Consider the following 461,373-nt stretch of genomic DNA (forward strand, 5'->3'; position numbering starts at 1 on the left):
TTCTTCACAGCGCCTGGTATTTTCGGATATACAGCACTTTGATTTCCCTTACTATTGATTAGTCTGTTATCAGAACAAGCCCGGAGTAAGGCGGTTAGTTTTTATTGAATTTATAATTCACGAGTTAAATGATTTGATTTGCTGATAAACATCCCGTGAATTGATGACCATCGTCACGTCAACTTCTTATTTTGAACCGCACATTTGGCTCTGGAAAAAGACTGGCGTAGTTGCGCATTATTTTGTCGATTTACCAATAATAAAGGGACTTAAAGTATTTGGCACAGTAATATGTTCTTGATAAAATAAGTTTTACATTCTTACAATTGTAAAAGATTAACTTCTTTTACAGCAACCCTATATGCATGACTAAAAGTATTTTTATCGCTTCGGCCGAACCTCACTGTGGAAAATCCATAATCGCTTTAGGGCTTGTTAATATGCTGCTTGGTAAAGCGCAAAAGATCGGATATTTCAAACCCATTATCAATGAAGATGTAAAAGGCAAGAAGGACGTTCATATAGAGACTATAATGACCTACTTTGATCTTCCAATGAGTTATGATGATACTTATGCGTTTAACCGCCAGGAGGCTTTGCACCGCCTTGAGAACGCTGGCCAGGGTGAGATGATTGACATAATCATTAACAAGTATAAAAAGCTTGAGGAAAACTATGACTTTACTGTTATTGAGGGGAGTGATTTTTTGGGCGACGGAATAGCCTTCGAGTTTGAAGCGAATGTTGCAATTGCGAAAAACCTCAGTGCCCCGGCTATTATTGTCATTTCAGGTTCCGGAAAAACGACAGCCCAGATTGTTAACTCTGTACTCAGCCTTACACGCAGTTTTGAGCATCGCGAAGTACAGGTTCTGGCTGTGGTAGCTAATAAGGTGAATGAAGAGCAAATAAACGATGTGAAAGAGTTGCTGGCTACCCAACTTACCAAAGGAATCATACTGGCAGTCATTCCCATGGATAAGAGTCTGCAGAGTCCTACCATGAAAGAGATACACGAAAATTTGGGCGGTAAACTCTTGTTCGGTGAAGAATCTCTTTCTAACAAAGTAGATAATTTTATCACCGGGGCAATGCAAGTACCCAACTTTCTAAATCATATTGCAGAAAACGTTTTAATTGTTACCCCGGGTGATAGAGGTGATATTATCATCTGCGCGCTGCAGGCTAACCTTTCCACCAGCTACCCTAAAATTGCTGGAATAGTTTTGACCGCCGGATCAGAGCCGGAGGAACCGATCATCCGGCTTATTGATGGACTCCAAACTGTGGTTCCCATCATATCAGTAAAAACCGGCACCTTTCAAACTACTACACAGCTTGGAGCTATTCAATCTAAAATCACACCGGATAATACCAAGAAGATTGAGCTGGCCATCAATACTTTTGAAAAATATGTGGACATGCAGTCTCTAGAGGATAAGATTATTACTTTCAAACCTGAGGGGATTACACCCCATATGTTTCAATATCAGCTGACCAAATGGGCTAAAAGCGCAAAAAAACACATTGTTCTACCCGAGGGAAACGATGATCGGATTTTACGGGCAACAGCAAGATTGATAAATCAGGAAATTGTGGATCTTACCATTTTGGGTGATCCAAATGAAATTGCTACATCTGTAAAGCGACTCGGGTTGAATCTTGACTTAAACAAGATCCGCATTGTTGATCCGGCAGATTCTGAATACTACCACGACTATGTAGAAACGCTGTATGAATTGCGCAAAAACAAGAACGTTACTATGGAGATGGCTAGAGATTTGATGACTGATGTATCTTATTTTGGAACTATGATGGTTTTCAAAGGTCATGCAGACGGGATGGTTTCTGGTGCAGCACATACAACACAGCACACAATAAGGCCCGCTTTACAATTTCTGAAAACTAAGCCGGGAGTTTCTGTCGTATCATCCGTATTTTTCATGTGCCTGCCTGACCGGGTATCGGTTTTTGGAGATTGTGCCGTTAATCCAAACCCTACAGCTGAGCAATTGGCGGAAATTGCCATCTCCTCGGCGGAGAGTAGTCAGCGGTTTGGCATTGAACCTCGTATAGCTATGCTCTCCTACTCATCTGGTACCTCCGGAGAAGGCGAAGATGTAGAGAAAGTGCGTCGTGCCACAGAAATTGTAAAGCAAAAACGTCCGGATCTTAAAGTTGAAGGACCCATTCAATACGACGCAGCAGTTGATCCTGCCGTTGGTAGTCAAAAGATGCCGAATTCAGAAGTGGCCGGAAAAGCAAGCGTGCTGATCTTCCCCGATTTGAATACGGGAAACAATACATACAAGGCCGTTCAACGTGAAACAGGGGCGCTGGCCATTGGTCCGATGTTACAGGGTTTAAATAAGCCTGTAAACGATCTTAGTCGCGGTTGTACTGTTGACGATATTTTTAATACGGTGATAATAACAGCCATTCAATGTCAGGAAAGCTAGCAAGTACCGCAAGCAGGAGTACACTATTTTATTACGCACATCCATGAATATTTTTGTAATTAACTCAGGAAGCAGTTCCATTAAATATCAATTATTTAAGATGCCTTTTGAAAAGCCTGTATGCAGCGGCTTAATTGAACGCATAGGGCATGAAAACTCGTTTATCAAACATAAGGGGTTCATTGAAGGGAAGGAGTATTTAGTAGAAAAAACTCTCGAGCTTGCAGGTCATGAAGAAGGCTTAAACGAGGTATTGAGCCTGCTAACGGATCCTAACATCGGGGTGATCAAAGATCCGAAAGAAATTTACGCTGTCGGGCATCGTGTGGTGCATGGAGGCGAAGCGTTCGCCGCTACCACCTTCATAAGCGAAGAAATAAAGGATAAGATAAAAAAGCTATTTCCCTTAGCTCCCTTACATAATCCCGCGAATTACATGGGCATTGACGTTGCAGAAAAGATCTTCACAAGCGCAAAACAAATTGCCGTCTTTGACACTTCTTTTCATCAGACAATGCCAGAAAAAGCATATCGTTACGCTATTCCGAAATCTTACTACACTGATTTGAGGATCAGGTCATATGGCTTTCACGGTACCAGCCACAAATATGTTACCGAGCAAGCTATCTCATATCTTGAAAAACCTGATGCAAAGCTCATCACTATTCACCTGGGGAACGGCTGCAGTATGGCTGCTGTAAAGGGTGGCAGATCGATAGATACAACTATGGGATTCGGCCCGTTGAGCGGCCTTGTAATGGGCACCAGAAGCGGAGATATCGACCCGTCCATCATCTTTCATCTCATCAATCAGTTAGGCTATGACCCGGAACAGGTAAATACATTACTGAATAAAAGAAGTGGCATGCTCGGCATGACAGGCTTCAGCGATATGCGTGATATTGAAAGTGCAATTAAAAATGGCGACGATGAAGCAGAATTAGCAAGTGAGGTGTATGCATACCGTATTCAAAAATATATTGGTGCTTATGCAGCTTCTCTTAATGGTCTCGATGCTATCGTTTTTACTGCAGGAGTTGGAGAAAACGATATCAGCATGCGAAAGCGAATTTGTGAAAATTTAGACTTTTTGGGAATTATACCTGATCTTGAAAAGAATAATATACGCTCCGGAGAATTGAGAGACATCAGTGATAAAAAATCTAAAGTCAGAATCCTTGTCATCCCAACAAATGAAGAGCTTGAAATTGCCCGGCAGTGCGTAGAATTACTGGAAACGGGAAAACAAAACGTTTGAAACAATCCTAACGAAAGGTCTACACTTTGTCTTTAATCAATAGAAAAATGCTTTCTTCCAGGCCTGTCACCTCATGAGGCACGGAGGCGGGAATTTCTAGCGTGTCTAGCTCAGTAATTACGGTCGTGTTCCGCTCCATTTGAAATAGAATCGACCCTTTCAACACAATGATCAAAGCTGGAGTAGCACTTAGGTGTTTTTTTAGTACTTGCCCCTGCATTAATCCTATCGCAATTGTCATCTGTTTTTCTGAGTTACTTACGACTAACGTGGATGGCTTTTGTTCGCTGAATTGTAGATTTTTTAAAATATTCATAATTGCTGTTTTTAAACGGTTATGAATTGATCAACATTTGTCTGGAACATAGAAATCTTGGACTGTTGAAAGTTCCTATAATATACTAAAACGATTCCGTCAAATTAATAAGTTGCCCATAGTTAATTCTTTAACTACCGATCCTGCTAAAAAAATATAAATTTGCAGGGAATGAACGATGCCGCTTTATTAAATTCGATTATTGAGAATGCAATCGATGGTATAATAACTATCAACAAACAAGGACTAATAGATTCTATAAACCCTGCAGCCTGTGAGCTTTTTGGCTATACTCCTGATGAAGTGATTGGCAAAAATGTTAAAGTATTAATGCCAAACCCATATCGCGACCAGCATGATGAGTATCTGGCGCGTTATCAGCGCACTAATGAGCCGCATATTATCGGCATTGGCCGCGAAGTGCAGGGCTTAACCAAAGACGGTATAATTTTCCCTTTTCGTTTAGCTGTAAGTGAAGTCAGATTGGAAAATGCAGTTGTTTATGCAGGATTTATTCATGATCTCACTAAAGAGAAAGAAGCGGAAGAAAAAATTAAAAATTACGCCCTCGAACTGGAGAAGCTGGTGGAAGACCGAACAGCGACTTTACGCAGTATGGTGGAGGCTTTAGAAACGGCCAAAGAAGAAGTCAGCATTTCTCTTGAAAAGGAGAAAGAGCTTAATCAGCTCAAAAGCCGTTTTGTTTCCATGGCTTCCCATGAGTTTCGTACACCATTAAGCTCTGTACAGTTGTCGGCTTCGCTGATTGAGAGATATGCTCAAAATTTCGATAACGCGAATATCGTCAAGCATGTCAATAAGATTAAGAATTCGGTTGGCAACTTAACCGGAATTCTGAATGATTTCTTATCCCTGGAAAAACTAGAAGCTGGAAAAACACAGGCTTCCGTCAGTAAATTTGACCTGGTTAAACTTTCTGAAGAAATAACCGAAGAGATGCAGCTGATTGCTAAGCAAAACCAAAGCATTATTTATCAGCATACCGGCTTAAGCAGCAAAGTCATTCTAGATCAGAACCTCCTTAAAAACTGTGTCATCAATCTGATAGCAAACGCTATTAAATATTCCGGCGAAAACACCTTCATTGAATTCAACACCGAGATAACGGATACAAACTGTTCGATAACAATAAAAGATAACGGTATAGGCATTCCTGACAGTGATCAAAAATATCTGTTTCAGCCTTTCTTCCGGGCTCACAATACCGGTAATATTCCAGGAACCGGATTAGGTCTAAATATTGTTGCCAGGTACACTCGCCTGATGAATGGCCATATAACCTTCGAAAGCACTCAGAATAAAGGTACTTTCTTCACTATAACCTTTTCCCACAAGGATGAAAACTAATATTTTAATCATTGAGGATAATGATGATATCCGCGAAAGCACTGCGGAGATTCTTGAGTTGGCAAATTACAATGTAATTACTGCTGAGAATGGAAAAAAAGGAGTTGATTTAGCTCATAAACACTTCCCTGATATAATCCTTTGCGATATAATGATGCCAGAGCTGGACGGTTACGGCGTTTTGTACCTATTGAATAAAAACCCAAAAACTGCTTCAATACCTTTTATTTTCCTTACTGCTAAGGCAGAACGGCTTGATATGAGGAAAGGCATGGAGATGGGTGCTGACGATTACCTTACGAAACCATTTGATGATATGGAGTTGCTCAATGCAATAGAAAGCAGGCTTCATAAAAAAGATCAGCAAAAGGCTTTTTATAGTAAATCATTAGAAGATCTTAATTTATTTGCTTCACAGGGCAATGGCATCATTGAATTGAAAAAGATCATTGCTGAGCGAAAAATCCGGCTGATTAAGAAAAGGCAAATCATTTACTACGAAGGAGACGTGGCCGCCGGTATTTATCTGATCATTTCTGGCAAGGTAAAGGCGATTAAATTAAGCTCTGACGGGCGGGAACTACTTACCGGCATGTACGGACCGGAAGAATACCTCGGCATCCAGGCGCTTTTATCAAATGAGTCATACAACGAAACTGCGGAGGCCATAGAAGATACTACCATCTGCCTGATACCGAAGGACATAATCGAACAAATTCTAAATAAGTATGCAGATGTCGGAAGACAGTTTATCAAAATACTTTCAAACAATTTAATAGAGAAAGAAGAGCAACTTTTACAGCTTGCCTATCATTCTGTCAGAAAGCGCATGGCGCAAACACTTCTAAGACTCGCGTCACAGTCGGAGCCCAATAATACAACTTTGCGAGTTTCAAGAGAAGATCTGGCGGCGATGGCCGGTATGGCCACCGAAACGGTAAGCCGTACTTTAAGCGATTTTAAAGAAGAAGGCATTATCGAAAAAAAAGGCAGTAATATCGATATTCTTGATATGACGAAATTGCAGAAAATGAAAAACTGACAAGCATCACATTTCTATCTGACCTCACACATAGCAAGTAAGCACGCCTACCAGTAGATTTGAAGAAATAATCTGCTGAGATGAGAGTTGTTGCATACAGTATTAAAAACTTCGAAAAGGAACTTCTGGCTAAGGCAAACCAGAGGAAGCACGATATTACTTTAATATCGAATCCTTTAAATTTGCAAACAGCCCTCTATGCTGAAGGTAAGGATGCCGTTGTCGTCTTTACAAACGATGATTTGTCGGCCCCTGTTATAAACAAACTGGCCGACATGGGAATTAAATATATTGCCACACGATCCGTAGGCACCGAACACATCGATTTGGTGCAAGCCGAAAAAAGGCATATAAAAATTGCAAATATTCCTGCATACTCTCCGGAAGCTATCGCAGAGTTTGCTGTCACCCTGGCACTTGCTCTCAGCCGAAAACTGATCCCAGCAGTTGATCATACCCGTAAATATGATTTTTCAATTAATGAAAATCCGGGCTTTAATTTTCACGGAAAAACAGTGGGCATCATCGGATTTGGTCATACTGGACTTGCGACAGCATCTATTTTCAAAGGGTTTGGCTGTAAAATTTTGAGTTATGATAGTTCTTCCCTAACAAAAGCAACTCAAAGTAAGGCAGTTGGTCTGGATACCCTGCTCCGTGAATCCGACATCATTTCATTACACCTCCCACTGACTGCCGACACTCATCATTTAATCGATGAATCGGCTATCGCAAAAATGAAAAAAGGAGTTATGCTGATTAATACAAGCAGAGGTGGCCTGATCAATACAAACGAGGCCTTGAAGGCATTAAACAGTGGTAAGATTGGCTACCTGGGACTAGATGTTTATGAACACGAGAAGGAACTTTTTGGCGTTAATAATCCCGATAAAATTAAAGATCCATTGCTTGAACAGCTTGTAATGCACCCCAATGTAATTGTTACCCCACATCAGGCCTATTTAACAGTCGAAGCTTTGCATGAAATTGCATTGCAAACGATTTGCAATCTCGATCAGTGGCAGAAAAACAGTTCCTCGGGCAAAGCTTGTGCTTAATACCCTGATTACAAATTTCATAATTACTATTTAATGGACGTCCAGCATCTTATTGATAAATACAATGTTCCCGCTCCTCGTTATACCAGCTATCCAACGGTACCATACTGGAATACAGAGCCACCGGAAGTAAACGAATGGATTAAATCAATTCAATTATCTTTTAAACAAACCAATAATACTGATGGCATCAGTTTATATGTCCATCTGCCCTTCTGCGAAAGTTTATGTACCTATTGCGGATGTAATACGCGCATCACGAAGAATCACCAGGTAGAGGAACCTTATATCGGTGCAGTATTAGCCGAATGGGCCTTATATTGCAACATTCTTGAAAGGAAACCGCTGATAAAAGAAATACATCTGGGAGGCGGTACTCCCACATTTTTCAGTCATCAGAATCTTCAAAAGCTGCTTAAAGGTTTACTGTCTAAAGCAACGATCCATACAGATGCAGAATTTAGTTTCGAAGCACACCCCAATAATACGACTGAAGAGCACCTTCAAACATTATATAATCTCGGCTTCAGGAGATTAAGTTTAGGCATTCAAGATTTCGACCGCAAAGTTCAATTTGTAATCAACAGGATGCAAAGCTTTGAGCAGGTCCAATCAGTGACAGATAAGGCCAGGAGAATCGGTTATACATCAATAAATTATGATTTGATATACGGCCTTCCATTGCAAACAATAGAAGGATTAGAGAGTACTGTGAATCAAGTCATAAAACTTTTACCTGATCGAATCGCTTTTTATAGTTACGCCCATGTTCCCTGGATTAAGCCAGGGCAGCGCAGGTATACCGAAGAGCATCTGCCCTCTGTTGAAGCCAAGCAAAAATTATACGAACTGGGGCGCAGGATGTTCACACAAATTGGTTACGAAGAGATCGGAATGGATCATTTTGCGTTAAAATCTGACAGTCTTTACATGGCAGAGCAGTCCGGAAAACTCCATCGGAACTTTATGGGATATACCCATCATTACACCCGCCTGATGCTCTCTTTAGGGGTTTCTTCAATCAGCGATACATGGTTTGCGTTCGCTCAAAATGTTAAAAAGGTGGAAGATTATATGGAACTCATAAACAATGGTATACTCCCTATTTTCAAGGGCCATGTTTTAACTGACGAGGATCTTATTATTCGCAAACATATCCTAAATTTAATGTGTGCTGGTACCACAACCTGGAATGATAGTTCTGATATATGCGAGGCGCTGTTGGAAGGACTGGAAAGAATGCAGGAACTGGTTAAAGATGGTTTAGCAGAACTAACACCAAATTCATTAACCGTGACTCCCTTAGGGAAACGATTCCTCAGAAACATTTGCATGGCTCTTGACGCACGTTTGTATGCGAACGAACCAACTAAACAGCTATTTAGTATGGCGGGATAATTGTGGCCATCATCTCATCTAAAAATCTATAAAATGCACGAGCAACAGGATATATTAACGTTGGAAGATGTTAAGACATTGGTTGACACTTTCTACGACAAAATTCGGAATGATGCTTTACTGTCACCAATTTTTAATGAGCGTATCCAAGACCGATGGCCTGAACATCTTGAAAAAATGTACCGCTTCTGGCAGACTGTTTTGCTAGACGAGCAGACATACTCTGGAAGCCCATTTCAACCGCATGCTAAATTACCGGTAGATCACTCGCATTTTAAAGAATGGATGACCTTGTTTACCCAAACTGTTAACGAACTTTTTAGCGGACAAAAGGCAACAGAAGCAATCTGGCGAGCAGAAAAAATGGCACAGATGTTTGAATTTAAGATTGAGCACTATCGTAATAACCCATTTACAAGTATCCATTAGGTAGTTAAGAACTTTGATTATGTCTAAGGTCAATCTTAAACGTATCTACGCCCCCCCTGCAGAACAAGATGGCTTTCGAATTCTGATTGATAGATTATGGCCGCGGGGATTAACCAAAGAAAAAGCCCACATCGACAAGTGGATGAAAGAAATTGCTCCATCAACTAAACTACGCAGATGGTTCGAACATATGGACGAGAAGTGGGTGGCATTTTCAAAGGCATATGAAACCGAATTAAAGAGTTCTGAGCTTACCTCAAAAATACTGGAACTGATACAATCTCATAATACAGTAACTCTGCTCTATGCTTCAAAGGATGAAAAACATAACCATGGGATCGTACTGCAAGAGTTTTTAAATAGAGAGCTGGATAAGATCTCCTCCTAGCCAGCTCTCTATTTATAATTGCGTATCTGATCAGGGTTTTTCGCCAAAAAAGATTAGCGATCCCGAATCAAAAGCGACATTACCGTCAGGATATCTTTGAGTTATCATTTCAAAAACCTCTGTTTTTATTTTGTCTCTTAACGAGTCATCAGCTTTACTAAGGGCTGCAACTATCGGAGCACCAATTTCGGTCATCATATTCCAATATTGGTCCACAGATCCGGCAATTAGCTTTCCCCTTACCTCGGTCTCAACTATGTTCGTCAAGCCAGCCTGTCTGAACAAATGGGCAATTAAGCCGTTTTCAGAGCATCTGAACATACCCGGTGCTTCAGGTACCGGTGGCGGAAGTTCCATATTTTCATTGATGATGCCCATAAAACCTGTTACCCAGAAGTTTTTTTCAGGTACATCCCACACCGAGGTAGCTATTCGTCCCCCCGGCTTCAAAACACGCACCATTTCCTTTGTTGCCTGAAACATATCCGGGAAAAACATATAACCGAAACGACAACTGATTGCATCAAAAGTGTTGTCTTCAAATGGCAGGTTAGAAACATCAGTTACTATAGTTTCAAAATTTTCAATTCCACGCAGTGCGGCATTTTCACGCGCAACCTCCAGCATACCTTCAGATAAATCAGTACTGACCACCTTACCCGTCTTTAACATGGACGCAATTGTCAGTCCGGGCTCTCCTGTACCAGAAGCAACGTCAAGTACCAAATCACCTTCCCCTAGCTGCAAAAGCTTTATGATTTCATCGCCATGGGGCTTTAAAAAATCCATAGTAAGTTCATTCCATTTTTTCCAGCCCTGGGAAAACTTGTTCCATGATTCTTTTTGCTGTTCTCTGATTTCTTCAAGGTGCGCTTCCATAGCCTCAATTTTTACTATAAGTTTGAATCTAAAATCTCAAGGTTTTTTATGCAATTAACCGGAGGTCGAAACTTAGTACTTAATTTATAAAATAAAATGCACTAATTAAAATGCACCATCTAAGTGCTTGAAGTGCAGTAAACTAGGCGAGCCATTCCATAACAGCTTGAAAGGCACTCTTGAGATAACGACTAATAGATAATTCAAAATTCGTAGTCAGCACTAAAAATTGGCGTAAAGCAATTGGAAGCGATTAGCCTAATCCACCCGACAAATTGCCCCTTCCGTAGTAAGAGGTATTCTTGGAGATAAAAAAGGAATATCAAGTTCAGCGCCACGCAACAGAAACCAGATTCCCATGCAAAGTGTTAAATACGGCAGAACCTTTGAAAAACGAAGTTGCGCCCATCTTCTGAAAAATAATCCCGCGACTGCGGCGGTAAGCATCAGTGGAGTGGTTCCCAGACCAAAGAAAAACATGAACTCCGCCCCTCCGATAACTGAATTAGAGTTAACAGCTCCTGCTAATGCGAGATAAACCATCCCGCAGGGTAAAATGCCATTTAACATTCCCGCAAAGAAGCCACCGTAAGGCTTCACCAGGAGTTTTCCCATCCGGTTAGCTAACGGCCCAATTAATTTTAACTGAAACCGTTCGAAAGTAGTGATCCTCTTCTTTGAAAAATGAGTAAAGGCGATGATAATTAAAATGACACCTGTTATTATACTGATGCCTTGTTGCCAGCCTAAAAGATTGAAATTCTGACCAATCAAACCAAACAAGAGTCCGAAGGCCATATATGTCAAAATCCTCCCCGCCTGGTATAACAAGCGTTGAATAAGTGCAAACCAAACAGAGTATTGCGAAAGCGGCAACGACATTACAAGCGGTCCGCACATTGCTACACAGTGTAAACTTCCGAATAAACCGGTAAAGAAAGCAAGTGCGTTTCCATTCATGGCATTGTCATTTCACGTTCGACCATATACTCTTTACCATTACTGCTAAATTCAATAATCAGATTCCAGGGACCTTTTTTCAATTTGCTTGCCGGAACAACAAAACTGATTACTTCATTCATCTTTTCTTCAAACACCTGGTCCAGGTTCGAATCAGACGGACGTTTACAAACTAGTTTATACTTTGATGGCGACTTAAATAAAACAAGGAGGCCTTCCTCATTCACCTTGAAATCAGGAATCAAAGAATCCTTAACAGCCAATGTTTTTAGATCGTACACTTTGTCGTAAGCCAGGCCTTTTTCATAATAGTCTTTCTCAACCAGATCATCGTCTCCCCCCTCAATCACCATCTTAGTTGCCATAGCAAGTATGAAAACCATAAACATCGCCATTCCAATAATTACTTTTGTTCCCCAGTTCATACGTTAAAAATTTGGCGGCGCAATAAACGTTGTCTCCAGTTTTTCAATTACCTGTTCTCCGGAAATGACATTCAACTCGATATCTGATTTATACTTCTCCACTCCTTTTTGCGGGCGTACGATAAAAAACGTAATTTTATTACTCTGGCCTTTGTCTAAAGTTTCTGCTTTTTGAATGTATTCAATCTTTACCTGCGGATCTGCAGGTACAATCTTTAGATCAATATTGTGATTCGTTTTATTAATGATTTCTGCATTATAGAGATTGCTCACTGTCCCATCCTCGCGTAACTGGTATAACGTGCCTGCTGCTCGCAGCAGTGTCGTCTCGACATCCGTCCTTCTTATTAACAGGGTAGCTAATGCGGTAATCATAACCAGTAAAATAGCCGAATAAGCATATAATCGCTTACTAATTTTAAAAGGCTTACCTGTGGTGATCTCCTCTTCCGATTTAAACCCAATAAGCCTTATAGGGCGATTTACTTTGGTCATCACCATATCGCACGCATCAATGCAGGCCGTACAGTTGATGCACTCAAGCTGAGTTCCCTCGCGTATATCGATGCCCGTTGGACACACCTGAACGCACAAATTGCAATCTACACAATCCCCATGCAGATGCTCATTCCCTTTATTGATTTTCCCTCTTGGTTCGCCACGCTGATAGTCGTAACCGACAATCATGCTCTGCTTGTCTAACAGCACCCCCTGAAGTCGACCGTACGGGCAGATCACCGTACAAACAATCTCTCGTACATATGCAAATACAATGTAGAATAGCAAAGTGAAGATAACGATCGCGATAAATCCAGTGACATGCTGACTAACAGGCTGCCTGATGATCTCCAATAAGCTTTCCGTGCTGATGATATACGCCAGAAAAGTATTCGCAATAAAAAACGATATGAAGAGAAAAATGAAATGTTTAAGCCCTTTCTTGAAAACCTTTTCAGCACTAAGTGGCGAAGCATCCAGCCTTCTTTGTTTTATTGCATCCCCTTCAATCAATACTTCAATCTTTCGAAAGACCATTTCCATGAAGATGGTCTGCGGGCAGGCCCATCCGCACCATACCCGCCCGAATACAGCGGTAAACAGCACTACAAATACCAGGAAGATAAGCATGGCTACTACAAACAGGTAAAAGTCCTGTGGCCAGAATACTACACCAAAGAAAACGAACTTCCTTTCGAGGATATTAAAAAGGATGAGCTGCTCGTCGTTGATTCTTAAAAAAGGGCCGGCGAAGAGCAGGGCAAGAAGTACCCAGCTTGTTATGTTGCGATATTGATATAATTTCCCTTTAACTAGTTTAGGGTAGATCCATTGTCGCCCTGTACCTTCCGGATTTTTTATTTTATCCAACCTTACTCCTGCTTCTTCCATCTTATTTTTTATTTGCCTTAAGCATTCAGCTTAATGACAACTTTACAAGCTCCCACCTGATAGTAATTTAATCTAACTCTCTTTTTCACCCTGAGCAGCTTTTGCATTAGCTGGATTAGTTCCTTTTAATGTCATGATGTAATTAGCTACCTCCGAAATCTGCTTTGGACTCAAAGTTTTCTCCCAGGAGATCATTCCTTTCTCCGGCACACCGTATTTGATGGTTTTAAACACATTATTGATCTTTCCACCGTGCAACCAATATTCGTCTGTCAGGTTCGGACCAACCGTACCTTGCCCTTTGTCACCGTGACAAGCCACGCAATTTGCACTATATACCGCCTTACCACTTGATATCACCGGAGCTTCAGTGCTTATCACTACGGTGTTTTCATCTAATTTATTGGCCGAATTAGACAGGTAAAGTTTTTTCTGTTCGTCTGCTGCTTTCATCTCAGTCACATATTCCTGTTCCTGCGATGGTCCCCAATCTGCAACGTGGTATGTAATAAAATACATGATGCCCACAGCGATGCTACCGTAAAACAAGAAATTAAACCACCCGGGCACAGGATTGTCAAGCTCTTTAATGCCATCAAATTCATGTTCAATAAGCAGATCATGCTCCTCTTCTATCGGTCTGAGACCCAGTAGTTTATTAAAAATACTGGGCTTGTTCTTCTCAATAGCAGCCCATTCCTCATACTCCAGCTTTTTAACCGTTTGTACAACTGGTGACTGACTGGGAGCCGACAACTCTTTTGAAAGAATGTTAAAGGTATTGAGCAATACGAAGGCAAAAGCCAGCAACAAGATGGCAACAGCAAGGAAAACAACAACGAGTATCGTTACATACCTATTATTGCCTGTAGCTACAGCTTTAGTCGTCTCCTGCGCAAATGCGGGAGACGTCATCAGTAAAAAGACCAGGAAGTAGTTAAGCTTTTTCATACGTCTCGTCTTTTTGATCTTCATTTAACGGAAGGTTCCTCATATAAGCGATATGATTCTTATTCATTTTGATCAGTAACGCCGCTACTGCGACAAAGAAAATAAAGAATATCAGCAGGGAGGTGATCAGATAGATATCGTTCCCTGTCATTTTATCTACGAACTGCTTGAACATGGCTTGTTGTTTGGTATCTGTTATTGTTTAACGATTTCTTAATTATTCGCTGTTTTTCCTACTTTAATATCGGTGCCAAGGCGCTGTAAGTATGCTATGATGGCTATGATCTCACGGTCACTTTGCACTTTAATATTATCGCGCGACAAGCTTTGAGAAATAAGTTCCGCCTGCTCACGCAGATCTTTATTCGCAGTCTCGGCATAGCCTTCCGCATATGGAACACCCAGCGTTTGCATGGCCCTTATCTTGGAAGCAGTGGTTGTTGTATCTAGTTTCTGATCAATTAACCATGGATAAGGAGGCATTATACTTCCAGGAGACATAGTAGTTGGATCGAACATATGGTTGAAATGCCATGCATTCGAATACTTGCCACCCTGACGATGAAGATCCGGACCAGTCCTTTTTGATCCCCAAAGGAACGGGTGGTCGTATACAAACTCCCCTGCTTTACTGTATTCGCCATAACGTTCTGTCTCCGAACGGAATGGACGTACAGTCTGCGAGTGGCAGTTAACACATCCTTCACGTAAATAAATATCCCGTCCCTGAAGTTCAAGCGGACTATATGGTTTTACACTCGAGATGGTAGGAATATTTGACGATATCATAAAGGTTGGCATCATCTCGACCATTCCACCAATCAAAATTGCAATTAACGCAAGCACCATAAACTGAATAGGACGGCGCTCTAAAGTCCGGTGTATCGTTTTTTCAGAAGAATGGGGGGTGAACTCTTTAGTAAGAGCCATTGACTCCGCAGGTTCATTCGACAATAATTTACCGCCTGCCATGGTCTTGTAAAGGTTCCAGGTCATTACTATAACACCGGCCAGGTATAAGGCGCCGCCTATAGCCCTTAACGCGTGCATCGGAATGATCTGAAGTGTTGTTGACAGGAAACTTGGATATTTCAACAGGCCTTCGGGTGTGAATTCTTTCAGCATTAGCCCTTGGGTAAAACCCGCCCAATACATTGGTACGGCATAGAACAGAATGCCCAGCGTTCCAACCCAGAAGTGAAAGGAAGCCATTTTTTTGGAGTACAACTCAGTCTGGTAGATTCTTGGGATCAGCCAATAAAGAATAGCGAATGTTAAAAATCCATTCCATCCTAAAGCGCCTACGTGAACGTGAGCGACAATCCAATCAGAAAAGTGCGCTATCGCGTTGATCTCCTTAAATGAAAGCATAGGGCCTTCAAAGGTGGCCATTCCGTACGCGGTCAAACCAACCACCATGAACTTAAGAATGGCATCATCACGTACCTTGTCCCACGCACCGCGAAGAGTCAGCAAGCCATTGATCATACCACCCCAGCTCGGAGCAATCAGCATAATTGAAAAAACAATACCAAGTGATTGGGCCCAGCCTGGTAATGAGGTATAAAGCAAATGGTGAGGTCCGGCCCATATATAGATAAAAATTAACGACCAAAAATGTAGTATGCTCAGTTTATAAGAATATACAGGCCGGTTAGCCATTTTCGGAAGGAAGTAGTACATCATTCCCAGGTACGGTGTGGTCAAAAAGAAAGCTACCGCATTATGCCCGTACCACCACTGCACAAGTGCGTCCTGAACACCTGCATAAACATAATAGCTTTTAAAAAAGGAAATAGGCAGCTGCACCGAATTCACGATGTGAAGCACTGCTACAGTAACAAAAGTGGCAATGTAAAACCAGATAGCCACATACATATGCCGTTCCCGTCGCTTAATAATGGTACCGAACATGTTCCAACCGAACACTACCCAAATGATGGTTAAAAGAATATCAATAGGCCACTCCAGCTCTGCATATTCATGGGAGGTGGTTAAACCTAAAGGAAGGGTAATGACTGCCATTACAATAACCAATTGCCATCCCCAGAAATGGATCTTACTTAACTTATCGCTAAACATCCGGGCTTTTAGCAGGCGCTGCAGCGAATAGTAAACACCCATAAAAATGGCATTCCCCACAAAAGCAAAAATTACAGCATTAGTATGCAGGGGCCTTACCCGGCCGAAAGTTGTATACTGAGAACCGAAGTTCATCGCTGGAATTATAAGTTGCAGGGCTATAATGAGACCTACGGTCATCCCAATGACACCCCATACAATTGTAGCAATACCAAAGTTGCGCACAATCTTGTTGTCGTAATTGAATTTCTCAAGCATAAAAGTAAAGTAGTATTGTTTCCGGTGTAAAAATAGATTCAAGGCGTTCAGACTCGGATGATGTGAGCTTTATTGAAATGTGATCTTCATCATTTTTCAATACGCTTACGCTTTTTCATCGGGCTTATCGTCATCGAAAAGGATACGAATTGCAGGGGTGTGCATATCATCATGCTGCCCGTCCTTCAATGCCCAGAAGAAAGCAGCCAAAAAAAATAGCGCCATAATAATACTGCAGCCAATTAGAAAATAGATTATATTCATTTTAACGAGTTTTTGCGTGCATAATAATGGGTTGCCAGGCTGGTGAAGGCAATAATTGTAACGGTGCTTATCGGCATCAGCACGGCAGCCGTTAATGGTGAAAGCGTTCCCTGAACAGCGAAATAGACCCCAACTAAGTTATAAGACGCAGAGATCATAAAACTTCTCCTAATCGTTTTAATCGCGTATTTCGATTGGCGAATAAATTGAGGAATTTTTTCAAAAGATGCACCATCTAAAATTGCATCACATCCCGGTGTAAAGTTGTTTATGTCGTCAGTCACAGCCACTCCTAAATTACTTTGCTTTAAAGCGCCGGCATCATTCAGGCCATCACCCAGCATCATAACCATATTGCCCGAGCTTTGGAGGCTTCTAACATACTCCAGCTTATGTTGCGGACTTTGAGTAAAGTTAATAGATGTGCCCTCGGGAAAAATTGCAGTTAGCGCCTCCCGGTCATTCTCGTTATCTCCGGAGATTAAATGGAAATTAAATTTATCCTTTAGCTTTGAAATAAAGTTCTTCAACCCGGTACGCCATTGTTGCTTTACCTGGAAAAAGCCCCGGTAGTCTCCATCAATTGCGACATGCACGGTGGAAGAATTTTCGTTAATCCCGTTAGTCAACCCTACAAATAAGCTACTGCCTATCAGAATTGCATGCCCATCCACAAATCCGGAAATACCTTTACCAGCAATCTCGCGGTAATCCACAACATCAGAGAAAGCATTCGCACTTAGCCATTTTACAATTTCCCTGCTCAGTGGATGCGTGGAACTGCGCGCCAGGGAAGCTATCCGGTTGTTATCAATGCTGGATAAGTCACCCGAAAACGAAAGATTTACAGCATCGGGGGATGAAATAGTACCGGTTTTGTCAAACACCAGGGTATCTATTCTGGCCAACTGCTCCACTACATCGGTATTTTTCAGAAAAAAGCGATTCTTATCAAAAATACCCAGTACAGCAGAAAGAGTAAATGGAGTACTTAATGCCAACACACACGGACAGGCAACAATCAGGATGGCCGTAAACGCGCCCCAGGCTTTTGCGGTATCATCAACAGACATCCAATAGCCTGCAGAACCTATGGCCAGGAAAAAGACTACAATGCTGAAGTATTTGGCGATACTGTCGTTGAAATTCTTTATACGATTATCGGAGGCTCCAAAAGTCTCATTGTTCCACAAACGCGTTAAATACGACTGAGAGACCGGCTTAACAACTTCCAATTCGATTACCTCGCCCATTTGACGTCCCCCCGCATAGACAATCTCGCCCATTACTTTTTGAACCGGAGCTGATTCACCGGTTACAAAACTAAAATCAATATACCCCTCGCCTTTCATCAGAATACTGTCAGCCGGTATGATCTCGTTATTTCGGATAAGTATTCTGTCGCCAACATGTAGCTCGTTGATAGCTAAAGGCTTTTCGGCACCTTTTCTTATCACCGTAATTGCTACCGGAAAATACGAACGATAATCCCGTTCGAATGATAAATGATAGTAGGTTCTTTGCTTTACCCATCTGCCCATGAGCAATAAAAAAACCAACCCGCTGAGCGTATCAGTAAAGCCCGGACCGGTTTGCGTGATCACCTCAAATGCAGTTCTTAAAAATAAAACTGCGATGATCAGTGCCAGTGGTGTGTCAAGGTTGAACATTTTGTTTTTCAACCCCGCCCATGACGATGTGAAAAAATCACGTCCACTATAGAAAGTTACCGGAATGGCAAAAGCAAGGTTAAGCCAGGTAAACAGTTGTTTGAAATTTTCATCAAAAGATGATAACCCGAAATATTCCGGAAAACTAAAAAGCATTACGTTTCCCATGCAGAATCCGGCCACCGCAATCTTCTTGATAAGATCCCGGTTAACTGAATTCTTTTTCTCTTTTACGACGTCCTGTAAGGAAATTGAAGGCTCATAGTTGATTGAACAAAGCAGCTCAACCAGCTGACGTAAAGAAAGTTCTGTATGGCGAAAAGTGACAGATACTTCTTTTTTAAGAAAGTCTATCCTCGAATTAACAACTGCCTGATCCAGCTTATGTAAGTGCTCGAGTAACCAGATACACGAACTGCAGTGAATAGCAGGAATATAAAAAGTAATGACGGTCAGATCCTGGTCGGTGAAATCAACCAGCTGTGTGATGATCGAAGGCTCATCAAGATACTCGAAATGCTTACTCTGAGCTGGTTTACTTTGACCAGGATTATCGTTATAAAGGTAGTAATTACAAAGATTATTGGAATTTAATATCTGAAAGACACCCTGACAGCCAGCGCAGCAAAACTTTTTTTCTTCTATATGAAAACGAGTATCCTCGCATTCGGTGCCACAATGATAGCAATTGGTTATAAAGGAAGTGGTAACCGCCATATTTGATTCTTTAACTGCATCAAAGATGCTTGTTGAAAACCTCAATCAGAATGATCACAGTTTGACGATTTTGTGATCCGGATCATTCATTAAAAGATTTACCGGGGCTGTCACACTAAAATAGCAAAAAAAAATACGTTATACCTTATTTCAAACCTGCTCTTCCTTGGTGAATAACCTCTAAACCAGTACTCATGTAAGGCAGTCAGAATAACCTGAACAAAGATTCATAAGGCGTTTTCAGAACTCAGGTAGTTGTATGTATTCAATTTCCTCGGACGACATAAGATATATGTAATCTTATATAATCCATTTAGTGAGGCACATCATTTCGGAAGATGGAAAATCACTCCACCTTCGCAGACCAAACAGCAGATAAGATGAGCACTCCCGAGCACATACCTTCAAACATTTCAAAATTTATCAATGATAATAAGATAGCGGCAATTTGCTGTACAGACGAAAACAAGCAACCTTATTGCTTCCATTGTTTCTATGTTTTTGATCCGAAAAATAAGCTGCTGTTGTTTAAATCTTCAGAAAAAACCTTCCACGCTGGCCTGCTTTCAAAAAATCCAATTGTAGCAGGAAGCATTTTGCCTCAAAGAATAAAAGTGCTTGCTCTAAAAGGCATTCAGTTCACCGGGATTGCACTCTACTCCGACTTTCCTGATCAGCTAAGCCCGGAAATTTATTACCACAAAAGACTTCCCTTCGCCCTCAATAAGCCGGGAAAGGTGTATTGCATTCAGCTCCAAACAATCAAAATGACGGATAACAGTGTCCTGTTTGGAAAGAAGTTACTGTGGAATAAACCAGAGCGGGTTTAATACAGTCCTGACAGGTCAATCGAACGGCTCTTGTAATGGCGAAAATCTCTCCGGCCTGGATCATCAAAATACTTATTATAGACTCGCCATGGATGAAATAGAAAATGAAAAATATTCTTTGAAAACCGAAGAGATTCGCCGAAGCTTAAATAAAATGATACAAATGGATCGCTGACCCAAGATAGATTCAGGCCAGCAGATTGAGGATCTTTTTAATTCTTCGAACCTTCATAGATTACACCGGACGTGGGTGTTTCTTTCAACTCGATTCGTTTAAGGCCGGGGATCAAAGGCTTGATTTTATTCCATAGCCAAACAGCAAACAATTCAGCGGTTGGATTCTCTAAACCGGCAATGTCATTTAGATAAGCATGGTCTACAAGATCGATCACTGGCTTAACTTCCTTCTTCAGAGCACCAAAGTCCATTATCCAGCCTTCATCTGCGAGCACCTCCCCTTCTACATAGATGGTCAGGTGATAGGTGTGGCCATGAAGCCGCCTGCATTTATGCTGTTCGGGAACATTAGGCAGGAGGTGAGCGGCGTCAAAAGTGAATTGCTTAAAAATAATCACAGAGAGATATAATTAAAGACGTAATTAGTTTTTAAACTAGGAGACTTGCTTGATGGCAGCAACATCTGTGTAAAGCAATCTGAGCTTTGCTTCAGCCTCCGCCAGTTGCTTGTTCATTTTATCCATATAGTTTTCTGCCTGGTTGCTGATTGCTGGGATCAGTCCCCTGTAATATTCTATTCCCTGCAGCAGCTGATCTTTAAACTTGACAAAGTATTTAGCTTTCTTATCACTCAAATCATTCATATGGGTTTCAACATCCTTTCTTAGATATTCTATATACAAATTTAACTCATTAATAAACATATGGGGACGCTGCGTTTTGGGAAGCAGGTTAAGTTTTCCATATATGTGTTTCACCATTTCATCAAGAGAAAAGATTCCTGAAAAATAAGCAACATTAGGCCCGGGACAAATAGCTACAGCCTTATTTTCTTTTGGTTTCAGGAGCCCATGTCTATGGTAAACAGATGAGGTAAGACCCTCGCACAAACATATTTTTTCAACTATCTTTTCAAATTTCTCTTTATATTCCTGTTCGGGAAGTTGCTCTGTCTGTAGTTGCTTTATCTTCAGGTTTTGAAATTCACGTGAAGCCGTACATATTGGTGCAGGCGTGAATTCTGTATTAGAAACCAGGTACTTCTTAGTACACGGGCTTCCCGGCCGGCCCTTTGCAATCCGGTCTAACCTTTGCGATTCTGCGGTACTCTTACGGAAATTATTAAATGGTATTCCCAGTGGAGACGAACCACTTATATAAAAATCATCCTGCGATGCATCAACCAGGTTTGACATTGTTTCATTGTCAACGTTAGTGGCTTCGGGGACCAACAGAAATGGACTTCCCCATCCGGTTGCATCCATTTGATAATAGTCCATCAGGAAGCTATTTTCTTCGGCCGTTCCAATTCCTCCCTGTACGCTTATCCGCATATCAGGGACAGATTGAAGATTAACCCCTTTTGAAAGTAAAGCAGGCTCATATAATGAGTAAAGCTCTGCGATCATTTCATTTTTCTTCACCTTAAATTCTTCGAGTATCGGGCCTAATAGAAATCCATCCGTAGCAAAGGCATGTCCCCCGCAATTCAGTCCTGATTCAATCCGGAATTCAGACACCCACAAGCCTTTTTTAGCTAAAAACTTCGCCTGAATGAAAGCAGAACGAAAGTCGCTAACTTTTAGAATTACCTTCTTTTCAATATACCCTTCCTTCGATGGCAAAAAGCAGGTAAAGTTTTCAAGGTAACTATAAAGCCTTGGGTTCATACCTGCAGAAAGTACCACTGATGACCGGAGGTTACTTTGAGCAAAACCGCGCAATGCCGCCAACGCATCACTGTATTCTTCTGCCAAAGGTTCTTTACTAGCAGAGAAGTTCAGCTTATCCACCTTCGACATGATATTTACGTCTATTGAACCCGGCGTTATATCTTGTCTTAGTACATCCTGTAACATCGCCTTCAGGTTAGGGTCAGAAACCAAAAGCATCTGTTTGTATTTTAACTTTAATGCCGAGGTTTCAGGTAAAAGATCGAAATAACGGGTGATGTCTGAAAGAGGTTCAAAAGGCGAACTTCTAAGTGCCTCGAAATCTTCATGTACAAGTTTATCGATCAGGTTTAGATAAGCGGTTATCCGTTTAGCACGGCTGTCATGTTCCTTTAACTCTATGGGAATATAACCTTCGCCTCTTTTCTCTGCGTGAAATTTTCGCATTCTTTCAATCAGCATATCGTCTACAATGGAAGCAACTGAAGAAATACCAAACTTGGCTACCTTTAAAGGCGTATCAACCGAAAAACCAAGACCTAAAACCGGAATATGAAATGTATGACCCATCATTATTATATTTTACTCCGGCAAAGAAGAAAATAAATGAGCGGCGAATAAATGATGAGAGTCACATTCAAAACAAAACCTTCGGCGTCATCCAGAAGATTGCATGAATAGTACAATTGCCAAAATCACTTATCCTATACATCTATCAGACTTCAATGAATAAGACAGCGACCTTTACTACCACGTTTTTAAAAAACCTGCGGAACATTATTTATAGGGGAACCGGGAGCATTAATAACTTAAATCTGCATCAAAAGTTAATCTGGCTTAAACGTCAGCGATGTGTTGGAAACACTTTTTAAGCAGCTGATAAACATCATAGCAATGCCGCAAAACAGGATAAGGGCCGCAATTAATAACATGGTATTGATGTAGGGGACGATGTTATAGGTAAGCCCTGCCACGCCCTGCACCATGAGCAACAACTCATTTATGATGACACCCGCCACAAAAACAGTAGTGCCTGATATCAACATTTTGGTAACTGGTACTAATTCAAATGAAACAATATAGCCGATAATAAAAATACTGGTCACGGCCAAAAGAACAAGGTGAAGGTAGCCGATAACGATGGGTCTGAAGCCATAAGACAGCTGACTGAGCTCCGGGTGAACTGAACCGGATTGAAGGAGCAATTTTATGGTAAATGCAATGGCCGAGAGCAGCAAGAGTACTTTGCCATACTTCGAGAATTGATGGCTTATGAAGATTTTGTTCTTAATAAACACTTTTATCATAAAGGCCCATCCTGCTAACTGGGCTATTACCGCAACTACCACAATACCATAAATAATATTCCCAAACGGCATATATAACACAGATAAAAAATAAGCGGGGATACAGGCAAAACAAAAAAACACAAAAGCAATCTTGAGATCCTTTACAGCCGTCGTTATCTTTTCTAAGTTGGATACCAACAAACCCATTCCCGCAAAAAAGAACCAGCCGTTATATTGAAAGTGCAGAAAAAAATAAACCATGGCCAGGTGCCAGTTTTGGTCAACTATTTTGGTCACCATCATGTATGACAAGCCAAAAGTACCAATGGATGAGATTACACTGAAAGCCAGCGCCGCTCTAAACCACCAATGGCTCACCGTGTCCAGGTTCATCCTGTTCAGATCTTTCCAGTAATAAGCGGCAAAAATGAAGGAAATCACGATGGAAAGTGTAGAAAAACCGATAGAGTAGAAAGCGTAACCCTGGATGATGAAACTAACTAACATACCATAAGCGGTAATAAGGTTCGCATACAGCAACCAGCGGTATTTCCTAAAAATCCCTTCTCCATTTTTCAAGCTAAGGTTGTACACCAGCAATATCATTAACGTTTGGGTAATCCAACCGGCAAAAGCAAAATGCGAATGGCTGTGCAAAACGTATTTCTGGTCTACAAAGGGGAGCGGAAATTCAATTTTATAGCGCATAACTAAACCCAGGAAAGCAACAAGCAGCAAATTTAAAAATGAAACCGTAAGCCATTTGCGTAAGGATTTGTTCATGCGATTTTTTTTTAACGATGTCTATTAGCCATTGCCTTTTGGTAAAGTACATTCATACCTGTTTACGCTTTCTTCTTCATCAAAAATTCTCTAACAACTGTTCCTTGCAGCAAGCAAAAAGCGTTTACTTCCTTTTCATTCCGTGCGGGCAGTCAGACCTGTACCAAAACGGCGCACCCTCTAAGTGCACCTTTGATAATTATAAATCTTTAGTTTTAAACTGCCGGGTAGAATACCATACCGGTAAGGCTATCCATAAAAGTAAAACCGAGAATGAAAACATGAGTCCTGTAGAGGTTCCAAAAAAGTCTTTGAAAACAGCTCCTGTATAACCCATCATAGCAGAAACGTCCAGCTGCAATAAAATCAGTATGCGGCTCAGGTCTATTGGATTAAGGGCACTCACCCCTATCATCGGCTTCTCAAGGGGATAATCTGCGAATTGGAACAGCAGGAACAATACAAATCCATCGAATAATATTGAAAAGTAAAGCCAGAGCATTATGGCCGCGCCAATGCCTTTGGCTTTATCCCTGGTTTTCACCGTGGCCAGCAGCGCGATTGCCACAAAAATAACGCTTAGAACAATGCCTACCGCTATCATGGTAATGCCAATCATATTGGCCTGGTATATTAAAACCGGGATACCTACACCTATAAAAAAGGCAAGAGAAAGCGAGGTGGCCAAGCCGGCGAACAGACTAAGCCAGATGGTCTTTCGTTTTAGGGGCTGACTGACCAACAGCTCCACAAACTCTGCACTGTTATACACATAAATAGTCGAAAAAATGATACTTACCAGGGGCACCACTATCAGGATAATATTTAATAAGCTCAATAGACCTTTGCTGCTGCTATCTTCCAGACTGAATACGGTAAACGAAGATGCCAAAAGAAACAAAGTATAAAATATTACAATCCGGTTGCGGAGAATATCGGTTATTACATATTTTATGATCTTGTTCATTTTAATAGATATGAGATATGAGACTTTAGTATTGAGATAAAGAGCATTTATGTGCAAGTAGTAAAAAATAGCTGAAAACTGATTATTGATTGCTCACAGCTAACTGTTCATTCGTCATCACCCACGCAATTGCTTTAGATAGTTTTTCTTCCCCGGTATGGTGTTTCAAATCTTCAATGCTTTTTTGGAAGAGCAATTTTCCTTCTTGCATATAGATAATCCGTGTAACTAGGTCGTCCAGTTCGCTTAATACGTGGGAGGTAATTAAAACCAGTTTTCCTTTTTCCTTTTCTGCGATGATCTTATCTTTCAATAATTCTGATGAGACGGGATCAAGTCCGGCCGTTGGCTCATCCAGGATAAGCACCGCCGGATTGAATAAAAAGGCGAGTGCTGCACTTATCTTCTGGCGCGTTCCTCCTGATAAGGTCCGCATTCTTTTATCCAGAAGATTGTGCAGAGAAAAAGCTTTAATCAGATCGTCGTCCAGGGCTGTCTTTTTATTGCGGATGTCCTTCATCATATCCAGCACCTGGCCGATGGTCATATTATCCGGATACCTGCCTATTTGTGGCATATAACCAATCTGATCCCGGTATTCCCAATCGTTACGAATATTTTTACCCATAAATTCAATCGTACCGCTATCGGGTACCACCATCCCCAGAATCGATTTTATTAAGGTTGTTTTACCACAACCGTTCGGGCCAATCAAAGCGATACATTCTCCTTTTTTACAGGTAGTGGACACATTGTTGAGGGCTTTTAATTTCCCGAACTGTTTTGTAATGTTAGTTGCAATGATCATAATGTTGGTGTAAGAGGCTTTCAGCAATCAGCTTTCAGAGCCTTAACTAGCTACTAAAGGATTTCTTCTATTTTGCCTTAACTTTGCTGAAAGCTGATTGCTAATCAAAATGCTTTCTTCATTAGCGGAGCAGTATCCTTCAGATTCTCGGGTGTAAGGCTCGGCAATATTTTTTCGGTTTTATCTAGTAAGGAGGTTATGAAAGTCCGGAATAAGATCATAGCTGTCGGGTATTTTTCCACGATCATTGAAAACATACTGACCGGCCGGTAGGGAATATCGCCAATTTTATCTTTATTAAGGTCGTAGCCTTCGTATTTATCCCAATAGTTATTGGTAAACCTGTTTAATACGAGCGAGCCGTTCGTACCAACATCGAAAGTATTGCCAATAAAATTGTTCCGTTCCAGTTCCACATCCATGCAACTTGCCTGGATCTTCAACGCCCACCCATTGTTCACAAAGGTATTGCGCTTCATTGAGATCCGGTTGGCGCCCTCCATATAGATAGCGCTTGTATTTTTTGTGAAGTAATTGCCCTCCAAATACCCATCAGATATTTCTTTCAGTAAGATGCCATGAGCAGCGTCACCCCAGTTCTCGTCAAAGTAATTGCTGAACATTTTGATCCGCTGGGAGAACATCACAGATACTCCGGAACCATTATCGCTAAACACATTTCCAACATAGGCATCATCATTTGAAAACATAAAATGCAATCCGTAACGCCCGTTTTTTTCCGACGTGTTGCGCCAAATGATTGAGTTGGTCACAAACTCCAAATAGATGCCATCCCGATGGCCAGTTACATGGTTGCCGATCATGCGCATGCCTTCACTTTTCCAGACATGAATCCCATTGCCGTTTTGCTGTTCTCCTTTACCTTTAACGGTGAGCCGGTTGTTTTCAATGATGCAGTCCACGCTATTTTCGGCGTAGATTCCGAAAAAAGTATTTTCAAGAATATTGTTTTTGATGTTGACATTTCTGCTGTCATAGATCTTTATCCCGCTCAGGTCGTCCATATTCGAAACGCCTGAATTGATAATCCGAAGTCCGTCGACTACAACAGCGTCAGCGGTAATAGAAATGATTTCGTATTTATTCTCGCCATCAAGCACAGGGTAATTTACCCCTCTGAGAACAATGGTTTTATCGATGACCAGGTTTTTCTCTTTGTAATGACCGGCATGTACCAATACGGTATCACCGGCTTGGGCAGCTGCAACCCCTGCGCTTACAGTTTTATTTGAGTGGTCTGATCCGACAGGTATTGTCTTAGCTGAGGCGGCAAAACCGACGAATAAAAACAATATGAATATTAAATACCTCACTTCTGCGCATCCTCCCAGTTCATTTTAAAGCCAGGAAACTGAAGCAATACTTTCGCAAGGCTGTCTTCGTTGGTAAAAGCGGCTAGATTCCCGTTCATCGGGCTGTTTAATTCAGGGCTCTGTAAAAAATAGGCCTTCTCAACATTTATTAGCCCGTGCGGCTGAACGAAGTCTGTAAAATAGATACCGGCAGTTTCCTCCGGCCCCACTTTTTTTGAACTTATGAACGCCTTAACACAGTGTGCATCATCAAACTTATATACTTTTCCTTTCTTCGTGACTATTTCAGCACCGTACCGTTGATCACTAATGGTCATTTTACAAAAATCACAATTGTCTTTGCCAATACGGATCGGTTCAGGATCGGTACTGCAGCTACTGAGCGACAGGGTAAGTAATCCAATAATCCATAAAGACAATGTGCTTGCCTGAACGTTCATTTTCTTAACTCTCCTCCATTCATATATAACGCCGCCCAGCAATAAGGCTCCCACAGCAATAAAGATCCATCCGCCAATATCGGGTACAGACCATGCACCAAAGTTCAGCAATTGTTTATAGCCAATCAAGGGTGGCTGATAAGCCATTCCGGGTACTTTAATAGCGGCATCCGGACTTAGGTCATGTCCATAACTGTATTCCCATCTATAAAAGTCAACCATTGCCAGAACTCCAAAAGCCACAAAGAGACCAAACACGATATTCATCCACTTTCTTTTTGCAAGAATAGCCGCGCCTATAAAAAGGATTGAAAAAAACACGATGATATACGGTAGCACCTTAAACTCTACAAAATCGTCTGAGTGCAGGGTTTTCATACCGATATAGTGGTTTAAGCCATTGATAATATCCACATTGCCCTCTAAACCAGTAGCATACATCAACAGACGTAAACCCTCCGGGTATTGTGGAGCCATTAAATCTATCCGCCATATAGGTGCGAATAAAACTGCCAACAGGCCAAGTCCGCATATAATTAGTATTATTCGGCTTAGTGTTGTGATTTTTTGGTTTTTCATAAAAGGGGGAATTGAATATTATAGCTGACTATCAAAATTTCAACTGTGCCTCGTTGATCCTTTTGATAACAAAAAGAGAGGTAAGAATCGTACGGTATAACCGCAAGATCCGTACCTCTCCCTGTTTATGGTTTACTTCTTAGAAGCAGACACCTTAGCGGTAGCTTCGGGTTTTGGCTGATTGGTACCAGTACTGTAACTTATTGCCACGTTGCTGCCTGCAGGCGATACCCGCACATAGCCCGACATCTCCTGGTGCAATGCGCTACAGAAATCTGTACAATATATCGGGTACATACCGGCTTTTTTCGGTATCCATTTTAAAGTGGTTGTCTCACCTGGCATCACTAGTAACTCGCCGGTTAAGGCTCCTTTAATGGCAAATCCATGCGGTACATCCCAATCCTGTTCAAGGTTGGTAGCGTGGAAATAAACTTCATCGCCCACTTTAATTCCTTCAATATTATCAGGAGTAAGGTGAGAACGGATCAGCGACAGGTTTACATGTACTTTGTTGCCTTCGCGGAATACTTTCGTTTCGCCTTCGCCTTTAGATACATACGGGTGCATATTTTCTTCGATTTTGAAGAACTTAACCGATTTATCACGGATCGCACTTGCCGCTATACCTTGAGCATAGTGTGGCTCGCCAATAGTTGGATGATCAAGTATCAACTCCATCTTATCCCCACTGATGTCAAATATCTGCGCACTTTGAGACAATTCAGGTCCTGTTGGCAGGTAACGATCTTTGGTGATCTTGTTATAAACCACCATATATTTGCCGGTTGGTTTTCCGGTGTCACCACCTGGGATCATTAAATGGCCCGGAGAGTAATAAGTAGGCTTTCTGTCTAATACCTTTAAACTCTTCACATTCCATTTCACTACCTCACTGGATACGAACATGGTTGAGTAGGCATTGCCTTTATCATCAAACTCTGTATGCAATGGGCCTAAACCTGGCTTTTGAACTTCACCATGTAAAACAGCATCGTATTTTAATACGGGAATACCATCGTACTCTCCTTCAAAATTTTTGGCTGCAATGGCTTTCTGCATTTTATCAAAACTAAAAACCGGAAGTGTGGCCGCTAATTTACCACTTGATACGATGTATTCTCCTGTAGGATCAACATTGACACCATGCGGAGATTTTGGACAAGGAATCATGTAAACCAATCCTGGATGATCTTTGATATCCAGCACAGTTACTTCATTTTTCATGGTAGAAGTTGCAGTGTGCGTTTTCTCGTCGAAACGGTTGCTTGCATATTTAACAGCTTGCTTGCGTCCTTTGCCTGCCTTAATCAACTTTTCAGCTTCTTTCCAATTTACCGCCATCACAAAATCCTTATCATTTTTGGATGCGTTTACTTCCAATAAAGTATTTGCCTGCTCGGTATTATAGGTACTAAAGAAAAACCATCCGGCCGATTTGCCTTTTCCAGCACGGCTTAAATCGAAGCTTATACCTGGTGTTTTCAATTGAAAAGCAATATCCATGTGGCCGTTATCTTTATCCACACTGACAAAACTTATAGTTCCTTTGAAATTTTGTTTGTAGGTATTAATCGGCACATCACCGTTCTGATCATCCAGAGGAATACTAAACCTTGTACCTGCAACAATATATTCAGAGTTTTCGGTAGTAAACGGAGAGGAGTGGTTACCGCCGCTATTTGGCAGCTCTAAAATTTCTGCAGTGCGGAAGGTCGTTAGGTCTATCCGGGCCACCCGCGGGGTATTGTTAGCGTTAACAAAGGCCCAACGTCCGTTCATTGCGCTCTTTGTTTGCGACATAGACACGTGGTGCAAATCATCCCATGGCACCTCGCCATGTGAAGTATTAAGCATTGGTTTTGTTTCTTCGCTGTATCCCCATCCTTTTTCCGGATCTACCGAGAAAACCGGAATTACACGCAGTAAACGTCCGCTTGGTAATCCGTAGACCGCCAACTGGCCGCTAAAGCCTCCGGAAACAAAGCTGTAATATTCATCATAGTTCCCCGGGGCAACATAGCTTTTTGCAGCCGCATCTCCGCTGATCGCTGAACCGGCATCTTTTGGCTTGCATGCATTCATGCTGACTAATAGTGCAACGGCCGCCACGCCAAGAACACTGTTTCTGTTAATTTTCATCGTTTGTGTATTTAAATTGGGCTTAAGGTTTATTGGGTGATATCTTATAATCTTATTGAACAAGTAATCTTATTGAACAAGGCATACCTGTAGCGTTAAGCCGCAATAATTGTTGCCTTTAAGGGTATTCGTATATTTTAGAGGTTTAGTACATAGGAAAGTTATTTCGCACCGTCATTGTCCCGCATAAATTCTAACAGATTCCGGGCGTCATCATCTGAAAGGCTTTGATTAGGCATCCGCACAAGACATAGTTCCAATTGAGCCTGTAGTTTAGGATCTACATCGATCATAGCGTCCGGATTGGTGATAAAATTCATTATCCACTCAGGTTTGTGACGTTCGGTAACGCCGGCCCAACCCGGTCCCACCAGCCTTTCGTCGGTAAGTTTATGACATGGGGCACACTTTACCTGGAAAAGTGCGGATCCGGTCTTTACTTTAGCCGGTTCTATGGCACCCAGTTCAATATCTTTAAACTTCCCTTCACCACGGTCGGGATCATATGTTGAAACATCATCTCCTGTAGTGGCTTCAGCGGCGGCAGTACTTGTGTCCGAATCAGTATTGTCACCGGAACCCGCACAGGCAGCAATAAAGAATAGCAAAGAAGCAAGGATCATTAATTTTTTCATAATTTAAAAGTTTGTGGTTGTAAGATTACAGAAGCTAAGTTACCGACTATTTGAGCTACTCCATCAGAATAATAATTTAAATATTTCTAATCGCATTGTCATTTGTGGCTCGCTAGGGATAATTTTGCTCTCTTCTGACACTTTGTAATTTTTGAATTTTAGTCTAATTGTTAGCCACCCGCCTATTCTTTCATAATATAAAATTAGCCTTTCCATGTCGTTAATGTTGTGACGCATCTTTTAAGCATAAATGATAGATATCACATAATAAAAGATCATATCATTTATGATAGATGACCTATTTTAGGAAGTATCTGTTATTTTCATAATCATTAACCATTTCATTAATTGTTTTTCTACTAAATTCAAATAATAACTGTTCTCTGATCGGACGAATCTGATAATGAATTGGACATGGCTCAAAATCCGAACAATTCTTTAATCCCATGGCGCAGGCTGTGAATATCTCGTTACCGTCAACTGCGCGAATGATGTCAATGAGCGCAAGGTCATGGCTGTCCTCCATGTAAAACCCTCCATTCGGTCCCTTTGCAGAAGAAAGGATATTTTTACGTGACAGAATTTGCAATATCTTTCCTGTAAAAGGCATTGGAGATCCAATTGCTTCGGCAATCTCAACAATCCCAGCTTTTCTGCCTGCATTACTTGTATGAGTTACATAAATTGAAGCCCTTATGGCGTACTCGCAGGATTTAGACAAAAACATTTTCCCTCTATTTTTGCAATTTCAAAATCTGTCCTTAAGCCTTCTCTAATTCCTTCTCAAGTTGTAGCGCTTTCGGGAATAAAATATTATTTTCCAAATGAACGTGCGTTTGCATATCGTTTTCAAATTCCTCAAGCTTTTTAAAAAGGATAGTATATGAATTGCAAGCCCCGGCCGGTAAGGTGAAATCAGAGGTCAGTTTTCTGATCAGGTAAAGATCTTCGCCCAGTTGTTCATGATCCATTTCCATCACTCTTATCGGGTTGATGATTTCACCGACCAAATGCCTGACCATCTCACTGCCGGTTTGCCGGGTATTTACAAGTTCGTTGATGAACGGGAAAAGAATTCGTTCTTCCTTGCTCATATGTAAATTCAGATCCTGTGCAATGCGCTGAAATATTTCGGCCACAGTTAGCAGTTCCGGATGTGAACTACCGTGAACACGTGCAACTTTCTCGGCCAACGAAGAAATAAAAGGTAAACTTTCCCTGCAGTAATGATGATGGGTATTAACAATATAGTCAGTCAGAAATTCAGGTTCGCATTTATCAAAATCCAGTATCGTTTTATCATCATCGGCAGCACTTAGTGCTTCAAGTTCTCCTTTAATGTAATTCAGACTAATGTTTTTGTTTTTACTCACTTCAGAAAGCGTCTTTTTGCCTCCGCAGCAAAAATCGATTCCCAGCTTTTTGAAAACCTGGGCCTTTCTGTAGTCCCTGGCAACCATCTCCCCGATGGTCTCTTCCTGCGATTCTATTTCCCTTTTAGCGATTTTAACCCTCCAAATTTCCGGACCGTTTTCTAAATATTCCCAGGTGAAGGTTTGGCCGCGTTCTGCAAGTAATTGATAGTATAAGGGCTTTGGATCATGATCATTATGTATGATCAATGCATCACCAGGGAACTTAGAATCAAACTTTTCAAAAATAGTTGAGTGTTTAAATCGCGGTTCTATAATGCTTACATTTAAAATTTCGATGGTTTCCATTTCTGCTACTACATTAATAAAAGACAAATTTATCTTCTATTTGGGGCTGGCTTGTGATCCCGGTCATATAATTTGGTAATCCTGATCACTTATATAGTCCCTATCAATTATTATAAGTTCAAATAATCCGCAGAATTAAAGCTCTCCAAACTATTTTATTTTCTGAGTCCAGAATTCAGTGTGAAATTCCTCGTTGAATGGTTTATGAATTTGATCAAGCGTCGCACCGATTTCCTCCAGCTGCTGAGCATTTAAGGTTTGTTCCAGATAAGGAAAGAATTCTCTTTCTTCATAACGAATATGATTTTCTAACAAACCAGCCAAGTTTGAAAGAGCTGCAGGCGACTGATCAAGACCACGGACAACATCTGCAATTAACTCCCTAATCGTTTTATGCTCATGTAAAATACGTTCCTTGGAGGGATCATTATCGTCGAGGTAAATGAGTACTTGATCCTCTTCCGCTTTGAAGTGTGGAAATAGTGCAGCTTCAGAAAAATAATGGATATACTCAACGATTAAATCTGGCTCTACCTGATATTTCAATCCCTGCTTAATCTTCCATCCCAGAAGCAATCCGTGGTGATGATCCCTTGAAAGGCTTATTAAATTCTTATCTCGTTTCATATCTCGTATTAAGTAAAACAAAGGGCAGATAGCCAAAAATTGATGGTTTCAAGCTACATGCGCCTTGTGATAATCAAAAACTTCTTCAACAAAGATGATCAACACGCGCAGCAATTTCTATGACCGGTATCATATTATTATATGATAGTAGAACAACGACATTGCACTGGCAAGCAGGACTTGCAGGCTGCCGGTTTATAAATAAGGATTAAAAAAAATGTAACCCTTGATCCTTCAATTCTCTCTAATAATTAAAAATCAATAAAAGTTGAATTTAAAAAAGACAAAGATGGACTTACTTAAAAAATTTACCAGTCTGGCAGCAGGTGCAGTTACCTTTTCGCTAATTATTGGAGGGCAGGCCTTTGCACAGGGAAACCCAAAACTCTCTGATGCTGAGGTAGCTTCTGTAGCCGTTACCGCAAACCAAATCGATATTGATTATGCCGCTATTGCGACAAGGAAATCGAAGAACGAATCGGTACTTCAGTTTGCCAAAACCATGGCAAATGATCACAAAGCGGTAATCGATCAGGCAGTTGCTTTGGTCACTAAACTAAAAGTAACGCCTCAGGACAATGCAGTGAGCAAAAAATTGCTTGCAGATGCGGAAAAAACCAAGACTAAACTCAACTCTCTATCTGGACAAGCTTTTAATAAGGCTTATATAGAGAACGAAGTAGCTTATCATAAAGCAGTAATCGGTGCAGTTGAGGGGCTTTTGATTCCCGAATCAGAGAATGCTGAATTGAAAGAATTACTGCAGCATATTGTTCCGGCGCTTAAAGCCCACCTTGCACATGCGGAGATGGTTCAGAAACACCATGCGTCGAAGTAATAATTTAATCCTGATGTCACGCAAAACAATACTGATTCTGTTCCTGGCTATTATTGAAACTGCCGGCTGTTCGTCAGAAACTGAAAAACGCGTACCACGTATTCATCATGTGCAGATTAAGAACATGAAATTCGAACCTGCTCAGATAATCGTAACTAGAGGCGATAGTATAGTATGGACCAACCTCGATATCGTGACCCATGATGTGACAGAAGAAAAAACTAAAGCATGGACTTCCGCTCCTATCACAATTGGCAAGACATGGAAAATGGAGGCTGCAAACAGCGCCGATTATTTTTGCAGCATTCATGTGGTAATGAAAGGTAAAATTATCGTTGAGTAGCATCTGCCTGCGGCAGAAGAAGTGCGTGACTGAGCTTGGGCAATTTCCTTTAGGCGATGATTTGCTTAACTTTATATAAGGCAAAAGACGGGCGAAAAGTCTTTATTGACGCTGTTGAGTACATCTCAACTGTTATAGGTGTATAATCTTGTGAAATGATCGAAATAAAAGAAAAGACACTAAGCGATGAGGAAATTGTCGAACTGGTTATCAAGGGTGAAACGCACTTGTATGAGATCCTGATGCGCAAATATAATCTCCGCATGTTCCGGATCAGTATGTCGATAGTGAATGAAGACATGGAAGCTGAAGATATTATGCAAACGGCATATCTAAATGCCTATCTGCAACTTCCTAATTTCAAGAATAAATCAAGTTTCGGCACCTGGCTAACCCGGATCGTGATAAATGAAAGTCTGCTTCATAAAAAGAAAATAGCCAGGCGGCAAAGGCTGGATCAGGATGCTGAGCCTGAACATACAAACGTTGAAACCCCTTTAAAAAGTCTTATGACTAAAGAATTGAAGACAATACTCGAGAAAGCGATTTCAAAGCTTCCTGAAAAATACAGGCTGGTATTTGTCATGCGTGAGATTCAGGAAATGAGTACGAGTGAAACAATGGAAGTTTTAAACCTTGGCGAATCAAACATCAAGATCCGATTAAGCCGGGCAAAAGAAATGCTTCGTAGCCAATTAACCGCGTATTATCAACCTAATCATCTTTTCGACTTTCATTTAAGCCGCTGTGATAGAATCGTCAACGCGGTGATGAATAAGATCAGAGAAGGCCGATGACTACGATCAGCCTCGAATTTCTTGCGAGGTGTTGTCAGTTAGAATCGTTAATACAATAGACACTGAACTGGCGATTGCACACCCTCTAGTATTACCAGATAATAAAATTAAATGCTAGCCTTAGTTTACTTCCAGATCATCTTTTGACGGGAGTTTAGGAAATCTGGCATGCGGTTCGCGCTGGTACCAATACCCTACAGTAATAATGTCAGATTGCTGGGGCAAGTATCTGCCTCCATCGCGCCAGCCTAGATCTTGTATTGTCGCCTTCAAATCCTTATCGAAACGGATGGGGTCCTGAATATGCCACCGGTACATACCAAAACGCTGCTGCGAGTTGTAAACACCGTCCGGCCGGATGACCTGGTGAAGCCCCGCATAAGGTGTAGTGTACTCCTGGTATTGCCTTGTCTTCTTGTTTTCAAAATTGTAAGATCCCAAAAAATAATCTTCTGTACCGGTTCCCACGATGGTCGCAAAATCCTTATCCCCATCCATAAAAAACTTAATTTCCCCTTCTCCCCACCATCCATTATTGTTCACTCCCATACCCATATAAGTTCCTATATACTGTCCTTTACCTTTAATACCGTCAATTATAGTATGCAGCGAAGAATTGGTCTGTTTTGATCTCCTGTATTGAGCATGGAAATAGCCTTCGTCTTCACCTACATCTGTCAGCGTGTAGTCTATTTGGTAGTAAAGACGCATTTCTCCGTTGGGATTGAGGTTTTCCATAGTTACTTTACATTTCTTTCTAAAAGGCATCTTCCAGAAACTATTAAAGGCACTTCCCGGGTTAACGGTTATCGGCAGCGAATTGAGGTGCGCATATTCGTTCCAGCCCATTCCGAAAAATGCACCAACAGGAGTTTCCACAGAGGGCTCTTTCTCATCATCCCAATAGAATCTCAAGACCGTAAACTGCCAATTCCCGGTGGGCGTCATCCACATATGCTGTATAGCTCCGGGTCCTTCGATTTCGGCAATGGTAACGGTCTCTCCGGGATTAATGATGATAAAAGGATTGACCTTCCACCCTACCCCTAAATCCCTTGCTTCATTTGCAGCATTAGCTACATTTCGCTGACCCTTATTCTTCGCAGGGTCAGCCATCCCACCCTTACCTTTTTCGCCAGTAAAATTTTCCGGACTGATAGATCGGGTTTTAGCATCCGACAACCTCGAAAGGTTACCAAGGCCCACATTCAATCCGTCAAATTTTTGAGATTGCTGTGCAACAGAACAAAAGTGCAGCGCAAGAGCCGCAACAAAAAGGGATAGCTTCTTCATATCTACAGATCTTAATTCTATTATAGGTTTCATCAGGATCAGTCTAAAATTTATATGATCTGATCTCAAACTCATTTACAAGGTAATGATATCACCCGCAGGAGAATGGTAATTCTTAAATAAATGTCCCAGCTCAAATTCTCCACCTTGAACTCCTTGTACATCCTTCTGGTCTTGTTTGACCATCCTTAGATCAGGAAGCTTTCGGTCTTAGGATGGTCGAACAAGATACGAGCTAGTCACGACCGTGACCATGTTGAATTTAAGCTAAATGACCAAAGCATTTGAACCAAAACTTCTGGCAAGCCGAGTTTGAAGAAATAAAAAAAATCTACTTTTTTCTTGCAAAATAAATTGTTCATCGTATATTTACGATATGCAATAGCAGGGCATAAAATTAAACGAACTAAACTGATTTAATAAGTTAATGGCACTAAATAAAAAAGCCGAATTTTCGGAAGCAGATCAAAAGATTGCTGATCTGGCCAGAACTCTTGGTCATCCCGCGAGGATTGCTATTCTGCGTATCCTGGCACAAAAGAACACATGCATCTGTGGCGAGATAGTGGAAGTGCTTCCCTTAGCTCAGTCTACCGTATCGCAGCATTTGAAAGAATTGTTAAATGCTCATTTAATTAAGGGAACGGTTGATGGTTTGAAGTCTTGCTACTGTATTAATTGGGAAACCATGAATGAATTCTCTAGAGAACTGGATTTTCTATTCAAAGACCTTCAATCACAAACCCAATGTTGTAACTAATTTAAAGCGTTATGAATAATCATCAAGCATTAAACTGGCAAACATTCAAAGAAACGCTGGTTCAGCATCCGGACCTGGAACTTCAATTTCAGTATGCGGAAAGCAGCCGCGTTAATCAATCGTATCATATCACCGAAATTAAGCAGGCTCCTATTACCGCGGTAGATTGCGGAGGCAAGCTGAATTCGTGGACGGAGGTCATTGTCCAATTGTGGGAACCTGGTAAAAAGCAGCAGGAAAGAGCTATGAAAGCTAAAAAAGCACTTTCCATTATTGAGCTGGTCGAAAGATCACTAACTCTGAATCCGCTGGCGACTGTAAAGATTGAATTCGGGAATTCTGAATTTGATACACGGCAGATGTTTCCCGGAAAGATTACCGTGCAGGGTGAAGATCTTGTTGTTGATCTTCGACCGGATACAGTGCAGTGCAAAGCGATTGAAAGAGGCGGGAGTTGCGGAACTACTGCCAACGGTGAAGAATGCTGTACGCCTGCCGAAAGTGCGAAGCCAAAAATTAAATTAACTACTCTGGCAGCGGCGGAAGTCTGCACTCCCGGAGGCGGATGCTGTTAGCAATATGATTAAGATTATAAATTTAGATCCCAGCCATTGGGAAGCAGTGGCTAAAATATATGAGGAAGGCATTGCGACCGGAAATTCAACTTTTCAAACCAGCGCACCAACCTGGGATGAGTGGGATAGCGCGCACACCAAAAACTGCCGACTGGTAGCAATCGATGAGAGCACGGTTTTGGGATGGGCAGCTTTAAGCCCGGTATCCGGAAGATGTGTTTATGCCGGCGTGGCAGAAGTGAGTGTTTATATTTCTGAGAATGCACGTGGAAAAGGAATTGGGAAATTACTACTTCGGGCGCTGGTTACAGAAAGCGAGATTCAAAATTACTGGACTTTACAGGCAGGAATCTTTCCGGAGAATATCGCCAGCATAAGTCTGCACCAGCAGACAGGGTTTCGAATTATAGGAACAAGAGAAAGTGTGGGTAAAATGAACGGCATTTGGCGAGATTCTTTGATGCTGGAACGAAGAAGTAAAATTGTGGGAATCGATTAAAAAGAAAGATCATGAAAACGGATGAAGAAGTAAAAAATCTGGTAAGAGAAAAATACAGTCAGATTGCTTTGCAGGATAAAGCTACGAATGAGACATCGTGCTGTGGCGCCGGAGGGTGCACCACCGAAGTGTACAACATTATGAATGATGATTACAGCCAGCTTGACGGTTACCAGCCGGATGCTGATCTGGGTTTGGGTTGCGGTTTGCCTACCGCATTTGCGAAGATCAAAAAGGGGGATGTAGTTATTGATCTGGGTTCTGGTGCAGGTAATGATTGTTTCGTAGCAAGAGCCGAGACAGGTGAATCCGGTAAGGTGATTGGAATAGACTTTACGGAAGCCATGATCAGCAAAGCACGTGAAAACGCAGAAAAGCTTGGTTTTAACAACGTTGAGTTCAGGTTTGGAGACATTGATCAAATGCCGGTTACAGCCAATACGGCTGATGTAATTGTGAGCAATTGTGTCCTAAACCTAGTTCCGGATAAGGCTAAAGTTTTCAGCGAAATATTCCGGGTGTTGAAACCAGGTGGCCACTTCAGTATCTCGGATATTGTATTGGCGGGCAATCTACCTGAAAAGCTAAGAAACGCTGCTGAAATGTACGCCGGATGTGTTGCCGGAGCCATTCAGAAGGAAGATTACCTGGAGCTAATCAGTCAGAGCGGGTTCGCGAATATTAGTTTGCAAAAAGAGAAAGCAATCATTATTCCGGATGATATACTGGCCAATTACCTGAGTGCTGAAGAAATTGAGGAATTTAAATCTTCTGATCTTGGAATTTTCAGTATTAGTGTCTTTGCAGAGAAACCAACGCAAGAAAGTTGTTGTACACCCGGAGGCGGATGCTGTTAGGTCCTTCCGATCTCAGGTAAAAGATTATTTAAAGGGCGAGACAAACTTACAGATCAATTACCCTATTCGTAGCATCGCGGCATATTCATCAGGCAGCGGGCTGTTTTCAACGGCTTTAGCTGCCTTTTCTATGTCGTACTCGAAACGAATGAATTCAACCGTGATACTTTCCTTGTTATACATTGTGGTGCGTTCGTCAATGGTTAGTACAACGTAACAGCCTCTTACATCGCCATCTTTTGGCTTTCCAACAGAACCGGTGTTGATTGCGTGGCGATACCGTGGTGTTTCTTCTGGACCGGATTTCAGGATCCTGTGATAAGGTTTATGGGTATGACCGAAGCACATAATATCCGCGTCTGCCTGTTCCATTATTCTGAGCATACTTTTTTCGTCCCGGTCTTCAAAAAGATATTCATTGACTTTTCGCGGACTTCCATGAACCAGCAATAGGTTTAATTTATCAGAGTTAAGCTGAAACTCTACCCGAATATGCGCCGGCAGTGTCTTCAAAAACGCTCTTTCCTCCTGACCTATTATTTCATTAGTAAATGAGATCGAAACCTGGCCCATTGCCTTCTCGTTCTCTGATTTGTATGCACAGCCACAATCATCACTGCTTCTGCCGACACCATAATCATAGTTACCTGCGATCGTTGGGATTCTTCTTTTTCGAATCTCTCTAATCACCTCGTTTGGCCAGATATTATATCCTACCAGGTCACCCAGACAATAAATAACATCTGGATGCCGGTTATCTACATCATTAAAAAAGGCTTCAAGCGCGGGAAGATTTGCATGAATGTCAGAGAAAAGTGCAATTTTCATTAGTAAAGATTTGAGATGTAAGACAATAGATATAAGATCATGATGAATTAGATTTCCGATTCAATCGTTCTTAATTCTATCGGTTCGGGTTGAACCTTCCCGTAGTATTTATCACGCAGCCAGAAAGATACCTTAACCAGGATGATCAGCGCAGGCACTTCAACCAGTGGCCCGATAACACCGGCGAAGGCTTCACCCGAATTGATGCCGAATACACCGATGGCAACCGCGATTGCCAGTTCAAAGTTGTTTCCGGCAGCTGTGAAAGCGATCGACGCGTTTTTCGAATAGTCCGCCCCAAGATATTTCCCGAAAAAAAAGCTTGATAAGAACATCAACACAAAATAAATGGCCAAAGGAATTGCAATTCTGACTACATCCATTGGGATCTGTACGATCATTTCTCCCTTTAGTGAAAACATTACCAGGATAGTGAAAAGAAGGGCAATCAGTGTAATTGGTGAAATGAACGGAATAAATTTGGTTTTATACCACACATTTCCCTTTAAACGGATCAATATTACACGGCTAAGAATTCCGGCAACAAAAGGTAATCCCAGGTAAATGGCCACACTTTCGGCTATTTGGCTCATGCTGACGTTGACCTCGATGCCTTGCAAGCCGAATAAAGGCAACAGAACGGTGATGAATACATAAGCATAAACACTATAAAGCAGTACCTGGAAAACGCTGTTTAAGGCCACCAGCCCGGCTGCGTATTCGCGGTTACCCTCTGCCAATTCATTCCAAACGATTACCATAGCGATACAACGTGCCAGACCTATAAGGATAAGCCCGATCATATAATGAGGATGATCCTGCAGGAAGGTGATTGCCAGCGCGAACATCAGTATGGGCCCTATTACCCAGTTAAGAAGCAATGAAGCTCCAAGTATCTTTGTATTGCGAAACACCTCCCCCAGCTTTTCATATTGAACTTTCGCCAAAGGCGGATACATCATCAGGATCAATCCAATGGCCAATGGCAGATTGGTAGTGCCAGAAGAAAAGGAATTAATGAATCCCGCTGAAGACGGGAGGAAGTAACCGATACCTACCCCCACACCCATTGCCAGAAAGATCCATAAGGTTAAATAGCTATCCAAAAAGCTTAGCGTTTGGCGATTTGCGGCGGGTGCGCAGTTATTTGCAGACATAAAAAAAATAAGTAATTGTTCTAAGCAATCTCCCGGTGAAATAATTGAATGTTTAGCAGCAGGATTCGGCTGTTTTAATTTGGGTAAATAGCTGGTCGAGCATTAGCTTGCAGTCTTCCCATACCCTGCTATTTATACAGTAGCATATACTGGCTCCTTCTATAGATCCTTTGATGAAACCAGCGGTTTTTAGTTCTTTTAAGTGCTGAGATATGGTAGCCTGCGCCAGGCCAAGTTGTTCAACGAGATCGCCGCAGATGCACGTTTTTGTTTTCGACAAATGCTGAAGAATGGCAATCCGTGCGGGGTGAGCAAGGGCTTTGAGCATGACAGAAAGCTCGTTTTGCTGCGTTGTAAATAGATTACTTTTGGTGATTCCCATAATATTGCAATATTACGATAATATGTATTTAAGAGCAACTATCTTTAATGAAAAAAGTCAAATCGGTAAGACGAAGGAGATTAGATAAGGGCACTCATCAGCAATACCATCAGAAAACCTGTGACTGCTATCAACGTGGTCACGACAGTCCAGGAGCGAAGAGTCTGGCGTTCAGTAAGCCCGAAGTATTTGCTAACCAGCCAGAAGCCACTATCATTAACATGCGAAAGGATGCTTGCTCCGGACGCGACCGCTATGACGAGCAAAGCCCGGTGATAGTCGCTATAATCGAAACCTTCCATAAACGAGGCTGTCATTCCGGCCGCGGTTATCATGGCTACGGTAGCAGATCCCTGCATGATCCGGATAGCTGCCGATGTAAGGAAAGCAAAAAATAAAGCCGAAAAACCGTACCGTGTCATCACTTCGGCTAACATTTTACCTGTACCTGTTTCAGTTAATATTTCTTTAAATACTCCTCCCGCCCCGGTTACCAGGATGATCATACCGGCAGTACCTAAGGAAGCGGTACTAATATCGAGCAGTTCTTTTTTGCTGAATCCTTTTCTAATACCCAACAGATACCAGGCAAACAGATTCGCCAATATTAGTGCGATAAATGGATGGCCAAGCATTTTGAAGATATCTTTCGCTCCTTCAGACAAAGGAATATTGTCTCCCAAAGGACTATCGAGGTAGGTATTCATCAAAATCAGAAGCAATGGTAATGCTACAAGAGCCAGAATGATACCCGGAGAAGGAAGCTTTGAGGGACTGACTTTTGTTTCGAAAAAAGATGGTGTTTCTACATAGATCCTTTTTGATATGTAACCGGCAAAAAGGGGGCCGCCTACAATCGCAGCCGGGATACCGGCAATAAATCCAGCAGCAATCACTAATCCAAGGTCGGCACCCAAAATACTCGCCACCGCGACAGGCCCCGGGGTAGGCGGAACAAAAGCATGGGTAACCGCTAGGCCGGCGAGAAGCGGTAGTCCGTAATACAGGAGAGACTTTCCGGTTTTTTTCTGCAACGCGTACACTATCGGCACCAGTATGACAAAACCAACATCAAAAAAGACCGGTATGCTGACCAGAAATCCTGTTACAGCTAATGCCCAGGAGGCCCGTTTTTCGCCGGTTTTATCAAGTATATAAGCTGCCAGCGACTGCACACCGCCCGAGGTCTCAAGGATAGCACCAAACATTGCACCGAGTCCTACTACAATGGCAATATATCCGAGGGTATTAGCCATGCCTTTCTGAATACTGTCGACAATATCCAATGCGGGCATGCCGGCCATCAGGCCTACGCAAATACTTGCAATCAGCAGGGATAGAAATGCCTGGATTTTGAAATATAATATTAAAACTAACAATAAGGCAATGCCGGCTATAACGGCAAACATCAACGAGTAATCAATCATCGTATCGAGGTTTCCAGTTAGTATGAAAATATTGACCCGCCGGTTTGTCTTTTCGGGTGTAAGTATGGGCTCCGAAGTAATCACGCTGTGCCTGAATAAGGTTTGCCGTGGAATCTGCAGTTGTGTAGGCAAGAAAATAGTTCAGCGCAGCTGACATAACGGCTAAAGCTATACCTTGCTGAATACCTTGAGCTACTGTAAAAGCAAGGTCCGTTTGCGAATTCCTTATTTGTTGCACGATTTGCGGTGAAGTAAGAATAGTCTCATCTCTCTTTAAGATTTCCGACAGATCTTCCATCAGGGCAGACCTGATAATACAGCCGTTTGTCCAGATGCGTGCGATCTCACTTAAATCAAGTTCCCAATGATGATGTTTCGCTGCTTCAATAATCAGGTTAAAGCCAATATTGTGGTTAATGATTCGACATGCTCGGTACGCATTCTCTAAACTTTTAACAAAGTCTATCCGGTTGATGTCCTCAGTAAATGTTTGCGTTGGATACAGAGCAGCAGCCTTCACGCGGCTGGCTTTCATCGCTGACAGCGAACGTGCCATTACTGCTTCAGCCAGCGGACTATAAGGCACACCATACTCCAGGGACGCATTTATTGACAGTCCTCCAGTTCCTTTCTGTTCAGCCTGGTCAACGATCAAGTCGAGAAGCAGATGATCCCCTTCCTTCTTCTGCAGAATCTCGATAGTAATTTGGAGCAGATAGCTGCTAAGGTCTTTGTTCTGCCAGTGCTTCAGAACGTTGACTATCTCATCCGGTGTAAATCTTAACAAATTTTTAAGCAAGCCGTATACTTCGGCCAGTAGCTGCATTTCAGCGTACTCGATGCCGTTGTGCACCATCTTGACAAAATGGCCCGCGCCCCCCGGCCCGATGTAAGCAGCACAAGGATTACCTGATTTATCCTTCGCGGCAATTGCCTCCAGGAACTTGGCAATGAGTATGTAGCCCCGCTCTGATCCTCCGGCCATGATAGACGGCCCACGTCTTGCACCTTCTTCCCCTCCTGAAATGCCCGTTCCTACAAACAGGATTTCTTTGGCGCTTGATAGAGCTGTTCGGTGGATCGTATCTTTATAGTGGGAATTCCCCCCATCAATAACCACATCTCCCGGTTCGAGCATATCTAGCAGCTGATGGAGCTGTTGATCAACTGCACCTGCGTAGATCATCAAGAGGATTTTACGGGGCTTCTTCAATGCTTGAATGAATTCCTCCAGTTTATCGAAACCTTTTAAGGTGGAAAAAGAAGGATTTTCGGCGATCATTTTCTCTGCTATATCCTCTTCCTTGCCAGGAACTTGCCGATTATAAACTGCAACCCTGATGCCTTTTTCCGCAAGATTTAATGCTAGGCTTTTGCCCATAACTCCTAAACCCAATACCCCGAACTCTGATGGTGGACTCATGCTATTAAGTTTAGTTAAGATTTCCTGAACGATTAATTCAGGACTGCCAGATATATCGACATGCAAGCCGTAAGCGGGTTTTTCAAGAACTTCCAGCTGGGAGTTCAGCATTGCCGGCGACATATAATGTTCTGTTCGTGATTCTAATCGGGCTAATATTATATCGCGTGTACCATCCAGATAAATCCAGTTAACCTGAAGGTCATTTTGAAGAACCTGACGATAGTGCTCTTTTAAAGCCGAGCACGCCAGTACTGCGCCTCCCCGCTCTTCCCATTGCCGGAGATTACTTGCTAACTCTTCAAGCCATGGCATCCGGTCCTGGTCGTTTAGAGGGATGCCGTTCTTCATCTTTTCAATATTTGACAAAGGATGAAAATGATCAGCATCATAGAAAGGTAAGCCCAGCTTTTCAGCCAGTCTGGAACCAATGGTTGTTTTACCACAACCTGATACTCCCATCACAATAAAAATCATTTATGAAAGTAAATTATTTCGGTGAAACGGAGGCTGGTTCAAGAAAATAATGGAATGATATGGTGCAGCTTTGATAAAGTGCGGGTTCAATATGTAATAATAGGTCAACCTTTGGCCGCAGTGCTTAGTTTCTAAGCTATCGTAATAATGAAAAGGACAGAAATTTTTAAGTTACACGCTGGTTAAGAGATCGATCTAGCCCTATAGGGATATCGAAAGGAGAAGATGATATCCAATCTCATCTCCAATAACCTGCAGTTCAGCATCGTTCCAGGGGAGGTCATCTTCTGTTACCCATGTGCAGTCAGCGTCCATCTGGATAGATCCCACTGTCAGGGTATTTAATACGAGTAAATAGCCGGCTGTGTTATCGCCTTCAGGTATTTCGAATGGAATCACAAATATCTCTGCAATACCGGTTTCTAATTGTACACTGATATCAAAAGCTTCAATCATGCTGGTAATATTTAAAAGTTCAAAATTTAGGCTGAGCTGCCAACTACAATAGACAATTTTAACGCTGAACAAATATCCTTAGTATCAAAACAAAGGGATGTCGGCGATCAGGGAACGGCTTGAAACTGCTGGAAACGGATTTGCTTTGGAAGAGGAATCTACGAAATAAATACAGTTAATAAAACAATAGCGGTCAGAAAAAACATAAAAAGACAATACCATTAAATACTTTTGAAAAAATGTTTTGACAAATTATCAACATTTTAAATATGAGCCATTTTGCAACTTAGGCTGAATCCTTACTAATCGACTGTATAATAAAATCGAAGAGGTTGGCGTCGGAAGGTATGTTAAGCTTTTTTCTTAACCTGTACCGGCTTACCTCAACGGCCCTGATGGTGATGCTCATCAGCTGGGCAATCTCTTTAGAAGAGAGGTTCATCTTTAGATATGCACATAACTTCAATTCATTCGGCGTAAGATTTGGATGCCGTTCTTTAATATCTGATAAGAAATTAGAATGCAGGTGATCAAAATGGATTGAAAACTGATCCCAGTCAGCATCTCTCTTTTCAACCTCATTCAATAAACGAAAGATCTGTTTAAAATCAGAGGAGCTATTTTCAGCATTAGGCATTTTTTGCAAGTTTGATACTACCTCTTTTATTTTGCTCAGCACCTTGCCACGTTGTACAAGATGCATCGTGGTACTTGCTAACTCCTTGTTTTTAAAATTTACATCATGCTCAAGCTTTTCATTTTTGAGCTTTACAATTTCGCTCTCATTCCTATCAATTTCGAGTTGATGGAGATACCTTAACTTTGCCTGCTCTTTTATATGTCTCTTATTCTGCCATTTAACCAGTAAAATGAACAGTGATATAAACACGATACAGTATAGCAGATAGGCGAGGTTGCTTTGATACCATGGCGGCAGAACCTTAAAAGTGTATGCGACCGGAGCGGACGAATTCCCGAGATTGTTACGGGCCTTCACTCTAAATGTATAGGTACCAGCCGAAAGATTTGTATAATCCTTCTCGCTTTTTTCAGACCATGCCGACCACCCTTTGTCGAAACCCGCCAATTGGTAGCTGAACTCTATGTTATCCTGCTGCTCGTACAGAGTAGAAGCATATTCGAAATGAATGGAATTGAAATCACTATTCCGAATTGACAAAACAGACTCAGGGTCCTGGGTTGCTGCAGGCAATTTTTTATTGAGAAAATAGCCACCAAAAATAACGGTATCGCTTTTTCCAAATGCTTTGACCTTACTAATCAGCGGATTCAGCTTATTAATATTCTCAATATACTTTTCATAATTGATATGGAACACTCCTTTATTGGCACCAATAAAGATATTATTCTGATCTACGGGATAAATCGTTTCGAATCCGCCAACAACTTTAGACGCTAACTCGGGGAAGTACACAATTGTGTAAGGTTTATTTGCCTTAAGCTGTTTAAAGTCCACGATTCCAACTTCTTTATTAGTGATAAACCAAATATTTCCGGCAGGATCCTCTTTGAGGTATTGTATAGAAAGATTCCCCAGCGTTTTATGGAATTGTGGAGAGGGAATGAAAGTGCCTTTCTTACTGTTATACTCGTAAATGCCTTTTTCAGTGGCAATAACTATTCTGTTCTTTATTTTGAAAACGTAATTATAAAGAGTGGATGGCAAACCATTCTTTTTTGTGAAGAGGGTTGTTTTACGAATCTGATTTTGGCTGAATGAAAGTTCTATCTTATAAACCCCGTGATACGGATGGGACGCCCATACCGCATTTGAGCTTTCTTCATACACCGTAAAGCGCAGCGGGTCATTAATCCCTTTAATAGAACCTTGATCATAGAACCTCCCATCCTTATAGGTTAGATGGTGAAGTCCGGTATAAGTACCAGCAATTATATTTTTTGAAGGAAAGACAGTCGAAACAGAATTGAAGAGCCAGGTGCCCGGATAAGAATAGATTCGGTCAACTAAATTATCTCTGACAACAAAAGTTCCATCTTCATGTGCGAGAAGTAAGTGTTTGTTAATTTCATCTAGTCCCCATACCTGGCCTTTGGTGTTTGGTATTTCATTAAAGTGGCCCGGAGACAAGCTAATATCGCGCTCGGAGGGAACTATTAAAGACGAACGGAATAAGCCATTGGATGTACCAATGTAAAGTCTATCCTCAAACATCCTGATTGCGTAACTAGTGACCTGCTTTTTGTCGTCGGGATGAATTTGTTTGATGGCACTGTTAATGGCCATAAAATCAATTCCGTCATCAAGACCCAGCCAAAGGTTTTTATTTTGATCGACAAAGAGACCTCGAATATTGTTTTTCTGCAACCCTTCGGAGTAGGAATATTTTTGAATAAGCTTGCCGTCTTTATTGATGATGATCACCCCGCCGGACGTGGTTCCGAGAGCATACCAGTTCTTATTTACGGGGATAGCAGAATAGATCCGATCGTTATAAAGAAGTTGATCCTGTGGAGTCACTTTTCTTGAAAGTCTGGACCCCCTGAGAAGAAAAAGGCCGTCTTTCAAAGTGGTGATCAACAAGGAATCCTCGCTGTATCCCAATATAGAGGTGATCGTAATCGATTTGAGGAGAGGATCCTGGCAGACAGGTGTCCAGTTACCATTTTTGAAAATCATTAGTCCTCTTGTTCTCTCCTGCGCGTAGACGGTATTATTTGCCACACCCAAAAATTCCCATTGCTTAGCGGGCATGACAACTTTCAAGATTCCGTCCTGGAAATGAAGGATCTTACTAATTGATCTGAAAAATATCTGGCCGTTCAGAATGTTAATATCCCAGATATCAGCAAATTGCCGATCCTTAACTGGAATCAGATCTCTCAAAGAGTGATAAGCCAGTTTGCCGTTTAGATCAGGAAAAAAATAACCCACTTCATCCTGGCCACCCACATAAATCCGTCCATTGGGATGAATTGCTAAAGATCTGACTACTGTTTTATTTGGTAAAGGATAGAGGTTCCAAAAAGTTCCATTAAAGGTTAATAAGCCCTCGTTATTTCCAAAATACATAATTCCAAACCTGTCCTGCCCCGCATCCCAATTTTGGGTACCTGCTTTATATGACAAATTATTATAGTTAATGATTTGAGGAGTGCCTATCTGATTTTGTGCATTTAGATTGGAAAAATAAAAAATTAGAAAAAACAGTACGGGGGAGAATCTCATCTAAATTAATTTGGTTATCCGGCTTATTTTCAAAATCTAAATATAGAATTTATACGCTACATGTAGTGATTATGTTGTAGTAGGCATGTAGCATCTAAAATGCGGTTTTTTTTAAAAAAAAGGAGCTCTGTATAGGTTATGTAGTAGTGAAAAAAAGACGGATGTAGTATTAACCTTCTACTTTTGATTTTAGGTTACCTCCCCAAGTAGCCTGCTAACCAAATAAAAACCAATTAAATTATCTTTTATGAAAGGAATGATTACTTTATTTCTCTTCATTTCCTGTGTGCTTTTTAGTCCTGCTTTTTCGCAGGTACAAGAACAACAGGTAAGTGGAAAAGTAACTTCGAAGGCAGATGGCTTACCATTGCCCGGGGTTACCGTTACAATTCAGGGAACAACAACCGGTACCAGTACCGATGCTTCCGGAAATTTTTCTATAAGGGTTCCAAAGATGGGATCCATATTAGAGTTCAAACAATTGGGAATGGAAACCCAAACCTTCACTGTGAATAACAGTAACCCTATTAATATTATTTTGACTGAAAGCACCAGTGCCTTAGAAGAAGTGGTAGTGGTAGGGTACGGTACTCAGAAGAAAAGTGTTGTAACAGGCGCTATTTCAAACGTAACAGCAGCAGCACTTGAAAACCAGGTGGTAACTCGGGTTGAACAGGCATTACAGGGACGTGCTTCAGGTTTAACGATTGCATCCAGTTCAGGTGCTCCCGGCGCTTCCTCTACAGTACGTGTCAGAGGTACCACCACAATCGGCAACAGTGATCCACTTTATGTTGTGGATGGTGTTGTTGTTGACGTTGGCGGTATCGATTACCTAAATCAGAATGATATCGAGTCTATTGAAGTATTGAAAGATGCTGCTTCGGCAGCGATCTATGGTGCAAGGGCAGCTAGTGGGGTAATCCTTGTATCTACTAAAAAAGGTAAAGTAGGCAGCATGAACATTAATTATGCTGGCTACTACGGAAATCAAGCTCCGGTAAGAGAGTTGGATATGCTTAATGCCACTGAGTATGCTACCCTTAGAAATGAGGCTTCGGTAGCTGGTGGCGGAGGTGTTATTTACTCAGACCCACAGTCATTTGGAGAAGGTACAAACTGGCAGGATGCCCTTTTCAATAACAACGCAGGTATCCAAAACCACGAACTAAGTATCAGTGGAGGAAATGAGAAGTCGACTTTTTATTCTTCTTTTGGCTTAACTGATCAGGAAGGTATTATAGCGAGCGCAATATCAAACTACAAAAGACATAACGTACGTCTTAACTCAACGCATAAAATAAAGAACTGGCTAAATGTAGGTCAAAACTTAGGTTACTCGCGTATTAAGAGCCAGGGTGGTTTAGGAACTAATACAGAATTCGGAGGTCCGTTAAGCTCTGTATTGAACCTTGATCCTATTACGCCTATAATAGAAACTGATCCGGCTTTAATAGAATTCTACAACCGTCAGCCTGTTGTCCGCGACGCGAACGGCAATCAATATGGTATCTCTCAAACGGTTGCTCAGGAGATGACTAACCCGTTTGCATACATTCAAACACAGCTTGGTAACTACGGCTGGTCTGACAATATAGTAGGTAACGTTTATGCGGAAGTTGAACCAATCAAAGGATTGAAATTCAGATCATCATTGGGAGCGAAACTAGCCTATTGGGGTGGCGAAAGTTTCAGACCGATCTACTATTTGAATGCAGCTACACAAAGCACTCAAACATCTTTTAACCGCGACAGAAACCAGGCATTCAACTGGAATTTAGAGAACACCGCATCTTATTCTAAAGTTGTCGGTCAACATAGCTTTACTGTTCTTGCCGGACAGGGAGCTTACGTAGATAATAATTCAAGCGGTATGAACTTGTCTTTCAGCAATATCGCTGCAACTAGTTTTGAAGAAGCTTCTTTTAACCTTAAAGTTCCTACTGCGAACAGAACCACTGATGCTTATGAAGGCATTAATCATACTGTAAGTTCATTGTTCGGTCGGGTAACTTATGACTTTAACGAAAAATATCTTTTCACCGGTATTGTGCGCCGTGACGGTTCTTCCAGATTTGGTAGTAATAACAAATACGGATACTTCCCTTCAGCGTCTGTGGGATGGGTTCCTTCACGTGAAGATTTCTGGAGTGAAAACAAAGTGGTAAACACGTTAAAAATCAGAGGTTCTTATGGTATAGTGGGTAACGATAATCTTGGAGATTTCCGTTACATATCAACAGTAGGTGCTAATAGGAATTATGTGTTCGGTTACGACAACTATTACATTGGTTACAGTCCTGACGCTCCGGCTAATCCTGATTTGAAATGGGAAGAAACCAGTCAGCTGAACATTGGTTTAGATGCGATCTTGTTTGAAAACTTCAATTTCACTTTCGATTGGTACAATAAAAAGACAAGCGGAATATTGCAGACTATTGCACTTCCTGGATACGTTGGTTCAACCGGCGAGCCATGGGGTAACGTTGCCGACATGGAAAACAGAGGAGTTGAGTTTGAACTTGGCTATCGCAAACAGTTAGGAGAATTAAACCTGTCTGTTAACAGTAACCTGTCTTTCCTGGAAAACGAAGTAACTTTTCTTGGAGAAAACAAGGCATTCTTAAACGGAGGTGCAAGCATCCAAAACAGCTCCTACCCTATTACCCGTACGGCCGTTGGCGAAGCTATCGGTTCATTCTACGGATTTGAAACTCAGGGAATCTTTCAAAATGTTGCGGAGGTTAATGCATACACCGGTACTAATGGCATGATTCAGCCGAACGCTAAACCAGGTGACTTCCGTTATTCTGATCTAAACCTTGATGGAAAAATCGATGAGGCTGACCGTAAATTCATTGGGGATCCAACTCCTAATATGACTTATGGTCTTACCTTAAATGCAAATTACAAAAGCTTCGACTTCCTTATCTTTGGTCAGGGCGTTGCAGGCAATCAGATTTTCCAGGGAGTAAGACGATTAGACATTCCTAACGCAAACTGGCAGTCTGAAGCATTAAACCGCTGGACTGGCGAAGGAACTTCGAACAACTACCCAAGGTTGACTACTGATGATCAGAATAGGAACTTCTCAAACCCATCAAGTTTCTTCTTAGAGAACGGAGATTACTTCCGCATCAAGACTTTGCAGTTAGGATATACTTTACCTACTTCATTAATCAGCAAAGCAGGATTAAGCAAAGCCCGTATCTATGTGAGCAGTAATAACCTGGTAACATTTACCAAATACACTGGTTTTGATCCTGAAATTGGAACCGGAGGAAGCTACGGTATTGACAGGGGTATCTACCCACAGTCAAGGTCGTTCTTATTCGGTTTAAATATTGGACTATAATTAAAAACATACAGATGAAAAGATTCAATATAAAAGCATTTACAGCTATGGCAGCAGGTCTGCTTGTGATGGCTGCATGTCAGAAAGATTTCCTGGAGGTTGATCCGAGAGGAACCCTTCTGGAATCCACGTATTATCAAAATGCAGATCAAGCATTTGCAGGCTTGGTAGCTGCTTATGATCCCATGGGATTTGAGACGGTAAATACTTACCACAACTTTGGCGCTTTAAACAGTGCTTCTGATGATCATGTTGCAGGTGGTGGCGGATCAGCAGATATGGAAACCTGGCAGGTGTGGAGTAATTATACACTCGATCCGTCAAAAGGTCCTCAGGGAGATTACTGGAACCGGAATTTTTCGGGTGTTGCAAGAGCAAACGTATTGCTGACAAAAGTTGAGGCCGGTATTCCGGGTCTTGATGATGCGACAACAACCAGATACATCGCTGAAGCTAAATTTCTTAGAGCGTATTACTACTTTGATCTTGTAAGATTATTCAAGAATGTACCTCTTTTTACTGCACCAATTTCTACTGAAGAAATATATACAGCAACACAGGCAGCTCCTGAAGCTGTGTGGGCTCAGGTTGAAAAAGATCTTGCAGAAGCTATTCCTAACCTTCCTCTAACAGTTCCTGCCACGACAGAAGGTGGCAGAGCAACTCAGGGAACTGCAAAAGCACTATTAGGTAAAGTATTGTTGTATCAGAAGAAGTGGTCAGCCTCGGCAGCTCAGTTTGCTGAAGTTAACGGTACACCAGGCGGAACTAGTAAATATGGCTATAAGCTGTTAACCAACTTTGGTGATATTTTCCTCCCTACTAATAAGTTTAACTCCGAGTCAATTCTTGAGATTGTGAAAACAACCCAATCAAATTCAGGCTGGGGTAACTGGGGTAACTTTGAAGGTAACGTTGCGGTAACTATGTTTGGTCCACGGGGTTATTCAGGTCCAATCTACGTATCAGGATGGAGCTTCAATCCTTTCGTTACTTCATTTGCGGTAATGATGAAAAAGGATCCTCGCTATCCGTATACCATTGCAAATATCGACAGTCTGGAAAAAGCCGGAAAAGCAGCTTACGAAAAGGGCTATATGAATACCGGATATTTTATCGAAAAATTCGCACCGAAAATTGAGTATCAATCTAAAGGCGGTGGTGAGCCTGCTTTAAACTGGCCGAATGACTACATCGAAATCCGTCTTGCGGACACTTACCTGATGGAAGCTGAAGCCCTTGTACAAGGTGGTGGTGATGCAGCAAGAGCAGCAGCGTTATTGAATGCAGTTCGGGCAAGAGTTGGCTTAAACCCAGCCCCGGCAACTTTAGATAATATCTATCTGGAACGTCGTATGGAGTTAGCTTCTGAAGGACACCGCTGGTATGATCTGGTAAGAACCGGAAAAGCAGGTGCCGCTTTGGGAGCCAGAGGATTTGTGACTGGGAAGCATGAGATTCTTCCAATCCCTCTATCAGAATTAAACAATACTCAACTGGTTCAAAACCCTGGATATTAATCTATAACGTATGAAATCAATATTCAAAATATCTAAAATATATTTTCTGCTGGCCTCTTTTGCAGGTTTTCTACTTGCGTCTTGCAGCCCGGAAGAATTCAACGGCTCGCTTGGGCCGGCTCCGACTTCAGATGTTGTGAAGTTTTCAGCAACGGCTGATGCAGCCAATCCTAACATCATTAACTTCAAGAACGAAACTCCGGGCACAATTACTGCCATCTGGGATCTTGGAAACGGTAATACAGGGGACGGTGCTCAGGTAAATGGTTCTTATGCCGTTAAGGGGACGTATACCGTAAAATTGACGGTGTTCACTAAAGGTGGTTACGCATCTAACACTAAGACTGTTGAGATTGCTGCTACTAACGTAGCGATGTTGAACCGTGAGGATTATAACTTCCTTACTGGTGGCGCAACAGCAGCTAACGGCAAAACCTGGCGTATAGAAGGTGAAACCAAAGGTCATTTAGGAGTAGGTCCCACTGGCGGTGCAACCCCTGAATGGTATACTGCTGGCGCGAATGAAAAGGCTTCAGAAGGTTTGTATGATGACCGGATCACCTTCAATCTGAACGGCTTCAAGTTTACAAATCAGAACAACAACACCACCTTTTCCAACTTTGAGTTTGTTACCGATCTGGGAGCGCCTGCTGCTACAAGTGACGTGACTGTACCTTATACCCCTGCTGCTAACACAGTATGGAGTATCCTGGAAGAAGGCGGCAAAAAGTACCTGGTTATTTCAGGCGGTGGCTTTATCGGTTACTATACCGGCACTACTAAATACGAGATCTTAACTTTAAATGAAGATGAGTTGTATATCCGTGGGATCTCTAAAAAAGCCGGTGATACATGGTATCAGCGTTTAGTACGTGCAGATTATGTTAGACCTATCGAAGCCAAGCCAATTAAGTCGGCTGATATCTTCGATAATTTCGATCAGGATGGCAACGTAACCTGGAAAAAGGAAAACCTGACATTAAACGAAAGCTACGATAACCCGCTTCCACTGCCAATCAATACATCAGCTAAGGCTGCTATGTATGTGAAACAGGAAGGTTCTGGTTTCATGTTTGCAAACATGTTCGCTGATTTCAACTATAAGTTTGATCTGACTACAAGGAACAAAATCTCTTTAAAGGTTTATATTCCTGGTTCAAACGACTTTACAACTGCAGCTGGAGAGTCATGGGCTAATCCTCGTTTGTTGAAACAAGTTTCTGTTAAACTACAGGATGGCACCTCTGCTCAGCCATGGGTTAACCAGGTGGAAGTAATCCAGCAGGTTACACAAACTGACCGTTGGGTTGAGCTTACGTTCGATTTCAGTGGCGCTGTCAGCAGAAAAGATCTTGACAGACTGGTTATTCAGATCGGCGGTGAAGGAAATCACATCGCAGGTTTGTTCTACATAGACGATATCAAACTACTTTAATCATAACTAAAAAGGTCAGGTTTTCCTGACCTTTTTGCAATTTTGTCATAGAGCTTGCCGGTCAATCCGGCAAGCTCAAATGATGATCAATTGTCCGGATTTAATCTCTCGAAGTCCCCCGATCAACTAATTCCATTCGCCAAAATGCAAAACAATAAGAATATGATAACTTCTATAGTTGCCAGCAGTTTATTCCTTATTATGAGCTCCTGCTCTAAAAAGGACACGCCCGGTGGTTCGATACCTCCCCCTGTGGTTGTTAAACCGGTTGATAAAGAATGGACATTCGAAGCGACGCCAACATGGTCCGATGAATTTGATTATTCTGGCGCACCGAATACAGCCAAATGGGGATACGATATAGGCGGCGATGGCTGGGGAAATAACGAGCTTCAATATTATACAAACAGTACTAATAACGCATCCGTCGGAAATGGCGTTTTGACCATTAGCGCACGAAAAGAAAATATGAACGGTAAGGAGTACACTTCAGCAAGGGTGGTCTCCAAAGGCAAAGGAGACTTTCTTTATGGCCGTTTCGAAATAAAAGCAAAATTACCTACAGGTAAAGGTACCTGGCCGGCTATATGGATGCTGCCAACCGACTGGGCTTATGGCGGATGGCCAAAGTCCGGAGAAATTGATATTATGGAACACGTGGGTTATGACCAGGACAATGTACATGTAACCGTGCACACCGAAGCTTATAACCATTCTATTGGTACGCAAAACGGTAAACAAAAATTAGTTACCGGGGCAAGTACAGATTTCCACGTTTACCGGATTGACTGGACACCCTACTCTATCAGAGGTTTTATTGACGGAGAAAAGATGTATGAGTTCCTCAATGAAGGAAAAGGATCTGCCGTATGGCCATTCGATAAGAAATTTCACCTATTGTTAAATGTCGCCTTTGGCGGCAACTGGGGAGGTGCCCAGGGTGTAGACCCTTCTGTTTTACCACAGAAAATGGATGTTGACTACGTAAGGGTTTATAAGTTAATCGAGAAGTAACAAATAATATATGTATATTTTCAGGACAGGCGCTTATAGATTATTGAGCCTGGCATTGTTAGTCTTGGTTACCACAGCCTGCGAGAAGAAGACGACAGGCGGTGACAATCCTTCGGTGATTCCACCAAAACCTGAACCGGTTAAAACAGATGTATTGTTTTATCTGACCAAATCCGACCGTTCAAGTGCATTCGCTAAACAGAATACAAGTCTTCTATTCTCCACTGCCAGTAATCAAAATCCTTCCATAGAAGTTGATGAAAGCAAAACATACCAAACTATTGATGGCTTTGGCTACACCTTAACTGGTGGCAGTGCTTCGCTGATCAATACATTAAGCGGCACAGCAAAGGATGCCTTATTAAAAGAGCTGTTTTTAACAGACAGCACACATATTGGAGTCAGTTACCTGCGCATCAGTGTGGGAGCTTCGGACTTGAGTACAGTGCCGTTCACCTACGATGATATGCCGTCGGGCCAAACAGACATTACCTTAAAGAACTTCAATCTTGACAGGGAGCGAACTGATCTGATTCCGGTGTTGAAACAGATAATTGCCCTGAGTCCCAGCATAAAGATCATGGGATCCCCATGGACGGCGCCAACCTGGATGAAGACCAACAACAGTTTTGTTGGCGGAAAGCTCAAGCCTGAATACTATGGAGTCTATGCCAGTTACCTCGTTAAATACATCCAGGCAATGAAAGCGGAAGGAATAACCATTGATGCTTTGACACCCCAGAATGAGCCGCTTCACGGGGGCAATAACCCGAGTATGTTAATGATGGCCAATGAACAGGCCGACTTTATCAAGAACCATCTGGGTCCCGCATTTGAAAGGGCCGGTATCACAACCAAGATTATCATTTACGATCATAATGCAGATAAACCTGACTATCCAATATCTATATTGAATGACCCTCAGGCTAAAAAATATATTGATGGTTCCGCGTTTCACTTATACGGTGGAGATATCAGCGCACTGAGCACGGTGCATAATGCCCATCCGGATAAAGGGATCTATTTTACGGAGCAATGGGTTGGTGGTCCTGGTGACTTTGGCGGGGATTTGAAGTGGCATGTCCAGAACCTGATCATTGGAGCAACCCGCAACTGGAGCCGTAATGTGTTAGAGTGGAATTTGGCTGCTGACGCAAACTATCGTCCTCATACCGATGGCGGATGCAGTACTTGTCTGGGAGCAATCACCATCTCCGGTAGTTCAGTGAGCAGAAATGTGGCTTACTACATCATTGCCCATGCTTCTAAGTTTTCCAGACCGGGTTCAGTACGCATTGAATCAAATAACCTGGCTTCTTTACAAAACGTGGCCTTCAAAACGCCTGATGGTAAGAAAGTACTTATCGTTCTGAATGCCGGCAATACACCACAAACCTTTAATATTAAGTCAAACGGAAAATCAGTCTCTTCTACCCTGCCTAACGGTGCGGTAGGAACATATGTTTGGTAACATCCATCGTTAAAATTCTTCTTAAATGAAAAAACCTGTCCGATATCTTCTTTCCAATATCTTCGTTTGCGCCTCTATCATCTTACTTTCTACCAATCTCAAAGCTCAGGGCTTTCTGGATGTTAAAGGCAAATCTATAGTCAACGGAACCGGCGAGAAGGTGATTTTACGCGGCATGGGGCTGGGTGGCTGGATGCTGCAGGAAGGTTATATGCTGCGTTTCCCAAAAGAAGGACAGCAACACCGGATTAAGGCTGGCATACAAGACGTGATCGGCAAAGATAAAACGAACGAGTTTTACGATGCATGGTTGAATAATCACACTCAAAAAGCCGATATCGACTCGATGAAAGCATGGGGGTTTAACTCCGTTCGTTTACCGATGCACTTTAACCTTTATACCCTTCCAATTGAAGACGAGCCTGTTAAAGGCAAGAACACCTGGCTGGAGAAAGGTTTCACCATGACCGACAGCCTGTTAGCCTGGTGTAAGGCAAATGAAATGTATCTCATTCTTGACCTGCACGCAGCACCCGGCGGTCAGGGGAATGACTTCAACATATCTGACCGTGATCCGAATACGCCTTCCCTGTGGGACAGTGAAGATAATCGTAATAAGATGATCACCTTGTGGCGTAAGCTTGCTGAACGCTATGCTAACGAGCCCTGGATAGGCGCTTATGACCTGATCAATGAACCAAACTGGGGTTTCACTGATCCGGCGGATAAGAACGGCTTGAAAGAACCACGTAATATTCCTTTGAAGAAACTGATGGTAGACGTTACCAGGGCCATCCGGGAAGTCGATAAAAAGCACATTATTATCATCGAAGGTAACGGTTGGGGTAATAACTACAACGGCATCCTGCCTACCTGGGATGATAAAACAGTGGTTAGTTTCCATAAATACTGGAATTACAATACGCAGGGTTCTATCCAGCATTTCCTCGATATCCGGGAAAAATACAATGTGCCTATATGGCTGGGGGAAACAGGCGAGAATTCAAACGTCTGGTTTACACAGGCCATCAGTTTGATGGAAAGAAACGAAATCGGCTGGTGCTGGTGGCCCCTTAAAAAGATGGGCTTCAACAATCCGCTGGAGGTTAAAATTAACGATGGTTATCAGCAACTGTTAGACTACTGGGCAGGCAAAGGGCCTAAACCTTCTGCCGAGGCAGGCTACAAAACAATGATGCAGATCGCTGAAAATACCCTGCTGAAAAATAATATCATTCACTACGATGTGCTTGACGCCATGTTCAGGCAAGTAGGTTCTAACAAAGCCATTCCTTTTAAGAAGCATACAGCTGGCAAAGTGATCCAGGCTGTGGATTACGACTTGGGCATCAGCAATGCTGCCTATTTCGACAAAGACTCCGCGGAGTTCTATATCTCGACAGGCACTGATCGCACTGGATGGAATTCGGGTCGCACTTACCGCAACGACGGTGTAGACATTCATAAAAGCACTACCCCGGCAGACTCATACTTCGTCACTAAAATAGAAGATGGCGAGTGGATTCAATATACTGTTCATGCGGATAAAAGCGGACAATACAAATTAAAGCTCAATGTAGCATCTGCGAATAATACCGGCAAACTTTCTGTATTGGCCAATAACCTTCCAACCAAAAGCCTTGCTGTACCCAATACGCGTGGCGAACAACATTGGCAGTCTGTCCAGCTGAACAACATCACACTCAAAAAAGGAGCTAATCAAATCAGGGTGCTCGCTGATAAAGGCGGATTTAACTTCAAGTCATTTCAACTTTTAAAATAAGACTCAATGCTATTCTCAAAACGCCTTCTATGGATCTATTTGACGATCGGTGTTTTGATTTTCGTTTTATCGCAATGCTCTGATCTGAATAAAAAGAAGTCCGCAGATATCCGGGGGGCCCACTATGCAGACCCCAAGAGCTGTGTTAAGTGCCACAGTAACATCAACGAAACGTTTTCAGAAACTTCTCATTTCCACACTTCCTCTGAAGCAACCGATCTGAAAGAATTTCCGAAAGCTGATAACACATTTGCGTTCAATGACAGTTTGAAGGTGGTTATCGAAAACCGGGACAATAAGATGTACCAGGTAGCCTATTCTAACAATAAAGAAATTGAAGCACACCGGTTTGATATCACCTTCGGCTCTGGTGAAAAGGCAAAGACCTATGCCTACTGGGAACAAAACTCACTTTTTCAACTGCCCCTCACTTACTATAAGTCCGTAAATAAATGGACCAACAGTCCTGGATTTCCGGAAGACCGTATCCACTTTCAACGAGCCATCATCAGCCGCTGCTTTGAATGCCACAGTTCCTTTGCCGAGACAAAGATTGTGAAGACAGGCAGCCTATCAGTGTCAGAAGAGATTGTAAAGGGTGCTGCCATTTACGGCATTGACTGCCAGCGCTGCCATGGTGCCGCAGCAAATCATGTCGCGTTTCATGAGGAGAACCCCGAAGAGAAGTCGCCAAAGTATATTCCGCAGATTAATAAACTTTCGCGTCAGCAAAAGATCGACATGTGTGCGGTCTGCCACTCCGGGAATGACAAGCTGACTCAGAAGTCAACATTCACTTTTGCTCCCGGTGATACCCTCTCAGAATATTATTTTCCTCAATATACCCGAAGCACCAAAGAGCCGGACGTTCATGGTAATCAGTACGGAATGCTTGCTTCGAGCGCCTGCTTTATCAAAAGTGAAATGGATTGTTCCTCCTGCCACAATACGCACGTGACCGAGAAAAACAATCCGGCCCTCTTCGCACAGCGCTGCAACACCTGTCATAATACCGACGCTCATCCCCTCCTCCCAGAAGTTGGTAAGGCAAATCTGACCAACAACTGCATCGACTGCCATATGCCCGTACAGCCATCTAAACTGATCACCTTTCAGCTGGCCGGAAGAACCCACAAGACCCCCTACTTGCTACGCAGTCATAAGATTGCAGTCTATCCTGAAGAAACCCAAAAGATCCTATCATACTTAAAATCAAAATAATCAAACAATGAAACCATATTTCAGTCGTATTTATGTATCCGCATTACTGATTCTCCCCATGGCAGTTCAGGCACAAGGACCCAGGTCAAATAAACCGAGCGCAAGGATTGAAGCACTCATCTCGAAAATGACAGTCGAGGAGAAAGTCGGCCAAATGGCCCAGGCCACGCTTGACGTGATTGGCAAAGGGGAAAACCGCTACGCAAGTTTCGAACCTTTTTCGCTTGATACTGCTAAACTTAGGAAAGCTGTAGTAACCTACAAGCTTGGCTCTATACTTAACACCGCAAATAACCGCGCCCGTACGCCCCAGGTCTGGAATCAGATCATCGGTCAGATACAGGAGGCAGCCACCAAGGGAACCCGGCTGGGCATACCCGTTATCTATGGTGTTGACGCAGTACATGGCGTTACCTATACTGCCGGTGCAACAATTTTTCCGCAGCAAATAGCGCAGGCAGCCGCAAGAAACAGGGATTTGGTCCGTAAAGGCGCTGAAATCACTGCCTATGAAACCCGCGCAAGCTCAATTCCATGGAACTTCTCCCCGGTACTTGACCTTGGTTCCGATCCCCGCTTCTCGCGCCAGTTTGAAACATTTGGCGAAGACCCCTATCTCATTACCGAGCTAGGGAAAGAGATGATCGTAGGTTACGAAGGCAAAGATGCTGACATATCTAATCCGGAAAAGGTAGCCACCTCGTTAAAGCATTTTTTGGGATATATGGTTCCGGCATCCGGCAAAGACCGTACTCCGGTTTATATTTCAGAGCAAGCCTTAAGAGAGTATCATCTTCCAGCTTTTAAAGCAGCTATTGATGCAGGCGCGCATACCGTGATGATCAACTCAGGAATTATCAACAACGTTCCTGTACATGCTAATTATGATATCCTGACCAAGTTATTAAAGGAAGAACTAGGCTTCAAAGGTCTGGTGATTACCGACTGGGGTGATATTGAAAATCTTTTTACCCGCGACAAAATAGCCAAAGATCACAAAGAGGCGATTGAAATTGCTATCAATGCAGGTATTGATATGTCTATGGTAGCCTACAATTACGAAGTGTTCTGTGATAATTTAATTGCCCTTGTAAAAGAAGGCAAAGTAAAAGAGAGCAGGTTGAATGATGCCGTGAGAAGGATCTTATGGGTTAAAGAAGAACTTGGCTTATTTGAGCGCCCCGTTACCAATATTAAGGACTATCCGAAATTTGGAAGTAAAGAATTTGAAAAAGAAGCTTACAACTCCGCCGCTGAAGCGATTACACTATTAAAAAACGAAAAGAATATTCTGCCGCTTACAAAAGGTAAAAAGCTTTTTGTAACCGGACCAAATGCACATTCCATGCGTACATTAAATGGTGCGTGGACCTATTCATGGCAGGGTGAAAAGGTCGAGGAATTTGCAGCAGGCTATAACACCATTTTGGAAGCTTTACAAAACAAAGCAGGGAAAACTAATGTGACCTATTCGCCGGGAGTAAGCTATAAAATGGATGGCAAGTACTACGAAGAATTGACGGATAAGTTTGAAGGAACGATCACTGCTGCTAAAACCGCTGATGTGATCATTCTTTGTATTGGTGAGAATACCTATACCGAAACACCCGGCAACTTAAATGACCTGTACATATCTGATCTGCAAACCGAACTGGCGCAACGCTTAGCCGCTACCGGCAAACCAGTTATCCTGGTGCTGAACGAAGGACGTCCGCGTATTATTAGCAAGTTTGCGGATAAGGTTCCGGCGATCATCCAAACATATCTTCCCGGTAATTATGGTGGTGATGCGCTGGCTGACATTCTTTTCGGGGATGTAAATCCTTCAGGAAAACTGCCGTACACCTATCCACAGTTCCCGAACTCGGTAGCCAGCTACATCCACAAGCCCGCTGAAGAACGTGAGACTACGGAAGGTGTTTACAACTACAGCGCGGATTTTAACCCACAATTTGTTTTCGGCCATGGGTTAAGTTATACTACTTTCACCTACAGTAACCTTGCTCTAAGCACCGGCGAGCTCAAGGGAACCGCTACTTTAACGGTGACTGTTGATGTCAGCAATACCGGTAAAAGAGAAGGTAAAGAAGTTGTTGAATTATATACCAGCGACCTCTTCGCCAGCCTTACACCCGATGTAAAACGCCTGCGAAGGTTCGATAAGATCAGTTTAAAACCCGGCGAACGCAAGAAGGTTACCTTCACACTTACGAAAGATGACCTTTCTTTTATTGATATGAACAACAAACCGGTCACCGAGAACGGTGAGTTTAAAATTCAAATTGGTAACCAGACCAAGAATTTCAATTATACCAACTAACCGCTAAGTATTTTCAGTAAGTCAAAGTATGTCCAGACAAAACCGTCTGGACATTTTTTTTGTGCTCGAAACTTTTTATTACCGCTGACCTGAAATCGTTTATGTAAAATATTATTCAACTATTAGTTGACAGTGTATTTATCATGTACTCACTATTTCCGGATATTGGTAACATACTGCAGTGATACTGTTAACATATTGTTATCATACTGTTATCCCGAACTCGGGTAGCTAATAAAATGCACCGATAATCAGGTTAGTTTTTGGGGAATCATGTTTTGATATGTTATCCTTTAAGTTTATGTCCTGTTGAAAGATCTGCGATGTAGAATGTAAAGCCTGGGAGGCCTGGGATCGCAGCTAATCGGTAGTCGCGTTAATTTACTGACGGCACAAAAAAAAGGAGCTCTCGCTCCCTTCTCAACTACCCTAACCTATGAAAACTCTTTAAACCAATTCTGGTTCTTCTTCGTATTCTTTAACTTCTTTATGATTGTAAGACGCAACCAACAGTTCGTCAATTGTATGTTCTTCCTTCTTGCCGTTGAACTTCTCAATCAGGCGATCAAAAATCTGGTACATAACCGGTACAATAACAAGGGTGAGGAATAATGAACTCACCAGTCCTCCGATAATTACCCATGCTAATCCGTTTTTCCATTCTGCACCTGCACCAGAAGCCATTGCAATCGGCAGCATACCGATCACCATCGCGATGGTGGTCATCAAAATGGGGCGTAAACGTGCCTGGTTAGCCAGGATCAATGACTCGTAAGTGCTCTTTCCTTCTTTCTTCATCTGGTTTGTAAAATCGACCAGGATGATCGCGTTCTTGGCAACCAGACCGATCAGCATAATAAGACCGAGAATGGTAAAGATGTTTAAGGAGTTATTTGTCAAACCAAGAGCCAATAATGCTCCAATAATGGATAACGGAATGGAGAACATTACCACGAAAGGATATACAAAACTATCGTACAAGGCAACCATAATCAGATAAACTAGTACCACAGACGCTAATAAAGCAATCCCAAGAGTTCCGAAACCTTCACTCTGATTTTCCATATCACCACTCCACACGAAACTTACTCCAGCAGGACGTTGAAGCTTATCAACTTTTCCCTGGAATTCGGTTACAATTGAACCCGTAGGGCGGCCTACTGACTGTGCCTGTACAGAAACGGCTGTACTTTTATCACGACGTTGCAGCTGGCTTGGACCTGATGCTTCGCTCACATCTGCAAATTGTGATAACCTAATCTGCTGACCGGCATTGTTCACAAAAAGCAAATTTTTCACGTCATCCAGGTTCTTACGGTTGAAACTTGAATAGCGGATATTAATATCGTACTCATATTCACCCTGGCGAAACTTACTATCGGTATTACCACTGAATGCGGTTTGCATAGTTCCACCCACCGTAGAAAGATTTAATCCTAATGCCGCCATCTTATCACGATCCACATTTACGCGGATCTCCGGGTTACCGGTTTCTACAGAAAGTTTTACTTCTGTGGCTCCTACCGTAGAGGCCAACTGGCTTTTTGCTGATTCGGCAAACTTCATTACGCTGTCCAGATCAGAACCGATAACAATTAGCTCTATTGGGGCGCGCTCTGCCGTACCCAGCATACTGATAGGTACAGTTTTTACTTTTGATCCAATAAGTAGTTTAGAAAGCTCACGGCTTATTTTAGCGGCATATATGGCTGACTCATCTTCACGGTCTTTTTTCTCGACTAACTTTACCGTGATCTCCGATTTATAAGGGGTTGACTGCGAACTACCCATTCCTTCACTCGATTGACCGACGGTTGTGATAAGTGAAGTTATCTCCTTTTGCTGAGACAAGAAATCTTCAGCCTTGCGGGTCATTTGATTGGTTTGTTCAATCGATGCATCCTTGGGCATTTCAACCTGGACTATAAATTCACCTTTATCACTTTTAGGAAAGAACTCTGCTCCTATATAACCCGCTCCCAGTAAAGCAAAGGAAGCGATCAACAAGCCGAAAGTAACTCCAAGCGTTGTTTTTTTATGAGCGAGAGACCATTTTAAGATTCCGGTGATCCAGGCCGTAAATCGGTGTAGCTGCTTCTCGAATCCAAGAATGATACGACCAAAAAAGGTACGATTCGTGATGTTTTCCAGTTTACCAAAACGTGATGAAAGAAGCGGAACAACGGTAAACGATGTCAGCAACGACAGCAGGGTTGAGATAATAACAACCACACAGAATTCACGCAGAATATCAGAAACAAGTCCGGTGCTAATAGCGATCGGGAAGAACACCACCACAATTACCAATGTAATAGAGGTTACGGTAAAGCCGATCTCTTTGGTAGCATCCATAGCCGCACGAACTCGGTTCTTACCCATCTCCATGTGACGGTAAATGTTTTCCAACACCACAATGGCATCATCCACCAGGATACCTACTACCAGAGATAATCCCAGAAGTGACATTAAATTCAGGGAGAAACCCAGCATTTGCATCCCGATAAAGGTTGCAATAAGTGATAATGGAATAGAAACCATTACAATCACCGCATTACGTAAACTGTGCAGGAAGAAAAGCATCACAAAGGCTACCAGTATAATCGCAAGGACTAAATCATGGATAACCGCATCGGCTGACTGCAGGGTGAAGACCGAGCTATCATTAGCCACCTTAACTGACAAGCCGACGTTTGCATAGTCTTTCTCTACAGTTGCGATCAGTTTATGTACGCCTTCACTTACTTCTACCGCATTCGCATCCGACTGTTTAATTACCTGCAAGGCGATTGCATTCTGTCGGTCGACCCGAGCTATTTTTTCTACGTCTTTCTGAGTATCCTGTACATCAGCAACATCACCTAAACGAATCTGGGCGCCGGTGGATGAAGTGGAAATTACCAGGTTTCTCAGATCATCAACAGACTTATATTTTCCAGCTAAACGAATCAGAATATCCTGGTTCTCTGTCTTAACGCTTCCTGTAGGGAAATCAAGATTAGAGCTCTGTATGGCTTGCTGCACCTGCAATAAAGAAAGGCTGTAACCTTCTAACTTGGCAGCATCAATGCCCACATGAATCTCACGTTCTTCACCGCCAATCAGGTTAACCTGGGCAACACCCGGAACCCGTGAAATGATCGGTGCAATACGCTTATCCATCAGGTCATAAAATGCGGCATCGTCCATTTTTGCCGAGGCAGACATGGTGATGATGGGAAGGTCATCCAGGGAGAATTTATTTAGGGCTGGCGCCTTTACATCTTCCGGAAGATTTGCCAGAATTGCATTTACCTTACGTTGCGCATCATTTAAAGCAAGATTGACATCAGTACCACTATTTAAGGTGATGGTGACTACAGAGATACTTTCATATGAACGTGAGTCGATCTTCTTGATATTCTCCATCGAGGACACAGCGTCTTCAATTTCTTTTGTCACGGTATTTTCGACCTCACTCGGGGATGCTCCCGGGTAGATGGTGCTTACAGAAACTACGGCGGGTGAGAATTTAGGCAACAACTCATAGTTAAGAGAGAAGTAGCTTAATAAACCCATTAGCGAGAGGACAGTGAATACCACTATCACCAGCGTAGGTCTTTTGATTGATATTTCGGTTATTTTCATTGATTAATGAGATATGAATATTGAGATATGAGTATTGAGATCAAATCGGTCTGTCAACTCAATTTTTTAAACTGGCGGCAATGATTTGACCTGCTCTTCCGACAATTATTTAATTGGTGCTACTTTCGTTCCATCGGTCAAATTGATCTGTCCGCTGGTTACCACCGTTTCGCCTTCCTTTAAGCCTTCAAGTATCTCTACCTGGTCGCCATTTACCCGTCCGGCAACTACTTTGCGTTCTTTGGCAAGATTTCCTGCTTCCAGAACGTAGATCAGGTTTGAACTTACACTACCTACAAAAGCGGTCCGCGGAACAGTAAGTGCGGGAGCTTGCTCCGGGAATTCAAATATCGCGGTACCATACATTCCGGCTTTTAGCTGACTTCCTGTGCTATTTGTTAGCTGGATCTCAACCGGGAAATTCAAGGAATTATCAGCCAGCGGAGCAATGAAAGTTACCTTTCCGGTAAAGTTCTTATCAGGGAAAACATTTGATTTAATTCTTACAGCATCGCCTACTTTCAGGTTCGCTACCTGAGATTCGTTTACTGTTACTGCCAGTTTCAATTTAGATACGTCAACTAATTGAAAGAGTTGGTTACCCGGGGCCACATAAGCACCCTGCTCAATGAAACGCTTATTGATTATGCCGCTGAAAGGCGCTCTGATATTCGTGTCACCGGTTTTAATACGGGCTTGCTTCAACCTGGTTAACGCATTGCGTGTATTAAGTTTGGCTTGGTCTAACTGCTGCTGAGTTACACCACCGGTTGTGAATGAACTGGCGTAACGTTCCTGATCTCTCAACGCATTCTGGTAGGTAGCCTGGGCTGCTTCCAGATCTGCGGAAAGACTTTCTGAATCAAGGATGGCAAGCGTCTGACCTTTGCTTACCCGACTACCTTCGTCCACGTATATTTTAGTGATCCGTCCGGTATTCTCTGCTGAGAAAGTTAATTGCTGAGCTGCCTGAAAATTACCGTTTGCACTAAAGTCGAGGTTTACAGCTGTTTTAGTAATTGCCGCAGTACGTACCGCCACATCACCCGAGCCCTGAGCTACAATTGCAGTTTTCTCCTCGTTCTTCTTTTTATTGTTGGAAAGAACCCAACCAATTAAAACAAACGCTGCGATAATTGTAACGGCTGTTATGATACCTTTTTTCATTTTTTTATAGTTTGATTTTTTGTAGGTAATGAACCTTGCATGAGCCTAAGCCCGTGCAGGTATCAGGACTTTAGTTTAAAAGTGATTTGATGTTTCCGTTGGATTTTACTAATTGTATTTCGGCAAGCTTATAGTTTAGAAGCGCCTGCGAATGGCTGTTCTGAGCCTCTGTTAACGCATTTTCGGCATCTAAAAGATCGGTAAGACCTGCAAGACCGTTCCGGTAATTATTCTGTGTACTTGCGTAAACTTCTTCGGCAAGCGTAACATTGGCCGTTTGCGATGTAATGGTATTGACGCTGTTACGCAGAGCAATCTTCGCGTTCTCATAATCCAGGTTAAGTGAGTTAGAAAGGCTTCTCTGATCCTCCTTGTTCTGGAGAATGTCTACCTGGGCCTGACGAACCCTTGAGCGGGTTGCAAAACCATCGAAGATGGGCACCCGGAGGGTTAAGCCTATAGCACCCATTCCATAGCTTTGCGACTCTTTGAAATTGATCTTATCACTTAATCCGTTGAAAGAGTAATTGCTCGTGAGCGCTAATGTGGGATAATACTCCGATTGAAAAGCCTTCTTCTGTAATGCCAGCAGATCTTCCTGTTTCTTAATGATCTGGTATTCGGTCCGGTTGCTCAGGTTTAAACTGTCAGCTGAAGACAGGTCCTGCACGGATGGATTAATTTTGGCAAGCTCTGCTTCGGGAATAGCAATCGGTGTATTAACGGGCATTCCCATGTAATACTTTAACACGTTTTCCTGTTGTGTGATACCGTTTACCAGTTGATCTCTTTGATTCTGCAGATTGGTTATGTTAACCTTTACGCGGTCCAGATCAATCTTTTTGGCAAGACCGTTCTTGTATTGAGTACTTACTATATTCTCTATTTTTCGGACATTTTTTATGTTGGTATCGATTACAGCCAGCTTCTGGCGGTTTACTAACACCTGGTAATAATTAGTTGCCACCTGCTCGATGATGTTCTCCTCGGTAAGCTCCGCATTCAGGTTGTAATAATCTTCGCTGGTTTTCGCTGCTTTCAAACCTGTAAAAACCTGCTGATTGAATAACTGCTGACTTAATTGAGCCTGGGCGCTGGCATTATAAGTAGTACCAATTGGAATTACCTGGCCATTGAAGAAAAGCTGCTGTTTGATAATCTGGTCGGTAAAAGTTCCGGTTCCGGTAACCTGCGGCAAAGCGGCAGACCTTACTTCCTGAGTTTTATATCTTCCACCTTCAATATCCAAACGGGCTTTCCGAACGGTTTCACTGTTCTTTATGGCATAGTTCAGCGCGTCTTTGAGATTAAGCGGAGCTTGTATTGTTTGCGCCTGCGAAACTCCTATTGGGAGTATCAAGGCAAACAATGCCATTATTAGAGTTGATGATTTCATTTTTATGGTGTTCATTTTTGGTTTTTCAATTTATACAGCCAGCGATATGTGCTGCTGTCCTTTAACATTTGTTATTCCGTAGAGATAAAGCTCGGTGAGATGGTTTAGAACTGATTTACTATCAAACTTCTCAGCCGGAAAATCCTGCAGATTCGAAACTGAATTGAGTTGTATCAACCGGATATGTGCAACGGTCTCTATCTCTAAGCTTGGGCGATATAACTCTTCCGCGATTCCTCTCTTAAGATTCTTTATAATAGCCTGCAGCACACATTCGCTCTTATGTCCTTCAACAAGCTGCCCTGTCTCAGGGAAATATTTTTGAAGTTCAAAAAATACAGCTGGCTTTACGGTTTGAAAAATCTCGATAATAGCCTGTGTCTGAAGAAGTACTTCCTGCACAGCATTGTCGGCTTCGTTACTAAAGGACTCTACTTTACACGCATGGCCCGCAACCAGACCGCTAAACACTTTTTCAACGATCTGATTTTTATCTGTGTAATACTGGTATAGTGTTTTCTTCGACACACCCATATGTTTGGCGATATCGTCCATCGTTACACTTCTGATTCCGTAAGAAAAAAACAGCTCCCTTGCTTTATTTAATATCCGTTCTTCCATTGGCGTGATTTCTAATTCCGTTCAGGAAAATGCGTGCAACCTCTTTTTGCTTATCTAACACCTGTTGAAAACTTGAGGCGTCAGGAAACAACTTCTCTACCTTCATGCAGGATCTTAAGCCCCTGAGAGTATCCAGTAGTAATTCGGTGGTTTTTAGAGCGTCAATATTTTGTAAATCGCCCTGGTCAACACCCTTTTGAATACTTTGAGCGATAATTGCTGCTTCGCGCTTCTTAATGCTCTGTAACAACTCAATCAATGCAGGATCCTTCAGGTAAGCATCCGAATAGTCCTCTTCCATATGAAGCATAAAATACTTCTGGAAAAAATCCCTTCTCAGCTCAATAATATCCATCAAAGCCGTTTCTCTATCTGCGATCCCGAGAATGATCTTCTCAACTTCTAGAAGATAAATTGAGCTAATCCGGTCTGCTACCGCCACGATCAAGCTTTGCTTATCCGGGAAATAATAATACAACGCTGGCTTAGACACCGAAAGGTCATCCGCTATTTCTGACATGGAGGTCTTATTAATCCCAAAATGAGCGAAACGCTTAATGGCTCCCTCAAGGATCAACTCTCTTTTTCTATCAGCTTCAACCATTTTACTTTTAAACTTCCTGACTATTTTAATTAATGGGTCAAAGATAAAAGCATTTTATGATTGCAACCAAGTGGGAAGCAAAATTTATTTATAGGAAGGATTAGTGTTTACAGGAGGATGACAGTTGTGAGTCTAGGGCCTTAACCCCTTAAGAAAGATAGAAGTCAACTGCATTTCCTTTTTCAGGATTGTATCAAACTCGCTTCGGTCAGGATAGAAGCTTTTTGAAGGGGAAAAATGATTTATTCGCATACCGGCTAATGCGTCAAGAAGAATTTCGGCAGTGAAGGCAGGATCTTTAACAACGAATTCACCTTTATTATGACCGCTTTCAAGAATGGCTTTGATCTTTAAGAACTCTGAATTACGGGCTTGTTTAAATACCTCGACCAGGTTTTGAGGAAACTCGTGGCCTGTGGAGCTAACGAATTCTAACAGGTTGAAATACTTTCGAACAAACTCCTGTCTTTTGTCGAGATAGAAGAACATGGCCTTCTCACTGTCTGTTTGTTTTGCGAGTCCAGCATCCATTTCCTTATCGATCTCTTTGATAATGGCATCCATTACCGCAGCAAAGAGGCTGATCTTATCCGGAAAGTAATAATAAAGCAGGGGCTTGGAGAGGGATAAATCGGAGGCAATTTCATTCATGGTAGTTTTAGCCCACCCGAAATGTGCAAACCGCTTTAACGCTGCCCCAATTATTAGTTCCCTTTTTTTATCCTGATTCTCCATTATATTTTCAAAAATAGCATTATTAAAGATAGCAGGCGGAATGGGCTCGATGCACAATGGTGCTCACCGTAAAAACTTAATTCAAAGAGAATTTAAAAAATATGGGTACATGATCAGAAATTAGCCTTGCCTCATCGTGATCAGCAAATGCCTGGTAAAAGGGAATAATGCCGGAATTGTAACTTTTTAATCTTGAGCTTACAAAAAAGAAATTATCAAACTCAGAAGCCAGGCAGTCATTCTCAATACACGTTTTTTTTAATGAGGTATTTTGACCAACCATTGAAGGCGAATAACCCATTTTTCGAAGCGGGTTAAATACAGTATGAGATTGAGGTACATTGAAGTCGCCTGCGAAAATCAGGTTGTGCGATTGGTAAATGGCTGGCAGAAACTTAAAATATTTAATCTCGGTCTCCGGTTGCATAGACTTGGTAATTGCATGAAAATTTACAAGCGTGAAATCTTTACCATTTGAGTTTAGCCTGATAAAATAGGGTTCGCGGTCGATTTCCTGGTGATAACGTTGTTCGAGCCAGGCATCCCCTACTTTCTTAAGTTTACTTGTTTTCCAGATGAAGGCGTACCGCTCTGTTTTATAAGCACTGCTTGAGGTCGGTTCGCTAAGCGCGTAATCCCATTTCATTCCCTTTCGGTTTAAAGCGTCATGGAGGCGGGCAACTGCTTGCGGACCACCGTTTCCCGCCACTACTTCCTGGATGGCAATCACATCAAAGTCTTTGATAACAGTAGCGATAAATTCTATTTCTGCATCGCTTTTACTTTTACCGAAATCTTTTAGATTCCAGGAGCAGACTGAGATCTGCGTTTCGCTAAAAGCGGTGAAAGAGATATGAATTAAGAATATGGTGATGATTGTGATCAGGTGTATTTGGGCATGTCGAAGTCTTTTCAATAGAACATGTTTAGTTATTAACGGGAAAGGCATTTTGCCAGGCAATGTTAGCTTTAATTTCATTAATACCAATTACGGCATTATAAGTACGGTTTATCACTTCCGTCATGTTATTGAAGTTTTTAGAGTACCAATAGTTAAAAAAACGGGCAGCATCATTGCTCGGGATGTTGCCCGCACTGAATTGTTGGTTTGGAGTAAATTGAAATTTTCCGTTTTAGAACTTACGTTTTCTAAATTCTGAGGATTTTTCACTGATCTCGTTCATCATATAATTGACACCCTCCTTGTTATAAGACCACTGTTTAGCCTGATCTTTGGATATACCGATCGTCTGTGCCTCGCTAAAAGCATCGATGTTAGCTCCAAAGAATTGAAACTCCCAGCCTTTGTTATCGGTAAGATCTTTTATCATTTTTAAAATTTGGGGCTTAGTGTAGCGGGTGCTGGCGTTTTCCATACCATCGGTAATGATGAATACGAGAACCCGTTCCGGGCTTTGAGCGTTCGCAAGAAAGAACTGGGTTTCCATGGCAGTTTGCAGAGTGCTCCCCACGGCATCAAGCAGAGCCGTGTAGCCATCAGGCTGATAAGATTCAGCGGTGAGCGAACGGACTTTCCGAATGGGCACACGTTTGATAGTAACCTGCACATCCTGGTTAAACTGAACGAGGGTAAAATTGCAAAGGCCCTCTTCCTGCTGCTGATTTTTGAGGAAGCTGTTAAGACCTGCAATAGTTTCTGCCTGCAAAGAGTGCATTGAACCTGACTTATCCAGGATGCAAATGATTTCGGTGTTTGTTTGATTTTCCATAATAATTTGATTTATGGAACAAATGTCCGGCGAAAAGCCGCCCTTATCTAATCTCTGCAACCTTGCAGCTGAGGAAGATCGTATGTGATGAGTTCACGGTCGATATTTATTTTTTTCAGACCGCCTTTTGGACCTTCAATCAGGTAAGCTTTAGCAATTGCAATATTCAGCGATTTAACAAAAGCCTCCTTAACACGTGAGCATTTTTCGTTGATGGAATTGTTTACTGGGTTCACTAAATCAGTAATGCTTTTTTGAATGCTTTCCGCGCTGGAACTGTTGGTAATTTTAGAATAGATCTGTTCAAGCTCGGCACGGTGATCCGATAGATAGGGAAAAGCAACGCCTTCAGGATGGCGCAGATAAAAAAGAAATAAAGTCTTCGGCAATGGCGACATTTTGATCTCCAGGTTTCCGAAATCAGTAAGGAAGAGTTTGGAATGCTGATTTATGAGTAAGCGGCTTGGATGTGGAGTAACCGCGTACTCACTCCAGTATTGCTTCATCATTTTCAGTATACCCTGTTTATCAGCTTTTAAATAGGGATTCAGATTATTAAGCAGGTGAACCACTACATCTAGCATCAGCTCCTTATCGCCAATTTGTTTAAGGCCCTCGAGGTGCGTTTTAACCTCCTCAGATAATATTGGAATAGCCTCGTCATGTTCGGGTACTACAATTTTATTAGAATACTGGTGACCTGACAGTTGATGACGAAGCGGAGGAGTTTCAACGCGATCGTGCTTATAGAATTGCTGGTCGGCTTCGTAAAATTGAACTTCATCCCCTAAGAACGGAGGGTGTTGAAGATCCCATAACTGCTGGAACCCCGTTTGAAAGAACTCAGCAACAGTAATATTATAGCTATTATAGGATGCAAGAATTTGAAAAGGTAGATCGATTTGAGAAAGCGCATCATCTGTATAGATCAAAAAGGCTTTACCATCAGAAGTTTGCAAATTGGTTTGAACCAGGAGCCGGTTTACCAGGATGTGTGCAGGCTCTTGCAAAGTGCCTAGTACTTCTTTAAATTCCGGCTTATTCAAGACGGGAAACTGATAGGTTAAATAATGCTGGATGGAGTTCCACTGCATATTGCCGAGCTGATGCAATGGAAGATAGATCAGCTCACAGCCCTGCCATTCGTACCAATGTTGCATACGCGGCAGGTGTTGCAATATATGTTCATGCAGTTCAGGGCAGGGTTCTTTCTCGACGTAAAAAACGGTTGGCTTCAAGAGGAGGATTATTAGCCCCAATATACAGGTTAACTGACATTATTGGAAGTGGAAAAATAGGATTGCTATCGGATGCCTACTTAAGTTGGTAAGCTACTACCTTGTTGCCGAAAAAGGTAGGAACGTACACAATATTAGTTTTAACATCAAAGCCGATATCCGCTGAATTTACTTTTTGCGGTCTTGTATCCAGAAGCTGTTGTACGTTGCCATCAGCTTTTACATAATATATTGCGCCGCTCCAGCATGAAACAACAAAATCTTTACTGGTGGTCTGCTCTATGCCGTCTGTACTTTCATCCATGCCCTCTGCTATCTTTGTAAGGCTTTTACTCTTATCAGCTTTCCATAATGCACCCTTTACCAGCAAATAAAGATCATTTTCAACAGCTAACAGACCATTAACGCCCATCTGATTCTCCAGAAAGGTGCTTACTTTTCCTTTTTCAATCTGGTGTACGTTCCCTTGCCTGGAGTCTGAAACGTAAATAATTCCGTTTTTATTGATAGAAATATCATTTAGAAATACGGCACCTTGAACAGGAATCCGCTTGGTAATTTTCCCGGTTGCTAATGCTATTCCAACTACTTCGTCAACATCAGCTACATATAAAGTATTGTTATAGATGCCCATGCCTTTTGGAGCACTCAGACCGGTGGCCCAACTATTATTTACTTTCTTACCATCAAGGCTGACCCTGGCTATCGACCCCCGTGAATCTTTTTCAGCAGGTTTACCATCTATGTTAGATACAAACAAAGTTTTACTTCCTGAATGATATAACACGCTTTCTGGAACCTTCAAAATGGAGTCGGTTTCCCATAATTTAACAAGCTGATGTTGCTGAGCGCTTGCAGCAGATGCACAAAGCAAAACACCCGAAATCAAAATAGCGTTGAAAAAATTTCTCATAATTAATGGTTTATCAATTAATAGATGATTGAACACTAAAAACTAATACCAAAGTTACAAAAGTTACAGTTCAATATCTGTAGTTCTTTGATGGATCCGATCGGACAGTTTCAAGGTGGAAACCCCAGTACATCAAAACGTATAATGTAAGTTGACCAGAACCTTACCGAAACTAAGATTGCATCAAAAAGCCGGATGTGTTTCAACCGGCTTTTTGTAACTGCGAATAAAAAGCTCCGGCCTCATCTGCAGCTTCATCAAAGGTTCTCTGATGGTAGATTCAGGGATTAATTTTGGCAAATACCAGTCCGGCGATAAGCGATTGAACAAGGCCATATATAAACCAGCTTGCCACCATTATTATCGTGATATCTAAAGCACTGAAGGTGATCCACATAACCGGCAGTAATGCCACCAGCGCGTATACTAAGCCAAACTCTAAGCCTCTGAGTAAGAACGGACCATTGAACAATCCTTTAAACCGGTCCCAGAACCACGCTAAGGAAAAACTTATTATGAAGGCGTGCATGTAAAATAGGATATCCCTACTGCCGTCTGAATTAAACAAGGGATTAATATACTCCATAAAAAGAGCGGGAAAAAGATTTACTCCCACATAAAGCCCACCGTAGCTTACAATGAATAATATTGTTCCGGCAATAAGTCCTGACAAGAGAATCTTCTTCATATTATCTTTAATTGTAGTTAAACCAGAGCTTCCCCGGTTAAGGATTCTTTGAATGTTAGATCTTTGTAAATAGTAAATATTTCTCTTTTGATATTCTTAAAAGATTTATTAAGGTCTAATATCTCATCGTTGAGACGTTCACTTGCAAGTTTAAGAAAGTCGCTGCTTTGAAAAGCTAAACCATTCATATTTGAGTTTAATTGCCCCTGGTAAACCATAAGTTCCTTTGATACATTAGCTTTAACTAAACTTAACTGAGATAGGTGACTGTTAATTAATTGGATTCTATTTACATTGTAATCATGCACCATAGGCAAAAAATACTTAAATATTAAGCTTTTAATAAATTTCATTTCATCGTCAAGGAAAATCAAATCTGATAACTGATGCTTACTTAATTGGTATAACCGCTGAAGTTCTAAGTTTTGTTTTGTTTCCATTTTTGCAAGTTTTATAAATTAAATTAGCATTAAGACTTAAATTCAAATTAACCTTTATCTGTTAGTTCAAGACTCTTACTTTAAGATTGAATTCGACATTCAGTTCATTGTTAGTTTTGATCATCCCGCCGATCTTCCGTGGGGGAACAATATTGAAGTCTGAAAAATTCACCTGCCTCGTTCCAATAAGAATTGCAGAATGAGGTCCTTCCGGTATAAATTTGTAGTCAACATCGAAGCGCTTGGTAACACCGGCGAGTTCTATTGTAACATCTCCCCTTACTGCTTCCTCTTCGTTGTTTTTGGGATATCTGCTTAAATTAAGGAAGCGTATCGCTAACTTGGGAAATTCTTTAGATTTTAATGTTTTCCGTAAATCACTTGTCATAACCGGGTTATGACAATCGAAATTTTGTACATCCAGTTTCATTGACCCGCTTATCCTTATCGCCTCCGTTGGCGCCCCTTTGTAAAAAGTCAGTGTATCGGGCCTTGAGTGATTAGCAATAACGCAGCTGAATTTATTAACATTGGTACTACCACCTACCTTAAGAGAGCAGCCTTTGCTGATCACCCACTTAGTTAAATATGGTCGGCTATCACTAAGGTTAAAACCGGATAATACGACAATAAAAACAATCAATAAAGGCTTAAAGCGGATCATGATTTTAGAAGATCAAATAAAAAAAGCAGACTGAGTGATCAGCCTGCTTTTACAGTTATTGGTTAGAAACCTACTACTGCCTGGACAACGAATCCATTGAATTCACCACCGTTGCGGTAATCGGCTACCGGTACATCTTTGTATTGTTGTTTAACATACTCACCTTTCAGCATCACGTTTTTTGTCATGAACCAACCGCCACCGACCGCTAAGCGATCAACTTTGATGTCATTATCGTAGATGATAGCTGGAGCAGTTCCGGCTGCAGCTACGTTTGCAAGCCTGGCAGTTACCGCGTTGTAACGAACACCAAAGAATACATTTTCTTTTTGACCTACCCTATACACTGCATCCATTGCATACTGACTCACTTTGCGATCGTTACTTTCATTTTTAGTTCTTCCCTGAGCAGCTTCATATGTTCCAAATAGTTCAAGGCCCTGTACTTTAAGGAAACCATTCAACTGTAGTGCATCAACTTTTTTAGAGAACCCAGGATTTAATCTGCCTGATGTAAAGTTTGCACTAACTGTGCTTCCCAATTTTTCCATTGGCATAAAGTAATTAGAACCGGTACGGTCGCCTGCATACAATGTCTGGCCACCAGAGCTTTTATTGGTGTAGTAAGAAGCTGCAAGGCGCACCCGGACCAGGTCATTAATTTGCTTGTCAAATCCACCTTTTAAATACAGAGCCGGAGATTTATGAATGTTATCATCCTGAGCTGTAGGAATCAAACTATCAATGTTTCCTTTAATCATACCGTTTGATACACCCAGCAAACCAAATAAACCATTTTTACGAACCAATACTTCTCCGCCGATCTCGGTAGTAAAACCGTCTAATATATAGTTTTCGATGAAGGGATTGTAAAGCGTGTGGCCGCCATCAGATCTCCGGAAATGCTGATCACCATAATTGATTTCCATGTGACCAATCTTGATAGTAGTAACTTTCATGATATCTTCCCATATTTTACCCTGGAACGGAAGCTTATCAAACTGAATATAACCACCTTTTACCCATGTTTCATTGTGGTGACGTGAAGAAAGATAACTTGTTAAGTTTAAGCGGATACCGTCTGCAAGTTGCACATCCATATACAGGTTGGCATTGGCAGTGTTAAATCCCGGTGTAATTTTATATAGTCCGCCAGAGGTATTCTGATGCTCCAAACCCTGAAAAGACTGTGTAAAACCAGCACCGAACTTTAATTTTAATCCATCGAAAACCGCGTTTGTATCTTTAGGTGCATCGAAGACGTTAATTCCGGATTGATCGTATGCCCGTAGATTATTAACAGTATTGTTTGATGTTGTTACCACCTGCGCCTGAACCATTCCAGAACCTAAGCAGGCTAGCATAAGTGCTGAAGCTTTGAGTATTTGTAGTTTTGTTTTCATTACCGTAATTATTAGTGTTGTGTGTTTTTGTTGAGTTATTTTTTAAGTTTCAGAATAAAATCAATCGTTACATCATCGCCGGTTTTCAGCGCACCCATCATGAAGCTTGGGGCTTTCATTCCATGACTGCTCATTTTAAGTGGTTCAGAACCTTTGATGGTAATACTTCCATCCGTATTCACCACATAAGTTGATTGAATAGTTACTGGTTTTGTAACTCCGGAGATGGTTAGGTTACCTGTAGCTTTTATGCTCTTTTGTAGAGGAACAATAGTAGCGTCGGTTAATTTGAAAGAGATTGTTTTAAATTTTTCAGCGTTCAAAGCTTTATATGCTCGTGTATCCATTAACTTTTCTTTGCTTTTGAGGCTTGTAACCGGCAGTGTAAAAGTCATAGAACTGAGATCCTTAAGTACTCCGTCATTTATCGAAAAATTTCCTTCGCAGGTGAAGTTGTTGGCTGTCATATCCCAATCGTGAAGATTGGAAGTTCCAAGTACTTTTATTTGGGAAGTCGTAATAACTTTATACGGACTTTGCGCTGTTGCTTTTTGTGTAATGGCAGTAATGCTTAGTAATAATGCAACTACCAGTATACTACTGACTGATTTCATTGACCATTTTGTGTTGCTTGAAGTTTTCATTTTCGATTCTTTAAATTTTTCCACCAAGCTGTTTCTATTTCTGTATTGAGCAACAGCCTACTTGCTTTGATTATATAATCCAAAGGTATTGCCGAGTTGCTAAGCACAGAATGACTGAAAGTGGTGAAAAGCGTAACCTTCAACACAAAAAAGCACTACTATGGTCACTTTTTCTGAGGTTCTTAACGAACACAAAAAAAGGGGGAGTTTAAAAGAATTGAATTCTTTTAAGCTACCCCTTTAAAATCGTGGATTTTAGAGCAATATCTCAAGTGATAACCCGGTTCGTAAAGGCCGGTAATCAAGTTAAGCTCTTGCGATTATTTACTGACAGGCTGAACATCTTTTTTGCCTCCGTGGAATATCAGATCATTCACCACTACCTCCGTGATAAACTTTTTCACCCCAGCCTTATCAGTATAAACCCTGCTGATCAACCGGCCTTCAATACTAATTTCACTACCCTTATGAAGGAAAGTTTCGGCAAGAATTGCATTCCTTTCCCACATGACCAGATTATGCCATTGAGTTTCTTCTATTCTTTCTCCTTTATCATTTTTATAAAAATCATTGGTCGCAATAGATACCCGGGCAACTTTTTTGTTGCTGGCTAAACTTTTAATCTCTGGATCGCTGCCCAGAAATCCTACCAGGCGCACACTGTTTCTTAAATTACTCATCGCTTTAATTTTTAGTATTCATTTGTTAACGAACAACAGCTCCCTGCTATTGACAGAACAAAATTGCATCTACACAAAAAAATTAGCCGGATGATAATCAGATATATCCGATTATAATCGGTTATAAACGGATACAAACGTTTTGTATATTTATGAAGCTGACTGATAATTTAAAGAATAAGCTTATTAAAGATTTGACATAATGGAAGCAAGACTTTGCCTGGACTGTAATGAAGAGCTAAAAGGCCGCTCTGATAAAAAGTTTTGTGATGATCTGTGCCGAAGTAATTTTAACAATCGTCAGCAAACCGAAAATAGCATGTACATGCGCCAGGTGAACAATATTTTAAAACGTAATCGGCGTATACTGGAGGAACTCAACCCTGGCGGTAAAATGAGAACCAACCGCAAAAAACTGCTGGCAAAGGGTTTCGATTTCGACTACTTCACAAATATATATCAAACTCAGACCGGCAAGATCTATTACTTCTGTTATGAGTCGGGATATCTAACGCTTGAGCGGGATGATATTTTATTGGTAAGAAGAGAGGATCATGGTAATTAAGGTAAACAGTTAAGAAGACTAAGAAGTAAACTATTTATGAAAAAAATAACTGCTGCGTTTGACGGGCTCAAGTTTTCCGAAAGCACATTACAATATGCGATAGACATTGCCAGCGATACTGAAAGCCTGCTAGTTGGAGTTTTTCTGGATGACTTTACTTATCATAGCTATAAACTCACGGACATGGTCGGTGAGGAGGGTGTTTCAGCCGTTAAAGTAAAATCGCTTATAGAAAAGGATACTGAGACCCGGCGGAAAGCAGTGTTGGCCTTTGAAGATACTTGTACCGATGCTCAAATAAAGCATGTTGTGCATCATGATAAAAGTATCGCCCTGCAAGAGCTGATAAAGGAAACAGTATACAGCGATTTATTAATAATAGGCGCAAAAGAAACGCTGACTCATTTCGATGAAGAGTTGCCCACACAATTCATCAGAGATCTGCTTGCAGAGGTACAATGTCCGGTACTATTAGTACCCGCAAGTTATCAGAAAATTGAAAGTATAGTGCTCTTATATGACGGTGATCCGTCATCTGTATATGCGGCAAAGATGTTAAGTTATATGTTGCCGGAACTGAAGTCGTTACCTACAGAAATCGTTTCTGTAAAGGTGGAGCAAACCCAAAATACTTTTCCCCAGGAACATTTGATTAATGAATTTATTTCATGCCACTACCCTGAGGCAAAGTTTAACCTGCTGGAAGGAATGCCTGAACGAGAAATAATTGAATATCTTGAAGAGAGACAAAATACATTGGTTGTGTTAGGGTCGTACAGACGAAGCATGGTATCACGGTGGTTTAAGCCAAGTATGGCTGATTTGATCATTAAAAAAACCGGTCTACCGCTATTTAGTGCTCACTATAAATAAATGGTTAGAGCTCAGTATTAAGACGTCAAGTTCTCTTTCGTAAGCAGTTAGTTGCTAACTCTTGTACTCGCCATCGAATGAAAACTTGTTTCTCTCCGAATGTTTAATCAGCCATATGCTTTGATACTGAGACGTTATACTTAATATCCCAGCACAGGCCTTTTTCGCCCTTCTTTTTTTGAGCCATAAATGTGACCTTTTTCTCCGCCACTGAAATTTCATCCTTGATTGTTGAATCAAAACTCCTGTGAGGGTCAGGAAGCTTCCTGACGAAGTGATTCATCGCATCGGATAAATCCGCCGGCAATGTCTTGATGCTTTTCATAAAATTGATTTATTCGTAGGTGTACATAAATTTACAAATCATATTTCAGTAGAAAGACAAAGAATTAACCTTTGTTACCTGTTAGCTACCGAATAGTTTCATACCGGCAAATAGGAACTGGAACTCTTGTTGTAATTTTGATAAGAGAAAATAAACAGAAATCAAAATGAGAAAAATCATAGCTCTTGCGCTCTTATTAGTATTTAATATTAGCGTTTACGCCCAGACAGAAAACCCCAAATACGATAAAGCCTTAGCGGATTCATTGGGTAGCGACGATTACGGGATGAAACCTTATGTTCTTGTACTCTTAAAAACAGGCATCAACAAAAGCACTGATAAAGTTGTAATAGACAGCCTGTTTAAGGGTCACATGGCGAATATCAACCGCCTGGTTGGTGCAGGTCTATTAACAGTTGCAGGGCCTTTACAGAAAAATGAAAAGTCATACCGCGGGATTTTCATTTTAAATGTTAAAACCATTGAGGAAGCAAATAAGTTGCTGCTCACAGACCCCGCTGTCAGCGAAAAATTATTAGAACCTGAATTATACATCTGGTACGGTTCGGCTGCCTTACCACTATATTTAAAAAGCCACGAAATGGTAGAAAAGAAGAAGTTCTAACCTGTTATAGCAGGCCATTAATTCTACAGTGCTACCAGAATTTCTTTCATAATTATTATCTTACGGAATACCCCGTATAAATCTTTTGATCTAGAATAGAGCGATTCACAATGCCTGCTAATAATTTTAACATCAACGGATTAACAGACGAGCAGGTAATATCATCCCGGAAAAAACACGGCAGTAATCGATTGATTTATAAAAAGGAAAATCGGTTTATTGAGGCTATCAAAACCCTTGCTCAGGAACCTATGGTCCTTCTGTTGCTTGTGGCATCTACAACATATTTCATAATAGGAGATGCTGGTGATGGCATTTTTCTCGCTTCAGCCATTATCATTGTCTCTGCCATTTCTTTGTACCAGGATTCAAGAAGCCGTAAAGCTTTAGAGAAATTAAAAGACTTCTCGCAAACCCAATCTACAGTGATTAGAAATGGTGAAGTTGTGGAGCTCCCCGGCGAAGACCTGGTTATTGGAGATAGCCTGATGATCGAAGAGGGCACTTCAATTTCTGCTGATGGTATTATCGCTCATTCGAATGACTTTTCTGTTAACGAGTCTATCCTTACCGGCGAGTCTTTACCCGTTTACAAAGACAGGGATAAGGAAGATAATTTCGTTTATCGGGGTAGTACCGTCTCAAGCGGGTTAGCGATCGCGACCGTGACTGCTATTGGCAACCAAACTAAACTGGGCAAGATTGGTAAAAGCCTTGAAAATATAAAAACCGAAAAGACACCTCTGGAAATACAAATTGGGAATTTTGTAAAAAAGATGGTGATCGCTGGAGCTGCGGTATTCCTGATCGTCTGGGGTATAAATTATTTTAAATCCTACGACATTTTAGACAGCCTGCTTAAGGCTCTCACTCTGGCAATGAGTATTCTTCCTGAAGAAATTCCTGTAGCATTTACCACTTTTATGGCTCTGGGCGCCTGGCGGTTGATGAAACTAGGTATTGTTGTAAAACAGATGAAAACTGTCGAAACTCTCGGCAGTGCCACGGTGATCTGTACCGATAAAACCGGTACCATCACTGAAAACCAGATGAGTCTGGCCAAAGTCTATTCCTTGCGATCAAAAAGTATATCCACCCTGGAAGAGAATCTGACTGATGGTGAACGGGAACTGATCCGGCTTGCTATGTGGGCCAGTGAACCAATTCCATTTGACGCCATGGAAGTTGCTTTGCATAAAGCTTACTCGCAAATCACTACGCATGACGAAAGACCACTCTTTAAAATGATCCACGAATATCCATTGGGAGGCAAACCCCCAATGATGACACATTTATTTGAAGACGTCTCTGGAAATAGAATAATAGCCGCCAAAGGTGCGCCGGAAGCCTTAATGAATATTTCAACTCTCAAGGCGATTGAAAGAAAACAAATAGAAGATGCTCTCCAGATAATGGCGACTGATGGCTACCGGGTATTAGGGGTAGCTACAGCCTCTTTTACCGGCACAAACTTCCCTTCCAGCCAACAGGAATTCAGCTTTTCCTTTAAGGGACTTGTTGCTTTTTATGATCCTCCCAAAAAGAACATTCAAAATGTACTTGAAGTCTTTTATTCCGCTGGCATTGCGGTAAAAATGGTGACCGGGGACAATGCAGCCACAACCGCGGCGATTGCCAAACAAATTGGGTTTAAAGGATATCAACAATGTATAAGCGGTGACGAGCTTATGCAATTGGATGATGCTGAACTTCGGGAGAAAGTAGAAATAACGAATGTTTTCACCCGAATGTTTCCCGAAGCTAAATTAAAGATCATAAATGCCCTTAAAGCCAATAATCAAATCGTAGCGATGACAGGAGATGGTGTTAATGACGGGCCGGCTTTAAAAGCTGCACATATAGGAGTGGCTATGGGTAAAAAGGGAACTGAGATCGCTAAACACGCAGCTTCCCTAATATTACTAGAAGATGATCTGTCAAAAATGGTGGAAGCAATAGCTATGGGCAGAAGGATATATTACAACTTAAAAAAGGCAATTCAATATATTATTTCTATTCATATTCCCATTATCTTAACGGTATTTATTCCCCTCGCCCTCGGCTGGATCTATCCGAACATCTTCTCTCCCACTCACGTTATTTTCCTTGAGCTGATCATGGGGCCTACCTGCTCGATTATTTATGAGAATGAGCCTATCGAAAGAAATACAATGATTCAGAAACCCCGGCCTTTTACTAACACCTTTTTTAATTGGAGAGAAATAACCATCAGCATCATCCAGGGATTGATGATCACTGCCGGTACACTTACTGTTTATCAATATTCTGTCCAGCAGGGCTTTAATGAATCAATTACCCGCACAATGGTATTCAGTGTTCTAATAGCCGCTAATATATTTCTTACCCTTGTAAACCGGTCCTTTTATTACTCGATTATAACCACCATAAAATATAAAAATGATCTGGTACCGGTAATTATTGCTGTCACAATTTTAATTTCCGCACTATTGCTTTTTGTGAAACCGCTGGCACAATTCTTCGAATTTGAGCCCCTAGGTTTGTCGCAGGTTGGCCTATGTATTTCCGTAGGGTTTTTATCTGTAATCTGGTATGAAGTAGCGAAATGGTTGAAGAGAAGGCGGGATGTAGTAATACCGGCTGATTCGCATATATTTAAATCGATTGTCTAAAACTCCGCAATTTTCGGGTATACTGATTAACCTATCATCCTTACATTTACCTTGATTAACAGTATCAGGATATGAAAATTCAGGAAAGGATAGACTTCAACAGAATTACCGCAGCAATACAATACATCCAAAGTAATTTTAGAAATCAACCCGGATTAGACGAAGTAGCTGAAAAAGTGAACTTAAGTTCCTTTCACTTTCAACGACTTTTTACCCGGTGGGCAGGTACAAGTCCAAAGAAATTTCTGCAGTACATAACTGTTGAATATGCAAAAAAGCTTCTCATTGACAACAAGGCATCGCTATTTGACACTGCTAACGAAACCGGGCTCTCAGGTACGGGCAGATTGCATGACCTGTTTGTCAACATTGAAGGAATGACACCGGGGGAATACAAAAATGGTGGAGAAAATCTTGCCATTGGCTTCAGCTTTGACCAAAGTCCTTTCGGAGACTTGATCGTCGGGTCTACATCTAAAGGAATTTGTCATATAGCGTTTGTGCAGGACGAAACAGAGGCCCTTGCAAGTTTAAAGGCTAAGTTCCCGAATGCTTCTTATGAAAAAATGCTGGGCACAAACCAGCAGAAGGCTCTGGATGTTTTCAAGCAAGACTGGAATCAACTGAATCAGATTAAACTTCATCTTAAAGGATCAGATTTTCAGCTAAAGGTCTGGGAAGCTTTATTGAAGATTCCAGTGGGGAGACTTACTACTTACGGTGACATTTCAAAGCATATTAAAAGTCCGGGAGCCTCACGCGCTGTAGGTTCAGCAATCGGAGCTAATCCTGTTGCGTTTTTAATCCCCTGTCACCGCGTTATTCAATCGTCGGGTGTGGTTGGGGGCTACCATTGGGGAAGCGCCCGCAAAACGGCGATGATTGGCTGGGAGGCAGCACAAGTAAATGCTGAGGAAGCCTTGATATAACTACTTTAACAGTAACCAGAATACCAGCACTAAAATGATCAGCCGTCAGGAAGTAAGCGATGATGAAATTCGCCAGCTAATAAGGCGAATGACAGTTCGCGTGGGCGGTAATAAACGTCTTAAAATTTATGGTTCCTTAGATTGTAAGTCAGGCAAACGAATGAAAAAAGCAACAAGGGTATTCTTTGTTTCTGAACAGGAGGCCATAGAACAGGGATATCGTCCCTGTGGAAATTGTATGAACCACCAATATCAAATCTGGAAAAATGAATCTCTTTAGCAATACGTCAGGCGAAAACATCAACATTTTGCCATCGGACGGAACTGTCAATTATCATGGCACAGTGCTAACTGCTGTACACGCAAACAGCTATTTCGACATCCTACTAAGTTCGATTAGCTGGAAACATGATGAGGCGGTTATAATGGGGAAGCACTTTATCACCAAACGCAAGGTCGCCTGGTATGGGGACAACAATTATGCTTACACTTATTCAAATACCACCAAAGAAGCATTGCCATGGACAAAAGAACTGATCGAATTGAAAACCCTCATCGAACAGAAGACAAAAACAACCTTCAATTCATGTTTATTGAATCTTTACCACAACGGTGACGAAGGTATGGCCTGGCATAGCGACAGCGAAAAGTCGTTAGGGAAGAATTCTACCATTGCGTCGATCAGTTTGGGTGCTGAACGTAAGTTTGCTTTTAAACACAAAACCAGCAAGCAGGTAATTTCATTGATATTAGAACATGGCAGTCTTCTGGTCATGAAAGATACAACACAGAGTCACTGGCTTCACCGGCTTCCTCCTACTAAAAAAGTTAACCGGCCACGTATTAACCTGACTTTCCGAACGATGATTGAACAATTCGGATAATTTACACTTCTGCTTAAAGTGACCTTCTTACAAATCAGCCCAGATCCTTTTCAGTCAAGTGCTTCCAGTATCGCTTAGGCACATTCTGTAAATGTAGCTTGTCGTTTTTCCGTTCCTTGATATTAACGTGTTTAAAGTAATCCTTCCAGAGCGTTTGATATAAGGCTTCATCCTGATGAAATAATATATCCTCTTTCGATCCCACATAAACATCCTCTGCGCAGCTTAAAGTCACTTCATCAACCTTTTCAAGATCATAATAGATGCCGTAATTACGCTTTAGGTCGTAAATAAGCCAACGCTGGTCGGCATATCTGCGTCTGAAGTGACTGGAAATCAAAGGCAAAACGTTATAATCCGGTTCAATGCCAGCGTAATACAAATCGTCTTTAAATAGTTGAAACCGCACAAATGCTTCCATCCTGTGCTTTTCCCGATGAACCATTTTATCAACCTGGCTTACCTTTAAAACGTTGGCATCGCCGTAGGCCCGTTCGGGTGACTCAGACTTCTCAAAAACCAGGCGCACATAAGCGAAAAGGACATTTTCTATACCCGGCAATTCAGACAGGAATGCAGAGTAAAGCGATCTTGAAGCTTTCGCTGAAAGTTTCTTTGACAAGCCTGACCATACCCTACCGGCTTTAAGATCATTTGTCACAACATAATACGGCATGGCGAATGCGTCGGGCAAAAAACGGTTTACAGTTGTAATACTCGCATCGCTATTACCCCGCTCATAAACTTCGAAGATAGCGGTCAGAAATCCTGCCCAGGTACTATCATAGAGGTAAATTTTCATTAAAATAAGCTTAGCTGCTGCACACTATTCTTTAAATACTTACTACTGGATCCGGCAAGAATGAATTGCTTGATCTTGGTACTACTCAAATCACGTCGCTCAAATTCCCGGCTGTTGCACGTAATGAAGTACCGTGCTCTGTTTAAGGCCACCCCAATTTTCTTTAAATGATCCCAGGAAAACTTCTGAAATTTGCGTCCTTCAACTATTTTATGTGCTGACTGCATCCCAATACCGGGCACACGCAAAATTTGGTGAATATTTGCCATATTGATGTCCACAGGAAAGCAATTAAGGTTGCGCAAGGCCCAGCTAAGCTTTGGATCAATGTCCAGATCTAAATGGGGATTGGCATCGTTGAGCAATTCGGTAACATTAAAACCGTAAAACCTCATCAGCCAGTCAGTCTGATACAACCGGTTTTCGCGAACCATCGGAACGGCACTTCCTAGGCCTGGCAACCGGTTATCGTTACTTACAGGTACATATCCCGAATAGTATACCCGCTTCAGATTGAAGCCGGAATATAAACGTGAGGCAGTGTACATAATCTGCTTATCGGTTTCCTGGGCCGCCCCAATAATCATCTGGCTGCTTTGTCCGGCCGGAGTAAACAAGGGTGTTTTCTTAAAAAGTCTCTTCTCTTCCTTTTTTAGAATGATTTCATTCTTGAGATATGTCATGGGTTGGAACATGTCCTTCCGGTTCTTCTCCGGTGCCAACAATTTCAAGCCGCTTTCTGTCGGAATCTCTATGTTGATACTCAGACGGTCAGCATAAAGGCCAGCCTCATGCATTAGCTCGTCACTTGCTCCTGGTATGGATTTCAAATGAATGTAGCCATTGAAATTATGTTCTGTTCTCAGCTTCCGGGCTACCCTAACCAAACGTTCCATGGTATAGTCAGCATCCTTAAATATCCCGGAGCTCAAAAACAGCCCTTCAATATAATTACGGCGGTAAAAATTAATCGTTAAATCAACTACTTCCTGTACTGTAAACGAAACCCGTTTAATATCGTTGCTTTTACGGGTAACGCAGTATGCACAATCATATATGCAAACGTTGGTAAAGAGGATCTTTAATAATGATACACAACGCCCGTCTTCGGTGTAAGTATGACAAATCCCATTGCTTGTATCACCTAATCCCTGGTTTTTGTTTTTACGGTTGCTCCCGCTTGACGAGCAGGACACATCGTATTTGGCCGCGTCCGCCAATATTTGTAATTTCTCTCGAATTCTTTCTGACATTAAAACAAAAATACTAATAATATTAGCAATCACACGCAAGTATTTATGGTAAATAAAAGTTCAATCCAAATGTTGAAGAGTCAAGCTTGCAACTAGCATTGCAAATCATTAAAGCTGGAATAAGCGTTTATTCTTCTGCCTAAACAAAGAAGTGCCTGTACACCAAAATCAGTTTCCCAAATATAGGTAAGCGCAATAGCTGATCTTTCCGACAATTACAAAAACCGGTTTTAGATTACTTTCTTTTTCAAACGCAGTTGGGATGGATAGCAACACTTTAATAAGAAATATAAGTTTATTAATCAAATGTGTTATTTTCTCTCACTTATATTATACAGTTTGCTGCCTTCAGTACACAATATCCCTTAAAAATTTGATTTGGGGCAAGTATGTTCTAAATTCATTAATATTAAGACATCTGCTCTACCCTTTTTTAAGAGGCCTAATCCTGTTCTAACTCAGAACACTAAATTATCAGCTATCGCTTTATAGCCCGGGATTTAAAATATAAATCTTTGAGTTTATCAAGATCCGTTTTCCGCACCAAAAATGATACTGCCAAAAATTTAAATGGAACTTCACTTTAAAATCACCCAAGATGAAAAAAAATCTATCAATTCCACTCGCATTACTCCTATTCGCCATGGTCATTGTAACCAGTTGCCAGAAAGAACAAACAGCCTATCAAGAGGGCGAAAATAGTGTAGCCAGCTCTCCTGAACGCCTGCAGGCTTCAGGTCTGGCACAAACGAACGGACGTATAGGAATTAATGTTTTACTTAATACAGCGGTCACTGACGCGCGATTAAATGATTTGAGGAAATATGGCAGTATTCTCGAAATATTCCCTGAAATTAATGCCTTAACTATGAGAATAGCAAGTAATAACCTAACCCCAATTAGAAACCTGGCGTATGTTAGTCATGCTAATCCTGATGCCGAACGAAATGGCTCTCCGGTGGATCCGATTGCAATTACTGACTTTTCCGGGGGTCTGAGCACATGGAACCTGGATGCTGTAAACGTTACTGAACCAGGTAAAGGAAGGACAGAAACTCATAATGGAACGGGGGTATACATCGGTGTTTTGGATACAGGCCTACCGGATTCCTGGAGGCAATACTTTCCACAAGAAAGAATTGCTACGCAATATGCAAAGTCTTTCGGTGGCGGTGGCGGGGAAGTGGGTAATGTATCTGAACAACCCAACAAGTGGGAACATGACCAAAACTCCCATGGTGGACACGTGACAAGCACTATTATTGGATTTCAACTTGGTGCTAACTATTTCAATGGCGTAGCTCCCAAATCGACTATCATCCCGGTAAAAGTATTAAACCAAAACGGAAGTGGATGGTCATCAGTGGTTGCTCAAGGAATTTTATATATCGCTAACTTGAAAAGCGGCACCTTAAGAAACTCTCCTGTTGTGATCAATATGAGTTTAGGCGGGCCGGCGTTAGATGCACTTGAGAAAGCTGCTATCGACTATGCCATAAGGCAGGGTGTAATTATAGTGGCTTCCGCAGGCAATTCGGGTGAACAGGGAATGGGATACCCTGGTGCTTACGCACCTGTAATAAGTGTGGCCGCCGCTGGCTTGGTTGCAGAGTTATCAACCCCTGATTGGTGGTATGCTAACAATGTCTCCGATCCAACTAATCTGAATGATTTTTATATCGCCTTATTTTCCAGCAGACAGTTGGCGGGACAAGATCTTGATGTTGTGGCCCCGGGTAGGCGGGTCGTTGGACCTTACCAGGTAAATAGTGGACAGTTATCTTACTTCTTTCTTTCAGGTACCTCTATGGCCAGTCCGCATGTAGCAGGAATTGTCGCTTTAATGGCCCAAAAAAAATCAAGCCTAACAGCAACGGAGGCTGAAACTACTTTAGAAGCAGCCGCAATTCCTATGGGGGCTGGAAGCCGTTTAGTAAACGGGGTTACAATAGCCTGGGGAACTAATGCAACCGGGAGTGGACTGATTACGGCAGATGCTGCATTGGCTGCTATTAATTAGCTTTGTGAACGTGCAGGGAAACAATCTATTCAGGGAATTATTTCAATTAAATTAAAGAACTAAAGACATGCCGGCAGTTTTTCTGCCGGCTTTTTAATTCCTCGACTCTCCCGTTTCTCATTTATCTTTGCTCTTTGCTCTTTATTTATTCTCCACTGAAACACAACTATGCGATTATTAATCCCGGTGCTGCTATTCCTCATAATTGAAACCCCCGCAATTGCGCAAATTGACAAAAGTAAACCCCTTGGCCTAAACCTCGAAACGGTTCAATACCCATATCTCGTAGAGTACATAAGTCTCAAGGTTCAGGGTGAATTATTAAAGATGGCTTACATGGATGTGAAGCCCCAGAATGCAAACGGAAAAACCATTTTGCTACTTCATGGAAAGAATTTCAATGGTGCATATTTTGAGCAAACCGCCAAAGACCTTTCCGACAACGGCTACCGCGTTATTATCCCTGATCAGATCGGTTTCGGTAAATCTTCCAAACCGCATAACATACAGTATACCTTCCAGCTGCTTGCCCAAAATACAAAGGCTATTCTTAACACACTAAAAATACAGAGAGTAAGCATGCTTGGCCATTCAATGGGCGGAATGCTCGCTACGCGCTTCACACTAATGTATCCACAGACCGTAGAAAAGCTGATACTCGAAAACCCTATTGGTCTTGAAGACTGGAAATTGCATGTTCCTTATCAAAGTGTCGACGACTGGTATCAGGCGGAACTTGCTCAAACTTATGATAAGATCAAGAATTACCAGCTTAATTTTTATTACGATAATAAGTGGAAACCGGAATATGATAAATGGATGAGCATGCTGGCAGGCTGGACCAACGATATTGATTATCCCCTGATTGCCTGGAATTCAGCGTTAACCTATGATATGGTTTTTACTCAACCTGTTCTCTATGAGTTCGACAAGGTCAATGCGCCCACCCTGCTAATCATTGGTCAGCGTGACCGCACTGCACTCGGTAAAAATAAGGCATCAAAAGAAATCCAGAATTTGCTTGGAAACTATCCCAAACTTGGAAAATTAACCGCAGCAAAAATTAAGAACTCTGAACTTGTTGAACTCGATAATGTGGGCCATCTGCCACATATCGAATCCTACCCCGAGTTTATTGGCCCTTTGCTTAAGTTTTTGAAGAAATAAACAATTAATATGTACCAGTAGATCGCAGGCTATTTTAACTTAAGCTTTGCAAGCGCCGTTATTCCGTTTTCGTTTTTCGGATTCAATTCCACAGAGCGCTGATAATTCTTAATAGCAAGGTCCTTTTGTCCAGCTATCGCGTATGCCTCGCCGAGGCTGTCATATGTATTCCACGCACCAGGATGAAGCTTTACATTCATCTGGAATACTTCGATCGCCTCTGTTACCATATTATGTTCTAAAAATCGATAACCTACAGTGTTGAAATTATCTTCAACAGCGACCGGTGTGAACTCATAGCTATCCATATTCACAGTGATCTGAGAGAAGATCTTCCAGTCTCCCGCTTTCTTTTCCAGCCCCCGGTACTCGTGTGATACGTATTTAATGGCAGTATCGTCGACACCTTTTAATACCTGATCATATTCAACCCATGCAATATTCTCGTCCTTTTTTATCAGGTAATTAGTGTTACTAAGTGTTATGGCGTCTGGTTTTCGTTTTTAAAATTCAGTCAATGCATCGGGGCCGAAATTTTCCCAACCTGTTGTTATCGAATAATTATAGGTAGAAATAAACGTGCGGGTAATACTGGCATCATGTAACCAGGTAGCCTGCCAGGCATTACCATCAGCCTTCACATAAGCTTCTGTTTCAGCTTTAATTACCTTCTTTATTTTATCCGTTTCATCGTTTTGAGCCAGACATATCGCCGGCAACAGGAGCGCCCAAGAACATAGTGTCAATGATAAAATATAACGCCTCAGTGTCCCGGGTCCTTGAGCAAGAGTATCCGCACTTTTTTGATAAATGCCAGGGGTGTCAGAAATTATTTCTTCCCCACAGTTCAAATTGATTCTCTTTTCCATAATGCTATTTTGATGGCATCATCGCCTTTACTTTAAGTTACGGCAATTATTTCAGTTAACCAATGCACATATTATTCATAAAAGCGATGATCAAATGTGCATAGTATGCACAATTTCAACTTGTTATGACAATTAGTAATTCGAAATAATTAAATTTAATAAGCCAAAAAACATCCTGATTCCAGCCACTTTCTTAGCTTTCAATTCCCGGCAATTCAATCCCGAAATTTCAGTTACCAGCTAACGTTTCTATTAAATTAAATGGGACAAAATGAAAACTTTCAACAGGATTATGGGTACGATAGTCATGGCTATTGTTCTCCTATTAGCGTGTTCAAAAGAAAATGACACACTCATCACTCCATCTGCCGAAGATGAGATCATCAGCAAAACAGGCCTGCTCTTAGAGGGCAGTCAGGAAGTCCCGGCAAAAAATACGAAAGCCTGTGGCACGCTTGACGTTTCTTACAACAAAACAACTAAAATATTAAATTATACCGTCACTTGGACTGCTTTAACGGATAACCCGATAGGTGCACATATCCACGGAGAGGCACCGCGTGGTATAAACGCAGGCATCAAACATGATTTCTCAGCACTTATTCCTAAAACGAAATCAGGCACTTTCACAAATACCGTATTGGTTGACGAGGTGGCAATTAAAGAGAAAGATCTGCTCAGTGGCCTTTACTATGTGAATATTCATACACCACTTAATCCTGGCGGCGAGATCAGGGGACAGATCGAATTCACCAAGCATGAAGTGATCAAAAAGAAGGGCTTACTCCTGGAAGGCTCACAGGAAGTACCGCCTAAAAACATTAAAGCTTGCGGAACCCTGGATGTTTCTTACGATAAAACCTCAAAAATCTTAACATACAATATTACCTGGACAAATTTATCCGGCAATATAGTAGGCTCTCACATTCATGGAGAAGCTCCACGAGGCGTCAATGCAGGCATCAGGCACGACTTCACAGCGCTTATACCGAAAACAACATCTGGAGCTTTTACAAACTGGGTACTCGTGGATGAAGTTGCGATAAAAGAAGCGGAGCTCCTAAATGGGCTTTATTATTTAAATCTTCACACACCTTTAAATCCCGGTGGCGAGATCAGGGGACAAATTGAATTCAAAAAACCCGAGATCATCACTAAAAAAGGCTTAAAACTGGAAGGTGCACAAGAAGTGCCGGTTAAGAATACAGGTGCAAGCGGAACTATGGATATTTCCTACAACAAAACTTCCAAAGTGCTTACATACACCGTTACCTGGAAAGACCTTAGCGGCAATCCAGTCGGATCGCATATCCACGGTGAAGCCGCACGCGGTGTGAATGCAGGAATTAAGCACGACTTTACTGCGTTGCTTCCTAAAACCGTCGCCGGGACGTTTACAAATTCAGTGACGGTTGATGAGGTTGCTATTAAAGAGGCGGACTTATTGAATGGCCTGTACTATGTCAACATCCATACGCCGGCTAATCCCGGTGGTGAGATCAGGGGGCAGATCGAATTTTAAATGAGCGTACTCGTATAAACGAGAAATACCGGTTCAACTGAACCGGTATTTTATTTTTTAAGACAAAATTCATTAATAAAAATCGCAGAAATCATTGCCAGTCCTTCAACCTTCCCCCTGTAACCTTCAACCTTAATACAGATCGGGAAACTTATCAGGATTAGTTTCTTTCATCATCGCATACACGGTCTCAATCACATCATCAACTGAAGGTTTGGTAAAGTAATCTCCATCAGAGCCGTAAGGTGTACGATGGGCTTTGGCTGTAAGCGTTTTTGGCTGACCGTCAAGGTGGTAGTAACCGCCCTGTGCTTCTAGGATTTGCTGCAGAATAAAAGCGGAGCCACCACCGGGAACATCTTCATCTACAACCAATATCTTACTTGTTTTTTCTAAAGAAGTTACACAAACTTTCTCTGTGTCAAAAGGAAGCAGAGTTTGAGGATCCACAATCTCGATCGAGATTCCCAGCTTTTCAAGTTCCTCTGCAGCTTCCTGAACTATCCGCAGTGTCGATCCGTACGATACGACAGTTATATCTGTTCCCTGCTGAACAACTTCTGCTTTTCCTAATAGTACCGTGTACTCACCAATATTTGAAGGCACCTTTTCCTTTAATCGATATCCGTTCAGACACTCGATTACCAACGCCGGCTCGTCGCCACGCAAAAGAGTATTATACATTCCGGCTGCCTGTGTCATATTGCGGGGAACGCAAACATGCACACCTCTTAGAGAGTTTACGAGCATACCGATAGGTGACCCTGAATGCCAGATCCCCTCCAGGCGGTGTCCCCTTGTCCTGATGATCAATGGAGCCTTTTGCCCGCCTTTGGTGCGATAGCTTAATGTTGCCAGGTCATCACTTAAAATATTCAGCGCAAACAACAAGTAATCAAGGTATTGAATCTCAGCAATTGGCCTCAAACCGCGCATAGCGAGGCCGATGCCCTGACCAATAATAGTCATTTCACGTATTCCGGTATCCGAAATGCGGTTAGTACCATATTTATCCTGTAACCCTGCGAAGCCCTGGTTCACATCACCAATATGACCGACATCTTCGCCAAACGCTATAATTCGCGGATCACGGGCGAAGTTAGCATCGAAACAAGCGTTAAGAACCCCGCGGCCGTCAATCGGACGGGCATTCTCATCAACTTTTAATGGGATATGTTGTATATTTAATGGAGATTCTGCAGACCCGGTAAACAACTTCGAATTAAATCGTTCCCGATTGCTTTCAGCCTCCTTACTAAACCAATTGAGCAAATCATCTTTAGCCGGCGACGTTTCATATCTCAAAAGGCGCAATGCCTTCCGAACAGAACTAATAATCTCTTTACGGGTAGGATCCATTATAGACCGCAAACCCAAACCAATCCGTTTAATCTCATCCGACGGGAATACTTCCAAAAGTTCAACGGCTGAATTGGCCTCTGCTCTTATAGATGCGTTAAATGCTGTCCATGCATTTTTCTGACACTCACGAACGTAGAGCTTTGCAGTTTTCTCAAGTTCTTCCAGCTCTTGCTCAGTGGCAATTGCCGACTCAAGCATCCACGAACGCATTTTGACCAGGCAATCGTATTCCACTTCCCAATCTAAACGCGCCCTGTCTTTATAACGCTCATGCGATCCTGAAGTAGAATGGCCCTGCGGTTGAGTTACTTCAATCACATGGATCATTACCGGAATATGCTTTTCGCGACAGATCTGGATCGCCTTTTCGTAGGTTTCACACAGACCCGGATAATCCCATCCACGAACTTTAAATATCTCGTAACCTTCCCCCTTCTTATCCCGCTGAAAACCTTTTAAGATCTCTGAAATATCCTGTTTAGTGGTTTGGTACTCCGAAGGAACGGAGATACCATAAGCGTCGTCCCAGATAGATACCGCCATTGGTATTTGCAGAACCCCGGCAGCATTAATCGCTTCGAAAAAAACACCCTCAGATGTCGAAGCATTACCAATAGTACCGAAGGCCACCTCATTACCATTAACCGAAAAATCGGTCAGGTAATCCAATTCACTATTATTACGATAAAGCTTAGAAGCATAAGCTAACCCTACCAGCCGCGCCATCTGACCGCCTGTGGGTGAAATATCTGCTGAACAATTTTTAATTGCCGTAAGGTCCTTCCAGCTGCCGTCTTCATTCAATGTACGGGTAGCAAAATGACCGTTCATCTGCCTGCCGGCAGATGCAGGCTCCGCCTCTTCATCCGGATGAGCATAGAGCTGGGCGAAGAACTGGCTGATTGTTGACATACCGGTAGCAAACATGAAAGTTTGGTCGCGATAATATCCGGAACGCCAGTCGCCGTCTTTAAACGCTTTAGCCATAGCCAACTGTGCTACTTCCTTACCGTCACCGAAAATACCGAACTTCGCTTTACCGGTAAGCACCTCTTTACGTCCTAAAAGACTAGCCTGACGGCTTTCATAAGCAAGTTTATAATCTTTGATTATAATGCTTTTAAAATCGTCAAAACTTAGTTCTGATGAACTCACAGTGCTGTTTTCTATCAATCCTGTTTCTGCCATATTTCTTCCGAATTGTTCAAAATTAATAAAACCCTCCAGCAAATGAACTTTCCTCCTTTATAAATATCCCCTATTAATTAATATATGGCAACAAACAGCCGAATCGTTACGTACAAAGGTTTTATTTGGAATGCTTTTTGAATTAAATAATTAAATTATATTTGTATAAACAACTAAAACATGAAAAAAATACTAACCTTATGTGCAGTAATTATCGGTTTCATAACATTCACTGCGATGCAGACCGATAATAAGCCTGAGTTTAAATTTGAAAAAGAAACTCACGATTTTGGAAAGATACCTCAGGGGAAACCCGTAAGTTATGATTTCACATTCACTAATACAGGTGAAGAACCCTTAATCATTTCAAACATTGAGTCATCATGCGGCTGTACAGTTCCTAAATATACCACTACACCTATATTAAAAGGTCAAAAAGGTACAATCACTGTTACTTTTAATGCAGCGGCTGTACAGCCTTCATTTTCGAAAGCGGTAACAATTAAATCTAATGCCCGTACACCAAACAAGCTTTTATACATTAAAGGCCAGGTAGTCGCTGCTAATTAATCAGCAAAAAATATAATACTGAAACCTCTCCCTTATACGGAGAGGTTTTTTATTTTTGCAGCCTATGCCAAAAATATCAAGTAAAGGGTATGATATGCCCGCCTCTCCCATCCGAAAACTGACACCCTTTGCCGATGAGGCGAAGCGCAAAGGCAGAAAAGTCTATCACCTCAATATCGGTCAGCCGGATATAGAAACACCCGAGGTGATGCTTAATGCTGTGAAGAACATTGATTTCAAAGTTTGGGCTTATACCGCATCTGAAGGCACACTCTCCTACCGCAGCAAGCTGGCGGAATACTACAACAAGTTAAATTACAATATCACCCCCGCAAATATATTGGTGACAAATGGCGGCTCTGAGGCAATCACAATCGCCATGGGCGCTTGCCTGGATCCTGGCGATGAGATCATCATTCCCGAACCTTTCTACGCCAACTATAACGGATTTGCCTGCATGAGTGACCTGGTGGTTAAACCCATCCTGTCGCATATCGAAAACGGCTTTGCTTTACCCGCCATCAGTGAATTCGAAAAACTGATCACGGACAAAACGAAAGCGATCATTATCTGCAACCCGAATAACCCGACCGGATATCTTTATTCACAGGAAGAGCTGAACGAACTTAAAACTCTGTGTTTAAAGTACGATCTTTTCCTGTTTTCTGACGAGGCGTACCGTGAGTTCTGTTATGATGGCAAAGAGTTCATCTCCCCTATGCATATGGACGGACTGGAAGAAAATGTAGTGGTGATGGATACCGTTTCTAAACGCTATAGTGCCTGCGGGGCGAGACTTGGATGCCTGATCACTAAAAACAAAGAAGTACTGGCAGCAGCTTTAAAATTCGCCCAGGCCAGGCTAAGTCCGGGTATGGTTGCCCAGATTGCCGGTACTGCCGCTATCGATACCCCCGCTTCTTATTTTGAAACCGTTAATAAAGAATATACCGAGCGCCGCGATATCCTGGTGAACTCCTTAAACAGCATGGACGGCGTGTTCTGCCCGAACCCCGGAGGCGCTTTTTACGTCGTAGCCAAATTTCCTATCGATAATTCAGACAAGTTCTGCCAGTGGATTCTCGAAGAGTTTGAACATGACAATCAGACAGTTATGATGGCGCCTGCTACCGGATTTTACAGTACCCCCGGCGCAGGGATCAATGAAGTCAGGCTGGCATATGTTTTGAATAAGGAAGATTTGAAGAGTGCCATGATCTGTTTGGAGAAAGCTTTAGCAATTTATCCAGGCAGAGTAAAAAAAGAAGATCAGGTACTTAAACAGTTATAAGTAGTAAGTTTTAAGTTGTAAGTTTGTAACTGCTACTGCAACTGCAGACTACAAATCAATCCCGGGGCCGACCGGAATTGACAGGATGGAGATGAATATGTAAGCATGCAGCGCGTTGTGAGACTAGCGCTATAATCTGAACTCTCAAACCACAGTTGGCGAAAATAACTACGCCTTAGCTGCTTAATTTAGAATTAAGTAAGCTTTTGTTCCGCTAGGTTCCGTTCTGTTACTTAGCATCAGGAGCATCGAACAACAGAACTGGCCAGGGTTTAATGGTGTGATAACCCGGCGAGAAAAAACACCTACGGAAGACGGTACAGGTGAACTTCTGACCTTCCCCTTCCCGACAATTCAACAGCGGTTAAGCATGTAGAAAGCATAATTTGTACCATGTTTGGACGAGGGTTCGAATCCCTCCGGCTCCACAACAAACTGTTCCTGATCCCTCTAACTCAATAAGTTAGGGGGATTTTTATTTTCGCGGGAACATTAGAGGGGATAAATACATCTTCTGAAAGGTCAAATTTTGAAGGTAGTCTCAAATCAAGATCGTTTTTGAACTTCCAGCTGAGTTTCGTGAATTGGCTTTGTATCAATTAAACCCTATTTTTTTTCAACAAAAACCAACTGATCAATCATCGCATTGCTGCCTTCTGAAGATTTAATGTGCAAGTTCAATTTACCATCATTGGTATCTTCCCGCATTACGAATAGCTTGACCCATTTGCCCTCCATACTTAGCTTGCCTGTCACTGATTCCCTGCCTTCAAGTACTATTTCAGCCACTCTTCCTTCATTGTTCCAATCTGCAAAGTGGATATACAATTCTCCAATTACCCCTTGCGGAGGATTGATCGTAATTTCTAACTCCTTTCCAAACCAGGCGGCTTTATCGTCCCATCGCCATACTGCTTCAATTTTTTTAACATCGTACCGCGTGTTGCGTTTCAGCATTGAAGCATCAGCATCCTTTTTCCAGGGATATTGTCCCCTCTTTTTTGGTGTGTGCTCACCAGCTTGAATAAATAGCAATGCATCGGAAAATTCTGCTGGTAAAGGCACTTTGCTTTCGGCTTCCTGAACCAAGGGAAAACTTGATTTCAATAAATCCCTGCCAACGTCCACTTTCGGATTAAAAACCTCGCTCCTCATATATTGTAACAAGCTATAACGTAACTGTTTGGCTACAACGTTTTGACTGTTTTGAATATCGTAACCGCATACCAACAAGCGTCCTTTGCCAACACGGCTTTCGAAAATAGACCCTAAACGTTCGTTTATATGAAAATCACTGATGGGTTGGGCAATCGGCTGTAGCGCTGCAGGCCAGTTCTTCAGTTTAAAGGCCCGGCCTTTGCTGATGGCCTGCCATTGCCAGTCGCTGTGCGACCCGGTAGGAAAAGCATCATATGCCGGATGCTGATCATTTACAACTAAGCCTAAGGTGGAGTTCTCCTGTCCGGGGAAAAATACGGCTGACCAGAATAAAGGCTCGAAATAAATAGGTCTGTATGTTTCTGGTTTACCCAACTTTGACGCGTATAGCAATACAGTTTCGCCATTTTGCAGCGCCGCCAATGTTTTATCATCCAGCTTATCCGTTTCAGTAACCCGCGACGCGGTTAAAGCGGGCAGATCCTGGGGATAAAACCATAGCGACCATTCGTTACTAAACGAGGTACCCGGAAGACTTATACGGATTTTACCTTCTATGGCCTTATTGACGGCCTTAAGAGGAACACTAATCTGTGTCACTGTTTTGAGTTCGCCACGGTTTACTTCTATTCCTTTAAGGGTACCTTTTCCCAACAGCTTGTTATCACTAGTGATTAATTCCCATTGTAAATCATTCTTTAAAAGGGCTGCACCATAATTTGCTAATTGAATGTCGGCGGTGAAAGTGTCGGTACTTTGCCAAATAAACTTTTTAAACCTGGCCAGTGGTACAACTGTATTGTTATATTGCCGGAAATATTCGGGGGAAGTTGTGCCTTTGCTGTCATAAAATACATCTAGCCAACCTACCAACGCTTCGCCCTGGCCCTGGTAATCCTGTAGACTCAGCATTTGAAAGCCGGCGCATGACGGGGTACGATAAAAGTTTTCAATTAATGCTTTATACAGGATTTTTTGCAATGCGCCACTGGCAGAATGAAATACAGAATCCAGGCTTTCTACCCCATTTATGCGGGCTGACTCCCGGCAGGCTTCCAAACTGCGGGCTTTCAGTACCCCCGTGTATTTATTTATTTCGCTCCATAAAGGATATACCGGAAACTGTCCCACCTCGTGCGCAATGATGGGGATATCACTTTTTGAGTAATTCTTTTCCAGATCATAATCAGTATGCGGACCCTGCATACCATAGGTGGCCCCTATTCCGGGGATCTGGTGTGTTACACTGAAATCATCAACGGGCATTATCTTTCTTGCTGTAGATACCGAATATAACCTGCGGTCATCCTGATCCTTCAGCTTTTTCACCCAACCCTGCATCGCTTCAAAATCAGAATTACCCAGCTCATTGCCTATAGACATCATTACAAAAGAAGGATGGTTGCCATAAGCATCCAGCATACGCTGTAACTCTTGTTGCACAAACCTATCGGCAGAAGGGTTTTTACCCAGGCCTTGCGGAAACCCTTTTGTTACCATGTCCGGGCGGTCTTTGGGCGGAGAGGTCATCCACCAATCAATCCAGATCGTTTCTGCCTGGATGTAAATACCCATCTTATCGGCCGCTTCAAAAGCAGCTTCGGGCGGGCACCAGGAATGAAAGCGAACATGATTAAGGCCGTAGGATTTATAAATCTTAAATATCCGTTCCCACTCGCCCACATCGCAGGAAGGATAACCAGTAAGCGGAAAGTGCACGCAATCCAGGTTGCCGCGCATAAATACAGAGGCGCCATTGATCATTATCTTCGATCGGCTGTGTTTAACACTTCGGAACCCAAAATTGGCCGAAACAGCATCGCTGTTTTGAAGGGTTGCAGTGATCTTGTAACGGTTGGGTGAAAATTCGTCCCACAATTTGATTGGAAACCTTAACTGAAAAATCGTCTCCTGTTCGGTCTTATCCGTTAGTTTTTCCAGTCGGCTAAAAACCCGCTTCCCACTCTGCAGATCAGTAATGGCATATTTTACTTTTACTGCAGCCGGATTGTCTAACTTCAGTTTTACGCGCAGAGCCTTACTATCTGCATCAGGATATACCTGGAGGTTTGTAATATGTGTCGCCTCCCTTGCCCGTAATTCAATTTTACCAACGATACCATTCCAGATACTCTGGGTATATTCTGTGTAAGCATGTCCCTTATCTCCTATATTATAGATCAGATCATTGTTGATACGAATAGTTAGTTTATGTTTTCCGGGTGATAGTTTTCCAAGATCGTGCAGATGGGGAACCGCAAGAGCATCCTGAATGTTTAGCGGCTTTCCATCAACCCATACTTTTGATTCCCACATAACCCGCTCAAGGTACAATTCAATATTTTTTTGTTCCCATGATGACGGTATGTTTATTTCGCGGCTATACCAGGCCGGACCTATGTATTTATAAGACCTGGATAAAACGCCATAATCCGGCCCTGATGTTTTGATGCCTTTATGACCTTCATCGGTAGTCCCCGGAAGCTTAATTATTTCGGTAAACCTTTCCGTGTGCCACTGGTGCTTTTCACCGCTGCTGTCAGGATCCAACCTGAATTGCCAGATACCGGCCAATGATAAAGTTTGCTGTGAAAAACCCTCACCTAAGGATAAAAAGAACAGGCATACTGTTAGAAAAAATCGCATCTGCATTATCAAGTGAATAAAATGACCCACAAAACCATTGATTGAGGATTAAGCGATCTGTTTTTACAGGAAAAGTCCCTTATCACGGTATCCCCCAATAAACCTAAATAATTTAGCTCTAAAATGGCTTCATCCTTTATCATAACCGCTTAAACAAAACTATGACAAGAGTATTTCTTTTAAAATGGACAATCTGTATTAAATGATGGATTATTTACTCCTGTAATTAATTAAGCCTTTAAAGACTAAAAGGCCTATCGCCGCATTTAGGTACTTTCGCGATGATTTTTGATAAGATTAAATTTAGATGAAATGACCCGCATGGAGAATATTACGATCTCAAAAAGAAAAGTTAAGGAAGGTTTTATAGGACAAAAAATGATTGTGTTACCTCCTAACATTAAAAAATGCTTAATTAAAAATCCATTCGTGCGGAATTTTCATTTAACAGCTATAGGATATTATCCCCATGCGAAATATCATAACAGGGAAAGAAAACAAGGGAGTCCTGAATATATATTATTGTATTGTGTTGAAGGACAGGGGCAAATAGTATTAGAGAATAAAGAATATTATCTCATCCCTAACACTTTTTTCATAATCCCCAATTCAATTCCTCACAAGTACCAAAGCTCTTTGGATGACCCGTGGAGTATATACTGGGTTCATTTTTCGGGAGATTTTTCAGATTTATTATTTTCGAGGTATTCAAATGGTAATGGGCCTGAAATTTCTTCTATACCTTATGATGAAAAGAGAATAACAGGTTTTAATCAGATCTTCTCAATCCTGGAGCATAGTTTTGAGACAAGGGAAATTGAAATATCAAATATCAAAATTTTGGAACTCATTTCATCCCTTATCTATTATAAGCATTCCAATCCAACCTTTTTCGATAAAGATTCCGTTGCTTTCTCCATTGAGTTTATGAAAGAAAGCATACACAAACCGTTAACCATCCAACAATTAGCCACGCAGCAGAAATTCTCAGTTTCTTATTATTCCAAAATATTTAAAGCCAAAACCGGAAGCTCACCAATTCAGTACTTCAATGCTTTAAAAATTCAGAATTCGTGTCAATACCTTTACTTTACAGATAATACAATTAAAAAAATTTGTGCAGATCTGGGTATGAAGGATCCCTACTATTTTTCAAGGCTTTTCAAAAATCTTATGGGAATCTCTCCTGAAAAATACAGGAAAATGCATAAAAATAGCCCAATAACTCAGTAGATAATCCCATCGGGTTTCTACGAATGGCAGTGTGAAGACCCTATTAAAAAGAAAAACAGCAAGCCTCATCTTATTAAAAGCAAAGAAGGAAAGTTAACTTTCATGGCGGGTCTCGGGTCTGCTTGGGCAACTAAGAAAACTGGTGAATTAATACCTAGGCCTCCGGGCAGAGTAATCAATTCATGAATCGCTCATGCAAAGTCTTTGTTCCTATCCCTTACTATTTAACTCTGCGGTAATTTCCCTACTACTCAGAACTGTATTCCCGTTCATCCAGTTGCCATCGGTTATTAAAGAAGCCGGCAAGTTTTACACCTTTCCTTCCGTCTTTTAACATATCGGCGTTAAATATCATAAAATCGGGAAAGCCGCTCCCCCCGGCGAAATATTGATTCGCATAAGCCGCTTTCATGCCGGTAACACCTGTTGCTGTTACTACGCCCACCAGTAGTTTTGAATCCTTTTGCGGCCAAACAAAATAAGATGCAAGGTCTTCACCGGTCCATTTCAGACTGCCCGCCGTTATTTGATTATTTTCAACCTGAATAGGACAATCTTTTAGCAACCTTTTCCAGGCGGCATTATTATCGGAGTTCCCATAAATAATTACATTCCGGCCCTTAAATTTGCCTTTCAAAAATTCTTTATCCATTACAATATCTACCGCTCCATTGCCGCGGTAATACCAGCTTTCGGCATCGTAAAGCGCTTTGTTATAGTTCACCTCGTTTTCATCGGCTTTGCCCATTGTACCAACTACAAAAACCATGTGGTTGTTAAACGCCTCCTTAAACGTGCCATAGCGTTCGGGTCCTTTTTCAAAAGCATCGGGCCTTGAACTTAAGTTCCAGCCCTTATTGTCCCTTTTAAAAAAAACAGTGTCGTTAGTTGATTTTGTTCTGTAACGAACAACATTCATTTTATCCAATTCGATGTTTATCTCTGCATTGCTTGGGAAATTGTTCAATGCGAGTCTGAGGACCGCCACATTTTCTGTTGTACCTGTAACCTGATGCTTATTCCTCGTTAAAATAATCCGGCTGTATTTTAAGGGATGGAGTTGCTGGTAAACGGTTGCCCATCTGTACGAAGCAGAAATGCCGGGGCTGGAAGTGGTAAAGTCAATGTTATTAACCGCCGAATCCGGCGGAATACTATGCCATTTGAAATAGTTAAACATCGGTGGCCAGTCTACGCTTTGATCGCCGAACCAATGCTCGCCGCCAGGATATTCATAGTAACTAAAATCTTTATGAAAGCCGCCTAACACTTCCCGCATCTGCCGGGCATAGGTTACCGGAACCACACGGTCGCTATCTCCATGTAAAACATAAACGCCCAGTTCACGGTAATTGAAGGCCAGTTTAGGCACATCACTTTGATTGCCGGCCCGAAGTAACAATTTTTCGGCAACAGAACTGCTGCTGTCAGGTATTCTTCCATCGGCTGATCCATAGTCTTTTAGGGAAGCGTAGCCAGCTGCCGGCCCGATAGCCGCCCACTTATCGGGATAGGTAGCACCGAGAAACCAGGTTCCGTGTCCGCCCATAGAGTGGCCGGTAAGATAAATTTGCAGGGGGTTGGGTTTATATTTTTGCCTGGCGATGTTTAACACCTCTAATGCATCCTGTCGGCCCCAATCTTCCCAGTTAAAGCCCCGGGGCCGGCGGTTGGTGGCGGCAATAACGGTTCCCCACTCTTTGGAACGATACGCCTTGGCCTGGCCGATGGCCTCAACCCCGGCGCCATGAACGGAAAGAAACATGGCGGCATTGTCTTTTATGCCGTTTAGCTGCGGGGTAACGGCGTAATATTGCAGACTGCCGTCAATAGCGCTGATAAACGTGTTGCTATGGTGCATGGTTTCATCAACCGCCTCAATCTTTATCGTCTTTTCATCATATATTTTTCCTTTTTGAAATAAAACAAGCTGGCAATCATACTTTCCTTTTTGGGTCACATTTGCAGCATCGAACTCAAATATTACTTTTCTCATGCCCATTGCCGGTATGGCGGGTATGGTTACCGTCTTCATTTTTCCGTTAAGAATTGCCCGTAATTGCAATTGTGTTGCCGCCTGAGCCGAAGTGTTGATTACGGTTAATGCCGCCTGGAGTGACTGCTGCTGATGCATAACTATATTAGGCAGGGTCAGATCATCCGTATTAATTGATACCAGCTTTTGGGGAAGAATAATCCTGGCTTGTACATTCGCTCCGCGGATATATAGTTCGTTCAGGCCTTTCCTGAGCATCACGGGCAAGTGCATGTAGCCGGCCCGATAGGGATCGCCCATATGCGGTACACCGTTAAAATACACGCTGCTGTTGCCTTCGATGTTCAGGATGGCAGCTTGCTGTTTATCCGAACGATAGCTGAGGTACAAATAATCGGCGCCGCGGTCCACACTTCCGGGGTTCAAAAAGGGATTGTTGACCGGCTGAAAATTTCTTCTTGAGAATATCCTGAACCTCCCGGTACTATCCGCCACTACTTCGTGCCATAGCAGCTTATCCCCTTTGGCGGATGTACTAAAAACTTTTCCGTTAGCAGGCTCTATCGCTTCGCCCCTGGACAATTTATAAGCTAACAAATCGGTATAAATTGCTTCCCTGCCGTAACGGCTGCCGGAAGGAACGGCCAGCCCGCGGTCAAAAGTAATGGTATCCTGCGCAAAAAGGCAAACAGGCGATAAAAGCAAAAAGGCAAGTAAAAACAATCGCGACATAGTTTTAAAATTGAGTTCCGTGCAAATCTATGAAATTCCCGTCCCGACCCAATAATTTGAATTGTTCAATAAAGTTTTGGCGCTGTCAATCATTAAAGTTGAATTCTGCTGCACCTGGTCAACGGTTAGGGTGTCGGCTACTTTGGCTGTGCAGGGGTTGCTGCTACAGCTGATGAGGGAGGTTGAGCAAAGGATCTGGAAGTATAGAAATGAAAATGTAGCCGATGGTGTATTTCTCGGGCTCTGGACTTTAACTTTCTTCATTTCGACTTACATGTAGTGCGGAAAGGCCTCCCTTGTATGCAAGATAGACCAAAAATCAAACTTCAGTTAACAACTACCGACAAAGTATGGGAGCTCATCAGCGCGCTGACTCTAATCTCACTTTGGGTCTTTACAATTAGTAATTATTTCAAGTTGCCTGAGACAATAATTGTTCATTTCAACGTAGCAGGAAAGGCAGATGGTTTTGGTGGAAAAGCGTCAATTCTAATGTTGCCTCTGGTAGCTACTATCCTGTTTGTCGGGATAACCATGCTAAATAAGTTCCCGCATATTTTCAATTACCTTTCAGAGATAACTGCAGACAATGCCCTTAGACAATACTCAAACGCGACCAGAATGTTGAGGTATTTAAAGGTGATATTAGTTTTTATATTTGGGCTACTGGCGTTTATGACCATTCAAAGCGCAACAGGTGGATCTGACGGATTGGGATTATGGCTATTGCCCTTAATCTTAGCCTTAAGCTTCATACCGGTGATATATTTTTTATCGTCAAATCTTCGGAAGAATAAATACCAGGCCTAAGATTTCGGGCATCATTATCAGTGTCTGCAGCAAATCCCAATTACGATGACCAAAACAGAAAATATAACACAGACTATAACAGACTTTGTAAAAGGCGGCGACAACCGCGACGTCCAGCTATTAGACAAGGTGCTTCACAAAGACTTCAGAGTCACCAATAACGGATTTAAGGGAACTCCGGGCGTTACAATCATTGATAAACAGAAATACCTATCAAACATTAAAGAAGGAGTTTTCGGTGGTTTACCCAGAGAAATGTCAATTGAGAGTATTGATGAAAACGAGACTATCGCAATGGTCAAACTGCGTTTAGAAAGCTCCGAAAATTACTTTGTTTCATTCAATTCGTTGGTCTTAGACATTGATAACGAGTGGAAAATTATAAACAATATGGCCGTTGTTGAACCGAAAAATAACAAGTAAAACAACCACCACTTTAGATTGTCCGGCATTTATAGAAGATATCATTGTGGTCTTGCGGGCCGTTTGTACTGGCTATACCAGGTAATTCTACCGTCTTTGACTTCGTTGATATCATGGTAGTAGGCCGAATCAACCCTGCCGTCTTTATACGTGTCAATTTCTTTATACCAGGTCACCACGTAACCGGCTTTTTTATCAGTAGAATACATTTTCTTCCATGTCTGCATTTCAATCGATACTGACTTCAGGCTGTCGCGGCTGGTCGACCACATCTTCATCAGTTCTGCGTTTGACAGGTTCATATGTTTGCCTGCATTATTGTCGTATGTTACCGAATCCCCCATAGCTTTGCTTAAGGCACTCATATTACCAGCCGACCAGTCTTTATAAGTGGTCAAAACCATTTTGAGATCTTCGTTAGAAACATTATCAGACCATGAGCTGGAGTAAGTAGCGGTGTAAGGAAGGTCACCCGGTTCCTGATCTGCTGTCGTGCTATCAGCACTGGTATTTATATCCACCTTATCATTACTCCTGGTACAGGAAGCAATTACAACAAATAAACAAACAAGTAAAGAGAGCTTTTTCATTTCGTTTATGTTTTTAGCTAAGTTTAATTTAAAATATCCTATTGGGAGTCAATTAAATATAACTAATAAATACCGAAAGCAACCGACTGATTTTTAGGTAAATAAGTCCTTCCATTTCTCTTCTAATACTAAAGTATTAAGTGCGCAACAGCCCCTCAAAAACTATAACAAAAAGCAAGAAATCTATCTAAACCACATGAAAAGTATTTGGACAGGACAATTTGATAACAACGAAATTAAAGTTGAAAATACCTGGCTTCATGGTGAGCGGCTCTATTTTAATAACGTTCTGCAGGATGAAACTTATGGCTTCACCGGAACAAAGTTGCTGGGACACCTCTTCGATCAAGACCGAATTAAGCTGAATGTAAAAGCTAACCTTGGAGGCCTTTTAAAAATTACCTGCAGTGTTTTTGTAGATGACCGAAAAAAGATCAAGATCCCTCTTAACTACTCACTCGCCAACCCCCGGCTCTTTCAACAACGGCTTAATCCTGGAATCACTCCACCGAAATTCTCTGTACACCTTTTTCCAATTCAATAGTATTCCCTCGCGACAGGATCATGTGATTCCTATGAAGATGCTGGAAATAACACACGAGGATCAGGCATCAGTATTGCCGGGGGAAGTTTAGCGTCCTCCTATCCAGAAGCCTTAATCAGAATTTTTAGTGCATAAGTTCTATTTCGAAGGCTGACAAGTTTTGGTCATGTTTTGCCATCCTAAGATCAAACGGCTTTTGATCTTAGGATGGTCGAACTTGACACGAACAGGACCCTTAATAGACCGGGTTACTGTACAATCAAAAAATCGCCTTCACTAAAGTTCGATAGTGCCTTTTACCGAGTGAAGAACGCAGAATCAGGGAGCAATCAATCAGCCTTTTGATGGCATCGAAGGCCTCACTTCTACCTTGCTTGGTAAGGCGCGCGGATGCATTTTTAGCAAGCCAACAACCATCTCTCCTATATCTTCCGGCTGAACTTTCCAGGCGTCTGCATCTGATGGGATGTGATCGTTGAAATGAGTAGCTACGGAACCCGGCATGATGGTGGTTACCTTGATGCCGTGTTTACGAAGGTCGAGCATGATGGCCTGAGTAAAGCCTACCAATCCAAATTTGCTGGCATTATATGCTGAGCCGTTTTCGAAAAAGTTGGTGCCGGCCAGGCTAGCCATGGTGATGATATATCCTTTGGATTTTTTTAACGCATCCAGACTCGATTTAACCGTATTAAACACACCGGTCAGATTGGTGTCAATGGTCTTTTTCCACTCATCTTCGGTCAAGTCTTCTATTGAATTGAAATAACCGACACCTGCATTGGCTATCACTACATCCAGTTCACCGAACTTGTCGATAATAGATTTAACTGCTGCCTGCTCTGAAGCCATTGAGCTTACCTCCGACTGCAGGGCTAATACTTTTGAAGAATCAGTGCTTAATGATCGGGCAGCGTCTTCCGCGGCCTTTAAGGTTCGACTGCTGATGGCGACACGCATGCCTTGCTCCAGTAAAGATTTGGCGATGCCATAACCGATTCCTTTGCTTCCGCCTGTGATGTAGGCTACTTTGTTATTGAGATTATTGTCCATGAGTATGAATTATGCCTTTTTAACGAATTGGATCAGCCGTAAAAATAAGGTTTCCCGTTGGCAAAGGGCCACGGCTTTGCTTTATTGACTCTCAGTCAACATGAAAATACAGAATGCAGTAGTGGCGAGCCGGAAACGCTATTGATCACATTATGATAGATCAACGGCTTTGTTTTTAGGAGATGGTTAAAAACGCATCTTCCTAACGTGATGGTATTGAATTTTTTGACCGGTAGCTGTTACTCCAGCTTCCAGATATCATCTCCCGTACTTTTCCGGGGCTGTTCAGACGGTTTGCCCGCTTCCGTCTTACCTGAAAATATGGGATCAAATCCTTCCTGCTGCTTATGAAAAGGTACATCTAAAGCTTTTAAGATCGCTTCAAGAGTGGCTGATTCTTTGGGATTTCGGGGATGTATGATTAGTGTTTCCATACTACTAATTTAAATAATTTAAAATAGAAGGTCATCTCAATCGTCAAAAATCAAACTTATGCGCCAGGCCTTGTAAATGATACAATAAACAGGCATTATTGCAGCAAATTTTTGAGATGCAGCAAGTCACGCATTATTTCCTTCATTTTGTCTTTCCGGTTATCATTGCTTTTCTGTTTTTCAGAGAAAGAGGTCTTAAAGTTTCTGCAATATTTTTATTAACCATGCTGGTGGATGCTGACCACTTGCTGGCCACCCCGATATTTGAAGCCTGTCGCTGTAGTATTGGCTTTCATCCGTTGCACAGTTATTTCGCAATTGGTTTGTATGTGATCTTTTTATTTCCTGTCCGAACAAGATTAATCGCAATAGGCTTATTGATGCATATGGCGACAGACCAGATCGACTGTATCTGGAACAACAGCACTTGCCTTTAGGTAAATAATCAAATCCATCGAAACAAAAAAAGCTCCGGTCTCCCGAAGCTTTCAGTCTTTAAATCGAATATTATTTGATCTCTTCTTTTGTCGACCCGCATCCCAGCATCTCGTCTCCAAAGTAAGGGTTTTTAATCTCCGATTGGCTCGACAACCAGTAACCACCGCTGTTATCGTTAGCCATCGGGCAATATTGTTTGTAAATAACACCGGATTTGATCTTTGAAGATTTCACCACCGACTCTACTTCTGCTGTCAGGCTCTCCAGCTGGGCGCGCTGTGCTTTCACATCTGTTACACTGGCGATCTTACCTGCAAGATCAGCACCTTTATTGTTTCCGGCATCCGATAAAGCCGTTTGCAAGGCAGCCGCTGCAGTTTGGGCTTCGGTGCCGTCTGTTTTAACAAACGCATTGGTCAGCTTCACGTAACTTTCATAAACTGCTGCCGTTTTAGGATTTTCGAACTGCGCCGGAACAACTACGGCAGCTGTCTCTGTATGTGTGGAATCTGCATTTGCAGCATGATCCGCAGTTTCTTTGTTTGTACCAGACGAACATGCTGTGAAGGCCAGTACGGCGATAGACAAGGTTAAATTGATTGCTCTTTTCATCATTTGATTTGTTTTCATTGCTCTAAATTTACTATTTATGATTGTGGACAGTTAAAGGATCTGCACCTTTTTTTAATACGAATTCACTGTAAAGCAGGTAAGCTCCGCTAATGACCACTTCTTCCCCGTTTTTGAGTCCCGAAGTGATCACAATATTTTCGGCATCTTCCGCTCCGGTGTTTACATTTCTGGGCGTGAAGGTTTCAACACCGGTCCTGATCCAGATATGCGAACCTGCTTCGCTGCGCACGACCGCAGCTAATGGCAGGCGAACGGCATTGCTCACTGAAGCTGAGGGCAGTAATATTGTAGCTTGCATCCCTGGCTGCAGATCTCCGGATGGGTTACCTATCACCCCGCGGATGGTCAGCAACTGCGTTCCGGGATTTATCTGCGGAGAAATGTAATTGATCTTAACAGTCTGCTCCTTTCCTAAATCATTGATCTGCACATTAACCGCCATACCCTGCTTAACAAGGTTTACTTCTGCCGGATACACATCTGCTTCAACCCACAATTGCGCGAGATCTTCCAGGTTCACTATAGTTGTGCCTTCAGCGATGTAGCTACCCTCCGTCACATTAATCTCGCGCACTAAACCTGACCTCTTAGCATACACGGTTATGTTGGGTGAAATCTTGTCTGACTTTGCCAATGATTTAATCTGTTCGTCGGAATAACCGAATAACAACAATTTGTTCCTCGCCGCGTCTCTCAACGTTTGATAGATCTTTTCACCCGGGAAAGCGGCTACCTGTTTCAGCTGCAGAAGATAATCCTGCTGAAGGGCTTGTAGCTGCTCACTATAAATACTGTACACCGGAGAACCGGCACTCAACAAACGACCGGTTTCGCGAACATAGAGTTTTTCTATCCGTCCGGCAAACTTACTAGCGATAACTTCAGCGGCTTCCGGGTTGCTGACCAGCCGACCATTCAGCACTTTTGAAGAGCCAAAGGTTCCTGTTCCAACCTTCATGGTTTGCACATTAGCTAGCTGAATTTGACTAGCATTGAGCATCAGCTCCATATCATTGCCCGCCTGGTTCAGGGGCACCAGATCCATCTGACAGATGGGGCAGGTACCCGGTGCATCCTGAACGATCTGCGGATGCATCGGACAGGTATATTTCGTGTCAGACTTTACTGCACTCTTTTTGTTGTTGCATGATAACAGGACGGTCATACAAATAAGTACAGATGCCAGGTATAAGATTGATTTTCTCATTGCTTAATTGAATCTGGTTTAACAAAACTTTCTGAATCTACCAGGAACCAGGCGTTAACCGCGATCTCTGTATCAGCAGAAACGCTCTCTCCGATATCTGCCCAATCGCCCATGGTATTAAGTACCCGGGTATAAACAGGTCTGAACCCTCCCTCCTGCTTCACAAACAAAACCTGTCTGCCTCCGAGCTGCAATATCGCTTTACGCGGAACCCAGTTACCGGATACCCCCTGAGAAGTAGTGCTTACATTAACAAGCTGACCCACCCGCCATGCTTTGCCCGGATTATTTACCTGCGCCCTCGCAACCGTGAAATTACTGCCTTCATTATAATAGGGCTGCACAAGGCTTACCTTCGTTTTACTAAGTAGCAAGGGATCATCCGCGGATGTGATCTCAACCTCCGTTCCCCGCTTGATAAGGTCTAATTGGTCAGGACGCAAAAAGAATTCAGCCCATACGGATGTGGCATCGATCAGATCGAAGAGCTTCTGCCCGCCGGTAACATATTGACCCTCCTTGACGGCGAGCGCATTTGTCGTATTTATTGCAGGTACAGCAGAGGTCGAGGGGTTTGCGATTGTTCCCATCGAGCTGCCACCCATACCGGAAGCAGCGCCGGCATCAGCGCCACCGCTGATCATGGTGCCACCGGTAGCCGATGAGCCCGCGGAAGAGCCGGCAGGCTGGGCTCCCTCAACGAGATATCCGGAATAAGGGCTATAAATACTGATGGTGTAGTCAATCTTACCTGAACGAAGCGTTGCCGCAATCTGTGAATCTGTCAAACCCAATAAACGAAGCTTCCTTTTCGCCGCTTCCAGAAGTTCGGGTTCGTTGTTCTGCTTCAGAAACAATAGCTCCTGCTGCGCATTGGCGAGATCCGGGCTATAAATATCCATTATTTTCTGCCCTTTGCTTACGGGCTGGTAGTTATATTTCACGTATAAACGTTCGATCCTTCCGCTAACCCGGCTTGAAATACTTTTCCAGTTATTTGTATTGTAATTGATCACTCCGCGAAGAACATCATCGGAAAAGCGTTTTCCCGATTGAGGCCTAACGGTTTTTACAGATGACTGAACCAGTTCATCGGTTGGTTTAACAAGGTATTTTAAACTATCGTCTGCACTCATCTGCCCGTGCCCGGATACCGGTACCAGGTCCATTTTACAAATCGGACAAGTGCCCGGTTCGTCGCTAACGATTTGCGGGTGCATCGGACAGGTATATTTTGACGATTCTTCGTGGGCATGCTCATCTTTTGTACTGCAGCCTGCGCTAATGAAAAGCAGGGTGACAATGATCAAACCGATCTTATTTCTCAATGCTTTTCTCATATTCGACAATCATTTTATAAAACCGCTGTAACTGATCCAGGTAGTTCATCTGGGCCATATTGATTGTTTCCCAACTGTCAATCACCATGGGCAGCTCCAGCTTATTCTCCTGGTAAGAAAGCATGGAAACTTTGAGGTTCTTTCCGAGAGCAGGCAGAATCTTCGATTCATAATTAGCCAGCTGCTTCTGCATGGTCAGCAGCTCCGTCTCCATGGATCTGGTCATACCCACCATTTGGTTCAGCATGGCCTGCCGTTCCTGAGCCATTGCCTCCCGCTCAAGTCCCATCGCTTTTATCTCCGACTTATACATTTTTGATGACCAGGGTGCAATCGGGATGGAGATCATCCCCATCAGGGTGTACTGGTTTGGCATCATAGCCGAACGATTGGCCATATGCTCAAACCGGATGCTGAAATCAGGTTTGGCCTGCTGTTTCGCCTGCTCTATATTGAGAGCCATTGAGCGGATACTCAGGTCCATTTTACGAATATCACTATGGGCTGCTATATGATAGGCTGAATCCACATTGTGCGCAGGAACAAATGCTACTTTATAAGTGGTGTCAACACGAAAGGAGTCCATTGCCGAACGATCCATCAGCGCATTCAATGCAATCTTTTTAGAGCGCATGTCACTTTCTGTCATCAGGATCATATTCTCCGCCTCATAGCTTCTGCCTTCTGCCTTAAATACATTACTCAGGCCACCCTGATTTAAGGGGTATCTGATTTCAGCGAGTTTACGCATGGTCTCCATGATCCGCCGATTTTCTTTTTGATACCTGATCTTTCTATCGGCGATCAGCAGATCAAAATACAAAGCTTTGGCTGTGGCCCGCAATTCATTAAATGCGATGGCCTTTGATGCCTGGCTGATTGCTGACTGTGAGGATAAGTACGCAGACCTGGCTTTAATCTTCGCCGGGTTGGGGATCTCCTGCTCTGCGGCAAACACCAGCGCTCCCTTCGCGTCCTCACCGACCATCGCTGCTCCCGGATAGGGTGTCATAAAGGTTCCTACACCCACCATCGGGGCCATCCATGCTTTCGCACCTTCTATCATCGCATCCTTGCTTTTCGCCTGGCTGTCATAGGCTTTTAAGCCGGGGTTATTCTGTTCGATACGCTGTAGTACCTCCTCCAGCGTCAGCACCTCCTGCGCTGAAGTTTGAATAGCCCATAAGGATATTACAGCCAGCAATACAATTTTAATGCTCCGCATCATACACCTCCATTTTTCCAAATTTTCTCAGTTCATATTCTTTCGTCATCAGGAAGATCAGCGGGGTAACCAGCAAAATATGCGTGGAGGATGTGAGTACTCCGCCAATCATCGGTAGTACGATTGGCTGCATAATATCACTTCCAACACCTGTAGACCATAATACGGGAATCAGGCCGAACAACGACACGCAGACGGTCATGATCTTTGGCCGAAGCCGCTTCGCCGCTCCTGCGATCACATATTCCCGCAGTTCTTCTTTACTGATGGTGTCACTTGAATTCCCCCTCAATTGTACCAGCTGTTTCATCGCATCATTCAGATAAATGACCATCACCACCCCTGTTTCAACTGCGATTCCGAAGAGGGCAATAAAGCCCACGGCTACCGCAATAGACAGGTTGGCTCCCCAGAAGTAGACCAGGAAAGCACCGCCAATGAGAGCAAAAGGTATAGTGACGAGGCTTAGGAAAGCTTCCCGCAGCGATTTGAACGCGAGATAAAGCGATATGAAGATGATCATCAGTACCACCGGGAGGATATATACTAAGGTCTGCTGACCGCGGATCAGGTTCTCATACTGGCCGCTCCATTCCAGGAAGTAGCCTTGCGGAAGATCAACATTACCGTTCAGCTTGCTGATAGCTTCCTGTACGGTAGTCCCGAGGTCGCGATCACGCACATTAAACATCACCGCCCCGCGCAGTATAGCGTTCTCGGAAGTAATCATCGGCGGACCATCAGCAAACCGGATATCGGTTACCGCAGACAAGGGGATTACTCCTGCGTCGGGCGAGTTTAGCGGTATCCGTTTTAAACGCTCGATACTGTTCCTGAATTCTTGACCCAGACGCAGGTTGATCTTAAAACGTTGTCGTCCCTCTACCGTATTGGCGAATGAAGCTCCACCGATCGCCGTTTCAACAGTAGCATTCACGTCATCCACGGTTAATCCATAACGTTCCAGCTGATCGCGTTTAATATCAATTTCGAGGTACTTGCCGCCGGTAACCGGTTCAACATAAAGATCTTTTACCCCTTCTATATCCTGCAGCATGGCTTTTACCTTTTTAGAAACGGCATCTATCTGCTTGAGATCCTGACCGTACACCTTCACCCCTACATCTGTACGGATGCCTGTGGAAAGCATATTGATCCGGTTGATGATCGGCTGTGTCCAGCCATTTACTACACCCGGGATCTGAAGTTTGGAATCCAGCTCCTTAATGATATCACTCTTGCTAATTCCGGCACGCCACTCGCTTTTAGGTTTCAGCATAATAATGGTTTCAATCATGCTTATCGGCGAATTATCGGTAGCGGTGCTGGCCCGGCCCGCTTTACCTAACACTTTATCTACCTCAGGGACCGACTTAATAATCTTATCCTGAACCTGAAGAATGCGTTTTGCTTCGGCGTTTGATATATCCGGTAAGGTAACCGGCATGAACAAAATTGACTGTTCATCCAGCGGCGGCATAAATTCCCGACCCAGACTCATCATCATAGGTATGCTGATCAGTAGGGCCAGGATGTTAATCCCGATAGTTGTTTTCCGATACTTAATGCACTTGCGGATCAACGGCTCGTACCAACCCTCCATCTTCCGGTTAATCGGGTTGTCATGATCAGACCTGAACCGGCCTTTCATGAAATAAGAGATGATCACCGGGGCTAAAGTCACGACCAGCAAGGCATCTATAATCAGGATAAATGTTTTGGTATAAGCCAGCGGATGAAAAAGCTTCCCTTCCTGGCCGGTCAACAGAAATACGGGGAGGAAAGAGGTGATTATTATAATGGTAGAGTAGAACACGCCTCTGGAAACTTGTTTACAGGCTTTCTCAATGATGCTCAGGCGCTCCTCGTCATTTAATTCTACGTAGTCCTTTTTGCCTGTCTGGCGTTTAAAAGGTCCTTTAATTTTATTCCACATGTGGTGTTCCTCCAGCTTTATATTCTTCGTTTAATTCAGCCTGCCGGATGGCGAGGTGTTTATATGCGTTTTCGGCCATGATGATCCCGTTATCCACGATTACCCCAATGGCCAATGCAATCCCGGTAAGCGACATGATATTCGAGGAAATATCAAATGCATTCAACAGGATAAAACTTGCCGCTATTGTGATAGGAATCTGCACAATGATGCTGACCGCACTACGCCAGTGGAAAAGAAAGATCAGGACGATGATGGAAACAACGATCATCTCTTCGATCAGCGTTATTTTGATTGAAGAAATGGATTCCTCGATCAATTCACCCCGATCGTAGACAATATTAAACTTCACGCCCTCCGGCAGTCCGCGGCTAACTTCCTCCATTTTGAGCTTCAGGCGCTCAATTACTTCCTCAGCATTCTCGCCGTACCGCAGCACCGCAATGCCACCCACGGCTTCGCCCTCACCATTGTAGTCGAAGATGCCAAGGCGACTCTCACCCGACATTTGGACCGTGCCAATATCCCTGATTCGAACCGGTATGGAGTTTTGTGTTTTAACAGAGAGGTTCTCCAACTGTTCCATCGATTCGAGATAGCCGGTAGTTTTAATAATATATCCCACATCATTCATCTCGAATTTACGACCGCCGGCCTCATTATTATTCGAGTTTACAGCCGCCATGACCTGGGGAACCGACAACTTGTAATAGGCCAGCTTATTGGGATCTATGGTGATCTCATACTGCTTCTGGAAGCCACCAAAGGAAGCAATCTCGCTCACACCCGACACGTTCTGAAGGGCGAACTTGACATACCAGTCCTGGATAGCCCTTTGTTCTCCTAAGTCCATTCCCGGCGCATCCAGGGTGTACCAAAGCACATGCCCTACCCCCGTTCCGTCAGGGCCCATCGTGGGTGTTACGCCCTCCGGCAAAGCACTGCCCAATGAATTAAGGCGTTCAAGTACCCTCGAACGCGCCCAGTAAACATCCACGTTGTCTTCAAAGATGATGTAGATAAAACTCATCCCAAACATGGAGGAGGCACGCACATATTGAACTTTTGGAATTCCCTGCAGGTTAGTGACAAGCGGATAAGTGACCTGGTCCTCAATGATCTGCGGACTCCGGCCCATCCACTCGGTAAACACGATAACCTGGTTTTCTGAAAGGTCAGGTATGGCGTCAATTTTACTGGTGCTTACGGAGTAAACCCCTGCAGCAAACAGAACTCCCGAGATCAGGAGAACCAGCAGGCGGTTCCGCAAGGAAAATGATATTAACTTCTCAATCATACAATTCGTTTATAGCTGTAGAACAGCATAGATACAGGCAGCAACGCGGAAGCATCCATTGATCTCATAATAAAAAATAAGAATGTGGAAATGGAAAGACATGAAATGCCTTAAGCCTGGCTTAAAGCCTGGCCAAAATAGAGAGGAAGATTATCAGATACGGAAAGTGCGAAGCATAAGAAAGACTGGTGTCTTTTCTGTTCGCGGAGGCGCATGATTATAGTTCGCACCGGTATTTATTTGTTGTACAGATAGCAGCGATGTTTCAACATCGTAAGGAAGAGCGATAACTGTAGGGAAAGATTTGAATTGAAAACTAAATTCAGCCTTTTGGGCTTTCTCTATTTTAACTTCTTGCTGATCTTTTTTGCAGCAATGTCTAGAATCCTCTGCATTCATCTTGCAATTGCTGCAAGCTTTAGATTCTGAAGGCTTAGCCATACCCCACTCTACCAGCTTACCCATACAGTAATGAAACTCTACGGTGGCGCCGCTGGCTACGCTGAAGTAAAACAGCACAAATGTTAAAATGAGGAACCTTTTCATTTGATCCGACAAATATAGAGTTTTGATTTGATAGCGGAGAATGAGGTGCAATCGAGATTTAAAATACCCTATTAAAAAACAATTTAGCTAACTACTGATGGCAGGCAAAAAGACAAAAAGAAAGGTTGACCACAGATACACAGATTAAAGAAGATGATCTAATAATGAGATCTTCAAATCAGCAAGGTAAAAGGGGTTTTCAAAAAGCCGCTTTTAAATCTAAATATACTGATCGCTGACTACTGATAGCTAATACCTGACACCTCATACCTGACACCTGATAGCTCTCTTGATCCTGATCAATGTTTTTTCTTGTTTGTAAGCAATGGAATGAAGGTTCGGCTACTGATACCTTTGTTATATGAAATAACCGGCGATTAATCGGACGGCATTATACATTTTCTGTCATCAAAGCCGGTAGATATCTAAAGATGAAAAGGGAACAATTTATTATGACAATAGCGACAGCAGCCGCAGGTTTGACAACATTAGCGGCATTCAAAAACCTAACAAGTGACTTTCCTCAACAGGATGAGGTCATGCCTGTTTTGTTTATCGGTCATGGTTCTCCCATGAACGGAATTGAAGATACTGAATTCAGTCGCAGGTGGACAAAGATGGCGAGCGAAATTCCGGTACCGAAGGCCGTTTTGGTCGTATCGGCACACTGGTTTACTAAGGGAACACGCATAACGGCAATGGATTTCCCTCAAACTATTCATGATTTTGGCGGCTTCCCCCAGGAGCTTTTTAATGTACAATATAATGTACCGGGCAATCCTGCGCTTGCAAAAGAAACCGCTGAATTATTACACTCTGCTAATGTTGAATTAGATCACGACTGGGGTCTGGATCATGGCACCTGGACGGTGATCCGCCATATGTATCCCGAAGCTCAGATTCCCGTGCTGCAGTTAAGTATCGATTATACTAAAGGTCCCCAATATCATTATGATTTATCGAAAGAACTGAGCGTCCTAAGAAAGAAAGGGGTGTTGATCATTGGCAGTGGCAATATGGTGCATAACCTCCGGATGGTTGCCTGGGACAGGCTGAATGACACAGAATATGCGTTCGACTGGGCTACCCAAATAAACAGTAAATTTAAAGACCTGATTGCTAATGGAGATCATAAACCGCTGATCAACTACAGCAGCCTGGGTAAAGAGGCCATGCTGGCAATTCCGACTCCTGAGCACTACCTGCCATTGATGTACAGTCTGGGGTTAAAAGGTAAGAAGGACGAGGTTTCATTTTTCAATGATAAGGCAGTTGGAGGCTCACTTACTATGACATCGGTGAAAATCGGGTAATTTAATAGTTCGTATAAAATCTAAAAGACAATGAATCCACAAGACACTTTATCTTCCGCTGACGGTCAATTTGCCCTGCAATTTTTGGCCAGGGAGCCGAATACAAGATCAGAAGCAAAGAAGGCAGTTATTTTACTGCACGGCGTTGGAAGCAACGAACAGGATTTGTTCAGTTTTTCAAATCAGTTCCCGGAGGATGTTCTCGTAATATCTCCAAGAGGTCCTTGTACTGTCGGCGCAGGAAAATAATGCCTGGTATGAAGTTGACTTTTCAACTGGTAAGCCAATTATCAATGCGAAACAAGAAGAAAAAAGCAGGAAAACCCTCCTGTTCTTTATAGACAGATTGAAGGAGCAGTATAATCTGGACCAGGTTTACGTTGGCGGCTTTAGCCAGGGGGCTATCATGAGTTTCACACTTGGTCTTACCCATCCGGCTGAAATTACAGGTGTAATTGCATTAAGCGGCAGGATTCTGGAAGAAGTAAGACCTCTGGTACAAAAGGATGCAGCCCTCCACAAACTGAAAGTATTTTTAGCACACGGCGTTCTTGACAATACCCTGCCTGTTGCATATGCCAGGGAAGCAAAAGAATACTTAGAAAGCTTAGAAATTCAATTAAGTTATCATGAATATCCAATTGCACATGAAATAAACAAAGAGGTGTTGGCGGATATAATTGAGTGGATCGAGTAATGGTTATGGGGGTTATAAGTTGTCCGGTGTATTGGTTTATGCGTTTATATGTTTATGACACTAAGGCCAATCGAGTTAATACTTCCAGCATTTTATTCCTACCGCCTAATACCCGGAACTAAAACCTAAAACCTAATTCCTAAACCTAACACCTAATACCTAATACCTAATACCTAACACCTAAGTACTTCCCTTATGGCCTTTATATACTCCGGATTACCTGTCATCCCATTATGTCCCTGAGGATCTAATGTAATCACTGTATCTCCAGCTTTTAGTAGTCTCTTCAGCTTCAGTGATGAATTATAATAAATGACTTCATCCTGTTTTCCGTGTATAATAACAATTGGCATCCTGCAGTCTTTAATGAATTCATTCGTTGGAAATTTATACCTTAACAGGAAAGTTGGAATAATCGGGTAGTGATACCTCATCAGGTCCGTCATATTGAAGAATGGCGCTTGCAGAATAAGTAAGCGCGGGTTGTTCGACGCGGCGAGCTTCGCCGCCAGGCCTGCTCCGACTGAGTATCCCAAAACAACGATGCGATCTTCGCCATACTCAGACTTCACTTCATCGTAGGCAGTCTGCAAATCTTCATATAGCTGACGTTCGCTGTGTACCCTCCCTTCGCTTTTTCCAAAGCCACGATAATCTATCATGAATACATCATAATTCAGACCGGTATAGGTCTTAGCTACGTCCCCCCAGGCTCTCAGGGATCCGGCATTTCCGTGAAGATAGAATATCAATCCGTTTGAACTGTTTGTCTTAAACAATAGCCCGTTGATCATTTTTTGATCCTTTGTTTTGATATTTATCTCTTCAAATATTTGATTAAACTTGAATTTGTAATTCCGGGGTAGTTTTTCGGGAAAGAAGATGAGGTATTCCTGGAAAAAGAATAAAAGCCCGCAAATTAGCAGGTAAAAGCTGCACAAAGTAATCAACAATTTCAGCCACATATTTCAGCCTATTGCAAGTTCTCAAAAGTGGCAATTGTTTTTGATGGCATCCCGTTAATCCACTTCTAATGATAAAGGAAACACAAGTAGTTTTTCAGCGTTCTTAAAGAAACTCTTTCCAGAATCCACTTTTTGCAAAGAGTTTTCTTAACTGTTTTAATTTATACAAAATGGAATCACCAAAGTTTGTAGTTGTCGTCGGAACCTCCGCCGGTGGTCTGAATGCACTCTCAGAATTTGTTGAGCAAATACCAAAAGAAATAAATGCTGCATTCTTCATAGTTATGCATCTATCCAAGACCAGCATAAGTGATTTTCTAATGCTCCGGCTGCAGCGCCTCACATCTTTAAAATGTGAAATGGCGCAAGAAGGAATGCCACTGGTGAGAGGGCGTATCTACATCGCCTCAGCGGATGTTCATCTACTTGTAAAAGAAGATCGGATTGTTTTGGGCCGTGGACCAGAAGAAAACCGTTGGAAGCCTTCAATTGATGTATTATTTCGTTCGGCAGCAGCAGCCTTCAGTACCCGGTGTATAGGAGTCATCCTGACGGGTTTGCTTGATGATGGCTCTACAGGGATGCTGGCCATTAAGAGAAGCGGGGGAATTTCTATTGTGCAGGATCCGAATGAGGCAGAATATCCGGACATGCCTCTTGCCGTATTGAACTTGATGGAAGTGGATCATTGCATTTCGCTGGCTGTTATGGGCGAAATTATCTATACGATAACTCAGACTGATCCGGTAAAAGTGCCCGCCCCTCCTGATGTGATTATCGAATCAGAAATAGCTGAGCGGGTAGTGGTGGACTATGATAACGTGAAGCAATTGGGAGAGAAAAGTATTTATGCTTGTCCGGATTGTGGCGGAGGACTATGGACGATAAACGCCGAAGGGGAAGGCAAGAACAAGCGAAACCGGTACCGTTGTCATATTGGCCACTCTTATTCCGAGGCTGACCTTGTAGTTAAACAGGAACAGGTATTTGAGTCGACCCTGTGGGTAGCCTTACGAATCATGGAAGAACGAAAAACTCTTTTACAAAAAATGGAGCGAGATAACTCTAAAAGAGGCTTTGTGTCGATGGCTAAGAGCTACAAAGAAAAAGCTGATGCCATCCAGGTGCACGTAGATAAAATGAAAGAGATTTTATTTGATTCTCAAAAGTTGGTATAGTAATGAGCGATCCATCGGATAATCACAAATAAAAAGCCTCTGCTTGTCAGCAGAGGCTTTTGACTAATAGATATAATTCTAATTAGATTACTTTTACATTCACCGCATTTTCGCCTTTACGACCTTGCTCAACTTCATATTCAACTGTATCGTTTTCACGGATAGAATCGATTAAACCTGAAGAATGAACGAAAATTTCGCTACCACCTGCACTTGGTGTAATGAATCCAAAACCTTTGGTTTCATTGAAGAATTTGACTGTACCTTGTTGCATTTTAATATTTTTAGTTTTTATTTGATCGTCCTCTACAAACATCGCTCCACAAATTTTAAATTTGACATAATGAGTGATCCGAGTCTGTGAGCGCTATTATAACCCTGGGGCTCCGTATCCACCCGGTAAACTTTACTTTTCCATTATTCAGAGATAGTAACGTACCATAGGTCTGCTTTTAGAAGTACGGTCTACTATTTGAAAACCGGCTCGTTCAAAGGATTTATATAAGCCGATCCAGGCAAATGCATCCGGCAACTTATTTTGAGTTGGAATTGTTGGATAGGCTTCGATGATTTTGATACCATTTTCTTTGGCATATTGAATAACTCCCTTTAGCAATGCTACAGACAGTCCCTGCCCCCTGAATTTTTTGTCGATAAACGTACAGGGAATAGACCAAACCGGCTTTTCGTCAATGCGTTTATGAACCCGTGATCTTTCGAGCTTCATAAAATCTTCCCGGGGTGCGAATGCGCACCAGGCGACAGGCTGGTCTTTGTAAAATGCAAGGATTCCCGCTGGCTTTCCCGCCAGAACAACCTCATGCATTGCATTTCTATTACCGTCATCTAATTTCCCCATATTAAAATCATTCGTGGGAAGCCGCGGATACATGCACCAACAATTGCCGCAAGCGCCTTTAACCCCGAATAATTGGGTGAATTTATCCCAATTGGCTTTGGATAGAGGCTCGAAGGAGAGGGAGGTTAAGTCTGACGAAGGGTGGTCTGTGTTCATTGTTTTAGTTTTCGCTTCCGGATCGCCTATCCTTAGGTTTAGATGGAGGTATTGAATGTTTCGCACGGTGGCTTTGGCAAACTTTGGTTGGGCTAAAGCCCTGGCTTGGTTTCACTTTTCCCGATCCACGGGCTAAAGCCCATGGCAATTGACTGGCAATTAACTTAGCAGCTCACCAGGGTTTCTGTTTCTTAGTCAATTGCCTCCAGCTTTAGCTGGAGATCATTAATGCCTTAAATCGGGGGCTTTAGCCAAACATTGGTTAGGCTAAAGCCCTTGATCGCTTCACTGTCCTAACCCAAGGAATAAAGCCCGTCGTAATTTACACTGGCAATTAACTTGAAAACTCACCAGCGTTTCTGTCTCTTAATCAATTTAAAAACCTGTAAGTTAACTTTACTAAAATGGAGTTTCTGGCTTGATTGGCAAAAGCATTGTTCCATAAGCTTTCCGATAAAGGTGTCGATAAGTCAGAAGCAACATCAGGGGTATTTCCCTGCGCCCAAACGAAGTATAATTCAGAACCCGCTTTATATTCCCACCGCATGATCAGGTTAGACCTGAATTGAACAAAATTAAAGTCAGGCTTATTAAAACTATAATCAGTTATCCCGTCCTCGTCTTCATCTACATTGTAAATGCCATTGCTGAAGTCTATCACACTGGACTTAAATGGACTAAACCGCCTATCATAGGATTTAGCGAAGGGGTTGGAAACAAGGGCAAAGTTATCATAGACAGGACGTGTAATAAATGGTTGTCCATAATATTGCAGGGTCAGATCCGGCGAGATGTTATAGCTTAATCTGCCGGTAAATCGCAGGGTCTTTTGATCCACCTTACCGACTATTGTTTTTTGACCGTTAGCAGTGCTTACATTACTTATAAATTGATCCTGTCTTCTCCAGTAATTAGAGTAATTTGCACTAAGGCTAACGTTGAGTGCATTTAAGGGTTGAATTGTAATACCCAGGCCGGAATCATGACCCTTAACAGTATTATCAAATCCCCAGAAGTTCTGCATATTAGCGTTCACGCTGACCTTCTTTCGGTAATCACTATTTATGTAAATATTATGGCTGATACCTGCAGGACGTCGCAGAGCTGTAGCCCCGCGGAGGGCACTGTTGGATATATCATAAGGATTCCATGTTGATCCAGTGCCGGCCTGCCAGTTGTTAGTAAAGGTTGCATGCGAATTAAAATTGAAGGCCTGGTAAATGAATTTACCGCTGTAATCCCATCTCGACCAATGGTTATAATTTAAGTTGGCGTTCCTGAATATAAAGAAGGGTGTTTGAAAGCGAAATCCGGCCCAGGTGAAATGATTGATTTCATTCGAGGTGAGCATAAAACCGATGTCATTTAATTCAAGACCTGGTGAGCGCGTAGTGATGCCAGTTTCAAATTTAAATACCTGCCCCCATTTACCTGCTTTCCCTCCAATCTTTCCAAATCTGATCGTGTTACCCGTTCCGCTTAGTGAGGTGCGGTTGCCGTCTACAGAAAACTCACTCGCTCCGGGTCGCTGGAATAGATGTTCAAAACTGGTTTGGGTCTGAAGTATCGCTTCTTTAGTTCCCTCCACACGGCTGAATACAACATTACCCCGAATATACCAGGTCCGGTTATTCCAGTAATGAAGAAAATCAAGTCCTCCGGTCCAGGCACTCCGATGCAGTATATCTTCCAGTCCGTTCTCCCGGTTTACTCCTGTGATAATACCACCTATAATGGTGTTACCCCCTTTAAAATCTTTTTGCACCCTTCCTACAAAGAAATTGCTTAGAGGCTCAACCAGCTCCTCCCTTCTTTGTCCCGCCAGGTCAATATCAGCCATTTCCCGCTGCGTAATGCTTTCCAGAATGCCGATACTCCATCCATTCCTGGTTTTCCCACTGAATTTAGCTGCACCGAGTATGGAGGTATTTTGGGGTACAGAGGCATATTCACCTCCATTTAACTGCGGATATTTATGCGGCGAACTACCGATACGACGGGCGTAAAATAAAAGATCGCTATCATAATCTCCCCCTGCCTCGGAGCCCGTCAGCTGATAGTCAAAGATATTCCTGCTCTCAATAAAGAAAGGCCGCCGTTCTTCAAAAAAGTTCTGAAAGCCATCGATTCGAACCTGCGAGGGATCAGCTTCTACCTGCCCGAAATCGGGATTAACAGTAAAGTCAAGGATCAGGTCATTCGTGACGGCGAACTTACCATCCAGGCCTCCGCTTAGCTTCAAGTCGCTGCCTGAAGCAAAAGGATTGCCCGGCTCGCTTTGATATTTATCTGCCTGCGAGGTAAGATAAGGTGCTAATTCAACCTGTCGGTGAACGGGTATGTCTTTAATGCCATGGAGTTCGCCGAAACCACTTACCCAAACTCCCGAGTTCTGAGGAATAGGCTGCCAGGTAGAACGTTCCTCCTTTCTGAAGAAACGCCTTGTAAACTGAATGCCCCATACTTTCGCTGGCTCGTTTCCATAACGCAGCTGGCTTAGAGGAATCTTCACCTCGGCCGTCCAGCCGGTATCATTGATGTGGCTTTTGGCAAACCAGATCGGGTTCCAGCTGGTATCCCAATAATTACCATTATTAGAAACCAATTCATCGCCGCGGACCCCGGAAGCTGAAATTGTAAAAGAAAATGCAGTCCTTAAATCATGATAGCTGTCAATATTCACCTCTACCCAGTCACCAGGAAACTCATCCCGACGGCCCATACGCTTGATAATGGAGTCAGGTGCACTATCATGGCAGTTGTAGGCTATATAGAGAAACTTTTCGTCGTAAATTATTTTAAAACCGGTTTCCTGTGAGGGAGCTTTTCCCTCATCTGGCTGAGATTGTATGAACCCGCTTCCCCATTCAACAGATTTCCAGGCTCCGTCATCGGGTATGCCGTCCAGAGAGATTTCCCCCTTGAACTTTGCAGTAAAGTATTTCCTTTTAACAGGCTCGGAATCGAGATTGTTACTTCTGGCTTCGATGGCCAACAAAGAAAAGATGATTAATAGGAAGAATATCTTGCCCATAAAAGTGTCGCCAAGACTTAACTATCTTAAATTTAGTAAAATCTGCCGTGTTAAGTCCTTCAGTTTTTATTGTATCAATAATGTTGTTTTTGTTCCGAACAATTAATCGTTTTCATAATCGCTCGACTTTAACAGTCACTTTTCAACAACACTGGAGTGTAATCCCGAGAAATGGCGATTCATCCGATTAAAGAACGTTTGCAGAGATAGATTGCGTCAGGCTTAGACTGTATCCTTTTGAGCTATTTAGTCAGATCGTAGATCTCGCTGATCTCTGCCAGAATTTCAACTGTGTTGATCTCCAGATCTATGATATTCCCATTATGAATGTCAAATACCCAACCATGTACCTGCGGATAGCCGTTTGATTTATAGCTTAATTGAACAGTAGCCATTTTGATAATATTAATGCATTGGTCCACTACATTTAATTCGACCAACCTGTTATAACGGCTCTGCTGATCGGTTATAGCATTCAGTTCTAACTTATGCATACGGTAAACATCCCGTACGGTACGTAACCAGGGATTTAGTATTCCCAGGTCTTTTGGTTCCATAGCCGCTTTGATACCCCCGCAGTTATAGTGTCCGCAAACGATGATGTGTTTTACCTTGAGATATTTTACAGCATACTCAATAGCTGTTATGGCACTCAGGTCGGTATGGTTGATTAGATTCGCGACGTTCCTGTGAACAAAGACATCACCCGGCCCTAAACCCATGATCTCTTCGGCGGTTACACGACTATCACTGCAGCCGATATAAAGGTATTCGGGATTTTGTTCTTTGGATAGATTTTCAAAAAACTGCGCATCTTTAGCCAGTTTTCCTTCTACCCATTTGCGGTTGTTCTGAAATAGTTGTTTGTAGGACGCCATATTAACAAATTAAGAAGATGCAAACATCACATTTTTTTTAAAGTGTTTAATCCAGGTTTTTGAGATAGTTTTAATTTGCCATGAACAATCGCACTTAATTTCGGATGCAGCTGGATTGAAACTATTTAAAAGATATTGTGAATGTGGTCCCTTCGTTCACTTTGCTGTCCGCCGAAATATGTCCGCCTAAGCCGGTAATATGATTATATACTAAATAAAGTCCGATTCCCTTACTGTCAATATGGTTATGAAACTTTTGATGAAAGCCAAAGATCTTGCCCCTCACCTTCTCCATATCAAAGCCGAGTCCATTATCAGAAATAACCAGCTGATTAATTCCATCGATCTTTTGAGAACGAATGGAAATAACCGGCGAACGATCTACTTGTGCATACTTGATCGAATTTGTGATCAGATTCAGAAATATACTCTCAAGGTATACCCGATTAAATGTAATACTCTCAATTGCTGAGAAATCGATATGAAACACAGCTTTTGAAGTAGCTATAAGCGCTTTAATCGAGGCTAATACTACGTCAAGCGTTTCATTTAAATTTACTATTTCAACTTTTTCATTTAGGCCTTCTTTCTGATTCAAGACATCTACATAGCTATCCAGGGTTTTCTTCAGGTTTTCGGCCGATGATTTGAGAATATTTATGAAAGCCAGTGTTTCGCGATGTTCAATAGTAGAGACGTCTAGCAGATTGAAAACGGAAAGCAAATTATTAACCGGAGCCCTCAGATCGTGAGAAGTAGTATAGTTTAACTGCTTGAGCGATTTATTTATTCTCGTTAAATTAGAAAGTTGCAGGTTTCGTTCTCCATCAAGTTTCTTTCTGTGGGTGATATCTTTAGCTATGGCAAAGATCAGCTGAGCACTTTCAACTGGAAGTGATGTCCAGGCCAACCAAACTATTTCACCGTCCCTGGTAACATAACGGTTTTCATAATTAAAAAGGGGTTTGTTTTTCGTCAGCTGATCGCGGACACCAGATGTAAAATGCCGGTCCTCAGGATATACGAACTGATCTATTGGCTTCGAATACAACTCTTCATTGCTATAGCCCAGCAATTTAGAAACAGCAGGATTAATTCTTTTAAAAAACCCATCGAAGCCTGCAATGCACAATAAGTCAGGCGATAATTCAAAGAAGGATTCCAATTCAACAGTAGATTTTGAACCAGACGTTACGTTGTTCATAATAAGAATTAGATATCTTTAATTTACTGCAAAACCTTAATGAAAAGACCGGAAGATTTCAGATCGCTGAATATAGCATTTAATCAAAAATAATATCATGAATATTATTAGATCTCTACTTATTCAAATGATTCGATCGCCCCGTATACCAAAGCCAGCTCATCATCATTAATACAATAAGGCGGCATCAGATACACTGTATTTCCAAGAGGACGAAGGATGATTTGCCGCTCGAGAAAAAATTGATAAAGCCGGGTGCTTAAGGAGTGAAAATACGAAGTATTCTCATTTGTTTCAATATCCATTGCGAGTATAGTACCGGTGCTGCGAAGATTCTTCAGAATCCTATGCGCTGAATTTTTCTGTCTAAAGCGGTGATGACTCGCGCTGATTCGCCTGATGTTTTCCTGGCACTCATCATTCACAAGCAGGTCAAAGCTTGCAAGAGCGGCCGCGCAGGCAACCGGGTTAGCAGTATAAGAATGGCCATGGAAAAAAGTTTTCGACCGATCATCAGATAAAAACGCTGAATAGATCTCATTGGTACAGGAAGTGGCTCCGAAAGCCATCGTACCGCCGGTGATTCCTTTTGACATACAAACAATATCCGGCTGACCGGACAAGTAGCCCGAGGCAAAGTGTTTACCCGTTCTGCCGAACCCGGTCATTACCTCATCAGCAATTGTTAAAATGGAATTATCTGAACATATTTTAATCAGCTCATCCAATACAGCTGCCTCATACATCAGCATTCCGCCAGCTCCTAATACCAGGGGCTCGAAGATAAAAGCAGCTATAGTGTCGCTGCCTTCGCTGATATGATCCCTTAGTTGACTGATTGCCAGCGCCTCTTCTCCTTTAACCGGCAGTGGAATATGGATAACATCAAAAAGCAAGTCGGAAAAGGCATTAGTGAAAGCGCTACGGGCACTCACTGACATCGCGCCAAAGGTGTCACCGTGATAAGCATGTTCAAAAGCAATGACCTTATTCTTTTTCAGACCTTTATTATTCCAGTACTGAACCGCCATCTTCACTGCCACTTCAGTTGCTGTAGAACCATTGTCGGAGTAAAATATTCTGGATTGGTTGGCGGGTAGTATGGAGAGCAGCCGTTCAGCCAGCTCAACTGCCGGCTGATGAGTAAAGCCCGCAAAGATCACATGCTCGAGGGTTTGCAATTGCTCAAACACTTTTTGGGCTATATAGGGATGACCATGACCGTGAATGTTTACCCACCAGGAAGACACTGCATCCATATATTTATGACCGGCATCATCAAAGAGATACAAGCCTTCGCCTTTAACAATAGCAATGGGTGCCTCACTTAACTGCGCCTGGGTATAGGGATGCCAGATCACCTGCTGATCTCTGGATGATAGGTTCATATAAGATATTGCGTTAAACTGTCCCGGAGTTCATCAGCTAATCGGGACACTGATTCTCTATTTACGGTCTTTTCAGGTAAAATTTTAGCCAGGCAGGGCAAACCTGTGTATTGAGTGATGAAATCTTCCGATGCCCGATTCGCCTCCCCATTGAAAATAATGCCGGTCACCTTGGCCCCCTGCTGTCTCAGCACTTCAACTGACATTAAAGTATGGTTAATGCTGCCTAAATAGTTCCGCGAAACAAGGATAACAGGAAGGCCCCACACCCGGATCAGATCGGTATTTAGTTGCTGATCATTTAAAGGCACCATAAGCCCCCCGGCCAGTTCTATGATCAGATGGTTAGTCGTTACAGGGATGGTAAGTTTGTGCAGATCTATACGGATACCCTCGGCGGCTGCTGCCGCATGCGGAGACATAGGCTCTGTGAGGCGATACCCTTCCGGATGACAAAAGGAATTTGCATCGCTGATATGCTCTCTAACAAAATCGGTGTCGGTGAAGTCGAGGTTCCCAGCCTGCACAGGTTTCCAGTAATCGGCCTTCAGGGCTTGAGTAAGAATTGCCGAGATAAAGGTCTTTCCTATTTCGGTTCCTATTCCTGCAATCACAAATTGCTTCATGTAAAAAGAATTTCGTTTAACGTATGCTTCAGCCGGTCGACGTGCTCAATGGTATTATGCATGTGCAGACTTATACGCAAACGCTCCTTACCAGGGGGAACGGAAGGACTTAGGATAGCTCTCACATCAAAGCCCGCAGACTGCAACTCAGAAGAAACTTGCATCGCACGCACATTACCTGGAATAATTACGCTTTGCACCGGACTGTCACTCTCAACCAGGTAGATGTCTTTTTTCGGCTTAAAATCTTTTTTAAAATGTCTGATCAGCTGATGCAAGTACGCATTGCTAAAAGTATCTGCCAATAAGTGGTCATAAGAACACTTTATGGCCACCAGCGAATGAGCCGGCAGCGCCGTTGTAAAAATAAAACTCCTGGCAAAATTTATCAGGTAGTTTCGCAGGACATTACTGCCAAACACTACTGCGCCATGACAACCAATGGCTTTACCAAATGTATGCACCCGCGCGAATACCTCCTGTTCAAGTCCGTAATGATTTACTAATCCCCGTCCGCGATCACCATAAACGCCTGTTGAATGAGCTTCGTCAACAATCAGGTTCGCTTTGTACTTTTTACAAAGGGCGGCGATCTGTATTAGCGGAGCTATATCACCATCCATAGAATAGACCGATTCAACAGCTACAAAGATCTGACCGTGCGTCGAAAGCAGCCTCTCGCAAGCATGCTGTAGTTTCTTTTCCAGGTCATCTGCACTATTATGCGCAAAACGCAACCTGCTGGCATAACTAAGGCGGCACCCGTCAATAATACTCGCATGGATCAGCTCATCGCAGATCAAAAAATCTTCTTTTTTTGCGATACACGAAAACAAGCCGACGTTGGCGTCGTACCCTGAATTGAAAAGCAGGCCCGCCTCTGCGTGATGAATACCAGCAAGCATTTTCTCGAGATCTTCAGCATAAGCAGTATTGCCTGAAATTGAACGCGACCCGGTTGACCCCGTCAGAAAATCTGTTCCCTCGGTAATCTTTTTTATCTGTCCCTTTATTGCGGTGGAGCGGGCAAAGCTTAAATAATCATTGGAACAGAAATCCACAAGGTTTTCATTGACCTGCAGATAGCGGTACATCGATTCTTCTTTTCGTTTATTAAGAATATCCTGTAAAGTTTGTTCAACCGATTGATTCATTCTTAAATGCTTTTCGGGGTTTTAACCCTAAAATTTCAAACATTTGCATGTCATCGTTAAAAGAAGGATTCGGCGTGGTCAGTAATTTATCACCTGCAAATATGGAATTTGCACCGGCCATAAAACATAAGGCTTGTTCGGGCACACTCATTTCCAGGCGCCCGGCGGATAAACGCACAACCGTTTTTGGCATAATTATCCGGGTAGTAGCAATCATCCGCACCATCTCCCAAACAGAAACTCTTTGCTGATCTTCAAGTGGCGTCCCTTTAACAGCTACCAAAGCATTGATAGGCACCGACTCCGGATGTTGCGGTAAATTACAAAGCGTATGCAGCATGCCTATTCGGTCCTGTTCAGTTTCTCCTAAACCAATGATCCCTCCGGAACACACTGTAAGGTTCGCCTTTCGAACATTATGGAGTGTTTGCAAACGATCATCATAAGTGCGCGTGGTTATTATGTTACTGTAGTTTTCTTCAGAGGTATCCAGGTTGTGATTATATGCATATAAGCCGGCATCTTTCAATTTGGTTGCCTGCTCAAAAGTAAGCATCCCCAGTGTGCAGCATACTTCCATATCCAATGCATTAACTGCAGACACCATCTCTATTACGCGGTCAAAGTCGCGGTTATCTCTCACCTCCCGCCACGCTGCTCCCATGCATAAACGAGATGAACCGGCCTGCTTTGCCTTTTGCGCAAGTTCAACCACCTCGCCAACCTTCATCATCGCATGCACATCCACATCCGTATGATAACGCGCCGCCTGCGGACAATAAGCACAGTCTTCTGTACAGCCACCGGTCTTGATAGACACAAGGCTGCTGATCTGCACTTCACTATAATCGTTATTGTTGCGATGGATAGTCGCCGCGTCATAGATGAGATCCAGCAAAGGGCGGTTGTAGATTTCGGAAATTTCTTGTTTAGTCATAATCGGCCGGCAAATTAATAATATAAATTTACCTAAATTGACTATCTGTCAAAGTAAACGAGCTTTTCTGAGGTTAATAGAGCCGTTTTAATTCGATCCATTGTTCGGATGAACCTTAACATAATAAACTCAATGAGCTGTTCCATTAGTACCTTTTCAGCATTATGATGAGCACGCAGCCCGTCTATGAAAACCTGATTATAGTTTACGCCCGGATGTTAATGGAAAGTCTCCCACACGGTCTGGTGTCGGATTAAATGAACCCAGACGATATTATTGCTCAGGCTTGTCTTTGCTCATTTCAGGAATAAAATTCAGTCTGGGAGTTAACCAGTATAATAAAATAACCCTGGAATACCGGTAGTTAAACGGTGAAAGTAGAAAGATACCCGCGAATAGCACTGTCATATACAAATAAGGGCTTTCCATATTATCTGAAATGAAGTAGGTAGCTACCGCCAGGGCGATCATTTCAAAAACGTTAAGCGTATAGCTTACAAACATAGCTACATACCAGTAGCCCGGCTCTTTTTCAAATTTCATTTCGCAGTGTGGGCAGCTTATGTTCATTATCTGCTGCTTTAATCCGTACATTGAAGTAGCAAACAAATCACCCCTTCTGCATCTTGGACATTTTGCACTCAATGCAGCTGAAAACACCGATGGTTCACTGCCTTCTCTCTTTGCTTTCAATGCTTGTTTATCAATCTCAAAGGTTTTCATATATGTCATTTTTTAAAGCCTTTTTCCTGAACTCTTCAGGTGTCAGGCCCTCCTGTTTTTTAAAGAATTTGGTGAAATATGAGTTATCATTAAAGTTTAGCTGATAAGAAATTTCAGTGATAGACAGCCCCATGTTAACCAGTAATCTTTTAGCTTCTAATAGAATCCGGTTCCTAATCACCTCCCCTGCTGAAACTCCTAGCAGATCCTTACACAGCGCGTTTAAATGATTGGGAGTTATATATAACAATTCCGCATATTCTCTGGGCAGCCTTAGGGAGGTGTAGTTTCTTTCAATCATCTGCTGAAAGGTTTTCAGCAATGTATGGTTATAAGAAGAAACATTACTTTCGGGCCTGTGGCTGGCAAAACGGGAAATTATTATAAACACCTCCAATAATAGCACACGCAAATAGTCCTCACTTAATTTGCTGCTGCCCGCTGACTCCTTTAAAATCTTTGCGAATAGTTCTTCCACATTGTTCCTGCTGTCTTCGGGGATATCAAGGACCGAATCAATTGCCGACCCTTGGAAGAAACTAAACTTTTCAAGATAATTGGCCAGCAATAGAAATGATTGAAAAAAGGCTGGTGAAAAGTTGACGACATAACCATCAACCGTGCCATCAAAGTCCCAGCTGTGTACCTGCCCGGGAACCATAAAGTAAACCTGATAAGTTCTTACTTCAAAGTTCCTGAAGTCGATTGTATGGCTTCCGGCACCCTCAGTAAATAAAACTATATGATAAAAGCTATGACGATGCGGATAATGCAGATGCTTGTGACTGACCGTGTAAGTTCCAAAACGGCTGATTAATAAATCTTCTTTGCTGAAAACTGAGATGTTATTAATATCATATATCGGGATATCCCTTTTCATTGGGACAAATTTAGGCAGAATACAGGTGAGTGAATGGCACTGCTTATCCTTTTAATGGTACTTTTCAGGGATTCGGAAAGGAAGGTTAGAGAGTTATAGTAGGTTTATTGGTTTAGGTGTTATAAGTTTAGGGGTTTATGGAATCCCTATCGCTATTCGTGAACTGATACCTGGTATAGGGTTATGGGGTTATAAGGTTAGAGGTTTATGAAATCCATATCGTTATTCATAGGCTGATATTCGATTGCTGAATCTGATTGCTGATACCCAATAACTCATACCTGATACTTGATACTTAGTATAGGGTTATGGGGTTATAAGGTTAGAGGTTTATGAAATCCATATCGTTATTCGTAGGCTGATATTCGATTGCTGAAATCTGATTGCTGATACCTAATACCTCATACCTGATACCTGATACCTGATACCTGGTACAGGGTTATGGGGTTATAAGGTTATAAGGTTATCACTCGGGGTACGATATTTCAATCCAACCTAAATTAAGCTGATGCCTGATTGCTAACCTGATACCTAATACCTAATACCTAACACCTAATACCTAATACCTAATCACACCTCTATTCTCAACCCTACCGGGCAATGATCGGATCCAAGGTATTCATTGCAGATCAGCGCTTCTTTAACATGACTGATCAGCGGAGTGCTTACCAGGAAATAGTCGATACGCCAGCCACGGTTGCGAGCCCTGGCGTTAAACATCTGGTTCCAGTAAGTATATTTTACTTCCTCCGGGTGAAAATGTCGGAAAGTATCGACGAATCCCGCTTGAAGCAACCGATCGAAACCATCAATCTCCCGCTGCGTGTAACCTGATGACTTGTTATAGTTCTCTTTTGCCCTGGCGATGTCAATTTCCTGATGCGCCACATTCAGGTCACCGCTTATAATAACCGGCTTCACAGCGTTGAGCCGAATGACATAATCGGTAAAGTCGGCATCCCATCTTTCGCGGTAATCGAGGCGTTTTAAACCATCTCCGGAATTCGGTGCGTAAATGGTCACCAGAAAAAACTTTTCATATTCTGCGGCTATTACACGCCCTTCCTGGTCATGTTCATCAACGTTCATATCAAAGGTCACATTGAGAGGTTTGATCTTAGTTAGTATAGCCGTCCCCGAATACCCTTTCCGGGCTTTTGATGAATTCACATAAGCTGTATAACCAGGAAAGAGTTCACACAAAGATCTTACCTCTTCGGCGCTCGCCTTTGTTTCCTGCAGACAGAGCATATCCGGGTCCATCGTTTGAACGTCTTTTATGAAATCCTTTTTCATAATGGATCTGATTCCATTTACATTCCAATTAACAAGGTGAAGGGCAGGCATAAAGAAAATATTTGCGTTGAATTTAGAGATTTTTAGTTGAAAAGTAGCTCGAGCCTTCAGGAATTAGCTCTCAGTAATCAGCCAGTCAGCTATCAGCGGTTAGCTATCAGCTGGATGCGGGATGCGGAGTTAATTCTATAAACCTATAAACCCGTAAACTTATAAACCCGTAACTTATAAACCCATAAACTACATGAAACAACCCACCTCCTAAAATCTCCAACCTCCAACCTAATTACCGTATTTTTGTGAAATACCCGGGGGGAGTTATGGTACCTGCCATCGAGAACAAACCTAAGAAGTCTGTAATTGCATTGATTCTTGCTGTGGTTTTTATTGATACGCTGGGTCTGGGTATTATCTATCCAATATTGCCCGCATTAATCAGCGAATTAACAGGCGAAGGGATCAGCGGCGCTGCAAGAATTGGTGGCTGGCTGACCGCGGCCTATGCGATCATGCAATTCCTTTTTGCTCCCATGGCGGGAAGTCTGAGTGATCATTACGGTAGAAAACCCATATTGATAATAAGCATGGCGGGATTATTTATCGATTACATATTCCTTGCCATTACTGACAATATTGGTTTATTATTTCTTGGGAGAGTTATATCCGGAATTTTAGGAGCTTCCTACACGGCTGCTTCAGCCTATGTAAGCGACATTTCAGATAAGAGTTTCAGGGCTAAATATTTTGGACTGCTCAATTCTGCCTATGGCGTCGGACTGATTGCCGGCCCCGTATTAGGCGGCTTGTTCGGTGCCCTGGGAGTCCGCGTGCCCTTTGTATTTGCAGCAGTTTTATCGCTGCTCTGCGCGCTGTTTGTCTTTTTCCTACTCCCTGAGTCGCTGCTTAGGGATAACAGGAGACCCTTTAAATGGAAAACCGCTAATCCCATAGGCGCCTTTATTTTTCTCAGAAAATATGCTTCGTTGTATAGACTGTTGGCAGGCTATTTTATTTTGTATGTGGCTTCTTATGTGGTGGTCAGCATCTGGCCTTTCTTCACGGCAGAGAAGTTTAAATGGACAGAAGTCGAGATAGGGATCTCGTTAAGTATATTCGGACTGTTTATCGCGCTGGCGCAGAGCTTTGCTACACATTTTTTTACTACCAGGTTCGGCGACTGGAAAACGGTCAGGATCGCATTATTATTTTATTTAGGAGGCATGCTTATGTTCGCCTTTACAAACCGGGTGTATATGTTATACCTGGCTATGATACCATATTGCCTTGGTGGAATTGTGCTTCCCGCGATACAATCGATCTTTTCACGCATGGTGGGAAAAAACGAACAAGGCGAAATCCAGGGTATCCTGTCCAGCACTGCCAGTGCCGCGGCAATCGTGGGACCGCCCCTTTTCACGCTTATTTTCGCCTATTCCATAAAACCATCAGCACCCTTTCATTTTGCAGGTGCAGCCTTTGTTCTGTCAGCGGCATTGTTTGTAGTCAGTTTGCCCTTAACATCAAAAAAAACGGTGTGATCTACCGCCTCTGATTCTTCGCTTAAAAGGGCATCAACTTTTATATACCGGAAATAAGTGGCTTAAGCTGCCGTTATTAATTAAAGTTTCGCTGAATAACCGTTTTTTCTATCTTTAGCCCTCTAATAAAAACAACTATGGAAAAGTTTTCAAAAGTAAAAGAAGTATTAGCTTCCATTGAAGCTGATGTTGAGAAGTTCTACAACAGTGGAAATAGTGCAGCCGGAACAAGGGTGCGTAAAGCAATGCAGGATCTGAAAGTTCTGGCGCAGGATATCAGAGCTGAAGTAACGGAATTAAAAAGCAAAGAGAAATAATAGCTTCTAAATTTTAGAAAAAGCCGCTTTGATAAGTTCAGAGCGGCTTTTTTGTTAATGTGTTACTGTGTAAGCTTTGCAGGTTTTGCTTTAATAAATTGAAGAAGCACCCAATAAAACTTAAGAAGTTCACTATATTTAAGATGAAGCCTGATTGAACGGATACCGTGACATCATAAAAACCATAGCCTGCAAATGAATAAACTGACCACTATTCTTTGTTTCGCCGCAGTTTCTAAACAAGCAAAAAGCATAGTGCTTTCATTGTTATTGATTGGAAGCTTTACATATTCTTCCTGCCGCAGCGTAATTAGCTCACCTGGCAAAGATAAGGATGACCGCCGCATCACTATCAATTATTTACTGGTGAATGATGTATACGAAATAGCCCCTTTAGCAGGCGGAACTGTCGGCGGTATGGCAAGGGTGGCAACCTTGAAAAAGGAATACCTGCGCTCGAATCCCAATACTTTCCTTGTGATGGCCGGAGATTTCCTGAGTCCCTCAGTATACAACAGCTTGCAGTATGAAGGCAAACGAATCAGGGGAAGGCAAATGGTCGAAGCGATGAACGAATCGGGAATGGACTTAGCAATTTTCGGAAATCATGAGTTTGATATTCCGGAAACTGATCTCCAAAACCGGATTAATGAATCAAATTTTCGTTGGATCGCATCCAACACATTCCATAAGACAGATACTGCCGTAATTGCTTTTGCAAAAAAGATACCTTCAGGTGAGCTGCCTTTTCCAAAGACCTTTATTTATTCTGTTAAGGATGCCGACGGAACAATGGCTAGAATTGGCTTCATAGGCTTAACTCTACCTTTCAACAAGGCTGGCTATGTCAGTTACAGCGATCCTTTGAATACGGCTGTTAAACTATATGAGCAGCTTAAAGACTCCTGCGATGCAGTCATCGCAATAACACATCAGCTCATGCAGGATGATATCCTGCTGGCCCAAAGATTACCCGGCCTGGCGATGATCCTTGGCGGGCATGAGCATGATATGCGCTTTCAGAAAGTGGGAAAGGTTCTGATTGTAAAAGCTCATGCAAATGCTAAGTCTGCTTATGCAATGAAACTTGATATAAATACCAGGCGGCGAAAGCTAAAGATTGAACCTGAATTGAAAATGATGGATGCAACCATTATAGCTGATCCGGCAACTTCTGCCGTAGTAGAAAAATGGACAAGGGTAGCGGATGAGAATTATGCTTCTCTCGGCTTTGATCCAAAAAAGATCGTTTTGAACGGTGGCGAACCCCTCGAGGGAAGAGAATCCCTGCTCAGGAAGCAACCTACCAATATGTCCCGGATGGTGGTTAAGGGCATGGAGTTTGCCTCACCTTCTGCAGACCTGGCTGTTCTGAATGCGGGTTCAATTCGTGTAGATGACATCTTACCGATGCCTGTTACGGAATATGATATTTTAAGAGCATTACCTTTTGGAGGCGGAATAATGGAGGTGGATATGAAAGGGGCCCTGCTCATCAAAACGCTCGCAGCGGGACTGAAGAACACAGGTAATGGCGGCTTTCTTCACTATTCAGATAAGCTCACATACAATCCGTCATCAGATATCTGGAGTCTGAAAGGTACTCCTCTGACGCCTGAGAAAACATACCGGGTGGCCCTCCCCGAGTTCCTGCTCACCGGAGGGGAAGCAAACATGGATTTTTTGAAGCCCGGTAACCCCGATATAATTAAGTCATATCCTTACATTGCTGATCCGTCGGATCTCAGGTCAGATATTCGCCTGGCAGTGGTAAAGTACCTCTATAATAATGATCTGAGCAAAAAGGAAAAGCCATAAAGTCACTAGAGGTCAATGAACAACCAACGAGCAAACGGGTTAATTGAAAAGCACCAGCTTGATAAGGTGTTAATATCCGGCTTTCTGCCAGAATAACAGAATTGCTGATATCTATTATCTCCAATTCCGGGGAGGATGTGGGAACTTTTGCAGATTTTTAAACAATAAATTTACATGCTCCAAGGCACTTTATTTCAAATTGATGGTGACACGCCATGGGAAGACCTGGGAAACGGCATAAAAAGACAGCTTTACGGTTACGACGACAAATTAATGCTTGTAAAAGTGAAGTTTGATACCGGTGCCGTTGGTCAGCTGCATGAACATCATCATTCGCAGGTAACATACGTAGAGAGCGGAGCCTTTGAAATGACAATCGGCGACCAAAAGAAGATCATCAGAGCCGGTGACGGTTACTACGTGCCGCCCCATGAAATCCATGGCTGCGTTTGTATCGAACCCGGAATGCTTATCGATGTCTTCAGCCCCCATAGGGAAGAATTCCTGTAAATTCAATTTATATTACGGGAGACTTTTACGGCTGCCAAAAGTCCAAAACCTTAACGACCGCATTTTCACATTTACATATTAGCACATTTGTACATTTACATATTAGCAAATTTGCATATTAGCATATTAGCATATTACCCTACCACACCCCCATCCACCCGATCCAAATAACGCTCATCACTCATGCCTGTTCGGTTAAAAAATATAACACTGCCAATACCCTGTTCGGGATATATCCTGATTTCGCAATAATAGCCGCCACCGCCACCTGCATGCGTAAAATACTTTTTTCCCTGTAATTGGCCTGTAAACCAGGATAAACACATCCCCGTTGGCTTCTTTTTCCGGGTGTAGTTTTCACTGAAAAGCAGTCTTTTAAAATCATCTGTTATCAATGAGCCATCCGTTTGCAGTAGCTCCTGAATGTATTTGACAAAAGCGTCAGGCGTCCCGATTAACCCGCCGTAGGAAGGGCCATTCACATAATAGTTTTTAAAGGGTTTCCAGCCCCCTTCCGCTTTAAGCATAAATTTCGATTTGTCTATAAAGAAGGCTAAAAGAAAGTTCATCCAGCTGAGCCGTTTTTGATACCCTTTCGCATGACTGCCAACTGCTGAAATCTCAAACCCTAACTGGCCTGATGTCAGTCCAAGTTTATATATAATGTTTTCCGTAATATATTGCTCGTAAGTAAGTCCGGAGACTTTTTCAATGAGTTGCCCAAGCAGTACGTAGCCGAGGTTTGAGTAAGCGAACTTTTCGTTAGGGTCAGATTTCGTGTTCCTGAATTTTGCAAATAATGCAGTAAAAAATCCGTTCCTGTCAAATGAGCTATGCTCGTTCGTGAGATGAATCCAACCCAAGGGAATGGGATTGGGAATACCCGCAGAATGTGACATCAGCTGCCGGATGGTTATTTCACTGCTGTAAGGGAAGTAAGGTAAATAGCTTTTTACCGGCTCATCTATCTGCAGCTTATTTTTTTCGGCTAACTGCAGGATAGCTAATGCTGTAAAAGTTTTGGTAACCGAGAAAGCGTTATAGGTGGTCTTCGAATCAACCATCTGGTTGTTCTTGATATCAGCAAAGCCGGCCTTATATCGCTTTAAGATCTGAGATTTGTCAAACAGAATATACTGGACAGATGGGGACTTGTGCTCCTTACAAATCTTCCGTAGTATGGCATCGGTCTCCTTCATACAGCCCCAGGCTCAGCTTTGCATACGCATCTGTTCATGCAATTGCCTGCCTTCACGCACAATAATGTCGATCGATTCCTCAATATCTTTCTTAGATGTTCTGAAATTAACAATACATGCTCTCAGACAGTATTTACCTTTTACTATCGCATTTGACAGGAACACTTCGCCACCCTGCTGCAGCCTGTCAAGCAGCGCCTTATTCAGTTTATCCAGGTAATCTTGCAGCGCCGTATCATCTCCGGAACCCTGGGGCACATATCTTAAAGTACAGATGCTTAAATGCTGACTAATGGCCTCCAATTCAGTGTTGATTAAGGCCAGGTCAAACATCAACTCCGAAAGTTCTATATCCTCGCCGATCATCTTAATATAACCATCCCTTCCCACCTGCTGTAAGATCAGCCAAACCTTCAGCGCCCTGAAGCCGCGGGAATTCTGCAGGCCATATTCATAGTAATTCAATACCGGGTCTTCTTCCGCACTGTCAAAATTGTAATATTCAGGATGTGAGCTGAACGTATCGTGCAGGTGCCTGCTGTCCTTTACCAGGGTACAGCCTGCTTCCAGTGGGCTGTAGAGCCATTTATGGGGATCCATCGCAGTTGAATCCGCCTCTTCCAGACCTGCAAAAAGGTGCTTCTTTTCCGGGATGACCGCTGCAGGAACGCCATAAGCACCGTCAACATGAAACCACAAATTATATCTTTTACAAACCGAAGCAATGGCTGTCAGATCATCGACCGCACCGGTACTTACATCACCTGCAGTACCGATCACCATGACCGGCTGATGGCCGCTTTCAAGGTCGTTTTGTATGGTTGTAGCCAGGATTTCCAGACTCATTTTATTAGCTGAATCTGTTTCGATCCAGCGAATGGCTGCGGATCCCAAACCAAATAGAGCAGCGGCCTTTTCCACCCAGGTATGCGTCGTTCTGGAACAATAAACAAGTAGTGTTGAAGGAGCATTAACCATACCCTGATCTTTAAAAGTCAAAGGAGCTTTAGCGGTTATCCCGGCGAGAAATCCGGTAAAGTTGGCCATATTGCCGCCGCTAACCAGTATTCCGCCGTAAGCTGGCGAAACGCCTATAAATTCGGCCAGCCAGCTGATGGTTTGTTTTTCAATTTCCGTGGCTATCGGACTGAGAATCTGAGCTCCCACATTAGGGTTGACAGATGCAGCCAGCAGATCAGCCAGCGCGGCAACAGGAGCTGCCGAAGAAGTAATATATCCGAAAAACTTAGGATGACCGTTTAACAACGAGTGATTAAAGAGCAAATCAGTAGCCCGGAGTAACAATTCAGCAACCGGGGAGGCTTTCTCGGGTAAACGCGCGTCGCCCAGAATTCTTTGTAACTGCTTTGGCGATTCGCCTCTTGTAACAGGGCGTTCATTAATTCCATTCAGGAAGTCCGAAATCGAGTCGATTAACCGGTAGCCGACTGCCCTGAACTCATCTTTTGTAATTTCTAGAGGACTGTTGCGACTGGTGTTCATTCCGGTTTATATGAAATTGCTTATAGGTCCTGACCCTTATTAAATATAATAATTAAGTTGAATTTGATGATTTGAAGATGAAAAAAATACTTGTCTATTTGATTAAAACCCTCACCTCCTCCACCTACGGCACCTCCTCCAGATGAGGACAGAATATTCCCGTGATCAACAATCCGGACTTTTATTTGTGCATCTATCCCGATAATTCCCATTTGCAGCTATTACCCATTGCACATTCCAGAACCTCCTCCGCCTACGGCACCTCCTCCAGCGGAGGACAGAATATCCCGGAAAACCTACTGTGTACCCTACATCCTATTCGCACATCTGCACATTTGCTTATTCCCCAATTCGCACATCTGCACATTTGCACATTCGCACATTTGCACATTCGCACATCTGCACATTTGCACATTCGCACATTCGCACATTTGCACATTACCATATTAGCACATTTACTAATTTGCTTATTTGCACATTTACCTCACCCGCTTAAACCTGTAATCCGATCTTTTTAAGATTCCCCCGCTAATTCCTTCTATCCAGGCATGCATCAGGTTGCCAGCAGGTAACTTATAAACAATTTGTTTGGGGAAATCATGGCTTGGATTTTCGAAAGTATAGGTTGCGCTATCCAGTTTGGCCAGTGTAAAAACCACCGGTTTCTGATCATTTTGTTTAGCAGTAACGGGAACATACATGATCTTCCCCCTCCTTTCCACCAGGTCTACTGTTTCCAGGACAAGTGTATCGTTCGCCTTGACAATATAGCTCTTACCAAGCAATGTGCTGTCGTTAGACTTGTACCAACTCTCATATATGGTGCCCTTTGCCGTTTCCATCGACCAGTGGCCCAATATTGCGTCCAGATCTTTAAATCCTTGGTAACTGTCTGCGAATAAACTGGATCAGCTTTCAACTGGGATAAGATTACTGAGACTATGATAAACAACTTTTTCATAGATTTTAATTAAGTGACAGACTTTACAGATTTCAAAATCAGGTTTCGCCACGGTATTCTGATTTGTAGATCTGCTTAAGATTAATTGCAATATTCAGTTCATTACCACCGTCGCAATTGCATTAGCAGATTGCATATTTGCATGTTCCCTGACATCCCAACTGCTTGACTTAAGTCAATGCCATTTCTTGCTTTAACTCAATTGAGGGAAAGTTCGACCTAGAGTATCTTTGATGTATTGGACTTGAGCGCAGAAAATCAGCGTAGCATTAAATCAAATAACCAGGAAATGATGACAGTAGATAAAGATAACTTAATGAATTGTGACATGGAAACCGGAATTTGTGAAATATCAGATCGAGTAGCCAGTCCTGAATATACAACGAACCTTCAACCGATACAGGCTACCAGCAAACCTGTCCGGCTTCTATATTTTACAGATCCTATTTGTTCTTCCTGCTGGGGTATTGAGCCGCAGATGCGAAAACTGAAACAAGAATACGGTGACTACTTCAGTGTCGAATACAGAATGGGAGGACTCCTGAAAAGCTGGGGTGAATATGGCGGAAGCGATGTTAGTAGCCCGGCAACTGTTGGCCAGCATTGGGATGAGGCCGGTGAACATTATGAAATGCCCATCAATGGGGACCTATGGAACGAAGATCCGCTTGATTCATCTTATCCGCCATCCATCGCTTTTAAAGCAGCACAGCTGCAGGATAGTGATAAAGCAGAACGCTTTTTAAGAAGGATCAAAGAAATGGTTTTTGTCGAAAAGAAGAATATTACAAAATGGGAGCACCTCGCACAGGCTGCGTCCGAAACTGATCTTGACCTCATTATATTCAAAAACGATTATGAAAATAAAGCCAATGACCTTTTCCAGGAAGATCTGTCAATGAGACTTGAGTGGGGCGTCCGCGGATTTCCGACGATCTTTTTCATCGATGAAGAAGATAACCGGTTTAAAGTCTATGGAAGCAAACCTTATGAAACATATGAGCAGGCACTTTTAAAACTGGTACCCGCAGCTTCTAAAGCCGCAGTGCCCATTTTTAATGAAGACCTATTGAAAGGATACGGTAGCATCACCAGCAGAGAATTTGCTGCTTTAAATAATAAAAGCTTAGGAGAATCAGAAAGCATATTAAACTCCTTCGCAGAGAAAGGTACTTTGCAAAAAGTTACCGCCAATACCGGAGATCTATGGAAGGTGATTCTTTAAAAGGACAGGTTGATCAGGTCGCTTTTCTGTTAACACCAAGATACGATCACTCCCATTTGTAAAATTTTAGAAACAACAAAGTCAGCCTGAATCTAATCAGGTAAATTCATCCGGGCACCCTGGATCGTGTGTTACCGGTTCAAATCTCGAAAAGATATTTCTGCTTAGTCTATAACAGGAATACGTAGTTCCCTGTATTCATAGTCCTTTATCAAAACCAGGAGAAACTCTCGCTCTTCAAAGTCTTCAGTTCCTGGTTTTGCATGAATGAGTTCAAGGGATCGGCTAAGAGTATCTAAGTATTCGGTTTCGGTATTAATAATTTTAAACATCTTCATGAGCAGAATTTATTTTATTAATGACCTACAAGATAAAAACAAATATCACTCAAGCATGCTGAAATGAACTATAACGTTATAGTAGCGGGTATAATTATATCGTTACGAGGTATGGATTTGTCAGGTTGTAGGTTTATATGCCAGTAAAGCTCCGATAGGTGTTAGCCAGTGTTTCGTTAAATTTCCAATGCAGGATCAGGGGCCAGTTTATTTCTCCAATTGTGCAAGCAGTGCATAGATCTCCAGCATTCCTGCCTGATCAATCAGTGTTTTAACTTTCTTTTTTCCTAATAAATTATTGCTATCCCGTTCTTCCTTCCAAATTCTTTCAGAATCATCGATGATGAACTGCAAATCCTTTTTATTACGGTCGACCTGGTATAATTCTATATAACCCCGCAGCAATACGGCGTTGAACCAGTAAAGACCCGGCAATTTCTTATCCTTGTAGAAATGCTTCCTTGCAGCCTTAGCGATTCTCCTGCCTTCATATAAGTAGGATTTATTCCCTGTGATTTCGTAGAGCAAAACATTCGACTGCAGCATCGTTCCGGTATTGTAGGTGTAGGTTGCAGAATCAATCATCATCCCTGGCAGCTTAATAGCATCATAATATATCCCTTCAGAAGAACGCAAATGCTTATTAGTCCATTGATATAAAATTTTTGCCGTATCAAGGTACTGTGCTTCCTTCGTAATCTTATATAGCTGCAATGCTATTAAGATCCCCGGGCCATTCGAACAGGTATTCTTAGTCGTTTTATCACCTTCCTTCCAGTACAATCCGCCCCCGCTAATTTCATCATACCCGGTCAGCATGAACCTATAGATCTCCTTTGAAAGCTCCAGGTACTTCTTCTCCCCCGTCCTGTTGTATGCGTCCAGATAGGCAATTGCAATCCATTGGTTATCGTCATAAAATCTGGCGTCGGCCTCTTGCTTAACAACATAAGCCTGGTATCCGGGGGCCGGTGGATTGGTATTGTAATACTGGTCAATAGCATTTTCTACCGGTTTCATATATGTTCCTGACCTGTCCAGCTCCTCCATTTCGTTGGATGCCTGAATTAAGGCGCATACAGGCCATAGAAAGGAATGAGGTTTATCATTATGCTTTGGATCATTAGTTTCCAGGAATAGCCCGGCTGAAGCATCGTAAAATTGCCCATAGATATTTTTATGGATCAGATCGACCTTATCTTTATACGATGAGGACTGAGCCCGCGCATTAATTGCAAAGCTTACTGTTAAAACCAGACATACGCACCAGATACTTTTATTCATAATCATTTTATTATGGACCGACCCTGCAGCCGCTTTTCGTGACTTACTTCTAAATTCAACTAATAATTCGCAATCTATTCAAAAACTCTCTGTTTGCTGCAGTAGACGGCAGCCCCTATCAAAGCCGCACTTTCACCCAGCCCGGAAATCAGCACCGGTATACCTAAGGATCTTGATCTTAATAATGCATTTAGCTGAGGCAGAAAAAAAGAATGTGCATTTGCAATATTGCCCCCGAGGATAACGCAATCATAGCTTTCTCCCATCTCTTGAAGCCTGAATAAAAATAAGTTAAGATTCTTGCTGAATTCCTCAAAAACCAAATTTACATTAGTCACATCCACAGGATCTGCGATAAGCTGTTTGACGTCAGCTACCTGGCAACCGGTTAATTCAAAATATCTTCTTACAAACCATCCGGAAGAAAAGTAATCTTCACAAATACCATCCAGGAAAGAAAATCGCCAGTAATCTGCATCTTCTGCCAATCCATCTTTGAAGGTAGCCGACCCAAAGCCCGTTCCTAAAGTAATGCCCAGAATATTGTTATGGCCCCTGCCTTCTCCCTCACATGCTTCACCCTGCAGAAAACAGCTAGCGTCATTAACAAATGAAATATCCGACGCAAGCTTCCCAAGTTCTTTCAACAAAGCTTCCCTGACGTTTAGGCCATAAAGTGCATCATATTTTCCCTGTCCTGACATCAGGGATATTCCATTTCCATAATCAAAGGGTCCGGGCATAGCAATACAAACTTTTCCGCAGTTTGGTTCAGAAAGCAAGCTCTCCTTTATTACCCCTGACCATCCATTAATAACCTCTTCGGCTGTACCAGCAGATTGTATTTTTGACCTTCGCCAGGACGAATCAATAATCCCGTGATTGTCCGGATCAACAAGAGCAGCGGTTATATGTGATCCCCCTATGTCGGCTCCGAGGATTATTGATTGATCTCCCATATCTTAATGATTAGAAGGAGTTGATTTTTTGGAATTCAGCAAACTAAGCCTGCCATATAGTTCAGCAATGCAGGTTTCATTCAGAAGCCACTTTGGCTTTGCCAGCTCCAACGGAGTGGACGTCCAGTTATAGGTTACCAGGCCATACTTATCCCTCGAATTCTCCCAGGCAGCGTCTAATTTTTTAGTTATAGCTTCTATATACCTGTAGTCTCCATCTACGCTGTACAGGCTCTCATAGCCCCGGAACAACACCGTAGTAAACCAGGGAAGATCGATCTGAAACTCCCTTGTACCGCCGGAACCGGGCACGCTGAAATGATTAAAAGCACCTTCAGCGATTGTTTTTGCTTCTGCCAAATATTTTTTATCCTTTTTGAACTTATACAACAGCACGGACGCTTCCAGCATGGATCCGGAATTATATGTGAAATAGGTTTTGTTTACGGTACCGTCCATCTTCTTATCGTTCATATACACTCCTGCAGAATCTCTCAGGTTATCATGCATCCAATTATAGAACTTCTCGCCCCATTTGAGATAATAAGGGTTACCGGTAGCTTCATAAATTTTTAAAGCGGCCAGCGTAGCCATTCCATTGCTGCACGCCGGCTTTTGGTCACGGTGGCCTTCCAGCCATGTTACGCCGCCGCCCAGCTTATCATCCCAGCCGCTCAGGATAAATTCAAAAACTACTTTAGCCCTTTCCAGGTAAACCGGATTTTTAGTATTAAAATATGATTCCATATAATCGATACTAACCAACCCGTTATCATCGTAATACCGGTCAACCTTTTCAAACCTTACGGGATAAGCCTGGTAACCTACGGGCTTCCGTAAAGTATCCTTGTACTGTTCCATTCCAGTGGCCAGACTGTCCAGGTACGGGAGGTATTTCTTCCGCAGCGAGGGGGTTTTTATCAGCACATTTGTGGCAGAGAACAGTCCTGAAAAAGGCCACAAAAAACTGACTTCTTTTTCCTTTACCGCACCTTCCTGAAAGTAATCCAGGCTCCCACTTTTACCGGAGGGAAAGTTTTCAGAAAACAGTCCGTATTCTTTCACACGATATTTTGTCCAGATTACCTGGTAGATGTCTTCGGCACGCTTCAGATATTCTTTCGAGGACTTCCTGGTTTGCCCGTTCGCATCATTCATAAAGAACACAGTCACAAACACAAGGGTAATACCTTTCAGATAACTTTTCATATTTCGGGTTTACTAGTCTGATCAGATTTAATTAATTATTTATCCACGAAGCACTACTGGATGGAGGGCGGGGGAATTGTACCCCAGCTTGTGTTGGGCTGGCTGCCCATAGTAAAGACCAGCTTACCACCCTTCATTAGCTCATCCCTGTAAATCCAGCAGTCATTCAATTCTTTGCCGTTGAACTCTGCAGACTGCACATACACGTTTTCAGTACTATTATTCAAGGTTTCAATTACAAGGCGATTATTATTTCCCAAACGGATATCGGCCTTGTCGAAAAGAGGACTTCCAAATTGCAGGACGGGCCTTGAATCTGTCAGGCCCTTCACATCAAATAATCCGAGAGAGGCCATTACATACCAGGAACCTAGCTGTCCCTGGTCCTCATCCTGCCCGTAGCCGTAACCGTGAATACTTTCGATGCCATAAAATTCATTGCAGATCGCCCGTGTCCATTTTTGTGTCAGCCAGGGTTTGCCTGAGTAATTAAACAGCCAGCTAATATGCAGGTTAGGCTGGTTGCCGTGATTGTAAATAGACTTTATCCCGGCAAAGGCGTCAATTTCCTTACCCCCGCCAAAGCTATTCTTTTGCGCTGTGTTGAAAATATTTTCAAGACGGTCGTTAAATTCTTTCTTCCCTACCTCCGCAATCAACCCGGCTGGATCGTGCGGAACATAAAAAGTATACTGCATGGCATTCCCTTCCTGGAAACCTCTCCACGGCTCATAAGGATCGAACTTTTCAATGAAGGAACCATCCGCCCTTTTGGGGTGGATTAATTTGCTTTCCGGATTGAACAACTTTTTCCAGCCGGATGCATATTTTATCAGTGATTGATAGTCGTCGCTTTTCCCGAGCGCTTTAGCCATCTGCGCCGCGGCAAAGGAACTGAAGCTGTATTCAAGAGTATGAGAAGCAGCAAACCTTGCACCGGTTGAATCGGTTTGATCCATATCGTGGTAGGGTACAAAACCATGCTTCACAAATGCCTGTACGTCCATTTTACCCGACCCGCCTTTTTTATTTTCCCAGCTGATCTCATTTGCCTTGATTGCCTTGTAAGCCAGCTCAACATCATAGTCACGGATTCCCACATTATAGGCACCGGCTATGGCCAGTCCCACCATGTTTGTACCGACTCCGGATACAAAATTGCTATTAGCAATACCGTCACCGAACCAGCCGCGATCTTTATATACTTCTAAATGTGTCTGAACAAAATCTTTATACCGTTCCGGATAAGACAGCGCCCATAGCTGGGTGAGATTCCAGTAACCGCCCCAGATAGCATCTGTATTGTAAAAATTATACTTAGGCTTTCCACTTTCGTCAAGAGGGAGCCTGCCTGTCGAACCGCCGTGCTTGGGGAAAGAACCGTCAATGTCGCTAGCGATACCTCTGCCGAGTAAAGCATGATAAAGGCCTGTATAAAATTTTGTCTTATCAGCTTCACTTTTACCTTCCACTTCTATCTTAGCTAATTCATTTTGCCACATCTGCTGGGCATTTTTCTTTGCCTGGCTGAAGGAAACACCTGAGGCTTCGGCATCAAAATTTTCTTTGGCATTTTCGATGGAAGTATAAGAGAGCCCTATTTTTAATTCAATAACTTCCTTATCCACCGTATTATATTCCAGAAACAGCCCGGCACCTTTACCCAGCGCTGTGTTAGCATCCCGCTGGATGCCCGAGGCCGTAAAAGATCCCACCTGTTCAGGCTTTTTACTTATCTCTCCCCGGAAATACATGGATACTCTACCGCCCTTGTCATACAGTTGCACGTAGCGCGGTTCTGTAGTCACAAAACCTTCGAAATGAGTATCGTCGGTCATCCGCACGGAGGCGTCTGTTACTTCGCCGCTCTCACCCTGTTTATTGCCAATGTCAAGTATGATCCTTGAGTCATCGCCTTGCGGAAATGTATATCTGTGAAAGCCCACTCTTTCAGTGGCAGTGAGCTCTGCGGTTACCTGGCTATCATCCAAAAAAACACGGTAGTACCCGGGCTCAGCAATTTCATTCTTGCGGTCGAAGGCAGAACGGTATCCGCTTTCCGGATCCTCCAGCTTACCCGGTATTACTTGCAGCGGTCCGGTGGCAGGCATCACACTGACACCACCTATCTGCCATTCATGAAAATGTACAAATCCTTCTATCGAGGTATGGCGGGTATCATAGCCTACTGCCTCCCATCCCGAAGGATTGCCGTAATGACCGTTTGTTGAAGGCGCAAGCTTGGCCATACCATGGGGCACAGCTGCAGGAGTGTAAAAGAACCAGCGGCTGTGGGCGGTTCCAATGTTCGGATTAACATATTTTAATACACTGCGTTTTGTACCACAGGAAGCCAACAGTATGGCGGCCAGGACGACCGACATGGCCAGGGCACTCTTAATTCGTTTGGTTATCATCATAAAAATTTTACTGAGGAACAAGCTTATCTGTTAGAAGGCTACTTTTCTTTTTTAAAGTGAGCAATGCGAGCATAGATCTCTACCATGCAGGCCTGATTGACAAGCCATTGTTCGCGACCGCGGGTTTTGCCCGTCCAGTCCTCGAGGAAAAAACCATTGCTATTCCTGGCCGATTTCCAGGCATGATCTACGTTAGCTATTAAGGTATTAATGTAGGTGGGGTCTCCGTCAACATCGTACAGGTCGATATATCCTCTGAATAAAACTGCCGTAAACCATGGATCGTGAGATGGAAAGAAACGGCCCAAACCGGAAACATTAGAGGTGAAATAGTCATAAGATGCTTTAGCGTCCGATTTAGCTTCAGCCAGGTACCGTTCTTCACCTGTGATCTCGTAAAGCAGAATGGCATTGGTTATCATAGCCCCGCTGTTATAAGTCCACTTGGTTTTGTTAATTGTACCGCTCAGGTGAACATCATTCCAGTAGGTTTTGTCCGTTGGGTCCTGCATCCTGGTCTTGATCCAGTTATAAACACGAAGTGAAAAATCCAGATACTTTGGATCTTTCTTTATTTGATAGAGTTTAAGGGCCAGATTTATAGCTAAAGCGCTGGAGTTTGTGGCCTTCATGCTATTGGGATTTGAAGGATCGTTCAGCCTGTTCTGTTCACACCAGAAAATCCCACCACCCTGATCCGTTGACTCCCCTGACATAACAAAGGTCATAGCCAGTTCAGCGCGGTTCAGGAAACTTACTGAACCAGTAGTTTCATAGGCCAGCACATCGTCAATTCCGCCAATGGCGTTATCATCATAAAAACGATCTCCCCCTCCATAAGTACCTACTGCCGACTGAAAAGCGACAGGGGTCCGGCTTACGTCCCAAAAGCCGCCAAGTCCATCAATTGTTCGTTCTATTGAAGGCTCCGAATATCCTAAGGATTTTAAAAGAACCGTTCCCGTAAATAAAGTAGAATGCGACCAAAAATAAGCCGCAGCCGGATCACCACCCCCTCTGGGGTAATTCTCGATAAAATAATTCGTGCCATTTAAAGAATAAAACTTTACAATATTGTCAAATACCGCCTTCGATTTTTCTTTATAGGTCTTAGCGTCAAAAAGCGGATTTCCTGACCCTCCGTTATTGCCACCTCCGTTACCGGAGCCGTCGATAAAATTACCGCCCTGTTTTTTGCTACAGCTTAGAAGCAAGCAAGTAATTACTGTTAGTAAGATCCACCTTTTCATGGGCTTGAGGTTTGAGATATGAGACTTGAGATGTGAGAAAAAAACCTGCTCCATTTTCAAGAATGTGAGACAAATTAAAGAAATGAAACCTTCATGAGCTGACGCAATGCTCATGAAGATTTATTCCTTCTTTATTCTTGATTATAGTACCGTGATTTTATGAGCATAAGATGCTGAAGGGTTGAGAAAGATCTCTGCTTTCACACTTTTCATGTCGGCTGCCGGATTAAACTTATAGGTATAGTCCCACTGGCTGTCACTCACCGGATGAAGGAAAAAGTACGAAGCCGGCGCGCCTACCGGGCTACCGTTATTTGCGTTTTCGCTTCCCATAAACTCAGATCCTTCAGAAGTGATCAGTTTGAACTTATAGCGCTCATCGCGTCCCCATGAGAATGGGTAGAATTCAACAGGGATACTTTCGCCTGTCCAGGTGCTGTTACCAGTATATGTAAGCACGCCTATGGATGTATTGTAGGCTGCCATAAAGAGTTCAATCTTTTCAATGGTAACCACCTGGTAAGTTGCACTGTTAAAATCAAAAGTTAAGCGCCGGGCAGTGGCACTCCCGTCAACGGTAACAGCAGTTTCACCTTCCTTAATGATATTATTCTCGATGAAATATTTTTTAGCATCCGCCCCTTTTGAAGTCAGCAACCGATAGGAACCCGCTTTCAAAGAAGTATATACTTCAAATACACCATCCTCCTTCTTTTTAAGAGGAATGGCCTTTGCCACTTCGTCGCCAGCTTCAGTAGCGCTGCCCACCAGGTATAACTCTGTCGGTATTTCAGCAAAACCCAGCGGCCTTTCAAGCTTCAACACTCTTGAAGCCTCTGCTTTTGCTATATTAGTTCCTTTGGTAGCTACCACTGTCCATTTAACATCGCCTGTTCCTAATGATTGGATGCCTGCCGCATTGGCGATCTTATTTAAAGTTTTGTGATCCAGGCTCAGCTTTGCCGATGCACCTTTATTATCTGAAAGTACACTATAAACAGGGTTTGAGAAATCTCCATCCTGTTTATCAAATAGAACTTCATATAAAACAAGGCCACCATCCGCGGCTTTAGCCGTTTCCCAGGTGACTTCAAGCGTGCCCGTTCCTGCAGGCTCTATTTTAACAAAGAAGTCATTTGCAGGGGCGGTTAAAGCCGCAGGGGCAGAAACATCCCCATAAAGTGCGTATTCCTTTTCGCAACTGCTGAAAAAGGCCATGAAGAATACTGCCGCTAAATATTTTAAGCTAGTTTTCATTTGAAAATTTATTAGTTCGTTCATTTATTTTTTTATCAGCAGCTTACCAGTTTGGATTCTGCACCAACAAGGAATTCTTATCTCTTTCGCTTTGTGGAACAGGCCACAAGTAATGTTTACCCGGATCGAAAACTCGCTGATCTACTCTTTCATAACCCTGGTCTGCAGCGAGATTATCAGTTTTTACTCCATGTAACCATCCGTTCAATACGGTCTCAGCTGTCTTCCAGCGCCGTATGTCAAAGACCCTTAAACCTTCCATCGCTAATTCAGATCGCCTTTCAGATCGGATTAGTGATTTAAGCGCGTTCGCCGAGCCACCCGGATAATTCAACGCAGCAGGATCAGAGAATCCTGCCCTTTGCCTGATCTTGGCAATGGTGGCATTCCATACCGTTTCGTTGAATTGACCCAACTCCATTTGCGCTTCAGCATGCATTAAAAGCACATCTGCAAACCTGATAAGCGGCAGATTAAGGCCGGAGTTAACCAGGTTTTGAGCTGATGGATCGAAAAATTTCGCCACATAATAACCGGTAGCGGTCGTGTTGGATGAATAACCAATGCTATTGTCACCGGTACCCTTATTAGTATTGATCGTTACTTTACTACCGTCAGGCCTGGTCCATTCGTAACCATGGTATGCAATAGTAGACTTCAACCTGGGATCGCGGTTTGCATAAGGATCGCTTTCACTCCAGCCGGAGCCTGTCTCACCTATCGACTTTCCGTTGGTCATGATGTAATTATTAACTAATTCCTGGGATGGAGAGATAGCTGCATAGCCCCCTTCTGTTGGAGGGATCAAAAAATATTGAATTCCATGGGTTCTGCGAACGGGCATATACTGTACGTCAAGAATGATCTCTGAATTATTCTCATTCTCCATTTTGAATAATCCTGAATAGCTTGGATACAGCGAATAGCTGCCAGCATCAGAACCAGACATTAGCTGCTGCGTGGTTGAAACAACTTTACTCCATTCGCCATTGTAAAGTTCCATTCGGGCCTTCAGCGCCAGAGCCGCACCTTTAGTTATGCGACCGGCATCTTCCGCCCCATACTCTGTGTTTTTTGGAAGATCCTGGTATGCAAGATCCAATTCGCGATAAATGAAATCGATGACAGCCTGGCGTTCTCCACGGGTTACTTTTCCAGCCTCTTCGATAGAGAGTTCCGTCTCAACAAGAGGGACGCCTCCGAAATGGTTTACCAGGATGAAATAGTGAAATGCCCTGATAAAACGGGCTTCGGCTTTTAGCCGCTTATTCAGAGCAGCATCCAGGTCAGGCACTTTGTCGATGTTCGATAACACGGTATTACATCTTCTGATACCTGCGTAACGCTGTGCCCAAACTTGCTGCATCAAAGGATGTGCGGCGTCATAGTTACCATTGGCAACATCTCTGACAAGGCTTCCGTTATTGGATTTTGTATAGGAATTGTCTGACAATGACTCTCCGAATATGAGCGTTTCCGCATCATAAATGTCGCTGTAACAGGCATTTACGGCATTAATAGCATCCTGTTTCTTCTCCCAGAAGGTAAGGTCAGAAGCTTTGTCAATTGGTGCCAGGTCCAGGTCCTTGCAGGCCGGGCTAAGCAGGCCACTAAAGAGCAGCAACAATATATATATGATATTTTTTCTCATGACTTTGATATACTTGATTATAAAAGATCAGAATTAAAATTTCAGGTCCAGGCCGAACGCGTATACCGCAGCAACCGGGTAAACCCTTCCACTTTGAGCGTTGCCATTATTAATTTCAGGGTCATAACCTGCTCTTAGCTTGCTAAATGTGAATAGGTTATTGCCTGTGAAAAAGATCCTGCAATTAGAGATTCCGGCTTTGTTTGTTACCGCAGCAGGTAGTGTATAACCCAGCTGTATATTCTTAACCCTTAAGTAAGCAGCATCCTGAATCCAGAAATCAGATTTAGCGGCATTATTTGCAGATTCGGAGCCTACAGTTAAGCGGGGATAGGTAGCCTGAGGATTGTTAGGCGTCCATCTGTCTAAGTGAAAGTCCATTACCGGACCTTCGTTATTATTGTGGAACGCTTCTGTAGCCTCTCCTCTTATCCAGGTACTCCGTTTACCTACGCCTTGTAAAAGTAGTCCCAGGTCGAGGCCTTTCCAGCGGGCTGTATAGTTGAAGCCGAAAGTATACCGCGGGAACGGATTCCCGAGCACTACACGATCTTCTTCATTTATGATATCGTCTCCATTCTGATCCTTATAGCGGATATCACCAGGCTTTACCTGGGATGAAAACGAGGGCTTCGGACCACGGTCTATTTCAGACTGGTTTTGGAAAAATCCGTCCGACTGGTAGGCATAGTAGGAATTTATAGGATCTCCCTCTCTGACCATGGTATTTACATCCCATCCGTAAATATAGTACTGGCCTTTCAGGTCGAGTACTTTATTGGTGTTATCGGCAAGGTTAGCACTGAATGAATGAGAGAAATTACTGAACTTTTGATTCCAGCCCAGGCTGATCTCATATCCCTTATTTTGCACTACGCCGGCATTCTGCGTTGGTGATCCGCCACCGAATACATCGGGAACCGGCAAATCAAGCAGGATATCCCTGGTCTTTTTATTAAAATATTCCAACCCGAAAGTAAGTTTACCATTGAGCATGGCACCATCCAGACCTACGTTAACCATGGTTGAAGTTTCCCAGGTAATGTCCTTGTTCGCCACACCAAAGTAAGCACCTGTAGCGGGGATATTGCCGAAGGAATAGGCAGGTGTAAACTGGCTCACAGTCGCTAGATACCGGTAAAGCCCGATATTCTGATTACCGAGCTGTCCCCATGAACCTCTAAGTTTCAATTCGTCGAAGATGTTTTGTAAACCAGCCAGGGCAGGTTCACGTGTCAACCGCCAGCCTGCGGAAACAGAAGGAAAAAAACCAAAGCGATTGCCTTCTGCAAAGCGTGAAGAACCATCGTAGCGGAAATTTCCCTCCAATAAATAACGCTCGTCGTAAGAGTAGTTCAACCTTCCAAAGAATGATGTAAGAGACCATTCCTCACCCGTGCCGTAGGTGCTGTTATCATCCGTGGTTGTACCGTTACTGATCACTCCGAAATCATTTCCCGGCAAGCCGATCCTGCGGATCTGGCTAATCCTGTATGTATTATTTTCTTGTGCATAACCACCAAGACCATGGATAAAATGTTTTCCGATAGTAGTTTCATAGTTGGCCGTAAGCTGTGAATTCAACAATAGTGTCCTGCTGAACTGGTTGGTCACTGAACTCTCATTATCCCCGCCACCTACAAAAGGAGCATAGTCAATAGACTTCCTGAACTCGTCCATCAGGTTATTTTTCAAGTCACCGCCAAATAATCCACCAATTTTTAATCCTTTGGCCAGTTTAACTTCGGCGGTCAGATTCCCCATCAGACCATCGTTTGAAAACAAACGCTGTCCGCCTTTCTCCAGTCTCGCCAGCGAGTTTGCATTACTGCCACTGCCGAGCACATAATTACCGTTGTCATCCAGGATCGGATAAATAGAAGGCATACGGGTAGCAGGTTCAATCATCCATTCGGTCCAGTAAGCATGTTCCTTAATGTCGGTGCGGCTATAAGCTATCGATCCGCCTACGCTGATACGTTCACTAACCTGGTTTTTTAGGTTTAAACGGACGTTGTACCTGTCAAGGCCGTAATCCGGTCCTTTGAACTGGCTCTCCTGGTTCACATAACCGGCAGAAAGAAAATAAGAAGTTGCCTTTCCACCTCCGCTCACACTCACATTATGGTTTTGCTGAAGTGCGTCATTCTTAAATATTTCATTGATCCAATTAGTATTAGGACCTCCGTTTCTGTAATCACGGATCTGCTGAGGACTGAATTGAGGCTGTAAACCCGAGTTTACAAGAGCTTCGTTCCTTAACTCGGCGTATTCCCATGAATTTACCGGATTAGGAAGGTTTGTGGGGCGCTGAACACCAACCATAGAAGAAAATGAAAGCTTCGGTTTTTCATCCGGCGTACCCCTTTTCGTTGTGATCAGGATGACTCCGTTTGCCGCACGGGCCCCATAAATGGAGGCGGAGGCGGCGTCTTTTAAAACAGAAATATTATCGATGTCATTCGGGTTGATATTATCGATGCTGCTGGCCACTCCATCCACAATAATGAGCGGACTTGCGTCACCTAGTGTTCCTAAGCCCCTGATATTAATATTTATACCAGATCCGGGTTCACTTGAATTCTGCTGAATGGTTAACCCGGGAGCACTCCCCTGCAGTGCCTCCACCGCATTGGCAACAGGACGGTTAGCGAGCGTTTCAGAATTTACCGTACTTACAGCACCCGTCAGGTTTGATTTTTTCTGAGTTCCGTAACCGACCACCACTACCTCATCAAGCGCTGAAATTGCCAGAACCAGGCTGACGTTAATGATCGACTGATTATCAACAGCTATTTCCCGGGTCGTAAAACCCATGCTCGTGAATATCAGGGTCGGCGAACCCTCCGGAACGAGGATGGTATAATTACCGTCGGCACCGGTTAAAGTCCCGGTGGTGCTGCCTTTTACTTTAACAGATACCCTTTGGAGCGGTACTCCAAGGTCATCCGAAACTTTCCCGGTTACTTGTTTACCCGTTGTCTGTGCTAGCGAGCCAGCTGCAGAAGCCAGCACGATCAACAGCATTAGTAGTATGTAAAGGGAGACTTTTCCAAACCTGGTTTGAGAAAAATCACTTACATAAATGTTCATTTAGATCGGTTATTTTAGTTAGTTATTGGTTAGTTATTAATTAAGAAGTCTTTTTGATAATCCCCGGACTGTTATCCTGAATCGGTTAAACGAACGTTCATATAGAGCATTATTAAACTGTAACTGTTGCCGGTTCTGCATTCTTCTCAAATTCCTTCTCGATCAGTTCGAGGGATTTCCCCTTCGTTTCGGGAAGCAGGAAGAAGACCACAATAAAGGCTATAAGGCAGCAAGCGGCGAAGAACCAGAATGTATTGGCCGTACCGATTTCTTTCAGGAAGATCGGGGTTAGCTGACCAATGATTGTATCGGCAATCCACATCACCATAATGCTTAGGGCCATGGCCCTTCCGCGTATATTTGCCGGGAAGATCTCGGACGCAACTACGAACTTCAGCGGACCTATAGAAAAAGCAAAACTGGCTAAAAAGATAACCACGGAGGCGACCAGCAGTATGTTATTGGTTTCACCAATAAAGAAACACAGGCCAGTAAAAAACAAGCTGATTGTGGCTCCTGCCGTACCTATAAGGTAAAGCGGCCGTCTTCCCCAGCCATCCACTTTCCACACAGCGATCAATGTAAAAAGCATATTCGCCACGCCGAAGAGGATCTGGCTTTGCAAAGAATTGGTCAGACTGATACCGGCGTTACTTAAAATGCTGGGTCCATAATATATGATGGCGTTAATGCCGCTGAACTGAGAAAATAAGGGAAGTAACAATCCGAGAACCAGTGCTTTCCTCACACCGGGCGCCAGTAACTCTTTATAGGAGCCGTTCCCTTTGTTTGAATTGCTTGTGATATTCTTAGCATCACTCTGTGCCTCCTCTTCACCTACCAGCGCTGATAAGATCTCCAGCCCCTCTTTAGTTCTTCCTTTTTGTATAAGCCACCGTGGGCTCTCAGGGACAAATAGAAGGCCCGTAAAGAAAAGGACTGCAGGCAGTATTCCAATGCTGAACATCCCCCGCCATACTTCTTCAACAAAAAGAAAATTAAACAAACCCTGTCCTTTGGATGCGGTAAGAGAATGATCTAACAAAGCCGAATTGCTCAGATAAGCGACCAGTATCCCAGCTGTTACCGCCAGCTGATAGTAGGTTACTAATCGACCGCGGATCTTTGCGGGGGCTATCTCCGAAATGTAGAGCGGTACAATATTCGATGCAATTCCTACCCCCATTCCACCCAGAATCCTGGCCCATATCACCATATCGAAGGAGGTGAACAGGGTGCAGCCCAGTGCCGAAAGCAGGAAAAGAACGGCCGACAGCATAAGCAGCTTTTTACGACCAAGGCGATCACCCAGCTCGCCGGAAATGCCCACGCCAACAATGCATCCGATTAGCGCCGAAGATACAAACCACCCTTCCTGCAGCGCAGATAAAGCAAATTGGTCTTTAACAAATGGCAGCACTCCCGAAATCACGGCCATATCAAAACCGAAGAGGAATCCACCCAGAGCTGAAATGCAGCAAACCAGCGGAAGAAGATTTTTTTTAATATCCATTTTCTTAATGCTTGTTATTTGACGAAAGCCTTAACTACCCTGGCCACACCGGGCCCTGAGTTTATGAGCTTATAGCTCCCTGCGGCTGCAGGTACCACAAAAGTTTCCGCGTACTGAAACGTTGCAAGCGTTCCGTCACCAGTTTCAATACTGACGGAAGAACCTTCCACAAGCATCAGAATATGGCATACGTCATTGTTTTCGACATCTATCCGGGTGTTAAATTCCATACGATGGACATCATAAAAATGGTCTGGGTGGGTAGGCAGATGATACACAGACCAATCGCCGCCCTTGTCAAGGATATATGGCTTCGATACCAATTCTTCTTCCACACGATTTCCTCTCCTGTCAAAATTCAGATTGTTGAATGCATGCTCAATGTTTATCGGCCGGGGTTTTCCGTCCAGGTCCATGCGTTGCCAGTCGTACATTTTGAAGGTAAAAATGTATGGTGTCGCACTTATCTCTAAAACCAAAGATCCGGAGCCGGCACTATGAACAGTACCATTAGGTATCAGGAAGAAGTCGTGCTGCCTGGCGGGCAAACTCTTCACATATTTATCTATATCGACTTTTTTCCCGTCACGGTTACTGTCATCAAGCTCTTTGCGAAACTCAAGCTGGTCAATATCTTCCTGAAAGCCCAGGTAAACCACTGCATCTTCCTTCGTTTCCAGCATATAGTATGTTTCATCCTGGGTGATCGTCTCGCCGAACTCTTTCTGAATGTAGCTTAAAGATGGATGACATTGTATAGATAGGTTACCTCCGTCGAAGGTATCTAAAAAGTCAAATCGAATAGGAAAGTCAGTTTGGAACCGTTCGGCGTGCTTACCCAGAACAGCTTTATACTGGCTGAACATTAAAAAATCAAAACTGATCTCCAGCAACCAGCCGTCGCTTTCAAAAACCAGCCCATTTTCAGGCACGATAAGCTCGAACGACCAGGCATAATTTACTGCATCTTTATTCAGACCGGCGATGCGGTCTTTCATATAATGGCCACCCCAGGCTCCCGGTGAAAACCATGGCCGCGCCCTGAAAACAGATTGAGAAATTTTCCGGAGACCTTCGTAAAGGTCGGTAGTCTTGCTCCAGTTGACCTTATTTCCCCACTGGGTATCTGCCAACACGGTAATTTTATCAAGTAATGCTTTTTTGTGTTCGTTCAGAACAACCCAATCCACAAAGTAAAAGCGCTTATACATACTCACCCCGTCCTCCGCGTTCACTGCACCCAGATTGTTGATCGAGCCCGCCCGCATGCGATACTGTAACTCATTCTTCGGAAGATCGAAATACACCAAAGTCGCATCCCATCCACACAGTGAAGCTCCAGTTCCTATTACAATGTTAATGTCTGCGGTTTCATCCTGTGAAATAGACTCTATCCTGTCCTGCATGAAAAAATCACCAATCTCCAGGGTCGTCTTTGTTCCCCACACAGAATCCGGAGTACCCAGGAATGGGGCCACCATAGCCTCTATGTCAGAAGCTGGCTTCAAATATTTCGAAGTGTCAAACCACTTAACGGTTTTACCCAATTTTTTGAATTCACTCTCCAGGTCTTCTTTAATACTGTCCCAGTAAATGCCCGCGTACCCATCCAGCATGGCTACTTTGCTACCCGAAAGGAAGTCGGCCAATGTGTTATAGCCTGAAAAAATTTGCCCATTTCCCAGCGCGTGAGACGGATAAATATTGTAACCCCCGGAAGCAGCATTTCCACGTTCCAGACGATCGGGCATCAGCTCTTCGTTTGATTTACGCACTTCTACACACTCTTTTGTACTACCGACTGTATCAATATCCATAATATTTGCTTGTACGTATGTATACACATACTGTTAATAAATTGAAAACCGCTCCTATGGCTTTCATTTGCTGATAATCTCTTACCTGCCTGACAGAACCGGCTCTGTGTTAGCTAGTATGTACAAACATATAGAATTAAACAATGATTGCAAATATTTTTTTATTTGTATTTTAGAACGGTATTAGGCTCTTTAAAGAGCTGACTGCAAGGCAACCAATGTGGTTTTAGGCACAAAGCCGCAATATGTATGTACAAACATACAAAACCTGCTTTTTTTACTACCTTTGTTTTTATACGACTATGAAGTTATCCATTGATCATAAAAGTCCGGTTCCGCTCCATATTCAGGCGGAGGAATTGCTAAGGCAGCTTATTGATGCTTCTGAATACCACAACGGAAAATTCTTACCCAACGAGGTAGAGCTTTCCCGGAAGCTGGCCATTTCACGATCTACTCTGCGCCAGGCTTTGAACCGACTGGTGTTCGAAGGTCTTTTAATCCGCAAAAAGGGTGTTGGCACCAAAGTAGTACAAAACCGGTCGGTAAGTTCTAAGTCAAAAAACTGGTTAAGCTTTTCCCAGGAGATGCAAGCCCGTGGAATCCCAATCAAAAACTTTGAACTTCATATCAGCTGGGTTTACCCTGACGAGCAGGTTGCTAACTTTTTTGCCATAAAGCAGGACAAAAAGGTATTAAAACTGGTGCGTTTGCGGGGGCAGCCGGAAGGGCCGTTCGTTTACTTCGAGTCCTTCTTCCATCCCCGTGTCGGGCTCACCGGTGATGAAGATTTTAAGCGTCCGCTATATGAAATGCTTGAGAAAGACCATTCTATCGTCGCCTATATCTCAAAGGAAGAGATTAGCGCTACTGCAGCGGATCCCTTCATCGCAGGAAAACTTGAGATTGAACCCGCAAGCCCTATCCTGGTTAGAAAACGGTTCGTCTTCGATAAAGCCGAACGTCCAATTGAATACAATATGGGATATTATAAGGCTGATAGCTTTAGTTATACGGTGGAGAGTCGGCGGGAGTAGCAATACCTTGAAATGTCAGGTTCCCAGGTATGAGAATTACAAGCCGAATATCACCGGCCAACCAGGTTCCTGAACTCTATTTCATCAATTGATCCCGTTACCCCCAATAATTATTCAGGTTTCAATATCCAACGGTTCAATACATTGTAAGGAAACTCCAAAACCACTTTGTAGAAATCCGAAGGACTGTTTGTTACGTCAATGACCGCAGAGCTATTTTTTACCGGAATTTCGGCCATTAGTTTATAGCTGTCGATTCCACCGGACTTGAAATTATTCGTTGTGCTCACCCATATTTTCACTTTTCCGGCGGGATTCAGCGTCTTCCAGTTCAGTTGTATCTTATTACCCTTCAGCACAGCTGACGGCTTTATAGCTGAAAGCTTCCCGGTTAGCGGTATGCCATCAATTTCAAACATCTTTTTCTTCGGGATGCGAACATCGAGGAATGATGCCAGTGATGGCATAATGTCGACAATTCCAGGATTCTCATGAAAGAAATAGCTGTTCAGGCCTTTGGCATTGGTGGCAATCCATATAGCTCTTTCCCTTTCCCCGTGGCCACCATGGCCGTAACCACTGCTATCTCTTCCATGATCGGTAGTAACATAGATCTGCCATTCTTCATTATGATTCTTCTCACGAAACTGAATGGCCTCATATAAACGTCCGATCTGATCATCGACTATCCGCACCGCATCCGTCAAATATTTGCTGTTGCCATGCCGGTGCCCCATTTCATCAGAGTATTCCAGATATACCCACGAAAGATCCGGAGCATTTCGCTTGATCGTGGCCACCGCTGTATCCACCACTGCTTCATCTATCAAATGATAAAAATAGCCCGAAGTATCATGAGGAAAGGTAATGGTATCCAGTTCCATCCCGTCGTAATGGAACTCCGGAAGCAGATTACCGGCCGCAGCTGCGTCGCTGCCGATCAACTTGGTCCGGTTGTCTAGCCAGGTGGAGAAAATGGCTGTTTTCTTCTCAGGATACTGCGCTTTAAAAAGGCGAAAAATATTCCAGTAGTTGTAATTGGGGGCTTCAATTTCATTTCCCCAAACATTATGCTTATTTACCCATGTTCCTGTCAGCAGGCTGTTGTACCCTACCGCAGAAATGGTCGGTGTTTGAGAATAGTTTCCTTTTTCACCTCCCACATAGGCGCGTGCAAAGCCACCATGCGCAGTCATCTTTTTTAAATGAGGCATTGGCAAACTTTCGATCAGGTCCGCAGGAATGCCGTCCGCGATTAAAAAAATCGCTTTATGCTTCTTTTGTGCCCATGTAAGGTTACTGCTCAGAAGTAAAATAATTATAAGAGGGATTCTATACATCAGGCTGGTCTTTGAAATACAATTCTGCAATTTAATATATTATAAGGTATCAGGTGTCAGCAATCAGGCATCAGCTTTATTCGGTTAGATTTAAAGGCAGTATCACGGATAATAATTTCAATTGTGCTGATTGCAACCGATGGAATGCCCCCTTGATCATCCATCATTGCGGCTCACAATTCTGATGAATATCGGGGTTGGTTTGATTACAGATATTGATGAGGCAGTATGAGCCGTGACAACCCGCAAACGATGAAATGCTGCTATTAATCAATTCGTCATTGCGAGGCTCAAAATTCTGATGAATATTGAGGGTTTTATTTGATTACAAATATTGTAATGAGCCAGGATGAGCCGCGGCAATCCCCAACCGATGAAATACTGCCTCCCTGCTTAACAATTTCTCTGCCTTATGTTCTTTAGTGAGTCAAAACAACTTAAGCTTATGCAGTATTTTCTTCAGTCGCTACCGCGGGTCATACTTTTTTCTGCAGGCAAAAAAGTATGCAAAAAGCCCGCCGCCGCTTTAAATGTTATGAAAGTCAGCAGGTAGGCTTTGCCTGTGCATCCCACATTTAAAAATGCGGAAGAAAAGTGAACGAAGAGATTTTCTGTGGGCCCTATATAGCAGTTAGGGTTGTGTGTTAATCGGTTTATTTCTTTTGTTATTAATGCAATATAGCAATCAACATAGCTTCAGTAATCCAACAGAAATCCTGCCCGTACATTGATTATTTTCATTCGGGCCTTGTCACCCTGAGCGGAGCTCGAAGGGCGGCCTCCGGGATATTTTGTCTGCGCCTAGCGGAAGAAAGCTGAACGGAGAGGTTATCTGCGGGCCCTATATAGCAGTTAGGGTTCTGTGTTTATCGGTTTATTTCTTTTGTTATTAATGCAGTATAGTGATCAACCTAGAAACAGTACTCTATGAAACGCTGCCCTTACGCTCATTATTTCGGTCGACCACGTCACCCTGAGGCGGAGTCGAAGGGCGGCCTCCGGGATATTTTGCCAGCCTTATAAGGGTGTTCGTTTCAATTGCCTCCGGCTTTAGCCGGAGGGTTAATAGCAATTGTTAGGAAAGGCTTTACCCAAACCATCTAACAACCTGCTCTTCAGAAGCGGATCAGGCTTGGAGCACAAAAAATACCGGAACCAATAATGCCGTGGTCTTAAATAAACTTCATGTTTTGGCTGAAGCCATCAAAATACTTAAATTGTAACCACAGGCTAAAGCCTGTGGCAATTGACCTATGCAGTTTTAAAGGGTGTCATCTTCAACCGCAGCCCGCATTAGCCGGAGTGTCAATAGCAACTTTCTTCCCAGCTTTAGCCAACCCTAAACCCAGTAGAAACACAACCCCATAAACCTATAAACCCATAAACTCCTACCCCATAACCCTCTTTCTACCTCCCCACCTCCAAATACCGGCAAAAAGCATTCGCCAGCCGCATCTGCTCCGGGTTTTTGCAGTTCGGCTTAAATAACTCCGGACTCGCCACCAGTATACATGCAGTCCGCGCCCTTGAAACCGCCACATTCAGCCTGTTTGCACTGTACAGGAAACCCATACCTCGTGGCGCATCTTCCGGACGTGAGGTCGTCATCGAAAAAATAACCACTGGCGCTTCCTGTCCCTGGAATTTATCTACAGTGCCCACATGAACGCCTGGCGGCAATAAGGAGATCAGTTGGACCACCTGCGAATTATAGGGTGCGATAACCATGATATCATCAAGAGTAAGAACCCTTGTCTGCCCCTCTTTGTTGGTCCAGAAAATAGAGCCGTTGCACAGCTGACTAATAAGTAATTGAATATGAGCGGCCTCCTCCGCTGAGGAACTTTGATTGCCCTGGTGGATCACCGGCTCGAACCATAAGCCGGCCCCGGAAAATCGCGTGTCGCCGCTAAGCAGCTGGTTCTCTAATCCTGCTACCGGGTTCAAAAGGCTTTCATAGAAAAGCTCGGAAGTGAAGTCACAGATCTCAGGATGCAATCGCCACGTTTCATTTAAAAAGATCCCCTGCTCCGGTTGAATGGTCTTATGCTCCCTCAGAATATGCTCAAGAGCCGACACCTCTGTCCCTTCCGGGTGACTTCCCTTTTGGGGCTGTTTCAATTGTTGCGGATCTCCCAACAGCACCAGCGAATTTGCCGCCTGCGAAACAGCAACCGTATCAATCAAAGAAAACTGGCCGGCTTCATCCACAAACAGAACATCAACCGCTTCAGCAAACTCCTCCCTGCACCAGAGCCAGGAGGTACCGGCGGCGACCATCACCTTGCCTGACTGAAGCGCTGCTAATACTTCCCCGTTATCCTTTGCCTCCATAATCCGCGGATGCAGATTGTCAGATGCGGAACCTACCTTCTGAATACAGCGCAGATCAAAATCCTGTTCGGCGGCTGATCGTACCACTTTCTCCAGCAATCCCCTTATCACCTTGTGGCTAAGTGCCGTAATGCCCACCTTCTTGCCGGCCCGTACCAGCGTCAGGATCATCTCCGCAGCCGTATGACTCTTCCCAGCTCCTGGCGGACCCTGTATAGGCAGAACTCCGTTTTCGATCATCTGCACCCATTCTACCGCCCGCTTCTGTGCGTTAGCTTTCTCCATGGGTAAGGCTGATGAACGCGGTGCATAACCCAATAACAGATCCCGCCCTGCCCGGTAATTCCCGTCACCATCAATCCCATGCGCTGCTACCCAACTGGCGATCCGGAAGATCGCATCTTCTTTTACCTTATCCGGAAGGTTCTCGTGTTTAAAGACAGATACCGGGTGAACAGCTTCCTTACTTGGCCCCTTCTTTATATCGATCGTCTGCTTGACAAGGTCGATAGCGATCACTTCACCGAAGCCTTCTCCACCCGCCGACTTCAAATCATCTCCTTTGCGGATCTCACATTCCTGCGGTGGAAAAGAATAACGGTCGACCACACTCTTTTTCACCTGCTCTCTTGCACCGGTAAAAACCAAACCGCTCAGTGCTGATTTCTCATCCATCAATTCCTCTTCCGGCAACTCGCATAACCTGAAATACTCCCACCAGGTCGCTTTCTTCTCCCGCCGGTACCAGTCCAGCATATTGGCCAGCAACCACCGCCCCTGCTGTTCATGATTCCGTTCTTCTCTTTCCAGCGAAACATCACCCGCAAGCTGTTTATACAGTCGTTCAATCTCCTGCTGGGCTGCTGTCAGCTCTTCGCTGGCCACCCCGTCCCTGGCTTCCGGACGCGGTATATCCGCACCAGCGGCAAGCGACTGCGCCCTTAGCACTTCAAGCCAGGCCCTTAGACTCTTAGTTGACAGGCAGTCCTCCATGTTATAAGTTTCAATAGCTTCGATGGTCGCCGGTGGCAGGTTGTAATCCTTTCTTTCCAGCAAACGCTCGGCAGTACGAAGCTGACGGGCCGCTTCCCGCAATTCCATTTTTCGCTCAAACTCATGGAATACTTCGAGCTCTTTCAATGAGTAGCGTTCAATACCAGCGATCACCGTTTGCCTTGCAACCTGGTACAGGTCCACGAACACCCCTGCCCGAAGTAGTTCATCCAACTCCATTTCCCTGGTTCCATACCTGCCGCTCAGGCGCTTAAAGGCCGATGGCTCATAAGGTGTATAGTGATAAATATGCAGGTCGGGATATTGCGAACGGCGTTCCATCAGCAGGTCCATAAAGGCTTCGAACGCGGCCTTTTCATCGGCAGCCGTAAAAGCCCAGTTTCGCTGGTAATCCTGTTCAGATTCATGGTTGAATACCCATCCAAAAAGATATTCCATTCCATTGCTTCCAATAAAGGGATCGCCTTCAAAATCAAAGAAGATATCCCCGGCCGAAGGTTCCGGCAGGTTGAACAGTCCGCTTCCGGGTTTAAATTCCAGGACTTCATATAAGGGCTGGTTCGTATTTCTCGACTCATACTGAAGCCGGGCCTGTTCTCTCAACTTCTCAAACGTGCGTACCGATCCTTTGGAAGGCCTGAACGTAAAGGGCAAAGGCAGCTCAGCCAGCCCCTCCAGGGTATCTACCTGCCGGCTGTTTAACTCTACCCGCTGCGAATTCGATAAACCAGCCACTATAGACAAATGATCGTCATCACGCCGCTGCCGGTCGCACTTCTGCCACCAGCGGCAAATCTCGCAGTGGTCTGCAGGATGCGGGTAGCTTGTCTGGCCACCAACACCCTGACTGATCTGCGAAAGCAAGTCTTTCTTGACCAGCCGGTGGTAAGCCAGGTAATCATTCACACGGTAGCTTTGCCTGGTGAAACCGTCAAGCGGCGTGATCACATACATATACTCGGGCATCTCCCCCTGTATTTCCGCAATCATCTCCGAATAAAGACAGAGCTGCAGTATGGTACCCGCCTTTGTTTCCGTGGCCAGCTTTGAATCAATCACCTCGTACGACCAGCTGCCCAGCAGGCTCGGCTTTTCTACCCGCTGCAAAAAGTCAAACCGTCCGTTCCATGGCTCACTATTCAGCACCCCCTGGTAAATCAATCCAACGCCCGCCTGCATCGCTTTAATGGTTTCCTCAACGTTCAGGTATTCCGCAACCGGCTCAGCGATGCTCAGCCCTTTGTCGCGCATTTGCTGAAGGTATTCCTGCTCGAACTCCCTGCCCCGCTGCTGCAATAGGTCCAGCAAAGGATCGTGATATTGTGGCTGCGCCAGCACGCCTTCAGCAACCCCCAAATCCAGGGCAGAAACATGAACACAGGAGATGTAATTGGAAAGATCCCCTGCAGATAATGTGATCCGGTCGTTGACTTTTTTCATGCGCGCTGATTGATTTTTAAACTCAATTAATGTACAAATATTACGGTGGAATTAGTAATGGAACAGGGAGGAATGGGTGGTGGCAATCCCGATGAAGGATCGGGATCGAAATGATCTCTAACGGATGAGATACTGCCTCGATCACTTGTGCTTCTGCTATGTGTTCTTCGGTGGGTTTAAAACAAAACTTAGTTTCATGGTCCACCTTCTGTAGTCGCTACCGCGGGTGTCAATTTTTTCTTCAGGAAAAAAAAGTAACCAAATGCCGACCGCAAGGGAGACCATTCATGCTAATAAAAACAATAAACAATTTGAATAAATCCCGCCGCTGATTTTAATTGTTATTAAAGCTAATACTTGGGCTTTGCCTGTGGTTGCCACAATTAAAAAAGGCGGAAGAAAAGGTGAACGGAGAGGTTTTCTGTGGGCCTTATATAGTAGCTAGGGTTCGCCTTTTATCGGCTTGTTTCTTTTGTCATTAATGCAGTATAACGATCAAGCGATTGCGAGGTTTACTGTATAACCGAAGAAATGCTAGCCTTAAAACCTCTTCATTACGAGGCCAGGAAAAACTCTGTGAATGATCTCTTGTCGGATGAATCTTCCAGGTTATAGCTTTCATTAAAGCATTATAATCTCAGCTCCATACTTTAAGAATCAACCAACACAACGGTCGCGGTGACCAGATATTAAACCATGTTTAGCCGTATTGCATAGTTCATCAGTTCAGCGTTGTTCTTCATATGCATTTTTTCCAGTATTCTGGATCTGTAGGTACTAACCGTTGACGCACTGAGTGAAAGTTCAGCTGAAATTTGTGACACCGTTTTGCCTCCTGCTATTAACAGCATGATCTGAAATTCTCTGTCTGATAAATGGTTATGAGATTCCCCATTCGGCTCGACGCTAAATTGATCCGCCAGTTGCTGGGCTACAGAGTGCGTGATATACTTCCTTCCGGATAGAATCTGATTAACTGCGGTAACCAGCTCCTTATCGGCAGCATCTTTACTCAGATATCCGGCAGCACCGGCCTTTAATGTCCTGATTGCCAGCTGATCTTCATGGTGAAAACTAAAAATCAATACAGGCAACTTAATACCCTCGGTTTTCATTTGTTTTAATATATCAAAACCGCTGCGGCCGGGAAGATCCAGGTCAAGGATAAGAACATCCCAAACTGCGGATTTAAGCAATTTAAATACCTCCGGAGAGTTGGTTGCTTCGCCAAATTCAATCATTGAAAACTCTTCTGAAAGGATATGCTTAATTCCGCGACGAATAGCCGAATGATCATCGGCAATCAGGATACGTTTATTCATTATTTATATTAACTGAAAAGTGAACCGTTGTTCTTGTTTTTTGATCACTCTTAATGAATAATTTACCACCAACCAAACCGGCCCGCTCACGCATTCCCAACAAGCCCATCGAAAATGGATTATTAATTTTATCCTGCACAATTCCTTTGCCATTGTCGGTTATCTTCATAGATAAAACATCGTTGCTCAACTCCATCTCCAGTTGTACTTCCGTGGCCTCTGCGTGTCTGGCCACATTAGTTAATGCTTCCTGACAGATCCGGAAAAAACAAATAGAAAGACTTTCGTTCACGAATTGGTCCTCGCTGACATTAAACTTTGTGGAGGATCTGATACCCGTTTTTTTCTCAAAATCATTAATCAACCAGGCAATAGAAGGAAACAGTCCCAGTGTATCCAAAATTCCGGGCCGTAATTCAGTGGCAAACTCCCTTAAGAATTGAATACTTTCATCCACATCAGTCATGACGGTTGTCAGAACCCGTTCGGCATTTGCCGGATTATTCAAAAATTGTTTTTTAAGCGATGACAAAGACATTTTAAGGCCGGTAAGTTGCTGACCGAATTCATCATGGATCTCGCGTGCAATCCGCGCTCTTTCTTTTTCCAAAATCGCATTTTGCTGCCTTGCGAATTTCCGGATCTCGCTTTCAGATTTCATAAGCTTTTCATAAGCTTCTTTTCTCTCTGAAATATCAGCTTCAATGTCAAAATAATGTGTCAGCTTACCATTGGCATCGAACAAAGGCTGGTGTTTTACTTCCACCCAGAAAGGGCGTCCGGATTTCGTATACTTTAGGATCTCACACTCAAAAGGCTTCATCCTATTTAAATTATTATTTATAAAAGCTATAACAGACGGGTTTGTGTCCCGGCCATGAAGTAAGGCACGAGATTTCCCTATAACATCATCAGATGGAAATTCAGTCATCCTGGTAAATGCTTCATTCACCCATTCAATATTACCTTGTGGATCAGTGATAATCACCGCGTCATTTGTTTGTTTAGCAATTAACGAGAGTTTGCGTAATTCTTCTTCCGCATGCTTCTGTTCAGTGACGTCAATGATTACGTTGACGCCTCCGGCTAGTCTGCCATTTGCGTCAACCATAGCCGAAGGGAATGGAAGCACATACCGGTATTTTCCACCCGGCTGTTTGACAATAAGCTGCTTACCACGAACAGGAACTCCGGTTCTTAGTGTAATATCCATAGGGGATTGACCTTTCTCAACGGGCAGAAAATCCGGGTTAAAAATTTGCATTTCACCATTCAGAATTGGTTTCCCAATCTCGGGATGAAAGCCTAACAGAGCGACAGCTGCCTTATTATACAGCTTTATGGCACCTTCCGCATCAGTGGTAAATACGGCAGCCGGTAAATTTTGTATCAGATCAACATATTGCTTTTCGCTTTCTTCTAATTTTTTACGCACCTGCACCTGCTCGGTCACATCCACTCCAAAATAAAAGATACCTTCTATCTGCCCCGCGCTATTGTTAAAAGGCTGAAACATAAAATTTAAATATACCTCCTGGAGGTTCCCGTCTCCCCTTGTGTCGAGCTGAAAGGGTGTCTCAAACCGGGTAAAGGTTTCGCCGGTTTCAAAAACATGGTCGAGCCATTGCTGAACAGGCTGAACTTCGTCCTGCGAAAATATCTCCATCGCCGGCTTGCCCAGTAAATCTTTTTTTGCTGTAAATTTATAATATAAAGAATTTACACTTTCAAATGTGTGGTCCTTCCCCTTTACGATACACATACTGACCGGCGCTTCATTAAACATCCGCTGGAAGCGTAGCTGTTCATTCTCAACCGTTTTTTCAAGATCCTTCTTTTCGGTTATGTCCCTTGCTACTGCATAGATCAGTTGCTCCTGCGCCAGGCTATTGGATGTCCACGACATCCACACGACATCACCGTTTTTAGTAATATAGCGGTTTTCAATGCTGCAATAAGGGTTAATGTTGTTAACAAGATCGTGAATGGCCCGGTGGGTCCTTTCTATGTCCTCTGAATGCACCAGCTTTGTAATCGGGATTGACAGCAACTCCTCATCAGAAAAGCCCAGCACTTTTGTAAATGAAGGATTTACACGTTTAAAGTATCCGTCGTAGCCGACTATACAGAGCATATCCGGGGAAAGTTCAAAGTACTGGCTAAACTCCTGTTCTGATTTCTTTCTTTGCAGATGGCTTGCCAGCTGTTCAATTAGAATCAGGCTTAGCAGTGGTAATTCAGTAATTACGTCCCGGTTTGTTGTGTAAAATCCGAAAACAGCAATAACCTGCTCCTTAAAAATAATTGGTATTCCGACACCTGCTAACAATTTATTATTTTCGGAATACGTTTTCCTGATCCATTCAGTGTTTGTGGCGAAGTAATCCAGCACTGCTGTTTTCTTTTGTTTCCATGCCTGCCCTATCAATCCATCTTCCGACTTCCAGCAGGTATGATCGTCTTCTGCTATACCCCCATCCATGCCCACCCGGCTGAATAGCTTAAGCTCCTTGTTGTCAATATTGCTTATCCATGCTTCGCCAGTTTCTGTTCCCGTGTAAACACAAAGTTCTTTTAATGTTAAGTCCAGACATTCTTTTAATCCCAGTTCAGCCGTAAAGATCTTGCTTAGCCGGGTAACCAGATCTTTTTCCTGCTGTAGTTTAACACGCTCTGTTATATCCTTAGCAATTCCGTAAATTCCCTGAACCCGGTTTTCAACTATGACCGGCATCACCGTTATACTTAGTAGGCATCGCTCACCGCCGGCAGATACAGCATGCATCCGGAAACCAAAAGCCTTTCTTTCCAACGCATCTTTAAAATAACCGCTGATCCGGGAGACATCTTCAGTCTCACACAAATCAGTAAAATGCATCGTTAGCAGATCTTCCGCAGGAGACCCTGATAAGTGAACAGCCGCCTGATTGACACTTGTGAAGTAGCCGTTCCTGTCCAATGAAAACACGGCATCAGGATTTTGCTCAAAAAGCGATTGATATTGCTGTTCACTTGTTTGAAAGGCACTTTTCATTAACACCTGTTTAGTAATATCTTCGGAGGTATGAAGTATGTATGAAATAGTTCCATACGCATTAAATACGGGGGTATTAGTTATTTCACAATACCTTAACAATGAACCGGAGCTGTCAACCGGCTGATGAGCAAACCGCTGGAGATCTATTTTGTGAGTCCTTTTTTCTTCCATCACGTACCTGAGAGAAGCAGACAAGTTTAGTTTTGAGTTTTCGGTGAAATTAACCGGAGTGTTATTAAAAATCTCGGAAAAGTGCTTTCCTGTTAATTGCTCGCGTCGAATGTCGTAAGCCTGCAGATAAGCTTCATTTACCTCAGCAATAATAAAGTCAGGTGATTCAGGTTGCAGTATTAGACCAGGTGTGGGAGCCGCATCAAATATGGCCCATGAATAATCTTTAAGCGACATGTTAATCTATGTGGTAGCAACCTTATATGTTGCTGGTGAATAAAGTAAATGAATAGAAGATGACTAAAGTTAACCTGGTTGACTGACTGTAAGATCATCTAACGATTGAGTCAAATTATTAGTTTCCTTCATCTGGCACGATCAGAAAAATATTGCAAATAGTTACTCAGTATTTCTGTGCTTTTATTGCTTCCCGAAATCAGTTAGCTGGTTGAATTTCAATAAAATGTAAATGGATTTACTCATTCCGGCAAAGGATTTGTCAACCCAGAGGTTCCAAATGATTAATTATGCGTTATCATTTTACTGCATTTTCGGCAGATATGTTTCATCATCTGCACAAACTGTAGCAGCCAACCTGATCTGTAGTTGTTTAAGCTACAGCAAAACCATCGATCCGTCTATATAATTACCTGTTTATGGCATCTACTTTTGTGCACGGAATCATAGGGTATAAAGTTTTGCAAGCTCCTATTATTCAGTACTCAATCCATTTAAAAACAGAATATGATGAAAAATTTTACAAAATTACTTGCCCTTGCAGCAGTGATGTTCGGGTTTTCTACGACAGTTAATGCCCAGGCAACTTCAGATCCTGCTACAGCATCTGCTACGATTATCACCCCTATCAGTATCCTCAAAGTAACTGATATGAATTTTGGTAATATCGCTGTTGCAACCGCAACAGGTGGTACCGTAATATTGACACCAGCTTCAGGCCGGTCTGCAACAGGCGGTGTGACTCTGCCCGCAGCTGCCGGCACCGTTGCAGCAGCTTCCTTCACTGTAAACGGTGAAGGCACGAATTCTTATGCTATAACATTGCCTGGCACTTTCAACTTAACAAGCGGTGTTAACACAATGGCAGTTGCCACATTTACAAGTACTCCTTCAGGTACAGGAGCGTTAACTGCAGGTACTCAAACCTTGAATGTAGGTGCCACACTTACTGTTGCCGCTGCACAGGCGGCAGGAAGTTACACCAACACCACAGATCTAACTGTTACAGTTAACTATAACTAAAAAGAGTTCTATAAAAAAAGCGCTGCTGTAGACAGCGCTTTTTTTATAAACAGTAAGAATCAAAAACTAATGGCAAAAATGCCCACTCGAGTAATTGAACGTTGTCCACAAACACTTTTAGTATTAATTTTTTCTATTCTATTTTTTTTTATTCTATGTAGTACATCAAATGCCGTGGCCCAGGGAAATCTGCTGATCAGCCCGAAAAGGGTGATATTTAATGAATCAATGCGATCAGAGGAGATCAACCTGGCCAATACAGGAAAAGATACTGCCCGCTATGTAATTTCTTTCATTCAGATCCGGATGAAAGAGAATGGAAATTTTGAGCAGATTACCCAACCAGATTCGGGACAAAATTTCGCAGATAAATATCTCCGCATTTTTCCGCGCACTGTTACACTAGCACCTAATGAGGCACAGGTTGTAAAAGTCCAGGTAGCCCAAACCAGTAAACTGTTACCAGGAGAATACCGTTCGCATCTCTATTTCAGGGCCGTACCCAAAGAAAATCCGCTTGACGAAAAATCCGCTATAAAGGATACAACTAATGTATCTGTTCAATTAGTACCCGTTTTTGGAATTAGTATACCAATAATTATACGATTAGGAAAGTCTAATTCAACGATTAACCTTTCAAATCTTGAAATAGAACATTGGCCCGGGTCACCACCAGTTCTTAAAGCCAGCTTTAACCGTAGCGGCACTATGTCTGTTTATGGCGATCTTACTGTATTACATACGTCAATTCAAGGTAAAGTTACCCAGGCAGCTCAAATCAATGGCGTATCCGTGTATACTCCAAACCTTGTAAGAGAAGTAAAAATTACACTGGATGGTAAATCAGGAATTGACTACCGTACAGGAGCTTTAAGATTGATTTACACGGCCTCTGCAAACGGTAAATCTGAAACATTGGCGATGGCTGAACTTGCTCTTGATTAGCAATTTTCCTGGCGCCTGCCAAAAAATAACTATAAGCTCATCAGAATAAGAAAATACGGGAATGACTAACGAAAATGAACAATTTTAATATCGCCATTAAATGGTGCAGTCATCTTTTGCTTTTTCTGCTCCTGCTGATATCTTTCTCAGCAAATTCTCAGGTTACCGTATACACGATTCAGGATTTTAACTTCGGAACATTTTACCAGGGAAATGCCGGCGGAAGCATCACCGTTTCTACAGAGGGCTTACGTTCATCGAGCGGTGATATTGTCCTTCTGAATTCGGGTACTTTAGTATCTCAAGCCATCTTTGATATCGAAGCCCCGGCAGACGCAGTGATTTCTATTAGCAGCCCAAATTCCACATTAAACAGAACAGAAGGGGGAAGCATGGCACTGGAAATAACCGGAAGCAATCCGGCGTCACCTCTTATTACCAAAGCAGTTGTCCCTGAGCGTACAAGAATAAGTTTTAGCGGTCGATTAATAGTTGGTGATGCGACAGCCAATCCCCCCGGGATTTACCAGGGAACATTCTCTATTACTTTTAATTATCAATAATCAGGGCCTTCTAACCTGAACAAACATGACAAAAAGGGTTTTACAACAAGCAGGACAGCGGTTTCTGTTGTTGCATGTTGCCTTTGGCTGCATTATTTCCCTTTTTATATTACTTTTCCCTCAGCAAGCCTATGCTGAAGATGAAATACTTTTTGATGAAGTCTCCGTATTCTTAAACGTTTCAGGTCTGGGTGGTAGAGAGCTGGAGGCCATCATTAAAAAAGAAGAAGTTTATATCTCAATAACCGACCTGTTTGACTTTCTCAAAATAAATAACCAGCTTTCTGCGGATTATGAGTCAATAAGCGGTTTTTTCCTCTTTGAAAACAATCGCTATGTGATAGATAAAACGAAGAACCAGATTCTCTTAGGAGATAAAGCGTATCCCTTAGGGCCTGATGCCCTGATGCAAACTTTAACTGGCTTATATCTTCGTTCAGAAGTATTCGGTAAAGTTTTCAGCCTTCATTGTGAGTTTAATTTCCGGAGCCTTTCCGTTAATCTCCAAACCAAACTCGATCTGCCGGTTATCCGTGAAAGACGTCAGGACATGATGCGGAATAATATCAGCAAGCTTAAACGCGAAATACAGGCCGACACCAGCATTTTTCGAAATTCCCCGGCATTTAATTTGGGGAATTTTGACTGGGCGGTAAACTCTACCTGGCAAGAGAAAGGACTTCAGGACACCCGGTTAAACCTGAGTCTGGGTACCATCATTGAGGGAGGAGAAGCAAATATCGCTCTTAATTATCATACCCGCCAAGACTTTAGTTTACGACAACAGCATTATCTCTGGCGATATGTCAATAATGACCAGAAAGCCTTACGCCAGGTCAAAGCCGGAAAGATCCCTGTACAATCCACATCTTCGCTTTATGCCCCGGTTGTGGGTTTGCAGTTTACAAACACTCCTACAACCTACCGCAGGTCGTTCGGAACTTATACATTGTCTGACTTCACCGAGCCTGAATGGATAGTTGAACTTTATGTAAACGACGTTCTGATAGATTACATAAAGGCAGACGCCTCCGGATTTTTCACCTTCCAGGTACCCATGATCTATGGTAACACGGCAGTAAAGCTCCGTTTTTTTGGCCCATGGGGAGAAGAACGTTTGAAAGAGCAAAAGATCAGTGTACCCTACAATTTTCTTCCGAAGAATGAACTGGAATATACTTTGAGTGCCGGCCTGCTGGAAGACGGAAAGCAAAGCCGGTTTTCACGGCTGGATCTGAAATACGGAATCAATAACAGGATCACAATAGGCACCGGGCTTGAGTATTTATCCTCATTATATTCCGGCAACGTCATGCCTTTTTTTAACGCCTCTGTCAGGCTGAGCTCAAATTTGCTCTTATTGGCAGATTACACCCATGGAGTTCGTGCGAAAGCGATCTTGAATTACCGGATGCCCACAGATCTCTTACTCGAATTACATTATATTAAGTATCAGAAGGGACAGCAGGCACTATTTCAGAACTTCCTGGAAGAACGTAAGGCTATGATCTCCAAGCCGTTCAGAAGTCAGCATATTGCCGGATTTTCCCGTTTAAGCTTTAACCAGGTAATTTATTCAAGTACACAACAAACAACTGCCGATCTGCTTCTGTCAGCCTCCATGAAAGGAATCAGCGCTAACCTGTCTACCTATGCTCAAATGATCAATGATGATTATTTAAACGTATATAGTAACCTGGCTATGGCCTTCAGGCTTCCCACGGGTATTACCTTCAGACCCCAGGTCGAATACGGGTATAAATTCCAGCGGATTAATGAACTCAGGGCAGAAATGGAAAAACAGGTATTCGAACGGGGCTTCCTTAACATGTCTTATCAGAATAATTTTAATTACAATATCCAAAGCTTTGCCCTGGGCTTACGGTTTGACCTTTCCTTTGCACGCGGGTCGTTCTCGGTCAGGCAGACTGATAACCGGGCCATTTTTATGCAATCCTTGAGTGGCGGCGGGCTTTTAGATGCCGGCACCAGGTACTTTAAGATGAATAACCGGACAAACGTAGGACGGGGAGGACTGATTATTTCGCCTTTCCTGGATCTGAACCAGAATAACCGGCGCGATAAGAACGAACCTAAATTACCGGGTCTTAAATTAAAGATCAACGGAGGCCGTGTTCAAAATAACCTTAAAGATACAACCGTGCAAGTATTTGATCTTGAACCCTATAACAGTTACCTGCTTGAACTGAACCGCAGCAGCTTTGATAATATAGCCTGGCAATTAAAAAATGCCGCCTACAAAGTGACTGTCGAACCCAATAAACTTAAACTGATCGAAGTGCCGGTGATGGTCAGCGGCGAAGTCTCGGGTATGATCTACGGAACCGCCGTTGATTCAACAGGACAAGGACGAGTCATTGTAAACTTTTACCGTGAAGGTGTTCCTGCGGCCCGAACCCTCAGCGAAAGCGACGGTTATATCAATTTCCTGGGTCTTGTGCCCGGCGCTTATACTGCCCGTATAGATAGCGCTCAGCTGGCTAAATTAAAAATGACAGCGGCACCCCATTCGAGGTCTTTTACTATCGCTCTTTCTATAGAAGGCGATATAGTTAGTGATATCAGTTTTAAACTGTGGAACACCGAAACTAATAAAGCAGTTGCTTCCCCGTTGCAGCTATCTTCCTCAGACACTTTAGCAGAAAACCATCTTGCCAGAGACATCAACAGCACGCTGGCTGAGGTGAACACAAAAGATGTGAAGCCAGCAGTCATGCTTACTATTGAAAACTTAAACCTGCGTAAAAGAGAGCCTTCACGAAGAAGCATAGCCCAACCTGTTGACGGAGGCACTCAAATGATGCCTGAAGCCAAACTGCCGTCGCCGGGCAATGATCCTGACGCCGGCACAGTGAATGATGCCGGATTCTCAATCAGAATAAACGCAATTGGCGACAGGTCCACCGCCATTAATTTGCAAAACAACCTGATGCTGCAATACAGTCATGCCGTCAGAATCTATTTTGAAGGTAATAACGCCTATCAGCTCAGCATTTCGGGCTTCGAAAACAGAAGTGATGCGGAAGACTTCTTACCTGTATTAGCCCGGCATGGCTTAAAGGACGCATATGTTATGGCCCCGAGAGCAATTTTTAAAACGGCAACTAAAGAAGCCAGTGTCCGGTTTCAGATTATCGCAGGCAGAGCATCCAATTCGGCAGGCATCAGAAAGATACAGCAACTGATCTTTAAAACACTGAACAAATCATCGTTCACGGTTAAGGACGGACAAACTTACAGGGTGTTGATTTCCGGGTATCGCGATAACGAGCTTGCGGTGCAGGATCACCAAAAGTTAGTTGCCGTCGGGTTAGAGAAAGGTTTTATATCAGAATACAGGGCAGAGGTGGTGGAGGTTAAACAAAAATCCACTGCCGTAACGGGTTCTCCGGAAAATCCCCCCTCTCGTCTATCTAAATTGCCTGAGCAATCTGCTATTTCAATCGAAGCCTCAGACCAGATTCCGGCAAGTCAAGCAGAAATAAAGCCGGCGGAAGAGGGCATTGTCCGGTTCCGTGTGGTTACCGAAAAGTCTTCTGACCCGGCTGTGATCAAACAAAATCAGGAAATGATCTTAAAAACGTTAGATCGTCCCTCTTATCCGGTCAGGGACGGTAGTTACTTTCGGTTGCATATCAGCGGATTTAAAGACCGGAAAGAAGCGGAAGCAGCCTTTCGAAAACTTATTGCAGCCGGCATGATACCAGGGTATATTACTTACTACAGAGAACGTACAGTACAGATCAGGTCGTTCTGACAACACCGCCGGGGAACCTTAGCCCCGCTGGTATATTCTGTGGCTTGTCGCATTTTAAACTACAGCAAAAACGGTGATCATACTATAAATAACCGCTGTCGCAGCTTATATCTTTAAGCACAAAGTGAACCTTGCGAAGAGTAAGGTATTTGATTGCATGTATAAAAAAGAAAATTTTGCTTGATGTCTAAATTTACACACTATGAAGCCCTTTTCGATGCCTCTCAGGTTCCAAGCCTGGTTCTGCTGAATGATCAGCCGCACTTCACTATTCTAGAGGCTAATGAAGCATATTGCCGGTTAATGCAAACGAGCAAACACGAATTGATCGGTAAAGGGCTGCTTGAAGCTATTCTGCTAAATCTTTCTGAATCGGGGTCTGACGCGGGATTCGACATGAAAAACTCGCTGGAGCAGGTCATGACTACCAAAACCGGCCACACCCTGACTATTCAGAAATATAGCAATGCGCCTGTTCATGGTACTGAGCAATACCAGTTAAAGTACTGGAATTATGAAAACTCTCCGGTTTTAAACGAACAGGGCGATGTCATACTCATCGTGCATGCTGCAAGGGATATTACAGACCAGATCCTTGCTCATGAGCGGGAAAAAAAAGCCAGTGTGGAATTGCTTAAAAGCCAGGAACAATATCTTTCCCTGTTTCATAACAATCCGGATGCGGTATTTTCATTCTCTATAGACGGCAGCTTTAACAGTGCAAATAATGGATTGGCGCAACTCGCAGAGTGTTCTATGGAGGAACTGATGGTAAAGACCTTTATACCATTTGTGGCCCCGGAAGACCTGGAAAAAGTAAGAGTGCACTTCCAGAAAGCCTGTGACGGGGAAATACAAAATTATCATACCGGAATGATAACCGCAAAGGGCAAAAGACTTGTAGTTAATGTAACGAACTTACCCATCATCGTAACCAATTCCATTGTAGGTGTCTACGGTATCGCAAAAGATGTTACGAACACCGTTCAGGCTAACAATGACTTGCAACAGAGCCGGGCGGAGCTCCAAAAGATTATGGATTCCTCGCTAGATCTTATCTGCACTATTGATGAGAACCGAAAATTTGTCAAGGTAAGCAAGGCATCCCTGACTCTCCTGGGTTATTTGCCGGAAGAACTGGAAGGCAAACCTTATTCAGATCTGATTGATCAAAGCGATAAAGAACGCATGGAGAAAATGTCAAGCGATATCAAAACCGGCCCGGTGGTAAAGAGCTTTGAAAACCGCTGCAGAAGGAAGGATGGTGACATGATCATCATGAGCTGGAGTGCCTACTGGGATGAAAATGACAGACTATCTTACTGTGTGGGCAAGGATATCACCAAACGTGTAAAGGCGGAAGAAGATATCAGGAAAACTGAGCAAATAGCCCGTTTGATCATGAATTCAGCCCTGGATGCAATCATCTGCATGAAACCCAACGGACATGTTACTTTATGGAACAACCAGGCGGAGAAACTATTCGGCTGGACAAGTGAGGAAATGTTAGGGAAAGACCTTGCAGATTTCGTCCTTCCTGAAAAATATCGAAAAACACTTAAAAACACACTGAGGCAGTTTATCAAAAGCGGCGTATCAACGATCATTAATAAGGTTGTCGAGGTTTATGCCATCAATCGCAAGCAGGCAGAATTTCCGATAGAGTTAATTATTATTCCAATTGAAAACGGAGGAAAACCATTCTATTGCGCGTTTATCAGGGATATCACCCAACGCAAGCAGTATATCTCTGAAATCGAAGATCAAAACACTAAACTGCGTGAAATTGCCTGGGCTCAATCCCATGTCGTCAGAGCCCCGCTGTCCCGCATTCTCGGTATTGTGGACTTGATTAACAGTCACTCGCTGGATAACACATGCGAACTGTTTGATGCCCTGGCAGCGTCGGCCAAAGAACTGGATCAGGTAATAAGAGATATCGTTAAAAAAACAAACAGGTTGGAGGTTTGAACAATTGGTTTAAACAATTCACACTGGTGTAGTACCTGGAATTTGATCTCTTTGCCGGTCAGATCCCAATAAACTTTTGTGCATAAACCACTATCGGACAAAGCAGCAGAAAATCGAATAACAGTGAGATTCCCAAACTATCAAAGATGTGCTTCCTGGGCCATTTTTCTTTAAAGGATTTGCTAAGAAGCAAAAAAGTTATCATGAGCTTTCTTTCTTAAAATGTATGCCGGTTTGCATGACCAATAGTGAGTGCAAATAATGGATTATCTGTCAACTATTATATCGTTGGGAGTCTCAATATAATGTAGTGGTTTGATCTACATTGGGTTACCAGACTGGCGAGTTAATGAGATCTTAAATAAATTTAATTATCGTGTCTCAATTGAATATACTCCGGAAATAGTAAACTAGTGCAAAAATCAATGCCAGTGCGACCAGATACCATAAAGTATAATTCCGGGTATTTAGAGCTTTCTCCTTCAAACGTGTTTGAGTCAGTTGTCGCTCAGTTTCCGTGGTGTTCGACGCAGTCTTATTTATGACATTGGCTCTCATGGACTCACTTTCTTTCGAGCCTGCTTTAAGCTGCTCATTTATAACAAGGCGGCTAGCAATTCCAGTAAAACCATCCTTAGCTGAATAATTGAAACGGCCTTCCGGAAAGATCTCTGTGAAGGATTGTTTTTCGGAGGAATCCTGGTGATTATATATACGCACTGCGTCGACTTGAGTGCTTTCCCTGGCTTTTGTTTCCCTCCGTATGTTTTGCTTCTGCAAGCTATCAGCCTGGAGGAAAATCTTTTCTTTAAATACTGAACAGGCAGTTATGAGGGTAAGGCAGATACCCAGGATATGGACGTTTACCAATCTTATATCTGGTTGCGGGGTTGGTATGGTTAGTTTCATGGTTTTTGGGTTAAAGGATTATTGGTTTATGGGTTTATAGGTTTATAGGTTTATAGGTTTATGAAATGCTGCCTTGATTATCTCGTCATTGCGGGGCTCAAAATGTTGATAGATGTTGAGAGCTTAGTTCATCCCAGAAAATTGAAACAGGTTAGTATGAGCCGCCAATCTTCATGGTTTTTGAGTTAGGGGATTATAGGTTTATGGGTTTATAGGTTTATGAAATGCTGCCTTCGATTATCTCGTCATTGCGGGGCTCAAAATGTTAATAGATGTTAAGAGCTTAGTTCATCACAGAAAATTGAAACAGGTTAGTATGAGCCGTGGCAATCTCCAACCGATGAAATGCTGCCTTGATTATCTAGTCATTTCGAGGCTCAAAATGCCGACAGATGTTAAGAGTTTGGTTCAGCACAGAAATTGAATCAGGTTAGATGAGCCGTGGCAATCTCCAACCGATGAAACTCTACCCTTTGATAGTGCTTTGTCTTCGTCCATAGCTGAAGAAACCAGAAACTGTTAATTATCTTCTTCAGTCGCTACCGCGGGTGTCACTTTTTTTCAACAGGAAAAAAAAGTAACCAAATGCCGACCGCAAGGGAGACCATTCATGCTAATAAAAACAATAAACAATTTGAATAAATCCCGCCGCTGCTTTAAATGTTATGTAAGTCAGTAGGTAGGCTTTGTCTGTGCCGGCCACATTGAAAAATGCGGAAGAAGAGGTGAACGGAGAGGTTTTCTGTAGGCCTTACATAGCGGATAGGGTTTCTCTTTTATCGGTTTATTTCTTTTGTTATTAATGCAGTATAGCGATCAACTCAGGCTTAGTCGGTGCTAGATATAGGATCACCCCAGCTACCCCATTTGCACATCTGCACATTTGCACATTCCGAAGTCTTTCATTGTGTAATAAAATCCGAAACCTGCCACACAGAGCTAACCATCCGTCGTTTTCGTAGCACCCCATCGCCTTCCCTGCTACCTGCTTCGTTGGTATTGCCTTCCACCGTGATCATCCATTTTTGGCTCCAGACATCCACAAAGCCAACATGAGCTATGCGGCCTTTATCCGGAAACCAGATCCCGAAGACATCACCTTTTTGTGGGAGGCTTTTGACTGCTTCTGCAACTCCTTTTCCTGCAACTATCTTTCTTCCTCCTACTTTCCTTTCTGCTACTCCCTCCTTCCCTGCTACTGCCACTTTTTCACCTGCTACTTTCCTCCTCTCCCAAATCACTTTCGACTTCGAAAACAGGCCCGGCGACCAGCCCGTACGTGGATTAGAAACTCCAGCCTGATCAAAAACCCAGCACACAAACGCTGCGCACCAGGGATCACCTTTCTTGAGTTTGACATGGCGGAGATATTCTTCGATTCTGGGGCCGTCGTTCTTGCCGGCTTTTTCTCTGACACCAAGCTCAGCGGTATAGATCTGTTGTACCTGGTTTCTTTTGAGGTCTGCTGATTTGGGGCTTACTAACTGCCGGGGTAAGCCAAGACTGGTAAGGCTTATTATACTGATGATGAAGATTGGTGCTTTCATATTTTGATTTTTTAATTTGTACAGGCCCTGTCAGGCTGAGCGGAGTCGAAGCCAGGCCTCCGGGGATTTCGCACTGTTAATTTTAAAACTTAAATGATTGTGGAAGTCTCCTTCGACTCCGCTCAGGATGACACCCTCAACGGTCAGGATTACCAAACTGACCCTACTAATGGTAATGGCCTTGTCAGGCTGAGCGGAAATGCTTGATGGAAGTCCCCTTCGACTCCACTCAGGGTGACACACGACTCCGCCCAGGGCGACCGTTGATATAAACGTATATCGAACATCACCCGCATTAAGCTGACACCTGACACCTAATACCTAGAGCACCGCCCCCAACACCATCACAAACCCATACAGCAGTGCCAGATAAAACACCAGGTAAATGATCACCTTATGCAATGACAGCAGGGATTTAAAATTCCGCTCAAAGTGATGCGTAGAATAATCGGTAAACACCGGCCAGATCGTCTTAAGCAGCCACCAGGTAACCGCCTTGAAGATGAGCATTGCCGATATCGCCAGGATCACCGCACTGAACGCGCCCGGATCAATGGGCGCAGCTGTGTAATCAACCTGCCGGACGAGGTGCGGGAAGAAAATGAAAAGTAAAAGAATAATGAGTATGCCCGCAAATTCCTTTCTGAAAGGAAAATGCCAGGGGAGGTAGTATTTTTGGATTAAGTCCATGGGTGGGTTAATTACGAATGAAGAATTAGTTAAAAAAAGGGTTATGGGGTTAGGGGTTTATAGGTTTATGCTATAGTGGGTTATATTATCTTCTGCATATCCAGCAATGGAATTCTGCCGCCCAAAAACTTCGTCATTGCGAGGCTCATGATCCATTCGATTCTGAGATCTGGATCTATCACAGATATTTAAACGGGGAGGTATGAGCCGCGGCAATCTCCAACCGATGAAATACTGCCCCTGATGAACACACAACGACGCGGTTTTCAGTGGGCCCGATAGGATCGGCCAGGGTTCTATGTCTAGACCCTATTCTAACTCAGGGCAAAAAAGCTGATACCTGAAAGCTGATACCTGAAAGCTGATCCTAATTCAAATTAATCGCCATGCCACAAATCAACGCACCACCAATATCCACCGCACCGGTATACACGCTATCCGATACTTTCTTCCCATCAGCAGACACAAAATACAACCACGTCTCCACCCTATCGCCGCGAAAGTTGCAGGGCAGGTACAGTTCTGCCCAACGGTCTTCGGAACCGGCGTTTGAACTGTGATAAATCCATTGTTCCTTTTCGGGGTTGTAGGCCAGCAGTACGGCAGTGCCTTCAAAACGGCAGTTATACATGCCGGGGCACCAGCTAAAGGTCAGCCTGGTTTGGTCGGCACTTACAAAGTGGCGACAGCCATGGTATAGAATTCCGGAAGTCAGCTTCACAGCCGGGTAATCAATCGCAAACTCAGGATAGGTTCCGGCAACTGCACCTTTCATTACCCGGGCAAAACTGCTATTAAAGACCGTGATGTGTTTTGCACCTAATTCTGGCAGGGGCTTTAGCAATGGTCGAAGCTGAGAAAGAAATGACAGGGCAAGTGCGAACTTCGCTCTTTGCGCCAATTGTTTCAACGTTGACGGTTTGCTGGATTTCACCGGCATTTTCCGGATGCAATACTGTTTTTTATACCGGTAGCCCACGATGTTTCCAACTTTTCCGCTGAAACCTCCGAGGATACCATTTTCTAACAAGGCCATAATTGATTTCTTTTTCATCAGTTAAAATAAAGAGCCGGGATTTTCCCGGCTCCAATTGAATTAGGCTATCACAACCTCTCCTGTATAAACACTGGTAGAGATCGTCTTTTTATCGGCTGCGTAGAATGCCATCCACACGTGCACCGTATCATCTACAAAGTTTGCAGGTAAAACAAGGGTATCCGTACCCAAACTGCGGGCATCGCCGTCGAGCGTAAAGACGAACTGCGACTGCACGGGGTTATAAACCAGCACCACTGCCTTATCGGTCGCCTTAGCCGTACCCGAAGTGGAGTTATCCTGCCAGGTCACGTTCAGATTGCCACCAAGTGAACTAGCCAAAGGATTCCAGGGACTGGTTAAGTTCCCTTTACTGATCAGCACTTTGGGATAATCAATCTCCAGGTTCGGATAAATTCCAATGATCGCCTCGGCAATCACCTGCGCAGTAGCGACATTATAACCGGTCTTCTTTACCGCCAGACTTTTATAGCCGATGTTCACCACCTCGCTAATTGGCTGCAGGAAGCCAGCCGCCATTCCGAGCTTAGCACGCTGGATCATTTGCAGATCAGTTGGTGCTTTGCTTGAGGGGCGTGGTAAGCTGCGCATGTAGTCTACCCCATTCCAACTGCTGCCCACCACCGTTCCGACCTTGCCGGAGAATGAGCCTAATATTCCTTTTCTATATGTTCCCATATTTTAATCTTAAAGAGTTAAAAATCAGCACTCTGATGTACCGGTACGCTGTGCTGCTGAACGAAAGTAGATGCTATAAAGCGGCAAAAAAATAGCTGAGCTCCCTTGAACCGGCTTTGGACCGCTTTGACCCCGGATTGGCAAAAATGTGGTGGTAAAAAAGACTTTCCTCAGCTCTCGTTGGGTCTGATGGGTTTGAAAAAACGAAATGAATTCCATTGACACGCAGGATCCTCTGCGAGAGACCCTGCTGAGACAAAAAAAGACTTTTATTAGCTCTCGTTCGGTTCTCGCTTAGCTCTTGTTCGGCTAAAAGGGCCTTTTTCTGAGTTCGAGCTGAACAGGAGCGCAACAAAGTATAAGGAAGAAGCGAGGAAGGTAGGTTGTAGGTGTGGGGTATCAGGTATGGGGTATCACTATCACAACCTGACTTTTTAACAGTAGCTGGTGTAAAAAGTACCAGATTCACTCTATTTAATATTTTACTAATTTCTGAGGGTCAAAAAAATGGTTCAGCGGGCCATGACCTTCTCCGGTCTTCACATCCTTACCATGCTCAATAGCCTTTTGAATATATACTTTACCTTTTAAGATCGAGGTATTCAGATCATCGCCTAACGCCATGAAAGAAGCGATAGCCGATGAAAGGCTGCACCCTGTTCCATGCGAATTGATGGTATCAATAGCGATCGACCTGTAAATCCGCTCATCACCATTTTTATTCAGGTAAACATCAAATAGGTCGGGCCCTTTTAAGTGACCACCCTTAATTAGTACCGCGTTACAACCAAATTGCATGATCCGGAACGCTGCCTTTTTCATATCGCTAATTGTTTTAACCTCCATACCGGCCAGTATTGACGCTTCATCCAGGTTCGGCGTAACCATTTGGGTTAAACCAAACAATAAGTTTTTCAACGTTGCTACCGTATTTTTTTCTATCAACAGGCGGCCGCTTGTAGCTACCATCACCGGGTCAAAAATAACCGGTACGCCCGGATGATCACATAAGGCTTCGGCAATGGCCAGGGCCAGTTCCGCATTATGTACCATGCCAATCTTAATAGCGGCAGGCTTTAAATCATCCATTACGGCTCTGATCTGCGCTTTCACAAATTCAACAGGTACAGGGTGTATAGCGCTAACACCCAAAGTGTTTTGTACCGTAATGGCGGTGATTGCGGTAGTGCCATAGCAGCCAAGCGCACTTATAGTTTTGAGGTCGGCCTGTATGCCGGCACCGCCGCTACTGTCTGATCCGGCAATACTTAATACAACAGGGTACCTGTATTTACTCATAAACCAATCTTAAATCACACCGTTTTTTAAACTGTACATTTCCCCTTTATATAAAGGCTTTAATAATTGGATAGCCATTTTACTGCGCTGACCCGTATGGCAGCAGAATACCAGTTTTTTATTTGCTGGCAACGATGCTATCTGTTCCTTTAACTCATACATAGGGATGTTGATCCCCCCGATATTATAATCTTCAAACTCATAGGTTTCCCGCACATCAACGAGGCAAATTTCGTCCGGAGATTTCGATAACCAGCTGTTTAATTCATCTATTGTAATCTCATTATTAATGATGCCGGGCGGTGCAGCGACTGGAATTTCCTGCAGTTCGGATGCCTTATGTTGTCTGGAAATCTTAAAAACAGTAGTCGTGTTATCGAGGGCATTAACCGTCATCAATTTACCGGATAGTGTTTCTCCGATACCGCAAATAATTTTGATCGCCTCGTTAGCCATATATGCACCGACGATGCCGGGTAATATTCCCAGTACACCTGTGTCGGCACAGCCGGGCACCTCATCAGATGGTGGCGCTTCAGCGAATACATCCCGGTAACCAGGGCCATCATGGTAATTGAATACAGAAATATGGCCTTCAAACTTAAATATGGAACCAAATACCAGCACTTTATTCAAAGCTCTGCAAGTATCATTAACCAGGTAGCGTGTTTCAAAATTATCCGAACCATCAATCACCAGGTCGTAATCTTTGGAGATGCGTTCCGAATTATCAGTATTAAAACGCTGGTCATAGACCGTTACTTTGATGTGCGGATTAAGCAGGCATAGCTTTTCTCTGGCCACCATGGCTTTCAATTTACCCACATCGCCTGTCGTATATAATATCTGCCGGTGCAGGTTGGTCAGGTCCACTACATCATCGTCCACAATGCCAATTTGGCCAACCCCTGCTGCCGCCAGGTATTGCAATACAGGACAACCCAGGCCGCCCGCACCAATCATCAGGACTTTAGCGCTCTTGAGTTTCTCCTGGCCGGGTAAACCAATTTCCTCCAATATGATCTGCCTGCTGTACCGCTTTAATTCTTCGCCATTCAACATGATTTATTAAGCTAAACTGTTATCCCAGTCTTTCCAAACCGGCTGGTAACCTTGTGATCTGATAAGCTGAGCAATTTGTTCGGGGCTGCGTTCATCACTGATCTCAAACTGTTCCAGCGATTCAGGTTCAACCGCATATCCCCCGGGATTGGTTTTAGATCCTGCGCTGATTGCGGTAATCCCTAACCTGATCATGTTATTCCTGAAGTTTGGCGATTCGCGGGTCGAGATAGACAGTTCCACTTCCTCGTTAAACAGGCGGTAAGCGCAAATCAATTGTACCAGTTCCCGGTCCTTCATTTCTACTTTAGGTTCCAGTCCTCCGCTAAACGGCCTTAACCTCGGAAAAGAGAGACTATATTTACTTTGCCAGTATTTTTTCTCCAGGTAATGCAGGTGCAGCGCCGTGAAGAACGAATCGGTGCGCCAGTCTTCCAAACCGATCAATACACCTAAACCCATTTTATGGATGCCTGCCTGTCCCAACCTGTCAGGGGTTTCCAACCGGTACTCAAAGTTTGATTTTTTTCCTTTGGGATGGTGTTTTTTATAATCTTCCTGGTTGTAAGTTTCCTGGTAAACCAGCACGGTGTTCAAGCCATAGGGAACTAATTGCTGATAGTCTTCCAGGTCAAGCGGTTGAACTTCCATCGATATATGCGCGAAGTGCGGGCGGATCAGGTCGAGCACTTTTTTAAAGTAATCTACATGAACTGTTTGGTTAGCCTCTCCGGTAACCAGAAGCACATGGTCGTATCCCATATCCTTGATCACGGCAACTTCCTGCATGATCTCCATCGGGGAGAGTGTTTTACGCTTCACCTTATTATCATAACTAAAACCGCAATAGGTACAAATATTATTGCACTCATTAGAGAGATAAAGCGGCAGGTAAAGCTGGATCACTTTACCAAACCGTTTCAGTGTTAAGTGCTGGCTTATCGCTGCCATTTGCTCAAGGTAAGGCGCTGCCGCAGGTGATATTAAAGCTTTAAAGTCTTCCAGGGTTCGCTTGTCTGCTGCTAATGCCCGTTCAACATCCTGGCCTGTTTTGGCATATATGCTGGCTTTCGTTTTGTCCCAATCGAATGATCTGAAAATATCTGTAAAGCTACTCATCTAAAAAAGAGGTTAAGGGGCTGCTTGCCACAGCATGAGTTACCGGTAAGGCCAGTTTGGCTTCATAGGCCATCCGTCCGGCCTCTACAGCCATTTTAAACGCTTTGGCCATTTGTACAGGGTTACCGGAAACAGCTATGGCGGTATTCACCAGTACAGCATCGGCCCCAATTTCCATTGCCCATGCCGCGTCAGAGGGCGATCCGATACCTGCATCTACAATTACAGCTACATTACTTTGGCTGATAATGATCTCCAGGAAGTCAACGGTCTTTAACCCCTTGTTACTTCCGATAGGCGAACCCAATGGCATGACGGCCGAAGTGCCCGCATCTTCCAGTCTTTTGCATAACACAGGGTCGGCATGTATATAGGGTAATACAATAAATCCCATTTTTGCCAATTCCTCCGTCGCTTTTAGGGTTTCGATAGGGTCGGGCATTAAATATTTAGGATCGGGATGAATTTCCAGTTTGATCCAGTTAGTTTCCAAAGCTTCGCGTGCCAGTTGAGCAGCGAAGATGGCTTCCTTAGCATTCCGTACGCCTGATGTATTAGGCAACAGGTTCATATGAGGATATTTCAGCCGGATCAACAGGTCGTCCCCTTCATTATTTTTAACGTCAACACGCCTGAGGGCAACGGTTACCAGTTCCGACCCGGAGGCCAATAACGCTTCTTCCATTAAAGCGGATGAACTGAACTTACCGGTTCCGGTAAACAGGCGCGAACTAAACGTTTTGTCGGCTATTGTCAACATGATTATTTAAGGTTTAGGTATTGAACTTGAAGAAAAAGCGTTTAATTGGCCATACATCCGTCGAACCAGCTCAGCCCGGTTAGCCGCATAGGTAATGGTACCGGATACGGCAATTCCGTAAGCGCCGGATTCCATTATTCCAGCGATATCATCCTGTAAAATACCACCTATAGCAATAATTGGAACCGGCGCCGGCGCCAATTTTTTCATGATCTCATTAATTCCCTCCCAGCCGAGTATGGGGCTTAATTCTTGTTTTGTATGGGTAAACCGGTAAGGGCCCAGACCTATGTAATCAACACCTTCGGCTATTCTCTGTCCGATATCCCGGAAAGTGTTCGCGGTTCCGCCAATGATTATTTTGGAGCCTGCAATTTTTCTTGCCAGGCTGACCGGCATGTCCTGTAAACCAAGGTGCACTCCAGATGCGCCTACCTTCAACGCGATCTCAAGATGATCGTTAACGATCAGTTTAGCCCCGTGCTGGTTACATAACCTCTTCGCTTCTAGCGCATACTCCAGGATGACATCGGCGGGCTGATCTTTAACCCGTAATTGTATCCACTTACATCCGGCCTTCAGGGCCTGACTGATGGCGGTGAGGTGCGACCCGTTTTCCGGTTGCTGTGAGATATAGTGTAATTTATCAACCATGATGATACTTTATTTGTGAAGCCAGATTTCTTTTAATTGATTAAAGCGCGCAAGTGCCTGATCCGGCTCATTCCAAAGGGTTCCCAGAACTGCGGCGCCATCAAAACCCATCGCTTTGACTCTGGTTAAATTAGATGTGTTCACTCCCCCTAAGGCAATTACTTTCGGCCTGTTCGTATCGTGGTCTAACTTGAAACCTGCCGGCAACCTGCTTTGATAACCGGGCTTTGATATACTATCAAACACAGCCCCGTAAAAAACATAATCAAATCGCTTTATCCCGGGCAGTATTGCCAGGTTATGAACAGACGTGCTTAGCGTATATCCGTCATCCAGCTGCTTTTGCCATTGATTTGTATTTGATTTCATTCGCGCGCGTTCTGTATAATGCAGCCTTTTCATACCAAAGCCGGCTGCTATCTGATGAAACTGATGCAGGGCGATCCGGTCATAGAACCGGGGTGCTATTCCATTTATTAAATCGGTTACTGTCTGGATTTCACTTCCGGGTTTCCGGATGTGAAAGTATCTCAAACCCAACTGAAACAGGTCGTTAATAATGATACTTTCATCAGCAACAGCAACCGGGCTTGAAATCACCATCAGGTCCATCATTTATAAGTAGATCTCACTTCCTTTCTGTAAAAATTCCTTTGATTTTTCTTCCATACCTTTTGACAACGCATCAGTTTCGCCCATGCCGTTTTCTTTAGCGTAGTCGCGTACATCCTGCGTGATCTTCATGGAACAAAAGTTTGGCCCGCACATGGAGCAGAAGTGGGCGATCTTGGCACCATCGGCAGGCAGGGTTTCATCATGAAATTCTTTGGCGGTATCCGGATCTAACGACAGGTTAAACTGGTCTTCCCATCTGAACTCAAAACGCGCTTTACTTAAAGCATTGTCCCGGTATTGTGCGCCTGGGTGACCCTTGGCTAAATCAGCAGCATGAGCGGCAATTTTATAAGTAATTACCCCGTCCTTCACGTCCTTTTTATTCGGCAGGCCCAGGTGTTCTTTGGGTGTAACATAACAAAGCATAGCCGTACCGAACCAGCCGATCATGGCCGCTCCTATAGCTGAAGTGATGTGGTCGTACCCCGGTGCAATATCCGTGGTTAAGGGGCCTAAAGTATAAAATGGAGCTTCGCCACACTGGGCCAATTGCTTGTCCATATTTTCCTTGATCATATGCATGGGAATATGGCCCGGGCCTTCAATAATCGTTTGAATATCGTGTTTCCAGGCAATTTTGGTGAGTTCACCTAAAGTTTCCAATTCGCCAAACTGCGCGGCATCATTGGCATCGGCAATACATCCGGGCCTTAAGCCGTCACCTAATGAAAAGGCGACATCATAAGCTTTCATGATCTCGCAGATCTCTTCAAAGTGTGTATACAGAAAGTTTTCTTTATGATGAGCCAGGCACCATTTAGCCATAATAGAGCCGCCTCGTGATACAATTCCTGTAATACGCCTGGCTGTAAGCGGAACATAACGCAACAATACACCTGCATGGATAGTGAAATAATCCACGCCTTGTTCGGCTTGCTCGATCAGGGTATCCCTGAAAAGTTCCCAGGTCAGGTCTTCGGCTTTGCCATTCACTTTTTCCAATGCCTGGTAAATAGGCACCGTGCCGACAGGTACCGGCGTATTTCGGATGATCCATTCCCGGGTTTCGTGAATGTTCTTTCCGGTAGACAGGTCCATAATCGTATCGGCGCCCCAGCGGCAGGCCCAAACCGCTTTCTCTACTTCTTCTTCGATACCGGAGGTAACTGCCGAGTTGCCGATATTGGCATTGATCTTTACCAGGAAGTTACGCCCGATGATCATCGGCTCGCTTTCCGGATGGTTGATGTTCGATGGAATAACAGCCCGGCCAGCTGCCACTTCCTGGCGTACAAATTCGGGTGTAATATATCCTTTGGGTGTATTGGCACCAAAACTTTGGCCGGGGTGCTGATGTGACATCACCTCATACTGGTCGTTCAATTGCTCTTTCAATAAATCGATGCGCTGGTTTTCCCGGATAGCTATGTATTCCATTTCGGGCGTGATAATGCCCTTCCTGGCGTAGTGCATCTGTGATACATTCATTCCCGGCTTTGCCCTATAAGGTTTGCTGATGTGCGCAAATCGTAATGCGTCCAGATTTTGATCATGGGCGCGCTGGTTTCCGTAGTCTGATGAAATATGTTCCAGCTGTTCTACATCGCCACGGTCTATGATCCATTGCTCACGCAGCCGCGGCAAACCTTGTTTCACATCGATCTCTGTATCCGGATCGGTATAGGGGCCGCTGGTATCATAAATAGTGACGGGCGCATTAGGCTCTGTTTCGCCAAATCGCCCATGCAATTTAGTTTCAGCCAGGCTCACTTCACGCATCGCTATTTCGATGTTATGCAGCTGACCTTTGACATAAATTTTGCGTGACCCCGGGAAGGGTGTACGGCTGATCACTTGTTCTCCAGGAATGTTTTCAGTTTTCATAATTTGGGTGTGTAATTATCCGCCTTGGGTGGCTTTGATGATAGTGAGATTATCGCCGGGATTTAAAAGGTGGCCTGACCAGTCGCCTTTAGCAATAATTTCCTGATTGACAGCAACAGCGATGCCTTTGGCAGGCTGTTGAATAACAGTGTCAAGCATTTGCTGCAGGGAGCAAGGGATAACAATGGGATAACTTTGCTGGTTTACGGTAATTTCCATCCTGTTTAAAATTTAATAAACTAAAGGAATGGACCCGTTGGAGGAATGGTAAACAACTTGTAAGTTGTTCTACTTTTCCCTTCGGCAGTACTAACTGCATCAGGTTCAAAGGGTATTTCTCAGCGCAAGGCACCCCTAAAGTTTTTGTAAAGGTATAAAGTATTACTAGTTTATTTAATTTTTATTCTGGTCTTGCAATCTCCTGATGGAATTGCCCTGCTATGCAGCCATAATTTGTTGGTCTGAACGGGCATATACCAATTCCGCCTGCCCGTCTTTTTTAACCACCCAAAGTTTGGTGAGGACAAGCCTCTCCTGGCAGGACAGGAATGAAGAGGCACTTAACCTGACGGATATAGACTCCCGAAAGGTATGAGAGCGGGTAATATCGCAATCCTGAATAAACTTATTTGTGAGGTAAGGCTTCAGCAATTACATCGTTATTACTTACATTTGCGCCGAAACAAGTTCTTTACTTTCTTCATCAACCAGTATAGGTTTTACTTAATTGTAGATTAATAGGGAATCGTGTGCAAATCACGAGCTGTCGCGCAACTGTAAGTAACACAAAAAGTTTTTGCCAATTATGTCCACTGCCGGTTTCCGGAATGGGAAGGACGGTAAAAATGTTACAAGCCAGGAGACCTGCCACTTACTGAATTGACAATGCTTTCGCGATTAGAAGCTATGGTCAGGTCTGGTTTGCTTAATAAATCCTGAATGGATTTGATTTGGGTCATATACTCTAAAGACAGGCAGTATTCACACTTTCCATTTTCTTATCATAACGCATTGCGAAGTTTAGCTGAAGAGCTTTTAACCGATTTATTCATTTAATCATTAAAAGAAAATGCTAACGCAAAACCTCGGCTACCCGCGAACTGGTAGCCAACGTGAGTTAAAAAAAGTCTGCGAGAACTATTGGGCAGGCAAAACGGGGCTTAAAAGTGTGCTTACCGTAGGGAAAACTATCCGTCATGAAAATTGGCAGATACAAAAGGATGCAGGTATTGATCTGATCCCATCAAACGATTTCTCCTATTATGACCATGTTTTGGATCATTCACTAATGTTCGGAGCAATTCCCAAACGTTATCATAAAGTGATACAAAAGAACGGGAATGAAGAACTTGATCTGTACTTTGCTATGGCCCGCGGCTATCAAAAAGACGGACTGGATATCAGTGCTATGGAATTGACCAAATGGTTTAATACCAATTACCATTATATCGTCCCGGAGTTTTATAAAGATCAGCAGTTTAAGTTATTTTCAACTAAGATTATTGATGAGTTTTACGATGCCAAACAACTTGGCATTATGACAAAACCTGTGCTGATCGGCCCGGTGTCTTACCTGTTATTAGGTAAAGAAAAAGAAGCGGGTTTTGAAAAGATTGACCTGATCAAAAATCTTCTGCCGGTTTACATTGAAATATTGAATAAGCTGAACGGTCTTGGCGCAGAGTGGGTGCAATTCGATGAACCGTTTTTATCGCTTGATCTGAGTGAGAAAGAACAGACGGTTTTTAGAGCGACTTATAAGCGACTACGTAAGGAATTTCCATTCTTAAAAATCGTATTGGCTACCTATTTTGAAGGCCTGGGAAACAATATCTCTGTAGCTACCGCTCTGCCGGTGGATGTATTACATATCGACGTGGTTCGGGCACCACAACAACTGGAAGAGGTGATGGCACATTTGCCAGATAAAACAATACTGTCATTAGGCATTGTAGATGGCCGTAATATCTGGAAAAATTATTTTGACGGGTCGCTTGCTATTATTGAAAAAGCGAAAGAGAAACTTGGTTCTGAGCGGGTATGGATAGCGCCGTCGTGCTCTTTGATCCACTCACCCTGTGATCTGAACAACGAAACAAACGAAGCTGTGCTAACTTCTGAAATCAAGCAATGGCTGGCTTTTGCCCGACAAAAAGTGACAGAGCTGGTACTGTTAAGAAACTTATCCGCTGGTAACACGGGCGCGGGTATTGAACGTCAGCTGGTGGAAAACAGGCGGGCCAATGAGGCGAGGAGAAGCTCTGTGCTGATTAAGAACCAGTCGGTTAAAGAGCGTGTGAGCAGCATTACTGAAAAAGATGACAAACGTACCAGTATTTTTCAGGTAAGAAAACTGCAACAGCAACAGCTATTAAAGTTACCGCTGTTTGCTACTACAACCATCGGCTCATTTCCGCAGACCGCTGAGGTAAGAAGCTGGCGCACGCAGCTCAAAAAGGGTTTGCTGACTGAAGCAGAGTATAGCAGCCTGATTGAACAGGAAACCTCCAAAGCAGTAAAATGGCAGGAAGAAATTGATCTCGACGTTTTGGTCCATGGCGAGTTTGAACGCAATGACATGGTAGAATATTTCGGAGAGCAGTTAGACGGTTTTACTTTTACACAAAACGGTTGGGTACAAAGCTATGGCAGCCGCTGTGTGAAACCGCCCATCATTTATGGGGATGTCTCCAGGCCGCAGCCAATGACCGTTAAGTGGTCGGCTTACGCACAGTCCTTAACTTCTAAATGGATGAAGGGCATGTTAACCGGCCCGGTAACCATTCTTCAATGGTCCTTTGTAAGGAACGATCAGCCGCGGGCCGAAACCTGTACCCAGATAGCTTTAGCTATACGTGATGAAGTATGCGATCTGGAAAAAGCTGGTATTAAGATCATACAGATTGATGAACCTGCCATACGCGAAGGCTTACCGTTACGAAAAGAAGATTGGGCGGGATATCTGAACTGGGCCGTTAAAGCATTCCGGATTTCGGCCAGTGGCGTACAGGATGATACCCAGATACATACCCATATGTGCTATTCTGAGTTTAACGATATTATAAACAGCATTGCTGATATGGATGCCGATGTGATTACCATAGAAACTTCCCGTTCGCAGATGGAACTGCTTGACGTCTTCGCTGATTTTAAGTATCCCAACGAAATAGGCCCGGGCGTTTACGATATTCATTCGCCCCGTGTACCTAACAAGGAGGAAATGACGTATTTGCTTAAAAAAGCCCGGGCAGTCATCCCCGACGGCCAGCTATGGGTCAACCCGGATTGTGGTTTAAAAACCCGGGCATGGGATGAAACTAAACGAGCATTGATCGAGATGGTTGCTGCCGCTAAAGAAATAAGGGAAAGCGTCACCACAGGAACAGCTGTTTAAACCAATACCTGAGCTGTACATCTCTATCAAAGATGTACAGCTTTATGAAGATATGATGGCAGATCACGAAAAGAAATATTGCCCCCGGTGTAACGAACCCTTTGAATGCAAGGTTGGCAGCATTCTGTTATGCCAGTGCCAGGGACTTACCCTTTCTGAGCTGGAAAAAGATTATATACGGCTGACTTACCCTGATTGTCTTTGCAGAAACTGCCTGCGATCTATAAAACACGAAATAAGTTCTACAGCCATCACACAGAAACTGCAGGCAATACTTTCACAAATTAAAAAATAGAAAACGCATCATTTTCAGTTTTACCTGCAGCTTTGATCGTACTTACTCAAATAGAGGTTGTCAGCGGGGCCTTTACTGAATGCCATATTTTCACATTCATGAAGTTGAAATACAGAAGCCAAAAAAATAGAAATAAAAAAAGGCTGCCTTCACAATATACTTATGAGACAGCCTCTTAGCAGAATATTTTTAATATTGCTTAATCTTCAAAATCGCAATCACCAAATATATTCAGGTTTGCTTTAAACTTATTATAAAGGTTAACATTCGATGCGGATGAAATTACGATAGCCCCGTTAGTTTTAGCCGCTTCATCCAAATCAGCAGAACTGACATTAGTTAGGAATTTGTTAAGCTTAACGTTGATCAGACCTAAATAATCCGCAGATCCACTAATTAGCAAATCCTCTGCCTCCACTTCGATTTCAAACTCATCGTTGAAATAAAACTCCACTGGTGTTACACTGCCCGTGTTGTTAGTATACGACCCTTTTAAAGTTAGCGGTATATCATTTGTAGAGGATTTTTCCAATTTCAACTTTAATTCTACTTCATCATAAGTACCATCTGGTATGGTAATGCTTCCTAATACCGGACTGATATCGAGCAAATTAATATTGAACTGACCTTTCAGTTCATATTCAATTTCAACATTATTATTCTCTGCTTCAAAGTCAATTTCAGTAACATTTAATTTTCCGGCAGTCCAGGTTAAGCTTGAGTTTGAATTCACGGTGACAATTAATCCGCTGCCAGAAACTGTAGAGCCAACTGATGCAGTCAAGTTAGATGGCTTCACCTGGTAGGAAACATTACCTCCGGTGGAATCCTCCTTAGCACAGGAGGATAAGGCCATTGCGGATCCAAGCAGTACCGTTCCATAATTTAATAAATATTTTTTCATGTTCTTTTTTAAAGGTTTATAAAATTCTTGCTTTGAAGGCAGTGTCATTATACGTACAGGTAATAAAAATGTTACCAGGAGTAAATTTATTATTAGTCATCCTGTGTGAAATTTCAAGGTGTTCATTTTATCATCGATAGTGAAAGACGTAAGTAATTAGCCGTGGCAATCCCGATGGAGGATCGGGATCGAAATGATCTCCAACCGATGAAATGCTGCCTCTTGTCTTCTAGCGTTTCTGCCCTCTGTTCTTTTGTGAGTTAAAACAACTTAACCAAGTGGTATATCTTCTTCAGTCGCTACCGCGGATGTCACTTTTTCTTCATTTGTTTTAGTCTGTTTTTCAGGCATTCAGGAGAACGCTGCGCTTAGTTTTTTCGTTGTTTTAGTAGTTTTAAAAAGGCACTCAAGAGGTCGCTGCGCTTAGTTTCTTCAGGAAAAAAAAGTATGCAAATGCCGACCGAAGGGAGACCATTCAAGCCGATAAAAACAACAAACAAACCTTGAATGAAACCCCGCCGCTGCTTTAAATGTTATAAAAGTCAGTGGGTAGGCTTTGCTTGTGCCCGCCATCCCGATGAATCGGGACGGAAAAGAGGTGAACGGAGAGGTTTTCTGTGGGCCTTAGACAGCAGTTAGGATTTTGCGGTTGTCGATTTATTTCTTTTCTTATCAACGCAGTATATCGGTCGACATAAAGCCTTTGTTTGCCGGTAACCTATAATAACCCCGTCATGGGTAGGCTCAAAATCTCTTTGGATTTCCAGGTGTTCATTTTATCATCGATAGTGAAAGAAGTAAGTAATGAGCCGTGGCAATCCCGATGGAGGATCGGGATCGAAATGATCTCCAACCGATGAAATGCTGCCTCTTGTCTTCTAGCATTTCTGCTTTCTGTTCTTTTGTGAGTTAAAACAACTTAGGTCAGTGGGATATTTTCTGTAGTCGCTACCGCGGGTGTCACTTTTTCTTCATTGTTTGTAGTTTCTTTCTTTAGGCATTCAGGAGAACGCTGCGCTTAGTTTTTTCGTTGTTTTAGTAGTTTTAAAAAGGCACTCAAGAGATCGCTGCGCTAAGTTTCTTCGGGAAAAAAAAGTAACCAAAAAACCCCGCCGCTGCGTTTGTTGCTTCTGAAGTCAGTAAGATGGCTTGGTCTGTGCCGGCCGCAACAAACAATGCGGAAGGGAGGTGAACGCAGGGGTTATCAGTAGGCCTTATATAGCGGTTACGGTTCCGTTTTTATCGGTTTAGTAGTTTTTTTATGAATGTTGTATAGCGACCAACTTATTGTATAAAAGGAAATTAAAAACACCACGACGTCATTTCGATCCCGATCCTTCATCGGGAGAGAAATCTCATACGAGAAAGCAAATCGAGGATTGAGCGTTCTTTGCCAGGATTGCCATGGCCGACATGTTGAGTGCATCCTTCAAAGACGCGGTATTTTCTTTTATCCAGGTTGGTATCTGTGGTTCAAAAAATCGATCATGGAACAATAGCATCGATAGGCTAATTTGCCCATCTAAGATCTCGTATCTCAAATCTGAATGCAGCTCCCTCTCCGGAATTTGAGAATGCTTTTCTAAAAGGTATTGCTCCAACTGTGCCGCATCGTGATCTGCCATGAAGATTATGTCCCGACAGGGTCTCCCGAAGGGGACCCTGCCATTTAGATATCCCGGAAATCTTTGACACATATTAACGGATAATTTACGGACATCTAATTGTTGAGTTCATCTTCCTTAATCTGTGTATCTGTGGTGAACTTTTCTTTTTGCCTGCCATCGGTTTTAGCATCCTTGTTTTATCATTTACAAATGATCTCGGAATCTGTGGTCAAAAAATCGATCATGGACAATAGCATCGATAGGCTAATTTGCCATCTAAGATCTCGTATCTCAAATCTGAATGCAGCTCCCTCTCTCCGGAATTTGAGAATGCTTTTCTAAAAGGTATTGCTCCAACTGTGCCGCATCGTGATCTGCCATGAAGATTGTCTGCAGAATTTCTTCAAGCTTAGCGGACTTGCTATTGCCATTGCTATCGATTACCTGGTCAGTTAAATCTGTTTCGTTTTCATCTGACGTAAACGGATTACTGTTTTCCTGAGGATTAACGTCATTCTTAATCGGGTATGATTCAAATTCTAACTGCTGTTTGTGTTCGCTTTGCATAGTATTAAGCTTATTGCTACTGATTGGCGCTCCCCTCCGCACCTGCCGTAGTTCATTCAATAATCATATAAAAGGGGTAAACCAGTTTAGGCTTTATTTTGTGCCCGGTTATTAAGGTGTCAAAAAGCCAAAATCATGCTTTGGTTGTCATTCGGCCCCGTTAACTCCGGCTTCATTTCTTTTGAACCTGCTTTGTTCGGGTTCCCCTTTTCATGTCCTCCATTTATCAAGCATGATTCTGCTCCAAAAGCCTCTGATACAGAGAAGAAAATACAAACGCCGATAACGAGCAGATGGGTGAATAAACAAATGATTAATCGTTTCCTGGTTTTCATTGACCACAAATTTATGACCTGCAGCTTTTCATTTCATTGACTTTGGTTAAGAAAGTAGGGATTAGGTATTAGCTATCAGGTATCAGGTATGAGGTATCAGGTATGAGGTATCAGGTATGAGGTATCAGGTATGGGAAACAAACCACCCCAACCACGGCGTCATATCGACGACCCCTTTGGGAGGAGATATCTCAGGTACTTAATGCAGGACCCTCCTCTCCCGAGGATGCATCGGCTTCGAAGTGACGGGAAGAAGGTAACTATTTCAATTTGCTCGAATATTTAGTCATCGAGACTGTAGACTAATCATTTCCCGTTTGACAAATGGTGCAGATAATTGTCTAAACTTTCGACGTAAATCCTGATCAGGGATTCGATGGATAGGGCATCCCTTCCTATAATGCACTTCGCTTTTAGAAATTTATCAGGAAGGAATTCAATGATTTCCAGTAATTGGGAATTATGCCTCTCCCACAAACAAATAATTTCTTCCTTTCTGAGCTTGCTATAGTAACCGTATTTATTCCAGTTATGCTGGTCATAAAAGACTTTCAAATCATGTTTGACCTGAAACATTGCGAATGTTTGGTGATAGTTAGTTGCACTGTCTATCAGCTCGCCTAAGATTTCCTTCTTACTTCGTATGCCAGCTGATTTAAAAGAAAATGCTATTTCATCAATCTGTCTGAGTTTATGCGGTATGAGTATGGATAAGTATCGAAGCGTTTGGATTTCCCTTTGCTTCATTTATATGTCAAGGCTATTCATTATGCAAATATATTAAGTTTCAGTTAAATATCTTCTTCTGGAACCAGGTAGTGATATATTAGCTGTCAGGTATCAGCTATCAGGTGTCAGCTTAATTTGTGTAAAGCCAGGATGAATACTATAAATTGATCACCACGAATAGACATTCAACTTAGATGTATAACGCGAAACAGGTATCAGCTATCAGGTATCAGCTATCAGCTTAAATCGGTGGAACGCTAGAATGACTACTATAGAAAAAATTACCACGAATAGCAATACAACCGTGGATTCATAAACTCATAAACTCATAAACCGCTTACAACCATAACCCCATAACCCGGAACTGGCAGCTATCAGGTGTCAGCTTAATTTGTGTAAAGCCAGGATGACTACTATAGATTGATCACCAGTATAGAAATTCAACTTAGATGCATAACGCGAAACAGGTATCAGCTATCAGATATCAGCTATCAGCTTAAATCGGTGGAAAGCTAGAATGACTACTTTAGAAAAAATTACCACGATAGCAATACAACCGTGGATTCATAAACCAATAAACCTATAAACTCATAAACCGCTTACAACCATAACCCCATAACCCGGAACTGGCAGCTATCAGGTGTCAGCTTAATTTGTGTAAAGCCGGGATGACTACTATAGATTGATCACCAGTATAGAAATTCAACTTAGATGCATAACGCGAAACAGGTATCAGCTATCAGATATCAGCTATCAGCTTAAATCGGTGGAAAGCTAGAATGACTACTTTAGAAAAAATTACCACGATAGCAATACAACCGTGGATTCATAAACCAATAAACCTATAAACTCATAAACCGCTTACAACCATAACCCCATAACCCGGAACTGGCAGCTATCAGGTGTCAGCTTATTTGTGTAAAGTCAGGATGAATACTATAAATGACCACCACGATTAGACATTCAACTTAGATGCATAACGCGAAACAGCTATCAGGTATCAGGTATCCGCTTAAATCGGTGGAAAGCTAGAATGACTACTATAGAAAAAATTACCACGAATAGCAATACAACCGTGGATTCATAAACCAATAAACCTATAAACTCATAAACCGCTTACAACCATAACCCCATAACCCGGAACTGGCAGCTATCAGGTGTCAGCTTATTTGTGTAAAGTCAGGATGAATACTATAAATGACCACCACGATTAGACATTCAACTTAGATGCATAACGCGAAACAGCTATCAGGTATCAGGTATCCGCTTAAATTGGTGGAAAGCTAGAATGACTACTATAGAAAAAATTACCACGAATAGCAATACAACCGTGGATTCATAAACCAATAAACCTATAAACTCATAAACCGCTTATAACCATAACCCCATAACCCGGAAATAGCAGCTATCAGGCGTCAGCCTAATTTGTGTAAAGTCAGAATGATTACTATAAATTGAAAATCCGGATCGCATCATATCTTTCATCTCGTATCTCAAATCTCAAATCTAATCTCAGCTCCCCCTCCCCGGGGGAGGGTTGGGGTGAGGCTCCGGGAAAAGCAAATAAACCACATCCTTTTCTTTGTAGTAGTACTTATTCCTGATTTTACTATATGGCAGCAGTCCTTCGGCACGGCGGCGCTTCAGGGTACTTTTGCTCCAGCTCAATTTAAACATCACATCCTGATCATTGAACCAGACTTCGGGAAGGCTGATCTTGCCGGCGTCGTTATATTCGGCCAGAAAACGAACATAGTATAGGATCTGTCCCTGGTTTCTTTCAATTATCTCAAGCTTTTGAAGTATCGGCTTATCCATAATGGCATCAATTTAAACACGGTTTAACCCCCTAATCTTCTTTTTCAGACTGATCAATCAAGTAGCTGAATGCTGTCAATGCCTGAGGTGATCTCCCTCAGACAATCAAGGACCAGACAAACATTCTGATCTTCCCGGTTAAGGAGAGGATATATTCCGGGACCGAAGAAATTGTTACCGGGGTCGCTGAATTCCTCCAACGGGATAGAAAGCTCAAGCGCAAGGCCAAGTAATACATCGGATGCACATTCAAGATACCGGACAATAGACTTCTTAGAAGGAATGTCTTCCAGCAGCTTAAGAACAAATTCCGGATGATAAAATGTTAATATTACCTCGGCTTCTTCTTCGGAAAGGTAATTCATCCATAAAAGGTTACCGTCAGTTTTTACCAGGAAATCTTTAAGTTTCACCAACGTGGTAACGAGGGGATCCCGCGGGCGGTAAGGCCCTTTCGCTTCTTGTGCAACCGGGTAACCTGCAGCTGCCGATCTTTGAAGTGCTTTATCCCTATTGTGAAAACAAATTTGTAAAGCATATCGCACCATGTTGTCATTAATTCGCGCTAGTATACAGTGCAACTCCATTACTCTAAGTTTGTAAGCAACAGCTGAAGACATAATCTGAAAAGTTTAATTATGTAAAATCCTTATTTCCCTTGTACTTCCTCTGCGATAGCATAGATCTTTTGCATACCCGCCTGAACATCTTTCATGATTTGAATAATAGTGTAAACATTCACATCGGTTTTTTTAAGCGCAGCAAGCGCCTTTTTGCACGGCGACTGCATCCAACTTGTTTCTTCTGCAGTAATGTCCAATCTTGATTCTGAGAGTTGTAAGGCGAGGGAAAATAATGAGACGACAGCTTCCTGCAGATACTCCAGCATCGAGCAGTGCAGGCCTATTGATTCGTCACCTGTAAACATAATAAACACGGGCCAGTGCCTGGCTCCTACTCCCTGATGATAAGCTTCGAGCATCTCCCTTTCAGTCAGACCATTAATTTGCATAGTCATGAACCTGTGCGTGTCAAGCGCGTAAATCAGGTCGATGAGCGGCTTTACCAGGGGATCTTTAAGCGCCTCCAAAAGGGCTATGTCGACAGGAATTGGATCTCCTTTAAAAACGTTCTGCAGATCCTTCAATTCATCACGCATACCCACATTGATCCCGTAAGCATACAAGCCGTTCATCACCTGCTGTAGCAGTGTACTTACCTCGGTGACCTTTATTCTGTAGTCAAAAACTTCGTTCATTATAGTACTTAGTATATAGTAGTTAGTACTTAGTATATAGTAGTTAGTACGTATTAGTGTATGGCAGGCTACCGGGACCCTTACGCCGGAAGCGGATGTTTAAAAAGAAATTTGATTGGAGGCATCAGGCAGCCGCTAAAGCGGCCAGGAATGCCGGAACCATTTTCAACGAGCCATTCTTAATTGATTCGGCTACGAGTTTTATACCGCATTTCATTTTTTCCATCGCGGTTGAACCAAAGCAGACCATGAGCGCTTTGACCGGTTTGCCGGCATAGAAGCCTATAAGGGCATCCCGCCTGTATAAACCGAGTTCTTCCAGCTCCTCAAGAACGGGCCCCGGGTCAAACTCTTCATTAAGCTCTACCCACACCACAAAGCCGGCCGTCGGCATTGTATAAGTCGCTAAGCCTGAGAGAGAATTCCTGAGTATTATGTCGACTGCTGAAGAACGATCCTGGTATTGCCTGAGCATCTTATCCTGCAGAAGACTGAAGGTTCCCTGCCTGACCATATTGGCCAGTAATCGTTCAGAAACCCGGTCGGGGACCGAAAAGTCCTTTGCAACACTCCGTACTGTTTCCATGAAATCCGCCGGCCCGATCACGATGCCGATTGAATTTAAGGGATAGGTCATCCTTGATACCGGCCCCAGGTAAATAACACGGCCTTTATTATAGGTTTCCCAAAAGGTCATCGGTGCCGGTCCGGGCCAGAACTCGTGTTCATTATACATTTCTATGATCACAAAGTGATGCTTGTCTGCAAGAGCCATCAGTTGCCGGCTCCGGGCTGTTGACAGGGGGAGACCATTAGGGATTCCGGCAGCTGGTCTGACAAAAACAACTTTTACCTGGTGCCGCAGACATATCTTTTCCAGTTCATCCATCAGCATACCTTCCCCGTCAAAGCCGGTAAAAAAGATCTCCGCTTTCACGATCCGGAAGGAAGCGATAGCCCTTACATCTTCCGGCGATGCCATCACCACCCCGGAAGAATGTTTTAACAAGCTCATTATGGTTACATTCAGATTTCTTCCGACACCATGAAGGGTGTGAAACTGGTTATCCTCTACGTGCATACCCAGGTAACTTAAGATCCTGGAAATTGCAAAGCTGATAACGGATTCACCTTCACATGCCGGCACATGCGCTAATATTTTCCTGTACTCCCTGAGATGTTTCTCCATAGAACCCAGGATGAGGCCGGATGAATCATTGCCGAGCGTAATATAAGGAACCGCCGAATTTAAAGGATCATAGGCAGCTACCGGATCATTGAAACTAAACGCCGCAAGCGGCGATCCATCCCCCCCAGCGGGCAAAGGCCGGCGAAAGGAAACAAAATAACCGAAAGGCTTACGCTGCTCCAGTAGCTTTTGCATCCTCAAAGTTTTGTAGACTGCTGCGATGGTCTTTTTATTGACCTTCAGAATTTTAGCAAAATCTGCAATTGTTAACAGTTTTTGTCCCGGAGGCAGCCAGCCTCCATCTATCAGGCTGATCACATGCGATCGTATCTGCGGAACAAGTGGCTTGCTTTTATCCGGTGGGAAATACCAGGGGATATTTAAATAATCCATATACGTTTTACATTCATTTTTCCGGACCGGCCTCCGGACTAACATACCCAAACCGGTTCACGCTGAACGCCTGCACCTTTTGCCTGCAGATCAGCCGCTTGCTCCCCTAATTCCGAAACGAGTTTAAAAAAAACATCTTAATAAAGAAGCCCCCATTTTCATTACCCCCTGCTTATTTCGTCCAATACCCATCTTAAATCATTCAATATTTTTTATATAAGCCTTATCTGTCATTAGAAGGGCATTTAAAAAATACGGCCGTTTTTCATTACCCCATTGAAATTGTTCTTAAAAGCCAGTACTGTTTTCTGTTTCCTTCCGATATTTAAATAAAATGTAATTATGTATCTGTCGAAGAAATTTTAGTTAGACGAAAGCCAATGGAAACAGTTGCTTTGTTCAAATTACTGGAATCCTATCACCCCCAGCGTAAGCCACTTTCTGAAAAGCTGAAGGAGGAGCTCAAGGTTATGATCCGAAAGCGGACCTATCGGAAGAGACAGCTCCTGCTTCATGAAGATCATGTACCTGAACATGCCTGGTTCCTGGCTACAGGAACCGCCCGGGTTTTTCATTACGATCAGCAGACCAAAAAGGAGGTAACCAGCTGGTTCTGGTACCAGGGCGAGCTGATCTTTCCCTTAAAAAGATTCATCGCCGAAAAGGAGAACGGAGACAATATCCAGCTTTTTAAAGAGAGCGTACTCCTGTCACTACCAGCAGAACAGCTTATCGATCTGGCTTCCAGGGACCTGGATTATTACCTTATCCAGGCTGCCATGCTGGATAGTTACAAATCCCGTTTGTATGAGCGCACCCGCGATCTGGCCGGGCTGGATAGCCAAAGCCGCTATCTTAAATTCTGGCATGCCCATAAAGAAACATTCACCGTGGCTAACCTGACTGAAATAGGCTCTTTTCTGAACATTCACCACAAAACACTCAGCGACCTGAGATCAAAGAACAGTCACATGGCTGATCAGTAGCAATTAATTCGCTGTTATAACAAGTACTTTACAACCATTTACGGTCAATAAAGTCGTCTTCAAATGGTTGGCAAACGCCTTTTTATGGCAAAACCGCCATTCTACCTTTAATAAGCGAAACAACAAGAAACGCTTATGATCAGGATACTCAAAACAGATATTATTCCGGCCATGCTCATCCTCCTGTGGACCTACGCTGCCGCCAGCAAACTGCTCGATTTCGACCAAAGCCGCACCGAGATGCTTGAACAGGTATTCCCGGGCGTATTGTCCAGATTTCTGGTTTGGGCTGTGCCGCTGTTTGAATTCTGTGCAGCGGGTTTATTGATCGTTTCAAAGACCCGGACCATAGGGCTCTACTTGTCTCTGCTCCTGCTGCTAAATTTTAGCATTTACATTATCACCGTTTTGCTGAATCTATTTGACCGTATCCCCTGCTCTTGCGGGGGAATATTGGAGAACCTGAGCTGGACGGAACATCTGCTCTTTAATGTCTTTTTTATTGTGCTAACCCTTATTGCCTTAATACAAACATCAGAAGAAGGGAGGGCTATGGGGAAGGCTTTATAGTTGCGATGATCGTTTGACGGTAATCCGATCATTTATCACCTAATAATATTATCTATTAAGGAGAAGCCGAAAACCTTGAGAGTAGGCATTCAATTAAATATCAAGAATATGATCTCTACAAAAATCAATACCGGCCTGATCGCCCTTGTAATTGGCGCGTCCACAGCTTTTGCCTTCAATATGCCAGCCGAAAAAGCGGCTAATAGTCAAGCCCTTGAATGGTTTGTATACAACGGTGGCGGTGAGGGGATTCCTGGTAATTACACAAAAGTTCCCTCTATGCCTTCCTGTGAAGGCGATGCGAACCTTTGTGCAATTTACGCCCCCGAAAATGGAACTTCCGGAAAGCCAACTTCAGATGGTGCCGCCCATCCCGATGAGCGGGTGCTAAAACAATAGCTATACCGACCGTTAATTAGAAGGCCCGGGAATTGAGAACTCCCGGGCTTTTATACATTAATTTTGCTCTATTCCGCTTGCAGCGATAACCTTCAATGGAATCGGCATTAAATAGCCTTTATCACCCGGGATTAAAGTGTAGGATTTATTATTAATTTCCCTGGTGATCGTCTTTTCACGTCCAGGTTCCTGGTTCAGGCGTTTCAAATCACTCCACCGGAGATTCCGGAAAGCAAGTTCCTTTCGCCGCTCTTCCAAAATAACGGTTAGAAGATTTGCAGGGACAGTTTCGGTAACCGGAACAAAGCTTCCTGTCCGCCATCTTTTAACAAGGAGGGAATTGAGCCGGTCTAATGCGGAGCCCGTGTTATTCATCCGGACGTAGCTTTCAGCTGCAATCAAATACAATTCATCAATTGCTAACCCATTGAAACGGGTATTAGCACCGTTATAACTGCCTTTAAAAAAAGCATCTGTACCACTGGTTTTAAAAAATACTGTGCGCCTCAAATCATCTGAATGATACAATGAATACAGGTTGCTGCTTACCGAGCTAAATCCCTGGGAAAATCCAGATAAAAGAATGATTGTTGAATGATAAATTACCTCTTCATTTAAACGCGACACGGGAAAATTTGCACCTGCATTCAGTGTGTTAAAATCAATAAGGTTGGAATTTCTGCTGAGTGCTTCCTCCGCATTCTTAGAGGCGTTGTCATATTGATGCATCACCAGGTAAACACGGGCCAGTAAGGCTGCAGCCGCAGGTACGCCCGGCCTGGTTTTATAGGCGGAGGTTACCGGGAGGAGGGACTTTGCTTCCTCCAAATCCGAGATAAGCTGGTCATAGCATTGCTTAACACTTGACCGTGCAATTTTTTCATTGATATCTGAACTTAGCTTTAGTACCACACCAGGATCAGAATTCGCTGTTGAAGCGTTATAACCTTTGGCAAATGTTTGTAACAGGTTGAAGAACGCAAATGAGCGGTGGAATAACGCAGCGCCTTTCAATTCTTTCCACTGGGTCGAGCCAGCTTCTTTTTCTAATTTCACAAGGCCGTCCAAAACAAGGTTTGCATAAAATACATTCCGATATGGTGTAGACCAGTCGTTCATATCATTCTCATTAAACAGGTCTCTGCCCCAGATATAGGCGTTTGCCGAGGTTCTCTGACCCTGCAGGAGGGCATTCCATTGAATACTCGTCATATAAACATCGTCACTTGCCAAATCTCCGGTGGCCGGATTAAGAGCATTCAAAGTATTGGTATTGTCCAATAAAAGTTGAAGGTATTTCAGATTATCAGACGGTACCGCGAGCTTTTCATCCGGCTTGGCGTCCAGGTAGTCTTTACAGGAACTAAAGGCAATTCCCAGGATTATGAGCAATACAAGTTTTAATATTTTCATAATGAAAGTTTTTAAAAGGTTAGAAACTAGCTTTGATGCCGAATGCCACGCTGGCACCCGCCGGTGTATATCCCGAATAGTCAGGGTCAAGCCCCAGCTTTGACGAGCGCCAAATAAACCCGGCATTGCGGAGGTTCGCAAACAATTGCATATCCTTCAGATGTACTGCCTGTAATTTGCCTGCTCCGAACTGATAGGAAAGATTAATATCCTGAAAGCGAATATGATCCCCTTTTTCAACTAGCGCAGAAGAATTGTTATAAAATTCATCACGGGCATCATTAGCGGGATAGATCATCGAAGGTACGCTTGTTAATTGCTCATCACCCGGCTTCTGCCACCGTTGAGCAAAATCGGCATGCCCCACCCAACTATTGTAGAGCCTGCTGTAAGAAATGGAAGAGCGGGTAAAATAGTAGCCCAGCCGATAACTGATGTTCACCAATAAAGAAAGGTTTTTATATGAAAACGTGTTACCCAGTAAGCCAAAACTTGTTGGTGTAGCAGGTCCGTGATATTGCAGATCGTCCAATGTTGAACTGTAAACCAGATCTCCATAGGCCTTCGACTTTTCACCAGAAAGCATACCCAGCGGATCACCGGTGGCCGCATCTAATCCAGCAAATTTGTAAGTGTAAATTCCGTGGACAGGTCTGCCGATTACAGGCGTAGCCAAATGACCGCCGTTGATAAATTGATAGGAAGACTTTGATAAATTGCCGTTGGCCGTTACTTCATTGGTGTTATGATTGAACAAAACACTGCTGTTCCACTTAAATGCCCGATTGACATTCCGGGTGTTAATGGTAATATCAATACCCCTGCCGATCATGTCTGCAGTATTCCGTCTGATGGTGCCCGAAATGACACCCGAGGTGGGATCAAGAGCCTGGTCACCAATCAGATCCCTTCCGTGCTTATTATAATATTCTACAGTACCGCTTAGAAAACCATTGGCGGTTTTAAAGTCAAGCCCCGCATTTAGAACGCCTATCTTTTCCCAGCTTAGGTCCGGGTTTGGATATGTACGTACGATGGCATAGGGCATATTATTTAAATTGCCCCTGCCCTGCACCACTGTGGCGAGTGCAGTCAGGTTTTTGCTTAAGTTTCCGTTAAAACCATAGGTGAGCCTAACTTTCAGATAATCCAGGATTCTGTTTTTAAAAAAGCTTTCATTATGTGCATTCCAGCTTAATCCTGCAGACCAAAGCGGAACGCCCTTCTGATTGCTGTTGACACCGAACAAATTAGAAGCATCTTTTCTGCCACTTGCAGAAATACTGTAACGATCGTCAAAAGTGTAAGCTGCATTGGCATAAAAAGAAGTATGACGATTCAGAAAACTGGAAAAATCATTATTGTACGGAATGCCCTGTGAACTGCCAGGGTTGGTATACAATGAATAAACAGAAGTATAATCGACAGGGACACTTACAAGGCCGCTTGGATCAAAACCATACGTACGGTAACTGTTTCCATCTTGCCGGATCTGCCGGATCTCTGCCCCTGCCAGTGCTGAGATACTGTGTCTAAAAATATCGTTCTGGTACTTAACTTGTCCACGGCCAGTATGCGATATTAACGACGAACTGTGAAGATCAAAAATGCTGCCGCGGGGTACCGGGAAGCCCAGAATTCCATTCGCATCGGCTTGTGTATATTGGTTTACCATATCACGGGTAAAGAAGGACTTTTCTCCGAAAAGCACTTTATTGTCCATGAAATTCCGGTTGTACTGATACATTGTCTGGGCAGAAAATCTTTTTGTGATATCATAGCTTGCATCTATACTCATCAAAAGCTCCTCTGTTTTTGAACTGTTCTCGGTATCCAGGTAATCGGTTAGTGGGCGATACTGCATGTCCAGTAAACCGGCATCTTCAAAGCGCGAGGCGTAGGTTCCCCGGTAATTCTTTACAACAGGTACCGGGATACCGTCATCGTCTGCCAGTTGGGCATAAGGATAAACGGCGTTATTGTAGCCGCTGGTAATTTCAGTTAATTCAGGAGCACCATTTTTTTGATTCAGTTGACTGTAACTTAAGGAGGGTTTTAACCGGAAACGCTTACTTAGCTGATAAGAATGATCCGCCCGGAGACTTAATCGGTTATATTGGTCGGCATTAACGGTTTTATTCCGGTCGTATCCTGCCGAGTAATAATAGCCCCCCTTATTTGTACCACCTTTAAAGCTTGCAGCATATTGCTGGTTCACACTATTTTGAGAAAGGTAACGGTTATAGTCATTCCGGATGTCCTGCTGTTTGAGCCTGGTAATAGCTTCATCCGCCTGTGCTTGTGAAATGATCCCCTCCCTTGCAGCAATCAGTAGCTCTACTACCGGTGTCAAAACTGGCCTTGAGGGATCGGCTTCTTTCGATTCATAAAAACCTTTTTCAAACAGGTTTCTCTCCACCTCAATAAAATCCGCGGATGAAATGGCAGGAAGATAAAAAAGGTCAGTTTTCTCCCCAAGGGTTACATTTGAGTTGAGTGATAAACTGGACGGCAGGTTGCGGGTTCCATTTTTTGTTGTAATCACAATTACGCCATTGGCAGCCCGTACTCCCCAAATGGAGGCCGCTGCTGCATCTTTTAGAATGGTAATACTTTCTACATCATTCGGGTTGATACTCTCTAAATTTCCGTCGAAAGGGAAATTATTAAGAACAATCCGAGGCTGCGTATCTGCAAAAATGGTACTCAGGCCGCGGATGCTTATCCTTCGGTCATCTTTCAAACGCTCATCAAAAAGCACAGCGTTGGTCACTCCTTTCAGCCTGCTGAGTATGTCTGCGCTGGTACTTTGATTTAGCGTTTTGTTATCAACAACGGTGAACGAACCGGTAGCCCGTTCGCGGGGCAATTCATAGTAGCCTGTTGAAATAATCACCTCATCCAATGTGGTACTTTTTTCAACCAGGGTGATTAGCAAAGGACCGGTCAGAGGATAGTTGACCGGGACAAACTGATCATGATATCCCAAAAAAGAAATCTTAAGGGTATCAGCGGTGCCACGTACGCGTACACTGAAACTGCCGTCAGCCATTGTAAGAACCCTTTCCTTACTATTCAGGGGGCTGACATAGGCGCCGGGCACAGGTAAATGGTCTGACGAGACCACTTTGCCACTTATTCTATCCTGTGCCATCATAATGGCCGGAATAATCAAAAGGATGACTAATATAATTTGTTTCATAAGTTTAATTTTTAAGGACAGTTGATTCTATTACTTCGGCTGGCGAGAGTACCAGCATGGGTAGTTTCCTTTTTTCCTGTTTGAACTGAAGCCCATGGATTGCAAGGGATTTATTTAAAGATTCGATATCGGTTATACTTTTACCGAGGTTCATATCCAGTGTATGCTTAATCCCCGTTTCGTCAAAAAGAGGCAGCATCCCTGGTTCAGTATTCATTTTTTCGATCAGAGTGGCAAGCCACTCGTTTCTTAAAAATTTGACTTCGCTATTCTTTTTGTCAAGATTATTTTCGCGCTCGCCATTGGCTAGTGTGGGTACTCGTTTTTTGTCTGTTATTGTAAGTACAAGGCATCCCACTTCCCTCTCCTCTACCGTCCCCATAATATTAAAGAACCGGGTGAGGTCTTGCTGCATGATCGAATACACCTGTAAAGTGTGCGAAACGGGAAGTATCAGTTCATAGCACCAGCTTTTTGTTGCCTGCTGCTGATACGAATTAGATATTACATATTTATTCCGATCCAGATTCTCAAACACCACCCGACTGTCTGCCCATCCGGTAGGCAGACGCCATGCTGCTTTATACAGGCTAATAACACCTTGATTAAAGGCGAATACCCGTACCGAAGTACTATCCTTGCGGATACCCAATCGACCGGAGACACCGCCCATATAGCCAGTTAACATCGAGCGATATTTGTAGGAAGCTTGGCCGCCATTTTGGTGATCAAATAATGGCTTTATAGGATCAAAATTGAGCAGATCTGTTTTTGGGGCTTCGAACTCTGCCTCTTGATTGTTTAAAATCCTTCCTACATTTTCGGCCGTAAAATCATAAGCCGCCGTTGTCTGTATGACTTTTCCTGCCTGGTCGATCCAAACCAGGTGCGGCACATAAACATAGGGAAAGAGCCCCTGCAGAACTTTGTCATCGGTTGCTATTACCGGTGCTAAACTACCGATCCTTTTATTTTTGATTAAAAAATTATTGATAAGGTCAGATTTCTGGCTGGTAATAAACAGCACCTGCAACTGATCGCCAAACTGATTTTGTAATTTGTTTGCATTACCGAATGATTCCAGACACCCTTTGCACCAGGTACTCCAAAAATCAAGTACCAGCAGTTTGCCTTTAAAGTCTGAGATCTTCGCTGTGGCAGATTTATAATTGATAATGTTGTTAATGGTTATGTCGGGTACCTTGTCCCCTATCTTAAGGGCCTTTTCTTGAGTCTGCGCCTTGACCCTACCTGATTGCCCGCCCATAATCATGATCAGCACTAAACCCGCTCTTAAACCGCGGTAAAGAGCCTGCTTCAAGGTCATCTCAGGTTTTTGAACAGTCAGCTGCTGCACCCTCCCATTCTCGAGCTCAAATTGCTCCAGCTGCGCGGCATCATGATCGGCCAGGAAGAAGGCTTTCATAATCGCTTTCATCGTTTCGGGATGCTGATCACAGTAAGGGTTCTGCCGGTACGAGGTATATAAATGGTCCTGAACATTAAAACGATCATCCTCATCTTCACGCCAGCCACAGAGCACACGACCATTCTCCGGATCATCATTGTTTTGCTCTCCCAAAGCACTACGTGAAGGCGAATCATTCTGAAGCTTACTTTCCTCTGCCAGCAACTGGGTTGCCTGCATCTTTTCCGCGATACGCTTACTATCGGCGGCTACTTTTTCAAAATCCATGTTGAATGGATTCTGATTAAGTTTTTGTGGCTTCCTGCTATTAAAAAGCCGGTATTTGAGTTTGAATACTGCGCTTATCAAAGGCCATAGCATGCCCCTTAAGCTATTTTTTGCTTTCATTTTTTGGGTTGGTTTGGTTAGAAATCGATTAGGTCACCCTGAGCTTTTATCGCTTTTGTCACCCTGAGCAGCCTGTCCCGATTCTTCATCGGGAGAGTCGAAGGGCTGCATAGTGAAGAAGAGTGAGAAAGTTAAAGAAAGACCGAAGGCAGGCAGGGAAATAATCAATCAACTAAACTGGAACCCTGCCGCCATCGGCCAAAGGGTCAATCAGGATGTCTTTTGAGTACGGAAAAGCGGAAGAGTAAAAGTGCGATCATTGATCATTTCGTTTAACTGATTTGAACAATGAAGCTTTAAGTGAAAGTCTAAATGATAGAGGGACTCACCTTATACGCAGTGGAGCCTGTAGGAAGGCTGGGTGCGCACAAAAGCAAGCCCACTCTACCACAAAGATAGAAATGGGCATTGACTTTTGGCTCTTGCACCCTAGAAGTTCCTACATTTCCACTACAAGATTCAAAAATTCAAATGCCATTATTAAATAATGAACTATTCACATAGTAAACAGTTCAATATATACTATTGATATTTAATATCTAAAGATATAAAACTAAAAACACTATGCAAATTATTTGACCAATTTTTAGCGTAAAATAAATTATCCATTTGGCAATGGATGATACCAAAGATTTAGATTATAGTAAAACAATTGCTGCTCGGCTCAAAGAAGTAATGAAAACAATTGGCCTTGAGATACCGGGGTTTGCAGTCTTTATCGAAAAATCAGAAAGTCATGTTTATTCCCTTTTAAAAGGAAGAAGGGAACTAACTACAGAAATAGCAAAGGATATTGGACAAAAGCTGGAATTTGATGGCAGTAAAATTTTTAAGCTGAACTATGAAATACCCGTAAGCATTAAAAAGTCTAAGTATTTAAACGCCTTCAATTTAAAATATAAAACTAACTCGGAGTACTTTATCAATAAGAAGATTGATAGAAAAAAATCTTACTTTATCGAATACCAATTACTTGAAAGTGATTTATTTGACAAACATGTTTATGTGTGGGAAGTAAATGAAAGGTGCCATGATTTCCAGAGAGAATATACAAGCGATGAACTATCGAAATCATTGCACTACCTGGTACAGAAAGGAAAACTAATAAGCGAAAAGAGACCTATAAAACTTAGGAGTGGAGGTTTTGGGACGAGGAAAGTTGATGTGTATATCAAAAGAAAAGTTTAGGCGGGTACCTACCTATAAGCAGGTAATAGTTGCAGACAAAATATGGAGATACTCAATAAAGGATCTAAAGTGTTCAAGATCTTCGTAAGTAAAATCTGGATTACTCGAGTATTGCACATCAAAAAATGAAAAATTCAAAAATTTAGGGCCTGAATTCTTCAGTAATTTCTTGCAGGCTTCCATCAGGATAAAACTTCTTATTACTTCTTATTGGTGTCTTCTTCAGTTTAAAAGAATAAACACGGTTTATAAGTAACGTTAAGATATACACTACTCCGGCTGGAATACCAGCATTTGTTACTTGTTGAAAGATGTTGTTAAATTCTTTAAAGTCCATAGCTATCACAATTAAAATTTATGATGCTATCCACTTTTTGGGGGCGGAAGTGCCCTATTATACAATTTTTTTTTGAGGTTCCAAAGGACACAAAAAATCCCGCGTTTAAGAGTCGCCAAAAGACTTTTTCATTCTTGAACTGACGTTTAGCAAAGTTTTTATCTTCATCAATTCCTTTCGGATCGCCAATAAGTATCCCAATTATTTTTTGTTTTTGCATGCTATTATAACTTTCATGCAAATTGCCACAACGGTATTTCCTTAATTTCATGAATGAAATTAAGGAAGATAAAATTTCTAAATCTTGGCTATCTGCCTTTTCAACTCTTCAAAATATTGAAGATAGGCACGGCCATTAACATTCGCTAGCGAGCGTTTAGAAATATTCAATCCAGGAAATAATTTGTTAATCAGTTCAGTTCTCTAATCCGGAGTAAGAGTAGGGTTTAATTTGCCAAGGTGGTCTAGTGCGTCCACCCAGGCGACTATGGCACCTTTATTTCGTTCTCCTAAGATATAATGACTTGTCACGTCAATTACTGGTGGTTTGACTTCTTTTAATATGTCAATATAATCCTGATGGACTCCGGCCCTAAATATAGAATGAATATTTAATTTCTCTGTCTTAGTATTCAGCACGGCCTGAACAATGGTCTTTGTTTCTCTAATCGCCTGATTAAGAATTTCATCCCAAAAGACCTTTAGAATATTGAATCTTCGCTTTAATTCTACTTGTTCTGCGTCTGTGGCTTTCAATAAAAAAATATTCAGTATTATGTCTCTTTCTATCGATATGGATGCAATATCTTCTAAAAGTTCCAATCTTAGAGTTTCTAGCTTAAGTTTATTGATCCATAACACGATGTCCTTAGCTGCCGCTTTTGCATAATGACTATAGTTATTCACATTATCGTCATGGAATACATATTTTTTAAATCCTTTAACCTTTTCATCAATCTTCTCCAAGCTCCGAACAGTTTCCGTATCGGCTAAAAATCTACCAAAATATTTTGCTTCGAGGGTTCTGGCCACTAACATACTCTGAAATTGCCTCATCAACTCATTGGCTTTAATCTCAATTTGTGATAGAGCGACAAAGTTTGCTGCCACCCTATTGCTTGTGTAAGACCTCGTTGCATTAAAACTATCTGAGCAAGATTGATCCCATTCTTGTTCAGTTATAACTTCCTTAAAATATAAATAAAATTTTGGTCTAGGAGTCAGCAGAGAAAACTCATGGTATAAAAAAGAAAGGTAGTGGTCTTTCTTTTTTAAGAGTTCTTGCCAGGGAAATTTAGCAATCGAAAGTTCATGATCAAAGTCCTTTTCGATATCTTCAATAAATTTATCATTGGTTTTCTTGATTGTCATCGTGGAACTAATAATGCGGATTGAAAAATTTAGTATTAATATAGCCGAAAATAGCGATCATTTAATAACCATTCCGGGTCAACGCTAATGTATTGAATTTGAAAAATTTAGGTTTAAGGCTTAAGGGCTTTTGGAAGATAGCTACTTCTGCCCTGTCTCGTTTGAAGAACCCTATCATCAGAACAATCACCGATAGACTAAGCGACCGTCAATGATTTGGTTGTTGAGCTTTTGAAGCCGGATACCTTGATAATCCTAAACTGCCATTTCAGATTTATCAGCATTGCAAAGCGAGGTTAAAGAGGAAATTTCAAACAAAGCTTTTGATGGAAGGGTTGACGGTGTATACGAGGAGGAAGAAGTCGCCGAGATTGGTGGTTGGGAAGAGTGAAGACGGGTGGGTGAATTTTGGGAGAGGTCACTTAAAACTGCAAAATCAGTTCGGAGTAGAAGACTCATAATCTTTGGGTCTCTGCCTTAAACCCAGCTTATAAGAATCGGGCTTTGTTATAGTAAAGCAATTGACTTCGCAAAATAAAAAATTCGAGAAGCAAACTCTCACTTAATGATGATGTCTGGAGATTAACAAGTAATTAGTGATCTAAAATTTACGATCGGGGTATTTCTAGTTTCAGGATTTTGAAATACTCGTTTTCCAAGTATTCAATGAATTCCTCGAAAGTCAAAAAAGTTTTCCAAGTTGCTCTGCTCACATTAACACTATACTTATCATTGTCAAGCCTTGTCTGGACATCACCAGTATTGTATTCGTCCATCGATGCAAGTCCACTCTCCATCCCATCCACTTTTGGCTCAATGACATCACCAATTTTAAGGATAAATCTCGCATTTGCAACAAAATAATCTTTGTCGACTAATGTATCGTATCGTTCACGCAACAACACGCAAAGAGCATATCTTTCTTTATATTTTTTTGCTGCACGCCCCTGAGTACCCGACATTTTAACGGTCTCGTTATGCTCAACGGTACTTTTGATTTCAAGATAAAACGGTTCATTTCCGGAATGTAATATTTCAAAGTCATAGCCAACGTCAGGATTGGTAATGTTTAAAGTTTTGATATTTTCAATGGCGGCAACAAAAGCATCCTCGGCAGCGTCTCCAACAGATTTCCTCCATTCTGCGTCTTCTGCTGCCTGTTTGATTTCATTAGCTGCTCTCAGCAATCTTTCAGTTCCGCCAGCCAATTTTGACGCAGTAATAAGCATATTCAGTTCAGATGCAGACATATCAAGTTCAGCTAATGCCTGGATCTCCTCTGGGGTTTTGTCAATTTTTGATAGAGCCATTACCATTTTACTGATCTCAGGGCCAAATGCTTTCACATACAGCACGGGCCTTTCCTTCCGAAAATGTGGAAACAGCTTTCCTCTTTCAGCCTCGTCATCGCCAAACCAGTCATTAAGGCTATGGAATAGTGGATTCAATTGTTTGCCCGACTCGACGTTTTGCTGAATATCCGCAGCTATAAATAACTCGTCAATAGGCTTGGCTAGTATCTCTGCTGATCTCCAAGGTAGAAGTTCAACCGATATCTCTTTTGCGACAAGCATGTTTTTTGCGTCCCCCCTTCCGGCATAAGTAGTATATAATTCCTTTAACAATGGATCAAATTGAGCTTCGCGATCTTCCCTGAAAACGTTTTCCTCAAGTTTTCTAAAACGACCACTTTGCATTGGAATGATCGCATTATTGTCAAGCAATGCTTTATAATCGGTCGTCCTATATAGGATCTCAATTAAGGTATTGAGCCATTCGTAAGAAGATACTTCCATATCTTGAAAATAGGTCTTACAGAAGGTTTTGAAATCTGGTTGTTGTCCGATTAGCCAGCAGACGTATTTGACTGAAGCGAATTCGGCAGAACCAAAATTAAAGTCATCCATGTCATTTACGAATTTCCTGCTCGGTACAGCTTCTGGTAACAATTGGCTGATGTGGTTATACCACTTGTTGCGTTCCCTAGCAAGGTCATTTGGAAACATGCTCACAAGTTCGAACACTGCTTTATACTTTTCCAGGTTTTCTTCTGATGGTAAAAGTGCACCTATTGCTGTATTGACACTGATATAAAAGGTTTTAACGTCGAAAATATCAATTCCTTCTAAGTTAGAAATGTCATTATGTATCAACACATCGTAAACTTTAAGTCCAAGTATACTTCCAACTCGCTTCATGGTGTCATTTAGAGCGGTGTCTTTTCGCAAAATCTCCTTTTTAAACAAATCTCCGTTCGTGTTCGGGTATATCGGATAGGTTTCAGCAAGGTCATATCTACCAATACGGTGAAGAAAGTTGATTACCCGGTTTAACCATATTGTTTTAGTCTCATTTTCAGCAAGAGTGAGGTTTTCTAGACCATCAGGTAAAATAATAGATTTTAAGAGGTTCTCCTCGGTGCATGTTAACGCAGATCCCCAATTTTCCGGATCCTGCGATACTATCCGTTGCCAGTTCGTAAAATCTGATTCTGCGGGGAACTCATCTTGGAAAAGTTTAACAGCAAGCTGATAGAATTCCAAGTTGTCTGCTTCTTGAATGAAAATAGTTGGTATTTTAGATTGGGGAAGCGGTATCAATTTTCCTGAAGCAGTCAATAACAATGGATGTTTGCTAAAGAACTCCCTTAACGGCTTCTGAATTGATTTACTATACCAATCTTTTGATGTGTATTCTATCTTTTCTTGCGGTAGACCACTTTCCGCCAAGAGATAGAGCCCGGTGATGCCTGCTGCCTGTAAAGTTTCAAAGAATCTCATCACTGCGTCCCGGTAACCGATAAGCGTAGTTCTATTGGTATCTGCAGTCGGATCTTCGCGATCATCTTTATCTTTGAATGTTCTGACACCATCCCTTGGTTCGGAAGGCTGGAAATTGGAGGACTGTAGCAGAAATGGTATATGCCATGTCTCTGTCCCTACAAGGGGGAATTCTTTGAATAACTTGATTTCATTTTCAATTTTCTGAACTTCCCATTTGCCATTCTCAAATATTGCTGGTACTGCGATGGTCAGATTGTCATCGTCATAATGGATTAGTCCGTCTACTCTACTGTTATTAGTTGACATTATGCCTTTGAGCTCGGAAAATTTTATTCCTGGAAATATTTCATACGGAGCAGATAAAGTATATATCGTACTTTTATTGTTCAGCGTGATTGTAACAGAGCCTATTCCTGACTTCTCACCTGTTGCGTTGATCAACAGTGTAAAAGGTAGATTCTTTATGAAATCCTGTATGCTTTTTGTTGCAAGATCCAACCCGTCATGATCAAGCTGATATCTATACGTAGTCGGAATTTTCACATCAATGTCCGCGACATCGTCTTCAAACAAAGTATTTATCGTTCCAAAAACCTCATTCAGTGCCACTTCCAATTCATCAAAACTATCCGCTCTTCGGTCAACAGGAATAACGAATTCTTTAAGTCCATTACGAGCTTCCAGTAAGCCGGAAACCGTGGCTAACCTATTTAAAGCATGCGTTGTAACAAATCCGGTCCCAAATTTGCCTGTATTTCCATCTGAATTATCAAAGGATTTGGTACTAGTCCGTCTTACCAGTGCCAAAAGGTCGTTAAGAGTAAAAGGGATTCCGTCATGTGAAAAACTGAGGAAGTTATCATCGAGTATAATAACTACGTTTACGGTTCTTTGCTCGGTTGTTCCTTCCTTATTTGCACAATCCTTTGCGTTCTGCAATAATTCCCAGACCCACCTCCGTCTTCTTTCCACTGGAACGGTTTTAAGTCTTTCAAGGTCCTGTAGAATAGCCTTTATTTCACTTTTTTTTCTATCTAAGTCAAGCGCAATATCAACGGCGTTTTTGTGTGAAGCCTCGCTCATAATGGAGAGTTTTTGAGTTATTTATTTGAAAACGAAAATACATTATTAAGCAGCAGAATTGCAGGTTCCATCAAATAAGAAAAACAAGTCGAACTGTTGATTTGGACATTCTTAAAGGTGCGTTTAATTTTCATAGCTTGCATTACTAATTCTTCAAACTTAACCGAAGATCCTCTAATGAAAACTATTAAAAAAATCAAGTTACATAACTTTAAAAGGTTTGAAACTTTTACGGTTAAATTCGATAAAGAACTTAATTTATTAATAGGTGATAACGAGGCCGGAAAAAGTTCTCTTTTATCGGCCATTGATATTGTTTTAAGCGGGAGCCGAAGCAAGATTGAAACACTGGGTATTGAAAGCATTTTTAATATAGAAGTTGTTGAGAAATTCCTGCAATCCGATAAAAAATACGAGAATTTGCCGATAGTTTTTATTGAACTATACTTAAATGACCAACACAACCCGGATGTCAATGGCAAGTACAATTCTGAAAGTATAATTTGTGACGGTTTAAGGTTATGCTGCGAACCTAATGACGATTTAGGTAAAGAAATTAAAGAAATTTTAGAGCAAGAAGAATCAAATTTTCCTTTTGAATACTACACCATAAGCTTTAAAACATTTTCAGGAGATAGTTATACTGGCTACAGGAAGTTTTTGAAGCACATACTTATTGATAACTCACAGATCAATAACGAATACGCTACAAGGGAATATGTAAAAGCCATGTACAGCAGTAATGCAAAAGACGGAGAAAGGCATAAGCATCAAAATGAATACAGGAAATTCAAGGAAACATTTAAAGGTAGCGTCTTGAATAATATCAACGACCGGTTACTAGATTATAATTTTGCAGTTAGGAACAGTCACAAAGCCAATCTTGAGACCGATCTTACCCTTACAGAAAACAATATCAATATAGAAAATAAAGGGAAAGGGAAACAATGCTTTATAAAAACGGAATTCGCCTTAAATAAAAGTAGTAGTAAAATTGATGTAATACTCCTGGAAGAACCTGAAAATCATTTGAGTCATCTTAACATGAAGAAGCTTATTCGAAAAATTAGAGAAACCGAGGGTAAACAACTTTTCATCACTACGCATAATGATTTAATAAGTACTAGACTTGATTTGAGAAAATCGATATTACTCAATAGTAATGGCGCCGTTCCTGTTATGCTAAAAGATCTATCTGAAGATACCGCAAGTTTTTTTATTAAAGCGCCTGATAATAATATTGTTGAATTCGTACTGTCCAAAAAAGTCATTTTGGTAGAGGGGGATGCAGAATATATTCTAATGGAGCAATTTTTTAGAGAGGTTTCTAAAACTGAATTAGATATTTCAAATATTCACATTATCTCTGTTGGAGGCACCAGTTTCAAACGCTATTTAGATTTGGCCAAATTGCTAAAGATAAAGACTGCTGTAATTAGGGATAATGATAAAGATCACCAAGTAAATTGTGTAGATAACTATAATGATTATGTTAGCGACCTCATTCAAGTTTTTTCTGACAAGAACAACCTGCGATACACGTTTGAAATTTGTATGTATGAAGATAACAAAACAATTTGTGATGCTTTATTCAGTGCTGGCCGACGGACTTTAAGCGTTCAAGACTATATGCTACAAAACAAAGCCGATGTTGCTTTTGAGATACTTGAAAAGAACTCGACAGAAATTCGTACGCCCTTGTACATTAAAGAAGCAATAGAATGGGTAAAAAAGTAATTTTTGCGGTTGCCGGCTCTGGAAAAACTACACTTATCCTTAACAGCCTGTGCCTGGAAAAAAAAGCGATCATCATTACATACACCAATAATAATTTAGAAAACCTTAGAAACGGTATCTTAAAAAAGTGGGGTTGCGTCCCCGATAACATTAAATTGCTTTCGTATTTCAATTTTCTTTATACCTACTGCTATCGTCCATTCCTTTCTTTTTCAATACGGGCAAAAGGCATAAATTGGAAGCCTAATTTAAATATCTATGCAAAAAACGATGCACGCTATATAGATGATTATAGTAGACTTTATAGTAATCGGATAGCCAAATTATTAGAAGAAAAGGATACGCTAAAGGACGTCAATACTCGCCTAAGCAAATACTTTGATATTATTTTTATTGATGAAGTGCAAGACTTTGCAGGTCATGATTTTAACCTTCTTAAAAGTATAGCTAAAGCCAAGATGGAAATGCTGTTCGTTGGTGATTTTTACCAGCATACCTTTGATACCAGCAGAGATGGGAAAGTAAACAGTACGCTTCACGATGATTATACAAAATACAAGCAGACTTTTGATAAAATGGGAATTAAAGTAGACACTACAAGTCTGATCAAAAGTTATAGATGTAACACAGAAGTCTGTAATTTTATACTGCAAAAAATTGGAATTGAAATAGAATCTCACAGAACCGATAGCTCACTAATAAATGTGGTAGATAACGATAATGATGCTCAACAATTATTTAGGGATGATAATATTGTAAAGTTGTTTTATCAAGAACATCAGAAATATAGCTGTCAGTCCCGAAATTGGGGCGAATGCAAAGGTGAGGATAAGTACAACGACGTATGCGTGGTCTTAAATAAAAAAACTTGGGACCATTATAAAAAAAATTCCCTAACCAATCTTCCGGCGCAAACCAAAAATAAATTATATGTTGCCTGTTCAAGAACAAAAAAGGACTTATATATCGTGTCGGACGAATACTATAGACAGCACAAAGAAAGTAATAAAAAAGCTAAATTTTAATTAGGCAGTAATGGGTGTAAGGGTTAGATAAATCCTCCTACTTAAGGTGAAGCATTTATAGGTATATTTGTGGATACAGTCCACTTTGAGTTAGAATTTCAAATATTTTATGGCCAAGACAATTATTCCCGTAGCAGCTGAATATGAAAAGGCAAACAACACGACAAAGAAAGTTTTTTATTTTAAGGATGAAGAATATAAAATTGATCAGGTTTCTCGGGAAGTTTTCCTAAAGGAGGATAAAGAGGTACACTATCCGACCCCTTTCCGAGGTGATGATAAATATAAGACCATCAGAAAATTTACATATAAGGGCTTTAATAAGAAACTACCCTCCGGTGTATATAAGGTATCCACCTTTGGATACGGTTTTACCAAGGTATTATCACCCGTGATCAGCTTTCTGAACGCCCATCATGATTTCAATGAGATCATCATTGAAAAGGCTGGGATAGACCATATGGATATCAAAGAAAAAAGACTTCGGATCTCTGATACAGGCCTTCAGCAATTATTCAATACTTTCACAGCTATTAATGGACGTCATAAAGAGGAAAAAGAGCGAGCAGCCCTGCATGAACTGAGTCAACTTTTTCCCGAAACAGTTCCTGCTCCGAAAAAAAGATATGTATCCGGCACGTTGACTGCTGCCTTGTCAGAATGGAAAAATTCAATCTCCGAATTTAACGAATCTGATAAAAATGCAATAAAAGACCTTTTTGATAAGCTGACTTTACTTCCCAATTTCTTTTCAGAAACTAATCTGGTTAAGACTAAGGAGATTATTGACAATAAGTTTATAAAAGCCGCATTAATTGAATTTGACGTATTGCTCAAAGCCGCCAGCGATACTCCGACATTGGAAAAGAAATGGCAGACATTCCTAAAGACTAATAGCTGGATATTTTCGACGCTTTTTGCCCAACCAGTTATTCTGCATAAGGATGAAGCCTATGTGGGTGGTAAGGATTACAAGAACAAGAACGGAAAGTATAGTGATTTCTTGATCAAGAATGGACTTAGCGACAATGTATCTTTTGTAGAAATCAAAACACACCTGACTGAACTTGTAGAGAAAAAGCCATATAGGGGAGACGATGTATTTGCACTTTCGAAAGAACTTACAGGATGCATCTCACAGGTACTCAACCAGCGTGATCATTTTCAGAAGGAATTTTATAGTCATGCCTATAAGACCAAGGATGTTCAAACACTGAACTCTAAAGCATTGATCATTATCGGTAAGCATGCTGCGCTGTCTGAAAAACAACTTCATGCCTTCGAGATGTTCCGCAACAACTGTAAAGATGTTGAAATCATTACATTTGATGAACTTTATCGTAAAATTGAAAGCCTGCTCAAAATCATGACCGGAGCAGTATCTTAACTATAGATTGCGTAGGATATAAATTATTCAACAAGACATCCTTTCGGTTTCCTTAACCACAAAACTGTCTGAGGAGCACCAAACACCGCCGAGTGCAAATTTGCTGTTATTCCCAGTGCATTTTGTCACTCGCTTTGGTTACCTTCTAAGTATAAATAATAGTCCAACACTGCAAGGTCTTTAATGTTTGTGTCTTTGCAAACCTGCCTAAGAACTTTGCAAGTGATTTTATATTTCTGACCATCCGTCAGTCCACGAGGAAGTTGTAAACCATACTTTTGTAATGCCTTATCAGTTTTACCGTTTTTTACGAAGTACAAGTCAGGCTTATGAGCTGCAAGAACTTTCGAAATAAATGCTTTGCTAACTCCTTCAACTTTCAAATCACCTTTAAGTGCTCTGTCATATCTTAAGGCAATGTCGATATTTTCATCACTCAAATATTTTAATAGCCTTTTTAACTGTGGAATATTTCTTTTAATAGCTGGGACTGCGATCGCAATTAAGTGTCCTAACTCCCATCTACGTTTCGCCTACTAAATTGCCCAACGTAAATAAGCTCGGCAATATCGTTTGCGGGAGCACCAAAATCTTGTGTGGAGAGAAGTTTCCCAAATGGTTCCTGCAGTTCAAGCAGATTAAAGGAGGGCTTGGTACTCATATTTAATGCTTTAAGAGAGGGTGGCGCTGAGGCTCAGCTGATTACGATCCAGATAGCCCGAAATACCAAAAGTAGACGAGTGATTATTAAGGAAATTATGATTTGTTTTTTAAGTTAATTGTTTATAGCTTAAAGTTTAAATCAGAATGCTTTGCGAAGAGTAAAAATGAAGCGCCACACTTGGGAAAATGGCATATGGAGTGATGGTGAAGGAAAGTTTCATCAGTGGGGTACAATAACGGAATACGTAGATGAAGGATTAGCGGTAAATACAATCGCAATTGTAGAATGTGCCGATGGTTCTATTGTGGAAGTAAAACCGGGAGACTTACAGTTTATTGATGAAGTATTCAATCCACGTTTGAATTAACAAAATCGTATCTTTTCAGTTACCCCGGTTGTATGCCAAAACACGGGTCCCGTAGCATTAATAGTGACCCATTCCTTTTGACCCTGCTTCTAGTTCTTTTTATAGAAAGTATCAGGAACTGCTCCCCCGTTCACATTCTGGAAAGCGTCTACTACATTAACAAAGCCGTAGTTTTTGGTTAAGGAATAAAGGGCATCCTGTGTAATTGTCACCGCGGATAAACTCCCTGCAGAAGTTAAGGAATTTACTGCTTGCCAAGTTTCCCTGTCTATCGTTTTTCTTTAAATGACTAGTAATATTATCAACAAAAGGGATTGCTAGCTCTTCGAGGGTAATCTTTGTTTTCTGCTGTTCAATCAGTGAAAGCAACGCCTGCAAATGCAAACTTATAGGTGGTTGAGTTTTCCCCGAACAGCATGATTGCTCTCCACTAGATTCTAAAGAGGGATCATTTATTTGGAAGCAGGTCATTTGAGCGCCTCATTCTAGACATTTATTATACCTACACATAACAAAACGATTGTGGCGGCATTTTCCGGTCAATCACATCACATAGGCTTCGTGGCTCGGCATATATTTTTGCATTAACAATTTGTATAGCATAAGCACGGTTCCGGCCATCAAAATATTCATTGAAAAAACTTTGCTTTATTCCTGCATGCGCCTTGGTTTTTTCCCAGATAAGTTGTGGGGTATCAGTTAGGATAGTGTGAATATCAAATTCCCCTACCACCTGTCCAACAGGCATCGTTGAGTAGATAAGGACTGTTTTTACGTTTTTATTTGAGAAAATTACCTTTCTGTATTCAAACTTCTTCTCTCCGCTAAATATTTTTGATACGAACTCTGGTTTAATCGATAATAATGCTTTCACTTACTCCTCCGAGGTTTAGTATTTGTTTAAACTGGCCATCTGTTAACTGCAAAAAGCCAAAATAAGCTTTTGGATCTAATCTAACCTCATCAAGTAGCTTGCCTCTGGTTAAACGTTTATCGAACGCAGCGTTGTAGGTCATCTTAATTACAAAAAAATTAGGCTTTGATACTTTATAATAGCTTGTGAGTTCTTCTGTATTAAAAACACTGTAATCCTTGCAGTAAAGCAAGTAATCCTCTAAATCACTGAAATCCGCTTTCGTCTTCACTTCTTCAACTACGGCTACCGAGGTGGCAACTGCGCGGTAATAGGCCGGCCCCTGGTAATCAGATGTTCTATAAATAACAATATTGTCACCCGGCTGAAGAGCGGATACGTCCATGTAGCATATATAAATTTTATGTATGCTGTTAGTGTGCGATACATCCTGTATCACATCATAATTTTCCGAGTTCAATAATGAATCAGGAAAGAGGCGGGAATGGAAGGCCGGATAAATGGAGAGCAGATATTTTCCGGTGTGTGGAATTTTTATAAGGGGATAGTCCTTACATATGTCGTTACTGGTTGGGGCAATTACCTTTAACAATACCTCTTCTATCCCATTTGCTGTTTGCTTGGTACCATAATGTATAAAACCGTATTTGTTAAATAAGTTGATTAGGGCGCTATGTTTGGAAAATACAGTAACATAAATCTCCTCTGCGTTTTCTATCGTTGCGTAGTCAAATATTTTTTTCAAAAACCGTTCACCCAATCTGGTACCATGAGGATTAACCTTAAAGGTTCCAACCTTAATTCTTTTTTTTGAGGAGAGTGGCGGAATAATGTCATTCACCTCCCCTGTTTCTGATTTTAGATACAGAAATCCTTCAACGCCGGTATCTTCTAAAACAAAAGCCTTTTCACTTTTATCTGATTTTGCTTTATACCAACTCTCAAATTCATTATAGTCGGCCTTTAAAGAATCAAAAAAGGGATCGGTTAGATCAATAGATTCAAAACTTGAATATTTCATTGGGGAAGGTTAGGGTATGAGTTGTTCATTGGTAAGTTACAATTTGAATTTAGTCAACTGAACGCAGTAGATGATCTACCCGCTCCATGATTCTTTCACTGTTCCACTACAACTGCTTTTCTAACTGCTACTTTAGATTAGGCAATTGCAACATCCTCTTCTACGTCCATTCTATCTTTTGCTAATCCTGCATAATATAACTTCGTTAGTTCTGAGGTTAATAAATCATCATTCATTAAAGCAAGGAATAGCTTTTTTGAGACATGGGTATCTAGCTTCAATTTTGTTCCATCCTCTGATAATCTAAATTTCTTCATAATAGGCCTGTGAGATCTTACAAACTGGATTACAGTTGCAATAGGCAATTGCATAACTGGCGAATTTAACTTTATGCGCATAATATGCTTTGCCAGATTTAATTCTGTAGCCATTTCACGAAGTATCTCAATATCATCCAATAAGCCAATTGCTTCAATAGCTTCAATATTTCGTTCAGCTTGATTTCTAATTGCTGTTTCAAACCCTAACCCATTTTCAAGCGCCCTTAGGTTCGTTACAATAAGGGAATTACCAACTTGCAAGACATCAACGGTTTTTGATAACTTAATTACGTCTTCATCCATTTTAACAAAGCGATGATCAGATTTAAATAATCCAAAATTTGTGTCGGCCCTCATGGTGCTTAGATGATGATGGTGCTTATAAAGTGCAATTTTTTGTTCTTCAGTGCCAATAGTAATTACAAACCCCTTTATATTTCTGAAATCATCATCACTAAATGAAAATTGAGGTCTATCGCTATTATTTAAAACATCGCCCAAAATATTCAGACCAGAAGGCATTTCATCCAAATCATATAGATATGCAGTGTTTTTACGTTCGTCTGCTTCGGTGATTCCTACATAGTTTAGCTCATTATTTGTTAAAAACTTCTCACTAAGGTATTCAAGCAACATTGATTTTAGTTCAGTCGAAGCTTCAATAGAAATATCGGCTAGTCTTAGTTCAGTTGTATTGTTATCATCAATTAATACTGTATATAAAACAAGACCGGAGGCAGCCTGATTGTCTATTTGTAATTGAATGTGAACTCGTAATTCTTGAAGTGTCATATTTAATAGTTTATAATTTGGCTAAAAAAATCTTATCGTCAATATTCTTTAATTTGATAGAATCGCCCACCTTCACTTTTCCACGGACTATTATTGTGATGTTTGCTCGGCTTTCGGTAGACACCTTGTAAATGTGATATCCCCATATTGCTAAAGTGGGATTGGTATAGAAAAGATTAGTTTTGATGTATATCCAGCCAATTAAAATTAGAATCGTAATAAGCATTATCGAACTTCGATCCTTATCAAGATCAATACAAGCAAGCGGCACTATATAGGTTGCCAAAAAGGTTACAGATTCAAAATTTAAGTTTTCTACCTCGGTAATTGCAGTCGGCAGATGACTTGCCCCTTTTTCGAATTTATAATTAAACCGATAATAAAAGAAAACAGCCATTATCATGAAGACAATACTAATAACTACAATAAAGTAATTAGTGAACAATGATGACCAGCCTATCCAAACACAATCATTGCCGAAACAATAAGGCATTTTATTTATAAATAATAACAGAAATAGGAGAAAGAGCGAAATAATATAAAATTCAAATTTTTGCCACATAACGATATACTTTAACGATTTCTTGATAAGAAGTAATTGCATCGATTGAAGAGAAATGCAGATTTTAGGAATTGCAAGCTTTCTAAAAAAATCAATACTTAACCGGTGCAATTAAAAAAGAAATCATTGGGCTTTAAAACGTAGTAAGACAGATGTCCATGATCTTCACATTCCTTGGCCCATAACTTTTGAATAATTTGGCTATTATTATAAATATCATTCATACCCTTAGACCAACTATTCCAAATGATAGGATGAATTCTATCAGCATTATACCAATAATATTCTTCCGCACATAAATTGAAGAAATCCATTGCGGCCCCATGGTATACTTGGTGTATAGGATTATCTAAATCCAATTCGTCATTCTTCAAATTGCGAAGCTCTTTCAAAGAGTTTAATGAACTATTTATCTTATCATACCTGGCGTTAAACTCAGTGAAAAGTTGTTTCATCATTCTATCATCTTCAAGTTTTCTTGTATGTTCAGAATACTTCTTAGACAAAATAAAAATCCAAAAAGCGGCACCTATAGTCGCGAGGCCAGCAATTATACTGGCAATAATATCGTTCGCCATGATTTAAACCTTAGTTTCTTTAAACTTAAGTTATTAAATTGGATATGAAGATTAAAGGTTGTATAAAAGGGTGAACGGTAGGATTTATTGAGGGAACGGTAAAAATGTCTGAGTTGTGATTGGAATGATTGGATGACGGGTTATGATTTATAGCATCTGTTCACAGCTTTATTTAATCTCTCGGTCAGCTGGCTGGTCAGCAAAAATTCAAAATCCTTAATGGTTCCCTTTTCATCACGCACAGACCTGAAAACACAGATCCCAAGAACAGACGAGTTAAAGATCGATTTCAACAGGTCGTTGTTTCGCTTCAATTGCTGATCGGCAAGTTTGCGCCCTGTAATGTCCATGGAAGATATGATCAGGCCGTCATTCAATTTTGCTACGTTGATGACGACCCAGTTTACCGCCCCATCAATAAAAAAATCCTGTTCGAAAGTTTGAGCAAGGCCACTCTCTACGGTATGTACAAATTTTTCGAACACCCCATTCCTAAACGAATCAGGCGACATGATACTTTCTCTTTCCCCAATCAGGTCCCTGCCGTTCCAATAAGTTTTTGCCTGCTCATTTAACAATACCCATTCGAAGTCGATGATCTTACCCTGCTTATCACGTACGGCTTTCCGCACCGAAATAGTGCTGAGAGGAGCGTCAATCACGGCTTGCAGAAGATCCCGGCTTTCCTTCAACTTCTCCTCGGATTGCTTCAAGTCTGTTATGTCTCTCGCAATTCGTAAAATACTCATTACCTTTCCGTGTTCATCCTTTTCTGGAACCAGCCGGGAGTAAAAGCACATTTCACCTTCAGGGCCAGAAATAGGCGTAAAGTGTGTGCGTGGCTGGCCGTCCTCAAATACCTGCCGCATTTTTTCCATAAAGGGAATCGCATGTTCTTCAGGGCCCATATCCATGGCTGTTTTGCCCAGTAGCGCCTCATAACAAAAGCCGGCCTTTGATTCAAACGCGGCATTGGCATAAATCAACTGCAGGTCTCTGTTCCAGCGGGTAACTACATCCGGAATGTTTTCGACAACCGCCATATAATGTTTCTGCTGCTGCAGATGCTCATTATGCGCACGAAGCTCCTCAAGCTCGCGGTAATAAAGGATCTGTTCACTTGCATCTGCCACCTTATGGATGATGTAGCCGATCTGGCCGTTCTTATCGAAAACGGGCGTGTTTGTCACCGTCCAATATTTATCTTCGGCTTCTGCCGGCTGCATATTACGGGTAAAAGCATCATAACGCAGGTAGCTTATGTCATGCTGATCCCCGGTGGCAAGAACCCGCCGCAAAGAACCGGTCAGTTCCTCCGCACTAATGCCAGTTTCTTCCGTATAAAAGGCTTCCACTGATCTGCCCTGAATCTCCGGGCGTGATAAAGATGCCTGTTTCAGATAAGCATTACTTGCGGTAATGATCCGGAGATCTCCTGCTATGATCAGGTACAGATCCGGCACTGTTTCAAATACGGAGAGTGAATGCTCCCAGTTAGAAGTGGCAGAACTGCAAATATTACTGAGCATTATTCTTTGTTTTATTTGTTAGTAACAGATCGCAGTTCAATTGGACTCCAGGGCTACCAAATCGAAAGCAAAATACTAATTAACAGCGGATTAAAAAGTCTTCAGTGCTACATCCTGGAAGCGGATAGAACATAAGGTGCCAGGTAATGTCCTTGGTAGGGAATCGAATTCCCTATTTTTCGGAAAAGTTCCTATAAAACAGGCGCCTTTATTAATCTTTATTCTATTTCGATCTTATCTCCTAAGGCCCGTAATTGAGACGCTACCATATAAAAATCCAGTCCGCTACCGCCGGCCGCAAGCAACGAACAAGTCAAGGGCTGAGTATTGCAACGCTCTTAACAGATCCGCTGAACACCTATTCTAAATTAATCCATCATGATATGTTGAGCCTTATCGTTTATTTTCCTTATCACAGTATCCAGTCTGACCGAGGCTTCGGCAATCATATTGAGAAGGTGTCAATTGATTGGATCGGCCGTGTTATGATTGAACAATGGTACGAGCCCCCATGAAAATTGTAGGTGGCGATTTTCATCAGAGGAGCTTACTCAATATTTTACTGTTGGAAATCCTGGCTTTTTGTCTAGAATCAGTTTAAAAAGATCGCCGCTTTTTTTATACGCTGAATTATCTGATCCATAGTGAAGTTCTTCGGATCAAGTTTACTGTCAACTTCCTTCCAATCGAGCGGGGTTGAAACTGTAGGCCGGACATACGGTCGAACTGAATAAACGCTTGCCAGCCTATCCGCATAATCATTCAAAGTGTAATCGAAAAAGAGCTTTCGTTCCCGATGATCCTTACTGAAAACATCGGTTATCAAATCAGGGATTCGTTTGTGCACAACCTGATAGATGGATTTTCCGAGCGATTTAGCCTCAGCATTGCTAAACCCGGTACAAGGAACAAAAATGTGTAGCCCTCGTTTTCCGGAGGTTTTAACAGCGGCTTTTAACTTGAGGTGATTGTTCGGGATTAGCAGGGGAATTTACCAGTGTCCAGGCATCTCAAATCATATTAATAACAGAAACATTTTTTTTGCTAAAAAAGTTAGCATGCCTTACCTTTGATCCATGACAGTTATCCGGATACGGTATCAAGGGAAAATTCATACCAGGGAGGTAACACGCAACTACAAAGGATGGTACATCATGACCAGCAAAGGGCGAGAATACTGGTTTCGGAGGGATGAAGACGGATGGAACTTAATACATGGGACATTGCCGGGGAACTTTATGAGTCAGATAGCTGAGCAGTTGGAGATGCTGGAAGGGCGGTAACTGAGAGGCCCAGCTTGCTTAGTAGCATCTCTTCATATATTTTGATTATAGTTTTTTGCAACTCAACCACCTGAGTTTCGCACTCCTCTAATCTTTTGGTTAAACTCTCCAGATCTGAACTCCGCTGTTCCTGCGCAGTCTCGTTCCAGCTTAGTAATTGTACCTCCTGCATTCCGTATAAAGTGGAAATCTGCCTCAAACGGGATAAGCTTATGTCCGTAATACCTGTTTCTAATTTAGAGTATGCTGCTGTAGACATCTGAAGGCGATTAGCTACGTCTGTCTGATTCCAGAGTTTTTGGCGTCTAAACAGTCGGATGGTCTCACCTAGCGTCTCCATAAGGTTATTTCGTTTTAAGTCTCGCCCTGTACTTCAATGAATATAACTATAATTATTACCAAAAAAGTTAATAGCCGAAAGCTGACCCTCTCACTTAAAAACCACCTGCTCAAATTCTTCTATATCACCCACCTGGTTAATCTTAACGGATTCTAAAAAGTCTTCATTAACAGGCTTTATCACCTCTAATCTTTTCTCTAATGGTTGCGAGTTATCCAACCAAATATCAGAACCCTCTTTAGTCAGAAACGCTGGCATCCGGTTATGGATCTTTCCCCATGCTTCCACGGCATCGTGGGTTATGACAGTACAGCTTGTGAAAACTTCTCCCGTTTCTTTATTGGTCCAGTCTTCCCAAAGGCCAGCAAGTAAAGTGAAGTCTTCGCCTTTTTGCTTTATGAAGTGAGGTTGTTTTTTCTTCTTTTTCTTTTTTTCATCTGCCCATTCGTCAAGTTCTTCCCATTCGTAATAACCATTTACAATAACAACACAGTGCTTTTTGCCTAACAGCGGTTTCCATATACTGGATTCCTGAAGTTTATCATACCGGGCATTGAAGGTTGAAAGCTTGTTGATCGGTTTCCCCGTCTTTGGATCAGGCTTAGCAAACCAGGGAATTAGCGCCCAGTTTTTATAATCCAGTTCGTTTGGATGACGACTATCTATCACAGGGACTTTACCCGTAGGAGGCACATTTATATCCCTGGTCCATTCGCCGCCTTTTGACTTCAAATCAAAAGCTCCTAAAATGTCATCTGTTGCTGGCGTCGCTACTCTTCCGCACATAAATAGTTTATTCTTTAATAATTATTAATTAATTGCGGTGCTGTTTCAGATTTTGATAATCAAATATAATAATCTAATTATATCCGATGCATCTCGGTCGCAGCAGCCTCACAGACCTAGAGCTTAGACCTCCCGGCTGATTTTAAAAGGGCGCTCTTGAGTCTTTAACTGATCTTTTCAAACGGAATCAAATCGGGGTATGATCAGTGAAACGAACGAGCGTCGGGATGCACTGCACATGATCCTACCAAACAAACCAGCATACATCCGGTTCAACGGCAATAACAAAAATCAGGCAGAGAACCAAGCACGTCATTGTGTGCACTACCAGTACACAATTTTAAAAAAAATTTAGATCTAAGATCTTGCCTTGTAGTTTTTAAGTATTTTTATTAGAGCATAAATCACACTAGGTAAGTTGGTTATGGGAATCTATCTGATTTACGGTAAAATTATCTTAATTATCATTTGGATTATTTTACAACCCGCGCAGCAGTCACCACATCAACAAAGTCATATTCATTCGACAGGTGCAACTCATTCATTAAAATCTAATGTTTTTGAAAAGATCACTTATAAAATCATTCCTGCACTGAATCAATCATTCGGATATGAAATTCTCATCGATGAAAAAGTTATAATTCGGCAAAGTACGGTACCTGGCATCCCTGGAATTAAAGGTTTTAAAGATAGAAAAGATGCTGAAAAAGTGGCCCAATTAGCAATTTCAAAAATCCTCAAGAAGCAATTTCCCCCTTCGATTACCGCTGTAGAACTACGAAAACTAAAAGTTTTAATATAATTATTACATCGTGTGTACGACCAAAAGATAATCTTATGAAAAATTTTCGCTTTTACCTGTTACTACTGGTGCTTTTTGCGAGCTGTCAAAAAGAACCTAATGACAGCTTGCCTTCCCAAAAAGATGTACAGCCGATTGAAATTTCAACTGACGGTGTTTGGACTAGATTACCTGATTTCTTAGGCAGAACACATGCTGTTGGTTTCAGTATTGGGAGTAAAGGCTATATCGGCACAGGCTATAGTTGGACGCCACTGTCGGACTTTTGGGAGTACGATTTAGCTACCGGGGTCTGGGAACAGAAAGCAGCTTTTGGCGGTGGAAAACGAGCAGATGCAGCGGCATTTAGCATCGGTGATAGAGGATATGTATTTGGAGGGGTGAATGAACGAGGAGCCGATGTTGTTTTAAAAGATTTATGGGAGTTTAATCCTGAATCAAATACATGGGAAAGGAAAGCTGATCTGCCAGGGCCACCCCGCTCCCACCCAGCGGGTTTAAGTATTGGCGAACATGGGTACATTGGGCTTGGCTACACTTACTTCAAAGCAATGGTCAATAATTGTCCGGTGGACTCCTTAAAGATATTAAACGACTTTTGGCAATATAACCCTGCGACAGATGACTGGGATGAAAAAGCGCCATTTGAAGGAGGAGCAAGATTCAACGTCGTGTCATTTTCAGTCGAAAAAAAAGGCTACTTAGGAACAGGTGAGCTTTTTGGTGAAAGGAAAGCCGATTTTTGGGAATACGATCCGAATGCCGATAGTTGGAGTAGAAAAGCCGACTATCCCGGAGGACCAGTGTCTGATGCAATTGGTTTTGGCATACAAGAACTTCAACGAGGATATTTGGGAACCGGGCCTGGAGCTGGAACTAAATTCTTTGAGTTTAATCCTGCGGCTAATGAATGGAAGCAAAGGACTAGCCTGCCATCGGGCTCAAGCGGAGGCGTTGCTTTTGCTATCGGAAAAAAAGGGTACATAGGCTCTGGCTTTTCCGTCGATGCAACCTTGAGAGAATTTTGGGAATTTAATCCTTTGTTGTGATCGAAGCTTCTATTAGGGCGTTAATCAGCGGTTAATCCATAGTAACTTAAAAACCAATACTGCAGTTTCCTGTTATCCACTCTATGCCAGAGGGACCAGTAATTCGATTTCTAACTGAGAGGTCTCAGAAATTTGTCGGGAAGAAAGTTTTGAAAGCTTCTGCAATCGACAACTCCCTGAACGTGACTCAACTTGAGGGACAGAAAGTACTCAAAATACAAACATACGGTAAGCAATTCCTGATCTCGTTCGAGAAGATCAATGTCAGTGTTCACCTGATGCTATTCGGCTACTGCTTAATCGACGAAAGGAAAGAAAATGGGAAGCTGCGCCTTGGGCTTGAATTCGACAATGGAGAATTGAATTTTTATGCTTCCAACGTTAAATTTGTGGAAGGAAAACTAGAAGATGTATATGACTGGAGTGTCGATGTACTAAGCCCAAAGTGGAACCCGACTGCAGCAGTGGAAAAATTAAATGAACTTCATAAGATCATTATCTGCGACGCCCTGCTCGACCAGGACATTTTTGCCGGTGTGGGCAACAAGATCAAGGATGAAATTTTGTTTAACACGAAAGTACATCCGGAAAGCAAGGTTGAAAACGTGCCTTTAGCGAAGAAGAAAGAACTAGCCGAAGAAGCTGCTTCCTTCAGTCACAAATACCTGGGATGGAAACGCACGGAAGTACAGGACGAAAATTTTAAAGTGCACTGGAAGGATACCTGTCCAAGAGATAAGAGCCAGATTAAAAAACCCAAGCTGGGGACTAACAAACGAACTACCTACCATTGCCCGGTTTGCCAGGTAAAATATTGATTTATCACTGGTAATGACTGTCTATTCGGTCCCCCACCAGATCAGCCCTCTCCTGGTCGAGATCGCCCTCGAGCCAAACCCAGCCATCGGTTAACCTTTGGTCATGAACAAGAACACCTAGCTTGCTTCGCAACCTGTAAACTATAAACCTCATTTCTGATCTCAGCGGACACCACTCAGGCATGATCAACAATTCGATCTTACGACTCTCCCATTCTACCTCAATGGAAAAGGGCATCTGATCATGTAGGTCGTCGAGCATAAGTATGTTTAGGTTTACAAAAATAAAGCGATTCAGCAAAAAACGTCTACAGTTCGGAGCACATTTATGTGACGGCTGCCGACTTGTCTGATCTCCTAAAGCCAATTAGGTCTTTTGGTGATTACGAAAAGATCCACCATCCGGTCCACTAAGTCTCGTATTCTTTCACTAGAAAAATGGTCTCACCATCTTCATGCAATAAGTACCTACCGGGGTATAACCTGATTTCATGGCCTTCCTGCTTTATTTCCATTTCGTCCATGAAATCTTTACCCATCAATTTTAATGTTTCGTTACCCTCTGTCTGAACATCTTCAAAGTCCAAATTCAAGGGAACCTCAAACTCATCGCCGGGTTCTACTTCTAAAAATTTCAGTTTCACGGCCTTGTTGAAAAAGGACTGCGTCCTGATCCACATCATCAAGGTCGTCGTATCCCAGGCTTAGTGCAATATCGGCAAAGGAGGGCATTAGTATAATGTGCAAATATGCAAATGAGGAAATGTGCAAATGAGGGAATTAGTAATTACGTGACTTGCTGAGTTTTGATGAGATTTTAGCAAGGGCAATGTCAAAGTAAGCAAATGAGTAAGGGCGCAAGTGAGTAAATGTGCAAATGAAGGAAAAAGGTAACAATGTGCAGATGAGTAAATGTGCAAATGAAGGAAAAGGGTGAACGGTAAAAATTATGCAGCTCATTGTTTAATCAATTGTTTTAAACGAGCCTGATAAGACTGCCAATAATTTCTCTTTGTAGTGTCGTCGAGGAAAGAAGCCGAGGTCAGTTTTTCAACTAAATTTGATTGTGATAACATCGACATTATAATATCATTTTGGATTTTATCGCTGATTCCTGCTTTCTCTGCAAGTATGGAAAATTGTTGACTAATTTTTCCTTGAGCTAAGTTTCGGGGTAATAATGCGTCATCCAATGCAAAATCTTTATCTGCTATGTGAATCCGGCTATTCAAAAGATCATAAGCAGGACTTAACCGATAATCTCCCATTGAGGTTTCAAGCACAGAAAAGTTTTTAAAGTGAGCATCGCCATTTGAAAACAGGTAATTAAATACAAGTATTTTCAACAGCTTAGGAGCCTCCAATTTATAAGCAGGTAAATAGGTCTCCATTAATTGAAATAACTCCAAATAGCTTCCTGAATACTTATAATGCTCTCCATGGGTTTGCGGTGTCCTGCTGGCTAAAGAGGCGAAATCATCCTGCGCTAGTTTTGCACCGTCTTCGGTCACATCAAAACGTTTGGTAATATATGCAGGAGTGCCATTTTTAAAGAATATTAATGCGTTTTCAGCTGTTTCTATTCCATATGCCTGACGGGCTATTTGCATGGTTAGGTGCTCGTTAGCCGGCATTTGGTCAGGCTTCTTACCAGCGCCCGGAATCGGCTTCAGAATGTAAGTTCCACGTTCACCTTCTTTGATAAGCCTTAACTTGTTTTTTTCAAGCAAAACGGAGAATTTTTCCTGTACTCCTGAAATAGACATACGCTTCCGATTTTCATCAAAAAGTTCATCTGTTTCAGGATCAGATGTCGGTGAACCATATGGTAAAACGTGATGTACCTTCTTACCACGAAATACTCTATTCAAACAGGCTCTGCTGTAAGTATCAAAGCCTTCTGCCAATGTACCAGGGCAATATTTAATTTCGGGTAAGCTCATGAATTTTCTATTTTTACGACTCTAACAGCCCCGATGCTGTCATTTTTGGCAGTAGTCATCAACAATCCAAAATGATCGTCCTTATCAATTCTATTTAGCCTACACACAACTTCTTTATTAGATCCTTCCGGTAGCATGTTATAAAAAAATGGGAAAAGGAATTTCGAATGAAACTCTTGTTCGATTTTCGGTAAAGTCAAACTGATAGCCGGCTTGTTTCTGTCTGCCATCCAGGAATCGTGGTAACTGAATGTAAAAGAACCGTTATCATGCTGGGTCAATATTCCTGCTTCCTCATCCTTATATAATATTTTCGCCTTTCTCATTTCTTAGGAGATATATCTTTAAGTTTCAGACAAACTTCCATACCCAGAACGTCGGCCAATTTGTGTAAAGTCAGGAGCGTAGGATTGCCTTTTCCACTTTCAAACTGTTTTAAGGTTCTTAATCCAATGCCAGACAATTCGGCCAAAGTTTCCTGCGTTACCTGTAACCCGGCCCTTCGTCCTTTAATTGTTTTTATTAGCTCTTCGAAGTGCATTATAAAGCTCTTTTTTATACAAATATATACATCAGTTTCAATATGTCAAGAAAAAGAGCAATAAAAAGCACTTTATAGTATACTTCTAAGCTTTAAGTAACCGATTTATTTGATTAGTGCATTATAAAGCACTACTTGTGAGTGGATCCGATCAGAAACTGAGGATGAATTCGGCCGAAAGAAACCTGGTACAATCAGCAATATAATAAAACAACACTGCTGATAGTAAACCTCGACTCCATCCGGGACTGAAAAGAATTGGAAGAAGGGTGAATATCATATTGTTTTCAAAAAACCGAAGGCCAAAGTCGGTGCAGGAGAAAATTTTCAATAGTATAATGGAAACAAAAAAAGGAATGTATCATTTAACTTCCTTCGACGAAGTGGATAATATTATTGAAAATATAAAGAAGAATGATTACTCTACGATTTCTACGTTCTTTTAAGAAAATTTAAAAAAATCTATAAGGAAAGACTAACTGGAAACAGTTGGTCTTTTTTTGTTATTACCGGGCACAAGTAAGCAGGTAGTTTCTTTAATACTCTTCGCTTATCGACAAAATCAACATAATTGACAAAACAAATAGCATTTTCATTATGTAGATGGCCTGCATTTAAGCTTTGGTCTTACTCACCTGGTTCTTTAATGAAAATACCTTCTCCATGATATCATCCATTCGTTCATAAAACGTGGCAAGGTTCTCCCGCTCTAGCAGGATTAAATCACTTTAATTTCCTGTTGTGGGCCTTAAACCAGTCCATAACATGGCTTTACTTGACCGAAGGTCATATTGATCATGAAATTCCGGAAAAGCTTTTCAGGTCCGTCTGAAATAGTGACGGGTTTTTTGGTATCTGTGATGATTTATGGTAGTTAAAGGAATGAGAAACGACTCATTCTACCTCAAGAACCACCATCCGACTCACTAAGAATCATACTCTTTCACTAGAAAAATGGTCTCACTATCTTAATGCAAAAAGTACCTACCGGGGTATAACCTGATTTCATGTCCCTCCTGCTTTATTTCCATTTCGTCCATAAAATCTTTACCCATCAATTTTAATGTTTGGTTACCCTCTGTCTGAACATCTCCAAAGTCCAGGTCAAATGGAACCTCAAACTCATCGCCGGGTTCAACTTCCGTAATTTCAGTTTCACGGCCTTGTTGAAAAAGGACTGCGTCCTGATCCACATCATCAAGGTCGTCGTATCCCAGGCTTTGTGCGGTATCTGCAAAGGAGGACATTAATATAATGTGCAAATAAGCAAATGAGGAAATGTGCAAATGAAGCAAGGGTGAACGGTAGGATTATTGAGGGAACGGTAAGGAAATGTGCAAATGAGCAAATGAAGGAAAGGGTAACAATGTGCAAATATGCAAATGAGGATGCTCCCAGCGGAGAGTGACGTGCCCAAAAGCCTTCTGCATAAACAAGCTTTCCGATAGCTCCATCCTCGAGCAATTGCTTGGCTTTTTCATTTCCCAAAGATGATACACCCTGGCTACCAACCTGGAATACTTTGCCGGTTTGCTTCTGAGCCTTAATAACATCCGGCCCCTCGGTTATCGAATGAACCATCGGTTTCTCACAATACACATGCTTTCCAGCTTTCATTGCTTCTATTGAAATATGCTGATGCCAATGATCTGGCGGTGCCACGATCACCGCATCAACGTCCGGGCGGCTTAATATTTCCTTGTAGCTTTTGGTTGTATACAGATCTGATCCCCACCGAGTTTGCGCCTCCTTTAATCTACCATCATACAGATCGCATACTGCCACTAGTTTGGCTCCCGGAACCTGCAACCCGGTCAAGGTATCCTGCACTCCCATACCACCGGCACCGATTAGTGCAATGTTAATCTGATCATTAGCACTTGAACCAGGTTTTATCTTTATTGATTCATAATACGTTGACTTACCGTCTTCTGATGCTGCGAAAACGTTTGATCCAACTGCAACTGCCGCAGTGGTTGCGGCTAGCTTTCTTATAAAACCTCTTCTGGACTCTTGAGAATCTTCTTTCATATTACGTTTAAAATTCATTGGGATTTGATTGACTGGCTTGTCTTATTTAAGCTCTTTGACGCGGATATCTTTCCACCGAACCTTTATTCTGCCGCCGTCGTGAATTTGCAATGCAATAAAACCATTGCCCTTACCTAGCCTATCATCTTTTAATTCGACCATCTTTTTACCGTTAAGCCACGTTGTAGCTTCTCTGGGTAAAAAGGCAGGTGATACTTTATTGTCTAAAATGTGTGGGGTAATTGCTTCAGATGAGGCCCGCCATGCTAGGCCCACAAAGATTTTATGGGAGAGATCTTCCGTGTTGATCCCAATGAGGCGATGATCGCCTTCGAAGATATGATGCGCCAGAAAATTGTAATGCCTGCTCACTTCTTGCGTGAAGTTGGTTTGAAGATGGGACAAACTTTTGGTCACTTTACTGACGCTGCACAGCGTTTAGGAGTCTATACCGCGGTTGATTACGTGAACATTATGAAGCAATTGATTGTTGACTGGAATGTGAAAGCCTTGGTGGCTTGAATGAAAGCGGTGAGAAAGCACGTGATTATGTAATACAGTTGCCAAATCGATTGCTACGAGTTGCCGAGCGAATGAAAAATCCGTCATTAGAATATAAGTTTAGCTGGATAGCAGGGTAACGATTTATAAATAGAAGGGGTTGATTTCAACCCCTTCTAAGAAAAAGACCTAAGATATTAAGGCTTTCCTGTGAGAAAAGCTTTGATATGTTTTGTAATTGCCCAGCCAGATTGTTGAGTGCTGCCCAGCGCTGAAAACCCGACACTCGAATCTAAGTTCAGTTGGTTATCCCTGATAACAACGTAACATCTTAAAACAATCCGAAGCAGAAACGCTTCGGTTTTTTTTGTTCCCAGCCGTCGGCCTCTTTCAACTCTTTTCCGTATCCTCGTCAACATTTTTTAAAATTAGCTTTTATGAAAAAACTTTTTACTCTTTTAATCTTTATGACAATCGCCCCGGCAGTTGTGCGGGCACAAAAGGGCTTTGACGTAGGATACATAGTGACGCTCCAGGGCGATACCATCCGTGGCCTGGTGGAAAATAAGAATTGGCGCACCAACCCGAACACGATCCGTTTTAAGCATACCGATGGCCGGTTAAACCTTTACAGCCCTACGGAGATCTCGGGATTTGCCGTTGATAAGGATCGATATGAAAGCTTTGTACTGCTTGTTGATAAAATGCCAAGGCAGTTGGATCAACTCAGAGATCAAAAAAGTCTGATACGCCGTCTGGACACCGTGTTTTTACGAACATTGGTGCAAACACCCGTATTAAGTTTATATCATTTCATTGATTATAAAGAACACCTGTTTCTTCGTAGAGGAAGCGATATCCCGCAGGAACTTTATCGAAACGTGTTTTTGAGAGACCTGGCGAGTAAAACCGTATTAGTTACCCAGAATGAGTATCAGCAGCAATTGGCAACTTATCTTTCAGACTGCCCTGACTTGGCAGACAAGTCCTTAATCCTGCCGTTTCGCTCTGACGATGTTAAAAACTTGGTCAAACAATATATCGGGTGTAAAAACCTGATCCTGCAATATGAAAGCAAAAGAGAACCGCTTAAGGTTGAGCTGGACGTATTTGGGGGCCCCGGCTCTGTTCAAACTTCTATTAACGGTATAACGCCGGGAGTTTGGAACGGCAAGTTCAACAGTGAATTAAATCCGGCTGTAGGTTTAAGGCTGAACCTGGTGCTGCCCCGCAGTAAAAACAAATACAACATTGTTAACGAGTTGATGTACCGGGGATATAAAATCGAACAGAATAAGCCGATCAGTTCTGGTTCTAGCGATGAGATTTATCACCTCCGTATGGCATTTTCTTATATAGTATTAAGCTCCGCTTTACGGTATAATCTTGCCGGAAAAAATAAACCTTCTCTTCCCTATATTTTAGCTGGTATATCAAACGGTTTCATGATCCGGGCCGAGAATTCTTCCAATAAAACAATTGATTTAGGTAGCGGCCCGAAAACATCTTTTGCCCGGGCCTTTTACAACCAGGTTACTAAAGAAAATGATTTCAGAAAGCACGAACAGGGCTTTTTTGCCGGTGCTGGTTTAGAACGGCAAAAATTAGGGCTGGAGTTTCGGTACAACCGGACAAATGGCTATTCTCCTTATCCCGAGGTGTCTACTACGGTAACCAATTATATGATTCTGCTTTCTTATCGTCTCAGGTAAAAGCGCAAAAGCTTAAGCTCGACCCCACAATTAATAAGCCGGATGAAGGTTGAAAAAAGACAGAGAGGGGCATCCTTTCGTGCATTCTCTGCTTTATAAGGATTCACTTTATGAAAATCTCTTACACTATTGCGGCAATGTCCTTCGTCAAGGCCATACCCTGACGCCACCATCTCCTTCACCGAATAGCCGGCATCGTGCAGCAGGCTGATAAACTTACTTTTGCTTATTAGTTCGGGTAATTGGTGTTCAAAGCTTATTTTTTGTTCGCTCATAATTATACCATGTTGCATGCCTGACCATTCATTTCAAGGCTGCACGCTTAACATGGTTAATTTAGGTTTAAGAACCAAGATTAACAATTATGGAGTTGGAAAAAGGGTGAACGGTAGGGATTATTGAGGGAACGGTAAAAAATGTGCAAATGTGCAGATAAGTAAATGTGCAAATGAAGGAAGGGAACAGTTAATCAATGTGCAAATATGCAAATGAGTAGATGTGCAAATGAAGGAAAAAGGTGAACGGTAAGGCAATGTGCAAATATGCAAATGACGAAATATGCAAATGATGGAAGAGGGAATGGTAAATTGCTGGACTTTGATGGAAATGATTGGATGATGAGCTATGATTTATAGCGCATGAAGATTGGGCATGAGGGGTAAGGTTCTTATATTCATTTTAAATTAAAAAATGCTTAACTTCATTTTAACTTAAAGAGCATTCTCTTTCAATAATTAGTAATATTAAAAAGTAGCACTATATTTGTATCATTATTTGTATCCAATACTCATGGATATGAACGCAAAAAGACTCATGGGAGCCGATAATTCATATAACAGGTTACATAAAAAAACTGATCAAATTCAGTATTCACTGACTCTGGCCCCTACTCCTGCCTCCTACAAGCCAGTGGCATGCACAGCAAGGCTTATACGAAGAAACTCATCTGATATCAAAGCAGCAAGAGTTTCCGCCTATAAGTATCTTGTTCCTTAATGTTTGATAATCCATTTGTATTCGGTAAGGTTAGGACTCAAGAGGCTCTAAACGATAAATACCTGATAAGTAAATCGACGTACCGGTTCAAAAGTGTTAAGAATGATTATTTAGCAGAAGCTGAACATTACAAAGGGAATATTTTTATAATCAAATACTTCCTAAAAAAACACAAATCCAGTAATAAGAGGTTTAACCTGCTTACGCATGAGTTTAGTTGTTCGAGAACCGTTTCTACCTGTATTCATATCATGTTGGCAGTTTTAAAGAAAAACCCGACAGCCAGTTTCGGCTTTATGGGAGCTCATACAATCAATCTGGCTGAAAGATTTGAAGAAAAACGATCTAATACAAAACGGTTTAGAATCTATAAATACGCTATTGAAGAACTAATAGGCACTGAAACGTTTACACATTTCATGAATGAAGAAAACAGCACCTATTTGGTAGTTAATAATAAAGTAGAATCAGTTGATGCCCTAAGCACTCAAGCTGACAATATGTTTATGGATATTTATCCCCAACTGGCAGGTATTTAAGTGTATCAATTTTCATTTCTTCAATGAGTTATCCGAGCGAACGTTCAAGTAACTGACCATGAACCCAATGGGCACTACTATTAAATTTTCATATACGTATCCAAATCCATTGGATCCGATCCTTTAGTGATTTTGGATTTTACCGCTAAAAGTTTCCAGTCCATTAAGAATCATATTGTTTCACTAAAAAATGCTCTCACCATCTTCATGCAATAAGTACCTACCCGGATATAACCTGATTTCATGCCCCTCTTGCTTTGTTTCCATTTCGTCCCTGAAATCTTTACCGATCAAATTTAATGGTTCATTACCCTCTGTCTGAGCATCCCCAAAGTCTACATCCGAAGGACCTCAAGCTCATCGACGGGTTCAAATTCCGTAATTTCAGTCTCCCGGCCTTGTTGAAAAGGACTGCATCAATATTAACAATTTTTTGATATTATCTCCTAATATGTGACAAATTAGGACATAATGCTATCCTTGTTGAGGAGTAGTGAATGAAATCCAGGTCTAATGCTCTGCTTTAGAACATGCCAGAAACCTCAATCCTTGGCGTATGTTTAAATTAGGGTGTTTAGGCCTAGTCCTTGTCCTGTGTTGATGTGATTCCCATAATGTTTCAAAGATTACGAGAACCTATGCAATCTATCTGCGCAACAAAATGTATAACGGTGCCATGTTTAAGCCAACCATTTGCTTTGAGGAGTAAACAGGCAAAGTTTAGCAGGCTGGATAGTTGCGAAAGCTCACAATAACTTGACTTATCCTCGATTCGCGAATTGAGGATTATCACCCTCTTTCCCGTGCCTGTTTCCAGTATTTCCCCAGGATTGGCTTTTTAAAGCACGTATCTCCGTTAGCAGCGTCGCCTGAAAAGTGGCAATACTTTTCCGGGTATTCGTCATTCCCAAATTGCAACCAAATTCGAAAGGCATCTTTGGAATAAGGCATTTGTAAATCAAATGGAATTTGTCGGCCGGTACGAATGCAGTAACCTAAAGACGATGGCCGGTTGTATGAATAGTCAACCATAGGCTTTTTATCATATGACCTATATCCCGAGAAATTGGTTGACTTTTCTTTACTGCTGAAGAACTGGTCCAGTTCGTCGACTTCAACTTTAGAAGCGAGGTAGCTCTTTTTCAAACCGAGCATGCTGGTCTCAATCTCCGGAGCATTCTTAAAGAGCAGCGTACTGTTTTCAATGACTTCATTAAAATAGCAGAAAGCATCATCATCAAGACCGGCATCTTTACTCCAGCCTGTAAGCGCACTCACAAGGTTCCCGGGAGTCTGCATATAAACGCCTGCTTCTATGTTGACATTTTGAGAAGCATCATAAAGATTTAAGGAAGTAATTAAGGCGCCATCCTCGCTTGCGTAGTACTTTGCATGCAGGTTCTTTTCATAGCGAATTTCAATATTCGGAAAGGTCTTTAAAAAGTCAGCATCTTCCAGGGAGATACGGTTCGTTCCTTTCTCTGCTTTCCCAAATACAACAGTGATCTGCAATTCAGAGTTTGATTTTTTAAGTTTTAACTGATCCTTGATCCGATCATGAAGTTTAATGTAAGGGGAAATGAGAAACAAGTATTCATCTGCATTTCTAATAATGTTCTCTAATACACTGTTCAGATTATTGCCTTCTACAAATTGAGCCATGGGTTATAAATATTGTAAGATATCCACCAGGTACATCATCGAGAGCAAAAATGATAAACCATTATTTCGCTAAACTTAAGTTTTTTTATCACTTCCGGCAATTAATGGAATTTAAAAATGGTGAACGGTAGCGATTATTGAGGGAACGGTTAATCAATGTGCAAATGAGTAAATGAGTAAATGTGCAAATGAAGGAAGGGGTAACAATGTGCAAATGTGCAGTAGAGGAGATGGGCAAATGTGCAAATGAAGGAAAAGGGTAACAATGTGCAAATATGCAAGTGAGTAAATGTGCAAATGATGGAGGGGTGAACGGCAGGGATTATTGGGGGTTCGTTGGAGGAGCGAATCAAGCATACTATGGCCACATACGTATTTTTTTAACCACTTAAACGGCCATGGGATGGTTAGATTTTCTAAATTAATCATGGTCGAAATCCTGAGCCTTATCGTTTATTTTCCTTATGATAGTATCAAGCCTCGTAGAGGCTTCGGCAATCATACTAAGGATGTGTGAATTAATCGGATCGACTGCGTTTTCATGATTAAACAATGGCACAAGTCCCATGATACCAGCAAGCGGACTTCTGACTTCATGGGATTGTATCCAGGCAATTTCCCGCAACTGTCGGTTTTGTCTTTCTATCGTTCTCAGATGCAGATATTCCGCGGTAATGTCCCTGGAGAAGCAACTGATTCCATTAACCCTGTCATTTTTATCCCGGATGGGGTTAAAGCTGACTTCTTCAAACCTGTCTTTGCCCTCATGCCTTTGCTCCAATATAATTTTATAGGCTTCGCCGGTAAACGCCCTTTTGTAATATTGCTGCATCTGTCGGCAGAACAAATCTTGCCCTTTTACCTTCAAACTCAATGGTGTGTGCATAAATATGTACGAAGAATATTTCCCCGCTTTTCCGACTATGTTTCCATCGGCCAAAATCAAAGTAAGTTTCCGGAACATCCAGGTTCGCTTTTGTGAAGGCTGCAATTTCTTCCGGAGGTCTTATTGATTGGCATTAATAGAAAGAAACTCCTCCCTGTCATAACCATATTGACGCAAGGCGGCTTCGTTGACCTCCAGAAATTCAAAGGTAAGATCGTCATAGATATACATGGGTAGCGGGCTTTCGTCGAATAGCCGACCGTTATGGGCGTTTCCTTTACGGATCCGCGCAAGTCTGATTGCTTTTAGCAGGTCGTAGTGGTTGAATTCTCCCTTAACCAGGTAATCCTCTGCCCCCGTTTTAATCGCTTCTATAGCCCTTGAGATATCCGCAAAGTCTGTTAGTCCAATAACAGGAACCTGTGGAAATTTTGCAGAAAACCCTGAATGAGATCCTTGCCCGGTGAACCCGAAAGAGACAATGCCGCTATGATGCATTCAGGATCACTATTACTCGCTTCGCCGGCCTGCATAAGATTGGTGCAAAATAAGACCTCAGGGTCGGCATAGCCTATAGTTAATAAATGCTGCTTTATTATTGAGATAACATCTGCATTATCCTCCATGACTACAATGCGATATTTACTCATGTTTCTCTGTTAGAATGATAGCTGGTAATTTAGGAGTTAAGTTTTCCTTTGATTAAAGGTATTTACTCTATGCATACTACGGGAAAGGTAAAATAGTGTTTTAGTTTTTCTCCATTTAAAAGTTAAAGAAGGCCTTTAGTGACCAGCCTGTTCAGCAATGGTATGGCAGCAACACCAGTCAGGTTCTGCTCTAAACCAGGATGGTTTTGTCGTATTACAGGCGCTTAACCGGTAGCGGATGGGTTTTCATGTCGTTATTACAGAGTGGAGCATTAAGAAAGTTCTAAAACGGCATGCAAGAAGGCCTACAGATCAATTTTTTGAGTTTTATCAACAATATCTCTGATTAACACATCTAATTCCTGAGCTGAATCATGAAGATGATTCAAAATCTCAGTCTGATTTATCGTGTCCTGATAATTTTTCATCAAATCAACTAAACTCAGGATACGGGATACTGGTGACCGAACCAGGTGAGACTGTATCCAGGCAATTTCCCGTAGATTTATATTTTGCTCTTCAATAGCCTGAATGTACTTTATCCGTTCTGTAACATCTTTTGAATTAAAGAGAATCCCTTTAATTGCTGGATCGTCGGCAAGGTTTGTTGCGATAGATTCCAGCCAGCGATACTGATCATCGTCCGCTCTGTACCTGTATGGAGAATACTGAACGCGTTTTTGCGTTTGTAATAGCGCCAAAGTTTGAGAAACCCTTTCCCTGTCGTCTTGATGGATACGATCTAACGCTTTTGTACCTATCATTTCCTTGAGTTCTAATCCAAGCAGAGTATTATAAGCTGGACTTAAATACTTATAATGGCGCTTTTCGTCCAGGATACTAATTAAGTCAGAGCCTTCCTGAACTAGTGCTTTAAAACGTTGTTCGCTTAATTTTAAAGCAGTTGTATGAAGTTTACGTTCTGTTACATCCTTAAAATAAACTGATAAACCGTTATCCGAAGGATAAGCACTCACTTCATACCATTTTTCTAAAGACGGATAATAGTCTTCAAAGAGAACGGCATTATTTGTATTGATGGCCTGATTGTATTTTTGGTAAGAAACGGAATCTATACTTTTCGAAAAGACGTCCCACAAATTTTTGCCTACGATTTCTATTTTGGGCGTGCTCAACATTTTTTCTGCCTGGCGGTTCCAGTAAGTTACTGTCCAGCTTTTATCCACGGCAAAAAACGCATCACCTATGCTCTCAAGGATCGTGTTCTTTTCTGCCAAAGTAGAAATAAGGTCCGTTTCAGCTTTTTTCTTGTCAGAGATGTCAATTCCGACGCATTGAATTTCAGCAGGCTGACCCTCCGGGTCTGTGAGACAAATGAAATCCCAAAAGGTCGTCTTTACACCCCCGTTTCTGGCGGGCTTGTCAATTTCAACCTGGAAAACTTCGTTCAGATTGGCCAGGCACTTTTCAACAGTAGCTATCACCCGGGGGTGATGATACTCCATAACAGACGCCTTACTGCTTATGCCAATTAAATTAATTTGGTCGTGAATCCAACCAAAATCATCCATGAACTTTTGGTTGTAGTAGGAGTAATTACCGTTAAGATCGATCCGGAGAATATAATTGGTTTGCGAAGCAATGATCCCCATAAGGCGGGATTCGCTTTGCTGCAAGGCAAATTCGTCATTCTTCCTTTTAGTAATATCCTGCATGGCACCGACCATTCTTGTAGCTTTGCCTTGCTCATTCCGGATGACGAATCCCCGGTCGGAAATAAAAGCATATGTTTTATCTGCCTTCAGATATCGGTATTCTGCAGTCCAATTTAATTCTGCTCCATCAACCACCTGGTATATTTCTTTTAAAATCCGGTGAATATCGTCCGGGTGAATACGGTCTTTCCATGAATTGCGATTGGTTACATTCTCCGAGGGTGTATACCCGAAAATAGTTTGGATTCCTTCGCCCCAGTATGTAGTTTCAGCATCCAGGTTCCAATCCCATATAACATCTGACGTTGCTTTGGTTACATAATTAAAGCGTTGGATACCTGATTGTATGACTGCTTCGGCTTCTTTACTTTCGGTGATATCCCGAATAATCATCGAGGTTCTTTCTTCGCCATATGCATCGACAAAAATCGCCGACGAGACCTCTGCGGGAAATTTGCTTCCATCTTTTCGTAGAAACGTAATTTCACCTTTTGCTTTGCCTTTTTCCCGGCGTTCCTTCAATAAAAGATTTAGCCTTTGGTCGGCACGATCAATCAGTCCAAACCTTCCCGCCTTACAAATTTCCAACTCAGTCATTCTGAAAAGTGTACAGGCAGCCGGATTCGCTGACAGAATTCTGCCGTCAGGTACCGTAAGAAGGATGCCATCCATGCTATTTTCGAAAAATGCCCGAAACTTTGCTTCGTTATGTTCTAATTCCGCTTTAACCTGCGCAGCTTCTGTAATATCTTTCATGGTTACAAAAGCACCAATTATATTACCTTCCTCGTCACGAGCCGGTTTATACCTTAAACAATAAATCTCCTGAAAACCATTCGAAAGGGGAATGACAAGTTCTGTGGATATTGCTTCGCCACTTAATACTTTTTGATATATAGTTCTGACAACTTCCCTTCGTTCTGGCTGTGTATATTCTAAAATTGGGTCACCCTTCTTTACAATCCTGCCAAAATGGCTTTCGAAGAGTTTATAGAATTGCTGATTGAACGAAACGATCTTTAAGTTTTTATCCAGTAAAAGAAATGATTCTTCTGTGTTATTGATAAGGACGTTCATTTCCCATGCGGCCTTCCTCTTCTCTGTAACATCGTTTACAATCTGCTCCGTTACATCTGTCGATACACAAAGGAGAAGTTCGACCTCACCAGCCGCATTTAGAATCGGGGAAATTTCGGTACTCCAGTGTCTGATTTCGAAATTTTCAGTGCCTTGAATTGGAATACTATATTTTTGTGTATCCATTTTGCGAGGCGCTTTGGAAGCAATTACCATCTCCAGGCATTCTTTCATTTCACGACCCCCATTTGCTCCCGGATTATTTGTGAGAACTTCAAATATTCCGTTATTGATTAACTCGCAGTTGGGCACACCTGTAGTCCGGCAAAAAGCTTCATTAGCACTAACGATCGTAAAACGGGGGCAATCAGGCAATACAATCAGGCACCCGGACGGAAAAGCGTTGAAAATCGCCTCAATGTGTATGGAATTAATCAACTTGGGTCAGCATAGGAACAATGTTATAAATAGTGCATTCAAGGTTGCTCATCCCTTATACGAACAAATAGGGTTTCAGTTTTATTTTTTTTAGCAGTTTTTTATTGTTGACAAGAGCCATCAATTTCGTTAAGAATGCCTGAGACTGAACTCCCGGATTATTAGATCGATACGGTACCCGTAATGCTATGGGAGCAGACTATATTATCATAAGCGGGGCGATTCCGGAAAGGATGAACCTCGATTCCGGGAAGGCATTTAGATAAAAGGCATATTTCCCCATATGATCATCGTTTGGTACGAGATTTTCGATAACTGCGATTGTCTAGCCCTTTTATCGCAACATGTCTCTCGCAGAATACCCAGCTTTAGTTTTCAAAACAATTTTGCATATACAAATCTCATGATGCCAGGTGAAATAATTCCTCAATATAAAGCTATCGGGGTTAATTACTTGATAAAAAGGGTGAATGGCAGGATTTATTGAGGGAACGGTAGGGAAATGTGCAAATGAGTAAAATGTGCAAATATGCAAATGAGTAAATGTGGAAATGAAGAAAAAGGGTGAACGGTAGGGAATATTGAGGGAACGGCAGGCAAATGTGGAAATTAGTAGATGTGCAAATGAAAGAAAGGGTGACAATGTGCAAATATGCAGATGAGGAGATGTGCAAATGAGGATTTAGTAATGACGGGAAATGCTGATTTTTGATGGGATTTAGGGAGGGTTTGTCAAGGTGAGATCCTCTCCTATCAGCAAAGAATATGCAGATGAGTAAATGTGCAAATGAGGATTGGTAAATGTGTAAATAACAATTCAATATTGTTTACACCAATCTGAGCACAAGAAGGGCAACAACTGAGAATACCAGAAACATTACAAACAAAACTGCGATTGCTCCACCTTTCAATTTGTTTTCTGGTTGGACCGGGAAAGGACTTTGAAGAATTGCTAACATTAGCACCCAGGCAACCAGAGCAGAAACGATTCCCAATAATATTCTCACAATGCTTATTGAAAGGAACCAGGGAGATACTAAAATCAATAGTGCACCTATCAGCCCGAAACCATTAATAATATTCCTCCACAAAATTTTTCTTGAATCCTTTGTTGCCTTTATCGTATACCTTAAGTTCAGATCAATAACCCGATTATAAGGTATTAACAGACAATCTCCCGGAATATCTTTGAGACAACCGGACGTTTTTGAAAATCGCTGAGCCCCTGTTAAATAGATTGCTTCAAGTTCACCCGTTTTTGCCGAGATTGTATATTGGGTTAAAAAACCTGAGATCATCCTAGATGACCCATCCCCATTATCCAGGATAACGTCTGCTGAGGTTGACAGTACAGTTCCGGATCTTGAATTGCGAAAGTCGTCAGATGATAATATATCTCCTTTGAAATAGTAGTGCCACTGGTTGGCAAACCTAAAAACCTGGAACTTAACATCAATTTTAAAGAACCTAACTATTATATGTAAGACCGTTCCCAGTAGGGCTGCAACAAAAATCGAAGCAAACATATAGGCCAGTGCATAACCTAAGTTACTTGTTGAAAAATCTGGAATACTATGATTGGAAAGCTCACCGTATACTTGCGACAAGGGCTGCCGGATGGTATTAAAAGTAAAATTAAAGGTGTTACTAAAAATAACAAACGTTATAATTTGGATCAGAAGTCCCCAAAAAATACTGGTAATTAGTCTGTCAGCAAATAAGCCGGCGCCAAATTGCTTTGCGAAATGCCCTTGAAAATAAAATCGCTTAAAAAAGACGCCTGGTACAATCAGCAATACAATAAAAACAACACTGCTAACGGTAAACTGCGACTCCATCTGGTATTTAAGATACCAGTGTTAGTTTTTCGTTATTAGAAAGCGTGATTTCTTCCTGTTTTTTCTCAGGATGTTCTTTTAGAGATTGAACAGCCTTAATATATTTTTCTCTGTCTGTTGGGTTAGACAATATCCTCCTGGCTTCCGGACTCATTACATCCATATCGTTCGAAAAAAACGACCCAATCACATTTCCAACCGCACTTGCTATTTGTCTGAAGATACTCATAGTATAAGCTTTTAGGATTAAAGGGCTCAAATATAATGCAACAATCGAAAATTTTGGCATTTGTTTTTGTCAGATATGGAAAATGACAAAGTGATCAAACTTCCTTTTTTACTAATGTACAATATATGGTTAGTTTTTTATAGAATCCAAATATGTTTCTATTCATTCTTTGAACTTTACCTAACGCTGTGATCCAAAGAGACATCACATGCAACGTCTCTTAAGCTGAGGCAACGTGTTTACTTACGTTCTGTTTTTATAAATGAGAGCAGCACACTTCCGCTGATCACAAGCGCAATAACCAGCAGAGAGATAAATGTGGGGATCTTGAAGACATCCACCATAACCATTTTAAGCCCTACAAATACGAGGATGATGGCAAGTCCGTAGGATAGATAAATAAACCGGTTAATCAGGTGCGCGAGTGCAAAATACAACGATCGTAGACCGAGGATAGCAAAAACATTGGAAGTGTAGACTATAAATTCATCCTGAGTAATGGCCAATATGGCAGGAATGCTGTCTACCGCGAAAACGACATCGGTCGTTTCGATCAGAATCAGCACGAGGAATAAAGGAGTGGCGAAGTTTTTACCATTCTGCCTGACAAAAAATTTGTCGCCATGCAACTGATCCGTAACGGGCATGATTCTTCTGAAAAACCGGATTACAGGATTTTTTTCCGGATCCATTTTCTTATCCTTTTCCGTGAACATCTTATAGCCGGTGTAAATCAGAAACACACCGAAAATATAAATGGTCCAGTGAAATTTCTCTATCAAAGCAACCCCGGCAAAAATAAAGATCACCCGCATGATTAAGGCTCCCAGGATGCCCCAGAATAACACTTTATGCTGGTACTCTTGCGGTATCCGGAAGTAACTGAAGATCAGCACAAAGACGAAGATATTATCTACACTTAAGGATTTTTCAATCACATAGCCGGTTAAAAATTCGATGGCCTTATGCTCCCCAAACCAATAATAAATCAGGCCATTGAACACTAAAGCCAGTGAAACCCAAATCCCTGACCATATCAAAGCTTCTTTAACACTGACTACGTGGGCTTTCCGGTTGAATACACCCAGATCAAGCGCTAGCATGAGAAGTACAAATACATTGAATCCAATCCAAAATGTGTTGTCAACTTCCATAACTCTGATGTCTAATTTTTTATGAAATAACTTAAATCCGCTGAATTACAAGAGCTCTACCCCTGACTCAGATTTCACGAAGAGCAGCATGGTCACCATGAAATCAGCCTCCTGTACAAATTTTTAGTCTCCATCTCAGCAATTATATTTAAACGTTCGTTCACAATTTGGGAAGCAGTACCATCATACCACATCATTCGTGAACAGACGCATTCACCTGCCGGAATTCATAATCTTTGATTAAAACAAGTAAAATTTCCCGTTCTTCAAACTCCTCAGAACCGGGCTCTGCATCCTTTAATTCGAGGCAGCGGCACATTGTTTCGATATAGTCTGTTTTTGTACTTAAAATTTTAAATATCATGGTCGTTTAATATCAAAAAAGGTGAAAAACCGGAACAGCGGCTTTGTACAGCTATGTGGGTTAAATGATCCATGCTGACGAGGCACACCACTCCGCCAGGAGCCGCCCGGACCGTTTATAAGTCGCCCTTACAAAAGAAGATATAGACCATGTATCCTCTTATAGTTAAGCTTATGAAAAACGAGTAGTTGTTTAAACTACATGGGGGCTAAGGTGAGCGCTAAGGGGTAGATGAACAAATAAAACCAACAGACTTCGATTTATTGACAATATCCTGCGATGCTGGTTGAGTTCCTTGCCCATTCCGTCAGGACGAGAAGGGTAAAAAGGGGAAAGAATTGATCAAGATAGGCAAGGATAGGAAACGTTTTTATTTCTAACACTTTAGTTAAACTACCAAAGCAGAAAAAACTTTAAAAGTAGAGTATGCCTTAACGGATGCAGGATCCAGGCTTAGTGAATTGCTGGATGGACTATGTAAATTCAACGAAGCGCACAAAAAAGTTTCAAATTTTAGAGGGCGTTTCAATGCAAGCTTCAAGAATTCGCGGTTAATCGTACCCGGTTCACCGCTCAGATATCTGAATAATCTGCCGGATATAAGAACGTAGTTACATTTTTAGATACATTGTTTTTATATTCTGGAAGAGCAGATAGTTTTTTCCAATAATCGTCTTTGCCAAACGCGTCCCAATGCGCATTTCTGTCTGTCATGCTCTCAAATGTGGTTAAGTACATCAGGTTTGGCATTGTGCTTCCCGCCACTACCTCTCCATAAAAAACCGCGTTGAAACTCAGCCGCTTGAACAAGCCAACTTCATCACCTAAATTAAACATCCGGATTTTGTTGGCTGAAATTTTTTCTGTGTGACCTTCATAACTCCTTAATTCATAAACCCTTTCCCTTTTTGGTGAATTTAGTTTCGGCAGGTTGAAACGTGGACTTTTTTCAAAGGCATCAAGCAAAATTGTTTCAATTCTTTGATAGGGAGGTTCATTGTATTCTGCGTCCAGGTACCCGGTTCCATCTTCAAGATATTTTTTGTCCTTCCGTAATTTGGAGTCTAAATTGAAGAAAACCTCTCTGGAAGGGAAGGGGATAAAAACATAAATTTGCTTTTCCTCTCCTGCCCTGCCTGCTTGTGAAGATTCAATAGGGCTAAATACCCCTATGCTGGATAGCCCTGCCCTGTGTAATGCCGGCAGGTAGGCTTTCTCCAGAAACTCGTGAACCTTCTTCTCCTGCTCCCCGGTTTTTAAGTGGTAGATTTTGATCTGATAAAAATCCAATTTCGCAGCTGCGCTTGAGAAAGCAGACATTAGCGCGATGAGCATAAACGGGAATATCAAAATTGCTTTTTTGGACATGTTATTAGTATATATATGTTTGTTAAACTGCAAAGTAATAAAACAAGAATCAATTTATCGTGCTCATTGTTACTCACAATTTTTCTAAGGGGAATGTGAAGTTATTTAGAAGGCATCTAAAAGCTGCATAATGATTTTCCTTTTGTAGCTCTCTCCAGCCTGGATCATTTATGAGTCGCCCCTACAAAAGAAGATATAGACCAAGTATCCTCTTATAGTTAAGGTTATGAAAAACGAGTAGTTGTTTAAACTACATCGGGACTAAGGTGAGCGCTAAGGGGTAGATGAACAAATAAAACCAACAGACTTCGATTTATTGACGATATCCCGCACGATGTGATGTCCATGTTTTTAGCAGCAACTATACGCTTTACGCCGACATGAGTGCCCGGGTGATAAATGTATCGACTGCGGCAGAAGAACTGGATGGTGTTATCCGGAAAATTGTCAAAAAAACCGGGCTAGCCGGTATTCAGATCCTAAAGGCGAGCAAAATTTAACGCGCATTAAATGTGCTTTTCGCATGTCAGGGGGGAGGCCGGTTATTTAGATTTTGAACCGGCTTTTTCGTACATTTAACTAAGCCCTTCAGACCGAGATGGCATCATGGTTAACGAATCAACTCCTACTGGTATTGAGGTACTTGGCGATAGCGAATGGGGCAAGCACTATTGCCAATTCTACGAAACTAAGCATGACCTGCTGGACATTCTGATTCCCTATTTTAAAGCCGGGCTGGAGAACAATGAATATTGTATATGGATTACCAGCGAGCCTGTCACAGTAGAGGATGCCAAAGAGCAACTACATAAAGTAATTCCGGATTTTCAGCAATATTTAAAAGAACAGCAGATAGAGATACTCCCTCATTCGGCCTGGTATGTTAAAGACGGCAGGTTTTCAAAAGAAGATACCGTTGCAGGGTGGCTGGAAAAAATAGACTCTGTACGTTCCCGCGGCTTAAATGGTTTAAGGGTAAACGGGAATGAATCATGGGTTGACTACGACACATGGAGTGATTTCATTGAATATGAATCTGAACTTAATGATTTAGTTGCTGGCCAACAGATTATTATTCTTTGTACTTATTCTATTACGAAGTTCGGTGCAGCTGAAATACTTGATGTAGCCCGTGTACATGAAGCTGTTATTACCAAGCGTCGGGGTGCCTGGGAAATTATTGAGGTGCCAGTGCTTAGAGAATCGAAGGCGCAAATACAAAAGGTCAATGATGAACTCGAACGAAGAGTTGCGGAAAGAACAAAAGAACTGGAAGTTGCCAATAAAAAACTGAAAGAAGAGATTCAGGAACATAAACTAACCGCCGAAACACTGAATAGATCAGAACGGGAACTAAGATCATTATTTGCTGCCATGTCTGATTTGGTGATGGTTTTGGATGGCAGTGGAAAGTATCGCAAAATAGCGCCTACACAAGCTTCAAAACTATACCCGCTTTCTAAAGGAACACAAATAAGTGATTTGCTTCCGTCGGAACATGTTGATCTGGTCCTGGAAGAAATTCAGCGGACCTTAAAAACCCTCCAACCCGCAGATATTGAATATAATCTAAAGGTTGATGATAAAACACTTTGGTTTGAAGGTAGGATATCACCGTTAACTGAAGACACCGTATTCTGGATAGCCCGCGACATTACAGACCGCAAAATGGCAGAGCTCGAAAGGGCCAGAATTATTAATGACATGGCTCAGCACTACAAAAACCTCGAGTTATTTGCTCAAATCGTTTCCCATGACGTTCGTGGCCCTGTAGCAAGTATATTAGGTATAGCTGAAGTGATGAAAAGTGATAGTACTACGCCGGAAGAACGGCTTGAGCTTATACAGTATTTATTCAAGGCAGTGGAAAGACTGGATTCGATCATAAAAGATCTTAGTTACACTTTGGAAATTAAACGGGAGATAAGAGAAACTAAGGAAACAGTCTATTTTTCTCAGCTTATTGAAGAGATCAGATCGAGCCTTGAAAACCTTTTGCAAACAGAAGAAGTACAGATAATAACAGATTTTTCTGCCCTTGATCATCTTTATACCCTTAAAAACTATCTGTTTAGTATCTTCTATAACTTAATTGTCAATAGTATCAAATTTAAACAAAGTGGTAAATACACACTTATCCGCATAAAAAGCCACGTAAAAGATGGTAGGCTATTTCTTAGTTTCAAAGATAATGGCCGCGGTATAGATCTTGGCCGGTATGCTGATAAAATTTTCACTCTCTACTCCCGCTTTCACGTTGACATTGAAGGTAAAGGGATGGGCTTGTTTATTGTAAAAACACAGGTAGAGACATTGGGCGGAAGCATTTCTGTCAATAGTATCCCGGGGTCAGGGACAGAATTTATTGTTGAATTTCCATACGAAGAATAGGGGGAAAAAATGAGTGAACTAGCAAAGGAGCAAATGATGAGGAAATGAGCATTACTTGTAAAGCAACCGTTCTCAGATCTACTTTATGGGCGTTGGCTAACGGCCAAACGATTCTTTTTGCGATAAATTCCGCAGGTATTCGTAGCCGTAGTTATAACGGTCGCTTCCTGGCACTACTATTTCAAAGGTGATATATTACCATCTAACGACTTTCGCAATTCAAGATCCGGAACTGTACTGTCAACCTCAAGAGCTGCAACAAAAATCGAAGCAAACATATATGCCAGTGCATAACCTAAATTACTTGTTGAAAAATCAGGAATACTATGCTCGGAAAGATCACCATATACTTGAGACAACGGCTGCCGGATGGTATTAAAAGTAAAATTAAAGGTGTTACTAAAAATAACAAAGGTTATAATCTGGATCAGAAGTTCCCAGAAAATACTGGTAATTAGTCTGTCAGCAAATAAGCCAGCGCCAAGTTGCTTTGCGAAATGCCCTTGATATAAAATCGCTTAAAAAAGACGCCTGGTACAATCAGCAATACAATAAAAACAACACTGCTAATGGTAAACTGGGACTCCATCTGGTATTTAAGATACCAGTGTTAGTTTTTAGTTATTAGAAAGCGTGATTTCTTCCTGTTTTTTCTCAGGGTGTTCTTTTAGAGATTGAACAGCCTTAATATATTTTTCTCTGTCTGTTGGGTTAGACAAAATTCTCCGGACTTCTGGGCTCATCACATCCATATCGTTCGAACAAAACGATCCAATCACATTTCCAACGGCATTTGCTACTTGTCTGAAAATACTCATAGGATAAGCTTTAGCATTAGAGGAATTAAATATAATGCAAGAATCGAAAATTTTGGCATTTGTTTGTGCTGTGACATAAAAAGTGACAAAGCGACTAAACTTCCTTTCTTACTAATGTACAATATATGGTTAGTTTTTTATAGAATCCAAATATGTTTCTATTCATTCTTTGAACTTTACCTAACGCTGTGATCCTATTTTATAAGATTTACAGTCTGCATTTCAGTCGCGTCACAAGCAGTTTTAATAACCTTGCAGGGAGATTCAATAATGGCCCAATCATGATAACTCAAGCCCTAGGCCCGGTTTTGATCGCCGACGCTCCTTTTTGGCCAAATCCAGGATTTTCATCTACTCCGTGGCGAAGCATTGGCCCTGTTCGCCACGGCTCAAGATGCTTCACATTAACACTGCCTTATTTTATGCTCTTCGATAGTCCATTAACATTAAAGATATGAATGTCAAAATCATTAATAAGTTTCCTTTAACTCCTGCTTTACCTGGTCAAATTCCTGCTGAATTTCATGAGCGGGGGGAGTGCTGAAAGAAGAGACTATCACAATCGAGATCATTGACAGGCCAAAACCCGGGATCATTGAATAGACTTCTTTATAGCGATGATCCATATATACCCAAAGCAAAACAGTGATACCACCAACCAGCATACCGGAAATAGCGCCGTTCCGGCTGGTATTTTTCCATAAAAGGGAAAGGAGTATAAGCGGACCAAATGCAGAACCGAAACCGGCCCAGGCGTGTCCGACCAGTTCCAGAATGCTCTCACTGGGGTTAAGTGACAGAAGCAAAGCAACAACAGCTACCACAAAAACGGATAGTCTGCTTACTAGCAAGAGTTCTTTCTGAGGGGCAGTTTTCCTTAAAAAAGATTTGTAAAAATCTTCGGTCAGAGAGCTGGAGGTTACCAGCAACTGTGAAGAGATGGTGCTCATTACCGCGGCTAAAATAGCGGATAATAAAAAGCCTCCTATTAAGGGATGGAACAGGGTTCTGGAGAAATAGATAAAAATGGTTTCAGGATCACCTATACTTAAATTCTTGTTTTCCATATAGGCGATCCCAACCAGCCCGACCAGCATAGCGCCGCCAACGGTAAAAATCATCCAGGTAATTCCTATTTTCTTTGCCGATCTGAGCTGCTTTACCGTGTCTATGGCCATGAAACGCACGAGAATATGTGGCTGACCGAAATATCCGAGCCCCCAGGCCATCAAAGAAATGATACCAATGGCGGTAGTTCCTTCAAACAAACTCAGGTAGCTGGCATCCTTATTACCAATGGCCTCAAAAACAGGACTTACTCCACCAAGATCTGTGAAAACGACAATGGGAACCAAAACCAGCGCCAGCACCATAATAGTTCCCTGAACGAAATCTGTTAAGCTTACTGCCAGGAAACCTCCTAAAAAGGTATATAGAACTACTACCGAACTGGTAAGCCATAAGCCGGAGCTATAGTCCATACCAAAAGCAGATTCAAATAGTTTACCACCCGACACCATGCCGGCTGAAGTGTAGAGTGTAAAGAATACCAGGATGACCCCACCTGATATAAATCGGAGCAATTTCGACTTGTCACGGAACCGCTTCTCAAAGAAATCCGGGATGGTAATTGCATTTTGTGCTTTCTCTGTATAAACGCGTAAGGAGGGCGCTACAAGTACATAGTTGAGGTAGGCGCCGATGGTAAGTCCGATGGCGATCCAGCTGGCGGAGATCCCTGATACGAACATCGCTCCGGGCAATCCCATCAAAAGCCATCCGCTCATGTCTGCGGCGCCTGCTGATAAAGCGGTCACGGCGGCGCCCATTTTTCGACCGCCCAGTAAGAACTCATCTACGTTAGAAGTCGATTTTTTGTAAGCATAAAAACCTATAGCGATCATCAACAGCATGTAAAGGCCGATTGATATCATTTGATATATATCCATTTTGTATAGTCCCGTCAGAAATAAAATTGAATGTATGCGCAACCCGCATGATTGAATGCACCTATCAAGTCAGATTGGTGCGGAGGCTTAAAAGTCCCGAACAGCAATGAAATAAGAAAGACAATATCCACCGCAGTGGTAATGCGACCACCGCAGTAGAATATTGTACAAACCTAACCAAAACCTAAAATGCCCTTATTCAACACCAGGTTGGTTTACCTTATAGTTGGTTTTAGCCTTCTCGGTATCGACCATTCTCTTTACATCTTCCAGTAACTTCTTTGCATCGTAAACGATACCATCCTTGACGGTATATTTGACGCCGCCTACACGAATCACCTTATTATCATCCGTCACTTTGATAGCGCCGGTACCATATAAGGTCTGGAAATTCTGAAGGGGGTTTTCTTCTACAATCACGAAGTCAGCAAGTTTTCCCACCTCCACCGAACCGATATCTTTATCCATACCTAAAGATTCGGCTCCGTTCAGCGTTGCAGCCTTGATCACCTCCAGCGGATGGAAGCCGGCTTCGCGAAGCAGTTCCATTTCACGCGGATATGAAAATCCGTATAGCTCATAGATAAAACCGGCATCGGTTCCGACCGTCACCCGGCCGCCACGGTTTTTATACTCGTTCAAAAAAGTCATCCACAACTGGTAGTTTCTTTTCCATTCGATCTCCTTCTCGGTTCCCCAGCTGAACCAGTAAGATCCATGGGCCGCACGATTGGGTTTATAATAATCCCATAGAACCGGAAGCGTATAATCCTGGTGCCATTCGGCCGTACGGGCACGCATCAGGTCACGGCCGGCCTCGTAGATAACCAGTGTGGGCGATAAAGTAAAATTAAGGGAGATCAGTTCGTCCATTACTTTGTTCCAGTGAGGGGAAAAAGGTGCTGCCGACTGTTTCCAAAGTTGGCCGGCCTCTCCGAAGCGATCCTGCTCGTTCTGGTAATTATAGTCTAGAGAATAGTTTTGAACGGTACGGTCAGAAAACAGGGCCTCTGGCAAACCATACCAGTGCTCCATGGAATTGAGACCTGCCCTGGCGCTTTGCAATACGTTCCAACGGCCCACAATCGTCTGACCATGATGCATCATTGAACGCAAACCCAGTTTCTTGTTCTCTGCAATAGCTGCCGTCATCACTTCCGGGCTGCTACCTGCATTTTTGATACCGTCGGCTCCACGCTTGGCATTCATCCGGATCCACTCACGGGCTTGCTCGGCAGTCGAGATGGGCGTTTTGCTGCCCTGGCCAAAACCAATGTAAGCTTTTATCCGAGGCGCGGTGATCTCATTTTTAGCACTCCGGGCTTTTTGGTCGAGCACCCAGTCGGCACCGTTACCACTGCCGGGGTCGGCGATAGTAGTAACGCCATGGCCCATCATTAGTTTGAATACATATTCGGCGTGGGGAGCCTGACGTCCACCGATGTGGGCGTGAGTGTCTACAAAGCCTGGCATCAGGTACATGCCCGCTGCCTGCAATTCTTTACCACCTGCCTTCAACTGGGGGCGCTTTGCCGCGTCAATAGATACGCCTGGGAAGCCGACAGTGACTACATCTACAATGCGGTTACCTTCAACAACGATATCAACCGGACCGATTGGGGGAGAGAGGGTACCGTTTATTAGCGTGACTCCACGAATGATCAATTGCGTCCAGGGGCCTTCACCTTCTTTACGATCTGGCGATTTTTGTATCTGGCTGTAAGAAAATTTATTAACACATAAACCTAGTACGAGCAACAGGAAAACTTTAGAAAGTATTCTCATGATTATGGATTTGGGTATGAATGGTATTTATATTCGTATAATCCGGTAAATGACAGTGTTCACCTGGCTATTATTCAACACCGGGCTGATTTACCTTATAGTTTGTTTTAGCCTTCTCGGTGTCGACCATTTTCTTTACATCTTCCAGTAACTTCTTTGCGTCGTAAACGATACCATCCTTGACGGTGTATTTAACTCCCCCTACACGAACAACCTTATTATCAGCCGTTACTTTGATGGCTCCGGTACCATATAATGTCTGGAAGTTCTGCAGCGGGTTTTCTTCTACGATCACGAAATCGGCAAGTTTCCCTACCTCCACCGAACCGATATCTTTATCCATGCCTAAAGACTCGGCCCCGTTCAGCGTGGCCGCTTTGATCACCTCCAGCGGATGGAAGCCCGCCTCGCGAAGCAATTCCATTTCACGCGGATACGAAAATCCGTAAAGCTCATAGATAAAGCCGGCATCGGTCCCAACCGTCACCCGGCCGCCACGGTTTTTATACTCGTTCAAAAAAGTCATCCATAGCTGGTAGTTTCTTTTCCATTCGATCTCCTTCTCCGTTCCCCAGCTGAACCAATAGGATCCATGCGCCGCACGATTGGGTTTGTAATAATCCCATAGAACAGGTAATGTATAATCCTGGTGCCATTCGGCCGTACGGGCCCGCATCAGGTCACGGCCGGCTTCGTAAATAACCAGTGTTGGCGATAAAGTAAAATTAAGGGAGATCAGCTCATCCATCACCTTGTTCCAGTGGGCGGAAAAAGGTGCCGCCGACTGTTTCCACAGTTGGCCGGCCTCTCCGAAGCGATCCTGCTCGTTCTGGTAATTATAGTCTAGAGAATAGTTTTGAACGGTACGGTCAGAAAACAGGGCCTCCGGCAAACCATACCAATGCTCCATGGAATTGAGACCTGCCCTGGCGCTTTGCAATACGTTCCAACGGCCCACGATGGTCTGACCATGGTGCATCATGGAACGAAGGCCCAGTTTCTTGTTCTCCGCAATGGCTGCCGTCATCACTTCGGGGCTGTTACCGGCGTTTTTGATTCCATCGGCACCACGCTTGGCATTCATCCGGATCCATTCACGGGCTTGCTCGGCGGTCGAAATGGGCGTTTTACTGCCCTGGCCAAAACGAACGTAAGCCTTGATACGGGGAGCGGTGATCTGGTTCTTAGCACTCCGGGCTTTTTGATCGAGCACCCAGTCGGCACCGTTACCACTGCCCGGATCGGCGATAGTAGTGACCCCATGGCCCATCATCAATTTGAAGACGTATTCGGCGCTCGGAGCCTGTGCGCCACCGATGTGGGCGTGCGTGTCTACAAAGCCTGGCATCAGGTACATGCCCGCTGCCTGCAATTCTTTACCACCTGCCTTCAACTGGGGGCGCTTAGCCGCGTCAATAGATACGCCTGGGAAGCCGACAGTGACTACATCTACAATGCGGTTACCTTCAACAACGATATCAACCGGACCGATTGGGGGAGAGAGGGTACCGTTTATTAGCGTGACTCCGCGAATGATCAATTGCGTCCAGGGACCTTCACCTTCTTTACGATCTGGCGATTTTTCTGGTGATTTTTGTGCCTGTGCAAAGCTTTTCTCAGAATAAACGGAAAAGAGTATCAGGAAGCATAGTAAAACTATCTTTTTCATAAACCTAATTTTATATTAATGAATGAATTAAAATTTATCCCAGAACAGCTTAGTGTTCAGCAGATCTTTTCCGATGGCAGCAGAAGCGGCCTCGTAGTTCGCCCCATTCAATGTTTGCTCTGAAATCGGATAAGTTGATCTGACCGGCACTGTGTTAATGAATGCTCCTTCCGGGGCATGAAGAACAGGGTAATCCAGCCGCCGGTATTCTGTCCAGGCTTCAGGTCCCTGCTTAAACAAAGCGATCCACTTTTGAACGCCGATCTTTTGTTTCCAGGTACCGGCAGCGCTACTGTAATTTACATTGGCACCAGCCAGGTAAGCATCAGCACTACTTCCAATACCATAGTAGTCAAATGAAGCTCTGATGGCATTGTTATAATGTGTTTCTGCATTTGCAGGGGTACCCACAATAGAGCGCTCCGCAGCTTCAGCCTTCAGAAACTCAACTGCAGAATAATCCATCAATATTTCAGGAAGCGCAGGATCACGGAACATGGTTCCGTAATTGGAATAATCATCAAATAAGACAACCTGTCCATTTTCAGCACCTATAAAGCTTCCCTTTTTCTGCGTAAAAAAAACAATGCGTCTGGGATCATTTCTAACATTCAATGTGTCCACGAAAGGCTGGGCAATGACTATATCCTTTCTGTTTCCTTCAACCAAATTTAGCCAGAGTGGATTGGTGTTCGGCGTGGCACTTAAGTAAGACATCTTTGCATTATCAGCATTGGAGGTAAATGCACCGGGCATAGCTTCAATAACTGTGGCAGTGCCCAACGCGTTGTCCGCATCTATCATCCGCATACCCATTTTCAATTTCAGCGAGTTCGCGAACTTCTTCCATTTATCTACGTCTCCGTTATAAACAGGGTCTCCGGTCGCAAAACTTGTCCCTGAAGTGTTCAGTTTTGAGATGGCAGCGCTCAGTCTGTTGATAAGATCGGCATAAACCACATCCCCTTTGTCATACTTTGGAAGCACGTTATTATAGTCAAGAGCTTCTGAGTATGGAATGTCGCCAAAAGCCTCAACCAGCAGGGCAAATGCCTGGATTTGCATTATCTCAGTAATGGCAAGCATGTTTTCTTTCCGGATAGTTTCGGCAGAACCTACAGGAACCCTTTCGGAGGTTACACGTGCACTTTCTTTGAGGTTTTTCAACACTTTCACATACATTTCGTTCCAGGTAGCACTGTAATAGTACTGAGAGATATTTGTGTATGTTACTGCTGTTACATGCTGCGCCCAAAGCTGCGACATACTGAGTGGCGTTGATGCCGGATAGGCTGCCGCTCCGACTACGTCAAACAGGTTTTTTACACCGAACGTGAAAAAAGATTCCCCCGATGCAGTTGTGGCATTTTTTACGTCAACATTCAAAGAGTCTAAATCTTTAGAACATGAAACCGAAAAAAAGATAAAGATCACTATGATAATCCTTTTCATAATCGTCTAATTAAAAATTTAGAATTGAACATTTACACCAAAACCAAACTCACGAACTGTGGGAAGAACACCGGTTTGAATTCCCTGCACGTTGCCCGAACTTAAACCAGCTTCGGGGTCTGCATATGGTAAGTTTTTATGGATTATCCACAGATTAGATCCGCTCAGAGTAAACTGAACACCTTTTATCCGGGTATTTTTTAGCATCGATACCGGCATCTTATAGCTCAGCGAAGCCTCTCTCAGTTTAACGTAAGAAGCATCGTAGATGAACATTGCTTCAGGTGCTTTAAGTGCTCCTAAAGCATGAGCATAATTATCCATCCGGGTACGAACAGTATTCCGGTTTCCACTGGCATCAACGCCTTCAAGAATAAGTCCTCCACCATTTGCCAGAGAATTACGCATTGGATTACCCAGATCATTTAAACCAACCAGGTTATCATACAATCCATTCCTGTTACCGGTTGACATATCAGACGAAAAGAGGTCTCCTCCTTGCTGCATATCAATTAAGAAATTGAAAATAATATTCTTATAGCTGAAGCTATTCCGAACACCACCAATCCAGTCGGGATTTATATTACCAATTACATAGTTGTTAGCTTGGGTAAGCATGTATTCGCCGGTAGTCTGATTTACCTGTTTCTGGCCGTTCACATAAACAAAGTCTCTTCCTGTGATTGTACCATAAGGCTGACCAACCGTGGCATTGATCCGGCCTCCCAAAACCAGGTTTTCAACCCCGTCGAACAGGTATAATACTTTACTTTGATTTTTAGACCAGTTGAGATTCACATTCCACGTAAACTTTTCACTTTTGACAGGACTACCGGAGAGAGTAAGCTCTACCCCTTTGTTTTCAACTTCACCTGCGTTCACGAACTTGGAGGTATATCCGGTGGAAGGACTTATAGCAACCGGCATGATTTGATCTTTGGTGTTCGTTTTATAGTAAGACATATCAAACCCAACGCGATTTCCGAAGAACTGGCTTTCAATACCTGCCTCAAAACTAGAAGTACTCTCTGGTTTTAAGTTTTCATTGTTTTTATTATCCGTCACACCATACATCTGACGGGTACCAAATGGAGTTGGCTTCTGAAGTACATCTACAATACTCAATGGGGGAGCACCGTTTCCAACTTTCGCATAGTTAACCCGGAGTTTACCGAATGAAAGAACATCACTCTTTATCAATTCTGAAAATATTACACTGGTTGCTATGGATGGATAGAGGTAAGAATTGCTTTCTGCAGGTAAGGTGGATGACCAGTCATTTCTTGCAGTAAGATCCAGGAACAAGAAGTTATTGTAGCCAAATGATACTAATCCGTACGCACCGTTCACTCCAATTTGGGTTAAACTTTCAATAGGTGCCGCCGGTACTGATAACGAATTGGAAATTGCATACAAGCCGGGCACAATTAAGCCGCCATTGGTTACCATGTTAACGGTTTCCATGAAGTTTCGGCGGATGTTGGACCCTAAAACCCCGCTGACATTGAATTTATCCGATAGCTGACGTTTAAAGTTCAGCATCAGATCATAGTTTATTTCCTTGAAGTTTGCATTCAGACGATCATATTTTCCAGGATAAGTACTTCCACTGTTTCTACGTTCTTCACGAGTAAAATTATAGTTGTCGATAGAAACGCGACCGTCTACATTCAACCAATCATTGAACTCATATTTTAAATTAACATTTCCAAAGAAGCGATTCCTTGTATCTGTAGAATAGATCTGGTATTGATTCCAGTATACGTTATCAATGGTTCCACCGGCGTAATTGCTAACGTTTCTTCCGGTGTTAAAATACGCTGATTTTAACTCCTGGATATCCACGTGAGTTTGCCACCACTGCCTGAAGGTGGCAACCGGGTTATTCCCCTGGTTACTACCTGTTCCCCCCGTCATGTTTCTTCCCAGTACGTCCGAGTTGACATAGTTGGCGTTTCCCGCCACCGTTAATTTAGAATTCAACTTGTATGAAGAGTTGAAAGCCACGTTATTACGCTTAACTTTGCTGTTGGGCATTAATCCATTCTGGGAGTAATTTGTATAAGAAAATCGATAGTTTGAGTTATCTCCCGAGCCTGCCAAAGCAACGTTATTGATCGTAGTTAAAGGCTTTTCGAAAAAGGTTATCGGGCCATTTGCTGGTGCTACCCATGGAGTTTTAGTTAAATAATTTGGAGATTCAGGATCTAATGACTTCCAATCGTAAACTAAAAGATTTTTGTCGTAAGGTGCTCCAAATGATCCGTAAGCCACATAAGGCACCAATGGATCCATTACCCCATCACCATCAGGGTCGCCTGAATTGAAATACGAATTTCTGCCGGCGCCATAAACGGCGCCCAGTCCGGCGCCATACTGCGTTTGAAAGGTTGGAAATGTTGATTTATCAATACTTCCGGTTGTTACGTTAGAATTCACGGTAATCTGTGATTTCATACCCTTTGCACCAGCCTTGGTAGTAATGATGATGGCACCATTTGCGGCTCTGGATCCGTAAAGAGCAGTTGCAGCAGCCCCTTTTAATACGTTGATTGATTCGATATCGTCCTGGTTAATATCAGATGCCATATTACCATAATCATAAGAAGCACCTGTTCCGGTATTCTGGCCTTTAACATTTAAGTTTGAATTATCGATAGGAATACCATCAATAACCCATAGGGCCTGATTGTCGCCGGTTAACGACTTATTTCCACGTATGACAATATTTGTAGAACCGCCAATGTTAGAATTTCGCTTGATTTGAACACCCGAAACTTTTCCGGATAATGCATTCGTCACGTTGCCCGTATTTACCGTATTGATATCATCTCCGGAGACGGCCTGAGAAGAATATCCAAGCGACTTCTTTTCTCTCGATATACCTAAGGCGGTAACAACCACCTCATCCATCATGGCCTTATCTTCTACCAACTTTACATTTATAATCTCCTCGTTGGTGACGGTAATTTCCTGCGGAATATATCCCAGATATTTGAATATCAGTATATCACCAGAATTGGCTGCAATAGAAAAACTACCTTCTGAATTTGTCGCAGTTCCGACACTGGTGCCTTTTACTAAAACACTTACACCGATAAGAGCCTCCCCTTTTTCATCACTCACCTTACCTTTTATGGGAATTTTATCAATCGATTCGTTTCTGGGCTCTAAAGGCATGTGTAAGCGAGATGGCTTAGCTTTATTTTTAATAATAATTGTTTTTTCGACAATGGAGTATGTTAAGGGCTGGTCTTTAAAAAGAGTTTCTAAAACCTTTTCAAGTGTTCCATCCTTTATATTGACGGTTACAAGCTTTGCACGGCCTATTGCGGCTTCTTCAAAGAAATAGTCATAATCGAGTTGTGTGCGAATCTCCTTAAGCACATTTGTCAGCGGAACGTTAGTCCTGGATATTGAAAGGTATTTTTTTTCAGCAGACTGCCCCTGCTGAAGAAAGAAAGTTGTTAAAAAAACGATAGTTAACTTTGTAAGGATCAAAAGCTTAGAAAACTTACGGGAAATACAGACTTTCCCCGGGTAAAATAAATTCATACCTTTAGTGGTTTTGTTTCATGAAATAACACTGATTTATGCTTTAAATCGCAAATGAGGCCGAACGTTAGTCTACAAGAAGTACCGCCAGTACTTCTTGTATTTTTTTTAAGGCCAGGTCTTTAGAAAATTTATTCCATAACCAGAACCCTCCTATCTTTAATTTCAAACTTAACTTTTCCTGTCATCTGCATGATTTGCAGGATATCTGAGAGGTTTTTACTTCTGGATATGGCACCCGTAAATTTGAGACCAGTTGCCGGGCTTTGATATACTACCTGAACATCATACCATCGTTCAATTTTTTCCATAATACTATGCAGACCTTCGTTATTAAAAATAAAATCTCCATTTTTCCATGATATAGTTGACTCAATATCAGCTGGTTCAACCCTGATGACACCCTTATTTACGTTTGACTGCTGACCGGGCACTAACAATTGGCTTGCGCTTGAGCCAGCCGGAAGGATTCTTACAGAACCTTCAATTAAAGTCGTGCTTGTAATACTATTATCATAGCTACTGACATTAAACTGAGTGCCTAGTACCTCAATCCGCTGATCTTTATTCTTTACAATAAAAGGAATGTGGTTGCCATTTTCGTTTCGAAATTTGGCTACTTCAAAATATGCTTCACCATCCAGCTCTACTTCGCGGGAATGACCTGAGAAAATACCAGGGAATTTAATTGTCGAAGCAGCGTTCAGCCAGACTTTAGAGCCATCTGCCAATTTTATCTGGTATTGCCCACCTGCTGGGGTACGGACGGTATTTACCTGACTGATAGCCTTGCCTTCAGTATTGGATAATTCGATGGACAACATGCCATCGGCCAGTTTGCTTACATGAATACCTGAATTGCTTGCCAGGTGCCCGACCGATGCATCATCCAGGTTTATAGATAATCCGTCCGCCAGCTCCAAAACAGCATTATTTCCACCCGGCCCGACATCACCTTTCAGCAGTTTTGTATAATGAGCTTCCGTCCGTGATCCCCTGTTAAAATAGTAGTAAGTACCGGAAATAATAAAAAGAGGTAGTAAAAGAGAGGCAGCGTACATCCATTTTTTTCTCCAAAGCTTAGTTATGCGCTCTCGATTTCTGCCTTCCCTGATCTTGAGTTGTACTTCCGAGAATAATCGGGCTTTTACATCACTGATATCTTCATCTTCTGTCTCGATAATCAGTTCGTCATCAGTGATATGATCATACCATGCATGCAGATAAGCTTCCTCTTCCGGAGTACAATCTCCCTGAAAATACTTTTGTGCTAATTCTTGCAGCTCTTTGTCGGACATTATTGCTCTGTAATAGGTTTTTATATACAGAGGGAGCTGAAAGGAATTTACCCTTAGTCTGTTAGATTTTTTTTAAAAAAAGATATGGAGATACCCGCGGAAGCTGAGGCGGACAACTTTTAAAGCCTTAGTGAGATGTGCCTCGGCTGTTTTCTGAGATATGTTTAAACGTTCAGCAACTTCCTTTAAAGATATATCCTCCAACTTATTATATTTAAATACAAGACTGCATTTTTCAGGAAGTTGATTTGAAAGTTCATTAATCTTTTCTAAAATCAGTTTATTGTTCACCTGATCTGCAAAATGTTCCACTGCCAAATGATCTGTGCTATAGTTGGCCTCGCGATCCCGCATTGCCTTTTCCTTCGCAAAATAATGGTAAACCGAATATCGGACCATGGTTGCTAAGTAAGATGGAAGACAATCTATTTCCAGGTCTTTGCGTCGTCTCCAAAGAGTTAAAAATACATCCTGAACTATTTCTTCCGATGCCTGCTGATTTTTTAACCTCTTATATGCAGCGTAGTAAAGTTTACTCCAATAGTGATCGTATATAATAGCGAATGACTTCTCGTCTCCTTCTTTTAAAAGCAGCAATAATTCCGAAATATTATACTTGCCGATCATGTAATTAGAAAACAGAAACTATTTTTTTACGAGATATAAATTGAAGATATATAAATTTTTTTTAGACTGAATCTATAAATGTTAACCCCCACGGAAAAAAATGGTTAAACTATCGGTTGAGTTGAATCAAAAACAGCCTCTGTGTTCATTAAACCACAACACCTGATTATTTATAACGAATCTGAATAAAGTGATTTTCAAGGATTCAACACAGTCGTCGTCAACTATCCATCTACAGTTCGAACATTCAGCTCGAATTTCAACTATCGCCCGAAGACTTTACCATGGGGTACCGGTCACCCTGATGCTTATTGAAATTATCTGTGAATTTCTGAGCCAATTCTTTTGCTTTTGCTAGATAAGAATCATTTTCTGCCCAGGTATTTTGCGGATTTAGAATGTGCGATGGAACGTCAGGACACGTCAACGGAAAGGCAAGACCAAAAATGGGATGCTTTTGATAGTCAACGTTATCCAGTTGATTGGCAAATACCGCCTTAATTATCGCCCTTGTGTGCTTTAGGCTTATGCGCTTGCCTGTTCCGTATGGACCACCCGTCCATCCGGTATTAATTAGCCAAACTTTTACTTTGCTGCACGACAACCTTTTCTCTAGCAGGGCGGCATACTTAAATGGGCTTAAAGGTAAAAAGGGAGCCCCGAAACAGGCGCTGAATGTTGAGACGGGCTCAACTATTCCATCCTCTGTACCGGCAACCTTAGCGGTATAACCACTTAAAAAATAATACATGGCCTGCTTGATATCGAGTTTTGAAACTGGCGGAAGGATACCATGCGCATCGCATGTCAGAAAAAATATATTTTTGGGATGGCCTCCAATTGAAGGTGAGGCAGCGTTGGGAACAAAGTTAATAGGATAACTAACTCGTGTGTTTTCTGTTATCTCAGAACTGCCGAAATCAATGATATCTGTTCCGTCCACAAAGGTTACGTTCTCAACTAATGCTCCAGATCTGACAGCAGAATAAATTTGCGGCTCCTTCTCTTTATCTAACTGGATACATTTAGCATAACAGCCGCCCTCGAAATTGAACACCCCTTCATCACTCCATCCGTGTTCGTCATCGCCGATAAGTCGCCGGTTCTCGTCAGCGCTTAAAGTGGTTTTACCGGTTCCACTCAGGCCGAAAAACAGTGCGGTATCGTTGTCTTTTCCGATATTGGCACTGCAATGCATGCTTAGAATCTCTTTTTCATGGGGAAGCAAAAAATTAAGTACGGTAAACATGCCTTTCTTAATTTCTCCAGTATAACCCGTGCCGCCGATTAAAATGATCTTTTTACTAAAGTTTATAATGCAAAAATTTTCAGAGCGTATACCGTCAGTTATCGGAATACCTTTAAACTTACTGATTTGTATTATAAGCCACTCCGGTTGGAAATATTGCAACTCGTTCGCGGTTGGTCTTAAAAACATGTTATGTACGAACAGGTTGCTTCAGGGGTTATCGTTGATGACCCGGATATTTAGTTTGTTTGCGTTTTCTGCACAAACAATTGCATCTCTTATCCAAAGTTCCTTGCCCTGGATAAAACGCATCATCTGGTCGTATACCTTATCGAAATACTTTTCGTCCAGTGGTATATTGAATTCATTCCAAAAAACACTGTTTTCGGTATAAACATCCTTTACTATGAACTTGTCTTTTGGCGACCGTCCAGTGAATCTACCGGTTTTTACAACCAGAGCTCCGGTGTCATTCAATACCCCATGTCCGTTTCTTAAAGTAAACTGAACAAGAGATCCGGGAGAACATTGGTAGTGAGTATTCTCGTCAGATGTCCAGCCTGAATAATCCAATTTAGCTGTTGTTGTCTGCGCTGTTAATGATTCAATCATGTTGTTTATATCCTATGTAAACCCATAAATAAAAACTGCGAGGTCGAAAAACTATACTTATCAGAGTCAATTTTTCAATTAACATCCCGGTGCTATTTAAAAGCATTATTAAGCTTTAAAGCCTTGACGCTGCTAGCTTTCTCCTTTTTACTTCACTTGTGATCAATCTTAGCTCTTTCCCTGTTTGATTTGATACTGAAGTATTTTCCTGCGCCCTCCTCATTAAATACGGAATTACATCTTCAAGAGGGCCGTAGGGCAAATATTTGCTTACCTGATATCCGGCTTTGGCCAAATTGAAAGTGATATTATCACTCATGCCATACAACTGCGAAAAATGAATGTTGGGATGATCTTTACGGAAGTTATATCTATTCAGCAATTCAATTGCTAACAAAACACTTTGATCATTATGACTAGCCACGATCAATGAAACTTTCTGCAGGTTTTTTATACAATATTCCAATGCGCTGTTAAAATCACGGTCAGTAGATATTTTATCCGGTTGAATCCGGCTAGAGTAATTAAATTCAGCTGCTCTTAAGCGCTCTTTTTCCATATAGGCGCCTCTAACTATTTTAACTCCTGGAGTATATCCTTGCTTTTCGGAGATAGTGGCAATTAATATTAGAAACCTCAATCTATCTACCCTGTAAAATTGAATCGTATTGAAAACGATTACACTCTTGCGATTATGTTTGCTCATCATTTCCATGGTAACAGCATCAATTGTATCTTGTATCCAGGATTCCTCTGCATCTACCAGGACGCCAACATTTTTCTCTTCACCCCTGGAACAAATACGTTTAATCCGGTGGAGCACTCTGTCCCATTCCTCAACTTCAGCCTCTGACAAGTGTGAGATATTTATTTTCATTCCTGCCTCCTCTGTCATTATTCCGGAATTTATCTTCGCTAACAAAGCAAATCTTGCAAGTCCCGTAATCTTGATACTGATAAAGGGAACATCCGGTTGATCAGAAGCATAATCTATTAGTGATATAAACTCATTGCAAACGGTATCAAAACTTTTTTCATTCATTTTACCTTCTGCACCGTAATCAAGAATAGCCTTCACATTAGACTCGCGAAGTTTAGATAGCACATCCTTCGTGTCAGTTAAACTTTTCCCGCCTACAAATTGCGTAAAAATGGTATTATGTATTAGTCGCCGTATTGGCAGCCCGATTTTTAGTGCAAGCGGTAGCAGTACAGTACCTGCCTTAACAATCCAGTTAACGCTCATAATCGAATAAAGCACCCTTGCTTTCTGTAAATCCTGGTTCGATCTGGATGCAAAACTTGTCTCAGTATTCTCCAGGTTCATTGCTATTTCGTTATTCATATCAATTTGTAGCTTTCGTTAAATGACGTCTTCACTGATTTCTCACTGTAATCCTTACTATCACCGGTTTACGTTAATCTGAATAATCTCTTAATAAGCTTCCCATCTCTATCTCTACCTTTGATTTAGTTGTAATAGCAGGCAAGTCCTTTTCCATAAATGGATAAGTGTAATTAACCGGGTTGACGAATGACTCCTTAATCGCCCTCGGTGATACCCATCGCAACAAATTGATTAGTGAGCCTGCTTTATCATTGGTTCCTGAGCCTCGTGCTCCACCGAATGGCTGCTGACCAACTACAGCTCCCGTACACTTGTCGTTGATATAGAAATTTCCGGCAGCGTTTCTTAACTCATAGGTTCCCTTTTCAAGAATGTACCTATCCTGAGCAAAAATGGCCCCCGTTAAGCCATAAATTGATGTTTCATTTATTAAACTTAGGGTCTTGTCAAAGTCGGAATCTTCAAAAACAAAAACGGTTAATATCGGGCCAAACAGCTCTTCCCGCATTGTATAATATCGCGGATCTTTGGTCTCTATTATTGTCGGCTCAATAAAATAACCTTTAGTCTTATCATACTTGCCGCCCGCAATAATTTCCACTTGGGGGTCCGCAATTGCCTTATCTATAGTGGATGAAAGTTGATCAAAAGATTTTTCATCAATAACCGCATTAACAAAATTGCTGAAATCTTCAACAGGACCTGTCTTGATCTTTATCAGATCATTCAGTATACGCTTTTTAACAACTGACCAGATAGATCGGGAAATATAAACTCGCGAAGCTGCCGAGCACTTTTGACCCTGGTATTCAAAAGCACCTCGTACAATTGCCGTCGCAGCTGCCACGGGATTCGCCGAACCATGGACAAGAATGAAATTTTTCCCGCCTGTTTCACCTACAATCCTGGGGTAGCTTTTGTATTTATGAATATTATTGCCAATAGTTTTCCAGATGTTTTGAAAAACTTCCGTGGAACCAGTAAAATGAATCCCCGAAAAGTCGGGGTGATTGAAGATTACATCACCTGCTTCTGGCCCCGAAGCGTAAACCAAATTGATGACACCGTCAGGCAAACCAGCTTCTTTGAAAATCTTCATCAATATATTGGCCGAATAAATTTGAGTGTTGGAAGGTTTCCAAACCACCACATTACCCATCATGGCAACACAACTTGGTAAATTCCCTGCTATGGCAGTGAAATTAAACGGAGTCAAAGCAAATACAAAACCCTCCAATGGCCGCTGTTCGACCCGGTTCCAATTGCCTGCAGGGGAGACTAATGGTTGTTGAGCATATATTTCTGACATATACTTCACATTAAATCTTAAAAAGTCAATCAGCTCACATGCTGAATCAATTTCCGCCTGGTACACATTTTTGGATTGTCCAATCATTGTCGCAGCGTTCAACTGGTAACGATATGGCCCGGCAATGAGATCTGCTGCCTTAAGAAATATTGATGCGCGGTGCTCCCATCCTAATTGTTCCCATTGTGCCTTTGCCTTTAAAGCAGCCTCAATTGCAGCTGCAACATCTTTAGCTGTTCCCTGGCTGTAATGTCCAAGAACATGTTTGTGATTATGGGGAGGCCGGATGGCAATTTTTCTGTTGGTTTTAACTTCATCAGCACCAATGTACATGGGGATGTCTGCTTTTTCTGTGTAAGCTTTATCTATAGCAGATTGTAACAAAGCTCTTTCAGCGCTTTCGGGTCTATATTCTAAAATAGACTCGTTTAGAGGTGATGGTACATTAAAAAAACCTTTCAGCATAATATCTATGTTCTACAAATACTTTAGAATGATGGTTAGAAACTCAAGTTGATCGTCTCATTATTTGTAAATGCTTCAATCAACACCTGTTGTAAAAGAAATGATAATTCAAAGAAAGGACTCCCGAAACATTTATATCTATCAGATATTATCACGCTCTTAGCTGAAATTGCCGGTTTGGTATTTTTTCGGTATTCCTAAGTAGATTTGCTTAAGAGTGAAGCAAATTTTAATTTAACTGCCAGAAGCAGCACTTTTGATTTGAGTCAATTGTTTGATGTGGCAATATAATGTTATGCATTATGCTGACAATAAGTGAGCACACCCTCTTTGCCTTGGTATTGTAATCATAAATCAGGTTAAAATGAAAAGGTGCCCTGCAGCACCTATATTTTAATGCGTATATGATAATGGATAACAAGCTATGTAAAAAGGAACAAATCACGCCAATTTAGATTGTCTTGCCAGTCATGGAATATTGGAATATTTTTGACACATAAGTATATGAAAGTAATTCAGTTTACAGTTCCGGTAGCAAATGAGGGTTCGGTAGTAGTACAGGAAGACATATTACCATACTTCTATAATTATTTCCATAGGCATAAAGAGATCCAAATTACGCTGATAATCAAAGGTGAGGGAACATTAATAGCCGGTAATTACACACAGCCATTTAAAGCTGATGAAATCTATGTGATTGGCCCTGACCAGCCTCATATGTTCAAAGGCGATGCACGGTACTTTGAAAATTTAGAGGAAAAAAATATACATGCAATACATATTTTCTTTGATCATAATAATTTAAACCCCTTTTTCAATATTCCCGAACTTCATTTTATTAAGAGCTTTACAACCGATGCATTGGGCAGTTTACAACTACCATCGCATCATGTGTCACAAATAGGTGAACAGATTATGCAGATAAGCAAGTGTGTAGATCTTGACCGCCTTATAAAATTTATATATCTGATTCAATCTCTTTCTATTACCGTTACAGACTGGAGATCATTATCTACCGGCTTCTCTAAATACTCCTACTCGGATACGGAGGGAATTAGAATGAATGATATTTATCAATATACAATTGAAAACTATTCTGAGCAGATTACTCTAGGAAAAATAGCATCTATCGCAAATATGACTACACATGCTTTCTGTAAATATTTCAAGAAACATACCCGTAAAACTTATCTGTCATTTTTGAATGAAATTAGAATTAATGAAGCATGTAAAAGTATATTGAAGGGAAACGTAGACTCAATTTCTACTGTAGCATATTCAACTGGCTTTAATAGTGCCATAACTTTTAATAGGGTATTTAAAAAAATTGTGGGCATGCCACCCAGTGATTATCTAAAGAAAAAAAGGGTTAAAAATTTTAGTTCTGAAATGGCGTAAACGGCTATCCGAAAAATTGCTGGGCTTTTTCTTTACTGTTGAAGTACTGGTTGAGCTCATTAACTTCTACTTAGAGGCAAGGTAGCTTTTTTCATACCGAGCATGCTGGTCTCAATCTCCGACGCATTTTTGAAGAGCAGGTTACTGTTCTCAATGACTTCGTTAAAATAGCAGAACGCATCATCATCAGGACCGGCATCCTGTGGGCTTTCACAAGCCGGACTTTCGTTTGGGTTGCCCTGACCAGCGGCCTGGTAGATCATAATGAGTGTGACGCACTTATTCCTGTTTATATCACTACAGCATCTCAGGCACAAAGCAAATGAGCAAGACTCTACATACCTCTCCTTGTGCCACCAGAGGGAGAGTAAGGCGGGGGTTGAAATGTGTTATCTTTTACTTACTTTGGTGTAGTAGCCGAACGCAGGCAGCGGGTATAAATGCTGATGATAGGCATATAGAGATAAGTTATGTTGCCTTCAATGAAAACTGCCCTTGTCATATTCGCAGTTCTAACCTTAGCATATAGTTTTCATCCTCTACCTTATGAATAACATTTAGAAAATAAGCCTGACCGAATCAGCCTTAATAGATTACCAGTCTTTTAAATAACGCTTAAAATTTACAGGAAAATCGTTATTCGTCATTTAACAATCTGCTTGTACACTTAATCATAAGCCTTTGATCGTTGTATTATTGCTGTTTTATTATCAACAGCAACGTTCAGTTTCTCGCAGACTAATGCCATAAAAATACCCATACCAGTTGATCATGGTAAGCGATTTCCAGAAAACGTTCAGGACTGATCAGGTTAGCGGCAGGTTATTTTTTTCCCCGTCATTGTTTACTTCCATCAGAGCGTGTGTCCTTTCGCCCGGTTGTAGTTCAATCTTAAAAACGATTTTTCGAAAAATAACGCTTTTTTCGCCAAAAAGCAGACTGTCGCTGCTCAACTAACTTGTAAACGAATCAGCCCTTTCAAACAAATAAAGACTTACATTATCGGTCACAGGCTCCGCAGTCTCCAGGTAGTAAGAGAGTGATCTGCCTGATTCATTGTGAAGTTCAAATTTTACCCAATAGGTCCGATCTGTAAAACCAAGGTTACCATTCCTTTCAGCGGTCTGAAAGAGAGGATGTTTGGCTTGTCTCTTACCTCTTCAGCCGACAGCTGCCTGTCACCTGCATCAGCAATTGACGAATATTCAATAAGAGATATTTGATCGGAAACCGCCCCCGGCCTAAAGACAAGCTGTGCGCAGACATCCTGAAAGGCAAAATATAATAGGACGAAGAAGAAAAGGCCTTTCAATGTAGATTGGATGTACATGTGATAATTAATGAGGATTAATGAGAGAGTCTGTATGACTATCATAGAGAGTATTAACTGCAAATAAATCTGAAAAATGAACTCATAACAAAAATGCATGTCAAACTTTTATATCGGTAACAGGTTAAGTTAGATATTCCTTTTAGATATGATTGCCTTTTATGCCAGAAAGATTTCCGGATGACGAGTCCTCCCAGCAAATGATACTATTTTTCAGGCAGGGGAATCAGAGCAGCCTTGCGGAACTTTACGATCGGTATGCACCCGCACTCCTTGGAGTTATAAACCAAATTCTTGAAGATCATGAGCAGGCATGTGAATGTTTACAGCATTCTTTCAACGAAATTTGGAATAGGAAGGCATCATATGACGTGAACAAAGAGCGAATTTTCACCTGGATGCTCCGCATCGCGCGAAGCTCCGCATTAAACTTTCGAGAGAACGGACACGATTCTTTCAGTCCGGGGCTTAACCCGGAATCACTTGAAAAATACGATAAAGTCCAAAGCCTGCTAACCAATTTTGAGAAAGTAAGAGCCGGTGTGTCGCCAGTCGATGGCTCCCAACCTCATGAGGTGCTTCATCTTGTCTTTATCAAAGGTTTTACGCTAGCCGGGGCAGCAAAGCATTTAAATATATCAACAGAAACCGCTAAGCTTCAATATATCTTTTCCATCAGGCAGTTGAAAGGGAAGGTAACCACATGAATAGCGTGAGAGATTTTATTAATTCCGGCATATTGGAAATCTATATCCTGGGCGAAGCCAGCCCTGCCGAAAGCCTGGAAGTTGAACATATGGCGGCGTCTTATCCGGAAATTGCAGACCAACTTCGGGAAATCAGTGAAGCCCTTGAAATTTATGCCCTTGCTCACTCTGTTGAACCGCACCCGGCCTCAAAAGCCTTTGTATTGGCAACGATTGATTATAGTGAGCGAATGTTTGCCGGTGAAAAACCGGTATTTCCACCGACTTTGACTGAAAACTCCACCATTTTAGAATTCGCAGAATATACAGAACGTGATGATATGCAGGTGGGGCCGGATTTTACCGGCATTGAGGCACGTATAATAGGCTACACCCCCAGCCTTACCACAGCAATTGTCTGGTTAAAGGATAGGGAGATTTCTGAGATTCACAGGCATGAGATCGAAAAATTTCTGATCATTGAAGGGACTTGCACTATCCGGGTTGATAACGAAATGCGTGAAATGGCTGCAGGTGATTATATCAGTATTCCGGTCAATAAAGAACATTCTGTTAAGATCACCAGCCAGATTCCCTGCAAAGCACTTGTCCAGCGAATAGCAATTTAACAAGCGCATCATTTCAGCACTAATATAATGCAAACTCCACTCTCCTGTTCTTCTGCCGCCCGGATTTGGAACCATTATCAGCTATAGGATTCATCTCGCCAAAGCCTACAGGATCCAGCAGGCCTGGATTAACGCCGTTACTGACTAAATATGCTTTGACCGCCCTTGCGCGCATCTCAGAAAGCTGCGTATTATATCGATACGTTCCAGTTGCGTCGGCAAAACCGGAAATCCGAAGAGTGACGTCTTTATCTTTCATCCATCCGGCCAGCCCCTGCAGCTTCGCATAAGAATCGGGATTTATCGTGGCCCGGTCAAAGTCAAACAATACGTGGTCGATCGCCTCGGCTACTTCCATCTTTTCTTTGTCTGTCGCCAGCACTTCAACAGGCGTTTTGTCAGACTTCTTTCGGACCGCAAGTGATTCGGCATCCTGGGCTAATCCGCTGCCTGCGCTAAGCAGGACAGCTGTAACCAGCATCATCGTAGTATAGAGATGTGTTTTCATCGTCTTAATTTATTTTAAACATTCTTTAATTGGTGATTAAAATCCCAGACCGAGCGCAAATCCGCTAACGGCATAAGGAAAGCTGATCTTCGACTTTGTTTTTCCGGATTTCAGATCAACCGAGTAGAGCAGCGTCCCGTCCTTACAGGTCAGGATGGCATAGGCCATATTACTTGTACCCCCAATATCAAAGCCATTGGCTGCTTCAAAATTGTTTCCTAAACTGCCGATCTCTGCCAGCGTACCGTCATTCGGCGGACTTTGGAGATAAAGCTTGTCGGTTTTGGTATCCATTACAAAGAGCGAAGTAGCAGTAGTCCCTGCAAAATTGTCGGCATATGCCGCGGCATTAACTGCTGGTGTTCCCGGTTTGAGCATGCCGTCTATAAAAGCAACCACACCTGTTTCCGGATGTACCCTTAAGTTCTGCCCGGTATTGCTGACGATACGAATGCGGTCGACCACAGGATTGAAGTCGAAGCCGAAGCTTTCACCAGATAATGGCGTGGAAAACATGGCTCCCACGACCGCCGCTGCGCCTGATGATACGTTTAACGTGTATATTTTAGAAGAACTCCCCAGTGCGTATAACTGCCCGTTAACAGGCCTGAAGTCTACTCCCAACACTTTCTCGCCGGCATCTATCCCGCTGATCATCTTACTGATAGGGTCGGGTTTATCGGGATTGAAAATGAGCAAATTATTATTCGCATCTACAGCGTAAGCAACAGGGTTGCCAGGGATGGCGATACTGATGATGCGGTTATTGTCGAAATCGCCAAGCTTATAAGCCTTCCCGTCATTCAAATCGATGTCATACAATGTTGCCTTATTATCATTAAACAATACAGCAAGCGCGGAATTATCATTTGCAGAAATATCGAAGCCTCCTTCACCGCTAAAAGATACACCTAAAGAACCTACCGCTACCAGTCCACCGCTATTAGGTGGATTCTGCTTATAGAGTGTGCCGCTGGTTATATCGATATCGAATAAAGTCGTAGTAGCGGCGCCTGCTGTGCTGTTAGTATAGGCTACACCCGAAACCATAGCGTTTGGAACTCCGTTAATTGAACCGTCGACCACCGCGACACCTCCTGTTTCGGGATTGATGCGAAGATTCTGCCCTTTGCTGGTAACTACCCTGATGCGGTCTACTGTTGGGTTGAAGTCAAACCCGGCGATAGTTCCATCGAGCATAGGCGAGAAAGCAGCAGCGCCAATTGGCCTGGCGAGGCCGGAAGTTATATGTATCACATAGATTCTGCTGTCGCTCCCCAGTCCGTAAAGCTGTCCTGTGGCAGGGCGGAAATCCATGGCCAGGATAGACTGGCCCGCCGGAAGACCGGTGATTTCTATCGTGCTTATCGCATTCTTCAGGTTATTCGCATTGTACTTTCGTATTTTACCGTCCTTGCATAGTGCGTAAAACATGATGTCTTTCGGCTGCTTCTCTAATTGAGCGTCAGGTAGGCCCGCTATTGGGCCCTCCTTCTCACAGGAGGCCAGAATCATTGAGCATGGGATCAGGAAAGCCAGTGCGCAGTTTCTGGCGGCTTTGAGTGTGTTGAGAGGTTTCATAGACATTAGGATTGGTTTAGAACACCTACGTAAAATTTATGAAGTACAGATTCCCAGGGAAGAAAAATTTATTACTTCAGGCTACGTTCGGAATTATTGAGGGAACGGTAAAAATGTCTGGAACTTTGATTGAAATGATTGGATGAAGGGCTATGATTTAGAGCACGCGGGTACCGCTCTAATTAATATTTACGTCGAAATAATCGGTGTGTATACATGAGGGATCTGCAATAGCAGTTAGACGCTTACGAAGGCGGGATTTTTAGCATCACTCTTCATTCGGGTGAACTGAACCTCCGCCTTGAGGAAACTGACTCCTAGCTCGGAACCCCTACTATCTCGAATTCCAAGCTAGCGGCTGGCAAGCTTTTCGCCCAATCGTTCAGCAAGTTCTGCAATGTCGTCATGTTTTGCTATCTGGGTTAACCAATTGGCTGGTATGCTGTCAATTCCGTAGAGTAGTCCTGCAAGTCCGCCTGTAACTGCTCCTGTGGTGTCTGTATCTGCACCCAGATTTACTGCTTTTAATACTGCGTCTTTGTAATTATCAGTTGTCAGTAAACACCATATGCTTGCTTCAAGTGTGTGGAGCACATAGCCGCTACTAAAAATATCTTCCTCTGGCCGTTCGTGTATGTCCTGTTTAAGTAAGCGGTCAAACACGGCTACTTCTTCCGGATTGATTGACAGGAATGCCAGGTGGTTCGTTAATTCTGTTTGCAGGTTTTTATAAGTCTCAAACTTATCTGTTCCTGCGTGTAGGTGCCGGGCAAATTCAAGATAGTAGAAGCAAGCGATTACGGAGCGAATATGACCGTGCGTAATGGAAGAGACTTGTTTAGTTAGCTCAAATCGCTCATTGATTGGCTTGTCCAGCAAGTAGAAAAGCAAAGGGGAAATTCTCATGAGTGAACCATTGCCATTTGATGAGACATCAGAACCACCGGCTAAATCTGGTCTTTCACCTTTGACAATGCGCTCAATTGCTTGTTCTGTTGCAATACCAATATCAAAAACATCTCCTCTGGCTGTCCAAAAGTTGTTATAGCACCATTCTATAAAATTTTGTCCGATGGTGTTTAAATCAAACTCGTTTGTCAATGCTTCGGCAAGGCAAAAGGTTAGGGAACTGTCGTCAGAAAAAGTTCCCGGAGGCAAATTGTAAGTACCGTAGCCATTCATATCAGTTACGGGATTTTTGCGAATGGCCAGTCTGCTTTCAAATTCAACGGGAACGCCAAGTGCATCGCCAACGGCAACTCCAAAAAGTACAGCCTTTATTTTGTCGGAATAGTCAACACCCTGAGTGCTAAATAAAAGCTGGCCGAAAGTACTCCAATTTGTTAGGCTGCCGGCTTCTGACTGAACGAGTTTCTCAGAGTAGATTTCACGAACATCAATCCCTAAGAGCCCTGCTGCAATTAGAAAAGAAATTGTTTCAATGTCTGTGTTGTCATCTTCGTTTTTATACTTTTCGTAATTTCTCTCTGCCCAAAACTCTTTAATTGAATAGCCAGCTTCTTCTTTTGTTAATTGTGCTTTGTAAACTCCGAAACCTGTCCAGGAACGATGAAAGTGAAGCCAGTCATTTTCGTAAAAGATAAACCACTTGTCTTCCATTTGTTGCGGAATCAGTCCATTCGTCAATTTTGAAAACTGTTTGTCAGTGAAACGCAGGTCAATCGCAATCCTTTTTGGATCGTCCATGGGTTCGTGTTTCCAGGTTGTCGTAGTAGCTATTTCCATTTTTATTTTTCAGTTTGTAAGGCTCATTAAAAGGCCAGGAAGTTTAAGGTTAGCAACAATCCCCATGCTTGCCCCTAGCGCTTGGGGATTGCGGAAGGCAGGGGATTTTTAGCACAAATTTCAATTAAAGAATGAATATCGAACCTTGCACGAATGCCCCATCAAAGCCGTTCTGCTCTCCTTTTGCCAATACCTTGCTAGCGCTTAGTTGTCTTTTCTGATGTCGGTTCATAATAAAGGATGACTGCACCACCGCCAAACGTTTTGGTTTTTATGAGTTTAAGCGTAATTTTTTCGCTGATGTCTTTGAATAACGGCAAACCACTTCCTGCGATCACAGGGTGAACACAAAGTTGATATTCGTCTATTAAATCGAGTTTCGTCAAGGCTACAATCAAGCTCGGACTGCACACAAAAACGTCTTTACCGGATTGTTTTTTGAGTTCCAAAACTTCCCCTTCAAGGTCCTGACTTGCTAATTTCGCACTTTTCCAATCTACGTTTTTAAGTGTGCGGGAGAAAACGATCTTCGGGGTGTTGTCTATTGCGACTGCAAAGTCGTCCCTTGCTTTATCGCCTGTGGGATTTTCCAGCACGGTTCGCCAAAATTCCATCAGCTGGTAGGTTATCCTGCCATATAAAGCGGCATCAGCGCTTTTCAACAGGTCAGCGTAGTGTTGATGTATTTCTTCGTCAGGGACACCTGAGGTATGATCACAAAACCCGTCAAGCGTCATATTAATTGCTGCAATGACCTTTTTCATAATTTCTTTTTTGTCAGTCTGTTTCGTGTCGTCGTACAATGACCGCTAAAAGTGAATGTGAATTCTTTCACCTGTCCTCTCCTATCCTTAAAAACGATTGTGAAGATAATGCACGGTGAAATGATTCATCAATATAAAATTATTGAGGGCAATAATTTGATAAAAAGGGTGAACGGTAGGAATTATTGAGGAAACGGTAGTAAATGTGCAAATATGCAAATGAGAGAATGTGCAAATGAAGGAAGGGGAAACGGTGAAACAATGTGCAAATATGCAGATGAGTAAATGTGCAGATGAAGGAAGAAGGTGCAGATTAATGTCAAGGTCTTATGTGCTTTTCGGTGGTTGAGGTTTAGTTGGTCGGGCCCTGAATGCGCTCATATACCAGTACCCAACCGTCTGACTCAATCGGGGCCGCCATGTAGATAGTCAGTTTATTGTTCTGAACGGTTATAAACCGTTTGAGGTCTTTATCAGTGTCAAAAACTAACCTGTCATCTGAATCAGTCCATGAACTTTCTTTAGCCAATAGGTAAGTTCCTGATTTGACAATAATCCCGGCATCGAGTTGTTTGTAGTTCCTATCAGAGAACTGCAGAAGCCTACCGTTTCCTGAGGCGAAAACACCTGGAGCGCCTGCAACCTGGACTCCTATCTCCCGACGAAGTTCCCACAGGCCTACTAAAGAATTATTGCCTATTAATTTTGGTGTAGTTACTTCCGACTTTTTACAGCCAATAGTTAACGTAATTACTGAAATTAAAATAACTAATGAGATCTTCTTCATAGCCTGGTGGTTTAGTTATAGGTTCACTATTAATACGACTGTCGTTAATAATATGCTACATCGTTGATATGAATTATTATGAAAACGGTAGTAGCTGCCTTATCATGAATAAGAATAAAAGGATTTTCAAAACTTACTAATTGCATTTTTTCGGCCTGGTAACCCTGCTTTCAACATTACCAGTAATTGTTTTTTAGCCTGCCAGCTAAAAGAATGATTGAGTGATCTGTAATTATGTAGGTTTTTGAGGGAACGTCGGATTTCTTATAGCTGATGAACCCGCCATCATTAACCTATTTTTTCAACGTCTGGTATAAAAAATTATAACATTCAAACTTCACATCAATGTATTCTTTCTCTGTTGCCTGCATTTTTTGACGCAATTCAGCTTGATGATATTCTGTTTCATCGTTGATTAATGTATTGTCAACCAGGGTGCTGTCTGTTTTAAGTTTTGCCTCCTGGAGTCTTATTTCAAGTTGAAGCGCAGAGAATTTAAAAGAGATCTCATCTAACCGATTCTGGTGAACTCCGGCCCGGGCTGCAATGTCCACAATACAGTTCCTTTGAATTACTTCTAAAAGTTTTTGCCCAAGCTCGTTCAGTTCCTCATGGTGAAAGTTTATGGATTGTTTCCAGTCAACAATTTCAGTTGTAAAATATTGTGCGATCGTGGTTGCCATATCTTAGAATTTGGTTAAATAACCCACGGATACATTCCCGAAGACAAAAAATCTAATAGTACACTCAAAGCTATTGAGCAGAACATATTTTATTCTTGACTGCTATTAGCTACTGATATGACGGTCGTCAAATACAGGCTCTTCAGGGACTGAGCATTGGCCCTTCGGGCGTATTAGACGAATGGGTGGTTTCCCGGCGCGGAAATTTATTTTTCTGGACTGATGATCGGAATCATGCCGTTGATTAAGCACTATCCCTTATTGCCCACTGAACTTTCAAATTTAAAAACCGCACATGAAACTTGTTTTACGGAAAGTCATCTGCTAATGATCGTCTGAAGACTATCAATTACCAATACTATCGTGAAATGACAAAAATTGTTTATCGGTGGGTTTGAAGCGTTATTAATGCCCCATATCTTTCAGTACTTACCCTTAGGGTTAGCTACATTACCAAAAAGAACGATTCCAATTGCATATCTTAAGCTCATCAACCATCCCGAAATGTACTTTACTTTAAGAGAATTTTTAAAAAGAAAAACTGATATCGGCCCCCAAAAACTTGACGAGATTTGTTCCTATTTTAAACTGATAAAAACAAAAAGGAATGAGATCCTTATGAGTTTTGACGAAGTATGTAAGTACTACTATTTTGTTAATAAAGGATGTATTCGTTTATTTACAAATACTGACGAAGGGAGTGAAATCACCAGATATCTTGCATTTGAAGGAAATTTTGCAACAGCTTTACCAAGCTTTATCGATCAGCAACCTGCAGGAGAGTTTTTGCAAACGATAGAAAAATCTGAACTGCTTTGTATTTCCAGAAATGACTTTTACCACCTGGTGAATACACTTCCGCAGTTTACAAAGATCTATACAGAGATATTGGAGCTTGGATTTATCGTCGCCCAAAAAAGAATTTACGGATTTCAGGGCTTTGACGCATTATACAAAGTGAAATGGGTGATTAAAAATCAACCACAGCTATTAACCAGGGTATCAAATAAGATCGCTGCATCCTACCTGGGCATTTCTCCTTCTACCTTAAGCAGAATCAAATCAAAATTGTAAAAACGTTGACATAGGACAACAATCCTGATTTAAGTTTCAAATAGCTTTGAAAAAAAATCAGGAATGAAAAATATTCTATTATTTCTTCTGCCAATATCAACAGCATGCTTCGGACAACAAATTCCTGAACTGAGAGCATCGCAAACGCCTGTCGTCAACTACATAAAACCGGCAAACGAATTGACTCAGGAGGCCGCCTTCGAAATGGCTGGCCGAGCCAGCCGGTCGGCTGCACTATTGAACAAAAAAGTTTCGATCGCGGTTTTAGACGCCTCCGGAACGGTTATTTTACTTACCCGTGGCGACGGCGTAGGTCCACATAATACAGAAGCAGCCAGAAGGAAAGCTTACACCGCACTCTCAACAAAGACAGCAACGCTACTATTATTAAGGAATGCGGAAGCAAGCTCCGACACAAAGAACCTAAACACACTACCGGAATTGTTGCTATTAAGCGGTGGGGTACCGATTTGGTACAAAGGCAATGTAATCGGAAGTATAGGAGTAGCTGGTGGCGGAAGTGCCGAAAATGATGATTCGATAGCCCAATCTGCAGCAATTACTGAGATTGGATTTACCATAATAAAATAAACCGATACATGAAAAAATTAATGTTCACAGTATTTCTTGCAGTGTTTTCAACGATCACATTTGCTCAAGAAACCAATTATCAACTTTCAAGTCATATATTAGACATATCCAAAGGAACACCAGCTATTGGGGTTACTATCCGGTTAGAACAATATAACGAGAATACAAAATATTGGTCTTTTATTGACGAGAAAGTAACCGATAGAAACGGAAGAATTACCGACTTTCTTAACTCCAAAAAAACAAATCTGGGAATCTATAAACTTACCTTTTTGACCAGCGACTATTTTAAAAAGAATAATACCGAGAGTTTCTATCCGTTTATAGAGGTTGTATTCCAAATTAAGGATAAGAATCATTATCACGTTCCGATCACGCTTTCGGCATACGGTTATTCAACTTATCGGGGAAACTAAATAGTTTTCAAAAAGGAAATTGCCCAATACGTTCAAACAACTACTAGTACGAAGTTGCTGTATTTCTAACGGTCACGAAAATTTCCGCAGCACCTCAGGAAGGCTTTGGGCATATTACAATGTCGAAAACATACACTCTTGCCTGTGGTTCATTACCTATTGTCAGCAAAAATAACGGGTACTGCACTGAACACTAAACTGCAGAGAAATAAGTTCAGCAATCGTTTCCTTCCCTTTGCTTATTTGACTACAATCTCATCGGCAAAGACCCTGGCTCGCTTCCCTGCACTATTGTGACTTGCCGGCAAGACGCCATTCTTCGCGCTCACGCGAATATGACGGCCTTTTTGCCCGGGAAAATCAGTTAAGTAATTCTGAATAGCTGACTTCTGATCCGGGAAAAAAAGGGATTAACGGTACGCGTTTCCTGGAAACTCTTAAATCGCCTCGGTCATCACCACCTCTTCCTGTGTCCGCGGATTCTCCGTCGCCTTCCTGGTAATTACCTGGTGCACGCGGTAAAGCAGGAATATGCTTAGCGCCGACACCCCTACTACCACGTAGCCCACGATGTCGTAATGTTCGAGGGGGCTGATTTCGGTTTTTTGTACAACGATGAGGCCGGCAATGGCGGCGGCCACTCCGCCTGCGATCTGCTGAAGGGAGGCGTTGATGCTCATAAACGCTCCGCGGTCGGCCATAGCAGGCACGGCACTGACCAGGGCGGTGGAGGGCACCATGCGGCTCAGGATACCCATCATCATCAACACGTTGAACACGACCACCAGCCAGAAAGGCGTTGCCGACAGATTGGTATAAAGCACGCAGATGATCATCAGCCAGATGGTGCCCACGGTGAATATTTTAAACTTACTGACTTTATCGCTTAAGCGGCCTACCAGCGGCATAATGATCAATGAGCAGACGCCGGAGATCATGAACAGCAGGGGTAACTGGGCATAAGTGACCTTCAGGTTGTTGATGGCGAATGCGCTCCCGAAAGGCATCATCATAAAGCCACCGATAGAGAAGACGGCCGTGGCGGCGAAGCCAATCCGGTAATCGCGCCTTGCCACGGTGTGCCATAAATGGGCCAGTGCTGTCCGGTCGTGCTGCAGCAAAAGATGGCGGGTTACGGGTTTCAGTTTCACCAGGATCATAATGGCGATCAGGACGGCCAGCCCTGCAGTCCCCAGGAATGGTGCCTCCCACGCCGCCCAGACGTTGGCTACATACAGACCGATGGGCACACCGAGCACCTGGCTGGCGCCAAAGCCCATCTGCACAAAGCCCATCACCCGGCCCCGTTGATTTAAGACAAACAGATCGGTAATAATGGCCATGGATATGGATCCGATTACGCCCCCGAACAGGCCGGTTATGATCCGGGCGGCCAGTAAAGCCGCGTAAGAATGCGCCAGTCCGCAAAAAATGGTCCCGATAATGAAGCCGGTGTAGAAAAATATCAGCAGCTTCTTCCGGTCAAACCGGTCGGCAAAGCCAGCGGTGAGCAAGCCTGATAAACCCGCGCTAAAGGCGTAGGCCGACACCGCAATACCAAATGCGGAGGGCTTCAGGGATAAAGATTTCATCATCATATCCCCCAGCGGCGACATGATCATAAAGTCCAGGATAACCGTAAACTGGGTCATGGCTAAAATGAAGATCACGATCTTCTGGTAGGCGGTAAAGGGTACAATGGCGTCTGCTTGTTTCATGGTTGATTTGACAAACGCTGACAGCATTTCGACACTGTCAGCGTTGAAAGAGCCAAATTTGGAAATTTAACGGAAATTCTTTCGGAAAGTTTTTGGTTAACCGGAATAACAATGTGCGAATTAGAAAATGTGCAAATATGCAAATGAGGGAATGAGGAGCAAATGTGCAAGTGTGCAAATTAGCAAATGTGCCAAATGAAGGAAGGGAACGGTGAGACAATGTAAATATGCAATAAGTTAATGAACGTAGATTTAACCAATCTCGACCCCCACCACGCCGTCATATCGACGACTCCTTAGGAGGAGATATCTCACGCATTTATCCGATCTTCTCTGCAAATTGATTATCTACCAGGCAGGTCACATTGGGGTGCAGCCATAGAAATGAGGCGGGCAACTTTGATGTGATCTTTTTGGAAAAGAACTCCCTGGCAACCTCCGACTTTCCGGCTCCCGTAACCAGCATCAGTATTCTACGCGACTGCAATATGTCAGCCATTCCCAAAGTCAACCCGAAAGTTGGCTTTTCAGGCATACTGATAGCCATAGGATGTTTCAATGAAGCCTGAGATAGTTCTGATACATGGCAGTTGGGCTGTAAAAAAGAAGCTGGCTCGTTAAATGCAACATGGCCATTCATACCCAGGCCTAAAACACAGAGATCAATGGGTCCATTATTTTGAAGGTATGAGCTTACTTTCCGGCATTCGCCTAACGGATCTGCCGGATTACTGTCGAAAGAAATATACTGATCGGATTTTAGCTGTAAGGGTTTGACGATATTTTGCTGTAGAAATGTTTCGCAGGATTGTGCATCACCCATACTTATTCCACCCCATTCATCAAGCTTTATCAACCTTAATTTTTTAAAGACAGCAGCATTATCAGGATATTTTTCCACTAGCTTTCTGTAAGTCCCGAGGGGGGATGAACCGCTTGCCCCGCACAATAACAGGTCAGGCTTAAAGGACAATTCTGAATAGACCAGATCGGCCGCGGCAACGCTCATCAGATCGTAATTAGTAAGTTGTACTATCTCCATGTTCAGTTTGAACTAAAGGGCCTGGTGTCTAAGTCAGCTAACATCTGTGATTTAATACCACCCAAAGAATTCAAACTTTGTGTTCCACACTGGGTAGCGAGATATAAACATTCATCTAAGGGCATGCTGTTCAGCCATTCGAATATGAAACCTGCGTCAAAGTTATCGCCTGCTCCTGTCGTATCAACAATTCTTAATGCCGTTAGAAACTGCTCAGGAATTTTATAGTCAGTTACAAATTCCTGAGTAAATGCTAGAGCGCCCTCAGCTCCCCGTTTAATGACCACTAAAGGGCATAGGGCTGACAGGAATTTGCCGGCTTCATACACCTCAGATTTACCACTAATGGCCAGGGCTTCCGCCTCATTCGGTAGAAAGACATCGATCATCGGTAAAATTTCGGTAATTGTTTTCCATTCGCCGGAAGGATCCCAGTTGGTATCGAGCGAAATGGTGACACCATTGTCTTTCAATGTTCTTATCCATTCAGGCCAGGCAGGAATTAAGTTATTCAGCAAAAAATAACCTCCGATATGCCAGTGAGAAGCCATTGTTAGCAAATCCTCTTTAAAAATAGAAGGCCCGATCAGATTTAACGTACCCAGATAGGTAAGCATTGCCCTGTCGCCCTTATAGGATAAATTTAAACCCATGGGCGTTTTTTCATCATCCAGTATATCAATCAATGAAGTATTGACACCGCTCTCCTCCAGGGTTTGCAAAATGATCTTCCCCTGAGGGTCGTTACCCAGCTTGCCGGCAACTGCAACCTTACCTCCAAGCTTCGCGATCTGCGTTGCAAAAATGCCTACAGAACCCCCCAGATCAAGAGAATAGTTTTCTACTAATTGCTCTGCCTGACCATATTCGGGTTTTACATTAGCATCGATCAGAATATCGATGCATAAATCTGCCACGGCCATGATGTTAAATTTCATTTGAAACGTTTTATAAAGTTTGATTCTAATCAGCCCGTGTTACTTATCGCTTATTTGAATTGCGTAAAACCCCGGCCAGCATTTCTTCCAAAACAGAAGTACAGCTTTCACAGCCTGTACCGGCTTCTGTAGCAGCTTTCACCTGGTCAAGGCGAGTCAGGTTTTCTGTATTTATGGCATCCAGGATTGTCCCCTTAGAAACCTGCTCACATAAACAGACGATAGTCGAGTCGGGCCAGTTAAGTATTTTACAGCTATTATCAGTCTTACTATTGTTTATGAGTTCTTCGGGCGGTCCGCTTATCCGGGTTTTATTCCGGGTTTGCTGAAGCAAGGTTGCATAATCTGAGGTGTCTCCTAATAGTATACCTCCCAGGATGTACTTGCCGTCTTTGGAGATATTAATCCGTTTATATACCCCCGCAGGCTTGTCGGTGTATGTAACCTGATCGTGCAGTTGCCTTTCGCCAAGGCCGTCGCCAAAGTAAGCCACGTCAACTTCAAGAATTTTCAATTTTGTGAAAATCACATCTCCCGAAAATGCTTTGTAGATATTGGATAAGCGCGCAGCCAGCACATCTGCCATTTCAAAACAAGGAGTTGCCAGCCCCCAGATCTTACCCAATGCCAGCGCACATTCTCCAATGGCATATATGTTCTCGTCGCTGGTTAAAGTGTAATCATTCACTTCAATCCCCCCACGCTCCCCGATCTTTAAACCAGCTGTTTTTGCTAACTCGTCCCGCGGACTAATACCGACCGAAATAACAAGCAAGTCAGCATCAATAGCGGAACCGTCAGAGAATGATACACTTTCAATCTTCCCGTTCCCTACTAGTGCTTTTGTTTGCTTGTTCACCAAGACATGTAAGCCTAAAGCCTCCAGCTTGTCTTTTAAAAGGGCAGCGGCAGCAGCATCAAGCTGCCTTGGCATAAGGTGCGGAGCCATTTCAATTACCGTAGTATGGATTCCGGTGTTCAATAACGCTCTTGCCGCTTCGAGACCTAAAATACCTCCTCCGATAACTACCGCCTTTCCTGCTTTCGGCGTGCGCTGCTGTATGGCCTTCAAATCATTGATCGTGCGGTATACAAAAACCCCCTCAAGACTGATTCCTTCCATAGACGGCACGAACGCGCTTGACCCGGTCGCAAAAATCAATTTGTCATAAGGTGAGATACTGCCTGATTTAGATCTTACCCACTTTTCCGTGCGGTTAATCTCAATAATGGGATCCCCTAAGCTGAGGTTTATTTTATTCTTCTCGTACCATGAAACAGGCGCTAAACAAAGTTCCTGTTCAGATTCAAGTTCAAAATATTTAGTCAGGTTAACCCGGTCATATGCCGGGTAACCTTCTTCACCAAAAACGGTAAGATCGTATTTCTTATTCAGTTTATATTTCAGATATTTTTCACAAAATTTAAAACTGGTCATCCCATTTCCGACCAGAATAAGCTTCATGTTTTTTTTTACATCAACGGTAGTTCTTTTCATATGAGGTTCCTACAGTGAAGCTTGAATGGTGTCGAGATACCATTGGTGGAAGTTTACAACGTCTACTTCCGAAGGCGCCATCGGGCCGGGGAGATATCTGATCGAATTAATTCCTTTTTGATTGTTTTCGCACAAATGCCAGTCCTGCTCGCCGGTGATCTTCCAAAATTCGGTTAGACGGTCAATGTCGTAATCGACACCCTCTACCGCTTTGCCATCGACGAGCCAAAATAAATCAACAACGGAACGCATCGAATCCAACGGTGTTATCCGCATTACCCAAATATAATCGCTCACACCATCCATCCAGAAATTAGGGTAATTAATAAGCCCTACTACCCCATTATCATAATCCTGATGTGCGCCCATTACAGGGGCAACGGGTTTACCGTTGATACTATAACTTTCTACCCCCTGCCTTAAAGGGTAACGTATTGCAAAATGACAGGCCCCATCTACTTTTTCAATCGTTCCAAGGGCAAGGCCCTTCTCAAGCCAGCTGGCATTCTGATCGGCCCATAGGTCTTCCCGTTCTTCTACCAGATTTGCACCAACTACCGCATTGCAATATTCAATGTGCACCGGCCCGCAGTGATAACATTCTCTGAAGTTTTCTGCAATCAGCTTCCAGTTCGCGTCCAGTTCATACTGATCACGATATGCTACCTTAGCATGGTTCAGCTGATAGGGCGCAAGGTAGGGTGCAAGATCAGTCATTTCACGGGAAAAATCAGGAGGGTTTTCTGAAAAAGAGATAAATATGACACCTTCCAGAATTCTGACTTGAACGGGGAACAGGCCAAACTCACTTTTATCAAAATCATCCGGCATCAGTCGGGCGCTACGCAGCTTTCCATTTTTCTCGTATACCCAATTATGGTATGGACATTTCAACTTTGCCTCATTTCCACGTTCCTCAAGGCAGATCACCGAGCCCCTGTGACGGCATGTGTTGTGATGGGCATAGATTTCCCCGTCGTCACCTCTTATAATTATTGCCGATTGGTTTATAACCGTGTACGTGAAATAATCACCGGCTTCCGGAATTTCGCAGGTAAACCCTGCAAAAAGCCAGTTACGGTTCCATAGAGCTTTCTGCTCAAGCTCCAGGACTTTCGGGTTGAGATAAAAATCCCGCTCCAGGCTCCAGCCCTTTCTATACCTGCCAATTAACGATGCGATCTCATTCATATCCTTTACAATTAATGATTAATAATTTGGCTAAACAGCTATTAACTGACCGCCACTTCAGCATCCAATTTTGGTTTTCGTTTTATAAAAAAGATCAAAGTTGCCATTATTGCTATTACGAACACCATGGCACTATTAACTGCAAACACCTTTTGCATTGGCATTTGCTCATAAAGCTGGCCGCTTAAAATATTTCCCAACACAGACCCGGCACCAAAATAGGCTGCCCATAGGAGCGATTGACCTGTCGTGCGCCATTGGGCAGGTACAATTTCATTTACGAACTCGACACCGGCTATCCACAACAGCGTCCACGTCAATCCATTCAATGTTTCAATCAGGATAACCCATTTCGGGTCACTGTTTACGGAATATAAGAAGAGTCGAAGAGAAGTTGCGAAGATCGCTATCACCAGCACCTTGCCCGGAATTATTCGCTTCAGAAGCCAGGCGGCAACAAAATAATACGGCAGCTCACTTAATGCCTGCACACTTATGGCAAGTCCCGTTGTTTCCGGGGATGCTCCGATCTCACGCATATAAATAGTCAGATAAAAAGTACTGGCCGATTGTGCTATAGCAACAATCACGATCACAAAAAGAAAGACCAGCAGTACTTTATTACTTATAATGTTTCGGAAATCTTTAAATTCAAGGTCCAGACCTTTCGATGAGGGTGCAGTCGAAATAAATGTCCGCACCACAAAAAAGGTTAACAAAAGAAAAACTGCGCTTAGGTAAAAAATTACATTTATCCCAAAAGCAGGCATCAGCCACCCCGTTAATAAGGCACCCAGGCCGAAACCAGGTGCACCCCAGAATCTAATACTGCTGTAAGAAGTATCGCCGCTGCTTTCTACCTGATCCAGGGCGATACTATCCAGCAAGGGTAATACAGGGGCGTTAAACAAAGACATTAACAAAGTAATTACAGCGATGGACAATATCCCCGAACCTGCTAAAGGAAAGACCGCGAATAAGAGGGCCGCTGCAATTATAACTCCGCGGAAGCATACTAACTTACCATACTTATCTGCAAGAACTCCCCAGGCAGGCTGTACAAAAAGCATCACCAGCCATGGAATGGAGGCCAGGTATCCTATAACCGTTCCGTTCAACCCCCTATCTTCCAGCCATAGATTAAGCATCGGCATCCATGATCCAAGAGACGCAAAACCAAGAAGATAAGCGGCCCGCAAAGGATTATGCTTTGAGAGGATTGCCGCCTGAATATTCCTTTTTATCGTTGTTATCACTCTTATTATTACGGTTTAACTGCGTTTGCTTACTTGTGACTATCACTTTGGAAGGACGAACGTACCTCCTCCCCAGGCAAATATTCGTCATAGACTAATAGCGTTAGTTTAATACCCCGGGTTCTGCTTGATTTTAACGTTGGCATCGATCGCCACCTGGGGAATTGGGTATAAAAGATATTTTGGCTCACTAGCTTTGGTTTTAAACGGGGGCCGGGGTGCCAGAAATTTCCCAAAGCGGATCATATCCTGTCTGGTAAATCCTTCCCATGCCAGCTCGAACCGGCGTTCCTTGTAAACATCTTCAAGAGTGACGCTTGTTAATAGCTTGTTTGCCATGCCTGGAAACGCTCTTTCACGAATTCTGTTGACCAGTTCAGCCGCATTGCCGCCGCCGTTACGAACCAGCGCTTCCGCTTTCATCAGGTATACATCCGCCAGACGAAAAATGTGAATGTCGTTTTCCATTGAGGTGCTCAGGCCTGCTTCAAAATCCCATTTAAGCACTCTCGCTCCTTCTTCCTGGTTGATCCAGCCCATACCGTCTGCATCTACCTCATTCATAACCATATCCACTGTGTGGACAAGAGGCCTTCCATGCCCTGTGATTAAAACTTCACCGGTTTCCGGATCCTTCATAGGACCAATCAGGAAAGAACCGTTGTAGCGGATATCTTCAACATCAAAACTCTTTACATATGATGGGTTCGCTGCAATCCCATTCCACGGGCTAATATTTAAACCTAAAGCGAGGGGGTCGAGGTAATGGAGCGTATTATAGGCAAGGCCGTTTTGAACCCCGCTTCCGCCAGACCTGAACACGGCCGAGAAAATAGCCTCCTTTGAAACATGATTATTCGGAATAAAATTAGTTTTCCAGTTTGGTTCTAAAGTGTAAGGCATAGCCATAACTACATCGCATGCTTCAATACATTCAGCCCATTTTGACCCGCCCTGGGGATTCCAGACTTCAGCATTCAGGTACATCTTGGCTAAAAGAGTGTAGGCAGCACCCTTAGTCATCTTACCGTAACTGGCAGGGGTAGCAACGTCGCTTCGTAGTTTATCCTTGACCGCATTCAACTCGCTGACAATAAACTCATAAACCTCTTTCCGGCTTTTGGTTTCCGGCTGATTTTTGTCCAGGAAGTCGGTGACAATAGGCACATTGCCGTAATGATCGCATAGCGTGTAGTACCAGAAAGCGCGAACTGCGCGGACCTCAGACAATATCTGGTCCTTTATATCATCAGCTATGCCCGGATTAATACTTATCTGGTGATAGATTTGGTTGCATAAAGAAATGGCAGCCATAGGCCCCTGATAAGCTCTGTTAAATCCACTGCTGCTTGCGGTCCAGGTGTGTTTCATCATTTCCTTAAACATAGGCTCTCCCCAGTCGCCGCCTTTGAACCCGGGTATAGCGACCATATCGGCGGAAAGTCCGTCCATCGTGAGGTAGCCGTCCCACTCCAGGTTGTGATCTTTCAAAGTGCTGTAAATGGGGCCCACCAAGGCATTTACCTGTGTTTGATTTTTGCCGAAATTACTGATGGCTACATCGCTGTACAATTCCTCATCGAGTTTTGTACATCCGGATGCGATTAAAATGCCCAGAACTGAGCAGAGTATATGAATACGATTTTTCATCTTGATTTGATTTTATAAACTGATATTTAAGCCGAAAGACAGTGTCCTTGCTTTCGGAACAAATGAGTCTTCCAGAACACCGGGAGCCAAACCGCTCATAGTAACTTCAGGATCGCCACCCTTGAATTTAGTGATCAGCAGCAGGTTTTGACCAGAAACGTAAACCCTGCATTTCTTTATCCCCGTAAAGTTTTTAAAATTGAAGTTATAAGCTAAACTGGCGTTATCAAGCCTCAGGAAGGAACCTTTCTGGATATCATAGCTCGATAACTTAGGATCTTCACTAATGCCATTAGTCAGAGCATCCTTCAGTACATTGGAACCCGGCAACCATTTAGCGTTTCCGTATTGTAAACTGGCATTATTCAAAACGTCATTGCCATAAACACCCCTGAAGAATACACTGAAATCGAATTTTTTATAATTCACCGAGTTTAAAATACCGTAGGTGAACTTTGGAATTGCATGGCCGATGTATGTGTAATCGGAATTGTTTATCTCACCATCGCCGTTGACATCCTGGATCACATACTTTCCTGTTTCGTCAAGTCCCAGACTTCTCCAGTTATAGAATGTTCCGACTTCCTGGCCTTCCTCAATAATATGAGTGGTTAAATTTCCGGAGCCGCGTAAATTAACACCCCCGTTCTTAATGCTTTCAGTCTGGAAGGCATCGTCAGACAGTTTAGTGATCACATTCTTGTTATGAGCGAAATTTACCGCTACATTATATTGAAGATCCTTCTTATCAACAACAAGTCCGTTAACAGAAAACTCTAAACCCTTATTTGACATATCTCCAACATTCGCCAGCATAGTGGGGTACAAATTCGGTGGAACCGGTACATTATACACATACAGTAAATCGCTCGTATTCTTAACATAATAGTCAATAGCGCCGCTTATCCGGTTGTTAATTAATGAATAATCCAGTCCGATATTTGACGATGCGGTTTGCTCCCATTTCAGGTTTGGATTATCATTCTGCTTATACTTGTAAGTATTGCGCCAAACTCCGTTATCAAAAAATTCATCGCTACGACCATATAAAGCAATTGAGTTGTATGGGTCAACACCTTCCTGATTACCGACGACGCCGTACCCTACCCGCAATTTAAGGTCATTGATGACGGAGCTCTCAGATAAGAACGGTTCGTCAGAAATCCGCCATGCTGCCGACAATGAAGGAAAAACGCCCCACTTATTATTCGCACCAAACTTCGATGAGCCGTCCTCACGCAGCGTTCCTGTAATAATATACTTGCCATCGAAGCTATAATTCACCCTTCCAAAAAATGAGATGAGTCTGCTCACGTTTTTAAAGGAATAGACATCGGTGGGAAAGAGGTTTTCGCCGGCACTCAGATTGTTGTCTTCAAAAACATCAGTGATAAAGCCCCTGTTGGAGGCACTCTCTGCCTGAAGCGTGTTCTCTTCGAAAGAATAACCCCCAAGTACTTTCAAACTATGGTTCCCAAACTCCTTTGAATACTCCCCGGTTAACTCCAGCAGGTCTTTATCCCAGCTTTGATTTCCCCGGTAAGCATATCCCTGGTCGCCCCTGCCCGCCTGGGTAGTCGATCCGTTGTAACGGCTGATGTTTTCCGTTTTTCGCTGTTTAAACAGGTTTACAGACGCCGTTAAACCCCTTGTAATTTTCACGTCCGTTTTCAGACCAGAATACACGATTGTGTTTTTAAACAGGTTTTTGTTTTCGGCAATGTTATGCGCCGGATTTCCCTGGTTAAAATCAGTGATCTCAAACCAGCTTCCGTCGTCATTTTTGACAGGGTATACAGGCAGCATATTATAAGCCAGTACGGTGTTGTAGGAGTTTGTAGGAGTATGAGAGCTTTTCACCGACCCGGTAGTGAAAGCAAAATGAATCCGGTCATTCAACACACTTTGATTAACCGTGAAGAGCGCATTATACCGTTGAAGCATATTATCGCGCATAATGCCTTCCCTGTCGAGGTAGTTCAGAGAAGCCCGGTAGGTGCCCTTCTCCAGACCGCCCGCAACAGACAGACTGTGGTTTTGCGAGAAGCCCTTTCGCGTAATTTCATCGAACCAATCTGTATTGGCTCCCAGGTCAAGTCCCTGTACATCCAGACCCTTTTCGCGAGCATAATTAGTCCATTCAGCAGCGTTTAACACCTCAGGTTTATTGGCAGTAGCATCAAAAGCCATGTAGCTTTCATACTGGGCGCTGGTTTGTCCTGCTTTACCTTTTTTTGTCGTGATAAGAATTACACCGCTTGCAGAACGGGAGCCATAAATAGCTACAGCCGAGGCATCCTTCAATACACTTATCGATTCTATATCCTGAGGGGAAACCGAATTCAGATCCATCCCGGGAATACCATCAATCACGACAAATGGTGCGCTGGAGCCAGTTAACGAGGAGGTGCCACGTAAACGGATAGTTTGCTGTGAGGTCACATCGCCGCCTTCAGTTGTTATAGCAAGACCGGAAACTTTTCCCTGTATCAGGTCAAAGGCTGTGCGGCTAACACCCTTATTGAAGTTTTCCTCGGTTACAAGGGTAATAGCACCTGATATGTTCCTCCGGGATTGAGTTCCGTAACCGACTACCACGACCTCGTTCAAGCTGCCGGGTTCCTGCATGAGGCTTATGTTTTGAGTACTCTGTTCTCCGTCCTTTAAGATCACCTGTTTCGTGTTTTTCGCAAATCCCAGATATGTGCAAGTCAGCGTGTAACTTCCCGCCGGCAACTTTGTGAAACTAAAGCTTCCTTTCGCGTCAGTTCCTGCGTTCGCCGTGGCCGGTCCTTCGAGTTTTACAGAGACACCCTGTAAAATTTGCCCCTGGAGGTCAGTAACAGTGCCTCTTATTGTGGCTCCATTCTGCTTAGCGGCTTTATTATCAGCAATTTCAAGGGGCTTAGAAACGTTCCGCTCAGAAAAGGTTACCCGCGGTGAGAAGTCAGCAGCGTTTGCCTGTAGACAGAATACAGTTAAAAGTAGGACAGTCAACTGCGTGAGCCTGACTGAAAATTGATCGAATCGCCATTTCCCATCTTTTGGGCAAGGGATTCCACTGTAAAGGCCTTTTAAATTCATGTTTATTTGGTTAGGATTTTTATGTGTATTCAGCTGTTAGTTGCAGTGTTTGAGACAGGGCGTTGACATTACTTCAAAGCTTCATCCTGATCCTTGTCCAGAAACTTGGCCGAATCCTGTATAGATTCGGTTTTCCATTCTAATAAAGCGCTGTCAGGAACGGTCTCAATAGGAATAATACTGGATTGGGAAGGCTCGTTATAAGGTATATTAGAAGCCCTGTTATAGACGGAAATTAAAGACCAGCGCGGCTTATCAGACAGGTTAGCTTCTGAGCGATGCAAAAGATTGCTGTGAAAGAACAGGGCGTCGCCTGCATTTATTTCTACATACACCAGCTCCATCGTTTTCAAAGCAAGGTCCACATGATGCTGGGAGGCCCCGATTTGCTCTCCGGAAAAACCGTGCTCAATACGTCCCATTCTGTGTGAGCCTTTAATCACCTGCAGGCATCCGTTAGCCTTATTTGCCTCTGTTATCGCAACCATTACCGACATCATCTGGTCCGGAAACAAAAATTCATTCTTGTACCAGTAGCCAAAGTCCTGGTGCCATTCCCACGCCCCGCCAACCCGCGGCTCCTTTTGCATCAATTTGCTGTGAAAGTGGCATACAGGGCTTTCACCCTGCAGTAAAAGTGCCGCCGATTCTACCATCCTCTTACTCTTGGTCAGCAGGCCGAAGGCATCATTGCCGGGCACGTACCAGAGCGTTAGTTTTGTTTTCTTACCCGATTGATCATTCAAATCAAAAGCATGTTTCTGCAGTACGTTATCGCCGGTTGCGATACTGTATAGCTTACTTACCTCTTCGCTGCTGAGAAAATTTCTGACAATAAGATACCCGTCCCTGCTAAAAACAGCAATCTGTTCAGCGGTTAATTGAAAATCTTCCATATGATGATTTTTTAAAAATGTCTTGCCGGCTATGCCGCAGTCTCGCCTGGGATTGCTTAATGGTGGCCGGCAAGGAGCCGGCTCAACCACTAATAATTAAACAACCGGAAATTTGAAGGTCGACTTCAGATAGACCTTTTTCCCGTTTTTACCTGATTTCCTGGCGGCCTCAATGATCTCAAGCACATGCAGTGCATGTTCCGCAGCAATAAGCGGCTCCGTACCGTTGACGAGTGCTTCTGAAATGACTGATGCTCCCTGCTGCCAGACATATCCGGCAGGATCCGGAACAAACCGTTGCGGTTGTTCGTGATCATGCGTTACCATATCCACACCGTGGGGCGCCCAGTCGTATCCTGCCAGGGCCATATTTCCATGGGTTCCCCATATTTGAATGGTCTGACTGTCCTCGCTCTTTCCCTGGTGGCCATGCGGATCAAAAAAATTAAAGCCGCACTGTACGTTGGAAAGCACGCCCCCGTCATGTTCCATAATCAATTGAGTATTGTCCTCCGCTACTACTTTTATTTTTCCCTTATCATCTATAGTCCGTTCAGGGGTAACAATGGTTGTCATCGCCATTACAGATCGGGCAGGGCCCAATAATCCCGTAAGGGTTGCAATATTGTAAACACCGAGATCGGGCAGGCTGCCTCCTAATTTTTCGTAAAAGAAAGATGACCAGAGCGGCCCTGTATGGCCATAATGGGCATGTGCACTTGCAACCCTGCCGAGTTTTCCCTCACGAATGGCCTTTGACATGAAAGCGAACTGCGGGCTGTTGACCACCGCCGGGGCGCCCCAGATACGAAGGTTCTTACTTTGAGCAAAGTCAAGCAATTCCCGGCCTTCTTTATAGGTATTGGCCATTGGTTTCTCACTCCATACATGCTTGCCAGCCTCTAAAGCTTGTTTGTTCAGCCGTCCATGCTCCTGCATGTCGGTGAGGGTGATCATCATATCAAAAGGAACACCTGCCAGCATCTGATCAATGTGATTATAATGATGAGCGACATTGAATTCCTTCGCACGGGAAATGGCACGTGCTTCGATGATGTCGCAAAGGCTGACGACCTCAACAAATTTGGATGCTGTTAAATGTGGCAAATACGATCCCGAAACGCTACCACAGCCAATAACGGCAACCCTGATTTTTTTACTTTCACTGGTTATTGCAAAACCCTCTAATGAGCTTAGAAGCACGGCGGCGCCTGCCATTGCCGTTTGCTGTAAAAATTGCTGACGTGTCATTTTATTCTGTTATTAGTTTGTAAATAGTAAATAAGATATTTGGTCGCCGGTTTTTTGAAATATCCGTCGGACGCACATTGATTAACTTTTATCTTTTTTAGACATTGCTGAGGTGAACCCTAATTTCTTAAACCGTTCTGCAGCTCAGGAATTTTCATAAAAAGGTTCCACATCAGTCCTGTACGGTAATTTCAATCATCACTACTGTAAAATCCACATCGCACTGTTGACATCATCATTCCCGCCAAACTGAGTCTGCAAGGCACTCGTCAAATTTTCAGCATTTGTATCGTACTCTGTCTGCGGATAGAGCCATCTTTTGGGCACTTGCATATTATTGAATGTGCCCGGCCCGACACTAAGCACCGGTATGCCAGTCCGCCTTTGCTCAAAGAAAGCCTCCCAGCCCGAATGCAAGAATAAGGCGATATATTTCTGGGTAATGATCAATGGAATTGCGTTTGTAGTGGAAAAAGCCACATTAGATCCGTTTAAGTACGTTTCTATTTGTGAATCCGAAATATTATAGAATTTCATAGACGTCCTGATGCCATTTTCATAATGCTCCTGGGCGCTAAGGCCATTACTAATCCAGTTACGGCTCATCGCTTCTGCAATTAAAAACTCCTGTTCGGCATAGCCCAGGAAAATTAAGGGTTCATTGATCTTATCATTGACAAATCGCCGGCTAAGTCTTGAAGCGTTAGAAGAAGCGGACTGCTGATCGGCCACCGTTTGGCCGGCATCTACACCATCATAGTTCGCAAAATTGCCAGGCACCGCACCCGGGACAGGCTCAGCAATGGAAAATAAGCGGGGGTCATTCCTGTCCTTTAATATCTTTACCATTCCTTTTTCAAGCGATACCGCTGTTGTCACCGACAAACTGCCAAAAGTGGGATAGTAATTATCCACCGCACTTGCATTAAATTCCAGGCGCGCATTATCTTCCGGACCTGACATTAACGGATATTTCGCCGGATCACTTGTAATATTTTGAAACTGACCTTTAATATTCAGGCTTGAATTTGCTTCCTTCCGGCTTAAGTGAACGAGGAGACGGAGCTTGAAGGCATTTACCAGTTTCTTCCATTGTCCCGCATCGCCGCCGTATATAATGTCTCCTGTTATGGTGCCATTAGATGAATTCAGTAAGGCATTGGCTTCTTCCAACTCCTGTAAAATTCCGGCGTAAACAGTTTCCTGTGTATCGTAAGCGGGCTTAAAATTTCCGCTTAAAGCCCCCAGAGCCTTTGAATAAGGAATATCTCCAAAAGTTTCAGTAAGCTGGCTAAACAACACTGCTCTGAAAAACTTGGCCAGTCCCCGGTAATTTACCTGGCCTGTCTCAGCTGCCAGTGAGTCCATCCGCATCACCTGGCGCAGCGTATTATAATTGTCAAAGCTGCCTTCCCGCCAGCTGTAGTCAACAGAGGAGTTGCCGCGTTCATAATAGGTGAGCTGCCGTGAGGCAAAAGCCGCCGATGTCGGATCGTTTTTAAAAACAGTTACACAAATATTGGTCAGCAATAAGGCTGGAGTAGCGGTGCTGGGCTGATTAGGGTCTGTTTGGAAATCACTGTACTTTTTGCAGGAGCAGATCAGCAACGCCGGCAATAGTAACATAAGTCCAATTCTCTTAAAAGTGCCTGAAAACATCATATAGATTAAAGATTAAGCAATTAAAATTTCAATTTAAGATTCGCGCCGATATTTCTATAGGTCGGTTCGGCAAGTGCAAAACCGCTGTTGCCGTCCGGATCCATAAACGGAACTTTAGAGGAAAGCCATAAATTCCGACCGGTCAGCGAGAAGCTTGCGGCTTTGAAAGGCAGTTTTTTCAGAACTTTTGGTGAAGCGCTATAGGTAAGCGAAACTTCTCTCAGTTTAACGAATGTTTGCTTGTATACATTCGCGCCGCCTACCCCGTTTACGTAACTGGCGAAGATGTAATCTATATAATTCACCTTTTCTGTGTTCGGTGCAAATACCCTGGTATCACTGGTTATATTTCCCTGTATATCATAGGTCGCCTCTCCGGAAGTTACCACCACTCCCTCCCCTACGTAGGTTTTATTACCTAAGTAAGCATCGTCACGAAACGAGTTAGCTGTTCCCGGGTGCATGCCACCTTCATATAATTTTGCTTCTACCGCATTGAACATCATCCCCCCAACCCGGCCATCAAATTGAAAACCAAGGTCAAAGTTCTTATAGTTCAGACTATTGTTAATTCCGAAGATGTAATCCGGATCTGTATGCCCTAAATTAACAACATGATCAATGTAGTTGGGGAATCCGTTACTCTCATGCACGATCTGGCCATCCGGTGAGCGTTGCCAGGTCCAATCCCTGAATACATCGATCCTTTCGCCTACTTTAACAGCGTTGCGCATCGGTTCGCCCCCGTAGTATGATTTAACATATCTATGAGCCTGACTGATGTTAGCTGAAACATCCCACTTAAAGTTCCGGATTTTTAACGGTGTGCCGGTCAGCATTAATTCAACTCCTTTTCGTATGATCTCATCCCCATTAACCACCACGTTGGAGTATCCCGAAGCATTTGATACAGGAGTATTGATTATGAAGTTCTTCTGCTGGTAATTAAAGTACGTGAGATCCAGCCCCAGACGGTAATTAAAAAACCGAAGCTCAGTGCCCACTTCCCGCGAGATGTTGACGTTAGGCTTCAATCCGCCCGACACCAGCGTACTGGCAACCACTAAGGACGAGTTCGTTCCATTCCATCGCTGGCCGGTTTGATAGGTCGGTAGTGTTCCATACCAGTTTTGATACGGATTGTTATATATATCGATTCCATCAGAAGATACCTTTGCCCATGAAGCCCGGAGTTTAGCAAAGGAAACAAATTGAGGCAACTTGAAGATGGTGGATGGTATTACTCCTAATGAAGCTGACGGATAAAAATAGGAATTGTTGGGCCGCTGCAAAACGGAAGTCCAGTCGTTCCGGGCAGTTATACCCAGGAAAACCATGTTTTTGTAGTCTACGTCCGCATAGCCATAAACGCTGTTAACCATTTTCTGGGCTAACTTGTTCATGGGTGTAACCGGTGCAATGGAATTACTGAGCGTATATAGAGCCGGCACATTTAGTCCAACGGTTGCAACATCCAGATAGTTATTGTTATTAAACCGGTTGCTGGCACCTGCCGAGATTGTTGTGCTGAGATCAGTTACGATCTCTTTTTTAAACGTTAGCAAAAGATCACTTACCAACTGAAGATTGTTCCCTCTTTTTTCCTGGTATTGCCCATTTAACAAGCCGTTACCGTAATATACATAGCTCCAGGGAGTTTGTATCGAGGATAAAGAATTATTGGTAATAATACCGCCCCTTGCCATCAGCGAAAGTGATTTTGAAAAATCATAAGTACCGTTCAGCTGCCCGGTAATCACATCATTGGTATAGCCGTTTAACGCCTCATTGGCGAGGAACCATGGATTATTGTACCAGGTGTAATTATAATTAAGTTGCTGAACATTCTTCACGCCGTATGGAATAGGATTACCATTTTCATTTAAACGGCTTCCACCGGGTTGCCAGTAATTTTTCAGATCATTAACATCTACATCAGGTCCCATCCAAAGCAGCAGGTTGTAGAAAAAGTTATTTGCTCCGTAGCCGGTCGTTGGAAAGTTAGGCGTATACTGCCGGTTGTACGAAAGGGTTGATTCAACCCGGAACTTGTCACTTAACTTCAGGCCGCCGGCCAGGTTCACCGTAGTCGAGTTAAGCTTAGTGTTTGGCACCTGGCCTTTTTGATACAGATGCGTAAATGAAATTTTATAATCACTGCGGTCTGTTTTCCCGGCCACCGTAACGTTGTTGCTGGTAATCATCTCATTCTGGAGAAAATTGGTCAGGTTATTTTTTCCTTTGCTAAGTAAGGGCATCGGTTTATAGTGACTGACATCAGTATAGCCTCCCTGTCTAAATTCATATAATTGGTTAGGATCATAGGGACTATTGTACTGCGGAGCCTCCGTATAACCGCTGGCCGTTGTCGGATCTTTTTGATTCAGCTTTGGCCCCCATACATATCCGTAATCATCGTACCATCCGCCGCCACCCTTGCCATCCACAAAGGCATAAAAGCCGCCCCACCCCATGCCGTACTGATCCTGGGTTTTCGGAAGACTTATGAACCCTGCCTGGAACTGGTTTGCAGAGTTAATGCTCACTTCAACACCATTGGCGCCGGTCTTCCCTTTCTTGGTAGTAATCATAATTGCACCATTGATCCCAAGGGATCCGTACAAAGCAGCCGCAGCCGCGCCTTTCAGAACCGTTACATTATCGATATCATCAGCATTCAAGCTCCATAGATCGAACGTTTCTTTATCCGTTGGGATACCGTCCAGAACGATTAAAGTGCTTGCTCCCCGAAGGTAGATCTCCGGGTTCTCGAACAAGTTGGTTTTTGTTCGGATATCGAGTCCGGATACCTTGCCAACTAAGTTATTGGCAAGATTAGATTCGGGTGCTTTATCCAGGGCGGCGCCTTTAACTTCCTGCGTTGCATACGCCACCTTTGCTTTGTCCTTTTTAATTCCAAGCGCTGTGACGACCACTTCATCCAGTTTTGTTTCTGAAGCTGTAAGAGAGACAGAAATTATCAGTTCGTCACCTACTATAACTTCCTTTCCCTCGAAACCGAGGAAAGAAAACACCAGTGAAGCGCCTTTTTCAGCCTCAATGTTGAATTCCCCCTTACTGTTGGTCATCGTGCTGTTCCTGTTATCACCTTTTACACTCACCGTCACGTACTCCAAAGGGGCACCTGCTTCATCGGTGACAACCCCTTTCACCGGTTTAAACATACCATGCCCCGCTGCCATTAAAAAAAACGGTGCAAGCAGAGCAAGAAGCAACCCGGCAATTTTTCTTTTAGTAATGATTTGACACATAAAAAATCTATTTAGCGTTAATTAATTGTTCATTTTTGAATATCCAGCGGTTCAAAAGATTATGAGGAAACTCCAACACCACTTTGTAGAAATCCGAAGGACTGTTTGTTACGTCAATGACCGCAGAGCTATTTTTTACCGGTATTTCGGCCATTAGTTTATAGCTGTCGATTCCACCGGACTTGAAATTATTCGTTGTGCTCACCCATATTTTCACTTTTCCGGCCGGATCCAGCGTCTTCCATTTCAGTTGTATCTTATTACCCTTCAGCACAGCCGACGGCTTTATAGCTGAAAGCTTCCCGGTTAGCGGTATGCCATCAATTTCAAACATCTTTTTCTTCGGGATGCGAACATCAAGGAATGATGCCAACGATGGCATAATGTCGACAATTCCAGGATTCTCATGAAAGAAATAGCTGTTCAGGTCTTTGGCATTGGTAGCAATCCATATAGCTCTTTCCCTTTCCCCGTGGCCACCATGGCCGTAACCACTGCTATCTCTTCCATGATCGGTAGTAACATAGATCTGCCATTCTTCATTATGATTCTTCTCACGAAACTGAATGGCCTCATATAAACGTCCGATCTGATCATCGACTATCCGCACCGCATCCGTCAAATATTTGCTGTTACCATGCCTGTGCCCCATTTCATCAGAGTATTCCAGATATACCCACGAAAGATCCGGAGCATTTCGCTTGATCGTGGCCACCGCTGTATCCACCACTGCTTCATCTATCAAATGATAAAAATAGCCCGAAGTATCATGAGGAAAGGTAATGGTATCCAGTTCCATCCCGTCGTAATGGAACTCCGGAAGCAGATTACCGGCCACAGCTGCGTCGCTGCCGATCAACTTGGTCCGGTTGTCTAGCCAGGTGGAGAAAATGGCTGTTTTCTTCTCAGGATACTGCGCTTTAAAAAGGCGAAAAATATTCCAGTAGTTGTAATTGGGGGCTTCAATTTCATTTCCCCAAACATTATGCTTATTTACCCATGTTCCTGTCAGCAGGCTATTGTACCCTACCGCAGAAATGGTCGGTGTTTGAGAATAATTTCCTTTTTCCCCGCCAACATAGGCTCGTGCAAAACCACCCTGCGCAGTCATCTTTTTTAAATGGGGCATTGGCAAACTTTCAATCAGGTCTGCCGGAATACCGTCCGCGATTACAAAAATTGCTTTATGCTTCTTTTGTGCCCATGATAAGTTACTTGTAAAGAGAAAAATGATTATAAACAGAATTTTATACATGCTGACTATCCTTTTAAATATTCTTAAATCTACTCCCGTCACTTAGTCATCACTACTATTATTCAGTTTAAATTCGATACTATCCTGCAATTTTATAATTTCACTGAAACAATAAGCATAATAGTATATTGATGACACCAGCATTAGAGCATCTACCCAGAGAGAACGAGGAGTCGTTTGTAGTAAGAGACTTTGATTATAACTACTATCCCACCCCCTGGCACTATCATCCTGAATACGAGCTGGTACTGGTCACGGAAAGCACAGGAAGGCGCTACATTGGCGATCATATTTGTGATTTCAAACCGGGCAACCTGGCGCTCATAGGGCCAGACCTACCGCATACCTACCGGAATGAAGCTGACTTTTATCATCCATCATCAGACCAGAGGGCAAAATCAATTGTCATTCATTTTTCTGAAGCATCTTTTGGTAATAATTTCCTTGGACTGCCTGAAGCCAAACCCATAAAAGATCTTTTAGAAAGATCCAAAATGGGACTTGAGATTACCGGCAGCACCAATCGGCTGGTAAGTAATAAATTGCACGAAATAGTCGGATTAACGGGATTGAAGCGCTGGTTTTGTTTGCTGGAAATGCTCGTTATTCTTTCGGGATCGAAAGATTTGAAGCCTATTTGTCAATCGTCATCTATCGGCAAAAACGATAAAGAGTCAATCAGACTATGCCTTGTTTTTGACTGGATATTATGTAACTACCAAAAAGCTTTAAAAGTTACCGAGGCAGCAGCGATTTGCAATATGTCCGAAAGTGCGTTTTCACGCTTCTTTTCCCAGAGAACCAGAAAGACGTTTTCCGCCTATGTAAATGAGCTTCGCCTAAATAAGGCCTGCATACTTTTACAGGAAAATGAATTGTCAGTTACTGAAATCTGCTATAAATGCGGATTTAATAACATCTCAAATTTCAACCGGCAGTTCCTGAAACAGTATAAATTGAACCCCATAAAATACCGCAAAATGTTTTTAGAATTAGCTAACTTTTGAAGAATATAATATAGCAGGCGCTAGAGCGAAGCGCCGGCATTTATAAAGTCAAAATCGTAGTAAGCTGTATCGTGATATTTATGATTCCAAAATAATTCACGTTGTTATCAAGCTGAGAACCTCGGAAATAACACTTCACCGCTTCGTTATCCGTATGACCTGGCCGCCGCCAGCCGCTAATTTCAGAGCCAGCACATCTGCCCTGGTCACGGTTTTAACTTGTTTGGTTAAATGGTTGGGATTTTTTTCGGCATCCGGGGCATCGGTGTAAAGCTCGGCGCTATAGTTTCCCTGCGGTAAAAAACCTAATGACACTTTTATTTCCCGGGCTTCGTTGTTGTTTATTGAGCCTACATACCAGTCAGTTCCTTTACGACGGGCGATGGTTATGTAATCCCCCACCTGGGCATCGGGAACTACCGTTTCGTCCCAGCTTGTTGGTACATTTTGTAAAAACTCAAAGCCTGGCTGGCCTTCGTAAGCGGATGGATAGTCTGCTACCATAGTTAGATAGCTTTCCAATACCACATACATCGCCAGCATATGGCAGCGTGTGCCTGCCATCAGAGGGCGGGTGAGTTGCGTTTTAAATTCAGGATTGGCAACTGCCCTGAACCCGCCCAAATGATAATCCGTAGCTCCGGCAAGCATCCGGGTGAACGGTATATCAATGTCGTGGTCAGGACTTATCCCTTCATCGCTCCATTTCCTGCCATTGTATGCTTTGTTTTAGAGTTCGTTTCGGAAGAAAGCCCCTTATGAGTCAGACAGTTCAGGGTAGCAAGGTTCCTGGTTGTAGAAATCTGTATTTTATCGGGATTATTCGGGAAATTAAACGTTCTTTAACTTCGATGCATATAAAAATTAATTTGGTTCGGGTGGGTTAAGTTTCCACCCATCACTTTTGGTAAATAAAAAATATTCACTTTGGCTCCTGCCTTACCCCGCTACTCCGTCACGTGCTGCACCACTTTTCCGCCTGATTTCTCTTTCAGGATAAGTTTTTTTCTACCGTCAGGCAGCAGCTCTTCCTTAATCAGGTAATGGTCCTTATCGTACTCTTTGTATTGATCCTGCTCTTCTGTCCCTTCTTTCCCTCTCCAAACTTCCAGATCCACCGGCTCCCATTTTTTTGTCTTAGCTGATTTGTAGCATGCGTCCATAATGGCATTGACGACGTATCCGTCATAGAAACTTTCCATAGGGGCTACCCCCTTGTCCATAGCATTAAACATATCTTCAAACATTTGGGGGTAACCCAGCGCATGAGCCTCATCTCCCACCGGGAATAGCCATCCGCTCTCACTTTCTGCTTTTTCTGCCACATATCCCTTTTCCCCTATACTGGTATACATCTCCATTCCTGTTCGCATGAAATGGTCGACCCGGATACTACCTTCTGTACCGGTTACTTCATCCCTTAAATCCATGCCTCCCCGGTAAGTCCAGCTTACTTCAAACTGGCCCACGGCGCCGTTGGCATATTTCACCAGCCCAATGGCGTTGTCTTCCGCTTCTATGGGCTTTACCAGCGTGTCTGCCCAGCATATTACTTCCACGGGCCGTACATCTTTGCCAATATAGTTCCTGCCGATCTCAATGCAATGGCAGCCCATGTCGATGAGGGCGCCCCCGCCTGAGTATTGCGAGTCCCAAAACCAATCGCTGTGCGGGCCTGGATGGGCTTCCCGGGAGCGGGTCCATAACACTTTCCCCAAAGCCCCATTCCCGATGGAAGCTAAAGCTTTGAGTGTTTTAGAAGGATAGGCCAAATCTTCCAAATACCCATGAAAGACACCTGCCTCCTCTACTATTTTCAGCATTTCCAAAGCTTCCGTTGCATTTCTTCCCAGGGGTTTAGTGCATAAGATAGCCTTGCCTGCCTGTGCAGCTAAACGTACTGCTTCCAGATGAAGGTGGTTCGGCAGGCCAATAACTACCACATGGGTGTCGGGAGATTGGATGGCCAGCGCCATGTCAGTCTCCCAATGAGGAATATCCCATTCTGCGGCAAATTTTCGTGCCCTTTCTTCAGAACGGGAATAAATGGTGTGGACCCGGTCTGGCTTCCGCTGCCCATGTAAACTCATTGTATAAAAAGTACCGATCAGGCCGGTTCCTAAAAGGGTGATTTTGTATGGCTGATTTCCCATGTTAATAACTTATGTGTGAGCCTAAATGGTTATTATAATCCTGTACAAGACAGGCATGTATAAAAAATACACTTCCTGTTTCAAATTGCCTACTTATTAAGAGACGCAAAAACGCCGGAGGCATATTGCAGATCTTTCTGATGCGCCGCCACCGCATTCATGGTGTTTGGCGATTGTTTCTCCACGCACTGCTCCAATACCAGGTGCGGGCGCACTTTCAAAGCCCGAAGCTCTTTGGCTAACCTCCTATAATCTATATCACCCTCACCGAAGGTCTCTGACCATATACCGTTTTTTGACTGCCTCAGATGTATCTCAGCAATCCGGTTACCATATAGGCGCACAATATCAAACAGGGCGAGCTGCGAGTTGCCTGCGCCTCTGTAAAGCCAGTGAACCTCCAGGCAAAGTGCTACATTTTTCGGATCTGTGGCAAGCATCATATGGTGGAACTCCCGTGCACCGTTACGCATCTCAACATCGTGATTATGGTAGGCCAGGACGATGCCCTGCTTCCGGAGCTCAGCGCCCATCCGATCCAGGTATACAGCCTGCATCTCTAATTCCGCGTCCGTTTTGTTCTCTTCTCCGCCCCAACGGATCGGGCTGGGGTTGGTCACTATTATTTTTACACCCAGTGGTTTTGCGGCCTCCGCAATAGCCTTCACCCCTTCCAGGCTTTTCTTCGCGTCCTGCTCCGTGTGCAGGGTGCATCCCACGTATATCGACCGCATTTCCAGTTTGTGTTTCTTTAGTAGCGGCGCCAGCAGACTTAGTCCTGCGGGCTCATTAACAGAAGGCTCATATCCCACACAGCCCGACTTGCGGAACTCGTGCAGGGAAACATCCATGTCGGCAAACCAATCACGGCCCTCCCGCTCATAAAAAGTGATCCAGGAGTACTCATTCGACGCGATGTGCAGCGGATCGGCTACAGTATTTTGTGCCCACGCCTCCGAATCAGGTAGAAGGCCCGCCGCTGTCAGGGCGGCAAGGGCTCCGAGGAAATTGCGACGGTTTTGTATCATGAGCTTATGTTAAATTTTTAAGAATCTATCTCGTATTTCTATCTAAATGGATGTGATACTTAAGGCAGGAAGTGAATCCAGTTGAGGCTCAGATAACTCTTGCCGTCATGCCCTTTCGGGAAATTAGAAGATAACACATAGATCGTGTGTTTTCCACTCAGTTTCTTTATCCTGACAGACTGTTCCTTCCAGTTGGTGACATTTCTTTGGTTTCCCACTGTAGGCTGTAAGTCCAGCGCTCCAATTTCGGGGCCATCAGGTTTATCTGCCCTGAAAGATAATCTGCAGGGGAAAGGAGTTGCAAAAGCTACCTGGAGTTTTCCTATACCAGACATATCAATATCCCGGAAGGTTATGTAACTCTTCTCTGATGGGAAGCGGATGTAGGCAGTGTTATAAATGACCGCCCCGGTATTCTTATCGCTGTAGGTGGCCCACATCTTCGCGTTTCGCAAGATATGGTTGTCCTGCCCAACCTGCGGGGAGGTTTTTCCAGCGCCATTGTCTTTATATAGGGCCCGGAATACATAGGGGCCTTCGGCTTTTTCATCCGGCATGAATGTTCCCTTTGCCGGTAGCCGGTTCAATGCCTTCTGCTTCTTTCCTATATCCAGAATGTATTTTATCATTTCAGCTACCTCCTCTTTTGTTAGCTGCGGGTGTGCCGACATGGCTATCTCGCCCCAGTTGCCGCTTCCGCCCTTGATAACCTTTTGGGTCAAGCCATCTACCGCTTCGACCTTATCTTTATAGCGTTCCCCGACCTGCAGCCAGGAGGGGCCTACGGACTTTGACTTTTCCTGATGGCAGCTCATGCAGTCACTTTGATTTATGAACTGCTGCCCCGGATGAAGGTAAAGGGAAGCCGATTTCTCCTGTTCCTGGGCCAGTAAGGTTAAATCGGTACCCATATCGGCCATATCAACCGTAAGCAGTACATCCTGAGCTGGAATTTTTCCGGCAGTTACACTACCGTCTTCCTTGTCATTCACCAACACCTGGTAGGCTACCGGCTTCCGCGGCCAGTAAAAGCTTTTGTTGCCTAAAATGTTAATGGCAACTTCCGGCTTTTCGTTTCCTGCCTCAATCCGGATCTCCTTGGTCGTGCTCAGGCCGTGGTTATCCGTCACCTTCAGACGAACCAGGTAATCCCCGGGCCTGGTGAACTGATACCTGGTTTCAGCCCCCTGCCGGAATTCTTTATCCTGCCCCACTAGCTGCCATTCATATTTCAGTTTATCATCTTTATCGTTATCATAGGACGTCGTTGCAGAGAAAGTAGCCTCAAACGGCACAGCACCGGCTGTTTTGCTTACCCCAGCCAGGGCTACCGGAGGCCGGTTCCCTTCTATATAATCAATGCGGGCGAGGCGGGCGTTCGGGTGCTGGGAAAACCAAGCCGGTCCATATTCCAACACATAGAGCGCTCCGTCGGGTCCGAACTCCAGGTCGATCGGGTGGTCGAACTTCGCGGTAGGCATAAACCGCTCAATCTTCACCAGCTCTCCGTCTTCGTCCAGGGTCACTACGTTTATCCAATCGCGTATCCACTCGGCGATGAACCACTTGCCGTCGTAATAATCAGGAAACTTCCGTTTATTCTTCACCCAGGCTGGCTGCTGCTTATAAAGGTCAGCATGATAGAAAGGGCCGGCAATCGGGCTTTTGCCGCCCGTGCCCAGATTTTTGAATTCCTTCGACTCATCGTAGGAGTACCAGATCAAAGCGCTCACGGCTGGAGGCAGTTCCTGTAGCCCGGTGTTATTTGGTGAATTGTTTACCGGCTTTTTGGGATCGAAGAAGGGTCCGATTTTCCCGGTGGCGTAGTCAAAATCCGCATATGGTTTGTTGTCTCCGGCAAAATAGGGCCACCCGAAAAAGCCTGGCTTCTTTGCCTGATGCCATTCGTCATAGCTGATCGGTCCTCTCGCCGGGTCGTCGATGGTGTTCTGCCCTACGTCGCCCCAGTACAACCAGCCGGTTTTAGCGTCAACCGTGATCCGGTATGGGTTACGCACGCCGATGGCATAGATCTCGGGCCGGGTTTTGGGGGTGTTCTTAGGGAACAAATTTCCTTCAGGGATAGAATAGGTGCCGTCCGGCTCCGGCTTGATGCGCAGTATTTTCCCCCGCAGATCATTCGTGTTGCCCGCCGTCCGCTGCGCATCCCAATACTCCCGCCCTTTCCGCTCGTCAATGGAGTTATAATACCCGGGATTATGCGGGTTGGTATTGTCGCCCAAGGCTATGTATAAATTCTTGTCAGGCCCAAACGCCAGGGAGCCTGCCGTATGGCAACACTCCGTTCGTTGGGTAGGGATCTCCAGCAGAATTTTCTCAGATTTCAGATCCAGTAAGTCGGACTTCAGTACAAATCGGGACACCCGCTGCATTGGCTTTCCGCCAACCGGTGAGTAAAAAAGGTATAGAAAATGATTGGCTGCAAAGTCAGGGTCTATGACCAGGCCCACCAGGCCATCCTCCAGCTCCTGAAAAACGGGCAGCTTTGCCAGCACACGTACCTTGTTTTGCCTGGTGTCATATAGCTTCACCAGGCCGGCGCGTTCGATAAACAAAACGTTTCCGTCAGGCAAAATCTGGAGCTCCATGGGCTCATTCAAATCAGACGCCAGCTCTATTTTCTGAAAACGGGTTTGATCAGGTATTGCCAAGGACGCCTGCTTATTGTCACTCGTTCCTTTGCAGGAAGAAAGACCTCCTGTTATAAAAATGCATATGCTAAAGAACACAAAAAAATTGCTATTGTAATTCCGGAAAATGGTCCTGTAAATTTCAGAAGGTTTCATTCAAAATATTTTACCCTTAAACTTTCTTAAAACTATAAACACTTCGGCAATCATTCTACATTAATTCAGTCTAAAACTGATACTTTCCTGATATAAAAATCCCGCATTCAGAGGAATTTAAAGCATATTGCTTCAATATTGAAATATAGGCAACGAATATGAAGCCTGCACTGGAACATTTGTAACCTCGCCCTGGCAATTCACCGGAGTATGAATTGGAACTGGTAACCAAAAGTACCGGAAAACGATTTATTGGTTATAAGATAAGTGAATCGAACCGGGAAACGTGGCTTTAACAGGCCCTTATTCTGCCTAAATGTACAAGAATGAGCTTATATACAATGAGCCTGAACCGGCCAGAAGGGCAAAGTCCATGGTCATTCATTTTTCAGAAAATGCATTTGGTTATCCCTTCCTGTCCTTACCGGAATGGAGCAGGGGCTTTGGAGTTAACGAGACAAATTGGGGGCTAACGACTAAGCTAACTTATGAACCTTAGACAAAGTAGCCCGGCTGTATAGGTCATATGACATTTAAACTATTACATTTAGTCGAAGTTTTACACGTACCCACTTATATTTTATGATAAGAAGATTCTTGTTGGCCCTTTTTCTTTTATTCGGAACACTTTGCGTACATGGACAAAAAAATAAAATCAGCACAGCAAGCGAACTCAAAAGGCTTAGCGCGATTGAAGATCTACCCCTTTATATTCAGCAAACGGCCGTTAAGCAGTTTTCATCGTACGATACGACCGGGAATAACGATGATGGTTTTAGCGGGAAATATTCATTCATAAGAAAAAATGCGGATGCTTCCTTAGTGCTCTTTGAAGACAAAGGGAATGGCGTAATCAACCGTATATGGACTCCTACGCCCAACGACGACATTTTCGATTTTTATTTCGGCGGCTCGTCTAAACCTCAATATTCCATTAAATTCAGCGACTTATTTTCTGGCAAAGTGTATCCTTTTATTGCACCCCTTACGGGTAACGAGTTAGGGGGATATTATTGCTACTTTCCCATCACTTATAAAAATGGGTTGAAAGTTGTATCGCGGGGGAAAAAAGTAGAGTTCTACCAGATACAATACAGAAGTTATCCAAAGAACTCCAAAGTAAAAGGCTTTTCAGCACAGCTGGATTCAAACGCAAAATCCGAGTTAAGCTCGATCGCCGAAAAGTGGAAAAACCTTTGGAACCCGGCAGGCGCTTCCTTAGTTAAGGAAGCATTGTTATCACCTGGCCAGTCTGTAACGCTGGCCGAACTCAATAAAGGCGGGCGAATCACCGGCATCAGGCTGAAGCATTCGGACGTATTCAGGGGATTAAACAAACAAATTTCAATAAGAGTTACCTGGGACAACGAGCCAACGCCGGCCATCTATATGCCTGTGGCCGACTTCTTTGGCTATGCCTTCGGCAAGGAATCAATGCAAAGTCTGCTTCTTGGTTCTGCTGATAACGTAAACTATTGTTACTTCCCTATGCCCTTCAGCCGGAATGCTAAGATCGAATTAGTGTACCAGACAACCGATCAAGGTATTAAGGCAGCGCCCATTAAAATAGATGCCGAAATTTACGTATCAGACAAGCCGTATAACCCGGGTATAGAAGGTAAGTTTTACGCTTTTTGGAATCCCAATAAAAAAACAACTGGGGGTGAACCCCACCTCTTCCTGAAGGGAAAAGGGAAAGGACATTATGCAGGCACTATTCTCCAGGCTCAGGGTTTAAACCCCGGAATGACCCTGTTTTTCGAAGGTGATGATGTAACGCGGATCGATGGTGAATTAAGAATACATGGCACCGGCTCTGAAGATTATTTTAACGGAGGCTGGTACGCCCTGTTAGATCGCTGGGATAGAAAAATGAGTCTTCCCCTGCATGGTTCGCTGGACTATTCTTTGCCATTTGCCAGAACCGGCGGATACCGGTTATTTATATCCGATAAAATGCCCTTTGAGAAGGAAATAACACATACCATTGAACACGGGCCGGAAAACAATAATATGCCCGGCGACTATACATCGGTAGCTCTTTACTACGCAGGAAAACCCGTTCATGAGAATCAGCAATCGCCAGCCAATAATTCGTTGCTAAGTGTTTACTTGCCAACAACCTTTATGCTGTATCCGCAACTCATACAGTACACCATCGCAGGGCAGGTTAAAATTGATGGTAGCGTTATTCAAACCACTAATGGAGGGCAGGTTAAAATTGACCTCAGCGAACTCCCTAAAGGCAGATATAAGCTCTATGCAGATGTAGAGAAAAACACCGACGGCGCAGAATTCAGCATCTGGCAAAGACAAAAAAGGGTCAGCGAACCGATCAGCTTTTATTCTGAGAAGAAAGAGCACCTGCCGAAAAGGTACTTGTGTGAGATTGATTTAGATGATTTTAGAAATGCGATCACATTACATATCAAACAAGATGCAGCAAAGTCAGTGTTACACATAAACAGGTGGATTTTAATACGGGCGGATGAGTGATGCAAATGAGTAAATGTGCAAATGAGTAGATGAGCAAATGAGCAAATGAGCAAATGAAGGGGAAAGGGAGGATGTGCAACCAGGAGAGCCCGCGTCTGTAAAGGCTGGAACTTTGTCAAAGAACCCTACGATTCAAACAGACCAGCAGCCGGAGATGCCGGAAGATCGGTAATTTACCAGGTTTTTTTCCGCCTCAGACCGTTGAACTGGTTAAAACAATATATTGATATATTAAATCTAAGGATTTTATTATAGAGGGTCAGACCCGTAAATACGATGCAAGACAAACCGAAGTATGAACCCGGCCAAAAGCAACAGAACTCCGGAAATAATTACTTGTGAATCCAATGAAAAAGCCATTAACAAACAGCCTGTTAAGCCTAATACCGGAACCGTTTTTCCATACCGTTGCTCATGAGCTGGTTGTATTAATGCGGCTAGGTTCGTAATACAGTAGTACAAAAGAATGGTAAAAGTAGCCGCGGCAAGGATAAATTTAAAATTGCCGAAAATACACAGGAGTAACATAATGATGCCCGTGGTAAAGATCCCGATATGCGGAATGCTGTTTTTGGAATGGATCTTTTGGAAGACCGGCCATAGATCGTTTTTTCTACCCATCGCAAACATCATCCGGCTGATGCCTAAGATCTGGCTAAGCAACACACCCAGCATAGCAGAAGACGCCCCTATGGTAATTACTGTTTTTATCGCTGGCGTGTCCAGTGAATTTGCCGCAAGCTGCAGAGGGGATTTACTACCAGCCATCGCTTCGGTGCCAATTACCCCAATGGCCACAATACACACAAAAGCATACAATATAATAGCTACTATTATGGTGATATTCACTGCACGCGGTATGGTCTTTTCGGGATCTTTAACCTCTTCCGCCAATGTGGCAACGCGTGCATAACCTGTAAATGCAAAAAACAACAGTGCGGCAGCTTCCGCTATGCCCGAAATGCCGAATCGTGTAAAGGGTTCAAAGTTTCCGCGTTTGATGGCTGGAAAACCGCTGATGATAAAATAAACCAATGAAATCAGGGTGACCGAAACGATAATCAGGTTCAATCCTCCCGCTTTTTTAATCCCTAAGTAATTGGCCAGGGTTAATAGGATTATCGCAGTTACCGAAAGCATCAAAGGCGAGCCCACTGGCGCCAACTGATAAAAATAGGTTCCGAAGCCCATGGCAACCACTCCCCCTGCAGCAAGCTTACTCACCAGGAACATCCAGCCTGCCGAAAATCCAAAAGCGGGATTAAGCAAGCGATAGCCATACTCATAAGTACCGCCGGCATGTGGGTAAACTGCTGCAAGTTGCGCAGAGCTAAGGGCGTTAAAAGCAGCAACTATGCCGGCAAGCAACAGGCTTATCAACATCGCCGGGCCGGCAACACCTGCGGCTACACCGGTTACTACAAAAATTCCGGCACCGATAATGGTCCCTAACCCGATTCCTATAGCGTCCTTAAGCGTTAATGCTCTTAAAAGCCCGTTGCTTTTATCATGCTTCATATTTCTCAGGGTCAGAAAAGCGTTTGATTTACTATTTTTTGGTCCCTGGCTGATATGAATTTCAGGTGCGCAATTACCAGCCGAATTTCAAAATAGGTGTAATCGCTGCCCAAAACTCTTTTAACTTCCTGAATTCCGATTTTACCGTCGCTTACTAACGACCGGATAATGTCCATCCTATCCGGCAATACCAGCTCATTGATCGGCACATGGCCCGCCTCCACAAAAAGCGCAATATGGTTTTCGAGCATTGGAATGCCCAGCTTTCTTTGCTCTGCTATTTCGGTAATCGATTTACCTTCGTTGAACAATTTCAGTGATGCCTTTTGGGCGGGTGTAAACAGGCTGCTGGGCAGAACGGTACCACCAGCGTCCGGTTCTGCACGTATCACTTTTTTGGTTATCCGGTTTCTAAGATCTTGTATTGCAGCGCCTTCAACCATGAGATTCCACAATACCGGGCAATCGTTGATCATTTTTAACTGGTCGCTCGCCTGGCGCTCCAATTTGCTATAGAATTTAACCAGGTCTGCTGGCGCCCGGTTGATAAGCATTTGTGTAAGCTCCCTTTTTAATGGGATAATCAGTTTAGTGCTCAGCTCTCCGGAAAAATAGATTGCTGCTTCAGTGAGTCGCCCTGCGCCTTTCGCTTGCCCTTCCGGGCCGGCGCTCCAGTGCTGATCAAGCTGGCGCAGGAACTTCGCGGCGATATCGCTGATCTTCATCATTTCGGGCAACAGGTTTATGGCGGGTTCCAGGTAATGGCTCTTTGCACTGAAGCGGTAGTTTTCCAGCGAAGAAGGCCATCGTTCCAGGTAGTTCACCAGGTGAAACAGGCGGAAGGCGTTGCGAATATAATGGTAGATATAGTTTCTCTTTTCGTGCTCAAGGATGGACTCAGGCGACTCAGCCCCGCCGATTCTTTTAGCAAAGGCGACGACTTCGGTGCGCGAAACCATATTGTCGGGGCGGATCGGCGTGAGCAGTACCACGCCCTCAAGCGTTCGGACGCGGCTCAGTGCCACGTAAACCTGGCCCGCGGCGAAGGCGCTGCCGGCATCAATGATTGCCTGGTCGAAGGTGAGTCCCTGGCTTTTATGAATCGTAATTGCCCAGGCCAGTCTGAGGGGGTATTGCCGGAATTCGCCGGTACTTGTTTCGCTGAGCTGGTCATTTTCATTCTGCTGGTACTGTATGAATGTCCAGAGTTCCTGCTCCACATCCAGCGAATCGCCATCGGGAAAGGTTACCTGGATATGATTTGGGTTAAGGGATGTTACGGTTCCGATTTTCCCGTTGAAATAGCGGTGCTCCCCGCGCAGATCGTTCCGTACGAACATCACCTGTGCTCCTGCTTTAAGGTGTAACTCCTGTTCTACCGGAAGGCTCTTCAGGTCCACATTTCCGCTTGACGATGCCTGGTAGATCACTGATTCGCCCGGCAGCTTCGCCAACTCCGCCAGGTTAATGTCATGAGCCATCCGCCGGTGAGAAGTGAGCCTGATATAATGTTCGGCGTGTGGAGGCTGAAAGGCCGGCAGATACTTACCCGTCAGTACCTCAAAATCGGCAGCGTCCGGTTCGTTATTCCGGATGTTGTTGAGTAATCTCAGGAAGACGGGATCTTTTTGTCTGAAGACGGTAGTCAGCTCAATATATACCGGCTCAGCACAAAGCATCACCCGGGCGTCGAAAAAGAACACAGACCGGTAGTACCTGAGAAGCTCCGCCTCTTCCGCGGGCGAGGCCACGGGTGGCAACTGGTACAGGTCGCCAAAGTACACAACCTGAACGCCGCCAAAGGGGTCCGGGTTGCCCCTGACGTGCCGTAGAACCTGGTCAATAGCGTCCAGTACATCGGCACGCACCATGGAAACCTCATCGATCACCAGCACTTCCAGTTCACGCAGGAGTTTTTCCTTTTCGCCTGTCAGCGTGTACTCACTGAGTACCGTTTGTATCGTTTTGAATATGGGCGAAGTACCCGGTACAGGCAGGATCAGCTCCGGGGGAAGCTTAAAAAGCGAATGCAGGGTCACTCCGCCTGCATTTATCGCCGCCACACCGGTGGGTGCGGCAATGATCATCTTTTTGCGGCACTTTGTCTTGAGCTCCCGCAGCAGCGTGGTTTTTCCCGTTCCGGCCTTCCCTGTTATAAAAATATGCCGGCTGGTTTCGTTAATAAACGAAATGGCGAGGTCCTGTTGCGATGCTTTGTTGTGATTCATTTGCGGCATCAAAATTAAACATTATGGCTCAGTCAACAGGGATTCGCTATTGTTGCTTTTAAAGTCTGTAGCTTCCCTGTCCATAAAAATAGAAGCTGATAAATATTGTTTCTGCTGTTTTGACGGCATTACTCAAGAAACTTTAGTCTGTGAATTATCTTCTTTTGTCGCTACCGCGGGTCTTACTTTTTTTCTGCAGGCAAAAAAAGTAAGCAAAAAAGCCCGCCGCTGCGTTTGTTGCTTCTGAAGTCAGTAAGTTGGCTTGGCCTGTGCCGGCCGCAACAAACGATGCGGAAAAGAGGTGAACGGAGAGGTTTTCAGTAGGCTCTATATAGCAGACAGGGTTCCCTTTTATCGGGCTATTTCTTGCATTATTAACGCGGTATAACGATCAACTTAGCCAATTCTGTTGAGTGAAGAAATTGTAGCCCGCCGCTGCATTTGTTGCTATTAAAGGCCAGTAATTAGGCTGGGCTAGTGCGTTCCGCAACAAACCCGATGCATCGGGACGGAAGAGAGGTAAACGGAGAGGTTTTCACTAGGCTCTATATAGCAGATAGGGTTCTTCTTTTTATCGGGTTATTTCTTGCATTATGAACGCGGTATGGCAATCAACTAATCCCATTCTGTTGATTGAAGATTTGTACTTCATAGGTATTTGCTTATGTTCCTGTCAGTTCATGTCCAGCTTGAGGATCGCTCGAAGAAAGCAGTACAACTATGAGGCGGACTGCTATTTGAAAAAACAACCGTATTAAGTGTTTTTTGCAGTGACTTAGTCAGTTCTACATGTCTAAATTTAAAAAATGCTTTGCGCCTTTTTTATTGTGGCTGCGAGATCAATGCCTTCACCCAGCACTCCGGTAAACAGATCCCCGGTTTCTTTGATGCGGTCTATAGCATTGTGGATCGTAAAATCCCGCATGGTGAGGCCGGGTCTCACCTCGTCCCAGGTTAGTGGCATAGAAACGGTTGCGCCCGGTTTTGGTCTTAAGGAATACACCGAAGCAATGGTTGCGCCGGGCCTGTTTTGCAGGAAATCGAGATACATTTTCCCTTTGCGGTTGGAGATCATCCGCTCGAGCGTGGTGAAGCCGGGTATCTGTTTTTGAACCAGTTTGACGATGATGTTGGCGAAAAGCTGGCTTTGCTGGTAGGTGTACTTGGCGCCGAGCGGGATGTAAATATGCATGCCCGTAGAGCCGGAGGTTTTAGGAAAGCCCGGAACGTCTATGGCCTGCAGCACGTTTCTAACTTCCTGGGCAGCCTGGATCACCTGGTCGAAATGCTGCTTGTCGGGGTCGAGGTCAATGACGCAATAGTCCGGGTTGTCGGGCGACTGCATCCGGCTGAACCAGGGGTTCATTTCAATGCAGCCGAGGGAAGCCATCCAGAGCAAGGTAACTTCATTATTGCCTAAAAGGTAATCTTTGCTTTCACCTTCGCTACTGGTATGCGGCATCGTTTCCGCCCATTCCGGTGCTTTATCCTTCACGTTCTTCTGGTAAAAACTTTGGCTGTGTATCCCGCCGGGGAATCGGTTCAGGGACATAGGCCTGTCTTTCAGATAGGGAACGATGAAAGGCGCTACCTGGTGGTAGTAGTTGAACATATCTCGCTTGGTCACACCGTCCTCAGGCCAGTAGAGCTTGTTGAGATGGGTAAACACCAGGGTGTGGCCATTGACTTTCCTGGTTTCCGTTTCTTCCTTAGAAGCGAGCAGTGAGTCTGGAGGTGAGCTTTGCTTTTCAGTTCGGACAGATTTTTTAGCTGGAGCTTTTGGCTTTGCTGCTTTTACCCGCACATTATCTGAATCTGAATTTCCTTCAAGGAGTTGCGCGGCCTCTGCTTCCATTTCCATGATTACATCGGCTGGCTTTTTGTCGCTTCGCATTCCTTTAAAAGAAGCCTGGCGGACTTTCCCGTCATGGGTAATCTCGGCAAATTCTACCTCGCATACCAGCTCCGGTTTTAGCCAGGTAGCCTTTGCGCCTAATCTTCTGGGCCGGAACTGCGAAGGCTCATCCACATCGGGTTCAATGTCGAAAGGGCATTCAGATGTGATCAGCCCCTTGAACTGCGCTATCATCTCTTTTTGCCTGGCGTCATTAAAGCCCGTGCCGACCTTACCGATGTAGCGAAGCACTCCTTTCTGGTCGTAGACGCCGATGGCCAGAGCACTGAAATATTTTCCCGTGTCTTCGTTCTTGGTAAAGCCTGCGATGACGACTTCCTGCCGGCGCTTAGCCTTGATCTTCAGCCATTCCCTTGACCGGGCATCAGCGGTGTATAAACTATCGGCGCGCTTCGCAATAATACCTTCCAGTTTCATCCTTTTTGCTGCCGCGAAGAATTCGATACCGTTTACCTCAAAAGCCTGGCTCAGGCGGATCAGGTCGTTATCGGTAGGGAGGATTGATTTTAAAATTTCCATGCGCTGGTAAAGGGGCAGATCTGTCAGCAGCCTGCCTTCATACCACAGGATGTCAAACACCACAAAAGCCAGGGTAGCGCTTTTGGTATTACGCCAGTTCTGCAATGCCCCGAAGTCAGCATTCCCCTTTTCATTCAGGGCGACTATCTCGCCGTCCACCACTGCATTCATATTCCAGCTTGCCAGTAATTTAGTGATGGGCTGAAACTGGTTGAAGGGCAGATTATTTCTCGACACTAAATCGGCCTTGCCACTTTCAATAATTGCCAGGGCGCGGTAGCCATCCCATTTAATCTCGTAGATCCAGCCGGGATCGTCAAAGGGCTCAGCTACCAGGGTAGCCTTCATTGGTTTGATATTGGCGGGAATCTTTGACTTAGCCGCGTCACTAAGCAAACTTTTCAGATTAGTAACAGGCGCGGTCTTTCCTTCCTCATCCCTTTCCAGATCTTCAATCTGTCTTTCGACTGTCTCAACTTTCATTGCCCGCCGCTTAGCTTCCGGCACATCCTTATCTGCCAGTTCTATCCAAACCGGAGCGTGATCACTGGCACCCTTCCAGCCCCGGACATGCTTGTCGACATCCGCAGCGGCGAGCCTGTTGGCAATCTTTTTATTTAACAGGAAATGGTCGAGCCTCAACCCGGCATTTCTGCCGTAAGCGTCGCGCAGGTAGTCCCAAAAGGTATAGATGCGTTCATTGGGATATAAGATCCGGATAGCGTCCGTCCAGCCCTGGTCTACAAGATCCTTGTATGCCCTGCGGCTTTCGGGTCGGAAAAGAGCATTATTGATATACTTTTCGGGTTTATAGGTGTCGATTTCCGTGGGCATTACGTTATAGTCGCCTATGAGCATAACCGGCAGTTCACGGTCGACGAGATCTTTGGCGTGCGCAGCCAGCCGTTCGAACCAACGAAGTTTATAATCAAACTTTGGTCCGGGCCAGGGATTGCCATTCGGAAGATAGATGCAGCCGATGACGATCCCCGCTATAAATGCTTCGATGTAGCGGCTGTGGGTGTATTCTATATCATCGCCGGGCAGGTCGTTTCGCAGCTCCCTGATCTCCGTTTTAGAGAGAATGGCTACACCGTTCCAGCTCCTTTGACCATGCCAGATTGCATGGTAGCCTGCTTCATTAATTGTCTGTACAGGGAAATTCCTTGTCTCGGCTTTCAGTTCCTGCAGACATACGATGTCAGGATCTGCTTCTTTCAGCCACCGCAACAAAATCTCCAGGCGGCCATTAATGCCGTTAATATTGTAGGTAGCGATCTTCATAAGGGGAGCTTACTCAGAATTTACTGTCAGGATCCTGGCTGTATTGTTCGGAACATATCGCTATTTGCGGAGAAAGCCCCTTTTGGGGCTTCAATTCTATTACTTTCGTTTATCCTTCAGATATTTTTCGAGCACCTTCCGGTCATTTGAGCCGGTAGCACGTATCGCGCCTGTTACCGCCTGGCTGCTAACACCCATTTTCTCTTTAAAATACTGAATTTCATAATTCTCGCTTCCGCTTACTTGCCGGCGGTCCTGACCACCTTTCTTTTTTTTATCGTCTGCCATAGCTTGATGATTTTTGGTAAATTATCTGAATAACAAGAGCGGAGCCGGTTAGTTTGTAGTGCAAAAATTGTCCTGGCTGGTTCGCTGACTCGATACCACGTAGGAAAATGTGCAAATGAGTAAATGTGCAGATGAGTAAATGTGCAGATGTGCAAATGAAGGAAAGGGACTATCCTCATTTATCCGCGATTCGAACCAGTAAACCGAACTTTATTTTTTTTTAACATATCGCTTTTTTTGAATTGTACTAAATCTAAATAATCAACAAAAACATGCCGGATAAAATCAAAAGAGCCAGGACGGACAAGGTCAGGACAAAAAGAAAAATCAAGGCGAAAAAAACAGACAAGAAGTAAAGGTGGTAAGAGTGGATCAAGCTAACGATGATTTTCTACCGACCAAATGTACCTGACGGCACATTACATTTCGTGCCTATACATCTAAAGTTAGCGATCCCTGTTTATCAATTACATTGATCTTGAAATTTGTGGTGATATAACCATAATTAATACCCGCGCTAAAAGAAGCCGAAGCTTGTAAAACATGATCCCCGTGGTAATGTACTACTGTTAATTAATATAGGTCATATGGTCATAGGTGAGGTTAGGCATCCCGTAAAGGTAGAAGATCAATTCTCTAGCTGCACGCAGGGTGCTCTTCGAGAGACCCCGCAGACCTGCAAATCCTGATCAGCAGAGAGAGACCCTGCTGCTACCTGCGTTTATGGCGTCGTGGAATGGAACTTGAATTATAAAATCCGGGAGGCGGGAATGGTATTCAGCTTCATGTACAGATCATCAAGCTTAAACGGCTTGTACAGGAAATCATCCATACCGGTTTCCTTTACCTTATAACTCAAATTGTGAGAAACAGAAGCAGTCAAAGCAATGATCTTAACCTTGGATTTCACGGGGTCTGCCATATTACGAATGGCGCGGGTGGCTTCAAATCCATCCACAAGGGGCATGTGTAGATCCATTAGGATGACATCATAGGTATTCAGGCTAACTTTATCTATGGCCTCCTGGCCATTCACGGCAAACTCAGGCTTGTTGTTCCAACGTTCAAACACTTTCGCCATTAAAAGCCGGTTCATTGCGTTGTCTTCAACTACTAAGATTTTTAACCGCTGAAGGTCAAAAGCATCATCCTGCTGTTTTACCGGTGATTCAACAGGTTGCTCGTATCGTTTAAAGTTTATATCAAAATAAAATTTAGAACCTGCACCGGGAGAACTTTCGAGCTTAACGCTGCTATTAAATATGGAAAGCAGCCGTTTTACGATGGAAAGACCCAGCCCTGTTCCACCAAAATTGCGTGCGGTGCTGGCGGAGGCTTGCGTGAACGAATCGAATATTGTCTCTTGTTTATCTGCACTTATACCAATACCGGTATCTGTGACAGCAAACCTTACGTCCAGCACCTGATTATCCATATAGTTAACCTTTAAGGCGACCGTTATTCTGCCCTGATCCGTAAATTTAATAGCGTTTCCCGCGAGGTTATAAATGATTTGTGCAATCCGGGTGGGATCTGTAACGACCCATTTATCAGCTAACTTTTCGTCAATGTTTAATACAAAGTCGATGTCTTTCTGTTGAGCCTGAAACTCAAATCCTAAACAAATTTCGGTGACCAGGTCGTTTAAATGAACCGGTATATTCTCCAGGTACAGTTTATCCGATCCAAGTTTATTATAATCAAGAATGTTATTAATGAGAGAGTATAAATTCTCAGCTGAAAATTTCAGAATCTGCAAACTTACAGCCTGTTCCTTGCTATGCGGATCCTGTAGCATGAGTTGGCTAATTCCAACCACCGAGTTTAATGGTGTTCTTAACTCGTGCGTCATCGTAGAGAGAAACTCCAGCTTCGATTCGGCAGCAAGATTAGCTTCTTCAACAGCCAATTGTAATTGTTCGTTAAGGATTTCTTTTTCTTCAATATTAGACTTGAACGCCTGCTGGAACAAATAATGACAAATAACGATGTTCACAAAATTCAAAAGCCCTATAATTTCATAACCCGGCGATGCAAGCTCGTTGGGTGCAATACCCGAAAACCGAAACCCGGTATTAAACAACAAGTGGAGTGCAACTGGCAAAACAGCGATGACAGAATATATGAGGCCAAAACGGGTACCCAGCAGGTAAAAGCTACCCAGGATAAGCATAAAGACAAATTGCAGTGTGAGGACATTAATATTTTGTGCGAACAGGAAGACATTTGACCATATTAGCATTAAGCCCAGAAAGAGCATTGCGTGAGATACCCCCAGTCTATATGCTCTATTAGCCAGGAGCACTTTCAAGAGCACAAAATACACTATAAACATTACCACAGCTCGTTGAAACTGTAAATTTTGCTCAAAGCTGAATGCTATACCGATTACAATTAAAGCTTTTATTAAAGTGAAAATGAGGACGCAATACAGAATTTTGATACTTGCATTAGTGAAGTTATCACGTTCTGATTTTAGAAGTTTTTTTAATGACCAGTTAAAAAATGTCACAGATTTTGCCATTTATATATTAAGTCTGTTTGGAAATTTTAGCGCAATGTATTGATAAAAATGCTTTTAAGCATGAGATAGGTTATAATTATGGTTTATTTCTGTAAAGTTAAATGGCCATCCCCAAGGATCGAAGGATGGAGGAGTGAAGGAAGGAAGGTTGAAGGATAAGTTAAATTAACTGATAGCCCCGGAAGGATAAAGGATGGAAGGCTGAAGGAATAAAGACTACAGATAGAAAGTCGGAAGCCAGATTAACTGATAGCTGGAGGCTGATAGCCCTCTGAAGGAGGAGACTGAAGGAATAAAGACTACAAATAGAACGTTGGTAGCCAGATTAAGTGATATTTGATTTGCTTAGCTGAACGCTTTTCAATCCTCCCGCTCCTGTTTATGCCCTTTTTTGCACTTGTGCTAACAGGCCACTAAATAAGTCAAATTCGTATTTAACGGCTAATAGAACATTCCACACTTCCCTGCCTCGTAGTTGAATAGAAGGGGTTTTAAATGCCACCTGAAAGCTGGTTAGAACACCCATTAATGATGTTGGTCCGGTTACGGATACATTGAATTCCTGACGAAGCTGGTCAATCAAGGCTCCTCTTTTAATTACCTCTGAATAAATGCTCTCGAATGGCAGAAACATGATTGCGAAATCGGTGGTGTTGGGCGGATCTAAATATTTAGCGCTGATATCCCTGGCCATTTGCCGAATGGTTACCTCCAGGTTGTCTGAAGCAGTTTCAATATCATCCGGCACCCCATACCCGTATGCAGTGTTCAACTGCTCGTAAGCATTTCTGGGGAATTTGGCATCGATGGGCAAATACACAAAATTGCTCTCATCATTAGTTTGCCCCGGAAGTTTGATGGCAAAGTCTACGGCATCGAAGCTTCCCTTCTTCGTTTTCACATTAGCCTGGTACTGATCGGGGGCTAGTATTTGCGCGAAAAGCATAGATAGCTGCACTTCTTCAACGCCTCTTAAATGATCATCATTTAATATCTTTTTCAAAATAATGAGTATAAAAATTAAACTTAAAGCAATTAATCTTAGCTTTCTCAGAAAAAGGGTGAACGGTAGTTATTTTCGTGTGAACGGTAGTTGAGAACACAGGTTGAAGTAGCGGGAGAAGGGAAAAGAGTGGCAGGGATAGGAGTAGCAGAGCGAAAGTAGCAGTGGCGGAGAGAAAGTAGCAGTGGCAGGAAGATAGTAGCAGGTTTATTATCTCAGCTGCTCCTGAAAATGTCATGGAAGGAGTTCACCACAGATTAAAGGATTTTCACAGATTAATAAATCCGACCACCACGTCATATCGAAGACCCTTGGGAGGAGATATCTCAGAGATCCTGAAAATGTTAAGAAAAGGTTTGCACCACAGATTAAAGGATTTTCACAGATTTAAAAACCCAACCACCGCGTCCTATCGACGACCCCTTGGGAGGAGATATCTCAGAGATCCTGAAAATGTTAAGAGAAGGTTTGCACTACAGATTAAAGGATTTTTACAGATTTAAAAACCCAACCACCGCGTCATATCGACGACCCCTTGGGAGGAGATATCTCAGAGATCCTGAAAATGTTAAGAAAAGGTTTGCACCACAGATTAAAGGATTTTCACAGATTAAGGATAGCGAATAGAAAATAATCTGTGTGAATCTGTGAAATCTGTGGTGCACTAAGAATCTTCTTACAAGACGCATCCTATCAGTGTCGATAAGAAGGTTTCACCACAGATTAAAGGATTTTCACAGATTAGGATACCGAATCAGAAAATACGATTGTGTGAATCTGTGGAATTCCATCTAACAAATTATAAAATAGCACTCTGGTTGCATGCAAAGGAAAATAAGAACCGCGAAGCCTGCAAAGCCTGCCACTTTACAATCAGTCTAAATCAATGGTTTTGAGATTAGACTTCGCGGCCTTTGCGCCTTAATTCTTTGCGGCCTGTTGCGTGAAATGAGTAGCCTACTAAAGTTAGCACCCATGTTTTATCATCTACCATGGTCTTGGAATCTGTGGTGCGCTAGAATTCCGTTGCAAGATGCATCATATCCACGATCCCTTACAGCTCCACCTTCTCTAAAAATCCGGCGAGCTCGTCCAAAGAAGGGCTTACTCCGTTCTTCATATAACAGGCTGCCAAAGCATTGGCGAGAACCAGCGCGTCATTCATAGTCAGCCCTAGTAATTCGGCAATGCAGAAACCAGCATTAAAGTTGTCACCTGCTCCCGTAGATATTGCTGGATGGGTGATCGAAAAGGCAGCTGCGCTGTTAAACCCGGAATTATGCCATGCGGAAGAGCCCTGAGACGTATGGATCATCACCGTGTTTATCCCGAGGAATTCGAATATTCCTTTTCCTGCTTCCATCAGGTTATCAGTAGTCTGAGCGCTGACTGCCTTAAAAACCAAAAGGGCTTCATTCCGGTTGAGGCTTAGTGTTACGTCGCAGAATGTTTTAAAGGATCTGATCAGTTTCAATGCTTTCCGTATCCGGTCACTGCTGAATTTGGAGCAATCAGATAAATCGAAAAAAACCTTCAATCGGCGGTTGATATTGGGAAGCACCTCATTTAGAAGCCCCACCCAGATCTCTTCTGCGTGACGGGTTTCACTCCAGTTTAAGATACAAAGCATATCGCTTTCCTGAATCAGCTGCACGATATTTTTAAGACCGACCCGCTTTTTGATCAGCTGCCAGTCTGCCTTGTTTAGCTGCGTCATGTGAGCCAGCATGATCTTGCCGTCGTTAAACTCCAGTGCGGACGTAATGCCAGGCTCCGTGAAAGTGTGCAAAGTCGTATTGGGATGCATATCAAGGAAGACTGCATCGGGTGCGGGATATCCGAATGCGCCGATACAGTGCACACGGGCACCTGCGTTGGCTAGTGCATTGCCCATGATGGGGGCGTTACCACCCAATTTCTTGAGCAGTTCTTCTGTCTCCAGGCTTAGGCCGCCTGTCCCTTTAGCGGCAATGTAGTTACCGAAGCTTTGTACCGTTTCGAAATACTCCGGTTCTCCAGCAGGGTTGCTGCGAAACACCACTTTCTGGATAGAATCGATAAACCCGTCGAAGCCGGTCACGATCAGCTTAGAACTTATAACATCCTGTTTCGATCTTAAGAGTTGGGACAATAAGGAAGTTTCTGCGTTCATATTGCGGGATCATGAAATCATTCCCCTTTACGGGAAAGCATGCTTGCCGCGTTCTTATCCAGGTAGATATAGGCGTTTTGATGCCTCTGGAAGATACTGGCGGGCAGGTCTGAAGTCACTTCACCTTCAATGGCGCTGGCCACTGCAGACGCTTTGCCTGAGCCGGAAGCAATAAGTACTGCAACCTCTGCTTCAAGCAGGTGGCGCGGACCCAGGGTTATACCATAAGTCAGCGGGACTTCCTTCCGAAAATATTTCTTCGCGACCTCCTTCGTATCCGCAGCTAATTCTGACAGGTGAGCATACAGATTAAAATCTACACCCGGCTCGTTCAGGCCTACATGCCCATTCATTCCAAGGCCCACCATCATCAGGTCGATACCTTCTTTTTCTTGAACCAGCTGATCTATCCGGCGGCATTCTGCCTGCAGGTCAGGCGCTGCACCGTCAAAAAAATGTATCCGGTCGGCATCGATAGCGAGCGGGCCGAAGAAGTTCTCCTCCATATAGTGTCGGCAACTCCCATCATCCCCGCCATTCAGGCCGGCCCACTCGTCGAGGCCAACAAAGTGACAATTGCTGATGTCCAATTTACCCTCTCTTATATCATCAACCAGGTTGCGAAGAACACCTGTGGGGGTATCGCCCGATGGAAAACATAGCAAGGAAGAAGGTTTGCTTCTGATATGTTTAGCCACAAAGTCGGCAGCAGCCCTGCACATTTCGTTATAGTCACTATGAATACGGATTGTCATCATTCTTTTATTTTTTAGCATTCAGCCAGAGATCAACCGGTTTTTCAACGTTAGCTGAAAACGGCAATGCAGTTTTCATTCCCGTTCCTGCGGAGGCATAGGCCGCGTAGATGATCTCGAGTACGGCCTGCCCGTCTTCGCCGGTGACAAGCGGCTGTTTATCCTCCCTGACACATTCGATAAAGTGCTTCAGCTCCTGGGGATAACCCTGGTTGAATATTTCTTCTATAACGGCAAAACTCCAGCCTTGTGTGGTATCGGCCTTCTCCATCGCATAGCCGTAGCCATCCTTACTGTAAGCAAGGGCCGAATTTCCCATAAACAGGTCGGCATAGATCACCCCTCCCGTACCATGGATCTCACAGCGGTCGTCCATACCGCCATGCTTTGCCCAGCTGTTCTCGGCCACCCCGGTAACGCCGCCTTCAAACTCCACGATGATCACCGAATTGTCCTCCCCTTTCGTGCGATCCTTATGTAACACCGTATCCATGGATGCGTAAACGCTTTTTACCGGCGCATTGCCCAGCATCCAGCGGAACCAGCCTAAAGCATGGCAGCCCATATCCATGATCACACCACCACCGGCACGGTTAACGTCGTAGAACCAGTCTGAGTGGGGGCCCGAATGCTTCTCGGACTGCTTAAGCATATAAATATTACCCACAGCGCCTTCCTTTACCAGCTGGCGTGCACGCTCGTATTTAGGTGCGAAACAGAGTTCTTCGGCGTACATGAGTTTCACATTGTTTTCTTTGCAGACGGCGATCATCTCGTCAGCCTCTTCCAGGGTTACGGCAAGTGGTTTCTCAATAATGATATGTTTTTTGGCAGCTGCGGCCCAACGTGTTACCCGGGCATGCAGGAAATTGGGAAGACAGATATCCACCACATCGCAACCGGACTCTGTAATAGCTTTTAAAATGTCGTCGAACCAGGCCGGAATGTGATGCTTTTCAGCGAACGCGGCGGCCTTTGTGGCATCGCGTGCATAGACGGCCACAATCTCCGCTTCGGGTACAAAGCGCCGGTATGATTCAACATGAATGTCAGAAATAAAACCTGCACCTACTATAGCTACTTTAATGGTCTTCATCTTTTGTTTTGCTTGGTGATCATGTTACTAATTGGTAAGGAAGAACGATCTGTCGAGCCGGATATCGTTTGATGAACTGCCGATCATTAGTTTGAACTCGCCCGCCTGTGTGATCTGTTCCACCTCGTCATTATAAAACGCAAGCTTTGACGCATCGAGCGTAAAAGTTACTGCCTTACTCTCCCCCGGCTTCAGACTCAGTTTACGAAAGTCCTTCAGTTCCTTTACGGGACGTACCGGCTGCGATACAAGATCACGAATATATACCTGAACGACTTCAGTCCCGGCATACTTACCGGTATTCTGCAGGTCGAAGGTTACGGTGATCTTATCTGAGCGGCTCATCGAATCCCTGCTTAGTTTCAAATTACTATATTTAAACAAAGTGTAGCTTAATCCATGTCCGAAAGCGTATTGCGGACTATTGGAAAGATCAATATAGGCTGAGCGATAGAACCGATCATCGTCTCCTGTTGACGGCCGGCCAGTATTTAAGTAATTGTAATAGATGGGTATTTGCCCTTCCGACCTCGGGAATGTCATGGGCAGCTTTCCGGAAGGATTATATTCCCCAAAAAGGACATCCGCAATGGCATTACCCGCCTCACTTCCCAGCCACCAGGTGTAAACAATGGCCGGCACGTTTTCGGCGGTCCAGTTAAACACCATAGGTCTGCCCGACATTAACAACACAACCACGGGCTTGCCTGTGGCCATAACCGCCTTGATCAGCTCTTCCTGCACACCGGGCAGGTGGATATTGGCTTTGCTTTTAGCCTCCCCTGTCATGTCATGACTTTCGCCCATCGCCATCACCACTACCTCAGCCGCTGCAGCAACCTTCAATGCTTCTCCAAAGCCTGCCTTTGATGTATCATTTATGGCGCAACCTGCCGCATAGGTGAGAGATGTTTTTCCAGCCTGTTTCTGCATTCCGGAGTACAGGGTCACCACATCGTTTTTCTGCCCGATGTCCACTGTCCAGAAACCTTTCAGATCCTTTTCAGCTTTTGCCAGCGGACCTATCAATGCGATTGACTTCAGTTCTTTGGATAAGGGCAGAATGTTCCGTTCGTTCTTCAGAAGCACAATGCTCTTGCGGGCCATGTCACGCGACGCTTCCAGGTGGTCAGGATGATTAAGGGTTTTCTTTTCGCGGGCCGCGTTGCTGTAGCGGAAAGGATCATCAAACAGTCCTAACTCGAATTTCTTCCGCAATATGCGCCTCACGGCATCATCAATGATCTCTTCGGATACTTTCTTTTCTTTTACCAGCTGTGCCAGGTGATGTATGTAGCTGCTGCTTTCCATATCCATATCAGTACCAGCCTTGAGAGCCGCTTCTGCCGCTGCCGTGTTGTCTTTTACATACCCGTGCTGGATCATCTCTCCTACTGACCCCCAGTCGCTAACCACGAAACCCGTGAATTTCCATTTGTCTTTCAGAATATCCCTGATCAGGTAACTATTTGCCGTTGCCGGAGTTCCGTTAAGATCATTGAAAGAGGTCATGAAGGTGGAAACCCCTTCGTCGAGTGCGGCTTTGAAAGGGGGCAGGTAAAATTCCCAGAGGGTGCGCAGGCTCATATCAACGCTGTTATAATCGCGGCCGCCGATGGCTGCTCCATAGGCAGCAAAGTGCTTGGCGCAGGCCATAACTGCTTCGAGGTCACTCAGGCCCTTGCCCTGGAAACCGCGAACACGCGCCCGGGCAATAGCTGATCCCAGGTATGGGTCCTCCCCGGCGCCTTCCATCACCCTTCCCCATCGGGGATCGCGGGCGAGATCGACCATGGGCGCAAACGTCCAGTGAATGCCACCGGAAGCTGCTTCCTTAGCCGCTACGCGCGCTGCTTTTTCAATCGCTTCCATGTCCCAGCTTGCCGCTTCTGCGAGTGGTATGGGAAAGGTCACATGATAACCATGGATCACATCCTGCCCAAACAGCAGTGGGATCTTCAGCCTCGACTTCATGGCAGCCTCCTGGAACATGCGGGTTTTTTCGACCCCCATGATGTTTAACATGGAGCCGATCTTACCTTCGCTGATCAGCTTCATCTTGTCCCGGAGATCGTCGGTCACTGGTCCGGTGGCGGCCCAGTCTCCGTTGTACTGATTCAACTGGCCAATCTTTTCTTCCAGCGTCATTTTAGCCAGCAGTGTATTTACCTTCTGAGCGGTGTTATCTGCCTGTGAATACACCCGGTTTATAGCCATAGAACAAAATAGTAAAATCAGGAAACATCTGCGGGTTGTATTCATTGAATTTAATGCGATGTGAGCGTTTTTGCCTGCAAGGTTTAGGTTCGTCTGTTAATATCCGGTTAAAGATTTCCGGCCTTTATTTCATCGACCGCATACTTTGCTGCGCGTGCGGTTAGCGCCATATAAAGGATCGAGGGGCTTTGATTTCCGGTGGAAGTCATGCAGGCGCCGTCGGTTACAAATACATTCTTGCATGTATGCAGCTGGTTCCATTTATTGAGGAGTGAATTTTGGGGATCTGCTCCCATGCGGACGCCCCCCATTTCATGAATATCCAGTCCGGGAGGCTGCTTATTATCATAGGTACTGATATTCAGGCAGCCTGCCTTTTTCAGCATACCGGCACTCTGCTCCAGAAAATCTTTGACCATCAGTTCGGCATTATCATCGTAGCCCACTGAAGTTACCAATAAGGGGATTCCCCACTGATCTTTCTCCGTTTCACTAAGCCGGACATGGTTGCTTTCTTTCGGTAAGGTTTCGCCCTGCATATACATGTAAACGTTCCAGCCTCCGGGTTCACACATACCATCTTTAAAGGCTGCTCCAATTTCAGGCTGTTCTTTGGGATTATTTCCGCGACCCCTGTAAGCTGCCATGAAGGTGGTAAACCCGCCGAGGTAATTCGTGTCTTGTTCTTTCAGGTTGCGGTAATTGGCGAGTATAGGCTCTGTGGGATTACGGCCGTAATAGTAGCGATCTTCGAAACCAGGCATCTGGCCCGTCACCGAGCCCCGGTAATTATGATAACCAATGTATTTCCCCATCAGGCCGTTATCATTACCCAGGCCATTGGGGAACCGTGAAGATTTCGAGTTCAGTAAGATCAGGTTGGTGTTCAGTGCGGACGCATTAACGAATATGACCTTCGCGAAATAGTCGGTTGATTCCATGGTCACCGAATCAATTACCCGCACGCCGGATGCCTTTTGCTTCTGTTCATCATAAATGATGGAATCAACCACCGAATTGGGCCTCAGCGTCAGGTTGCCCGTATTATGCGCCCAGGGCAATGTGGAAGACACGGAACTGAAGTAGCCGCCGAAGGGGCAGCCGCGCATGCAAAGATTCCGGGCCTGGCATTTACCGCGACCTTGTTTCAAATGGATTTCCTTCGGCTCCGTCAGGTGCGCCCAGCGTGCATGTACAAGATGCCGGTTAGCGTAATTGTCTTTAATGGATTTCTGGATCGCCGCTTCAACCGCATTCAGATCAAAGGGTGGTAAAAACTCACCGTCAGGCATAGACTCAATCCCGTCTTTGTTGCCGCAGATGCCGATAAACTTTTCTACATGCGAATACCAGGGAGCCACGTCCTTGTAGGTTATAGGCCAGTTGATGCCGAAGCCGAAGCGTTCCGGAGCGGTAAACTCATACTCACTCCACCGCTGGGTAGCACGACCCCAGGTCAGCGACTTCCCCCCTACCTGGTAACCCCTGATCCAGTCGAACGGCTTTTCCTGGACGTAGGGGTGATCTTTATCTTTGATGAAGAAATGACTGGTACTTTCGCTTATCCCCGCTGCTTTGCTGATCAGCGGGTTCTCGGCCAGATACTCCGCGCTAAGCTGCCCACGGTGCTTCAGTTCCCATGGATGCCGGTTGGCGGTTGGATAATCTTTAATATGAACTACATTCCTTCCTCTTTCAAGCACCAGTGTTTTAAGACCCTGCTCGCAAAGCTCCTTCGCCGCCCAGCCACCGGAAATTCCTGAACCGATAACAATGGCGTCAAAAGAATGATCCTCTTTTCCCTTAGAATTAATGTTCACTGCCTGATTTATCATGATTTTTTGGTGCTGGTTAAAAATTAGTCGAATTCCCGGTACGCGCCGAAGGTGGCCAGCTGATCCTCGCCCAGCTGAGCTGGTACAGGAAGGAAAGGCAACTTCAGGTTTTCCGTAATCTGCTTCCACAAATACGTCCGGGTATAGGTTTGATGAACTTTCTGAAAAGGAACTGCCAATAGAAGATCCTTTGCCTTCTGGTATTCTTTTTTATCGATCAGCAGCTGAACGGCTCTTTCCTTTATCCATTCATCCGATAATGCGTCAACAAGACTCAGCCACTTTTCGCGTTCTGCCAGTGCACTCTCTCCCATGCTGCGCAGCAGTTTGTCGCGTTCAACCACTACCTGCGGATGTAGTTGCAGGGAACGTTCATTAATTGATTCGAAAGCTTTTCGTGCATCCTCGAGCTTACCGTCAATTTTATATAAGCGTGCTAACAGTACCTGGGCGACACCAGTTTCAGAGGCGGACAGTACATTAATAGCCTCGGTCTTGTTTCCACGGCCTGCCAGCCATGCTCCATAATGAAAGAGCCACAGATCAGCATCCTTTTTGCCGGTTGAACTAATGGCCCATTTGAATGCGTTATCCAGGTTCTCAAATCCTGATGGCGTCCAAAGGTTCTGATGAATCTCAGGAGGCGAAGGAGCCTTCCCCCTTCTATTGAAGGCGCTCAGCAGGTCTTCCCAAACCTTCACCTCCGCGGAACGTGCCCAGCCAAAAAGGGGAACCTGATCCGGAGGCCGTAGGGTAATAGCCGGAACTTTTAGATCGTAAATGTTGAGTTCCCGGTCAGTGGGTATCCAATATTCAGTATGCCAGCCTGACTGGCCAGGCTTAAGCTCCAGCTTGATCGACTGGTCACCGATTGGACCGCCCTGGATCTCCGCATACGTTTCCCGTTTCGCGGTACTTAGCAGCGACCATTCTTTATCCGCGTCAACCCCATAGCTCCACAACTTCATCCCGGGAGCGATGGCTTTGTCGGCGATATGATACAGACCCGTTCCAAGCGAGGGCGTAAAAGCGCCGAAAGCGTTCGCATCTTTTGTTTTCCAGAAGTAGCCGGTCATTTCATGAATATCTGACTCCTGGCGGGGACCTTGCTTCTCCCAGTCAAGACTGTCAATCTTTGAGGAATGAGATAATACCTTACCCTTCGGAAAGAAGTACCGGGTATCGGGTGCAGTCGGCAGGGCAGCATTTGACCACGACATCCATGGATATGAATCGTCGCCCGGGTTTTTATAGACCACCCGTTCTGTCAGGAAGTCATCCTCCGGTCCCAGCGAGTATTCGACAGACCACTGCATACCAAAGCGTAGTTCGCGCTCGCCACAGGTTAGGTAAACCCTCTGGGGAGTTCTTTCGAGCTTGTATTGTACCGTTTCGTTCTGGCTTGGCGAATGAGAAATTGGAAAACTTACCTCTATGCCGCCTGCCACAAAATAAAAACGCGGCAGAATACGGGTGGCTTTGATCACCTCGGGTGCATAGAGTGATTCCTTACCTGATTTTTTATGGATCAGCGAGATCACTTTGCCGCTCAGATCAGGACAGACAACCGCTTTTACCTGCTCGTTCTCCAGTACTATGAACCGGTATTTTTTCAATACCGGCCGGTTTGCCGTCTCAGAATAACTAACGTAGGGATATACACCATTAGGGTCAAAAGCTGTGGGCACAGGTCCGGCGGGTACAAGCTCGTGGAAAAGCATGTACTCCTCAAATTCGCGGACATGCACTGACTTTGTCTGGGCAACGCTTAAAGCGGAAATACAACCGGCAATCAGGCTAAGGATTAGTCTTTTCTTCATTCCGGACTACAGTTTCAGTCTTTCGCTTAGTTGTTCGATCATCTTTCTTCCCTTCTCTACCGATTCTTTAAGATGCACTTCATCAAAATCCTTGTTCGAGGCAATGGTTTGCATGTGTTCTTCGAACTGCTTTAACAAGCGCTGATCTTTCTTATTCTCCGATTTAGCTGCCATTTCCTTCAATATCCTGATCTTTTCAAAATCAACGATACCTTCCCGAAGTTTTTCAAACCTGATACCGCTTGCTCCGCCCGGATAGATCAGGTAGCAGTCGCCCGCAGCCCATGATCCATGACGTGCGTCACCCATCGGATCTTGCGGCCAGGCATCATAAGCCCATCTCAGGAAGCCATTATAACCGTAGGCTGACGTATACCAGCTGATCCAACGGCCTTCAATTGGCGGAGAGAAAACGAAATTATTTGGGAAGGGAGGATTACAGCATACATAGTATGTGGTATTAAATCCGCGTTCATTACGCTTTTTTACGTCGTCCATACCCGACTCCTTGCCGAACAGAAAAGAATAGTCATTCAGATATTGATCCAGCTCCTGGTGCCAGTCGCCGGCGTAGGTTATTCTCCATTTCGATGAATGGTCCTTGATGACTTTAATAGCGGCAAGGGTTTGATCGAGCGGGTTTTCATTGATACCCAAATAAGTTTTTTCTAACCAGCCTTTCTTTTGAAGGTGAGCCTGGAGATCATCCAAAAAGACATTCCATACTTTTTTGAATTCAGCAGACTCCGGTGTCCAGACGGCATGAACATAATTCCCGGTCTTCTCGTCCATATAGCGGAACCTGTTTCCCCATGGAATCGGCGTATAAATGGTGATTGATTCGTCAATGCCCATACCCATGGCCAGTTCAATATAATCATCGAAGATCTTGTAATCAAACTTCCATGCGCCGTTCTCCTGCTTCAACCATTCGATCATTCCGCCTTCAAGCCGGTAAGAGTTATCAGACCATGGTGAGTTAACCGCGTAGGTAGTAATGTATTTACCGCCGGCATCTGCGTAAGGCTGCAAGTGTTTTTTCAGAAGCGCTTTATGCTCTTCAGACCAGGGCTCGAGATTAAAGTACTCAGCAACAACCCATGGATTCTGCCAGAGGTCTAACTGATGTTTCCAGTTTTCCGGTTTCGAAAGTTCCTGGTTCTGCACCTTCACGGTCAGATGAAGCGTTTTTTTACCTTCTGTAGAATGTACGACTACGTTTCCTTTATAAACACCGGGGGCGGTGGTTGAAGGAATATTGATACTGAACCATACCGGCCGAATTGTTTTGCCGGGAACGTCAAAGCGGTCAAATTTCTCAAACCGGTCAGGCATCAGGTAACCGTTGCTATAAGGGGAAGTCCCGCAAACTACATCACGCGCACCATAAGGATAGTTGGAAAGCACATAACGGACCATGTCAGCACTGATACTTGACTTGGGAATTGTATTTCCTTTCTCACTTACCAGGTCATTTAATTGAAATCTGACCTGCTCGAGCGTGTCAGATGACCAGACAAGCACCTGCGCATTGAGCTTTTCGCCACGCCATCCGGTTTCCGTCCATGAGGCTGACTCTTTTTTAAGTCCAGGCACTTCCGTTCGGAAATAGAGCGCATCCGTTGATCCGAATGCAGCCTGCAGTCCCTTTTGATCACTCTCCCAGCGCAGTGGTTCTGTTGATTTATCAAACGTGTGTTCGGGCTGGTAATGACCGCCCAAAACGGGAAGATTTATTGAATCGACCTGGCCCTTATGCACATGGTGAACCTGGGCAGAGGATATTCCTGCTGAAAGATAAATCAGGAAAAGAATGAAAGCCCCTTTCTTTAACAAGGAGTGACACCGTATTCTTAATCGTGGAATGAATAGGCCAGTTGGGTTCTCGCAAACTAGTTTATACATAACGTTCATGCACTGATTATTTAATTGTAAATCGCTTGCGATAAAAATCTTTCTGTCTTTTGATTGAGATATCGGGATAACTATTAAGTCTTCTGGCTGGTCATTCCAGAACTTATTTGCCTGTATCGTTTTTAAAAATACTGAATTTTAAAGTTCTCAATATAGGAAATACTGAGGATGCGAACGATTACTTAGTTCCATGCTTTTTCGCGTTGTTAACGCGTTGAAGGTATTGACCACAGATTTCAGGATTTTCATCTTTTTATACCGTGACCAAAAACTGAAATAATTAAAAGTTCACCCTGCTGATTTGGAGATCTAATTGTTTGAGTTCATCTTCCTTAATCTGTGTATTCCATCTAACAAATCATCAAAATAGCATTCTGGTTGCACGCAAAGTGGGATATAGGGCTTCCTATGTTATAAAATGTAAATAACTTTAAAGTAAGCCCCCTGCAGTTAAAGCCTATTATTTTGAATGGGCCTGCAGCTCATCGCAAAGTCTGGCTCGATTGGCATCATGAGTTATTTATTGGGATATTAAGCCCGTATAGTAGAGTAATTCTCAAAAGCCAACTGGCAGGGAGCTACTTTAACAAATATAGGTATGAACAAAAAAACAAAAAGTATTCGAACAAAAGAAACAACACTTGACTTTACCGTGGTAAATCCTGACGCTGCCGGAATTGACATAGCGGCCAGGATGCACGCCGTTGCAGTTCCGCCGGGGCGGGATAGTCAGCAAGTCAGGACGTTTGGAGCCTTCACAGATGACCTGCATGCAATTACAGGCTGGCTGAAGGACTGCCAGGTAACCACCGTCGCCATGGAAAGCACAGGTGTTTACTGGAAGTCCCTCTTTGCGGTGAGCAAGTACAAAGAGTCCCGGATTAACTATTTTGAAAAACAGCTCGCGAAACTCAAGGCAGTAGCATGAAGTTATATAGTAGCAAAATAAGGAAATGCAAAGCACGCAAAGCCTAACACTCTACGATCAAAATCAATGATTCTAATCTACTTTGCGGCCTTTACGCCTTGATCTTTGCGACCTTTGCGTGGGAATAAATAGTCTGCTAAAGTTAGCGATCCTTGTTTTATCAATGCCCATTGATCTTACAATCTGTGGTGAACTTTTCCTTTTGCCTGCCATTGGTAGTTAGCAACCTTGGTTTATTATTTTGACAGTGATCATGAAATTCCATCTAACAAATCTGTATAGTAGCTTATTAGTGAACACTGCTCAGCAGCCAAACCACCTCCGCCCTGTGTGCACCTCCGCCAGCGGAGGACAACAGCGATGAACGGCAATAGAAGATAGAAACTCAGAAATTTTCTGGATAAATCAGAATTTTCTTTTTAGATGAAATTCAACCATCTTTCATCTCCGAAAACCATGCATAGAACCTAGACTCCGCTGGTGGAGGTGGTCCCGATTTATCGGGAAAGGAGGTCGTGTTTTGTTTTTTAAAATGATATCAAGTTAGCATCCTTGTTTTATCGTTTACCAAATGACTTTCGAATCCGTCGCGCCCTTACCCTTCTCTCTTGGCGAATAATCAGATCAGTTAAGACGATATTCCTCAGTTCAAGGCGATTTTTTTATTCAAATACTCCCTTGCCTCCGAAATCTCCCTGCGGCTGGCGTTAGCAGGATCTGCCAGGCCGACTAACTTTTCATAGTAATAACGCGCTATATCCGGTTGCCCGGATCGCTCCGCAGCAAGGGCCGCACCATAAATACCATTGAACCGGTTGGGATGCTTTTTCAGGTCGGCTTCATAAGCGATGAATGCTTTGGCCGGCTCGTTCATTTGTGCCAACAGATCACCTAATAATTCCCGGGCTGGAATTACTTCACCAGGAGTGACCGGATGCTTGGAAGTTTTATCTTCCAGGTCAGCGGCGAGCATCATTGACGCAATTGCCTCGCTTTTTCTTCCTTCTTTAAAAAGGATCCACCCTTCTGAAGCTTTGATCTGTATTTCTACCTGCCCCGCTTTATAGAGGTCCTTTTGATCCAGTAAATTCTGGCGGTTTTTTTTCAATGCGGCAAGTTCCTTTTTCGCTGAACTGAGGTCACCGGTATTGGCCGCACCGAGCAGTCTTGTCAGGCGGATCATACTTTCCTGCCAGGGGTAATCCTCCCAGCGGAAGTTTGCAGGCGCAACGCTGAGGGCTGCAGCTTCCTTCCATAGTCTGTTTTCCAACAAGTAGCGGGCTGGTACCGCAGCAAAGGCGTAAGCCACTTTAAAATTCACGGGATGCACTTCTTTGAATGTTTTCAGGTAATCCCACTGCTGTTTTGCCTGCTCATTATGTCCCTTTTGCAAATAGGCATAAACCAGGTAGTCTATCCCGTGGAGCTCCTCATCCCAATGCCCTTTGATACCGGCGGATTCAGCATAGCATTGCGCCGAAGCAACAGAAGCCAGGTTGGAGTTAATGCATTCCTGCCACATGCCCAGCCTGGTGAAGATATGCGAAGGCATGTGCAGAGCGTGGGCTGAGGACGGAGCTATAGATGCATACCTTTTGGCGGCGGGAAGGGCCTTCATAGCCAGCTCCGGCGAGTCGTAGGTGTGAATGATGTAATGGACTACGCCGGGATGGTTAGGCTCGCGGGCATACAGCGCATTCAGGATCGAACCGGCCTTGTTTTGCCTGGAATAAGTTTTGTCCGCAGGGTCAGCCGCGGCGTTTAGTGCTAGTGCATAGAATATAGCCGCTTCCTTGTCTTCCGGATAGTCCGCCCTCAGCTTTTCCATAGCTTTTTCAAAACGGGCGGTACGCGTTAGATGGTCGGTATTTTTGTAATCCTTGTAAAAAGCATAAACTGCGTCGATGTAATGAGATTCCCGTTTAGATTTCCCTTTTATTGATCGCGCGACTTCGATCGCTTTCAACCCCTTGGCCAATTCCGCTGCTGCGGGTGGCGTCCATAGCGGGTGGAAATTACTCATGGCTACTCCCCAGTAGGCCATAGCGCAAGAAGGTTCCTTGTCGATCACTTTGGCAAAAACCTTTTCTGCTTCCTCGTATTCGAAGGAATGCAGCAGCGCCAGCGCCATGTCAAAGTCTTCGCGGACAGCGCCACCGCAGGAAATATCAAAATCCACTGAGCCCAGCTTCTTACCAGGAGTGCCGCAGGTGGTCACCTCTCCGCGTATCAGATTTAATTCTGTAATCACTTTTTGAGAGGGTGCCTTTTTGTCCGCACAGGAGGCGGCGGCTACAGATAGCATGATAGCAAGTGCGCACACTTGCCTTACTGATTCGTTCATCGTGCCAGACAAGGGTTCCTATAAATTTAATAAATTTTATGCGAATGGAGGATGTGGTGGAGGCGTGGAATTACGGGGATTCCCCGAAATAGCCAGCCACCTCGCCGTCATATCGACGACCTCTTGGGAGGAGATATCTCAGGTATTCTGTAAAGGTCGTGATCTGCAGGCATGAACTTCAAGAGTTACCACAGATTCAAGGATTTTCACAGATTAAGAATCTTGGAATGATATAATCTCACCTAACATTGTGTCATCCTCCGTTGATCAACGTCGAAGAGTGTCTGGTACGATTAGAAAATCCAATCTGTGTAAATCCGTGAAATCTGTGGTGGAAAATATTTCTCTCAATTTATCTCCGCCCAGCTAACCCCCTTTTTACAATCTCAAACCGGTGCTTTCCAGCAGGCAGCTCAAAGGTCCGGACGGTGGAAGCAGGATCATTAAGCTTTGATCCGGCCTGTTTAATCCGGCCGTCACCGATGTATAATTCTTCATCCGCATTTAGCGACAAACTGAGGCTAGCTGTTGAGTTTGCCGGTATGACGGCTTCGTACACCAGGCGGTCGCCCTTTCTCTCCCATCCTGACTCAATAAGGCCGTAGGGGCTTTGATGGGACGCCTTAAACTGGTCAAGTCCGGCAGCAAAGTTAGGCTGTAGTAGCACATTCCGGAAACCAGGTTGTGTTTCATCCGGCTTGATGCCGCCTAAACCCTTGTAGATCCATGCGCCAATTTCGCCGAACATAATATGATTCATCGAGATATCTCGTTTCGCTTTTATATCCCAGTTTTCATATAAAGTAGTTGCCCCGTTAACAATCCACCAGCCCCATGAAGGATAAGTTTCCTGGGAGGCAACCCGATAGGCTACATCCGGATAACCATTTTCGCTTAAAGCATTTAAAATAGACTTTGTACCAAGAAGCCCCACATCAAGGTGATAATTATCCTCCTTAACCCGCTTAGCAAGGTTGGCAGCCACTTTAGGTTTAAGATCGTCGTCTACGATTCCCCAATAAAGAGCGGCGCTAAGTTCTGTCTGGAGTCCGCTGCCATAGATACCGGTATCTTTGTTTAGGTATTTGTCGTTAATGGCTTTTTTAATCTTTGCATCGAGTGCGGTGTACCTAAGATGATCTTCCGGCCGGTTCATCAGTTTGGCCGCTTTGGCCAAAATAACGACGTCCGCATAGTAGTAGGTGGAAGAGGTGAATTCTACCGGTGATTTTGACTTCACGGGCACCCAGTCGCCCAGACCCCAGGTAGTCAGCCCGGCGGGAGCGCCTTCTGTAATATGGTCCACATAGCGTTTGATCGGCTCATAACAATCTTCCAGCGCTTTGATATCCCCGTAGAACAGGTAAAGGTTCCATGGAATAATGGCGATGGTACTTGTCCAGTCGGGACCGTTACCCCATTCATAACCCCAGCCACCCGTAGGAATTATAGAGGGGAGCACTCCGTTGGGCTGTTGTTCATCACGGTGGTCGGCCATCCACTTCTCATAAACGGTAATACCGTCAAAACTGTAAAGTCCGGTTTCAACGGCTATGTGGGCATCTCCGGTCCAGCCATTCTTCTCCCGTTGCGGACAATCGGTTGGATAACCAAACAAGTTTGACAGGTAAGAATTATTAGTAGCCTGCCAGATCTTGTCGAGGGTTTTGTTGGAAGAGCTGATCTTACCAGCCTTTGGAACATCGCTATGCATGAACAAGGCCGTCAGACTTTGTTGGTTTAGATCGGCTGAACCTTTAACAGTAACTTCTACATACTGAAATCCTTTGTAGTTAAAGCGCGGACTGAATGTTTCCGTTCCCTTTCCGTTTAAGATGAAGATATCGGTTTGAAATGGATCCTGATCATCTGTCGGGCGATAATGTTCATCAATGTTCGACATGTCCAAACGCCCGTTCTCATACAAGCGTTCGCCATGTCTAAGCCGCAAGACCGTTCCCGCCTTTCCTTGTACGCTTAGACGGCTTACTCCAGAGATATTACGACCAAAGTTATACTGAAAAGTACTGTCGTTGACCTGTTTGAAACTTGTGGCGGTAAGTTCTTCTATATCTCTGATGGGATGCATCGCCTGCGAGACAATGTTTTTAGAAGGAGTGGTACGATAGATGACGTCCTTCCATTTAGAATCATCAAACTTTGGCTGATTCCATCCTGTCTGCTCCAGCCTGGCGTCGTAATGTTCTCCGGTATAGATACTATTTAAAATCACCGGACTGAGCGATGTCTTCCAGTCTTTGCCGGAAGTTACAGTCTCGGTGCTTCCGTCATCATACGTGATCCGGACGTCCATACAGAATGCAGGACGGTTCCGCCAGGGCGCCTTATGAAAATCCCATACTGCGGTTGATTGATGATTATACCAGCCATTCCCAAGCAGTACGCCGATGGCATTATTGCCGGAGTTAACAAGGGAAGTAACATCATGTGCAACATATATCGTTCGCCGGTCAAACCGAGTGTAAACCGGGTCTAAGCGATGGTTGCCTACCTTCTGTCCATTAACATATAACTCATACAACCCGGCAACCGCAATGTAAGCCCTTGCGGAGGCCACCTTCCTGGAAGCCTGAAATGTCTTTCTGAAATAAGGAGCCGGTTTCAACTTAACATCTTCAGAATCACTGATCCAGGCACCCTTCCAGTTCTTTTGCTCCAGCATGCCGGTTTCAAAACTGTTCACTTCAGACAAGGTTGTACTTTTGCGATCCTGGTCCCAGATCTTTACGGCCCAGAAATAACGGGTGAATGGACGAAGAGCCTGTCCCCGGTAATTGACCAGCTGGCTGGCTGATCTTACTTTGCCTGTAGACCATACCTGGTTATTTTTACTGTTGCCCAGGGAAACAGAGTCCGTATTTACGATGATTGCATAAGAGACCTGCCTGGCTCCGGTGCGTGAATCCTTTAAACGCCATGAAAGCCGGGGGCTTTTGGCATCGATCCCAATGGGATTAACAAGGTATTCGCATTTTAGGTCCGTAACAGTCACCGGCGAAGCCGCATAAACATTAACGGATCCCAGGATCATACAAATCAGGAAAATCTTGTAAAAAAGGAAGGTGTTTATGGATTGACTCATTCAGGTTACTTTGTAGTATATAGAAACTGCAAAATAGGTAATTATAACGAATGCGTCAGGAAAGGATTTCACCACAGATTCAAGGGATTTTCACAGATTAGGATAGCCTGAATAATGACCTATTGAAATGAGAATTTCATCGAGTAAGAAATACAATCTGTGTTAATGTGTGAAAATCTGTGGTTCACTAAAAAATTCCCTTGTTGGGACCGATTCACCCCCGGAGCTAATGTGAGGGTGAGGATGCATGAGGCTACCTGTTTAATAGGGCCAATATCGTGGCCGGGTGAAACAGCGGAGCCATTCGGTTGTTAAATAGCTATCCGATCAAAATATATCGTTAAAAAGAAATAGAATGGAAATGACCTTCAAGTATAGCTCCCTCGTTTTTGCAGTCTTTTTTCTGATCTGTGGTTGCGCACCAAAACCTGGAAAACAAACCGCTCAGGATAGCACGACTAAGATCAATCCGGAAAAAGTGATTAATGTAATTCCTGAGCATCCTGAGCCCGACACGGTGAAAGGCAGTTTGAAAGCAGAAGCTACCGGCAAGATCGGGCCTGCAAACATCTGCATGCGTTACTCCTCTCCCGCCGTACGTGGCCGAGTAATCTGGGGGGAACTAGTTCCGTTCAATAAGATCTGGGTAACTGGGGCCCATAATGCCACCAGTATAGAAACAGACAAACCCATCACTATCGGTGGAACAAAGATTCCGGCAGGTAAATACGCCTTTTTCACCATTCCTGACAAAAACGAGTGGACCGTGATCATTAATAAGAACTGGGATCAACACCAGGCAGATAAGTATTCGGAGGCCCAAGACTTAGTCCGTTTTACTGTAAAGCCACAGACCGTAGAGAAAAACCAGGAGCGCTTGCGCTATGATGTTGTACCTGAAGGAAACAAAGGGAATTTGGTTCTAAGTTGGGAGAAGATTAGGCTTAATGTGCCGATTAGCCAATAGTCATTTGAAGATTTGGGGATTTGAACATTTGATGTTGGCTACCTCTTTAAGTTGCACATTCTCAAATTCGCTCATTTGCAAATTCTCAAATTCGCACATTATTTCCTCCTCCCCAGCCACAGCAAGCTATTTATGATCAGCCGCTCCTGAATTTTATTATCCAGTGTAAAGGATAAATTTTTGTTGCTGTTGTCGTATTTATGCTCATAATCAATGTCATTATGCCCCAACAACTGATGAGTAGCAAAATCATCAAGCCGGGTCTGGGATTGGGACACCTCATAATTGGAATACGAACATATTAAGAACAACAAAATAGAGTTTCTTGCGCGGATTTCATTTGGGCACTAACATTTGCAGATTCCTCTAATTTGGCAACAATTTGATTTGATGATTGCCAGTTTAACATAAGCAATTCAGGAAATGTCTCCTACTCGAGGACTTTGTTTACCTCCTCTTCTTAAAGCACTTCTTCCATAGCAGTGAAAGAAAATGAGACGCCACAATTACGATTGTTCTGCGTCGGTATGACCACGAATTAAGAATTTATCTGCCCCCACACTTACCAGGTTTTTACCGTTCCCTCAATAATTACTACCGTTCGCCCTTTATAAAGGCTTGTCATTACGGTAATTAAATTAATTGAGTATTATTGATAATTAACTTTTTCGAATGAAGAGAACTTTACTTTTATTACTGCTACTGTTAGCTGCAAACGTGCGAGCACAGGACTTTAAAGAATGGGCAGTAACGCAGGCCGAGGTGAATATGAAGTCTTTTGCGCAGGATACCAGTGCTGAAGCGATCTACCTGCAGGAATTTGGCGATGCCCGCATTACGGATGATCAGCAGGAAAATATCTTATTTAAGTATCACGCAAGGATCAAGATCTTTAAAAGCAAAGGCTTTGATCACGGTAATATCGTGATCCCGCTTTACATCGGTGATAACAATCGTTATGAAACCGTAACAGACATCGAAGGGAGAACCTACTATACTGACGAACAAGGAAAGGTTCAGATGCAAACTTTCAATGTCAGCAATATCTTCCGGGAGAAAAGCAGCAAACATTGGGAATACGTAAAATTTGCGATGCCAAATATCCGTGAAGGCTGCGTAATAGAATACAAATACACCCTCCGGTCGCCTTTTCACTTTAATTTAAGGAAGTGGGATTTCCAGGCAGATATCCCTAAACTCTCCTCCGAGTACATTGTGCACATACCCGCATTCTATGAATATAACGTTACACTGAAGGGACCATTGAAATTAAGCAAGAATGTTGGGTCGGTTGAGAAAGAGTGCTTTATTGCCGGAGGCGCAAAGGCAGATTGTTCTAAACTGATTTACCGGATTGACAACATACCGGCGTTTGTTCGCGAGGATAACATGACCTCTGCAGCCAACTTTCTCTCTGCTATTACCTTTGAACTTGCACAGGTTACTGACCTGAATGGTACAAAGCATAAAATCACCAAGGAGTGGCGCGACATTGACCTTTTGCTGAAAAAGCATGAAAGCTATGGGAAGCAATTAAAAAAGACAGACCTGTTTAAGGAACCTGTTGCTGCTATTGCCGCTAAAAATGCGGATGAACTTGCCAAAGCTAAAGCTGTATATAGTTACATCAAAGGCTGGTATAAATGGAACCGGCAGGCTGATATGTTTAGTGAGAATATGAAGAAAGCATATGAATCGCATTCCGGTTCAACCGCTGACATCAACCTGTCGCTGGCTGCCGCACTAACCGCCGCCGGCTTAGATGCCGAAACGGTAGTACTTTCTACCCGCGACAACGGAATTATCAATAAGCTTTATCCTACAATCGGAGATTTTAACTATGTCATTGTTAAACTAAATCTAAAGGACAAAAGCTGGCTGCTTGATGCTTCAGAGCCTTTGTTGCCTTTTGGACTTCTACCACTGAGGTGTATTAATGACCAGGGCCGGGTAATTAGTTTTGACAAACCTTCCTACTGGATAGACATGATTGCCTCTCAAAAGGAGACCAGGATATACACTGCTAATTTGACTCTGCAGGAGGATGGCAAAATGAAGGGTACCATCAGTAAAGTTTCAAGGGGCTATGAGGCTTTTGATAAGCGCAGCAGTATAAAAAGTTTTAATTCTGTTGATGAATTCGTGGAAGATTTGGACGAAAAATGGGCGAAAACTAAGGTCATTAAATCTGAGATCACAAATATCGATAGCCTCGAAGAATCATTAACTGAAATTTATACGGTTGAGATGGATGTGTTCGATGATTTGAATGGCGATAAATTTTACTTTAATCCTTTCTTTCTAAACAGAATTCGCGAAAACCCTTTCAAACTGGATAACAGGTCATATCCTGTAGATCTGGGCGCCATATCAGATAGCCGGATGATCGTGACTATTTCTCTTCCAGACAAATTTTCGATAGTCGGTCAACCTGCCAATCTTGCGTTATCGCTGCCTGGCGGTGGTGGAAAATTCCTAAGTACCAGCAGCACGATGGCTAATAAGTTCACGCTTTCTGAAATTAAACAACTGAATAAAGCCATTTATACACCCGACGAATATCCGCATTTAAAAGAGCTGTACAATCAGATAGTTCAGGTGCAGAAGACAGATTTCGTATTACAAAAGACAAAATGAGATTCCTTATAATTTGCGGAATGCTCCTGCTGACAGTTGCGGATCTGCTAGCCCAGCCCGCATATCAGGTAAGTCTGATCAATAAAGAATTACTTCCCAGGGCAAGCGCGGTAATCAGGAATCTTGACATCCGTATTGTGGTAAAAGATGCTAACCAGGTGAGCTACTCTTATAAGATAGCAACTACGGTACTCAACAAAAATGGTGATGAAGGGGCGGCTCTTTATCTGCCCTATAACAAGAGTATGCAGATCAGGACGGTAAAAGGATCTATCTTTGATGAATTTGGAAACCTTGTCTCTAAACTTTCTGAAAAAAACTTTAAAGATGTAAGTGCGATAAGCGACTTCTCGCTCTTTGAAGATTCGCGGGTTAAATTATTTCGCCCTTCGGTAAACACCTATCCCTATACCGTTGAATATGAATATGAGATTCAAGCGAAACATTCCATGTATTTCCCAAACTGGTTTCCTAAGAGCTCCGCTGACCTCTCTGTTGAACAGTCTGCCTTCCATTTTAGCAGCAGTCCTGAGTTCACTATTCGCTATAACGAGCGAAATTATGACGGTGAACCTGTCCAAATACTGGAAACAGATAAGCTAAGGTCGTATAAATGGGAAGTAAGAAATCTGAAGGCTTCGCGTTCTGAGCCTTATAGCTTAAACCCTGAAGACCTCTACCCTTCTGTTCAGATTGCACCGAACTCATTCAAATATCTGGGTGTACAGGGCGCATTCACCAATTGGAAAGAGATGGGTGCCTGGATGAATGAAAAGTTATTAAAAGGCAGGAATGAGATTCCGGCAGAAACCGCCACTTATATTAAAACTCTGACGAAAGATATTAGCGACCCTAAACTTAAAGCCCGGAAGATCTATGAATTTGTACAAGCGAAGACCCGCTATGTGAGCGTGCAGATTGGAATCGGCGGTTTTCAGCCAATAACCGCAGCAGAGGTTGATAAAATGGCTTACGGCGACTGTAAGGGGCTTGCCAATTATACCCAGGGCTTATTGAAGATTGCAGGTATTGAATCTTATTATGCTGTGATCTATGCGGGTGACAGGAAGCGCGACGCCATACCTGGTTTCGCTAGTATGGATCAGTTTAACCATGCGGTGCTGGCCATTCCGTTCGCGAATGATACTATGTGGATCGATTGTACCAGTAAGGTAAATCCTTTTGGCTACCTGGGTAATTTTACAGATGACCGTTTAGCGCTCATCTGTACTGAAGGTGGCGGTGAATTGATCCGCACTCCGAAATTTACAGAAGACCGCAGCCTTCAAAACAGAAAAGCCAGTTTTACGATAGACGCTTCAGGAAGCCTTACTGGGAGCATGACCACGACATTTGCAGGTTCCCAATATGACAACAGGGAAACGCTGGTGAGTGAGCCCGTTATAGAACAAATGAAACTGCTTCCCGAGATCTATGACCTTGGCGCTGCCAGAGTTTCATCATTTAAACTCAGTCAGGATAAATCCTTGAACCCTGTCACCACGGAGCTCATTGATTTGAGGGTGAGCAATTATGCAACGCGTAACGGCCAGGAAATTCATATCCCCCTCAACTATCTAAACCGCCAAAACCCTGTTCGTGAAATAGGCAACCGGCAAAACATGGTTCATATAAACCGGGGCTACCTCGATGTAGACGAAATGACCTATGCGCTTCCGGAAGGATACCGGGTTGAGCTGAACAAAACCAACTATGAATCAAAATCTCAGTTTGGCAACTATCTGGCGACTGTAGAACTAGACGGGAACACGGTTAAATATACCCGCAAAATGAAGGTAAAAGCTGGTACCTATCCGGCTGATAAATACCAGGAACTGGTTAAGTTTTATCAATATGCAGCGGATGCTGACAAATTAAGGGTTGTACTAATTAAGATGTAAGTAGAGGCGATCAACGCCTAGTCCGTTGTTTTTTGCCTCTCGTTCCTGATCTTGATGATTACCGGAATTAAAGCAATCACGATGCTGATAGGTAATATGTAACCCAGATAGTCCTTTATCTGTGGAAACTGTGATCCGAGGAAATAGCCTGCTAATGTAAAGATGCAAACGTACAATAGAACAGCTGCCAGGGTTACAGGGAAAAATGTGGCAAAGGGCATTGGTGTGGTACCTGTAATTACCGGGCTAAACGGGCGGATGACAGGTAAGAATTTCCCAAAGATAAGCGAAGACTTTTTATGCTTTTGAATATGCTTCTCGGCTAAGGATAAATATTTCTTTTTGAAGTACCAGGTGTCTCGTTTTTTATAAAGCCTGTCTTTAAACTTTCTGCCTATATAAAAGCCTGAGATGTCTCCTGCAATCGCAGCCAACATTATGCAGAGAAGCAGGATAGTAATATCGATGGGTAAGGAACCAGTACTTACCAGCAGGCCGGCGCTAAAAAGCAAGGTCTCACCACCCGGAACAACAAGGCCTAATAACAAGCCTGTCTCGGCAAATACAAAGCATACAATTAGCAAAAAGCCTCCCCATTCGATCAAACCTGATGTTTCAATAAATAGCATAGTATCAGCATTAATATTCTACTACTAAAAAGCCTCGGTATTGTTTGTAGTTGAGTTCTTACAAATGCTCGTCTTCCGGATTTTCGATCAGCAGTTTATTTTATGATCAGTACCCTGCTCTCGGTAGTGTGTGCGCTAAAGTAACCCAGGGCATTGTTGTCAATGTTTGATGGGGGGTTCGCAGGAGTTACACCAGCAGCCGGCCCGTTTTGGGTCTGCTGACTAATTGAGTACCAGTAGGTATACACAGGCTTATCAATCGATTGCATTTCAACCTCTATTACATCATCCTGCTTTAGCTTTTCACTATCATTATTGGGGTTATAAAACAGGGTATTTATAGCGTCTTTACCATCGGTGAAACGGTCATTTTCCACAAAGATCCGTTTTACCGGAAGCCCATTAACCTGCATGGTAAATCGATACTGGTTAACCCTCCCCTCAGGATCCTGGTAATATACCTCGACCTGCTTGTTTTGCTCGTTGCCAAAGGTAAATTTTTTAAGGCCCAACCCGTCAAGCTTAACAGCCTGGGGCATCGTCGATATGGCGGTGTACGTGGTGTTATCAACATTCACCCGAAGCGTATACGTTAAAAATGCCTCGCCTTTAAATCTTGGTGAAATATATCTTCCTGGCTGAGTTTCCACGAAGTCCCAGCTTCGTCCCAAATTATCTGTCACGGTTATGGTGGCGCCTGATACCGGCGGATAAACATTACTGTCGGTGTAAGGAACTGATCTGCTGATCCTGATGGTTTGACGCATTAGCTGATCGGTGATATTTCCCTCGATCACTAGTTGGGTTTCCGGAGTGTGCAGATCAATATCTATTACCTTTTCGCAGGAGGCTAAGCCGAGAACCGCAAAAAGCAAAACTGTATATAAAATGGTTTTTAACATGATTATTAAAAATTAAAGTTCCAGGTTACTGAAGGAATGATACCGAACAAAGATGTTTGAACAGCTTCTGTACGGGTAGAATCGTTCTCCTTATCCCGAAACTCTATAGAATATGGGTTTTGCCTGTTTAGGGCGTTATAAACCCCAAAGTTCCAGCTTGAGCAAAAGTCTTTCGTGGTCTTACCTTTCAAAGTCGCACTGATATCGAGCCTCCCGGTGTAGGGCATCCGGTTGGCATTTCGCTCTGTATAGTAAAATGTTGTCATACCGTCGAGATTATATTTTCCCGCGGGATAAGTAACTGCGTTTCCGGTACTGTAAATATAATTGGCAGAGAGTGTCCAGCGGGGACTAAGATTATAAATTCCTACGACTGCCAGGTCGTGGGTTCGGTCTTGCTTGGCAGGGTAGTAATTACCTTTATTAATTCCGTCAAATCTGCGTTCTGTTTTAGCAAGAGTGTAACTAATCCAGCCGGTTAATTTGCCTTGTGTCTTCTTCGCGTAAAGCTCGAGTCCGTAAGCCCTGCCCTCACCATACAATAGTTCCGATTCAACATCAGCGTTAGCTCTGAGCTCGGCACCATCTTTATAGTCAATCTGGTTCTGCAGCCATTTATAATATAATTCTCCCGAAAACTCAAAGGCATTGTCCTTCGCATTCGCGAAACAGCCAATAGCTACCTGGTCGGCTAATTCCGGCTTGATATTATTGCTGCTCATTACATACTGGTCTGTGGGAGATCCGGTGTTTGCGTTGCTGAGGATGTGGATGTTCTGCGTATTCCGGTTATAGGAGGCCTTCACCGAATTCTGCTCATTCAGGCGGTAACTTAATGACATTCTGGGCTCCGCATAGAAAAACGTTTTTACAAAGTCGCCCCGTTCATATTCTGAAGAAGTTTCGACATCACCGGCATCGTTATATGAGTTGATCGTACCGGGGCCAAGCAATGAAAAAGTACTTAACCTTACGCCGTATAGTAAATTAAGCTTTTCATTCAATGTCCATTCGTCCGATACATAGCCAGCCATCTCAAGCCCGTAACGATTCTCTACTGAAAATGGATTTATACTTGAATTTTCTGGTGCAAATATATCGGATGGCGCTACCCGGTGATGTGTAGCCTGCAAGCCGAAACGAATGATGTGCCTATTACTAAAATATTGCATATCCTGTTTCATGTTGTAATCCCTGATCAGCGATGTGATCCGGGCATTATAATTCTCATCCAGCAATTCAATACTATAATTGTATCTATTGTAAATCAGGGATGTGTTAGAAAACAGCCTGCTATTGAATACATGATTCAAACGCACCGTTGCTGTCGTATTCCCCCAGTCATTTGCGAACAGATCTTTGATACCGATATTATCTTGTCCGAAATACCCTGATAAAAACAAAGTGCTCTTGTCATTGAATTTATAATTTGCTTTTGCATTGATGTCATAAAAGTTCAGTGTAGTAGCGCTCAGCGACGAGTCCGGCGACGCTTTCAGCAGCAGGTCAATATAGGTTCTGCGGGCACTGATCATAAAAGAACTCTTCTCTTTCACTATTGGGCCGTCCATCTTTAGCCGGGAAGCGATTAACCCTATTCCGCCTTCAACCCCGTATTCCTTGTTATTACCATCCTGCATTTTCACGTCCAGAACGGAGGACAGCCTGCCACCGTACTGAGCGGGCATACCGCCCTTGTACAAACTGACATCTTTAATGGCATCGGCATTAAAGGTTGAGAAAAACCCCAACAGGTGAGAGGAATTGTAAACGGTTGCCTCATCAAGTAAAATGAGGTTCTGATCAGCCGCGCCACCGCGTACAAAGAAACCCGTGTTACCCTCACCACCTGCTTTAACCCCCGGCAGCAACTGTATCGTCTTCAATACGTCTTTCTCGCCGAATAACACAGGCATGTTGTCCAGGGCTTTCATATCAACCTTCTCGAGCCCCATTTGCGGACTTCGTACGTTTTCATTCTGACGATTTGCCGCACTGATCACCACCTCACTCAATTCAGAACCGGGAATAAGTTCTATATTACGTTTCAACGATGCGCTAACGGCGATCTTTTCAACAAATTGCTGATAGCCCGTGTAGCTCGTCACCAAATCATACTGGCCGGCAGGCCCGGTGATGGAGTAGAAACCGTAAGAATTACTTATGGTAGCGAATGTTGCTTTACCCTGCAATTTAATAGTTGCACCTATCAGAGTCTCACCGGTGGCGGCATCACTGATTGTACCGCTTACAGTGAAGCGCTGCTGTGCAATAGCAGGGGGAATTGTACGGAGACTGAAAAGGAAAAAGAAACAGGCAAAGGTCTTTATTGTCATGAAACAGGTGTATGGGCAGACATTCGTTCGACGATATCGCGCTGGCGAAGATCAATAATTTATTTGATGTCGTTTTTATGGATTCGACCACTTGAACCTGTGAATGTTACCTGATGTTATTCTTGCCTGAAAGACATGCAAGCATTATACTAATATTGTTAGCATAATGCTTAACATTACCAGATGATCAACCTCCAGAATCCTGATCTTTTGAAGGAAGACTTTATATCTGAAGTTCAGAATTGGTTTACTACCAATCCGAAGACAAATGATAAGATCAGAAAGATTAAAGAGCTCGTCAACTTTGAAGATAACACCCTTGTTATACAGGCAGAAGCGCTCGACGGGCAATATCTAATGAAGTACTTCAACAGAGAAAAATTTAAGGTAACAGCTGCCATCCTTGCGGATAAGATAACCCAGGTATTAAAACAAAGGATGAAGACCATCGGGGTTCAAAGCTACCAGCTGCATATCAAGGTTAAATATCTATCCCATCTATATGAGAAGCGTATCTCGATGAGTATATATAACTAAATAGCCGGCCGTAATCCACCAGATGCTGAAGTAAACGGACCTTTTATCATATCAGAGGAATCCTTTGATCAGTAAAGGCCTTAAAGTCAACAGCCCTTCGGATGGGTTGATCCGTACGGGCTGCTAACTTTACATTAATTCCGGATGCTGACGGGAATACTGATTTCGAAGATTAACATTATCGATTTACTTCGATAAAGCCGAAGATCTTACTGTATGGCAATCTGCCTAGTTGCCATTTTAGCCTCTTCTTTTTTAGCTACTTTAATATCGAGAAGCCCGTCGTGATATTGAGCGTCAATACGGGAATCATCAGCAGTATCGGGTAAGGCGAATGAGCGCACGAAAGAAGTATAACTATATTCTCTTCTGTTATACCGCTTATTCTCTTCAGAACTTTCCTGCTGTTTCTCGACTGAAATATTTAGCATATTCTTGTCGAGGTTGATCTTAAAATCCTCCTTCTTTAATCCGGGAGCGGCGAGCTCAATGTGATAGTCTTCCTCCGTCTCGAAGATGTTTACCGCAGGAACTTTGGAAGTTATGCGGTCGGAGATGTAGGAATCGCTGAAAAACGACTCAATCAGGTCGTTGAAGGGACTTAACAAACTTTGGCTGCGTCCCTCGGTAGATTTTACGAGTGCCATAATATGTACCTCCTATAAGATATTGTTTAATTAAAAACAATGATAAAGGACGTAGGTTCAAAAAAAACACAAATTTATTGGAGGGGCATTCAAGAAATGATGAGACAGTAAGCAGGTAATTATACGTAACCATATTTCTTCAAATACGTGTTTTTGAAATTCATGAATCTTAAACCTGCGGGAGTGGTTTTACATGTATGAAACTGGTTTATATCAGAAATGGAACATCGCAGGAGGTGCAGGCAGTAATGCTGTTTGATGAAAGTTCTGGCGTGCTCGTTGGCTTCTATTATATATCTGAAAGTAACCAGACCGAAAATTCAAAAGGCATCTGGCTTGTAGACATCAGCACAAATTTGCCGGCAAGTAAACCGATTCGTTCCATTTCAAGCCTCTTGCAAAATTTATGTGCTAATTAAATCCCATTGATCAATTGTCAGGGGTAAATTGCCACGGGCTTTAGCCCGTTAATTTTATCTTTATAATGTCTCTTTCAGCCACTTGAAAAATTCACTTTGCCATACGATTGCGTTCTGCGGTTTGAGAACCCAATGGTTTTCATCCGGAAAGTACAGCAATTTACTTTTTATGCCCTTCAACTGAGCGGCCTGAAAGGCTTGTAGTCCCTGTTCGGTAGACACTCTATAATCCCGTCCGCCCTGAATGATCAGGATGGGTGTTTTCCAGTTATCCACCAGTTCAATAGGGTTAAATTTCCTGAAGGCTTTTTGAGCTGCATCATTCTTCTTATCCCAGTAGTTACCGCCGAAATCCCAGTTAGTGAACCACAATTCTTCAGTAGTACCACTCATACTGCGGAGGTCAAATACACCGTCGTGGGAGATTAGGGTTTTAAACTTATCAGGCTTGAGACCAGCCAGGTAAAACACCGAGTAACCACCATAGCTTGCCCCAACTGCACCCAGGCGGTCGGTATCCACATAGGCTTCCTTGCTTACATCATCTATTGCGCTCAGATAGTCGTCCATTACCTGGCCGCCCCAATCTTTGCTAATCTCTTCATTCCAGCTAAGGCCATGACCGGGCATTCCGCGGCGATTAGGCGCCACAACAATATAACCGTCAGCGGCCATCAGCTGAAAGTTCCAGCGGAAAGAATAAGACTGTGAAAGTGGTGATTGTGGACCACCCTGACAATAAAGAAGAGTCGGGTATTTTTTGTTCTTATCGAATCCCGGCGGATAGATAACCCATACCAGCATTTGCTTGCCGTCGGTAGTCTTAACCATCCGCTTTTCTACCGTGCTCTTCTGAATGCCGCTGTAAAGATCTTTGTTTACATTGGTAAGCTGCTTCATGTCGCCGTTTCTCAGATCCACCGTGTACAACTCAGCAGCAGTATTCATGTCTGTGCGACTTACAACCAGCATATTACCAGAGTGGCCCGCAATGCCGTTAATATCAAACTGACCACTGGTAATTTGTTTTACAACCGGTTTCACCTTACTGCCTGCAGGAACATTTACGACAAATAATTGCACGGTTCCCTGAACCGGTGCATTAAAGTACAGCCGTGATCCATCAGCCGACCATTGGTATCCGGAAACAGTACCATCCCAATTTCCGGTGAGGTTGATACGCTTATCACCTCTTCTAACTATTAAATCGTTTTTATCAGCTTCATAACCGTCGCGAGCCATGCTGAGCCAGGCAAGGGTGCCCTTTGATGAGAATGCAGGGGCTGTGTCATAACCCATCATTCCCTCCGTTAGGTTTGTAGTTTTTCCGCTGGCAATATCATACTGGTAAATGTCCGTATTGGTGCTTTGCGCGTAGTCAGCACCCCTTTTTGCCTTTGTTACGTACAGTACAGACCTACTGTCGGGACTAAATAAATAATCTTCATCGCCGCCAAAAGGCTTCTGCGGAGCATCATAAGGCAGGTCAGCCATAATATCTTTGCCCACACCGGCCTTTCCGGTGGTCATCTGATGAATAAAAATGTGACTGTAAGCACCATCCTCCCACTCATCCCAATGACGGTAATTAAGCTGATCATAGATCTGTACAGTCGACTTATCCAATGCGGGATAAAAATCTTTACCATAAACTTTTTTAATCTTTACTTCACTGGCAGAGATTTTATACTTGCCATCAGGTGAGATGCGGCTATTCGGCACAAGGGATTCTGCATCTGAAACTTCTTTAGAGATCCCACCTTCCAACGGAACAATGTATGTTTTACTGCTGCTTCTATTCTCCGCCAGTTTAGGAGTCGAAACCCGATAGACCACGCTTTTATTGTCCTTAGTAATACCTATTGCCGATACTCTTCCAAGTTTCCAAAGGTTTTCCGGCGTCATGCGGTTCTGGCTAAAACCCAGTAAAGCAGAGCAGCTAAATGCAATAATAAAGAGGATCCTCATATACATAATTGAATGCGCGAATTTACACTTTGTGCAGGGATTATTACCAAATGATAAAATTAAGCGTAGTAATTGGAAACAGACACCTGTACAAAAACCAATACATCGAAGCTAAGCAATATCCATAACCAGGGAGTTATAGCACGGTATTTAAGGAAACTATTTTTTGGGATGAAGATTGTTATGCTATGGCAAGGAGCCTCAGGATTAAACAGATGCTTTATAATATAATAACAGCTAAAATACACCGTCTTAATATTGGAAGGTTAACTATGGACTTAATATTCGCAGCGATGAAAAACTATTTAAAGCTTCTGTATAACTGGTTTTTTAATGTAGTAAAAAAGATCTCTTCGGTAAGGATAGAACTTTTCAATGCTCCAGGTAAATATAGCCGGGACAAGGAAAGCCAGGCGGTTCTCTTTATATAGGATGCTGTTAATTGCGAAAAAGACTTACTCCCGAAAGTCTAAAAGCTTCGCATTAATCACATCAACCTGTGGAAGAAAAGTAATTCTCAGAATTTAAATTCCACAGGCTTATACGGTCATTCCTGCCATCTTACGGCATTCTGTAGCGCAGGCCTTACAAGCTCGGGCACATTCCTGGCAATGTTCGGTATGATGCTTTCCGCATTCTTCAGCACATCGCTCACATAGCTCAGCACAGATTCGGCAGACCTCATGCGCGGTCTCGCTTCCCATGCTCATAAGCTGGGCAGCCGCATAGCAGATAGACGAGCATTGCATATCAAGCTCGATACACCCGGCCATCATTTTTACATCTTCTTCTTTGGTGCAGGAACTTGCACAATGATTACAAATTGCCGCGCATTCTAAACACGCATCAATGCAACTCTTCCATTCATGATATCCCATAACACATGCTTTATGTTAAAAATATTAGAACTTCACGAAGTTCACAAAGCCTTGTCCTGATGCATCAGAGCGAGCCTGTTTAAGTTACCGGGCCGATGAGTTACTAAGCTCTTGTTCCACGTCTTTGGCTGAAGGTCCCACTGCCTGAACCGCCTCTTTAAGCTGCCCAGGCTTGACACCAAACTTTTTGGCCCAATATTCTACTTCGTAATACTCTTTTATGTTGATACTATCTCGGTAGAAACTGTTTGTAGGGTAATTGAAATCCATATTAGAGCGGTTAGTTGATTATATAACAAAGTGGCCTGACAAATGTTCTGAGCCCTAAACCCGGAGAATTGAATCAAGTTCGGGACGACTTACCCGATACTTCTTCGATCATTCAAGGACCATTCAAGCTATCTCGATTATTACATCATTTATGCCAATTCTTCTCGATGCGCGCGGTGGGCAAATATTATCTACCTCCTGGCTAAGTTATTTATCAGTGAAACGCTGATAACACGTCTGAAAAAAAACGCTCCTTCGTTTAATATTATCATATACTAACAAGGTGCTCATATTGGTATCCCATAACGTCGTTACTTATCTGATGATATTAAATTTCCGCTATGCTTTGTGAAAGTTTCGACCACATACTTGCCTAATTGCTTACCCATTTTAAGACCAATTTCATTGTCGGTACGGAAATGTATACCAGCGAATAAGCGTGAGTCGGCGCATTCCTGTGCCAGTTTCTGAAACTCTTCGGCATCCTCTGGAAAGAAATATTCCATTACAGCGCAAGAAGTACCGGCGCCCGCCGCATGACCAGAAGGATACCCGGGAAATGGTGGGGTTGCTATCAGTGGTTTATAAGAGGGATCCAGCTGATCCGGACGTATTCCCCAGTACGCGTATTTTGCATCCATAATAGCAATAGTCATTTCGTGATACGCGGTATTCAGTACTGTATATATCCGGGCGACTGCGGGTGCATCATCAGACATATGGTTTTCGAATATCTTCAAGCTTGCCAGGTCATTCCAGAATTCGGGACCCCGATTAGCCCAGGAGTAAGCAATCGATTTAGTCTTAAACGTTTGCTTAAATTCCCTCAGTTCCTTCATATCGGACTCGAAATCAGGCGGCGCTAACGGTCTGAATTGATCCGCTGACTTTATAATTATGGGCATAAACGAGGCAAGGCTTATACCGAAAGGATATTTACCAGTCCATTTTTTCGGATCTTTATTTACTTCCCCTTTGTAAACGTTAGCCGAGCCGTCATTCTTTGCTTTTTCAATGATCTGTTTGGCAACCTGTTCACCTAGTTTCCAGCCGGCCTCTGTATCACTGGGTAATTGTACACCAGCGTCGACGCGGGATTGAGCGGCTGTACGGGCAAGCCGCAATATAGAATCTGCTTTTGCCGGAAAAAAATAAGCGAGCACATTTGCCGCCGCTGCCGCAGTTACCGAATGCTCGCAGGGATACGAGTAAGTGAGGGGCGCTTTCACTACCGGTTTTATAGAAGCATCGGCCTCATGGGGCCTTTGTCTCTTATATTTGAGTTTTTCCTTCCAGGCCAGGATGGTTGCATCATATATAGCAATATTCATCCATGCCCCGGGTGTGCGAAGCATTACTTTAGGATCCTGGCTAAGTAATTCGGGCGCTAGCTGGTTCCACCGGTAAGCCGGCGCACCGGCATCCCAGTATGCAATTTCTGCTCGTTTTTTTTCGTCCACGCTGCCGATCCGTTGCTTAACATTTTTAAGTTCAGCCTTAAACTGACCAGCTGCAGGCGGAGCATCTACAGTTATAAGATGCGGACTGTCTAAGAGCCATGTTTTCCAACTTGCCGCTTCGTAATTAACGGTCTGAGATAAACTTGAATTGGTGATTCCACCTGCCAGGAAAATAACAAAGCAGATCAGCGGAATCTTTGGGAATGGATTTAAGGTAAGCATGATTTTAAGATTTGAAGTTTGATTAAATATTAAGTGTTCTGTTGATTACTATTTATATCTTAAAAGCGGATTTGGTCGACGTCAATGTTCCGAAAACAGAAATCCTCTACACAAGATTATGTATTTGGAGCTGGAGATTTAGCGGACATCTACAGACAACAGGCGCAGGTAAACCAACGGCGGTTTGGCGTCTACCGGAAAGATCCCAAAGGCCCATATATTTGAAGCAGCGGCAACCCAACCTTAAGTTGAATACTGAAGGGGTATTGATTAGATCTGTAAATTATGAACCAAATGAGAAGAAAGACATTAACACCTGTTCGTTTAATAGCCGGGGATGAAGTTCAGGGTTAACAAGCAACGACTCAAATTCTACATATGGGTTGGTCTGGCCTATTTAATACTTTGGCTTTTTAACGCTTATGCAAAGCATCCTAATGAGTTTTGGGGGCGGGCACTAAATGAAGTTTGGCGAACTACCTATCTGGCTGCGCTTAACTACCTGTTCTTCGAATACATTCTGCCCAGTTTATCAAGAAAAAAGATCCTTAGATCTTTTTTCTTGATAATTGCCCAGATCTTTTTGATGTCATGGGGCTTGTATGCGTGGAGATCAATAGGAATTCAGATCGATTTTTATACCGTTTATAAGAGTTATTCGTCAGTATCCCGTGCGGTCTCTGAGCAAATGCAAAGCAGTATAGCATCACTTTTCTTTTTTGGGATTATCAAGCATATATATGATCATCTCAAATTAAAGCAAGCCGCACAACAATTAAGGATCGAGAAACAGGAAGCCGAACTGAACTATTTACGTTCACAGACTAATCCTCATTTTTTATTCAATACCTTAAATAATATCTATTCATTGGCTCGCGATAAGTCAGACCTCGCTCCTGAGTCTATCTTACGTCTTTCAAAAATATTGCGTTTTATGCTTTATGAAACCGGTGGCGCCTATATTAGTATAGAACAGGAATTAAAAATCATTGACGACTATATTGCTCTCGAAAAACTGCGATATGACGAATCCCTGCACATCAACTTAAATCATGACATTGAAGACTTGAAACAAGCTGTGCCACCTCTTCTTCTGATACCCCTGGTAGAAAATGCCTTCAAACACGGAGTATCGGAAACCCGCAATCAGCCTTTTATCGATATTCATCTTTCTATAAAACATCGTCAATTATTATTTTTGGTAAAAAATTCTACTGAAGCTTTTCCTGAGAATCTCCTTGTAAAAGAAAATATTGGGCTTTCTAATCTGCGGCGTCAACTGGAACTTCTTTACACTGATTTTAACCTAAGTACAGAACAAAAAGATTCGGTATTTATAACCACCTTAAAGATCAACCTGGCAAGCCATGTCTAAGATCAGCTGTATTGTCATAGAAGATGAGCCTCTGGCTGCGAAGGTTCTCTCTGATTATATTTCGCAGGTACCTTTTCTGGAACTACGGGGAACTTTCAAAGACGCGATCCTGGCCACTGAATACCTGCGAGATCATCATCCAGATCTGATTTTTTTGGATATCCATCTGCCTAAATTAAAAGGGATGGCTTTTCTAAAAACGCTCACCCAGCCACCCGCTGTGATAGTCACGACTGCGTATCACCAATATGCAGTAGAGGGATTCAATCTAAACGTCACGGACTACTTGTTGAAGCCCTTTGATTTTGAACGCTTTCTACTGGCGGTAACTAAAGTAAAAGCGGCAGAAGCAAGGAATGAGAAAATAAATAATACAGGAGAAGTTAAAGATTCTATCTTTCTCAATGTCCAAAAAAGGAAAGTTAAGATCTTGTTCTCGGATATAATCTATATAGAAAGTCAGAGGGAATACATTAAGGTGGTAACAACAAAGAACGAATACACTTCAAAAATGGGGACTCATGAAATTGAGAGTATTTTACCGGCAAATCAATTTAAACGGATTCACCGGTCTTTCATCATATCCCTCAGCAAGATAGAGTCATACACCGCTGAAATGGTTGATGTTAGTGGAGTTTCGGTACCGATTGGAAGAGGCTATCGGGATGTTATTGAGGGGTTGGGGTAGGTATGAGGTGTGAGGTATGAGGTATGAGGTATCAGCAATCAGTTTTCAGCTGTCAGTAACTGAACAAACGGACTATTCCCGCTTCGGTGATTATTCTTATTCCGGTGTTAATTTGATTAAGAATCCACCTCCTGCTGCCATATGCATAGGTAGTTTAGTTGCTTTAGTGACATCGATAGTCTGTAATACATAATCCGCAGCGTTTCGGTCAGCGTTCATTCCGTCCTTGCAGATAGTTGCTTTATAACCCGCATCCGGTAAGAAATCGAGGTCGATAATAATATCTTTGGCCTGATCACCAGTCATGCCTGCAATATACCAGCTATTACCAGACTGCCTTGCAGTAACTATGTATTCGGCTACTTTACCATCGAGTATATGGGTGTTATCCCAGGTAGTTGGGATAACACCCAATAATTTCATGAACTCAGGTTCCTTAAAACCTTGCGACGGATTGCCTGAGAACATCTGCAGGGGACTATCGTAAACCACGAACATCGCTAGCTGCTGCGACCGGGTAGTCTGACTCATTACCTTACCTTTTATCGCAGCAAACTGCGCTTTTGTCGCATTATCAAGAATTCCTGGTTCGTAGTCCATCGGTCCGGCAAGCATTCGGGTGAAAGGAAGTATTAAATTATGGCGGGGTGTTGCCTTGTTGCTCCAAACGTTGTATTCGCTTCCCAGAACCCCTTCCCGCGTGAGGTTGTTGGGATAGGTACGGTTGAACCCTTTAGGGGCATATGCCCCATGAAACATGATCATTATGCCGGCCTCAGCGCAGGCTTTTGTAATCCGTTCATGAAAATTCACCATCTTTTGGTCATCACGGTCAATAAAATCGGTCATGATAAAATCGACGCCCCACTTATTGAATTGCTGCAAGGCCTGATCAAGCTGCCTGTCCAGTGTTAGCGCCAGGGTCCACATACTTAATTTGATGCCCTTTGATCTTGCATAGGCCGCTATGCTATCAATATTCATTTGAGGATTGATCTTTAACAGATCATTATTATCGCTCCAGCCAGCGTCCATCATAATACGGTCAAGTCCGTATTCTTTGGCAAAATCGATATAATACTTGTAAGTAGCCGTATTTATACCAGACCGGAAGGGCACGTTAAACAGATTGATATCGATGATCCATTCTTCAGTACTTTTTCCGGGATTGATCCATGAAACATCTTTAAGGGCGTTTGGAGATCCTAAACGGTAAACCAGATCGTTAGAAGGCAATTCCTTGTCTTCTCGTGAAAGTATTAAAACCCGCCAGGGGAAACTTCTTGTGCCCTTTGTCGTTGCTATGTAGTCTGCCCGTTTTGTTACTATGTATTGTGAGAACTCGCCCTTTGCAATTGTTTCTTCAAGGGGATAACCGGCAAACGCGGCTGTTAAAGAATTGCTGCTGCTTCCCTTTAAATGCAGACCGGGATAGTCGTCCAGATCTGATTCAATAATTCCTATTTTGATATTTCTCGGAGCAGCGACCAATACAGGCGAATACATCTGATCATTGGCTGTCAGGCTATCCAGTGGTTTATAAGAAAACGGCTCCTCAAAGCTGGTATGAAAAATATCCTGATCCTCTCTTTTCTGAATGATCGGCCCAAAAGCATGATATCCTGCCGGAAAATTAAATTCAGCAGTTTCGCTGCTTACCTGAACATCTCCTTTAAACTTCCCGGTGATTCGATAAGCGACACCATCATTATAGGCACGGAATATAACACCGAATTTATTTGTGAAGCCGAGCGTTAACTCATTATAGATGTTGGGTATGCGCTTCCTTTTTTCCGGAACCGGTGATATAATAATCTCGTCAACGCTGGCTTTTCTTAGGGAATTTACTTTAAGGCCGGAGCTTAAAGACTGACCGCTGGCCAGGTGCATATTGATAATCGAAGGGATGATAACCTGCTTATCGTCAATAGAAACTTCGTACTTCAATTGTGAACCTGTAGAAACAGTAACCCTGACAGTCTTATCTGGTGAATAAAGAGTCAGCACCTGGGTGAAACTATTTAGATAGGACAGACAGAACAATACGAGTAAAACAGCCTTTTTCATGGTGGTGGTGTTAGGTATGAGGTATAAGGCTTGAGGTATATGACACTAAGCGTTACTTATTCACTCTTACGTACTTCTCAATATTAATACGGTCTACCCCTGCCTCTTCAACTTTTTCTACTCCATTCTGAATAAGTGTATCATTTTTCAGTGTGATGGTAAATGCGAAATCATTACCTTCCCAGTTTCGTGCGCTGCAGTACTCCAAATGCTCGGTGTACAGACTATCTTTCAGCGAATAACTTCCGCCGCCGGAAACGAAAACCGCAGCAGAGTCTTTCCCTTTATTTAAATCGTGCTGTAAAAATGCAAAGTGGGTGTCATTGATAATCTTAATGAACGATACATTTTTAGTATAGTCGGTAATAGTGGTGTCGCCCTTCTCAATAAGAGTTGCTGTAAGAAGCTTCCAGGTTCCGGTTAATGGCATGGAGTTTATTTTAGCATTTTCAGGGTTCTCTGCTCCGCAGGACATCAGGACTGTGCCGATCATTAAAATCGCAAATTTAAGTTTCATGGGATTGATCTCTAAAGGTTTAATTAGCTTCTATGAATATACAAACTTCAGTAAGATTACGCAGACGCCACTGGAAGGAAGAAAAACTTCCTTCGTCAAAAGGCGAATGCGAGTAAACGCTGAAATCCTTTGTTTAGATATTCTGCCTGCTCAACTCCCTGACCGCATAATCGCAGGCTCTTGCTGTGAGGGCCATGTAGGTTAAAGATGGATTAACACAGGAACCGGAAGTCATACATGAACCGTCGGTTATGAATACATTAGGCACTTCATGCATCTGATTGAAGCTGTTTAGTACCGAAGTTTTGGGATCACGGCCCATGCGTGCAGTACCCATTTCATGATTGGCGTTACCCGGAAAAGAGATATTATTCCGAACATTGATATTAGAGAACCCTGCAGTTTCCAACATCTCCCCTGCAATTTCTCCCATTTCCTTATTCATCGCTTTCTCATTCTCTTTGAATTCGCAATCAATTACAACGAGAGGTCGGCCCCATTTGTCTTTTTTATCGGGATCTAAAGTGATGCGATTTTCGGGATAAGGAAGACATTCGCCAAAAGCCCAAAGATAAATTTGCCACTTACCAGGTTCGGTCATCGCCTCTTTTAATGGTGCTCCTATCCCATCACTTTCCGGCGTCTGCCTGGAAGCACCGAGCCCATAGTGATAGCCCCGAAGAAAACCAGCATCGTTTTCAGTGACATTACGGAACCGGGGAATGTAAACAGAAACAGGCCGTCGCCCATAATAATAGCGATCCTCAAAACCTTCGACACTTGCACTCGCGGAAAGCCCTTTGTGATGGTCCATCAGATTACGTCCAACCTGGTCACTTCCGTTCCCTAGTCCGTTAGGAAAACGCGAAGAAGTAGAATTCAATACGATTGATGTTGTGGCAACCGTAGAGGCATTAAGGAAAATAATTTTTGCGTAATACTCCTGCACTTCGTTAGTCTGCGTGTCAATTACCTCGACCCCTGAAGCTCTTTGTTTAGTTTCATCATATAGTACCCTGTTTACAAGAGAATGCGGTCTCAACGTCAGATTCCCCGTGGCATGAGCGGCAGGCATTGTGCTGGCATTGGTACTGAAGTACGCGCCGTACGGACAACCCCGGTGACAAAGGTTTCTAGCCAGGCATATGCCTCTGCCTTTAACCGGTTTGGTCAGGTTGGCGGTTCTTCCCATAATTACCTTGCGGTCAGAGTAGCTGCCTTCCACCTTCTGCTTAAAATGCTTTTCGACGGCGTTCATCTCAAACGCGGGTTGGAATATACCATCAGGTAAATGCGGAAGGTTCTCTGCCTGACCGCTTACACCGATAAAGGATTCCACATAATCATACCAGGGAGCAAGATCCTTATATCGGATTGGCCAATCTACGCCATGCCCATCCTTTAAGTTCGCTTCAAAGTCTAAATCGCTCCAGCGGTAACATGCACGAGCCCACAGTAACGATCGTCCGCCCACTACATCACCCCTGATCCAATCAAACCTTTTGGTCTCTGAATAAGGATTTTCCTGGTCGTTAATATAAAAATGTTTATTGTCTTCATTCAAAGAATAATGCCTGCTTTGAACGAATCGGGTTTTTCGGTCTTCCTCCGTTAAACGGTTGCGATGAGGGAAATCCCAGGGATCTTTCAGTGCTGTTGGATATTCCGGATGAATAACATTTCCACCTCTCTCAAGAAGCAGAACTTTTAACCCCTTTTCGCATAATTCTTTAGCCGCCCATCCGCCGCTAATCCCTGACCCCACTACGATGGCATCGTAAGTATTTTGAGCTTTAGATTTTCTATTTGAGGTAGTACTTCCGGACATTATCTTTTACTTAAGGGTTATTGAGATCAATGATAACAGATATTTACAGCTTCTCGAAATGTCGCTGCATAGCCATCGGATAATGAGCTAAGGCTATCTCAGGCTCCGCAATTTCAGGATGCCATAGCTTTTCCCATTCAAAACTATAATAGCCGTGATAATTATCTTTAACCAGCTCGTCAATCGCGGTAAAAATGGGTACCTGGCCTTCGCCCAATAATGAATAGTGAAGCTGTTGGTCAATCAGTAAAGCGTCTTTGACATGGGTATGCCTGATGTACCTTTTTAAATTCCGGTATACTTCAGCAGGATCCTCTTTTGTAACTGTCCACATGTTGCTGACGTCCCAGACTAAACCAGAATGCTTATGCTCGGCGGCATTCATGATGGTTAAAAGATCTTCCGTTTTCACCAAATCGCCATGGGTTTCCATCAGCACAACCACCTTGCTCCCCTTGGCGTATTCTGCTAATTCAAGCAGCCCCTGTGTAATCAAATCAATAGTTTGACCTCGCTCCTGATCTTTAGGGAAGTTATTCGGGAATACCCTCACGTACGGACAATCAATCTGCTGAGCAAGGTCAATAAATCTCCGGCCTTCATCCATATTCTTTTGACGAGCAACTGAGTCAGCAAAATGCAGAGTTGCTGATGAGCCCAGGCCAACGAACCTGAGGCCCTTGTCCCGCATTAGCTTTAGGCTAGCATTCCTGTTTTCCGCAGTAAGAAACTCTTTGCATTTGGCAAGCTCCATTTCTCGCTGCAATCCACGCAGCTCTATGCCCTGGTATCTGTGTTCAACAGCAAAATCTGTAATCTTTCCGAACGACCAATCAGGGCATCCCAGCGTAGAGAATGAGAGTAATGGTTTCCTTTTTTTAAAATCAAAAGAATAGGATATCATGGCGCCGGCAAGCATTAAAGCCGAACTCTGCAGAAAGGTTCTTCGATTGGTCATAATTAGCGCTGACTAATACTAGTGGATATTGAAGGCAAGTTAAATATAATCCTTTAGCACCAGAGGACGAGGCCACATTAGTCATCCGTACCCAACAAATACCTACACCTCATGCCTGATACCTGATACCTACAACCTACAATCTTGCGAATCAAACTTCGAATACCTACTTTGTGGCAACTAATTTATTAATTCTCATGCTAAGAAAAATATCATTAACCATTCTGGTCATCGCTGTCACGCTGCAGCTTCAGGCTCAGACTCAAAAACCATCAAAAACAAAGCTTGTTGAGAAGGTTGAAAAAAAGGGGAGCGAACTAGCCATACCGTATGAGAAGTATCTTCTCCCAAACGGATTAACCGTAATTGTCCATGAGGATCACTCTGATCCGATTGTGCATGTTGACGTAACCTACCATGTGGGATCCGCCCGTGAAGAAGTCGGAAAATCAGGTTTTGCGCACTTTTTCGAACATATGATGTTTCAGGGCTCTGACAACGTAGGAGACGAACAACACTTTAAAATAGTTTCACAGGCCGGCGGAAATATGAACGGTAGTACCAACCGTGACCGTACTAATTACTATCAAACCCTTCCAAGTAATCAGCTTGAAACAGCGCTGTGGCTTGAAGCCGACAGAATGGGCTTCCTGCTGGATGCAGTTACACAGAAAAAATTTGAGGTTCAACGCTCTACCGTTAAAAATGAGCGTGGCCAGAACTATGATAACCGTCCATATGGATTAGTCTATGAAAAAGCTTCAGCCGCATTATACCCCTACGGGCATCCCTATTCATGGACCACTATAGGTTACCTGGAAGATTTAAACAGAGGCAACGTACAGGATTTGAAGAACTTCTTTTTACGCTGGTATGGACCGAATAACGCAACCTTAACTGTCGGCGGCGATGTAACCCCTGCACAGGTGGTTAAATTAGCTGAGAAATACTTCGGTTCTATTAAACGCGGTCCTGAAGTACAGAACATGAAAGTGCCGGCACCTGTATTAACTCAGGACCGCTACATTTCCTATGAAGACAACGTCCGTTTTCCGATGCTTCAAATGACGTTCCCTTCTGTGCCACGCTTCCACCAGGATGAAGTTCCTTTAGACCTGCTGGCGGAGATCCTGGGCCAGGGTAAAAACTCTATCTTATATAAAAATCTTGTTAAAACTCAGAAAGCGGTTCAGGCAAGCGCCTCAAACCCAGCTGCTGAATTAGCAGGTGAATTTGCAATTACTGTTTTACCTTTTCCTACGCAGACTCTTGTGGATATGGAAAAATTAGTCAGAGAAGCGCTGGTTGAATTTGAGAAGACCGGAATTTCCGAAGATGCGCTCACCCGCTTCAAAGTGTCGTACGAAACCAACGAGATCAATAACTTATCCAGTGTGTCGGGTAAAACTTCTGCTCTTGCCAGCTATCAGACTTTCAGAGGTAACCCTAATCAGTTACCGGCTGACCTGAAACGTCATAAAGCTGTGACTAAAGAGGACGTGATGCGCGTTTACAATCAATATATCAAAGGTAAACATGCTGTTATTTTGAGTGTAGTTCCTAAAGGAAAACCTGAATTGATAGCCCATGCGGATAACTTTAAAGTGGATCCTTCCGGATATGTAGCCCCGAAGGATCAATATAGTGGTTTAAAGTATGTTAAAGCCATTGATAATTTTGATCGCAGCAAGCAGCCGGGCGCAGGAGCAAATCCAGTAGTTGAAGTACCGCCATTCTGGACCGCTAAAGCCGGCAACGGAATACAGGTTATTGGAGCCAAAAGCGATGAAGTGCCAACAGTTACTCTACTTTTATCTGTAAAAGGCGGCCATAAACTAGAAGCCAAAGATCCCGGGAAAGCGGGCATCGCTGCTCTTACCGCATCTATGTTAAACGAGGCTTCCCAAAAATACACTTCGGAAGAAATCAGCAGCGAGCTTGACAAACTAGGTTCCTCGATCAGCTTTTATAGCGGCGCCGACAGGATGAATGTTTCTGTACAGTCGTTAACTAAGAATCTGGATGCAACTTTAGCCCTTCTCGAAGAACGAATGCTTCATCCACGCTTCGATCAGGCTGACTTTGACCGTTTAAAGAAACAAACGTTGGAAAACATAGCTAACCAAAGCACTCAAGCTTCGGTTGTGGCTTCAAATGTTTATAACAAATTGTTGTACGGCAACGGTCACATTATGGCAATACCAGTTATTGGAACGGCCACAAGTGTGGGTTCACTAACACTGGACGATGTGAAAACGTTCTATCAGAACAATTTCTCCCCTTCTGTTTCAGATCTGGTAATAGTTGGAGATATCAGCCAAAAAGAAGTGATGCCCAAATTAGCGTTCCTTAGTAAATGGCAGGCTAAGCCAGTAGAGATACCAGCTAATGCTAAAACAGCCAAAATCGACAAGACCAAAATTTACCTGGTAAATAAGGACAAGGCAGCGCAATCTGAGATCCGTATCGGATATTTGGCTTTGCCATATGATGCAACCGGCGAATACTACCGTTCGAATATCATGAATTACATCCTGGGAGGGGCCTTTAACAGCCGTATAAATCTGAACTTACGGGAAGATAAAGGTTATACCTATGGCGCGGGTTCGTACTTCTCTGGTTCTGAGTCAGCAGGTCCGTACACAGCGTACGCAGGTGTTCGCTCAGATGCATCTGACAGCTCGGTGGTAGAGTTTATGAAGGAGATTAAGCGTTACAGCGAGCAAGGCATCACTGATGAGGAGCTTTCATTCGTTAAAAGTGCTATTGGACAGAGCGATGCACTAAAATATGAAACAGGCTTTCAAAAAGCTTCTTTCCTGAATAATATCATCCGTTATAAATTGGATGCAGACTTTGTGAAAAAGCAAAATGAGATCCTGAAAAATATTACAAAAGAAGAGATCAACGCATTGGCAAAGAAACATCTGCCTGTAGACCAGATGAACATTGTTCTGGTGGGAGACAAAGCTGCCATCAAACCGGGCTTAGAAAAGCTAGGTTATGAAATCATTGAACTTGATGCAGACGGCAAAGTTCTATAAGCTTTAAAACTCAAAAAATCCCGCTCATCTGATGAAGCGGGATTTTTTTGTCTCACGTTTTTAAAACGTCTTGGTCGCCGATTACCGTTTCAAAGATCTTCTTAACCTGAAGATCTGAAAATCCATAAACGCCCGCCCGTTGCGAGAACTTCTGAAAAATGGTATTAAAATCCGAAGGCCCCTCTTTGATCAGCTGTTCAACGGTCTTCTCAGGTCTGCCCTGTCCACCATCTGCAGGAAATCTCGCTATATGTGCCTTGCAAACCTTTCTCAGGTACGGGAAATAAGGTGAACCGCTTTCTGAAAGCTCCTCCAATTTCGTGAAATCTGCATTCTTATATGCGGTCCAAAGTGCATTCGCGAGGGCAATGCCAATCTCGTCCATATGCAAACGCTTATTATAACAGCCTTTCAGATCTGCAGATGTCGCATTTCCGAAATCGTCCCAGATATCCTGGCCCTCCAGGTAAGACGGATAAACCAAATATATCGAATGCCTTTTTCCCGGATCATTTAAGAGAGAGATAACATACCACAAATTGACCTGGCAAAACAAGTCGTAACCGAACCACAGATTGAACTCCGAACCATCCGGAGCCTGCACCAGTTTATCAAACTCCGCGACTACCTTGTCGTAATAATTGCCTCCAGTTTCCCCATACCGGCCATTGATGTAGCTTGCCCTGGTTTCAAAGAAGTCTGCAGGACTTTCCCCGGCTAAGCCGCCTTCAACAAGGCACTCCCTGGCCACTACCCATTCACCTGCTAAGCCAGTAGAAATAAATCGTTCGACCAAAGCATCTCCATTCAAAACATGGTATATCATACCCGAAATTAAACAATTGTACAAATAGTCAAATGATCAGGAATTGAAAGCTTACAACAGGTTATAAAAAAACAGCCCCGGGGGTTATCCGGGGCTGTAATAATAAGCACATGTCAGGATTGTTAAATCATGATTAATAATCCTGTCTCATTTTTGCTTCCACACTTAACGTTGCATGCGGAACAGCCATGAGACGCTCCTTTGGAATAAGTTTTCCTGTTTCGCGGCACAATCCATAAGTTCTATTTTCAATTCTCACCAGCGCGCTTTCAAGACTATCAATGAATTTTCTTTGTCGGGCCGCGAGTTGATTAATAGATTCTTTCTCTAAAGTTGCAGAACCATCTTCAAGTGTTTTATAGGCGCTTGCCGTATCATCCGTACCGTTCAGATTAGACTGGTTTAAAGATTGAGTTAAGATTTTAAGTTCTTCTCTTGCTATTCGCATTTTCTCGAGGATCAATTCTTTAAATTCATTCAGCTCAAGATCCGAGTACCGGTTTTTAGTGCCGTTTACCTCAGATATACTTCCGTTGTGTTCCATGTTTTTGATATAAGTAACATTCGCTTGTTAAAACAACGAAAAAATGTTGATCAAAATTTAATTTTTAAAAAAACGCGTATTTAACAGTTTAATTACGTAAAACTACTTACTGCCATTCAAGTATATTTCACACATAGGGTTTTTCAGAACATTTGCCCGATTAAATTTAATATCCCTGATATTCCGTCTCCTTTTATGCTTATCGTCTCTCCTGCTTTTTGAAACGCTTAAAATTGTAAATTACGCCCTGATAGCATAACCTTTCACAATACTCATATGAAAATTCTTATCGTAGAAGATGAAAGAGTAATGGCTGATAACATTGCCGGCCACTTGCAACAGGAAAAGTATATTATTGAAATTGCAAGTGATTACCCAACGGCTTTAGAAAAGATCATTTCCCATGAATATGATTGCATTTTATTGGATCTCACTTTAAAAGGAAGGGAATCAGGATTTGAATTGCTTGAAAAACTTAAAGAGCTGAATAAGACTGACGGCGTGATTATTATATCAGCTAAAAATTCTATTGACGACAAAGTAAAAGGTCTTAATCTCGGAGCAGATGATTATTTACCAAAGCCATTCCATTTAGCTGAGTTACTTGCACGGGTGAAGTCAGTACATCGCAGAAGAAAGCTGGAGGGTAGCAATAGTATTACAGCTGGTAACGTCATTATCGACCTTGAGCAAAGGTTAATACTTGTACATGAAATCCAAATCGCAGTTAACCGCAAAGAGTTTGACATCTTCAACTATCTGGCTATCAACAAAAATAGGCTTGTTTATAAAAATGCTCTTGCAGAGCATGTATGGGGCGACCAGATAGATACAGCTGATAACTTCGATTTTATATACTCACAGATAAAGAACCTTCGAAAAAAAATGAAAGATGCCGGTGCAGACCTCCGGATACAAGCCATATATGGTATAGGTTATAAACTTATGGCCACATGAAGCTTCTCAACTATACTTCTTCCTACTTTTCGATTATTCTACTGATCATTATTCCCGTCTGGGCAGGGCTGTTCTATTTTGCCATGCTGGATGAGATCTATGATAGTATGGATGACGGTTTGGGTAATCAAAAGTTACTGGTTATAAACCGGGTCTCTCAGTATCCCGCCCTGCTAAATAAAAAAAGTTTTCAGGAAGGAAATTACGCCATCCAATCAATCTCGTATCACCAGGCTAAAGATCATAAAGACGTTTACTCTGATACTCTGATGTACATGCAGAATGAGAATGATTTTGAGCCCGTACGCATGCTGAAAACAGTTTTTACGCATCAAAATCAGTATTATTCAATGCGTTTGATCACATCTATGGTTGAAGAAGATGACCTTATTTATGAGCTCTTCTCTGCCTTGGTATGGCTATACCTGGGTCTGGTGTTCACGATTATTCTTCTTAACAATTTGCTTCTGCGAAGAATCTGGCGTCCGTTTAACCGGCTCATTGGCCAGCTTGGCAGCTTCAAACTGGAGAAGGTGAAACCACTGGACCTTACCGAAACTAAAATTGACGAGTTTAATACATTAAATACAGCGGTAGATAACATGCTGAGAACGAGTATTGAGACCTTCAAAAGTCAAAAGCAATTTATTGAAAATGCATCACATGAATTGCAGACGCCGCTGGCAGTAACTTTCAATAAACTGGAAAGACTCGCTGAAACTGGAAATCTAAACAGTCAACAAGCCGAATTGCTCTCCACGGCACTCGACAGCCTGACCCGGCTGAAGCGCCTTAATCAGTCACTATTGCTTCTTTCTAAAATAGATAACAATCAATACACGGAAGCCCATCCTGTCAATATTAATCTTCTTGCTCAGCGTATTATTGAAGACTGTGGAGATGTAGCTCAATTCAAACACGTAAAAATCATTTTCAGAGCAAAGGACAACTGCATCTGGGACATGCACCCTGACCTGGCCGGCGTCTTATTATCCAACCTGATTATGAATGCCATCAACTATAATATACCGGGGGGAAACGTTTCGATAATCATCGATCAAAAATGTTTATCGGTTAAAAACACAGGTATAGACGGGTCTTTGGACGAACAACGAATCTTTGATCGGTTCTACAAAAATCAGGAATTAGAAAACTCAACCGGGCTTGGTTTAGCTATAGTTAAGTCAATAGCTGAGCACTTTAAAATATCTGTTAATTACAGATACAATTCTGAGCACATATTTGACTTAAGCCAATAATTCCCAATTGTTTCCTGTTTTGGTATAGATATTTGACCCTCATTCAAATACTATCCAATTATGAAAAAGACATTTTTGTTATTAACTGCTATGAGTTTCGCCATGATCTCATGCGGAAAGAATATCTCTGCTGCCGATGTCCCGTCGCTAGTACTTAACGCTTTCAAATCCAGCTTTACAAGTGCGGTTGATATTGAATGGGAAAAGAAAAAAGATCATTATGAAGCAGATTTTGAAGTTGGAACGGCAGGTCACGAAGTGCAGATCAACTCTGCAGGTAAAATTCTCATTCATAAGCAAAAGATATCAACCCTGGATTTACCAAAGGTGATAACTGATCAGATAACCGCCAAGTTCAAAGATTTCAAACTGGATGAAGCTGACAAGCTTGAAAAAGACGGTAATGTTTACTACCAGGTGGAACTCGACAAACGGTTCACCGAAAAGAGAATTGTATTTACAGAAACCGGTGAAGAAACAAAAGCAATTTCCTACTGGGATTAAATTTTCAACCAAATCCACAGTCTATACAAACGAATAATTAACTCAAGGCTATGCGCACTCCAATTATCATCATTTCAATTATTGCAATTCTGCTTTCCACAGCTTTTGTGGTCAGATTTGTTCTTGACAAAAAGCCTTTAGAAGCAAACAATGAAAGCCCACCGAATGAGCAAAACAATTCCGGTATAACTATCGTAAATCAATGGGATGTTCCTGAAATACTGAAAGAGATATCGGGGCATGAGTATATAGATGGCCAGCGGTTTGCCTGCGTTCAGGATGAACTTGGAAAAATCTTCATTTATAACACTTCAACTGAGAAGATTGAGAAAGAAATTCTCTTTGCCTCTGCTGGAGACTATGAAGGTCTTGCACTGAACGGGACAACCGCCTATGTGCTCAGGGCAGATGGACAGATTTTTGAAGTTAGCAATTATAATAGTGGCAAACCGGTTGTAAAGCAATATAAAACCCACCTGACAGAAAAACAAGATACTGAAGGGATGGCTTTCGATAAAGCAAATAATCGCTTGCTAATATCCGTAAAAGGTAAAGAACCGGAAAGTGATGATTACAAAGGCATCTATGCTTTTAACCTTACTACTAAGAAGATGAGAAGGGAGCCTGTGCTCAAAATTGACCTCTTAAACAAACTGTTTGCCTCGTCCGAAGCTGGAAAAAGCAAAAAAGGCAAGAAAAAGAAGTCTGGCAGTCTTAATCCATCTGAAATCGCCATTCATCCTACCTCCGGAGAGATTTATATAACGGACGGAAGTGACCCCAGATTGTTGATAATGGACAAAACAGGATCAATCACTTCATTAATTAAGCTTGAAGATTCAGCGTTTTCGCAACCCGAAGGCATTTCATTCAGTCCGACCGGGACACTCTATATCTCAAATGAAGGCACAAAAAAAGCAGGAAATATCTTGCAGGTTGATTTAAAATAGTCATCCAGATTTTTCAATTATATCCCTCTCCCCCTGTCAACTTTTCTGCAGGCAGTAACATTTAAGAAGAGGCTGCACTATAACCCTAAATTGTGCAGCCTCTTCACAATGTTTTGACGTGATCCAGATCACCATACATCTTGCCCTACATTTAGATAAAGCTCTTTCAAGACGTCCTGGCACCTAATACGATGTAAGCTTCCAGTGATTGAATTGTAACCCTTTTTAAACTAGCTCTCTCTAATAGATAACAATTAATTTCACCATGAACAATTCAAGTAATCAATTAGTCGAAGCTCAGCCAGCAATACCGGTACAGAAAAGGTATATAGTCAGGGTTTTAGAAACTGAAATGCTGACACATAATGTCAAGCACTTTGTCGTCGAGAAACCCCCGGGCTATACCTTCATCTCGGGCCAGGCAACTGAGATTTCAATCAATAAGCCCGGTCAGGAAGAAGAATTAAGGCCATTCACTTTTACCTCAGTCAACGCATCAGAGCATCTCGAGTTTGTTATTAAAATCTATACCGGACATGACGGCGTAACCGAAAAGCTTGGCAGAATCAACGCAGGAGATGAACTGATCCTGCATGAAGTATTTGGCACCATCCGCTATAAAGGATCAGGACTGTTTTTAGCAGGAGGTGCAGGCATTACTCCATTTTTATCCATTTTACGCCAGCTTAAATCAGAGCAGAGACTGGAGGGCAATACGCTGTTGTTTGCAAATCGTACCGCAGATGATATTATTCTGGGGGATGAATTGAAAGATCTATTAAGCGATAATTATCTTGACGTTATCGAAATATCCGACGATCCAAAGCTTCCGGGAAGATTTATTGATCGTGCGTTACTTATTCTATTCGTCAAGCAAACAGATCAGCATTACTATGTATGCGGGCCTGATAAATTCGTCAGCATCATGGTTGACACACTGCTAGATCTGGGTGTAAATAGATCCCTAATTGTTATAGAAGAATAACCACCTAAAACCATTTTATGAGCCAGAAAGACAATACGTTATCTGTTGCAGCTACAAATACCTCATTACTACAATGGGAAGAACTCCTGGATGAAGAGCATATCGGAACTTGCTTTGACACTCCCTTAAGAGCCGATGCTTTTGAAATGCCGGATAACGAAAAACTCAAAGTTATTGCCAGTCATTTCAGTTCTATTATGCATACCCTTGGCTTAGACCTTACAGATAACAGTCTCAAAGGAACGCCGCGTCGGGTAGCCAAAATGTTTGTGAAGGAGATTTTTGCGGGATTAAATCCTGCCAACAAACCGGAAGTATCTCTTTTTGACAATAAATACCAGTATAACCAAATGCTGATTGAAAAGAATATCACTCTTTATTCAAACTGTGAGCATCATTTTGTTCCCATCATCGGTAAGGCACATATTGCTTATATCTCCTCCGGCAAAGTAATTGGATTATCTAAACTGAACCGCATTGTACGATATTACTCCCAGCGGCCACAAGTTCAGGAACGCCTGACCATACAGATTGCGAACGAATTGAAAACTGTACTGCAAACGGATGATGTGGCAGTTGTCATCGATGCTGTACACTTATGTGTTGCCTCGAGAGGTATTAAAGATGTGAACAGCAGTACGATAACGGCAGAGTATAACGGCGCTTTTTTAGAGCCCGACAGAAAAGCTGAATTTCTGCGTTATATCGTTTAACCCGTGAAAGGATTTTGTATCATCGCATAACCCGCAACCAATTGTTCTAAGTTGGAAATTATTGATAAAACTATATGGACCCTGGGGCACTCTACCCGCAGTATTGAAGAGTTCCATGCCATCCTTAAATCCTTTCAAATAGAAGTGCTTGCCGATGTTCGTCACTACCCGGGTTCCCGGAAGTTTCCTCAATATAATCAAGAGTCACTTCGGGAATCCTTGCTTCAGCAGGGGATAGCTTATGTTTCTATCGTTGAACTGGGAGGTCGTCGTAAGCCGCTGCCTGATTCAACAAACATGATCTGGAGAAGCGAAGCCTTCAGAGGTTATGCAGATTATATGGAAACGGAAGCATTCCAGCAGGGAATTTTTAAATTAACAGAATTAGCTATTCATAAACGTACTGCTTACATGTGTTCCGAAGCCGTTTGGTGGAGATGTCACCGTGCACTGATTTCGGATCATTTAAAAGAGCATGGCTGGAAAGTGCTTCACATTATGAAGATGGACAAAGCCGTAGAACATCCCTTCACCTCCGCCTATTTAAGCACTCATTGATCACAGGTTCCTGAAAAATTCTGAACAGATATATTACTCCCCCCACGGTTTTAAGCTTCAACTTATTCAATGCTAAATTTTCATAAAGGATATTCTTATCCTTTATGACTTTTTTATTACATTGCGACCCCTTACCCTATAGACATCCGTTCATGAAAAAAACTTCGATTTCTAGCAAAGGAGTAATTATATCTTCACAATCACTCCGGGCCTTACTTACAATAGTTCTAATAGCTTGTTCCTGCAATGCCTTCTCACAAGATGCACAGGCCAAACCGGAGTTAATGAGCCAGCCGGGAATTCTAATAACCATAGTGCTAATACTTATCCCACTACTTGCAGTTTTAGCGTTATTTATTGTGAAAATCAACAAGTTTGCACATCGGGTTGACTCGACAAAAGACCTTGAAGAAGCAGAACGCTTTGCCGCCTATCTTAAAACTCTAAATGCTGATCAAATAACGGAGCTCCAGAAACAGCGGGAAACTCTAAATTATACGGTGCCTGCAAACGAACTTTCCGGACAATTAACTACCGTTGACAGCAGAGGCATACTCAGTAATATAAATCAAAAAGCTAACATCCGGTTTATTGCAGAAAAAAAGCGTAGCCTGAACCGCCCCCAAATAGATCCCCCATTATCAAAACTGATTATCTGGTTTCTCATTACAGCTACCTTTTGGCTTGTGTTTGGTACTTCTGTTGGCGAATACCTGGGAATTAAATTTGTCGCTCCTGATGTAGACCCATACAGCTGGCTAAGCTTCGGTCGGCTTAGGCCAGTACATACGAATGCAGTTTTTTGGGGATGGAGTTCGCTGGCTATGTTAGGCCTGGGCTATTATGTAGTACCCCGTGTGGGCAATGCGCCCATTGCCAGCCTCAAAATGGGTTGGTGGACTTTGATTTTAATTAATGCATCTGTCACTCTTGGTACCCTTTCTTTAATGGCCGGAATTAACAACGGTGGAGGCGAATACCGGGAATATATCTGGCCCATTCAACTTCTGTTTGGAATAGGCCTCATCATTACACTAGTCAATTTTCTCCGAACAGTTGCCCGTCGCAAGACCCGTGAAATTTACGTTTCGAACTGGTACATCGTGGCAGCAGTGATTTTTGCTATAACCATTTCCATAGTTGCCTACGTTCCTGTCTGGCAAAATGGATTAGGCGAGACAATTATCCAGGGTTACTATATGCATCAGGGCGTAGGCATGTGGTTTATGCTGTTTACACTGGGTTTAGTTTATTATTTTCTACCCCAACAATTAAACAGGCCCATTTTTTCTTATAGCCTGGGTATTCTTGCCTTTTGGTCTCAAATTTTTTTCTATACCGTAATAGGTACTCATCACTTCGTTTTCAGCGCTATTCCATGGTCTCTGCAAACGGTGGCAATTGTTGGCAGTGCCGGTATGGTGATACCTGTAGTTGCCGGAACAACCAACTTTCTCATGACCTTTAAAGGTGGCTGGCATAAAATCTCAGGCAGCTATACTCTTCCTTTCTTCCTGGTAGGTACCATTTTTTATTTCACCGGATCCCTTCAAGGGACCGCTGAAGCATTTAGATACACCAACCTGCTGTGGCACTTCACTGACTTCACGGTTGCACACTCGCACCTGACCATGTACGGCATCATTGCTTTCTTTCTTTGGGGAAGTATCTATGCGATTGTACCAAGGCTCACGCGACAAGAGCCGCCGCAACTGGCGGTAGGCCTGCACTTCTGGATGGCATTTACCGGCTTAATGTTCTATACAATCCCGCTCATGTATGGCGGCACCCTAAGAGGCCTGCAGTGGATGGAAGGCAAACCATTTATCGACAGCGTGGTCATGATGTTTCCCTACTGGTTATGGAGAGCTATTGGAGGCACTCTGATGTGGCTATCCCACCTGATATTTGCTTATAATATGTATAAGATGATCGTCTATCACAAAACTATTAACATAAACGCTGAAGCGATAGATAAGATGGGCGCAGACGGCTATGAGTTAATCGATTTTGAAGACAAAAAAATCTGATTTAATCAGCTTTATAAATGGTGAACAATTATCGGCAATATTAAATATTCATGATGGATTACTTTAACGATTACAAAAAGCTATACCTGACAGCATTTGCTTTATTCCTCTTCCTAACCATAATGGTTGCGATTTTACCTGCAATTAATAACCAAAATATCAACAAGCCATTACCTGGCAGCGAACCGTTGAGCTTAGATGCGACTGCTGGTAAAGCCATATTTATAGCTAACGGCTGCGTAGCTTGTCATACCCAAATGGTAAGGAACGTAGATATGGACAAAGTCTGGGGAAGCCGGCCCGGAGTAGCTGCCGACTATGCAGCAAACGAACGAACAGACTTATGGCGAAACACCGCCACCTTAATGGGAACTGAACGTACTGGCCCGGACCTGACCAATATTGGTACAAGGCAGCCCAGTGTCGACTGGCATCTGCTTCATCTTTATCAGCCCAGGGCAGTGGTGGGGCAGTCAATCATGCCGGCATATAAGTTTTTATTTGAAGTGAAAAATGAACTGGCCCGTGGTGATGTAGAAATTAATGTACCGGATGAATTTAGAAAAAATGTTAAAGGTAAAATAGTGGCACGGAAAGAAGCAATGCAACTGGTAGCGTACCTGCAAAGCTTAAAACAAGCCAAACTTTATAAGACTGCTGACGTACCCGAATTTCTCTACAAAAAAGAGCCAACCCTTAGCCAGGCAACTTCCGGATCGGATGCGGGTGAACCGGCACTGGACGGTGCCTCATTATACTCAACACATTGCCAGAGCTGTCACCAAGCTAACGGAGAAGGACTCAAAGGTGCTTTCCCTCCGTTAAAGGGAAGTAAAATCCTTATGGATGCAAACTCTGAACTCCTGATTGACATCATTATGAACGGCTACGATGCACGCCCCGAGTTTGCCGTAATGCCTGGTGTTGGTACTGCGGCTAACCTATCGCCTGAAGAGATCTCCGCTATCATAAATCATGAACGAACTAGCTGGGGCAACAATGGAGTCAAGCTTCCTGCTGCGGAAGTGAAAAAGATCATCGAACTGGTTAGCAAAAAATAAGATCGAGGCTATGAGAAAGATCAGCTTATTATTCCTATTTATGACGATTCAGTTAGCTGCGATGGCATGTCCGGCTTGCGAAAAACAACAGCCTGCACTTCTAAAAGGCATATCGCACGGAACCGGACCTCAAAACACCCTGGATTATATAATTGTATGGGCCACGACAATAATTGTTCTGGTGACCCTGGCTTTCAGTATCAAATATTTGCTGAAACCCGGTGAAAAGGATGCAAACCATATTAAAAACACTGTATTAAACGAATTGACATGATAGAAGAAAAAAGTTCAATATTTATTTTTATTGACGATGATCCACAACCTGTCGGTGAGTTTTTATCGCCCGTTAATTTTGAACTGGATACAAGTAAGCTGGTAGATGGCGAACATTTCTTACGTATCGTGAGCAAAGATCCAAACGGAAAAGAAGGACTGCGGAAAATACCTTTTGTTGTCCGTAACGGCCCCGACATCTCTATTGAAGGCTTAAGCGACCATGATATAATTGATGGGGTCCAGCCAATCATGATCAGCGCGTACGGTAAGGGCGATCAGAAAAAATTTCTGATTGAAGGGAGTGAGACGCCGCGCAGCATTCCAACCTGGGTTTGGCTGCTTCATATCATTTTTGGTGGCTGGGCTATCTACTACCTGGTTACGAACTTATTTTTACGTACTACCTGATGAAAATAAAAAAAGACATCGAAGGGATAGAGGACATCAAGATACTGGTTGATATTTTCTATGATAAAGTAGCAATGGATGAACTACTTGCACCGATCTTTAATTTCCGGTTATCCTCCTACTGGCAGCCGCACCTTGAAAAAATGTACAGCTTTTGGAACGCAGCTTTGTTCGGTCAAAAAGGTTATATAGGTAATCCGTTCGCCAAACATGCGACCATGCAATTAACAACTGAACACTTTACTCGCTGGATTAATATGTTTAATCAAACCATCGATGAAAACTTTGAAGGTCCGGTTGCAGATGATGCCAAAAAAAGGGCGTTAATTATGGCTGGTAATTTTGCCAGAAGGTTATCAAATATAGCTGGCAATAACGTGATTACATTGGTATAAACGGGAATGATTAGCTATTCCCAGAGCTTTGATTACTCTCCAGATACCAAGTTACTTTTACACTTTTTAAGATAGGTAGTCGGTTACAAAATCGCGCTGACGCGGACAATCGAAATGGGGCTAAACGCTTTTTACTCAAATTGATTTAGGTTCGCTCAGCCGCCAGAACTGTTACGCGATCTGGATTTTAACTATTTTGCGTGACTTTCATTTTACTAAATCTTTTGTAAAACATCCCGACAGACACAAATGATATGATTTCAAAAAGTTGCAAATATGGATTAAGAGCCACTGTTTTTGTGGCGTCAAAGGCTAATGATGGAGTGAAAATGGGTGTAAAGGAAATTGCCCGGGAAATAGAGGCCCCGGAAGCTTTTACCGCTAAAATTTTGCAAATGTTAAACAAGCACCGCATTATCACCTCCCTTAAAGGCCCTTATGGAGGATTTTACATCGAGCAATATCAACTGGAACAGCCAGTAATAAATGTTGTGAAGGCTATTGATGGAATGTCGGTGTTTAAGGAGTGTGGCTTCGGGCTTAAAAATTGCTCAGAGAAACACCCTTGTCCTATGCATTTTAAGTACAAGGCAGTTCGCGAAACACTTTTACAAGTATTTCAAAAAACCACGATTGGATCATTAGCAACAGATCTGAATGCCGGTGGCTCATTTTTAAGCAGCTTACAGCTCGAATCTACGAAGGATATAATTTTAGAGTGCTAAACTTACTTCAAAACCTTTTTTAGATTAAACTAGCATAAAGAAATTAACAGGATTCGTGAAAGCACCTGAGCCGTTCAACTCTCTAATTCAGCTTATACTTTTCCTGTTTCACCATTACCTGTTTTCCGGTCATAATAAGGATCATGATTATTATACCCAGGATGATGGTTATAGCAAATTGTAAGTTGGTGATAAAGGTAGAGCTAGCCTGGCTCTTCGACGATTCGGACAATAGCTCTTTTCCGATCTCCGTCTGAACCTTCGTTAATTCTCCAAGATCTTTATCAAGTTCATCATATAATTGGAGAGTAGTACTTAGGAACAAGTCTTTAGCTACTTCTTTATTTAAGCCGGCTGAATTAATAAGCATCAATTCATCCCTTTGAAAATTTTTAAGGTTCTTTTTCAAATTCTGCAGATGATCCGTTTCAGCTTTTACCAGGTGCGTGCGCTCATACTTGCTGATGAGGCTGTCCAAACTCTTATTCGTATTGGCCAGGTAAATCCTCACTTCATTTTCATCTATTTTATTGGTGAAGAGAAAGGTGAATAAATGAGTGCGCTTATTCTGAATATGATTAGCGATTGAATACAAGTCAACCGCAGGTATCAGCCGGTCCTCGTAGATGGAATTGAACGATTTGGCTATCCGGTTGATATTATAAGATTCCATCAGACTAAAAATAATTATAAACAGCATCAAAACTGCTAATGCGATTGCCACACGGATCTTATTTTGTATTGCGAATGCCCATTTCATGTTAACAGGTATAAAATAATTTGGGTGAAGATAGTAATAATCGAATTTCGTTTAGCCGGGACGCAAGAAGCGAAATAAGAAAGATCATGCAGTTTCACAGGATCGAGTTGGGATAATCAGGACGCCTGGCCATATTAAATTGTAGTCAATCAATTTACCGCCACAAAGGTTGTTTTTATCTACCTCAACACAGGTCAATAAGCCTGATGGTTGAGCTTAAAAAATGGTCCCCATCGAGCTGCATCCTGACGCCCGCCGGTAAAGTAAATCAATTCAAAATTCTTAAGAGTGGGATGGTTATGGGATCATTAAGGTTTGGTAGTAAAAAACTACTAGCAAGCTACTAGGAAACTACTACGAAACTACTAGGAAACTACTAGGAAACTACTAGGAAACCCGATTAAGCCCGGAACCTGTATAAAGCAATTTCTATTAAAAATTTGACAAATTTTGCCCGCTTTCAAAACAGAAAAAAACATAAGCTTGATTGAGACATTTAAGAAAATTGTCCTGTCGAAAAGGCAGCCATCCAGATCCTCTGTTACTCTTAGAATAACCGACTGGTCTTGCAACAGAATTAAACTTACCGGCGGATAGTGTTAGCGGTACTAACTTTTGTTAGTTTGAAGATATTATGTTTTGCATTTGAGCTGATGCAGATTGGAATGTAAGAAAGCAGAAATTATTAAGATAAACCTTACAATTTAATTTTTTGAATCCTAACGGCGTTTAAAATAGCCAACAGGGCGACACCTACGTCGGCAATTACGGCCTCCCATAGGCTTGCAACTCCACTAGCACCTAAAATCAATACAGCCACTTTAATGGTCATTGCCAGGAAGATATTCTGCCATACGATGTTTCGGGTGATGCGACCTATTTTGATGGCGCTAACCAGCTTCGATGGCTGATCATTTTGTATAATGATGTCCGCGGTCTCAATGGCGGCATCGCTGCCTAAACCCCCCATTGCAATTCCGGCATCAGCCAGGGCTAATACAGGGGCATCGTTTACACCATCTCCCACAAAAGCTATTCTTCTGCCCTGATCTTTCAGCTCCTGAACTTTAAAGACTTTATGTTCGGGCAGCAAACCGCCGAAAGCCTGATCAATATTCAGCAAACCGGCTACCTCGGTGACTACGCTTTGCTTATCCCCGCTTAACATCACCGTTTGAATGTTTAGCCGATGAAGATCGGCGACCGCTTGTTTGGCATCTGCCTTAATTTCATCAGCGATAGTGATGTAACCGGCCAGAATGTTATTAAATGCAACTAAAACTATAGTGTCGGTAATGCTATGTATCTTATCATGGTATTTCACCTTGTACAAGTCCATCATCCTGGCGTTCCCAACTATAACTTCCTGACCTTCTACCTGCCCCTTTAAGCCGTGACCGGAAATCTCCTCCACACTACTCACTTCCAAGTCCTTGTGTCCGTTCCGGGCATACTCCGTTATGGCCATAGCCACGGGATGAGTTGAATGACTTTCGAGTGCAGCTGCCAGCTTAACCAGCTGTTCTTCGCTGACGTTACTCGTTGTAATCACCTTTTGGACTTTAAACACCCCCTTTGTAAGGGTTCCGGTTTTATCCATCACTACGGTATCAATCCGCGTCATCACATCAAGAAAGTTACCGCCTTTGAAAAGAATCCCGTTACGGGAAGCCAGACCGATGCCTCCGAAATATCCCAGGGGAATAGAAACCACCAGGGCACAGGGGCAACTGATTACGAGAAAGACCAACCCGCGGTATAACCATTCGCTAAAGCTGTATTGAGCAACCAGAAAAATCGGTAAAACCACAACAAGTACGGCCAGCGCAAAGACTATTGGCGTGTATACCTTTGCGAAGCGAGAAATAAATAACTGTGTCTGCGATTTACGGGCTGATGCATCCTGAACCATACTAAGAATTCTGCTTAGCTTACTATCTCTGAACAGCGCTGTTACTCGAACTTCGGCAACAGAATTCTGGTTGATCATCCCGGCGAGTACCTGATCGCCGAAATGTTTAGTAGCAGGGATACTTTCACCCGTAAGGGCTGCTGTATTAAATGAGGCTTTTTCAGATTGAAGATCTCCGTCCAGCGCTACCCTCTCGCCTGCCTTCACCCTGATCAACTCTCCAACTACAACAAGGGCTGGCTTTAATGTCTGTGCCTGGCCATTTCTTAATACCTCAACACTATCCGGGCGAATATCGAGCAGTGCCTTGATACTGGTTTTAGCCTTATTTACCGCACTATCTTGAAACCACTCGCCAATAGAATAAAAAACCATCACGGCAACCCCTTCGCTGTAAGCCCCGATCGCAAATGCACCCAGTGTAGCAACACTCATTAAAAAGAATTCGTTAAAAAAATCAAAGCGTTTTGCTTTTCGCCAAGCCATGTCAAGAACCTGATAACCGGCCAATAGATAAGCGGAGAGATAAATAAATAATTCTACAAGCGAATTAATCTTTATTTGAAACCCATACTCCAGGATCTGCATAAGCAGCAGAATTGCCAAAGCGGTAAGCAAGTTCCAGCGACTGCGCCAACCCGATGAACTACCGTGGCTATGGCCGTCATGGTCATGAGTGTGTTCTTCATGGGTTAAACCGGGTTCACCAGGTAAGATTTCAACCTCTTCTGTTAGTTGATTATCCTGCTCTGTTATATGGAAGTGTTCGTCGCTATTCTTCGTCATTTCAGTCTGTTTATTCACACCCTTTTAATTACCTGATGTAATGTAAAGGTATGATATAGGCCGCTGCAATGAAGTTGCAATTATTGCGACGAACAATTATCGCAGATGCCTTTCACCAGCAGGCTCATTTCCTGCACTTCAAATTGCGTGGGAAGGCTAATATTAGGGATGGCTAATTTGTCTAAACAGAATGTGCCATTACAGATAGTACAATAGAAATGGACATGAAGATCATTGTGGCGATGATCATCGCACTGGTTTTTGCAAAGCGCAAATTTTGCCGAACCAGTGCCATCATCAATACTGTGAACAAGACCTTTCTCCTGGAAAGTTTTAAGGGTTCGATATAACGTTATACGGTCTGCCGGGTACATCGCTTTCTCGAGATCTGTTAAACTAACTGAAGCAGACTGTTGCAACAAAAAATCCAGTACGAGCAAACGCATAGCGGTTGGATTTATGTTTTTAGCTTCTAATAAAGCTTCGAGTTCTGCGTTCATTTCATGGTAGGTTATTTCTACACCTTTGTTATGGCAACCATTTGAGTTTTGCTTCTATTTTAGGATGGCCTTGATTTAATGAATCATATCTGATCAAGCGGTTTCCGGCTTTTTATTTCGTTTGCTTTAAAGGCAGTTGGAGTAATACTGGTGATATTTTTGAATTGAGATGATAAATGCGCGGCACTGCTGTAACCCATTTTTAAGGCGATCTGATTTAAATTCAGTTCGCCATATTCCAGCAATTCTTTAACCTTTTCTATCTTTTGATTGATGATATATCTTTCGATGGTGATATCTTCCGATTCCGAAAAAAGACTGCTCAGGTAGGGATAATCCATATCAAGTCTGGATGAGATATAATCTGAATAATTGATCTTTATATCGTCAGGATCTGTATAATGAACCATTTCAATAATTACATTTTTGACTTGCTCAACCAGCTGCTTGCGCTTTTCGTCTATCAGTTCAAACCCCAGTAGTTTCAAAGCTGGACGGATCTGCGAGAGCTGACTTTCATCAGGATCAGGAGAAACTGTTACTTTCCCCAAAAGTGATTCTGTTACTGTAAATCCGAGCTTTTCTAGTTGCTGATCAACCACCATAATACAGCGGTCGCATACCATATTCTTTATATGAAGTTCCATGTGCAAATTTACGAGTCTGCTTTAATAGTTTCAGCGTTGTAGCCGGCTTCCTTAAGTTTTGAAATTATCTCTTGAGATGATATATTCTCTGATACAACTGTTAGAATTTTATCAGGATTTATAGTATCAACTTCCCAGTTTTCTACTTCAGTTAAATTGTTAAGGAAAGGCGTTACTGTGGCTATACAGCCTGCACATTTAATATTGGTTTTGAATTTCAGTGTGTCCATTTTGAATATTATTTTATTGATGAAGTAAAAAAAATTTGTTTTATAATTTGTCTGCCTGGCACATTATATCTTTTTCCATTTCAGAAGTAAACTGTTGCTGACAACAGAAACAGAGCTAAGAGCCATGGCAGCACCGGCGATCATCGGGTTCAGTAAGAACCCGTTCAAAGGATATAGAATTCCGGCGGCTATTGGGATTCCGATCAGGTTGTAGATAAATGCCCAGAAAAGGTTCTGCTTAATTGTACGAACCGTTTGACGAGACAAGAGTATCGCTTGTGGTATTTTATTCAGATCTGAAGAGATTAACGTCATCTTAGCAACATCCATCGCAATGTCAGATCCCTTTCCCATTGCAATTGAAACATCGGCCTGGGCCATTGCCTGACTATCGTTTATTCCATCTCCGACCATGGCAACTATTTTCCCTTCGGCTTGTAACTTCTTTATAAAACTGTATTTATCGTCGGGCATAGTATCCGCTTCAAAGTAGTCAATTCCCACCTGACGGGATACTGCGGCAGCGGTTTCCCGGTTATCCCCCGTGATCATGTAGACATCAATTCCACTGGCCTTCAAGGTGTCGATTGCTTGCTTAGAATTACTTTTAATTTGATCAGAGATTGCCAGGATGGCTAAAACATCCGTCTTACTACTGAAATATATGACCGTTTTTGCATCGCTAAGGTAGGCTTTGATCAGCCTGAGCATTTCAGCAGAAGGTTGAACACCATTATCTTCCACCAATTTATGACTGCCGACGTAATAAACTTCTCCGTTAAGGGAGGCTTTTACTCCCCTGCCCGTAAGGCTTTGGAAATCTGAGATTAAAGCCGGCTGAATACCCTGATGCTTCAGCTTTTCGACAACCGCCGCGGCTAAGGGATGCTCAGATTTACTTTCAAGTGCTAACAGCACAGGACTTAATAAAGCAGGATCAACATAATCATTCCAGACAATATCGGTAACCACAGGCTTTCCTTCAGTAATAGTACCGGTTTTATCTAAAACCACGGTGTTAATCTTATGACCTAATTCGAGGCTTTCTGCATCCTTAATTAAGATACCGAGTTCCGCACCTCTACCGATGCCTACCATAATTGCGGTAGGTGTGGCCAGCCCTAAAGCACAGGGGCAGGCAATAACCAGAACAGTAACCATTGCCAGCAAGCCATGGGTGAAAGCGTTTTCGCCACCTATTATCAACCATGCGGCTAAACTTGTAACAGCGATCCCCATTACAATCGGCACAAAGATCCCTGCTATTTTATCGACTAATTTCTGTACGGGAGCTTTTGAGCCCTGCGCATTTTTGACCATTTCAATAATGTGCGCCAGCATTGTTTCGCTGCCCACCTTCCGGGCGGTGAACTGGAAGCTGCCTTTCTGATTGATCGTTCCAGCCAGGACTTTGTCACCGGGTTTCTTTTCTACCGGCACCGGTTCTCCACTGATCATGCTTTCATCAACATAGGAGAACCCCTGTGATACTTCGCCGTCAACTGCTATTTTCTCACCGGGTTTTACTATAACCTGCTGGCCAACTTTAACGTCTTCGCTCAGGATCTCTCTTTCAGTTCCATCTTCGAGAATTGTGACTGTCTTTGCCTGTAATCCTATTAACTTTTTGATCGATGTTGAAGTATGGGATTTCGCCCGTTCTTCAAGCAATTTACCCAGCATAATGAAGACAATGATCACTGCAGCAGCTTCAAAGTATACGTGCGCATGCAGGCCCCGGGCATGCCAGAACTCGGGGTAAACGGTATTGAAGACGCTAAATAAATAAGCCATTCCGGTACTTAAAGCAACTAAAGTATCCATGTTTGCCTGTCGGTGGCTGGCTTGTTTCCATGCGTTTATGAAAAACGTCCTGCCAAAATAGAATATTACCGGAGTTGAGAGTAACAGCATGAACAGGTTAGCGTAGGGCATCTCCATGAAAAACATACCCACAACAACCACCGGAAACGTTAAGACCGCAGCGAATACAGTTTTATGTTTCAGTGTGCGATAGGCTGAACGTTGTAATTCTTCCTGGGTTTCAAGTGCATTGGTTTCATCTATAATTAAATCATAACCAACGCTCTGAATGATTTTTCGCAGATCCTTTAATTGTAAAGCAGTGTCATTATATGTTATTTTAAGGGATTGAGTTGCATAATTGACAGCAGCATTGATTACACCTGGCTGTGACCCGGCCATACTTTCTACACTGCTGGCGCAGGACGCACAACTCATACCGGTTACAGGAATAATGATCGTTTTCTCTTGAGTTTTCATTTTATATTCTGACTGCTATTTCATTCCAAATATTAATATCCCACAAAAATAGCCGCTAAGCTGGTGGGATGACTTATATGATTCCTGCAAAGATTTATATAATTCTAAGGATGGGCAGGTTTTAAATTGCCTAAACAAAAAACAAAGCGTTCTAAAAAAGATTATATCACTAATTCTATAATTTAGACACCATGGAGATGAATACAGCCAAAGGTAAATTTGCAGAACTGATAAAGGGAGAAAAACCGGTATTGGTTGATTTCTCAGCAGAATGGTGCGGCCCTTGTAAAGTGATGGCGCCTATGCTTGATGAATTAAAGAGTAAGATTGGAGATAAAGCGACCATTTTAAAAGTTGATGTTGACAAGAATCCTTCCGCCTCTGCCGCTTACAATATATCCGGAGTACCGACACTTATTCTTTTTCACAAAGGACAGATCAAATGGCGTCAGTCGGGTGTAGTTCCAGTAAACCAACTGGAAAAGATTATTGCACAGCACATAGGCTAATCCTACTCAATCTCACGCTAGAATGGTTATCTGCTTAGATCGTTAATAAATTTCAGGAAGTCTGGATGATCGTAATTTGCCGCTCCGATATGATGATAAACGATCTTACCATCAGCGGAAATCACCATAGTAGTGGGCAGATTGCCATCGAATATTTCGGGTGGAATAAATGATCTGGGTGAATAAACGGGTAAATTATAGCCTCCCTTCCGCATAAAATCAATGGCAGCATCCGGTTTCTTATCAACTTCCACCATCATGATTTCAATCCCCGCGTTGTCTTTAAGTTTGCCTTGAAGTGCGCTGATAGAAGGCATCTCCGCTCGACATGGAGGACACCATGTCGCCCAAAAGTTGATAAACAAAACTTTTCCCTTTTTCTCTGCCAGTTTTACTTCGCGTCCATCTGCATTGCTGAAAGCTATTTCCGCCGGCGCTTTCCAGCTATTGCTATTAATTAATTTTAGCCGGTCCTTCTTTATATCCGCTTTAAACAATCCGATCCTCATTAAGCCTCTGACAACTAAGGTTCTGGCATCTACATTAAAATAAAGAACAGCTAGCAGAGCTATAGCTACTGCTACGATCCATTTTAGCTTGAAAGCGTGGAGGAATGCCATATTTAAAGTTTCTTTAGGGCGAAAATAAGGATTTCAAGTTAGTTGAAATATTTTTGGTGAATTGATGGCTTTACGATCATGTTATGAAATTCAGTCTCTGATTATGACAATTCTTCAATAAAGAAACACCGAATGCAAACATACGGTTACTTAATAATGTTAAATTTGCGGAACTTAATTTAAAGAATTATGAGAAAATTAATGATGTACGCTGCATTGGCAGCACCCCTGTTTTTAGCCTCTTGTGGCGGAGAAAAGAAAACCGACACGTCTGATCAGGCAACAACTGCAGATACTTCAGCAGCACTTCCAGAAGTAACTACGCCATCTGCAACCGTTTCAAATACTGTATCGATTACAGGAAACGATCAAATGAAATTCAGCGTTACTGAAATACGCGTTAAAGCCGGTGAACAAGTTACTCTTACTATGAAAAACGAAGGTACTATGCCTAAAGAATCAATGGGACACAATTTTGTTCTGTTAGGTGGCGGTACTGATGTTGAGGCATTCGCTATGAAAGCAATGGTTGCAAAAGCTACGGATTACATACCAGCTGATATGAAGACATCCATCATGGCTCACACTAAATTATTAGGCCCTGGTGAATCAGAAACTATCACATTTACTGTGCCTGCAGGTACTTATGATTTCATCTGTACCTTCCCCGGACACTATGCCTCTATGAGAGGAAAATTAATCGCCGAATAAGGTTAGTTTGCTTATCAAAGAACAAAGATTTAAGAGCAAGAGTAAGAATTCATAAAACTTGATCTGTTTTTTACTCTTTTTTGATCAAGGAACGAAGGTTAAAGGACAAGGATGAGAATCTTAGGTCTTTAAATCTTTGTTCCTTTTTCTTTACCTTATTTTGCTTAACTAACAAAGATTAAAGTGCAGGAAGAGAATTGCTGTCTCTGGATCCTTGTTTTTTTTTCCATTCAAGGTGGTCCTTAATCTTTCATCTTTTCCCCAAAGAACTGGTCGCTGAAATTGACTAAAAAAAGTTCTTTTGAACTCCTGGTAATACCAGTGTACAACCAGCGCAGAAATTCAGTATTAAGCATTTCATCAGTTAGATAACCCTGGTCGATAAAGACGGCATCCCATTGTCCACCCTGAGCTTTGTGGCAGGTAACAGCAAAGGCGAACTTTATTTGAAGTGCGTTATAGTAAGGATCTTTTTTTATTTCCTGAAGTCTTAACCGCTTATTTTGGATATGCTGATAATCCTCCATCACGGCTTCAAACAGTCGTTTGCTTTCGGAGTTCGAAAGGCTCGGCGTATCTGCATATAATGTATCCAGCAACACTTTACAGGTTAACGGCTCTTTATCCGGGTAATCCACAAATTCCAGAACGATCTCTGCAAAGCGGAAACCGTATTGCTCGTGCAGGTTTCGAACCTTTCTGATACGGCCGATATCCCCATTTGCAATAAAGGAACCGCTATTATCGTCAGCCTGCAGCCAGAAATAGTTGTTTCGTACTACCATAATATAGTCGCCACCGGTAAGCTCTTCTTCGCGGTATAAGATCCGGTTCCGGATATTCTGATTGTAAGAATTTGCATTTTTATTAGACCTGCAAACCACTAGCGTATTATCCATCCCAAATTTGTTGTAGGCATAATTAAGTCCTTCCACCAATTTCTCACCCGTCATCCGATAAACATCCCTGAACCCATTAACCTGAATATGAGGGAAACTGCTACTCTCCTGTCTAATTAGTTCCCGGATTTCTGTTGCATTGAATAAAATACCCGATTGCTTTTCCTGCCTGACAACGTCTGTCAATTCGTAGCTGAAGACATCCAGTGTGAAAATATCCTTTAAAAGTTGGGGGTTTAAGGCCGGACTATCAGCCGACCCGACCGGCGGTAGCTGGGCAGTATCACCAACCAGCATTAGTGCACAGTTTTTGCCATTATAAACATAACTGATCAGATCATGCAGTAAACTTTGCCTGCTGAAATCGCCGCTTTGATCTGAAATCATGGAAGCCTCATCAACGATAAACAAGGTATTTTCAGCAAGATTGTCGCCTAAAACAAAATTCATCTCGGGACTGGCAGCCTCTTTTTTCCGGTAAATCTTTTTATGAATCGTGAAGGCTTGTTTACCAGAGTAGCTGCTGATCACCTTTGCCGCGCGCCCTGTGGGCGCCAGCAAAACTGACCTCCGCTTAATCATCGGAAGCACCTTAACCAGCGCACCTATTAAAGTTGTTTTACCCGTACCTGCATAGCCCTTGAGCATAAAGCATTCATCACCTTCTTCCACCCTCAGGAAACGTTCAAGTAATTGGAATACCTCATATTGCTGAACAGTAGGCGTTTTGCCGAACTGCTGTTCTAACAAAATATGGATGGGCTGCATGAAAGCAAATTTGCACAATCTGCATGAGCTAACCTACTCATTGAAGTTTGAAAACGATAGCCTGCAATATAAAATCAGGTATATTAGCCCAGAAATTTTATTTTTGCTCATGATGAATAACCCGATCCTTTTTACTGATGATCAGTTCAATCCGCAAAATGCAGGCGCCTGCCATTTGTTTATTCATTTGGAAACAAGTAGCTACTCATACGCCATAGTTGATAAAAAGAATGACCGTTTAAATATTGTTGCTAAAAACTATTTTCCTGAAAGCACTTCCACCTACAGCGGTTTAAACCGTCTGGAGATTCTGATTGCAGAGAACGAATTTGTAAACCTGGATTTTGAAAAAGTAAAGATCAGTCTGCAAACGCAAGCTTTTACTTTTGTTCCTCAGGAACTATATACTCAGGGCGACATGCCCCAGTATGGCAGGTTTTTGGGGGCTCAACCTGATTCTGTACTTATTGATACTGATATCCACACTTTTGACATAAAGAATATTTACGCTGTTGATGCGGCAGTAGAAAATATCCTTCGGGAATCATTTAGCGATCCGCTTATTGTTTGTCAGGCAAACCCGTTTATAACCGGTATAAATAACCTGAAAAAAAATGGAAATGAAGGTGAACTGTTCCTGAATTTCAACCAGGATAGTTTTGAAGCCGCAGTGATCAGAGACGATAAACTTGAGTTCTATAATATATTTGAAATCGCAAATTCTGATGAGTTCAATTATTTTCTATTGACCCTTATCAATGAGTTAAGTATTGATCTGAATCATGCTGTTATTATCTCAGGAGATATGGACAATCAAAGCGAGCACTATACGAGGCTGCAAAAATATTTTGATAGGATTAGCTTCTCTGAACCGCATATCAACAACATAGAAGCCTTTAAAGGTTTTAATTCTCATAAGTTCTTCTCTCTACTCAGTCTCGATCTATGCGAATAATTGGCGGCAAACTCAGGGGACTTCGGATTAATCCACCGGCCAATTTGCCCGTACGACCCACCACTGATCTCGCTAAGGAGGCACTTTTCAATATTCTTAACAACCGGTTTAACTTCGAGGAGACCAGGGTGCTCGACCTGTTTAGCGGAACCGGTAACATCTCGCTGGAATTCGCATCGAGAGGTGTACCTGAGGTTATTTCTGTGGACAGTGACTTCGGATGTTTCAATTACCTCAAGAAAATTTCCAAAGAACTAAAGCTGGATCATATAAAGGCCTACAAAGCGGACGTCTTTAAGTTCCTGGAAATGGAAACTGAACCGTTCGACCTGATCTTTGCTGATCCTCCTTATGATCTGACAAGAATACCTGAAATTGCTAAAATAGTTTTTGAAAGAAAGCTGGTAAAGGAAGACGGATACCTTATCGTTGAGCATCCGAGTATGAAAAAGTTGGATAACCATCCTAATTTTAAAGAGCAACGGCAATACGGCTCTTCATCTTTCAGCTTCTTTGAATAGCATGTACCAAGACTGGATATAACCTCCATTGATATCAAATTTGCGCAATTGCATATTAATCCGTTACCTTTAAAGCCATGAAAATAGCCCTGTTTCCCGGCTCGTTCGATCCGGTGACCAAAGCACATGTTGATATTTTAAAACGTTCGATCTCCCTATTTGACAAGATTGTTGTAGGCATTGGTCTAAATAGCAGCAAACCTTCTTTCTTAAGTGCGGAAACTCGCAAGAAAATGCTTGAAGCGGTTTTTGCGGGGGAACCTAAAGTTGAAGTGATGGTTTATGAAGGCCTTACCATAGAATTCTGTAAAAAGATCAATGCAGCCTATATGATCCGGGGAATACGTACGGTGTCCGACTTTGAATACGAAAAAGCTATTGCGCAAATGAATCATGCGCTGGTTCCCGAAATAGAAAGCATATTTATTGTAAGCAAACCTGGTTATTCGTCTATAAGCTCGACTATTGTACGGGATATTTTAAGATACCACGGCGATGTAAGTCAGTTTATCCCTAAAGAGGCGAAAGAGTTTTTGTAGATATGCTTTAGGCCTCAACCCGTCCGACGACATCTCTGATCAGCGGGAATGTATTTTCTTTTACGAGAGCGAAATCTCCGGGAGCAAGCCATCGGGCGTCTGTAATGTCTTCTTCATGCTGAGGAGTTAGTATAGGCTGATTATCCGCCCGCATTCTATACCAGGTTGTTTTTTTCAAAACTGTTTCTCCCCTCATTTCATAAATGTGGTAGGTCTTGCAAAGTTTCTCATCCAGCTTCGTCACCGTAATACCACACTCCTCTTCAACCTCCCTTACTGCCGCTTTTTTGGTTTTTTCTCCGTTCTCTATTTTTCCTTTCGGCAAATCCCATTTTCCTTTACGGAAAATAAATAGGTATTTATTTTCCTCGTTATGCACGACACCCCCGGCAGCCTTAATATATCTTAATGATAACTTAATTTTATTAAACAATTCTTTAGGTTTTTTGCTTAATACCGTATAGGTCGCGGGTAACGGTTCGTCCTTGAAGCGCTTATAGAAGCTGATAAATTCAAAGGTCTCAGAATCAATTTGTTGATAATCTGCAATGGCCGAATCAAGAGTTTCTGAAAGGATTAAAGCAGTTTGGTTGATATATATTTGATACATTTGCGGTATGAGTAACAAGAGTGAGATTGAACAAAAAGTAGCTGAGTTTTTGTTGCAAATTAAAGCAATTAAATTACAACCCAACAATCCATTTACCTGGGCTTCCGGCTGGAAATCCCCGATCTATTGTGACAACCGGATTACGCTCTCCCATCCTACTATAAGAACTTATATCCGTCAGAAATTGGCTTCTCTGGTTCAGGAAGAGTTTGGTTCTGTTTCAGTTATCGCTGGAGTTGCAACTGCTGGGATTCCGCAAGGTGTTTTGATAGCGCAAGAACTAGGGCTTCCTTTCATTTACGTACGCTCAGCTCCTAAAGGCCACGGTAGAGGAAACCTTATTGAAGGCGATTTTTCAGAAGGCCAGCGTGTGGTGGTAGTTGAAGATTTGATCTCTACCGGCAAAAGCAGCCTTCAGGCAGTAGAGGCTCTGCGAGAAGGAGGTCTTGAAGTAGCCGGACTAGTAGCTATATTTAATTACGGCTTCGATGCCGCTACAGAGAATTTCAAAAGTGCCAGATGCCGCTTCTCTACCTTGTCAGACTACAATGCGCTAATAGATTACGCCAGAGATCATAATTTCGTCTCTGAGGAAGACTTGAGATTATTACGCCAGTGGCGCGAAAATCCTGCTGAGTGGGGCAATTCCATTCATCAAAAAACAGCCTGACTTATATGACAATCATCCAGAGTAAAACTATCGTCAACAAACCGACTGATGTGGTTTATGCATTCCTCGCCGACCTGAACAATCATCAGCAATTAATGCCTGATAATATTTACAATTGGTCATCAACCGATGATGAAGCCCGCTTTACCATCCAAAATATGGCAAAACTAGCTTTGAAGGTTTCATCGCGCCTAGAAAATCAAGAAATCGTGATCAAACCCTCAGAGGATGCACCTTTTCCCGTGGAGTTGAAGTGGAACATTCATGATGCAGGTAATGGTACAACAGAGGCGGTTCATACTATTTCGGCCGAACTGAATATGATGATGAAAATGCTGGCCAGTGGTCCCCTTCAGAAACTTGCAGATCACCAGACAGAGAAATTAAAACTATATTTTAAATAAGATCCGAGGTATCGTAAATTTTGATTTTTTAGTGTCCAGTTACATTTTATTGTGATAGGATGAATATCTCCATTGTATGGATAAAAATTTGATATTGATACAGTGCGAAGATAAAGTGGGGTTAGTCGCTCTGATATCGCGCATTCTAGCTAGCCATAATCTAAATATTACCGCTATGCGTGAATTTGTTGATGAAAGATCTTCGACTTTTTTTACCCGCATAGAATGCTCTGGTAATTCACCTTTAGGGCCCAACTTACAACTGGAACTTGAAAGGGAGCTTCCCTCAAACGCACGGTTAATAATAAATCCGAAGCTGGAAAAAAAAATCGCTATTCTGGTAACGAAAGAATACCATTGTTTAGCAGAGACTCTTACCCGTAACTTTTTTAATACTCTGAATGCTGAGGTGTGTTGTGTCATTGGGAATCATAATAATCTGGAAGCATTTACTAACCAATTCTCAATTCCTTTTTTTCATATCTCTCATGATAATAAGTCAAAATCTGAATTTGAAAATGAGATAATCAACACCCTCAATTCATATCAACCAGATTTTCTTGTTCTTTCGAAATTTATGCGAATCTTGTCTCCCGATTTCATTAAACACTATGAAAACAGAATAATCAATATACATCATTCTTTTTTGCCAGCTTTCATTGGTGCCAACCCTTATAAACAAGCCTATGAACGAGGCGTAAAAATAATAGGCGCCACAGCGCATTTCGTTACCAACGACTTGGATGAGGGTCCGATCATTGCGCAACAAATAATTCCCGTAAATCATACGTTCAGCGTTTCCGATATGGTTATTGCTGGAAAAGATGTCGAAAAAGCTGTTCTATCTAAAGCGTTACAGTTGTTGTTTCAAGATCGGGTTTTTATCGCAGGTAATAAGACCGTTTTATTTGAATAAGGACGAGTCAACCTGCTACTTATTCATCTTATAATATTAAAAGACAGTCATTTCGTCACTCAGGAGCCTACGAATACCGACAAATGTTCCGCTTTGACTGTTTGAATACAGCTGGTAACTGTTTTGATACTCTGACGTTATGAACTTCAACAACTTTACAATTAAAGCGCAGGAAGCTATACAAAAGGCTTCTGAAATAGCAGCCGGCAATCAGCAGCAAGCTATTGAGACGGCTCACATATTAAAAAGTTTGTTACTGGTTGATGAGAACGTTATCAACTTTCTTCTCAAAAAGCTGAACGTCAATTTAAACCGGCTTACAACCGTTCTGGACGCTCAGATTCAAAGCTTCCCGAAAGTGAGCGGAAGCGAAATATACCTCTCATCGTCTGCCAATACGGCCTTGCAGAAGGCGCAGACTTTCTTGAAAGAATTCAAAGATGAATTCGTTTCTGTTGAGCATATCCTTTTGGGTATTCTGTCTACGGGCGACAAGGTAAGCAACATGCTTAAAGACTCGGGCGTAAATGAGAAAGACCTTAAGAAAGCTATTACTGAGCTTCGGGGAAATACCCGGGTTACAGATCAAAATGCTGAGGCCACTTATAACGCTCTTAATAAATATGCCCGAAACCTAAATGAGTTTGCCGAATCCGGTAAGCTCGATCCGGTTATTGGGCGTGATGAGGAGATTCGAAGGGTTATCCAGATCCTGTCGCGCCGTACAAAGAACAATCCTATATTGATTGGTGAACCTGGTGTAGGTAAAACCGCAATTGCGGAAGGTATTGCATTCCGCATCATCCAGGGAGATGTGCCTGAAAATCTGAAGAGCAAAACTGTTTACTCACTTGATATGGGTGCGCTGATTGCGGGCGCCAAGTATAAAGGTGAGTTTGAAGAACGCCTGAAAGCGGTAATCAAGGAAGTCACTCAAAGCGATGGCGAGATCGTCCTTTTTATAGATGAAATACACACGTTGGTGGGTGCAGGCGGTGGCGAAGGAGCTATGGATGCAGCAAACATATTAAAGCCTGCCCTAGCCCGCGGCGAACTCCGTGCTATCGGGGCGACGACCCTAAACGAATATCAAAAGTACCTTGAGAAAGATAAAGCTCTTGAGCGTCGTTTTCAAAAGGTTATGGTCGAGGAGCCGGATACCCAGGATGCAATCTCCATTCTCCGGGGATTGAAAGAGCGCTATGAGACGCATCATAAAGTCCGGATAAAGGACGAAGCGATTATAGCTGCGGTTGAATTATCCCAGCGTTATATTTCTGATCGTTTCCTTCCGGATAAAGCAATTGACCTGATGGACGAGGCTGCTTCTAAACTTCGTTTAGAGATGGACTCGGTTCCCGAGGTTGTTGATGAGCTAAACCGGCGCATTATGCAACTGGAAATAGAACGCGAGGCGATTAAACGCGAAAATGATGAAAAGAAAGTAGCGGATCTAAGTGAAGAGATTGCCAACCTTTCCAACGAGCGGGATTCATTGAAGGCCAAATGGCAGGGTGAGAAAGACCTGGTAGATGGAATAAACAGCAAGATAGAACAAATAGAAAACTATAAGCTTGAAGCCGACCAGGCGGAACGCGCAGGTGACTATGGCCGTGTTGCTGAGTTACGTTATGGGAAAATTAAAGAAGCTCAGGACGAAGTGGAAACTCTGAAGAAAGAGCTTGTAGAAACCCAGCTTGATAGCCGCATGCTCAAGGAAGAAGTTACCGCAGAAGATATCGCCGGTGTGGTTTCACGCTGGACTGGTATTCCGGTGACGAAAATGATTCAAAGCGAACGCGAGAAACTCCTTCATCTGGAAGAGGAGCTGCATAAGCGGGTGGCGGGTCAGCATGAAGCTATCGAGGCCATCTCTGATGCCATCCGCCGTTCGAGGGCAGGTTTACAGGACAAACGTAAACCAATCGGATCGTTTATCTTTCTGGGAACAACCGGCGTTGGTAAAACCGAGTTAGCTAAGGCTTTGGCAGAGTTTCTCTTTAATGACGAGCACTCAATGGTTCGTATTGATATGAGCGAATATCAGGAGCGTCATTCAGTTTCCCGGTTGATTGGAGCTCCTCCGGGATATGTCGGATACGATGAAGGCGGGCAATTAACCGAAGCGGTTCGGAGAAAACCTTATTCAGTAATTCTGCTCGATGAGATTGAGAAAGCGCATCCGGATGTATTCAATATCTTATTGCAAGTGCTGGATGACGGCCGTCTAACCGACAATAAAGGTCGCGTAGTGAATTTTAAGAATACAATCATCATCATGACCTCCAATATAGGCTCTCATTTAATTCAGGACAACTTTAAAAATCTGAATGAAGATAACCGTGAAGAAGTTATTGCACGAACAAAAAGTGAGCTGTTCGAATTACTTAAACAAACGATTCGGCCTGAGTTTTTAAACCGGATTGACGAACTGATCATGTTTACCCCTCTTAACCGGGAAGAACTGCGTGAAATAGTTACGCTTCAGTTTAAAGGAGTTCAAGATACATTAGCAGAGATGGGCATACAGATCGAGGCTTCTGATGAAGCTCTTGATTGGCTGGCACAATTAGGTTATGATCCTCAATTTGGAGCGAGACCCCTAAAACGGGTGATTCAAAAACGCATCCTTAACGAATTGTCTAAAAGTATCCTTGGCGGTAAGGTGGATAAGGATAGCCGGATTAAACTGGATGTTTTCGATAATCAGTTTGTATTTATGAATTCAACTCCGGAACCTCAAATAAATAACCTGGAATCGTCGATATAATCAAGTGCGTTAGCGCAACGAAGCCGGCCAATTAAATGGCCGGCTTCGTTTTTTTTGTATCATTGCTAACCTTAAAAAATTATTTTATGAAGATAGCGTACGTTTGCTATGAGGATGTTGATAAATACACTTCCAACGTTGAAAATGAAGATCAGATACTCCTAAATTTTTTAACGAATAAAGGCTTGGACCTCACCATGGAAGTCTGGAACGATCCCACCGTGAATTGGGCAAGCTATGATCTGGCAATAATTAAATCTCCCTGGGATTACTTTGATAAGATCGAAGAATTTAATCACTGGCTGAATAAACTTGAAGATTTAAAGCTTGATCTTTTAAACCCTGCAAGCATCATCAAATGGAACAGCGATAAACATTATTTGCGCGAGATTGGCAATGCCGGGCTGAACGTCACGCCTACACTATATTTTGAAAAAGGTGAAATCCCTGATCTGGGTAGCTGCTTTGAAAAACTAAAAAGTGAAATGCTCATTGTGAAGCCATGTATTAGCGGGGGCTCAAAAAATACAATCAAAATCACCCGATCAAATCTGGTTGAAGTAACCACCTTGGTGCATGGCTACCTGACTAAAGAAGCCTATATGGTGCAGCCGTTCCTTAGAGAAATAGAAACCAATGGCGAATGGTCGTTCCTGTTTTTCAACGGAACCTTCAGCCACAATCTGCTGAAGAAAGCTAAAGCAGGAGATTTCAGGGTACAGCACTACCTCGGGGGAAGTATCCATCCGGAACCCGCACCGGCTCACTTGTTGAAATCCGCGAAGGAATATGTAGATCAGTTTGCAAAAGGCTGTCTGTACGCTCGCGTTGACGGACTGGAAGTAAATGGCGAATTCGTATTGATGGAGCTGGAATTAATCGAGCCTTTTTTGTTCCTGTTTACCAATCAGGACAGTTACGAAAATTATTTTATCGCGCTAACGGAAATGATCAGTACTCATAAAAGATAGGTCAGTCAGTTGAAAATTTGACGATTATGTGAAATCTCACTATTAGGCACAACCTTGTGCTATATCCCTCTAGCTTTGTATAAAAAAAGCCAGTCTTTAACTTCTAATAAGTTAAAGACTGGCTTCTTTAAATTAGCCTATAACAAGCTAATTATTGCATATTACTCGTTGTTTTGGACTTCAGGTTGTCGATAACATTTTTTGCCTGCTCTGTAACCTGGGCAAAACTATCAGCAGCTTTATCTTTAAAATTAGTGCTGAGATCGTTAAAGGAACTTCTTAGATTATCAGCAGTTTCTCTGCCCTTATCTGTTTTTAGCAAATACCAGGCGGCCGCTCCCGCTGCAAGTCCTACTAGTAGTACAGTCCCAATTGTTGATTTATTTCTGTCGTAGTTCATAAGATATTGTTTTTAGTTAACCATATAGAATAAATACCTTGCCAAAATTTTTGACAGTCACATTTTCTTTCTATTTCTCGTTTTCTTCATCCGTCAAACCTGTATTACCTTTTTCTAAATCCTCCTGCGAAGTTCCGCCAGCATTGGTAACATGATTTCTGGTGCGGTTCTGCTGCGTTCCATCAGTTAAATTCTGGTCGCTATAGCTATCCTGACTATGAGAACCGGGTCGGTTTGAACTCTTTTGACCATGGTTACCAATCCAGTGGATTTCCTTATTTTCACCTATACCCTGCTCATTAACCGGCTTTTCGTCTGCAATCTCTTCAGGTAAATTTTTGAAGCTGCCATCACCTTCCTTTTCATTATCAACTTCACGGCCAATATTACCATTGTTGTTCTGAGATTGAGAATCATCAACATTTTCGCTGATATTATCCTTATTGTTATTAGGGTTTTGCTCGTTCTGATCTGAAGACATAATAGTTAGTTTTAAACTCTTAACAACCATAATTTGCCATTGTTCTTTAAAAAAGAGATTCAATCGCTAAACAAGCACGGCTAAAGGAACGTTGTAGACAAACTCGATTGATGCACCTGTAATCGTGGTAGATATCATCAAACACTTGCTTATGTGCTAACGCTGTATATATGGATGAAAAACTGATAAAGACTATAGGGCTTATCGCCGGAATACTTACTGCCTCCTCACTGCTACCCCAGCTTATTAAAACTATCAAGACCAAAGAGGCCGAAGACGTCTCACCGTTTATGTTCTGGATGCTGGTGTCGGGTACGGGGCTATGGTCCTGGTATGGGGTATTGAGAGATGACCTGCCAATTATTATTACAAACGCTTTTTCTTTTAGCCTAAATATTGGGATGCTGGTTTTAAGAAGACACTATACCAAGAACGACTAAACAGATTATTCTTTATTTTCCGGTTTAGGTCGCGGTCCTCTTTTATAGATAATCAAGCCGTTTAAAAAGTTACGTAAGATCTGATCACCGCAGGGCTTGTAATTAGGATGATCTTCTTTGCGAAAAATCGCGCCTAACTCGCTTTTTGTAATCCGGAAATCTACAAGTTCCAGAATCTTTACTATATCGTCATCATTTAGCTTCAAGGCTACCCGAAGCTTTTTCATCACATCATTGTTGCTCATCTTTATGCAAATTTTGCTTGTATCTTATCTTTAAGCCTTTTATCTTGAAACTTCAATTTTCACTTTCCGGTTTTTTAGCTTTTCATCCTTGATCCGCGATAGCAAGGAATTAACCTTATTCCTTTTTACTGCAGCGTAAGCAGCAAAATCAGAAACTTCAATACGACCCAGGTCTTCCTTTTGCAGTTCGCCCTTTTTCAACAGTAAACCTACAATATCAATTTTGTTGATCTTATCTTTTTTACCTGCTGCAATGTACAAGGTAACCCAGGGAGTATTTTCAGGTAGCTTAGCTTCTGCTGGTAAGGTTTCTATTTCAGGAATTGAATCGAGGAAAGATGGTTTTTCATCTTCAGAAAGGATCAGATAGGCGGTTCCAGTGGCGTTCATACGTGCGGTGCGTCCGTTACGATGGAGAAATGCTTCTTTAGTATGTGGCAACTGATAATGAACTACGTATTCTATCTCCGGAATATCCAGACCGCGAGACGCCAGATCAGTAGTGATTAACAGCCGGTGACTTCCATTCCTAAACTTCAGCAAAGCAAGCTCCCGGTCCTCCTGATCCATTCCGCCATGAAAAACATCATGTTCTAAGCCACTGTTCCACAAAGTTTGGCTTATGCGATCTACCGCATCCCGATGATTGCAAAAAACCAAAGTAGGTTTACTGCCTATCTTGCAGATCAGGGCGAACAAAGTCTCCAGCTTATCGGTAGCAGCAGAAATAACTGCCTTGATCTCCAGGTCAGGTGCAGTATTGGCATCACTTAAAAAATCAATCTCTACCGGATTTTTCACACCTGTGAATGAAGGAAGCTCATTCATCCGGGTAGCCGAAGTCAAAACTCGCTTTCTCAAAGATGTAAGGTGCCTGACGATAAAGGCCATATCAACTTCAAAACCAAATTCAAGTGATTTATCGAACTCGTCCAGAATTAAGGTTTGTATTGTTGAAGGATCAAAATTAGCTGCGCGGATGTGATATGCAATACGCCCTGGCGTTCCGATCAGAACAGCAGGCAACTGGCTCAGGTTGTTTTTCTCTACCCTTGTGGAATGACCGCCATAACAGCAATTTACCTTAAAACCGGTTTGCATCGCCTTAAAAACTTGTTCAATTTGTAATGCAAGTTCACGGGAGGGTACTAATATTAATGTCTGGATGCAGGAAACATCAGAACTCAGCTGTTTTAATATTGGCAACAAAAACCCAAGCGTCTTGCCAGACCCGGTAGGTGAAAGTAATATAACGTCTTTTTCAGCTGCTGCGTTAATTGAAGCTAGCTGCATTTCATTTAACGCAGCAATTTTTAAAGTGCCTAATACTTTTTCTATCATGGTGTTTCTGTTTTGCAAAGGTAATGGAATAATCAGTTCAAGTTCATCTCATTCGGAAGCGCGATCTGCGCATTAAGAGCTAACAATTTAACCACTTGTTTAACTTATTATTTTTTCTGTGACATATGCGTCAATTAGCTATTTTAGCGCTATAATATCATCTTACACTATAAATACAGCACTTTACACTTAAATGAAAGATTACTTTTCTACCACTTTAAAACATGCCTTTCCGGCTGTACTCTCAGCCATCTTGTTATTCAACTCTTCCTGTCAATCCACTTCTGAAGCTCGGGCCACTCAAGATTCGATCCTTACAGAGCACAATGAATCCAAACCGCAGCAAGCTGAACCAGCTGGTGTAAAAACAGAAGGTACACCGGCTTCTGCAGCTGCCATCCTAGCTCGTGAGCAGGTGCCAATCTTATGTTATCACCAGATCCGCAACTGGAGAGCAACAGATTCTAAAGCTGCCAAAGATTATATTGTTCCGGTAAATGAGTTTAAAGCCCAAATGAAAATGCTGGCTGATAGTGGTTATAATACCATTCTTCCCGATCAGCTATTAAGCTATCTGAAATACGGCACTAAACTGCCATCTAAACCGATCATGCTAACCTATGATGATACGGTTATTGATCAGTACACCGTAGCCCGGGAAGAAATGAAAAAGTACGGTTTCAAAGGGGTCTTCTTTATCATGACCGTTTCACTTGGCCGTCCAAATTATATGAGCAGAGACCAGGTAAAGACCCTATCGGATAATGGTCACGTAATTGGCTCTCACACCTGGGATCATCATAACGTTAAAAAATACAAGGGCGAAGATTGGGTTACCCAAATAGAGAAGCCAACCAAGACATTAGAAGAAATCACCGGAAAAGACATCAAATACTTTGCTTATCCATTCGGTTTATGGAACCCGGAAGCAATTCCCGAGCTTAAAAAACGTGGCTTTGACGGTGCTTTTGTACTGGCTGAAAAACGTGATGAAAAAGACCCGTTGTTCACCATCAGAAGAATCATAGCCAGTGGTTACTGGAGCCCCCGAACTTTACACAATAGCATTGTAAACAGTTTTGACGGTAAGTAACAACATTGAAACTGAATGGTATAGTTTCTGTTATCATTATTCTGTAAATTCATTAGTTCAAAAAAAACTTAATAAGATGAAGAAGATTTTAATTCTTACACTGATTGCCGGAATGTTTTCAACGTTAAACGCTGCCGCGCAGCAGGATAAAAGTAAAAGGCCTAGTCCGCCTGCAAAGGTTTCAGAAACCATCTCATCCGGTGCAACCATTTCCATCGACTACAGCCAGCCTTCAGTGAAAGGCCGTACTATCGGAAAAGAAATTGCCACCTTCGGGGAAGTTTGGCGTACAGGCGCTAATGAAGCTACCGTATTTGAAACTGATAAAGCTGTGCAAATAGAAGGCAAATCCCTTCCTGCTGGAAAATATAGCCTGTACACCATTCCTGGTGCAGATAAGTGGACTATTATCTTTAACAAAACATGGAAACAATGGGGAACTGTTTATAAGGATACCGAGGACGCTCTTCGGGTTGATGTTAAGCCGGCAAAGGCTCCGGCCACAACCGAGAAGATGACCTTTAATATCACTAAAAACGGTCAGGTTTCTTTACTATGGGGTGATACCCAAGTTGATTTCCAGGTAAAATAAAACCACGTAAAAATTTATAAAAGCTCAGACTAGTCTGGGCTTTTTTTATGCAGTTTAATTTTAAGGATTTTGTTTACTTTACGAAAAAATGAAGTATGCAGAAACCTTACCTGATTTGTATAATCCTCTCTATCAGCACCTCTCTTTTTCTCTACTCTTGTAAAAACCAAACCTCTCTGGCTACTGATAAACCTGACGGCAAAGATTTCTTTACGCAGGATGAAAAGCCTGATTCAATCTCACCGGCGGGAATAATAGAACTGCAAATTCCATCTTCAGGATCAACTCTATACGGTTTTGCCTATACCGCTAATGGGATTGGTCCCCATCCCACCGCAGTATTATTACATGGCATGCCGGGAAACGAGCGCAATCTGGATATAGCTCAAAACTTGCGCAGAGGCGGCTATAACATAGTCTATTTTGATTACCGTGGTAGTTGGGGTTCCGAAGGTAAATATAGTTTCCCTAACAGTTTGGATGACACAGAGGCCGTTATCAAATATATTACTGATTCGTTGAACCACGAACGATTGAAAATTGATACGGCGAGAATTGCATTGGTTGGCCATAGTATGGGCGCGGGGGTGGCCCTTATAAATGGCATAAATAGTAAGAACATAAAAGCTATTGCGGGCATATCTGTTTTCAATCCATACACTGTTTTGCAAGGGGAAAGTGCCGCAGGCCATTTGCTTGAGTTAAGGGAATACATTCTAACTTTAGGCATGTTAAACACCAATGCAGAGGCGTATCTAAAAGAAATGGTAATCCATGTGGATGATTACAATATAGAAAAGATGGTGGCCGTTACTGAAAAACCAGTGTTGGTAATCGACGAACATAAAAACAATGAGTACCTTGCTAAGTATATAAAGAAAAAGAACCTAACGTACAAAATATGGGATACTGATCACGCCTTTACTAACCGGCGAATTGCCTTATGTACCGAACTAAAAAACTGGCTTGATCAAAATCTTTAATGATAAATCCTATCTGAAATCTATAAATGTCCGCATCTGAAATAAAACAAACCCGACTGAATAAATATATCAGTGAAACCGGTTTTTGCTCAAGGCGGGAGGCCGATAAACTGATTGAACAAGGAAGAGTAACATTAAACGGGCTCAAGCCAGAAGTTGGAACCAAGGTAACGGACGGCGACGAGGTGCTGATAGATGGCAAACCACTAAACGATAAAAAAGATCCGATTTATATCGCTTTTAATAAACCTGTGGGTATAACATGCACAACCGAGCGACATATCAAAGGGAATATCATTGATTTCATAAAACATCCGGAAAGAATCTTCCCTATCGGCCGGCTGGACAAGCCCTCTGAAGGTTTAATATTTTTAACCAGTGATGGCGACATTGTAAACAAGATCTTACGCGGAGGCAATAATCATGAAAAAGAATACCTGGTTACGGTTGATAAACCGATATCCCGGGAATTCATAAGAAAAATGGCCAACGGGGTACCCATTTTGAACACCATTACCAAAAAATGTAAAGTCAACCAGGAAAACAAACAACGTTTTAGAATAATTCTAACCCAGGGTCTTAACCGCCAGATCAGGCGAATGTGCGAAGTTCTGGGTTATCATGTGGTTAGATTAAAACGAGTCCGCATTATGAACGTTAACCTGGATGGCCTTAATGCGGGACAATGGCGATATCTAACTGCACATGAAATCGATTATATCAATGAACTTGTATCTGATTCTGTAAAAACTGAAGAAGCCTCGTTAAGCGACTTCTCTGAATAGGAAAGGCTAAAGTTACTTAATCGATTTTATCTCGTAATTTTTACCATTGAAACTAAATTTAGCTCCAGCCTTTTGCTTGATTAATTGCGCACCTATGGGAGATGCTGAGGAAATGACAAAATATTTGTCGCCATCAAGATCTACCTGCCCAATGCTGATAGCCAGGTAAAAGATCCCATGGTTAGTAAAAGCAAGGCTGCCGTTCTGCACCGTATCACTTGTATTCTCGGGTTCCATCCGCTCTAGAAAAGTCCTTAACTTTTGGGCTTCTCCCAATTGAAGGGTTTGACGGTCTATATCCTGCTGCATCATTGCCCTGCCTGTTTCGTATTTATCGCCTGCACTGCTTTTTGTATCATCTGTTGACGAATCGCGGGCTACTTTAATCGCCTCTGTGGCTGTTTCAATACGCTCATCTGCGTAAGAGATGCATAGGTTGTATAGCCTTGTTTTAATATCACTCATTGTATAATAACTGTTTTTTAATATGATGTTATCGGATTTAAAAGCCATAACATCAACGAAATGTAAGATTGGTATGCCCAAACTTTCTAACTTTCGCCGGACATTCACGAATTTAACATTTTTCCTCGTCAGGGCTTACTGCTAACACTCGAATCGGAAGGATATGACCATATTCTGTTTCTTCTTCCAATCTGTGCCATTAATTTTACAAGAGTATGGTGTAAGATTTTATCGATCTCCGCTATTTCATTGTCCATATTCTAACGCTTTTGCTTTTAGGATCTAACACATCCTCAATTTTTTAAGGATTGCTCTCCCCCTGCTTTGCAGTGCGGCCTTGCCATCGTGTAGAAGAAAAACAATCTCTGCTTCAAGTTCCTCCCTGATCCATGGAAAGTGAGAGCGCAAATTAAATAACGCCTCCATGCAGTAAACCTTGACGGCAACAGGTGTCTTAGGATTAATAAGCCATTCAAAAGTACTTTCCACTACGTCATCCAGCATATAATGTTCGGAGATCCGTAGTTGCTTTGAGTGGCCGGTACGAGTCAAAGAAGCTAGTATTTTTGTAAAATGCCTGCGACAACTTTGATTTGCTTGCTTTGGGTAACGGACCAGAAATTCAACAACATAAGGCTGAAAACCATCCAGGTCACTCAATGCCAAATGTTCCAGAATCCAGGCAGCACGGAAAGCAACTTCCTTTTGCGGATAAAAAGTCAGATCGATTAAATCTGAGATAGGAAGGTCCGATTTGGATAGTATCGCTGATAAGCTCGCAACTTTAGCTTTAACCAGCGTTCGCGAAAGCTCCTCCAGCAGTGCCGGTCTATCCATATTCCATTATCCCAGTTTAGTTTGCAAATTGTCAAATCCTCAAAAAGCTTCCGTATCTACCTGAAAATCCGTACTTTTGCACCTCATTTTATTAAGCATGATTACAGTATCCAATCTATCTCTCCGTTACGGAAAAAGAACTCTGTTTGAGGACGTAAACTTAAAATTTATCCAGGGCAATTGCTACGGGATAATCGGTGCAAACGGCGCCGGTAAGTCAACGTTCTTGAAAATACTCTCTAAAGAAATAGATCCATCAAGCGGCTCGGTGTCTTTTACGCCGGGCGAACGTATGGCGGTTTTGACTCAGAATCATTATGCCTTTGATGAATTTCCGGTTATTGAAACGGTAATGATGGGGCATAAGGAGCTTTTTTCGATCATGAAAGAGAAAGATGCGCTGTATGCTAAAGAAGATTTCACCGACAAAGACGGCGAACGAGCCGGAGAATTGGAAAACCTCTTTGCTGAAATGGATGGATGGAACGCTGAAAACAATGCTGCTACCATGCTCAGCAATCTGGGCATTAAGGAGGAGTTCCACTTCAAACTTTTAAAAGAGCTGGACAACACTCAAAAAGTTCGGGTTTTACTCGCACAAGCCTTATTCGGCAAACCGGATATCCTGCTGCTGGATGAGCCTACCAACGATTTGGATATTCAAACTATTGCCTGGCTGGAAGATTTTCTTGCTAGTTATGAAGGAATAATTTTGGTTGTATCTCACGACAGGCACTTTTTAGATACGGTTTGTACTCACGTTGTGGATATCGACTTTAGTAAGATGAATATTTACACGGGTAACTATTCTTTCTGGTATGAATCAAGCCAGTTAGCATCCCGTCAGCGATCAGATCAGAATAAGAAACTGGAAGACAGGGTGAAAGAACTTCAGGAATTTATCCGTCGTTTTTCAGCCAATGCGTCCAAATCAAAACAAGCAACCAGTCGTAAAAAGGCGCTGGATAAAATTAATATCGAAGACATTCAGCCGTCTAACCGAAAGTATCCGGCTATTCTGTTCAATAACTTTACTCGGGATGCAGGGGATCAAATCCTGCAGATCGAGAACCTGAAGAAAGAATTAAACGGAGAAGTTTTATTCTCTGGGATCAACCTGATGGTTAATAAAGGAGATAAAATTGCAATTTTATCAGAGAATAGTTTAGCTACTACCGCATTCTATGATATCCTTTCAGGGAGAGACCCCGATTACAGCGGCACGTTCAAATGGGGTGTAACGATCAATGTGGCTGATATCCCCAATGATAACTCTGCCTACTTTGAAGGCAAGAATGAGAACCTGATTGACTGGTTACGCGAGTATTCTGAAGGTGACAAAGACGAGCAGTTCGTAAGGAGCTTTTTAGGCCGTATGCTATTCTCAGGTGAAGAAGTACTGAAAAAATCATCGGTACTCTCCGGAGGAGAAAAAATGCGTTGTATGTTTTCGCGTATGATGCTTCAACAAGCGAACATGCTCATGTTTGATGAGCCAACCAACCACCTTGATCTGGAATCAATTACTGCATTAAACAACGGCATGAAAGATTTCAAAGGTGTAATTCTGTTCACTTCACGTGACCATGAGCTAACAGAAACTGTAGCGAACCGCATTGTAGAACTTACTCCAGGCGGAATCATCGATAAACTAATGACCTACGACGAATATATCAATAGTGATGTGGTTAAACAGCAGCGTGAAGAATTGTACTCAATGGCTTAAGGATATCACAACATAATTATTAAAAAGCCGTCGCGAAATAATTTCGCGACGGCTTTTTTAGTTTATAACGCCTTTTCTTAGCCTGATGGTCCTGTCAAACTAAACTAGGATTAAAAGCTCACTTGTTCAGTTCTGCGCCCCCTGCTCTTCCGTTCCTACCTTCTTTGGACGAGACTAAATATGCAAGAGGAAGGTACCTTGCTCGGGTCTTGCCACTAATTTAGCGGCAAGACACGAACAAGGTACGAACCAGACCTGGCCAAAATAGCTACATTCATCATCAATGGCCTGCGTGGCCATCTATTCCGTGAGCGTGGCCATGAGATAGCTCATCAGCAGTGGCTTCACGTACTTCCATTATTTTCCCAATAAAATGCAGATCCTGGCCGGCCATAGGGTGGTTAAGATCTACAGTTACAGCGTTGTCAGAAATTTCGGCTACACGCGCTTTAAATTGATTGCCTTCATTATCCTGTAAAGGAATGAAAGAATCAATTTGCGGATGCTCCATGTCTTTAAACATGTCAATCGGCAATTCAGCAACTGCCTTATCGTCTTTATGACCATAAGCATCTCCGGCCACCAAGTGGAAATCATAGGTATCGCCAGCATTTAAACCTACCAGGTTTTCTTCAAACTTTGGCAACATCATGCCCACGCCGTATAAAAATACCAGCGGGTTGCTTTCATCCGCTTTTTCAACGAATACTTCTTCGCCATCTTTATTCGTGTACAGATCGTAAGTTAGCGCTACCACGCTGTTCGGTTGAATATTCATCTTTAAAATATTATTAAGTAAGAGAGCAGAATAGCGATGCATAAGTTGAATGGTTCTGCTTCAAACCCAGGTTAAGTAATTTGTTTTAGTGCATCGGTTACATGTTCAACAGGCATTTGGCAAGTTCTGTTTTGACAGACAAATATCCTGGTTTCCTCACTCCATTTATCAGTCAGCAAAGGTAAACTTCCTGCTTTACCGCCCAAAAGAATTTTATTGGGAATATAATATTTTTCCAGTTCAGCCCTTTTCTCTTCTGCCTCAGGGCCCGAAATGGCGATCTCATATATTCCAAATACTTCGTTTAATAGCAATATCGCCCAGTTGGAATATCCTGAACCATATGATTTCATAAACGGCAGAACATTCTTAAGCATCTGCGAGGCCTTATCCAGGTAGCTGTTATCATCAAAAAAGTGGCCTAATTTAAGAAGGTTATTGGCCATAGCCGAGTTGGACGATGGCATCACATTATCAAAGATCTCCTGTTTGCGAGCAATTAATTCTTCTCCTTTATTGCTTGTGTAAAAGAACATTCCGCTTTCATCGTCAAAAAAATGATCAATAGTATGATCAGTAAACAAGCGTGCCTGAAAGAGCCATTTCTCATCAAAAGTCGCTTCGTATAATGAGATCAAACCCTCTGTTACAAATGCGTAATCATCTAAAAATGCTGTTTCATAATCGGCTTTCTTTCTGGACGGCCCTTGATAAACCCGAATAAGCTCATTGTCACTCACCATACTGCGGAGCAAAAATTCAGCGTTAGTCTCTGCGATTTTCAAGAATTCAGGCTCTTTAAAAACCCGGTAAGCATCCGCATACGCTTTCAGCATCATGCCATTCCAGGAAGCGAGAATCTTGTTGTCAAGGCCCGGCCGAACTCTTTTGGAACGATGATCGAGTATGCGCTGATTCGCTGATGAAATCTTCTCTATGAGTTCCTTTTCGTTGAGTCCGAGTTTTGTTGCCAGGTCTGCGTCATCGATTTTCCTCAGGAATATATTCGTTTGCTCCTCCTCCCAATTGCCATCCTCGGTAACATGATAATATATACTAAATAATTCTTCATCTTTACCCAGTATCTTACGAAGTTCATCCCGAGTATAAGTATAGAATTTTCCTTCTACGCCTTCACTATCAGCATCTAAAGCCGAGTAAAATCCGCCGTCGGGCGATGTCATCTCTCGCTTAATAAACTCCAGCGTCTGATACACTACTTTTTTATAGAGGTCTTCCGGATCGAACTGATAGGCTTCCGAATACAGTGAAACTAGCTGTGAGTTATCGTAAAGCATTTTCTCAAAATGCGGGACATGCCATTGGCCGTCGACCGAATAGCGTGCAAAGCCCCCACCAATCTGATCGTATATACCGCCCTTAGCCATCTTCTCCAGGGTCAACTTAGCAACAATGCGAGCAGACTGGTCGTTCATCAGATGAGCATAGCGCAGCATAAATAGCCAGTTATTGGGTAGTGGAAACTTGGGAGCACGGTTATACCCTCCTTCCGACATATCGAAAGAGCGTTTCCAAACTTCGAACATCTCGGTTAAGTGCTCCCTTGAAAATTCTGCTGCCTCGGTGTTGCGTATTAACTGCTCGCTTTGTCTGATGCCTTCAGTGAGCTTTTCAGCATACTGAACTGCTTCGGCAGGCTTTTCGCGCCAAAATTCTGAGAGATTGAGTAACAAGTTTATCCAGTCTTTTTTAGGAAAATACGTCCCACCGTAAACCGGACGCTGGTCAGGTAAACAAAAACAGTTAAGCGGCCACCCCCCTCTTTCGGTCATTAACTGAACGGCATTCATGTATATCTGATCAATATCCGGTCTTTCCTCCCGATCGATCTTGATACACACAAAGTGACGGTTCATAATCTCGGCAACCTGTCCGTCTTCAAAGCTTTCATGTTCCATCACATGACACCAGTGACAAGCGGAGTAGCCAATACTTACCAGAATCAGCTTGTTCTCATTCATGGCTTTATCCAAAGCTTCCTTGCCCCATGGGAACCATTCCACCGGATTATAAGCGTGTTGTAAAAGGTACGGCGAGGTTTCGCGGGCGAGTTTGTTTGGCATATTCGTAGTGTTCAATGTAAAGTTAAAAATATGAGGGCTTGAAATTTTGCTAGATTTAAACTTTTATCCAGCACATGAAGATTACGCACACAGATATCTATCGATTCAGTATTCCTATGGAGCCCTTTGCTATTGCCACAGGTACCATGAATTTTGCGCAAAATGTTTTTATCCGGGTGCACACCGACTCAGGAATTTATGGAGTTGGCGAATGTTCTGCATTTCCGATGATCGTAGGAGAAACTCAAGATACCTGCCTGGTAATGGCCAAAGAATTTGCAGCGCTTTGGAAGGGTAAGGATCCATTAGAACTGGAAGCAAGGTTAACTGACCTGCACAACTTTACGGCCGGCAACACAACCATAAAAAGTGCCTTTGATATGGCACTGTATGACATCGCTGCAAAAAATGCGAACCAGCCGTTATATAAATATTTGGGAGGTACAAAGAAGGAAGTGGAGACTGACATCACCATTGGCATTGGAGCCATTGATGAGATGGTTAAAACGGCGGCAGACTTAAAGGACCAGGGAGCAACAATGATCAAGGTTAAGCTGGGAAAGGATGTTTTAAAAGACATTGCCATAATGGAAGGCATCCGCAAAATTACAGGTCGGGAAATGATTCTGCGTATTGATGCTAACCAGGGTTGGACCTTTGATGAGGCCGCTGAAGCGCTGACGGGAATGGGAGATTTGAATATTCAATTCTGTGAACAGCCGATGAGAAGCTGGTTTGACGACAGGTTGCCGGAATTGCGTATGCTTTCTCCGGTTAAAATTATGGCGGATGAAAGTTGTTATGATCACCATGACGCCAGAAAGCTGATCAGCACTGGTTCCTGCGATTACATTAATATCAAATTTTCAAAGTCCGGCGGCATTAACGAAGCGCTAAAGATCCATGAAGTTGCACAGAAGGCGGGCATTCCGTGTATGATGGGTGGTATGCTCGAAAGCCGGATTGCACTAACCGCAAAGTTACATTTCGTGTACAGCTGCAGTAATGTGCAATTTTTTGATATGGACACCTGCATGCTGGGGCACCTGGCAGATCCGGCTACCAGTGGTGTTCGATACAACGGCTTTCACCTCGAACTTGCGGATATGCCGGGTATAGGTGCGGATGCCAACGAAAACTTTTTGAAGGATTGTGAAATGTGGAGTATCTGATTATGAGTATTGAGACTTTAGATTTGAGAAATGAGAATTAAGCGGGCTATCACTTAATCCGAAAATCATCTAGTTCACCGAGATCTCCGTTAAATACGTTCATGTCAACTTTGTGCTGTATTCCGTTTACCCGAGCCTTGTCTGAGTGTTGCCAAAAATTCCACTTCATCTGCCGGGAGAGTGGCCTTAGTTTGGAACGATAATAGTGAGCGATCCAAAGTGGGTAACTGTCAAAGTCACCAGCAAGATTGTCCTCATAGAATTTATACCCTGTGTAAATGATCGGCTTTACGCCAACTTCCTTCTCAACCTCCCTTAAAAACTTCATTACATTCTCTTGAAATTCAGCTCTGGTTTCTGTCCCACGTTCCTCCAGATCAAGTACAGGCAGCATATCCCCTTCTTCAAAATTAACCGTTTGCAAAAAGAAGCGGGCTTGCCAGTAACCAGATTTATTTGGTTTAAAATAGTGATAGGCGCCACGAATGATACCGACCTTCTTCGATTCGTTCCAGTTACGTTGAAATTTACGGTCAGCTAACAGCACCCCTTCGGTTGCTTTAATAAATGAAAAGCGGATATTAACATCATTGTCTTCCATTTCGGCTATTTTCTTCCAGTTTATTTGGCCCTGATACCAGCTGACATCAATGCCATGTATCTCGAAGCCTTTAGGGATCCGGATATTATAGGAGTCATAGTGTGGATACTCGTTATCCCCAAATGGGCTCAGCATCCATTGAACTGCAGCGACCGACCTGGAATAAATTGCACCATAGTAAAAAGGGATGAACAAAAGCAGGGGAAGGCTAAGCCACCACCATGAGAAATAGCGGACTGGCTTTTTCTTTTTTTTGATTCTTACAGTTTTTCGGGGGATAGTAGAAGTCTTGGCCAGAAGTATAATTGTAGAAAGACCTGCCGTTTAAATCAGCAGGTCTGTTGTATGGTGTTTAAGAAAATGATTATTTACTTAATTCAGCAAAGTATTTGTGAAACAATGGAATGGTCTCGATGCCTTTATAGAAATTAGCAATGTCATATTTTTCATTGGGTGAATGCAGGTTATCGCTGTCGAGACCAAAGCCCATCAAAACAGTTTTAATACCTAATTCTTTTTCAAACAAAGCAACTATTGGAATACTGCCTCCACCCCTTGTTGGAATTGGGTCTTTTCCAAAAGATTCGGCAATAGCTTTTTGAGCCGCCTTATATGCAACGCTATCGGTAGGCGTTACCACAGGCTCGCCACCATGATGAGGCGTAACTTTCACCTTTACATATTTAGGGGCAATTTTCGCGAAATGATCAGTAAACAACTTCGTGATCTTATCAGATTGCTGGTTAGGCACCAGGCGCATGGAAATTTTGGCGTTTGCTTTTGAAGGAAGTACCGTTTTAGCGCCTTCTCCAATGTATCCTCCCCAGATACCATTGACTTCAAGGGTGGGGCGGGTACCTGTACGTTCAAGAGTGGAATAGCCCTTTTCGCCCCATAATTCCTCCACACCCAAATCGTCCTTATACTCCTGTTCGTCGTATGGGGCTTTGTTCAGATCGTCGCGCTCAGCCTGGCTTAGGGCAAGAACATCATCGTAAAAACCTGGAATCTGAATATGATTGTTTTCATCATGCAAAGAAGCAATCAGCTTGGCTAATACAGTGGCCGGATTAGCCACTGCTCCCCCATAAACACCGGAGTGCAGATCGCGGTTTGGACCTGTTACCTCTACTTCAAGATAGGACAAACCCCTCAGACCGGTTTCCAGGGATGGATGCTCTAAACTGATCATAGAAGTATCAGAAATTAATACCACGTCTGCCTGCAAGCGCTCTTTGTTCTCTGTTACGAAAATCCCGAGGTTATTTGATCCTACTTCCTCCTCCCCTTCGATCATGAACTTAACGTTACATGGTAAAGTGTTGGTTTTGATCATCAGTTCAAATGCCTTAACATGCATATAAAACTGACCTTTATCATCACATGCACCTCTTGCAAATATTTTACCGTCGCGAATGGTTGGTTCAAACGGCGGGGTTTTCCATAACTCTAATGGATCTGGTGGTTGAACATCATAGTGTCCATAGACCAGAATAGTTGGCTTAGCAGGATCGACCATCTTCTCACCGTATACAATAGGATAACCTGCGGTTTGACAGACCTCTACCTTATCTGCGCCAGCCTCTTTCAACTTACCCGCAACGTAGTCAGCAGTTTTTAGAACATCATCTTTGTATTTCGGATCAGCGCTAACCGATGGAAACCTTAATAACTCAAAAAGTTCGTCTAAAAAGCGCTGCTTATTAGCATCTACATATTCTTTTATCTCTTGCATTTTTCCTCAATATGAATTGTGAACTAATGATAATGAAGCCTTCCTGTGCCTTCGAACGTTAACGATTCGGAGGGACATGAGTGTTTCAATGTTTCAAGCAAATATATAAATCTATTAACAGGCAATTCATTTCTACCACGCATTTTAAGAACAATAATTCTAAAAATGCATGTATAAATAAATTCAAAGTAGTTCCCACAATAAAACCTTTGACATAACGCCAAAAAAATCAAAGGTATTGCAGAAACAGTATGCGGCATATACTTCCTGTGGCTACCGAAGCACATTAATTCCCCACTCCCGACTGAAAAGTATTTTAATCAGTATTAGTAAAAATCTTGTCAAAGACCAGCCGGTCACAGCATATCAATCCCACCTTTTTTCGGTCAATATCCACTACCCTAAAAGTATCCAGTACTTCAGAACAGGCATAAATTACCCGAGGAATTAGAAAGATCTAACTGTTAAATGCTTAATCCCAGCTTGATAAACTTTTACTATCTCTATCAGGAGAAGGGTTGAAATTTGGAAGGTAATCCAAATTATTCAAGTGTTGATCTGCAGTAACAGCAATGTTCACTTGAGGATCGGCAGTGCTATTACCAACATATGTAAATCCCAGGGAAATGGAACTTAAAGCTGCGAATGCTACTAAAGCGATTGCATTTTTTTTCATTATAAGGAGCTTGAGGCGTTTAACTTAATTTTTGTTAGTGGAGGGCGTTTATTAGTCCCACTGACTTGTGTCCTTTTTATTTAATACTTTCCCTGTGTTATTTGAATCCGGTTGAGCACTTTCTTCCTTTTTGCAGGAAGTGATTCCTAAAACCGACATTACGATTACTGCTAATAGTACTTTTTTCATTTTCCTTTTATTGAGAGGGTTTATTTAGTTGAGATTTGTTTCGGACAGAATTAGTCCCACTGACTAGTATCTTTCTTATTCAATACTTTTGTAGTATTTTCAGTTTGTGGCTGTGCGACTTCTTCTTTTTTGCAGGAGGTCATACCTATAACCGCCATAGCGATTACAGCAAATAGTACTTTTTTCATGTCTGTTTTTGAGAGAGTTTAATTAGTTGAGATTTGTTCCGGACCGACTTAGTCCCACTGGCTAGTATCTTTCTTATTCAATACTTTTGTAGCAGTTTCAGTTTGTGGCTGTGCTACTTCTTCTTTTTTGCAGGAAGTCATACCTATAACTGCCATAGCGATTACAGCAAATAGTACTTTTTTCATGTTCTGTTTATTGAGAGGGTTTATTTAGTTGAGATTTGTTCCGGACCGAATTAGTCCCACTGGCTAGTATCTTTCTTGTTCAATACTTTTGTAGCATTTTCAGTTTGTGGGTGTGCGATTTCTTCTTTTTTGCAGGAGGTAATACCTATAACCGCCATAGCGATTACAGCAAATAGTACTTTTTTCATGTCTGTTTTTGAGAGAGTTTAATTAGTTGAGATTTGTTCCGGACCGAATTAGTCCCACTGGCTAGTATCTTTCTTATTCAATACTTTTGTAGCAGTTTCAGTTTGTGGCTGTGCTACTTCTTCTTTTTTGCAGGAGGTAATACCTATAACCGCCATAGCGATTACAGCAAATAGTACTTTTTTCATGTTTTGTTCTTGAGAGGGTTTATTTATTTATTCTTTATTTCAGATTAATTAGTCCCATTGACTAGTATCTTTCTTATTCAATACTTTTGCTGCATTATCAGTTTGCGGCTGCGCACCTTCTTCTTTTTTGCAGGAAGTCATTCCAATCATGACAACTGCAATTACTGCTAGTAGAACTTTTTTCATGTTTCCTTTGTGTCTTTAGGTTTATAATATTTATTTATGGTTTAATAACCTGACAATTTTGTTAACCAAATATATAAGATTAACTACATATACAAGAATTATTTTTATTTTTTGTTAACCTGTATATAAATCACTTATATTTGGTTAGCAATATATGTCAATTAAGTTAACAGACAAACAGTTACAGTTACTAATTAATGCGATAAAAAACCGCGTCAATGAACTCAATGACATTATTAACCCACTTCTACAGGAGTTAGCGGAGCATGAAACATTCTTAACGAAATATACTAGCGACCCGCTAACCAATTCAGTTTTCAGCGAAACAAATCAATCATTTGAACTCCTGCCCTGGTCAAAGAAAATCACTCGAATACTGCACGAGTCGCAAAGGTTTATGACCACAAATGAAATCGTAGCGGAAATTATTAGACGAATTCCGGGGTTAGCCGAAGAGACTAGTACACGGTCATCTGTAGCTTCAATTTTAAGCCGGCGTTCAGGAAAACTTTTCAAAAAGATAGAAGACAAATATGGCCTGATCGAATGGAAGAAATAGAAAATTACACTCTTCTTATACTTTAAACAATAACGATTCACCTTTTTGGCAAATTCAGTCATAATACGTAACCTTACAACAACATTTTAAAAGTGATGTCTTAATGAGGTTTCTAGTATTTATAATATTTTTATTATATCTTAATAATTTAGCCTATTCTCAGAATTCAGCTTCTCCAAAGGTTGATACTTTAGAGATCATTAAATTAAATCAATTGGGCTATGAAAATCGGTTAACCGATCCAAATCAAACCCTGTCGTATGGTCTGAAAGCACTAAAGTTATCGCGACAGGCTAAGTACCTGAATGGGATAGCCGAATCATACCGAGTGATTGGGATCGCTAAATCATACCAGAATAAGAACGAAAGTGCAATCGAATCGTTTCTAAACTCTTTGAGTTATTTTCAAAAAATTGGAAATAGAGATGGTGAAGCGAAAGTCTATAATAACATCGGCAACTTATACAGGAATGTTGATTTTGATAGAAGTCTCGAATACTTTCATAAATCTCTTGAAGTAGCGCAAGAGCTAAATATTAAGGACTTAATAGCAGGGCTAAATTTAAATATTGGGACCGTCTTTCAAAAGAAGCAACTCTATACCCAGGCACTCGCCAGCTACCAGAAAAGCATCAAGTATTTTACTGAGATTGATAACTCCACAGGTCTTACTCAGTGCATGCAAAACATTGGCGTTACCTATTATAAATTGAGCCGCTTAAAGGAATCAGAGAAATATTTGAAACAGGCTATACAAAAGGCCAAGGGTAATGATTTAAACTTTGTAGTGGCAGCAAGTAATCTAACCCTATCATCCGTATATATAGCCATCGGAAATTATGATGCTGCACACGAATCTATCGATGAGGGGATCACTTATTCTAAGTTGATTAACGATACTCGCCTCGAATACGATTATACCTTTACTCTATTCGAGCTTGAAAACCGAAAAAAGAATTACAAGGCAGCACTAGGATATCTTAAGCAGATATACACTGAGGACAGTCTTACTTATAAGAACAACGAGTCAGTAAAACTTACGTTAAGGGATAAACAATACCGGCAACAAGCTAAACAGCTTGAGAATGACCGGATCATATTAGAGCAAAAATATACAAAGACATTATTTTGGGCCAGCAGCGCAGTGGCCGCACTTGCCATTTTTGCTATCTTCCTTCTTATCAGGAATAATAGAAAGTCGGCTAAAACCAATAAGCAACTGTTGAGGCTTAACCAGGAAGTTCTTCAACAGAAAGAGGATCTTGACAGGATCAATCATAGTCTTGAAGAAATTATTGATGAACGTACTAAAGACTTGAAAATTAAGAACAACAAGCTTTCTGAGTACTCGTCTCACCTGTCGCATCAGATCCGTAGTCCGGTTGCCACTATAAAAGGGCTGTTAATTTTGGAATCTGAAAAATTGATTGAGCACGAAGAGTTAATCGAGCAACTGCAGGTTTGCGCTGAGGATATTGATAATAAGATTCTGAATATTAACGAAACTTTAAATAATAACGAAAAGCATAGCCTTCACTCGTAAATACCTGTAATTTCAACTCGTTGAAAACTATACTGCCCCTTCTCAAATCTCTTTCTTAATTTAGCAGCCAAAAAAAGGAGCGGATTTTGAATTATTTACAGGGATTAAATCCTTCGCAGCAAGCGGCAGTGAGACAGACCGAAGGACCAGTGATGATTGTTGCCGGTGCGGGTTCAGGTAAGACGAGGGTGATCACCTGCAGGGTAGCATACCTGATAGAAAAAGGGGTTGATCCATTTAATATTCTCGTTCTTACGTTCACCAATAAAGCAGCCAAGGAAATGCGGGAACGTATTACCAAAGTTGTGGGTGCCGAGGCAAAGAACATCTGGATGGGAACCTTCCATTCCGTGTTCGCTAAAATCTTACGGGTCGAAGCGACCAAAATAGGCTATCCATCAAATTTTACGATCTATGATACTGATGATAGTAAAAGTCTTATAAGAGCTATCTTAAAAGAACAACAGCTTGATGACAAGTTGTACAACGCCAACTTCGTTTATAACCGGATATCAACTGCTAAGAACAACCTGATCTCTCCTGCCGAATACTTGCAAAACGAACATATACAGGCTGAAGACTTTTCAACGGGTCGTGGAAAGCTAGGCGAAATATACCAGGTTTATGCACAGCGCTGCTTTAAGGCTGGCGCCATGGACTTTGACGACTTACTGTTCAAAACGAATGTCTTGTTAAGGGAGCATGCAGACGTGCTTTACAAGTATCAGAATAAGTTCAAGTTTCTGATGGTTGATGAGTACCAGGACACCAATTTTTCGCAGTACCTGATTGTGAAACGACTGGCTGCAATCAATGAAAATATCTGTGTAGTTGGAGATGATGCTCAGAGTATTTATGCCTTCAGGGGCGCAAATATTCAAAACATACTAAATTTCGAAAAAGACTACCCCGATTTGAAGGTCTTTAAACTGGAGCAGAACTACCGGTCAACTCAGAATATTGTAAATGTAGCCAACAGCATTATCGCCAATAATAAAAATCAGCTTCAGAAGAATGTCTTTTCGGAGAATGAAACTGGCGATAAGATTAAGGTTTTAAGAGCATTCAGTGATAATGAAGAAGGGAAAATAGTAGCCGAGGCAATTGCTCAGGAAAGAGCGAATAAGGGTTCGGATTTCCATGACTTCGCGATCTTATATCGTACCAATGCTCAGTCAAGAGCAATGGAAGAGGCTTTGAGGAAGCTGAATGTGCCGTATAAGATATATGGTGGACTCTCCTTCTACCAGCGCAAAGAGATTAAGGATCTGATTGCCTACTTCCGATTAACCTTCAATCCAAACGATGAAGAGGCCATAAAAAGAGTAATCAATTATCCACGCAGGGGAATTGGCGATACATCGTTAGAACGGATAATCATCGCGGCTGACCAACATAACTTGACTATATGGGATATCATTTGTGAGGCCAATAAATATCTTGATTCCAGGACTGCAGGTGCGGTAAGTATCTTTGCTACACTGATTCAAAGCTTCCAAGTGATGGCAAAAACCCACTCAGCTTATGATACGGCTTTACATATAGCGCAACATTCCACGCTTCTAAAAGATCTTTATGCGGATAAATCTGTTGAAGGGTTAAGCAGATACGAGAATATACAGGAGCTTTTGAACGGTATAAAAGAGTTCAGCGAAAGGGAAGACATTGAAGAGCGGGGACTCGATATTTTTATGCAGGATGTCGCTTTGCTTACAAATGATGACAACGACAAAAATCCGAATGCTGACACTGTTTCGTTGATGACCATCCACTCGGCAAAAGGTCTTGAATTTGACAACGTGTTTGTAGTAGGTTTGGAGGAGAATTTATTTCCCTCTCAAATGTCTTTGAATTCCCGCACAGACCTTGAGGAAGAGCGACGCCTTTTTTATGTAGCGACAACACGGGCCGGTAAAAAGCTTACCCTCTCCTATGCGACCTCCCGCTATCGTTGGGGTACTCTAACCAGTTGTGAGCCGAGTCGCTTTCTTGATGAGATTGATGCCCAATATCTGGAACTTGATTTTAAGCCCAAAGAGAAGATTTCGGGCAACCCATTTTTTGATAACGAACGGTCAGCCTGGCAACAGAAAGAAACCTTTAGCAAACCTAAGCCAGCAACTGCACCCAGAACCACCTCCATTCTTCCTAAGGCCCACGTCCCTACTGAAGGCTTTGCGCCAAGTGATACTTCTAAATTACAGGTAGGTATGGAAGTTGAACACGAGCGATTTGGCTTTGGGAAAGTCATAAATATGGAAGGCAATAAACCGGATATTAAGGCCACCATCTTTTTTAAAGATCTAGGTCAGAAACAACTCCTGCTAAAGTTTGCCAAACTTAGAATTGTGAATTCCTAATCACAGATTTTTATACAACGCTACCAGGTGAATTTTCCTGTGAGGATGTTTTCGATAATTCTAAATATTGTATATACAATAAGCGAAGCCGGAATGAGCGCAATGATGTAGTATACAACTTTCTTCGAAATGTGTGAAAAATTAGGGAAATGCGGGAAGTGTAAGTGTGCCATATTACGGAGTTAAAAACCTGTTAAACAATACCTTACTTAAATAAATTTACTGAAAATTTGAATCATTGCCTATAATCGCCTGAAAAAAAATTGCCCATAATATATATCCACTTGGAAATCCGCGGGGGGAACTTTAAGTGTATAAGAAAATAACTTATATTTACCTCCGCCTAATGTTAGCTTGTATTTGCCAACATACTTAAATAGTCATCCAGCATGATTATAAGGAAACCCTAAGTAAAATTTATTAATTTAATTCCCGTTTTAACACTTATTCCTGTTTCCTCAACAGTTTATAAATAACAGTAAATGACATTTGATTATAATACCACCAGAAGGAAGCTGATCCTTGCCGAGTACGGCCGCAATGTGCAGAATATGGTAAAGTATATTGTTGAACTACCAACTAAGGAAGAGCGCAACCGATATGCGCAGGTGGTGATCGACCTGATGGGTTTCTTGAATCCGCACTTAAGAGATGTAGCTGATTTCAAACATAAGCTATGGGATCATTTGCACATCATATCTAATTTTAAGATTGATGTGGACTCTCCCTATCCAAAGCCTTCTGAAGATGCGATCCGTTTTAAACCAGCTCCTTTAGCTTACCCGCAACAGCGTATACGGTATAAGCACTATGGAAAAACTGTGGAATTGATGATCAGCAAGGCACGTGCAATTGAAGAACCGGCGCGCAAGCAACATATGATCCAGGCAATAGCCAACTTTATGAAGATGGCTTATGTGACGTGGAACAAGGATACGGTGGCAGATGAAACCATTATTAAAGATCTGCGGGAGATGTCAAACGGCGATCTGCAGCTTCAGGAGAATGTTAATTTAAACCGGGTAGAGTTCCGCCCACCGACGCCAGTAAACCGTCAACGCACTAATACTAATCAGAACAAAAACCGGAACAGCAACCGCAATAATCCAGGTAATAACAGGCCGCAACGGAGTAATGGCGGGAAACGCTATTAACTGATTAATTTATGCCACTGATACTTCAGAAACTTCCTACATTTTCTGTCTTTAACAGTTAGAAATTATAGATAGAAAGCAACATTTTTACGAATTTACATGAACGCATTTGAAATAGTCGGCGGCAAGCCATTAAAAGGTGAGATCATTCCGCAAGGCGCAAAAAACGAAGCCTTACAAGTGATTGCGGCGGTACTTCTTACCAAAGAAAAAGTAACGATCAGCAATATTCCAGATATTAAGGATGTAAATAAGCTCATCGAACTGATCAGCGATCTGGGTGTTGAAGTTGAGCGCCTTGAAAAAGACACTTACACTTTCAAAGCCAAAGATATTAACCTGGACTTCTTCAGATCAGATACTTTTAAAGCTAAAGGCGGAAGTTTACGCGGATCGATTATGATCGTGGGTCCACTTCTTGGCAGATATGGAAAGGCTGCTATCCCTAAACCTGGTGGCGATAAGATCGGCCGACGCAGGCTCGATACTCACTTTTTAGGTTTCGAGAAACTGGGAGCAAGATTTGATTATGACAAAAAAACCAACTTCTTCAATGTTGACGCCAGCAATTTGCAGGGAGCTTACATTTTACTTGATGAAGCCTCTGTAACCGGCACCGCTAACGTGGTTATGGCCGCCGTACTAGCCAAGGGCACAACTACTATTTATAACGCTGCCTGTGAGCCTTATTTACAGCAGCTTTGTAAAATGCTTAACCGCATGGGTGCAAAGATCTCGGGTATCGGTTCAAATCTGCTGACAATAGAAGGCGTTAAAGAACTTGGAGGAACCGAACATCGCCTCTTGCCTGACATGATCGAGATCGGCTCTTTCATCGGACTGGCTGCAATGACCGAATCGGAGATCACCATCAAAGATGTTCAGTTTAATGAACTGGGCATTATACCTGATGTTTTCCGTCGTCTCGGAATCAAGTTCGAGTTACGCGGTGACGATATCTATATTCCATCTCAAAAACACTACGAAATCGACACCTTCATCGATGGTTCAATTCTGACACTGGCTGATGCGCCGTGGCCTGGTTTCACACCCGATCTACTAAGTATTATGCTGGTAGTTGCGACGCAAGCTAAAGGCAATGTGCTGATTCACCAGAAGATGTTTGAAAGTCGCTTATTTTTTGTTGACAAGCTGATTGATATGGGAGCTCAGATCATCCTGTGCGATCCGCACCGGGCTACTGTTATCGGGCTGGACAAGAAGGTAAAGCTTAAAGGCATTGAAATGACCTCACCGGATATCCGGGCTGGAGTATCGCTGCTTATTGCAGCTCTCTCAGCCAGCGGCACATCGGTTATTCACAATATTGAACAGATTGAACGAGGCTACCAGGATATTGACATTCGTCTGAGAGCTTTGGGAGCTGATATTCGCAGGGTTACTGCGAGTGCGCCCACCCATTAACATATTGTATAAGCCTTGCATTTGCAAGGCTTTTTTGTGTAGTTTTAGTTGACCAACTCCAAAGCTACATGTCGTTTTACAAACGAAATCGTAAAGAATTCTCAGTTATACTGCTGTTCACATGTCTTAAATTAACGCTTCATTTTTTAGCCAACAGCAACTTCGGCTTTCACCGCGATGAGTTTCTTTACATGGCGCTCGGAGAACATTTAGATTGGGGCTATCAGGAAGTTCCTCCTTTCATCGCGGGTGTCTCATGGTTGTCAACTAACGTTTTCGGGGATAGTGTGTTCGCTGTCCGTGTCATCTCTACTTTATTTGGTGCGTTAATCGTATTTCTTACCGGGTTAACCGTTCTTGAATTAAATGGGAAACGCCTGGGGATAGTTATAGCCTGTCTCGCGATGATCGTTTCTCCTGCTTTTCTGGCTTCAGGCTACCTTTTGCAGCCAGTAGTTATCGATCAATTTTTCTGGATAATGGCAGGTTATCTGCTGATCAGGTATATCAAGACTTATAGAAATCAGTACCTATATGCTTTGGGTTTCACGGCCGGTTTGGGAATGCTTAATAAATATACGATGGCATTCTACATACTTGCCCTAGTTGTAGCTCTGTTGCTAGGTTTTGTTAAATAGGGCATGGCTAGGGGCCGCAGGAATAGCATTTCTCATATTTCTTCCAAACTTATTGTGGCAGATAAACAGAGATTTTCCGGTTCTCAAACACATGAATGAACTCAGGGATACCCAGTTAAACTTTATCAATCCTATCGATTTTGTCCTGCAGCAGCTCCTTGTGCATGCTACAGCCTCCATCATCTGGATTACCGGATTTGTCTATCTGTTTATTTCAAGGCCGTTAAAACGATTCCGGTTCTTAGCTTGGGGATATCTCGTTGTAATTGTCCTACTAATCGCATTACAGGGTAAATCATATTACAGCTTTGGTGCCTACCCCGTATTGTTTGCTGTAGGTGGTATCGCGGTTAGCAGAATACTTTCGCGGCTACAGAATCCTTTAAAATATGCAGCAATAAGTCTCATCCTGTTACCCTGCATTATCTTTCTTCCGATCGCTATACCAATTCTTCCTTTTGGAGCAACTCTTAAATTCTTCGAGTTCATGTCAGATGAAATGAAACTTACATTTCCACTGAAATGGGAAGATCAGCAACTACATGCGACTACGCAGGATTATGCGGACATGCTCGGATGGGAGGAATTAAGCGTCGAAGTATCGAAAACGTACCGAATGATACCGGAGAACGAACGCCAGCGTACCACCATTTTTGCAAACAATTACGGGCAGGCGGGAGCGCTTGATCACTATCGCAGAAAGTATGCTTTTCCCGCAACGATCTGTTTAAGCAGCAGCTATGCTTTATGGGCACCGGAGAGGATCAATACGCGGCACTTGATTTACATTGATGATGAATATCCGGATGATCTCGAACCAGCCTTCAAGAAAGTACGTAAGATCTCAGAGATTAAAAATCCCTATGCCAGGGAAAAAGGAACGTCAGTATATCTGTTGTCTTATCCCATCGAGAGCATTCTACCCATTTATCAGCAACATCGCCTTGAAGCATTAAATTGAACTGTATAAGATCTTTGATGACTAAATCACCGTATCTGAAATATAACATGAAGACTATAGCCTGCCTGATTACCTTGCTCGTTTCGTTAACTGGCAATAGCATACTGGGATTCCCCGTCATGGCTAATGGTTTAAAGTCTAACCAGGTTGATCATTCAGAATGGGATCTGCTGCTTAAAAAGAACGTTTCTGACAAGGGAAAAGTTAATTATACAGGATTCAAATCGGATGCTAAGAAGCTGGATGCTTATTTAAGATACCTTGGCAAAATTCCAATTAAACGCTATCCGAAAAAAGAGCAACTGGCTTACTGGATAAACGCATATAACGCATTCACAGTCGATATGGTTGTAAGAAATTACCCGGTAAGATCCATTAAGGATATTCGAAATGCCAGATCCCCGTTCGCTAAATTAGCTGGCAGTAGTCAGGTTTGGATAGAGAAGCTTCGTTATTCTTTTGATCGTGAGGAACTATCTTTATACAATATTGAGAACACCAAGCTTCTTAAAGAACTATTTGATCCGCGTATACATTTTGTGATCAACTGCGCTTCCTACTCCTGCCCCCGTTTATGGAACAGAGCTTACACAGCTGAAAATATTACCCAGACGATGGATCTGATGGCAATGGAGTTTATAAACGACCCAAAGAAAAATATAATCAGTGCTGATAGTCTGCGGCTATCTCAAATTTTTGAATGGTATTCAAGCGACTTCACTCTGAGCGGCTCTTTGGTTGATTATCTGAATAAATATTCGAAGATTAAGATTAACGGCGGTGCAAAGCTTAATTTTATAGATTATAACTGGAATCTGAATGAGTAGATTGGAGAGTTATGCTTCATAAATCTCGATCTCCCAACATCGTATATTTGAAATACATGCTATGCATATAGTTATAATAGGAAACGGCATAACCGGTATTACCTGCGCGATTAATCTCCGCCGAATGCACATCTCTGCAGAAATCACTGTAGTCTCGGGAGAATCAAAATACTTTTTCTCACGTACTGCTCTGATGTATATCTACATGGGTCATATGAAGTACGAGCATACCAAACCGTATGAGGACTGGTTTTGGGAAAAGAACCGCATAGACTTGGTTCAGGCAACTGTAAAAGATCTAAATATTGATTTTAAGGTTATATCCCTTGACGATGGCCGCACCCTACATTACGATAAACTTATTATTGCATCGGGATCTGCACCTAATAAGTTGGGCTGGAAGGGGGAAAACTTAAAAGGTGTCCAGGGACTGTATTCCTTGAGAGATTTGGAGGATATGGAGTTTAACACCGCCTATATTTCCGAAGCCGTGATTGTCGGCGGTGGCCTGATTGGTATTGAGATGGCTGAAATGCTTTTAAGCCGCCAGATCAAAGTACACTTTATGGTCAGGGAAAATTATTACTGGTCAAACGTTTTACCCGTGGAAGAAGCAAAATTTGTCAGCAATCATATTCGTGAACATCACATAAACCTACTCCTTCAAACTGAACTTCAAGAGATCAGAGCCGATGAGAATGGAAGTGTTAAAAGTGTGATAACGCTTGCGGGCGATGAAATTCCCTGTCAGTTCGTTGGCTTAACTGCTGGAGTTACACCTAATGTAGGTTTCCTGGCTAATACCGGAATTCAGTTGAACCGTGGAGTATTGGTGAACGAATTCTTAGAAACAAACATCCCTGATATTTATGCAGCCGGTGATTGTGCCGAGTTTAACGATCCGCAACCTAATCATCCCGCGGTAGAACAACTTTGGTACACCGGTAAGATGCAGGCAGAAACATTAGCTAAAACGCTTTGTGGAAAACGTACGGCTTACCAACGAGGAATCTGGTTTAACTCCGCCAAATTTCTCGATATCGAATACCAGACTTATGGATTAATGCTCCCGGAGCTGAATGAACATCAGGATAGTTTCTTTTGGGAACATCCGAATGGCAGGGCAGCTTTCAGAGCAACTTATAACAGGCACGACCGGACTATTGTTGGATTTAATTTCTTGGGGATTCGTTTCAGACAGGCGATAGCAGAAGAATGGATTCGCAATAAAAAACCGGTTGACCAATGTATTAGGGAGTTGAAAACTGGCTGGTTCCAAACTGAACTCTCAAAACCTCTTTATAAAGATATTTTAAATGCTTTTTTAGCATGTACTGATTTTAAACCGATTGCTGTTAACTAACAAATATGTCAGAGTACAAATCATTGTCGATAGCTGATCCTGGTGAGAGTCATCCTTTCCAAAAGCTGGGATCTACCTTAGCTGCCCTCGGTCTGTTGTCGTTCCTGGTTGCTTCATTCGGTATGGGCAGCCGATTCCCGGTCAGTTTCTTTTTACTGACCACCAGTCTGTTAACTTTAGGGGGAATAATTTATTCACTCCCCTATTTCAAAGCCATACCAGGAATTAAAAACAATGGGATTATGCAAAACGGCCTGACCAATCGCGGCGCAGTGGCATGGGGTACGGCGATTTTTATCACCGGTTTCTATATCATCCTATATTGGTTTCCATATTTATTAGAGGGATTAATTAGAATGTCGGATCCGCTTAGCTTTCTATTAAGAGGGAAAGAGTCGAACCAGTGGTTTATGTACAGCATGTTCTATACGCTGGCCATTTTAATTATGGGAGTGAAATTTATTGGCAAATATCGACATAGCCGGTATCAGATCGTTCGAACCATTTCTGTGATGTTTTTTCAGCTTGGATTTGCTTTCCTTCTCCCAGCCTTTTTAGAAAAGCTCAATCAGCCTGAGTTCTACTTTTCGTACTTCTGGCCATTAAAGTATTCATACCTGTTTCCAAATGATGTGGGCTCACTTATTTCTTCGGGAAATCTCGGCATCTTCATGGTGTTTTGGGGTGCCTTAATGACCTTCATAGCCACCCCTATCTTAACTTTCAAATATGGAAAACGATGGTACTGTTCCTGGGTATGCGGTTGTGGTGGACTGGCGGAAACCGCAGGAGATCCTTATCGGCACTTGTCAAATAAATCTTTGAAAGCCTGGAAAGTTGAACGCTGGCTAATTTATCCGATACTCATATTGATTACAATTACAACAGCCGTACTCTGGATAAACTCCTTTAAAGAAGGTGAATTGCTCGGTGGCATTTCCGGGACGCTGGCTGGGTGGTACGGTTTCTTTATTGGCTCAATCTTCTCCGGCGTCATTGGAACCGGCTTCTATCCTATCATGGGACCGCGGGTATGGTGCCGGTTCGGTTGCCCGATGGCTGCTATTCTGGGAATTATTCAGCGTTTTAAGTCACGGTTCCGCATTACCACTAATGGGGGTCAGTGCATTTCCTGTGGTAATTGCTCCACTTACTGTGAAATGGGGATTGACGTACGGGCTTATGCTCAAAAAGGAGAAAATGTGATCCGCGCTTCATGTGTAGGTTGTGGCATTTGCGCAACAGTGTGCCCCCGGGGAGTATTAAAGTTGGAAAACTTAACTGAGAATGGACGGTTTGATAAGTATGTCCGTCCAGAGGACAAGGAGATCTAAACCTTATGACTATGCACTTTGCACCAAGTGATGCTTTCTTAGAGAAGCCGCCCATTCTAACAGCTTTGCATAAATGTTATGTTCTGATACCGGCGTTCAACGAGAGCAAATCGATCGGCAGCGTTATTCGTGACATTCCCAAAGACCTGGTAACGGAGATTATCGTTATAGATAACGGATCCACCGATAACACGAGCCTGCTTGCTAAAAGTGCGGGCGCGACCGTCATAAATGAGCCTCGCAAGGGTTATGGCTACGCTTGCCTCAAAGGCATAGAATATATAAAAGCAGAATTGACTAACGATGACCTCATTGTTTTCCTGGATGGTGATTATTCCGACTTTCCAAAAGAAATGGAATTGCTCATCAACCCGATACTCGATAACATATCGGACCTGGTTATAGGTGCCAGATTAAGTCAGCAACGTGAGGACGGGTCGATGCTTCCACAGCAAGTATTCGGCAACTGGCTTGCAACCCGTCTGATCAAACTTTTTTACAACGTTCAATTTTCTGATCTCGGACCTTTCCGCGCAATCCGCTGGAGCGCTTTGAATAACATCGATATGCAGGATAAGACCTATGGCTGGACCGTAGAAATGCAGGTAAAAGCAGCGAAGCTAAACCTGCGCTGTACCGAAGTACCGGTTAGCTACCGGAAGCGGATCGGGGTTAGCAAGGTTTCCGGAACTGTAAAGGGAACGGTACTTGCAGGCTATAAGATCCTACTCACCATTTTCCGAAACTTATAGCTTAGCCGGCAATTATGTGGGAGATCATCGTACTCATATTCTATTTTCTGTCCATCTTTTTTATCGTAGTCTTTGGGATCGGACAGCTTTCTCTTCTGATCCTTTTTTTGCGCAACAAAGGTAAAACACATAAGCCTTCACCTCCGCTTGATCTTCCGTTCATCACCGTACAGCTACCAGTGTACAACGAACGATACGTGATCAAACGTCTCTTAAGATCTGTGGCTATGCTTGATTATCCCAGAGAAAAAATGGAGATTCAGATCCTGGACGACTCCACCGACGAAACACGCGATATTTGCATAGAAGAAGTGATCAAGCTAACCGGACGTGGCTTTAATATTAAACATTTGCGCCGGGAAAATCGTCAGGGTTATAAAGCAGGAGCGCTGCAGCGGGGTCTTATCGAGAGCAGCGGTGAATTCCTGGTTATATTTGATGCAGACTTTGAACCGCATCCCGACTTTCTGATTAAAACTCTCCCCTACTTTACGAATGAAAAGATAGGGCTCGTTCAAACTCGATGGGGTCACATAAACGCATCGCAATCATGGCTCACCCGGGTGCAGGAGCTAGGTCTTAATGGCCATTTTATCATTGATCAGCAAGGGCGCGACAAGGCAGGTTTATTCATTAATTTTAACGGGACAGCAGGCATCTGGCGAAAAATCTGTATTGTTGATGCCGGGGGCTGGCAGTTTGACACACTGACTGAAGACCTTGACTTAAGCTATCGTGCACAGATGCGCGGGTGGAAGCTGAATTATTGTCCGGACATAATAACTCCTGCTGAACTCCCCTTTCTACTTAACTCGGTGAAGACACAACAATTCCGGTGGATCAAAGGGGGGATTGAAACGTCAAAAAAGCTCCTGGGGAATCTGTGGAAATGCAAAGTTTCTTTACCCGTAAAAATATTCGGTTCCTTCCATCTCCTAAGCAATTATGTGTATGTATTCATTTTAATGAGTAGCATTTTCAGTGTTCCGGCAATGTTCATTAAGAACCTGTCACCAGAATTCAATCTCTATTTCAAGCTGAACTCGCTTTTCTTCTCAATCTTTATGATCAACTTCATCTATTGCTTTGTTACCGTGTGGGTGGAAAAGAAGACGTTTGTGAACTCCATCAAAGAAACATATCAAGTATTCCCAATGGCTATACTTGTTTCATTAGGCTTATCCTATCATAACTCTACAGCAATTCTGCAGGGCGTGGTCGGTAAGAAAACATCCTTTGTTCGAACCCCTAAATTCAAGGCAGGAGACGGAAAGCAAATAATTAATAGCAGCTATAACCTGCAAAAAAGTGCTTTCCGGGAACTTCCTGAGATCTTCCTTTTCGTATACTTCGCCTTTGCCGTTGCAGCGGGAGTTTATTTCAGGGATATCGGGTTCATAGCCTATCACCTGATGATGTTATCTGGTTTCGGGGTTATCTTGTATTTTTCTTATATGGAACGTCTGCAACCATTAAGGCGTGTAAGCAAAAACAGCGACAGACCTAAATCCATCGCTGTTGAGCTTTATCCGGTTAAAAATTAGAACGCTATGCTGAAAGCGCACTGATAATATCGTACTGGGTAATTATTTCAATTTTGCCTTCTGTATCTTCAACTAATACAGCTGAGTTGTCTTTATTTATCATCGCTGAAATCTTATCGACTGAAGTATTTAAGTCAACAAAAGGAAAAGTTGGCGTCATGATAGCCTTCACACTGCTTGATTTGGTCGACGGATTTTCCATTACGGCATCAAGTATGTCACTTTCGGTTATTTTACCAATTATCATTCCCTGCTGCGTAACTGGTATTTGAGAAATATTCAGCGTTTTTATTGTATTAATCGCTTCCAGAACAGTTTTCTCGCAATCAATAGTTACAATTTCATGGTTTGCACGGTTAGCCAATATTGTACTGGCAGTAAGTTTTTCGTCAGTTAAAAACCCCCTCTCACGCAGCCAATCTTCGTTAAACATTTTACCCATGTAGCGGGAACCATGATCAGGAAAGATAATAACAACAACATCACTTTCATTAAGCTCATGTTTCAACTGCAACAAGCCCGCGACCGCGGCGCCCGTCGAATTTCCGGCGAATATTCCTTCTTTCAGCGTAATGTCACGAGTCATCAGAGCAGCATCTTTGTCTGTAACTTTTTCAAAACGATCAATCACATTGAAATCAACGTTTGCAGGTAGAAAATCTTCACCAATACCTTCAGTGATATAGGGATAGATCTCATTCTTATCAAACTCACCCGTTTCTTTGTATTTCTTAAAAACAGAGCCATAAGTATCAATCCCCCATACCTTGATGTTCGGATTCTTTTCCTTGAGATATCTTCCCGTGCCGGAGATTGTCCCGCCGGTACCTACACCAACCACCAGATGAGTGATCTTTCCTTCCGTCTGTTCCCAAATCTCGGGACCTGTCTGCTGATAGTGTGCTTCAGAATTGGATAGATTATCATACTGATTGGGCTTCCAGGAATTAGGAACCTCCTTTTCCAGTCGGCTTGAAACAGAATAGTAAGATCTTGGATCTTCAGGGTCAACGTTTGTCGGACAAACAATTACCTCGGCACCAAAAGCCCGCAATGCGTCAACCTTCTCCTTCGATTGCTTATCGGTGGTCGTAAAAATACATTTATAGCCCTTTATTACAGCAGCCATAGCCAGGCCCATCCCTGTGTTGCCGGAAGTACCTTCAATAATAGTTCCTCCAGGCTTAAGTTTGCCCGATCTCTCCGCATCTTCTATCATTTTGACCGCCATACGATCTTTGATGGAATTGCCAGGATTAGTGGTCTCTATCTTTGCCAGAACCGTTGCTTTAATGTCCCTGGTAATGTTATTTAATTTAACCATCGGTGTGTTACCAATGGTTTCCAAAATATTATTGTACCACATAGTTGAGGTGTGAGATTTGAGCATGAGGTGTTAAAAATTCAAAATTACTAATTTCAGATTGGGTGCAAGATATACTTATGTACTTGTTATATCATATCTAATGTCCAAAACCTCATATCTAACTAGAATTTCAAATGTTTAACAGTTAGCCCGTTGTTGATTAATTGTCTTAATGATTCAATACCCACCCTAAGGTGAGTTTCTACAAACTTCTCTGTTACTTTCGAATCGCTTTCTGCGGTTTTCACGCCTTCCGGAATCATTGGCTGATCTGAGACAAGTAATAAAGCACCTGTAGGAATTTTATTCGCAAAACCCGTTGTGAAAATGGTGGCGGTTTCCATGTCAACAGCCATAGCTCTTAAGCTATTCAGATATTTTTTGAATTTCTTGTCGTGTTCCCAAACGCGTCGGTTGGTAGTGTAAACCGTACCAGTCCAATAATCGCTTGCAAGGTCGCGAATGGTTGTTGAGATTGCTTTCTGCAATGCAAACGCAGGTAAAGCGGGTACCTCAGGCGGAAAGTAGTCATTGGAGGTTCCTTCACCCCTGATCGCAGCAATAGGAAGAATTAAATCACCAATCTTATTTTTACGTTTCAGCCCTCCGCATTTACCCAAGAATAATACTGCTTTCGGTTTAATTGCGCTTAACAAGTCCATCATGGTAGCAGCCATCGGACTACCCATTCCAAAATTAATAATTGTGATGCCGTCAGCGCTTACACTTTGCATCGGCTTATTAAGACCCATAATTGGAGCATCTTCGTGCCACTCAGAAAAAAGCGTTAAATACCCAGAAAAATTAGTCAGCAAAATAAAGCCTGTAAAATCACTCAACGGGCGACCAGTGTAACGCGGAAGCCAATTATTGACAATATCTTCTTTGTTCTTCAATCCTTTCTTAACCGCAGTATTGACTTCTTTTACTTTCTTGGATTGCTTAACGATTTCAGGATCTTGCTTAACCTCTTTTTCTTCATTCATACTTATATATATTTTCTAAGATCAATTTTGAGTAGTAATGGTAAGATAGCAATTTAGATCTACCCTCCTGAACAATTCGATAAACCCTTTTTTTCAAACTATTTACTGAATAAAAAACCCCGGCTTTTTTTTCCGGGGCTCTTACTATGCTACTTTTAGTTTCTTTATATCCGACTTCTCAAATTTATCGCGGGCATAATCGAGCGTAATAAATAGTTCCTTCGTGGTCTTTCCTGAGGGCGTTTCATACATCGCATCTATCATAATTGCTTCGCAAATAGATCGCAGTCCACGAGCTCCCAACATAAATTCCATTGCTTTGTCAACAATGAATTCCAGAACTTCATCATCAAAAGTCAGTTTTACACTTTCATACTCAAAAAGCTTTTGATACTGCTTGATAAGCGAATTTTTAGGCTCTGTTAAAATGCTTAATAAAGTTTCCCGGTCTAATGGATTTAAGTGCGTGATAACCGGCAACCGACCAATTAACTCTGGTATCAAGCCAAAAGCTTTCAAATCCTGTGGCGTGATATACTTATATAAGTTTTTCAGATCTACCTCTCCATCGTTGGTATCAAACTTATAGCCAACAGTTTGTGTTCTTAAACGATTAGCTATCTTCTTTTCAATACCATCAAAAGCACCACCTGCTATAAAAAGGATATTGCTGGTGTTAACGGCAATCATTTTTTGATCCGGATGCTTACGACCACCTTGCGGTGGTACATTCACCATCGTACCTTCCAGGATTTTCAATAAAGCCTGTTGCACGCCTTCGCCTGAAACATCGCGTGTGATTGACGGATTATCACTCTTTCGGGCTATCTTGTCAACTTCATCAATATAGACGATTCCACGCTCAGCTGTTGCCACATCATAATCCGCAGCCTGGAGTAAACGGGTCAAAATGCTTTCCACATCTTCACCTACATAGCCAGCTTCAGTTAACACGGTAGCATCACAGATACAAAAAGGAACATTCAGGACCTTAGCGATAGTTTTAGCCAGTAAGGTTTTACCCGTTCCGGTTTCTCCCACCATGATGATGTTCGACTTCTCTATTTCAACTTCGTCCTTCTCTATCTTCTGCCCTAGCCGTTTATAGTGATTGTAAACTGCAACTGACAGTACTTTTTTTGCCTGATCCTGACCAATTACATATTGATCAAGGTGAGTTTTTATCTCAACGGGCTTTAATAAAGTAACGGTAGAATCAGTTTTATTCTTACGAACGTTAAGCTCTTCGGCCAAAATCTGGTTCGCCTGGGCGACGCATTTATCACAAATGTGCGCGTCGAGTCCGGCGATCAGCATCAGGGTATCCTGCTTGCCCGAACCGCAAAATGAACATTTTATGTCTTTGTTATTTTTACTCATTATTTTTTCTCTGCGGTGCTGGAAAGCACTTCATCAATCATACCATACTCTTTAGCCTCGTGAGATTTCATCCAGTAATCACGATCTGAAGCCTTCTCCACCCACTCATAGCTCTGACCAGAGTGGTTAGATATGATGTCATATAATTCTTTCTTCAGTTTCAACATTTCTCGAAGGTTGATTTCCATATCGGAAGCCACACCCTGCGCACCACCTGAAGGCTGATGAATCATCACTCTCGAATGCGGTAAAGCAGCTCTTTTTCCTTTTGCACCTGCGCACAACAATACAGCAGCCATAGAAGCGGCCATACCGGTACAGATGGTAGCAACGTCAGGAGTAATATACTGCATGGTGTCATAGATACCTAAACCGGCATATACTGAACCGCCCGGAGAGTTAATATAGATCTGGATATCACGTTTATTATCAGCGGATTGCAAAAAAAGCAATTGTGCCTGGATAATATTAGCGATTCCTTCTCCAACTGCGTCACCTAAGAATATGATACGGTCCATCATCAAACGTGAGAATACGTCCATCTGAGCAACATTTAGCTGGCGCTCTTCAATAATGTAGGGAGTCATCGAAGTCGGCAGCGACGCATTGTTTACCCGTCCAATAAAACTATCTACATGCTGACTGCCTATGCGATGATGCTTTACAGCATATTTGCGGAATTCGTTTCTATCTATGTTCATTGTTTCTTGCTTGTATTTATAGGTTTAAATTTCTTTTTTTAATCTGAAACCTCTTCACTTTTCGGGCAATTTAACCAATTATACAGGAAATAAAATCCAAAAATTGTAAGATTTACACCTTCAACTTCTGGCCTTCCGCAATACGCCTATTGAAGACCTATCCTAATTCGTTAAACTCTTTAAAACCAATCTCTTTCTCTTGAAGAGTTACAACAGTTTTCAAATGCTCGAATACGTTTTTCGCTTTTACTTCCTCAAAAATGCGGTTTGCATTCTCTTTCTCCTGCAAGAACTGAACGGTATACTGGCCTAACTGCTCCTCTGAAACAGGTTGCGGGCTATACATCCGGAACTGTGCGTCTAAGCGGGCTTTTGCAGCCTGAAAAACTTCTTCGTATTTGATCTCTATTTTGTTATCCTTGATAACCTTATTTTCGATAAGCGTCCATCTCAGGTTGCGAGCAAAATCATCATATCCTTTCTCTAATTCGTCATCAGTGAGTTTTTCGTTAGTTGCTTTCAACCAGCGTCTTAAAAACTCATCAGGTAATGGCATATTGACTTTATTTAAGCTGAACTCAAAAATGTCCTTTTGCAATCTCTGATCAGAATTTTGAACCATCATCGATTCCAATTCGTCAGTGATCTTCGCCCTGAATTCTTCTTCATCTTTTACAACATCAGCTCCAAAAAGCTTATCATAAAACTCCTGGTTTAAATCTCCTTCTTCTAAACGATTGATGTTACTAACCGTTAAGTTAAAAGACGATTTCAAATCAGCTGCATCCTCTTCACTGATATTCAATGCTTTTGCAACTAAAGCTGAATCATTATTGAAAGCCTTCTGAATATCGAAAACTACTTGATCTTCCCTTTTTAAACCGATAAGAGACTTTCTGATTTCGTCATCTTTTACCTGGTCTAAACGGACAGTCGCTTTATTACTAATCCCATCTTCAAAAATAGAACCATCTGCCGAAAGCTGTTTTAATTCTGCATAAAGTACGTCATCATCTGCCGATACGTCAGGATTAGTCATTTTGCCATAGCTCTTACGCAAGTTAGTGATCCTTGATGCAAGAGTTTCATCGTCAACTTTAATTTTATAGCGAGTCAGTGAATCACTGGCGGAAAAATCAAGTTGGAAGTCCGGAGCTAGTCCTAACTCATACATGAATTCAAATTCGTCGCTGTAATCCCAATTGAATTCCTTAGAGTCATTGAGCTTTGGCAACGGCTGACCTAGTACTTCGAGGTTATTCTCCTTGATATAATTTGTCAGCGTATCATTCAACATAGTATTGATCTCATCAACAAGAATGCTTTTGCCATACATCTTCTTGATATGGGAAGCAGGTACCATCCCGGGACGAAAGCCTGGAAGTTTGGCTTTCTTTGCCTGGTCTTTAATCGCTTTCTCTACACGTGTCTTGTAGTCTTCAGGGTTGATTTTAACCGTAACCACCGAGTTCAGGTTATCAATTTTGTCCTGTGTGATGTTCATTTTCTGAGTTTTATGTCGTTTGTATTTATACAAAAATTCCCCGGTTTTTGTAGCCGGGGAATTGATTTACTGTGCGGATGGAGGGACTCGAACCCACACGCCGTGAAGCGCCAGATCCTAAGTCTGGTGCGGCTACCAATTACGCCACATCCGCATATTTAGGATTATTTAAGGTCGGCAAAACTAACCTTTTTCTCTATTAATGCCAAATGTTATTTAGTATTAATTCAAAGAAATAAAATATCAGCGCTTTACCATCCATCAGCAACTAGTGACTAATTATATATTAGAGTCAGCAGAGTTAGCTTTATAATTCGCAACGACAGTCCGGGCCGAATCAAAGTCTGCTTCAGCCACTAGTACCCTTACAGCTCCCGTCCCCAACTCAGTGACTTCAAATGGAAACACCGACCCCACTTCATTAAGCAGGTAGCCGGTTATTCCTTCGTTTTCTAATAATGATTTAACCATTTCAGCTTCCCAGCTGCTCCCGTTAAAAATTTCCACCGGTTCTTTCTCAATTGCCATAGTATCTGTTTAAATTGTATGTATCAATAACCCATCTGTGTACATAAGGTTTGAAGATAAACTGGTGTCTGCAAGAGCCGGCTACCATACCAGGAAAACATCTCTCCGTCTACAATAATTACTTCAGCGTCCGGCACCATTTCTTTAAATTCCATAAGATGCTTATCCTTAAACGGATATGGCTCTGAAGAAAGGAATATCAGATCAGGGGCTGCCTCTTCTATCTCTTGTGCGTTCAGAGTCGGGTAACGTGTTTTCTTTATGGCATTTACCCATCCCGCACGCGCAATTATATCATTAATAAAAGTTTGAGCTCCTGGTGCCATATAAGGATCTTTCCATATGAAATACGCTACCCTCTTACCGGCAGCGCAACTAATATTCGCAAAACCACCGGCAATCTGCGCTGCAATTTCATTGGCCTTTGCCTCCTTCCCTGTCAGCATGCCAATGGCACTGATCATTTTTAGGGCATCATCTAAATTTTCGATATCACTCATCCAAACCGGTAAATCAGCCATCAAAAGCTCAATCTGCTCCTGGCTGTTCTCTTCTTTATTACCAATAATAAGATCCGGCTTCAACCTGCGAATTAAGTCCAAATCCAGTTTCTTGGTGCCGCCTACCTTAGCTTTACTCTTAAACCATGCGTTCGGATGAACACAAAACTTTGTGATCCCAATAACTTCATCCGCCAATCCCAGGTCAAACAACAGTTCGGTTTGAGAAGGCACCAGCGAGATAATACGTTGGGGAGCTGATGGAACTGAAACCTGCCGGTTCATCTGATCGGTTACTGTGACGTTTTGCATACTTTTACAAAACTAATCCAAAATTGCGAATGCCCCGAAAGCTTGTTTACCTGCTTTTAGCTTTATCATTTATAGGATACCTTGTAACAGGGTTTTACCTCGAACGTGAAAATTTCCCATTGCTGACAATTTCGTACAGCAGCTTATTCATCATCTATTTCTTTCTCCTTCAGTACAAAGATCAGATAAGTCTCCGTAACGGTATTATAGCAGGCTTAGCCTTTCGCGTTTGCCTCCTGTTCTCCTTCCCGGTTCTATCTGACGACGTATTCCGATTTTTATGGGATGGACGGTTGCAGCAGCTGGCAATCAACCCCTTTGATTTTACACCCAGTCAAATCATCACACTGAATACCGACAGGCTTTTAAACGATCTCTACCCTCAGCTTAATTCTCCTGATTATTACAGTGTCTATCCGCAATTGCTTCAATACCTGTTTCTACTGGCAACAAAACTGGGCGGCCAAAATCTGATGGCGGGAGCCATCATCCTGAAAACAATTATCATTCTCTTTGAATGCGGAAGTGTATGGTTACTTATCAGGCTGTTAGAATTAAAACATCTGGATAAGCGGAATGCATTTATCTATCTCTTCAATCCACTGGTGATCATTGAATTGACAGGAAACATCCATTTTGAAGCGTTGATGATATTCTTTGTACTGTTAACCTCATGGCTATTATTAAAAAAACAATCCTCGGCTGCAGCAGCGGCTCTCAGTTTGGCTGTTCAGGCTAAATTGCTACCACTAATTGCAATTCCTTTGCTCCTAAAAAGAGTGGGACTTTGGAGAACCGTTTTATTGGGCGTCTTATGCGTCTTCTTAATTGTAATCAGCAGCCCTCTACTGTGGGGTGAAACAAGAAGAGTTTTCAATATCCTGAGCAGTCTGCAATTGTACTATGGCAAATTTGAATTTAACGGAAGTATTTATTCGCTACTGCGGGGCATAGGCTGGTGGCTGCTTGGCTATAATACCATCTTTTGGGTAAGTAAAATATTGATGATGGTTACAATCGTCGCCTTTATATATATCTATCGACGAAACTATGACTTCTTGAAGGGTTTTTTTTGGCTGATGATTGCCTATTTACTCTGTTCAGCAATTGTTCACCCCTGGTATCTGGCTGTATTGGTCGCTCTGACTCCGTTTCTGCAATTTCGTTTTGCGTTGGTATGGACAGCCCTTATCCCTTTAACGTATATTACGTATGCAGCCCAGCCTTATGAACAGAATTATGCACTTATCGCCGTGGAATATACCGTGATGGGAGGCTACCTGATCTACGAAATAAAAAAGAAATCAAAGCTGCTATGGAGGCAGGACCCGATTATTAAGGCAGGTTTAATTCGATAGTCATCGTATTGTTCAATGCTTAACTCTTTTTAACGACGGATTATTCTGCATAAAATTCCTGCAACGCACCAAAATAGCTGTCATTCCATCCTTCAACTATATCGTCATAGTCCTGATCCGGGATATTAGTATGACGTAACTCAACGGAAGTACCGTTTTTATCAGGATGAAGTGTAATCGTTACAATGGAATCTTCCGGCTGATCACCAAAGTGCCATTTCTGAACGATCTTCTTGTTCTCAACAAACTCAATATTTCTCCCGGTTATGCTGTCGTCCCACAACGAGAACTCTGATCCTTCTTCAGTGCTCATCACCGCTTCATAGCCTGTCCACAGATGAAGTGTCAGGGGATTCGTTAAAGCCAGGTAGATTTCTTCCGGGGATGCGGAGATATGATAATATTTCTTGAAATCTTTCATAATTAATTTCTTGGGCCTAATCCTCAAAGCTAAAATTTTATTCAGCTTAATAAGCTGCACACCTTTTAAATTGAACAAATTGCTCGGTCAAAGGATAAGCGCCCTTCATATAAATAACACAGACCCGTGAGCTATTGTTACGATCCAGTTATTAAAACTGTTAGGGCTGTCGCATCCCGATATTTTTTACCAGCCACGGCGTCTGAGTAAACCTAATTGATCGGGCAGCCAAAGCCGCTGGTTGTTAGAACACCAGCTGCAGTACCGGACTTATAAACCGCAGAAACCGAATTATTAATACTGAAGTTCCCGTTTACAACTAATTTATAAAAACTCTTCTGGCTTTTATTGGTGCCTTGTTGAAACATCACAATGGGCTTTGAAATACTGTTTATATCAGAGATGGTGTTAATTTCAGGGTTGAAATTTTTCCAGGTAACACCGTCCGGACTTGTCGAGCCGATGATAATCTGTCCCATATTAGCGCAGCTTCCCAATGTGATCCCCCAGGAAACAAGGTCTTGGGTCGTTCCGCTGCCGGGTACTCCATCGCCGGGATTGGGGTTTGTTACCGACCAGATCCAGGTGTAAGTTTTATTTTTATTAAGGATCTTATTTTCGAGTTTAACAATATATAACGGTTTTGATGCATCAGATTTCGGGGAATTATCTACCCACATCACGCTTGATTGCTCGAATTCAGGCTCTTTTTCACAACCTGAGAGTAGGGTAATAAATACGATGGAAGCTAAGAAAACGTTGAGAAGCGCTTTGGAGTTCATATATGCTGGTAATTATTCACCAGATTTCTCCGGCTACTTGCCTTACCTTAGCCAAACATCATACCCGCTATAAAAAGATCATAGAAAACCAGCTAAGGAGCAAATCTTGCCAACCTACCAAAACCCTAAATATCCCACCAAACATGATCCGGATAATGCGTCGCAATGATTACAGGTTCGCCAATCAACGGGGTTGTCAATTTAACTTCGCTATCGCGTGATGCTTGGTAAGCCCTCCTCACAGGCTCATTCCATAAATGATTAGCTAACGCAAACTTGCCCCAGTGCACCGGCATCAAGACATCAGCCTGCAGATCAATGCTGGCCTGAACGGTTTCCTCAGGCATCATGTGAATCAGAGGCCAGGAAGTATTGTACTGACCGCATTCTAAAATGGCCAGGTCAATCGGACCAAACCTGTTTCCTATCTCCCTGAAGTGATCACCATACCCCGAATCACCGCCAAGGAAAATCCGATGACCGAAGAGCTGAAGGACGAATGACGACCATAACGAACCACCCCTCTTAATCCCCCGGCCCGAAAAGTGCCTTGCAGGTGTTGCTGTCAGCTTTATGTTTTCCGAAATAGTAATTTCCTGCCACCAATCCAATTCATGTATCAGCTTTTCTTTACCAACATAACGTCTTATCGTACTTTCCACGCCCAAACTGGTGTAGAAAACTTTTGAATTTAATTTCTTAATAGTTGCCTTATCCAAATGGTCGTAATGATCATGAGTGATCATTACAAAATCAATCTCCGGCAAGTCTTCCAGACTAAAGATATCACTGCCCGGGAAAGCTTTAATCATAAACGGAAAGGGAGATGCATGACCGCTGAACACGGGATCAACAAGAATATTTACCCCACGGCAATGAATAAAATATGACGAATGACCAAACCAGATAACCACCGGCAAATCCGAATTTAATGTCTTCAAATCAGTTTTAACAGACGGAATTATTCCTGAAGGCCGGATACCTGACGGCCGTCTCAGCATGTCCTTCAGCACCTTTAAATACGATACTTCCGGAGACATTACCGGAGTGTCTACCAGATTATGAAATGAGCCATTGCTGTAGTTTGGCGAATTTGTTACCCTGCTTTTCTGTGCCATATTTCCGAGATGATCTAATGATATATATAAACCATTTGTATTGAACCATGTAAAATTAAGGCTTTAATTCATTCCCTGATAGCTCGGTGCAACAAACGATGCCCCAGGTATCGAACATTTATAGAAAATAGACGACAGGTTGTTCCACCCCCACGGGATCGCAAGTAAAACAATTCTGATTCGATAAACCTGCTATCTCTTCAGGATAGACCAGCTGATTTAGGGTGGCGTTACCGCACTGATAGGCGATGCCGCAGCCTGCGTAGGGATCAACCTGAAGAGCACTCTGTATAGCTTCCACCGGTGAAATTTCAACTAATATATGAGCAATATTTATTAGCTTTAGTTAGACACCTAAGCTTATGAGACTTTTTCCAATCAAAGTTTTTATTCTTGTTGTACCTGTATTTATGATATCAGCGTGCTCGAGCACAAAAAGCAAGCTGAGCAAAGAAGTATCGTTGTACAAACCTGATTCACAAGCGCTATATGATACAATTACCAAGCTCGACAGCGTTTTTTTCCAGGCCTATAATACCTGCGATTTGGATAAGCAAGCTGTCTTTTATTCTGACAGCCTCGAATTTTACCATGATAAAGCAGGACTCTCTACTTCCAAAACAGAAATGTTGGAAGCAGCCAAGACCAATGTTTGCGGTAAAGTAACGCGCGAACTTATCGAAGGCAGCATAGAAGTCTATCCTATTAAAGACTTTGGAGCAGTTGAAATCGGATATCATAGATTCCATAACAAAAACGATCAGCCGGGCACGACTTCTGAACCTGGTAAATTCATTATTATCTGGAAGCAGACTGGCGATAAGTGGCAGATCAGCAGGGTGGTTAGTTTACACTGACGCAGTTTATTATAATACCCAAGAAAACTCCATCCGTGAATAGGTTATCTATCCCACCACATAGAAGCTGCGGAATAGTTCTAATCTTCCGGTATAGCTTAGTGTAATTCATCAGGCTACAGACACCTCAACTTCTCCTAAACTAAGACTCAAATCTGATGCAAAAATGAGTGCTTTTACGGTTCAGGATAACAGGGTGTTAACAGGGTGATAACAGCATCATAACAGGGTGCTGACCATATCCTTAAATAGTGAGCATATTGTGAATACATAGGTAGTACCCTTGGTGTATTTATTTATCTTAAAAAAAAGTTTGACTTTGTGGCGGATGGGAAACAAAAAAGGCCGTCCGGAAAGACAGCCATTTTTGTTTTAAATTTTGAGACGAAATCAAACTTGTGAGGTTTTAGCCACAAGTTTAATTCTTAGTCCTACCGGGTTTGCCCGGTAGAATAAACATTAAGTCAGCGAAGCCGACTCCATAATCACTGAGTGAATATATATTTCTACATCATGTTCTAATCCGTCGTCAATTAGCTTTATCGTATTGCCTTCTCCTTGAGTATCTCCCATTTTCCAGTTTGAACCCGTATTTTGATTTATCTGAAAGACAGTAATCTTATACGTGGCCTTTCCATAGCGGTAGGTTATCAGGACCGAAGGCCACTCCAAAGGAAAGCAGGGTTTAAATTCCAGCTGATCATCCTTAAGTTCCACCCCCAGCAGAGAGCCTATAATAAACTGGTACATCCAGCCCGCCGAACCCGTATACCAGGTCCATCCTCCCCTGCCTCTATGCGATTCGTTCGCATAAACATCTGCGGCCATTACATATGGTTCAACTTTGTAAACTTCTACCGAAGCGGGATCCGAGGCGTGATTTAAAGGTTGTACCATACTGAAAAGCTCGTACGCTTTTTCGCGGTCACCCAGAGCGGCAAACGCCATGAGCGTCCAGATCGCGGCATGAGAATATTGTCCACCGTTTTCCCGTACACCTGGCACATAACCCCTGATATAACCGGGGTTCGGACCTTTTGAGTCGAACGGCGGGTCTAGAAGCTGTATCAGTTTAAGATCATTTCTGACCAGATGTTTGTTGAGAGAGGCCATTCCCTGGCTTCTTCTTTCCGGACTGCCGGCACCCGAGAGTACCGACCAGCTTTGGGCGATTGCATCGATGCGGCATTCCGCGTTTTGTTTAGAACCTAAAGGCATTCCATCATCGAAATAAGCCCTGCGATACCACTCGCCATCCCAGCTTGATGCTTCAATATTAACCTGCAGTGTTTCTGCTTCTTTGACACAAGTTTCTGCAAAAGCAAAGTCGCCATATTCAAGAGCTACATCAGCAAACTTGATCAGTATATCGTATAAGAAAAATGCAAGCCAAACACTTTCGCCTTCGCCCTTGTGTCCTACCTGATCCATTCCGTCATTCCAGTCGCCCGCGCCGATAAATGGCAGGCCGTGCTTACCAAAACGAAGGCTGTGCTTAATTGCGCGTACACAGTGTTCATATAAAGTACCACTCATACCACCGCTAACCGGCAGATCGTAAAGGGTTTCCTCCCCTTCGTGAAGGGTCCTGCTTTCAAGGAAACCAACTGGCACTGCAAGCACATCCGTATCAGCGGTAACAGTGATGTATTTAGATACCACGAACGGCAGCCAAAGCATGTCATCAGAGCAGCGGGTACGCACTCCCCTTCCTTCTGGGGGATGCCACCAATGCTGCACGTCGCCCTCAGCAAACTGTCTCGAGGCGCTCAGAAGAATTTGCTCCCTGGCCAAATCCGGCTTGTTATGTAATAAAGCGAGCACATCCTGCAACTGGTCTCTAAAACCAAAAGCACCGCCGGATTGGTAGAAACCACTTCTGGCAAACATCCGGCAGGCTATTGTCTGGTAAGTTAACCAGCCATTAGCAAGGATATCAAGAGATTGATCAGGTGTACGCACCTGGATAGTACCCAAGGCTTGTTTCCAATACTCTTTAACATCTTCCAGCGATTGTATTACATCATCGCGGTCAGAAAAGCCTCTGATCAGTTCTTTAGCAGCCTGGGCACTTTCCTCATTCCCCAGCATAAAGGTGATCTCCTTTTCTTCTCCCTCAAGCAGATCGAACTTAACCTGCAGGGCTGCACCGGTATCCATACCTGCACCAGCTCTTCCGGAAAGCTTCTTGCGGTACATCGCTTGTGGGTCTTTAAGGCTTCTGTTACGCCCGATAAACTCGGAACGGTCGGCTGTAAAGCTGTAGTTAACTGCGTTATCCACACTAAAAAACGTAACCCGGTTCGCAAAGGCTGAATTATACCTGTTCCTGAACAGCATAGCACCTGTCTGAGGATCCTGTTCTGAAAGAATGTGCATGTTGGTTTTAGAACGAACATCACCCAAAATAATTTCCATGAAGCCGGTGGCTGAAAACTTTCTTTCCCTGCCCGACTCATTCTTTATTTTTATTGTGATGAACTTAACAGGCAGGTCTTTGTGGGCAAATACGCACATGCTTGAAACAACACCCTGCTCTATATGCTCAAAAGTAGTGTATCCGAAACCGTGGGTAACTATGTACGAACTGGCTCCTCGCACAGGGAATGGTGACGGAGACCAGAAATGTCCTGTGTCTTCATCCCGCAAATAAAAAGCTTCTCCACCTACGTCGCTAACCGGATCATTGCTCCATGGGGTAATGCGATATTCATGCGCATTAACCGCCCAGGTATAAGCAGATCCGCTTTCAGAGATCACTGTGCCGAAATTCGGATTAGCAATAATATTTACCCACGGGGCCGGAGTGGTTTTTCCGTGCCCGGCGAGAATTTTATATTCCTTACCATCCGGTGTAAAGCCGCCGGTACCGTTAAAAAATAAAAGGTCATCCGGTAACGCGATCGTTCTTTGCTCCTGAGGGGTAAATACAGCCTTAATTTCCATCAAAGGAGGCAATACTCTTTCGGAAATGTGCCTGTTAACCTGTTCGGATAAAGTGCCTTTGTTATCGTAGATAATTACTCTGGCAACACTTTCAAAAAGTACCCGATCCTCGGAAGATAACTGATCAACAGATTTAACATAGATGTTTCCCGGAGTGTTATGAGCAAGATTACTGGCTCCATCGGTAGAAATTAATCCGAGGATCTGGTCATTTAGCACCTGGCGGTAAGTCCCATGATCTTCGTTCCAGATCACTAAGTCAACTGCAAGTCCCTTTAACCTCCAGTATGCATGTGCCTGCACCAGCTGCCTGACCAGGTCAATGCTCTCTGCATCGTAAATATGAAGCAACACAATCGGGAGATCGCCTGAAACCGAATGACTCCACAGCCATGACTGCCCCCTGAAGTTACTTTGAATTGTAGTTGTTTCGGCTCGCAGATTCGGGTTAGAATAAATAATAGACGACGCGAGGCGGCCATACAACTGTGCGTCGCTTTCAGTAGCGTTGATCTGACGTAATAATACCTGGCTATGAGTCCATGACAATTCAAAAGCCCGATTTTTAAGGTGGCGGTCACGATATTTATCGATCATACTTGCGCAGATCTCTCTGCTTTCGCCGATACCATAGATCAAATCTATGGTCGCTGTTTGATTAGGATTTAACGAGATCCGGTAGCGGATTGACAGTACGGGATCTAAAACAGCACCCTGCTTGCCCGAAAGTTCCTCAACATCCATTGATTGCGGATGTGCCAGACTTTTCCCCCTGCCGGTGAATTGCATACGATCCGTCTCATAAGATACAGATTCAATATCAGCACTGCGTATGTCCATCAGGTGAAACATCCACGGCGGGGTTTCTCCTTCCGAACGCGGTCGTCGGGTACAAAGCACAGCTTTCTGATCAGGAAGGATTTCTGTTTGCACAAAAAGATTACTGAAAGCCGGATGGGCCTCATCGGATGCCTGACTGGCCATTACAATTTCGGCATAACTGGTCAGCTCCAGAACTCTTACATTCGCTGTGCGGTTTGTCAGCCTGATCCTTCTCATTTCGGTATCGTCTTCCGGAGAGATGACGATTTCCGTTTTGGTTTCAATCCCAAAATCTTCTCTGCGGAACTCGACATGTCCCTGGGAAAACGTGGCCACATAATTTTTCGGCGGATGTAAAGTAGGTTGAAAAGTGTTCGACCAGAAAGCACCGGTATTTACATCTTTTATATAACAAAATATACCACGGTCATCTTTGGTTATGTCTTCACGCCAGCGTGTAACTGCCAGGTTATTCCAACGGCTATATCCACCGCCGGAATTTGTGATCATTACCTGGTAACGGCCATTACTCAATAGATGGATTTCCGGAACCGGAGTGTTTGCCGTATTGATATTTCGAACGTGACTTTCCGTTACTACGTTACTTGTTTCAACCCGATCGGCGGTATGAGCATAGAACAGCGTGGTTCTCGGAATCCGCTCCTGAAGCAACAGAAGTGTAGCCTGAAAACGCAGCTCGGCGACAAACCTTTTCTGCATCGGCTTATTAAGCAGTACATAAGCGAGGGATAAAAATCCCATCCCCTGGTGATGCACCATATACGAACGCACAATACTATTTGTCTTTCCCCTCGGCAGTCTGCTGGCCGTGTAATCAATCGCTTCAAAAAAGCCATATTCACCTTCGAATCCTTCTTCTGAAAGCAGTTGTAAGTTTGAACAAGCCTTTACAGGGGATACCATCAATGCCATCATAGATGCATAGGGTGCTATAACGAGGTCTTCCTCCAACCCGCGCTTAAGTCCCAGGCCGGGAACTCCGAACGCACGGTATTGATAGTTCATATTAGCATCAACCGCATTGTAACCCGATTCAGAAATACCCCATGGAACTTCCCGCTGGGTGGCGTAGTCAATTTGTCGTTTAACAGTAGCCTTGCTGGTTTGATGCAACAACGTATTTTCATAAGTAGGCATAACAAGCTGAGGCATAAGGTATTCGAACATGGAACCGCTCCATGAAAGCAAGATAGGGTCACCGCCCGAATTGGTGAGTAATCGACCAAGAGCAAACCAGCTTTCCTGAGGCAGTTTGCCCTGTGCTATGGCAACAAAAATTCCCAGTCGGGCTTCTGATGCCAGTAAATCGTAATAACTATCATCCTTCCTTTGATCGTCTACATTGTAACCGATCCTCAATAAACTGGTTGATTTCTCATAAAGAAAGTCGTACTCAACATCGGTCAGTTGTTCGCACTGTTCCGCCAGTTGTTCCAGTTCCAATATTTTTTTTGTTGCTGCTACTTTCGCGGATAAGAAATAAGCCGAAGCACTTTTATGCCATTCCCGATCTTCATCGCTCCGCACCAGCCTTAATTCCTGAAATACCTCAAGAAATGAATCAGGCAAAGCTTTAAGCGAGGAAAGTGATGGTACTTCGTCAAACTGAGCCAGGCTTTTTGGTATGGATAGCTTCACCCATGGAGCTAATTCCACCAGATATGCTTTAAAACCATCTGCTTGCTCCGATAATCGATGTATCCATTTGGACAGATCTGCTGGTCTTTCGCCATCATGCTGTTTCAATTTGTCTGTAAGCAGGGTCAGTTCATCCAGACATTCTTTTATTGAAGTTAAAGATCTTCTATTTTCTTTTACAGCGACTTCTAATAACGAAAGTATCTTGTCTGTTATTCCATCGTATCGGCTTCCGGCGATATCCTGAATCAGCCGCGTTGTGGTAATAAGGCCTTCAAACGCCTTCGAATCAACGATGGGTTGGTCAGGCAGGGCAAGTAAACCCTGCCGCAAAGTCAGCAGGTGGCCAACAAGGTTACCACTGTCAACAGTTGAAACATACCTTGGCTGTAACGGCAACAACGACAACGTATCATACCAATTATAAAAATGCCCCTTATGACGTTCTAAACGCAGCATGGAATGCAGGGCATTACTGCACCGGCGGGTCATTTCGCCACCGGTGATATAACCAAAGTCGTAAGCTGACAAGTTCGACAGCAAAGCTAAACCCATGTTTGTCGGCGAAGTCCGATGCGCAATAACCGCCACAGGATGTTCTTGAAAATTATCTGGCGGCATCCAGTTCTCCTGCTCATTAACAAATTCTTCAAAGTAGAACCAGGTTTTACGGGCCGATCTGTGAAGAAAAAGCAGTTGCTCATGCTGGAAATCAGGTGCCTCTTCTGTTTCCGGCTCACTCAGTTTCCAGGATATTGCCGGAGCTAATAACCAAAGAATCAAAATTGGCCAGGCGACAAAAAGCGCTTGTGCTTTAAAATATATCAGTATGGCAATGCAAACCAGAGATAAAAAAGGCGCTATCCACATCGACCGATACGCCGAAGATACGTCATGTGTATCTCCCGAAACAGTTGCCGAGGGAGTCCATTGCAACAGCTTTTTTCCGGAGATAATCATCCGCCAGTTGGTTCGGATTATAGCATCAGTATTTTTAAAAGCTTCGTATGGCAAAACAGCCATGCCGAATGTAAAGCGGATCAGCACATCTCTCACAGAAAGCCCGACTTCCCTTAGATGAGCATTAAGTGCCAGGTCAAGGGGCTTGTTAAGTAATTGCCAGCCAGCTGCCAGCATCACCGGTAACAATACAATGATCGTCACTGTCAAAGTCCAGAACCATGCGAATGGCAATATCGACCAGCCCAATATTAAAAGAAGGATCAGGGACAGGGGGAGCATGCTTCTTCGAAGATTATCAAAGATCTTCCATCTCGATAAGGCAGAGAGAGGATTTGGTGTCAGACGGCCATTGCTGTTGGTTACAAATGGAAGCATCCATGCACCGATCTGCCAGTCACCTCTGATCCAGCGGTGATGTCTCTTAATATCGGCGCTGTATTCAGCAGGACCCTCTTCGTATAAGAGCACGTCGCTTATCAAACCTGAACGGGTATAGCAACCTTCAACGAGATCATGACTTAGTATGCGGTTTTCCTGAAAGACCTCATGAAGCGCTTGTTCAAACACATCTACGTCATAGATGCCCTTTCCAATAAACGAACCTTCACCAAAAACATCCTGGTATACATCTGACGAGACTCTTGTGTAAGGATCAATGCCTGAGACATTTCCTTGCATGCGCAGGTACAACGAAGTCGCTGATTTGGGTATGCTCGACGCAACCCTGGGCTGAAGAATTCCATACCCGTCGGTTACAATTTTTTTAGCCGGATTATAAACTGCATGATTTAACGGGTGAGCCATGGTCGCTATGAACTTCCACGCGGCATCTCTTGGCAGCTGTGTGTCTGAGTCAAGCGTTATAACATATTTCACGTTTGTCAGGATTTGGTGCCTCCCTACAATTCTGGAAAACTCACCTTTCCCCCGTCCTCGTATAAATGCATTTAAGGCAGACAGCTTTCCTCTCTTGCGCTCATATCCCATCCACTTCTGTTCCCGTGCATTCCAGGTTCTTGGGCGGTGAAACAGGAAGAACCTCTCCTTTTCGGATGGGTCGTACTTTTCATTTAAGGCTTCGATGCTCCTGGTGGCGGCTTCCACCAAACTATCATCTTCAGCCCGGGTTTCGGTATCGGAATCCTTGAAATCGGTGAGTAAGCCAAAATGCAAATTATCTTCTCTGTTAGCCAGAAACCTAATTTCCAGCGCTTCCACCAGTTCATCGATATAGTTGGTGCTCGAAAGCATTGTTGGTATAATAACCAGCGTCCGATATTCAGTCGGAATTCCCTTGGAGAAATCCATCCGAGGCAGGAGATTGGGCCGAACCCAGAGGGTGGAGAGCCAGTTAACCAGGGAAATCGCGAGCTGGCCTGCGCCCGAGACGGCCAGGATTCCAACCAGGATTAACATCGGCCAGCCGGTAACACCGTATCTGTAAGCCAGGTACCACATTCCCGCCGCTCCTGCTAATGTCAGGAGGGTAATCGCTGAAAGATAAAGAAACACCGGTATATCTCTTGCGGTACGTTTAACTCTCATCGTGAAAGTATATTGCATACCGGCAGCCTGCTCGGCTTGCTTCAATCCTTCATCTATAAGATAGTACCCAATATGCTGCTCTCTTGTCGGTTCTTCATTGGAAATTGGGACGTTACCGGTGAGAGCGAGTACTTTTTGAGCCACTTCAGTCTCTGAAAACGACGAAGCCTTTGAAATAGATTCCACAACGTGGCGATACCTGTCGCGGGTGGCAAAATCCATCAGTGGGTAAGTACCGGTGGTGTCTTGTCTTAACACTTGGTCAACACTACTTAGCGTTTCAACAAATTCCCGCCAGTCAGTTGCGCCGATAAAGCGAAGTGTTCCAATGCTATTGCGGACAGAGACCTGGTCAAATGCTTGCTTTTGACTTTCCTGGCTAACCAGGTCGCCGCTACTAAGGCCCGCCGCAGCTAATTGCTGTTCCATCCAGCTAAGCGGTAGTGCCAAAGCAGGCCCCTTGCCCTGAAGTTCCCGAATAAACTCTGAAACAAAGGCACTGTCTAATACAGGTTTTGACCTTGCCATATCTGCAATGGTCAACACCAGGTTGCCGGGCTCCTCCATTACAGTTCTGATCATTTTGCCAGCCCAGTAATTAGCCAGGTTTTGATCAATTATATCTAAAGCGATTATTCCGGAAACCCTGCGCAGATTCTCAATAGTAGCAAGCCGGACCATAATCGGGATCGCCCATAGTTCGCCCAGGGTTAAAATTGAATATGTTTGATAAGAGGCAATGAAGCTGGTCAGACTCTTAACATCAACCCGGCCATCACTGTGTGAAATGATTTCCAGCACTATATCATAAACCCTGGGAACACCGGTCGTCAGGTATGGGAGGCCTTCGCTGTAGCCTTTTGGCAAATGCTTTCTGGCCAGAACAACCTGCTCTTCTATAAGGTAAAAATTATCCAGCAACCATTCTGCCCCGGGGGTAATATCTTTGCCGGTGCGGATACTTTCTACCAGCACATTACGAACCTCTAATAATGATTCCTCATTGGTCTCCAGTCTTTTTAAAAGCTGAGGTGCAGTACTTCTTTTTTGTAATTGATGCGACCGTGCAACCACTTTAGCGTGATTGTCCATCTGGCCGGAACTGTAGAGTTCAGAAAGGAAGGGCTTACCGTTGCCGGAATACAAAATTCCATTATCCCCTTGAAAAGCGGTTCGCAAACCCGACAACATATCAAAAACGGTGGTAGTTATGTCCTTCATATTAAGTTCAGATCCCCATGTAATCAATTTTAGAAGGCCGGGGACCAGACCTGTAAAAGGTGAACGTATGGAATACTCGGAAAAGGTTCAGGAACCGTTTTCGATGTATGCATTGGTATGGATCATACCAAATGTGCAGAAGAGAAAATGAATTCCGCTATCGTTTAAACAGTATTTCTCTAAAATGTTTGTAAGCCGCCCTATTCTAATGAAGGTCCGTATCGGTTGCTCCTCATTTGACAGCAAGGTTATCAAAATTAGCATTATATCCTAAGAAATACATTAAAGGGACAGAATTGATCAATTAATCAGGCTATAAAAAAAATCACAAAGGAGCTTAGTGTGATGAAAATACAGATTGAAAGATCCCTGAATAAAAATGGGCACGAAGTCTGGGGTATAAAACTGAAACAAAAAAAATAAGAAAGCGCTCTGGGGCTTTGCGATATAGGGCGCATATCTATAAACACGGAGCTACATCAATATCCGCCGTAATGCTCCCGAGGAGTAACCTGTCTATAGAAACAATTAAATGATAATCGAGCTCGAGAGGAGCTTCCTGCATTCGATAAAATTTTTGCGGGCTTCATATTGGAATGCTCTTTCACTACAATAAAAACTGCTCTCTCCATTCTTACTACAGCTTTTTGCAGGAATCAAAACCATTTAGACTGAATTCCTAATTAACATACCTGTTTCTCAACAATGAAGCCGCAGAATCAGATGCACACAATAGTCCTCCAGCTGCCATGATCACGTCTTTTACTACTAGTCTGCCCGCAGCAGACAAGTAAGGGACGCCATGCTCAGGCCCGCCCAGATCGGGCACCCAGGTTTCGGGTGTAGTGATTAAAAAACTTAAGGTTACCACTGACATTCCAAATGTTAGCAGACCGCCTATAATTCCAAGGTGATGGCTAAAGATACCAGCCAGCATTGCCAGGCCGATAATGATGATTGTCGCACCTAACAAGTAGGAGAAACTATAGGTTCCGTTTTTAGTATGCCACTGAATGTTCTTTTCAACTACCTCCCCTTCTTTGTTCTTATAGTTTTTGTAATCCGGAGCCTTCTCATGATAAAAAAAGCTCATTACCGGACTATTTGCCACAAAGGCAACGATCCCATCTGCTTCGTACTGAAAAGCTTTTAAACCGCCGATCCAGGCCATCACGATAAAAATGGCTATTCGCATGAAATTAAAAAACTGTCCCTGTGCTTTCGCTAAGAATGATAACATATCGATTGGAATAATGAAAAACAAATTTGCGAGGTAACGGATCTCCCCACAATGGACAGATATGGTTTTTATCTGGACAAATCTGCTACGATGGATATTCCAACGGT

The 461,373-nt window shown here is 42.8% G+C and carries 394 protein-coding genes, 1 tRNA gene, 1 other RNA gene, 3 pseudogenes and 2 riboswitches (1 of these 401 cut by a window edge); of the genes and pseudogenes, 138 read left to right on the forward strand and 261 right to left on the reverse strand.

The features are described from left to right. Window positions 1-365 precede the first annotated feature (365 nt). Window positions 366-2,459: a phosphate acetyltransferase gene (pta, locus tag AC1MCB_RS08425; protein ID WP_479968304.1), complete on the forward strand. Its 2,094-nt coding sequence runs from the start codon at window positions 366-368 to the stop codon at window positions 2,457-2,459. Between the two features lie 43 nt (window positions 2,460-2,502). Further along, entirely contained in the window at window positions 2,503-3,717 is a 1,215-nt protein-coding gene (locus AC1MCB_RS08430; protein WP_479968305.1) for an acetate/propionate family kinase, read from the forward strand. A gap of 19 nt (window positions 3,718-3,736) precedes the next feature. Here the strand turns inward: AC1MCB_RS08430 and AC1MCB_RS08435 are convergent, their stop codons facing one another. After that, window positions 3,737-4,033 carry a cupin domain-containing protein gene (locus AC1MCB_RS08435; protein WP_479968306.1) on the reverse strand — a complete coding sequence of 99 codons (297 nt, stop codon included), beginning with the start codon at window positions 4,031-4,033 and terminating at the stop codon, window positions 3,737-3,739. 171 nt (window positions 4,034-4,204) lie between these two features. Between AC1MCB_RS08435 and AC1MCB_RS08440 the strand changes: the two genes are divergently transcribed. From AC1MCB_RS08440 to AC1MCB_RS08465, 6 genes are all read left to right on the forward strand, one after another. Continuing rightward, complete coding sequence (locus AC1MCB_RS08440) at window positions 4,205-5,401, forward strand: PAS domain-containing sensor histidine kinase (protein WP_479968307.1); 1,197 nt, start codon at window positions 4,205-4,207, stop codon at window positions 5,399-5,401. Continuing rightward, a complete protein-coding gene (locus AC1MCB_RS08445; RefSeq protein ID WP_479968308.1) occupies window positions 5,391-6,443 on the forward strand; it encodes a response regulator in 1,053 nt (350 codons plus the stop codon). The genes AC1MCB_RS08440 and AC1MCB_RS08445 overlap by 11 nt, the downstream gene beginning before the upstream one ends. Before the next feature lie 80 nt (window positions 6,444-6,523). Next, entirely contained in the window at window positions 6,524-7,501 is a 978-nt protein-coding gene (locus tag AC1MCB_RS08450) for a 2-hydroxyacid dehydrogenase (RefSeq protein ID WP_479968309.1), read from the forward strand. 33 nt (window positions 7,502-7,534) lie between these two features. Beyond that, window positions 7,535-8,899 (forward strand): oxygen-independent coproporphyrinogen III oxidase, encoded by a 1,365-nt coding sequence (gene hemN / locus AC1MCB_RS08455; protein ID WP_479968310.1) that lies wholly within the window; start codon window positions 7,535-7,537, stop codon window positions 8,897-8,899. A 33-nt stretch (window positions 8,900-8,932) separates the two neighbouring features. Further along, entirely contained in the window at window positions 8,933-9,328 is a 396-nt protein-coding gene (locus tag AC1MCB_RS08460) for a group III truncated hemoglobin (protein WP_479968311.1), read from the forward strand. A 19-nt stretch (window positions 9,329-9,347) separates the two neighbouring features. Then, window positions 9,348-9,716, forward strand: a complete 369-nt coding sequence (locus AC1MCB_RS08465; protein ID WP_479968312.1) for a DUF488 domain-containing protein — start codon at window positions 9,348-9,350, stop codon at window positions 9,714-9,716. A 30-nt stretch (window positions 9,717-9,746) separates the two neighbouring features. On the opposite strand, the gene AC1MCB_RS08470 is transcribed toward AC1MCB_RS08465, so the two are convergent. The 9 genes from AC1MCB_RS08470 to AC1MCB_RS08510 form a co-directional block, all read right to left on the reverse strand. After that, window positions 9,747-10,595: a class I SAM-dependent methyltransferase gene (locus tag AC1MCB_RS08470; protein WP_479968313.1), complete on the reverse strand. Its 849-nt coding sequence runs from the start codon at window positions 10,593-10,595 to the stop codon at window positions 9,747-9,749. A gap of 258 nt (window positions 10,596-10,853) precedes the next feature. Beyond that, window positions 10,854-11,555 carry a sulfite exporter TauE/SafE family protein gene (locus tag AC1MCB_RS08475; RefSeq protein WP_479968314.1) on the reverse strand — a complete coding sequence of 234 codons (702 nt, stop codon included), beginning with the start codon at window positions 11,553-11,555 and terminating at the stop codon, window positions 10,854-10,856. After that, window positions 11,552-11,980: a FixH family protein gene (locus tag AC1MCB_RS08480; RefSeq protein ID WP_479968315.1), complete on the reverse strand. Its 429-nt coding sequence runs from the start codon at window positions 11,978-11,980 to the stop codon at window positions 11,552-11,554. Before AC1MCB_RS08480 ends, AC1MCB_RS08475 begins: the two co-directional genes overlap by 4 nt. A gap of 3 nt (window positions 11,981-11,983) precedes the next feature. Beyond that, window positions 11,984-13,369 carry a cytochrome c oxidase accessory protein CcoG gene (ccoG, locus tag AC1MCB_RS08485; RefSeq protein ID WP_479968316.1) on the reverse strand — a complete coding sequence of 462 codons (1,386 nt, stop codon included), beginning with the start codon at window positions 13,367-13,369 and terminating at the stop codon, window positions 11,984-11,986. Between the two features lie 72 nt (window positions 13,370-13,441). Next, the gene (locus AC1MCB_RS08490; protein WP_479968317.1) at window positions 13,442-14,320 is read right to left on the reverse strand and encodes a cbb3-type cytochrome c oxidase N-terminal domain-containing protein; all 879 of its coding nucleotides are present in this window, start codon (window positions 14,318-14,320) and stop codon (window positions 13,442-13,444) included. Continuing rightward, entirely contained in the window at window positions 14,307-14,495 is a 189-nt protein-coding gene (locus tag AC1MCB_RS08495) for a hypothetical protein (protein ID WP_479968318.1), read from the reverse strand. The genes AC1MCB_RS08490 and AC1MCB_RS08495 overlap by 14 nt, the downstream gene beginning before the upstream one ends. A gap of 38 nt (window positions 14,496-14,533) precedes the next feature. Beyond that, a complete protein-coding gene (gene ccoN / locus AC1MCB_RS08500) occupies window positions 14,534-16,660 on the reverse strand; it encodes a cytochrome-c oxidase, cbb3-type subunit I (RefSeq protein ID WP_479968319.1) in 2,127 nt (708 codons plus the stop codon). A gap of 105 nt (window positions 16,661-16,765) precedes the next feature. Beyond that, complete coding sequence (ccoS, locus tag AC1MCB_RS08505; protein ID WP_479968320.1) at window positions 16,766-16,924, reverse strand: cbb3-type cytochrome oxidase assembly protein CcoS; 159 nt, start codon at window positions 16,922-16,924, stop codon at window positions 16,766-16,768. Further along, window positions 16,921-19,356: a heavy metal translocating P-type ATPase gene (locus AC1MCB_RS08510; RefSeq protein ID WP_479968321.1), complete on the reverse strand. Its 2,436-nt coding sequence runs from the start codon at window positions 19,354-19,356 to the stop codon at window positions 16,921-16,923. Before AC1MCB_RS08510 ends, ccoS begins: the two co-directional genes overlap by 4 nt. Before the next feature lie 293 nt (window positions 19,357-19,649). On the opposite strand from AC1MCB_RS08510, the gene AC1MCB_RS08515 reads away from it, so the two are divergent. Next, complete coding sequence (locus tag AC1MCB_RS08515; RefSeq protein WP_479968322.1) at window positions 19,650-20,141, forward strand: hypothetical protein; 492 nt, start codon at window positions 19,650-19,652, stop codon at window positions 20,139-20,141. A 212-nt stretch (window positions 20,142-20,353) separates the two neighbouring features. Here the strand turns inward: AC1MCB_RS08515 and queD are convergent, their stop codons facing one another. The 12 genes from queD to AC1MCB_RS08575 form a co-directional block, all read right to left on the reverse strand. Then, window positions 20,354-20,716 carry a 6-carboxytetrahydropterin synthase QueD gene (gene queD / locus AC1MCB_RS08520; RefSeq protein WP_479968323.1) on the reverse strand — a complete coding sequence of 121 codons (363 nt, stop codon included), beginning with the start codon at window positions 20,714-20,716 and terminating at the stop codon, window positions 20,354-20,356. Window positions 20,717-20,752: 36 nt separating this feature from the next. Further along, window positions 20,753-22,561, reverse strand: a complete 1,809-nt coding sequence (locus AC1MCB_RS08525) for a hypothetical protein (protein ID WP_479968723.1) — start codon at window positions 22,559-22,561, stop codon at window positions 20,753-20,755. A 257-nt stretch (window positions 22,562-22,818) separates the two neighbouring features. After that, window positions 22,819-24,063: a hypothetical protein gene (locus tag AC1MCB_RS08530; protein WP_479968324.1), complete on the reverse strand. Its 1,245-nt coding sequence runs from the start codon at window positions 24,061-24,063 to the stop codon at window positions 22,819-22,821. A 199-nt stretch (window positions 24,064-24,262) separates the two neighbouring features. Further along, window positions 24,263-25,030, reverse strand: coding sequence for an ABC transporter permease subunit (locus AC1MCB_RS08535; RefSeq protein ID WP_479968325.1), 768 nt, complete (start codon window positions 25,028-25,030; stop codon window positions 24,263-24,265). Between the two features lie 82 nt (window positions 25,031-25,112). Beyond that, window positions 25,113-25,838: an ABC transporter ATP-binding protein gene (locus tag AC1MCB_RS08540; RefSeq protein ID WP_479968326.1), complete on the reverse strand. Its 726-nt coding sequence runs from the start codon at window positions 25,836-25,838 to the stop codon at window positions 25,113-25,115. Between the two features lie 104 nt (window positions 25,839-25,942). Beyond that, window positions 25,943-27,151, reverse strand: coding sequence for a nitrous oxide reductase family maturation protein NosD (locus tag AC1MCB_RS08545; protein WP_479968327.1), 1,209 nt, complete (start codon window positions 27,149-27,151; stop codon window positions 25,943-25,945). A gap of 17 nt (window positions 27,152-27,168) precedes the next feature. After that, the gene (locus AC1MCB_RS08550; protein ID WP_479968328.1) at window positions 27,169-28,191 is read right to left on the reverse strand and encodes a nitrous oxide reductase accessory protein NosL; all 1,023 of its coding nucleotides are present in this window, start codon (window positions 28,189-28,191) and stop codon (window positions 27,169-27,171) included. A 132-nt stretch (window positions 28,192-28,323) separates the two neighbouring features. Further along, window positions 28,324-30,333: a Sec-dependent nitrous-oxide reductase gene (nosZ, locus tag AC1MCB_RS08555; protein ID WP_479968329.1), complete on the reverse strand. Its 2,010-nt coding sequence runs from the start codon at window positions 30,331-30,333 to the stop codon at window positions 28,324-28,326. A 161-nt stretch (window positions 30,334-30,494) separates the two neighbouring features. Continuing rightward, entirely contained in the window at window positions 30,495-30,968 is a 474-nt protein-coding gene (locus AC1MCB_RS08560; protein ID WP_479968330.1) for a c-type cytochrome, read from the reverse strand. A 298-nt stretch (window positions 30,969-31,266) separates the two neighbouring features. After that, a complete protein-coding gene (locus AC1MCB_RS08565; RefSeq protein WP_479968331.1) occupies window positions 31,267-31,695 on the reverse strand; it encodes an RrF2 family transcriptional regulator in 429 nt (142 codons plus the stop codon). A 34-nt stretch (window positions 31,696-31,729) separates the two neighbouring features. After that, a complete protein-coding gene (ric, locus tag AC1MCB_RS08570) occupies window positions 31,730-32,689 on the reverse strand; it encodes an iron-sulfur cluster repair di-iron protein (RefSeq protein WP_479968332.1) in 960 nt (319 codons plus the stop codon). A gap of 150 nt (window positions 32,690-32,839) precedes the next feature. Further along, window positions 32,840-33,316 carry a hemerythrin domain-containing protein gene (locus AC1MCB_RS08575; RefSeq protein ID WP_479968333.1) on the reverse strand — a complete coding sequence of 159 codons (477 nt, stop codon included), beginning with the start codon at window positions 33,314-33,316 and terminating at the stop codon, window positions 32,840-32,842. Window positions 33,317-33,605: 289 nt separating this feature from the next. On the opposite strand from AC1MCB_RS08575, the gene AC1MCB_RS08580 reads away from it, so the two are divergent. From AC1MCB_RS08580 to AC1MCB_RS08590, 3 genes are all read left to right on the forward strand, one after another. Continuing rightward, a complete protein-coding gene (locus AC1MCB_RS08580) occupies window positions 33,606-34,154 on the forward strand; it encodes a DUF4142 domain-containing protein (protein WP_479968334.1) in 549 nt (182 codons plus the stop codon). 13 nt (window positions 34,155-34,167) lie between these two features. Further along, window positions 34,168-34,497, forward strand: coding sequence for a plastocyanin/azurin family copper-binding protein (locus tag AC1MCB_RS08585; RefSeq protein ID WP_479968335.1), 330 nt, complete (start codon window positions 34,168-34,170; stop codon window positions 34,495-34,497). Window positions 34,498-34,652: 155 nt separating this feature from the next. Then, complete coding sequence (locus tag AC1MCB_RS08590) at window positions 34,653-35,294, forward strand: RNA polymerase sigma factor (RefSeq protein ID WP_479968336.1); 642 nt, start codon at window positions 34,653-34,655, stop codon at window positions 35,292-35,294. Window positions 35,295-35,414: 120 nt separating this feature from the next. Here the strand turns inward: AC1MCB_RS08590 and AC1MCB_RS08595 are convergent, their stop codons facing one another. After that, window positions 35,415-36,620, reverse strand: a complete 1,206-nt coding sequence (locus AC1MCB_RS08595) for a glycoside hydrolase family 172 protein (protein ID WP_479968337.1) — start codon at window positions 36,618-36,620, stop codon at window positions 35,415-35,417. Window positions 36,621-37,014: 394 nt separating this feature from the next. Between AC1MCB_RS08595 and AC1MCB_RS08600 the strand changes: the two genes are divergently transcribed. The 4 genes from AC1MCB_RS08600 to AC1MCB_RS08615 are packed head-to-tail and all read left to right on the forward strand — an operon-like array spanning window position 37,015 to window position 39,278. Further along, on the forward strand, window positions 37,015-37,347 hold the full coding sequence (locus AC1MCB_RS08600) for an ArsR/SmtB family transcription factor (protein WP_479968338.1): 333 nt from the start codon (window positions 37,015-37,017) through the stop codon (window positions 37,345-37,347). Window positions 37,348-37,358: 11 nt separating this feature from the next. Then, window positions 37,359-37,922, forward strand: coding sequence for a DUF6428 family protein (locus AC1MCB_RS08605; protein WP_479968339.1), 564 nt, complete (start codon window positions 37,359-37,361; stop codon window positions 37,920-37,922). A 4-nt stretch (window positions 37,923-37,926) separates the two neighbouring features. After that, window positions 37,927-38,421, forward strand: a complete 495-nt coding sequence (locus AC1MCB_RS08610) for an N-acetyltransferase family protein (protein ID WP_479968340.1) — start codon at window positions 37,927-37,929, stop codon at window positions 38,419-38,421. An 11-nt stretch (window positions 38,422-38,432) separates the two neighbouring features. Beyond that, on the forward strand, window positions 38,433-39,278 hold the full coding sequence (locus AC1MCB_RS08615; RefSeq protein ID WP_479968341.1) for an arsenite methyltransferase: 846 nt from the start codon (window positions 38,433-38,435) through the stop codon (window positions 39,276-39,278). 57 nt (window positions 39,279-39,335) lie between these two features. Here the strand turns inward: AC1MCB_RS08615 and AC1MCB_RS08620 are convergent, their stop codons facing one another. The 7 genes from AC1MCB_RS08620 to AC1MCB_RS08650 all read right to left on the reverse strand — a co-directional run bounded on the left by AC1MCB_RS08620 (window position 39,336) and on the right by AC1MCB_RS08650 (window position 48,537). Then, on the reverse strand, window positions 39,336-40,106 hold the full coding sequence (locus AC1MCB_RS08620; RefSeq protein WP_479968342.1) for a metallophosphoesterase family protein: 771 nt from the start codon (window positions 40,104-40,106) through the stop codon (window positions 39,336-39,338). Window positions 40,107-40,153: 47 nt separating this feature from the next. Then, window positions 40,154-41,263 carry an ACR3 family arsenite efflux transporter gene (gene arsB / locus AC1MCB_RS08625; RefSeq protein WP_479968343.1) on the reverse strand — a complete coding sequence of 370 codons (1,110 nt, stop codon included), beginning with the start codon at window positions 41,261-41,263 and terminating at the stop codon, window positions 40,154-40,156. A 52-nt stretch (window positions 41,264-41,315) separates the two neighbouring features. After that, window positions 41,316-41,645, reverse strand: coding sequence for an ArsR/SmtB family transcription factor (locus AC1MCB_RS08630; protein WP_479968344.1), 330 nt, complete (start codon window positions 41,643-41,645; stop codon window positions 41,316-41,318). Window positions 41,646-41,725: 80 nt separating this feature from the next. Next, window positions 41,726-43,072, reverse strand: a complete 1,347-nt coding sequence (locus AC1MCB_RS08635) for a GntP family permease (RefSeq protein WP_479968345.1) — start codon at window positions 43,070-43,072, stop codon at window positions 41,726-41,728. Then, entirely contained in the window at window positions 43,065-44,972 is a 1,908-nt protein-coding gene (gene gnd / locus AC1MCB_RS08640) for a decarboxylating NADP(+)-dependent phosphogluconate dehydrogenase (RefSeq protein WP_479968346.1), read from the reverse strand. Before gnd ends, AC1MCB_RS08635 begins: the two co-directional genes overlap by 8 nt. 201 nt (window positions 44,973-45,173) lie before the next feature. Then, the gene (locus AC1MCB_RS08645) at window positions 45,174-45,428 is read right to left on the reverse strand and encodes a hypothetical protein (protein ID WP_479968347.1); all 255 of its coding nucleotides are present in this window, start codon (window positions 45,426-45,428) and stop codon (window positions 45,174-45,176) included. Window positions 45,429-45,714: 286 nt separating this feature from the next. Then, window positions 45,715-48,537, reverse strand: a complete 2,823-nt coding sequence (locus AC1MCB_RS08650; RefSeq protein WP_479968348.1) for a triple tyrosine motif-containing protein — start codon at window positions 48,535-48,537, stop codon at window positions 45,715-45,717. A 346-nt stretch (window positions 48,538-48,883) separates the two neighbouring features. Here AC1MCB_RS08650 and AC1MCB_RS08655 point away from each other — a divergent pair, with 346 nt between their 5' ends. From AC1MCB_RS08655 to AC1MCB_RS08690, 8 genes are all read left to right on the forward strand, one after another. Continuing rightward, on the forward strand, window positions 48,884-51,991 hold the full coding sequence (locus AC1MCB_RS08655; RefSeq protein ID WP_479968349.1) for a SusC/RagA family TonB-linked outer membrane protein: 3,108 nt from the start codon (window positions 48,884-48,886) through the stop codon (window positions 51,989-51,991). A 14-nt stretch (window positions 51,992-52,005) separates the two neighbouring features. Beyond that, complete coding sequence (locus tag AC1MCB_RS08660; RefSeq protein ID WP_479968350.1) at window positions 52,006-53,511, forward strand: RagB/SusD family nutrient uptake outer membrane protein; 1,506 nt, start codon at window positions 52,006-52,008, stop codon at window positions 53,509-53,511. A 10-nt stretch (window positions 53,512-53,521) separates the two neighbouring features. Next, the gene (locus AC1MCB_RS08665; RefSeq protein WP_479968351.1) at window positions 53,522-54,946 is read left to right on the forward strand and encodes a PKD domain-containing protein; all 1,425 of its coding nucleotides are present in this window, start codon (window positions 53,522-53,524) and stop codon (window positions 54,944-54,946) included. A gap of 162 nt (window positions 54,947-55,108) precedes the next feature. Beyond that, entirely contained in the window at window positions 55,109-55,960 is an 852-nt protein-coding gene (locus AC1MCB_RS08670; protein WP_479968352.1) for a glycoside hydrolase family 16 protein, read from the forward strand. Between the two features lie 10 nt (window positions 55,961-55,970). Further along, the gene (locus AC1MCB_RS08675) at window positions 55,971-57,431 is read left to right on the forward strand and encodes a glycoside hydrolase family 30 protein (RefSeq protein ID WP_479968353.1); all 1,461 of its coding nucleotides are present in this window, start codon (window positions 55,971-55,973) and stop codon (window positions 57,429-57,431) included. Between the two features lie 25 nt (window positions 57,432-57,456). Further along, window positions 57,457-59,214, forward strand: coding sequence for a cellulase family glycosylhydrolase (locus AC1MCB_RS08680; RefSeq protein WP_479968354.1), 1,758 nt, complete (start codon window positions 57,457-57,459; stop codon window positions 59,212-59,214). A gap of 6 nt (window positions 59,215-59,220) precedes the next feature. Further along, entirely contained in the window at window positions 59,221-60,435 is a 1,215-nt protein-coding gene (locus AC1MCB_RS08685) for a cytochrome c3 family protein (RefSeq protein ID WP_479968355.1), read from the forward strand. Between the two features lie 7 nt (window positions 60,436-60,442). After that, a complete protein-coding gene (locus AC1MCB_RS08690) occupies window positions 60,443-62,755 on the forward strand; it encodes a glycoside hydrolase family 3 N-terminal domain-containing protein (RefSeq protein WP_479968356.1) in 2,313 nt (770 codons plus the stop codon). A 447-nt stretch (window positions 62,756-63,202) separates the two neighbouring features. Here AC1MCB_RS08690 and AC1MCB_RS08695 read toward each other — a convergent pair whose 3' ends face one another. The 16 genes from AC1MCB_RS08695 to AC1MCB_RS08770 all read right to left on the reverse strand — a co-directional run bounded on the left by AC1MCB_RS08695 (window position 63,203) and on the right by AC1MCB_RS08770 (window position 79,302). Beyond that, a complete protein-coding gene (locus AC1MCB_RS08695) occupies window positions 63,203-66,379 on the reverse strand; it encodes an efflux RND transporter permease subunit (protein ID WP_479968357.1) in 3,177 nt (1,058 codons plus the stop codon). A 105-nt stretch (window positions 66,380-66,484) separates the two neighbouring features. Continuing rightward, window positions 66,485-67,546: an efflux RND transporter periplasmic adaptor subunit gene (locus AC1MCB_RS08700; RefSeq protein WP_479968358.1), complete on the reverse strand. Its 1,062-nt coding sequence runs from the start codon at window positions 67,544-67,546 to the stop codon at window positions 66,485-66,487. Between the two features lie 70 nt (window positions 67,547-67,616). Beyond that, window positions 67,617-68,957, reverse strand: coding sequence for a TolC family protein (locus tag AC1MCB_RS08705; protein ID WP_479968359.1), 1,341 nt, complete (start codon window positions 68,955-68,957; stop codon window positions 67,617-67,619). 15 nt (window positions 68,958-68,972) lie between these two features. Next, window positions 68,973-69,563: a TetR/AcrR family transcriptional regulator gene (locus AC1MCB_RS08710; protein ID WP_479968360.1), complete on the reverse strand. Its 591-nt coding sequence runs from the start codon at window positions 69,561-69,563 to the stop codon at window positions 68,973-68,975. Then, complete coding sequence (locus tag AC1MCB_RS08715) at window positions 69,541-70,167, reverse strand: TetR/AcrR family transcriptional regulator (protein ID WP_479968361.1); 627 nt, start codon at window positions 70,165-70,167, stop codon at window positions 69,541-69,543. The genes AC1MCB_RS08710 and AC1MCB_RS08715 overlap by 23 nt, the downstream gene beginning before the upstream one ends. Window positions 70,168-70,299: 132 nt before the next feature. Next, a complete protein-coding gene (locus AC1MCB_RS08720) occupies window positions 70,300-70,902 on the reverse strand; it encodes a TetR/AcrR family transcriptional regulator (protein WP_479968362.1) in 603 nt (200 codons plus the stop codon). Window positions 70,903-70,978: 76 nt separating this feature from the next. Beyond that, a complete protein-coding gene (locus AC1MCB_RS08725; protein ID WP_479968363.1) occupies window positions 70,979-71,818 on the reverse strand; it encodes an endonuclease/exonuclease/phosphatase family protein in 840 nt (279 codons plus the stop codon). Between the two features lie 217 nt (window positions 71,819-72,035). Further along, window positions 72,036-72,632 carry a vWA domain-containing protein gene (locus AC1MCB_RS08730; RefSeq protein WP_479968364.1) on the reverse strand — a complete coding sequence of 199 codons (597 nt, stop codon included), beginning with the start codon at window positions 72,630-72,632 and terminating at the stop codon, window positions 72,036-72,038. 47 nt (window positions 72,633-72,679) lie between these two features. Beyond that, complete coding sequence (locus tag AC1MCB_RS08735; RefSeq protein WP_479968365.1) at window positions 72,680-73,870, reverse strand: hypothetical protein; 1,191 nt, start codon at window positions 73,868-73,870, stop codon at window positions 72,680-72,682. A 76-nt stretch (window positions 73,871-73,946) separates the two neighbouring features. Further along, the gene (locus AC1MCB_RS08740) at window positions 73,947-74,783 is read right to left on the reverse strand and encodes an SMP-30/gluconolactonase/LRE family protein (protein WP_479968366.1); all 837 of its coding nucleotides are present in this window, start codon (window positions 74,781-74,783) and stop codon (window positions 73,947-73,949) included. A 280-nt stretch (window positions 74,784-75,063) separates the two neighbouring features. Continuing rightward, complete coding sequence (locus tag AC1MCB_RS08745; RefSeq protein WP_479968367.1) at window positions 75,064-75,471, reverse strand: hypothetical protein; 408 nt, start codon at window positions 75,469-75,471, stop codon at window positions 75,064-75,066. 17 nt (window positions 75,472-75,488) lie between these two features. Further along, window positions 75,489-75,911: a hypothetical protein gene (locus AC1MCB_RS08750; RefSeq protein ID WP_479968368.1), complete on the reverse strand. Its 423-nt coding sequence runs from the start codon at window positions 75,909-75,911 to the stop codon at window positions 75,489-75,491. A 61-nt stretch (window positions 75,912-75,972) separates the two neighbouring features. Further along, on the reverse strand, window positions 75,973-76,575 hold the full coding sequence (locus tag AC1MCB_RS08755; RefSeq protein WP_479968369.1) for a YceI family protein: 603 nt from the start codon (window positions 76,573-76,575) through the stop codon (window positions 75,973-75,975). 62 nt (window positions 76,576-76,637) lie between these two features. After that, entirely contained in the window at window positions 76,638-77,978 is a 1,341-nt protein-coding gene (locus tag AC1MCB_RS08760; RefSeq protein WP_479968370.1) for a hypothetical protein, read from the reverse strand. A 35-nt stretch (window positions 77,979-78,013) separates the two neighbouring features. Then, window positions 78,014-78,622, reverse strand: coding sequence for a YceI family protein (locus AC1MCB_RS08765; RefSeq protein WP_479968371.1), 609 nt, complete (start codon window positions 78,620-78,622; stop codon window positions 78,014-78,016). Between the two features lie 320 nt (window positions 78,623-78,942). After that, on the reverse strand, window positions 78,943-79,302 hold the full coding sequence (locus AC1MCB_RS08770) for a single-stranded DNA-binding protein (protein ID WP_479968372.1): 360 nt from the start codon (window positions 79,300-79,302) through the stop codon (window positions 78,943-78,945). 202 nt (window positions 79,303-79,504) lie between these two features. Between AC1MCB_RS08770 and AC1MCB_RS08775 the strand changes: the two genes are divergently transcribed. After that, window positions 79,505-79,867 carry a hypothetical protein gene (locus AC1MCB_RS08775; protein WP_479968373.1) on the forward strand — a complete coding sequence of 121 codons (363 nt, stop codon included), beginning with the start codon at window positions 79,505-79,507 and terminating at the stop codon, window positions 79,865-79,867. Window positions 79,868-79,903: 36 nt separating this feature from the next. Beyond that, the gene (locus AC1MCB_RS08780) at window positions 79,904-80,740 is read left to right on the forward strand and encodes a universal stress protein (protein ID WP_479968374.1); all 837 of its coding nucleotides are present in this window, start codon (window positions 79,904-79,906) and stop codon (window positions 80,738-80,740) included. 103 nt (window positions 80,741-80,843) lie between these two features. On the opposite strand, the gene AC1MCB_RS08785 is transcribed toward AC1MCB_RS08780, so the two are convergent. After that, window positions 80,844-81,065, reverse strand: coding sequence for a hypothetical protein (locus AC1MCB_RS08785; RefSeq protein WP_479968375.1), 222 nt, complete (start codon window positions 81,063-81,065; stop codon window positions 80,844-80,846). A 166-nt stretch (window positions 81,066-81,231) separates the two neighbouring features. Between AC1MCB_RS08785 and AC1MCB_RS08790 the strand changes: the two genes are divergently transcribed. From AC1MCB_RS08790 to AC1MCB_RS08810, 5 genes are all read left to right on the forward strand, one after another. Beyond that, window positions 81,232-81,690, forward strand: coding sequence for a YciI family protein (locus AC1MCB_RS08790; protein ID WP_479968376.1), 459 nt, complete (start codon window positions 81,232-81,234; stop codon window positions 81,688-81,690). A gap of 110 nt (window positions 81,691-81,800) precedes the next feature. Then, window positions 81,801-84,341, forward strand: a complete 2,541-nt coding sequence (locus tag AC1MCB_RS08795; RefSeq protein WP_479968377.1) for a cation-translocating P-type ATPase — start codon at window positions 81,801-81,803, stop codon at window positions 84,339-84,341. Window positions 84,342-84,412: 71 nt separating this feature from the next. Then, window positions 84,413-85,270, forward strand: coding sequence for a bifunctional helix-turn-helix domain-containing protein/methylated-DNA--[protein]-cysteine S-methyltransferase (locus tag AC1MCB_RS08800; RefSeq protein ID WP_479968378.1), 858 nt, complete (start codon window positions 84,413-84,415; stop codon window positions 85,268-85,270). A 160-nt stretch (window positions 85,271-85,430) separates the two neighbouring features. Further along, window positions 85,431-85,550, forward strand: coding sequence for a hypothetical protein (locus AC1MCB_RS08805; protein ID WP_479968724.1), 120 nt, complete (start codon window positions 85,431-85,433; stop codon window positions 85,548-85,550). After that, window positions 85,537-86,154 carry an alpha-ketoglutarate-dependent dioxygenase AlkB family protein gene (locus AC1MCB_RS08810; protein ID WP_479968379.1) on the forward strand — a complete coding sequence of 206 codons (618 nt, stop codon included), beginning with the start codon at window positions 85,537-85,539 and terminating at the stop codon, window positions 86,152-86,154. Before AC1MCB_RS08805 ends, AC1MCB_RS08810 begins: the two co-directional genes overlap by 14 nt. A 34-nt stretch (window positions 86,155-86,188) precedes the next feature. On the opposite strand, the gene AC1MCB_RS08815 is transcribed toward AC1MCB_RS08810, so the two are convergent. Then, window positions 86,189-86,956 (reverse strand): TIGR03915 family putative DNA repair protein, encoded by a 768-nt coding sequence (locus tag AC1MCB_RS08815; protein WP_479968380.1) that lies wholly within the window; start codon window positions 86,954-86,956, stop codon window positions 86,189-86,191. Next, on the reverse strand, window positions 86,956-88,209 hold the full coding sequence (locus AC1MCB_RS08820; protein WP_479968381.1) for a putative DNA modification/repair radical SAM protein: 1,254 nt from the start codon (window positions 88,207-88,209) through the stop codon (window positions 86,956-86,958). Before AC1MCB_RS08820 ends, AC1MCB_RS08815 begins: the two co-directional genes overlap by 1 nt. Window positions 88,210-88,807: 598 nt before the next feature. On the opposite strand from AC1MCB_RS08820, the gene AC1MCB_RS08825 reads away from it, so the two are divergent. Beyond that, on the forward strand, window positions 88,808-90,229 hold the full coding sequence (locus AC1MCB_RS08825) for a S8 family peptidase (protein ID WP_479968382.1): 1,422 nt from the start codon (window positions 88,808-88,810) through the stop codon (window positions 90,227-90,229). A gap of 168 nt (window positions 90,230-90,397) precedes the next feature. Then, window positions 90,398-91,396: an alpha/beta fold hydrolase gene (locus tag AC1MCB_RS08830; RefSeq protein ID WP_479968383.1), complete on the forward strand. Its 999-nt coding sequence runs from the start codon at window positions 90,398-90,400 to the stop codon at window positions 91,394-91,396. 29 nt (window positions 91,397-91,425) lie between these two features. Here the strand turns inward: AC1MCB_RS08830 and AC1MCB_RS08835 are convergent, their stop codons facing one another. Further along, window positions 91,426-91,704, reverse strand: a complete 279-nt coding sequence (locus tag AC1MCB_RS08835; RefSeq protein WP_479968384.1) for a tetratricopeptide repeat protein — start codon at window positions 91,702-91,704, stop codon at window positions 91,426-91,428. 195 nt (window positions 91,705-91,899) lie between these two features. Then, window positions 91,900-92,265, reverse strand: coding sequence for a hypothetical protein (locus tag AC1MCB_RS08840; RefSeq protein ID WP_479968385.1), 366 nt, complete (start codon window positions 92,263-92,265; stop codon window positions 91,900-91,902). Window positions 92,266-92,536: 271 nt separating this feature from the next. Here AC1MCB_RS08840 and AC1MCB_RS08845 point away from each other — a divergent pair, with 271 nt between their 5' ends. After that, the gene (locus AC1MCB_RS08845; protein WP_479968386.1) at window positions 92,537-93,787 is read left to right on the forward strand and encodes a CHRD domain-containing protein; all 1,251 of its coding nucleotides are present in this window, start codon (window positions 92,537-92,539) and stop codon (window positions 93,785-93,787) included. 132 nt (window positions 93,788-93,919) lie between these two features. Here AC1MCB_RS08845 and AC1MCB_RS08850 read toward each other — a convergent pair whose 3' ends face one another. Beyond that, window positions 93,920-96,337: an alpha-ketoacid dehydrogenase subunit alpha/beta gene (locus AC1MCB_RS08850; RefSeq protein WP_479968387.1), complete on the reverse strand. Its 2,418-nt coding sequence runs from the start codon at window positions 96,335-96,337 to the stop codon at window positions 93,920-93,922. Window positions 96,338-96,517: 180 nt separating this feature from the next. On the opposite strand from AC1MCB_RS08850, the gene AC1MCB_RS08855 reads away from it, so the two are divergent. From AC1MCB_RS08855 to ssrA, 3 genes are all read left to right on the forward strand, one after another. Continuing rightward, the gene (locus AC1MCB_RS08855) at window positions 96,518-96,907 is read left to right on the forward strand and encodes a DUF1573 domain-containing protein (RefSeq protein WP_479968388.1); all 390 of its coding nucleotides are present in this window, start codon (window positions 96,518-96,520) and stop codon (window positions 96,905-96,907) included. A 64-nt stretch (window positions 96,908-96,971) separates the two neighbouring features. Continuing rightward, window positions 96,972-98,198 carry a pyridoxal phosphate-dependent aminotransferase gene (locus AC1MCB_RS08860; protein WP_479968389.1) on the forward strand — a complete coding sequence of 409 codons (1,227 nt, stop codon included), beginning with the start codon at window positions 96,972-96,974 and terminating at the stop codon, window positions 98,196-98,198. A gap of 63 nt (window positions 98,199-98,261) precedes the next feature. Further along, window positions 98,262-98,629: a transfer-messenger RNA gene (ssrA, locus tag AC1MCB_RS08865) on the forward strand. Window positions 98,630-98,804: 175 nt separating this feature from the next. On the opposite strand, the gene AC1MCB_RS08870 is transcribed toward ssrA, so the two are convergent. Next, the gene (locus AC1MCB_RS08870; RefSeq protein ID WP_479968390.1) at window positions 98,805-102,002 is read right to left on the reverse strand and encodes a glycoside hydrolase family 2 TIM barrel-domain containing protein; all 3,198 of its coding nucleotides are present in this window, start codon (window positions 102,000-102,002) and stop codon (window positions 98,805-98,807) included. A 321-nt stretch (window positions 102,003-102,323) separates the two neighbouring features. Here AC1MCB_RS08870 and AC1MCB_RS08875 point away from each other — a divergent pair, with 321 nt between their 5' ends. Both AC1MCB_RS08875 and AC1MCB_RS08880 read left to right on the forward strand, forming a co-directional pair. After that, window positions 102,324-103,235, forward strand: a complete 912-nt coding sequence (locus tag AC1MCB_RS08875; RefSeq protein WP_479968391.1) for an AraC family transcriptional regulator — start codon at window positions 102,324-102,326, stop codon at window positions 103,233-103,235. Window positions 103,236-103,277: 42 nt separating this feature from the next. Continuing rightward, window positions 103,278-103,421, forward strand: a complete 144-nt coding sequence (locus AC1MCB_RS08880) for a hypothetical protein (RefSeq protein ID WP_479968725.1) — start codon at window positions 103,278-103,280, stop codon at window positions 103,419-103,421. 61 nt (window positions 103,422-103,482) lie between these two features. Here the strand turns inward: AC1MCB_RS08880 and AC1MCB_RS08885 are convergent, their stop codons facing one another. Both AC1MCB_RS08885 and AC1MCB_RS08890 read right to left on the reverse strand, forming a co-directional pair. Next, on the reverse strand, window positions 103,483-105,963 hold the full coding sequence (locus tag AC1MCB_RS08885) for an alpha/beta hydrolase-fold protein (protein ID WP_479968392.1): 2,481 nt from the start codon (window positions 105,961-105,963) through the stop codon (window positions 103,483-103,485). Between the two features lie 27 nt (window positions 105,964-105,990). Next, window positions 105,991-106,227, reverse strand: coding sequence for a hypothetical protein (locus tag AC1MCB_RS08890; protein ID WP_479968393.1), 237 nt, complete (start codon window positions 106,225-106,227; stop codon window positions 105,991-105,993). Between the two features lie 36 nt (window positions 106,228-106,263). Here AC1MCB_RS08890 and AC1MCB_RS08895 point away from each other — a divergent pair, with 36 nt between their 5' ends. Next, complete coding sequence (locus AC1MCB_RS08895; protein ID WP_479968394.1) at window positions 106,264-106,773, forward strand: DUF1648 domain-containing protein; 510 nt, start codon at window positions 106,264-106,266, stop codon at window positions 106,771-106,773. Window positions 106,774-106,818: 45 nt separating this feature from the next. After that, entirely contained in the window at window positions 106,819-107,196 is a 378-nt protein-coding gene (locus AC1MCB_RS08900; RefSeq protein WP_479968395.1) for a nuclear transport factor 2 family protein, read from the forward strand. A 41-nt stretch (window positions 107,197-107,237) separates the two neighbouring features. Here AC1MCB_RS08900 and AC1MCB_RS08905 read toward each other — a convergent pair whose 3' ends face one another. Continuing rightward, on the reverse strand, window positions 107,238-107,786 hold the full coding sequence (locus AC1MCB_RS08905) for a nuclear transport factor 2-like protein (RefSeq protein ID WP_479968396.1): 549 nt from the start codon (window positions 107,784-107,786) through the stop codon (window positions 107,238-107,240). 196 nt (window positions 107,787-107,982) lie between these two features. Between AC1MCB_RS08905 and AC1MCB_RS08910 the strand changes: the two genes are divergently transcribed. Beyond that, window positions 107,983-108,330 (forward strand): hypothetical protein, encoded by a 348-nt coding sequence (locus AC1MCB_RS08910; RefSeq protein WP_479968397.1) that lies wholly within the window; start codon window positions 107,983-107,985, stop codon window positions 108,328-108,330. Window positions 108,331-108,663: 333 nt separating this feature from the next. Here the strand turns inward: AC1MCB_RS08910 and AC1MCB_RS08915 are convergent, their stop codons facing one another. Together AC1MCB_RS08915 and AC1MCB_RS08920 are read right to left on the reverse strand one after the other, a co-directional pair. Next, window positions 108,664-109,383 (reverse strand): SDR family oxidoreductase, encoded by a 720-nt coding sequence (locus tag AC1MCB_RS08915; RefSeq protein ID WP_479968398.1) that lies wholly within the window; start codon window positions 109,381-109,383, stop codon window positions 108,664-108,666. Window positions 109,384-109,622: 239 nt separating this feature from the next. After that, window positions 109,623-109,817 carry a DUF2683 family protein gene (locus AC1MCB_RS08920; RefSeq protein WP_479968399.1) on the reverse strand — a complete coding sequence of 65 codons (195 nt, stop codon included), beginning with the start codon at window positions 109,815-109,817 and terminating at the stop codon, window positions 109,623-109,625. A 98-nt stretch (window positions 109,818-109,915) separates the two neighbouring features. Between AC1MCB_RS08920 and AC1MCB_RS08925 the strand changes: the two genes are divergently transcribed. Next, on the forward strand, window positions 109,916-110,254 hold the full coding sequence (locus AC1MCB_RS08925; RefSeq protein WP_479968400.1) for a DUF6122 family protein: 339 nt from the start codon (window positions 109,916-109,918) through the stop codon (window positions 110,252-110,254). Between the two features lie 70 nt (window positions 110,255-110,324). Here the strand turns inward: AC1MCB_RS08925 and AC1MCB_RS08930 are convergent, their stop codons facing one another. From AC1MCB_RS08930 to AC1MCB_RS08960, 7 genes are all read right to left on the reverse strand, one after another. After that, window positions 110,325-110,885, reverse strand: a complete 561-nt coding sequence (locus AC1MCB_RS08930) for a DUF3347 domain-containing protein (RefSeq protein WP_479968401.1) — start codon at window positions 110,883-110,885, stop codon at window positions 110,325-110,327. A 13-nt stretch (window positions 110,886-110,898) separates the two neighbouring features. Beyond that, window positions 110,899-112,095: an efflux RND transporter periplasmic adaptor subunit gene (locus AC1MCB_RS08935; protein ID WP_479968402.1), complete on the reverse strand. Its 1,197-nt coding sequence runs from the start codon at window positions 112,093-112,095 to the stop codon at window positions 110,899-110,901. Beyond that, the gene (locus AC1MCB_RS08940) at window positions 112,092-113,435 is read right to left on the reverse strand and encodes a heavy metal-binding domain-containing protein (protein WP_479968403.1); all 1,344 of its coding nucleotides are present in this window, start codon (window positions 113,433-113,435) and stop codon (window positions 112,092-112,094) included. Before AC1MCB_RS08940 ends, AC1MCB_RS08935 begins: the two co-directional genes overlap by 4 nt. Beyond that, window positions 113,413-114,663, reverse strand: a complete 1,251-nt coding sequence (locus tag AC1MCB_RS08945) for a TolC family protein (protein WP_479968404.1) — start codon at window positions 114,661-114,663, stop codon at window positions 113,413-113,415. The genes AC1MCB_RS08940 and AC1MCB_RS08945 overlap by 23 nt, the downstream gene beginning before the upstream one ends. Next, on the reverse strand, window positions 114,647-116,596 hold the full coding sequence (locus tag AC1MCB_RS08950; RefSeq protein WP_479968405.1) for an efflux RND transporter permease subunit: 1,950 nt from the start codon (window positions 116,594-116,596) through the stop codon (window positions 114,647-114,649). Before AC1MCB_RS08950 ends, AC1MCB_RS08945 begins: the two co-directional genes overlap by 17 nt. Continuing rightward, window positions 116,586-117,893, reverse strand: a complete 1,308-nt coding sequence (locus AC1MCB_RS08955; RefSeq protein ID WP_479968406.1) for an efflux RND transporter permease subunit — start codon at window positions 117,891-117,893, stop codon at window positions 116,586-116,588. The genes AC1MCB_RS08950 and AC1MCB_RS08955 overlap by 11 nt, the downstream gene beginning before the upstream one ends. A 153-nt stretch (window positions 117,894-118,046) precedes the next feature. Next, window positions 118,047-118,439, reverse strand: a complete 393-nt coding sequence (locus AC1MCB_RS08960; protein WP_479968407.1) for an HYC_CC_PP family protein — start codon at window positions 118,437-118,439, stop codon at window positions 118,047-118,049. A 431-nt stretch (window positions 118,440-118,870) separates the two neighbouring features. Here AC1MCB_RS08960 and ygiD point away from each other — a divergent pair, with 431 nt between their 5' ends. The 3 genes from ygiD to AC1MCB_RS08975 are packed head-to-tail and all read left to right on the forward strand — an operon-like array spanning window position 118,871 to window position 120,449. Further along, the gene (gene ygiD, locus AC1MCB_RS08965) at window positions 118,871-119,752 is read left to right on the forward strand and encodes a 4,5-DOPA-extradiol-dioxygenase (protein ID WP_479968408.1); all 882 of its coding nucleotides are present in this window, start codon (window positions 118,871-118,873) and stop codon (window positions 119,750-119,752) included. A gap of 30 nt (window positions 119,753-119,782) precedes the next feature. Beyond that, a complete protein-coding gene (locus AC1MCB_RS08970; RefSeq protein ID WP_479968409.1) occupies window positions 119,783-120,001 on the forward strand; it encodes a hypothetical protein in 219 nt (72 codons plus the stop codon). Window positions 120,002-120,041: 40 nt separating this feature from the next. Next, window positions 120,042-120,449, forward strand: a complete 408-nt coding sequence (locus AC1MCB_RS08975; RefSeq protein ID WP_479968726.1) for an alpha/beta hydrolase — start codon at window positions 120,042-120,044, stop codon at window positions 120,447-120,449. A 173-nt stretch (window positions 120,450-120,622) separates the two neighbouring features. Here AC1MCB_RS08975 and AC1MCB_RS08980 read toward each other — a convergent pair whose 3' ends face one another. Then, window positions 120,623-121,414: an alpha/beta hydrolase gene (locus AC1MCB_RS08980; RefSeq protein WP_479968410.1), complete on the reverse strand. Its 792-nt coding sequence runs from the start codon at window positions 121,412-121,414 to the stop codon at window positions 120,623-120,625. Window positions 121,415-121,584: 170 nt separating this feature from the next. Here AC1MCB_RS08980 and AC1MCB_RS08985 point away from each other — a divergent pair, with 170 nt between their 5' ends. Then, on the forward strand, window positions 121,585-122,592 hold the full coding sequence (locus AC1MCB_RS08985; RefSeq protein WP_479968411.1) for a chemotaxis protein CheB: 1,008 nt from the start codon (window positions 121,585-121,587) through the stop codon (window positions 122,590-122,592). 82 nt (window positions 122,593-122,674) lie between these two features. Here the strand turns inward: AC1MCB_RS08985 and AC1MCB_RS08990 are convergent, their stop codons facing one another. The 12 genes from AC1MCB_RS08990 to AC1MCB_RS09045 all read right to left on the reverse strand — a co-directional run bounded on the left by AC1MCB_RS08990 (window position 122,675) and on the right by AC1MCB_RS09045 (window position 135,727). After that, window positions 122,675-122,866, reverse strand: coding sequence for a cold-shock protein (locus AC1MCB_RS08990; RefSeq protein WP_479968727.1), 192 nt, complete (start codon window positions 122,864-122,866; stop codon window positions 122,675-122,677). Between the two features lie 147 nt (window positions 122,867-123,013). Beyond that, window positions 123,014-123,607 (reverse strand): GNAT family N-acetyltransferase, encoded by a 594-nt coding sequence (locus AC1MCB_RS08995; RefSeq protein WP_479968412.1) that lies wholly within the window; start codon window positions 123,605-123,607, stop codon window positions 123,014-123,016. A 370-nt stretch (window positions 123,608-123,977) separates the two neighbouring features. After that, window positions 123,978-126,641, reverse strand: coding sequence for a DUF5916 domain-containing protein (locus tag AC1MCB_RS09000; RefSeq protein WP_479968413.1), 2,664 nt, complete (start codon window positions 126,639-126,641; stop codon window positions 123,978-123,980). Window positions 126,642-126,883: 242 nt separating this feature from the next. Beyond that, the gene (locus AC1MCB_RS09005; RefSeq protein ID WP_479968414.1) at window positions 126,884-127,519 is read right to left on the reverse strand and encodes a carbonic anhydrase; all 636 of its coding nucleotides are present in this window, start codon (window positions 127,517-127,519) and stop codon (window positions 126,884-126,886) included. A 121-nt stretch (window positions 127,520-127,640) separates the two neighbouring features. Next, a complete protein-coding gene (locus tag AC1MCB_RS09010) occupies window positions 127,641-128,723 on the reverse strand; it encodes a PAS domain-containing sensor histidine kinase (RefSeq protein ID WP_479968415.1) in 1,083 nt (360 codons plus the stop codon). Window positions 128,724-128,842: 119 nt separating this feature from the next. Then, window positions 128,843-130,111 carry an adenosylmethionine--8-amino-7-oxononanoate transaminase gene (gene bioA, locus AC1MCB_RS09015; RefSeq protein WP_479968416.1) on the reverse strand — a complete coding sequence of 423 codons (1,269 nt, stop codon included), beginning with the start codon at window positions 130,109-130,111 and terminating at the stop codon, window positions 128,843-128,845. Then, complete coding sequence (bioD, locus tag AC1MCB_RS09020) at window positions 130,108-130,737, reverse strand: dethiobiotin synthase (RefSeq protein WP_479968417.1); 630 nt, start codon at window positions 130,735-130,737, stop codon at window positions 130,108-130,110. Before bioD ends, bioA begins: the two co-directional genes overlap by 4 nt. Then, on the reverse strand, window positions 130,734-131,891 hold the full coding sequence (locus tag AC1MCB_RS09025) for an aminotransferase class I/II-fold pyridoxal phosphate-dependent enzyme (RefSeq protein ID WP_479968418.1): 1,158 nt from the start codon (window positions 131,889-131,891) through the stop codon (window positions 130,734-130,736). Before AC1MCB_RS09025 ends, bioD begins: the two co-directional genes overlap by 4 nt. Next, window positions 131,875-132,828: a biotin synthase BioB gene (gene bioB, locus AC1MCB_RS09030; RefSeq protein ID WP_479968419.1), complete on the reverse strand. Its 954-nt coding sequence runs from the start codon at window positions 132,826-132,828 to the stop codon at window positions 131,875-131,877. Before bioB ends, AC1MCB_RS09025 begins: the two co-directional genes overlap by 17 nt. Before the next feature lie 273 nt (window positions 132,829-133,101). Then, window positions 133,102-133,551 (reverse strand): DUF983 domain-containing protein, encoded by a 450-nt coding sequence (locus tag AC1MCB_RS09035; RefSeq protein WP_479968420.1) that lies wholly within the window; start codon window positions 133,549-133,551, stop codon window positions 133,102-133,104. After that, the gene (locus AC1MCB_RS09040) at window positions 133,538-134,431 is read right to left on the reverse strand and encodes an AraC family transcriptional regulator (RefSeq protein WP_479968421.1); all 894 of its coding nucleotides are present in this window, start codon (window positions 134,429-134,431) and stop codon (window positions 133,538-133,540) included. Before AC1MCB_RS09040 ends, AC1MCB_RS09035 begins: the two co-directional genes overlap by 14 nt. A 570-nt stretch (window positions 134,432-135,001) precedes the next feature. Beyond that, window positions 135,002-135,727, reverse strand: a complete 726-nt coding sequence (locus tag AC1MCB_RS09045; protein WP_479968422.1) for an exodeoxyribonuclease III — start codon at window positions 135,725-135,727, stop codon at window positions 135,002-135,004. 299 nt (window positions 135,728-136,026) lie between these two features. Between AC1MCB_RS09045 and AC1MCB_RS09050 the strand changes: the two genes are divergently transcribed. The 4 genes from AC1MCB_RS09050 to AC1MCB_RS09065 all read left to right on the forward strand — a co-directional run bounded on the left by AC1MCB_RS09050 (window position 136,027) and on the right by AC1MCB_RS09065 (window position 139,910). Continuing rightward, a complete protein-coding gene (locus AC1MCB_RS09050) occupies window positions 136,027-137,265 on the forward strand; it encodes a TCR/Tet family MFS transporter (RefSeq protein ID WP_479968423.1) in 1,239 nt (412 codons plus the stop codon). 137 nt (window positions 137,266-137,402) lie between these two features. Then, the gene (locus AC1MCB_RS09055; protein ID WP_479968424.1) at window positions 137,403-137,582 is read left to right on the forward strand and encodes a histone H1; all 180 of its coding nucleotides are present in this window, start codon (window positions 137,403-137,405) and stop codon (window positions 137,580-137,582) included. A gap of 195 nt (window positions 137,583-137,777) precedes the next feature. Then, complete coding sequence (locus AC1MCB_RS09060) at window positions 137,778-139,400, forward strand: bifunctional metallophosphatase/5'-nucleotidase (RefSeq protein ID WP_479968425.1); 1,623 nt, start codon at window positions 137,778-137,780, stop codon at window positions 139,398-139,400. Between the two features lie 174 nt (window positions 139,401-139,574). Next, window positions 139,575-139,910, forward strand: a complete 336-nt coding sequence (locus tag AC1MCB_RS09065) for a cupin domain-containing protein (RefSeq protein ID WP_479968426.1) — start codon at window positions 139,575-139,577, stop codon at window positions 139,908-139,910. Window positions 139,911-140,044: 134 nt separating this feature from the next. Here the strand turns inward: AC1MCB_RS09065 and AC1MCB_RS09070 are convergent, their stop codons facing one another. From AC1MCB_RS09070 to AC1MCB_RS09080, 3 genes are all read right to left on the reverse strand, one after another. Continuing rightward, window positions 140,045-141,109, reverse strand: a complete 1,065-nt coding sequence (locus AC1MCB_RS09070) for a serine hydrolase domain-containing protein (RefSeq protein WP_479968427.1) — start codon at window positions 141,107-141,109, stop codon at window positions 140,045-140,047. Between the two features lie 12 nt (window positions 141,110-141,121). Continuing rightward, window positions 141,122-142,612: a pyridoxal phosphate-dependent decarboxylase family protein gene (locus AC1MCB_RS09075; RefSeq protein ID WP_479968428.1), complete on the reverse strand. Its 1,491-nt coding sequence runs from the start codon at window positions 142,610-142,612 to the stop codon at window positions 141,122-141,124. Between the two features lie 479 nt (window positions 142,613-143,091). Continuing rightward, the gene (locus AC1MCB_RS09080) at window positions 143,092-143,454 is read right to left on the reverse strand and encodes a DUF6265 family protein (RefSeq protein WP_479968429.1); all 363 of its coding nucleotides are present in this window, start codon (window positions 143,452-143,454) and stop codon (window positions 143,092-143,094) included. 408 nt (window positions 143,455-143,862) lie between these two features. On the opposite strand from AC1MCB_RS09080, the gene AC1MCB_RS09085 reads away from it, so the two are divergent. Beyond that, window positions 143,863-144,798: a ClpXP adapter SpxH family protein gene (locus tag AC1MCB_RS09085; protein ID WP_479968430.1), complete on the forward strand. Its 936-nt coding sequence runs from the start codon at window positions 143,863-143,865 to the stop codon at window positions 144,796-144,798. Between the two features lie 545 nt (window positions 144,799-145,343). On the opposite strand, the gene AC1MCB_RS09090 is transcribed toward AC1MCB_RS09085, so the two are convergent. The 10 genes from AC1MCB_RS09090 to AC1MCB_RS09135 form a co-directional block, all read right to left on the reverse strand. Next, complete coding sequence (locus tag AC1MCB_RS09090; RefSeq protein WP_479968431.1) at window positions 145,344-146,420, reverse strand: glycoside hydrolase family 76 protein; 1,077 nt, start codon at window positions 146,418-146,420, stop codon at window positions 145,344-145,346. A 74-nt stretch (window positions 146,421-146,494) separates the two neighbouring features. Next, window positions 146,495-147,379: an ROK family protein gene (locus tag AC1MCB_RS09095; protein ID WP_479968432.1), complete on the reverse strand. Its 885-nt coding sequence runs from the start codon at window positions 147,377-147,379 to the stop codon at window positions 146,495-146,497. A gap of 3 nt (window positions 147,380-147,382) precedes the next feature. After that, the gene (locus tag AC1MCB_RS09100; RefSeq protein WP_479968433.1) at window positions 147,383-148,588 is read right to left on the reverse strand and encodes a glycoside hydrolase family 76 protein; all 1,206 of its coding nucleotides are present in this window, start codon (window positions 148,586-148,588) and stop codon (window positions 147,383-147,385) included. Window positions 148,589-148,641: 53 nt separating this feature from the next. Beyond that, a complete protein-coding gene (locus AC1MCB_RS09105) occupies window positions 148,642-151,008 on the reverse strand; it encodes a GH92 family glycosyl hydrolase (protein ID WP_479968434.1) in 2,367 nt (788 codons plus the stop codon). A gap of 38 nt (window positions 151,009-151,046) precedes the next feature. Beyond that, entirely contained in the window at window positions 151,047-152,258 is a 1,212-nt protein-coding gene (locus tag AC1MCB_RS09110; RefSeq protein ID WP_479968435.1) for a glycoside hydrolase family 76 protein, read from the reverse strand. A 141-nt stretch (window positions 152,259-152,399) separates the two neighbouring features. Continuing rightward, window positions 152,400-153,515 (reverse strand): SusE domain-containing protein, encoded by a 1,116-nt coding sequence (locus AC1MCB_RS09115; RefSeq protein WP_479968436.1) that lies wholly within the window; start codon window positions 153,513-153,515, stop codon window positions 152,400-152,402. A gap of 43 nt (window positions 153,516-153,558) precedes the next feature. Next, entirely contained in the window at window positions 153,559-155,166 is a 1,608-nt protein-coding gene (locus AC1MCB_RS09120) for a RagB/SusD family nutrient uptake outer membrane protein (protein ID WP_479968437.1), read from the reverse strand. A gap of 33 nt (window positions 155,167-155,199) precedes the next feature. Then, complete coding sequence (locus tag AC1MCB_RS09125) at window positions 155,200-158,259, reverse strand: SusC/RagA family TonB-linked outer membrane protein (protein WP_479968438.1); 3,060 nt, start codon at window positions 158,257-158,259, stop codon at window positions 155,200-155,202. A 112-nt stretch (window positions 158,260-158,371) separates the two neighbouring features. Next, window positions 158,372-159,772 (reverse strand): sugar porter family MFS transporter, encoded by a 1,401-nt coding sequence (locus AC1MCB_RS09130; RefSeq protein WP_479968439.1) that lies wholly within the window; start codon window positions 159,770-159,772, stop codon window positions 158,372-158,374. A gap of 14 nt (window positions 159,773-159,786) precedes the next feature. Further along, on the reverse strand, window positions 159,787-161,589 hold the full coding sequence (locus tag AC1MCB_RS09135; protein WP_479968440.1) for a class I mannose-6-phosphate isomerase: 1,803 nt from the start codon (window positions 161,587-161,589) through the stop codon (window positions 159,787-159,789). A gap of 302 nt (window positions 161,590-161,891) precedes the next feature. Between AC1MCB_RS09135 and AC1MCB_RS09140 the strand changes: the two genes are divergently transcribed. Further along, entirely contained in the window at window positions 161,892-162,626 is a 735-nt protein-coding gene (locus AC1MCB_RS09140) for a GntR family transcriptional regulator (protein ID WP_479968441.1), read from the forward strand. 110 nt (window positions 162,627-162,736) lie between these two features. On the opposite strand, the gene AC1MCB_RS09145 is transcribed toward AC1MCB_RS09140, so the two are convergent. From AC1MCB_RS09145 to AC1MCB_RS09160, 4 genes are all read right to left on the reverse strand, one after another. Further along, on the reverse strand, window positions 162,737-163,966 hold the full coding sequence (locus AC1MCB_RS09145; protein ID WP_479968442.1) for an alkaline phosphatase family protein: 1,230 nt from the start codon (window positions 163,964-163,966) through the stop codon (window positions 162,737-162,739). 1,407 nt (window positions 163,967-165,373) lie between these two features. Beyond that, on the reverse strand, window positions 165,374-168,754 hold the full coding sequence (locus AC1MCB_RS09150; protein WP_479968443.1) for a TM0106 family RecB-like putative nuclease: 3,381 nt from the start codon (window positions 168,752-168,754) through the stop codon (window positions 165,374-165,376). 689 nt (window positions 168,755-169,443) lie between these two features. Beyond that, window positions 169,444-170,076 carry a response regulator gene (locus AC1MCB_RS09155; RefSeq protein ID WP_479968444.1) on the reverse strand — a complete coding sequence of 211 codons (633 nt, stop codon included), beginning with the start codon at window positions 170,074-170,076 and terminating at the stop codon, window positions 169,444-169,446. Beyond that, window positions 170,069-173,521: a PAS domain S-box protein gene (locus AC1MCB_RS09160; RefSeq protein ID WP_479968445.1), complete on the reverse strand. Its 3,453-nt coding sequence runs from the start codon at window positions 173,519-173,521 to the stop codon at window positions 170,069-170,071. Before AC1MCB_RS09160 ends, AC1MCB_RS09155 begins: the two co-directional genes overlap by 8 nt. Before the next feature lie 507 nt (window positions 173,522-174,028). Between AC1MCB_RS09160 and AC1MCB_RS09165 the strand changes: the two genes are divergently transcribed. The 5 genes from AC1MCB_RS09165 (at window position 174,029) to AC1MCB_RS09185 (ending at window position 181,801) form a co-directional block, all read left to right on the forward strand. Next, entirely contained in the window at window positions 174,029-174,544 is a 516-nt protein-coding gene (locus AC1MCB_RS09165; RefSeq protein ID WP_479968446.1) for a DUF4402 domain-containing protein, read from the forward strand. 174 nt (window positions 174,545-174,718) lie between these two features. After that, complete coding sequence (locus AC1MCB_RS09170) at window positions 174,719-175,489, forward strand: fimbrial biogenesis chaperone (RefSeq protein WP_479968447.1); 771 nt, start codon at window positions 174,719-174,721, stop codon at window positions 175,487-175,489. A 74-nt stretch (window positions 175,490-175,563) separates the two neighbouring features. Continuing rightward, window positions 175,564-176,052 carry a DUF4402 domain-containing protein gene (locus AC1MCB_RS09175; RefSeq protein ID WP_479968448.1) on the forward strand — a complete coding sequence of 163 codons (489 nt, stop codon included), beginning with the start codon at window positions 175,564-175,566 and terminating at the stop codon, window positions 176,050-176,052. Window positions 176,053-176,077: 25 nt separating this feature from the next. After that, window positions 176,078-179,830 carry a hypothetical protein gene (locus AC1MCB_RS09180; RefSeq protein ID WP_479968449.1) on the forward strand — a complete coding sequence of 1,251 codons (3,753 nt, stop codon included), beginning with the start codon at window positions 176,078-176,080 and terminating at the stop codon, window positions 179,828-179,830. A 183-nt stretch (window positions 179,831-180,013) separates the two neighbouring features. Then, complete coding sequence (locus tag AC1MCB_RS09185; protein WP_479968450.1) at window positions 180,014-181,801, forward strand: PAS domain-containing protein; 1,788 nt, start codon at window positions 180,014-180,016, stop codon at window positions 181,799-181,801. Between the two features lie 381 nt (window positions 181,802-182,182). Here AC1MCB_RS09185 and AC1MCB_RS09190 read toward each other — a convergent pair whose 3' ends face one another. The 13 genes from AC1MCB_RS09190 to thiS all read right to left on the reverse strand — a co-directional run bounded on the left by AC1MCB_RS09190 (window position 182,183) and on the right by thiS (window position 194,294). Next, window positions 182,183-182,710, reverse strand: coding sequence for a hypothetical protein (locus AC1MCB_RS09190; protein ID WP_479968451.1), 528 nt, complete (start codon window positions 182,708-182,710; stop codon window positions 182,183-182,185). Between the two features lie 902 nt (window positions 182,711-183,612). After that, window positions 183,613-184,257 carry a C40 family peptidase gene (locus AC1MCB_RS09195; RefSeq protein ID WP_479968452.1) on the reverse strand — a complete coding sequence of 215 codons (645 nt, stop codon included), beginning with the start codon at window positions 184,255-184,257 and terminating at the stop codon, window positions 183,613-183,615. A 321-nt stretch (window positions 184,258-184,578) separates the two neighbouring features. Further along, complete coding sequence (locus AC1MCB_RS09200; RefSeq protein WP_479968453.1) at window positions 184,579-184,947, reverse strand: hypothetical protein; 369 nt, start codon at window positions 184,945-184,947, stop codon at window positions 184,579-184,581. Window positions 184,948-185,314: 367 nt separating this feature from the next. Next, a complete protein-coding gene (locus tag AC1MCB_RS09205) occupies window positions 185,315-186,001 on the reverse strand; it encodes a DUF6266 family protein (protein ID WP_479968454.1) in 687 nt (228 codons plus the stop codon). Between the two features lie 42 nt (window positions 186,002-186,043). Then, entirely contained in the window at window positions 186,044-186,682 is a 639-nt protein-coding gene (locus tag AC1MCB_RS09210) for a DUF6266 family protein (RefSeq protein ID WP_479968455.1), read from the reverse strand. 474 nt (window positions 186,683-187,156) lie between these two features. Beyond that, entirely contained in the window at window positions 187,157-187,981 is an 825-nt protein-coding gene (gene thiD / locus AC1MCB_RS09215) for a bifunctional hydroxymethylpyrimidine kinase/phosphomethylpyrimidine kinase (RefSeq protein ID WP_479968456.1), read from the reverse strand. Window positions 187,982-187,990: 9 nt separating this feature from the next. Further along, on the reverse strand, window positions 187,991-189,043 hold the full coding sequence (gene moeB, locus AC1MCB_RS09220) for a molybdopterin-synthase adenylyltransferase MoeB (RefSeq protein ID WP_479968457.1): 1,053 nt from the start codon (window positions 189,041-189,043) through the stop codon (window positions 187,991-187,993). A gap of 6 nt (window positions 189,044-189,049) precedes the next feature. Beyond that, a complete protein-coding gene (gene thiH / locus AC1MCB_RS09225; RefSeq protein WP_479968458.1) occupies window positions 189,050-190,162 on the reverse strand; it encodes a 2-iminoacetate synthase ThiH in 1,113 nt (370 codons plus the stop codon). Then, complete coding sequence (locus tag AC1MCB_RS09230; RefSeq protein WP_479968459.1) at window positions 190,155-190,922, reverse strand: thiazole synthase; 768 nt, start codon at window positions 190,920-190,922, stop codon at window positions 190,155-190,157. Before AC1MCB_RS09230 ends, thiH begins: the two co-directional genes overlap by 8 nt. 6 nt (window positions 190,923-190,928) lie before the next feature. After that, window positions 190,929-191,576, reverse strand: coding sequence for a thiamine phosphate synthase (locus AC1MCB_RS09235; protein ID WP_479968460.1), 648 nt, complete (start codon window positions 191,574-191,576; stop codon window positions 190,929-190,931). 9 nt (window positions 191,577-191,585) lie between these two features. Continuing rightward, entirely contained in the window at window positions 191,586-192,179 is a 594-nt protein-coding gene (locus tag AC1MCB_RS09240) for a thiamine phosphate synthase (protein WP_479968461.1), read from the reverse strand. Window positions 192,180-192,191: 12 nt separating this feature from the next. Continuing rightward, window positions 192,192-194,075, reverse strand: coding sequence for a phosphomethylpyrimidine synthase ThiC (thiC, locus tag AC1MCB_RS09245; protein ID WP_479968462.1), 1,884 nt, complete (start codon window positions 194,073-194,075; stop codon window positions 192,192-192,194). 15 nt (window positions 194,076-194,090) lie between these two features. Continuing rightward, on the reverse strand, window positions 194,091-194,294 hold the full coding sequence (gene thiS, locus AC1MCB_RS09250) for a sulfur carrier protein ThiS (protein WP_479968463.1): 204 nt from the start codon (window positions 194,292-194,294) through the stop codon (window positions 194,091-194,093). A 59-nt stretch (window positions 194,295-194,353) separates the two neighbouring features. Continuing rightward, window positions 194,354-194,441, reverse strand: a riboswitch (TPP riboswitch). Between the two features lie 331 nt (window positions 194,442-194,772). Further along, window positions 194,773-194,961: riboswitch (cobalamin riboswitch) on the forward strand. 183 nt (window positions 194,962-195,144) lie between these two features. Here thiS and metE point away from each other — a divergent pair. Beyond that, entirely contained in the window at window positions 195,145-197,469 is a 2,325-nt protein-coding gene (gene metE, locus AC1MCB_RS09255) for a 5-methyltetrahydropteroyltriglutamate--homocysteine S-methyltransferase (protein WP_479968464.1), read from the forward strand. A gap of 55 nt (window positions 197,470-197,524) precedes the next feature. Further along, window positions 197,525-197,764: a cysteine-rich CWC family protein gene (locus AC1MCB_RS09260; RefSeq protein WP_479968728.1), complete on the forward strand. Its 240-nt coding sequence runs from the start codon at window positions 197,525-197,527 to the stop codon at window positions 197,762-197,764. Window positions 197,765-197,963: 199 nt separating this feature from the next. On the opposite strand, the gene AC1MCB_RS09265 is transcribed toward AC1MCB_RS09260, so the two are convergent. The 9 genes from AC1MCB_RS09265 to AC1MCB_RS09305 all read right to left on the reverse strand — a co-directional run bounded on the left by AC1MCB_RS09265 (window position 197,964) and on the right by AC1MCB_RS09305 (window position 206,564). Further along, complete coding sequence (locus AC1MCB_RS09265; RefSeq protein ID WP_479968465.1) at window positions 197,964-198,668, reverse strand: hypothetical protein; 705 nt, start codon at window positions 198,666-198,668, stop codon at window positions 197,964-197,966. A 1,355-nt stretch (window positions 198,669-200,023) separates the two neighbouring features. Continuing rightward, complete coding sequence (locus AC1MCB_RS09270; protein ID WP_479968466.1) at window positions 200,024-200,293, reverse strand: hypothetical protein; 270 nt, start codon at window positions 200,291-200,293, stop codon at window positions 200,024-200,026. 273 nt (window positions 200,294-200,566) lie between these two features. Next, window positions 200,567-200,842: a hypothetical protein gene (locus AC1MCB_RS09275; protein ID WP_479968467.1), complete on the reverse strand. Its 276-nt coding sequence runs from the start codon at window positions 200,840-200,842 to the stop codon at window positions 200,567-200,569. A 119-nt stretch (window positions 200,843-200,961) separates the two neighbouring features. Then, the gene (locus tag AC1MCB_RS09280) at window positions 200,962-201,177 is read right to left on the reverse strand and encodes a hypothetical protein (RefSeq protein ID WP_479968468.1); all 216 of its coding nucleotides are present in this window, start codon (window positions 201,175-201,177) and stop codon (window positions 200,962-200,964) included. Between the two features lie 306 nt (window positions 201,178-201,483). After that, window positions 201,484-201,924 (reverse strand): hypothetical protein, encoded by a 441-nt coding sequence (locus AC1MCB_RS09285; protein ID WP_479968469.1) that lies wholly within the window; start codon window positions 201,922-201,924, stop codon window positions 201,484-201,486. A 1,494-nt stretch (window positions 201,925-203,418) separates the two neighbouring features. Then, the gene (locus AC1MCB_RS09290) at window positions 203,419-203,724 is read right to left on the reverse strand and encodes a hypothetical protein (protein ID WP_479968470.1); all 306 of its coding nucleotides are present in this window, start codon (window positions 203,722-203,724) and stop codon (window positions 203,419-203,421) included. Between the two features lie 53 nt (window positions 203,725-203,777). Next, the gene (locus AC1MCB_RS09295) at window positions 203,778-204,344 is read right to left on the reverse strand and encodes a hypothetical protein (protein ID WP_479968471.1); all 567 of its coding nucleotides are present in this window, start codon (window positions 204,342-204,344) and stop codon (window positions 203,778-203,780) included. 29 nt (window positions 204,345-204,373) lie between these two features. Next, window positions 204,374-204,982, reverse strand: a complete 609-nt coding sequence (locus AC1MCB_RS09300; RefSeq protein ID WP_479968472.1) for a hypothetical protein — start codon at window positions 204,980-204,982, stop codon at window positions 204,374-204,376. 124 nt (window positions 204,983-205,106) lie between these two features. After that, window positions 205,107-206,564 (reverse strand): aminotransferase-like domain-containing protein, encoded by a 1,458-nt coding sequence (locus AC1MCB_RS09305; protein ID WP_479968473.1) that lies wholly within the window; start codon window positions 206,562-206,564, stop codon window positions 205,107-205,109. A 380-nt stretch (window positions 206,565-206,944) separates the two neighbouring features. On the opposite strand from AC1MCB_RS09305, the gene AC1MCB_RS09310 reads away from it, so the two are divergent. From AC1MCB_RS09310 to AC1MCB_RS09320, 3 genes are all read left to right on the forward strand, one after another. Next, window positions 206,945-207,550 carry a Crp/Fnr family transcriptional regulator gene (locus AC1MCB_RS09310; RefSeq protein WP_479968474.1) on the forward strand — a complete coding sequence of 202 codons (606 nt, stop codon included), beginning with the start codon at window positions 206,945-206,947 and terminating at the stop codon, window positions 207,548-207,550. Window positions 207,551-207,685: 135 nt separating this feature from the next. Beyond that, window positions 207,686-208,120 (forward strand): MauE/DoxX family redox-associated membrane protein, encoded by a 435-nt coding sequence (locus tag AC1MCB_RS09315; RefSeq protein WP_479968475.1) that lies wholly within the window; start codon window positions 207,686-207,688, stop codon window positions 208,118-208,120. Window positions 208,121-208,228: 108 nt separating this feature from the next. Continuing rightward, entirely contained in the window at window positions 208,229-208,519 is a 291-nt protein-coding gene (locus tag AC1MCB_RS09320) for a hypothetical protein (protein WP_479968476.1), read from the forward strand. Between the two features lie 57 nt (window positions 208,520-208,576). Here the strand turns inward: AC1MCB_RS09320 and AC1MCB_RS09325 are convergent, their stop codons facing one another. Genes AC1MCB_RS09325 through AC1MCB_RS09335 form a run of 3 tightly spaced genes read right to left on the reverse strand, consistent with a single transcriptional unit; the run spans window position 208,577 to window position 214,950 of the window. Next, on the reverse strand, window positions 208,577-209,932 hold the full coding sequence (locus AC1MCB_RS09325; protein ID WP_479968477.1) for a RagB/SusD family nutrient uptake outer membrane protein: 1,356 nt from the start codon (window positions 209,930-209,932) through the stop codon (window positions 208,577-208,579). Window positions 209,933-209,951: 19 nt separating this feature from the next. Continuing rightward, complete coding sequence (locus AC1MCB_RS09330) at window positions 209,952-213,134, reverse strand: SusC/RagA family TonB-linked outer membrane protein (protein ID WP_479968478.1); 3,183 nt, start codon at window positions 213,132-213,134, stop codon at window positions 209,952-209,954. Window positions 213,135-213,138: 4 nt separating this feature from the next. Further along, window positions 213,139-214,950, reverse strand: coding sequence for a TlpA family protein disulfide reductase (locus AC1MCB_RS09335; protein ID WP_479968479.1), 1,812 nt, complete (start codon window positions 214,948-214,950; stop codon window positions 213,139-213,141). Between the two features lie 615 nt (window positions 214,951-215,565). Here AC1MCB_RS09335 and AC1MCB_RS09340 point away from each other — a divergent pair. Further along, window positions 215,566-216,138 carry a hypothetical protein gene (locus tag AC1MCB_RS09340; RefSeq protein WP_479968480.1) on the forward strand — a complete coding sequence of 191 codons (573 nt, stop codon included), beginning with the start codon at window positions 215,566-215,568 and terminating at the stop codon, window positions 216,136-216,138. A gap of 142 nt (window positions 216,139-216,280) precedes the next feature. Here AC1MCB_RS09340 and AC1MCB_RS09345 read toward each other — a convergent pair whose 3' ends face one another. The 4 genes from AC1MCB_RS09345 to AC1MCB_RS09360 form a co-directional block, all read right to left on the reverse strand. Further along, entirely contained in the window at window positions 216,281-216,475 is a 195-nt protein-coding gene (locus AC1MCB_RS09345; protein ID WP_479968481.1) for a hypothetical protein, read from the reverse strand. Next, window positions 216,465-216,746: a hypothetical protein gene (locus AC1MCB_RS09350; protein WP_479968482.1), complete on the reverse strand. Its 282-nt coding sequence runs from the start codon at window positions 216,744-216,746 to the stop codon at window positions 216,465-216,467. Before AC1MCB_RS09350 ends, AC1MCB_RS09345 begins: the two co-directional genes overlap by 11 nt. Window positions 216,747-216,898: 152 nt before the next feature. Beyond that, window positions 216,899-217,846, reverse strand: coding sequence for a hypothetical protein (locus AC1MCB_RS09355; protein ID WP_479968483.1), 948 nt, complete (start codon window positions 217,844-217,846; stop codon window positions 216,899-216,901). Window positions 217,847-218,454: 608 nt separating this feature from the next. After that, on the reverse strand, window positions 218,455-221,712 hold the full coding sequence (locus AC1MCB_RS09360) for a sacsin N-terminal ATP-binding-like domain-containing protein (protein ID WP_479968484.1): 3,258 nt from the start codon (window positions 221,710-221,712) through the stop codon (window positions 218,455-218,457). A gap of 177 nt (window positions 221,713-221,889) precedes the next feature. Here AC1MCB_RS09360 and AC1MCB_RS09365 point away from each other — a divergent pair, with 177 nt between their 5' ends. From AC1MCB_RS09365 to AC1MCB_RS09375, 3 genes are all read left to right on the forward strand, one after another. Then, window positions 221,890-223,449 (forward strand): ATP-dependent nuclease, encoded by a 1,560-nt coding sequence (locus tag AC1MCB_RS09365; protein WP_479968485.1) that lies wholly within the window; start codon window positions 221,890-221,892, stop codon window positions 223,447-223,449. Next, complete coding sequence (locus AC1MCB_RS09370) at window positions 223,434-224,474, forward strand: AAA family ATPase (RefSeq protein ID WP_479968486.1); 1,041 nt, start codon at window positions 223,434-223,436, stop codon at window positions 224,472-224,474. The genes AC1MCB_RS09365 and AC1MCB_RS09370 overlap by 16 nt, the downstream gene beginning before the upstream one ends. Window positions 224,475-224,583: 109 nt before the next feature. Next, window positions 224,584-225,861, forward strand: a complete 1,278-nt coding sequence (locus AC1MCB_RS09375; RefSeq protein ID WP_479968487.1) for a Shedu immune nuclease family protein — start codon at window positions 224,584-224,586, stop codon at window positions 225,859-225,861. A gap of 125 nt (window positions 225,862-225,986) precedes the next feature. Here AC1MCB_RS09375 and AC1MCB_RS09380 read toward each other — a convergent pair whose 3' ends face one another. Together AC1MCB_RS09380 and AC1MCB_RS09385 are read right to left on the reverse strand one after the other, a co-directional pair. Then, window positions 225,987-226,301: a hypothetical protein gene (locus AC1MCB_RS09380; RefSeq protein WP_479968488.1), complete on the reverse strand. Its 315-nt coding sequence runs from the start codon at window positions 226,299-226,301 to the stop codon at window positions 225,987-225,989. Window positions 226,302-226,372: 71 nt separating this feature from the next. After that, entirely contained in the window at window positions 226,373-226,522 is a 150-nt protein-coding gene (locus AC1MCB_RS09385; protein ID WP_479968489.1) for a hypothetical protein, read from the reverse strand. A gap of 166 nt (window positions 226,523-226,688) precedes the next feature. Between AC1MCB_RS09385 and AC1MCB_RS09390 the strand changes: the two genes are divergently transcribed. After that, a complete protein-coding gene (locus AC1MCB_RS09390) occupies window positions 226,689-226,892 on the forward strand; it encodes a hypothetical protein (protein ID WP_479968490.1) in 204 nt (67 codons plus the stop codon). Between the two features lie 502 nt (window positions 226,893-227,394). Here AC1MCB_RS09390 and AC1MCB_RS09395 read toward each other — a convergent pair. The 9 genes from AC1MCB_RS09395 to AC1MCB_RS09435 all read right to left on the reverse strand — a co-directional run bounded on the left by AC1MCB_RS09395 (window position 227,395) and on the right by AC1MCB_RS09435 (window position 234,977). After that, window positions 227,395-227,766 carry an ASCH domain-containing protein gene (locus tag AC1MCB_RS09395; protein ID WP_479968491.1) on the reverse strand — a complete coding sequence of 124 codons (372 nt, stop codon included), beginning with the start codon at window positions 227,764-227,766 and terminating at the stop codon, window positions 227,395-227,397. Then, complete coding sequence (locus tag AC1MCB_RS09400; protein WP_479968492.1) at window positions 227,744-228,787, reverse strand: hypothetical protein; 1,044 nt, start codon at window positions 228,785-228,787, stop codon at window positions 227,744-227,746. The genes AC1MCB_RS09395 and AC1MCB_RS09400 overlap by 23 nt, the downstream gene beginning before the upstream one ends. A 137-nt stretch (window positions 228,788-228,924) precedes the next feature. Continuing rightward, a complete protein-coding gene (gene kwaB / locus AC1MCB_RS09405) occupies window positions 228,925-229,899 on the reverse strand; it encodes an anti-phage protein KwaB (RefSeq protein ID WP_479968493.1) in 975 nt (324 codons plus the stop codon). A 10-nt stretch (window positions 229,900-229,909) separates the two neighbouring features. Beyond that, window positions 229,910-230,392: an anti-phage protein KwaA gene (gene kwaA, locus AC1MCB_RS09410; protein WP_479968494.1), complete on the reverse strand. Its 483-nt coding sequence runs from the start codon at window positions 230,390-230,392 to the stop codon at window positions 229,910-229,912. A 167-nt stretch (window positions 230,393-230,559) separates the two neighbouring features. Beyond that, entirely contained in the window at window positions 230,560-231,039 is a 480-nt protein-coding gene (locus tag AC1MCB_RS09415) for a hypothetical protein (RefSeq protein WP_479968495.1), read from the reverse strand. A gap of 140 nt (window positions 231,040-231,179) precedes the next feature. Then, window positions 231,180-232,568 (reverse strand): PAS domain-containing protein, encoded by a 1,389-nt coding sequence (locus AC1MCB_RS09420; RefSeq protein ID WP_479968496.1) that lies wholly within the window; start codon window positions 232,566-232,568, stop codon window positions 231,180-231,182. A gap of 592 nt (window positions 232,569-233,160) precedes the next feature. Beyond that, window positions 233,161-233,559 carry a non-homologous end-joining DNA ligase LigD gene (ligD, locus tag AC1MCB_RS09425; RefSeq protein ID WP_479968729.1) on the reverse strand — a complete coding sequence of 133 codons (399 nt, stop codon included), beginning with the start codon at window positions 233,557-233,559 and terminating at the stop codon, window positions 233,161-233,163. 245 nt (window positions 233,560-233,804) lie between these two features. Continuing rightward, entirely contained in the window at window positions 233,805-234,191 is a 387-nt protein-coding gene (locus tag AC1MCB_RS09430; RefSeq protein WP_479968497.1) for a helix-turn-helix domain-containing protein, read from the reverse strand. A 90-nt stretch (window positions 234,192-234,281) separates the two neighbouring features. After that, a complete protein-coding gene (locus AC1MCB_RS09435) occupies window positions 234,282-234,977 on the reverse strand; it encodes an SOS response-associated peptidase (protein WP_479968498.1) in 696 nt (231 codons plus the stop codon). Between the two features lie 424 nt (window positions 234,978-235,401). Here AC1MCB_RS09435 and AC1MCB_RS09440 point away from each other — a divergent pair, with 424 nt between their 5' ends. The 3 genes from AC1MCB_RS09440 to AC1MCB_RS09450 all read left to right on the forward strand — a co-directional run bounded on the left by AC1MCB_RS09440 (window position 235,402) and on the right by AC1MCB_RS09450 (window position 237,646). Then, on the forward strand, window positions 235,402-235,779 hold the full coding sequence (locus tag AC1MCB_RS09440; protein ID WP_479968499.1) for a DUF4907 domain-containing protein: 378 nt from the start codon (window positions 235,402-235,404) through the stop codon (window positions 235,777-235,779). A gap of 35 nt (window positions 235,780-235,814) precedes the next feature. Beyond that, entirely contained in the window at window positions 235,815-236,828 is a 1,014-nt protein-coding gene (locus AC1MCB_RS09445; RefSeq protein WP_479968500.1) for a Kelch repeat-containing protein, read from the forward strand. An 83-nt stretch (window positions 236,829-236,911) separates the two neighbouring features. Next, window positions 236,912-237,646, forward strand: a complete 735-nt coding sequence (locus AC1MCB_RS09450) for a DNA-formamidopyrimidine glycosylase family protein (protein WP_479968501.1) — start codon at window positions 236,912-236,914, stop codon at window positions 237,644-237,646. Between the two features lie 4 nt (window positions 237,647-237,650). On the opposite strand, the gene AC1MCB_RS09455 is transcribed toward AC1MCB_RS09450, so the two are convergent. From AC1MCB_RS09455 to AC1MCB_RS09490, 8 genes are all read right to left on the reverse strand, one after another. Beyond that, window positions 237,651-237,908, reverse strand: coding sequence for a hypothetical protein (locus AC1MCB_RS09455; protein WP_479968502.1), 258 nt, complete (start codon window positions 237,906-237,908; stop codon window positions 237,651-237,653). A gap of 148 nt (window positions 237,909-238,056) precedes the next feature. Beyond that, window positions 238,057-238,290: a hypothetical protein gene (locus tag AC1MCB_RS09460; RefSeq protein ID WP_479968503.1), complete on the reverse strand. Its 234-nt coding sequence runs from the start codon at window positions 238,288-238,290 to the stop codon at window positions 238,057-238,059. Between the two features lie 312 nt (window positions 238,291-238,602). Further along, window positions 238,603-239,589, reverse strand: coding sequence for a type II toxin-antitoxin system HipA family toxin (locus AC1MCB_RS09465; protein ID WP_479968504.1), 987 nt, complete (start codon window positions 239,587-239,589; stop codon window positions 238,603-238,605). Then, window positions 239,586-239,915 (reverse strand): HipA N-terminal domain-containing protein, encoded by a 330-nt coding sequence (locus AC1MCB_RS09470; protein ID WP_479968505.1) that lies wholly within the window; start codon window positions 239,913-239,915, stop codon window positions 239,586-239,588. Before AC1MCB_RS09470 ends, AC1MCB_RS09465 begins: the two co-directional genes overlap by 4 nt. Further along, window positions 239,912-240,130, reverse strand: coding sequence for a helix-turn-helix domain-containing protein (locus AC1MCB_RS09475; protein ID WP_479968506.1), 219 nt, complete (start codon window positions 240,128-240,130; stop codon window positions 239,912-239,914). Before AC1MCB_RS09475 ends, AC1MCB_RS09470 begins: the two co-directional genes overlap by 4 nt. A 968-nt stretch (window positions 240,131-241,098) precedes the next feature. After that, window positions 241,099-241,377: a hypothetical protein gene (locus AC1MCB_RS09480; RefSeq protein ID WP_479968507.1), complete on the reverse strand. Its 279-nt coding sequence runs from the start codon at window positions 241,375-241,377 to the stop codon at window positions 241,099-241,101. Next, on the reverse strand, window positions 241,328-242,161 hold the full coding sequence (locus AC1MCB_RS09485; RefSeq protein ID WP_479968508.1) for a Gfo/Idh/MocA family protein: 834 nt from the start codon (window positions 242,159-242,161) through the stop codon (window positions 241,328-241,330). The genes AC1MCB_RS09480 and AC1MCB_RS09485 overlap by 50 nt, the downstream gene beginning before the upstream one ends. Before the next feature lie 42 nt (window positions 242,162-242,203). Next, window positions 242,204-242,323: a hypothetical protein gene (locus AC1MCB_RS09490; RefSeq protein WP_479968509.1), complete on the reverse strand. Its 120-nt coding sequence runs from the start codon at window positions 242,321-242,323 to the stop codon at window positions 242,204-242,206. A 22-nt stretch (window positions 242,324-242,345) separates the two neighbouring features. Between AC1MCB_RS09490 and AC1MCB_RS09495 the strand changes: the two are divergent. Both AC1MCB_RS09495 and AC1MCB_RS09500 read left to right on the forward strand, forming a co-directional pair. Further along, window positions 242,346-242,802, forward strand: a pseudogene (locus AC1MCB_RS09495) (acyl-ACP desaturase); the annotation flags it as partial. A gap of 297 nt (window positions 242,803-243,099) precedes the next feature. Beyond that, on the forward strand, window positions 243,100-244,374 hold the full coding sequence (locus AC1MCB_RS09500) for a hypothetical protein (protein WP_479968510.1): 1,275 nt from the start codon (window positions 243,100-243,102) through the stop codon (window positions 244,372-244,374). Here AC1MCB_RS09500 and AC1MCB_RS09505 read toward each other — a convergent pair. Beyond that, window positions 244,359-244,649, reverse strand: a complete 291-nt coding sequence (locus AC1MCB_RS09505; RefSeq protein WP_479968511.1) for a hypothetical protein — start codon at window positions 244,647-244,649, stop codon at window positions 244,359-244,361. The genes AC1MCB_RS09500 and AC1MCB_RS09505 overlap by 16 nt on opposite strands. A gap of 720 nt (window positions 244,650-245,369) precedes the next feature. Here AC1MCB_RS09505 and AC1MCB_RS09510 point away from each other — a divergent pair. Beyond that, window positions 245,370-245,909 (forward strand): hypothetical protein, encoded by a 540-nt coding sequence (locus AC1MCB_RS09510; RefSeq protein ID WP_479968512.1) that lies wholly within the window; start codon window positions 245,370-245,372, stop codon window positions 245,907-245,909. Between the two features lie 789 nt (window positions 245,910-246,698). On the opposite strand, the gene AC1MCB_RS09515 is transcribed toward AC1MCB_RS09510, so the two are convergent. The 9 genes from AC1MCB_RS09515 to AC1MCB_RS09555 form a co-directional block, all read right to left on the reverse strand. Further along, on the reverse strand, window positions 246,699-247,571 hold the full coding sequence (locus AC1MCB_RS09515; protein ID WP_479968513.1) for a phospholipase D family protein: 873 nt from the start codon (window positions 247,569-247,571) through the stop codon (window positions 246,699-246,701). Between the two features lie 421 nt (window positions 247,572-247,992). After that, on the reverse strand, window positions 247,993-248,535 hold the full coding sequence (locus AC1MCB_RS09520; protein WP_479968514.1) for a histidine kinase dimerization/phospho-acceptor domain-containing protein: 543 nt from the start codon (window positions 248,533-248,535) through the stop codon (window positions 247,993-247,995). Between the two features lie 42 nt (window positions 248,536-248,577). Further along, window positions 248,578-248,955: a hypothetical protein gene (locus tag AC1MCB_RS09525; protein ID WP_479968515.1), complete on the reverse strand. Its 378-nt coding sequence runs from the start codon at window positions 248,953-248,955 to the stop codon at window positions 248,578-248,580. A 457-nt stretch (window positions 248,956-249,412) separates the two neighbouring features. Then, window positions 249,413-252,298, reverse strand: coding sequence for a PAS domain S-box protein (locus tag AC1MCB_RS09530; protein WP_479968516.1), 2,886 nt, complete (start codon window positions 252,296-252,298; stop codon window positions 249,413-249,415). A gap of 827 nt (window positions 252,299-253,125) precedes the next feature. Beyond that, the gene (locus AC1MCB_RS09535) at window positions 253,126-253,824 is read right to left on the reverse strand and encodes a hypothetical protein (RefSeq protein ID WP_479968517.1); all 699 of its coding nucleotides are present in this window, start codon (window positions 253,822-253,824) and stop codon (window positions 253,126-253,128) included. A gap of 319 nt (window positions 253,825-254,143) precedes the next feature. Beyond that, the gene (locus AC1MCB_RS09540; RefSeq protein ID WP_479968518.1) at window positions 254,144-254,365 is read right to left on the reverse strand and encodes a hypothetical protein; all 222 of its coding nucleotides are present in this window, start codon (window positions 254,363-254,365) and stop codon (window positions 254,144-254,146) included. A 239-nt stretch (window positions 254,366-254,604) separates the two neighbouring features. Beyond that, entirely contained in the window at window positions 254,605-255,519 is a 915-nt protein-coding gene (locus tag AC1MCB_RS09545) for a TerC family protein (protein WP_479968519.1), read from the reverse strand. 193 nt (window positions 255,520-255,712) lie between these two features. Further along, window positions 255,713-255,883 (reverse strand): hypothetical protein, encoded by a 171-nt coding sequence (locus tag AC1MCB_RS09550; protein ID WP_479968520.1) that lies wholly within the window; start codon window positions 255,881-255,883, stop codon window positions 255,713-255,715. Between the two features lie 573 nt (window positions 255,884-256,456). Continuing rightward, entirely contained in the window at window positions 256,457-257,251 is a 795-nt protein-coding gene (locus AC1MCB_RS09555; protein WP_479968521.1) for an NIPSNAP family protein, read from the reverse strand. A 606-nt stretch (window positions 257,252-257,857) separates the two neighbouring features. Between AC1MCB_RS09555 and AC1MCB_RS09560 the strand changes: the two genes are divergently transcribed. Next, window positions 257,858-259,642 (forward strand): MEDS domain-containing protein, encoded by a 1,785-nt coding sequence (locus tag AC1MCB_RS09560; protein ID WP_479968522.1) that lies wholly within the window; start codon window positions 257,858-257,860, stop codon window positions 259,640-259,642. Between the two features lie 176 nt (window positions 259,643-259,818). Here AC1MCB_RS09560 and AC1MCB_RS09565 read toward each other — a convergent pair whose 3' ends face one another. The 12 genes and pseudogenes from AC1MCB_RS09565 to pruA all read right to left on the reverse strand — a co-directional run bounded on the left by AC1MCB_RS09565 (window position 259,819) and on the right by pruA (window position 277,778). Then, the gene (locus AC1MCB_RS09565) at window positions 259,819-260,001 is read right to left on the reverse strand and encodes a hypothetical protein (RefSeq protein ID WP_479968523.1); all 183 of its coding nucleotides are present in this window, start codon (window positions 259,999-260,001) and stop codon (window positions 259,819-259,821) included. A 258-nt stretch (window positions 260,002-260,259) separates the two neighbouring features. Then, a complete protein-coding gene (locus AC1MCB_RS09570; protein WP_479968524.1) occupies window positions 260,260-260,460 on the reverse strand; it encodes a hypothetical protein in 201 nt (66 codons plus the stop codon). 470 nt (window positions 260,461-260,930) lie between these two features. Further along, window positions 260,931-262,409, reverse strand: a complete 1,479-nt coding sequence (gene putP, locus AC1MCB_RS09575; protein WP_479968525.1) for a sodium/proline symporter PutP — start codon at window positions 262,407-262,409, stop codon at window positions 260,931-260,933. A 195-nt stretch (window positions 262,410-262,604) separates the two neighbouring features. After that, a complete protein-coding gene (locus AC1MCB_RS09580) occupies window positions 262,605-264,194 on the reverse strand; it encodes an amidohydrolase family protein (RefSeq protein WP_479968526.1) in 1,590 nt (529 codons plus the stop codon). 70 nt (window positions 264,195-264,264) lie between these two features. Next, complete coding sequence (locus AC1MCB_RS09585) at window positions 264,265-265,863, reverse strand: amidohydrolase family protein (RefSeq protein ID WP_479968527.1); 1,599 nt, start codon at window positions 265,861-265,863, stop codon at window positions 264,265-264,267. A gap of 27 nt (window positions 265,864-265,890) precedes the next feature. After that, window positions 265,891-267,315, reverse strand: coding sequence for a SusD/RagB family nutrient-binding outer membrane lipoprotein (locus AC1MCB_RS09590; protein ID WP_479968528.1), 1,425 nt, complete (start codon window positions 267,313-267,315; stop codon window positions 265,891-265,893). 18 nt (window positions 267,316-267,333) lie between these two features. Next, the gene (locus AC1MCB_RS09595) at window positions 267,334-270,870 is read right to left on the reverse strand and encodes a SusC/RagA family TonB-linked outer membrane protein (RefSeq protein ID WP_479968529.1); all 3,537 of its coding nucleotides are present in this window, start codon (window positions 270,868-270,870) and stop codon (window positions 267,334-267,336) included. Between the two features lie 131 nt (window positions 270,871-271,001). Next, window positions 271,002-272,168, reverse strand: coding sequence for a FecR family protein (locus AC1MCB_RS09600; protein ID WP_479968530.1), 1,167 nt, complete (start codon window positions 272,166-272,168; stop codon window positions 271,002-271,004). A gap of 72 nt (window positions 272,169-272,240) precedes the next feature. Beyond that, complete coding sequence (locus tag AC1MCB_RS09605) at window positions 272,241-272,795, reverse strand: RNA polymerase sigma factor (protein WP_479968531.1); 555 nt, start codon at window positions 272,793-272,795, stop codon at window positions 272,241-272,243. Window positions 272,796-273,054: 259 nt separating this feature from the next. Beyond that, window positions 273,055-274,656 (reverse strand): annotated as a pseudogene (pckA, locus tag AC1MCB_RS09610) (phosphoenolpyruvate carboxykinase (ATP)). 115 nt (window positions 274,657-274,771) lie between these two features. After that, entirely contained in the window at window positions 274,772-276,001 is a 1,230-nt protein-coding gene (locus AC1MCB_RS09615) for a proline dehydrogenase family protein (RefSeq protein WP_479968532.1), read from the reverse strand. Between the two features lie 73 nt (window positions 276,002-276,074). After that, window positions 276,075-277,778, reverse strand: coding sequence for an L-glutamate gamma-semialdehyde dehydrogenase (gene pruA / locus AC1MCB_RS09620; RefSeq protein ID WP_479968533.1), 1,704 nt, complete (start codon window positions 277,776-277,778; stop codon window positions 276,075-276,077). Between the two features lie 504 nt (window positions 277,779-278,282). Between pruA and AC1MCB_RS09625 the strand changes: the two genes are divergently transcribed. Continuing rightward, window positions 278,283-279,176, forward strand: a complete 894-nt coding sequence (locus tag AC1MCB_RS09625; RefSeq protein ID WP_479968534.1) for an AraC family transcriptional regulator — start codon at window positions 278,283-278,285, stop codon at window positions 279,174-279,176. Between the two features lie 59 nt (window positions 279,177-279,235). Here AC1MCB_RS09625 and AC1MCB_RS09630 read toward each other — a convergent pair whose 3' ends face one another. The 3 genes and pseudogenes from AC1MCB_RS09630 to AC1MCB_RS09640 form a co-directional block, all read right to left on the reverse strand. Then, window positions 279,236-279,439 (reverse strand): hypothetical protein, encoded by a 204-nt coding sequence (locus AC1MCB_RS09630; RefSeq protein WP_479968535.1) that lies wholly within the window; start codon window positions 279,437-279,439, stop codon window positions 279,236-279,238. 690 nt (window positions 279,440-280,129) lie between these two features. Then, window positions 280,130-280,249: pseudogene (locus AC1MCB_RS09635) on the reverse strand (hypothetical protein); the annotation flags it as partial. Further along, the gene (locus AC1MCB_RS09640; protein WP_479968536.1) at window positions 280,249-280,506 is read right to left on the reverse strand and encodes a hypothetical protein; all 258 of its coding nucleotides are present in this window, start codon (window positions 280,504-280,506) and stop codon (window positions 280,249-280,251) included. The gene AC1MCB_RS09640 and the pseudogene AC1MCB_RS09635, both read right to left, overlap by 1 nt. 161 nt (window positions 280,507-280,667) lie before the next feature. Between AC1MCB_RS09640 and AC1MCB_RS09645 the strand changes: the two genes are divergently transcribed. Then, complete coding sequence (locus tag AC1MCB_RS09645; RefSeq protein ID WP_479968537.1) at window positions 280,668-281,213, forward strand: RNA polymerase sigma factor; 546 nt, start codon at window positions 280,668-280,670, stop codon at window positions 281,211-281,213. Between the two features lie 32 nt (window positions 281,214-281,245). After that, window positions 281,246-281,821: a cupin domain-containing protein gene (locus AC1MCB_RS09650; protein WP_479968538.1), complete on the forward strand. Its 576-nt coding sequence runs from the start codon at window positions 281,246-281,248 to the stop codon at window positions 281,819-281,821. 19 nt (window positions 281,822-281,840) lie between these two features. On the opposite strand, the gene AC1MCB_RS09655 is transcribed toward AC1MCB_RS09650, so the two are convergent. The 6 genes from AC1MCB_RS09655 to AC1MCB_RS09680 form a co-directional block, all read right to left on the reverse strand. After that, window positions 281,841-282,329: an OmpA family protein gene (locus AC1MCB_RS09655; RefSeq protein ID WP_479968539.1), complete on the reverse strand. Its 489-nt coding sequence runs from the start codon at window positions 282,327-282,329 to the stop codon at window positions 281,841-281,843. Between the two features lie 36 nt (window positions 282,330-282,365). Then, window positions 282,366-283,910, reverse strand: a complete 1,545-nt coding sequence (locus AC1MCB_RS09660; protein WP_479968540.1) for a DUF4394 domain-containing protein — start codon at window positions 283,908-283,910, stop codon at window positions 282,366-282,368. A 351-nt stretch (window positions 283,911-284,261) separates the two neighbouring features. Further along, the gene (locus AC1MCB_RS09665) at window positions 284,262-285,656 is read right to left on the reverse strand and encodes an ADP-ribosylglycohydrolase family protein (protein ID WP_479968541.1); all 1,395 of its coding nucleotides are present in this window, start codon (window positions 285,654-285,656) and stop codon (window positions 284,262-284,264) included. 197 nt (window positions 285,657-285,853) lie between these two features. Further along, window positions 285,854-286,420, reverse strand: a complete 567-nt coding sequence (locus AC1MCB_RS09670) for a dihydrofolate reductase family protein (RefSeq protein ID WP_479968542.1) — start codon at window positions 286,418-286,420, stop codon at window positions 285,854-285,856. 352 nt (window positions 286,421-286,772) lie between these two features. Continuing rightward, complete coding sequence (locus AC1MCB_RS09675; RefSeq protein ID WP_479968543.1) at window positions 286,773-287,207, reverse strand: hypothetical protein; 435 nt, start codon at window positions 287,205-287,207, stop codon at window positions 286,773-286,775. Between the two features lie 293 nt (window positions 287,208-287,500). Then, window positions 287,501-287,890: a hypothetical protein gene (locus AC1MCB_RS09680; protein WP_479968544.1), complete on the reverse strand. Its 390-nt coding sequence runs from the start codon at window positions 287,888-287,890 to the stop codon at window positions 287,501-287,503. 504 nt (window positions 287,891-288,394) lie between these two features. On the opposite strand from AC1MCB_RS09680, the gene AC1MCB_RS09685 reads away from it, so the two are divergent. The 3 genes from AC1MCB_RS09685 (at window position 288,395) to uraH (ending at window position 289,971) form a co-directional block, all read left to right on the forward strand. Continuing rightward, window positions 288,395-288,964 (forward strand): Crp/Fnr family transcriptional regulator, encoded by a 570-nt coding sequence (locus tag AC1MCB_RS09685; RefSeq protein WP_479968545.1) that lies wholly within the window; start codon window positions 288,395-288,397, stop codon window positions 288,962-288,964. 63 nt (window positions 288,965-289,027) lie between these two features. Next, window positions 289,028-289,555, forward strand: coding sequence for a heme-binding protein (locus tag AC1MCB_RS09690; protein ID WP_479968546.1), 528 nt, complete (start codon window positions 289,028-289,030; stop codon window positions 289,553-289,555). Window positions 289,556-289,563: 8 nt separating this feature from the next. Continuing rightward, complete coding sequence (gene uraH, locus AC1MCB_RS09695; RefSeq protein WP_479968547.1) at window positions 289,564-289,971, forward strand: hydroxyisourate hydrolase; 408 nt, start codon at window positions 289,564-289,566, stop codon at window positions 289,969-289,971. A gap of 437 nt (window positions 289,972-290,408) precedes the next feature. Here the strand turns inward: uraH and AC1MCB_RS09700 are convergent, their stop codons facing one another. From AC1MCB_RS09700 to AC1MCB_RS09760, 13 genes are all read right to left on the reverse strand, one after another. Continuing rightward, window positions 290,409-291,689 carry an MFS transporter gene (locus tag AC1MCB_RS09700; RefSeq protein WP_479968548.1) on the reverse strand — a complete coding sequence of 427 codons (1,281 nt, stop codon included), beginning with the start codon at window positions 291,687-291,689 and terminating at the stop codon, window positions 290,409-290,411. 319 nt (window positions 291,690-292,008) lie between these two features. Continuing rightward, entirely contained in the window at window positions 292,009-292,731 is a 723-nt protein-coding gene (locus AC1MCB_RS09705) for a galactosamine-6-phosphate isomerase (RefSeq protein WP_479968549.1), read from the reverse strand. 2 nt (window positions 292,732-292,733) lie between these two features. Continuing rightward, on the reverse strand, window positions 292,734-293,669 hold the full coding sequence (locus tag AC1MCB_RS09710; RefSeq protein ID WP_479968550.1) for a carbohydrate kinase family protein: 936 nt from the start codon (window positions 293,667-293,669) through the stop codon (window positions 292,734-292,736). A gap of 43 nt (window positions 293,670-293,712) precedes the next feature. Continuing rightward, the gene (locus AC1MCB_RS09715) at window positions 293,713-295,167 is read right to left on the reverse strand and encodes an FAD-dependent oxidoreductase (protein WP_479968551.1); all 1,455 of its coding nucleotides are present in this window, start codon (window positions 295,165-295,167) and stop codon (window positions 293,713-293,715) included. Window positions 295,168-295,176: 9 nt separating this feature from the next. Continuing rightward, window positions 295,177-296,358 carry an aromatic ring-hydroxylating oxygenase subunit alpha gene (locus AC1MCB_RS09720; protein ID WP_479968552.1) on the reverse strand — a complete coding sequence of 394 codons (1,182 nt, stop codon included), beginning with the start codon at window positions 296,356-296,358 and terminating at the stop codon, window positions 295,177-295,179. Window positions 296,359-296,399: 41 nt separating this feature from the next. Further along, complete coding sequence (locus AC1MCB_RS09725; protein WP_479968553.1) at window positions 296,400-297,614, reverse strand: MFS transporter; 1,215 nt, start codon at window positions 297,612-297,614, stop codon at window positions 296,400-296,402. Window positions 297,615-297,722: 108 nt separating this feature from the next. Then, on the reverse strand, window positions 297,723-299,264 hold the full coding sequence (locus AC1MCB_RS09730) for a RagB/SusD family nutrient uptake outer membrane protein (RefSeq protein ID WP_479968554.1): 1,542 nt from the start codon (window positions 299,262-299,264) through the stop codon (window positions 297,723-297,725). A 12-nt stretch (window positions 299,265-299,276) separates the two neighbouring features. Continuing rightward, window positions 299,277-302,348, reverse strand: a complete 3,072-nt coding sequence (locus AC1MCB_RS09735) for a SusC/RagA family TonB-linked outer membrane protein (RefSeq protein ID WP_479968555.1) — start codon at window positions 302,346-302,348, stop codon at window positions 299,277-299,279. 68 nt (window positions 302,349-302,416) lie between these two features. Then, on the reverse strand, window positions 302,417-303,244 hold the full coding sequence (locus tag AC1MCB_RS09740) for a phytanoyl-CoA dioxygenase family protein (protein WP_479968556.1): 828 nt from the start codon (window positions 303,242-303,244) through the stop codon (window positions 302,417-302,419). Window positions 303,245-303,340: 96 nt separating this feature from the next. Next, the gene (locus AC1MCB_RS09745; RefSeq protein ID WP_479968557.1) at window positions 303,341-304,495 is read right to left on the reverse strand and encodes a Gfo/Idh/MocA family protein; all 1,155 of its coding nucleotides are present in this window, start codon (window positions 304,493-304,495) and stop codon (window positions 303,341-303,343) included. A gap of 201 nt (window positions 304,496-304,696) precedes the next feature. Continuing rightward, window positions 304,697-306,121: a SusD/RagB family nutrient-binding outer membrane lipoprotein gene (locus AC1MCB_RS09750; protein ID WP_479968558.1), complete on the reverse strand. Its 1,425-nt coding sequence runs from the start codon at window positions 306,119-306,121 to the stop codon at window positions 304,697-304,699. Between the two features lie 56 nt (window positions 306,122-306,177). After that, window positions 306,178-309,429: a SusC/RagA family TonB-linked outer membrane protein gene (locus tag AC1MCB_RS09755; protein WP_479968559.1), complete on the reverse strand. Its 3,252-nt coding sequence runs from the start codon at window positions 309,427-309,429 to the stop codon at window positions 306,178-306,180. A gap of 7 nt (window positions 309,430-309,436) precedes the next feature. After that, window positions 309,437-310,684 carry an alkaline phosphatase family protein gene (locus tag AC1MCB_RS09760; protein ID WP_479968560.1) on the reverse strand — a complete coding sequence of 416 codons (1,248 nt, stop codon included), beginning with the start codon at window positions 310,682-310,684 and terminating at the stop codon, window positions 309,437-309,439. Window positions 310,685-310,815: 131 nt separating this feature from the next. Here AC1MCB_RS09760 and AC1MCB_RS09765 point away from each other — a divergent pair, with 131 nt between their 5' ends. Then, on the forward strand, window positions 310,816-311,691 hold the full coding sequence (locus tag AC1MCB_RS09765; protein WP_479968561.1) for an AraC family transcriptional regulator: 876 nt from the start codon (window positions 310,816-310,818) through the stop codon (window positions 311,689-311,691). Between the two features lie 135 nt (window positions 311,692-311,826). On the opposite strand, the gene AC1MCB_RS09770 is transcribed toward AC1MCB_RS09765, so the two are convergent. The 4 genes from AC1MCB_RS09770 to AC1MCB_RS09785 form a co-directional block, all read right to left on the reverse strand. After that, window positions 311,827-312,342, reverse strand: coding sequence for a glycoside hydrolase family 97 C-terminal domain-containing protein (locus tag AC1MCB_RS09770; RefSeq protein WP_479968562.1), 516 nt, complete (start codon window positions 312,340-312,342; stop codon window positions 311,827-311,829). Between the two features lie 296 nt (window positions 312,343-312,638). After that, complete coding sequence (locus tag AC1MCB_RS09775) at window positions 312,639-313,844, reverse strand: Gfo/Idh/MocA family protein (protein WP_479968563.1); 1,206 nt, start codon at window positions 313,842-313,844, stop codon at window positions 312,639-312,641. 89 nt (window positions 313,845-313,933) lie between these two features. Further along, entirely contained in the window at window positions 313,934-314,872 is a 939-nt protein-coding gene (locus AC1MCB_RS09780; RefSeq protein ID WP_479968564.1) for a sugar phosphate isomerase/epimerase family protein, read from the reverse strand. A gap of 59 nt (window positions 314,873-314,931) precedes the next feature. After that, a complete protein-coding gene (locus tag AC1MCB_RS09785; RefSeq protein WP_479968565.1) occupies window positions 314,932-317,679 on the reverse strand; it encodes a PQQ-dependent sugar dehydrogenase in 2,748 nt (915 codons plus the stop codon). Between the two features lie 326 nt (window positions 317,680-318,005). On the opposite strand from AC1MCB_RS09785, the gene AC1MCB_RS09790 reads away from it, so the two are divergent. After that, window positions 318,006-318,152: a hypothetical protein gene (locus AC1MCB_RS09790; protein WP_479968566.1), complete on the forward strand. Its 147-nt coding sequence runs from the start codon at window positions 318,006-318,008 to the stop codon at window positions 318,150-318,152. A 109-nt stretch (window positions 318,153-318,261) separates the two neighbouring features. Further along, window positions 318,262-320,175, forward strand: a complete 1,914-nt coding sequence (locus tag AC1MCB_RS09795; RefSeq protein ID WP_479968567.1) for a glycoside hydrolase family 172 protein — start codon at window positions 318,262-318,264, stop codon at window positions 320,173-320,175. Window positions 320,176-320,424: 249 nt separating this feature from the next. Here the strand turns inward: AC1MCB_RS09795 and AC1MCB_RS09800 are convergent, their stop codons facing one another. From AC1MCB_RS09800 to AC1MCB_RS09860, 13 genes are all read right to left on the reverse strand, one after another. Continuing rightward, window positions 320,425-321,693, reverse strand: a complete 1,269-nt coding sequence (locus tag AC1MCB_RS09800; RefSeq protein ID WP_479968568.1) for an APC family permease — start codon at window positions 321,691-321,693, stop codon at window positions 320,425-320,427. 11 nt (window positions 321,694-321,704) lie between these two features. Further along, window positions 321,705-323,921: a helix-turn-helix domain-containing protein gene (locus AC1MCB_RS09805; protein ID WP_479968569.1), complete on the reverse strand. Its 2,217-nt coding sequence runs from the start codon at window positions 323,919-323,921 to the stop codon at window positions 321,705-321,707. A 799-nt stretch (window positions 323,922-324,720) separates the two neighbouring features. Continuing rightward, window positions 324,721-327,639: a DNA ligase D gene (gene ligD, locus AC1MCB_RS09810; protein ID WP_479968570.1), complete on the reverse strand. Its 2,919-nt coding sequence runs from the start codon at window positions 327,637-327,639 to the stop codon at window positions 324,721-324,723. 99 nt (window positions 327,640-327,738) lie between these two features. Further along, window positions 327,739-327,927 carry a DUF3606 domain-containing protein gene (locus tag AC1MCB_RS09815; protein ID WP_479968571.1) on the reverse strand — a complete coding sequence of 63 codons (189 nt, stop codon included), beginning with the start codon at window positions 327,925-327,927 and terminating at the stop codon, window positions 327,739-327,741. A gap of 748 nt (window positions 327,928-328,675) precedes the next feature. Continuing rightward, on the reverse strand, window positions 328,676-330,451 hold the full coding sequence (locus AC1MCB_RS09820) for an ATP-binding protein (RefSeq protein ID WP_479968572.1): 1,776 nt from the start codon (window positions 330,449-330,451) through the stop codon (window positions 328,676-328,678). Between the two features lie 379 nt (window positions 330,452-330,830). Beyond that, a complete protein-coding gene (gene rmuC / locus AC1MCB_RS09825; RefSeq protein ID WP_479968573.1) occupies window positions 330,831-331,454 on the reverse strand; it encodes a DNA recombination protein RmuC in 624 nt (207 codons plus the stop codon). 1,054 nt (window positions 331,455-332,508) lie between these two features. Further along, complete coding sequence (locus AC1MCB_RS09830; protein ID WP_479968574.1) at window positions 332,509-333,606, reverse strand: PfkB family carbohydrate kinase; 1,098 nt, start codon at window positions 333,604-333,606, stop codon at window positions 332,509-332,511. A gap of 17 nt (window positions 333,607-333,623) precedes the next feature. After that, window positions 333,624-334,364 carry a glucosamine-6-phosphate deaminase gene (locus AC1MCB_RS09835; RefSeq protein ID WP_479968575.1) on the reverse strand — a complete coding sequence of 247 codons (741 nt, stop codon included), beginning with the start codon at window positions 334,362-334,364 and terminating at the stop codon, window positions 333,624-333,626. Window positions 334,365-334,368: 4 nt separating this feature from the next. Then, on the reverse strand, window positions 334,369-335,457 hold the full coding sequence (locus AC1MCB_RS09840; protein WP_479968576.1) for a Gfo/Idh/MocA family protein: 1,089 nt from the start codon (window positions 335,455-335,457) through the stop codon (window positions 334,369-334,371). A gap of 27 nt (window positions 335,458-335,484) precedes the next feature. After that, window positions 335,485-337,674 carry a beta-glucosidase BglX gene (bglX, locus tag AC1MCB_RS09845; RefSeq protein ID WP_479968577.1) on the reverse strand — a complete coding sequence of 730 codons (2,190 nt, stop codon included), beginning with the start codon at window positions 337,672-337,674 and terminating at the stop codon, window positions 335,485-335,487. A gap of 107 nt (window positions 337,675-337,781) precedes the next feature. Further along, the gene (locus tag AC1MCB_RS09850; RefSeq protein WP_479968578.1) at window positions 337,782-339,509 is read right to left on the reverse strand and encodes a GMC oxidoreductase; all 1,728 of its coding nucleotides are present in this window, start codon (window positions 339,507-339,509) and stop codon (window positions 337,782-337,784) included. A gap of 23 nt (window positions 339,510-339,532) precedes the next feature. Next, window positions 339,533-341,329, reverse strand: coding sequence for a DUF5107 domain-containing protein (locus AC1MCB_RS09855; RefSeq protein WP_479968579.1), 1,797 nt, complete (start codon window positions 341,327-341,329; stop codon window positions 339,533-339,535). Between the two features lie 6 nt (window positions 341,330-341,335). Then, window positions 341,336-343,243 (reverse strand): DUF4091 domain-containing protein, encoded by a 1,908-nt coding sequence (locus AC1MCB_RS09860; RefSeq protein ID WP_479968580.1) that lies wholly within the window; start codon window positions 343,241-343,243, stop codon window positions 341,336-341,338. Between the two features lie 598 nt (window positions 343,244-343,841). Here AC1MCB_RS09860 and AC1MCB_RS09865 point away from each other — a divergent pair. Beyond that, a complete protein-coding gene (locus AC1MCB_RS09865; RefSeq protein WP_479968581.1) occupies window positions 343,842-344,171 on the forward strand; it encodes a hypothetical protein in 330 nt (109 codons plus the stop codon). A 643-nt stretch (window positions 344,172-344,814) separates the two neighbouring features. Here the strand turns inward: AC1MCB_RS09865 and AC1MCB_RS09870 are convergent. Beyond that, entirely contained in the window at window positions 344,815-346,515 is a 1,701-nt protein-coding gene (locus AC1MCB_RS09870) for a tetratricopeptide repeat protein (protein WP_479968582.1), read from the reverse strand. A gap of 352 nt (window positions 346,516-346,867) precedes the next feature. Beyond that, window positions 346,868-349,618: an alpha-L-rhamnosidase gene (locus AC1MCB_RS09875; RefSeq protein ID WP_479968583.1), complete on the reverse strand. Its 2,751-nt coding sequence runs from the start codon at window positions 349,616-349,618 to the stop codon at window positions 346,868-346,870. A 355-nt stretch (window positions 349,619-349,973) separates the two neighbouring features. Between AC1MCB_RS09875 and AC1MCB_RS09880 the strand changes: the two genes are divergently transcribed. From AC1MCB_RS09880 to AC1MCB_RS09890, 3 genes are all read left to right on the forward strand, one after another. After that, window positions 349,974-350,585, forward strand: a complete 612-nt coding sequence (locus tag AC1MCB_RS09880; RefSeq protein WP_479968584.1) for a DUF2911 domain-containing protein — start codon at window positions 349,974-349,976, stop codon at window positions 350,583-350,585. A gap of 672 nt (window positions 350,586-351,257) precedes the next feature. Beyond that, window positions 351,258-353,222 carry a DUF3857 domain-containing protein gene (locus tag AC1MCB_RS09885; RefSeq protein ID WP_479968585.1) on the forward strand — a complete coding sequence of 655 codons (1,965 nt, stop codon included), beginning with the start codon at window positions 351,258-351,260 and terminating at the stop codon, window positions 353,220-353,222. Beyond that, window positions 353,219-355,123: a DUF3857 domain-containing transglutaminase family protein gene (locus tag AC1MCB_RS09890; RefSeq protein WP_479968586.1), complete on the forward strand. Its 1,905-nt coding sequence runs from the start codon at window positions 353,219-353,221 to the stop codon at window positions 355,121-355,123. The genes AC1MCB_RS09885 and AC1MCB_RS09890 overlap by 4 nt, the downstream gene beginning before the upstream one ends. A gap of 17 nt (window positions 355,124-355,140) precedes the next feature. Here the strand turns inward: AC1MCB_RS09890 and AC1MCB_RS09895 are convergent, their stop codons facing one another. The 3 genes from AC1MCB_RS09895 to AC1MCB_RS09905 all read right to left on the reverse strand — a co-directional run bounded on the left by AC1MCB_RS09895 (window position 355,141) and on the right by AC1MCB_RS09905 (window position 358,990). After that, window positions 355,141-355,752, reverse strand: coding sequence for a DedA family protein (locus tag AC1MCB_RS09895; RefSeq protein WP_479968587.1), 612 nt, complete (start codon window positions 355,750-355,752; stop codon window positions 355,141-355,143). Between the two features lie 95 nt (window positions 355,753-355,847). Further along, entirely contained in the window at window positions 355,848-356,654 is an 807-nt protein-coding gene (locus AC1MCB_RS09900) for a DUF4249 domain-containing protein (protein ID WP_479968588.1), read from the reverse strand. 5 nt (window positions 356,655-356,659) lie between these two features. Then, window positions 356,660-358,990 carry a TonB-dependent receptor gene (locus AC1MCB_RS09905; RefSeq protein ID WP_479968589.1) on the reverse strand — a complete coding sequence of 777 codons (2,331 nt, stop codon included), beginning with the start codon at window positions 358,988-358,990 and terminating at the stop codon, window positions 356,660-356,662. A gap of 183 nt (window positions 358,991-359,173) precedes the next feature. On the opposite strand from AC1MCB_RS09905, the gene AC1MCB_RS09910 reads away from it, so the two are divergent. Further along, a complete protein-coding gene (locus AC1MCB_RS09910) occupies window positions 359,174-359,527 on the forward strand; it encodes a hypothetical protein (RefSeq protein ID WP_479968590.1) in 354 nt (117 codons plus the stop codon). 209 nt (window positions 359,528-359,736) lie between these two features. On the opposite strand, the gene AC1MCB_RS09915 is transcribed toward AC1MCB_RS09910, so the two are convergent. Then, on the reverse strand, window positions 359,737-360,174 hold the full coding sequence (locus AC1MCB_RS09915) for an Hsp20/alpha crystallin family protein (protein WP_479968591.1): 438 nt from the start codon (window positions 360,172-360,174) through the stop codon (window positions 359,737-359,739). 197 nt (window positions 360,175-360,371) lie between these two features. Between AC1MCB_RS09915 and AC1MCB_RS09920 the strand changes: the two genes are divergently transcribed. Beyond that, complete coding sequence (locus tag AC1MCB_RS09920) at window positions 360,372-360,593, forward strand: hypothetical protein (protein ID WP_479968592.1); 222 nt, start codon at window positions 360,372-360,374, stop codon at window positions 360,591-360,593. Between the two features lie 60 nt (window positions 360,594-360,653). Here the strand turns inward: AC1MCB_RS09920 and AC1MCB_RS09925 are convergent, their stop codons facing one another. Continuing rightward, window positions 360,654-362,561 (reverse strand): S9 family peptidase, encoded by a 1,908-nt coding sequence (locus tag AC1MCB_RS09925; RefSeq protein WP_479968593.1) that lies wholly within the window; start codon window positions 362,559-362,561, stop codon window positions 360,654-360,656. A 272-nt stretch (window positions 362,562-362,833) separates the two neighbouring features. Between AC1MCB_RS09925 and AC1MCB_RS09930 the strand changes: the two genes are divergently transcribed. After that, window positions 362,834-362,992: a hypothetical protein gene (locus tag AC1MCB_RS09930; RefSeq protein ID WP_479968594.1), complete on the forward strand. Its 159-nt coding sequence runs from the start codon at window positions 362,834-362,836 to the stop codon at window positions 362,990-362,992. 108 nt (window positions 362,993-363,100) lie between these two features. Here AC1MCB_RS09930 and AC1MCB_RS09935 read toward each other — a convergent pair whose 3' ends face one another. From AC1MCB_RS09935 to AC1MCB_RS09945, 3 genes are all read right to left on the reverse strand, one after another. After that, window positions 363,101-363,439 (reverse strand): four-helix bundle copper-binding protein, encoded by a 339-nt coding sequence (locus tag AC1MCB_RS09935; protein WP_479968595.1) that lies wholly within the window; start codon window positions 363,437-363,439, stop codon window positions 363,101-363,103. An 84-nt stretch (window positions 363,440-363,523) separates the two neighbouring features. Beyond that, entirely contained in the window at window positions 363,524-363,709 is a 186-nt protein-coding gene (locus AC1MCB_RS09940) for a DUF3606 domain-containing protein (protein WP_479968596.1), read from the reverse strand. A 311-nt stretch (window positions 363,710-364,020) separates the two neighbouring features. Next, a complete protein-coding gene (locus AC1MCB_RS09945) occupies window positions 364,021-365,391 on the reverse strand; it encodes a phosphatase PAP2 family protein (RefSeq protein WP_479968597.1) in 1,371 nt (456 codons plus the stop codon). 337 nt (window positions 365,392-365,728) lie between these two features. Here AC1MCB_RS09945 and AC1MCB_RS09950 point away from each other — a divergent pair, with 337 nt between their 5' ends. Further along, window positions 365,729-366,766: a sensor histidine kinase gene (locus AC1MCB_RS09950; protein ID WP_479968598.1), complete on the forward strand. Its 1,038-nt coding sequence runs from the start codon at window positions 365,729-365,731 to the stop codon at window positions 366,764-366,766. Further along, entirely contained in the window at window positions 366,759-367,454 is a 696-nt protein-coding gene (locus AC1MCB_RS09955) for a LytR/AlgR family response regulator transcription factor (RefSeq protein ID WP_479968599.1), read from the forward strand. The genes AC1MCB_RS09950 and AC1MCB_RS09955 overlap by 8 nt, the downstream gene beginning before the upstream one ends. A gap of 96 nt (window positions 367,455-367,550) precedes the next feature. Here AC1MCB_RS09955 and AC1MCB_RS09960 read toward each other — a convergent pair whose 3' ends face one another. The 4 genes from AC1MCB_RS09960 to AC1MCB_RS09975 all read right to left on the reverse strand — a co-directional run bounded on the left by AC1MCB_RS09960 (window position 367,551) and on the right by AC1MCB_RS09975 (window position 372,824). Continuing rightward, window positions 367,551-369,521, reverse strand: coding sequence for a glycoside hydrolase family 97 protein (locus tag AC1MCB_RS09960; RefSeq protein ID WP_479968600.1), 1,971 nt, complete (start codon window positions 369,519-369,521; stop codon window positions 367,551-367,553). A gap of 52 nt (window positions 369,522-369,573) precedes the next feature. Continuing rightward, complete coding sequence (locus AC1MCB_RS09965) at window positions 369,574-370,038, reverse strand: hypothetical protein (protein WP_479968601.1); 465 nt, start codon at window positions 370,036-370,038, stop codon at window positions 369,574-369,576. A gap of 133 nt (window positions 370,039-370,171) precedes the next feature. Then, window positions 370,172-371,866, reverse strand: a complete 1,695-nt coding sequence (locus AC1MCB_RS09970) for a GMC oxidoreductase (RefSeq protein ID WP_479968602.1) — start codon at window positions 371,864-371,866, stop codon at window positions 370,172-370,174. Between the two features lie 43 nt (window positions 371,867-371,909). Further along, window positions 371,910-372,824: a sugar phosphate isomerase/epimerase family protein gene (locus AC1MCB_RS09975; protein ID WP_479968603.1), complete on the reverse strand. Its 915-nt coding sequence runs from the start codon at window positions 372,822-372,824 to the stop codon at window positions 371,910-371,912. Between the two features lie 197 nt (window positions 372,825-373,021). On the opposite strand from AC1MCB_RS09975, the gene AC1MCB_RS09980 reads away from it, so the two are divergent. After that, window positions 373,022-375,868, forward strand: a complete 2,847-nt coding sequence (locus tag AC1MCB_RS09980; protein WP_479968604.1) for a M16 family metallopeptidase — start codon at window positions 373,022-373,024, stop codon at window positions 375,866-375,868. 52 nt (window positions 375,869-375,920) lie between these two features. Here the strand turns inward: AC1MCB_RS09980 and AC1MCB_RS09985 are convergent, their stop codons facing one another. After that, window positions 375,921-376,694 (reverse strand): DUF1835 domain-containing protein, encoded by a 774-nt coding sequence (locus tag AC1MCB_RS09985; RefSeq protein WP_479968605.1) that lies wholly within the window; start codon window positions 376,692-376,694, stop codon window positions 375,921-375,923. 133 nt (window positions 376,695-376,827) lie between these two features. After that, on the reverse strand, window positions 376,828-377,238 hold the full coding sequence (locus tag AC1MCB_RS09990; RefSeq protein ID WP_479968606.1) for a TraR/DksA family transcriptional regulator: 411 nt from the start codon (window positions 377,236-377,238) through the stop codon (window positions 376,828-376,830). 276 nt (window positions 377,239-377,514) lie between these two features. On the opposite strand from AC1MCB_RS09990, the gene AC1MCB_RS09995 reads away from it, so the two are divergent. The 13 genes from AC1MCB_RS09995 (at window position 377,515) to AC1MCB_RS10055 (ending at window position 388,059) form a co-directional block, all read left to right on the forward strand. Continuing rightward, window positions 377,515-378,195, forward strand: a complete 681-nt coding sequence (locus AC1MCB_RS09995) for a response regulator transcription factor (protein ID WP_479968607.1) — start codon at window positions 377,515-377,517, stop codon at window positions 378,193-378,195. Beyond that, window positions 378,192-379,454 (forward strand): sensor histidine kinase, encoded by a 1,263-nt coding sequence (locus tag AC1MCB_RS10000; protein ID WP_479968608.1) that lies wholly within the window; start codon window positions 378,192-378,194, stop codon window positions 379,452-379,454. Before AC1MCB_RS09995 ends, AC1MCB_RS10000 begins: the two co-directional genes overlap by 4 nt. A gap of 60 nt (window positions 379,455-379,514) precedes the next feature. Continuing rightward, on the forward strand, window positions 379,515-379,958 hold the full coding sequence (locus AC1MCB_RS10005) for a PepSY-like domain-containing protein (protein WP_479968609.1): 444 nt from the start codon (window positions 379,515-379,517) through the stop codon (window positions 379,956-379,958). Between the two features lie 50 nt (window positions 379,959-380,008). Next, window positions 380,009-380,908: an SdiA-regulated domain-containing protein gene (locus AC1MCB_RS10010; protein WP_479968610.1), complete on the forward strand. Its 900-nt coding sequence runs from the start codon at window positions 380,009-380,011 to the stop codon at window positions 380,906-380,908. Between the two features lie 265 nt (window positions 380,909-381,173). After that, entirely contained in the window at window positions 381,174-381,893 is a 720-nt protein-coding gene (locus AC1MCB_RS10015; RefSeq protein WP_479968611.1) for an FAD-binding oxidoreductase, read from the forward strand. Between the two features lie 17 nt (window positions 381,894-381,910). Continuing rightward, window positions 381,911-382,606, forward strand: coding sequence for a GTP cyclohydrolase I FolE (folE, locus tag AC1MCB_RS10020; RefSeq protein WP_479968612.1), 696 nt, complete (start codon window positions 381,911-381,913; stop codon window positions 382,604-382,606). A gap of 51 nt (window positions 382,607-382,657) precedes the next feature. Continuing rightward, window positions 382,658-383,164 (forward strand): DUF488 domain-containing protein, encoded by a 507-nt coding sequence (locus tag AC1MCB_RS10025; RefSeq protein ID WP_479968613.1) that lies wholly within the window; start codon window positions 382,658-382,660, stop codon window positions 383,162-383,164. A gap of 152 nt (window positions 383,165-383,316) precedes the next feature. Further along, on the forward strand, window positions 383,317-385,194 hold the full coding sequence (locus AC1MCB_RS10030; protein WP_479968614.1) for a cbb3-type cytochrome c oxidase subunit I: 1,878 nt from the start codon (window positions 383,317-383,319) through the stop codon (window positions 385,192-385,194). A gap of 50 nt (window positions 385,195-385,244) precedes the next feature. Then, entirely contained in the window at window positions 385,245-386,255 is a 1,011-nt protein-coding gene (locus tag AC1MCB_RS10035) for a cytochrome c (protein WP_479968615.1), read from the forward strand. Window positions 386,256-386,265: 10 nt separating this feature from the next. Then, window positions 386,266-386,529 carry a hypothetical protein gene (locus AC1MCB_RS10040; RefSeq protein ID WP_479968616.1) on the forward strand — a complete coding sequence of 88 codons (264 nt, stop codon included), beginning with the start codon at window positions 386,266-386,268 and terminating at the stop codon, window positions 386,527-386,529. Continuing rightward, a complete protein-coding gene (locus AC1MCB_RS10045; protein ID WP_479968617.1) occupies window positions 386,526-386,939 on the forward strand; it encodes a cytochrome C in 414 nt (137 codons plus the stop codon). The genes AC1MCB_RS10040 and AC1MCB_RS10045 overlap by 4 nt, the downstream gene beginning before the upstream one ends. Further along, window positions 386,939-387,334 (forward strand): group III truncated hemoglobin, encoded by a 396-nt coding sequence (locus AC1MCB_RS10050; protein ID WP_479968618.1) that lies wholly within the window; start codon window positions 386,939-386,941, stop codon window positions 387,332-387,334. Before AC1MCB_RS10045 ends, AC1MCB_RS10050 begins: the two co-directional genes overlap by 1 nt. A 254-nt stretch (window positions 387,335-387,588) precedes the next feature. Further along, window positions 387,589-388,059, forward strand: a complete 471-nt coding sequence (locus tag AC1MCB_RS10055; protein ID WP_479968619.1) for an RrF2 family transcriptional regulator — start codon at window positions 387,589-387,591, stop codon at window positions 388,057-388,059. An 82-nt stretch (window positions 388,060-388,141) separates the two neighbouring features. On the opposite strand, the gene AC1MCB_RS10060 is transcribed toward AC1MCB_RS10055, so the two are convergent. The 6 genes from AC1MCB_RS10060 to AC1MCB_RS10085 form a co-directional block, all read right to left on the reverse strand. Further along, window positions 388,142-388,819, reverse strand: coding sequence for an MCP four helix bundle domain-containing protein (locus AC1MCB_RS10060; protein WP_479968620.1), 678 nt, complete (start codon window positions 388,817-388,819; stop codon window positions 388,142-388,144). A 697-nt stretch (window positions 388,820-389,516) separates the two neighbouring features. Continuing rightward, a complete protein-coding gene (locus tag AC1MCB_RS10065; protein ID WP_479968621.1) occupies window positions 389,517-391,517 on the reverse strand; it encodes a heavy metal translocating P-type ATPase in 2,001 nt (666 codons plus the stop codon). An 80-nt stretch (window positions 391,518-391,597) separates the two neighbouring features. After that, window positions 391,598-392,017, reverse strand: coding sequence for a Fur family transcriptional regulator (locus AC1MCB_RS10070; protein ID WP_479968622.1), 420 nt, complete (start codon window positions 392,015-392,017; stop codon window positions 391,598-391,600). An 83-nt stretch (window positions 392,018-392,100) separates the two neighbouring features. Next, entirely contained in the window at window positions 392,101-392,664 is a 564-nt protein-coding gene (locus AC1MCB_RS10075; RefSeq protein ID WP_479968623.1) for a helix-turn-helix domain-containing protein, read from the reverse strand. 8 nt (window positions 392,665-392,672) lie between these two features. Continuing rightward, a complete protein-coding gene (locus tag AC1MCB_RS10080; RefSeq protein ID WP_479968624.1) occupies window positions 392,673-392,894 on the reverse strand; it encodes a heavy-metal-associated domain-containing protein in 222 nt (73 codons plus the stop codon). A 63-nt stretch (window positions 392,895-392,957) separates the two neighbouring features. Then, window positions 392,958-395,177 carry a heavy metal translocating P-type ATPase gene (locus tag AC1MCB_RS10085; protein ID WP_479968625.1) on the reverse strand — a complete coding sequence of 740 codons (2,220 nt, stop codon included), beginning with the start codon at window positions 395,175-395,177 and terminating at the stop codon, window positions 392,958-392,960. Between the two features lie 197 nt (window positions 395,178-395,374). Here AC1MCB_RS10085 and trxA point away from each other — a divergent pair, with 197 nt between their 5' ends. After that, window positions 395,375-395,686 carry a thioredoxin gene (gene trxA, locus AC1MCB_RS10090; RefSeq protein ID WP_479968626.1) on the forward strand — a complete coding sequence of 104 codons (312 nt, stop codon included), beginning with the start codon at window positions 395,375-395,377 and terminating at the stop codon, window positions 395,684-395,686. 26 nt (window positions 395,687-395,712) lie between these two features. Here the strand turns inward: trxA and AC1MCB_RS10095 are convergent, their stop codons facing one another. Then, on the reverse strand, window positions 395,713-396,306 hold the full coding sequence (locus tag AC1MCB_RS10095; protein ID WP_479968627.1) for a TlpA family protein disulfide reductase: 594 nt from the start codon (window positions 396,304-396,306) through the stop codon (window positions 395,713-395,715). A gap of 189 nt (window positions 396,307-396,495) precedes the next feature. On the opposite strand from AC1MCB_RS10095, the gene AC1MCB_RS10100 reads away from it, so the two are divergent. Continuing rightward, on the forward strand, window positions 396,496-397,017 hold the full coding sequence (locus AC1MCB_RS10100) for a plastocyanin/azurin family copper-binding protein (protein WP_479968628.1): 522 nt from the start codon (window positions 396,496-396,498) through the stop codon (window positions 397,015-397,017). A gap of 242 nt (window positions 397,018-397,259) precedes the next feature. On the opposite strand, the gene AC1MCB_RS10105 is transcribed toward AC1MCB_RS10100, so the two are convergent. Next, a complete protein-coding gene (locus tag AC1MCB_RS10105) occupies window positions 397,260-398,684 on the reverse strand; it encodes an ATP-dependent DNA helicase (protein ID WP_479968629.1) in 1,425 nt (474 codons plus the stop codon). Here AC1MCB_RS10105 and AC1MCB_RS10110 point away from each other — a divergent pair. The 3 genes from AC1MCB_RS10110 to coaD all read left to right on the forward strand — a co-directional run bounded on the left by AC1MCB_RS10110 (window position 398,683) and on the right by coaD (window position 400,699). Then, window positions 398,683-399,639, forward strand: coding sequence for a DUF3822 family protein (locus AC1MCB_RS10110; protein ID WP_479968630.1), 957 nt, complete (start codon window positions 398,683-398,685; stop codon window positions 399,637-399,639). The two genes, AC1MCB_RS10105 and AC1MCB_RS10110, sit on opposite strands and share 2 nt — an antisense overlap. After that, a complete protein-coding gene (rsmD, locus tag AC1MCB_RS10115; protein WP_479968631.1) occupies window positions 399,630-400,160 on the forward strand; it encodes a 16S rRNA (guanine(966)-N(2))-methyltransferase RsmD in 531 nt (176 codons plus the stop codon). The genes AC1MCB_RS10110 and rsmD overlap by 10 nt, the downstream gene beginning before the upstream one ends. Window positions 400,161-400,237: 77 nt before the next feature. Beyond that, entirely contained in the window at window positions 400,238-400,699 is a 462-nt protein-coding gene (gene coaD / locus AC1MCB_RS10120) for a pantetheine-phosphate adenylyltransferase (protein WP_479968632.1), read from the forward strand. A gap of 7 nt (window positions 400,700-400,706) precedes the next feature. On the opposite strand, the gene AC1MCB_RS10125 is transcribed toward coaD, so the two are convergent. Next, window positions 400,707-401,309: an NUDIX hydrolase gene (locus AC1MCB_RS10125; RefSeq protein ID WP_479968633.1), complete on the reverse strand. Its 603-nt coding sequence runs from the start codon at window positions 401,307-401,309 to the stop codon at window positions 400,707-400,709. A gap of 7 nt (window positions 401,310-401,316) precedes the next feature. On the opposite strand from AC1MCB_RS10125, the gene pyrE reads away from it, so the two are divergent. The 5 genes from pyrE (at window position 401,317) to AC1MCB_RS10150 (ending at window position 407,040) form a co-directional block, all read left to right on the forward strand. Continuing rightward, complete coding sequence (pyrE, locus tag AC1MCB_RS10130; RefSeq protein ID WP_479968634.1) at window positions 401,317-401,979, forward strand: orotate phosphoribosyltransferase; 663 nt, start codon at window positions 401,317-401,319, stop codon at window positions 401,977-401,979. 5 nt (window positions 401,980-401,984) lie between these two features. Then, window positions 401,985-402,383 (forward strand): SRPBCC family protein, encoded by a 399-nt coding sequence (locus AC1MCB_RS10135; RefSeq protein ID WP_479968635.1) that lies wholly within the window; start codon window positions 401,985-401,987, stop codon window positions 402,381-402,383. A 76-nt stretch (window positions 402,384-402,459) separates the two neighbouring features. Continuing rightward, entirely contained in the window at window positions 402,460-403,299 is an 840-nt protein-coding gene (purU, locus tag AC1MCB_RS10140) for a formyltetrahydrofolate deformylase (RefSeq protein ID WP_479968636.1), read from the forward strand. Window positions 403,300-403,438: 139 nt separating this feature from the next. Beyond that, a complete protein-coding gene (gene clpB / locus AC1MCB_RS10145; RefSeq protein ID WP_479968637.1) occupies window positions 403,439-406,069 on the forward strand; it encodes an ATP-dependent chaperone ClpB in 2,631 nt (876 codons plus the stop codon). Between the two features lie 86 nt (window positions 406,070-406,155). Then, window positions 406,156-407,040, forward strand: coding sequence for an ATP-grasp domain-containing protein (locus AC1MCB_RS10150; protein ID WP_479968638.1), 885 nt, complete (start codon window positions 406,156-406,158; stop codon window positions 407,038-407,040). A gap of 151 nt (window positions 407,041-407,191) precedes the next feature. On the opposite strand, the gene AC1MCB_RS10155 is transcribed toward AC1MCB_RS10150, so the two are convergent. Together AC1MCB_RS10155 and AC1MCB_RS10160 are read right to left on the reverse strand one after the other, a co-directional pair. Next, window positions 407,192-407,440 (reverse strand): YtxH domain-containing protein, encoded by a 249-nt coding sequence (locus tag AC1MCB_RS10155; RefSeq protein WP_479968639.1) that lies wholly within the window; start codon window positions 407,438-407,440, stop codon window positions 407,192-407,194. Window positions 407,441-407,510: 70 nt separating this feature from the next. Beyond that, window positions 407,511-407,921, reverse strand: coding sequence for a hypothetical protein (locus AC1MCB_RS10160; protein WP_479968640.1), 411 nt, complete (start codon window positions 407,919-407,921; stop codon window positions 407,511-407,513). 170 nt (window positions 407,922-408,091) lie between these two features. Between AC1MCB_RS10160 and AC1MCB_RS10165 the strand changes: the two genes are divergently transcribed. Next, a complete protein-coding gene (locus AC1MCB_RS10165; RefSeq protein ID WP_479968641.1) occupies window positions 408,092-408,361 on the forward strand; it encodes a SemiSWEET family sugar transporter in 270 nt (89 codons plus the stop codon). 5 nt (window positions 408,362-408,366) lie between these two features. Here the strand turns inward: AC1MCB_RS10165 and AC1MCB_RS10170 are convergent, their stop codons facing one another. Both AC1MCB_RS10170 and AC1MCB_RS10175 read right to left on the reverse strand, forming a co-directional pair. Continuing rightward, on the reverse strand, window positions 408,367-408,606 hold the full coding sequence (locus AC1MCB_RS10170; protein WP_479968642.1) for a DUF1456 family protein: 240 nt from the start codon (window positions 408,604-408,606) through the stop codon (window positions 408,367-408,369). Between the two features lie 39 nt (window positions 408,607-408,645). After that, window positions 408,646-409,947, reverse strand: a complete 1,302-nt coding sequence (locus tag AC1MCB_RS10175; RefSeq protein WP_479968643.1) for a DEAD/DEAH box helicase — start codon at window positions 409,945-409,947, stop codon at window positions 408,646-408,648. Window positions 409,948-410,140: 193 nt separating this feature from the next. Between AC1MCB_RS10175 and AC1MCB_RS10180 the strand changes: the two genes are divergently transcribed. The 4 genes from AC1MCB_RS10180 (at window position 410,141) to rluF (ending at window position 413,400) form a co-directional block, all read left to right on the forward strand. After that, entirely contained in the window at window positions 410,141-411,040 is a 900-nt protein-coding gene (locus AC1MCB_RS10180; RefSeq protein WP_479968644.1) for a polysaccharide deacetylase family protein, read from the forward strand. Between the two features lie 76 nt (window positions 411,041-411,116). Further along, the gene (locus AC1MCB_RS10185; RefSeq protein WP_479968645.1) at window positions 411,117-411,632 is read left to right on the forward strand and encodes a DUF2911 domain-containing protein; all 516 of its coding nucleotides are present in this window, start codon (window positions 411,117-411,119) and stop codon (window positions 411,630-411,632) included. 95 nt (window positions 411,633-411,727) lie between these two features. Beyond that, window positions 411,728-412,615: an alpha/beta hydrolase family protein gene (locus AC1MCB_RS10190; RefSeq protein WP_479968646.1), complete on the forward strand. Its 888-nt coding sequence runs from the start codon at window positions 411,728-411,730 to the stop codon at window positions 412,613-412,615. Window positions 412,616-412,641: 26 nt separating this feature from the next. Continuing rightward, complete coding sequence (gene rluF / locus AC1MCB_RS10195) at window positions 412,642-413,400, forward strand: 23S rRNA pseudouridine(2604) synthase RluF (RefSeq protein ID WP_479968647.1); 759 nt, start codon at window positions 412,642-412,644, stop codon at window positions 413,398-413,400. Between the two features lie 12 nt (window positions 413,401-413,412). On the opposite strand, the gene AC1MCB_RS10200 is transcribed toward rluF, so the two are convergent. Both AC1MCB_RS10200 and AC1MCB_RS10205 read right to left on the reverse strand, forming a co-directional pair. After that, window positions 413,413-413,865: a 3-oxoacyl-ACP synthase gene (locus tag AC1MCB_RS10200; RefSeq protein WP_479968648.1), complete on the reverse strand. Its 453-nt coding sequence runs from the start codon at window positions 413,863-413,865 to the stop codon at window positions 413,413-413,415. 282 nt (window positions 413,866-414,147) lie between these two features. Next, window positions 414,148-414,702: a hypothetical protein gene (locus AC1MCB_RS10205; RefSeq protein WP_479968649.1), complete on the reverse strand. Its 555-nt coding sequence runs from the start codon at window positions 414,700-414,702 to the stop codon at window positions 414,148-414,150. A gap of 97 nt (window positions 414,703-414,799) precedes the next feature. Between AC1MCB_RS10205 and AC1MCB_RS10210 the strand changes: the two genes are divergently transcribed. Beyond that, entirely contained in the window at window positions 414,800-416,428 is a 1,629-nt protein-coding gene (locus tag AC1MCB_RS10210; protein ID WP_479968650.1) for an ABC-F family ATP-binding cassette domain-containing protein, read from the forward strand. Between the two features lie 280 nt (window positions 416,429-416,708). Here the strand turns inward: AC1MCB_RS10210 and AC1MCB_RS10215 are convergent, their stop codons facing one another. After that, window positions 416,709-417,206, reverse strand: coding sequence for an FKBP-type peptidyl-prolyl cis-trans isomerase (locus tag AC1MCB_RS10215; RefSeq protein ID WP_479968651.1), 498 nt, complete (start codon window positions 417,204-417,206; stop codon window positions 416,709-416,711). 71 nt (window positions 417,207-417,277) lie between these two features. After that, complete coding sequence (locus AC1MCB_RS10220; RefSeq protein WP_479968652.1) at window positions 417,278-419,290, reverse strand: thioredoxin domain-containing protein; 2,013 nt, start codon at window positions 419,288-419,290, stop codon at window positions 417,278-417,280. 74 nt (window positions 419,291-419,364) lie between these two features. Between AC1MCB_RS10220 and AC1MCB_RS10225 the strand changes: the two genes are divergently transcribed. Then, window positions 419,365-420,462 (forward strand): mandelate racemase/muconate lactonizing enzyme family protein, encoded by a 1,098-nt coding sequence (locus AC1MCB_RS10225; protein WP_479968653.1) that lies wholly within the window; start codon window positions 419,365-419,367, stop codon window positions 420,460-420,462. A 49-nt stretch (window positions 420,463-420,511) separates the two neighbouring features. Here the strand turns inward: AC1MCB_RS10225 and AC1MCB_RS10230 are convergent, their stop codons facing one another. The 9 genes from AC1MCB_RS10230 to AC1MCB_RS10270 form a co-directional block, all read right to left on the reverse strand. Continuing rightward, window positions 420,512-421,258, reverse strand: a complete 747-nt coding sequence (locus AC1MCB_RS10230; RefSeq protein WP_479968654.1) for a glycoside hydrolase family 25 protein — start codon at window positions 421,256-421,258, stop codon at window positions 420,512-420,514. 169 nt (window positions 421,259-421,427) lie between these two features. Then, window positions 421,428-422,798, reverse strand: coding sequence for a dipeptidase (locus AC1MCB_RS10235; RefSeq protein WP_479968655.1), 1,371 nt, complete (start codon window positions 422,796-422,798; stop codon window positions 421,428-421,430). Window positions 422,799-423,270: 472 nt separating this feature from the next. Continuing rightward, window positions 423,271-423,474 carry a hypothetical protein gene (locus tag AC1MCB_RS10240; RefSeq protein ID WP_479968656.1) on the reverse strand — a complete coding sequence of 68 codons (204 nt, stop codon included), beginning with the start codon at window positions 423,472-423,474 and terminating at the stop codon, window positions 423,271-423,273. 51 nt (window positions 423,475-423,525) lie between these two features. Further along, window positions 423,526-423,663 (reverse strand): hypothetical protein, encoded by a 138-nt coding sequence (locus tag AC1MCB_RS10245; RefSeq protein ID WP_479968657.1) that lies wholly within the window; start codon window positions 423,661-423,663, stop codon window positions 423,526-423,528. Between the two features lie 50 nt (window positions 423,664-423,713). Continuing rightward, on the reverse strand, window positions 423,714-423,851 hold the full coding sequence (locus AC1MCB_RS10250; protein ID WP_479968658.1) for a hypothetical protein: 138 nt from the start codon (window positions 423,849-423,851) through the stop codon (window positions 423,714-423,716). A gap of 48 nt (window positions 423,852-423,899) precedes the next feature. Next, entirely contained in the window at window positions 423,900-424,037 is a 138-nt protein-coding gene (locus tag AC1MCB_RS10255; RefSeq protein ID WP_479968659.1) for a hypothetical protein, read from the reverse strand. Between the two features lie 50 nt (window positions 424,038-424,087). Further along, entirely contained in the window at window positions 424,088-424,225 is a 138-nt protein-coding gene (locus AC1MCB_RS10260; protein ID WP_479968660.1) for a hypothetical protein, read from the reverse strand. A gap of 48 nt (window positions 424,226-424,273) precedes the next feature. Next, window positions 424,274-424,411 (reverse strand): hypothetical protein, encoded by a 138-nt coding sequence (locus tag AC1MCB_RS10265; RefSeq protein WP_479968661.1) that lies wholly within the window; start codon window positions 424,409-424,411, stop codon window positions 424,274-424,276. Window positions 424,412-424,459: 48 nt separating this feature from the next. Further along, window positions 424,460-424,597 (reverse strand): hypothetical protein, encoded by a 138-nt coding sequence (locus tag AC1MCB_RS10270; protein ID WP_479968662.1) that lies wholly within the window; start codon window positions 424,595-424,597, stop codon window positions 424,460-424,462. 154 nt (window positions 424,598-424,751) lie between these two features. Between AC1MCB_RS10270 and AC1MCB_RS10275 the strand changes: the two genes are divergently transcribed. From AC1MCB_RS10275 to AC1MCB_RS10285, 3 genes are all read left to right on the forward strand, one after another. Further along, window positions 424,752-425,156 (forward strand): hypothetical protein, encoded by a 405-nt coding sequence (locus tag AC1MCB_RS10275; RefSeq protein ID WP_479968663.1) that lies wholly within the window; start codon window positions 424,752-424,754, stop codon window positions 425,154-425,156. A gap of 103 nt (window positions 425,157-425,259) precedes the next feature. After that, window positions 425,260-426,699 (forward strand): tetratricopeptide repeat protein, encoded by a 1,440-nt coding sequence (locus AC1MCB_RS10280; protein ID WP_479968664.1) that lies wholly within the window; start codon window positions 425,260-425,262, stop codon window positions 426,697-426,699. Between the two features lie 86 nt (window positions 426,700-426,785). Beyond that, window positions 426,786-429,059 carry an ATP-dependent helicase gene (locus AC1MCB_RS10285; RefSeq protein WP_479968665.1) on the forward strand — a complete coding sequence of 758 codons (2,274 nt, stop codon included), beginning with the start codon at window positions 426,786-426,788 and terminating at the stop codon, window positions 429,057-429,059. Between the two features lie 20 nt (window positions 429,060-429,079). Here AC1MCB_RS10285 and AC1MCB_RS10290 read toward each other — a convergent pair whose 3' ends face one another. Further along, on the reverse strand, window positions 429,080-429,232 hold the full coding sequence (locus AC1MCB_RS10290) for a hypothetical protein (RefSeq protein ID WP_479968666.1): 153 nt from the start codon (window positions 429,230-429,232) through the stop codon (window positions 429,080-429,082). 309 nt (window positions 429,233-429,541) lie between these two features. Between AC1MCB_RS10290 and AC1MCB_RS10295 the strand changes: the two genes are divergently transcribed. The 9 genes from AC1MCB_RS10295 to AC1MCB_RS10335 all read left to right on the forward strand — a co-directional run bounded on the left by AC1MCB_RS10295 (window position 429,542) and on the right by AC1MCB_RS10335 (window position 439,057). Continuing rightward, window positions 429,542-430,213 carry a DUF4290 domain-containing protein gene (locus tag AC1MCB_RS10295; protein WP_479968667.1) on the forward strand — a complete coding sequence of 224 codons (672 nt, stop codon included), beginning with the start codon at window positions 429,542-429,544 and terminating at the stop codon, window positions 430,211-430,213. Between the two features lie 99 nt (window positions 430,214-430,312). Then, window positions 430,313-431,638 carry a UDP-N-acetylglucosamine 1-carboxyvinyltransferase gene (gene murA / locus AC1MCB_RS10300; protein ID WP_479968668.1) on the forward strand — a complete coding sequence of 442 codons (1,326 nt, stop codon included), beginning with the start codon at window positions 430,313-430,315 and terminating at the stop codon, window positions 431,636-431,638. A gap of 68 nt (window positions 431,639-431,706) precedes the next feature. Then, window positions 431,707-432,276 (forward strand): glycosyltransferase family 39 protein, encoded by a 570-nt coding sequence (locus AC1MCB_RS10305; RefSeq protein ID WP_479968669.1) that lies wholly within the window; start codon window positions 431,707-431,709, stop codon window positions 432,274-432,276. Between the two features lie 91 nt (window positions 432,277-432,367). Beyond that, window positions 432,368-433,237: a hypothetical protein gene (locus AC1MCB_RS10310; RefSeq protein WP_479968670.1), complete on the forward strand. Its 870-nt coding sequence runs from the start codon at window positions 432,368-432,370 to the stop codon at window positions 433,235-433,237. A 17-nt stretch (window positions 433,238-433,254) separates the two neighbouring features. Then, complete coding sequence (locus AC1MCB_RS10315; RefSeq protein ID WP_479968671.1) at window positions 433,255-434,064, forward strand: DUF547 domain-containing protein; 810 nt, start codon at window positions 433,255-433,257, stop codon at window positions 434,062-434,064. A 61-nt stretch (window positions 434,065-434,125) separates the two neighbouring features. Continuing rightward, a complete protein-coding gene (locus AC1MCB_RS10320) occupies window positions 434,126-435,427 on the forward strand; it encodes an NAD(P)/FAD-dependent oxidoreductase (RefSeq protein WP_479968672.1) in 1,302 nt (433 codons plus the stop codon). A 5-nt stretch (window positions 435,428-435,432) separates the two neighbouring features. Then, complete coding sequence (locus AC1MCB_RS10325; RefSeq protein ID WP_479968673.1) at window positions 435,433-436,761, forward strand: 4Fe-4S binding protein; 1,329 nt, start codon at window positions 435,433-435,435, stop codon at window positions 436,759-436,761. Between the two features lie 11 nt (window positions 436,762-436,772). Next, window positions 436,773-437,513 carry a glycosyltransferase family 2 protein gene (locus tag AC1MCB_RS10330; protein ID WP_479968674.1) on the forward strand — a complete coding sequence of 247 codons (741 nt, stop codon included), beginning with the start codon at window positions 436,773-436,775 and terminating at the stop codon, window positions 437,511-437,513. A gap of 14 nt (window positions 437,514-437,527) precedes the next feature. Continuing rightward, entirely contained in the window at window positions 437,528-439,057 is a 1,530-nt protein-coding gene (locus AC1MCB_RS10335) for a cellulose synthase family protein (RefSeq protein WP_479968675.1), read from the forward strand. Window positions 439,058-439,061: 4 nt separating this feature from the next. On the opposite strand, the gene AC1MCB_RS10340 is transcribed toward AC1MCB_RS10335, so the two are convergent. The 8 genes from AC1MCB_RS10340 to AC1MCB_RS10375 form a co-directional block, all read right to left on the reverse strand. Then, window positions 439,062-440,423, reverse strand: a complete 1,362-nt coding sequence (locus AC1MCB_RS10340) for a pyridoxal-phosphate dependent enzyme (RefSeq protein WP_479968730.1) — start codon at window positions 440,421-440,423, stop codon at window positions 439,062-439,064. A gap of 122 nt (window positions 440,424-440,545) precedes the next feature. Beyond that, window positions 440,546-441,409, reverse strand: a complete 864-nt coding sequence (locus AC1MCB_RS10345; protein ID WP_479968676.1) for an AMP nucleosidase — start codon at window positions 441,407-441,409, stop codon at window positions 440,546-440,548. Between the two features lie 144 nt (window positions 441,410-441,553). Continuing rightward, a complete protein-coding gene (gene clpX / locus AC1MCB_RS10350; protein ID WP_479968677.1) occupies window positions 441,554-442,789 on the reverse strand; it encodes an ATP-dependent Clp protease ATP-binding subunit ClpX in 1,236 nt (411 codons plus the stop codon). Then, window positions 442,789-443,490 (reverse strand): ATP-dependent Clp endopeptidase proteolytic subunit ClpP, encoded by a 702-nt coding sequence (clpP, locus tag AC1MCB_RS10355; protein WP_479968678.1) that lies wholly within the window; start codon window positions 443,488-443,490, stop codon window positions 442,789-442,791. The genes clpX and clpP overlap by 1 nt, the downstream gene beginning before the upstream one ends. Before the next feature lie 157 nt (window positions 443,491-443,647). Next, the gene (gene tig, locus AC1MCB_RS10360) at window positions 443,648-444,994 is read right to left on the reverse strand and encodes a trigger factor (RefSeq protein ID WP_479968679.1); all 1,347 of its coding nucleotides are present in this window, start codon (window positions 444,992-444,994) and stop codon (window positions 443,648-443,650) included. Between the two features lie 72 nt (window positions 444,995-445,066). Further along, a tRNA-Leu gene (locus tag AC1MCB_RS10365) sits at window positions 445,067-445,148 on the reverse strand. Between the two features lie 125 nt (window positions 445,149-445,273). Next, on the reverse strand, window positions 445,274-445,522 hold the full coding sequence (locus tag AC1MCB_RS10370; protein ID WP_479968680.1) for a putative signal transducing protein: 249 nt from the start codon (window positions 445,520-445,522) through the stop codon (window positions 445,274-445,276). Window positions 445,523-445,545: 23 nt separating this feature from the next. Beyond that, window positions 445,546-446,334, reverse strand: a complete 789-nt coding sequence (locus AC1MCB_RS10375) for a helical backbone metal receptor (RefSeq protein WP_479968681.1) — start codon at window positions 446,332-446,334, stop codon at window positions 445,546-445,548. 29 nt (window positions 446,335-446,363) lie between these two features. Here AC1MCB_RS10375 and AC1MCB_RS10380 point away from each other — a divergent pair, with 29 nt between their 5' ends. Next, complete coding sequence (locus AC1MCB_RS10380) at window positions 446,364-447,692, forward strand: MptA/MptB family glycosyltransferase (protein ID WP_479968682.1); 1,329 nt, start codon at window positions 446,364-446,366, stop codon at window positions 447,690-447,692. Between the two features lie 40 nt (window positions 447,693-447,732). Here AC1MCB_RS10380 and AC1MCB_RS10385 read toward each other — a convergent pair whose 3' ends face one another. The 3 genes from AC1MCB_RS10385 to AC1MCB_RS10395 all read right to left on the reverse strand — a co-directional run bounded on the left by AC1MCB_RS10385 (window position 447,733) and on the right by AC1MCB_RS10395 (window position 450,013). Beyond that, window positions 447,733-448,113 carry an SRPBCC domain-containing protein gene (locus AC1MCB_RS10385; RefSeq protein WP_479968683.1) on the reverse strand — a complete coding sequence of 127 codons (381 nt, stop codon included), beginning with the start codon at window positions 448,111-448,113 and terminating at the stop codon, window positions 447,733-447,735. Window positions 448,114-448,325: 212 nt separating this feature from the next. Next, window positions 448,326-448,895 (reverse strand): hypothetical protein, encoded by a 570-nt coding sequence (locus AC1MCB_RS10390; protein ID WP_479968684.1) that lies wholly within the window; start codon window positions 448,893-448,895, stop codon window positions 448,326-448,328. Between the two features lie 125 nt (window positions 448,896-449,020). Next, on the reverse strand, window positions 449,021-450,013 hold the full coding sequence (locus AC1MCB_RS10395; RefSeq protein WP_479968685.1) for an MBL fold metallo-hydrolase: 993 nt from the start codon (window positions 450,011-450,013) through the stop codon (window positions 449,021-449,023). A 362-nt stretch (window positions 450,014-450,375) separates the two neighbouring features. On the opposite strand from AC1MCB_RS10395, the gene AC1MCB_RS10400 reads away from it, so the two are divergent. After that, a complete protein-coding gene (locus tag AC1MCB_RS10400; protein ID WP_479968686.1) occupies window positions 450,376-450,870 on the forward strand; it encodes a nuclear transport factor 2 family protein in 495 nt (164 codons plus the stop codon). A 459-nt stretch (window positions 450,871-451,329) separates the two neighbouring features. Here AC1MCB_RS10400 and AC1MCB_RS10405 read toward each other — a convergent pair whose 3' ends face one another. The 3 genes from AC1MCB_RS10405 to AC1MCB_RS10415 form a co-directional block, all read right to left on the reverse strand. After that, a complete protein-coding gene (locus AC1MCB_RS10405; RefSeq protein ID WP_479968687.1) occupies window positions 451,330-460,026 on the reverse strand; it encodes a GH36-type glycosyl hydrolase domain-containing protein in 8,697 nt (2,898 codons plus the stop codon). A 679-nt stretch (window positions 460,027-460,705) separates the two neighbouring features. Then, window positions 460,706-461,266: a DUF417 family protein gene (locus tag AC1MCB_RS10410; RefSeq protein WP_479968688.1), complete on the reverse strand. Its 561-nt coding sequence runs from the start codon at window positions 461,264-461,266 to the stop codon at window positions 460,706-460,708. Window positions 461,267-461,334: 68 nt separating this feature from the next. After that, window positions 461,335-461,373 carry the 3' end of a helix-turn-helix domain-containing protein gene (locus tag AC1MCB_RS10415; RefSeq protein ID WP_479968689.1) on the reverse strand. Its footprint extends 807 nt past the window's final position, so 39 of the gene's 846 nt are visible here — the last part of the coding sequence; its start codon lies off the right edge, out of view; the stop codon is at window positions 461,335-461,337.

It is taken from the genome of Daejeonella sp. AP26, assembly GCF_056680515.1.

Excerpts from the sequence above, each read along its gene's own strand:
- coaD (WP_479968632.1), top strand. The coding sequence starts at position 400,238 with ATGAAAATAGCCCTGTTTCCCGGCTCGTTCGATCCGGTGACCAAAGCA.
- AC1MCB_RS09555 (WP_479968521.1), bottom strand. The coding sequence starts at position 257,251 with ATGTCCAAAAAAGCAATTTTGATATTCCCGTTTATGCTCATCGCGCTA.
- AC1MCB_RS10110 (WP_479968630.1), top strand. The coding sequence starts at position 398,683 with ATGAAAGCAAATTTGCACAATCTGCATGAGCTAACCTACTCATTGAAG.
- kwaB (WP_479968493.1), bottom strand. The coding sequence starts at position 229,899 with ATGACACTTCAAGAATTACGAGTTCACATTCAATTACAAATAGACAAT.
- AC1MCB_RS09175 (WP_479968448.1), top strand. The coding sequence starts at position 175,564 with ATGAACAATTTTAATATCGCCATTAAATGGTGCAGTCATCTTTTGCTT.
- AC1MCB_RS08980 (WP_479968410.1), bottom strand. The coding sequence starts at position 121,414 with ATGTGGCTGAAATTGTTGATTACTTTGTGCAGCTTTTACCTGCTAATT.
- thiH (WP_479968458.1), bottom strand. The coding sequence starts at position 190,162 with ATGAGTAGCTTTACAGATATTTTCAGATCATTCGATTGGGACAAAACG.
- AC1MCB_RS08760 (WP_479968370.1), bottom strand. The coding sequence starts at position 77,978 with ATGAAAACAAAACTACAAATACTCAAAGCTTCAGCACTTATGCTAGCC.
- AC1MCB_RS09935 (WP_479968595.1), bottom strand. The coding sequence starts at position 363,439 with ATGGGATATCATGAATGGAAGAGTTGCATTGATGCGTGTTTAGAATGC.
- AC1MCB_RS08495 (WP_479968318.1), bottom strand. The coding sequence starts at position 14,495 with ATGTTCAAGCAGTTCGTAGATAAAATGACAGGGAACGATATCTATCTG.
- AC1MCB_RS10030 (WP_479968614.1), top strand. The coding sequence starts at position 383,317 with ATGAAAAAAACTTCGATTTCTAGCAAAGGAGTAATTATATCTTCACAA.
- AC1MCB_RS10210 (WP_479968650.1), top strand. The coding sequence starts at position 414,800 with ATGATTACAGTATCCAATCTATCTCTCCGTTACGGAAAAAGAACTCTG.
- AC1MCB_RS09165 (WP_479968446.1), top strand. The coding sequence starts at position 174,029 with ATGATGAAAAATTTTACAAAATTACTTGCCCTTGCAGCAGTGATGTTC.
- AC1MCB_RS10280 (WP_479968664.1), top strand. The coding sequence starts at position 425,260 with ATGAGGTTTCTAGTATTTATAATATTTTTATTATATCTTAATAATTTA.
- AC1MCB_RS10295 (WP_479968667.1), top strand. The coding sequence starts at position 429,542 with ATGACATTTGATTATAATACCACCAGAAGGAAGCTGATCCTTGCCGAG.
- AC1MCB_RS09765 (WP_479968561.1), top strand. The coding sequence starts at position 310,816 with ATGACACCAGCATTAGAGCATCTACCCAGAGAGAACGAGGAGTCGTTT.
- AC1MCB_RS09360 (WP_479968484.1), bottom strand. The coding sequence starts at position 221,712 with ATGAGCGAGGCTTCACACAAAAACGCCGTTGATATTGCGCTTGACTTA.
- AC1MCB_RS10305 (WP_479968669.1), top strand. The coding sequence starts at position 431,707 with ATGTCGTTTTACAAACGAAATCGTAAAGAATTCTCAGTTATACTGCTG.
- AC1MCB_RS08805 (WP_479968724.1), top strand. The coding sequence starts at position 85,431 with ATGAAAAAAGCAACAAGGGTATTCTTTGTTTCTGAACAGGAGGCCATA.
- AC1MCB_RS09080 (WP_479968429.1), bottom strand. The coding sequence starts at position 143,454 with ATGGAAACGGCAAAGGGCACCATATATGAGAGTTGGTACAAGTCTAAC.
- AC1MCB_RS09970 (WP_479968602.1), bottom strand. The coding sequence starts at position 371,866 with ATGTCCGGAAGTACTACCTCAAATAGAAAATCTAAAGCTCAAAATACT.
- AC1MCB_RS09400 (WP_479968492.1), bottom strand. The coding sequence starts at position 228,787 with ATGAAATATTCAAGTTTTGAATCTATTGATCTAACCGATCCCTTTTTT.
- AC1MCB_RS08685 (WP_479968355.1), top strand. The coding sequence starts at position 59,221 with ATGCTATTCTCAAAACGCCTTCTATGGATCTATTTGACGATCGGTGTT.
- AC1MCB_RS08945 (WP_479968404.1), bottom strand. The coding sequence starts at position 114,663 with ATGATGCGGAGCATTAAAATTGTATTGCTGGCTGTAATATCCTTATGG.
- AC1MCB_RS08630 (WP_479968344.1), bottom strand. The coding sequence starts at position 41,645 with ATGGGAATCACCAAAAGTAATCTATTTACAACGCAGCAAAACGAGCTT.
- AC1MCB_RS08605 (WP_479968339.1), top strand. The coding sequence starts at position 37,359 with ATGAATAATCATCAAGCATTAAACTGGCAAACATTCAAAGAAACGCTG.
- AC1MCB_RS09750 (WP_479968558.1), bottom strand. The coding sequence starts at position 306,121 with ATGTTACTATTGCCGGCGTTGCTGATCTGCTCCTGCAAAAAGTACAGT.
- AC1MCB_RS09125 (WP_479968438.1), bottom strand. The coding sequence starts at position 158,259 with ATGAACATTTATGTAAGTGATTTTTCTCAAACCAGGTTTGGAAAAGTC.
- AC1MCB_RS09500 (WP_479968510.1), top strand. The coding sequence starts at position 243,100 with ATGAAAAAACTTTTTACTCTTTTAATCTTTATGACAATCGCCCCGGCA.
- AC1MCB_RS09580 (WP_479968526.1), bottom strand. The coding sequence starts at position 264,194 with ATGAGAATACTTTCTAAAGTTTTCCTGTTGCTCGTACTAGGTTTATGT.
- bioB (WP_479968419.1), bottom strand. The coding sequence starts at position 132,828 with ATGACTAAACAAGAAATTTCCGAAATCTACAACCGCCCTTTGCTGGAT.
- bglX (WP_479968577.1), bottom strand. The coding sequence starts at position 337,674 with ATGGCTATAAACCGGGTGTATTCACAGGCAGATAACACCGCTCAGAAG.
- AC1MCB_RS10245 (WP_479968657.1), bottom strand. The coding sequence starts at position 423,663 with ATGAAAAAAGTACTATTAGCAGTAATCGTAATGTCGGTTTTAGGAATC.
- AC1MCB_RS08780 (WP_479968374.1), top strand. The coding sequence starts at position 79,904 with ATGAAAAAAATAACTGCTGCGTTTGACGGGCTCAAGTTTTCCGAAAGC.
- AC1MCB_RS09440 (WP_479968499.1), top strand. The coding sequence starts at position 235,402 with ATGGGAATCTATCTGATTTACGGTAAAATTATCTTAATTATCATTTGG.
- AC1MCB_RS10015 (WP_479968611.1), top strand. The coding sequence starts at position 381,174 with ATGAACAATTCAAGTAATCAATTAGTCGAAGCTCAGCCAGCAATACCG.
- AC1MCB_RS09570 (WP_479968524.1), bottom strand. The coding sequence starts at position 260,460 with ATGAGTATTTTCAGACAAGTAGCAAATGCCGTTGGAAATGTGATTGGA.
- AC1MCB_RS08445 (WP_479968308.1), top strand. The coding sequence starts at position 5,391 with ATGAAAACTAATATTTTAATCATTGAGGATAATGATGATATCCGCGAA.
- AC1MCB_RS08915 (WP_479968398.1), bottom strand. The coding sequence starts at position 109,383 with ATGGACAATAATCTCAATAACAAAGTAGCCTACATCACAGGCGGAAGC.
- AC1MCB_RS08435 (WP_479968306.1), bottom strand. The coding sequence starts at position 4,033 with ATGAATATTTTAAAAAATCTACAATTCAGCGAACAAAAGCCATCCACG.
- AC1MCB_RS09385 (WP_479968489.1), bottom strand. The coding sequence starts at position 226,522 with ATGAGTACCAAGCCCTCCTTTAATCTGCTTGAACTGCAGGAACCATTT.
- AC1MCB_RS09155 (WP_479968444.1), bottom strand. The coding sequence starts at position 170,076 with ATGAATAAACGTATCCTGATTGCCGATGATCATTCGGCTATTCGTCGC.
- AC1MCB_RS09675 (WP_479968543.1), bottom strand. The coding sequence starts at position 287,207 with ATGAAGAAGATCTCATTAGTTATTTTAATTTCAGTAATTACGTTAACT.
- AC1MCB_RS10335 (WP_479968675.1), top strand. The coding sequence starts at position 437,528 with ATGTGGGAGATCATCGTACTCATATTCTATTTTCTGTCCATCTTTTTT.
- AC1MCB_RS08540 (WP_479968326.1), bottom strand. The coding sequence starts at position 25,838 with ATGATCATTGCAACTAACATTACAAAACAGTTCGGGAAATTAAAAGCC.
- AC1MCB_RS09335 (WP_479968479.1), bottom strand. The coding sequence starts at position 214,950 with ATGAAAGCAAAAAATAGCTTAAGGGGCATGCTATGGCCTTTGATAAGC.
- AC1MCB_RS08850 (WP_479968387.1), bottom strand. The coding sequence starts at position 96,337 with ATGGCAGAAACAGGATTGATAGAAAACAGCACTGTGAGTTCATCAGAA.
- AC1MCB_RS09280 (WP_479968468.1), bottom strand. The coding sequence starts at position 201,177 with ATGAAAACCAGGAAACGATTAATCATTTGTTTATTCACCCATCTGCTC.
- AC1MCB_RS09820 (WP_479968572.1), bottom strand. The coding sequence starts at position 330,451 with ATGGCAAAATCTGTGACATTTTTTAACTGGTCATTAAAAAAACTTCTA.
- AC1MCB_RS08595 (WP_479968337.1), bottom strand. The coding sequence starts at position 36,620 with ATGAAACCTATAATAGAATTAAGATCTGTAGATATGAAGAAGCTATCC.
- AC1MCB_RS08910 (WP_479968397.1), top strand. The coding sequence starts at position 107,983 with ATGAAAAGTATTTGGACAGGACAATTTGATAACAACGAAATTAAAGTT.
- AC1MCB_RS08600 (WP_479968338.1), top strand. The coding sequence starts at position 37,015 with ATGGCACTAAATAAAAAAGCCGAATTTTCGGAAGCAGATCAAAAGATT.
- AC1MCB_RS09805 (WP_479968569.1), bottom strand. The coding sequence starts at position 323,921 with ATGAATCACAACAAAGCATCGCAACAGGACCTCGCCATTTCGTTTATT.
- AC1MCB_RS08560 (WP_479968330.1), bottom strand. The coding sequence starts at position 30,968 with ATGAAAAAATTAATGATCCTTGCTTCTTTGCTATTCTTTATTGCTGCC.
- AC1MCB_RS08890 (WP_479968393.1), bottom strand. The coding sequence starts at position 106,227 with ATGAAGAAAGTTAAAGTCCAGAGCCCGAGAAATACACCATCGGCTACA.
- AC1MCB_RS09945 (WP_479968597.1), bottom strand. The coding sequence starts at position 365,391 with ATGCTTACCTTAAATCCATTCCCAAAGATTCCGCTGATCTGCTTTGTT.
- AC1MCB_RS09315 (WP_479968475.1), top strand. The coding sequence starts at position 207,686 with ATGATCAGGATACTCAAAACAGATATTATTCCGGCCATGCTCATCCTC.
- AC1MCB_RS08720 (WP_479968362.1), bottom strand. The coding sequence starts at position 70,902 with ATGGAGAATCAGGATAAAAAAAGGGAACTAATAATTGGGGCAGCGTTA.
- AC1MCB_RS10100 (WP_479968628.1), top strand. The coding sequence starts at position 396,496 with ATGAGAAAATTAATGATGTACGCTGCATTGGCAGCACCCCTGTTTTTA.
- AC1MCB_RS08900 (WP_479968395.1), top strand. The coding sequence starts at position 106,819 with ATGACCAAAACAGAAAATATAACACAGACTATAACAGACTTTGTAAAA.
- AC1MCB_RS09905 (WP_479968589.1), bottom strand. The coding sequence starts at position 358,990 with ATGACAATAAAGACCTTTGCCTGTTTCTTTTTCCTTTTCAGTCTCCGT.
- AC1MCB_RS09275 (WP_479968467.1), bottom strand. The coding sequence starts at position 200,842 with ATGCAAAGCGAACACAAACAGCAGTTAGAATTTGAATCATACCCGATT.
- AC1MCB_RS09780 (WP_479968564.1), bottom strand. The coding sequence starts at position 314,872 with ATGATACAAAACCGTCGCAATTTCCTCGGAGCCCTTGCCGCCCTGACA.
- AC1MCB_RS09900 (WP_479968588.1), bottom strand. The coding sequence starts at position 356,654 with ATGTTAAAAACCATTTTATATACAGTTTTGCTTTTTGCGGTTCTCGGC.
- AC1MCB_RS08790 (WP_479968376.1), top strand. The coding sequence starts at position 81,232 with ATGAGAAAAATCATAGCTCTTGCGCTCTTATTAGTATTTAATATTAGC.
- AC1MCB_RS10370 (WP_479968680.1), bottom strand. The coding sequence starts at position 445,522 with ATGGCAATTGAGAAAGAACCGGTGGAAATTTTTAACGGGAGCAGCTGG.
- AC1MCB_RS09740 (WP_479968556.1), bottom strand. The coding sequence starts at position 303,244 with ATGGAAGATTTTCAATTAACCGCTGAACAGATTGCTGTTTTTAGCAGG.
- AC1MCB_RS09955 (WP_479968599.1), top strand. The coding sequence starts at position 366,759 with ATGTCTAAGATCAGCTGTATTGTCATAGAAGATGAGCCTCTGGCTGCG.
- AC1MCB_RS10060 (WP_479968620.1), bottom strand. The coding sequence starts at position 388,819 with ATGAAATGGGCATTCGCAATACAAAATAAGATCCGTGTGGCAATCGCA.
- AC1MCB_RS08835 (WP_479968384.1), bottom strand. The coding sequence starts at position 91,704 with ATGGATAGCTATGAGTTCACACCGGTCGCTGTTGAAGATAATTTCAAC.
- AC1MCB_RS10250 (WP_479968658.1), bottom strand. The coding sequence starts at position 423,851 with ATGAAAAAAGTACTATTTGCTGTAATCGCTATGGCGGTTATAGGTATG.
- AC1MCB_RS10180 (WP_479968644.1), top strand. The coding sequence starts at position 410,141 with ATGAAAGATTACTTTTCTACCACTTTAAAACATGCCTTTCCGGCTGTA.
- AC1MCB_RS08580 (WP_479968334.1), top strand. The coding sequence starts at position 33,606 with ATGGACTTACTTAAAAAATTTACCAGTCTGGCAGCAGGTGCAGTTACC.
- putP (WP_479968525.1), bottom strand. The coding sequence starts at position 262,409 with ATGGATATATATCAAATGATATCAATCGGCCTTTACATGCTGTTGATG.
- AC1MCB_RS09415 (WP_479968495.1), bottom strand. The coding sequence starts at position 231,039 with ATGGCGAACGATATTATTGCCAGTATAATTGCTGGCCTCGCGACTATA.
- rsmD (WP_479968631.1), top strand. The coding sequence starts at position 399,630 with ATGCGAATAATTGGCGGCAAACTCAGGGGACTTCGGATTAATCCACCG.
- AC1MCB_RS09140 (WP_479968441.1), top strand. The coding sequence starts at position 161,892 with ATGAAGTTATCCATTGATCATAAAAGTCCGGTTCCGCTCCATATTCAG.
- AC1MCB_RS08970 (WP_479968409.1), top strand. The coding sequence starts at position 119,783 with ATGAATCCACAAGACACTTTATCTTCCGCTGACGGTCAATTTGCCCTG.
- AC1MCB_RS08615 (WP_479968341.1), top strand. The coding sequence starts at position 38,433 with ATGAAAACGGATGAAGAAGTAAAAAATCTGGTAAGAGAAAAATACAGT.
- murA (WP_479968668.1), top strand. The coding sequence starts at position 430,313 with ATGAACGCATTTGAAATAGTCGGCGGCAAGCCATTAAAAGGTGAGATC.
- AC1MCB_RS09640 (WP_479968536.1), bottom strand. The coding sequence starts at position 280,506 with ATGTACATCCAATCTACATTGAAAGGCCTTTTCTTCTTCGTCCTATTA.
- AC1MCB_RS09860 (WP_479968580.1), bottom strand. The coding sequence starts at position 343,243 with ATGAACGTTATGTATAAACTAGTTTGCGAGAACCCAACTGGCCTATTC.
- AC1MCB_RS09665 (WP_479968541.1), bottom strand. The coding sequence starts at position 285,656 with ATGGAAATAGCTACTACGACAACCTGGAAACACGAACCCATGGACGAT.
- AC1MCB_RS09470 (WP_479968505.1), bottom strand. The coding sequence starts at position 239,915 with ATGAGAAAGGCGAAAATATTATATAAGGATGAGGAAGCAGGAATATTG.
- clpX (WP_479968677.1), bottom strand. The coding sequence starts at position 442,789 with ATGAGTAAAAATAACAAAGACATAAAATGTTCATTTTGCGGTTCGGGC.
- AC1MCB_RS09685 (WP_479968545.1), top strand. The coding sequence starts at position 288,395 with ATGTACTTTACTTTAAGAGAATTTTTAAAAAGAAAAACTGATATCGGC.
- AC1MCB_RS10235 (WP_479968655.1), bottom strand. The coding sequence starts at position 422,798 with ATGCAAGAGATAAAAGAATATGTAGATGCTAATAAGCAGCGCTTTTTA.
- AC1MCB_RS09950 (WP_479968598.1), top strand. The coding sequence starts at position 365,729 with ATGAAGTTCAGGGTTAACAAGCAACGACTCAAATTCTACATATGGGTT.
- AC1MCB_RS09035 (WP_479968420.1), bottom strand. The coding sequence starts at position 133,551 with ATGAAAACCTTTGAGATTGATAAACAAGCATTGAAAGCAAAGAGAGAA.
- AC1MCB_RS08750 (WP_479968368.1), bottom strand. The coding sequence starts at position 75,911 with ATGGAAACAAAACAAAACTTAGAACTTCAGCGGTTATACCAATTAAGT.
- AC1MCB_RS10405 (WP_479968687.1), bottom strand. The coding sequence starts at position 460,026 with ATGAAGGACATAACTACCACCGTTTTTGATATGTTGTCGGGTTTGCGA.
- nosZ (WP_479968329.1), bottom strand. The coding sequence starts at position 30,333 with ATGAAAATTAACAGAAACAGTGTTCTTGGCGTGGCGGCCGTTGCACTA.
- AC1MCB_RS09560 (WP_479968522.1), top strand. The coding sequence starts at position 257,858 with ATGGTTAACGAATCAACTCCTACTGGTATTGAGGTACTTGGCGATAGC.
- AC1MCB_RS08745 (WP_479968367.1), bottom strand. The coding sequence starts at position 75,471 with ATGAAGAAGATTCTCTTGTCAGGACTTATTGCCGGAACAATATTATTC.
- AC1MCB_RS09100 (WP_479968433.1), bottom strand. The coding sequence starts at position 148,588 with ATGAAAAGTTATCTGAAAGGTATTACCCTTGTGTTTGTGACTGTGTTC.
- AC1MCB_RS10080 (WP_479968624.1), bottom strand. The coding sequence starts at position 392,894 with ATGGACACACTGAAATTCAAAACCAATATTAAATGTGCAGGCTGTATA.
- AC1MCB_RS09660 (WP_479968540.1), bottom strand. The coding sequence starts at position 283,910 with ATGAAACCTCTCAACACACTCAAAGCCGCCAGAAACTGCGCACTGGCT.
- AC1MCB_RS10105 (WP_479968629.1), bottom strand. The coding sequence starts at position 398,684 with ATGCAGCCCATCCATATTTTGTTAGAACAGCAGTTCGGCAAAACGCCT.
- AC1MCB_RS09455 (WP_479968502.1), bottom strand. The coding sequence starts at position 237,908 with ATGCTCGACGACCTACATGATCAGATGCCCTTTTCCATTGAGGTAGAA.
- AC1MCB_RS09540 (WP_479968518.1), bottom strand. The coding sequence starts at position 254,365 with ATGAGTATCTTCAGACAAATAGCAAGTGCGGTTGGAAATGTGATTGGG.
- AC1MCB_RS09195 (WP_479968452.1), bottom strand. The coding sequence starts at position 184,257 with ATGAAAGCACCAATCTTCATCATCAGTATAATAAGCCTTACCAGTCTT.
- AC1MCB_RS08565 (WP_479968331.1), bottom strand. The coding sequence starts at position 31,695 with ATGTTTTTGTCTAAATCCTGCGAGTACGCCATAAGGGCTTCAATTTAT.
- AC1MCB_RS08955 (WP_479968406.1), bottom strand. The coding sequence starts at position 117,893 with ATGATTGAGAAGTTAATATCATTTTCCTTGCGGAACCGCCTGCTGGTT.
- AC1MCB_RS09185 (WP_479968450.1), top strand. The coding sequence starts at position 180,014 with ATGTCTAAATTTACACACTATGAAGCCCTTTTCGATGCCTCTCAGGTT.
- AC1MCB_RS10190 (WP_479968646.1), top strand. The coding sequence starts at position 411,728 with ATGCAGAAACCTTACCTGATTTGTATAATCCTCTCTATCAGCACCTCT.
- AC1MCB_RS08690 (WP_479968356.1), top strand. The coding sequence starts at position 60,443 with ATGAAACCATATTTCAGTCGTATTTATGTATCCGCATTACTGATTCTC.
- AC1MCB_RS09320 (WP_479968476.1), top strand. The coding sequence starts at position 208,229 with ATGATCTCTACAAAAATCAATACCGGCCTGATCGCCCTTGTAATTGGC.
- AC1MCB_RS10050 (WP_479968618.1), top strand. The coding sequence starts at position 386,939 with ATGAAAATAAAAAAAGACATCGAAGGGATAGAGGACATCAAGATACTG.
- AC1MCB_RS09985 (WP_479968605.1), bottom strand. The coding sequence starts at position 376,694 with ATGATATACCATGTTTTGAATGGAGATGCTTTGGTCGAACGATTTATT.
- ccoG (WP_479968316.1), bottom strand. The coding sequence starts at position 13,369 with ATGGAAGAAGCAGGAGTAAGGTTGGATAAAATAAAAAATCCGGAAGGT.
- folE (WP_479968612.1), top strand. The coding sequence starts at position 381,911 with ATGAGCCAGAAAGACAATACGTTATCTGTTGCAGCTACAAATACCTCA.
- AC1MCB_RS09130 (WP_479968439.1), bottom strand. The coding sequence starts at position 159,772 with ATGGATATTAAAAAAAATCTTCTTCCGCTGGTTTGCTGCATTTCAGCT.
- AC1MCB_RS09365 (WP_479968485.1), top strand. The coding sequence starts at position 221,890 with ATGAAAACTATTAAAAAAATCAAGTTACATAACTTTAAAAGGTTTGAA.
- thiS (WP_479968463.1), bottom strand. The coding sequence starts at position 194,294 with ATGGAAATTACCGTAAACCAGCAAAGTTATCCCATTGTTATCCCTTGC.
- AC1MCB_RS08995 (WP_479968412.1), bottom strand. The coding sequence starts at position 123,607 with ATGAACACAGACCACCCTTCGTCAGACTTAACCTCCCTCTCCTTCGAG.
- AC1MCB_RS09180 (WP_479968449.1), top strand. The coding sequence starts at position 176,078 with ATGACAAAAAGGGTTTTACAACAAGCAGGACAGCGGTTTCTGTTGTTG.
- AC1MCB_RS08990 (WP_479968727.1), bottom strand. The coding sequence starts at position 122,866 with ATGCAACAAGGTACAGTCAAATTCTTCAATGAAACCAAAGGTTTTGGA.
- AC1MCB_RS08895 (WP_479968394.1), top strand. The coding sequence starts at position 106,264 with ATGCAAGATAGACCAAAAATCAAACTTCAGTTAACAACTACCGACAAA.
- AC1MCB_RS09145 (WP_479968442.1), bottom strand. The coding sequence starts at position 163,966 with ATGTATAGAATCCCTCTTATAATTATTTTACTTCTGAGCAGTAACCTT.
- thiD (WP_479968456.1), bottom strand. The coding sequence starts at position 187,981 with ATGAGTAAATACAGGTACCCTGTTGTATTAAGTATTGCCGGATCAGAC.
- AC1MCB_RS08430 (WP_479968305.1), top strand. The coding sequence starts at position 2,503 with ATGAATATTTTTGTAATTAACTCAGGAAGCAGTTCCATTAAATATCAA.
- AC1MCB_RS10395 (WP_479968685.1), bottom strand. The coding sequence starts at position 450,013 with ATGGCACAGAAAAGCAGGGTAACAAATTCGCCAAACTACAGCAATGGC.
- AC1MCB_RS09965 (WP_479968601.1), bottom strand. The coding sequence starts at position 370,038 with ATGAAACTTAAATTTGCGATTTTAATGATCGGCACAGTCCTGATGTCC.
- AC1MCB_RS08940 (WP_479968403.1), bottom strand. The coding sequence starts at position 113,435 with ATGAGAAAAGCATTGAGAAATAAGATCGGTTTGATCATTGTCACCCTG.
- AC1MCB_RS10215 (WP_479968651.1), bottom strand. The coding sequence starts at position 417,206 with ATGAATATTCAACCGAACAGCGTGGTAGCGCTAACTTACGATCTGTAC.
- AC1MCB_RS08935 (WP_479968402.1), bottom strand. The coding sequence starts at position 112,095 with ATGAGAAAATCAATCTTATACCTGGCATCTGTACTTATTTGTATGACC.
- AC1MCB_RS09655 (WP_479968539.1), bottom strand. The coding sequence starts at position 282,329 with ATGAAAACACATCTCTATACTACGATGATGCTGGTTACAGCTGTCCTG.
- AC1MCB_RS08855 (WP_479968388.1), top strand. The coding sequence starts at position 96,518 with ATGAAAAAAATACTAACCTTATGTGCAGTAATTATCGGTTTCATAACA.
- bioA (WP_479968416.1), bottom strand. The coding sequence starts at position 130,111 with ATGAACCTATCATCCAGAGATCAGCAGGTGATCTGGCATCCCTATACC.
- AC1MCB_RS09880 (WP_479968584.1), top strand. The coding sequence starts at position 349,974 with ATGGAAATGACCTTCAAGTATAGCTCCCTCGTTTTTGCAGTCTTTTTT.
- AC1MCB_RS09745 (WP_479968557.1), bottom strand. The coding sequence starts at position 304,495 with ATGACACGTCAGCAATTTTTACAGCAAACGGCAATGGCAGGCGCCGCC.
- AC1MCB_RS09550 (WP_479968520.1), bottom strand. The coding sequence starts at position 255,883 with ATGATATTTAAAATTTTAAGTACAAAAACAGACTATATCGAAACAATG.
- AC1MCB_RS09435 (WP_479968498.1), bottom strand. The coding sequence starts at position 234,977 with ATGTGCGGAAGAGTAGCGACGCCAGCAACAGATGACATTTTAGGAGCT.
- AC1MCB_RS08475 (WP_479968314.1), bottom strand. The coding sequence starts at position 11,555 with ATGAATGGAAACGCACTTGCTTTCTTTACCGGTTTATTCGGAAGTTTA.
- AC1MCB_RS09785 (WP_479968565.1), bottom strand. The coding sequence starts at position 317,679 with ATGAAACCTTCTGAAATTTACAGGACCATTTTCCGGAATTACAATAGC.
- AC1MCB_RS10275 (WP_479968663.1), top strand. The coding sequence starts at position 424,752 with ATGTCAATTAAGTTAACAGACAAACAGTTACAGTTACTAATTAATGCG.
- AC1MCB_RS10150 (WP_479968638.1), top strand. The coding sequence starts at position 406,156 with ATGAAGATAGCGTACGTTTGCTATGAGGATGTTGATAAATACACTTCC.
- moeB (WP_479968457.1), bottom strand. The coding sequence starts at position 189,043 with ATGTTGAATGGCGAAGAATTAAAGCGGTACAGCAGGCAGATCATATTG.
- AC1MCB_RS08530 (WP_479968324.1), bottom strand. The coding sequence starts at position 24,063 with ATGAACAAATCCTTACGCAAATGGCTTACGGTTTCATTTTTAAATTTG.
- AC1MCB_RS09290 (WP_479968470.1), bottom strand. The coding sequence starts at position 203,724 with ATGGATAAGCCGATACTTCAAAAGCTTGAGATAATTGAAAGAAACCAG.
- AC1MCB_RS09760 (WP_479968560.1), bottom strand. The coding sequence starts at position 310,684 with ATGTATAAAATTCTGTTTATAATCATTTTTCTCTTTACAAGTAACTTA.
- AC1MCB_RS10255 (WP_479968659.1), bottom strand. The coding sequence starts at position 424,037 with ATGAAAAAAGTACTATTTGCTGTAATCGCTATGGCAGTTATAGGTATG.
- AC1MCB_RS09865 (WP_479968581.1), top strand. The coding sequence starts at position 343,842 with ATGAACAAAAAAACAAAAAGTATTCGAACAAAAGAAACAACACTTGAC.
- AC1MCB_RS09190 (WP_479968451.1), bottom strand. The coding sequence starts at position 182,710 with ATGAAACTAACCATACCAACCCCGCAACCAGATATAAGATTGGTAAAC.
- AC1MCB_RS10155 (WP_479968639.1), bottom strand. The coding sequence starts at position 407,440 with ATGAACTACGACAGAAATAAATCAACAATTGGGACTGTACTACTAGTA.
- AC1MCB_RS10410 (WP_479968688.1), bottom strand. The coding sequence starts at position 461,266 with ATGTTATCATTCTTAGCGAAAGCACAGGGACAGTTTTTTAATTTCATG.
- bioD (WP_479968417.1), bottom strand. The coding sequence starts at position 130,737 with ATGAAGCAATTTGTGATTGCAGGAATAGGAACCGAAATAGGAAAGACC.
- AC1MCB_RS10095 (WP_479968627.1), bottom strand. The coding sequence starts at position 396,306 with ATGGCATTCCTCCACGCTTTCAAGCTAAAATGGATCGTAGCAGTAGCT.
- AC1MCB_RS09515 (WP_479968513.1), bottom strand. The coding sequence starts at position 247,571 with ATGGCTCAATTTGTAGAAGGCAATAATCTGAACAGTGTATTAGAGAAC.
- AC1MCB_RS10065 (WP_479968621.1), bottom strand. The coding sequence starts at position 391,517 with ATGACGAAGAATAGCGACGAACACTTCCATATAACAGAGCAGGATAAT.
- AC1MCB_RS09790 (WP_479968566.1), top strand. The coding sequence starts at position 318,006 with ATGAGCTTATATACAATGAGCCTGAACCGGCCAGAAGGGCAAAGTCCA.
- AC1MCB_RS09625 (WP_479968534.1), top strand. The coding sequence starts at position 278,283 with ATGAAAGTAATTCAGTTTACAGTTCCGGTAGCAAATGAGGGTTCGGTA.
- AC1MCB_RS10315 (WP_479968671.1), top strand. The coding sequence starts at position 433,255 with ATGACTAAATCACCGTATCTGAAATATAACATGAAGACTATAGCCTGC.
- AC1MCB_RS09980 (WP_479968604.1), top strand. The coding sequence starts at position 373,022 with ATGCTAAGAAAAATATCATTAACCATTCTGGTCATCGCTGTCACGCTG.
- tig (WP_479968679.1), bottom strand. The coding sequence starts at position 444,994 with ATGAACATCACACAGGACAAAATTGATAACCTGAACTCGGTGGTTACG.
- kwaA (WP_479968494.1), bottom strand. The coding sequence starts at position 230,392 with ATGCCTTATTGTTTCGGCAATGATTGTGTTTGGATAGGCTGGTCATCA.
- AC1MCB_RS10010 (WP_479968610.1), top strand. The coding sequence starts at position 380,009 with ATGCGCACTCCAATTATCATCATTTCAATTATTGCAATTCTGCTTTCC.
- AC1MCB_RS09975 (WP_479968603.1), bottom strand. The coding sequence starts at position 372,824 with ATGACCAATCGAAGAACCTTTCTGCAGAGTTCGGCTTTAATGCTTGCC.
- AC1MCB_RS08870 (WP_479968390.1), bottom strand. The coding sequence starts at position 102,002 with ATGCGATTTTTTCTAACAGTATGCCTGTTCTTTTTATCCTTAGGTGAG.
- AC1MCB_RS09605 (WP_479968531.1), bottom strand. The coding sequence starts at position 272,795 with ATGATCGGCAAGTATAATATTTCGGAATTATTGCTGCTTTTAAAAGAA.
- AC1MCB_RS08785 (WP_479968375.1), bottom strand. The coding sequence starts at position 81,065 with ATGAAAAGCATCAAGACATTGCCGGCGGATTTATCCGATGCGATGAAT.
- AC1MCB_RS08490 (WP_479968317.1), bottom strand. The coding sequence starts at position 14,320 with ATGAAAAAGCTTAACTACTTCCTGGTCTTTTTACTGATGACGTCTCCC.
- AC1MCB_RS08460 (WP_479968311.1), top strand. The coding sequence starts at position 8,933 with ATGCACGAGCAACAGGATATATTAACGTTGGAAGATGTTAAGACATTG.
- AC1MCB_RS08515 (WP_479968322.1), top strand. The coding sequence starts at position 19,650 with ATGGAAAATCACTCCACCTTCGCAGACCAAACAGCAGATAAGATGAGC.
- AC1MCB_RS08770 (WP_479968372.1), bottom strand. The coding sequence starts at position 79,302 with ATGAGTAATTTAAGAAACAGTGTGCGCCTGGTAGGATTTCTGGGCAGC.
- AC1MCB_RS09720 (WP_479968552.1), bottom strand. The coding sequence starts at position 296,358 with ATGAATGAGATCGCATCGTTAATTGGCAGGTATAGAAAGGGCTGGAGC.
- AC1MCB_RS10390 (WP_479968684.1), bottom strand. The coding sequence starts at position 448,895 with ATGAACTCCAAAGCGCTTCTCAACGTTTTCTTAGCTTCCATCGTATTT.
- ygiD (WP_479968408.1), top strand. The coding sequence starts at position 118,871 with ATGAAAAGGGAACAATTTATTATGACAATAGCGACAGCAGCCGCAGGT.
- AC1MCB_RS08660 (WP_479968350.1), top strand. The coding sequence starts at position 52,006 with ATGAAAAGATTCAATATAAAAGCATTTACAGCTATGGCAGCAGGTCTG.
- AC1MCB_RS09875 (WP_479968583.1), bottom strand. The coding sequence starts at position 349,618 with ATGAGTCAATCCATAAACACCTTCCTTTTTTACAAGATTTTCCTGATT.
- AC1MCB_RS08450 (WP_479968309.1), top strand. The coding sequence starts at position 6,524 with ATGAGAGTTGTTGCATACAGTATTAAAAACTTCGAAAAGGAACTTCTG.
- AC1MCB_RS10035 (WP_479968615.1), top strand. The coding sequence starts at position 385,245 with ATGATGGATTACTTTAACGATTACAAAAAGCTATACCTGACAGCATTT.
- AC1MCB_RS09055 (WP_479968424.1), top strand. The coding sequence starts at position 137,403 with ATGGAAAAGTTTTCAAAAGTAAAAGAAGTATTAGCTTCCATTGAAGCT.
- AC1MCB_RS09330 (WP_479968478.1), bottom strand. The coding sequence starts at position 213,134 with ATGAAACAAATTATATTAGTCATCCTTTTGATTATTCCGGCCATTATG.
- AC1MCB_RS09510 (WP_479968512.1), top strand. The coding sequence starts at position 245,370 with ATGTTTGATAATCCATTTGTATTCGGTAAGGTTAGGACTCAAGAGGCT.
- AC1MCB_RS08905 (WP_479968396.1), bottom strand. The coding sequence starts at position 107,786 with ATGAAAAAGCTCTCTTTACTTGTTTGTTTATTTGTTGTAATTGCTTCC.
- AC1MCB_RS08950 (WP_479968405.1), bottom strand. The coding sequence starts at position 116,596 with ATGTGGAATAAAATTAAAGGACCTTTTAAACGCCAGACAGGCAAAAAG.
- trxA (WP_479968626.1), top strand. The coding sequence starts at position 395,375 with ATGAATACAGCCAAAGGTAAATTTGCAGAACTGATAAAGGGAGAAAAA.
- AC1MCB_RS10085 (WP_479968625.1), bottom strand. The coding sequence starts at position 395,177 with ATGAAAACTCAAGAGAAAACGATCATTATTCCTGTAACCGGTATGAGT.
- AC1MCB_RS08930 (WP_479968401.1), bottom strand. The coding sequence starts at position 110,885 with ATGAAAACAAATCAAATGATGAAAAGAGCAATCAATTTAACCTTGTCT.
- AC1MCB_RS08860 (WP_479968389.1), top strand. The coding sequence starts at position 96,972 with ATGCCAAAAATATCAAGTAAAGGGTATGATATGCCCGCCTCTCCCATC.
- AC1MCB_RS09025 (WP_479968418.1), bottom strand. The coding sequence starts at position 131,891 with ATGAATCAATCGGTTGAACAAACTTTACAGGATATTCTTAATAAACGA.
- AC1MCB_RS09855 (WP_479968579.1), bottom strand. The coding sequence starts at position 341,329 with ATGAAGAAAAGACTAATCCTTAGCCTGATTGCCGGTTGTATTTCCGCT.
- AC1MCB_RS08775 (WP_479968373.1), top strand. The coding sequence starts at position 79,505 with ATGGAAGCAAGACTTTGCCTGGACTGTAATGAAGAGCTAAAAGGCCGC.
- AC1MCB_RS10005 (WP_479968609.1), top strand. The coding sequence starts at position 379,515 with ATGAAAAAGACATTTTTGTTATTAACTGCTATGAGTTTCGCCATGATC.
- AC1MCB_RS08765 (WP_479968371.1), bottom strand. The coding sequence starts at position 78,622 with ATGAAAACTTCAAGCAACACAAAATGGTCAATGAAATCAGTCAGTAGT.
- AC1MCB_RS09730 (WP_479968554.1), bottom strand. The coding sequence starts at position 299,264 with ATGAAAAATCGTATTCATATACTCTGCTCAGTTCTGGGCATTTTAATC.
- rluF (WP_479968647.1), top strand. The coding sequence starts at position 412,642 with ATGTCCGCATCTGAAATAAAACAAACCCGACTGAATAAATATATCAGT.
- hemN (WP_479968310.1), top strand. The coding sequence starts at position 7,535 with ATGGACGTCCAGCATCTTATTGATAAATACAATGTTCCCGCTCCTCGT.
- AC1MCB_RS09105 (WP_479968434.1), bottom strand. The coding sequence starts at position 151,008 with ATGATGATAACCAAACGAATTAAGAGTGCCCTGGCCATGTCGGTCGTC.
- uraH (WP_479968547.1), top strand. The coding sequence starts at position 289,564 with ATGAAAAAATTAATGTTCACAGTATTTCTTGCAGTGTTTTCAACGATC.
- AC1MCB_RS10270 (WP_479968662.1), bottom strand. The coding sequence starts at position 424,597 with ATGAAAAAAGTTCTACTAGCAGTAATTGCAGTTGTCATGATTGGAATG.
- AC1MCB_RS09345 (WP_479968481.1), bottom strand. The coding sequence starts at position 216,475 with ATGGACTTTAAAGAATTTAACAACATCTTTCAACAAGTAACAAATGCT.
- AC1MCB_RS09700 (WP_479968548.1), bottom strand. The coding sequence starts at position 291,689 with ATGAAACAAGCAGACGCCATTGTACCCTTTACCGCCTACCAGAAGATC.
- AC1MCB_RS09800 (WP_479968568.1), bottom strand. The coding sequence starts at position 321,693 with ATGAAGCATGATAAAAGCAACGGGCTTTTAAGAGCATTAACGCTTAAG.
- AC1MCB_RS10325 (WP_479968673.1), top strand. The coding sequence starts at position 435,433 with ATGTCAGAGTACAAATCATTGTCGATAGCTGATCCTGGTGAGAGTCAT.
- AC1MCB_RS08820 (WP_479968381.1), bottom strand. The coding sequence starts at position 88,209 with ATGTCAGAAAGAATTCGAGAGAAATTACAAATATTGGCGGACGCGGCC.
- AC1MCB_RS09915 (WP_479968591.1), bottom strand. The coding sequence starts at position 360,174 with ATGGCACTCGTAAAATCTACCGAGGGACGCAGCCAAAGTTTGTTAAGT.
- AC1MCB_RS09305 (WP_479968473.1), bottom strand. The coding sequence starts at position 206,564 with ATGGATTATTTAAATATCCCCTGGTATTTCCCACCGGATAAAAGCAAG.
- AC1MCB_RS10345 (WP_479968676.1), bottom strand. The coding sequence starts at position 441,409 with ATGAATGAAGAAAAAGAGGTTAAGCAAGATCCTGAAATCGTTAAGCAA.
- AC1MCB_RS09535 (WP_479968517.1), bottom strand. The coding sequence starts at position 253,824 with ATGTTTGCTTCGATTTTTGTTGCAGCCCTACTGGGAACGGTCTTACAT.
- pyrE (WP_479968634.1), top strand. The coding sequence starts at position 401,317 with ATGAGTAACAAGAGTGAGATTGAACAAAAAGTAGCTGAGTTTTTGTTG.
- AC1MCB_RS08755 (WP_479968369.1), bottom strand. The coding sequence starts at position 76,575 with ATGATCCGCTTTAAGCCTTTATTGATTGTTTTTATTGTCGTATTATCC.
- AC1MCB_RS10000 (WP_479968608.1), top strand. The coding sequence starts at position 378,192 with ATGAAGCTTCTCAACTATACTTCTTCCTACTTTTCGATTATTCTACTG.
- purU (WP_479968636.1), top strand. The coding sequence starts at position 402,460 with ATGGATAAAAATTTGATATTGATACAGTGCGAAGATAAAGTGGGGTTA.
- AC1MCB_RS09210 (WP_479968455.1), bottom strand. The coding sequence starts at position 186,682 with ATGGGAACATATAGAAAAGGAATATTAGGCTCATTCTCCGGCAAGGTC.
- ccoS (WP_479968320.1), bottom strand. The coding sequence starts at position 16,924 with ATGAATATAATCTATTTTCTAATTGGCTGCAGTATTATTATGGCGCTA.
- AC1MCB_RS10175 (WP_479968643.1), bottom strand. The coding sequence starts at position 409,947 with ATGATAGAAAAAGTATTAGGCACTTTAAAAATTGCTGCGTTAAATGAA.
- AC1MCB_RS10160 (WP_479968640.1), bottom strand. The coding sequence starts at position 407,921 with ATGTCTTCAGATCAGAACGAGCAAAACCCTAATAACAATAAGGATAAT.
- AC1MCB_RS10290 (WP_479968666.1), bottom strand. The coding sequence starts at position 429,232 with ATGGCACACTTACACTTCCCGCATTTCCCTAATTTTTCACACATTTCG.
- AC1MCB_RS09850 (WP_479968578.1), bottom strand. The coding sequence starts at position 339,509 with ATGATAAATCAGGCAGTGAACATTAATTCTAAGGGAAAAGAGGATCAT.
- AC1MCB_RS10070 (WP_479968622.1), bottom strand. The coding sequence starts at position 392,017 with ATGAACGCAGAACTCGAAGCTTTATTAGAAGCTAAAAACATAAATCCA.
- AC1MCB_RS08635 (WP_479968345.1), bottom strand. The coding sequence starts at position 43,072 with ATGATTGATTACTCGTTGATGTTTGCCGTTATAGCCGGCATTGCCTTA.
- AC1MCB_RS10380 (WP_479968682.1), top strand. The coding sequence starts at position 446,364 with ATGCCCCGAAAGCTTGTTTACCTGCTTTTAGCTTTATCATTTATAGGA.
- AC1MCB_RS09870 (WP_479968582.1), bottom strand. The coding sequence starts at position 346,515 with ATGAACGAATCAGTAAGGCAAGTGTGCGCACTTGCTATCATGCTATCT.
- AC1MCB_RS08550 (WP_479968328.1), bottom strand. The coding sequence starts at position 28,191 with ATGAAAAACCAAAAAATCACAACACTAAGCCGAATAATACTAATTATA.
- AC1MCB_RS09990 (WP_479968606.1), bottom strand. The coding sequence starts at position 377,238 with ATGGAACACAACGGAAGTATATCTGAGGTAAACGGCACTAAAAACCGG.
- AC1MCB_RS09260 (WP_479968728.1), top strand. The coding sequence starts at position 197,525 with ATGGCAGATCACGAAAAGAAATATTGCCCCCGGTGTAACGAACCCTTT.
- AC1MCB_RS08920 (WP_479968399.1), bottom strand. The coding sequence starts at position 109,817 with ATGGAAACACTAATCATACATCCCCGAAATCCCAAAGAATCAGCCACT.
- AC1MCB_RS08585 (WP_479968335.1), top strand. The coding sequence starts at position 34,168 with ATGTCACGCAAAACAATACTGATTCTGTTCCTGGCTATTATTGAAACT.
- AC1MCB_RS09005 (WP_479968414.1), bottom strand. The coding sequence starts at position 127,519 with ATGGCGTCCTACAAACAACTATTTCAGAACAACCGCAAATGGGTAGAA.
- AC1MCB_RS09390 (WP_479968490.1), top strand. The coding sequence starts at position 226,689 with ATGAAGCGCCACACTTGGGAAAATGGCATATGGAGTGATGGTGAAGGA.
- AC1MCB_RS08665 (WP_479968351.1), top strand. The coding sequence starts at position 53,522 with ATGAAATCAATATTCAAAATATCTAAAATATATTTTCTGCTGGCCTCT.
- AC1MCB_RS08710 (WP_479968360.1), bottom strand. The coding sequence starts at position 69,563 with ATGGAAGAACGGATATTAAATAAAGCAAGGGAGCTGTTTTTTTCTTAC.
- AC1MCB_RS09160 (WP_479968445.1), bottom strand. The coding sequence starts at position 173,521 with ATGTCGCTTAAAGATTATTCATGGGCCATATTTGATGCGGCTCCCACA.
- AC1MCB_RS09505 (WP_479968511.1), bottom strand. The coding sequence starts at position 244,649 with ATGAGCGAACAAAAAATAAGCTTTGAACACCAATTACCCGAACTAATA.
- AC1MCB_RS08795 (WP_479968377.1), top strand. The coding sequence starts at position 81,801 with ATGCCTGCTAATAATTTTAACATCAACGGATTAACAGACGAGCAGGTA.
- AC1MCB_RS08680 (WP_479968354.1), top strand. The coding sequence starts at position 57,457 with ATGAAAAAACCTGTCCGATATCTTCTTTCCAATATCTTCGTTTGCGCC.
- AC1MCB_RS09630 (WP_479968535.1), bottom strand. The coding sequence starts at position 279,439 with ATGATCTACCAGGCCGCTGGTCAGGGCAACCCAAACGAAAGTCCGGCT.
- pruA (WP_479968533.1), bottom strand. The coding sequence starts at position 277,778 with ATGCTGAAAGGTTTTTTTAATGTACCATCACCTCTAAACGAGTCTATT.
- clpP (WP_479968678.1), bottom strand. The coding sequence starts at position 443,490 with ATGAACATAGATAGAAACGAATTCCGCAAATATGCTGTAAAGCATCAT.
- AC1MCB_RS09670 (WP_479968542.1), bottom strand. The coding sequence starts at position 286,420 with ATGAAAAAGGTCATTGCAGCAATTAATATGACGCTTGACGGGTTTTGT.
- AC1MCB_RS08695 (WP_479968357.1), bottom strand. The coding sequence starts at position 66,379 with ATGAAAATAACCGAAATATCAATCAAAAGACCTACGCTGGTGATAGTG.
- AC1MCB_RS09355 (WP_479968483.1), bottom strand. The coding sequence starts at position 217,846 with ATGACAATCAAGAAAACCAATGATAAATTTATTGAAGATATCGAAAAG.
- AC1MCB_RS10385 (WP_479968683.1), bottom strand. The coding sequence starts at position 448,113 with ATGAAAGATTTCAAGAAATATTATCATATCTCCGCATCCCCGGAAGAA.
- AC1MCB_RS10045 (WP_479968617.1), top strand. The coding sequence starts at position 386,526 with ATGATAGAAGAAAAAAGTTCAATATTTATTTTTATTGACGATGATCCA.
- AC1MCB_RS08620 (WP_479968342.1), bottom strand. The coding sequence starts at position 40,106 with ATGAAAATTGCACTTTTCTCTGACATTCATGCAAATCTTCCCGCGCTT.
- AC1MCB_RS09340 (WP_479968480.1), top strand. The coding sequence starts at position 215,566 with ATGGATGATACCAAAGATTTAGATTATAGTAAAACAATTGCTGCTCGG.
- AC1MCB_RS08885 (WP_479968392.1), bottom strand. The coding sequence starts at position 105,963 with ATGTCGCGATTGTTTTTACTTGCCTTTTTGCTTTTATCGCCTGTTTGC.
- AC1MCB_RS10320 (WP_479968672.1), top strand. The coding sequence starts at position 434,126 with ATGCATATAGTTATAATAGGAAACGGCATAACCGGTATTACCTGCGCG.
- AC1MCB_RS09010 (WP_479968415.1), bottom strand. The coding sequence starts at position 128,723 with ATGAACAACGTAACGTCTGGTTCAAAATCTACTGTTGAATTGGAATCC.
- AC1MCB_RS08730 (WP_479968364.1), bottom strand. The coding sequence starts at position 72,632 with ATGGAAAATCAAACAAACACCGAAATCATTTGCATCCTGGATAAGTCA.
- arsB (WP_479968343.1), bottom strand. The coding sequence starts at position 41,263 with ATGTCTGCAAATAACTGCGCACCCGCCGCAAATCGCCAAACGCTAAGC.
- AC1MCB_RS08590 (WP_479968336.1), top strand. The coding sequence starts at position 34,653 with ATGATCGAAATAAAAGAAAAGACACTAAGCGATGAGGAAATTGTCGAA.
- AC1MCB_RS08825 (WP_479968382.1), top strand. The coding sequence starts at position 88,808 with ATGAAAAAAAATCTATCAATTCCACTCGCATTACTCCTATTCGCCATG.
- AC1MCB_RS09545 (WP_479968519.1), bottom strand. The coding sequence starts at position 255,519 with ATGGAAGTTGACAACACATTTTGGATTGGATTCAATGTATTTGTACTT.
- AC1MCB_RS08700 (WP_479968358.1), bottom strand. The coding sequence starts at position 67,546 with ATGAAAAAAGGTATCATAACAGCCGTTACAATTATCGCAGCGTTTGTT.
- AC1MCB_RS09710 (WP_479968550.1), bottom strand. The coding sequence starts at position 293,669 with ATGAAATTTAACATCATGGCCGTGGCAGATTTATGCATCGATATTCTG.
- AC1MCB_RS08675 (WP_479968353.1), top strand. The coding sequence starts at position 55,971 with ATGTATATTTTCAGGACAGGCGCTTATAGATTATTGAGCCTGGCATTG.
- AC1MCB_RS08480 (WP_479968315.1), bottom strand. The coding sequence starts at position 11,980 with ATGAACTGGGGAACAAAAGTAATTATTGGAATGGCGATGTTTATGGTT.
- AC1MCB_RS08610 (WP_479968340.1), top strand. The coding sequence starts at position 37,927 with ATGATTAAGATTATAAATTTAGATCCCAGCCATTGGGAAGCAGTGGCT.
- AC1MCB_RS10220 (WP_479968652.1), bottom strand. The coding sequence starts at position 419,290 with ATGCCAAACAAACTCGCCCGCGAAACCTCGCCGTACCTTTTACAACAC.
- AC1MCB_RS09925 (WP_479968593.1), bottom strand. The coding sequence starts at position 362,561 with ATGAGGATCCTCTTTATTATTGCATTTAGCTGCTCTGCTTTACTGGGT.
- AC1MCB_RS09060 (WP_479968425.1), top strand. The coding sequence starts at position 137,778 with ATGAATAAACTGACCACTATTCTTTGTTTCGCCGCAGTTTCTAAACAA.
- AC1MCB_RS08840 (WP_479968385.1), bottom strand. The coding sequence starts at position 92,265 with ATGGAAAAGAGAATCAATTTGAACTGTGGGGAAGAAATAATTTCTGAC.
- AC1MCB_RS09110 (WP_479968435.1), bottom strand. The coding sequence starts at position 152,258 with ATGAAAAGGTGGATCTTACTAACAGTAATTACTTGCTTGCTTCTAAGC.
- AC1MCB_RS09645 (WP_479968537.1), top strand. The coding sequence starts at position 280,668 with ATGCCAGAAAGATTTCCGGATGACGAGTCCTCCCAGCAAATGATACTA.
- AC1MCB_RS09065 (WP_479968426.1), top strand. The coding sequence starts at position 139,575 with ATGCTCCAAGGCACTTTATTTCAAATTGATGGTGACACGCCATGGGAA.
- AC1MCB_RS10375 (WP_479968681.1), bottom strand. The coding sequence starts at position 446,334 with ATGCAAAACGTCACAGTAACCGATCAGATGAACCGGCAGGTTTCAGTT.
- gnd (WP_479968346.1), bottom strand. The coding sequence starts at position 44,972 with ATGATTTTTATTGTGATGGGAGTATCAGGTTGTGGTAAAACAACCATT.
- AC1MCB_RS09930 (WP_479968594.1), top strand. The coding sequence starts at position 362,834 with ATGGACTTAATATTCGCAGCGATGAAAAACTATTTAAAGCTTCTGTAT.
- AC1MCB_RS09770 (WP_479968562.1), bottom strand. The coding sequence starts at position 312,342 with ATGCTTGCCGGAGCTACGGATTATCATTTGGGCGGGTTCAGGGCAGTT.
- AC1MCB_RS08465 (WP_479968312.1), top strand. The coding sequence starts at position 9,348 with ATGTCTAAGGTCAATCTTAAACGTATCTACGCCCCCCCTGCAGAACAA.
- AC1MCB_RS09465 (WP_479968504.1), bottom strand. The coding sequence starts at position 239,589 with ATGAGCTTACCCGAAATTAAATATTGCCCTGGTACATTGGCAGAAGGC.
- clpB (WP_479968637.1), top strand. The coding sequence starts at position 403,439 with ATGAACTTCAACAACTTTACAATTAAAGCGCAGGAAGCTATACAAAAG.
- AC1MCB_RS09475 (WP_479968506.1), bottom strand. The coding sequence starts at position 240,130 with ATGCACTTCGAAGAGCTAATAAAAACAATTAAAGGACGAAGGGCCGGG.
- AC1MCB_RS08875 (WP_479968391.1), top strand. The coding sequence starts at position 102,324 with ATGGAGAATATTACGATCTCAAAAAGAAAAGTTAAGGAAGGTTTTATA.
- AC1MCB_RS08740 (WP_479968366.1), bottom strand. The coding sequence starts at position 74,783 with ATGAGAAATTTTTTCAACGCTATTTTGATTTCGGGTGTTTTGCTTTGT.
- AC1MCB_RS09830 (WP_479968574.1), bottom strand. The coding sequence starts at position 333,606 with ATGAACGCAGAAACTTCCTTATTGTCCCAACTCTTAAGATCGAAACAG.
- AC1MCB_RS10330 (WP_479968674.1), top strand. The coding sequence starts at position 436,773 with ATGCACTTTGCACCAAGTGATGCTTTCTTAGAGAAGCCGCCCATTCTA.
- AC1MCB_RS09485 (WP_479968508.1), bottom strand. The coding sequence starts at position 242,161 with ATGAAAGAAGATTCTCAAGAGTCCAGAAGAGGTTTTATAAGAAAGCTA.
- AC1MCB_RS09690 (WP_479968546.1), top strand. The coding sequence starts at position 289,028 with ATGAAAAATATTCTATTATTTCTTCTGCCAATATCAACAGCATGCTTC.
- AC1MCB_RS10075 (WP_479968623.1), bottom strand. The coding sequence starts at position 392,664 with ATGGAACTTCATATAAAGAATATGGTATGCGACCGCTGTATTATGGTG.
- AC1MCB_RS10340 (WP_479968730.1), bottom strand. The coding sequence starts at position 440,423 with ATGTGGTACAATAATATTTTGGAAACCATTGGTAACACACCGATGGTT.
- AC1MCB_RS09585 (WP_479968527.1), bottom strand. The coding sequence starts at position 265,863 with ATGAAAAAGATAGTTTTACTATGCTTCCTGATACTCTTTTCCGTTTAT.
- AC1MCB_RS09045 (WP_479968422.1), bottom strand. The coding sequence starts at position 135,727 with ATGAAAAAGGATTTCATAAAAGACGTTCAAACGATGGACCCGGATATG.
- AC1MCB_RS09735 (WP_479968555.1), bottom strand. The coding sequence starts at position 302,348 with ATGAATTTAAAAGGCCTTTACAGTGGAATCCCTTGCCCAAAAGATGGG.
- AC1MCB_RS09795 (WP_479968567.1), top strand. The coding sequence starts at position 318,262 with ATGATAAGAAGATTCTTGTTGGCCCTTTTTCTTTTATTCGGAACACTT.
- AC1MCB_RS09150 (WP_479968443.1), bottom strand. The coding sequence starts at position 168,754 with ATGAAAAAAGTCAACGACCGGATCACATTATCTGCAGGGGATCTTTCC.
- AC1MCB_RS09920 (WP_479968592.1), top strand. The coding sequence starts at position 360,372 with ATGAAACTGGTTTATATCAGAAATGGAACATCGCAGGAGGTGCAGGCA.
- AC1MCB_RS09600 (WP_479968530.1), bottom strand. The coding sequence starts at position 272,168 with ATGTCCGACAAAGAGCTGCAAGAATTAGCACAAAAGTATTTTCAGGGA.
- AC1MCB_RS10040 (WP_479968616.1), top strand. The coding sequence starts at position 386,266 with ATGAGAAAGATCAGCTTATTATTCCTATTTATGACGATTCAGTTAGCT.
- AC1MCB_RS09200 (WP_479968453.1), bottom strand. The coding sequence starts at position 184,947 with ATGGACTTAATCCAAAAATACTACCTCCCCTGGCATTTTCCTTTCAGA.
- AC1MCB_RS09040 (WP_479968421.1), bottom strand. The coding sequence starts at position 134,431 with ATGAAAAGGGATATCCCGATATATGATATTAATAACATCTCAGTTTTC.
- AC1MCB_RS09205 (WP_479968454.1), bottom strand. The coding sequence starts at position 186,001 with ATGAAAAAGAAATCAATTATGGCCTTGTTAGAAAATGGTATCCTCGGA.
- AC1MCB_RS09755 (WP_479968559.1), bottom strand. The coding sequence starts at position 309,429 with ATGTGTCAAATCATTACTAAAAGAAAAATTGCCGGGTTGCTTCTTGCT.
- AC1MCB_RS10170 (WP_479968642.1), bottom strand. The coding sequence starts at position 408,606 with ATGAGCAACAATGATGTGATGAAAAAGCTTCGGGTAGCCTTGAAGCTA.
- metE (WP_479968464.1), top strand. The coding sequence starts at position 195,145 with ATGCTAACGCAAAACCTCGGCTACCCGCGAACTGGTAGCCAACGTGAG.
- AC1MCB_RS09520 (WP_479968514.1), bottom strand. The coding sequence starts at position 248,535 with ATGTTCCGGAAACTTACTTTGATTTTGGCCGATGGAAACATAGTCGGA.
- AC1MCB_RS10240 (WP_479968656.1), bottom strand. The coding sequence starts at position 423,474 with ATGAAAAAAAATGCAATCGCTTTAGTAGCATTCGCAGCTTTAAGTTCC.
- AC1MCB_RS10185 (WP_479968645.1), top strand. The coding sequence starts at position 411,117 with ATGAAGAAGATTTTAATTCTTACACTGATTGCCGGAATGTTTTCAACG.
- AC1MCB_RS10310 (WP_479968670.1), top strand. The coding sequence starts at position 432,368 with ATGAATGAACTCAGGGATACCCAGTTAAACTTTATCAATCCTATCGAT.
- AC1MCB_RS09595 (WP_479968529.1), bottom strand. The coding sequence starts at position 270,870 with ATGAATTTATTTTACCCGGGGAAAGTCTGTATTTCCCGTAAGTTTTCT.
- AC1MCB_RS09325 (WP_479968477.1), bottom strand. The coding sequence starts at position 209,932 with ATGAAAATATTAAAACTTGTATTGCTCATAATCCTGGGAATTGCCTTT.
- AC1MCB_RS09370 (WP_479968486.1), top strand. The coding sequence starts at position 223,434 with ATGGGTAAAAAAGTAATTTTTGCGGTTGCCGGCTCTGGAAAAACTACA.
- AC1MCB_RS10400 (WP_479968686.1), top strand. The coding sequence starts at position 450,376 with ATGAGACTTTTTCCAATCAAAGTTTTTATTCTTGTTGTACCTGTATTT.
- AC1MCB_RS10265 (WP_479968661.1), bottom strand. The coding sequence starts at position 424,411 with ATGAAAAAAGTACTATTTGCTGTAATCGCTATGGCGGTTATAGGTATT.
- AC1MCB_RS09940 (WP_479968596.1), bottom strand. The coding sequence starts at position 363,709 with ATGGATTTCAATTACCCTACAAACAGTTTCTACCGAGATAGTATCAAC.
- AC1MCB_RS09070 (WP_479968427.1), bottom strand. The coding sequence starts at position 141,109 with ATGAAGGAGACCGATGCCATACTACGGAAGATTTGTAAGGAGCACAAG.
- ric (WP_479968332.1), bottom strand. The coding sequence starts at position 32,689 with ATGGAAACCATCGAAATTTTAAATGTAAGCATTATAGAACCGCGATTT.
- ccoN (WP_479968319.1), bottom strand. The coding sequence starts at position 16,660 with ATGCTTGAGAAATTCAATTACGACAACAAGATTGTGCGCAACTTTGGT.
- AC1MCB_RS08655 (WP_479968349.1), top strand. The coding sequence starts at position 48,884 with ATGAAAGGAATGATTACTTTATTTCTCTTCATTTCCTGTGTGCTTTTT.
- AC1MCB_RS09000 (WP_479968413.1), bottom strand. The coding sequence starts at position 126,641 with ATGGGCAAGATATTCTTCCTATTAATCATCTTTTCTTTGTTGGCCATC.
- AC1MCB_RS09135 (WP_479968440.1), bottom strand. The coding sequence starts at position 161,589 with ATGGATATTGATACAGTCGGTAGTACAAAAGAGTGTGTAGAAGTGCGT.
- AC1MCB_RS08705 (WP_479968359.1), bottom strand. The coding sequence starts at position 68,957 with ATGAACACCATAAAAATGAAATCATCAACTCTAATAATGGCATTGTTT.
- AC1MCB_RS09775 (WP_479968563.1), bottom strand. The coding sequence starts at position 313,844 with ATGGGAAATCAGCCATACAAAATCACCCTTTTAGGAACCGGCCTGATC.
- AC1MCB_RS09835 (WP_479968575.1), bottom strand. The coding sequence starts at position 334,364 with ATGATGACAATCCGTATTCATAGTGACTATAACGAAATGTGCAGGGCT.
- AC1MCB_RS08960 (WP_479968407.1), bottom strand. The coding sequence starts at position 118,439 with ATGAAAAGGTTCCTCATTTTAACATTTGTGCTGTTTTACTTCAGCGTA.
- AC1MCB_RS08575 (WP_479968333.1), bottom strand. The coding sequence starts at position 33,316 with ATGAAACGAGATAAGAATTTAATAAGCCTTTCAAGGGATCATCACCAC.
- AC1MCB_RS09885 (WP_479968585.1), top strand. The coding sequence starts at position 351,258 with ATGAAGAGAACTTTACTTTTATTACTGCTACTGTTAGCTGCAAACGTG.
- AC1MCB_RS08830 (WP_479968383.1), top strand. The coding sequence starts at position 90,398 with ATGCGATTATTAATCCCGGTGCTGCTATTCCTCATAATTGAAACCCCC.
- pta (WP_479968304.1), top strand. The coding sequence starts at position 366 with ATGACTAAAAGTATTTTTATCGCTTCGGCCGAACCTCACTGTGGAAAA.
- AC1MCB_RS08470 (WP_479968313.1), bottom strand. The coding sequence starts at position 10,595 with ATGGAAGCGCACCTTGAAGAAATCAGAGAACAGCAAAAAGAATCATGG.
- AC1MCB_RS08525 (WP_479968723.1), bottom strand. The coding sequence starts at position 22,561 with ATGGGTCATACATTTCATATTCCGGTTTTAGGTCTTGGTTTTTCGGTT.
- AC1MCB_RS08440 (WP_479968307.1), top strand. The coding sequence starts at position 4,205 with ATGAACGATGCCGCTTTATTAAATTCGATTATTGAGAATGCAATCGAT.
- AC1MCB_RS10125 (WP_479968633.1), bottom strand. The coding sequence starts at position 401,309 with ATGTATCAAATATATATCAACCAAACTGCTTTAATCCTTTCAGAAACT.
- AC1MCB_RS09120 (WP_479968437.1), bottom strand. The coding sequence starts at position 155,166 with ATGAGAAAAAATATCATATATATATTGTTGCTGCTCTTTAGTGGCCTG.
- AC1MCB_RS08670 (WP_479968352.1), top strand. The coding sequence starts at position 55,109 with ATGATAACTTCTATAGTTGCCAGCAGTTTATTCCTTATTATGAGCTCC.
- AC1MCB_RS09420 (WP_479968496.1), bottom strand. The coding sequence starts at position 232,568 with ATGCTCAGTAATATTTGCAGTTCTGCCACTTCTAACTGGGAGCATTCA.
- AC1MCB_RS10200 (WP_479968648.1), bottom strand. The coding sequence starts at position 413,865 with ATGAGTGATATTAAAACAAGGCTATACAACCTATGCATCTCTTACGCA.
- AC1MCB_RS09095 (WP_479968432.1), bottom strand. The coding sequence starts at position 147,379 with ATGGGAGATCAATCAATAATCCTCGGAGCCGACATAGGGGGATCACAT.
- AC1MCB_RS09895 (WP_479968587.1), bottom strand. The coding sequence starts at position 355,752 with ATGCTATTTATTGAAACATCAGGTTTGATCGAATGGGGAGGCTTTTTG.
- AC1MCB_RS09590 (WP_479968528.1), bottom strand. The coding sequence starts at position 267,315 with ATGAAAAGGATTATCATAGTGATCTTTATCTTTTTTTCGGTTTCATGT.
- AC1MCB_RS09615 (WP_479968532.1), bottom strand. The coding sequence starts at position 276,001 with ATGAATAACGAAATAGCAATGAACCTGGAGAATACTGAGACAAGTTTT.
- AC1MCB_RS09085 (WP_479968430.1), top strand. The coding sequence starts at position 143,863 with ATGATGACAGTAGATAAAGATAACTTAATGAATTGTGACATGGAAACC.
- AC1MCB_RS08645 (WP_479968347.1), bottom strand. The coding sequence starts at position 45,428 with ATGATTGAAGCTTTTGATATCAGTGTACAATTAGAAACCGGTATTGCA.
- AC1MCB_RS08535 (WP_479968325.1), bottom strand. The coding sequence starts at position 25,030 with ATGAACAAGATCATAAAATATGTAATAACCGATATTCTCCGCAACCGG.
- thiC (WP_479968462.1), bottom strand. The coding sequence starts at position 194,075 with ATGAAAACTGAAAACATTCCTGGAGAACAAGTGATCAGCCGTACACCC.
- AC1MCB_RS09715 (WP_479968551.1), bottom strand. The coding sequence starts at position 295,167 with ATGAAAAGAACTACCGTTGATGTAAAAAAAAACATGAAGCTTATTCTG.
- AC1MCB_RS09240 (WP_479968461.1), bottom strand. The coding sequence starts at position 192,179 with ATGGTGATTTCAAGCCCGGTTGCTGTTGCTGATGAAAGTATCATTATT.
- AC1MCB_RS09525 (WP_479968515.1), bottom strand. The coding sequence starts at position 248,955 with ATGCATCATAGCGGCATTGTCTCTTTCGGGTTCACCGGGCAAGGATCT.
- AC1MCB_RS08715 (WP_479968361.1), bottom strand. The coding sequence starts at position 70,167 with ATGGTTGAAGCTGATAGAAAAAGAGAGTTGATCCTTGAGGGAGCCATT.
- AC1MCB_RS09075 (WP_479968428.1), bottom strand. The coding sequence starts at position 142,612 with ATGAACACCAGTCGCAACAGTCCTCTAGAAATTACAAAAGATGAGTTC.
- AC1MCB_RS09285 (WP_479968469.1), bottom strand. The coding sequence starts at position 201,924 with ATGAAGCAAAGGGAAATCCAAACGCTTCGATACTTATCCATACTCATA.
- AC1MCB_RS09295 (WP_479968471.1), bottom strand. The coding sequence starts at position 204,344 with ATGTCTTCAGCTGTTGCTTACAAACTTAGAGTAATGGAGTTGCACTGT.
- AC1MCB_RS09090 (WP_479968431.1), bottom strand. The coding sequence starts at position 146,420 with ATGAATAAAAGTATCTGGTGCGTATGTCTGGTTTTAACAGTAAGCTTT.
- ligD (WP_479968570.1), bottom strand. The coding sequence starts at position 327,639 with ATGAAGATCGCTACCTACAATATTAACGGCATTAATGGCCGCCTGGAG.
- AC1MCB_RS09910 (WP_479968590.1), top strand. The coding sequence starts at position 359,174 with ATGATCAACCTCCAGAATCCTGATCTTTTGAAGGAAGACTTTATATCT.
- AC1MCB_RS09115 (WP_479968436.1), bottom strand. The coding sequence starts at position 153,515 with ATGAAAACTAGCTTAAAATATTTAGCGGCAGTATTCTTCATGGCCTTT.
- AC1MCB_RS09960 (WP_479968600.1), bottom strand. The coding sequence starts at position 369,521 with ATGAAAAAGGCTGTTTTACTCGTATTGTTCTGTCTGTCCTATCTAAAT.
- AC1MCB_RS09450 (WP_479968501.1), top strand. The coding sequence starts at position 236,912 with ATGCCAGAGGGACCAGTAATTCGATTTCTAACTGAGAGGTCTCAGAAA.
- AC1MCB_RS08815 (WP_479968380.1), bottom strand. The coding sequence starts at position 86,956 with ATGAAAATTTACCTCTATGATAGTACCTGGGCAGGATTTCTGACCGCT.
- AC1MCB_RS09265 (WP_479968465.1), bottom strand. The coding sequence starts at position 198,668 with ATGAAAAAATATTTATTAAATTATGGAACGGTACTGCTTGGATCCGCA.
- AC1MCB_RS09480 (WP_479968507.1), bottom strand. The coding sequence starts at position 241,377 with ATGTCCTCCTTTGCAGATACCGCACAAAGCCTGGGATACGACGACCTT.
- AC1MCB_RS09815 (WP_479968571.1), bottom strand. The coding sequence starts at position 327,927 with ATGGCAGACGATAAAAAAAAGAAAGGTGGTCAGGACCGCCGGCAAGTA.
- AC1MCB_RS09375 (WP_479968487.1), top strand. The coding sequence starts at position 224,584 with ATGGCCAAGACAATTATTCCCGTAGCAGCTGAATATGAAAAGGCAAAC.
- AC1MCB_RS09995 (WP_479968607.1), top strand. The coding sequence starts at position 377,515 with ATGAAAATTCTTATCGTAGAAGATGAAAGAGTAATGGCTGATAACATT.
- AC1MCB_RS10135 (WP_479968635.1), top strand. The coding sequence starts at position 401,985 with ATGACAATCATCCAGAGTAAAACTATCGTCAACAAACCGACTGATGTG.
- AC1MCB_RS08800 (WP_479968378.1), top strand. The coding sequence starts at position 84,413 with ATGAAAATTCAGGAAAGGATAGACTTCAACAGAATTACCGCAGCAATA.
- AC1MCB_RS09890 (WP_479968586.1), top strand. The coding sequence starts at position 353,219 with ATGAGATTCCTTATAATTTGCGGAATGCTCCTGCTGACAGTTGCGGAT.
- AC1MCB_RS09300 (WP_479968472.1), bottom strand. The coding sequence starts at position 204,982 with ATGAACGAAGTTTTTGACTACAGAATAAAGGTCACCGAGGTAAGTACA.
- AC1MCB_RS10225 (WP_479968653.1), top strand. The coding sequence starts at position 419,365 with ATGAAGATTACGCACACAGATATCTATCGATTCAGTATTCCTATGGAG.
- AC1MCB_RS09840 (WP_479968576.1), bottom strand. The coding sequence starts at position 335,457 with ATGAAGACCATTAAAGTAGCTATAGTAGGTGCAGGTTTTATTTCTGAC.
- AC1MCB_RS08845 (WP_479968386.1), top strand. The coding sequence starts at position 92,537 with ATGAAAACTTTCAACAGGATTATGGGTACGATAGTCATGGCTATTGTT.
- AC1MCB_RS08985 (WP_479968411.1), top strand. The coding sequence starts at position 121,585 with ATGGAATCACCAAAGTTTGTAGTTGTCGTCGGAACCTCCGCCGGTGGT.
- AC1MCB_RS09230 (WP_479968459.1), bottom strand. The coding sequence starts at position 190,922 with ATGTTGACAATAGCCGACAAAACGTTTAGTTCGCGCCTGTTTACCGGA.
- AC1MCB_RS08810 (WP_479968379.1), top strand. The coding sequence starts at position 85,537 with ATGAATCTCTTTAGCAATACGTCAGGCGAAAACATCAACATTTTGCCA.
- AC1MCB_RS09235 (WP_479968460.1), bottom strand. The coding sequence starts at position 191,576 with ATGGTTGATAAATTACACTATATCTCACAGCAACCGGAAAACGGGTCG.
- AC1MCB_RS10260 (WP_479968660.1), bottom strand. The coding sequence starts at position 424,225 with ATGAAAAAAGTACTATTTGCTGTAATCGCTATGGCGGTTATAGGTATT.
- AC1MCB_RS09680 (WP_479968544.1), bottom strand. The coding sequence starts at position 287,890 with ATGGCAACCACGATCGCACAATATTTTACAACTGAAATTGTTGACTGG.
- AC1MCB_RS09445 (WP_479968500.1), top strand. The coding sequence starts at position 235,815 with ATGAAAAATTTTCGCTTTTACCTGTTACTACTGGTGCTTTTTGCGAGC.
- AC1MCB_RS09310 (WP_479968474.1), top strand. The coding sequence starts at position 206,945 with ATGGAAACAGTTGCTTTGTTCAAATTACTGGAATCCTATCACCCCCAG.
- AC1MCB_RS09270 (WP_479968466.1), bottom strand. The coding sequence starts at position 200,293 with ATGGCAGATCACGATGCGGCACAGTTGGAGCAATACCTTTTAGAAAAG.
- AC1MCB_RS10165 (WP_479968641.1), top strand. The coding sequence starts at position 408,092 with ATGGATGAAAAACTGATAAAGACTATAGGGCTTATCGCCGGAATACTT.
- AC1MCB_RS09350 (WP_479968482.1), bottom strand. The coding sequence starts at position 216,746 with ATGAAATTAAGGAAATACCGTTGTGGCAATTTGCATGAAAGTTATAAT.
- AC1MCB_RS09430 (WP_479968497.1), bottom strand. The coding sequence starts at position 234,191 with ATGGAGACGCTAGGTGAGACCATCCGACTGTTTAGACGCCAAAAACTC.
- AC1MCB_RS09490 (WP_479968509.1), bottom strand. The coding sequence starts at position 242,323 with ATGGTCGAATTAAAAGATGATAGGCTAGGTAAGGGCAATGGTTTTATT.
- AC1MCB_RS10205 (WP_479968649.1), bottom strand. The coding sequence starts at position 414,702 with ATGGATAGACCGGCACTGCTGGAGGAGCTTTCGCGAACGCTGGTTAAA.
- AC1MCB_RS10055 (WP_479968619.1), top strand. The coding sequence starts at position 387,589 with ATGATTTCAAAAAGTTGCAAATATGGATTAAGAGCCACTGTTTTTGTG.
- AC1MCB_RS09705 (WP_479968549.1), bottom strand. The coding sequence starts at position 292,731 with ATGGAGATAGTACAACTTACTAATTACGATCTGATGAGCGTTGCCGCG.